Source organism: Pseudomonas sp. Au-Pse12 (assembly GCF_021341665.1).
Classification (GTDB): Bacteria; Pseudomonadota; Gammaproteobacteria; order Pseudomonadales; family Pseudomonadaceae; genus Aquipseudomonas.
In genome coordinates this window covers 110,387-562,609 of sequence record NZ_JAJTTH010000004.1, presented here as the reverse complement: position 1 = coordinate 562,609, position 452,223 = coordinate 110,387, and the positions used below count along the sequence as shown (strand labels likewise).

425 protein-coding genes, 1 other RNA gene and 5 pseudogenes are annotated in these 452,223 nt (G+C 62.6%); 203 read left to right on the top strand and 228 right to left on the bottom strand.

The window, feature by feature from the left end; genetic code table 11:
• Positions 1-99 precede the first annotated feature (99 nt).
• From LXM55_RS14405 to LXM55_RS14375, 7 genes are all read right to left on the bottom strand, one after another.
• A complete protein-coding gene (locus tag LXM55_RS14405) occupies positions 100-651 on the bottom strand; it encodes a phosphonate degradation HD-domain oxygenase (RefSeq protein WP_233320955.1) in 552 nt (183 codons plus the stop codon).
• A complete protein-coding gene (locus LXM55_RS14400) occupies positions 651-1,784 on the bottom strand; it encodes a TIGR03364 family FAD-dependent oxidoreductase (RefSeq protein ID WP_233320954.1) in 1,134 nt (377 codons plus the stop codon). Before LXM55_RS14400 ends, LXM55_RS14405 begins: the two co-directional genes overlap by 1 nt.
• A 60-nt stretch (positions 1,785-1,844) precedes the next feature.
• Complete coding sequence (locus LXM55_RS14395; RefSeq protein WP_233320953.1) at positions 1,845-2,870, bottom strand: putative 2-aminoethylphosphonate ABC transporter substrate-binding protein; 1,026 nt, start codon at positions 2,868-2,870, stop codon at positions 1,845-1,847.
• Positions 2,871-2,917: 47 nt separating this feature from the next.
• The gene (locus LXM55_RS14390; protein ID WP_233320952.1) at positions 2,918-4,642 is read right to left on the bottom strand and encodes a putative 2-aminoethylphosphonate ABC transporter permease subunit; all 1,725 of its coding nucleotides are present in this window, start codon (positions 4,640-4,642) and stop codon (positions 2,918-2,920) included.
• A 1-nt stretch (position 4,643) separates the two neighbouring features.
• Positions 4,644-5,720, bottom strand: coding sequence for a putative 2-aminoethylphosphonate ABC transporter ATP-binding protein (locus tag LXM55_RS14385; RefSeq protein WP_233320951.1), 1,077 nt, complete (start codon positions 5,718-5,720; stop codon positions 4,644-4,646).
• A gap of 157 nt (positions 5,721-5,877) precedes the next feature.
• Complete coding sequence (locus LXM55_RS14380; RefSeq protein ID WP_233321047.1) at positions 5,878-6,741, bottom strand: LysR family transcriptional regulator; 864 nt, start codon at positions 6,739-6,741, stop codon at positions 5,878-5,880.
• A gap of 122 nt (positions 6,742-6,863) precedes the next feature.
• Positions 6,864-9,179, bottom strand: a complete 2,316-nt coding sequence (locus LXM55_RS14375) for a heavy metal translocating P-type ATPase (RefSeq protein ID WP_233320950.1) — start codon at positions 9,177-9,179, stop codon at positions 6,864-6,866.
• An 89-nt stretch (positions 9,180-9,268) separates the two neighbouring features.
• Here LXM55_RS14375 and cadR point away from each other — a divergent pair, with 89 nt between their 5' ends.
• The gene (gene cadR / locus LXM55_RS14370; protein WP_233320949.1) at positions 9,269-9,718 is read left to right on the top strand and encodes a Cd(II)/Pb(II)-responsive transcriptional regulator; all 450 of its coding nucleotides are present in this window, start codon (positions 9,269-9,271) and stop codon (positions 9,716-9,718) included.
• Between the two features lie 15 nt (positions 9,719-9,733).
• Here cadR and LXM55_RS14365 read toward each other — a convergent pair whose 3' ends face one another.
• The 4 genes from LXM55_RS14365 to LXM55_RS14350 form a co-directional block, all read right to left on the bottom strand.
• Entirely contained in the window at positions 9,734-10,321 is a 588-nt protein-coding gene (locus tag LXM55_RS14365) for an undecaprenyl-diphosphatase (protein WP_233320948.1), read from the bottom strand.
• A 189-nt stretch (positions 10,322-10,510) separates the two neighbouring features.
• Positions 10,511-11,482: a thymidylate synthase gene (locus LXM55_RS14360; RefSeq protein ID WP_015637397.1), complete on the bottom strand. Its 972-nt coding sequence runs from the start codon at positions 11,480-11,482 to the stop codon at positions 10,511-10,513.
• Between the two features lie 46 nt (positions 11,483-11,528).
• Entirely contained in the window at positions 11,529-12,338 is an 810-nt protein-coding gene (gene lgt, locus LXM55_RS14355) for a prolipoprotein diacylglyceryl transferase (protein WP_233320947.1), read from the bottom strand.
• 81 nt (positions 12,339-12,419) lie between these two features.
• On the bottom strand, positions 12,420-13,202 hold the full coding sequence (locus LXM55_RS14350; protein WP_233320946.1) for a sulfite exporter TauE/SafE family protein: 783 nt from the start codon (positions 13,200-13,202) through the stop codon (positions 12,420-12,422).
• Between the two features lie 123 nt (positions 13,203-13,325).
• On the opposite strand from LXM55_RS14350, the gene LXM55_RS14345 reads away from it, so the two are divergent.
• Positions 13,326-14,072 (top strand): NRDE family protein, encoded by a 747-nt coding sequence (locus tag LXM55_RS14345; RefSeq protein WP_233320945.1) that lies wholly within the window; start codon positions 13,326-13,328, stop codon positions 14,070-14,072.
• 73 nt (positions 14,073-14,145) lie between these two features.
• Here LXM55_RS14345 and ptsP read toward each other — a convergent pair whose 3' ends face one another.
• Both ptsP and LXM55_RS14335 read right to left on the bottom strand, forming a co-directional pair.
• Entirely contained in the window at positions 14,146-16,425 is a 2,280-nt protein-coding gene (gene ptsP, locus LXM55_RS14340; RefSeq protein ID WP_233320944.1) for a phosphoenolpyruvate--protein phosphotransferase, read from the bottom strand.
• Between the two features lie 22 nt (positions 16,426-16,447).
• Positions 16,448-16,927, bottom strand: coding sequence for an RNA pyrophosphohydrolase (locus LXM55_RS14335; protein WP_233320943.1), 480 nt, complete (start codon positions 16,925-16,927; stop codon positions 16,448-16,450).
• 144 nt (positions 16,928-17,071) lie between these two features.
• Between LXM55_RS14335 and LXM55_RS14330 the strand changes: the two genes are divergently transcribed.
• Positions 17,072-17,728: an HAD family hydrolase gene (locus LXM55_RS14330; RefSeq protein WP_233320942.1), complete on the top strand. Its 657-nt coding sequence runs from the start codon at positions 17,072-17,074 to the stop codon at positions 17,726-17,728.
• Positions 17,729-17,778: 50 nt separating this feature from the next.
• Here the strand turns inward: LXM55_RS14330 and LXM55_RS14325 are convergent, their stop codons facing one another.
• The 4 genes from LXM55_RS14325 to ilvA are packed head-to-tail and all read right to left on the bottom strand — an operon-like array spanning position 17,779 to position 21,509.
• Positions 17,779-18,246: a DUF2269 family protein gene (locus LXM55_RS14325; RefSeq protein ID WP_233320941.1), complete on the bottom strand. Its 468-nt coding sequence runs from the start codon at positions 18,244-18,246 to the stop codon at positions 17,779-17,781.
• Positions 18,243-19,499, bottom strand: a complete 1,257-nt coding sequence (locus LXM55_RS14320) for an SDR family oxidoreductase (protein WP_233320940.1) — start codon at positions 19,497-19,499, stop codon at positions 18,243-18,245. Before LXM55_RS14320 ends, LXM55_RS14325 begins: the two co-directional genes overlap by 4 nt.
• Before the next feature lie 26 nt (positions 19,500-19,525).
• The gene (locus LXM55_RS14315; protein WP_233320939.1) at positions 19,526-19,954 is read right to left on the bottom strand and encodes a DUF2269 family protein; all 429 of its coding nucleotides are present in this window, start codon (positions 19,952-19,954) and stop codon (positions 19,526-19,528) included.
• A 40-nt stretch (positions 19,955-19,994) separates the two neighbouring features.
• Complete coding sequence (gene ilvA / locus LXM55_RS14310) at positions 19,995-21,509, bottom strand: threonine ammonia-lyase, biosynthetic (RefSeq protein ID WP_233320938.1); 1,515 nt, start codon at positions 21,507-21,509, stop codon at positions 19,995-19,997.
• Between the two features lie 226 nt (positions 21,510-21,735).
• Here ilvA and rpiA point away from each other — a divergent pair, with 226 nt between their 5' ends.
• Positions 21,736-22,407, top strand: a complete 672-nt coding sequence (gene rpiA / locus LXM55_RS14305) for a ribose-5-phosphate isomerase RpiA (RefSeq protein WP_233320937.1) — start codon at positions 21,736-21,738, stop codon at positions 22,405-22,407.
• Between the two features lie 58 nt (positions 22,408-22,465).
• Here rpiA and LXM55_RS14300 read toward each other — a convergent pair whose 3' ends face one another.
• The 4 genes from LXM55_RS14300 to LXM55_RS14285 form a co-directional block, all read right to left on the bottom strand.
• Positions 22,466-23,374, bottom strand: a complete 909-nt coding sequence (locus LXM55_RS14300) for an SdiA-regulated domain-containing protein (protein ID WP_233320936.1) — start codon at positions 23,372-23,374, stop codon at positions 22,466-22,468.
• Between the two features lie 101 nt (positions 23,375-23,475).
• Complete coding sequence (locus LXM55_RS14295) at positions 23,476-24,402, bottom strand: SdiA-regulated domain-containing protein (protein WP_233320935.1); 927 nt, start codon at positions 24,400-24,402, stop codon at positions 23,476-23,478.
• A 163-nt stretch (positions 24,403-24,565) separates the two neighbouring features.
• Entirely contained in the window at positions 24,566-25,231 is a 666-nt protein-coding gene (locus tag LXM55_RS14290) for a fumarylacetoacetate hydrolase family protein (protein ID WP_233320934.1), read from the bottom strand.
• Positions 25,232-25,274: 43 nt separating this feature from the next.
• Positions 25,275-26,669 (bottom strand): FAD-binding oxidoreductase, encoded by a 1,395-nt coding sequence (locus LXM55_RS14285; RefSeq protein ID WP_233320933.1) that lies wholly within the window; start codon positions 26,667-26,669, stop codon positions 25,275-25,277.
• Between the two features lie 203 nt (positions 26,670-26,872).
• Here LXM55_RS14285 and serA point away from each other — a divergent pair, with 203 nt between their 5' ends.
• Entirely contained in the window at positions 26,873-28,102 is a 1,230-nt protein-coding gene (gene serA, locus LXM55_RS14280) for a phosphoglycerate dehydrogenase (protein WP_016963474.1), read from the top strand.
• Between the two features lie 137 nt (positions 28,103-28,239).
• On the opposite strand, the gene LXM55_RS14275 is transcribed toward serA, so the two are convergent.
• Positions 28,240-28,677: a DUF4399 domain-containing protein gene (locus LXM55_RS14275; RefSeq protein WP_233320932.1), complete on the bottom strand. Its 438-nt coding sequence runs from the start codon at positions 28,675-28,677 to the stop codon at positions 28,240-28,242.
• A 132-nt stretch (positions 28,678-28,809) separates the two neighbouring features.
• Between LXM55_RS14275 and LXM55_RS14270 the strand changes: the two genes are divergently transcribed.
• Complete coding sequence (locus LXM55_RS14270) at positions 28,810-29,595, top strand: transporter substrate-binding domain-containing protein (RefSeq protein ID WP_233320931.1); 786 nt, start codon at positions 28,810-28,812, stop codon at positions 29,593-29,595.
• Positions 29,596-29,715: 120 nt separating this feature from the next.
• Here LXM55_RS14270 and LXM55_RS14265 read toward each other — a convergent pair whose 3' ends face one another.
• Positions 29,716-30,204, bottom strand: a complete 489-nt coding sequence (locus LXM55_RS14265; RefSeq protein WP_233320930.1) for a DUF523 domain-containing protein — start codon at positions 30,202-30,204, stop codon at positions 29,716-29,718.
• A gap of 2 nt (positions 30,205-30,206) precedes the next feature.
• The gene (locus LXM55_RS14260; RefSeq protein ID WP_233321046.1) at positions 30,207-30,839 is read right to left on the bottom strand and encodes a 2OG-Fe(II) oxygenase; all 633 of its coding nucleotides are present in this window, start codon (positions 30,837-30,839) and stop codon (positions 30,207-30,209) included.
• 161 nt (positions 30,840-31,000) lie between these two features.
• Between LXM55_RS14260 and LXM55_RS14255 the strand changes: the two genes are divergently transcribed.
• Positions 31,001-31,753: a DUF2059 domain-containing protein gene (locus tag LXM55_RS14255; RefSeq protein ID WP_233320929.1), complete on the top strand. Its 753-nt coding sequence runs from the start codon at positions 31,001-31,003 to the stop codon at positions 31,751-31,753.
• Positions 31,754-31,840: 87 nt separating this feature from the next.
• On the opposite strand, the gene LXM55_RS14250 is transcribed toward LXM55_RS14255, so the two are convergent.
• Entirely contained in the window at positions 31,841-32,779 is a 939-nt protein-coding gene (locus tag LXM55_RS14250; protein ID WP_233320928.1) for an alpha/beta hydrolase, read from the bottom strand.
• A 110-nt stretch (positions 32,780-32,889) separates the two neighbouring features.
• Between LXM55_RS14250 and LXM55_RS14245 the strand changes: the two genes are divergently transcribed.
• From LXM55_RS14245 to LXM55_RS14235, 3 genes are all read left to right on the top strand, one after another.
• Positions 32,890-33,462, top strand: coding sequence for a DUF6436 domain-containing protein (locus LXM55_RS14245; RefSeq protein ID WP_233320927.1), 573 nt, complete (start codon positions 32,890-32,892; stop codon positions 33,460-33,462).
• 109 nt (positions 33,463-33,571) lie between these two features.
• Positions 33,572-35,998, top strand: a complete 2,427-nt coding sequence (locus LXM55_RS14240; RefSeq protein ID WP_233320926.1) for a penicillin acylase family protein — start codon at positions 33,572-33,574, stop codon at positions 35,996-35,998.
• Between the two features lie 179 nt (positions 35,999-36,177).
• Positions 36,178-36,519, top strand: a complete 342-nt coding sequence (locus tag LXM55_RS14235) for a carboxymuconolactone decarboxylase family protein (protein WP_233320925.1) — start codon at positions 36,178-36,180, stop codon at positions 36,517-36,519.
• Positions 36,520-36,617: 98 nt separating this feature from the next.
• Here the strand turns inward: LXM55_RS14235 and LXM55_RS14230 are convergent, their stop codons facing one another.
• The 8 genes from LXM55_RS14230 to LXM55_RS14195 form a co-directional block, all read right to left on the bottom strand.
• On the bottom strand, positions 36,618-37,508 hold the full coding sequence (locus LXM55_RS14230; RefSeq protein ID WP_233320924.1) for an ABC transporter permease subunit: 891 nt from the start codon (positions 37,506-37,508) through the stop codon (positions 36,618-36,620).
• Positions 37,505-38,386 (bottom strand): ABC transporter permease subunit, encoded by an 882-nt coding sequence (locus LXM55_RS14225; RefSeq protein ID WP_233321045.1) that lies wholly within the window; start codon positions 38,384-38,386, stop codon positions 37,505-37,507. Before LXM55_RS14225 ends, LXM55_RS14230 begins: the two co-directional genes overlap by 4 nt.
• A 35-nt stretch (positions 38,387-38,421) precedes the next feature.
• Positions 38,422-39,564: an ABC transporter ATP-binding protein gene (locus LXM55_RS14220; RefSeq protein ID WP_233320923.1), complete on the bottom strand. Its 1,143-nt coding sequence runs from the start codon at positions 39,562-39,564 to the stop codon at positions 38,422-38,424.
• 71 nt (positions 39,565-39,635) lie between these two features.
• Positions 39,636-40,730: a polyamine ABC transporter substrate-binding protein gene (locus tag LXM55_RS14215; RefSeq protein WP_233320922.1), complete on the bottom strand. Its 1,095-nt coding sequence runs from the start codon at positions 40,728-40,730 to the stop codon at positions 39,636-39,638.
• Positions 40,731-40,919: 189 nt separating this feature from the next.
• Complete coding sequence (locus LXM55_RS14210; RefSeq protein ID WP_233321044.1) at positions 40,920-42,017, bottom strand: polyamine ABC transporter substrate-binding protein; 1,098 nt, start codon at positions 42,015-42,017, stop codon at positions 40,920-40,922.
• 184 nt (positions 42,018-42,201) lie between these two features.
• Entirely contained in the window at positions 42,202-43,566 is a 1,365-nt protein-coding gene (locus LXM55_RS14205) for an aspartate aminotransferase family protein (RefSeq protein ID WP_233320921.1), read from the bottom strand.
• Positions 43,567-43,622: 56 nt separating this feature from the next.
• Positions 43,623-44,981 (bottom strand): glutamine synthetase family protein, encoded by a 1,359-nt coding sequence (locus LXM55_RS14200; protein WP_011064101.1) that lies wholly within the window; start codon positions 44,979-44,981, stop codon positions 43,623-43,625.
• A 38-nt stretch (positions 44,982-45,019) separates the two neighbouring features.
• Complete coding sequence (locus LXM55_RS14195) at positions 45,020-45,802, bottom strand: gamma-glutamyl-gamma-aminobutyrate hydrolase family protein (protein ID WP_233320920.1); 783 nt, start codon at positions 45,800-45,802, stop codon at positions 45,020-45,022.
• A 278-nt stretch (positions 45,803-46,080) separates the two neighbouring features.
• Here LXM55_RS14195 and LXM55_RS14190 point away from each other — a divergent pair, with 278 nt between their 5' ends.
• Both LXM55_RS14190 and LXM55_RS14185 read left to right on the top strand, forming a co-directional pair.
• The gene (locus LXM55_RS14190; RefSeq protein WP_011064103.1) at positions 46,081-47,457 is read left to right on the top strand and encodes a glutamine synthetase family protein; all 1,377 of its coding nucleotides are present in this window, start codon (positions 46,081-46,083) and stop codon (positions 47,455-47,457) included.
• 146 nt (positions 47,458-47,603) lie between these two features.
• Positions 47,604-48,242 (top strand): TetR/AcrR family transcriptional regulator, encoded by a 639-nt coding sequence (locus tag LXM55_RS14185; RefSeq protein ID WP_233320919.1) that lies wholly within the window; start codon positions 47,604-47,606, stop codon positions 48,240-48,242.
• Positions 48,243-48,260: 18 nt separating this feature from the next.
• On the opposite strand, the gene coaA is transcribed toward LXM55_RS14185, so the two are convergent.
• From coaA to argE, 11 genes are all read right to left on the bottom strand, one after another.
• Positions 48,261-49,178: a type I pantothenate kinase gene (coaA, locus tag LXM55_RS14180; protein ID WP_267924393.1), complete on the bottom strand. Its 918-nt coding sequence runs from the start codon at positions 49,176-49,178 to the stop codon at positions 48,261-48,263.
• 117 nt (positions 49,179-49,295) lie between these two features.
• Entirely contained in the window at positions 49,296-49,511 is a 216-nt protein-coding gene (locus LXM55_RS14175) for a TOBE domain-containing protein (protein ID WP_011064106.1), read from the bottom strand.
• Positions 49,512-49,620: 109 nt separating this feature from the next.
• Complete coding sequence (gene ssuB, locus LXM55_RS14170; protein WP_233320917.1) at positions 49,621-50,427, bottom strand: aliphatic sulfonates ABC transporter ATP-binding protein; 807 nt, start codon at positions 50,425-50,427, stop codon at positions 49,621-49,623.
• Positions 50,424-51,212, bottom strand: a complete 789-nt coding sequence (gene ssuC / locus LXM55_RS14165; RefSeq protein WP_233320916.1) for an aliphatic sulfonate ABC transporter permease SsuC — start codon at positions 51,210-51,212, stop codon at positions 50,424-50,426. Before ssuC ends, ssuB begins: the two co-directional genes overlap by 4 nt.
• A gap of 9 nt (positions 51,213-51,221) precedes the next feature.
• Positions 51,222-52,370 carry an FMNH2-dependent alkanesulfonate monooxygenase gene (ssuD, locus tag LXM55_RS14160; RefSeq protein ID WP_233320915.1) on the bottom strand — a complete coding sequence of 383 codons (1,149 nt, stop codon included), beginning with the start codon at positions 52,368-52,370 and terminating at the stop codon, positions 51,222-51,224.
• Between the two features lie 24 nt (positions 52,371-52,394).
• A complete protein-coding gene (locus LXM55_RS14155) occupies positions 52,395-53,360 on the bottom strand; it encodes a sulfonate ABC transporter substrate-binding protein (RefSeq protein ID WP_233320914.1) in 966 nt (321 codons plus the stop codon).
• An 89-nt stretch (positions 53,361-53,449) separates the two neighbouring features.
• On the bottom strand, positions 53,450-54,043 hold the full coding sequence (gene ssuE, locus LXM55_RS14150; protein ID WP_233320913.1) for an NADPH-dependent FMN reductase: 594 nt from the start codon (positions 54,041-54,043) through the stop codon (positions 53,450-53,452).
• A gap of 311 nt (positions 54,044-54,354) precedes the next feature.
• Positions 54,355-54,993, bottom strand: a complete 639-nt coding sequence (locus LXM55_RS14145) for a peroxiredoxin (RefSeq protein WP_233320912.1) — start codon at positions 54,991-54,993, stop codon at positions 54,355-54,357.
• 273 nt (positions 54,994-55,266) lie between these two features.
• Entirely contained in the window at positions 55,267-56,652 is a 1,386-nt protein-coding gene (locus LXM55_RS14140; RefSeq protein WP_233320911.1) for an OprD family porin, read from the bottom strand.
• 501 nt (positions 56,653-57,153) lie between these two features.
• On the bottom strand, positions 57,154-58,452 hold the full coding sequence (argA, locus tag LXM55_RS14135; protein WP_233320910.1) for an amino-acid N-acetyltransferase: 1,299 nt from the start codon (positions 58,450-58,452) through the stop codon (positions 57,154-57,156).
• 140 nt (positions 58,453-58,592) lie between these two features.
• Complete coding sequence (gene argE, locus LXM55_RS14130) at positions 58,593-59,747, bottom strand: acetylornithine deacetylase (protein ID WP_233320909.1); 1,155 nt, start codon at positions 59,745-59,747, stop codon at positions 58,593-58,595.
• A gap of 158 nt (positions 59,748-59,905) precedes the next feature.
• Between argE and LXM55_RS14125 the strand changes: the two genes are divergently transcribed.
• Positions 59,906-61,273, top strand: coding sequence for a CYTH domain-containing protein (locus LXM55_RS14125; RefSeq protein WP_233320908.1), 1,368 nt, complete (start codon positions 59,906-59,908; stop codon positions 61,271-61,273).
• A 9-nt stretch (positions 61,274-61,282) separates the two neighbouring features.
• Here LXM55_RS14125 and LXM55_RS14120 read toward each other — a convergent pair whose 3' ends face one another.
• Complete coding sequence (locus tag LXM55_RS14120; protein WP_047338086.1) at positions 61,283-61,753, bottom strand: Lrp/AsnC family transcriptional regulator; 471 nt, start codon at positions 61,751-61,753, stop codon at positions 61,283-61,285.
• A 124-nt stretch (positions 61,754-61,877) separates the two neighbouring features.
• On the opposite strand from LXM55_RS14120, the gene LXM55_RS14115 reads away from it, so the two are divergent.
• From LXM55_RS14115 to LXM55_RS14090, 7 genes and pseudogenes are all read left to right on the top strand, one after another.
• On the top strand, positions 61,878-62,195 hold the full coding sequence (locus LXM55_RS14115) for a hypothetical protein (protein WP_233320907.1): 318 nt from the start codon (positions 61,878-61,880) through the stop codon (positions 62,193-62,195).
• 112 nt (positions 62,196-62,307) lie between these two features.
• The gene (locus tag LXM55_RS14110) at positions 62,308-64,125 is read left to right on the top strand and encodes a GspE/PulE family protein (RefSeq protein ID WP_233320906.1); all 1,818 of its coding nucleotides are present in this window, start codon (positions 62,308-62,310) and stop codon (positions 64,123-64,125) included.
• Between the two features lie 24 nt (positions 64,126-64,149).
• Positions 64,150-64,920: pseudogene (locus LXM55_RS32685) on the top strand (HAMP domain-containing protein); the annotation flags it as partial.
• Complete coding sequence (locus tag LXM55_RS32680; protein ID WP_442799759.1) at positions 64,912-65,775, top strand: methyl-accepting chemotaxis protein; 864 nt, start codon at positions 64,912-64,914, stop codon at positions 65,773-65,775. The pseudogene LXM55_RS32685 and the gene LXM55_RS32680, both read left to right, overlap by 9 nt.
• 133 nt (positions 65,776-65,908) lie before the next feature.
• Complete coding sequence (locus LXM55_RS14100; protein WP_102862164.1) at positions 65,909-66,829, top strand: SPFH domain-containing protein; 921 nt, start codon at positions 65,909-65,911, stop codon at positions 66,827-66,829.
• A gap of 10 nt (positions 66,830-66,839) precedes the next feature.
• Complete coding sequence (locus LXM55_RS14095) at positions 66,840-67,289, top strand: NfeD family protein (protein ID WP_233320904.1); 450 nt, start codon at positions 66,840-66,842, stop codon at positions 67,287-67,289.
• 71 nt (positions 67,290-67,360) lie between these two features.
• A complete protein-coding gene (locus tag LXM55_RS14090) occupies positions 67,361-67,678 on the top strand; it encodes a DUF2388 domain-containing protein (RefSeq protein WP_016966055.1) in 318 nt (105 codons plus the stop codon).
• A 72-nt stretch (positions 67,679-67,750) separates the two neighbouring features.
• On the opposite strand, the gene LXM55_RS14085 is transcribed toward LXM55_RS14090, so the two are convergent.
• Complete coding sequence (locus tag LXM55_RS14085) at positions 67,751-68,422, bottom strand: TetR/AcrR family transcriptional regulator (protein WP_233320903.1); 672 nt, start codon at positions 68,420-68,422, stop codon at positions 67,751-67,753.
• Positions 68,423-68,563: 141 nt separating this feature from the next.
• Here LXM55_RS14085 and phlG point away from each other — a divergent pair, with 141 nt between their 5' ends.
• Positions 68,564-69,448, top strand: coding sequence for a 2,4-diacetylphloroglucinol hydrolase (phlG, locus tag LXM55_RS14080; protein WP_233320902.1), 885 nt, complete (start codon positions 68,564-68,566; stop codon positions 69,446-69,448).
• Positions 69,449-69,490: 42 nt separating this feature from the next.
• On the opposite strand, the gene LXM55_RS14075 is transcribed toward phlG, so the two are convergent.
• Positions 69,491-70,093 (bottom strand): TetR/AcrR family transcriptional regulator, encoded by a 603-nt coding sequence (locus LXM55_RS14075; RefSeq protein ID WP_233320901.1) that lies wholly within the window; start codon positions 70,091-70,093, stop codon positions 69,491-69,493.
• Positions 70,094-70,553: 460 nt separating this feature from the next.
• Between LXM55_RS14075 and LXM55_RS14070 the strand changes: the two genes are divergently transcribed.
• From LXM55_RS14070 to LXM55_RS14045, 6 genes are all read left to right on the top strand, one after another.
• On the top strand, positions 70,554-71,642 hold the full coding sequence (locus tag LXM55_RS14070) for a hydroxymethylglutaryl-CoA synthase (protein ID WP_233320900.1): 1,089 nt from the start codon (positions 70,554-70,556) through the stop codon (positions 71,640-71,642).
• 29 nt (positions 71,643-71,671) lie between these two features.
• Positions 71,672-72,868 (top strand): thiolase family protein, encoded by a 1,197-nt coding sequence (locus LXM55_RS14065; RefSeq protein WP_233320899.1) that lies wholly within the window; start codon positions 71,672-71,674, stop codon positions 72,866-72,868.
• Positions 72,869-72,880: 12 nt separating this feature from the next.
• Positions 72,881-73,321, top strand: coding sequence for a Zn-ribbon domain-containing OB-fold protein (locus tag LXM55_RS14060; RefSeq protein WP_233320898.1), 441 nt, complete (start codon positions 72,881-72,883; stop codon positions 73,319-73,321).
• 208 nt (positions 73,322-73,529) lie between these two features.
• Positions 73,530-74,579, top strand: coding sequence for a type III polyketide synthase (locus LXM55_RS14055; RefSeq protein WP_233320897.1), 1,050 nt, complete (start codon positions 73,530-73,532; stop codon positions 74,577-74,579).
• Between the two features lie 91 nt (positions 74,580-74,670).
• Entirely contained in the window at positions 74,671-75,948 is a 1,278-nt protein-coding gene (locus tag LXM55_RS14050) for an MFS transporter (RefSeq protein WP_233320896.1), read from the top strand.
• A gap of 6 nt (positions 75,949-75,954) precedes the next feature.
• On the top strand, positions 75,955-76,887 hold the full coding sequence (locus LXM55_RS14045) for a fumarylacetoacetate hydrolase (protein ID WP_233320895.1): 933 nt from the start codon (positions 75,955-75,957) through the stop codon (positions 76,885-76,887).
• Positions 76,888-76,894: 7 nt separating this feature from the next.
• Here LXM55_RS14045 and gcvP read toward each other — a convergent pair whose 3' ends face one another.
• The gene (gcvP, locus tag LXM55_RS14040) at positions 76,895-79,768 is read right to left on the bottom strand and encodes an aminomethyl-transferring glycine dehydrogenase (RefSeq protein WP_233320894.1); all 2,874 of its coding nucleotides are present in this window, start codon (positions 79,766-79,768) and stop codon (positions 76,895-76,897) included.
• A gap of 191 nt (positions 79,769-79,959) precedes the next feature.
• On the opposite strand from gcvP, the gene LXM55_RS14035 reads away from it, so the two are divergent.
• The gene (locus LXM55_RS14035) at positions 79,960-81,099 is read left to right on the top strand and encodes a DegT/DnrJ/EryC1/StrS family aminotransferase (RefSeq protein ID WP_233320893.1); all 1,140 of its coding nucleotides are present in this window, start codon (positions 79,960-79,962) and stop codon (positions 81,097-81,099) included.
• A 61-nt stretch (positions 81,100-81,160) separates the two neighbouring features.
• On the opposite strand, the gene gcvH is transcribed toward LXM55_RS14035, so the two are convergent.
• The 9 genes from gcvH to LXM55_RS13990 form a co-directional block, all read right to left on the bottom strand.
• Positions 81,161-81,544, bottom strand: coding sequence for a glycine cleavage system protein GcvH (gene gcvH, locus LXM55_RS14030; RefSeq protein ID WP_233320892.1), 384 nt, complete (start codon positions 81,542-81,544; stop codon positions 81,161-81,163).
• Positions 81,545-81,596: 52 nt separating this feature from the next.
• On the bottom strand, positions 81,597-82,679 hold the full coding sequence (gcvT, locus tag LXM55_RS14025) for a glycine cleavage system aminomethyltransferase GcvT (RefSeq protein ID WP_233320891.1): 1,083 nt from the start codon (positions 82,677-82,679) through the stop codon (positions 81,597-81,599).
• A 154-nt stretch (positions 82,680-82,833) separates the two neighbouring features.
• Entirely contained in the window at positions 82,834-84,450 is a 1,617-nt protein-coding gene (locus LXM55_RS14020; RefSeq protein ID WP_233320890.1) for an ABC transporter permease, read from the bottom strand.
• 256 nt (positions 84,451-84,706) lie between these two features.
• Positions 84,707-85,708: an extracellular solute-binding protein gene (locus LXM55_RS14015; protein ID WP_233320889.1), complete on the bottom strand. Its 1,002-nt coding sequence runs from the start codon at positions 85,706-85,708 to the stop codon at positions 84,707-84,709.
• 137 nt (positions 85,709-85,845) lie between these two features.
• Positions 85,846-87,063: a 2-octaprenyl-3-methyl-6-methoxy-1,4-benzoquinol hydroxylase gene (locus LXM55_RS14010; protein WP_233321043.1), complete on the bottom strand. Its 1,218-nt coding sequence runs from the start codon at positions 87,061-87,063 to the stop codon at positions 85,846-85,848.
• Positions 87,064-87,072: 9 nt separating this feature from the next.
• Complete coding sequence (locus LXM55_RS14005) at positions 87,073-87,558, bottom strand: DUF4442 domain-containing protein (RefSeq protein ID WP_233320888.1); 486 nt, start codon at positions 87,556-87,558, stop codon at positions 87,073-87,075.
• Positions 87,551-88,738 (bottom strand): 2-octaprenyl-6-methoxyphenyl hydroxylase, encoded by a 1,188-nt coding sequence (gene ubiH / locus LXM55_RS14000; RefSeq protein ID WP_233320887.1) that lies wholly within the window; start codon positions 88,736-88,738, stop codon positions 87,551-87,553. Before ubiH ends, LXM55_RS14005 begins: the two co-directional genes overlap by 8 nt.
• Positions 88,735-90,069: a Xaa-Pro aminopeptidase gene (gene pepP / locus LXM55_RS13995; protein ID WP_233320886.1), complete on the bottom strand. Its 1,335-nt coding sequence runs from the start codon at positions 90,067-90,069 to the stop codon at positions 88,735-88,737. Before pepP ends, ubiH begins: the two co-directional genes overlap by 4 nt.
• A gap of 23 nt (positions 90,070-90,092) precedes the next feature.
• Positions 90,093-90,650, bottom strand: a complete 558-nt coding sequence (locus tag LXM55_RS13990) for a YecA/YgfB family protein (protein WP_233320885.1) — start codon at positions 90,648-90,650, stop codon at positions 90,093-90,095.
• Positions 90,651-90,885: 235 nt separating this feature from the next.
• Here LXM55_RS13990 and LXM55_RS13985 point away from each other — a divergent pair, with 235 nt between their 5' ends.
• The 4 genes from LXM55_RS13985 to LXM55_RS13970 all read left to right on the top strand — a co-directional run bounded on the left by LXM55_RS13985 (position 90,886) and on the right by LXM55_RS13970 (position 92,313).
• Entirely contained in the window at positions 90,886-91,095 is a 210-nt protein-coding gene (locus LXM55_RS13985) for a TIGR02449 family protein (protein ID WP_011064144.1), read from the top strand.
• A complete protein-coding gene (locus tag LXM55_RS13980) occupies positions 91,092-91,415 on the top strand; it encodes a cell division protein ZapA (RefSeq protein WP_011064145.1) in 324 nt (107 codons plus the stop codon). The genes LXM55_RS13985 and LXM55_RS13980 overlap by 4 nt, the downstream gene beginning before the upstream one ends.
• Before the next feature lie 23 nt (positions 91,416-91,438).
• A non-coding RNA gene (gene ssrS, locus LXM55_RS13975) (6S RNA) lies at positions 91,439-91,617 on the top strand.
• 90 nt (positions 91,618-91,707) lie between these two features.
• Positions 91,708-92,313: a 5-formyltetrahydrofolate cyclo-ligase gene (locus tag LXM55_RS13970; protein WP_233320884.1), complete on the top strand. Its 606-nt coding sequence runs from the start codon at positions 91,708-91,710 to the stop codon at positions 92,311-92,313.
• A gap of 33 nt (positions 92,314-92,346) precedes the next feature.
• Here LXM55_RS13970 and LXM55_RS13965 read toward each other — a convergent pair whose 3' ends face one another.
• Positions 92,347-92,496, bottom strand: a complete 150-nt coding sequence (locus LXM55_RS13965; RefSeq protein WP_233320883.1) for a hypothetical protein — start codon at positions 92,494-92,496, stop codon at positions 92,347-92,349.
• A 196-nt stretch (positions 92,497-92,692) separates the two neighbouring features.
• On the opposite strand from LXM55_RS13965, the gene LXM55_RS13960 reads away from it, so the two are divergent.
• The 4 genes from LXM55_RS13960 to LXM55_RS13945 all read left to right on the top strand — a co-directional run bounded on the left by LXM55_RS13960 (position 92,693) and on the right by LXM55_RS13945 (position 98,134).
• Positions 92,693-93,142, top strand: a complete 450-nt coding sequence (locus LXM55_RS13960) for an EVE domain-containing protein (RefSeq protein ID WP_233320882.1) — start codon at positions 92,693-92,695, stop codon at positions 93,140-93,142.
• A gap of 185 nt (positions 93,143-93,327) precedes the next feature.
• The gene (locus tag LXM55_RS13955; RefSeq protein ID WP_233320881.1) at positions 93,328-94,293 is read left to right on the top strand and encodes an HlyD family secretion protein; all 966 of its coding nucleotides are present in this window, start codon (positions 93,328-93,330) and stop codon (positions 94,291-94,293) included.
• Positions 94,290-97,016, top strand: a complete 2,727-nt coding sequence (gene rbbA, locus LXM55_RS13950) for a ribosome-associated ATPase/putative transporter RbbA (RefSeq protein WP_233320880.1) — start codon at positions 94,290-94,292, stop codon at positions 97,014-97,016. Before LXM55_RS13955 ends, rbbA begins: the two co-directional genes overlap by 4 nt.
• Positions 97,016-98,134 (top strand): ABC transporter permease, encoded by a 1,119-nt coding sequence (locus LXM55_RS13945; RefSeq protein WP_233320879.1) that lies wholly within the window; start codon positions 97,016-97,018, stop codon positions 98,132-98,134. Before rbbA ends, LXM55_RS13945 begins: the two co-directional genes overlap by 1 nt.
• A gap of 47 nt (positions 98,135-98,181) precedes the next feature.
• On the opposite strand, the gene LXM55_RS13940 is transcribed toward LXM55_RS13945, so the two are convergent.
• Positions 98,182-98,589, bottom strand: coding sequence for a flagellar basal body-associated protein FliL (locus LXM55_RS13940; protein ID WP_233320878.1), 408 nt, complete (start codon positions 98,587-98,589; stop codon positions 98,182-98,184).
• Positions 98,590-98,747: 158 nt separating this feature from the next.
• Between LXM55_RS13940 and LXM55_RS13935 the strand changes: the two genes are divergently transcribed.
• Positions 98,748-99,725, top strand: coding sequence for an NADPH:quinone oxidoreductase family protein (locus LXM55_RS13935; RefSeq protein ID WP_233320877.1), 978 nt, complete (start codon positions 98,748-98,750; stop codon positions 99,723-99,725).
• Positions 99,726-99,741: 16 nt separating this feature from the next.
• Here LXM55_RS13935 and LXM55_RS13930 read toward each other — a convergent pair whose 3' ends face one another.
• The 6 genes from LXM55_RS13930 to LXM55_RS13905 form a co-directional block, all read right to left on the bottom strand.
• Positions 99,742-100,392 carry a gamma-glutamylcyclotransferase gene (locus LXM55_RS13930; RefSeq protein ID WP_233320876.1) on the bottom strand — a complete coding sequence of 217 codons (651 nt, stop codon included), beginning with the start codon at positions 100,390-100,392 and terminating at the stop codon, positions 99,742-99,744.
• Between the two features lie 215 nt (positions 100,393-100,607).
• A complete protein-coding gene (locus tag LXM55_RS13925) occupies positions 100,608-101,576 on the bottom strand; it encodes a CDP-6-deoxy-delta-3,4-glucoseen reductase (RefSeq protein ID WP_233320875.1) in 969 nt (322 codons plus the stop codon).
• On the bottom strand, positions 101,576-103,042 hold the full coding sequence (gene ubiD, locus LXM55_RS13920; RefSeq protein WP_011064155.1) for a 4-hydroxy-3-polyprenylbenzoate decarboxylase: 1,467 nt from the start codon (positions 103,040-103,042) through the stop codon (positions 101,576-101,578). Before ubiD ends, LXM55_RS13925 begins: the two co-directional genes overlap by 1 nt.
• 125 nt (positions 103,043-103,167) lie before the next feature.
• Positions 103,168-104,427 carry a transcription termination factor Rho gene (rho, locus tag LXM55_RS13915; RefSeq protein ID WP_007926725.1) on the bottom strand — a complete coding sequence of 420 codons (1,260 nt, stop codon included), beginning with the start codon at positions 104,425-104,427 and terminating at the stop codon, positions 103,168-103,170.
• 246 nt (positions 104,428-104,673) lie between these two features.
• A complete protein-coding gene (gene trxA, locus LXM55_RS13910) occupies positions 104,674-105,003 on the bottom strand; it encodes a thioredoxin TrxA (RefSeq protein WP_044465682.1) in 330 nt (109 codons plus the stop codon).
• A gap of 120 nt (positions 105,004-105,123) precedes the next feature.
• Complete coding sequence (locus LXM55_RS13905) at positions 105,124-105,822, bottom strand: FadR/GntR family transcriptional regulator (protein WP_233320874.1); 699 nt, start codon at positions 105,820-105,822, stop codon at positions 105,124-105,126.
• 255 nt (positions 105,823-106,077) lie between these two features.
• On the opposite strand from LXM55_RS13905, the gene LXM55_RS13900 reads away from it, so the two are divergent.
• The 5 genes from LXM55_RS13900 to ppx all read left to right on the top strand — a co-directional run bounded on the left by LXM55_RS13900 (position 106,078) and on the right by ppx (position 110,577).
• Complete coding sequence (locus LXM55_RS13900) at positions 106,078-106,863, top strand: transporter substrate-binding domain-containing protein (protein WP_233320873.1); 786 nt, start codon at positions 106,078-106,080, stop codon at positions 106,861-106,863.
• A gap of 21 nt (positions 106,864-106,884) precedes the next feature.
• A complete protein-coding gene (locus LXM55_RS13895) occupies positions 106,885-107,553 on the top strand; it encodes an amino acid ABC transporter permease (RefSeq protein WP_233320872.1) in 669 nt (222 codons plus the stop codon).
• On the top strand, positions 107,550-108,200 hold the full coding sequence (locus LXM55_RS13890; protein WP_233320871.1) for an amino acid ABC transporter permease: 651 nt from the start codon (positions 107,550-107,552) through the stop codon (positions 108,198-108,200). Before LXM55_RS13895 ends, LXM55_RS13890 begins: the two co-directional genes overlap by 4 nt.
• Positions 108,187-108,921 carry an amino acid ABC transporter ATP-binding protein gene (locus tag LXM55_RS13885; RefSeq protein ID WP_233320870.1) on the top strand — a complete coding sequence of 245 codons (735 nt, stop codon included), beginning with the start codon at positions 108,187-108,189 and terminating at the stop codon, positions 108,919-108,921. Before LXM55_RS13890 ends, LXM55_RS13885 begins: the two co-directional genes overlap by 14 nt.
• A 153-nt stretch (positions 108,922-109,074) precedes the next feature.
• Complete coding sequence (gene ppx / locus LXM55_RS13880) at positions 109,075-110,577, top strand: exopolyphosphatase (RefSeq protein ID WP_233320869.1); 1,503 nt, start codon at positions 109,075-109,077, stop codon at positions 110,575-110,577.
• Positions 110,578-110,701: 124 nt separating this feature from the next.
• Here the strand turns inward: ppx and ppk1 are convergent, their stop codons facing one another.
• On the bottom strand, positions 110,702-112,915 hold the full coding sequence (gene ppk1, locus LXM55_RS13875; RefSeq protein WP_233320868.1) for a polyphosphate kinase 1: 2,214 nt from the start codon (positions 112,913-112,915) through the stop codon (positions 110,702-110,704).
• Positions 112,916-112,933: 18 nt separating this feature from the next.
• Positions 112,934-113,947, bottom strand: a complete 1,014-nt coding sequence (gene hemB, locus LXM55_RS13870) for a porphobilinogen synthase (RefSeq protein WP_233320867.1) — start codon at positions 113,945-113,947, stop codon at positions 112,934-112,936.
• Positions 113,948-114,154: 207 nt separating this feature from the next.
• On the opposite strand from hemB, the gene LXM55_RS13865 reads away from it, so the two are divergent.
• Entirely contained in the window at positions 114,155-114,781 is a 627-nt protein-coding gene (locus LXM55_RS13865; protein ID WP_233320866.1) for a DedA family protein, read from the top strand.
• A 51-nt stretch (positions 114,782-114,832) separates the two neighbouring features.
• Entirely contained in the window at positions 114,833-115,501 is a 669-nt protein-coding gene (gene elbB, locus LXM55_RS13860) for an isoprenoid biosynthesis glyoxalase ElbB (protein WP_233320865.1), read from the top strand.
• Positions 115,502-115,542: 41 nt separating this feature from the next.
• On the opposite strand, the gene LXM55_RS13855 is transcribed toward elbB, so the two are convergent.
• Positions 115,543-115,998 carry a YaiI/YqxD family protein gene (locus tag LXM55_RS13855; protein WP_015637443.1) on the bottom strand — a complete coding sequence of 152 codons (456 nt, stop codon included), beginning with the start codon at positions 115,996-115,998 and terminating at the stop codon, positions 115,543-115,545.
• 80 nt (positions 115,999-116,078) lie between these two features.
• Positions 116,079-117,977: a cytochrome c/FTR1 family iron permease gene (locus tag LXM55_RS13850; protein ID WP_233320864.1), complete on the bottom strand. Its 1,899-nt coding sequence runs from the start codon at positions 117,975-117,977 to the stop codon at positions 116,079-116,081.
• A 245-nt stretch (positions 117,978-118,222) separates the two neighbouring features.
• Here LXM55_RS13850 and LXM55_RS13845 point away from each other — a divergent pair, with 245 nt between their 5' ends.
• The 5 genes from LXM55_RS13845 (at position 118,223) to LXM55_RS13825 (ending at position 123,060) form a co-directional block, all read left to right on the top strand.
• Positions 118,223-119,593: a COG3014 family protein gene (locus LXM55_RS13845; RefSeq protein WP_233320863.1), complete on the top strand. Its 1,371-nt coding sequence runs from the start codon at positions 118,223-118,225 to the stop codon at positions 119,591-119,593.
• 224 nt (positions 119,594-119,817) lie between these two features.
• Complete coding sequence (locus tag LXM55_RS13840; protein WP_233320862.1) at positions 119,818-121,308, top strand: COG3014 family protein; 1,491 nt, start codon at positions 119,818-119,820, stop codon at positions 121,306-121,308.
• A 12-nt stretch (positions 121,309-121,320) separates the two neighbouring features.
• Positions 121,321-121,692, top strand: a complete 372-nt coding sequence (locus LXM55_RS13835; RefSeq protein ID WP_060841665.1) for a YcfL family protein — start codon at positions 121,321-121,323, stop codon at positions 121,690-121,692.
• Between the two features lie 33 nt (positions 121,693-121,725).
• Positions 121,726-122,313 (top strand): penicillin-binding protein activator LpoB, encoded by a 588-nt coding sequence (lpoB, locus tag LXM55_RS13830; protein WP_060841666.1) that lies wholly within the window; start codon positions 121,726-121,728, stop codon positions 122,311-122,313.
• A 3-nt stretch (positions 122,314-122,316) separates the two neighbouring features.
• Complete coding sequence (locus LXM55_RS13825; RefSeq protein WP_233320861.1) at positions 122,317-123,060, top strand: penicillin-binding protein activator LpoB; 744 nt, start codon at positions 122,317-122,319, stop codon at positions 123,058-123,060.
• 58 nt (positions 123,061-123,118) lie between these two features.
• Here the strand turns inward: LXM55_RS13825 and LXM55_RS13820 are convergent, their stop codons facing one another.
• From LXM55_RS13820 to LXM55_RS13810, 3 genes are all read right to left on the bottom strand, one after another.
• Positions 123,119-123,751 carry a LysE family transporter gene (locus LXM55_RS13820; protein WP_233320860.1) on the bottom strand — a complete coding sequence of 211 codons (633 nt, stop codon included), beginning with the start codon at positions 123,749-123,751 and terminating at the stop codon, positions 123,119-123,121.
• A gap of 118 nt (positions 123,752-123,869) precedes the next feature.
• The gene (locus LXM55_RS13815; protein ID WP_233320859.1) at positions 123,870-124,451 is read right to left on the bottom strand and encodes a mechanosensitive ion channel family protein; all 582 of its coding nucleotides are present in this window, start codon (positions 124,449-124,451) and stop codon (positions 123,870-123,872) included.
• A complete protein-coding gene (locus tag LXM55_RS13810) occupies positions 124,451-126,361 on the bottom strand; it encodes an ATP-binding cassette domain-containing protein (protein WP_092317472.1) in 1,911 nt (636 codons plus the stop codon). The genes LXM55_RS13815 and LXM55_RS13810 overlap by 1 nt, the downstream gene beginning before the upstream one ends.
• A 50-nt stretch (positions 126,362-126,411) precedes the next feature.
• Between LXM55_RS13810 and LXM55_RS13805 the strand changes: the two genes are divergently transcribed.
• On the top strand, positions 126,412-126,876 hold the full coding sequence (locus tag LXM55_RS13805) for a TIGR02444 family protein (protein ID WP_233320858.1): 465 nt from the start codon (positions 126,412-126,414) through the stop codon (positions 126,874-126,876).
• Here the strand turns inward: LXM55_RS13805 and LXM55_RS13800 are convergent.
• The gene (locus tag LXM55_RS13800) at positions 126,873-128,012 is read right to left on the bottom strand and encodes an AlgP family protein (protein WP_233320857.1); all 1,140 of its coding nucleotides are present in this window, start codon (positions 128,010-128,012) and stop codon (positions 126,873-126,875) included. The two genes, LXM55_RS13805 and LXM55_RS13800, sit on opposite strands and share 4 nt — an antisense overlap.
• A 193-nt stretch (positions 128,013-128,205) precedes the next feature.
• Between LXM55_RS13800 and LXM55_RS13795 the strand changes: the two genes are divergently transcribed.
• A complete protein-coding gene (locus tag LXM55_RS13795; RefSeq protein ID WP_233320856.1) occupies positions 128,206-128,871 on the top strand; it encodes an FKBP-type peptidyl-prolyl cis-trans isomerase in 666 nt (221 codons plus the stop codon).
• Positions 128,872-128,928: 57 nt separating this feature from the next.
• Here the strand turns inward: LXM55_RS13795 and rsd are convergent, their stop codons facing one another.
• From rsd to LXM55_RS13760, 7 genes are all read right to left on the bottom strand, one after another.
• On the bottom strand, positions 128,929-129,387 hold the full coding sequence (gene rsd / locus LXM55_RS13790) for a sigma D regulator (RefSeq protein WP_233320855.1): 459 nt from the start codon (positions 129,385-129,387) through the stop codon (positions 128,929-128,931).
• 207 nt (positions 129,388-129,594) lie between these two features.
• A complete protein-coding gene (locus LXM55_RS13785; RefSeq protein ID WP_233320854.1) occupies positions 129,595-130,116 on the bottom strand; it encodes a disulfide bond formation protein B in 522 nt (173 codons plus the stop codon).
• Between the two features lie 162 nt (positions 130,117-130,278).
• Positions 130,279-131,517 carry a heme biosynthesis protein HemY gene (locus LXM55_RS13780; protein WP_233320853.1) on the bottom strand — a complete coding sequence of 413 codons (1,239 nt, stop codon included), beginning with the start codon at positions 131,515-131,517 and terminating at the stop codon, positions 130,279-130,281.
• A complete protein-coding gene (locus LXM55_RS13775; protein ID WP_233320852.1) occupies positions 131,514-132,653 on the bottom strand; it encodes a uroporphyrinogen-III C-methyltransferase in 1,140 nt (379 codons plus the stop codon). The genes LXM55_RS13780 and LXM55_RS13775 overlap by 4 nt, the downstream gene beginning before the upstream one ends.
• A gap of 17 nt (positions 132,654-132,670) precedes the next feature.
• A complete protein-coding gene (locus tag LXM55_RS13770) occupies positions 132,671-133,438 on the bottom strand; it encodes a uroporphyrinogen-III synthase (protein ID WP_233320851.1) in 768 nt (255 codons plus the stop codon).
• Complete coding sequence (hemC, locus tag LXM55_RS13765) at positions 133,435-134,376, bottom strand: hydroxymethylbilane synthase (protein WP_233320850.1); 942 nt, start codon at positions 134,374-134,376, stop codon at positions 133,435-133,437. The genes LXM55_RS13770 and hemC overlap by 4 nt, the downstream gene beginning before the upstream one ends.
• Before the next feature lie 126 nt (positions 134,377-134,502).
• Positions 134,503-135,249 (bottom strand): LytR/AlgR family response regulator transcription factor, encoded by a 747-nt coding sequence (locus LXM55_RS13760; protein ID WP_233320849.1) that lies wholly within the window; start codon positions 135,247-135,249, stop codon positions 134,503-134,505.
• A gap of 625 nt (positions 135,250-135,874) precedes the next feature.
• Here LXM55_RS13760 and argH point away from each other — a divergent pair.
• The gene (argH, locus tag LXM55_RS13755) at positions 135,875-137,269 is read left to right on the top strand and encodes an argininosuccinate lyase (RefSeq protein WP_072443493.1); all 1,395 of its coding nucleotides are present in this window, start codon (positions 135,875-135,877) and stop codon (positions 137,267-137,269) included.
• 64 nt (positions 137,270-137,333) lie between these two features.
• Here the strand turns inward: argH and LXM55_RS13750 are convergent, their stop codons facing one another.
• Positions 137,334-137,993, bottom strand: coding sequence for a glutathione S-transferase family protein (locus tag LXM55_RS13750; protein ID WP_233320848.1), 660 nt, complete (start codon positions 137,991-137,993; stop codon positions 137,334-137,336).
• 125 nt (positions 137,994-138,118) lie between these two features.
• On the opposite strand from LXM55_RS13750, the gene LXM55_RS13745 reads away from it, so the two are divergent.
• The 3 genes from LXM55_RS13745 (at position 138,119) to LXM55_RS13735 (ending at position 141,859) form a co-directional block, all read left to right on the top strand.
• On the top strand, positions 138,119-138,403 hold the full coding sequence (locus LXM55_RS13745) for a hypothetical protein (protein WP_011064179.1): 285 nt from the start codon (positions 138,119-138,121) through the stop codon (positions 138,401-138,403).
• Positions 138,404-138,597: 194 nt separating this feature from the next.
• Positions 138,598-138,843: a TIGR02647 family protein gene (locus LXM55_RS13740; protein ID WP_233320847.1), complete on the top strand. Its 246-nt coding sequence runs from the start codon at positions 138,598-138,600 to the stop codon at positions 138,841-138,843.
• A gap of 169 nt (positions 138,844-139,012) precedes the next feature.
• Positions 139,013-141,859, top strand: coding sequence for a class I adenylate cyclase (locus LXM55_RS13735; protein ID WP_233320846.1), 2,847 nt, complete (start codon positions 139,013-139,015; stop codon positions 141,857-141,859).
• Between the two features lie 7 nt (positions 141,860-141,866).
• Here the strand turns inward: LXM55_RS13735 and rnk are convergent, their stop codons facing one another.
• The 3 genes from rnk to cyaY all read right to left on the bottom strand — a co-directional run bounded on the left by rnk (position 141,867) and on the right by cyaY (position 142,993).
• Entirely contained in the window at positions 141,867-142,280 is a 414-nt protein-coding gene (gene rnk / locus LXM55_RS13730; protein WP_025130883.1) for a nucleoside diphosphate kinase regulator, read from the bottom strand.
• 142 nt (positions 142,281-142,422) lie between these two features.
• Positions 142,423-142,656, bottom strand: coding sequence for a DUF1289 domain-containing protein (locus tag LXM55_RS13725; RefSeq protein WP_233320845.1), 234 nt, complete (start codon positions 142,654-142,656; stop codon positions 142,423-142,425).
• 4 nt (positions 142,657-142,660) lie between these two features.
• Positions 142,661-142,993 carry an iron donor protein CyaY gene (gene cyaY, locus LXM55_RS13720; protein WP_233320844.1) on the bottom strand — a complete coding sequence of 111 codons (333 nt, stop codon included), beginning with the start codon at positions 142,991-142,993 and terminating at the stop codon, positions 142,661-142,663.
• A 239-nt stretch (positions 142,994-143,232) separates the two neighbouring features.
• Here cyaY and lptM point away from each other — a divergent pair, with 239 nt between their 5' ends.
• The 6 genes from lptM to LXM55_RS13690 are packed head-to-tail and all read left to right on the top strand — an operon-like array spanning position 143,233 to position 147,816.
• Positions 143,233-143,391 (top strand): LPS translocon maturation chaperone LptM, encoded by a 159-nt coding sequence (gene lptM, locus LXM55_RS13715; protein WP_082729310.1) that lies wholly within the window; start codon positions 143,233-143,235, stop codon positions 143,389-143,391.
• 9 nt (positions 143,392-143,400) lie between these two features.
• Positions 143,401-144,648 carry a diaminopimelate decarboxylase gene (gene lysA, locus LXM55_RS13710; protein ID WP_233320843.1) on the top strand — a complete coding sequence of 416 codons (1,248 nt, stop codon included), beginning with the start codon at positions 143,401-143,403 and terminating at the stop codon, positions 144,646-144,648.
• 4 nt (positions 144,649-144,652) lie between these two features.
• Entirely contained in the window at positions 144,653-145,483 is an 831-nt protein-coding gene (gene dapF, locus LXM55_RS13705; RefSeq protein WP_011064186.1) for a diaminopimelate epimerase, read from the top strand.
• 13 nt (positions 145,484-145,496) lie between these two features.
• On the top strand, positions 145,497-146,222 hold the full coding sequence (locus tag LXM55_RS13700) for a DUF484 family protein (RefSeq protein WP_233320842.1): 726 nt from the start codon (positions 145,497-145,499) through the stop codon (positions 146,220-146,222).
• Between the two features lie 2 nt (positions 146,223-146,224).
• The gene (gene xerC / locus LXM55_RS13695) at positions 146,225-147,121 is read left to right on the top strand and encodes a tyrosine recombinase XerC (RefSeq protein ID WP_233320841.1); all 897 of its coding nucleotides are present in this window, start codon (positions 146,225-146,227) and stop codon (positions 147,119-147,121) included.
• Positions 147,121-147,816 (top strand): HAD family hydrolase, encoded by a 696-nt coding sequence (locus tag LXM55_RS13690; RefSeq protein ID WP_233320840.1) that lies wholly within the window; start codon positions 147,121-147,123, stop codon positions 147,814-147,816. Before xerC ends, LXM55_RS13690 begins: the two co-directional genes overlap by 1 nt.
• A gap of 152 nt (positions 147,817-147,968) precedes the next feature.
• Here LXM55_RS13690 and sutA read toward each other — a convergent pair whose 3' ends face one another.
• The 4 genes from sutA to glnK form a co-directional block, all read right to left on the bottom strand.
• Positions 147,969-148,292, bottom strand: a complete 324-nt coding sequence (sutA, locus tag LXM55_RS13685) for a transcriptional regulator SutA (protein ID WP_007926654.1) — start codon at positions 148,290-148,292, stop codon at positions 147,969-147,971.
• Positions 148,293-148,393: 101 nt separating this feature from the next.
• The gene (locus LXM55_RS13680) at positions 148,394-148,819 is read right to left on the bottom strand and encodes a secondary thiamine-phosphate synthase enzyme YjbQ (RefSeq protein ID WP_233320839.1); all 426 of its coding nucleotides are present in this window, start codon (positions 148,817-148,819) and stop codon (positions 148,394-148,396) included.
• Positions 148,820-149,028: 209 nt separating this feature from the next.
• Positions 149,029-150,366, bottom strand: a complete 1,338-nt coding sequence (locus LXM55_RS13675) for an ammonium transporter (RefSeq protein ID WP_233320838.1) — start codon at positions 150,364-150,366, stop codon at positions 149,029-149,031.
• A gap of 33 nt (positions 150,367-150,399) precedes the next feature.
• Positions 150,400-150,738 (bottom strand): P-II family nitrogen regulator, encoded by a 339-nt coding sequence (gene glnK, locus LXM55_RS13670; RefSeq protein ID WP_002555808.1) that lies wholly within the window; start codon positions 150,736-150,738, stop codon positions 150,400-150,402.
• A gap of 415 nt (positions 150,739-151,153) precedes the next feature.
• Between glnK and LXM55_RS13665 the strand changes: the two genes are divergently transcribed.
• Together LXM55_RS13665 and LXM55_RS13660 are read left to right on the top strand one after the other, a co-directional pair.
• A complete protein-coding gene (locus tag LXM55_RS13665) occupies positions 151,154-151,414 on the top strand; it encodes an accessory factor UbiK family protein (RefSeq protein WP_233320837.1) in 261 nt (86 codons plus the stop codon).
• 169 nt (positions 151,415-151,583) lie between these two features.
• Complete coding sequence (locus LXM55_RS13660; RefSeq protein WP_233320836.1) at positions 151,584-153,077, top strand: YifB family Mg chelatase-like AAA ATPase; 1,494 nt, start codon at positions 151,584-151,586, stop codon at positions 153,075-153,077.
• A gap of 4 nt (positions 153,078-153,081) precedes the next feature.
• Here the strand turns inward: LXM55_RS13660 and LXM55_RS13655 are convergent, their stop codons facing one another.
• The 4 genes and pseudogenes from LXM55_RS13655 to LXM55_RS13645 all read right to left on the bottom strand — a co-directional run bounded on the left by LXM55_RS13655 (position 153,082) and on the right by LXM55_RS13645 (position 157,693).
• Positions 153,082-154,296, bottom strand: a complete 1,215-nt coding sequence (locus tag LXM55_RS13655; RefSeq protein WP_233320835.1) for an aldose 1-epimerase family protein — start codon at positions 154,294-154,296, stop codon at positions 153,082-153,084.
• 306 nt (positions 154,297-154,602) lie between these two features.
• Entirely contained in the window at positions 154,603-155,325 is a 723-nt protein-coding gene (locus LXM55_RS32675; protein WP_442799758.1) for a methyl-accepting chemotaxis protein, read from the bottom strand.
• 132 nt (positions 155,326-155,457) lie between these two features.
• Positions 155,458-156,579 (bottom strand): annotated as a pseudogene (locus LXM55_RS32670) (Cache 3/Cache 2 fusion domain-containing protein); the annotation flags it as partial.
• A 193-nt stretch (positions 156,580-156,772) separates the two neighbouring features.
• Positions 156,773-157,693 (bottom strand): LysR substrate-binding domain-containing protein, encoded by a 921-nt coding sequence (locus LXM55_RS13645; protein WP_233320833.1) that lies wholly within the window; start codon positions 157,691-157,693, stop codon positions 156,773-156,775.
• A 155-nt stretch (positions 157,694-157,848) separates the two neighbouring features.
• Here LXM55_RS13645 and LXM55_RS13640 point away from each other — a divergent pair, with 155 nt between their 5' ends.
• Positions 157,849-159,249, top strand: a complete 1,401-nt coding sequence (locus LXM55_RS13640; RefSeq protein WP_233321042.1) for a NorM family multidrug efflux MATE transporter — start codon at positions 157,849-157,851, stop codon at positions 159,247-159,249.
• 16 nt (positions 159,250-159,265) lie between these two features.
• Here LXM55_RS13640 and LXM55_RS13635 read toward each other — a convergent pair whose 3' ends face one another.
• A complete protein-coding gene (locus LXM55_RS13635; protein WP_233320832.1) occupies positions 159,266-160,939 on the bottom strand; it encodes a putative bifunctional diguanylate cyclase/phosphodiesterase in 1,674 nt (557 codons plus the stop codon).
• 268 nt (positions 160,940-161,207) lie between these two features.
• On the opposite strand from LXM55_RS13635, the gene rep reads away from it, so the two are divergent.
• Both rep and LXM55_RS13625 read left to right on the top strand, forming a co-directional pair.
• Positions 161,208-163,217 carry a DNA helicase Rep gene (rep, locus tag LXM55_RS13630; protein ID WP_233320831.1) on the top strand — a complete coding sequence of 670 codons (2,010 nt, stop codon included), beginning with the start codon at positions 161,208-161,210 and terminating at the stop codon, positions 163,215-163,217.
• A gap of 55 nt (positions 163,218-163,272) precedes the next feature.
• Positions 163,273-163,845, top strand: coding sequence for a xanthine phosphoribosyltransferase (locus LXM55_RS13625; protein ID WP_011064203.1), 573 nt, complete (start codon positions 163,273-163,275; stop codon positions 163,843-163,845).
• 93 nt (positions 163,846-163,938) lie between these two features.
• On the opposite strand, the gene LXM55_RS13620 is transcribed toward LXM55_RS13625, so the two are convergent.
• From LXM55_RS13620 to dadA, 6 genes are all read right to left on the bottom strand, one after another.
• Positions 163,939-165,870, bottom strand: a complete 1,932-nt coding sequence (locus LXM55_RS13620) for an acetyl-CoA hydrolase/transferase C-terminal domain-containing protein (RefSeq protein ID WP_233320830.1) — start codon at positions 165,868-165,870, stop codon at positions 163,939-163,941.
• Between the two features lie 136 nt (positions 165,871-166,006).
• Positions 166,007-166,423 (bottom strand): c-type cytochrome, encoded by a 417-nt coding sequence (locus LXM55_RS13615; protein ID WP_011064205.1) that lies wholly within the window; start codon positions 166,421-166,423, stop codon positions 166,007-166,009.
• Positions 166,424-166,604: 181 nt separating this feature from the next.
• Positions 166,605-167,153 (bottom strand): cupin domain-containing protein, encoded by a 549-nt coding sequence (locus LXM55_RS13610; protein WP_015637462.1) that lies wholly within the window; start codon positions 167,151-167,153, stop codon positions 166,605-166,607.
• Between the two features lie 132 nt (positions 167,154-167,285).
• Positions 167,286-168,359, bottom strand: coding sequence for an alanine racemase (gene alr, locus LXM55_RS13605; RefSeq protein WP_233320829.1), 1,074 nt, complete (start codon positions 168,357-168,359; stop codon positions 167,286-167,288).
• Between the two features lie 91 nt (positions 168,360-168,450).
• Entirely contained in the window at positions 168,451-168,804 is a 354-nt protein-coding gene (locus tag LXM55_RS13600) for a RidA family protein (RefSeq protein ID WP_011064208.1), read from the bottom strand.
• The gene (gene dadA, locus LXM55_RS13595) at positions 168,776-170,077 is read right to left on the bottom strand and encodes a D-amino acid dehydrogenase (protein WP_232643679.1); all 1,302 of its coding nucleotides are present in this window, start codon (positions 170,075-170,077) and stop codon (positions 168,776-168,778) included. The genes LXM55_RS13600 and dadA overlap by 29 nt, the downstream gene beginning before the upstream one ends.
• A gap of 156 nt (positions 170,078-170,233) precedes the next feature.
• Here dadA and LXM55_RS13590 point away from each other — a divergent pair, with 156 nt between their 5' ends.
• Positions 170,234-170,722 (top strand): Lrp/AsnC ligand binding domain-containing protein, encoded by a 489-nt coding sequence (locus tag LXM55_RS13590; RefSeq protein WP_011064210.1) that lies wholly within the window; start codon positions 170,234-170,236, stop codon positions 170,720-170,722.
• A gap of 36 nt (positions 170,723-170,758) precedes the next feature.
• Here the strand turns inward: LXM55_RS13590 and LXM55_RS13585 are convergent, their stop codons facing one another.
• Entirely contained in the window at positions 170,759-171,112 is a 354-nt protein-coding gene (locus tag LXM55_RS13585) for a YkgJ family cysteine cluster protein (protein ID WP_233320828.1), read from the bottom strand.
• 148 nt (positions 171,113-171,260) lie between these two features.
• Here LXM55_RS13585 and LXM55_RS13580 point away from each other — a divergent pair, with 148 nt between their 5' ends.
• Positions 171,261-172,553, top strand: a complete 1,293-nt coding sequence (locus tag LXM55_RS13580) for an NAD(P)/FAD-dependent oxidoreductase (RefSeq protein WP_233320827.1) — start codon at positions 171,261-171,263, stop codon at positions 172,551-172,553.
• A gap of 21 nt (positions 172,554-172,574) precedes the next feature.
• Here the strand turns inward: LXM55_RS13580 and LXM55_RS13575 are convergent, their stop codons facing one another.
• Positions 172,575-172,820: a DUF1127 domain-containing protein gene (locus LXM55_RS13575; protein WP_233320826.1), complete on the bottom strand. Its 246-nt coding sequence runs from the start codon at positions 172,818-172,820 to the stop codon at positions 172,575-172,577.
• 180 nt (positions 172,821-173,000) lie between these two features.
• On the opposite strand from LXM55_RS13575, the gene LXM55_RS13570 reads away from it, so the two are divergent.
• The gene (locus LXM55_RS13570) at positions 173,001-174,425 is read left to right on the top strand and encodes an aminotransferase-like domain-containing protein (protein WP_233320825.1); all 1,425 of its coding nucleotides are present in this window, start codon (positions 173,001-173,003) and stop codon (positions 174,423-174,425) included.
• 66 nt (positions 174,426-174,491) lie between these two features.
• Positions 174,492-176,060, top strand: a complete 1,569-nt coding sequence (locus LXM55_RS13565; RefSeq protein ID WP_233320824.1) for a phospholipase D family protein — start codon at positions 174,492-174,494, stop codon at positions 176,058-176,060.
• Positions 176,061-176,078: 18 nt separating this feature from the next.
• Here LXM55_RS13565 and LXM55_RS13560 read toward each other — a convergent pair whose 3' ends face one another.
• Positions 176,079-177,224: an MFS transporter gene (locus tag LXM55_RS13560; protein WP_233320823.1), complete on the bottom strand. Its 1,146-nt coding sequence runs from the start codon at positions 177,222-177,224 to the stop codon at positions 176,079-176,081.
• A gap of 140 nt (positions 177,225-177,364) precedes the next feature.
• Positions 177,365-178,858: an aldehyde dehydrogenase gene (locus tag LXM55_RS13555; protein ID WP_233320822.1), complete on the bottom strand. Its 1,494-nt coding sequence runs from the start codon at positions 178,856-178,858 to the stop codon at positions 177,365-177,367.
• A 238-nt stretch (positions 178,859-179,096) separates the two neighbouring features.
• On the opposite strand from LXM55_RS13555, the gene LXM55_RS13550 reads away from it, so the two are divergent.
• Positions 179,097-179,459 (top strand): cupin domain-containing protein, encoded by a 363-nt coding sequence (locus tag LXM55_RS13550; RefSeq protein ID WP_233320821.1) that lies wholly within the window; start codon positions 179,097-179,099, stop codon positions 179,457-179,459.
• A gap of 58 nt (positions 179,460-179,517) precedes the next feature.
• Here LXM55_RS13550 and rpmG read toward each other — a convergent pair whose 3' ends face one another.
• Together rpmG and rpmB are read right to left on the bottom strand one after the other, a co-directional pair.
• Complete coding sequence (gene rpmG / locus LXM55_RS13545) at positions 179,518-179,673, bottom strand: 50S ribosomal protein L33 (protein WP_003177274.1); 156 nt, start codon at positions 179,671-179,673, stop codon at positions 179,518-179,520.
• Positions 179,674-179,684: 11 nt separating this feature from the next.
• Positions 179,685-179,921, bottom strand: a complete 237-nt coding sequence (rpmB, locus tag LXM55_RS13540; protein WP_011064219.1) for a 50S ribosomal protein L28 — start codon at positions 179,919-179,921, stop codon at positions 179,685-179,687.
• Positions 179,922-180,396: 475 nt separating this feature from the next.
• Here rpmB and LXM55_RS13535 point away from each other — a divergent pair, with 475 nt between their 5' ends.
• Complete coding sequence (locus LXM55_RS13535) at positions 180,397-181,980, top strand: ABC transporter substrate-binding protein (RefSeq protein WP_233320820.1); 1,584 nt, start codon at positions 180,397-180,399, stop codon at positions 181,978-181,980.
• A gap of 47 nt (positions 181,981-182,027) precedes the next feature.
• Here the strand turns inward: LXM55_RS13535 and radC are convergent, their stop codons facing one another.
• Positions 182,028-182,702: a RadC family protein gene (radC, locus tag LXM55_RS13530; RefSeq protein ID WP_233320819.1), complete on the bottom strand. Its 675-nt coding sequence runs from the start codon at positions 182,700-182,702 to the stop codon at positions 182,028-182,030.
• A gap of 132 nt (positions 182,703-182,834) precedes the next feature.
• Here radC and coaBC point away from each other — a divergent pair, with 132 nt between their 5' ends.
• The 4 genes and pseudogenes from coaBC (at position 182,835) to argB (ending at position 187,092) form a co-directional block, all read left to right on the top strand.
• On the top strand, positions 182,835-184,043 hold the full coding sequence (coaBC, locus tag LXM55_RS13525) for a bifunctional phosphopantothenoylcysteine decarboxylase/phosphopantothenate--cysteine ligase CoaBC (protein ID WP_233320818.1): 1,209 nt from the start codon (positions 182,835-182,837) through the stop codon (positions 184,041-184,043).
• Positions 184,044-184,048: 5 nt separating this feature from the next.
• Positions 184,049-184,504: a dUTP diphosphatase gene (gene dut, locus LXM55_RS13520; RefSeq protein WP_025130826.1), complete on the top strand. Its 456-nt coding sequence runs from the start codon at positions 184,049-184,051 to the stop codon at positions 184,502-184,504.
• 257 nt (positions 184,505-184,761) lie between these two features.
• Positions 184,762-186,162: pseudogene (locus tag LXM55_RS13515) on the top strand (phosphomannomutase/phosphoglucomutase); the annotation flags it as partial.
• A gap of 24 nt (positions 186,163-186,186) precedes the next feature.
• Positions 186,187-187,092, top strand: a complete 906-nt coding sequence (gene argB, locus LXM55_RS13510; RefSeq protein ID WP_011064225.1) for an acetylglutamate kinase — start codon at positions 186,187-186,189, stop codon at positions 187,090-187,092.
• Between the two features lie 88 nt (positions 187,093-187,180).
• Here the strand turns inward: argB and pyrE are convergent, their stop codons facing one another.
• Positions 187,181-187,825, bottom strand: a complete 645-nt coding sequence (pyrE, locus tag LXM55_RS13505) for an orotate phosphoribosyltransferase (protein ID WP_060841718.1) — start codon at positions 187,823-187,825, stop codon at positions 187,181-187,183.
• An 81-nt stretch (positions 187,826-187,906) separates the two neighbouring features.
• On the opposite strand from pyrE, the gene LXM55_RS13500 reads away from it, so the two are divergent.
• Positions 187,907-188,686 carry an exodeoxyribonuclease III gene (locus tag LXM55_RS13500; protein WP_011064227.1) on the top strand — a complete coding sequence of 260 codons (780 nt, stop codon included), beginning with the start codon at positions 187,907-187,909 and terminating at the stop codon, positions 188,684-188,686.
• A 61-nt stretch (positions 188,687-188,747) separates the two neighbouring features.
• Here LXM55_RS13500 and LXM55_RS13495 read toward each other — a convergent pair whose 3' ends face one another.
• Entirely contained in the window at positions 188,748-189,116 is a 369-nt protein-coding gene (locus LXM55_RS13495; RefSeq protein ID WP_016964144.1) for a DUF4870 domain-containing protein, read from the bottom strand.
• Between the two features lie 30 nt (positions 189,117-189,146).
• Positions 189,147-189,869: a ribonuclease PH gene (gene rph / locus LXM55_RS13490; protein WP_011064229.1), complete on the bottom strand. Its 723-nt coding sequence runs from the start codon at positions 189,867-189,869 to the stop codon at positions 189,147-189,149.
• Positions 189,870-190,141: 272 nt separating this feature from the next.
• Here rph and LXM55_RS13485 point away from each other — a divergent pair, with 272 nt between their 5' ends.
• The 6 genes from LXM55_RS13485 to LXM55_RS13460 all read left to right on the top strand — a co-directional run bounded on the left by LXM55_RS13485 (position 190,142) and on the right by LXM55_RS13460 (position 195,432).
• A complete protein-coding gene (locus LXM55_RS13485; protein WP_233320817.1) occupies positions 190,142-191,005 on the top strand; it encodes a YicC/YloC family endoribonuclease in 864 nt (287 codons plus the stop codon).
• Between the two features lie 10 nt (positions 191,006-191,015).
• Positions 191,016-191,636 carry a guanylate kinase gene (gene gmk, locus LXM55_RS13480; RefSeq protein ID WP_233320816.1) on the top strand — a complete coding sequence of 207 codons (621 nt, stop codon included), beginning with the start codon at positions 191,016-191,018 and terminating at the stop codon, positions 191,634-191,636.
• A 168-nt stretch (positions 191,637-191,804) separates the two neighbouring features.
• Complete coding sequence (gene rpoZ, locus LXM55_RS13475) at positions 191,805-192,068, top strand: DNA-directed RNA polymerase subunit omega (protein ID WP_007921129.1); 264 nt, start codon at positions 191,805-191,807, stop codon at positions 192,066-192,068.
• Positions 192,069-192,125: 57 nt separating this feature from the next.
• Positions 192,126-194,231, top strand: coding sequence for a bifunctional GTP diphosphokinase/guanosine-3',5'-bis pyrophosphate 3'-pyrophosphohydrolase (gene spoT, locus LXM55_RS13470; protein WP_011064232.1), 2,106 nt, complete (start codon positions 192,126-192,128; stop codon positions 194,229-194,231).
• Between the two features lie 24 nt (positions 194,232-194,255).
• The gene (locus tag LXM55_RS13465; RefSeq protein ID WP_007921133.1) at positions 194,256-194,636 is read left to right on the top strand and encodes a RidA family protein; all 381 of its coding nucleotides are present in this window, start codon (positions 194,256-194,258) and stop codon (positions 194,634-194,636) included.
• A 55-nt stretch (positions 194,637-194,691) separates the two neighbouring features.
• The gene (locus LXM55_RS13460) at positions 194,692-195,432 is read left to right on the top strand and encodes a hypothetical protein (protein WP_233320815.1); all 741 of its coding nucleotides are present in this window, start codon (positions 194,692-194,694) and stop codon (positions 195,430-195,432) included.
• Positions 195,433-195,591: 159 nt separating this feature from the next.
• On the opposite strand, the gene LXM55_RS13455 is transcribed toward LXM55_RS13460, so the two are convergent.
• Positions 195,592-196,449 carry an SDR family oxidoreductase gene (locus LXM55_RS13455; RefSeq protein ID WP_233320814.1) on the bottom strand — a complete coding sequence of 286 codons (858 nt, stop codon included), beginning with the start codon at positions 196,447-196,449 and terminating at the stop codon, positions 195,592-195,594.
• 191 nt (positions 196,450-196,640) lie between these two features.
• On the opposite strand from LXM55_RS13455, the gene exbB reads away from it, so the two are divergent.
• The 6 genes from exbB to LXM55_RS13425 all read left to right on the top strand — a co-directional run bounded on the left by exbB (position 196,641) and on the right by LXM55_RS13425 (position 203,465).
• Positions 196,641-197,636, top strand: coding sequence for a tonB-system energizer ExbB (gene exbB, locus LXM55_RS13450; RefSeq protein ID WP_233320813.1), 996 nt, complete (start codon positions 196,641-196,643; stop codon positions 197,634-197,636).
• A 6-nt stretch (positions 197,637-197,642) separates the two neighbouring features.
• Positions 197,643-198,071, top strand: a complete 429-nt coding sequence (gene exbD / locus LXM55_RS13445) for a TonB system transport protein ExbD (protein WP_233320812.1) — start codon at positions 197,643-197,645, stop codon at positions 198,069-198,071.
• Positions 198,068-198,820 carry an energy transducer TonB gene (locus LXM55_RS13440; protein ID WP_233320811.1) on the top strand — a complete coding sequence of 251 codons (753 nt, stop codon included), beginning with the start codon at positions 198,068-198,070 and terminating at the stop codon, positions 198,818-198,820. Before exbD ends, LXM55_RS13440 begins: the two co-directional genes overlap by 4 nt.
• Positions 198,821-198,979: 159 nt before the next feature.
• A complete protein-coding gene (locus tag LXM55_RS13435) occupies positions 198,980-199,900 on the top strand; it encodes a hydrogen peroxide-inducible genes activator (RefSeq protein WP_102881293.1) in 921 nt (306 codons plus the stop codon).
• A gap of 9 nt (positions 199,901-199,909) precedes the next feature.
• Entirely contained in the window at positions 199,910-201,985 is a 2,076-nt protein-coding gene (gene recG, locus LXM55_RS13430; RefSeq protein WP_233320810.1) for an ATP-dependent DNA helicase RecG, read from the top strand.
• A 79-nt stretch (positions 201,986-202,064) separates the two neighbouring features.
• On the top strand, positions 202,065-203,465 hold the full coding sequence (locus LXM55_RS13425) for an aminoacyl-tRNA deacylase and HDOD domain-containing protein (protein ID WP_233320809.1): 1,401 nt from the start codon (positions 202,065-202,067) through the stop codon (positions 203,463-203,465).
• A 72-nt stretch (positions 203,466-203,537) separates the two neighbouring features.
• On the opposite strand, the gene LXM55_RS13420 is transcribed toward LXM55_RS13425, so the two are convergent.
• From LXM55_RS13420 to tagH, 13 genes are all read right to left on the bottom strand, one after another.
• Positions 203,538-203,921, bottom strand: coding sequence for a hypothetical protein (locus LXM55_RS13420; protein WP_042940722.1), 384 nt, complete (start codon positions 203,919-203,921; stop codon positions 203,538-203,540).
• A gap of 140 nt (positions 203,922-204,061) precedes the next feature.
• Complete coding sequence (gene tagQ, locus LXM55_RS13415) at positions 204,062-205,000, bottom strand: type VI secretion system-associated lipoprotein TagQ (RefSeq protein ID WP_233320808.1); 939 nt, start codon at positions 204,998-205,000, stop codon at positions 204,062-204,064.
• A gap of 83 nt (positions 205,001-205,083) precedes the next feature.
• Positions 205,084-206,766 (bottom strand): formylglycine-generating enzyme family protein, encoded by a 1,683-nt coding sequence (locus tag LXM55_RS13410; RefSeq protein ID WP_233321041.1) that lies wholly within the window; start codon positions 206,764-206,766, stop codon positions 205,084-205,086.
• A gap of 22 nt (positions 206,767-206,788) precedes the next feature.
• Complete coding sequence (locus LXM55_RS13405) at positions 206,789-207,991, bottom strand: ABC transporter permease (protein ID WP_233320807.1); 1,203 nt, start codon at positions 207,989-207,991, stop codon at positions 206,789-206,791.
• On the bottom strand, positions 207,991-208,707 hold the full coding sequence (locus tag LXM55_RS13400; protein WP_233320806.1) for an ABC transporter ATP-binding protein: 717 nt from the start codon (positions 208,705-208,707) through the stop codon (positions 207,991-207,993). Before LXM55_RS13400 ends, LXM55_RS13405 begins: the two co-directional genes overlap by 1 nt.
• A complete protein-coding gene (locus tag LXM55_RS13395; RefSeq protein WP_233320805.1) occupies positions 208,707-211,820 on the bottom strand; it encodes a serine/threonine-protein kinase in 3,114 nt (1,037 codons plus the stop codon). Before LXM55_RS13395 ends, LXM55_RS13400 begins: the two co-directional genes overlap by 1 nt.
• A gap of 2 nt (positions 211,821-211,822) precedes the next feature.
• On the bottom strand, positions 211,823-212,557 hold the full coding sequence (locus tag LXM55_RS13390; protein ID WP_233320804.1) for a PP2C family protein-serine/threonine phosphatase: 735 nt from the start codon (positions 212,555-212,557) through the stop codon (positions 211,823-211,825).
• Positions 212,558-213,211, bottom strand: a complete 654-nt coding sequence (gene tagF / locus LXM55_RS13385) for a type VI secretion system-associated protein TagF (protein WP_233320803.1) — start codon at positions 213,209-213,211, stop codon at positions 212,558-212,560.
• Complete coding sequence (gene tssM, locus LXM55_RS13380; RefSeq protein ID WP_233320802.1) at positions 213,208-216,714, bottom strand: type VI secretion system membrane subunit TssM; 3,507 nt, start codon at positions 216,712-216,714, stop codon at positions 213,208-213,210. Before tssM ends, tagF begins: the two co-directional genes overlap by 4 nt.
• Entirely contained in the window at positions 216,711-218,036 is a 1,326-nt protein-coding gene (locus LXM55_RS13375; RefSeq protein ID WP_233320801.1) for a DotU family type VI secretion system protein, read from the bottom strand. The genes tssM and LXM55_RS13375 overlap by 4 nt, the downstream gene beginning before the upstream one ends.
• Positions 218,037-218,042: 6 nt before the next feature.
• Positions 218,043-219,380, bottom strand: a complete 1,338-nt coding sequence (tssK, locus tag LXM55_RS13370) for a type VI secretion system baseplate subunit TssK (RefSeq protein WP_233320800.1) — start codon at positions 219,378-219,380, stop codon at positions 218,043-218,045.
• A 15-nt stretch (positions 219,381-219,395) separates the two neighbouring features.
• Positions 219,396-219,905, bottom strand: a complete 510-nt coding sequence (tssJ, locus tag LXM55_RS13365; RefSeq protein WP_233320799.1) for a type VI secretion system lipoprotein TssJ — start codon at positions 219,903-219,905, stop codon at positions 219,396-219,398.
• A 64-nt stretch (positions 219,906-219,969) separates the two neighbouring features.
• Positions 219,970-221,406 (bottom strand): type VI secretion system-associated FHA domain protein TagH, encoded by a 1,437-nt coding sequence (gene tagH, locus LXM55_RS13360; RefSeq protein WP_233320798.1) that lies wholly within the window; start codon positions 221,404-221,406, stop codon positions 219,970-219,972.
• Between the two features lie 392 nt (positions 221,407-221,798).
• Here tagH and tssA point away from each other — a divergent pair, with 392 nt between their 5' ends.
• The 12 genes from tssA (at position 221,799) to LXM55_RS13300 (ending at position 239,417) form a co-directional block, all read left to right on the top strand.
• Positions 221,799-222,818 carry a type VI secretion system protein TssA gene (gene tssA / locus LXM55_RS13355; RefSeq protein ID WP_233320797.1) on the top strand — a complete coding sequence of 340 codons (1,020 nt, stop codon included), beginning with the start codon at positions 221,799-221,801 and terminating at the stop codon, positions 222,816-222,818.
• An 81-nt stretch (positions 222,819-222,899) separates the two neighbouring features.
• Complete coding sequence (gene tssB, locus LXM55_RS13350) at positions 222,900-223,415, top strand: type VI secretion system contractile sheath small subunit (protein ID WP_047289994.1); 516 nt, start codon at positions 222,900-222,902, stop codon at positions 223,413-223,415.
• A gap of 16 nt (positions 223,416-223,431) precedes the next feature.
• On the top strand, positions 223,432-224,925 hold the full coding sequence (gene tssC, locus LXM55_RS13345; RefSeq protein WP_233320796.1) for a type VI secretion system contractile sheath large subunit: 1,494 nt from the start codon (positions 223,432-223,434) through the stop codon (positions 224,923-224,925).
• A gap of 117 nt (positions 224,926-225,042) precedes the next feature.
• The gene (locus LXM55_RS13340) at positions 225,043-225,531 is read left to right on the top strand and encodes an Hcp family type VI secretion system effector (RefSeq protein WP_011064257.1); all 489 of its coding nucleotides are present in this window, start codon (positions 225,043-225,045) and stop codon (positions 225,529-225,531) included.
• A gap of 160 nt (positions 225,532-225,691) precedes the next feature.
• Positions 225,692-226,207, top strand: a complete 516-nt coding sequence (tssE, locus tag LXM55_RS13335; protein ID WP_233320795.1) for a type VI secretion system baseplate subunit TssE — start codon at positions 225,692-225,694, stop codon at positions 226,205-226,207.
• The gene (gene tssF / locus LXM55_RS13330) at positions 226,204-228,063 is read left to right on the top strand and encodes a type VI secretion system baseplate subunit TssF (protein WP_233320794.1); all 1,860 of its coding nucleotides are present in this window, start codon (positions 226,204-226,206) and stop codon (positions 228,061-228,063) included. The genes tssE and tssF overlap by 4 nt, the downstream gene beginning before the upstream one ends.
• The gene (gene tssG, locus LXM55_RS13325; RefSeq protein ID WP_233320793.1) at positions 228,027-229,079 is read left to right on the top strand and encodes a type VI secretion system baseplate subunit TssG; all 1,053 of its coding nucleotides are present in this window, start codon (positions 228,027-228,029) and stop codon (positions 229,077-229,079) included. The genes tssF and tssG overlap by 37 nt, the downstream gene beginning before the upstream one ends.
• Positions 229,072-231,747 carry a type VI secretion system ATPase TssH gene (gene tssH / locus LXM55_RS13320; protein WP_233320792.1) on the top strand — a complete coding sequence of 892 codons (2,676 nt, stop codon included), beginning with the start codon at positions 229,072-229,074 and terminating at the stop codon, positions 231,745-231,747. Before tssG ends, tssH begins: the two co-directional genes overlap by 8 nt.
• A gap of 42 nt (positions 231,748-231,789) precedes the next feature.
• Positions 231,790-233,733 (top strand): type VI secretion system Vgr family protein, encoded by a 1,944-nt coding sequence (locus LXM55_RS13315; RefSeq protein WP_233320791.1) that lies wholly within the window; start codon positions 231,790-231,792, stop codon positions 233,731-233,733.
• 15 nt (positions 233,734-233,748) lie between these two features.
• The gene (locus LXM55_RS13310; RefSeq protein ID WP_233320790.1) at positions 233,749-234,180 is read left to right on the top strand and encodes a DcrB-related protein; all 432 of its coding nucleotides are present in this window, start codon (positions 233,749-233,751) and stop codon (positions 234,178-234,180) included.
• Positions 234,181-234,195: 15 nt separating this feature from the next.
• Positions 234,196-238,569, top strand: coding sequence for an RHS repeat-associated core domain-containing protein (locus tag LXM55_RS13305; protein WP_233320789.1), 4,374 nt, complete (start codon positions 234,196-234,198; stop codon positions 238,567-238,569).
• The gene (locus LXM55_RS13300; protein WP_233320788.1) at positions 238,569-239,417 is read left to right on the top strand and encodes a hypothetical protein; all 849 of its coding nucleotides are present in this window, start codon (positions 238,569-238,571) and stop codon (positions 239,415-239,417) included. The genes LXM55_RS13305 and LXM55_RS13300 overlap by 1 nt, the downstream gene beginning before the upstream one ends.
• A gap of 31 nt (positions 239,418-239,448) precedes the next feature.
• Here LXM55_RS13300 and LXM55_RS13295 read toward each other — a convergent pair whose 3' ends face one another.
• From LXM55_RS13295 to LXM55_RS13260, 8 genes are all read right to left on the bottom strand, one after another.
• Positions 239,449-239,712, bottom strand: coding sequence for a hypothetical protein (locus tag LXM55_RS13295; protein ID WP_233320787.1), 264 nt, complete (start codon positions 239,710-239,712; stop codon positions 239,449-239,451).
• Positions 239,713-239,766: 54 nt separating this feature from the next.
• Positions 239,767-240,099 (bottom strand): hypothetical protein, encoded by a 333-nt coding sequence (locus tag LXM55_RS13290; protein ID WP_233320786.1) that lies wholly within the window; start codon positions 240,097-240,099, stop codon positions 239,767-239,769.
• A 33-nt stretch (positions 240,100-240,132) separates the two neighbouring features.
• Positions 240,133-240,339: a hypothetical protein gene (locus tag LXM55_RS13285; protein ID WP_233320785.1), complete on the bottom strand. Its 207-nt coding sequence runs from the start codon at positions 240,337-240,339 to the stop codon at positions 240,133-240,135.
• Between the two features lie 40 nt (positions 240,340-240,379).
• The gene (locus LXM55_RS13280; protein ID WP_233320784.1) at positions 240,380-240,664 is read right to left on the bottom strand and encodes an immunity protein Tsi6 family protein; all 285 of its coding nucleotides are present in this window, start codon (positions 240,662-240,664) and stop codon (positions 240,380-240,382) included.
• Positions 240,661-241,956, bottom strand: coding sequence for a polymorphic toxin type 46 domain-containing protein (locus LXM55_RS13275; protein ID WP_233320783.1), 1,296 nt, complete (start codon positions 241,954-241,956; stop codon positions 240,661-240,663). The genes LXM55_RS13280 and LXM55_RS13275 overlap by 4 nt, the downstream gene beginning before the upstream one ends.
• A 23-nt stretch (positions 241,957-241,979) precedes the next feature.
• Positions 241,980-242,414, bottom strand: coding sequence for a DcrB-related protein (locus LXM55_RS13270; protein WP_233320782.1), 435 nt, complete (start codon positions 242,412-242,414; stop codon positions 241,980-241,982).
• Positions 242,415-242,535: 121 nt separating this feature from the next.
• Positions 242,536-242,907, bottom strand: a complete 372-nt coding sequence (locus LXM55_RS13265; RefSeq protein ID WP_233320781.1) for a hypothetical protein — start codon at positions 242,905-242,907, stop codon at positions 242,536-242,538.
• Positions 242,895-243,383, bottom strand: a complete 489-nt coding sequence (locus LXM55_RS13260; RefSeq protein ID WP_233321040.1) for a hypothetical protein — start codon at positions 243,381-243,383, stop codon at positions 242,895-242,897. Before LXM55_RS13260 ends, LXM55_RS13265 begins: the two co-directional genes overlap by 13 nt.
• A gap of 492 nt (positions 243,384-243,875) precedes the next feature.
• On the opposite strand from LXM55_RS13260, the gene LXM55_RS13255 reads away from it, so the two are divergent.
• Complete coding sequence (locus LXM55_RS13255; RefSeq protein WP_233320780.1) at positions 243,876-244,151, top strand: short-chain dehydrogenase; 276 nt, start codon at positions 243,876-243,878, stop codon at positions 244,149-244,151.
• 137 nt (positions 244,152-244,288) lie between these two features.
• Here the strand turns inward: LXM55_RS13255 and LXM55_RS13250 are convergent, their stop codons facing one another.
• From LXM55_RS13250 to LXM55_RS13240, 3 genes are all read right to left on the bottom strand, one after another.
• The gene (locus tag LXM55_RS13250; RefSeq protein WP_011064269.1) at positions 244,289-244,564 is read right to left on the bottom strand and encodes an HU family DNA-binding protein; all 276 of its coding nucleotides are present in this window, start codon (positions 244,562-244,564) and stop codon (positions 244,289-244,291) included.
• A 189-nt stretch (positions 244,565-244,753) separates the two neighbouring features.
• Positions 244,754-245,902, bottom strand: coding sequence for an NAD(P)/FAD-dependent oxidoreductase (locus tag LXM55_RS13245; protein ID WP_233320779.1), 1,149 nt, complete (start codon positions 245,900-245,902; stop codon positions 244,754-244,756).
• A 42-nt stretch (positions 245,903-245,944) separates the two neighbouring features.
• Positions 245,945-246,112: a rubredoxin gene (locus LXM55_RS13240; protein WP_233320778.1), complete on the bottom strand. Its 168-nt coding sequence runs from the start codon at positions 246,110-246,112 to the stop codon at positions 245,945-245,947.
• Between the two features lie 214 nt (positions 246,113-246,326).
• Between LXM55_RS13240 and LXM55_RS13235 the strand changes: the two genes are divergently transcribed.
• Together LXM55_RS13235 and ubiA are read left to right on the top strand one after the other, a co-directional pair.
• Positions 246,327-246,890 (top strand): chorismate--pyruvate lyase family protein, encoded by a 564-nt coding sequence (locus LXM55_RS13235; RefSeq protein ID WP_233320777.1) that lies wholly within the window; start codon positions 246,327-246,329, stop codon positions 246,888-246,890.
• On the top strand, positions 246,890-247,780 hold the full coding sequence (ubiA, locus tag LXM55_RS13230; protein ID WP_233320776.1) for a 4-hydroxybenzoate octaprenyltransferase: 891 nt from the start codon (positions 246,890-246,892) through the stop codon (positions 247,778-247,780). Before LXM55_RS13235 ends, ubiA begins: the two co-directional genes overlap by 1 nt.
• A 104-nt stretch (positions 247,781-247,884) precedes the next feature.
• Here ubiA and LXM55_RS13225 read toward each other — a convergent pair whose 3' ends face one another.
• On the bottom strand, positions 247,885-248,268 hold the full coding sequence (locus LXM55_RS13225) for a COG4315 family predicted lipoprotein (protein ID WP_233320775.1): 384 nt from the start codon (positions 248,266-248,268) through the stop codon (positions 247,885-247,887).
• Between the two features lie 152 nt (positions 248,269-248,420).
• On the opposite strand from LXM55_RS13225, the gene phoB reads away from it, so the two are divergent.
• The 3 genes from phoB to LXM55_RS13210 all read left to right on the top strand — a co-directional run bounded on the left by phoB (position 248,421) and on the right by LXM55_RS13210 (position 251,993).
• Positions 248,421-249,110, top strand: coding sequence for a phosphate regulon transcriptional regulator PhoB (gene phoB / locus LXM55_RS13220; RefSeq protein WP_003177195.1), 690 nt, complete (start codon positions 248,421-248,423; stop codon positions 249,108-249,110).
• Positions 249,111-249,206: 96 nt separating this feature from the next.
• The gene (phoR, locus tag LXM55_RS13215; protein WP_442799756.1) at positions 249,207-250,535 is read left to right on the top strand and encodes a phosphate regulon sensor histidine kinase PhoR; all 1,329 of its coding nucleotides are present in this window, start codon (positions 249,207-249,209) and stop codon (positions 250,533-250,535) included.
• Positions 250,536-250,652: 117 nt separating this feature from the next.
• Positions 250,653-251,993, top strand: a complete 1,341-nt coding sequence (locus LXM55_RS13210) for a hemolysin family protein (protein ID WP_016964953.1) — start codon at positions 250,653-250,655, stop codon at positions 251,991-251,993.
• A 48-nt stretch (positions 251,994-252,041) separates the two neighbouring features.
• Here the strand turns inward: LXM55_RS13210 and LXM55_RS13205 are convergent, their stop codons facing one another.
• The 10 genes from LXM55_RS13205 to LXM55_RS13160 form a co-directional block, all read right to left on the bottom strand.
• Positions 252,042-252,938, bottom strand: coding sequence for a peptidoglycan DD-metalloendopeptidase family protein (locus tag LXM55_RS13205; protein ID WP_233320774.1), 897 nt, complete (start codon positions 252,936-252,938; stop codon positions 252,042-252,044).
• Positions 252,939-252,999: 61 nt separating this feature from the next.
• The gene (locus LXM55_RS13200) at positions 253,000-253,314 is read right to left on the bottom strand and encodes a helix-turn-helix domain-containing protein (RefSeq protein WP_233320773.1); all 315 of its coding nucleotides are present in this window, start codon (positions 253,312-253,314) and stop codon (positions 253,000-253,002) included.
• Complete coding sequence (locus LXM55_RS13195; RefSeq protein ID WP_047306656.1) at positions 253,307-253,642, bottom strand: type II toxin-antitoxin system RelE/ParE family toxin; 336 nt, start codon at positions 253,640-253,642, stop codon at positions 253,307-253,309. The genes LXM55_RS13200 and LXM55_RS13195 overlap by 8 nt, the downstream gene beginning before the upstream one ends.
• 380 nt (positions 253,643-254,022) lie before the next feature.
• Positions 254,023-254,976 carry a response regulator gene (locus LXM55_RS13190; RefSeq protein ID WP_233320772.1) on the bottom strand — a complete coding sequence of 318 codons (954 nt, stop codon included), beginning with the start codon at positions 254,974-254,976 and terminating at the stop codon, positions 254,023-254,025.
• Between the two features lie 166 nt (positions 254,977-255,142).
• A complete protein-coding gene (phoU, locus tag LXM55_RS13185; protein WP_233320771.1) occupies positions 255,143-255,904 on the bottom strand; it encodes a phosphate signaling complex protein PhoU in 762 nt (253 codons plus the stop codon).
• A gap of 111 nt (positions 255,905-256,015) precedes the next feature.
• A complete protein-coding gene (gene pstB, locus LXM55_RS13180; protein ID WP_016964959.1) occupies positions 256,016-256,849 on the bottom strand; it encodes a phosphate ABC transporter ATP-binding protein PstB in 834 nt (277 codons plus the stop codon).
• Positions 256,850-256,951: 102 nt separating this feature from the next.
• A complete protein-coding gene (gene pstA / locus LXM55_RS13175) occupies positions 256,952-258,622 on the bottom strand; it encodes a phosphate ABC transporter permease PstA (RefSeq protein ID WP_233320770.1) in 1,671 nt (556 codons plus the stop codon).
• Positions 258,623-258,637: 15 nt separating this feature from the next.
• Positions 258,638-260,671, bottom strand: a complete 2,034-nt coding sequence (locus LXM55_RS13170; protein WP_233321037.1) for an ABC transporter permease subunit — start codon at positions 260,669-260,671, stop codon at positions 258,638-258,640.
• Positions 260,672-261,124: 453 nt separating this feature from the next.
• Positions 261,125-262,108, bottom strand: coding sequence for a phosphate ABC transporter substrate-binding protein PstS (locus LXM55_RS13165; RefSeq protein ID WP_233320769.1), 984 nt, complete (start codon positions 262,106-262,108; stop codon positions 261,125-261,127).
• 246 nt (positions 262,109-262,354) lie between these two features.
• On the bottom strand, positions 262,355-263,653 hold the full coding sequence (locus LXM55_RS13160) for an MFS transporter (RefSeq protein ID WP_267924387.1): 1,299 nt from the start codon (positions 263,651-263,653) through the stop codon (positions 262,355-262,357).
• Between the two features lie 515 nt (positions 263,654-264,168).
• On the opposite strand from LXM55_RS13160, the gene LXM55_RS13155 reads away from it, so the two are divergent.
• The gene (locus LXM55_RS13155) at positions 264,169-264,573 is read left to right on the top strand and encodes an acyl-CoA thioesterase (protein ID WP_003229628.1); all 405 of its coding nucleotides are present in this window, start codon (positions 264,169-264,171) and stop codon (positions 264,571-264,573) included.
• A 58-nt stretch (positions 264,574-264,631) separates the two neighbouring features.
• On the top strand, positions 264,632-265,531 hold the full coding sequence (locus LXM55_RS13150; protein WP_233320768.1) for a D-hexose-6-phosphate mutarotase: 900 nt from the start codon (positions 264,632-264,634) through the stop codon (positions 265,529-265,531).
• 216 nt (positions 265,532-265,747) lie between these two features.
• Here the strand turns inward: LXM55_RS13150 and LXM55_RS13145 are convergent, their stop codons facing one another.
• The 5 genes from LXM55_RS13145 to LXM55_RS13125 form a co-directional block, all read right to left on the bottom strand.
• Entirely contained in the window at positions 265,748-266,284 is a 537-nt protein-coding gene (locus tag LXM55_RS13145) for a DUF3299 domain-containing protein (protein WP_233320767.1), read from the bottom strand.
• Between the two features lie 138 nt (positions 266,285-266,422).
• Positions 266,423-266,668: a GlsB/YeaQ/YmgE family stress response membrane protein gene (locus LXM55_RS13140; protein ID WP_233320766.1), complete on the bottom strand. Its 246-nt coding sequence runs from the start codon at positions 266,666-266,668 to the stop codon at positions 266,423-266,425.
• Positions 266,669-266,775: 107 nt separating this feature from the next.
• Positions 266,776-267,858 (bottom strand): 5-(carboxyamino)imidazole ribonucleotide synthase, encoded by a 1,083-nt coding sequence (locus LXM55_RS13135; RefSeq protein WP_233320765.1) that lies wholly within the window; start codon positions 267,856-267,858, stop codon positions 266,776-266,778.
• 11 nt (positions 267,859-267,869) lie between these two features.
• The gene (gene purE, locus LXM55_RS13130; RefSeq protein ID WP_016967060.1) at positions 267,870-268,361 is read right to left on the bottom strand and encodes a 5-(carboxyamino)imidazole ribonucleotide mutase; all 492 of its coding nucleotides are present in this window, start codon (positions 268,359-268,361) and stop codon (positions 267,870-267,872) included.
• 370 nt (positions 268,362-268,731) lie between these two features.
• On the bottom strand, positions 268,732-269,649 hold the full coding sequence (locus tag LXM55_RS13125) for a LysR substrate-binding domain-containing protein (RefSeq protein ID WP_233320764.1): 918 nt from the start codon (positions 269,647-269,649) through the stop codon (positions 268,732-268,734).
• A gap of 181 nt (positions 269,650-269,830) precedes the next feature.
• Here LXM55_RS13125 and aspA point away from each other — a divergent pair, with 181 nt between their 5' ends.
• Positions 269,831-271,255 carry an aspartate ammonia-lyase gene (aspA, locus tag LXM55_RS13120; protein WP_233320763.1) on the top strand — a complete coding sequence of 475 codons (1,425 nt, stop codon included), beginning with the start codon at positions 269,831-269,833 and terminating at the stop codon, positions 271,253-271,255.
• Positions 271,256-271,736: 481 nt separating this feature from the next.
• Positions 271,737-272,090 carry a DUF6124 family protein gene (locus LXM55_RS13115; protein ID WP_233320762.1) on the top strand — a complete coding sequence of 118 codons (354 nt, stop codon included), beginning with the start codon at positions 271,737-271,739 and terminating at the stop codon, positions 272,088-272,090.
• A gap of 304 nt (positions 272,091-272,394) precedes the next feature.
• Here LXM55_RS13115 and LXM55_RS13110 read toward each other — a convergent pair whose 3' ends face one another.
• From LXM55_RS13110 to LXM55_RS13100, 3 genes are read right to left on the bottom strand one after another with little or no spacing between them, the layout of a single operon-like run.
• Positions 272,395-272,700: a hypothetical protein gene (locus tag LXM55_RS13110; protein ID WP_233320761.1), complete on the bottom strand. Its 306-nt coding sequence runs from the start codon at positions 272,698-272,700 to the stop codon at positions 272,395-272,397.
• Positions 272,697-273,392 (bottom strand): DUF4225 domain-containing protein, encoded by a 696-nt coding sequence (locus LXM55_RS13105; protein ID WP_233320760.1) that lies wholly within the window; start codon positions 273,390-273,392, stop codon positions 272,697-272,699. The genes LXM55_RS13110 and LXM55_RS13105 overlap by 4 nt, the downstream gene beginning before the upstream one ends.
• Positions 273,380-273,874, bottom strand: coding sequence for an Hcp family type VI secretion system effector (locus LXM55_RS13100; protein WP_233320759.1), 495 nt, complete (start codon positions 273,872-273,874; stop codon positions 273,380-273,382). The genes LXM55_RS13105 and LXM55_RS13100 overlap by 13 nt, the downstream gene beginning before the upstream one ends.
• A gap of 553 nt (positions 273,875-274,427) precedes the next feature.
• Between LXM55_RS13100 and LXM55_RS13095 the strand changes: the two genes are divergently transcribed.
• The 33 genes from LXM55_RS13095 to LXM55_RS12935 all read left to right on the top strand — a co-directional run bounded on the left by LXM55_RS13095 (position 274,428) and on the right by LXM55_RS12935 (position 310,934).
• Positions 274,428-274,781: a DUF6124 family protein gene (locus LXM55_RS13095; RefSeq protein WP_233320758.1), complete on the top strand. Its 354-nt coding sequence runs from the start codon at positions 274,428-274,430 to the stop codon at positions 274,779-274,781.
• A 186-nt stretch (positions 274,782-274,967) separates the two neighbouring features.
• Positions 274,968-275,693, top strand: coding sequence for a hypothetical protein (locus tag LXM55_RS13090; RefSeq protein ID WP_233320757.1), 726 nt, complete (start codon positions 274,968-274,970; stop codon positions 275,691-275,693).
• A gap of 91 nt (positions 275,694-275,784) precedes the next feature.
• The gene (locus LXM55_RS13085; RefSeq protein WP_233320756.1) at positions 275,785-276,429 is read left to right on the top strand and encodes a hypothetical protein; all 645 of its coding nucleotides are present in this window, start codon (positions 275,785-275,787) and stop codon (positions 276,427-276,429) included.
• Positions 276,430-276,465: 36 nt separating this feature from the next.
• The gene (locus tag LXM55_RS13080; protein WP_233320755.1) at positions 276,466-277,485 is read left to right on the top strand and encodes a beta-ketoacyl-ACP synthase 3; all 1,020 of its coding nucleotides are present in this window, start codon (positions 276,466-276,468) and stop codon (positions 277,483-277,485) included.
• Complete coding sequence (locus LXM55_RS13075; RefSeq protein ID WP_233320754.1) at positions 277,485-278,492, top strand: NAD-dependent epimerase/dehydratase family protein; 1,008 nt, start codon at positions 277,485-277,487, stop codon at positions 278,490-278,492. The genes LXM55_RS13080 and LXM55_RS13075 overlap by 1 nt, the downstream gene beginning before the upstream one ends.
• On the top strand, positions 278,489-279,343 hold the full coding sequence (locus tag LXM55_RS13070) for an MBL fold metallo-hydrolase (RefSeq protein ID WP_233320753.1): 855 nt from the start codon (positions 278,489-278,491) through the stop codon (positions 279,341-279,343). Before LXM55_RS13075 ends, LXM55_RS13070 begins: the two co-directional genes overlap by 4 nt.
• Positions 279,333-280,691 (top strand): F390 synthetase-related protein, encoded by a 1,359-nt coding sequence (locus tag LXM55_RS13065; RefSeq protein WP_233320752.1) that lies wholly within the window; start codon positions 279,333-279,335, stop codon positions 280,689-280,691. Before LXM55_RS13070 ends, LXM55_RS13065 begins: the two co-directional genes overlap by 11 nt.
• Positions 280,679-281,833 (top strand): ATP-grasp domain-containing protein, encoded by a 1,155-nt coding sequence (locus tag LXM55_RS13060; protein WP_233320751.1) that lies wholly within the window; start codon positions 280,679-280,681, stop codon positions 281,831-281,833. The genes LXM55_RS13065 and LXM55_RS13060 overlap by 13 nt, the downstream gene beginning before the upstream one ends.
• Positions 281,830-282,969 carry a hypothetical protein gene (locus LXM55_RS13055; RefSeq protein ID WP_233320750.1) on the top strand — a complete coding sequence of 380 codons (1,140 nt, stop codon included), beginning with the start codon at positions 281,830-281,832 and terminating at the stop codon, positions 282,967-282,969. The genes LXM55_RS13060 and LXM55_RS13055 overlap by 4 nt, the downstream gene beginning before the upstream one ends.
• Positions 282,966-283,982, top strand: coding sequence for a Rieske 2Fe-2S domain-containing protein (locus LXM55_RS13050; RefSeq protein WP_233320749.1), 1,017 nt, complete (start codon positions 282,966-282,968; stop codon positions 283,980-283,982). The genes LXM55_RS13055 and LXM55_RS13050 overlap by 4 nt, the downstream gene beginning before the upstream one ends.
• 386 nt (positions 283,983-284,368) lie before the next feature.
• On the top strand, positions 284,369-285,205 hold the full coding sequence (locus LXM55_RS13045) for an ABC transporter ATP-binding protein (RefSeq protein ID WP_233321035.1): 837 nt from the start codon (positions 284,369-284,371) through the stop codon (positions 285,203-285,205).
• A 39-nt stretch (positions 285,206-285,244) separates the two neighbouring features.
• Positions 285,245-286,246 (top strand): ABC transporter substrate-binding protein, encoded by a 1,002-nt coding sequence (locus tag LXM55_RS13040; RefSeq protein WP_233320748.1) that lies wholly within the window; start codon positions 285,245-285,247, stop codon positions 286,244-286,246.
• A 29-nt stretch (positions 286,247-286,275) separates the two neighbouring features.
• Entirely contained in the window at positions 286,276-287,052 is a 777-nt protein-coding gene (locus LXM55_RS13035) for an ABC transporter permease (RefSeq protein WP_233320747.1), read from the top strand.
• Positions 287,052-287,816, top strand: a complete 765-nt coding sequence (locus LXM55_RS13030) for an SDR family oxidoreductase (protein ID WP_442799757.1) — start codon at positions 287,052-287,054, stop codon at positions 287,814-287,816. The genes LXM55_RS13035 and LXM55_RS13030 overlap by 1 nt, the downstream gene beginning before the upstream one ends.
• A 12-nt stretch (positions 287,817-287,828) precedes the next feature.
• Positions 287,829-288,365 carry a cupin domain-containing protein gene (locus tag LXM55_RS13025; RefSeq protein WP_233320745.1) on the top strand — a complete coding sequence of 179 codons (537 nt, stop codon included), beginning with the start codon at positions 287,829-287,831 and terminating at the stop codon, positions 288,363-288,365.
• Between the two features lie 4 nt (positions 288,366-288,369).
• On the top strand, positions 288,370-289,248 hold the full coding sequence (locus LXM55_RS13020; RefSeq protein WP_233320744.1) for an alpha/beta fold hydrolase: 879 nt from the start codon (positions 288,370-288,372) through the stop codon (positions 289,246-289,248).
• The gene (locus LXM55_RS13015) at positions 289,245-290,078 is read left to right on the top strand and encodes an IclR family transcriptional regulator (protein ID WP_233320743.1); all 834 of its coding nucleotides are present in this window, start codon (positions 289,245-289,247) and stop codon (positions 290,076-290,078) included. The genes LXM55_RS13020 and LXM55_RS13015 overlap by 4 nt, the downstream gene beginning before the upstream one ends.
• 1 nt (position 290,079) lies before the next feature.
• Entirely contained in the window at positions 290,080-290,877 is a 798-nt protein-coding gene (locus LXM55_RS13010; protein ID WP_060845004.1) for an SDR family oxidoreductase, read from the top strand.
• Positions 290,870-292,552 carry a thiamine pyrophosphate-binding protein gene (locus LXM55_RS13005; protein ID WP_233320742.1) on the top strand — a complete coding sequence of 561 codons (1,683 nt, stop codon included), beginning with the start codon at positions 290,870-290,872 and terminating at the stop codon, positions 292,550-292,552. Before LXM55_RS13010 ends, LXM55_RS13005 begins: the two co-directional genes overlap by 8 nt.
• A 10-nt stretch (positions 292,553-292,562) precedes the next feature.
• Entirely contained in the window at positions 292,563-293,366 is an 804-nt protein-coding gene (locus LXM55_RS13000; protein WP_060845005.1) for an aspartate dehydrogenase, read from the top strand.
• Between the two features lie 106 nt (positions 293,367-293,472).
• The gene (locus LXM55_RS12995) at positions 293,473-294,969 is read left to right on the top strand and encodes an aldehyde dehydrogenase (RefSeq protein ID WP_233320741.1); all 1,497 of its coding nucleotides are present in this window, start codon (positions 293,473-293,475) and stop codon (positions 294,967-294,969) included.
• On the top strand, positions 294,966-295,931 hold the full coding sequence (locus tag LXM55_RS12990; protein ID WP_233320740.1) for a VOC family protein: 966 nt from the start codon (positions 294,966-294,968) through the stop codon (positions 295,929-295,931). Before LXM55_RS12995 ends, LXM55_RS12990 begins: the two co-directional genes overlap by 4 nt.
• Positions 295,932-295,958: 27 nt before the next feature.
• Entirely contained in the window at positions 295,959-296,186 is a 228-nt protein-coding gene (locus LXM55_RS12985) for a recombinase-like helix-turn-helix domain-containing protein (protein ID WP_233320739.1), read from the top strand.
• A gap of 21 nt (positions 296,187-296,207) precedes the next feature.
• Entirely contained in the window at positions 296,208-297,242 is a 1,035-nt protein-coding gene (locus tag LXM55_RS12980) for an aromatic ring-hydroxylating oxygenase subunit alpha (protein WP_233320738.1), read from the top strand.
• A gap of 58 nt (positions 297,243-297,300) precedes the next feature.
• Positions 297,301-298,260, top strand: a complete 960-nt coding sequence (locus tag LXM55_RS12975) for a PDR/VanB family oxidoreductase (RefSeq protein ID WP_233320737.1) — start codon at positions 297,301-297,303, stop codon at positions 298,258-298,260.
• A gap of 480 nt (positions 298,261-298,740) precedes the next feature.
• Positions 298,741-299,970 carry a hypothetical protein gene (locus tag LXM55_RS12970; RefSeq protein WP_233320736.1) on the top strand — a complete coding sequence of 410 codons (1,230 nt, stop codon included), beginning with the start codon at positions 298,741-298,743 and terminating at the stop codon, positions 299,968-299,970.
• A 418-nt stretch (positions 299,971-300,388) separates the two neighbouring features.
• Positions 300,389-301,828 carry an alanine/glycine:cation symporter family protein gene (locus LXM55_RS12965; RefSeq protein ID WP_233320735.1) on the top strand — a complete coding sequence of 480 codons (1,440 nt, stop codon included), beginning with the start codon at positions 300,389-300,391 and terminating at the stop codon, positions 301,826-301,828.
• 104 nt (positions 301,829-301,932) lie between these two features.
• Positions 301,933-302,934 (top strand): asparaginase, encoded by a 1,002-nt coding sequence (locus LXM55_RS12960; RefSeq protein WP_233320734.1) that lies wholly within the window; start codon positions 301,933-301,935, stop codon positions 302,932-302,934.
• 680 nt (positions 302,935-303,614) lie between these two features.
• A complete protein-coding gene (locus LXM55_RS12955) occupies positions 303,615-304,607 on the top strand; it encodes an AraC family transcriptional regulator (RefSeq protein ID WP_233320733.1) in 993 nt (330 codons plus the stop codon).
• 71 nt (positions 304,608-304,678) lie between these two features.
• Entirely contained in the window at positions 304,679-306,601 is a 1,923-nt protein-coding gene (locus LXM55_RS12950) for an ankyrin repeat domain-containing protein (protein ID WP_233320732.1), read from the top strand.
• A gap of 100 nt (positions 306,602-306,701) precedes the next feature.
• Positions 306,702-308,627: an ankyrin repeat domain-containing protein gene (locus tag LXM55_RS12945; protein ID WP_233320731.1), complete on the top strand. Its 1,926-nt coding sequence runs from the start codon at positions 306,702-306,704 to the stop codon at positions 308,625-308,627.
• Between the two features lie 162 nt (positions 308,628-308,789).
• Entirely contained in the window at positions 308,790-309,821 is a 1,032-nt protein-coding gene (locus LXM55_RS12940; RefSeq protein ID WP_233320730.1) for a histone deacetylase family protein, read from the top strand.
• A 12-nt stretch (positions 309,822-309,833) separates the two neighbouring features.
• On the top strand, positions 309,834-310,934 hold the full coding sequence (locus LXM55_RS12935; protein WP_233320729.1) for a polyamine ABC transporter substrate-binding protein: 1,101 nt from the start codon (positions 309,834-309,836) through the stop codon (positions 310,932-310,934).
• A 584-nt stretch (positions 310,935-311,518) separates the two neighbouring features.
• Here LXM55_RS12935 and pdxR read toward each other — a convergent pair.
• Positions 311,519-313,069: a MocR-like pyridoxine biosynthesis transcription factor PdxR gene (gene pdxR / locus LXM55_RS12930; protein ID WP_233320728.1), complete on the bottom strand. Its 1,551-nt coding sequence runs from the start codon at positions 313,067-313,069 to the stop codon at positions 311,519-311,521.
• A gap of 102 nt (positions 313,070-313,171) precedes the next feature.
• Between pdxR and LXM55_RS12925 the strand changes: the two genes are divergently transcribed.
• The 3 genes from LXM55_RS12925 to LXM55_RS12915 are packed head-to-tail and all read left to right on the top strand — an operon-like array spanning position 313,172 to position 314,962.
• Positions 313,172-313,795, top strand: coding sequence for an FMN-binding negative transcriptional regulator (locus LXM55_RS12925; RefSeq protein WP_233320727.1), 624 nt, complete (start codon positions 313,172-313,174; stop codon positions 313,793-313,795).
• A gap of 29 nt (positions 313,796-313,824) precedes the next feature.
• The gene (locus LXM55_RS12920) at positions 313,825-314,271 is read left to right on the top strand and encodes a GNAT family N-acetyltransferase (protein WP_233320726.1); all 447 of its coding nucleotides are present in this window, start codon (positions 313,825-313,827) and stop codon (positions 314,269-314,271) included.
• A gap of 19 nt (positions 314,272-314,290) precedes the next feature.
• Positions 314,291-314,962 (top strand): GNAT family N-acetyltransferase, encoded by a 672-nt coding sequence (locus LXM55_RS12915; RefSeq protein WP_233320725.1) that lies wholly within the window; start codon positions 314,291-314,293, stop codon positions 314,960-314,962.
• 65 nt (positions 314,963-315,027) lie between these two features.
• Here the strand turns inward: LXM55_RS12915 and LXM55_RS12910 are convergent, their stop codons facing one another.
• Positions 315,028-315,927 carry a homocysteine S-methyltransferase family protein gene (locus LXM55_RS12910; protein WP_233320724.1) on the bottom strand — a complete coding sequence of 300 codons (900 nt, stop codon included), beginning with the start codon at positions 315,925-315,927 and terminating at the stop codon, positions 315,028-315,030.
• A 110-nt stretch (positions 315,928-316,037) separates the two neighbouring features.
• On the opposite strand from LXM55_RS12910, the gene LXM55_RS12905 reads away from it, so the two are divergent.
• Both LXM55_RS12905 and LXM55_RS12900 read left to right on the top strand, forming a co-directional pair.
• Positions 316,038-316,859, top strand: a complete 822-nt coding sequence (locus LXM55_RS12905) for an ABC transporter substrate-binding protein (protein WP_233320723.1) — start codon at positions 316,038-316,040, stop codon at positions 316,857-316,859.
• On the top strand, positions 316,856-317,692 hold the full coding sequence (locus tag LXM55_RS12900) for an amino acid ABC transporter permease (protein ID WP_233320722.1): 837 nt from the start codon (positions 316,856-316,858) through the stop codon (positions 317,690-317,692). The genes LXM55_RS12905 and LXM55_RS12900 overlap by 4 nt, the downstream gene beginning before the upstream one ends.
• Before the next feature lie 42 nt (positions 317,693-317,734).
• On the opposite strand, the gene LXM55_RS12895 is transcribed toward LXM55_RS12900, so the two are convergent.
• The 4 genes from LXM55_RS12895 to LXM55_RS12880 all read right to left on the bottom strand — a co-directional run bounded on the left by LXM55_RS12895 (position 317,735) and on the right by LXM55_RS12880 (position 322,913).
• Positions 317,735-318,046 carry a helix-turn-helix domain-containing protein gene (locus LXM55_RS12895; RefSeq protein ID WP_233320721.1) on the bottom strand — a complete coding sequence of 104 codons (312 nt, stop codon included), beginning with the start codon at positions 318,044-318,046 and terminating at the stop codon, positions 317,735-317,737.
• Positions 318,043-319,317, bottom strand: a complete 1,275-nt coding sequence (locus LXM55_RS12890; protein WP_233321034.1) for a type II toxin-antitoxin system HipA family toxin — start codon at positions 319,315-319,317, stop codon at positions 318,043-318,045. Before LXM55_RS12890 ends, LXM55_RS12895 begins: the two co-directional genes overlap by 4 nt.
• Positions 319,318-319,588: 271 nt before the next feature.
• Complete coding sequence (oadA, locus tag LXM55_RS12885) at positions 319,589-321,397, bottom strand: sodium-extruding oxaloacetate decarboxylase subunit alpha (protein WP_233320720.1); 1,809 nt, start codon at positions 321,395-321,397, stop codon at positions 319,589-319,591.
• A gap of 100 nt (positions 321,398-321,497) precedes the next feature.
• Positions 321,498-322,913, bottom strand: coding sequence for an acetyl-CoA carboxylase biotin carboxylase subunit (locus LXM55_RS12880; RefSeq protein ID WP_092317858.1), 1,416 nt, complete (start codon positions 322,911-322,913; stop codon positions 321,498-321,500).
• A 190-nt stretch (positions 322,914-323,103) separates the two neighbouring features.
• Between LXM55_RS12880 and LXM55_RS12875 the strand changes: the two genes are divergently transcribed.
• Positions 323,104-324,066 (top strand): LysR family transcriptional regulator, encoded by a 963-nt coding sequence (locus LXM55_RS12875; RefSeq protein WP_233320719.1) that lies wholly within the window; start codon positions 323,104-323,106, stop codon positions 324,064-324,066.
• Here the strand turns inward: LXM55_RS12875 and LXM55_RS12870 are convergent.
• The 3 genes from LXM55_RS12870 to LXM55_RS12860 all read right to left on the bottom strand — a co-directional run bounded on the left by LXM55_RS12870 (position 324,008) and on the right by LXM55_RS12860 (position 328,289).
• Positions 324,008-324,220, bottom strand: a complete 213-nt coding sequence (locus LXM55_RS12870) for a PA3496 family putative envelope integrity protein (protein ID WP_233320718.1) — start codon at positions 324,218-324,220, stop codon at positions 324,008-324,010. The genes LXM55_RS12875 and LXM55_RS12870 overlap by 59 nt on opposite strands.
• Before the next feature lie 170 nt (positions 324,221-324,390).
• Positions 324,391-325,257, bottom strand: a complete 867-nt coding sequence (hexR, locus tag LXM55_RS12865; RefSeq protein WP_233320717.1) for a transcriptional regulator HexR — start codon at positions 325,255-325,257, stop codon at positions 324,391-324,393.
• A 167-nt stretch (positions 325,258-325,424) separates the two neighbouring features.
• A complete protein-coding gene (locus tag LXM55_RS12860; RefSeq protein WP_233320716.1) occupies positions 325,425-328,289 on the bottom strand; it encodes a GGDEF and EAL domain-containing protein in 2,865 nt (954 codons plus the stop codon).
• A gap of 247 nt (positions 328,290-328,536) precedes the next feature.
• Here LXM55_RS12860 and uvrD point away from each other — a divergent pair, with 247 nt between their 5' ends.
• The 4 genes from uvrD (at position 328,537) to LXM55_RS12840 (ending at position 332,799) form a co-directional block, all read left to right on the top strand.
• Positions 328,537-330,720 carry a DNA helicase II gene (gene uvrD, locus LXM55_RS12855; protein WP_233320715.1) on the top strand — a complete coding sequence of 728 codons (2,184 nt, stop codon included), beginning with the start codon at positions 328,537-328,539 and terminating at the stop codon, positions 330,718-330,720.
• 39 nt (positions 330,721-330,759) lie between these two features.
• Positions 330,760-331,200, top strand: a complete 441-nt coding sequence (locus tag LXM55_RS12850) for an EamA family transporter (RefSeq protein WP_233320714.1) — start codon at positions 330,760-330,762, stop codon at positions 331,198-331,200.
• Between the two features lie 179 nt (positions 331,201-331,379).
• Complete coding sequence (locus LXM55_RS12845) at positions 331,380-332,255, top strand: Tim44 domain-containing protein (RefSeq protein WP_233320713.1); 876 nt, start codon at positions 331,380-331,382, stop codon at positions 332,253-332,255.
• A gap of 136 nt (positions 332,256-332,391) precedes the next feature.
• Positions 332,392-332,799, top strand: coding sequence for an SMI1/KNR4 family protein (locus tag LXM55_RS12840; RefSeq protein ID WP_011064330.1), 408 nt, complete (start codon positions 332,392-332,394; stop codon positions 332,797-332,799).
• 54 nt (positions 332,800-332,853) lie between these two features.
• Here LXM55_RS12840 and LXM55_RS12835 read toward each other — a convergent pair whose 3' ends face one another.
• Positions 332,854-334,617 (bottom strand): cation:proton antiporter, encoded by a 1,764-nt coding sequence (locus LXM55_RS12835; protein ID WP_233320712.1) that lies wholly within the window; start codon positions 334,615-334,617, stop codon positions 332,854-332,856.
• A gap of 287 nt (positions 334,618-334,904) precedes the next feature.
• Between LXM55_RS12835 and LXM55_RS12830 the strand changes: the two genes are divergently transcribed.
• On the top strand, positions 334,905-335,390 hold the full coding sequence (locus LXM55_RS12830; RefSeq protein WP_233320711.1) for an acyl-CoA thioesterase: 486 nt from the start codon (positions 334,905-334,907) through the stop codon (positions 335,388-335,390).
• A gap of 192 nt (positions 335,391-335,582) precedes the next feature.
• Positions 335,583-336,995 carry an APC family permease gene (locus LXM55_RS12825; RefSeq protein ID WP_233320710.1) on the top strand — a complete coding sequence of 471 codons (1,413 nt, stop codon included), beginning with the start codon at positions 335,583-335,585 and terminating at the stop codon, positions 336,993-336,995.
• Positions 336,996-337,003: 8 nt separating this feature from the next.
• Here the strand turns inward: LXM55_RS12825 and pdxY are convergent, their stop codons facing one another.
• The gene (gene pdxY / locus LXM55_RS12820; protein ID WP_233320709.1) at positions 337,004-337,876 is read right to left on the bottom strand and encodes a pyridoxal kinase PdxY; all 873 of its coding nucleotides are present in this window, start codon (positions 337,874-337,876) and stop codon (positions 337,004-337,006) included.
• 117 nt (positions 337,877-337,993) lie between these two features.
• Between pdxY and LXM55_RS12815 the strand changes: the two genes are divergently transcribed.
• A complete protein-coding gene (locus tag LXM55_RS12815) occupies positions 337,994-338,386 on the top strand; it encodes a DUF3301 domain-containing protein (RefSeq protein WP_233320708.1) in 393 nt (130 codons plus the stop codon).
• A gap of 21 nt (positions 338,387-338,407) precedes the next feature.
• On the opposite strand, the gene LXM55_RS12810 is transcribed toward LXM55_RS12815, so the two are convergent.
• From LXM55_RS12810 to dksA, 4 genes are all read right to left on the bottom strand, one after another.
• Complete coding sequence (locus LXM55_RS12810; protein WP_233320707.1) at positions 338,408-339,376, bottom strand: CobW family GTP-binding protein; 969 nt, start codon at positions 339,374-339,376, stop codon at positions 338,408-338,410.
• A 112-nt stretch (positions 339,377-339,488) separates the two neighbouring features.
• Positions 339,489-340,196, bottom strand: coding sequence for a DUF1826 domain-containing protein (locus tag LXM55_RS12805; RefSeq protein WP_442799755.1), 708 nt, complete (start codon positions 340,194-340,196; stop codon positions 339,489-339,491).
• Positions 340,196-341,404 carry a zinc metallochaperone GTPase ZigA gene (gene zigA, locus LXM55_RS12800; RefSeq protein ID WP_233320706.1) on the bottom strand — a complete coding sequence of 403 codons (1,209 nt, stop codon included), beginning with the start codon at positions 341,402-341,404 and terminating at the stop codon, positions 340,196-340,198. Before zigA ends, LXM55_RS12805 begins: the two co-directional genes overlap by 1 nt.
• A 29-nt stretch (positions 341,405-341,433) precedes the next feature.
• On the bottom strand, positions 341,434-341,838 hold the full coding sequence (dksA, locus tag LXM55_RS12795; RefSeq protein WP_233320705.1) for an RNA polymerase-binding protein DksA: 405 nt from the start codon (positions 341,836-341,838) through the stop codon (positions 341,434-341,436).
• Between the two features lie 120 nt (positions 341,839-341,958).
• Between dksA and LXM55_RS12790 the strand changes: the two genes are divergently transcribed.
• Positions 341,959-342,336, top strand: coding sequence for a glutamine synthetase (locus tag LXM55_RS12790; RefSeq protein ID WP_233320704.1), 378 nt, complete (start codon positions 341,959-341,961; stop codon positions 342,334-342,336).
• Positions 342,337-342,343: 7 nt separating this feature from the next.
• Here LXM55_RS12790 and LXM55_RS12785 read toward each other — a convergent pair whose 3' ends face one another.
• Complete coding sequence (locus LXM55_RS12785) at positions 342,344-343,567, bottom strand: N-acetylmuramoyl-L-alanine amidase (RefSeq protein ID WP_233320703.1); 1,224 nt, start codon at positions 343,565-343,567, stop codon at positions 342,344-342,346.
• Positions 343,568-343,695: 128 nt separating this feature from the next.
• Here LXM55_RS12785 and folE2 point away from each other — a divergent pair, with 128 nt between their 5' ends.
• From folE2 to thrS, 8 genes are read left to right on the top strand one after another with little or no spacing between them, the layout of a single operon-like run.
• On the top strand, positions 343,696-344,589 hold the full coding sequence (gene folE2 / locus LXM55_RS12780; protein WP_233320702.1) for a GTP cyclohydrolase FolE2: 894 nt from the start codon (positions 343,696-343,698) through the stop codon (positions 344,587-344,589).
• Positions 344,589-345,254: a metal ABC transporter ATP-binding protein gene (locus LXM55_RS12775; RefSeq protein WP_233320701.1), complete on the top strand. Its 666-nt coding sequence runs from the start codon at positions 344,589-344,591 to the stop codon at positions 345,252-345,254. The genes folE2 and LXM55_RS12775 overlap by 1 nt, the downstream gene beginning before the upstream one ends.
• The gene (locus tag LXM55_RS12770) at positions 345,254-346,120 is read left to right on the top strand and encodes a metal ABC transporter permease (protein ID WP_233320700.1); all 867 of its coding nucleotides are present in this window, start codon (positions 345,254-345,256) and stop codon (positions 346,118-346,120) included. Before LXM55_RS12775 ends, LXM55_RS12770 begins: the two co-directional genes overlap by 1 nt.
• Before the next feature lie 11 nt (positions 346,121-346,131).
• Entirely contained in the window at positions 346,132-347,016 is an 885-nt protein-coding gene (locus LXM55_RS12765) for a metal ABC transporter substrate-binding protein (protein ID WP_233320699.1), read from the top strand.
• Positions 347,013-347,456, top strand: a complete 444-nt coding sequence (gene hisI / locus LXM55_RS12760; protein WP_233320698.1) for a phosphoribosyl-AMP cyclohydrolase — start codon at positions 347,013-347,015, stop codon at positions 347,454-347,456. The genes LXM55_RS12765 and hisI overlap by 4 nt, the downstream gene beginning before the upstream one ends.
• Positions 347,446-348,006, top strand: a complete 561-nt coding sequence (locus LXM55_RS12755; protein WP_233320697.1) for a gamma carbonic anhydrase family protein — start codon at positions 347,446-347,448, stop codon at positions 348,004-348,006. The genes hisI and LXM55_RS12755 overlap by 11 nt, the downstream gene beginning before the upstream one ends.
• A 2-nt stretch (positions 348,007-348,008) precedes the next feature.
• Positions 348,009-349,343, top strand: a complete 1,335-nt coding sequence (locus LXM55_RS12750) for a dihydroorotase (protein WP_233320696.1) — start codon at positions 348,009-348,011, stop codon at positions 349,341-349,343.
• A gap of 26 nt (positions 349,344-349,369) precedes the next feature.
• Positions 349,370-351,259: a threonine--tRNA ligase gene (thrS, locus tag LXM55_RS12745; protein WP_233320695.1), complete on the top strand. Its 1,890-nt coding sequence runs from the start codon at positions 349,370-349,372 to the stop codon at positions 351,257-351,259.
• 39 nt (positions 351,260-351,298) lie between these two features.
• Here thrS and LXM55_RS12740 read toward each other — a convergent pair whose 3' ends face one another.
• Positions 351,299-351,823: a DUF3617 domain-containing protein gene (locus tag LXM55_RS12740; RefSeq protein WP_233320694.1), complete on the bottom strand. Its 525-nt coding sequence runs from the start codon at positions 351,821-351,823 to the stop codon at positions 351,299-351,301.
• Positions 351,824-351,954: 131 nt separating this feature from the next.
• Between LXM55_RS12740 and cls the strand changes: the two genes are divergently transcribed.
• Entirely contained in the window at positions 351,955-353,394 is a 1,440-nt protein-coding gene (gene cls, locus LXM55_RS12735; RefSeq protein WP_233320693.1) for a cardiolipin synthase, read from the top strand.
• A gap of 1 nt (position 353,395) precedes the next feature.
• On the opposite strand, the gene cfaB is transcribed toward cls, so the two are convergent.
• The 8 genes from cfaB to hflK (LXM55_RS12695) form a co-directional block, all read right to left on the bottom strand.
• On the bottom strand, positions 353,396-354,583 hold the full coding sequence (gene cfaB / locus LXM55_RS12730; protein WP_233320692.1) for a C17 cyclopropane fatty acid synthase CfaB: 1,188 nt from the start codon (positions 354,581-354,583) through the stop codon (positions 353,396-353,398).
• A gap of 83 nt (positions 354,584-354,666) precedes the next feature.
• Complete coding sequence (locus tag LXM55_RS12725; RefSeq protein WP_233320691.1) at positions 354,667-355,455, bottom strand: HvfC/BufC N-terminal domain-containing protein; 789 nt, start codon at positions 355,453-355,455, stop codon at positions 354,667-354,669.
• Positions 355,446-356,291 (bottom strand): MNIO family bufferin maturase, encoded by an 846-nt coding sequence (gene bufB, locus LXM55_RS12720; RefSeq protein ID WP_233320690.1) that lies wholly within the window; start codon positions 356,289-356,291, stop codon positions 355,446-355,448. The genes LXM55_RS12725 and bufB overlap by 10 nt, the downstream gene beginning before the upstream one ends.
• Positions 356,292-356,356: 65 nt before the next feature.
• A complete protein-coding gene (gene bufA2 / locus LXM55_RS12715) occupies positions 356,357-356,608 on the bottom strand; it encodes a BufA2 family periplasmic bufferin-type metallophore (RefSeq protein WP_233320689.1) in 252 nt (83 codons plus the stop codon).
• A gap of 139 nt (positions 356,609-356,747) precedes the next feature.
• Positions 356,748-358,652 carry a heavy metal translocating P-type ATPase gene (locus LXM55_RS12710; protein ID WP_233320688.1) on the bottom strand — a complete coding sequence of 635 codons (1,905 nt, stop codon included), beginning with the start codon at positions 358,650-358,652 and terminating at the stop codon, positions 356,748-356,750.
• On the bottom strand, positions 358,649-359,707 hold the full coding sequence (gene hflK, locus LXM55_RS12705; RefSeq protein WP_233320687.1) for a protease modulator HflK: 1,059 nt from the start codon (positions 359,705-359,707) through the stop codon (positions 358,649-358,651). The genes LXM55_RS12710 and hflK (LXM55_RS12705) overlap by 4 nt, the downstream gene beginning before the upstream one ends.
• The gene (gene hflC, locus LXM55_RS12700) at positions 359,704-360,744 is read right to left on the bottom strand and encodes a protease modulator HflC (RefSeq protein WP_233320686.1); all 1,041 of its coding nucleotides are present in this window, start codon (positions 360,742-360,744) and stop codon (positions 359,704-359,706) included. The genes hflK (LXM55_RS12705) and hflC overlap by 4 nt, the downstream gene beginning before the upstream one ends.
• Positions 360,741-362,693: a protease modulator HflK gene (gene hflK / locus LXM55_RS12695; RefSeq protein ID WP_233320685.1), complete on the bottom strand. Its 1,953-nt coding sequence runs from the start codon at positions 362,691-362,693 to the stop codon at positions 360,741-360,743. Before hflK (LXM55_RS12695) ends, hflC begins: the two co-directional genes overlap by 4 nt.
• A gap of 244 nt (positions 362,694-362,937) precedes the next feature.
• Between hflK (LXM55_RS12695) and LXM55_RS12690 the strand changes: the two genes are divergently transcribed.
• The 6 genes from LXM55_RS12690 to LXM55_RS12665 are packed head-to-tail and all read left to right on the top strand — an operon-like array spanning position 362,938 to position 368,684.
• Positions 362,938-363,561 (top strand): CDP-alcohol phosphatidyltransferase family protein, encoded by a 624-nt coding sequence (locus LXM55_RS12690; protein ID WP_233320684.1) that lies wholly within the window; start codon positions 362,938-362,940, stop codon positions 363,559-363,561.
• 10 nt (positions 363,562-363,571) lie between these two features.
• Positions 363,572-365,329 carry a bifunctional alpha/beta hydrolase/class I SAM-dependent methyltransferase gene (locus tag LXM55_RS12685; RefSeq protein WP_233320683.1) on the top strand — a complete coding sequence of 586 codons (1,758 nt, stop codon included), beginning with the start codon at positions 363,572-363,574 and terminating at the stop codon, positions 365,327-365,329.
• Complete coding sequence (locus LXM55_RS12680; RefSeq protein WP_233320682.1) at positions 365,329-366,672, top strand: phosphatase PAP2/dual specificity phosphatase family protein; 1,344 nt, start codon at positions 365,329-365,331, stop codon at positions 366,670-366,672. The genes LXM55_RS12685 and LXM55_RS12680 overlap by 1 nt, the downstream gene beginning before the upstream one ends.
• Entirely contained in the window at positions 366,662-367,117 is a 456-nt protein-coding gene (locus tag LXM55_RS12675) for a hypothetical protein (RefSeq protein WP_233320681.1), read from the top strand. The genes LXM55_RS12680 and LXM55_RS12675 overlap by 11 nt, the downstream gene beginning before the upstream one ends.
• A gap of 9 nt (positions 367,118-367,126) precedes the next feature.
• Positions 367,127-367,750, top strand: coding sequence for a lysophospholipid acyltransferase family protein (locus LXM55_RS12670; protein ID WP_233320680.1), 624 nt, complete (start codon positions 367,127-367,129; stop codon positions 367,748-367,750).
• Between the two features lies 1 nt (position 367,751).
• Complete coding sequence (locus LXM55_RS12665; protein WP_233320679.1) at positions 367,752-368,684, top strand: phosphatidate cytidylyltransferase; 933 nt, start codon at positions 367,752-367,754, stop codon at positions 368,682-368,684.
• Between the two features lie 184 nt (positions 368,685-368,868).
• Here LXM55_RS12665 and LXM55_RS12660 read toward each other — a convergent pair whose 3' ends face one another.
• Positions 368,869-369,342 (bottom strand): Lrp/AsnC family transcriptional regulator, encoded by a 474-nt coding sequence (locus tag LXM55_RS12660; protein ID WP_011064366.1) that lies wholly within the window; start codon positions 369,340-369,342, stop codon positions 368,869-368,871.
• Between the two features lie 159 nt (positions 369,343-369,501).
• On the opposite strand from LXM55_RS12660, the gene LXM55_RS12655 reads away from it, so the two are divergent.
• Positions 369,502-370,113 (top strand): LysE family translocator, encoded by a 612-nt coding sequence (locus LXM55_RS12655; protein WP_267924402.1) that lies wholly within the window; start codon positions 369,502-369,504, stop codon positions 370,111-370,113.
• A gap of 260 nt (positions 370,114-370,373) precedes the next feature.
• Here LXM55_RS12655 and LXM55_RS12650 read toward each other — a convergent pair whose 3' ends face one another.
• The 6 genes from LXM55_RS12650 to LXM55_RS12625 all read right to left on the bottom strand — a co-directional run bounded on the left by LXM55_RS12650 (position 370,374) and on the right by LXM55_RS12625 (position 378,014).
• Positions 370,374-372,509, bottom strand: a complete 2,136-nt coding sequence (locus LXM55_RS12650) for a hypothetical protein (RefSeq protein ID WP_233320677.1) — start codon at positions 372,507-372,509, stop codon at positions 370,374-370,376.
• Positions 372,496-373,698 (bottom strand): DUF3142 domain-containing protein, encoded by a 1,203-nt coding sequence (locus LXM55_RS12645; protein ID WP_233320676.1) that lies wholly within the window; start codon positions 373,696-373,698, stop codon positions 372,496-372,498. The genes LXM55_RS12650 and LXM55_RS12645 overlap by 14 nt, the downstream gene beginning before the upstream one ends.
• Positions 373,699-373,901: 203 nt before the next feature.
• Positions 373,902-375,941, bottom strand: coding sequence for a 2Fe-2S iron-sulfur cluster-binding protein (locus tag LXM55_RS12640; RefSeq protein WP_233320675.1), 2,040 nt, complete (start codon positions 375,939-375,941; stop codon positions 373,902-373,904).
• A 23-nt stretch (positions 375,942-375,964) separates the two neighbouring features.
• Entirely contained in the window at positions 375,965-376,594 is a 630-nt protein-coding gene (locus tag LXM55_RS12635; RefSeq protein ID WP_233320674.1) for a glutathione S-transferase family protein, read from the bottom strand.
• Positions 376,595-376,720: 126 nt separating this feature from the next.
• Positions 376,721-377,623 carry a LysR family transcriptional regulator gene (locus LXM55_RS12630; protein WP_233320673.1) on the bottom strand — a complete coding sequence of 301 codons (903 nt, stop codon included), beginning with the start codon at positions 377,621-377,623 and terminating at the stop codon, positions 376,721-376,723.
• A gap of 70 nt (positions 377,624-377,693) precedes the next feature.
• Positions 377,694-378,014 (bottom strand): hypothetical protein, encoded by a 321-nt coding sequence (locus LXM55_RS12625; protein WP_233320672.1) that lies wholly within the window; start codon positions 378,012-378,014, stop codon positions 377,694-377,696.
• A 186-nt stretch (positions 378,015-378,200) separates the two neighbouring features.
• On the opposite strand from LXM55_RS12625, the gene LXM55_RS12620 reads away from it, so the two are divergent.
• The 5 genes from LXM55_RS12620 (at position 378,201) to LXM55_RS12600 (ending at position 383,820) form a co-directional block, all read left to right on the top strand.
• Entirely contained in the window at positions 378,201-378,587 is a 387-nt protein-coding gene (locus LXM55_RS12620; protein WP_233320671.1) for a hypothetical protein, read from the top strand.
• A 374-nt stretch (positions 378,588-378,961) separates the two neighbouring features.
• Positions 378,962-379,558, top strand: a complete 597-nt coding sequence (locus LXM55_RS12615) for a DUF6088 family protein (RefSeq protein ID WP_233320670.1) — start codon at positions 378,962-378,964, stop codon at positions 379,556-379,558.
• Between the two features lie 85 nt (positions 379,559-379,643).
• Positions 379,644-380,633, top strand: a complete 990-nt coding sequence (locus tag LXM55_RS12610; protein ID WP_233320669.1) for an AAA family ATPase — start codon at positions 379,644-379,646, stop codon at positions 380,631-380,633.
• A gap of 188 nt (positions 380,634-380,821) precedes the next feature.
• The gene (locus tag LXM55_RS12605) at positions 380,822-383,146 is read left to right on the top strand and encodes a S8 family peptidase (RefSeq protein ID WP_233320668.1); all 2,325 of its coding nucleotides are present in this window, start codon (positions 380,822-380,824) and stop codon (positions 383,144-383,146) included.
• A gap of 278 nt (positions 383,147-383,424) precedes the next feature.
• Positions 383,425-383,820: an antitoxin Xre-like helix-turn-helix domain-containing protein gene (locus LXM55_RS12600; protein ID WP_233320667.1), complete on the top strand. Its 396-nt coding sequence runs from the start codon at positions 383,425-383,427 to the stop codon at positions 383,818-383,820.
• Positions 383,821-383,877: 57 nt separating this feature from the next.
• Here the strand turns inward: LXM55_RS12600 and LXM55_RS12595 are convergent, their stop codons facing one another.
• The 6 genes from LXM55_RS12595 to LXM55_RS12570 all read right to left on the bottom strand — a co-directional run bounded on the left by LXM55_RS12595 (position 383,878) and on the right by LXM55_RS12570 (position 390,971).
• On the bottom strand, positions 383,878-384,243 hold the full coding sequence (locus LXM55_RS12595; protein WP_233320666.1) for a copper-binding protein: 366 nt from the start codon (positions 384,241-384,243) through the stop codon (positions 383,878-383,880).
• Positions 384,240-387,398: an efflux RND transporter permease subunit gene (locus LXM55_RS12590; protein WP_233320665.1), complete on the bottom strand. Its 3,159-nt coding sequence runs from the start codon at positions 387,396-387,398 to the stop codon at positions 384,240-384,242. The genes LXM55_RS12595 and LXM55_RS12590 overlap by 4 nt, the downstream gene beginning before the upstream one ends.
• The gene (locus LXM55_RS12585; protein WP_233320664.1) at positions 387,395-388,879 is read right to left on the bottom strand and encodes an efflux RND transporter periplasmic adaptor subunit; all 1,485 of its coding nucleotides are present in this window, start codon (positions 388,877-388,879) and stop codon (positions 387,395-387,397) included. Before LXM55_RS12585 ends, LXM55_RS12590 begins: the two co-directional genes overlap by 4 nt.
• Positions 388,876-390,132 (bottom strand): TolC family protein, encoded by a 1,257-nt coding sequence (locus tag LXM55_RS12580; protein WP_233320663.1) that lies wholly within the window; start codon positions 390,130-390,132, stop codon positions 388,876-388,878. Before LXM55_RS12580 ends, LXM55_RS12585 begins: the two co-directional genes overlap by 4 nt.
• Before the next feature lie 98 nt (positions 390,133-390,230).
• Positions 390,231-390,572 carry a hypothetical protein gene (locus tag LXM55_RS12575; RefSeq protein WP_233320662.1) on the bottom strand — a complete coding sequence of 114 codons (342 nt, stop codon included), beginning with the start codon at positions 390,570-390,572 and terminating at the stop codon, positions 390,231-390,233.
• Between the two features lie 156 nt (positions 390,573-390,728).
• Entirely contained in the window at positions 390,729-390,971 is a 243-nt protein-coding gene (locus LXM55_RS12570) for a DUF2933 domain-containing protein (RefSeq protein WP_233320661.1), read from the bottom strand.
• 431 nt (positions 390,972-391,402) lie between these two features.
• Here LXM55_RS12570 and LXM55_RS12565 point away from each other — a divergent pair, with 431 nt between their 5' ends.
• Positions 391,403-392,056 carry a peroxiredoxin gene (locus tag LXM55_RS12565; protein WP_233320660.1) on the top strand — a complete coding sequence of 218 codons (654 nt, stop codon included), beginning with the start codon at positions 391,403-391,405 and terminating at the stop codon, positions 392,054-392,056.
• Positions 392,057-392,160: 104 nt separating this feature from the next.
• The gene (locus tag LXM55_RS12560) at positions 392,161-393,000 is read left to right on the top strand and encodes a F510_1955 family glycosylhydrolase (RefSeq protein ID WP_233320659.1); all 840 of its coding nucleotides are present in this window, start codon (positions 392,161-392,163) and stop codon (positions 392,998-393,000) included.
• Between the two features lie 207 nt (positions 393,001-393,207).
• Here LXM55_RS12560 and copD read toward each other — a convergent pair whose 3' ends face one another.
• The 4 genes from copD to LXM55_RS12540 form a co-directional block, all read right to left on the bottom strand.
• The gene (gene copD, locus LXM55_RS12555; protein ID WP_233320658.1) at positions 393,208-394,146 is read right to left on the bottom strand and encodes a copper homeostasis membrane protein CopD; all 939 of its coding nucleotides are present in this window, start codon (positions 394,144-394,146) and stop codon (positions 393,208-393,210) included.
• Between the two features lie 3 nt (positions 394,147-394,149).
• Positions 394,150-394,533, bottom strand: coding sequence for a copper homeostasis periplasmic binding protein CopC (copC, locus tag LXM55_RS12550; RefSeq protein WP_233320657.1), 384 nt, complete (start codon positions 394,531-394,533; stop codon positions 394,150-394,152).
• A gap of 305 nt (positions 394,534-394,838) precedes the next feature.
• Positions 394,839-396,227, bottom strand: a complete 1,389-nt coding sequence (locus tag LXM55_RS12545; protein ID WP_233320656.1) for a heavy metal sensor histidine kinase — start codon at positions 396,225-396,227, stop codon at positions 394,839-394,841.
• On the bottom strand, positions 396,224-396,913 hold the full coding sequence (locus LXM55_RS12540; RefSeq protein ID WP_233320655.1) for a heavy metal response regulator transcription factor: 690 nt from the start codon (positions 396,911-396,913) through the stop codon (positions 396,224-396,226). The genes LXM55_RS12545 and LXM55_RS12540 overlap by 4 nt, the downstream gene beginning before the upstream one ends.
• Before the next feature lie 203 nt (positions 396,914-397,116).
• On the opposite strand from LXM55_RS12540, the gene LXM55_RS12535 reads away from it, so the two are divergent.
• The 9 genes from LXM55_RS12535 to LXM55_RS12495 all read left to right on the top strand — a co-directional run bounded on the left by LXM55_RS12535 (position 397,117) and on the right by LXM55_RS12495 (position 405,603).
• The gene (locus tag LXM55_RS12535) at positions 397,117-397,470 is read left to right on the top strand and encodes a co-regulatory protein PtrA N-terminal domain-containing protein (RefSeq protein WP_233320654.1); all 354 of its coding nucleotides are present in this window, start codon (positions 397,117-397,119) and stop codon (positions 397,468-397,470) included.
• A 166-nt stretch (positions 397,471-397,636) separates the two neighbouring features.
• Positions 397,637-398,173: a cupredoxin domain-containing protein gene (locus LXM55_RS12530; RefSeq protein ID WP_233320653.1), complete on the top strand. Its 537-nt coding sequence runs from the start codon at positions 397,637-397,639 to the stop codon at positions 398,171-398,173.
• A 94-nt stretch (positions 398,174-398,267) separates the two neighbouring features.
• Entirely contained in the window at positions 398,268-398,507 is a 240-nt protein-coding gene (locus tag LXM55_RS12525; protein WP_233320652.1) for a DUF2933 domain-containing protein, read from the top strand.
• Positions 398,508-398,509: 2 nt separating this feature from the next.
• Positions 398,510-400,864 (top strand): heavy metal translocating P-type ATPase, encoded by a 2,355-nt coding sequence (locus tag LXM55_RS12520; RefSeq protein WP_233320651.1) that lies wholly within the window; start codon positions 398,510-398,512, stop codon positions 400,862-400,864.
• Positions 400,865-400,972: 108 nt separating this feature from the next.
• Entirely contained in the window at positions 400,973-401,173 is a 201-nt protein-coding gene (locus LXM55_RS12515) for a heavy-metal-associated domain-containing protein (RefSeq protein ID WP_233320650.1), read from the top strand.
• 466 nt (positions 401,174-401,639) lie between these two features.
• A complete protein-coding gene (locus tag LXM55_RS12510; protein ID WP_233320649.1) occupies positions 401,640-401,846 on the top strand; it encodes a co-regulatory protein PtrA N-terminal domain-containing protein in 207 nt (68 codons plus the stop codon).
• 216 nt (positions 401,847-402,062) lie between these two features.
• Positions 402,063-403,991 carry a copper resistance system multicopper oxidase gene (locus tag LXM55_RS12505; protein WP_233320648.1) on the top strand — a complete coding sequence of 643 codons (1,929 nt, stop codon included), beginning with the start codon at positions 402,063-402,065 and terminating at the stop codon, positions 403,989-403,991.
• A gap of 12 nt (positions 403,992-404,003) precedes the next feature.
• Complete coding sequence (locus LXM55_RS12500; protein WP_325169897.1) at positions 404,004-405,026, top strand: copper resistance protein B; 1,023 nt, start codon at positions 404,004-404,006, stop codon at positions 405,024-405,026.
• A gap of 115 nt (positions 405,027-405,141) precedes the next feature.
• The gene (locus tag LXM55_RS12495) at positions 405,142-405,603 is read left to right on the top strand and encodes a DUF411 domain-containing protein (RefSeq protein WP_233320647.1); all 462 of its coding nucleotides are present in this window, start codon (positions 405,142-405,144) and stop codon (positions 405,601-405,603) included.
• Between the two features lie 441 nt (positions 405,604-406,044).
• On the opposite strand, the gene LXM55_RS12490 is transcribed toward LXM55_RS12495, so the two are convergent.
• The 3 genes and pseudogenes from LXM55_RS12490 to LXM55_RS12480 all read right to left on the bottom strand — a co-directional run.
• Positions 406,045-407,370: an OprD family porin gene (locus tag LXM55_RS12490; RefSeq protein WP_233320646.1), complete on the bottom strand. Its 1,326-nt coding sequence runs from the start codon at positions 407,368-407,370 to the stop codon at positions 406,045-406,047.
• A gap of 225 nt (positions 407,371-407,595) precedes the next feature.
• Entirely contained in the window at positions 407,596-407,931 is a 336-nt protein-coding gene (locus tag LXM55_RS12485) for a DUF2790 domain-containing protein (RefSeq protein WP_233320645.1), read from the bottom strand.
• Positions 407,932-408,394: 463 nt separating this feature from the next.
• Positions 408,395-408,568: pseudogene (locus tag LXM55_RS12480) on the bottom strand (GNAT family N-acetyltransferase); the annotation flags it as partial.
• On the opposite strand from LXM55_RS12480, the gene LXM55_RS12475 reads away from it, so the two are divergent.
• Positions 408,515-408,796, top strand: a complete 282-nt coding sequence (locus LXM55_RS12475; RefSeq protein WP_233321050.1) for a hypothetical protein — start codon at positions 408,515-408,517, stop codon at positions 408,794-408,796. The pseudogene LXM55_RS12480 and the gene LXM55_RS12475 overlap by 54 nt on opposite strands.
• Before the next feature lie 300 nt (positions 408,797-409,096).
• Complete coding sequence (locus LXM55_RS12470) at positions 409,097-410,785, top strand: TnsD family Tn7-like transposition protein (protein WP_233320644.1); 1,689 nt, start codon at positions 409,097-409,099, stop codon at positions 410,783-410,785.
• Positions 410,786-410,818: 33 nt separating this feature from the next.
• On the opposite strand, the gene LXM55_RS12465 is transcribed toward LXM55_RS12470, so the two are convergent.
• The 24 genes and pseudogenes from LXM55_RS12465 to LXM55_RS12350 all read right to left on the bottom strand — a co-directional run bounded on the left by LXM55_RS12465 (position 410,819) and on the right by LXM55_RS12350 (position 436,724).
• On the bottom strand, positions 410,819-411,568 hold the full coding sequence (locus LXM55_RS12465) for a TnsD family Tn7-like transposition protein (protein ID WP_233321031.1): 750 nt from the start codon (positions 411,566-411,568) through the stop codon (positions 410,819-410,821).
• Positions 411,569-412,024: 456 nt separating this feature from the next.
• Positions 412,025-412,492, bottom strand: a pseudogene (locus LXM55_RS12460) (TniQ family protein); the annotation flags it as partial.
• A gap of 18 nt (positions 412,493-412,510) precedes the next feature.
• Positions 412,511-413,983 (bottom strand): ATP-binding protein, encoded by a 1,473-nt coding sequence (locus LXM55_RS12455; RefSeq protein WP_233320643.1) that lies wholly within the window; start codon positions 413,981-413,983, stop codon positions 412,511-412,513.
• On the bottom strand, positions 413,980-416,148 hold the full coding sequence (locus LXM55_RS12450; RefSeq protein WP_233320642.1) for a Mu transposase C-terminal domain-containing protein: 2,169 nt from the start codon (positions 416,146-416,148) through the stop codon (positions 413,980-413,982). Before LXM55_RS12450 ends, LXM55_RS12455 begins: the two co-directional genes overlap by 4 nt.
• Positions 416,145-417,002, bottom strand: coding sequence for a TnsA endonuclease N-terminal domain-containing protein (locus LXM55_RS12445; RefSeq protein ID WP_233320641.1), 858 nt, complete (start codon positions 417,000-417,002; stop codon positions 416,145-416,147). Before LXM55_RS12445 ends, LXM55_RS12450 begins: the two co-directional genes overlap by 4 nt.
• Positions 417,003-417,279: 277 nt before the next feature.
• Positions 417,280-419,112: a glutamine--fructose-6-phosphate transaminase (isomerizing) gene (gene glmS / locus LXM55_RS12440; protein ID WP_233320640.1), complete on the bottom strand. Its 1,833-nt coding sequence runs from the start codon at positions 419,110-419,112 to the stop codon at positions 417,280-417,282.
• Positions 419,113-419,122: 10 nt separating this feature from the next.
• Positions 419,123-419,893, bottom strand: a complete 771-nt coding sequence (locus LXM55_RS12435; protein WP_233321030.1) for a DeoR/GlpR family DNA-binding transcription regulator — start codon at positions 419,891-419,893, stop codon at positions 419,123-419,125.
• Between the two features lie 151 nt (positions 419,894-420,044).
• Positions 420,045-421,412, bottom strand: coding sequence for a bifunctional UDP-N-acetylglucosamine diphosphorylase/glucosamine-1-phosphate N-acetyltransferase GlmU (gene glmU / locus LXM55_RS12430; RefSeq protein WP_233320639.1), 1,368 nt, complete (start codon positions 421,410-421,412; stop codon positions 420,045-420,047).
• A 116-nt stretch (positions 421,413-421,528) separates the two neighbouring features.
• Positions 421,529-421,954, bottom strand: coding sequence for a F0F1 ATP synthase subunit epsilon (locus LXM55_RS12425; RefSeq protein WP_011064380.1), 426 nt, complete (start codon positions 421,952-421,954; stop codon positions 421,529-421,531).
• Between the two features lie 45 nt (positions 421,955-421,999).
• Complete coding sequence (gene atpD, locus LXM55_RS12420; protein WP_232643597.1) at positions 422,000-423,376, bottom strand: F0F1 ATP synthase subunit beta; 1,377 nt, start codon at positions 423,374-423,376, stop codon at positions 422,000-422,002.
• 27 nt (positions 423,377-423,403) lie between these two features.
• Positions 423,404-424,264 (bottom strand): F0F1 ATP synthase subunit gamma, encoded by an 861-nt coding sequence (gene atpG / locus LXM55_RS12415; RefSeq protein WP_011064382.1) that lies wholly within the window; start codon positions 424,262-424,264, stop codon positions 423,404-423,406.
• A 50-nt stretch (positions 424,265-424,314) separates the two neighbouring features.
• Complete coding sequence (gene atpA, locus LXM55_RS12410; protein ID WP_011064383.1) at positions 424,315-425,859, bottom strand: F0F1 ATP synthase subunit alpha; 1,545 nt, start codon at positions 425,857-425,859, stop codon at positions 424,315-424,317.
• A gap of 21 nt (positions 425,860-425,880) precedes the next feature.
• Positions 425,881-426,417 (bottom strand): F0F1 ATP synthase subunit delta, encoded by a 537-nt coding sequence (locus LXM55_RS12405; RefSeq protein WP_011064384.1) that lies wholly within the window; start codon positions 426,415-426,417, stop codon positions 425,881-425,883.
• A gap of 12 nt (positions 426,418-426,429) precedes the next feature.
• The gene (locus tag LXM55_RS12400) at positions 426,430-426,900 is read right to left on the bottom strand and encodes a F0F1 ATP synthase subunit B (RefSeq protein ID WP_011064385.1); all 471 of its coding nucleotides are present in this window, start codon (positions 426,898-426,900) and stop codon (positions 426,430-426,432) included.
• 57 nt (positions 426,901-426,957) lie between these two features.
• Positions 426,958-427,215: a F0F1 ATP synthase subunit C gene (atpE, locus tag LXM55_RS12395; protein WP_002555987.1), complete on the bottom strand. Its 258-nt coding sequence runs from the start codon at positions 427,213-427,215 to the stop codon at positions 426,958-426,960.
• Positions 427,216-427,347: 132 nt separating this feature from the next.
• Positions 427,348-428,220: a F0F1 ATP synthase subunit A gene (atpB, locus tag LXM55_RS12390; RefSeq protein ID WP_025132141.1), complete on the bottom strand. Its 873-nt coding sequence runs from the start codon at positions 428,218-428,220 to the stop codon at positions 427,348-427,350.
• 16 nt (positions 428,221-428,236) lie between these two features.
• Positions 428,237-428,644, bottom strand: a complete 408-nt coding sequence (locus tag LXM55_RS12385) for a F0F1 ATP synthase subunit I (protein ID WP_016964883.1) — start codon at positions 428,642-428,644, stop codon at positions 428,237-428,239.
• A 148-nt stretch (positions 428,645-428,792) separates the two neighbouring features.
• A complete protein-coding gene (locus LXM55_RS12380) occupies positions 428,793-429,665 on the bottom strand; it encodes a ParB/RepB/Spo0J family partition protein (protein ID WP_025132139.1) in 873 nt (290 codons plus the stop codon).
• A gap of 9 nt (positions 429,666-429,674) precedes the next feature.
• Complete coding sequence (locus LXM55_RS12375) at positions 429,675-430,472, bottom strand: ParA family protein (RefSeq protein ID WP_233320638.1); 798 nt, start codon at positions 430,470-430,472, stop codon at positions 429,675-429,677.
• Positions 430,473-430,490: 18 nt separating this feature from the next.
• Entirely contained in the window at positions 430,491-431,126 is a 636-nt protein-coding gene (rsmG, locus tag LXM55_RS12370) for a 16S rRNA (guanine(527)-N(7))-methyltransferase RsmG (RefSeq protein ID WP_233321029.1), read from the bottom strand.
• A gap of 5 nt (positions 431,127-431,131) precedes the next feature.
• Positions 431,132-433,024, bottom strand: coding sequence for a tRNA uridine-5-carboxymethylaminomethyl(34) synthesis enzyme MnmG (gene mnmG / locus LXM55_RS12365; RefSeq protein WP_233320637.1), 1,893 nt, complete (start codon positions 433,022-433,024; stop codon positions 431,132-431,134).
• Between the two features lie 567 nt (positions 433,025-433,591).
• Positions 433,592-434,287, bottom strand: a complete 696-nt coding sequence (locus tag LXM55_RS12360) for a DUF2167 domain-containing protein (RefSeq protein ID WP_233320636.1) — start codon at positions 434,285-434,287, stop codon at positions 433,592-433,594.
• A gap of 199 nt (positions 434,288-434,486) precedes the next feature.
• Positions 434,487-435,308 (bottom strand): phytanoyl-CoA dioxygenase family protein, encoded by an 822-nt coding sequence (locus LXM55_RS12355; protein ID WP_233320635.1) that lies wholly within the window; start codon positions 435,306-435,308, stop codon positions 434,487-434,489.
• Between the two features lie 3 nt (positions 435,309-435,311).
• Positions 435,312-436,724 carry an amino acid permease gene (locus LXM55_RS12350; protein WP_233320634.1) on the bottom strand — a complete coding sequence of 471 codons (1,413 nt, stop codon included), beginning with the start codon at positions 436,722-436,724 and terminating at the stop codon, positions 435,312-435,314.
• Between the two features lie 294 nt (positions 436,725-437,018).
• Between LXM55_RS12350 and LXM55_RS12345 the strand changes: the two genes are divergently transcribed.
• Positions 437,019-437,855 carry an AraC family transcriptional regulator gene (locus LXM55_RS12345; RefSeq protein ID WP_233320633.1) on the top strand — a complete coding sequence of 279 codons (837 nt, stop codon included), beginning with the start codon at positions 437,019-437,021 and terminating at the stop codon, positions 437,853-437,855.
• A gap of 59 nt (positions 437,856-437,914) precedes the next feature.
• On the opposite strand, the gene mnmE is transcribed toward LXM55_RS12345, so the two are convergent.
• The 5 genes from mnmE to rpmH all read right to left on the bottom strand — a co-directional run bounded on the left by mnmE (position 437,915) and on the right by rpmH (position 441,858).
• Positions 437,915-439,285, bottom strand: a complete 1,371-nt coding sequence (gene mnmE / locus LXM55_RS12340) for a tRNA uridine-5-carboxymethylaminomethyl(34) synthesis GTPase MnmE (protein ID WP_233320632.1) — start codon at positions 439,283-439,285, stop codon at positions 437,915-437,917.
• A 79-nt stretch (positions 439,286-439,364) separates the two neighbouring features.
• Entirely contained in the window at positions 439,365-441,065 is a 1,701-nt protein-coding gene (gene yidC / locus LXM55_RS12335) for a membrane protein insertase YidC (protein ID WP_233320631.1), read from the bottom strand.
• 2 nt (positions 441,066-441,067) lie between these two features.
• On the bottom strand, positions 441,068-441,313 hold the full coding sequence (gene yidD / locus LXM55_RS12330; protein WP_003213574.1) for a membrane protein insertion efficiency factor YidD: 246 nt from the start codon (positions 441,311-441,313) through the stop codon (positions 441,068-441,070).
• Entirely contained in the window at positions 441,306-441,707 is a 402-nt protein-coding gene (rnpA, locus tag LXM55_RS12325) for a ribonuclease P protein component (RefSeq protein ID WP_197662869.1), read from the bottom strand. The genes yidD and rnpA overlap by 8 nt, the downstream gene beginning before the upstream one ends.
• A gap of 16 nt (positions 441,708-441,723) precedes the next feature.
• Positions 441,724-441,858: a 50S ribosomal protein L34 gene (gene rpmH / locus LXM55_RS12320; protein ID WP_003213577.1), complete on the bottom strand. Its 135-nt coding sequence runs from the start codon at positions 441,856-441,858 to the stop codon at positions 441,724-441,726.
• A gap of 566 nt (positions 441,859-442,424) precedes the next feature.
• Here rpmH and dnaA point away from each other — a divergent pair.
• From dnaA to LXM55_RS12270, 10 genes are all read left to right on the top strand, one after another.
• Entirely contained in the window at positions 442,425-443,966 is a 1,542-nt protein-coding gene (gene dnaA, locus LXM55_RS12315; protein WP_233320630.1) for a chromosomal replication initiator protein DnaA, read from the top strand.
• Positions 443,967-444,004: 38 nt separating this feature from the next.
• Positions 444,005-445,108: a DNA polymerase III subunit beta gene (gene dnaN, locus LXM55_RS12310; protein WP_011058392.1), complete on the top strand. Its 1,104-nt coding sequence runs from the start codon at positions 444,005-444,007 to the stop codon at positions 445,106-445,108.
• A gap of 20 nt (positions 445,109-445,128) precedes the next feature.
• Positions 445,129-446,232, top strand: coding sequence for a DNA replication/repair protein RecF (gene recF, locus LXM55_RS12305; protein WP_123723707.1), 1,104 nt, complete (start codon positions 445,129-445,131; stop codon positions 446,230-446,232).
• Positions 446,233-446,236: 4 nt separating this feature from the next.
• Positions 446,237-448,654: a DNA topoisomerase (ATP-hydrolyzing) subunit B gene (gyrB, locus tag LXM55_RS12300; RefSeq protein WP_060836809.1), complete on the top strand. Its 2,418-nt coding sequence runs from the start codon at positions 446,237-446,239 to the stop codon at positions 448,652-448,654.
• Positions 448,655-448,768: 114 nt separating this feature from the next.
• Positions 448,769-449,284, top strand: coding sequence for an Imm21 family immunity protein (locus tag LXM55_RS12295; protein WP_233320629.1), 516 nt, complete (start codon positions 448,769-448,771; stop codon positions 449,282-449,284).
• Between the two features lie 12 nt (positions 449,285-449,296).
• On the top strand, positions 449,297-449,767 hold the full coding sequence (locus tag LXM55_RS12290; RefSeq protein ID WP_233320628.1) for a hypothetical protein: 471 nt from the start codon (positions 449,297-449,299) through the stop codon (positions 449,765-449,767).
• A 6-nt stretch (positions 449,768-449,773) separates the two neighbouring features.
• Positions 449,774-450,286: a DUF4265 domain-containing protein gene (locus LXM55_RS12285; RefSeq protein ID WP_233320627.1), complete on the top strand. Its 513-nt coding sequence runs from the start codon at positions 449,774-449,776 to the stop codon at positions 450,284-450,286.
• Entirely contained in the window at positions 450,283-450,474 is a 192-nt protein-coding gene (locus tag LXM55_RS12280) for a hypothetical protein (protein ID WP_233320626.1), read from the top strand. Before LXM55_RS12285 ends, LXM55_RS12280 begins: the two co-directional genes overlap by 4 nt.
• A gap of 56 nt (positions 450,475-450,530) precedes the next feature.
• A complete protein-coding gene (locus LXM55_RS12275; RefSeq protein ID WP_233320625.1) occupies positions 450,531-451,016 on the top strand; it encodes a DUF4265 domain-containing protein in 486 nt (161 codons plus the stop codon).
• Positions 451,013-451,333: an immunity protein Imm33 domain-containing protein gene (locus LXM55_RS12270; protein WP_233320624.1), complete on the top strand. Its 321-nt coding sequence runs from the start codon at positions 451,013-451,015 to the stop codon at positions 451,331-451,333. The genes LXM55_RS12275 and LXM55_RS12270 overlap by 4 nt, the downstream gene beginning before the upstream one ends.
• A gap of 27 nt (positions 451,334-451,360) precedes the next feature.
• On the opposite strand, the gene LXM55_RS12265 is transcribed toward LXM55_RS12270, so the two are convergent.
• Positions 451,361-452,089: a response regulator transcription factor gene (locus LXM55_RS12265; protein ID WP_233320623.1), complete on the bottom strand. Its 729-nt coding sequence runs from the start codon at positions 452,087-452,089 to the stop codon at positions 451,361-451,363.
• Positions 452,090-452,223: the final 134 nt, after the last annotated feature.

The window sequence follows — 452,223 nt, the reverse complement described above, 5'->3', positions numbered from 1 at the left end:
GGCTGCGCCAAGGGCCGCAGGACCTTCAACACTCCCAAAAGCGGCGCCTCCTGCGGAGCCGTTCGCAGCCTGCGGCAGCGGCTACAAAAAGCACTCTGCTCAAAGCAGCGCCAAGGCCTTGTCCTTGAGCACCTGCAGGTCCATCACCGGCACCCACAGGTCCTTGGCCTGTTCGTCCCAGTGGCGCAGGCGCAGACTCAGCGCGTACAGAGGATCGAGCTCGAAGGCCGCCGCTTCTGCCGCGCTCATCGCCCCGCCCTGGTATTCCAGGGTGCGGCGGCTGGCCTCGCTCAGCCGCTGGTGATACTCGGGTTCCTTGAAGGTCAGGTAGCGCTTGGCCTGGACGTGGTACTCCACCAACCGCGCCAGACGCTCGCTGAAACCCGCCCGGCGCAGGTAGTCGGCCCCCAGGCGTTCATGGCTGACCACGCCAAAACCGCCCATGTTCTCGGCATCCTGCTGGCAGATATGCCCGATATCGTGGAAGAACGCCGCCAGCACCACTTCGTCGTCATGACCTTCCGCCAGGGCCAGCTGCGCGGCCTGGGACATGTGTTCGATCTGCGACACCGGCTCGCCAATGTAGTCGCAGTCGCCAAAGCGCTCGTACAGGCCGAAAACCTCGTCGATGATCCGTTGCTGCCGACTCATCACGCGTGCTCCAGCAGCCGGGCGATATTGCCCTCGGCCATGGCCGGACCGACGCTCATGCCCACGCCGGTGTGCATCAGCGCCACATGCACCCCGGGCGCGGCTTCCAGGAAGGAGAACGGCCCGGGCCCGCGGGCGCCGTACACACCCTGCCAGCGCTCCACCACCTGGACCTTGCAGCCCAGGGTCTGTTCGGCCAGTTCGATCAACCAGTTATCCACCTGTTCGGCGTTGAACGGCGACGGATCGCTGCCGTAGTCGTGGGAGTCACCGATGATCAGCTCGCCGTAGGGGGTCGGGCTGATCAACAGGTGAATGCCGTGCTCATGCAGGTGCGGCGCCTCACGCAGGATCTGCGCCCGCACCGCCGCCGCTTGCGGCAGGTCGGCGAAGGCGCCGTAGTGCACACAGCTCAGCCCGGTGAGCAAGGCATGTTGCAGGTTGAGGTTGACCTGGGGCCGGGCGCGGAGCATCTGCAGGCGGCAGACCTGCGGCTGCAGGGTGGCGATCGGCTCGGCCAGCAGGGTCTGATAGTCGTGGCCCGAGCACAGCACGATCTGCGGCGCATGAAAGCTGCCGGCGGTGCTCTGCAGCCGGCCCGGCTGGATGTCCCGGACCAGGGTCGAGAAGTGGAACTGCACCCCCAGGTCGCGGCGCAGGTAGTCGATCAGCAGCGGCAGCGCCTCGCGGGAATACACTTGCTGGTCGTCCAGGCCGTGCAAGGCCGCCCGATGATGGCGGAACTGGCCGCCATACAGGTCATTCAGGGCCGCGCCCCGGAGCAGTTCGACGCGGTAGCCGTGCTCCCGCGCGCGCCCGGCGCAGAAGGCTTCCAGCAACTGTTCCTCGGCTTCGCTGCGGGCGAACAGGTAGGAACCGTTGCGCTTGAGTGGCAGGCCCGCCAGCTGCTGCCAGTCGGCCCAGATCTCGCGGCTGGCTCGGGCCAGCTCCAGCATGATGCCCGGCGGCTGGCCGGTGACCAGGGCCTGGCCGAAGTTGCGCACCGAAGCGCCCAGCGGCGTGCTGCTGCGCTCGAATACATGCACCTGCAAACCGCGCTTGGCGGCGGCGTAGGCGTGGGACAGGCCGAGGATACCGGCGCCGATGATCAGCAGATCGCTGTGATGGGTCATGTTCATGCCTCGTTGTTTGTGGCGAGGGAGCAAGCTCCCTCGCCACAGCAGTCCTGGTCGTTACTGCTTGGCAACCTTTTCCGACTTGCCGTCATAGCGCTTGCGCCATTCGGTGAGGATCTGGTCGCGGTTCTTCGAGGCCCAGGCGAAGTCGTTCTTGATCAGGCGCTGCTCGTAGTCGGCCGGCAGTTCGGTCTGCGGCTTGGCGATGCCCGGCTGGGCCAGCACGGCGAAGTTTTCCTTGTACAGCTCCATGGCCGCGGGGCTGGCGGAGAAGTCGGCGAGCTTCTTCGCCGCCTCTTCATGAGGCGTGCCCTTGATCACCGCCGTGGCTTCGATTTCCCAGCCCAGGCCTTCCTTGGGCAGCACGATGTCCAGCGGCGCGCCCTGGCGCTTGAGCTGCACGGCCGGGTATTCGAAGGAGATGCCGATGGGGAATTCACCGGCGGCGGCCAGCTTGCAGGGCTTGGAGCCAGAATGGACGTACTGGCCGATGTTCTGGTGCAGCTCATCCATGTACTGCCAGCCCTGCTTCTCGCCGAAGGTCTGCAACCAGGCGCTGACATCCAGGAAGCCGGTGCCCGAGGACGCCGGGTTGGGCATGACGATCTTGCCCTTGTACTCGGGCTTGGTCAGGTCCTGCCAGCTCACCGGCTTGCTCAGGCCCTGCTTTTCGGCCTCCACCGTGTTGAAGCAGATGGTCGCGGCCCACACGTCCATGCCGACCCAGGCGGGAGGGTTGGCGGCGTCGCGGTAGTTCGCGCCGATCTGGCCCAGGTCCTTGGGCGCGTAGCGTTGCAGCATGCCCTGCTGGTCGAGGATCGCCAGGCTGGACGCCGCTAGGCCCCAGACCGCATCGGCTTGCGGCCGGGCTTTTTCCGCCAGCAGCTTGGCGGTGATGATCCCGGTGGAATCACGCACCCATTTGATCTCCACATCCGGGTTGGCCTTTTCGAAGGCCTGCTTGTAGCTCTTCAGTTGCTCGGCTTCGAGGGCGGTGTAGACCGTCAGCTCGGTTTTCCCAGCAAACGCGTTCAGGCTGACAGCAGAGAGGACGGCAGCGGCAAGAGCCAGGGGCTTGAACATGGTGCGGTTCCTTAGTGAGTGCAGATCAGAGGGTGGGTGAACAAGGGTCAATGGCCCGGCGCGCTCTGCCGCCAGGCCTGGGAGCGGCGCAGCAAGCCGCGCGAAGCCCAGGCCAGGAGCAGCGAGACGCTGGCCGAGGTGAACAGGATCAGGGTCGACATGGCCGCGGCGCCGCCGACGTTGCCGGCGTCGTCCATGTTCAGCACCGCCACGGCGGCGAGGATGGTGTCCGGGCTGTAGAGGAAGATCGCCGCCGACACCGTGGTCATGGCCGAGACGAACAGGTAGCGCACGATGTCCAGCAGCGCCGGCAGGCAGATCGGCACGGTAACCCGCAGGAAGTGCCGATACAGCGGCGCCTTGAGCGACAGCGCGGCGGCCTCGAACTCGGCATCCAGCTGGCGCAGGGCGGTGGTGGCGGTCATCTGCGCGGTGGTCAGGTAGTGGGCGATGGTGCACACCACCAGCAGGGTCATGCTGCCGTAGAACACATGCAGCGGGTTGCCGTTGAGGTTGAAGAAAAACACGTAGCCCAGGCCCAGCACCAGGCCGGGCACCGCCATCGGCACGAAACTGAGCAGGCGCAGCGCCAGGTTCAGGCCACGCTGGCTGCTGGTCTTTTCCATCAGGTAGGCGCCGGTGAAGATCAGCACACTGCCGATCAGCGCCGTGCCCAGGGCCATGCTCAGGCTGTTGCGGTAGGCCAGCCAGCCACCGCCGGCGGTGTCGTTGAACTGGTAGTGGTTCAACGACAGCGACAGGTTGTAGGGCCAGAACTTCACCAGCGAGGAAAACACCGCCATGCCGAACACCAGCAGCAGCGCGGCGCAGATCAGCAGCACGATGGCCAGGTAGCAGGCGTCCCGCAGCCGCGATGGCGCAGGCCGGAACACCTGGGCGCGACCGCTCATGGAGTCGCCCTGGCGACGACGCAGCCAGGCATCGACGCCGAAGCTGAACAGTGCCGGCAACAGCAGGACCATGCCGATCAACGCGCCGCGACCGAACTGCTGCTGCCCCACCACCGCCTTGTAGGCCTCCAGGGCCAGCACCTGATAGTCACCACCCACCACCACCGGCACGCCGAAGTCGGTGATGGTCAGGGTGAACACCAGGCAGAAGGCGGCGAACACCGCCTGCCGGGTGGCCGGCCAGGTGATGCTGCGAAAGGCCCTGGCAGGACTGGCGCCCATGCTCGATGCGGCGTCGAACAGCCGCGCGTCCGCCAGGGACAGGGCCGAGAGCAGGATCATCAGGGCATGGGGAAAGGTGTAGATGACTTCGCCGAGGACGATGCCCCAGAAGCCGTAGATGTTCTCGGCGAACAGGCCGCGGAGCATGCCCTGGTTGCCGAACAGATAGACCAGGGCAATCCCCGGCAGCATCGACGGTGCCATCAGCGGCAACAGCGACAAGCCGCGCCACAGGCCCTTGCCGGGAATCAGCGTGCGTTGCAGGGCGTAGGCGAACAGGTAGGCCAGGGGCACCACGATGGCGGCGACACTGAGGGAGACTTTCAGGCTGTTGCCCAGCAACCAGTGGAAGTTGGCGCTGCTGACCAGCTCGCGGGCCGCCAGCCAGCCACCGCCCTGCCCGGCCTCGGCACTGAAGCCGCGCCAGAAGATCGCCAGCAGCGGCAGCAGCACGGCGACGCTCAGCAGAAGCAGCAGTAGAACCTTGCCACCGAGGACAAACACACGATCGCCGAGTTCGGCACGGGAGGCCTGGCGCGCCCGCTTGGCAGGTAGCGGCAGGGACATGGGCAGGCTCATCTCAGGCAAACACCTGGAGGCTGCGCGGCGGCAAGGCCACCCAGATGTCCTGGGCGCCCAGGCGCGGCATGGCTTCCGGGGCCAGCTCCGCCAGCAGTGCATGCCCCGGCAACTGATTGAGTTCAAAACTCATGCGGCAACGGTTGCCGAGGAAAGTGATCTCGCGGACCTTGGCCGGGAACAGGTTTTCCTCATGCACCGGCGGGTTCACGCTGATCGCTTCCGGGCGGCAGAACAGCCGGCCCGAAGCGGCCTTGGCCGAGTCGTCGGCCAAACGCACATTCATTCCGCCGACCTGGGCATGGCTGTCGCTGTTGCGGCTGAAGGGCAACCAGTTGCCCTGGCCGACGAACTCGGCAACGAACGGCGTGGCCGGGCGATCGTAGATTTCCTGGGGCGTGGCGTACTGCTCGACCTTGCCGTTGTTCATCACGGCAATGCGGTCGGCCATCAGCATGGCCTCGTCCTGGTTGTGGGTGACCATCAGGGTGGTGATCCCCAGGCGCCGTTGCAGCTGTCGCAGCTCGGTGCACAGGTGCTCGCGGACCCGGGCATCCAGGGCCGACATCGGCTCGTCCAGCAACAGCAACGACGGCGCCGGCGCCAGGGCGCGGGCCAGGGCCACGCGCTGCTGCTGGCCGCCGGACAGCTGGCCGGGGTATTTCTTCTCGCTGCCGCTCAGGCCCACCAGTTCCAGCATCTGCGCCACGCGCTTGCGCGCTTCCTCGCGACCGCTGCCGGCCAGGCCGTAGGCAATGTTGGCTTCCACCGTGAGGTTGGGAAACAGCGCATAGGACTGGAACAGAATCCCGTAGTCCCGGGCCTGGGGCGCCAGCAGCGAGACGTCGCGTTCCCCCAGGTACAACTCGCCCCGATCCTGGCGTTCCAGCCCGGCGATGCAGCGCAGCAAGGTAGTCTTGCCGCAGCCGGACGGCCCCAGCAGGCACACCAGCTCGCCGGCGGCGACGTCCAGGGACACGTTATCCAGCGCGGTGAAAGCGCCGAAGCGCTTCTGCACGCCGCGCACTTTCATCGGTGCGCCGGGGTTGCTCAGGGCAGTTGCGGTTGCAGGGTTCATGGACAGGCCTCATCAAGCAGATGAGGCCAATCCTAGAGTTGTAATGCGTCGGTCATATGGCAGTAAGGCAAAAACGACCGATAGTGGTATTCAGGGATTTGGGTTCAGTTGCAAGTCATGTGCTCGCGAAGGCATCGGCATGGCCGATGCCGAGCTTTCAGGCGGGAGCCATTTCCTGGGCCAGGCCGAGGAAGGCCGCTGGCAGGCGCGCGTTCTTGCGCTCCTTGAGGCAATACAGGTACTCGACGATCTGCGGCGCATGCTCGATAGTCAGCACGCGCAACTGCGGGTCGTGGGGCACTTCCTGGCGGGCAATGATGCTGATGCCGATGTTGCGCAGCACCGCCTCGCGGATCGATTCGCGGCTGCCGATTTCCAGCAGCGGACCAAAACTGACATGGGCGTTCTTCAGCAGGTTTTCGGTGAGGCTGCGGGTGGTGGAGCCGGGTTCACGCATCAACAGCGTATGCCCGGCCAGGGCATTCAGGGGCACGTGCTCCAGCGCCGCCAAGGGGTGGTTGCGGTGTACCGCCAGCACCAGCGGATCGCTGCCCAGCACCCGGCGGATCAACCGAGGGTCTTCCAGCAGTTGCGAGGAAGCGGCGACATCCACCCGATACTCCTCCAGTGCCTCCAGGACCTGCTGGGAATTGCCGATCTCCACCGACACGTCCACCTGGGGCAGGCGCTGACGGAAGGTCTTGACCAGATCGAGGATGTAGTACGGCGCGGTGGCGGCGATGCGCAGGGCGCCCTGCACCTGCCCGCAATTGCGCAGGAAGAACTCGATGTCCGACTCTTTCTGCAGCAGCTCCTTGACCATCGGCAGCAGGCGCGCGCCCTCCTCGCTCAGGCTCAGGCGGCGACCGCCGCGGTAGAACAGCTCCACCGCGAACTGGCTTTCCAGGTTGCGGATCTGCGTGGTGACCGTGGGCTGGCTGAGGCCAAGCTTCTTCGCCGCCTGGGTGATGCTGCCCAGGCGGGCGACCATGTAAAAGGCCTTCAGCTCGGCGCTCAGCATGGCGGCTTGTCGCAGCTGCAAGCTTGCAGCGCCAAGCCGCAAGCTGAAGCCGGTGCGCGTAAGTTCATCACTCTGGTTCTCCCCTCAGTTGCTTGCCGCTCACCGCTTGCAGCTACGATGTCCTATTTGCGCAGCAGGCGCAGACCGTTGAACACCACCAGCAGGCTCACGCCCATGTCGGCGAACACCGCCATCCACATGGTGGCGAGCCCGGCAAAGGTTACCCCAAGAAAGATCGCCTTGATGACCAGGGCCAGGGCGATATTTTGCTTGAGCACTACCGAGGTCTGGCGCGACAGGCGGATGAACGCCGGGATCTTGCGCAGATCATCGTCCATCAGCGCTACATCCGCGGTCTCGATCGCGGTGTCGGTGCCGGCCGCGGCCATGGCGAAACCGATTTCGGCACGGGCCAGGGCCGGGGCGTCGTTGATGCCGTCGCCGACCATGCCGACCCGGTGACCCTGGGCGTACAGCTCCTCGATGGCTTGCAGCTTGTCGGTGGGCAGCAGGTCGCCCCGGGCCTGGTCGATGCCCACCTGGGCGGCGATGGCCTGGGCGGTATGCGGGTTGTCGCCGGTGAGCATCAGGGTCTTGATCCCCAGCTCGTGCAACTGCCGGATGGCTTCGCGGCTGGACTCCTTGACCGTGTCGGCCACCGCGAACAGGGCCAATGGGCCGTTGCTGTCCAGCAGCAGGACCACGGTCTTGCCCTGCTGCTCCAGGGCGAAGAGTTTTTCTTCCAGGGCCGGGGAGCACAGGCCCAGCTCTTCCACCAGGCGGTGGTTGCCCAGGTGATAGAGCTGGCCGTTGATTTCACCGCGCACCCCGCGCCCGGCCAGGGCTGCGAAGTTATCCACAGGGTGCATGGCCAGCTGTTTATCCACAGCCGCCTGGGCAATGGCCAGGGACACCGGGTGGTCGGAGCGCCCCGCCAGGCTCGCGGCCAGGGCCGGAGCCGTGTCCAGAGCCAGTGGGTCCAGGGACAGGAAATCGGTCTGCACCGGCTTGCCGTGGGTGATGGTGCCGGTCTTGTCCAGGGCCAGGTAATCGAGCTTGTAGCCACCTTCCAGGTAGACCCCGCCCTTGACCAGGATGCCTTTGCGCGCCGCCGCCGCCAGGCCGCTGACGATGCTCACCGGGGTGGAAATCACCAGGGCGCACGGGCAGGCCACCACCAGCAACACCAGGGCGCGGTAGATCCAGTCGAACCAGGCGCCGGCCATGAACAGCGGCGGGATCAGCGCCACCGCCAGGGCGAAGGCGAATACTGCCGGGGTGTAGATTTTCGAGAAGGTGTCGACGAAGCGCTGGGTCGGGGCCCGCGCGCCCTGGGCCTGTTCCACGGCGTGGATGATCCGCGCCAGGGTCGAGTTGTTGGCGGCGGCGCTCACCCGGTATTCCAGGGAGCCGGCCTGGTTGATGGTGCCGGCGAACACCTTGTCGCCCACGGTCTTTTCCACCGGCAGGCTCTCCCCGGTGATCGGTGCCTGATCGATGGTCGAACTGCCGGACACCACCTCACCGTCCAGGCCGACGCGTTCGCCGGGGCGAACCCGTACCAAGGCGCCCAGTTCGACGCTTTTAGCCTCCATTTCGCGCCAACTGCCATCCGCCTGCTGCACCGTGACCTGTTCCGGGGTCATCTGCATCAGGCCGCTGATGGCGTTGCGGGCCCGGTCCAGGGAGCGGGCTTCGATCAACTCGGCCACGGTGAACAGGAACATCACCATCGCCGCTTCCGGCCACTGGCCGATCAGCACCGCGCCGGTCACCGCGATGCTCATCAGCGCATTGATGTTGAGGTTACGGTTCTTCAGGGCGATCCAGCCCTTCTTGTAGGTGCCCAGACCGCCACTGAGGATCGACACCAGGGCCACCAACGCCACCACCCAATCGGGGGCGGCCTGGGTGAAATGAATGACTTCGGCGGCCAGCGCGCCGATACCGGACAGGGCCAGCGGCCACCAGGCCTTCTTCACCGGTGCTGCGGCAGGGGCGGCTGCGGCCCCCTCCTGCTGCAGGGGCTCGGCGTGCATGCCCAGGGATTTGACCGCCTCGATGATCGGCGCGGTGCTCGGCAGGTCGTGGGTCACCCCCAGCACGCGGTTCATCAGGTTGAATTCCAGGGCCTGGACCCCGGCCAGCTTGCCCAGCTTGTTCTGGATCAGGGTCTGTTCGGTGGGGCAGTCCATGGCTTCGATGCGAAAGCTGCTCAGGCGCGCGCCGGCGGTCGGGGTTTCGCTCAGGGTGACCCTGGACGGCGAAGGGCCGGCTGAACCGCAGCAGGAAGCGCCATGGGCAGCGTGGTCGTGCGCCTTGACCGGCTGCAGCTTGCCCGCCGAGGCGTGGGCATGGCTGTGATCGTGATCGTGATCGTGTTCAGCATGGGTGTGCTGGGCGTCGGGCTTGCGCGGGTTGTGAATGGAGTCACTCATAAGGGGTCGCGTCCGAATAGAGGTGCTTGTTGCCAAGTGAACACCCTGTAGCCACTATAGGGTCAAGCACCCATTCGGAGACGACGGCAATGAAGATTGGCGAACTGGCGAAACTCACCGACTGTCAGGTCGAGACCATCCGTTACTACGAGCGCGAAGGACTGCTGCCGGAACCGGCCCGCAGCGAAGGCAACTACCGCCTCTACACCCAGGCCCACACCGAGCGCCTGACCTTTATCCGCAACTGCCGCAGCCTGGACATGACCCTCGAGGAAATCCGCAGCCTGCTCAACCTGCGCGACAGCCCCCAGGACCAGTGCGCCAGCGTCAACGCCCTGATCGACGAGCACATCCACCACGTCAAGGCGCGCATCGACGGCTTGCTGGCCCTGCAGGAACAGCTGCTGGACCTGCGCCAGCGCTGCAGCGAAGGCCCGGACCTGGCGCACTGCGGAATTCTCCAGCGCCTGGAAGTCAGCGGCTCGGTGGCCCCCAACGAAGCCGAACCCTCGCATGTCGGCCGCAGCCACGGGCACTGAGCCTCGGGCGCGGCTTCAGGAGCCGCGCCGCACGCTGTCGATCAGCCGCAGATAAGTCCCCTCGAGCACCGCCAGCAACCGCTGGCCCAACTGCCGCCAGGCCAGGCCCTGGCGCACCAGCCAGGCACTGAGCAGCCCCATCAGGCAACCGCCGAGAATATCGAAGGGGAAATGCACCCCCAGGTAGACCCGCGCCCAACCCACCAGCAGCGCCAGGCCGAGCATCACCAGCCCGGTCTTGCGCAGGGGCGCGAGGATCAGCGCGAACGCCATGGCGAACATGCCGCTGGCATGGTCGCTGGGGAAGGACGCGCCAGGCGCGTGGGCAAGGAAGTTCTGCCCCAGGCCGATCATGAACGGCCGCGGATGGAACCACAGCTCACGGATCAGCCAATTGCTGGCCAGGGCCAGCACGATGCTCAGGGTCGCGAGCAGCACGATCATGCGCTGGCGGCGTTCGCCGAAAACCCAGAGCACCACCAGCAGCAGCGGCACGCTGAGCACCACCCATTGCGCGAGGAACAGCGCCAATGTGCGCATCGGCATTGACGCCCCGGCACTGGCATTGATGGCCAGGAACAGGCTGTGATTGAGTTCTTCCATTCGCGGCTCACGTTGAAGTTCACAAGGGCGACGCCCCGCGCCTGGCGGGGCCACTCCTCAGAGCGTAGCTGGCCGCCAGGCACAGTCATGTCCGGACAATTCCGGGCACGGGTCGATAAAAGCAGCAGGTTCAATCGACAGGGGCCGCGCGGTGTCAACCACGCGGCCCCTGGCACAGCAGGTGGCGGCTTAAACGGCCATCGGCGCGGTCATTGGCGCGTGGTGCTCGTAGCCTTCCAGGGAAAAGTCGCTCGGCTCGATCAGCTCCAGCCACTCCGGCTGGTAGACGCCGGTCTTGGCGAACTCCGGCACACGCTCGGAAATCACCAGCTTGGGCATCGGGAACGGCTCGCGCTTGAGCTGTTCGTTGAGCATGTCCAGGTGGTTTTCGTAGACGTGGGCATCACCAATGAAATAGGTGAACCAGCGCGGTGTGTAGCCGGTCAGGCGACCGATCAGGCTCAGCAGCGCCGCGCCTTCGGTGAGGTTGAACGGCGTACCCAGGCCCAGGTCGTTGGAGCGGATGTAGAGGGTCAGGGAAATTTCCCGGGTCTCGACATTGGGGTGGAACTGGTACAGCAGGTGGCACGGCGGCAGGGCCATTTCATCCAGCTGGGCGCAGTTCCAGCCGTGGAACAGGATCCGCCGGCTGCCCGGGTCGTTGATGATGGTGTCGACGCACTGGCGCACCTGGTCGATGGCCTTGTACAGCACCACGTAGCCCTGGCCGTCTTCCTCGCCTGCGGCGATCTGCCGGTAGCCCTGGCTCAGCGCCAGGTCGATGGCCGCCTGGTTGCTGGTCTTGATCTGCTTGTAGGCCGGCCACTTGCGCCATTGCACGCCGTAGATCTCGCCCAGGTCGTCGTCGCCCTGGCGAAACGGGTTGGCCAGCCACTGGGCGTTTTCGTTGGCGTTCTGGTCCCAGACCTTGCAGCCCAGCGCACGAAACTCGGCGGCGTTGTTCACCCCGCGCAGGAAGCCGACCATCTCGCCGATCGCCGACTTGAAGGCCATCTTGCGGGTGGTGATGGCCGGGAAACCTTCCTTGAGGTCGTAGCGCAGCATCGCCCCGGGAAAGCTGATGGTGTTTACACCGGTGCGGTTGGCCTGCTTGGTGCCGTTGTTGATGACGTGGGCCACCAGATCAAGATATTGCTTCATGAATTACCTGCATCCTTGAACCCGGGGCACGCCCCGGGATTCGAATTTATTGCGCCGCGCTCTTGGCCGGAGCGCGATGATAAGCCAGCCAGATCAGCCCCAGGCCGCCGAGAATCATCGGCACGCACAGCACCTGACCCATGGTCAGCCAGTTCCAGGCCAGGTAGCCCAGTTGTGCGTCCGGCACCCGGACGAACTCGACGATGAAACGGAAGATCCCGTAGAACAGCGCGAACATACCGGAAACCGCCATGGTCGGCCGCGGTTTGCGCGAGAACAGCCAGAGAATCAGGAACAGCGCCACGCCCTCCAGGGCGAACTGATACAGCTGCGACGGATGACGCGGCAACTGCGCCGGATCGCTGAACGGCGGGAAGATCATCGCCCATGGCACATCGGTGGGTTTGCCCCACAACTCGGCGTTGATGAAGTTGCCGATCCGCCCGGCGCCCAGGCCGATCGGCACCATCGGCGCGACGAAGTCCATCAGCTCGAAGAAACTCTTGTTATTGCGCTTGCCGAACCACCAGGCCGCCAGCATCACCCCGATGAAGCCACCGTGGAACGACATGCCGCCCTTCCACACTTCGAAGATCAGGGTCGGGTTGGCCAGGTAGGCGCTCAGGTCGTAGAACAGCACGTAACCCAGGCGGCCGCCGACGATCACCCCCATGGACATCCAGAACACCATGTCCGAGAGCTTCTCTTTGCTCCAGGTCGGATCGAAACGGTTCAGCCGGCGCGACGCCAGCAGCCAGGCACCGCCGATGCCGATCAGGTACATCAGGCCGTACCAGTGGATTTTCAGCGGGCCGATGGCCAGGGCCACCGGATCAATCTGCGGGTAAGGCAGCATTGCGACTCCTCGTAAGGGTTAGAACTCAAATGTCCCTGGGCAAACTGCCAGCCCGGGATTAAGCCAGGATTGCGTCATCACTCAGAACAGGAAGCTGATCCCCACGCAGAACAGTAGCGCGGCGAACAAGCGTTTCAACAGGCGTGGCGACAGTTTGTGGGCCAGGCGCGCGCCGATCCGGGCGAACACCATGCTGGTCAGGGCAATGCCCAACAGCGCCGGCAAATAAACGAAGCCGAGACTATGAGCCGGGAGCAGCGGATCATGCCAGCCCAGAATCATGAAACTTAAGGCGCTGGCCAGGGCGATGGGCAAGCCGCACGCCGAGGAAGTCGCCACCGCCTGCTGCATCGGCACGCTGCGCCAGGTAAGAAACGGCACGGTCAGCGAGCCGCCACCAATGCCGAAGATCGCCGAGGCCCAGCCGATCACACCGCCGGCCGCGGCCAGGCCCAGCTTGCCGGGCACCTGGCGACTGGCCTTGGGCTTGAGCTCCAGGGTCATCTGCAAGGCGATGACCAGGGCAAAGACGCCAATGATTTTCTGCAGGTGCGGGCCGGAAATGGCTTCCGCCGTCAGGGCACCGAAACCGGCCCCCAGCAGGATGCCCAGGGCCATCCAGGCGAAGATCGGCCAGCGCACCGCGCCGCGCCGATGGTGCTCGCGAACCGCATTGACCGAGGTGAAGATGATGCTGGCCAGAGACGTGCCGACCGCCAGATGGGTCAGCACCGAGGCATCGAAACCTTGCAGGGTGAAGCTGAACACCAGCACCGGGACTATGATGATCCCGCCGCCCACGCCGAACAGCCCGGCCAGTACGCCTGCACAAGCGCCCAGCAACAGATAGAGCAGAAATTCCATGGGAGCATCCGAAAATAAGACCGGCATGGTAACGGATGCGCCGCCCCGGACTCCACTGGATGGCGATGGATACCCACCGGATCTGTGCGTAAAGTGGGCAAAAACACACAGGGGGCCACCTTAATGTGCTTGATCGTTTTCGCCTGGCGGCCGGGCCACGCTCAGCCACTGATCGTCGCGGCCAACCGCGATGAGTTCTACGCCCGGCCGAGCCTGCCGCTGGGGCAATGGCCGGAAATGCCGCAGATCCACGCCGGTCGCGACCTGGAGGCCGGCGGCACCTGGCTTGGTGTCGGGGCCAATGGCCGCTTTGCCGCCCTGACCAATATCCGCAACCCTCACCAGCCTCCGGCGCGGCGCTCGCGGGGTGAACTGGTGGCGCGCTTTCTCGCCGGCGACGTGGCGCTGGAAGACTATCTGCACGATGTGGTGGGCCGCTCGGTGGAGTACGCCGGGTTCAACCTGTTGCTGGGTACTGCGGAGCAACTGTGGCACTACAACGCCCAGGACGTGGAACCGCAATTGCTCAATCCCGGCGTCTACGGCCTGTCCAATGCCGGGCTCGATACCCCGTGGCCCAAGCTGCTCAAGGCCAAGGCGGCGTTGCAGGAGGTGCTGCACGACCCACAGCCCCAGGCGCTGCTGGCGCTCTTGAGCGACCCGCAGACGGCGCCCTTTGTCGAGCTGCCGGATACCGGTGTGGGTTTGGCGACGGAAAGCCTGCTGTCCAGCGTGTTCATCGCCAGTCCCAGCTATGGCACACGGGCCAGCACCGCGCTGATCGTCAGCGCCGATGGTTCGCGGCATCTGCTGGAGCGCAGTTTCGGCCCTTATGGCGGGCATCTGGGGGAAGTCGAACTGAAGGTCTGAAGCGTTCGCCGGCAAGCCGGCTCCCACAAATGCCTCTACGGGAGCCGGCTTGCCGGCGAAGAAAATACCCTGGTTACAGGGTCTTGCTCGAAGCCGGATTGATCATCCGCGCCAACCCGAGCTTCTTCAGCGCCAGTTGCAGCGAGCTGTGGATAACTTGCGGGTTGTCGATGGTCATCATCTCCTCCAGCAGCTCCTTGGCCTTGCTCATGCTGACCTGACGCAGCATCCACTTCACTTTCGGCAGGTTGGTGGCGTTCATCGACAGGCTGTCAAAGCCCATGGCCATCAACAGCACCGCCGCCGCCGGATCGCCGGCCATCTCGCCGCAGATGCTCACTGGCTTGCCTTCGGCGTGGGCGTCGCGCACGACGTTTTGCAGCGCTTGCAGCACTGCCGGGTGCAGGTAGTCGTAGAGATCGGCAACCCGCGGGTTGTTGCGGTCCACCGCCAGCAGGTACTGGGTCAGGTCGTTGGAACCCACCGACAGGAAATCCACCTGGCGCGCCAGCTCCTTGGTCTGGTACACCGCAGCAGGAATCTCGATCATCACCCCCACCGGCGGCATCGGCACATCGGTGCCTTCGTCACGCACTTCGCCCCAGGCGCGGTGGATCAGGTGCAGTGCTTCTTCCAGCTCATGGATGCCGGAAATCATCGGCAGCAGGATGCGCAGGTTGTTCAGGCCCTCGCTGGCCTTGAGCATGGCTCGGGCCTGCACCAGGAAGATTTCCGGGTGGTCGAGGGTTACGCGGATGCCGCGCCAACCGAGGAAAGGGTTGTCTTCCTTGATCGGGAAATACGACAGCGACTTGTCGCCACCAATGTCCAGGCTGCGCATGGTCACCGGTTGCGGATGGAAGGCCGCCAACTGTTCGCGATAGATCGCCAGCTGTTCTTTCTCGCTGGGGAAGCGCTGGTTGATCATGAACGGCACTTCGGTGCGATACAGGCCCACGCCTTCTGCGCCGCGCTTCTGCGCCCGCGCCACGTCGGCCAGCAGGCCGGTGTTGACCCACAGCGGCATGCGGTGGCCATCAGGGGTGATGCACGGCTGGTCGCGCAAGGCATCCAGGCCCTGGGCCAGTTGCCGTTCTTCTTCCACCACATCGGCGAACTGCTTGCGCAGCACATCGCTGGGATTGGTGTAGACCTCGCCGTGGTAGCCATCGACGATCATCTGGATGCCGTCGACCTTGGAATACGGCAGGTCCACCAGGCCCATCACCGTGGGAATGCCCATGGCCCGGGCCAGGATCGCCACGTGGGAGTTGCCCGAGCCCAGCACCGAGACCAGCCCCACCAGCTTGCCTTCAGGCACTTCGCCGAGCATGGCCGGGGTCAGTTCTTCACTGACCAGGATGGTGTTGTCGGGATAGACCAGCGTCTGCTGGCGCTCTTCCTGCAGGTAGGCCAGGAGCCGGCGGCCCAGGTCCTTGACGTCCGAGGCGCGCTCGCGCAGGTAGGCGTCGTCCATCAATTCAAAGCGGTTGACGTGATCGGTGACCACCTGGCGCAACGCGCCCTGGGCCCACTGCCCGGTCTTGATCACGGCCTTCACTTCGCTGCCCAGGGAGGCGTCGTCGAGCATCATCAGGTAGACGTCGAACAGCGCGCGCTCTTCCGGGCGCAACTGGGTGGCGAGTTTTTCCGACAGCGCGCGCATATCGGCACGCACCCCTTCCAGGGCGCTCTTGAACAACGCCAGCTCGGCGTCGATGTCACTGATGTGCTTGTCCGGCACCACATCCAGGTCGGCCGGCGGCAGCATCACCACCGCGCTGCCCACCGCTGCGCCGGGGGAGCCCGGCACGCCGACGAACTTGGCTTCCTGAATGCCCTTGCCCTGGCGTCCCAGGCCACGGATCGAACCGGTGGCCTCGGCGTGAGCGATAACCCCGGCCAGCTGGGCGCTCATGGTCACCAGGAAGGCTTCTTCGCCCTCGTCGAACTGGCGCCGCTCCTTTTGCTGGATGACCAGTACGCCGACCACGCGGCGATGGTGAATGATCGGCGCGCCAAGGAACGAGGCGTAACGTTCCTCACCGGTTTCGGCGAAGTAGCGATAACGCGGGTGATCGGCGGCGTTTTCCAGGTTGAGGGGTTCTTCCCGGGTGCCCACCAGGCCTACCAGGCCTTCGTTGGGCGCCATGCTGACCTTGCCGATGGAGCGCTTGTTCAAGCCCTCGGTGGCCATCAGTACGAAACGATTGGTTTCCGGGTCCAGCAGATAGACCGAGCAGACCTGGCTGCCCATGGCCTCTTTGACGCGCAATACAATAATCCCCAACGCCGCCTTGAGATCCTTGGCGGAGTTAACTTCCTGGACGATCTTGCGCAGCGTATTGAGCATGGCTCGGGGTCGAACTCCGTCGTCAGTCGCGCACTAGAAGGCGCGGGGCAAGCTCTTTGAGAGCGCGGCGATACACTTCGCGCTTGAATGTCACCACCTGGCCCAACGGATACCAATAACTGACCCAGCGCCAGCCATCGAACTCCGGTTTACCGGTCAAATCCATCCGCACCCGCTGCTCATTGGAAACAAGGCGCAGGAGAAACCATTTCTGCTTCTGGCCGATGCACAGCGGCTGGCTGTGGGTACGGACCAGGCGCTGCGGCAAACGATAGCGCAACCAGCCCCGGGTGCAGGCGAGAATTTGAACATCTTCGCGCTCCAGACCCACTTCTTCGTTCAGCTCGCGATACAAGGCGTCTTCCGGCGTCTCGTCGGGGTTGATCCCGCCTTGAGGAAACTGCCAGGCATCTTGATTGATACGGCGAGCCCATAGCACCTGTCCGGCATCATTGGTCAGAATGATCCCGACATTGGGGCGGAAACCATCGGGGTCGATCACGGCTACAACCTCGCAAACGCATGTCGCCGCATTGTTCCACAAAGCTTGGGAATGCAGCAACGAGGCTGCTTACCTTATGTGCACTCTTGTGAAAAGACCGTATTCTGGGCACCTTTTTCCGCGACTTTTCAGCGAGTAACTGCAATGCGCCTGGCTTTATTCGACTTGGACAACACGCTTTTGGGCGGCGACAGCGACCACGCCTGGGGTGACTACCTGTGTGAGCGGGGCTTCCTCGACGCCGTCGCCTACAAGACCCGCAACGACGAGTTCTACCAGGACTACCTGGCAGGCCAGCTCGACAACGCCGCCTACCTGAACTTCTGCCTGGAAATCCTCGGCCGCACCGAAATGGCCGTGCTCGAAGAATGGCACCGCGACTTCATGCGCGACTGCATCGAGCCGATCCTGCTGCCCAAGGCCCAGGCGCTGCTGGACCAGCACCGCGAGGCCGGCGACAAACTGGTCATCATCACCGCGACCAACCGTTTCGTGACCGCGCCGATTGCCGAACGCCTGGGCGTGGAAACCCTGATTGCCACCGAATGCGAAATGCAGGATGGCCGCTACACCGGGCGCAGCACCGATGTGCCGTGCTTTCGCGAAGGCAAGGTCACCCGCCTGAACCGCTGGCTGGAAGAGACCGGCCACAGCCTGGAAGACAGCTACTTCTACAGCGACTCGATGAATGACCTGCCGCTGCTGGAGCAGGTGAGCACTGCGGTGGCCGTAGACCCTGATCCGAACCTGCGGGCCGAAGCCCAGAAACGTGGTTGGCCGGTGATCAGCCTGCGCGATTGAACAGCTCGCCGGCAAGCCGGCTGTAGGCTCTGGCTTGCCAGCGAAAGGCCCTACGCCGGCTTAGCCACCATCAGGTAGAAAATCGCCATGAAGGCCAGGAACGCCGGCCAGCCCAGGGCGAACCACCAGCGCATATAAAGGTTGGCCCGGATCGGCATCGGCACCCCGTCACGCAATGCCTGCTCGGCCATCTTGTGCACCCGGATCTGCAACCAGACCACCGGCAGCCAGCACAGCCCGGCCACTACATAAAGCCCCAGGCTCCACAGCAGCCATGCCTGCTGCAACGACCAGCCCGCCAGGTGCACCAGCCCCAGGCCGCTCAACGGCTGGAACACCGCCGTGGTGGCGGTAAAGGCCCAATCGGCGAACACCAGGTGCTTGAAGGTCACGGCGATCACTTCCACCCGGCCGCTGCGCCAGGCCCGCAGGGCGTAATAGGCAGAACCGGCGCCCAGGCCGAACAGCACGGTCGAGGACAGGATATGCAGGGTTTTCAACAGCAGGTAAGCACTCATCGACGAGGTTCGGTCCACAGCAGCCAGAGGGTTGCCACCATCAGCACCAGGTTCTTGGCGACGGCGGCATAAGGGTCAAACCAGAAGTGCGGCAGGATCAGGCTGATGATCAGGGTGTAGCCGAGCATCAGCCCCAACTGTGCCTGCAAGGCCCGACGGCGCCAGCGTCGCAACAGCAGGCCGACACCCAGCACGGCGTCGCAGAGCGAGCCGCCGATTACCGCGAGAGCCGCCCAGATACCCTGCACGCCGGCCTCGGCCATGATCCGCAGGCCCCAGTCGTAGCCCGGGCCGATGCACACCAGCGCCGTGCCCAGCCAGATCACCACCATCACCGCAAGCAGCAGCGGACGCAGGGCCAGTTGGGTGCTCTGTGCCGCCTGTGGCCAGTCCTGCAGGCGGGCCGCCAGGGGCGCCGCGTGATAACCGCAGACCGATGCCAGCACTTCAGGGTCCGCCAGGTTGTCGCTGCGGGCCATGGCCAGGCTTTGCCGGTTCAAGGCGCGCCAGCCCAGGCGATCACCTGCACCCGCCATCAGCTTGAGCAACATCGAAGGCAGTTGGAAGTAACGGGCCGGGGCCCAGCCCTGGGCCGCCCGCAGGCGGTCGAGCAACTGCGCCATGGTCATGCGTTCCGGGCCGACCAGGGGCAGGACCATGGATTCCTGCGGCCATTGCCTGAGCAGCGCCAGCACCGCCGCGCTCAAGTCCTCGACATGCAAGGGCTGCATCTGCGCCTTGGTGGACAACAACCCAAGCAGCGGCCAGGGCGACATCTTCGCCAGCCAGCCGCTGCTGGCACCGCCGGCGCCAAGCACCAGCGACGGCCGCAGCACCACGGCCGGAATACCCGAGCGCAGCAGGTAATCATCCGCCGCGGCCTTGCTGGCAAGAAATGGCACGTGGGGCTGGGTGCCAGCGCCCAATGCGGAAATCTGCAGCACCCGCACGCCACGGGTTGCCGCCAGATCGAACAGGGCACGAGTGCCCAGGTCCTGGGTCAGGGTCAACGCCCGGGCATCGGTGCTCAACAACCCGGCGGCGTTGATCAACACATCGGTATCGGCAGGCAGGACAAAGGGCTGGGGCTCATGCCCCAGGCGATCGAGATCCAGTTGTCGCCATTCCACTCCCGGCAGGCTGCGCGGCTGTGGATAACGACTGGTGGCGATCAACTGATGACCGGCGGCATGCAGAGCCGCCAGCAGATGGCGGCCGACAAACCCTGTGGCCCCCACCAGAACAACCTTCATGGCAATCCTTAAGATTCACGCCGGGCTCAGACCGGCTTGGCGCCCATCAGGCCGGCAATGGCGACAAAACACACCAGGCTGAACACCGCCAGCACCAGGGTGAAGGTCAGGCCGCTGGCGGCCTTGGCCCGCCGCAGGCGGTTGAGCCGCACCATCAGCCACAGCCAAGCCAGGGCGCCCAGGGTATAGAGCACGCTGGAACCCAGGAGCCAGGCCTGGCCCAACGGCCAGCCCACCCGATGCACCATCCACCAGCCACTGAACGGCAGGCTCAGCAGACCGATGGCCAGCAGCAACCAGCCAAACAGCCCCGGACGATGCAACACCCGGCTGTAAACCGTGGCATCACCCTGGCGGCGCAGGCGCCAGACCCAGACCGCCAGCCCCAGGGCACTGCCCAACAGCAGTACGGTGGCCAGTACATGAAGCGTCTTCAGCGTGCTCAGTGTTTCCATGTTCTCGCGTCCTTAAGGCTCCGATCCTCAGCGTAGTCGTTCAGCCAAGGAACAGCTGATACGCCGGGTTGTCGCTTTCATCCCAGTACGGATAACCGATCTGCTCCAGCGCCGCTGGCACCAGGTGACGCTCGTCGGCGGGCACTTGCAGGCCGGCGACGACCCGGCCGTCGGCCGCGCCGTGGTTACGGTAGTGGAACATCGAGATGTTCCAGCGCCCGCCCAGCTTGTTGAGGAAGTTGAACAGTGCACCCGGACGCTCTGGAAACTCGAAACGCAGCACCACTTCGTCGCTGACCTTCTCGGCATGGCCACCGACCATGTAGCGGATGTGCAGCTTGGCCAGTTCGTTGTCGGTCAGGTCGATCACCGGAAAGCCCTGCTCGGTCAGGCTGGCGATCAGGGCGCTGCGCGGATCGTTTTCCGGGTGAGTCTGCACGCCGACGAAGATGTGCGCTTCGCTGCCGGTGTTGTAGCGGTAGTTGAACTCGGTGATCTGGCGCTTGCCCACCGCTTCGCAGAAGGCTTTGAAACTGCCCGGCTTCTCGGGAATGGTCACGGCGATGATGGCTTCACGGCCCTCGCCCAGCTCGGCGCGCTCGGCCACGTGGCGCAGGCGGTCGAAGTTGACGTTGGCCCCGGAGTCGATCGCCACCAGGGTCTGCCCGCTGATACCGCGCTGCTCGACGTACTTCTTGATCCCGGCCACACCCAGGGCGCCGGCAGGTTCAGTGATCGAGCGGGTATCGTCGTAGATATCCTTGATTGCGGCACAGATCTCGTCGGTGCTGACGGTGATCACTTCGTCCACATAGTCTTTGCAGATGTCGAAGGTGTGCTGGCCAATCTGCGCCACCGCCACGCCGTCGGCGAAGATCCCCACGGTTGGCAGCACCACCCGCTCGCCCGCGGCCATGGCGGCTTGCAGGCAGTTGGAATCGTCCGGCTCGACGCCGATGATCTTGGTTTCCGGGCGCAGGTATTTCACATAGGCGGCAATGCCGGCGATCAACCCGCCGCCACCTACCGGAACGAAAATCGCGTCCAACGGGCCCGGGTGCTGGCGCAGAATCTCCATGGCCACCGTGCCCTGCCCGGCAATGGTGTGCGGATCATCGTAGGGGTGGATGTAGACGTAGCCTTTTTCATCCACCAGCTTCAGCGAATAGGCCAGCGCCTCGGGGAAGGTGTCGCCGTGCAGCACCACTTTGCCGCCACGGGAACGCACGCCTTCGACCTTGATCTCCGGGGTGGTCTTGGGCATCACGATGGTGGCCTTGACCCCCAGCACCTTGGCCGCCAGGGCCAGGCCCTGGGCGTGGTTGCCGGCCGACGCGGTGACCACGCCGCGAGCGCGCTCGGCGTCGCTGAGCTGGGTCAGCTTGTTGTAGGCGCCGCGGATCTTGAACGAGAACACCGGCTGCAAGTCTTCGCGCTTGAGCCAGATCTGATTGCCCAGCCGCTCGGAGAGCTGGCGGGCAGTCTGCAATGGGGTTTCTACGGCAACGTCATAAACGCGCGAGGTGAGGATCTTCTTGACGTACTGTTCGAGCATCGGAAAGCATCACTGAGCGGGTTGGGCAGGGCCAAGGAGTCTAACCCAGCGTTTGCCCGGGCGACCACACGAATACCGAGGTTTTAGCCAGCGCCCTCGCCGCCTCTGCCCCGCCGTGTGAACTCCCCGGCCACCCCGGCCGATTAGCCAAACGGGCAATGACCTGATCTGCCGCGGCGCCTATAATGCCGGCCTTTGTGCCCCCCTTGCCCGCTTCGGAGCCCGCATGACCCAGGATCAACTCAAACAGGCCGTCGCCCAGGCCGCCGTCGACCTTATCCTCCCGAAACTCGATGACAAGAGCATCGTCGGGGTCGGCACCGGCTCCACCGCCAACTGCTTCATCGACGCCCTGGCCCTGCACAAGGGCGCCTTCGACGGCGCCGTGGCCAGCTCCGAAGCCACCGCCGCGCGCCTCAAGGGCCACGGGATTCCGGTGTACGAGCTCAATACCGTGAGCGACCTGGAGTTCTACATCGACGGCGCCGACGAGAGCGATGAGCACCTGAACCTGATCAAGGGTGGCGGCGCCGCCCTGACCCGGGAAAAGATCGTTGCCGCCGTGGCCAAGACCTTCATCTGCATCGCCGACGCCAGCAAGCTGGTGCCGGTGCTGGGCAACTTCCCGCTGCCGGTAGAAGTGATTCCGATGGCCCGCAGCCATGTGGCCCGTGAGCTGGTGAAGCTGGGCGGCGACCCGGTGTACCGCGAAGGCGTGATCACCGACAACGGCAACATCATCCTCGACGTGCACAACATGCAGATCACCCACCCGGTGGAACTGGAAAGCCAGATCAACGCCATCGTCGGCGTGGTCACCAACGGCCTGTTCGCCGCGCGCCCTGCCGATGTGCTGCTGCTGGGCACCGCTGAAGGGGTGAAAACCCTCAAGGCCTGAGCCGGCCGGCTTGCCAGCGTGGACGGCCTGCAAGGCCTCTTCGCTGGCAAGCCAGCTTCTACTGTGTCGACTTCTTGAAGACGTAGAACAGATTCGGCTCGCTCACCAGGTACAGGGTGCCAGCATCATCCATGGCCATTCCTTCCGCCTGTGGCACGGACCTGTCCAGACCTTGCCGCCCCTTGCCCAAGGCCAGGGTGCTGAGCGGGCGCCCATCCACGTCCAGCTCCACCACCAGGCGCGACTCGTCCGACAAGGCCAGCAGATGGCCGCTGCGCTCGTCGTATTGCAGGCTGGAAAGGTCGCGCACAAAGAGTCCGGCATCGCGCTCGGGGTTGTTAAGCACGTGCACCCCGTAGGATTTTTCCGGATCGTGATGGGGAAAGCCCTGCACTTCATAGATCAACATCGGGTCGCGCTCCTTAGCCACGAACAGGCGCTGGCCCTTTGAATCGTAGGCCAGCCCTTCGAAGCCCTTGTTCCCCGAGAGGTGCACGCCAAGGGTGATCTGCTCGGCCTCCGCCGCCTCCACCACCGTGGTTTCATCGTTCAGCTGAATCTTGATCAAGCGGTGCTGGCGCTCGTCGCTGATCACGTAGGTATTGGCGCTGATGAACTCCACCGCCTCCGGATCGCCAAAGCCCACCAGGGCGATACGCCGCAGAACCCGCCCCTCCAGGGACAGCTCGACCAGCTCGGCATTCTTGTTGGTCACGGTGAACAGGCTGTTGCGCAGCGGGTCGTAGGTCAGCGCCGAGACTTCATCCAGGCCCTCTATGGGCTGTGCCTCCAGCACCACCCGATAGTCGCCCAGCCCCAGGGACTGGGGGGCCGCCACCTGCCAATAGGATTGCCAGTCGAACCAGGCGCGCTGCCACAACCGGTGGTTGTGGACAAACGCCGCCAGCAGCACGGCCATCAGGCAGAGGATCAGGTAGAGGGGTTGCAGACGGGTCAGGCGATACATGGCGGGGCGGCTCGAAATCAGGACAGGCGCATGAAATATCACAGCCGACTGAATTCAAGCTTAATGCCGCGAGTGGCCCGGCTCAGGCGCCGAGCCCGGGCTCACTGTTTCTCGAAGCGATAGAACAGGTTGGGCTCGCTGACCATATACAGGTTGCCAGCTTCGTCCATGGCCACGCCTTCAGCCCGGGGAATGGTTTTCTCCAAGCCGTTGAAGCCACCGAGCAAGGCCATGAAGCTGACCTGCTCGCCCTGCTCGTCCAGCTCCAGCAGCAGGTGAGAGTCGGCCGAGAGCACCAGGGTGTGCCCGGTGCGCGGGTCAATGCCCAGGGCCGAAAGGTTGCGCAGGTCGAGTTCGTCACTGGCCAGCTTCTGCTTGTCGCCCTTGAGCACCTGGCTACCGTCGCTGCTCCAGGTGAACAGGGCCGGTGGCCGCTCCTCGCCCAACAGCAACTGCTGCTTGCGCGGGTTCCAGGCAATACCTTCGAAGGCCTTGTTCTGGTCTTTCGAAGGGCCCAGGTCGTATTGGGGGAAATCGGCGATATTCAGCGCTTGGGTATTGGCGTCGACCTTGACGATCACCAGCGAATGCTGGCGCTCATCGACAATCGCCAGCAGGCCGTTTTCCAGGACCGCGACCCCTTCCGGGTTGCTCCAGCCCACCAGGGGCATTTTACGCAGGACGTCGCCTTGCAGGGTCAACTCCACCAGAAACGGGTTCTTGCCCATCACTGAAAACAGGGTTTTGGTTTGCGGATTGTAGGAAAGGTCGGAGGCTTCATCGCGCTCCATGCCCGGCAAGGCCTTGGCATCGATGACCGCCCGGTAGCTGGGCAACCAGACGCTGGCGCTGCGCTCGGCGGTACTGACAAAACCTTCCTGGACCCAAAGCGCGCCACGATCATCCCAGTGCATGAGACTGGCAACGCCATAGCAGATCACGCCCGCCAGCAGCAGCCAGGAGTACCAGCGCATGCGCACTCGCAGGCGACGAATGGGGTGAGGTTTGGGTAGGGGGTGGGCGTCCATTACACAGATTCCAGAAGCTCGGCCAATGGTAATAGCACACGAATTTCAGATCCGCGAACCACAAGCTACGGAATTATCCGGAGAAAATGTGAAAAACCGGTTAAAGAGCGCCGCCCTATCTACGCTGCGCCCTGGATTCCAGGGCCAGCGCAAAAGATTCGAATCAACGGACGCTGCTGGTGAAACGGCTGACGCCGGGTAGCTCCAGCACCAGCTCATCACCGACATGCAGCGGGCCGACCCCCACCGGTGTGCCGGTGAGGATGACGTCACCGGCCTGCAGGGAGAAGCAACCGGCCATGTACTGAATCATCGGCACGATGGGATTGAGCATGACGCTGCTGTTGCCGTCCTGGCGTACTTCGCCGTTGATGGTCAGGCGGATGCCGATGTCGCTCAGGTCGGCAAAGCTGCTGCTCACCACGAAGGGCGCAAGGACCGCCGCCCCGTCGAAGCACTTGGAAATTTCCCACGGCAGGCCCTTGGCTTTCAGCTCGGCCTGTTTGTCACGCAGGGTCAGGTCCAGTGCCGGGGCAAAGCCGGAGATGGCATCCAGCACTTCTTCGCGGCTGGGCTGGGTGGACAGCGGCTTGCCGATCAACACTGCAATTTCCGCTTCGTAGTGCACCGAACCGCGCTCGGTCGGGATGCTGAAACCGCCCTCCAGAGGCACCACGCAACTGCCCGGCTTGATAAACAGCAGGGGCTCGGTAGGAACGGGGTTATCCAGTTCCTTGGCGTGCTCGGCGTAGTTGCGGCCGATACATACCAACTTGCCCACCGGAAAATGAATCCGGGTACCGTCGACATACTGGTGCTGATAGCTCATTACCGACTCCTGCTTGTGTGCTTCATCAGGGTGCCGCTTGCGCTCAAACGGCGAAGATCTTGCCCGGGTTCATGATGCCGTTCGGATCGAATACCGCCTTGACCGCTTTCATGTACTCGATCTCGACCGGCGAGCGGCTGTAGGTCAGGTAATCGCGCTTGGTCATGCCCACGCCGTGCTCGGCAGAGATCGAACCGTTGTATTTCTCCACGGTTTCGAACACCCACTTGTTGACGGTGGCGCACTTGGCAAAGAACTCGTCCTTGCTCAGGTTGTCCGGCTTGAGGATGTTCAAGTGCAGGTTGCCGTCGCCGATGTGGCCGAACCAGACGATTTCGAAATCCGGGTAGTGCTTGCCGACAATGGCATCGATTTCCTGAAGGAAGGCCGGAACTTTCGATACGGTGACCGAAATGTCGTTCTTGTACGGCGTCCAGTGGGAAATGGTTTCGGAGATGTACTCGCGCAGCTTCCACAGGTTGTGCAGCTGGGTTTCGCTCTGGCTCATCACGCCGTCCAGCACCCAGCCCTGCTCGACACAGTGCTCGAAGGTTTCCAGGGCGTGGTTGGCCACCTCCTCGGTGGTGGCTTCGAATTCCAGCAGCGCGTAGAACGGGCATTCGGATTCGAACGGCGCCGGCACGTCGCCACGGGCCAGAACCTTGGCCAGGGCCTTGTCGGAGAAGAACTCGAAGGCGGTCAGATCAAGCTTGCTCTGGAAGGCATGCAGCACCGGCATGATCGAATCGAAGTCGGCGGTGCCGAGCACCATCGCGGTGAGGTTCTTTGGCGCCCGATCCAGGCGCATGGTGGCCTCGACCACGAAGCCCAGGGTGCCCTCGGCGCCGATGAACAGCTGGCGCAGGTCGTAACCGGTGGCGTTCTTGATCAGGTCCTTGTTCAACTCCAGCAGGTCGCCCTTGCCGGTCACCACTTTCATGCCGGCCACCCAGTTGCGGGTCATGCCGTAGCGAATCACCTTGATCCCGCCGGCATTGGTGCCGATGTTGCCGCCAATCTGGCTGGAACCTGCCGAAGCGAAATCCACCGGGTAGTACAAGCCGTTTTCGTGCGCCAGGTTCTGCAACTGCTCGGTGACCACGCCCGGCTGGCACACCGCGGTGCGGTCGGTGAGGTTCAGGTCGAGAATCTGGTTCATGTAGTCGAAGGACACCACCACTTCGCCATTGGCCGCCACGGCGGCTGCCGAAAGCCCGGTGCGACCGCCCGACGGCACCAGCGCAACCTGGTGCTGATTGGCCCAACGCACGATGGCCTGGACCTGCTCGATGGTCTTGGGAAACACGATGGCCGTCGGGGCTGGGGCGAAATGCTTGGTCCAATCCTTGCCATAAGCATTCAGGGAGTCAGCGTCGGTCAGCACCTTGCCAGGCTCAACCAGGGTCTTCAGCTCATCAATCAGGGCAGGATTGGTCATCAGCAGAACTCTCGAACAATTCATGGTCATCCTGAGAACGCTTCACGTCGCAGGAATGAGTGTTTAGCGGGGCGCGTATGCTAGCATACCGCCCCCGCAGGAGAGTGCCCAAGGGCCTTCTGCGGTGTCGGCTTAGTGCCGCCCAGGTCAGCTCAAGCTGTCCACTTCCCTGCCATTTTTCTCCGGGACACAGGTTTACGCAGATGAGCAAGACTTCTCTCGATAAGAGCAAGATCAAGTTCCTTCTCCTCGAAGGCGTCCACCAATCCGCTGTCGACGTCCTCAAGGCCGCCGGCTACACCAGCATCGAGTACCTCACCGGTTCTCTGCCGGAAGCCCAGCTCAAGGAAAAGATCGCCGATGCACACTTCATCGGCATTCGCTCCCGCACTCAACTGACCGAAGAGATCTTCGACCACGCGAAGAAACTGGTCGCAGTGGGCTGCTTCTGCATCGGCACCAACCAGGTTGACCTGTCCGCGGCTCGCGAACGCGGTATCGCGGTGTTCAACGCGCCTTACTCCAACACTCGCTCGGTCGCCGAGCTGGTGCTGGCCGAAGCCATCCTGCTGCTGCGCGGCATCCCTGAGAAAAACGCTTCCTGCCACCGTGGCGGCTGGATCAAGAGCGCGGCCAACTCCTTCGAAATCCGCGGCAAGAAGCTGGGTATCGTCGGTTATGGCTCCATTGGTACTCAGTTGTCGGTCCTGGCCGAAGGCTTGGGCATGCAGGTGTTCTTCTACGACACCGTGACCAAGCTGCCACTGGGCAACGCTACCCAGGTGGGCAACCTGCACGAACTGCTGGGCATGTCCGACATCGTGACCCTGCACGTACCGGAAACTCCGGCGACCCAGTGGATGATCGGTGAGAAGGAAATCCGCGCCATCAAGAAGGGCGGCATCCTGATCAACGCCGCTCGCGGCACCGTGGTCGAGCTGGACGCCCTGGCGGACGCGATCAAGGACAAGCACCTGATCGGCGCCGCCATCGACGTGTTCCCGGTCGAGCCGCGTTCCAACGACGAAGAGTTCGAGAGCCCGCTGCGCGGCCTGGACAACGTGATCCTGACTCCGCACATCGGCGGCTCCACCGCTGAAGCCCAAGCCAACATCGGCCTGGAAGTGGCGGAGAAACTGGTCAAGTACAGCGACAACGGTACCTCGGTATCCTCGGTCAACTTCCCTGAAGTGGCGCTGCCGGCCCACCCGGGCAAGCACCGTCTGCTGCACATCCACGAGAACATTCCGGGCGTGATGAGCGAGATCAACAAGGTCTTCGCCGAAAACGGCATCAACATTTCCGGTCAGTTCCTGCAGACCAACGAAAAGGTCGGCTACGTGGTGATCGACGTCGACGCCGAGTACTCGGACCTGGCGCAAGAGAAGCTGCAGCACATCAACGGCACCATCCGTTGCCGTGTGCTGTTCTAAGAGCAGCTTCAAGCGGCAAGTTTCAAGCTGCAAGCCAGAGCCCGTGCTGACTTGCAGCTTGAAGCTGAAACCTTGCAGTTGGCCGCACAAAAAAAGGGAGCCTTGAAAGGCTCCCTTTTTTTGTGCGGCGTTTACGATTATTTCACTGTGACTGTGATTTTCTTGGAGACGATCACCGGGCTGAACGGCACGTGGTTCTTGTCGCCCAATTCCAGTTGCAGGGTGTGCTTGCCTGGGGCCAGGGTCACTTCGGTCTCGGTCTGGGCCTTGCCGAAATGCAGGTGGTTGGCGTCCATCGGGATCGGCAGGTTCTCGGCCGGTAGCTGGTCGACGTCGATCAGCAGGTGATGGTGGCCGGTGTTGGCGGTCTGATCGCCCGCCGGAGCCAGGGCAATGCCTTCAACGCCGAACTTGACCTTGAAGGTCTTGTCCACGGTGGCCCCGTCGGCTGGGGAAACAATAAACACCTTGGCGCCGGCAGGTGCCTCTGTACGAGGAATTTCCGCTGCACCGGCCAGCATCGAGGCTCCCAGCAACAGACCGGCCAAAGCAGCACGCGACATAAAAATTTTCATTATCTTCTCCAGTTTTTCCGCAAATCTTTTACGGTTATGACAACTTCGTGGCAATTCGTTGTCGAAGGCACTCAACACCTTAGCAAAGCGAGCCTGAACGGCGCATCGCTCATATAAATTCAAGGAGTGACCATGCGTTTCCTGCCTGGCCTGATACTTTTGCTGCCCCTTGTGAGCACTTGCGCTCAAGCCGAACTGATGGACGACATCAACGACCGCGGTGAACTGCGTATCGCCCTGGAAGCGGATACACCGCCCTTCAACTTCAAGGACGACGGCAAACTCACCGGCTTCGAGGTGGAGTTGGGGCAATTGCTGGCCAGCGAGCTGGACGTACGCGCGGACTTCGTGGTGACCGAGGCGGCTGAACTGCTGCCAGGCGTCGAGAGCGGCAAGTTCGACGTGGCGATCAACCACATAGCAATGACCCCGGAACTCAAGGATCGTTTCGACTTCAGCGAACCCTACAGCTATTCCAGTGCGCAATTGATTGTGCGCAAGGAAGAACAGCGCCCGCTGTTTTCCTTGCAGGCCTTGCGCGGCCAGGCTCTGGGCGTGGCCCAGGGCAGCCAGTTCGTTGACCAGGCGCGGACGGTGGAAGGGATCAACCTGCGCAGCTACGCCGATGCCCAACAGCCCATCAGGGATGTGGCGGACAAACAGATCGACGCCGCAATCAGCGACCGCCTGCTGATTCCCTATGCCATTCGCGACAGCCGCCTGCCGGTGAAGGAAGGCGCCAAGGTCGGGCCGACCCTGAGCCTGGCGATCCCTTTTCAGAAGGGCAACCCGGCATTTCACGCCAGCCTGGACAGCGCTCTGCAGCGGATCAAGGCCGACGGGCGCCTGATGGCCCTGTCAGAGAAATGGTTCGGCATGGATGCCAGCAAGCCGCCCAAGGCCGAAGCCGGGCAGTAAACCTCATCTGTAGCCGCTGCCGCAGGCGGCGAACGGGACGAAGGAGTTTGATGGCCAGCTGGAGATCGCCAAGCAAGGCTCTGCGAGCCTTTTCGCAGCCTTGCTAGAGCTCGGCAGCGGCTACAAGGACAAGGCGGCGAGGGCGCTGGCGGCTTCGGGTAGTTGCAGCTCACTGAAGACCTGCACGCCGTGCTGCTTGAGCAAGGCGGCGGTGACACCCTCCCCCGAGACCTTGACCCCGCGGAAGCTGCCGTCATAGGTCTGCAGGTTGCCGCAAGACGGGCTGTTGGCCTTGAGCACGGCAACGCGGATCCCGTGCTGTTCCACCAGCTCCAGGGCCTGCCGGGCCCCAGAGAGGAATTGCGCGCTGACATCTTCGCCTTCGGTGGTCATCACCGGTGCCCGTCCCTCAAGCACATCGACCCCTTGCCCACCGGGAATCTCCGCCGCCGCCCGTGGCGTCGGCAAGCCGCCGGCCACTTCCGGGCACAGCGCAACCACCCGCCCCTCTTGCAGCCAGGCGGCCAGTTGATCGAACGGGCCGCTGGCACCGCCGTCGTAGCGTACGCGGTGGCCCAACAGGCAGCGGCTGACCAGGATCTTGTGCATGTTCAGAACGGCTCGTTACCACGGCGCCGGAACCAGCCGGTCAGAGACAGGCGTTCCCGGGTCGCGGGCAGGACTTCATGGGGGACCTCACCGGATAGAAACACCACCAGCCGCCCCCCGACAGGGACCACATCGTATTGCCCCTGGTCATTGAGGTACATGCGCAACTGCCCGCCCTGCTCGGGCAGCCACTGCTCATTGAGGTAGATCACCGCCGAGACCATGCGCCGGTCATCATCGCGAAAACGATCCACGTGACGCTTGTAGAAAGCCCCCGGCGGGTACATCGCGAAGTGGCACTCGAAATCCTCAAGGCCGAGAAACAGCCCTCGGTTGAGGGCCTCGCGCAAGCTGTCCATCAACCCCAGGTACGTATCGACGGCATCGGCCTGGCCTGGTTCGAGCCACTGGATATGGTCGCCACGGATACCCTCGCGGATCTCCTGGGCCGGCCCGCGCCCCACCGCCGCCGGCGCCAGCTCACCTTCAGCCGCACGTTTACGGCACTCAGCCGCCAGTTCGAGGGTCAGAGCCTCGGACAGAAAGACATTTTGCTGCGACCAGCCACAGGCGGCCAGGTCGTCGACAATGTTCAACAACAGCGGATGATCAGAGGGTATTTGCATGGCGCGCATAGTATCCAGCATCAGATAAATCCGACAGAGCCGCAGAGCGGAGGATCGAGCATTTTTTTCAATGGGCTTACACATCATCGGTTTGCCGAGCGATGCTGATACGAATTCTCGACAACCACCGTCTTGCCCCGGAGAATAGTCGACTGCTGACAGGAGTCCTTATGCGCCGTTTGCTTTTCTCACTGTTGATGTTCTGCGCCTTGCCTGCCTGGGCAGACAGCCACGACCAGTTGTACAAGGTCGCCGGCTGGGCAGAACAGCGCGCGCATTTCAACGATGCCCTCAACGCCGCCCAGCAGCGCTACCAGAACAGCCTGCCGCCGGCGGTCTACCAGGCCCTGGTGGACAACAGCAACCAGCGTTTCGCGCCTCAGGCCGTGGACCGTCGCGCCGAGGCCCAGCTGCGGCAGAACCTGGCCGATCCCGGACCGGCCCTGGCCTTCTTCCAATCGCCCCTGGGGCGCAAGATCGTCGCCGCCGAACTGCTGGCAACCCGCCGCGACCAATTGGCCAAAAACGCTCAGGGCCTGCCGAAGATGCAGGCCAGCGACAACCGCCAGTTGATCATCGGCCACCTGGCCCAGGCCCTGCCGGCCCGGGAAGCAGGAGCGGAGGTCAGCCTGGCGATCGCCGGTGTCGCCGCCGACAGCCTGAGCCAGATGATTCCCGGCCTGCTGGGTGGCGGTCAGGCCCAGGGCATGCTCAATGGCCAGCGCCAGCGCCTGATGCAGCAGATCGGCAACGACCTGAACAACACCCTGCTGTATGTCTATCGGGATCTTTCCGACACCGAACTGGAAGAATTCGCCACCTTTGCCGAGTCCAGCGAAGGCAAGGCCTATTACCAGGCCGCCCTGGCGGCGATTCGCGCCGGCCTGGCGGTCGGTCAGAGCACCTCCAGCCTCGCCCCCTGACCCAGCAACTCACCTGTAGCCGCCGAGCCCGCGAGGCTGCGCAAGGGGCCGCTGCCGCAGGCTGCAAGGCAGACGCGCTCCCGCGGCTCAGACATGCTGGGTCAGAAAAGCAAAATACTGGTCGCGGTACAGCGGAATCTCATTCGCCAGGTGGTGCCGGGCTTGCGGCAGCATCAGCACCTCGGGCGTGGCGAACTTGCGGCGAATCACCTGCAGATTGTGCTGCCAATCCACGGTCATGTCCGCGTCCCCCTGGACGATCAGCGGCTGCCTGGAACTGCATGGCGCCGCTTCCAGGCGCTTGATCCAGCGTGACAGCGCCCCCACCCAGGCCGTTGGCAAGCGCTGCGGTTGCAACGGATCGGCCTGGAGGAAAGCAAGGAAGTCCGGGTCGTTGGAGTTCTCGCTGAAGCGTCGGGCAATGCCGGTGACGAAGGGCCGCAGCACGTAGTAGCTGAGCATCGACCAGCCCCAGGCCCGAGGCCGCACCAGGGGCGATAGCAGAATCACCTGCCCCTGGGCCGGGCTCTCGGCGCCCTGGTTGAGCAGGTGATCCATGATGATTGCGCCGCCAGTGCTTTGCCCGAACAGGTGCCAGGGCTCGGGCAGCGCCAGGGACCGGGCCTCGGCGAACAGCCCTTGCAGCACCCGCTGATACACCGCGAAGTCATCGATGCTGGCCCGCTCGCCACTGGACAGGCCGTGCCCGGGCAAATCGCAGGAAATCACCACGAAGCGGCGCTGCAGCGCCCACTCGATCACATGCCGGTACAAGCCCATGTGATCGTAGAAACCGTGGAACAGAAACAGCGTGGCCCGTGGCTGCTCCGGCCACCAGGCCTGGCTCACCACTTCATAGCCGTCCACCTGGAAACGCCCCAGGCGGCTGCGTGGCACCATCGCCCGCCCGGCGAAATCCAGACCATAGAAACGCTGGTAGGCCTGCCCCTGCGCCGACAAGGGCTGCCCGGCGACCAGGGGTTGTAGGCTGGCACGCAGATGGTCGGGATCGAAAGTGGCGGACATAGAGGATTCCAAAGCGGGGGTACCGGCGACAAAACGGGCTTTCTGGGCCTGCGATATTCATCTGTCGCGGCAAGCATGGCAAGCTACGCGACCTTCGAGGACCGATCCCAATGCGCCAGTCTTACCGCACGCCCCTGCTTGCCAGCCTGCTTGTCCTGATCTGCGCCGTCGTGCTGTGGAACGCCTACGAATGGTTCCAGAGCCGCTACCTGCGGGCGTTCAGCGAGCACACGGCGATGTTCTCCGGCGACGCCCTGCAACTGCCCGCGGAGCTGGCCGGCCCAGGGGCGATCCGCCTGGTGCACTTCTGGGACCCGGCCTGCCCGTGCAACGTCGGCAACCAGCAGCACCTGGCCGAGCTGATCGAAACCTACAGCCCCCGCGGCGTCGAGTTCTACGCAGTGCAGAAACCCGGCAGCCACGGCCAGTTGCCCGCCACCCTGAACCGCTTGAAGCCCCTCGACAGCCTGCCTGGTGCCGATCAGATTCCCGCCAGCCCAGCAGTGGCGATCTGGGACCGCAATGGCAAGCTGGCGTATTTCGGCCCCTACAGCGAAGGCCTGACCTGCAACTCCAGCAACAGTTTCATCGAGCCCATCCTCCAGGCCCTGGAGGGCAATCGCCAGGTCAGCGCCACCCATACCCTGGCCATCGGCTGCTACTGCCCCTGGCCGGCCCAGTAAGGCATTCGCGACTATTCAAGGACTGGCTCCTGCGCGGGCCCCTGACTTGTGCTAAATCTCTGCTGCTCTCCCGAGGCGGCATTGAATACAACAACAGCAAGGAGCCCGCATGAAACGCAGCCTGACCGTCGTCGCCGTACTGATCCTCGCCCTCCTGGCAGGAGTGGCCGGTTATCTGTACAGCAAGCAGCCGACGCGCCAGGGCCAGATCGAGCTCAACGGCCTGCAGGGCTCGGTCACCGTGCGCTACGACGAACGCGGCGTGCCACACATCCGCGCCGAAAACGAAGCCGACCTGTACCGTGCCCTGGGCTACGTGCACGCCCAGGACCGGCTGTTCCAGATGGAAATGCTGCGGCGCCTGTCCCGGGGCGAGCTGGCGCAGGTCCTCGGGCCCAAGCTGCTGGACACCGACAAGCTGTTCCGCAGCCTGCGAATTCGCGAGCGGGCTGACAGCTACGTGGCGGGGCTCGATCGCCAGTCCCCCGCCTGGAAGGCCCTGGAAGCCTATCTGGACGGCATCAACCAATATCAGGACACGCACGCCAGCCCCCTCGAATTCGACGTCCTGGGCATCCACAAGCGCCCCTTCACCGCAGAGGACACCGTCAGCGTCGCCGGTTTCATGGCCTACAGCTTCGCCATGGCCTTTCGCACCGAACCGCTGCTGACCTACATCCGCGACCAGCTGGGCAATGATTACCTGAAGGTGTTCGACCTCGACTGGCAGCCCAAGGGTGTGCTGGCCAAGGGCGTGCTTGCCAAGGGCAAAGGGCAGCCCTCACCACCATTGGCCGCCGTTGACTGGCGGGACCTCGGGCAGATCGCCCGGGTGAGCCAGGAAGCCCTGGAGGACGCCGGGCTGCCGCAATTCGAGGGCAGCAATGCCTGGGTGGTTTCCGGCTCGCGGACCAAGAGTGGCCGCGCGCTGCTGGCCGGCGACCCGCATATCCGCTACTCGCTGCCGTCGGTGTGGTACGAAGCCCAGCTTTCGGCGCCCGGCTTCGAACTCTACGGCCACCACCAGGCGCTGGTGCCCTTCGCCTTCCTCGGTCACAACCTGGACTTCGGCTGGAGCCTGACCATGTTCCAGAACGATGACCTCGACCTGATCGCCGAAAAGGTCAACCCGGAGAACCCCAACCAGGTCTGGTTTCACGACAAATGGGTGGACCTGATCAGCAGCGAGCAGCAGATTGCGGTCAAGGGCCAGGCCCCGGTGACCCTGAGTCTGCGCCAGTCGCCCCACGGCCCGATCATCAACGACATGCTCGGCACCACCGTGGGCAAGGCACCGATCGCCATGTGGTGGGGCTTCCTGGAAACCCCGAACCCGATCCTGGACGGCTTCTACCAGCTCAATCGCGCCGACACCCTGGCCAAGGCCCGCGCCGCGGCAGCCAAGGTCCATGCACCGGGGCTGAACATTGTCTGGGCCAACGCCAAGGGCGACATCGGCTGGTGGGCCGCAGCCCTGCTGCCCAAGCGCCCGGCCGGCGCCAAGCCGGCCTTCATCCTCGACGGCAGCAGCAACCTGGCGGACAAGGAAGGCTTCTACCCCTTCAGCGCCAACCCTCAAGAGGAAAACCCGGCTCGGGGCTATATCGTCTCCGCCAACTTCCAGCCGGTATCCGCCACGGGCATGGAGATTCCCGGCTACTACAACCTCGCCGACCGCGGCCAGCAACTGGACCGGCAACTGAGCGACAAGAGCCAGAAATGGGACCTGGAGAACACCCAGAAACTGCAACTGGGCACCACCACCGCCTATGGACCGCGCCTCTTGGCGCCGCTTTTACCCGTGTTGCGTGAAGTGGTCAGCGACCCTGAGGAGTTGAAGCTGGTGGAGCAACTGGCGAAGTGGCAAGGCGACTACCCCCTGGAGTCCACCAGCGCCACGCTGTTCAACCAGTTCCTGTTCAACCTGGCCGATGCCACCTTCCATGAAAAACTCGGGGACGCCTATTTCGACGCCCTGATCCAGGCACGCGTGGTGGACGCCGCCCTGCCCCGGCTGGCCGCCGACCCCGACTCGCCCTGGTGGGACAACCGCACCACCCCCCAACGCGAAAGCCGCGCGGACACGGTCAAGGTGGCTTGGCGCGCCAGCATCGAGCACCTGCGGCTGACCCTAGGCGCCAACCCGGCGCAATGGCGCTGGGGCACGGCCCACACCCTGACCCACGGCCACCCGCTGGGCATGCAGAAGCCCCTGGACCGGCTGTTCAACGTCGGCCCCCTGGACGCTCCCGGCAGCCATGAGGTGCCGAACAACCTCACCGCCAAGATCGGTCCGGCGCCCTGGTCGGTGGTCTACGGGCCCTCGACCCGGCGCATCATCGACTTCGCCGACCCGGCCCATAGCCTGACCATCAACCCGGTGGGCCAGAGCGGCGTACTGTTCGACAGGCACTACGATGACCAGGCCGAAGCCTATATCGAAGGGGTCTATCAGCAGGCGCACTTCAGCGAAGAGGAAGTCACCGCCAACACCCGCAGCACCCTGAAGCTGCTGCCGGCCCGCGCGCCCCGGTAAACGGGCAGCGCAGATCGAGGCTGCCGCAAACGCCAGCCTGGGCGATGAGAATGCCGATCGAATTCATTGGAGCGTATCGGACAGATAACTGAGCAAATCGGACAGGCCCGAAACGCCAGGATGGTCAAGACTGAGAGTGTTGCCACAGTACTCCCTCAACCCATCCCGGAGTGAATACGATGTTCCATAACTGGTCCGAACTGCTGCCTACCATCAAGAAAGCCTTTGGTTCCCTGGGCAAGAGCAACCCGAAAATGGTCCAGGCCTATATGGCCCTGGGTGAAGCCGCTGAAGAAAACAACGTGCTCGACGCCAAGACTCGCGAGCTGATTTCCATAGCCGTGGCCATCACCACTCGCTGTGACGGCTGTATTGGCGTGCATGCCGACGCCGCGATCAAGGCCGGCGCCACCCGCGAAGAAGTGGCCGCGACCCTGGCCACGGCGATCTCGCTGAATGCCGGTGCGGCCTACATCTACTCACTGCGGACACTGGAGGCGTATGACAGCCTGAAGCCTTGATCGCCCAGCGGCCTCGATCGTCCCAGACGGGACAGTTCAAGGCAAAAAAAACCTCGCTCCCGTTCAGGGGCGAGGTTTTTTTCAGCACTGTACACGGCTCAGGCAGTTTCCACCCTTTGCGGCCGACGCACTTCCGGCTGTTTCCAGGAGTCGGCGGCGCTTTCCTCGATGGCCTGCTGGATCGCCCGCTTGCGGGCTTCTTCGGCGCGGCGGCTGAAGAACCAGACCAGGAAGGTCACCAGGGACACCGCCAGCAGGATCAGGCTGGCCACGGCGTTGATCTCAGGTTTCACCCCCAGGCGCACCGCCGAGAACACTTCCATCGGCAAGGTGGTGGAGCCCGGACCGGAAACGAAGCTGGCCAGTACCAGGTCGTCCAGGGACAGGGCAAAAGACATCATGCCGCCAGCCGCCAGAGACGGCGCGATCATCGGGATGGTGATCAGGAAGAACACCTTCCACGGCCGCGCCCCCAGGTCCATCGCCGCCTCTTCAATGGACAGGTCCAGCTCGCGCAGGCGCGCCGACACCACCACCGCCACATAAGCAGCGCAGAACGTGGTGTGGGCGATCCAGATGGTGACGATCCCGCGTTCCTGAGGCCAACCGACCGCCTGGGCCATGGCCACGAACAGCAGCAACAGCGACAGGCCGGTGATCACCTCGGGCATCACCAGCGGCGCGGTGACCAGGCCACCGAACAGGGTGCGGCCCTTGAAGCGGGTGATCCGGGTCAGCACGAACGCCGCCAGGGTGCCCAGGGCCACGGCCGCCACGGCGGTGTAGCAGGCAATTTCCAGGGAGCGCATGACCGAACCCATCAGCTGCTGGTTATCCAGCAGGCCGATGTACCACTTGATCGACCAACCGCCCCACACCGTCACCAGCTTGGAGGCGTTGAACGAGTAGATCACCAGGATCAGCATCGGCAGGTAGATGAACAACAAGCCGAGCACCAGCATCAGGCTGGAGAAACTGAAGCGCTTCATTCCTTGCCCTCCATTTCCTTGGCCTGACTGCGGTTGAACAGGATGATCGGCACAATCAGGATCGCCAGCATCACCACCGCCAGGGCAGATGCCACCGGCCAGTCACGGTTGTTGAAGAACTCTTGCCACAGCACCTTACCGATCATCAGGGTTTCCGGGCCGCCCAGCAGTTCCGGAATCACGAATTCACCCACCACCGGGATGAACACCAGCATGCAGCCGGCGATGATGCCGTTCTTGGACAGCGGCACGGTGATCTTCCAGAAGCTGTTGAAGGTGCTCGACCCCAGGTCGGCGGCGGCCTCCAGCAGGCTGATGTCGTGCTTCACCAGGTTGGCGTACAGCGGCAGGATCATGAACGGCAAGTAGGAATAGACCACGCCGATGTACACCGCGATGTTGGTGTTGAGGATCTGCAGCGGTTCGTTGATCCAGCCCATGGACAGCAGGAAGCCGTTGAGCAGGCCGTTGTTGCTGAGGATGCCCATCCAGGCATAGACGCGGATCAGGATCGCGGTCCAGGTCGGCATCATGATCAGCAACACCAGCACCGTCTGCAGCTCTTTACGGGCACTGGCGATGGCGTAGGCCATCGGGTAGCCGATCAGCAGACAGAGGATGGTGCTGAAGAACGCCATCTTCAGCGAGCCCAGGTAGGCGGCGATGTACAACTGGTCGTCGCCGAGCATCGCGTAGTTGCCCAGGTTGAGCAGCACCTGCAGCTTCTGGTCGACGTAGCTGTAGATCTCGGTGTACGGCGGAATGGCCACATCCGCTTCGGCGAAGCTGATCTTCAGGACGATGAAGAACGGCAACATGAAGAACAGGAACAGCCAGATGAACGGAACCCCGATGACCAGCTGACGGCCACCGGGAATTATTCGATTGAGTCGGCGCTTGAGCTTTCGCATGTTCATGAGCGCAGTACCACGCCGCTGTCGTCTTCCCACCAGACGTAGACCTGGTCACCCCAGGTCGGCCGCGCGCCACGGCGCTCGGCGTTGGCGACGAAGGACTGCACCAGCTTGCCGCTCGGCAGTTCGACGTAGAACACCGAGTGGCCGCCCAGGTAGGCGATGTCGTGGACCTTGCCGCTGGACCAGTTGTATTCGCAGGTCGGCATCTCGGCGGTCACCAGGAGCTTTTCCGGGCGGATGGCGTAGGTCACCGACTTGTCCTGCACCGAGGTGCTGATGCCGTGGCCGACATAGATGCTGCGGTCCACGTCCTTGCAGGTAATCAGCGCGTGGCCTTCGGCATCGTCCACCACTTCGCCTTCGAAGATATTGACGTTGCCGATGAATTCGCAGACCAGGCGGCTGACCGGGGTTTCATAGATGTCGATCGGGCTGCCGATCTGGGCGATCCAGCCCAGGTGCATGATGGCGATGCGCTCGGCCATGGTCATGGCTTCTTCCTGGTCGTGGGTCACCATCACGCAGGTCACGCCCACGCGCTCGATGATCTCCACCAGCTCCAGCTGCATCTGCGAGCGCAGCTTCTTGTCCAGGGCGCCCATGGGCTCGTCCAGCAGCAACAGCTTGGGACGCTTGGCCAGGGAGCGGGCCAGGGCCACACGCTGGCGCTGGCCGCCGGACAGCTGGTGCGGCTTGCGCTTGGCGTACTGGCTCATCTGCACCAGCTTGAGCATTTCCGCGACCCGGGCGTCGATCTCGGCGGCAGGGATCTTGTCCTGCTTGAGGCCGAAGGCAATGTTCTGCGCCACGGTCATGTGCGGGAACAGCGCATAGGACTGGAACATCATGTTGATCGGCCGCTCGTAGGGCGGCATGTCGGTGATGTCCACGCCATCGAGGAAGATTCGCCCCTCCGTCGGCCGTTCGAAACCGGCCAGCATCCGCAGCAAGGTGGACTTGCCTGAACCCGAACCGCCGAGCAGGGCGAAGATCTCGCCCTTCTTGATTTCCAGGGACACATCGTCCACAGCAACCGTCTCGTCGAACTTCTTCGTGACCCGGTCGATTTTGACCAGCACCTGCTTAGGTGTCTGGTCGCCCTCGAGGGCTTTCTTATAGGCGCCGGAGGCAACTGCCATTTGCGAAACTCCCAACAAAATTTGCAGCCCGCCCCACGCGGGCGGACCTTGGATAGTTTGAGCCTGTGGAACTACTTACCCGTCTTGACCTTGGTCCAGCTGCGGGTCATCAAGCGTTGGATAGTGGGTGGCAGCTCGGTGGACACGTAGGTCTTGTCGAGCACGGCCTGCGGTGGGTAGACCGCTTCGTCGGTGCGGATGGATTGCTCCATCAGCTTGTCCGACCCGGGGTTGGGGTTGGCATAACCGACGTAGTCACTGACCTGGGCGATCACCTCAGGTTGCAGCAAATAGTTGATGAAGGCGTGTGCGTCCTTGACGTTGGTCGAATCCTTGGGGATCGCCAGCATGTCGAACCACAGGGCCCCGCCCTCCTTCGGAATCGCATAGGCGATGTTCACGCCCTTGCCGGCGTCGGCGGCACGGGCCTTGGCCTGGAACACGTCGCCGGAAAAACCGATGGCCACGCAGATATTCCCGTTGGCCAGGTCCGAGATGTACTTGGACGAGTGGAAGTAGGTCACGTAAGGCCGCACCGCCAGCAACTTGGCCTCGGCCTTCTTGTAGTCCTGGGGGTTGGTGCTGTTGGCATTCAGGCCCAGGTAGTTGAGGACCGTGGGCAGCATTTCATCGGCGGAATCGAGGAACGCCACGCCGCAGCTGTTGAGCTTCTTGATGTTCTCCGGCTCGAACAGCACGCTCCAGGAGTCGATCTTGTCCACGCCCAATACGGCCTTGACCTTGTCGACGTTATAGCCGATGCCGTTGGTGCCCCACAGGTAGGGCACTGCGTACTGGTTTCCCGGGTCATTCATTTCCAGGCGCTTGAGCAGCGCCGGGTCGAGGTTCGAGTAGTTCGGCAGCAGGCTCTTGTCGAGCTTCTGGAACGCTCCGGCCTTGATCTGCTTGCCCAGAAAGTGGTTGGACGGCACCACCACGTCATAACCGGTGCGACCGGCCAGCAACTTGCCTTCCAGGGTTTCGTTGGAATCGAATACGTCGTACACCGGCTTGATACCGGTGGCCTTTTCAAACTCGGCCAGGGTGTTCTGACCGATATAGTCGGACCAGTTATAAATATGCACGGTCGGTGCAGCCTGGACGCCAGCCACCAGCGTCAGGCTGGCGGCGACCAGCATGGCTTTGCGAAATAAAGAAATAGGCAAGTGGAGGTCCTCTTAAATAGTTGGGCCCAAGTTGCCCCGCGCTACCTGACAGCCTCCGAGCTGCCCAGCAACAAAACCGGCGCGCAACTTACCCTCGATAAACCAATCCAGCAAAACTTTCTGTCATTTAATTGTTTCCTGTTGCCGCCCTCGCCACGACGACGGCAACAGGTAGTGCTGCAAATCGGCTTATTTACCGGATTTGATCTTGGTCCAGCTGCGGGTCAGGATGCGCTGGGTCGCGGCCGGCAGGTCGGCAATCGCGTACAGCTTGGCCTGCACCTCGGCTGGCGGGTAAACGCCCGGGTCGCTGGTGATGTCTTTATCAACCAATGGGGTTGCAGCCGCGTTACCGTTGGGGAAACGCACGGCGTTGGTGATTTCGGCCATCACTTCAGGTTTTTGCAGGAAGGTCATGAACTTGTAGGCACCCTCGACGTTTTCCGCGTCTTTAGGGATGGCCACCATGTCATAGAAGCTGCCAGCACCTTCTTTGGGGATGTTGTAGCTGACCTTGACCTTGTCACCGGCTTCGGCGGCACGGGCCTTGGCCTGGTAGATGTCGCCCGAGTAACCCACGGCTACGCAGATGTTGCCGTTGGCCAGGTCGGAGATGTACTTGGACGAGTGGAAGTAGGCAATCGAAGGACGGATCTTGAGGAACAGCGCTTCGGCTTCAGCCAGTTGTTTCTTGTCCTGGCTGTCGGTTGGATAGCCCAGGTAGTGCAGCGCCACCGGAATCATCTCGGTTGGCGAATCGAGGAAGCTGACGCCACAGGCTTTCAACTTCTCGGCGTTCTCCGGCTTGAACAGCAGGTCCCAGGAGTTGGTCGGTGCATCGGCGCCCAGGGCGGCCTTGACCTTCTCGGCGTTGAAGCCGATGCCGATCGAGCCCCACATGTAAGGGAACGCGTGCTTGTTGCCCGGGTCGCTCACCGATACCGCCTTGAGCAGCGATTCGTTGAGGTTCTTCCAGTTCGGCAACTTGGACTTGTCCAGTTCCTGATAGACGCCCGCCTTGATCTGCTTGGCCAGGAAGTTGTTGGAAGGCACCACAACGTCATAGCCGGATTTGCCGGCAAGCAACTTGGCTTCCAGGGTTTCATTGCTGTCGAACACGTCATAGACAACCTTGATGCCCGACTCGGTCTCAAACTTCTTGATGGTGTCCGGCGCGATGTAATCGGACCAGTTGTAAACGTGCAGCACTTTATCGTCCGCCTGTGCTGCCGCCGCCATCACGCCCATCAGGGACATGGCGAGGAGGGTCTTGCCAGCTAACTTCATACCTAATGCCTTCATGCGTAATGCTCCAATTGTTCTTTTTAACCACTCGCTCAGCGGCCAATATCCGGGCAACCAAAACGGCGGGTAGTCTGGCAAGATCCAAGGCCGGCTTTCAAGGAAAGACCCGGCCTTTATATCTGCTTTGAACCCAGCGCCCGCAAGCACCGCGCTCAAAGCCTAGCACTCAGCCCTCGAGCACACTCAAGGTCAGGTCCAGGCACTTGCGTGCCTTGGCCACCAGCTCGTCGATCTCCGCCTCGCTGATCACCAGCGGCGGCGCAATGATCATGGTGTCGCCCACGGCGCGCATGATCAGACCATTGTCGAAGCAGAACTGGCGGCAGATCATGCCCACGCCACGGCCTTCGTAACGCGCCCGGGTGGCCTTGTCCTTGACCAGTTCGATGGCGCCCAACAGGCCTACCCCGCGAACTTCGCCCACCAACGGGTGATCACTCAGCTCGCGCAGACGTTTCTGCAAATAAGGTGCCGTTTTTTCATGGACGCGCTGGATAATTTTCTCTTCGCGCATGATGCGGATGTTTTCCAGAGCCACGGCAGCGGCTACCGGGTGCCCGGAATAGGTGAAACCGTGGTTGAAGTCGCCGCCCTCGTTGAGCACCGCCACCACTTCATCACGCACGACCAGGCCACCCATGGGGATGTAGCCGGAAGTCAGGCCCTTGGCGATGGTCATCATGTCGGGCTTGAGGCCGTAGAAATCGCTACCGAACCACTCACCGGTACGGCCGAAGCCACAGATCACTTCGTCGGCGACGAAGAGGATGTCGTACTTGGCGAGGATTTCCTTGATCCGCGGCCAGTAGCTGTCTGGCGGTACGATCACGCCGCCGGCGCCCTGGATCGGCTCGGCGATAAAGGCCCCGACATTGTCCACGCCCAGTTCGAGGATCTTCTCTTCGAGCTGGTTGGCGGCCCAGATGCCGAAGGCTTCAGGAGTCATGTCGCCGCCTTCGGCGAACCAGTACGGCTGCGGGATGTGGACGATGCCAGGGATCGGCAGATCGCCCTGTTCGTGCATGTAGGTCATGCCGCCGAGGCTGGCACCGGCCACGGTAGAACCGTGGTAGCCGTTGACTCGGCTGATGATGGTTTTCTTGTTCGGCTGGCCCTTGATCGCCCAGTAGTGGCGGACCATGCGCAGCATGGTGTCGTTGCCTTCGGAGCCGGAACCGGTGAAGAACACATGGTTCATGCCTTCTGGCGCGATGTCGGCGATGGCCTTGGACAGCTCCAGCACCGGCGGGTGGGCGGTCTGGAAGAACAGGTTGTAGTAGGGCAGCTCACGCATTTGCTGGCTGGCGGCTTCCGCCAGTTCGTCACGGCCATAGCCAATGGCTACGCACCACAGGCCGGCCATGCCGTCGAGAATCTGATTGCCTTCACTGTCCCAGAGATACACCCCCTTGGCATGGGTGATGATTCGCGGCCCCTTCTCCTTCAATTGCTTGAAGTCACTGAAAGGCGCCAGGTGGTGATCACTGCTGAGGGTTTGCCACTCGCGGGTTTGCGGGTTTTTATGAGTCATCAATCTCTCCTAAGTGTCAGTGAAGGCGCCACTGGCGGGCAGTGGCGCCCGGCGGATCAGACGGCGAACAACAGGAACTCTCGCTCCCATGAGCTGATCACGCGCTTGAAGTTTTCGTGCTCGGCCCGTTTCACCGCGACGTAGCCGGTGATGAACTTCTGGCCCAGGTACTTCTCGATGGTCTTGCTGTTTTCCATGCGCTCCAGAGCGTCTTCGATGGTCAGCGGCAGACGCAGGTTGCGGCGTTCATAACCACGGCCCACCACCGGCGCACTCGGGTTGTGGCCTTCGACCATGCCGATGTAGCCACACAGCAGGCTGGCGGCGATCGCCAGGTACGGGTTGGCGTCGGCACCCGGCAGACGGTTTTCCACCCGGCGGTTCTGCGGCCCGGCATCCGGCACCCGCAGTCCTACGGTGCGGTTCTCCTCGCCCCACTCGACGTTCACCGGCGCCGAGGTATCGGGCAGGAAGCGGCGGAACGAGTTGACGTTGGGGGCGAACAGCGGCAGCAGCTCGGGAATGAACTTCTGCAGGCCGCCGATGTGGTTGAGGAACAGCTGGCTCATGGTCCCGTCTTCGTTGGAGAAGACGTTCTTGCCGGTGTTGATGTCGATGATGCTCTGGTGCAGGTGCATGGCACTGCCCGGCTCGCCGGTCATGGGCTTGGCCATGAAGGTGGCGGCCACGTCGTGCTTGAGCGCGGCTTCGCGCATGGTGCGCTTGAACACCAGGATCTGGTCGGCCAGGGACAGGGCATCGCCATGACGGAAGTTGATTTCCATCTGCGCCGTGCCGTCCTCGTGGATCAGCGTGTCCAGGTCCAGCTCCTGCAGTTCGCACCAGTCGTAGACGTCTTCGAACAGCGGGTCGAACTCGTTCGCGGCTTCAATGGAGAACGACTGGCGGCCGGTTTCCGGGCGGCCGGAGCGGCCGATCGGCGGCTGCAGCGGGTAGTCCGGGTCGTCACTGCGCTTGGTCAGGTAGAACTCCATCTCCGGCGCCACGATGGGCTGCCAGCCATGGTCGGCGTAGAGCTTGAGCACTTTCTTCAGGACGTTGCGCGGCGACAGCTCGATGGGGTTGCCCTGCTTGTCGTAGGTGTCGTGGATCACCTGAGCGGTGGGCTCGATGGCCCAAGGCACCAGGTACACCGCGTTCTGGTCCGGTCGGCAGACCATGTCGATGTCGGCCGGGTCCAGCAGTTCGTAATAGATGTCGTCTTCGACATAGTCGCCGGTCACGGTCTGCAGCAACACGCTTTCGGGCAGACGCATGCCTTTCTCGGCAATGAACTTGTTGGTCGGCGAGATCTTGCCCCGGGTGATCCCGGTCAAGTCGCCGATCATGCATTCGACTTCTGTGATCTTGTGGTCTTTCAACCAATCGGTGAGCTGGTCGAGGTTGTTACTCATAAATGCCTCTAGGCTGAGTTTCCTGACTCTCTATTAAGTCAGGCCTTGTGTGACGCTTCGGCGTCGCGTTGTCTTGCCCGCTTGCGGCAGGCCTCACCAAAAGCCCGGAAAATGGCCAGGTAGTGAGGGTTGCAGCTTACCTGCCATTCGGGGTGCCATTGCACCCCCAACGCAAAAGCCTTGCTTGCTTGGACTGAAACGGCTTCCACCAGCCCATCGGGCGCCAGGGCCTCGACCCGCAGGCCCGGGGCCAGACGCTCGATGCCCTGGGCATGGATCGAATTGACGTGTATGCGTTCGGGCAGGCCCAGCTCCGCCAATACGCCACCGGCCTTGACGTGCAGCTCATGGGCCGGTGCATACCAGGCGTCCAGCGGCTGGCCGGGCTGTTCTGCGTGTCGGTGGTCCATGAACGGCTGCACTTCATGCACGTTCTGGTGAAGGCTGCCGCCCAGGGCGACATTCATTTCCTGGAACCCGCGGCAGATGCCCAGCACCGGAACTCCGGCGGCAATCGCGGCATTCAACAGCGGCAGAGTGGTAGCGTCCCGTGCAGAATCATGAGCAGTGCCCGGCGCACTGGCGGGGCCCTGGTAATGAATGGGTTCGATATTGGAGGGGGAACCGGTAAAGAGAATGCCGTCCAGACCGTCCAGAATATCGGACGGGGAAAACAGTTTCGCCATGGATGGGAGGATCACCGGCACGCCCTGGGCGGCGCTGGCTACTGCGTGGACATACTCGTCGCCACTGATGTGATAAGCATGCAGACCGATCTGCCTGGAGCAGGCGGTGATGCCGATTAACGGCAGGCGAGACATGAAACACCCCGGTATTATTGCTGTTATGGGTTTGATTCGAGCTTAGCCTTGTTCATTTTTTTACACAACACCCCCGTAAAAAATACAACACGGCCCGCTCAAGCCTGCGGCACCCACGGCAGCCGGAACCCAAAAAACGCCCTGTTTTGCCCCAAAAGAGCCTTGCCAGCCCTTTATTAGGGCATAAAGGGCCTTACTTGACTTCGGCATGCCGTTCGGGTTGACTGAAACCAGAAAAGATCAATGATTGATATTTTTAACAACAAAGGTGTTGCATCATGTCGGTACCCCCGCGTGCCGTTCAGCTCAACGAAGCGAACGCGTTCCTTAAGGAACATCCTGAGGTTCTGTACGTTGACCTTCTGATTGCGGATATGAATGGTGTGGTGCGCGGCAAGCGCATCGAACGCACCAGCCTCCACAAGGTTTACGAGAAAGGCATCAACCTGCCGGCCTCCCTGTTTGCCCTGGATATCAATGGCTCTACGGTGGAAAGCACCGGCCTGGGCCTGGACATCGGCGATGCTGACCGAATCTGCTATCCAATCCCCGATACCCTGTGCAACGAACCCTGGCAGAAGCGCCCGACCGCGCAACTGCTGATGACCATGCACGAACTCGAAGGCGATCCGTTCTTCGCCGACCCGCGGGAAGTGCTGCGCCAGGTCGTGACCAAGTTCGACGAACTGGGCCTGACCATCTGCGCGGCCTTTGAACTGGAGTTCTACCTGATCGACCAGGAGAATGTGAACGGTCGTCCACAGCCTCCGCGTTCGCCGATCTCCGGCAAACGTCCGCATTCCACCCAGGTCTACCTGATCGACGACCTCGACGAATACGTCGATTGCCTCCAGGACATCCTCGAAGGTGCCAAGGAACAAGGCATCCCGGCGGACGCCATCGTCAAGGAAAGTGCCCCGGCACAATTCGAAGTCAACCTGCACCACGTGGCCGACCCGATCAAAGCCTGCGACTACGCGGTACTGCTCAAGCGCCTGATCAAGAACATCGCCTACGACCATGAGATGGACACCACCTTCATGGCCAAGCCTTACCCGGGCCAGGCGGGCAACGGTCTGCACGTCCACATTTCGGTTCTGGATAAAGATGGCAAGAACATCTTTGCCAGCGAGGATCCCGAGCAGAACGCCGCACTGCGTCACGCGATCGGCGGTGTGCTCGAGACCCTACCGGCGCAGATGGCTTTCCTCTGCCCGAACGTCAACTCCTACCGTCGTTTCGGTGCACAGTTCTATGTGCCGAACTCGCCGAGCTGGGGCCTGGACAACCGTACCGTGGCCATTCGCGTACCGACGGGGTCCGCTGATGCGGTGCGCATCGAACACCGGGTTGCCGGTGCCGACGCCAACCCGTACCTGCTGATGGCTTCGGTCCTGGCGGGCGTGCACCACGGCCTGACCAACAAGATCGAGCCGGGCGCGCCTACCGAAGGCAACTCCTACGAGCAGAACGAGCAGAGCCTGCCGAACAACCTGCGCGATGCCCTGCGCGAGTTGGACGACAGCGAAGTCATGGCCAAGTACATCGACCCGAAATACATCGATATCTTCGTCGCCTGTAAAGAGAGCGAGCTGGAGGAGTTCGAACACTCCATCTCCGACCTCGAGTACAACTGGTACCTGCACACCGTGTAAGCGCCAGTTGCATGAAGAACGCCGCAGGGTTTACCCCCGCGGCGTTTTTTTGTGCCCGTGATTCGCATGCGCAATAGCCCCGGGCTGCGGCTACAGGGATGCCTGCCCACTCGCGTACAATGCCCGCTGCCCTGTAGGAGACACCGATGACGCGCACCGCCCCGCTCCGCAAACCCCGTGCACGCAGCCAGGCCCGGATCGACTCGATACTCGAAGCCGCACGGACCCTGCTGGCGGCCGAGGGCGTGGCCAGCCTGTCGATCTACAGCGTGGCCGAAAAGGCGCAGATCCCGCCGTCATCGGTCTATCACTTCTTCGCCAGCGTTCCGGCCCTGCTGGAAGCGCTCACCGCCGACGTGCACGCGGCATTCCGCGCCTGCCTGCAAGCGCCCATCGACCACGAGCAGCTCGCCAGCTGGCACGACCTGTCACGCCTGGTGGAGCAACGCATGCTGGCCATCTACGACGCAGACGCGGCGGCCCGCCAGCTGATCCTCGCCCAGCACGGCCTGACCGAAGTCACCCAGGCCGACCGCCAGCACGACATCGAGCTGGGGGACCTGATGCACAAGTTGTTCAATCAGCACTTCGAGCTGCCAAGATTGCCCGCCGATGTGGACGTGTTCGCCCTGGCCATGGAGCTGGGAGACCGGGTGTACGCCCGCTCAGTGCAACAGCACGGGCAGATCACCCCGCGCATGGCCGAGGAAGGCATGCGCGTGTTCGATGCCTACCTGGGCCTGTACCTGCCGCCCTACCTGGCCAAGCGCCCCACCGCGCCCTGAGGCCAGCGCCTGGGGTGCTCAGGCCTGGCGCAACAAAAGTCGGTCGATGCTGTGGTCCGCCGACTTGTGGATGATCAGGTTGGCCCGCTCGCGGGTCGGCAGGATGTTTTCAACGAGGTTTTTCAGGTTGACCCGGTCCCAGGTATCGGAGGCGACCGACAGCGCCTCGGTATCGGACAGGCCCTTGTACTTGTTGAAGTAGGAGTCCGCCGACTGGAAGGCGGTGTTCTTCAGATAGACGAACCGCTCCAGGTACCAGGTCTTGATGGTCGCTTGCGGGGCGTCGACATAGATCGAGAAATCGATGAAGTCCAAGGCATTCAAGCCTTGCCCCCGCTCCCCCTGCAACACGTTCAAGCCTTCCAGGATGATGATGTCCGGCGCCTCCACCGACTGCGCCTCGTCGGCCAGGATGTCGTAGCGGACATGGGAATAGATGGGAATCCGCGCTGCTTCGCCCCGGCGGCACACCGCCTGGAGAAAATCCACGAACAGCGGTTCATCGTAGGATTCGGGAAACCCCTTGCGGTGCAGAATATTTTTTTCCTGCAGGGTCGCCAGCGGATACAGAAATGAATCCGTGGTCACCAGGTGCACATTGGGTTTGCCCGGCCAATAGGCCAGCAGCGCCGCCAGGACCCGGGCAAAACTGCTCTTGCCCACCGCCACGCTGCCGGAAACGCCAATCACGTAGGGCGCCTTGAAGCCGGTCTGCGGCACCTTGAGCGATTGCACTTGTGCCGCGTGCAAATGCAGCAGGCGCGACAGCGGCAGGAGAATCTGCCGCACCTCTTCGGGCGCCATGGGCTGGGTCGGACTGGTCAGCGTCTCCATCTCGGATGGCGCAAGACTCATCGGTTCCCCGGCCCGCAGAGCGGCCCAATGGTCGCGATCGAACTCCAGATACCCCACGTTTGGACCCTGCTCTGTTGTCATGTTTACTGTTCAGGTCTTGCCGAAAGCAGGGAAAGTATCAAATCTGACCGGTATTTACAGCGCCCATGAAAAAGCCCCGAAGGGCTTGCACCGTTCGGGGCCGTGATCGTGCATGACTCACAACTTGGCGATCGACACCTCGGTGGACTTCACAAAGGCAATCACTTCACTGCCAATCGACAGCTCCAGCTCTTTCACCGAGCGGGTGGTGATCACCGAAGTGACGATTCCGGAAGCGGTCTGCACGTCGATTTCCGACAGCACATCGCCTTCGACGATTTCCTTGATGGTGCCCTTGAACTGGTTGCGTACGTTGATGGCCTTGATGGTCATGGTGTTTCTCCTAAGGTCGAAAAACAGAGCTGCAAGCTTCAAGCGGTCAGCTGCAAGCACAAGCACGACGCTCTTGCTTGCCGCTCGCCGCTGGAAACTTGCCGCTGCTCTAGAGCGCCCAACGCAACTGCGTGGGCAAGGGTGAAACGGGTTCCGGTTCCGGCGGCGAGCCGGGCAGTGACAACACGCGATTGAGGACTTCGGTTTCCAGCGCCGCCAGACGATGGGAACCCCGCACCCGCGGGCGTGGCAGTTCGACGTGCAGGTCCAGGCCCACTTCGCCGTCCTCGATCAGGATCACCCGATCGGCAATCGCCACCGCCTCGCTGACATCGTGAGTCACCAGCAGCACGGTGAAGCCATGCTGCTGCCACAGGCGTTCGATCAGTTGCTGCATCTCAATCCGGGTCAAGGCATCCAGCGCTCCCAGCGGCTCATCCAGCAGCAACAGCCGGGGCTGGTGGATCAAGGCGCGGGCCAGCGCCACGCGCTGCTTCTGCCCACCGGACAAGGCCGCCGGCCATTCCTGGGCTCGGTCCGCCAGCCCCACCGCTTCAAGGGCTTGCAGGGCTTGCGGGCGCCAGTTGCCCTTGAGCCCGAGCCCGACGTTGTCGATGACTTTTTTCCAGGGCAGCAAGCGCGCTTCCTGGAACATCAGCCGGGTGTCTTCAATGGCCGCGCTCAAGGGCGCGGAACCGGCCAGCAACTCACCGGCGCTGGGCCGGTCGAGGCCGGCCAGCAGGCGCAGCAAGGTGCTTTTGCCGCAGCCGCTGCGCCCCACCACCGCGACGAACTGGCCGGCGGGAATGTGCAGGTCGATGTCCCGCAGCACCTGCCGCGAGCCGAAGGTCTTTTGCAGTTTGCGCACCGCCAGGGGAATGCCCTGCAGCAGCCGCGGAGGTTGTTGAGCGGTCATTGGGCACCGCCTTTGGCCACTTGGTAGGCCGGGTGCCAGCGCAGCCAGACCCGTTCCAGGCCACGCGCGGCCAGGTCCGCCAGCTTGCCGAGCACGGCGTACAGAACAATCGCCAGCACCACCACGTCGGTCTGCAGGAACTCCCGGGCGTTCATCGCCAGGTAGCCGATGCCGGAGCTGGCAGAGATGGTTTCCGCAACGATCAGGGTCAGCCACATGAAGCCCAGGGCAAAGCGCACGCCCACCAGGATCGAGGGCAAGGCCCCCGGTAGGATCACCTGGCGAAACAAAGCGAAACCGGACAGGCCGTAGCTGCGAGCCATCTCCACCAGCGCCGGGTCGACGTTGCGGATGCCGTGGTAAGTGTTGAGGTAGATCGGGAACAGCGTGCCCAGTGCTACCAGGAAAATCTTCGCCGACTCATCGATGCCGAACCACAGGATCACCAGCGGAATCAGCGCCAGGTGCGGCACGTTGCGGATCATCTGCACCGAGCTGTCCAGCAGCCGCTCGCCCCACTTCGACAAGCCGGTGATGAAGCCCAGCGCCAGGCCGATGCCGCCACCAATGACGAAGCCCAGCCCGGCGCGCCAGCCGCTGATGGCCAGGTGGGTCCAGATATCACCACTGCGCACCAGGTTGACCCCGGCCTCGATCACGGCACTGGGGGCCGGCAGGATGCGGGTCGACAGCCAGCCCGCCGACACCGACAGCTGCCACACCGCGAGCAGCAGCAACGGCAGGCCCCAGGGCGCCAGACGCTGCACTATGCGTTGTCCATTCATGGCCGCACCTCAGCTCTGCGACGCGGCTTTGGGAATGATGTCGTTGGCGACCATCTCGCCGAACGGGCTGACGTAGCCGGCGGCTTCGGGCAGCTTGGGCCGTTCGATATCCAGGTGCGGGAACAGCAGCTCGGCCACGCGATAGGACTCTTCCAGGTGCGGATAACCGGAGAAGATGAAGGTGTCGATGCCCAGGTCCGCGTACTCTTTCATCCGCGCCGCCACGGTCGGGCCGTCCCCCACCAGGGCAGTGCCGGCCCCGCCACGCACCAGGCCAACACCCGCCCAGAGGTTGGGGCTGACTTCCAGCTTGTCGCGACGGCCACCATGCAAGGCCGCCATGCGTTGCTGGCCCACGGAGTCGAAACGTGCGAGGGACGCCTGGGCCCGGGCGATGGTGTCGTCGTCCAGATGGGAAATCAGGCGTTCGGCAGCCTGCCAGGCCTCGGCGTTGGTTTCCCGCACAATCACGTGCAGGCGGATGCCGAAACGCACGGTGCGCCCGAGCTTGGCGGCCTTGTCGCGCACCTGATGGATCTTCTCGGCCACGGCGGCCGGCGGTTCGCCCCAGGTCAGGACCATCTCCACCTGCTCGGCGGCCAGGTCCTGGGCGGCTTCCGAAGAGCCACCGAAATACAGCGGCGGACGCGGTTGTTGCAGCGGCGGATAGAGCAGCTTGGCGCCCTTCACGCTGATGTGCTGGCCGTCGTAGTCCACGGTTTCACCTTCCAGCACTCGCCGCCAGATACGGGTGAACTCCACGGAGGCCTGATAACGCTCTTCATGGTCGAGGAACAAGCCATCGCCGGCCAACTCGTCGGGATCGCCACCGGTCACCAGGTTGAACAGCGCCCGGCCACCGGACAGCCGGTCCAGGGTTGCCGCCTGGCGGGCCGCCACCGTCGGGGAAATGATCCCTGGGCGCAGGGCTACGAGGAACTTCAGACGCTGGGTCACCGGAATCAGCGAGGCGGCGACCAGCCAGGAGTCCTCGCAGGAGCGCCCGGTGGGAATCAGCACGCCACCAAAGCCCAGGCGATCGGCAGCCTGGGCGATCTGTTGCAGGTAAGCGTGATCGACGGCGCGGGCGCCTTCGGCGGTGCCAAGGTAATGGCCGTCGCCGTGGGTCGGCAGGAACCAGAAGATATTGAGGCTCATGGAGTTGTCTCCTAAGGGGTCGAATTACGGCGCTTTGGCCACGGCGGCGGTGGGCGTCCAGATCACGTCTTTGATGCTCAGAGGCTTGGGAATCAGCTTGAGCTGATAGAAGCTGTCGGCAATTTTCTGCTGCGCGGCGACCACTTCAGGAGTCAGGAAACCCGCGCCGTAACCCTGGCGCTTCACCGACGTCAGGGTGATGTCGGCAGGCAAGCCCAGCAGCGGCGCCACCTGCTCGGTGACCTCCTGGGGGTTGGCCTTGGACCACTCGCCCACCGCCCGCACTTCTTCCACCAGGGTGCTGATCACCTCGGGATGCTGTTGCGCGTAGGGTTTGGTCGCCAGGTAGAACTGGTGGTTGTCGACGATGCCGCTGCCGTCACGCAGGGTGCGGGCTTGCAGTTGCTGTTCGGCTGCCGCCTGGTAGGGGTCCCAGATCACCCAGGCATCCACGCTGCCACGCTCGAAGGCGGCACGGGCATCGGCGGGCGGCAGGAACACGGTCTGGATATCGCTGTACTTGAGGCCGGCGTCTTCCAGGGCGCGGACCAGCAGGTAATGGACGTTGGAGCCCTTGTTCAGCACCACCTTCTTGCCCTTGAGGTCCTGCACCGACTGGATCGGTGACCCCTTGGGCACCAGGATCGCTTCGCTGTGAGGCGCTGGCGGTTCGTAGGCCACGTACAGCAGGTCGGCGCCTGCGGCCTGAGCGAATACCGGTGGGGTCTCGCCGGTCACGCCGAAATCGATGGAGCCGACGTTGAGGCCTTCCAGCAGCTGTGGGCCACCGGGAAATTCGGTCCACTGCACCTCGACGCCCTGCTGCGCCAGGCGCTTCTCCAGGGAGCCCTTGGCCTTGAGCAGCACCAGGGTGCCGTATTTCTGATAGCCGATCCGCAAGGTTTCGGCCTGAGCTTGAACAATGGCGCCGAAGGACACAGCCGCAGCAAACAGAGCGACCAGACCGCGACGCAAAATGACAGGGCGCATGGCGCTCTCCTTTTTGCTGTGGGGTTGTGGCTGCACCTGCTTGCCCGTTGGCGGGCGAGTAAGGCGAGTCGTTCAATCGGGGGTGAAGCTCAAATGCTCCAGCGAGCACTCAACAGGCGTTCATTCAGCAGATGCGGGTCCAGCGGTTTGGGGCGACGGGCCATGGCGCTATGAAACTGTTCCAGGGCCTCTTTCAAACGCAGCTCCAGGGCCTCGGCCAGCTGCGGCTGGGCACTGCCTTCGCCGTAGGCGATCTGGCTGTCCTCGGCAAAGATGCCCTGGAGCATTTCCTGGGCCTTGAGCGCCGAGAGCACCGGCTTCAGCGCGTAATCCACCGCCAGCATGTGAGCGATGCTGCCGCCGGTGGCCATGGGCAGCACCACCTTGTGGCTCAGGGCGCGCTCGGGCAGCAGGTCGAGCAGGGTTTTCAGGGCCCCGGAAAACGACGCCTTGTACACCGGCGTGGCGATCAGCAGGCCATCGGCCTGTTCGATCTGTTGCAACAGGTCAATGACCTTGGGGCTGTCGAAGCGCGCGTGGAGCAGGTCTTCGGCCGGGAAATCCCGCACCTGGTAGCTGACCACTTCCACGCCTTGCTGCTGTAACCAGCGCTTGGCCAACTCCAGCAGCACCCCGGAACGGGAGCGTTGGCTGGGACTGCCACCGAGAGAGACCACCAGCATGCAGAAAATTCCTTGAACGAAGAAAGCGATTCGCGGGATGCGATCTCGCCGGACTGAACAGACCTTAACAGCCTATTTATATATCCATAAATCTTATTTATTCATTTGTTTATTCCTTAAATGAATATAAAAAGCCGTGCTCTCCAGGCAAAAAAATAGGCCGTCGAAACGGCCTTAAAACCCCTGCTTTATGGATCTGTTACTCCGGCGCCCTGCGCAGGAGCGGGCTTGCCCGTGAAAGGGTCCGCGAAACGTGCACCGGCCTCACCACCGCCTTCGCCGGCAAACCGGCTCCTGCAGCGGTGAGTCGGTCAGCGATTGGGTTGCGGGGTCAGGCGCAGGTAGGGCTTCACTGCGCGATAACCCTTGGGAAAGCGTCGTTTGATCTCTTCCTCGTCCTTGAGCGAGGGCACGATGACCACTTCGTCACCGTCCTGCCAGTTGGCCGGGGTGGCCACCTTGTAGTTATCGGTGAGTTGCAGCGAGTCGATGACCCGGAGAATTTCGTTGAAGTTGCGCCCCGTGCTGGCCGGATAGGTAATGGTCAGGCGAATCTTCTTGTTCGGGTCGATGACGAACAGCGAACGCACGGTCAGGGTGTCGCTGGCGTTGGGGTGGATCAGGTCATAGAGGTCCGAGACCTTGCGATCGGCGTCCGCCAGAATCGGGAAGTTGACCCGGGTGTTCTGGGTCTCGTTGATATCCTCGATCCACTTGTGATGCGAATCCACCGGGTCCACCGACAGGGCAATGGCTTTCACCCCGCGCTGGGCGAATTCGTCCTTGAGCTTGGCAGTAAAGCCCAGCTCGGTGGTGCACACCGGGGTGAAGTCCGCCGGATGAGAAAACAGCACGCCCCAGCTGTCGCCCAGCCACTCGTGGAAACGAATCTTGCCGGCACTGGAATCCTGTTCGAAGTCGGGGGCGATGTCGCCCAGTCTGAGGCTCATGGATGCTGCTCCTGTGAGTGCGTGATGGCGCTACTCTGCCTGCACGGGAGACTATTTAAAAAGAATAAATATCGATTTATTAATAACAGTAAAGAATATTAAAAATCTCTTCACTGGACGCGCGCGCAGGCGAAGACCACCCTTCTCAACAAGGTTCGAGAAGGCCTTGAGTCGCTGTAAAAAGAGGGGATCTCAGGAAGGGCTCACGGGGGTGGGCCTGACTTGAAGCAACACCTCGCCCGGCATTGCGCCGGGCGAGGTTTTATCACGCTATTACAGCAGCGGGATCGAGTAGCTGACGATCAGGCGGTTTTCGTCCTGGTCGCGCTGGCCCGGAATGTCGTTACGCCACATGGCGTTTTTCCAGGTCAGACCGAGGTTCTTCAGCGGACCTTGCGGAACCACGTAGGACAGGGTCAGGTCGCGCTCCCACTCGGTGCCGCCAGTGCCCAGGGTAGGGTTTTTATCAGCGCCGATTTTACCAGCGGTGTCGATGTTGTTACCGCGCAGGTAAATGATGCCGGCGGTCAGGCCAGGCACGCCAACCTTGGCGAAGTCATAGGCGTAGCGAGCCTGCCAGGTACGCTCGCCGGCACGGGCGAACTTCTGGATCTGCATGTCGGTAATGATGCTGGCGGACGAACCGTCACCCTGGTTCAGCCAAGGGAAGTCGCTGTCGCCATTGCTGTACTGATAGCCACCGCCGAAGGTGTGACCTTCAACCGAGTACAGAGCCAAGTAGCTGTACAGGTTGTTATCAACTTTACCCTTGGTGGTAGTGCCACCGTAGTAGCCCGATGTGAAGTAAGCAGGGGTATCGCCATTGGAGCCGTTGTCGCGGCTGCGGTAGTAGCGCAAGTCGCTTTTCAGCACTCCAGGACCAATGGACCAGTTGTGCACCAGGCCCAGGAAGTTCTGCGAATAGAAGTCTTTCAGCTCACCGTGGTAGTACGAAGCGGTCAGATCCTTGGTGATCTTGTAGTCAGCACCACCGTAGTAGAACTTGTTGCTGAACTTGCCTTTGCTGAAGTCGGAGCCGCCGTTGGCGCCGGCAATCGACAGGCCTTCGTTGTTAGTCGAGTTACGCCCTTTGGCGTGTTCGATCTGACCTGCAGTCAGGGTCAGGTCCTTGATCTCGTTCGAAGTGATCTGGCCGCCCTGGAAGGTTTGCGGCAACAGACGACCGTCGTTGTACTTGATCACTGGGTTGTTCGGCTGCAGGGTACCGATCTTCAACTCGGTCTGGGAAACCTTGACCTTGCCGGTCAGGCCCAGGCTGGAGAAGTCATTGACCGCCTCAGCGTTGTTGCCGTTGGTAGAGTGAGTCGGGAAAACGGTACCGCCATAAGAGGTCTTACTCGCACCGTTAGTACCACCACCGGAGTCCAGACGAACGCCCAACAGGCCGATAGCATCCAGACCGAAGCCTACGGTGCCTTCGGTATAGCCAGAAGTGAAGTTGAAGATGAAGCCTTGCCCCCACTCTTCCTGCTTGCTCTGGGCTTTGGCGGCTTTGGTATCGCCATCACGGTTATCGGTATTGATATAGAAGTTACGCAGCCCCAAGGTGGCCTTGCTGTCTTCGATGAAACCGGCGGCGCCTGCCTGCTGCGCCAAAACCCCTACGGCCACAGCCAGGGCCAAGGTGGACTTGTTCATGTTTCGCTCCTCTCGTTTCTAGTTCTTGTGGTTCCTGGCCCCGGATCGAACGCCCGGGTGCCACAGATGCGCGATTAGCGCCAGACCGTGACCGATAAGTCAATCGTAACGATCTGTGTCTACGACCATGGTCTAATCGCAATGATTTGGTCCCTGCAGGGTAATGAATTACTCATAAACCCAAAAAGAATTGTTTAATTCTTTTTCATGCCTTTCAGGAATAAAGCTCGCTATTAATACGCCAAACGTCCCAGCGTAGACGCTCACAAGCTAATTGCTGAAAAGATTGCTCCCACTTCTGCGGCCCATGATCCGATGCGCTGTGCGCGCAAAACGTCAAACAGGATCAAAAAAGCGACGCAATCATGGCTAAGTGCTTATCCTCCCGTCAATTTGTTACAGTTTTTGTATCGAAATGAAATTTTTCTGACATGTGCAACGCGCGGCCACGGCCCGATCAACTGACCGGGCCGTGGCCGCGCGCTGTGCAAAGAGGCGGGTTCAGAGGGCTTTTTCGAAGATTTTCGAATTGCGCTGATAGTTGTACAACGAGGCCCGGGCCGATGGCAGGCGCTCGACGCTGCTGGGCACGAAACCACGCTCACGGAACCAGTGGGCAGTCCGCGTGGTGAGGACGAACAACGTCTTCAGGCCTTGGGCACGGGCCCGGGTCTCGATCCGTTCCAGCAATTCGTCGCCACGCTTGCCATGACGGTACTCGGGGTTCACCGCCAGGCACGCCAGTTCGCCGGCATCGGAATCGGCAATCGGGTACAGGGCCGCGCAGGCGATAATCATGCCCTCGCGCTCCACCACACTGAACTGCTCGATCTCGCGCTCCAGCACCTCGCGGGAGCGCCGCACCAGGATGCCCTGCTCTTCCAGCGGGCTGATCAGGTCCAGCAGACCACCCACGTCTTCAATCGCCGCCTCGCGCACCCGCTCGAACTGCTCCTGGGCCACCAGGGTGCCGCCGCCGTCGCGGGTAAAGAGCTCGGTCAGCAGCGCACCGTCCTCGGCGTAGCTGACGATATGGCTGCGCCCGACCCCGCCGCGGCACGCCTCGGCAGCCGCATCCAGCAGTTCGGCCTGATAGTTGCCGCCCAGGCGCTGCAGGTGCGCCGGCACCTGTTGCGGACGCAGCTCGCGCACCAGCTTGCCGTTTTCATCCAACAGCCCCAGGTCGGCACCAAACAGCAACAGCTTGTCGGCCCCCAGGTCGATGGCGGCGCGGGTGGCCACGTCTTCGCAGGCCAGGTTGAAGGTTTCCCCGGTAGGCGAATAGCCCAGAGGCGAGAGCAGCACGATGGAGCGCTCATCCAGCAGGCGATTGATGCCCTTGCGGTCGACCCGGCGTACTTCGCCGGTGTGGTGATAGTCGACGCCTTCAAGCACACCGATCGGACGGGCGGTCACCAGGTTGCCGCTGGCCACCCGCAGCCGCGAGCCCTGCATCGGCGAGGAAGCCATGTCCATGGACAAGCGAGCCTCGATGGCGATGCGCAACTGGCCCACGGCGTCGATCACGCATTCCAGGGTCGCCGCGTCGGTGATCCGCAGGCCGTGATGGTAATGCGGCGTGAGGCCGCGCGCCGCCAGGCGGGCTTCGATCTGTGGACGCGAGCCATGCACCAGCACCAGCCGCACGCCCAGGCTGTGGAGCAGCACCAGGTCGTGGACGATGTTGCCGAAGTTGGGATGTTCAACGCCGTCGCCGGGCAGCATGACCACAAAGGTGCAGTCGCGGTGGGCGTTGATATAGGGAGACGCGTGGCGAAGCCAATTGACGTATTCGGGCATGAACCTGAGCCTGTAAATAAAAAGCAGCCTATGAAAGGACGAAACGGAAAACTCACGGCGGGCTGATGGTTATCGTCGGAACAGGCTTGGCAACACGCTTACTCTCCTCATGGGTACGGACAGGAACGCCGGCAATTTACTTAAAACCGGGCCGGTGTCAGGCAGTAATGTTCAATCAATTCACGTAATAGATGCACGGTAGGCTGCAAGCGTGACATTTCGAGGTACTCCCCCGGCTGGTGGGCACAGGCAATGTCGCCCGGGCCGAGCACCAGGGTCTCGCAGCCAAGGCGCTGAAGATAAGGTGCTTCGGTGCCAAACGCCACTGCTTCGGCGCGATGCCCGGTCAACCGCTCCGCTACCCGCACCAGCTCGGCATCCTCGGGCTGCTCGAAAGGCGGGACGGCGGGGAACAGCGGCGCATAGTCGATCTGCACTTCATGGCGTTCGGCAATTGGCTTGAGCTTCTGCCGGATCGCTTCACGCAGCATGGCCGGGTTCATGCCCGGCAAGGGGCGCAGGTCGAACTCCAGGGAACACTGGCCACAAATGCGGTTGGGATTGTCGCCCCCATGGATGCAGCCGAAGTTCAGGGTCGGTTGCGGCACGCTGAACTGCGCATTGCGGTACTCGCGTTGCCACAGCAAGCGCAGACCGCGCAGTTCACCGATGGCGTCGTGCATCGCCTCCAGAGCGCTGCGGCCCAGGCTCGGGTCCGACGAGTGACCGCTGCGGCCGAGGATATCGATGCGTTCCATCATCACCCCCTTGTGCAGGCGGATCGGCTTGAGCCCCGTCGGCTCACCGATCACCGCTGCGCGCCCCAGCGGGCGACCAGCCTCTGCCAGGGCCCGGGCGCCGGCCATGGAACTCTCTTCGTCACAGGTGGCGAGGATCAGCAGCGGCTGCTTGAAGGGCTGATCCAGCAAGGGCCGCACCGCCTCGATGATCAGGGCAAAGAAGCCCTTCATGTCACAACTGCCCAGGCCGACCCAGCGGCCGTCAACTTCGGTCAACGTCAAGGGGTCGGTCTGCCACAGCGCGCTGTCATAGGGCACGGTGTCGCTGTGACCGGCCAGTACCAAACCGCCGGGACCACTGCCAAGGCTCGCCAACAGGTTGAACTTGCCGGGGCTGACCGGCTGAATGTCGCAGGCAAAACCCAGGTCGCCTAGCCAGCCGGCCAGCAAGTCGATGACCGCGCGGTTGGACTGATCCAGGGCGGCCTGGGTACAGCTCACCGATGGCGTGGCGATCAGTGCGGCGAACTGCTCCTTCATGGACGGCAGGGGCATGAGCGGTCTCCGGGAATCCCAATGTGAGGTCCATCATAGAGGCATCCCGCAAGCGGAAGGAACCGCCGCGGCACCTCCGGGCGCCTTGTCCTGTACACTGCACGGCCTTGGCAGCCAACTCTTCCCCGGCTGCGCTCCCGATCCTGGATTTTCCGGCCATGCAGAAAGAAACCGAAATCAAACTCCGCGTCAGCCGCGAAACCCTCGCTGCTCTGCGCGAGCACCCGCTACTGAAAAAACGCAACAAAAGTGGCTGGGAACGCCGTGAGCTGATGAATCAGTACTTCGACACCCCAGAGCGTGATCTGGCCCGGGCCAAAGTTGCCCTGCGCCTGCGTCGCGACGGCGATGCGGTGATCCAGACCCTGAAGACCAGCGGCCAGAGCGTCGCCGGCCTGTCCGAACGCAACGAGTACGACTGGCAACTGGCCAAGGCCAAGCTGGACGTGAAGAAACTCGAAGGTGAATGCTGGCCCAAGTCTTTGGCCGACCTGGACAAGAAGACCCTCAAGCCGCTATTCACCACCGACTTTGTCCGTGAGCGCGCGGAAATCGCCTGGGGCCGGGGCAAGGCCAAGGTCGTGATCGAAGCCGCCCTGGACCTGGGCCAGGTGATCGCCGGCAAGCACAAGGAAGAAATCTGCGAGCTGGAACTGGAATTGCGTGAAGGTGAACCGGCCGCTCTGCTGGAGCTGGCGGCGGAACTGGCCCTCACCCTGCCGCTGATGCCTTGCGACATCAGCAAGGCCGAACGTGGCTATCGCCTGTTCGATGCCGGCAGCTACTCGCTGAGCCTGCCCGCTCCGCAATTGAGCGCCGAGATGCCCCTGGACGACGCTTTCGCCGCCCTGGCCTGGCATCTGCTGGGTAGCAGCCAGCGCCTGGCCGAACAGTTCCGCTTCAACGGCCACTGGCGCCTGCTGCAGGACTGGGTGGACAACCTCGCCGAACTGCGGGCCCTGGCCAGCAGCCTGGGCCAGGCAGCGCCACGCCAGTCCACCGCCGAGCTGCGCAGTGCCCTGGACGCCCTGCTGGAAGACTGGCGCCCACTGGTACAGGCCGGCCTCGATGATGAAGACGTGCGCAAGGCCGCGCCGGAACAGTTCATCGAAGAATTGCAGGACGTGCGCTGGGGCCTGTTCTCGCTGAACACCTCGCGCTGGCTGCTGGCCCGCGCCTGGAGCGCCGAGCGCAATACCCGCGGCAATCGCCAGGGCGCCGCACAACTGGCCAGCTGGCTGCCACGCCTGCTGGCCGAAGAAGCCCGCTCGCTGCAACTGCCGCGCTACCAGCAACAGCCGGAAGACCTGGCCGAGCAACTGCCGCGCATCGAGCGCATCCAGGCCTGGCTGCATCACGCCCGCGCCGTCCTGGAGATCCCGGAACTGGACCGCCTCTACGGTGAACTGAACAAGCTGGCACAACTGGCCAACGAGCCGATCACCGACGAAGCCCTCGATGCCCGCAAGCAACAGGCCATCGCAGTGTTCCAGAACCGTGCCTGGAAAATGCTCCTGCGCCTGTAAACCCGCCCGTCAGCGCATGACCGGCAGGCTGGTGGTGGACTTGATCTCCGACAGGGCAACGATCGAGTTCACCTCCTGAATCCCCGGCACCATGGACAGCTTCTCGAAGAAGAAGCGTTCATACGCCTCGATGTCCGCGGTCACGATCCGCAGCAGAAAGTCCACCGCGCCCATCAGCACATAGCACTCCAGCACCTCCGGAAAGCCACGAATCGCCTCGGTGAATTCGGTGAAGTTGGAACGTCCGTGGGCGTTGAGCTTGATCTCGGCAAAGATCTGCGTGTTGAGGCCGATTTTCTTGCGATCAAGCAAGGTCACCTGGCCGCGAATCACCCCCTCTTCCTTCATCCGCTGAATGCGCCGCCAGCAGGGCGACTGGGACAACCCCACCTGCTCGGCGATCTGCGCGCTGGAAAGCGAAGCATCCTCCTGCAGCAAGGCCAGAATCCGGCGGTCATAGGCATCCAGCTCGCTATGCATAAAAATCACCCATAATCGAAAAAAATTGAATTGAACAATTCATCTTCAAGCAAACAAGGCCCATCTTAGATAAGAAATACCGGGAAACGAATGTAAAAATTTCTCCACTGACCTGGAGACCGCCATGCCCCCTTTCGAGCCAGCCCCCCGCGCCGATGTCTGGAACCTCAACAATGCCCGCTGCCGCGTGCTCTACCGGATAGTGGCCGACGCCGAAGCCGATGTGCTGTGTCGGATCCTCAACCACTTCGCCCTGCAGTTCCTGGTGCCACAGCGGCTCTCGATGCAGCAACAGGACGCCACATTGCACATCGAGGTGGAACTCGATGACCTGAGCTGGCACCGGGCCCGAGTGATCGGCGACAAGCTGCGCAACCTGATCAGTGTCTGTGGCGTGGAACTGCAGTTGGCGGAGGCCTCGCGCCTGCAAGCCGCGGGCTGATCCCGGCAAAACCCTGCAACCCTTGGCCGCGCCCCCTTGAGCCCCTCGGGACTATTCTTGGCAGCTTGTGCGCCGAGACCCACGTCTCGGCAACAGCCCCAAGGAGCCTCCCATGAGTGCCGCGCACATTCCTCAGGACCGCTGGCTGGACCTTCGCGAGCTGCTGCGGGAACTGCTGGCCCAGGGTCGCATCAGCCAGGACGCCGCTGAACAGGTACTGAGCAGCCGCCCCCATGCGGCCGGCAACGTGTTGCATCCCCTGGAACTGATCGCCGACCAGCAACTGCCTGACCTGCAGCAGCCGGGCCGGCACCTGGACCTGGACAACCTGACGGCCTGGCTGGCCCGGCAAGCCGGCCAGCCTTACCTGCGCATCGACCCGTTGCGCATCGATGTGCCCAGCATCACGCCGCTGATGTCCCACGCGTTCGCCCAGCGACACAAGATCCTCGCCGTGGCCGTGGACGCACAAAACGTTACCGTGGCCAGCGCGCAACCTTACGTCAGCGCCTGGGAAAGCGACCTGGCCCATGCCCTCAAGCGCACCGTGCGGCGAGTGGTGGCCAGCCCCCAGGATATCCAGCGCCTGACCCTGGAGTTCTATCGCCTGGCCAGATCGGTCAGCGGCGCCAGCAATGAGCAGAAGGCCGGCGGCCTGGGCAGCTTCGAACAATTGCTCAAGCTGGGCGCCAGCGACCAGGAACCGGATGCCGACGATGCGCATATCGTCAATATCGTCGACTGGCTGTTCCAGTACGCGTTCCAGCAGCGGGCCAGCGACATCCATATCGAACCGCGCCGCGAGCACGGCACCCTGCGCTTTCGCATCGATGGCGTGCTGCACAACGTCTATCAGTTCCCACCCCAAGTCACCCTGGCCATCGTCAGCCGTCTCAAGAGCCTGGGGCGAATGAACGTCGCGGAAAAACGCAGGCCCCAGGATGGGCGGGTCAAGACCCGCCCGCCCGAAGGCCCTGAGATCGAACTGCGGCTCTCGACCCTGCCCACCGCCTTCGGCGAGAAACTGGTGATGCGCATCTTCGATCCCCAGGTCTTGCTCAAGGACTACGCCCAACTGGGCTTCAGCGCCCACGACCTGAGCCGCTGGCAAGCCATGACCGCCCAGGCCCACGGCATCATCCTGGTCACCGGCCCCACCGGCTCGGGCAAGACCAGCAGCCTCTACGCCACGCTGAAGCAGCTTGCGACCCCCGAGGTCAACCTGTGCACCATCGAAGACCCGATCGAGATGATCGAGCCGGCGTTCAACCAGATGCAGGTCCAGCACCCTATCGACCTGGACTTCGCAAGCGGTGTGCGCGCACTGATGCGCCAGGACCCGGACATCATCATGATCGGCGAAATTCGCGACCTGGAAACGGCCGAAATGGCCATCCAGGCCGCACTCACCGGGCACCTGGTGCTCTCCACCCTGCACACCAACGACGCCCCCGGAGCCATCAGCCGCCTGCTGGAACTGGGCGTGCCGCATTACCTGATCAAGGCCACCCTGATCGGGGTCATGGCCCAGCGCCTGCTACGCACCCTGTGCCCGCACTGCAAGGCCCCTGCCGAGCTGGCCGAGGAAGACTGGAAAGACCTGACCGGAGCCAAAGAACCGCTACCCGTGCCTGCTGCCCAGCGCGCCGTGGGGTGCGCCGAATGCCGGGGCACCGGCTACCACGGGCGCACCGGCGTCTACGAGATCATGCCCTTGAGCCGTGCGCTCAAAAGCATGATTCATCACGACCTGGACCTGACCAACCTGCACCGCCAGGCATCCGCAGAGGGCATGCGCAGCCTGCGCCAGGCCGCCGCGCACACGCTGGCCAAGGGCCTCACCAGCCTTGAAGAAGTCCTGCGGGTCACGCCACAAAACGAGCATCCGCAACGCGCTACAACTCGCCCGCAGGCGAACCCTGAGCACTGAACTACGCTTTAAACACCGCCAAAAATGAGCAGGAAGCCAGGCATGAATATTCGTCACAACATGATCGCCTCCGGGGTTCTCAGCCTGCTGGCCATAACGCTGGTGGCCGGCCTCGGCCTCTGGGGCCAATCACGCCTGGCCAGTGCCCTGCATGACAATGAACTCAATGCCAGCGCCCTGCGCAATCACCTGGAAGCCGACATGATGCACGACGCCCTGCGGGCCGACGTGCTGGAAGCGCTGAGCAGCGAACCCGGCGACAGCGCGGCCGGCGAGGAGGTGCGTGGCAGCCTGCGCGAGCACGGCGACTGGTTCCGCAAGGCCCTGGCGGAAAACGCCAAACTGCCCCTGGCGCCGGATATCCGCGATGCCATCAGCGAGCTGCAGCCGGTCCTGGAGAACTACATCCATGCCGCCGAGAGCATCGCCGAGCAGGCCCTCAAGGACCCGCAGGCGGCACGCCTGCACATGCAGGAGTTTTCCCAACGCTTCAGTGAAGTGGAAACCCGCAATACCGCCCTGAGCAGCAAGATCGAAGCCAGCACCGCGCAGACCCGCGAAGACAGCGAGCGCGCCGTGCGCCAGGCCGCCTGGTGGCTGATCGGCGGTAGCTTGATTGCCGCCCTGGCCTTGTGCCTGCTGACCCGCCAGTTGCTCATTCGCGTGCTCAAGCCACTGGAAAAGTCTGTCGCCACGGCCCGGGCCATTGCCCTGGGGAACCTGACCACGGTCATCAGCATCGACAGCCAGGACGAAGCTGGCCAGTTGCAACAGGCCCTGGGCGAGATGCAGGACAACCTGCGGCAGATGATCACCACCATCCGCCATGAGAGCGAGGAGCTGCGGGGCCGCTCCCACAGCCTCAGCGACACCTCGCTGGGTATCGCCGAAGGCGCCACCGAGCAGGCCGACGGCGCCACCAACATGGCCGCCGCCATGGAGCAGATGATCAGCAACATCGCCCAGGTCGCCGAGCACGCCCGCAATGCCCAGGGCATTGCCGCCCACTCCGAATCCCTGGCCGGCAGCGGCGGCCAGGTGATACTCGGGGTGGTAGACGGCATGAGCCACATCGCCGAGGCGGTGAATCAGTCGTCCCAGAGCATCACCGCTTTGGGCCAGTCCTCTGAGGAAATCCATTCGATCATCCAGGTGATCAATGGCATCGCCGAGCAGACCAACCTGCTGGCCCTGAATGCCGCCATCGAAGCGGCCAGGGCCGGTGAGGCCGGACGCGGATTCGCCGTGGTCGCCGACGAGGTTCGCAACCTGGCGGCACGCACCGCGCAATCCACCCGGGAGATCACCGGCATGATCGAGCGGATCCGGGAAACCACCGAACAGGCGGTGAGCAGCATGCAAACCGGGGTCAGCCGGGTCAGCGACGGGGTGCACATGGCCCAGCAGGCGGGCACCTCGATCAATGAGATTCGCCAGGGTGCGCAACGCTCGGCGCTGATGGTGGAAGAGATATCCCACACCATCGGCGAGCAATCCAAGGCCAGCAGCGAAGTGGCGCACCGGGTGGAAATGATCAGCCAGGTGGCGCAGCGCAACAGCCAGGCCATGCGTGATCTGACCCTCACGGTGGAGCAGATGGAAAACTCCGTGGCCACGCTGCAGACCTCCGTCACACGCTTCCGGCTCTGAAGCCTGGAAACGGATCACGCCGGTGATGTGTGTCCTGATGATGCAGGAGCCGCGGTATCTCAGCGTCAAGTCGGGGAGCCCCGTACACTCGGCTCCCCGAGCCCCTTGATCACTGACTGAACAGGTGAATGTTATGCAGATTGGAAGCGTACTGTTACTTTTTGTCGGCCTTGCCGTGGCCCTGGTCTTCATGGGGTTCAAGGTCGTCCCCCAGGGCTACCAGTGGACGGTGGAACGCTTCGGCCGCTACACCAACACCCTGAAGCCGGGACTGAACATCATCATTCCGGTGATGGACCGCATCGGGCGCAAGATCAACGTGATGGAAAGCGTGCTGGATATCCCGCCCCAGGAAGTCATCACCGCCGACAACGCCACGGTGCAGATCGACGCCGTGTGTTTCTTCCAGGTGGTCAACACTGCCCAGGCCGCCTACGAGGTCAACAACCTCGAACACGCCATCCGCAACCTGTTGCAGACCAATATCCGTACCGTGCTGGGTTCCATGGAACTTGACGCGATGCTCAGCCAACGTGACGGCATCAACGAGAAACTCCTGCGAACCGTCGACGAAGCCACCGCGCCCTGGGGAATCAAGATCACCCGGATCGAAATCAAGGACATCAGCCCGCCCGCCGACCTGATGGCGGCCATGTCCGGGCAGATGAAGGCCGAGCGGGTCAAACGTGCGCAGATCCTCGAAGCTGAAGGCCTGCGTGCCGCGGCCATCCTGACCGCAGAAGGCAAGAAACAGGCACAGATCCTTGAGGCGGAGGGCGAACGCCAGGCGGCATTCCTTGAGTCCGAAGCCCGGGAACGCCAGGCCGAAGCCGAGGCCCGGGCAACCCAGGTGGTGTCCGAGGCGATCGCCAGCGGCAACGTCCAGGCGATCAACTACTTCGTCGCGCAGAAATACATCGATGCCCTGGGCAAGCTGGCTTCAGCCAACAACAGCAAGGTGATCCTGATGCCGCTGGAGGCCAGCCAGGTCATCGGCGCGGTGGGCGGCATCGGCGAGATCGTCAAGGCCACGTTCGACGGCAAGAAGGTCTGAGGCGCGATCCATGTTGGCATTCCTGCAAGCGCTATCGTTCTGGGACTGGCTGGCACTGGGCACCTTGCTGCTGATCTTCGAGGTGTTCGGCGCCGGCGGCTACCTGTTGTGGATCGGCCTTGCGGCCGCCACCGTGGGGGTCCTGACGTTCCTCATCCCCGGCCTGTCATGGGAAATGCAATTTCTCCTGTTCGGCCTGTTGTCAGTGCTGACGGCGCTGTATTGGTGGCGCCGCCAGCGCAACGTGGTACGCCCCAGCGACCAGCCGAACCTCAACCTGCGGGGCCAGGAATTGATCGGCAAGACCTTCGTGGTGCAACAGGCGATAGTCAACGGTCGCGGGCGGATCAAGGTGGCCGACGGCGTGTGGATCGCCAAGGGCGCCGACGCGCCGGTCGGGGCCAAGGTGCGGGTAACCGGGCAGGAAGGGGCCATTCTGCTGGTCGAAAACCTTGACTGACGGGTCACGGAACTCCACCGGGGTATCTAGAATCAAACTGTGCAGATAACCCCCAGTTGGAGTCACCCATCATGCGTCTGAAAATTGCTGTCGCCACCCTTGCCCTGCTGTCCCTTCCCGTTGGTTCGGCAATGGCCGACACCTTCTGGCGTAACGTCATTTCCTCCGGTGCCACCACCGGTTCCACTTACCTGACCTTCAAGGACCACAAGCTGATCGTCGCCGCCCAGGACGACGCTGGCAGCTTCGTTGCCAGCGAAGGCAGCATTCGCGGCCCGTACCTGGAAGCCGCCATGCAGAAAGTCCGCGCCGACAACCCCGGCCTCAAGGCCACCGACATGGAACTGGCCAACGCCATCCTGGCGAAGAACGCCGTCGCTCAGGAATAACCCTCTCCCCAAGGATGGCTGACAGCAAACGCCGACCCCTGGGTCGGCGTTTTCGTTGGCCCGCTCGACAGGCTAGACAGCAGAAGCGCGTGAAACCGCCGCCAGCCCGGCGAGGGCATAGCTCATCATGTGTTCGATCAGTGCCGGCGGATCCAGCTCCAGGCCAGGCAACACGTTGCGCGTCAGCGGCTCATGGGCAATCAGCAGGAACAGGCAGGGCGCGAAGACGCTGACCGCGCTGCGCAGGGTGGCCGGGTCGTCCGGCGACAGCTGCATGATCTGGCCAAGAATGCTGCGCACGATCTTCGCCTTGGGGAACGCCTGCTCCTCAAGGACCGCCGGCAGCACCGAGGAAGGCGACAACAGTTCGCGAGTCAGCACTTTCAGCGCCCAGCCTTCGCGCTGGTTGCCCAGCCCTTCGATCAGCACGGTGATGATCGCCCGCAGCTTGTCTTCGGCACTGTCCTGGCTCTCGCTCAGGCTGATCATGGTCTCGATCCGCACCAGGCGGTCGTGGGCCTCGCGCAATACCGCCCGATACAGGCCGTCCTTGTTCTCGAAGTGGTAGTTGACCGAGGCGTTGTTGGCCCGGGAGTTCTCGCAGATCTGCTTGCTGGTGGTGTTGGCATACCCCAGCTCGGCAAAAAGCTGGCCGGCCGTTTCCAGGATCTGCTGGCGAGTGGCCTGGCCATCCTGACGCGGCGCACGGGCCGCCGCTGGCTGCGGGGAAGCGGAAACGGCCATAGATGCCTCGCTAAGTTAAATTCAAATTTGACTTTTGTTTATGGACTGCTTAGCTACAAAGCGCCAGTTTCTCGTTCAACCCTGCCAGCGGGGTACCGGGAGATGGCCGCTACTTGTCAATTCACGCCAAAGGATATCAGCATGGAAGCGCGCATCATGACTCCCTTCACCTACTTCTCACTGCCCATGCAGAAGCTGTTCCTGCGCAACCAGGCTGCAGTCAGCAACAAGCCCTATGCCAAGTATTTCCGCTCGGAAATGCGCGTGCCGCTGTCCGCCGTACGCAAGATCCAACAAGGCCCCATGGACCTGAAAGACACCCTGACCCCGAGCATCGAGGACATCAATCGCCTGCTCGACCCGGACTTTGTTAGCGAGGAATCCGGTTACGCGCTGCTGCCCGGCCCGATGGCCTATGTGCAGAGCCGCAAGTTCTTCCCCGGCTGCACCGCGCAGATGTTCAAGTGGTGGTTCATGTGGCACCCGGCGGAAGCGGAGCGCTATACCCTGTGGTTCCCCTACGCCCATGTCAGCAACCCCTGCGTGAATCACCAGCGCCTGCGCGACGAATCCCTGAGTTTTGAAGAACGGCTGTACGGCAACACCTTCTGCGCTTCGGAATATGTCGGCGACCGCCTGATGCACCTGCATATCGACTTCCAGGAACCGGCTCGCCTAGGCCTGAACCCCGATCTGTACCGCGAAGCGAAAATCGACGGCAGCGTCAGTGCCCTGATGAGCCTGGCGGACCACCCACAGGTGCCGGTGTCGTTGATGGTGCATCTGTTCAAGGAAGTGCCGGGCGGCATGCACCTGACCAGCCGTTACTGGGTTGGCTCACATCCCTCGATGGCCCGCTTTCCCGGGGCAGAAAAGGCCGCGGCGCTGTTGAAGGAAAGTGGCTTCGGCGAGGCCGAGCTGGAAACTCTGGCCTACGAATTCGCGGTGCATGACATGTGCGAGTTCAATCATCTGGCCAGCTTCCTGCCAGATCTGTATCGAGAGTTCGGCCCCGCTTCAGCCTGAAATAACAGCCATTAAGCCCACGGGCTTAATGGCTTGCAGGGATCAGCGTTGTGCTCCAGGACACACACCGTTGATCAGCAGAGAAGTGAATTCCTCGATGTCCTGTTCCGCCGTCAACTGCTCAGTCAACAACCGATACCAGCAAAAACCGAAGATCATATCGAGCAGCAATTCGCGATTGGTGTCCTTGGGCAACTCGCCATTGCTGATGGCATTTTCCACCAGTTTCTTCGGCATCTCCCTTCTGCGCTCCATGAACTGATCCTTGAGCTGGGTCAGGGTTGCCGGATCCAACTGCGCTTCGGCGATCACGCAGCGAAAGGCCTCTCCGCAGATCGTTTCTCTCCAGACTTTCCAGAGATTTCGCAGCAAAAAGTCGAGATCTGCTTTGAAAGAGCCAAGATCAGGAAACTTCCTGACTTGCTCACTCTCGTTTTCATAAACCTCGGCAATCAAAGCCGCCTTGTTCGACCACCAACGATAGATAGTTGGCTTGCTGGCCCCCGCCCGGCGGGCGACGGACTCGATACTGAGCCCGGAGTAGCCACATTCCTTGAGGATTTCGATGGTGGAACTGAGGATGGCTTTATGGGTGTGAGGACTTCGCAAAGAGCCGATGGAGCTGCGAGATGGGGTTCGAGCCACAATAAAAAATCTCCAGGCAGGTCGCTTGACAAACGCAACGCAGGGTATAGGATTCCCTCGAATCGAAATGAAACGGTCCGTTTCGTTTCATTCTTAAAAGAATCATTACTTTCTTGCATCGATCTATCTAGTTTCAAAAATATCGCGTAAGGGTTGAGCAGATCAGGCCTTGTAACTTGGAGTTCCTCGAATTCAAGGCTGTTGACCTTCCCCCTCAAGAGATTAGATCGGCTGAAATTATTATTAAACGAAACGTTCCGTATCATAGCATGATGAGGTGAATAAAAACAGCTTTCGAGCGGGCTTCCCGTCATTTGGAGTCTGCTGTTAAACCGCTCAAGCCCGAGGGTTTATGCATTGTCGCCAAAGGAAAGGCCGCAAAATTGTTTTCCGTATGTTTCAAGAGTGCTTCTGAACAAGCACGACGCAGTTTTCTGAAAAGAATGGAATCAAGAGGAAAATGAACGTGAAAAAAGTAGGCATTGTCAGCTATGGCGCGGGTATTCCGGTATGCCGCCTGAAAGTCCAGGAAGTGATCAACGTCTGGAAAAACACCGACCTCAAGCTGGTCGAGGAAAACCTCGGCGTGACGGAAAGAGCGGTGCTGCAACCCGATGAAGATGTCATCACCCTCGGGGTGCTGGCGGCGCAGCGGGCCCTGGCGAAAGTCCCCGGCCACGAGCTTGAGGCGCTGTACCTGGGCACCTGTACCAACCCCTATGACTCGCGGGCCTCGGCCTCGATCATCCTGGAAATGCTCGGCAGCGGTTACGACGCCTACTGCGCCGACGTCCAGTTCGCCGGCAAGTCCGGAACCTCCGCCCTGCAGATCTGCCAGGCCCTGGTGGCCTCCGGCATGACCGGCAGCGCCCTGGCCATTGGCGCCGACACCATCAACCGCAACACCGCGCCGGGCGACCTGACCGAATCCTATGCCGGGGCCGGAGCCGCCGCGCTGCTGATCGGCAGCCAGAATGTGATTGCCGAATTCGATGGCAGCTTCTCCTGCGCCGCCGATATCGCCGACAACATCCGCCCCCAGGGTGATCGCTACATCCGTTCGGGAATGGGCCTGGGCTCGGACAAGAACAGCATCGGCCTGGAAGACCAGACCCGCCGCGCCGCCGAAGGCCTGATGGCCAAGCTGCATACCAGCCCGGCCGACTATGACTATGTAGTGTTCCAGCAAAACCTGGTGTCCACGCCCTACTCCCTGGGCAAGCACCTGGGCTTCACCCCCAAGCAGGTGGAACCGGGGATCTACGCCGGCAGCGTCGGCGACACCGGCTCGGCCAGCCCGCTGCTCGGCTTGATCAACGTGCTGGACCAGGCCCGCCCGGGCCAGAAGATCCTCCTGGTGTCCTACGGTTTCGGCGCCGGCAGTGACGCCATCGCCCTGACCGTCACCGACGCCATCGAGCAGTACCAGAAGCACAACAAGCCCCTGCGCGAACTGCTCGAAACCAAGACCTACGTCGATTACGGCACGTCCATCAAGTACGAGTTCAAGTACCTGCGGGCTGACTACGCCCTGACCGCCTACCTCTGATTACGCCTGTCTACGCAAGGAGCATGCACATGTGCGCACGTCGTGTTGCAATCGTTTCGGCCGCCTATACGCCGAAACCCGGAAGTTCACGAGTTCGGCAGACGTTCAAGGAAATGATCGTCGAGTCCGCCTACAAGGCCCTCAAGGACGCCAAGATGCACCCCCGGGAAATCCAGGGTGTCGCCTACGGTTATCACGGTGAAGGCATTTCCGAATATGGCGGCCTGGGGCCGACCATTTCCGACGCCCTGGGCATCAGCCCGGCGCCGACTTTCATGAGCACCGCCAACTGCACCAGCAGCTCGGTGTCGTTCCAGATGGGCCACCAGATGGTCGCGTCCGGGGAATACGACATCGTCCTGTGCGGCGGCTTCGAGAAAATGACCGATCACTTCAACTACGCCGAATACATCGGCTCCAGCACTGAATGTGAATACGATTATTTCCTCGGCATCTCCCACACCGACGCCTTTGCCCTGGCCACCGCCGAGTACTTCCAGAAGTTCGGCTATGCCGGTCGCGAGGCCGACGTGCTGGCCACGTTTGGCCGGCAGATGCGCATCTACGCGCAGAACACCCCGACCGCCACCCGCTATGGCCAGCCGATTCCGTCCCTGGAAGCGCTGAAGAACAGTGAAGCCTGCGGTTCCATGCTGGCCTGGGGCGAAGCCAGTGGCTGCGCGATCCTGGTGGCCGAGCACCTGGCCCACAAATACACCGACAAACCGGTGTTCGTCCGCGGTTGCGCCTATACCGGGGTCTCGCACTACTTCGGTACGCGTTTCCACAACCCGACCCTGCACCACCCGGGCCTGCCCAAGGACGTGGGCATGGCCGTCTCCGCCAACTCCATCGCCTGCGCGGAAATTGCCTACAAGAAAGCCGGGATCACCGCCAAGGACATCGACGTGGCCCAGGTCTACGACCTGCTCGGCGCCGGGCTGATCCAGATGGAGTCCATGGGCATCTGCGGCAAGGGCCAGGCCGGCGACTTCGTGCTCGAAGGCGGCATCGCCCTGGACGGCCAGCTGCCACTGAACACCGACGGCGGCAACATCGGCCGCGGCCACGCTTCCGGCTGCGACGGCATCCTGCACATCACCGAGCTGTTCCGACAGCTGAGGGGTGAATCCGACAACCAGGTCAAGGGCGCACGCATCGGCGTGTCGCAGAACCTTGGCGGTTATGCGGCGCACAACTCGGTAATTGTCCTCTCGAACGACTAAGGAGCCCGGACCATGTCCATGTACCCAGAACAGATCCACAGAATGACCACCGCCAGCATGCTTCGCGAATGGCGCGAACATGGTGGCAAGTACCGCCTCGAAGGCAGCCAGTGCGAAGAATGCAATGAAATCTTCTTCCCCCGGCGCACCGTCTGCGGCGCCTGCAATTCCCTGAGCGTGAAGCCTTACCGCTGCAAGCGCACGGGCAAGATCGAAGTCATGGCCCACGCCGAGAACCCGATCCTGGCCGCCATGGGCTATGGCGAAACCGTGCCGCGCATCATGGCCATGGTGCGCCTGGACGACGGCCTGGTGATCGCCTCGGAGATCGTCGATGTCTGCGATCCGCAACAGCTGAAAGTCGGTGCGCCAGTGCGCATGGTGATTCGCAAGCATGTGCGCGAAAGCAACCTGGCCTGGCAATACGCTTATAAGTTCGTACTGGATATATAAGTTGTTGTTCAAGGTGCCTTTATATAAGGCACCTTGAAGTTAGCCATTAAAATAAAATCCAACTTAAAAGTTACATCAACGGCCGCTTCACGCCTCGAAGTTGCCTTAAGGCCCTGATTTCCTTTAGGGCCTACAGATTCCTGTGCCTATGAACGGGGACTATCCCCACCCCTTAACTTATTGGCTTACTTAGAGCCAAGGACCCATCATGTCTACTCTTTGCCTTCCACACGTCATGTTTCCGCAACACAAGATCACCCAGCAACAGATGGTTGATCACCTGGAAAACCTGCACGCCGACCATCCGCGCATGGCCCTGGCCAAACGCATGATCGCCAACACCGAAGTCAACGAGCGCCACCTGGTGCTGCCGATCGACGAGCTCGCGGTGCACACCGGCTTTACCCACCGCAGCATCGTCTACGAGCGTGAAGCCCGGCAGATGTCGTCCGCCGCGGCGCGCCAGGCCATCGAGAATGCCGGGCTGCAGATCAGCGACATCCGCATGGTGATCGTCACCTCCTGCACCGGCTTCATGATGCCGTCGCTGACCGCGCACCTGATCAACGACCTCGGCCTGCCCAACTCCACCGTGCAACTGCCGATCGCCCAGCTGGGTTGCGTGGCCGGTGCCGCGGCCATCAACCGGGCCAACGATTTCGCCCGACTCGATGCGCGCAATCACGTGCTGATCGTGTCCTTGGAGTTTTCTTCGCTGTGCTATCAGCCGGACGACACCAAGCTGCACGCCTTCATCTCCGCGGCGCTGTTCGGCGATGCGGTCTCGGCCTGCGTGCTGCGCGCCGATGACCAGGCCGGCGGCTTCAAGATCAAGAAGACCGAGTCGTTCTTCCTGCCCAAGAGCGAGCACTACATCAAGTACGACGTGAAGGACACCGGCTTCCACTTCACCCTCGACAAGGCGGTGATGAACTCCATCAAGGATGTGGCGCCGGTGATGGAGAAGCTCAACTACGACAGCTTCGAGCAGAACTGCGCGCACAACGACTTCTTCATCTTCCACACCGGCGGCCGCAAGATCCTCGACGAACTGGTGATGCACCTGGACCTGGCCTCGAACCGGGTGGCGCAATCGCGCAGCAGCCTGTCGGAAGCCGGCAACATTGCCAGCGTGGTGGTGTTCGACGTGCTCAAGCGGCAGTTCGACTCCAACCTGAATCGCGGCGATATCGGCCTGCTGGCGGCGTTCGGCCCGGGGTTCACCGCGGAAATGGCGGTCGGCGAGTGGACCGCCTGATGTAACCCCTGCGCTTGTCCAACCTGACGTTGCCGGGCTGCATGGCCACGTCAGGTCGAGCCGGTTCATGGTTTCACAAGGAAGCTGAGCGATGAACACTGGAATGCCAACCACGGCTGCCAACAGCCGTTACGAACGATCCATGGTGCTGTTGCTGTCACTGAGTTTTGGGCTGGTGGGGCTGGATCGCTTCATTATCCTGCCGCTGTTTCCGGTGATCATGCACGACCTGCAGCTGGACTATCAGGACCTGGGCTACCTGTCCGCCGCGCTGGCCTTCACCTGGGGGCTGTCCGCCCTGGGCATGGGCAGCGTGATCGAGCGCCTGGGCACCCGCCGCGTGCTGGTGGCCTCAATTGCCGTGCTGTCGCTGCTGTCCGGCTTTTCCGCGCTGGCCACCGGGGTGCTGGGGCTGGTGCTGCTACGCGGGCTGATGGGCATCTGCGAAGGCGCCTTCACCCCGACCAGCATCATTGTCACCAACGAGGTTTCGCGCCCCGACCGGCGCGGGCTGAACCTGGGCATCCAGCAAGCGCTGTTCCCGATTCTCGGCCTATGCCTGGGGCCGCTGATCGCCGCCTACTTGCTGCAACTGTCCGGCTCGTGGCGCGCGGTTTTCGCGATCATTTCCCTGCCCGGCCTGTTGCTGGCCGGCTACCTGTGGAAGGTTTACCGGCCGCTGCCGGTGCCCGCCGCCGAGCGCCCTGCCGGCAGCGCCTGGGGCAACTGGCTGGCGGCCTTCAAGAGCGGCAACGTGAGCCTGAACATCCTGATCATGTTCTGCATCCTCACCTGCCAGTTCGTGCTGTGCGCCATGCTGCCCAGCTACCTGACCGATCATATGCACCTGGACACCCTGTCCATGGCCTTCGTCATCTCGGCCATTGGCCTGGGTGGCTTCATCGGCCAGTTGATCATCCCCGGCCTGTCCGACCGCCTCGGGCGCAAGCCGGTGGTGTCGGTGTGTTTCATGGCCAGCAGCACCCTGGTGGGCCTGCTGATCGTCAGCCCGCCCATCACCGGGCTGCTGTTCCTGCTGCTGTTCATGCTGTCGTTCTTCAATTTCAGCCTGATCTGCATGACGGTCGGGCCACTCACCAGCGAGTCGGTGGCCCCGGCCCTGCTGCCGACGGCGACCGGGATTGTCGTGGGGTTCGGCGAGATTCTCGGTGGCGGCCTGTCGCCGGCCGTGGCCGGGTTCGCCGCCAGCCATTTCGGCCTGCCGTCGATCCTCTACGTGGCCCTGAGCGGCAGCCTCGCGGGCCTGCTGCTGTCATTTCTGCTCAAGGAGCAGGTGCTCGAACCGCGCCGCACGCGCGCCCCCGACACACTGCCCATCCTCCCCGCCCCCTTGCCTCTGAAGGATTAGAGAATCATGGACGATTACCTGCTGTTGCTGGATGTCTGCCACAAGGAACAGCGCGCCATCGGGCTGTTCGACTTTCACAATGGCCGCAGCCTGCGGGCCTATTCCGAACACGGCGGGCTGTACGAGACCCTGCAGTTCTGCACCCGTCGCCACCTGGGCTGGAGCGAGCACTTGCGCAGCCTGCCGGCCCATCCACAGCTGCCGGCCGACGGCCCCCAGGACGGGCCGCTGCGCCCACCGCTCAAACCCCGGGACAGCCTGCTGGCCCAGGTCAGCGAGGTCACCCTGAATACCCCGCATACCCGCCAGGGCTGGTTCTACAAGGGCAACGGCAGCCTGCTCAAGACCGATGGCGAGCCGCTGATGATTCCGTACCACGCCCTGAGCATTTCCAGCCAGCCCGGGGTGGTCTGCGTGTACCTGGTGGACCCTTTCGGCCAACTGCGCTTTGTCGGCTTCAGCCTCGGCCACGACATTCACGACCCGCTGCTGAGCCGCCAGGACGCCAGCTCCTGCGCGCAATCGCGGCTGCGCCAGTGCGCCATCGCCCCGGCGCTGATCCTCGGCGAACTGCAGAACAGCCTGGCACTCAATGTCCGGGTCGAACGCCAGGGGGCGCAGCTGTCACAGCTCAGCTATCGCCTCGACCTGCAGAATTGGTGGGCCATTCGCAAATACTCCCAGGCGTTCCTCGAACAGCACGAACAGTTCCTGCAACCGGGCATGGTCCACTACGTGTTCCACAGCGCCAGCCGGCGCGAGAGCGAGCTGCAGTTGCAGCATGGCGACTGGCTGGACCTGGATTGCCCGGAACTGGAGCTGGGCCTGAGCAACCAGGTGATCGAGGAAGAGTTGCTGCACCTGTATCCCCTGGACACCCAGCCATCCCGAGCCCGCGCCCACGGCGCGCGCCCGAAGCGGATACGACACCACTACTGAAGCGCGCTCAGCGGTAGTCCTCCAGCGGCACGCAGGCGCAGAACAGGTTGCGGTCGCCATAGACGTTGTCCACCCGGTTGACCGCTGGCCAGTACTTGTGGGCCCGGGTATGCGCGGTAGGCAGTACCGCCTGCTCGATGCTGTACGGCCGCACCCAGACCCCGGTGATGTCCGCCAGGGTATGCGGCGCGCCCTTGAGCGGGTTGTCCTCGGCCGGCCAGTTGCCCTCCTGCACCTGGGCGATCTCGGCGCGGATGCTCAGCATGGCCTCGATAAAGCGGTCGAGTTCGGCCTTGGACTCGCTTTCCGTGGGTTCCACCATCAGCGTGCCCGGCACCGGAAAGGACATGGTCGGGGCGTGGAAGCCGTAGTCCATCAGGCGCTTGGCCACGTCTTCTTCGCTGATCCCGGTCAAGGCCTTGAGCGGGCGCAGATCGAGGATGCATTCGTGGGCAACCCGGCCATTGCGCCCGCTGTAGAGCACCGGAAAAGCGCCACCGAGCTGCTGCGCCAGGTAATTGGCCGCCAGGATCGCCACCTCGCTGGCGTCCACCAATTGCGGCCCCATCAGCGCGATGTACATCCAACTGATCGGCAGGATGCTCGCGCTGCCCCAGGGCGCGGCGCTGACGGCACCGTTCTCCGCCAGCGGCCCGTCGATGGGCACCACCGGGTGGTTGGCGACAAAGGGCGCCAGGTGCGAGCGCACGCCAATCGGCCCCATGCCCGGCCCACCGCCGCCATGGGGAATGCAGAAGGTCTTGTGCAGGTTCATGTGCGAGACATCGGCGCCGATGTCCGCCGGCCGGGCCAGGCCCACCTGGGCATTGAGGTTGGCGCCGTCCATGTACACCTGGCCACCGTGGCTGTGGATAACTTCACAGATCTGGCTGATGCCTTCTTCGTACACGCCGTGGGTCGATGGGTAGGTGGCCATCAGGCAGGACAGGTGTTCCCCGGCCGCCTGGGCCTTGGCCTTCAAGTCCTGCAGATCGACATTGCCAGCCTCATCGCACTCGACGATCACCACCTGCATCCCGGCCATCTGCGCCGAGGCCGGGTTGGTGCCGTGGGCCGAAGCCGGGATCAGGCAGATATGTCGACCGCCCTGCTGGCGGCTCTCATGGTAGCGACGAATGGCCAGTAGCCCGGCGTACTCGCCCTGGGCACCGGAGTTGGGCTGCATGCAAATCGCGTCGAAACCGGTGATGGCGCACAGCCAACGCTCCAGTTCATCGATCATCAGGGTGTAGCCGACGGCTTGCTCCCGAGGCGCGAAGGGATGCAAGTTGGCGAACTCCGGCCAGGTAATGGGGATCATCTCGCTGCTGGCATTGAGCTTCATGGTGCAGGAGCCCAGGGGAATCATCGACTGATTGAGCGCCAAGTCCTTGTTTTCCAGCTGCTTGAGGTAGCGCAGCATCTCGGTTTCGCTGTGGTGGGCACTGAATACCGGGTGGGTCAGGTAGCGACTGCGCCGCAGCAGCGGGTCGGGAATCCCCGACTCCAGTGCCTCTGCGTCCAGGGCGGCGACATCCAGCCCGTGGTCGGCGCCGAGGAACACGTCGAACAAGCGTGCCACGGTGGTTTCGTCGCAGGTTTCATCCAGGCTCAGCCCCAGCTGGCCACGCCCGAGGATGCGCAGGTTGATCTGCTGCGCCCTGGCGCTTTCGATGATCGCCGTCTGGCTGCCGCCGACCTCCAGGGTCAGGGTATCGAAGAAGTGCCGGTTGACCCGGGCGATGCCCTGACGCTCCAGACCGACCGCCAGGATGCAGGTCAGCCGATGCACCCGCTGGGCAATGCGCTTGAGCCCCGCGGGGCCGTGATAGACCGCATAGAAACCGGCGATATTGGCCAGCAGCACCTGGGCGGTGCAGATGTTCGAGTTGGCCTTCTCGCGACGGATATGCTGTTCGCGGGTCTGCAGGGCCATGCGCAAGGCCACCTGGCCGCGGGCATCCTTGGACACGCCGATGATGCGCCCGGGCATCGCCCGCTTGTACTCGTCGCGGCAGGCGAAAAACGCCGCGTGGGGGCCACCGTAGCCCATGGGCACGCCGAAGCGCTGGGACGAACCGAGCACCACGTCGGCCCCCAGCTCGCCGGGCGGGGTCAGCAGCAACAGGCTGAGCAGGTCGGCAGCGACACAGGCCAGGGCCTGCTGTGCGTGCAGATGGTCGATCAGCGGGCGCAGGTCGCGGATCTCGCCGTGGGTGTCCGGGTATTGCAACAGGGCGCCGAACACCTGGTGCGCGGGCAAGTTATCCACAGCGTCGACGATCAGTTCGAAGCCAAACCCTTCGGCCCGGGTACGCACCACGGAAATGGTCTGCGGATGGCAGTGCTCATCGACAAAGAACAGGTTGCTTCTGGACTTGGCCACGCGCTTGGCCAGGGCCATGGCTTCGGCCGCCGCCGTCGCCTCGTCGAGCAACGAGGCATTGGCCAGGTCGAGGCCGGTGAGGTCGATGGTCATCTGCTGGAAGTTGAGCAGGGCTTCGAGCCGGCCCTGGGCGATTTCCGGCTGATAGGGGGTATAGGCGGTGTACCAGCCGGGGTTCTCCAGCACGTTGCGCAGAATCACCGTCGGCGTCAGGGTCCCGTGGTAGCCCATGCCGATCAGGCTGGTGCAGGCCTGGTTCTGCTCGGCATAGCCCTTGAGCCGGGCCAGCGCGGCCGCTTCGTCCAGGGCCGGCGGCAGGTCCAGGGGGCGATTGAAACGGATGCCCGGCGGCACCGTCTGTTCGATCAGCTCGGTCCGGCTGCCGAGGCCGAGGCTGGCAAGCATCGCCTGCTGCTCCTCGGCGTCTGGCCCCAGGTGCCGGTTGAGAAAAGCGTTGGGCTCGCGTAACTGGCTCAAAGATAGCAACTGGGACATGACCGGCTCTCTCCGATAAACGGCGCTCAGCGTCGCTGCAACAGGGTGCCAAGCAGCATAGCAGCCGATTTCCTGCGTCGGTGCTCTGGCGTCCCGAGGCAATCGGTACCATCATGCTCGTCGTCAATGCGCCGGCCCCGGCGCACCACAACCTGTGCCCTTATCGTCCGCTTATCGGGTGTCCCATCGTCATGAGCCAACTGCCTTTCCTGCCGTTCTCCAAACCCACCATCGATGAACCGACCATCGCCGCCGTCGGCGACGTCCTGCGTTCAGGCTGGATCACCAGCGGTCCCAAGGTCCAGGCCTTCGAAGCCCAGCTTTCGGAGTTCTTCGGTGGGCGCCCGGTACGCACATTCAACTCCGGCACCTGCACCATGGAAATCGCCTTGCGCATCGCCGGCATCGGTGCGGGCGATGAAGTCATCACCACACCGATCTCCTGGGTCGCCACCGCCAACGTGATTCTCGAAGTCGGCGCCACGCCGGTGTTCGCCGATATCGACCCGGTCACCCGCAACATCGACCTGGCCCAGGTCGAAGCCGCGATCACCCCGCGCACCAAGGCCATCATCCCGGTGTACCTGGCCGGCTTGCCGGTGGACATGAGCCGCCTGTACGCCCTGGCCAAGAAACATGGCCTGCGGGTCGTGGAAGATGCCGCCCAGGCCCTGGGCTCCAGCTGGAACGGCCAACGCATCGGCGCCGGTGGCGACTTCGTGTCCTTCAGCTTTCAGGCCAACAAGAACGTCACCTCCTCCGAGGGTGGCTGCCTGGTCCTCAATACGCCGGAGGAAGTGCGCCTGGCCGAGAAGTACCGCCTGCAAGGCGTGACCCGCAGCGGCTTCGACGGCCTGGACGTGGACGTGCTCGGCGGCAAGTTCAACATGACCGACGTGGCAGCGGCCATCGGCCTGGGCCAGTTTGCCCACATCGAGGCCATCACCGCCCATCGCCGTGAGCTGGCCCGGCACTATTTCGAATGCTTCGGCAGCGACTTCGAGGCCCGCTATGGCGCCCAGCTACCGCCAGCGGACTTCAGCAACAGCAACTGGCACTTGTTCCAGTTGGTGCTGCCGGAACGCAAAGACGGCAAGCCGGCCCGCGCCACCTTCATGGAGCAGATGCAGGAACGTGGGATCGGCATCGGCTATCACTACCCGCCGATTCATTTGCTGAGCCTGTACCGCGAGCGCGGTTTCAAGGAAGGCATGTTCCCGGTGGCAGAACGCGTCGGTCGACTGATCGTCTCGTTGCCGATGTTCACGGCCATGAGCAAGGCCGACGTGGAACGTGCGGTGGCGGCGGTGAAAGAGGTGTTGCAGGCTTAAGCGCCTGCGCGGGCGAGCCCGCTCCTACAAAAACGGGAGCGGGCCTGCCGGCAAGAACGGCTTACTCGCCGATGGCGGCCTTGTAGCCGGCGGCGTCCAGCAGCTTGTCCAGGTCGGCCGAGTTGCTTGGCTTGAGCTTGAAGATCCAGGCACCGTACGGATCGCTGTTGAGCAGCTCGGGGCTGGCACTCAGCTCTTCGTTGACCGCGACCACCTCACCGGCAACCGGCGCATAGATGTCGGAAGCGGCTTTCACCGACTCCACCACACCGGCCTGGTCCCCTGCGCCAAACACGTTGCCGACTTCCGTCAGCTCGACGAAAACCACATCGCCCAAGGCTTCCTGAGCGTGGTCGCTAATACCCACGGTCACGCTGCCGTCGGTTTCCAGGCGGGCCCATTCGTGACTGTCGGCAAAACGCAGGTGGGCAGGGATATCGCTCATGTTCTGTGTCCTCAAGAAGAAGTGCCAGCGGCGCAATGCCGGCTGGAAATAGTTAGATCAAGGTCTTGCCGTGGCGCACGAAGGTCGGTTTGACCACCCGGACCGGGTACCACTTGCCGCGGATTTCCACTTCGGCACGGTCGGCGGTGGCCATCGGCACCCGCGCCAGTGCGATCGATTTACTCAGCGTAGGGGAGAAACTACCACTGGTGATCTCACCTTCGCCAACATCGGCGATACGAACCACCTGATGAGCGCGCAAAACCCCACGTTCCTCCAGCACCAGCCCCACCAGCTTTTGCTTCACGCCGGACGCTCGTTCTGCTTCCAGCGCGGTGCGACCGATGAATTTGCGCGACGAAGGTTCCCAGGCAATGCTCCAGGCCATGTTCGCCGCCAGGGGCGAGACGTCCTGGTGAATGTCCTGGCCGTAGAGGTTCATGCCGGCCTCCAGGCGCAGGGTGTCCCGGGCGCCCAGGCCGATGGGCGAGATCCCCGCCCCCACCAGATCGTTGAAGAAGGCCGGTGCCTGATCGGCGGGCAGGACGATTTCCAGGCCGTCCTCACCGGTGTAGCCGGTACGGGCAATGAACCAGTCACCGTCGAAACCGGCTTCGAAGGGCTTGAGCTGCTGGATCAGGGTGCCACGCGACTGGCTCACCAGTTCGGCAATCTTGTTACGCGCCTGCGGGCCCTGGATCGCCAGCATCGCCAGCTCCGGGCGCTCGCGCAACTGCACCTGGAAGTCCCCCAGCTGCGCCTGCATCCAGGCCAGGTCCTGATCACGGGTCGCGGCGTTGAGCGCCAGGCGATAAGCGTCTTCGAGGCGATAGACGATCATGTCGTCGACGATGCCGCCATGTTCGTTGAGCATCGCGCTGTACAGAGCCTGGCCAGGCCTTTGCAGACGCTCGACATCATTGGCCAGCAACTGCTGGAGCCAGGCCTTGGCCTGGGCACCGCTGACGTCGATCACGGTCATGTGGGATACATCGAACACACCGCAATCACGTCGCACCTGATGGTGCTCCTCGACCTGCGAGCCGTAATGCAAGGGCATATCCCAACCGCCAAAATCGACCATTTTCGCGCCGAGGGCGAGATGCAGGTCATACAGAGGCGTACGCTGTCCCATGGGTTTCTCCTTCCGGGCGTGGCGAGGGTGCGGACTGGCGCTGTTAGAGTGAAAGCCTTGAAATAGATGGCCTTCAGCCGATTTCAGCGTCCCGGCCAAACAACAGGCCGCACCGAATGCCGCGCATTGTAGCTGCAAGGTGGAAGGCTGGCACCTAACCGATTCGATGGGCCGAACGACGGATCAGGCCGATCACCGGCAGCAGGCCCACCAGCACCAGGGTCAGTGCCGGCAGCGAGGCCCGGGCCCACTCCCCTTCACTGGTCATCTCGAAGATCCGCACCGCCAGCGTGTCCCAGCCAAACGGGCGCATCAGCAGGGTGGCGGGCATTTCCTTGAGCACATCGACGAACACCAGCAAGGCGGCGCTCAAGGTCCCGGGCAGCAACAGCGGCAGATACACTTTGAAAAACAGTCGCGGGCCTCCGACCCCCAGGCTGCGCGCCGCTTCGGGCAGTGACGGGCGAATCCGCTCCAGGCTGTTTTCCAGCGGCCCATAGGCCACGGCGATGAAGCGCACCAGATAGGCCAGCAGCAAGGCCGACAGGCTGCCCAGCAGCAGCGGCTTGCCGGCCCCGCCCAACCAGCCGGACAACGGGATCACCAGTTCGCGATCCAGGTAACTGAAGGCCAGCATGATCGACACCGCCAGCACCGAACCGGGCAAGGCATAGCCCAGGTTGGCCAGGCTGACCCCGGCGCGGATGCCCCGGGTCGGTGCCAGGCGCCGGGCGAAGGCCAGCAGCAAGGCCACGCTGACGGTGATCAGCGCCGCCATGCCACCCAGGTAAAGGGTGTGCATGATCAACCCGGCATAACGCTCATCCAGGTCAAAACGCCCACGCTGCCAGAACCACGCCAGCAACTGCAGCAGCGGAATCACGAAGGCACAGGCGAACACCAGCAGGCACCAGCCCGTGGCCGCCACGGCCTTGATCCCTCGCAGGTGATACAGGGCCTTGCCCCTCGGGCGTTCATTGCCCGTACGACTGGCCCCCCGGGCCCGCCGCTCGCCATACAGCACCAGCATCACCGCCAGCAGCAACAGGCTGGCCAGCTGGGCGGCACTGGAAAGGCTGAAGAAGCCGTACCAGGTCTTGTAGATGGCGGTGGTGAAGGTGTCGAAGTTGAACACCGACACCGCACCGAAATCCGCCAGGGTCTCCATCAGTGCCAAGGCTACCCCGGCGCCGATGGCCGGCCGCGCCATGGGCAGCGCAACGCGCCAGAAGGCCTGCCAGGGCGACTGCCCGAGCACTCGCGCGGCTTCCATCAACCCCTTGCCCTGGGCCAGGAAGGCGGTGCGCGCCAGCAGGTAGACATAGGGATAGAACACCAGCACCAGCACCAGGATCACCCCGCCGGTGGAACGCACCCGCGGCAGTCGCAGGCCGCTGCCGAACCATTCCCGCAGCAGGCTTTGCACCGGCCCGGAAAAGTCCAGCAGGCCGACGAAGACAAAGGCCAGCACATAGGCCGGAATTGCGAAGGGCAGCATCAGCGCCCAATCCAGCCAGCGCCGCCCGGGAAACTCGCAGAGGCTGGTGAGCCAGGCCAGGCTCACCCCCAGCAGCGTGACGCCAACGCCCACTCCGAACACCAAGGTCAGGGTGTTGCTCAACAACCGCGGCATCTGCGTGTCCCACAGGTGGGACCAGATCTGCGCATCGACAGCCTGCCAGGACAGCAGCAGCACACTCAGCGGCAGCAGGACCAGGGCCGCTACGGCGAAGACCAGGGGATACCAGCGACGTTGAGCGGGATGGGCCACAAAAAACTCTCGGGCAGGTGGAACAGACAAGATTTTTGCGCAAAACGCGCGTGGCGAGGGAGCTTGCTCCCGCTGGGTCGGCCGGCGCTCCGGGGCTTAGCCGCCCCAACGGCTGCAGACCCGTTCCGCCAGTTGCATCACGTGCTCAGGGTTTGCCACCGCTGCGCGGTGGAGCGGGAGCAAGCTCCCTCGCCACAAAAAAGCCGGCGGCTAAAGAAAACGCCCCGCAAAAGCGGGGCGCAGTATAACGGCAGGCTCAGTTCCAGCCAGCCCGGTCCATCAAGCGGATGGCTTCGGCCTGACGCTTGCCGGCGATTTCAACCGGCAGGGTATCGGCCACGAACTTGCCCCAGCTGGCCACTTCCGCAGACGGTGCCACCGCCGGGTTGGCCGGGAACTCCTGGTTGACGTCAGCGAAGATCTTCTGCGCCTCAGGCGTGGTCATCCACTCCACCAGGGCCTTGGCCGCTTCCGGGTGCGGCGCGTGCTTGGTCAGGCCGATGCCCGACAGGTTGACGTGCACCCCACGATCGCCCTGGTTCGGCCAGAACAGCTTCACCGCCAGGTTCGGCTTCTGCTTGTGCAGGCGACCGTAGTAGTAGGTGTTGACGATGCCGACGTCGCATTGCCCAGCGTTGATCGCGTCCAGCACGGCGATGTCATCGGAGAACACATCGGTGGACAGGTTGTTGACCCAGCCCTTGATGATCTCTTCGGTCTTCGCCGCGCCGTGGGTCTCGATCAGGGTGGCGGTCAGCGACTGGTTGTAGACCTTCTTCGCGGTACGCAGGCACAGGCGGCCTTCCCACTGCTTGTCCGCCAGGGCTTCGTAGGTGGTCAGCTCGGCAGGTTTGACCCGGTCGGTGGAATAGGCCAGGGTCCGCGCCCGCAGGCTCAGGCCGGTCCAGGCATGGTTGGAAGAGCGATATTGCAGGGGGATGTTGCTGTCGATGACCTTGGAGGTGAACGGCTGCAGGATGCCCATCTGCTCGGCCTGCCACAGGTTGCCGGCATCCACGGTCAGCAGCAGGTCGGCGGTGGCGTTCTCGCCTTCGGCCTTGATCCGCTGCATCAGCGGCGCTTCCTTGTCGGTGATGAACTTGATCTTCACCCCGGTCTTCTGGGTGTAGGCATCGAACACCGGCTTGATCAGCTCATCGATACGCGAGGAGTAGACCACGACTTCATCGGCGGCGCAGGCCGTGCCGCCGATGAGTGTGAGGGCCAGGGCGGTCAGTAGACGCTTCGGTGCCAACATGGGAGCGGTCTCTCGATTTCAAAATGAGGCGAAATGATAAGGACTCCCATTTGCCATCTCAACCGAACCCGGCGCCGAGGCGTTACCAGATGTTGCGTAGGGTCGTCCTCCAGGAAGTTTCGCCGGCCAGCCGGCGCCTAGGCCCTGGCCAGCTCCGGGAGATCGCCGCTCAGGCCCAGTGCCTGGCGCACGAAGATCGCCTTGGCCTCGGGCATCTGGTCGATCACCTTGAGGCCGGTGTTACGCAGCCAGCGCATGGGCAGCGGGTCGGCCTGGAACAACCGCTCAAAGCCCTCCATGGCCGCCATCAGCGCCAGGTTGTGAGGCATGCGTCGGCGCTCGAAACGGCTCAGTACTTTGACCTCGGCCAGGCGCTCGCCACGGCTGGCCGCTTGCAGCAGCACCTCGGCCAGCACCGCCGCGTCGAGAAAGCCCAGGTTGACCCCCTGCCCCGCCAACGGGTGGATGGTGTGGGCGGCGTCGCCGATCAGCGCCAGGCCTTCGGCCACGTAGCGCTTGGCATGCCGCTGGCGCAGCGGTACGCAGAGCCGCGGGTCGGCACCGAGCACCTTGCCTAAACGGCCTTCGAAGGCGCGCTCCAGTTCAGCACAGAAACTCTCGTCGTCCAGGGCCATCAGGCGCTCGGCCTCACTCGGCGTGGTCGACCAGACGATCGAGCACCAATCATGCTGCCCGTCCCGTACCAACGGCAGAAACGCCAGCGGGCCGGTATCGGTGAAACGTTGCCAGGCCGTCAGTTGATGCGGCTGGCTGCTACGCACGCTGGTGACGATAGCGTGGTGCAGGTAATCCCACTCGCGGGTGGCGCAGCCGGTCAGGCGACGCACAGCCGAATTGGCACCATCTGCGGCCACCACCAATGGCGCGCGCAGCATTCGACCGTCCGCCAGGGTCAGCAGCCAGTCATCGCCGGAGCGACGCATCTGCTCCAGCCGGGCATTGGCCAGCAGGCCGATATCACATTCATGCAGACGTTCGAGCAAGGCGTCCTGAACCACCCGGTTCTCGACGATATGCCCCAGCACTTCGGCATGCACACTGGACGCCGAGAAGTGGATCTGCCCGGTGCCGCTGCCATCCCAGACCTGCATGTCGCAGTAGGGGCTGCTCCGCCGCCGAGCGATGCCGTTCCAGGCACCGAGGCGCTGCAGAATGCGCTGGCTGGCCGCCGACAGGGCACTGACCCGAGGCTCGAACGGCGCCTCGTCATCGAAGGGTTTGACACTCAGGGAGCCGCCATCGAGCAGCAGCACTTCCAGGCCGCTGCCCTGTAACGCCAACGCCAAGGCACTGCCGACCATTCCGGCTCCGACAATCAGCACATCTGCGCGCATTTCCATGCTTTAGGCCTGTCTCACTGGCGGCTTGAGCCGCACATAAAGGGTTTTATCGACCCGCGCCACCAGGGTGCCGGAGCCGTCATGAATCTCTACCTGCAACTGCGGCAGGTACTTCTCACCCGTTGCGGTCTGCTGGCGCACTTCGTCGAGCAGCGCCTGGTCGATGCTGAACCGGGCAAACACCGGGCCCCGGCCCGGGGCGATGAAATCAATGGCCGCCGCCTTGTCCCAGACGATGTAGTCGCGCCCCAGGTTCTCCATCAGCATCAGCATGAAGAACGGGTCCACCATCGAGTACAGGCTGCCGCCGAACTGGGTGCCGACATAGTTGCGGTTGTACCAGCCCAGGCCCATGGAAACCTGGACTTCACGGAAGTCCGCGCTGATCTGGCGAATCCGCACACCGGCCCCCAGGTAGGGTGGGTACAGGTTCAGCACCCAGCGCAACAGGCGGGCCTTGCCAAACCGCCGGGTCAGCCAGTCACGCATCCGGGCGGGTGCCCAGGCCCATGGCCTGGCGGGCGAACCAGCGCTTGGCCGGGGGCAGCAGGTCCAGGCCGAGCAAGCCGAGGTTGCGCCCCACCGACAGCAGCGGCAGCTTGCTGCCGAACAGCCGGGTGACCTGATCGGAGAACCCCACGGTCAGGTTCTGGTCCAGGCGCTGGCGTTCGCGATAAGCCTGCAGCACGGCAAAATCCCCCGGCAACTGCTCGCTGGCCAGCAAGGCATCCGCCAGGGCCTGGGCGTCACGCAGCGACAGGTTGAAGCCCTGGCCGGCGATCGGATGCAGGCTGTGGGCGGCGTTGCCCAGCACCACCAGATGCGGGCGCACCTGCTCCTCGGCTTCCACCAGGGACAGCGGGTACAGGTGGCGGGCGCCGACTTGCTTCAGGGTGCCCAGGCGGTAACCGAACACACCCTGCAACTCACTGAGGAAACTGCGCTCATCCAGGTCCGCCAGACGTTGTGCATCCATGCCCTGGCGGGTCCAGATCAGTGCACAGCGGTTGTCCGGCAGCGGCAGCAGCGCCATTGGCCCGTCGTCGGTGAAGCGCTCGAAGGCCATGCCGTTGTGGGCTTCGCTGGGGGTGATATTCGCAATCAGCGCACTCTGGTTATAAGGGCGATTCTTGACCCCGATACCCAGTTGTTCGCGCAGGCCGGAGCGGCCGCCGTCGGCCAGCACGGCGAGGTCGCACTCCAGGGTGGTTTCATCATTCAGGGTCAGGCGATAACCGCCTGCCAGAGGCTCCAGGCGGGTGACCTCGGCCGGGCAACGCCAGCTGATCACGTCCTTGTCCAGCCCCTGCCACAGGCATTGGCCGAGCCAGGCGTTTTCCACCACATAACCCAGGGCCGGAACGCCTTCTTCCATGGCCGACAAGCGCGCAGTGGAAAACCGCCCGCGGTCGGACACGTGGATCTGCTTGATCGGTTCGGCACGCCGGGAGATCGCCTGCCACAGGCCCAGGCGCTGGTAGATCTGCCGGGCACCGAAGGACAGCGCCGAGGAGCGGGCATCGTAGCTGGGCTGGAAACTGTCGCCAGGGGCGAACGGCTCGATCAGCACGATCTTCCACCCGCGCGCCTTGGCTCCGGCCTGCAACGCCAGGGCCAGGCTCGCGCCCACCAGCCCGCCACCAATGATGGCCAGGTTGACCCGGCTCATGACGCCTGGACCCGGGCAGCGGCCATCAATGCCTCGATCTCGGCAACGCTCTTGGGCACGCCACCCGTCAGAATTTCACAGCCCTGCTTGGTCACTACCACGTCGTCCTCGATGCGCACGCCGATGCCGCGCCACTTCTTCGCCACCTGCTGGTTGTCCGGGGAGATATAGATGCCCGGCTCCACGGTCAGCGCCATGCCGACCTCCAACACCCGCCACTCGCCGCCGACCCTGTATTCGCCGACATCGTGTACATCCATGCCCAGCCAGTGTCCGGCGCGGTGCATGTAAAACGTCTTGTAGGCCTCGCTGGCAATCAGCTGGTCCACATCGCCTTCCAGCAGGCCCAGGCGCACCAGGCCGGCGGTAATCACCTGGACCGTCGCCTCGTGGGCCTGGTTCCAGTGCTTGTTCGGGGCGATCTGGGCAAAGGCCGCTTCCTGGGAAGCCAGCACCAGCTCGTAGATCGCCTTCTGCTCCGGCGAAAACCGGCCATTGACCGGCCAGGTGCGAGTGATATCGCTGGCATAGCAGTCGATCTCGCAACCGGCGTCGATCAGCACCAGGTCACCGTCCTTGAGCACGGCGTCATTCTGCTGGTAATGCAGGATGCAACTGTTGCGGCCCGCCGCGACGATCGAGCCATAGGCCGGCATCTTCGCCCCACCCTTGCGGAACTCGTAATCCAGCTCGGCTTCCAGGCTGAACTCGTGCAACCCGGGACGGCTGGCCTGCATTGCGCGGATATGGGCCTGGGCGGAAATCCGCGCGGCTTCGCGCATCACCTTCACTTCTGCCGCCGATTTATACAGGCGCATGTCGTGCAGCAGATGATCCAGGGCAACGAATTCGTTCGGTGGCTGGGCGCCAAGGTGCGCTTTAGAGCGGATCACGTTGATCCACTCCATCAGGTGGCGATCGAATTCGGGGTTGCTGCCCATGGCCGAATAGACCCGGTCACGGCCTTCGATCAGCCCCGGCAGGATGTCGTCGATATCGGTGATGGGAAACGCATCATCGGCACCGTAGTCGCGGATCGCGCCTTCCTGGCCGGCACGCAAGCCATCCCAGAGCTCCCGCTCGGGGTTGCGTTCACGGCAGAACAACACGTACTCGCCGTGCTCGCGCCCCGGGATCAGCACGATCACCGCCTGAGGCTCGGGAAAACCGCTGAGGTACTGGAAGTCGCTGTCCTGGCGGTAGACGTGCTCCACGTCGCGATTGCGAATGGCCACGGCTGCCGCCGGCAGGATCGCGATGCTGTTGGGCTCCATCTGCGCCATGAGCGCCTTGCGGCGACGGCTGTATTCCGCTTTCGGGATATGAATCATGGGCAGATGCAGTTCCCTGTCAGTCAGTGCAGAGAAGGCTTGGCAGCCGGTGCAACGGTCTTGTTGGTCTCGGTGAACAGCAGCAGAGGCGCGACGCGCAGGTATTCCATCACCTCCATGTAATCGCTTTCACCGTCGTCGGACTCTTCCAGCGCGTCCTGGACCTGGGCGATGGCCGCAAGGTCCTGCAACACTTCCGTGGCCTCGGCGCTCAAGGTGCTGCTGTCACGGGAGTTGAGGCCGAAACCGGCGAGGAAACCCTGGCACCACTGGCCCAGGGCCGCGGCGCGTTCGGTCAGTGGCGCGTCGTCGCTGGGCAGCAGCAGGACCACGGTCATGTCGTCGCTGGTGAGCTCGCCCTTGACCATCTCCTGCAGGCCGATCAAGGCGTTGCGCACGTTGTCTTGCGGCTCGCCTTCGAGCAGCTCGGCGGCATCCACCAGCCAGCCGTCGACCTCGAAACCGGCACCGGCGCAGCTGCGACCCAGCAACAGGCCGTGCAATTCGGCAGGAGAAACAGGGTGACCGCTGCTGCTGAGCAGGGTGGCGAAGGCGTTGTACGGGGAATTCTGAATGGGCATGGGCAGCTAGGCGCCAAGCGGCGCAATGTCTAGAATGAAGGTCTTGTATCGTAGGGCGTGTCATCATTCATTGCCAGCGCCGCGTTGTGCTTTGCGCCCCGTTACAGTGGCGCGCAGGGCCTCGGGCGACAGACAGATTGCCGACCCGACAGCGCCAGATGCGCCAGGACTGTTCAGGCCATCGAGGCGCTGCCCAGCCAGTTGCCACTCATCAGACCAACTTCAGTGGGACACAATGGAAGACACCGACCTGCACGCACTGATGGCCAGACTCGAACTGCTTATTACCCGGGTCGAGCAACTAAAGAGTCAAAACGCACTCTTATTAGCTCAGGAAAAGACCTGGCGCGAGGAACGCGCGCACCTCATTGAAAAAAACGAAATCGCCCGGCGTAAGGTCGAATCGATGATTTCGCGCCTCAAGGCCCTGGAGCAAGACTCATGAGTTCAAGCAATAGCGTTACCGTGCAGATCCTCGACAAAGAGTATTCGATCATCTGCCCCCAGGAAGAGCGCAGCAATCTGGTGAGCGCCGCCCGTTACCTGGATGGCAAGATGCGCGAGATCCGCAGCAGCGGCAAAGTCATCGGCGCCGATCGCATTGCGGTCATGGCCGCCTTGAACATCACCCACGACTTGCTGCACCGCCAGGAGCGCCCGGACGTTCAGGCCAGCGCCACGACCCGCGAGCAAGTGCGGGACCTGCTGGAGCGTGTCGACCTGGTCCTGGCCACCGATTCGGACACAAGCAAAGCTGATTCCTGACAGCGGTTGCGGTATACTCCCGCCACTCCCTGGGGTGCTTGCCAGTTGGCGATGTCCCTGAGCCGATTCGCACTACCCTGGAAGTTGCACGTTGGGCTGGTGTGCATGTCCGCTAGACGGAAAGCCTTAAAGCCTGCTGCATCTTCCGCCTTGAACTTTCGGGTTCAAGGGCTAAGTCGACAGCGGTTCGCCTGGGGAGCCTGAATTGCCAACCAATGCCAGTTATCCATGCTGGCATTGGTTTTTCCGGGTAGGCTGTTCTGCCAAATCCGCTCTTCTCGTAGCCTCTTTCATGATCGAACCTGCGCCGCTTTCCCGCCCGCAACTTCGCCGCATGCTGCGCAAGGCCCGTCGCGCGCTCAGCCCTGCCGAACAACGCCAGGCAGCCCGTGGCCTGTACCGCCAACTGGCACAGAACCCGATATTTCGCCGCGCTCGACACCTGTCCCTGTATCTGCCCACCGACGGTGAAATCGATCCTCGCCTGCTGCTGCGTGCCGCCCAGCGCCGGGGCAAGGCCACCTACCTGCCGGTGCTCAGCGCCTGGCCACGAACCAAGATGGTCTTCCAGCGCATCCGTCCAGGGGAAAAGCTAAGGCCCAATCGCTTTCGCATTCTCGAACCCCGGGTCAACTGCGCACGACAACGCAAGGTCTGGGCGCTGGACCTGGTGTTGCTCCCGCTGGTCGGGTTCGATGAAGAAGGCGGGCGCCTGGGAATGGGGGGCGGCTTTTATGACCGCAGCCTGGCCTACCTCGCGCGACGCCAGAAATGGCGCAAGCCGAAGCTGCTGGGGCTGGCCCATGAGTGTCAGAAGGTCGGAAAACTGGATCAAGCCAGCTGGGACGTGCCATTGCACGGCACGGTGACTGATCAGGGGTGGTACTTCGCTCGGTAGGTGCCGCGTTGGGTCAGCGGCACCGGAGCAGGTTCAGCGCTTGAAAGGCTGCGGTTGCTGTTGTGCGATTTCGATGGGAGTGTCGGTCTTGCTGGCCCATAAGCTCTGTGCATAACCCGTGGTCACAACGCCCAAACCGAACAAAATAACCAAAATCCATAGTAAATCCGGTTGGCGTTTCATCGATTGCCCCCCCTCAGGCAAATCACACACGCTGACTGCTGGCTTTCCATAACAGGCCATGCGGCAGCGTCAAGCTTAAAATCACGGCATTCTGCGATAACGTGAACCGACACGCAAACGCTGACGTCAACCGACCGTCGGTTTGTCATAAAATTGCCCGACAACCTGCCCAATCACCCTTTGGAGGGTAAGAAAGATGGCCTATTGGCTGATGAAATCCGAGCCTGATGAGCTCTCGATCCAGGGCCTACAGCATCTGGGTCAAGCCCGCTGGGATGGCGTGCGCAACTACCAGGCGCGCAACTTCCTGCGTGCCATGGCGGTGGGTGACGAGTTTTTCTTCTATCACTCCAGCTGCCCGGAACCGGGCATCGCCGGCATTGGCCGGATCATCAAGGCCGCCTACCCGGACCCCACCGCCCTGGAGCCGGACAGCGTCTACTTCGACCCCAAGTCCAGCGCCGAGAAGAATGCCTGGAGCGCAATCGACGTGGCCCACGTGGAAACCTTCGCCAAGGTCCTGCGCCTGGACTACCTCAAGCAGCAGACCGCCCTCGCCGAAATGCCCCTGGTGCAAAAAGGCAGCCGCCTTTCGGTGATGCCAGTCACCGCCGAACAATGGGCGGCCGTGCTCACCCTGCGCTGACCTGCAGCCCCTGGCGCCGGGACACCAGCACCTGCATGGCGCCAGCCTCGGCGTTTTTTTGCCTCGATCATCATGCAGCCTGCAAACAATAGGTTTAGGCTTGGCCCTTTCATTTGACGGGCATCAAGCCACAGAAAGCCTAGAGCCGTCAGACTTGGACGCTATTGCCGCAGGACGCTGAACACATGTCGACGAACCACCGTTCCTCCCGCCTATTTGCTGTTTCCCTGTTGATTCTATTGCTCGCTGCCGGTGGCTTCGGCTACTGGAAATCCCTCCAGGATCGCCTGCCCGAAGGCCTGAGCATGGGCAATGGCCGGCTCGAAGCCACGGAGGTGCAGATCGCCAGCAAGATCCCCGGACGCCTGGCGGAAGTGCGCGTCAACGAAGGCGACAAGGTGCTTCAGGGCCAACTGCTGGCACGCATGGACACCCGTACCCTGGAGGCCCAGCGCAGCCAGGCCGAGGCCGAAGTGCTGCGCGCCCGGGAGAACCTTTCTGCCGCCGAAGCCAACGTGCAACTGCGCCAGAGCGAACTGCTACTGGCCAATCAGGAACTCAAGCGTTCCCAGGAACTGTTCAAGCGCGGTTTTGCCAGCCAGCAGATCATCGACCAGCAGCAAGCGCGCCTGAATACCGGCAATGCCGCCGTTCAAGCGGCCCAGGCTCAGGTCGCGGCGGTCAGGGCCGCCATCGGTGCCGCCCAGGCCCAGGTCGCCCAACTCACCAGCGAAATCGACGACAGCAGCCTGCGGGCGCCCATCGACGGCATCATCCAATTGCGCCTGGCCGAACCCGGCGAAGTACTGGGCGCCGGTGGCCGGGTGCTGCTGCTGATCGACCCCAACGACCAATACATGAACCTCTACCTGCCGGCCTCGGTCACCGGACGCCTGACGGTGGGTGATGAGTCGCGGATCCTTCTCGACGCCCTGCCCAACCAGCCGCTGCCGGCGAAGATCAGCTTCGTCGCGGCCAAGTCCCAATTCACCCCCAAAGAAGTTGAAACCCGGGACGAGCGCCAGAAGCTGGTGTTCCGGGTCAAGGTGCGCCTGACTCAACCCGCCGCCGTGCCCCAGGCCAAACCGGGGATGCCCGGTGCTGGCTATGTGCGCACTGCCCCCGTGGACTGGCCGGCTAACCTGCAATGAGCGGCCTGGCGCTGCAGGCGAGCGGCATCAGCCATCGCTACGGTTCACAGCAAGCCCTGATCGATATCAGCTTCAACCTGCCGGCGGGCACCCGCTGCGGCTTGATCGGGCCGGACGGGGCCGGTAAGTCGAGCCTCCTGGGCTTGATCGCCGGGGTCAAGAAACTCCAGCAAGGTGAGCTGGAGGTCCTCGGCGGGGCGATTTCCCAGCGGCGCCACCGCCGCAGCCTTTACCCGCGCATTGCCTTCATGCCCCAGGGGCTGGGGGGCAACCTGTATCCCGACCTGTCCATCAGCGAGAACATCCGCTTCTTCGCCACCCTGTTCGGCCTGCCCCGAGACGAGTGCGAGCAGCGCATGCACAGCCTGCTGCTGGCCACCGACCTGCTGCGTTTTGCCGAACGCCCGGCGGGCAAGCTGTCCGGCGGGATGAAACAGAAGCTCGGCCTGTGCTGTGCACTGATCCACGAGCCGGACCTGCTGATCCTCGACGAGCCCACCACCGGGGTCGACCCGTTGTCCCGTCGGCGCTTCTGGGAACTGGTGGAGGACGTACGCCAGCAGCGCCCGCAACTGACGCTGCTGGTGGCGACGGCCTACATGGAGGAAGCCGAACAGTTCGAACACTGCCTGATGCTCGACCAGGGCAAGTTGATCGCCCAGGGCCTGAGCCAGGAGCTGGCAAAGGTCACGGCCAGCGGCAAACTGGACGATGCTTTCACCCATTTCCAGGGCGACAACGGCCACGACAACCAGCCGCTGGTGATTCCACACCGCTCCGGCGACGATCAGGACATCGCCATCGAAGCCCACGAACTGACCCTGCGCTTCGGTGACTTTACCGCGGTCAACAAGGTCAGCTTCGCCATCGGGCGCGGGGAGATCTTCGGCTTCCTCGGCTCCAACGGCTGCGGCAAGACCACCACCATGAAGGTCCTCACCGGACTGATGCCCGCCACCGAAGGCAGCGCCAAGCTGCTGGGCAACCCGGTGGATGCCAAGGACCTGGCCACCCGCAAACGGGTCGGCTTCATGTCCCAGAGTTTTTCCCTGTACGGCGAACTCAGCGTGCGCCAGAACCTGGACCTGCACGCCCGCCTGTTCGACCTGCCGCCTGCCGAAAGCGGCCCGCGCATCGAGGAACTGATCCAGCGCTTCGACCTCGGGGCGATTGCCGAGCAGCAGTCCGGCGCCCTGCCCCTGGGCCTGCGCCAGCGCCTGTCACTGGCGGTGGCGGTGCTGCATCGCCCGGAAGTGCTGATCCTCGACGAACCCACCTCCGGGGTCGACCCGGCGGCCCGCGACGACTTCTGGCGCCTGCTGATCGAGCTGTCCAGGGAACAGGGCGTGACCATCTTCCTCTCCACCCACTTCATGAACGAGGCCCAGCGCTGCGACCGCATCTCGCTGATGCACGCCGGCAAAGTGCTGGCTTGCGACACCCCGGCGGCGCTGCAGCAGCAGTTTGCCGGCGAGACCCTGGAAGCCGCGTTCGTGCGCTGCCTGGAAGACGCCCAGGGCACGTCGGACACGCCCACCCCGCCCCCTGCGGCAGCAACGCCCGCCGCTACCGGCAGCATTGCCGCCCCGCGCTCGGGCCTGAGCCTGGCACGCCTGCTGGCGGTGGCCACCCGTGAAGGCAAGGAACTGCTGCGGGACCGGGTGCGCCTGGGCTTTGCCCTGCTGGGGGCGATCTTCATGATGGTGATCTTCGGCTACGGCATTTCCCTGGACGTGGAGAAGCTGGCCTTCGCCGTCTACGACCAGGACCAGACACCGCAAAGCCGCGCCTACCTGGAAGCCTTCCGCAGTTCGCGCTACTTCGAGGAGAAACCGCTCATCCGTGGCTCGGCCGAACTGCATCGGCGCCTGCAACGCTCGGAGATCAAACTGGCCCTGGAGATCCCGCCCGGGTTCGGCCGCGACCTGTACGCCGGGCGCCAGCCCACGGTCGCCGCCTGGCTGGATGGTGGAATGCCGTTTCGCGCGGAAACCAGCCGCAACTATGTCGAAGCCGTGCACCAGTCCAACCTGGAGCGGCTGGCGGAGCAAAGCAGCCTGGCGCTCAACTCGAGGCCCGCGGCCAAGCTGGAAACGCGCTTTCGCTACAACCAGGACGTGGTCAGCGTGAACGCCATCGGCCCCGGGGTCATGGCGCTGATCCTGGCGTTCATTCCGGCCATGCTCACCGCCCTGGGTATCGTCCGCGAGAAGGAACTGGGCTCGATCACCAACTTCTACGCCACGCCCCTGACCCGCCTGGAATTCCTCCTCGGCAAACAGGCGCCCTACCTGGCCGTCAGCCTGATCAACCTGGCCTTGCTGGTGGCCATGAACCGCTGGCTGTTCGGCGTGCCCTTCAAGGGCAGCGGCCTGACCCTGGCCCTGGGCGGCGTGCTGTACGTGCTCGCCACCACCAGCATGGGGCTGCTGATCTCGGCGTTCACCCGCACCCAGATCGCGGCGATTCTCGGCACCATGATCATCACCAGCCTGCCCACCATTCAGTTTTCCGGGCTGATCGTGCCGCGTTCGTCCCTGGACGGCGCGGCGGCAATCATGGGCCAACTGTTCCCTGCCGGGCACTTCCTCGACATCGCCGTCGGCACCTTTACCAAGGCCCTGGACCTGCGCGAGCTCTGGCCTCAGTGCCTGGCCCTGGTGGGCTTCTTCCTCGGCTTCACCGGGCTCAGCCTGGTCATGCTGAAAAAGCAGGAGGTCTGATGAATCGTCTTGCTCATATCCTGCGCCTGGGCCTCAAGGAACTCACCAGCCTGCGCCACGACAGCGTACTGCTGCTGTTCTTGATGTATGCCTTCACCGTGGCCATCTACATGCCCGCCGCCGGCTCGGTGATCGGCGTGCACAACGCCAGCGTGGCGCTGGTGGATGAAGACCACAGCGCACTGTCGCGACAGATGGCCGAAGCCCTGCAACCACCGGAGTTCCAGGCCCCGGTGTCGCTGCCCTACGACCGACTGGACGAAGTGATGGACAGCGGCCAGTACACCTTCGTGATCAACATTCCGGCCAACTTCCAGAGCGACCTGCTGTCCGGGCGCGAGCCGGCGGTGCAAGTCAACGTCGACGCCACCGCCATGAGCCAGGCGTTCATGGGCGCCGGCTACATTGGGCGGATCTTCCAGCGCGAATTACTGACCTACGCCAACCAGGCCGACACCGCCAGCAAGACTCCGGCACGGCTCACCACGCGTGCCCTGTTCAACACCAACCTGGAAGGCGGCTGGTTCCTGGCGGTGATCCAGATCGTCAACAACATCACCATCCTGGCCATCGTGCTCACCGGCACCGCACTGCTGCGCGAACGCGAGCACGGCACCCTCGACCACCTGCTGGTGCTGCCACTGACAGCGCTGGAGATCATGCTGGCCAAGATCTGGAGCAACATGCTGGTGGTGGTGCTGTGCACCTGGATATCACTGGAGGTGATCGTCAAAGGCGTGCTGGGGGTACCGCTGGCGGGCTCGATGGCGCTGTTCCTGATGGTCACTGCGCTGTATCTGTTCGCCAGCACCGCCCTGGGGATCTTCCTCGCCACGCTGGCCCGTTCGACCCCGCAATTCGGCCTGCTGGCGATTCCGGTGATCATCCCGATGCTGCTGCTATCGGGTGGCAGCACGCCGCTGGACAGCATGCCGCAGTGGCTGCAGTGGGTGATGCAGGGCTCGCCATCCACGCACTTCGTCAGCCTCAGCGCGGCGATCCTGTTTCGTGATGCGGGCGTCAGTGTGGTCTGGCCCGACCTGCTGGCCCTGGCGACAATCGGGCTGGTGTTCTTCGCCATCGCCCTGGCGCGCTTTCGCAAAAGCCTAGCCTCGTGACCCGCACCTTGTAGGAACCGGCAAGCCGGTTCCTACAGCGGGCAGGCCTATTGGATGATCAGGTTGTTGAACAGCAGGTCTTCCACCACCGGCTTGCCGGTTTCGTCGCTCATCACTTGCTGCACCTGCTTGAGGGCTTCCTGGCGCAGCTTCTCCTTGGCCTCGACGTTGTTCATGGTATCGGCGGTCTGCTGGGCGAAAAGCGCCACCAGCTGGTTGCGGATCAGAGGCTCGTTGGCCTTGACCGCCTGGGCCGAGGCATCGCCGGTCACCCGCAGGGCCACGTCGGCCTTGTAGACCTTGAGTTTCGGGCCGCCATCCAGGCCGTAGTTGCCCACGAATGGCGGGCTCAGGCTGATGTAGCTGACTTTCGGTGCTTCGCCTTCTTTGGCCTCTTCGGCCATCGCTGCCATCGGCAGGGAGAGGGCCAGCAGCAACATGATCCACGCTTTCACAATTCGCTCCTTAATCCGGTTTGCGGCCTAGCATAAAGGCCCGCCCGCCTGAGCCCAAGCACAAGCTTATGGCTGCTTATCAGGACCGGGCATGCTCGTTGACCGCCTGATTCACGCTCCTACACTTATCGGCCACCAACCCCAAAGGAATAGCCCTGATGAAAGCCGTGCTGTGCAAAGCCTTCGGCCCCGCCGAAACGCTGGTGCTGGAAGAGGTCGCGAGCCCCGTGCCGAAGAAGAACGAGATCCTGCTGGACGTGCATGCCGCTGGGGTCAACTTTCCGGACACCCTGATCATCGAGGGCAAATACCAGTTCAAGCCTCCCTTCCCCTTCTCCCCGGGCGGCGAAGCGGCCGGGGTCGTCAGCGCGGTGGGCGAGAAAGTCAGCCATCTCAAGGTGGGTGACCGGGTCATGGCCCTGACCGGCTGGGGCAGCTTTGCCGAACAGGTGGCGGTGCCGGGCTACAACGTGCTGCCGATTCCCGCCGCCATGGACTTCAACACCGCCGCCGCTTTCAGCATGACCTACGGCACCTCGATGCACGCCCTCAAGCAGCGCGGCAACCTGCAGCCCGGTGAAACCCTGCTGGTGCTCGGCGCCTCGGGCGGGGTCGGGCTGGCCGCGGTGGAAATCGGCAAGGCCATGGGCGCCCGGGTGATCGCCGCCGCCAGCAGCGCGCAAAAGCTCGCCGTGGCCAAGGCCGCCGGTGCCGATGAGCTGATCAACTACAGCGAAAGCAACCTGAAGGACGAGATCAAGCGCCTGACCGACGGCAACGGTGCAGACGTGATCTACGACCCGGTGGGCGGCGACCTGTTCGACCAGGCGATCCGCTCCATCGCCTGGAACGGCCGCCTGCTGGTGGTGGGTTTTGCCAGCGGGCGCATTCCCGAGCTGCCGGTGAACCTGGCCCTGCTCAAGGGAGCGTCCGTGGTGGGGGTGTTCTGGGGCTCCTTCGCTCAGCGTCAGCCTCAGGACAATGCGGAGAACTTCCAGCAGCTGTTTGGCTGGTTCGCCGCGGGCAAGCTCAAGCCGCTGGTGTCTCAGGTCTACCCGCTGACCGAAGCCGCCCGAGCCATTGATGACCTTGGTCAGCGCAAGGCGGTGGGCAAGGTTGTGGTGCAGGTGCGCTAAGCGCGGCTACAGAGCTTCAATGGGCAACAGCCCCCTTGCAGCGCTTGAGCCGCGCTTCCAGGTTACGGTCCGGCATGGCGTGGTTGCGCAGGGCCTGGACCGTCTGCTCGACGTAATCGCGGGTGGTGCCATAACGCCCGCACGCACTTTCAAACACCTGGCTGAGCACATGATCCGGCAGATTGCCGGCATAGCTGGGCAGGTGCCGCTCCAGCACAAAACCCAGCGCCTGGACCTGGCTGCCATCCTCAAGACGGCAGTTGAGCCAGTGCGGACGATAGGAGGGATAAGGCATTTCACGCTGCCACAGGGCGTACAGCGAAGCGTCCAGTTGCTCTTCCGGCAACCGATAGGCGAAGCCGCTGCAGGAGCCGCCACGATCCAGGCCGAACACCAGGCCCGGCAGTTCCGGCGTGCCGCGATGCTCGTGGGACCACAGGTACAGGCCGCGATGATAACCATGCACCCTGCCGCGCATGCGCTCGACCGCCGAACATTCCGGGCGCCAGATCAGTGAACCGTAAGCGAACAGCCACACCGGCCCGCCCTTGTGCCGGGCCATGGTGGATTGCATGGAGCTGCGAAGTTGTTCGTGGGTCAGCTGCGGCCCCAGATCGAGCCGCGGAGGGTAAGCCAGATTCAGATAACTGGATTCAAGGGCTGTCATGGCGAATAGCGTTCGGCTCCCCGCGTATTAGAAGTTACTTAATAGAACGCTTGGCAGTAACTACAAGACACATAAGTTTCAAGGCAAGTTAAGTGCCACTAAGCAGTGGCCACTTAAGTTAAAGGCTTATATATAACCTACCGATATTTATTCAATTAGCTAAATACCGATGGGCTATATACGAAGTTATAACGCGGGGCTCGGGGCCAATGCAGTCAAGGTCGCGGGGCGTAGGCAAACACGTCGGCGCGCATCTGATGGGCATCCATCCCGGCATTCACCAGCGCGTCCAGGGTGGCGTAGATCATCGCTGGCGAACCACTGCCATAGACGTGCACCGCCGACAGATCGGTGATGTCCTCGCAGACCGCTTCATGCAGCAAGCCGCAGCGTCCCTCCCAGCCACACAGGTCGCTGACCACTTTGTGCAGATAGAGATTGGGCAGTTGCTGCCACTCGTCCCACTCTTCGATCCGGTAGAAATCTTCCGGCCGGCGCACGCCCCAATACAGGTGTACCGGATGCTTGAAGCCCGTGGCTCGACAATGTTCGATCAGGCTATGCATCTGCGCCATGCCAGTCCCGGCGGCGATCAAGACCAGTGGCCCGTCGGGCAACTCCGCCAGGTGGGTATCACCGAAAGGCAACTCGACACGCACGATACGATTGCGCTGCAACTGCTCCATGAGGCTTTGCGCACTGGTCTCACGCACCAGCACATGCAGCTCCATATCGCGGCCGCAGTGGGGCGCCGAAGCCAGGGAAAAGGCCGATTTCTCGCCATTCTCGCGCTCCAGCATCAGGTACTGGCCGGCGTGGTAGCGCGGCGGCTTGCCAGCGGGCGCGCGCAGCCAGACCCGCCACACATCGCCACCGACTTCCACACACTCAATGACCTGACACGACAGGCTGCGCACTGGCAGTTCTCCCAGCGCAAGGACGCCATCCCACAGCACGATGCAGTCTTCCAGCGGCTCTGCAATGCAAGTGTAGAACTCGCCGTGGTCACGCACATCGCCGGCTTGCTGCACGCTGCCCTCCACCAGCAGCGCCGCACACACATGACAGTTGCCGTTGCGGCAGCTCTGCGGGCATTCATAGCCCAGGCGCCGCGCCGCATCGAGAATCCGCTCGCCGGGCAGTGTCTCAAGCACCGCTCCGGAGGGCTGCAAGGTTACACGCATCAATCTATTCCTAACTGATTCCAGATGGCATCGATCCGGCGGGTGACCGCCTCATCCTTGACGATGACCCGGCCCCACTCTCGGGTGGTTTCTCCAGGCCATTTGTGAGTAGCGTCGAGCCCCATCTTCGAGCCCAGGCCGGAGACCGGCGAGGCGAAGTCGAGGTAGTCGATCGGGGTGTTGTCGATCATCACCGTGTCGCGCTTGGGGTCCATGCGCGTGGTGATCGCCCAGATCACGTCGTTCCAGTCCCGGGCATTGATATCGTCGTCGGTGACGATAACGAACTTGGTGTACATGAACTGTCGCAAAAACGACCAGACACCCAGCATCACGCGCTTGGCGTGGCCCGGGTACTGCTTCTTCATGGTCACCACCGCCATGCGGTAGGAGCAGCCTTCGGGCGGCAGGTAGAAGTCGGTGATTTCCGGGAACTGCTTCTGCAGGATCGGCACGAACACTTCGTTCAGCGCCACGCCGAGGATCGCCGGCTCATCCGGCGGCCGGCCGGTGTAGGTGCTGTGGTAGATCGGCTTGATGCGGTGGGTGATGCGCTCCACGGTGAACACCGGGAAGCTGTCGACCTCGTTGTAGTAACCCGTGTGGTCGCCATAGGGGCCTTCATCGGCCATCTCGCCGGGATGGATCACCCCTTCAAGGATGATTTCGGCAGTGGCCGGAACTTGCAGGTCGTTGCCGCGGCACTTCACCAGCTCGGTGCGGTTGCCGCGCAGCAGGCCAGCGAAGGCGTATTCGGAAAGGCTGTCCGGCACCGGGGTCACGGCACCGAGAATGGTCGCCGGGTCGGCTCCCAGGGCCACCGATACCGGGAACGGCTGGCCTGGGTGCTTCTCGCACCACTCACGGTAATCCAGCGCGCCGCCGCGATGGCTCAACCAGCGCATGATCACCTTGTTGCGACCGATCACCTGCTGGCGATAGATCCCCAGGTTCTGCCGGTCCTTGTTCGGGCCCTTGGTCACCGTCAGGCCCCACGTGATCAGCGGGCCGACGTCGCCGGGCCAGCAGGTCTGCACCGGCAGCATGCCGAGGTCGACATCGTCGCCTTCAATCACCACTTCCTGGCACACCGCGTCCTTGACCACCTTGGGCGCCATGGAAATGATCTTGCGGAAGATCGGCAGCTTGGACCAGGCATCCTTCAAGCCCTTGGGCGGCTCCGGCTCCTTGAGGAAGGCCAGCAGCTTGCCGATTTCGCGCAGTTCGCTGACGGCTTCGGCGCCCATGCCCAGGGCCACGCGCTCGGGGGTGCCGAACAGGTTGCCGAGCACGGGGATGTCATAACCGGTGGGGTTTTCAAACAGCAGGGCCGGGCCTTTGGCACGCAAGGTGCGATCGCAGACCTCGGTCATTTCCAGCACTGGGGACACCGGAACCTGGATGCGCTTGAGTTCCGAGCGCTGTTCCAGGCCGCTGATAAAGTCGCGCAAGTCGCGATACTGCATGCGTGAGCCTCGTTTTCGCCGTGGCATTCGGGGCAGGCAGTTTAGCGCCGAACCCACAGGTTCAGAATAGAGAATGTCAGATAGCAAAAAGCCGGGTTTCCCCGGCTCTTGCTGGCCTGATCGATTTACTTGCGTTTCATCGACAGGAAGAACTCATCGTTGGTCTTGGTCTGTTTCAGCTTGTCGACCAGGAACTCGATGGCAGCGACTTCATCCATGGGATGCAGGAGCTTGCGCAGGATCCACATGCGCTGCAGCTCGTCGTCGGCCGTCAGCAACTCTTCGCGGCGGGTGCCGGAGCGGTTGATGTTGATGGCCGGGAAGACGCGCTTTTCAGCGATCTTGCGGTCCAGGGGCAGTTCCATGTTGCCGGTACCCTTGAACTCTTCGTAGATCACTTCGTCCATCTTCGAGCCGGTTTCAACCAGCGCGGTGGCGATGATGGTCAGCGAGCCGCCTTCTTCGATGTTGCGCGCAGCGCCGAAGAAACGCTTTGGCTTCTCCAGGGCGTGGGCATCGACACCACCGGTCAGGACCTTGCCGGAGCTTGGGATCACGGTGTTGTAGGCACGAGCCAGACGGGTGATGGAGTCCAGCAGAATCACCACGTCCTTCTTGTGTTCAACCAGGCGCTTGGCCTTCTCGATCACCATCTCGGCCACTTGCACGTGGCGGGTTGGCGGCTCGTCGAAGGTGGAGGCAACCACTTCGCCGCGCACGGTGCGCTGCATCTCGGTCACTTCTTCCGGACGCTCGTCGATCAACAGCACGATCAGATGAACTTCGGGGTTGTTACGGGTGATGTTCGACGCGATGTTCTGCAGCATGATGGTCTTGCCCGCCTTCGGCGGAGCAACGATCAGGCCACGCTGGCCTTTGCCGATCGGCGCGCACAGGTCGATGACACGACCGGTCAGGTCTTCGGTGGAACCGTTGCCGGCTTCCATCTTCATGCGCACGGTCGGGAACAGCGGCGTCAGGTTTTCGAACAAAATCTTGTTCTTGGCGTTCTCGGGGCGGTCGTAGTTGATGGTATCGACCTTGAGCAGCGCGAAGTAACGCTCGCCTTCCTTGGGAGGGCGGATCTTGCCAACGATGGTGTCACCGGTGCGCAAGTTGAAGCGACGGATCTGGCTTGGCGAGACGTAGATATCGTCCGGGCCGGCCAGGTAGGAGGCGTCGGAGGAACGGAGGAAGCCGAAGCCGTCCTGGAGGATCTCCAGCACGCCATCACCGGAGATTTCCTCACCGCTTTTCGCGTGCTTTTTCAGCAGGGAGAAAATCACGTCCTGCTTGCGCGAACGGGCCATATTTTCTATGCCCATCTGTTCGGCCAATTCGAGCAGTTCGGTAATCGGCTTTTGCTTGAGTTCAGTCAGATTCATATAGGAATGACGTAATCATTTATAGAGGGGGGAAATTAAGCTTTTGGCTTAATGAGGCCGCGCCGCAGAGAAGGCGACAGGATCGCGTACTTATTCGAAAAGGAGAGCGTCGGCGACGGCTTGCAGGGGGCAATGGAGAAACCAGTGCGGGGCCGAATGTAACACCTGAGTTTCGGAGCGTCTAGCCCTCAATTACGAAAAAGCCCCGCATTTTGCGGGGCTTTTCCAGGGCACTGAAATCGACGCTTAGATGTTGGCGTCGAGGAAAGCGGCCAATTGCGACTTCGACAGCGCGCCGACCTTGGTGGCTTCGACGTTGCCGTTCTTGAACAGCATCAGGGTCGGGATACCACGCACGCCGTGCTTGGCCGGGGTTTCCTGGTTTTCGTCGATGTTCAGCTTGGCAACGGTCAGTTTGCCTTTGTAGGTTTCAGCAATTTCGTCCAGAACCGGAGCGATCATCTTGCATGGGCCGCACCACTCAGCCCAGTAGTCGACCAGTACAGCGCCTTCGGCTTTGAGTACGTCGGTCTCGAAGCTGGCGTCGCTGACGTGTTTGATAAGATCGCTGCTCATGGAATTCTCCAGGTTGTAAGCAAAAAAACGTGGCCCATCATATCTGCCCTTCCTGCGTTCAGGAAGCCGGAGATGATTGACTCTCACTATGGTGCCCCATGAGTTTGGGTATAGCTCAGCTCAGGAAGACAAGGGGGTCACGAAGGCAATTCCGGTGCGCAGGGCCGCGTTGCGTACGTGTTCCTGCATGGCCTTCTGTGCCGCCGCCGAAGCCCGCCGGGCCAGGCCGCGGAGGATCTTGCGGTGCTCCTGCCAGGTTTCCATGGCCCGCTCGGGCCGGATGAACGGTAGCTTCTGGCTTTCCAGGAAGATCTGCGCGCTGGTGCTGAGAACGCTCAGCATCGCCTGGTTGCCGCAGGCCAGGAGCAGCTTGTGGTGGAATTCGAAATCCAGCCGGGCCGCCGCCTCGAAATCCCTCGCCAGCAACTCCTGGCGCATGGCATCGACATTGTCCTCCAGGGCATCCAGCTCATCGGCGGTCAGGGTGACCGCCGCCAGCCCCGCCGCGAAACCTTCCAGGGCATAGCGCAATTGAAAGATATCCACAGGCGAGGCCTGGGCAGCGAATGGCCAGTCCAGCCCGCTGGCAACCGGCGCCACTTCCTGGACAAACACGCCCTTGCCTGGCTGCACACTGATCAGCCCCAGGGCGCTCAGGGATGACAGCGCCTCGCGCAGCGAGGCCCGACTGACCCCCAGTTGCAACGCCAGATCTCGTTGCGAAGGCAGTGCATCGCCCGGGCCGAAGCCGCGCTCGGTGATCAGTTGGCGAATGGCTTGCACCGCCACTTCGGGTACCGCACGGCTGATGGAGTTCATGAACTTGAGGCTGGCCCGGGCTAGAAAAGCTCCCTTGTAAAGCTATTCGCCGAACCCGGCAAGTCGTGCCCCAGCAGGGTTCGGCAACCCGCCCCGATGCCCGATCCAGGTGCAAGAAAAGCGGCAACTGTTCAGACCAGTAAGACCAATGCAACCCAGCAAAACCCACCTTCACCGGGCTTTTCCAGCTGATTGGCACGACCCGTGCTCTGTCGCCACGCAGAAATCACTTCCTGATGCTTCCGGAGAATCGCCATGCCCACACGCTTCAGCGCCCTGCTCTGCACCCTGTTTGCCAGCCTGATGCTGAGCCAGGCACCAGCCCAGGCCAACGCCCTGGATGACGTACTGGCCCGCGGCACCCTCAAGGTCGCCGTGCCCCAGGACTTCCCGCCGTTCGGCTCGATAGGCCCGGACATGCAACCCCGCGGCCTGGACATCGACACCGCACGCCTGCTGGCCGAACAGCTCAAGGTCAAGCTGGAGCTGACCCCGGTGAACAGCACCAACCGCATCCCGTTCCTCACCACCGGCAAGGTCGACCTGGTGATTTCCAGCCTCGGCAAGAACCCCGAGCGGGAGAAAGTCATCGACTTCTCGAAGGCCTACGCGCCCTTCTACCTCGCGGTGTTCGGCCCGCCCGAAGCCGCCATCGCCAACCTCGACGCGCTCAAGGGCAAGACCATCAGCGTGACCCGCGGCGCCATCGAAGACATCGAACTGACCGCCGTGGCGCCCCAGGGCGCGACCATCAAGCGCTTCGAGGACAACAACTCGACCATCGCCGCCTACCTCGCCGGCCAGGTCGACCTGATCGCCAGCGGCAACGTGGTGATGGTCGCCATCAGCCAGCGCAACCCGAAACGCATCCCGGTGATGAAGATCAAGCTCAAGGACTCGCCGGTCTACGTCGGGGTGAACAAGAACCAGCCGGAGCTGCTGGACAAGATCAACCAGATCCTCACTGCCGCCAAGGCCGACGGCGCCCTGGAGAAAAACGCCCAGCAGTGGCTCAAGGAGCCGCTGCCGGCCGACCTTTGACCGCCCTTCCGGAGCTTGAGCATGGCTTATCAGTTCGACTTCCTGCCGGTGCTGGAAAACACCGGCCTGCTGCTGCGCGGCGCGCTGTTCACCCTGGAGCTGACCGCCATCGGCACGCTGCTCGGGGTCAGCCTGGGGATCATCGGCGCGCTGGTGCGGGCCTGGAAGATCCAACCCCTGGCGACGATCTTCGGCCTCTACGTCGAACTGATCCGCAACACCCCGTTCCTGGTGCAGTTGTTCTTCATCTTCTTCGGCCTGCCGTCCCTGGGCCTGCAGATTTCCGAGTGGCAGGCGGCCGTGCTGGCCATGGTGATCAACCTCGGCGCCTATTCCACGGAAATCATCCGCGCCGGCATCCAGGCGATTCCCAAGGGCCAGTTGGAAGCCGCCGCTGCACTGGCCATGAGCCGCTTCGAAGCCTTCCGCCACGTGGTGCTGCTACCGGCCCTGGGCAAGGTCTGGCCGGCCCTGTGCAGCCAAATCATCATCGTCATGCTCGGCTCCGCCGTTTGCTCGCAGATCGCCACCGAAGAACTGAGCTTCGCCGCCAACTTCATCCAGTCGCGCAACTTCCGCGCCTTTGAAACCTACGCCCTGACCACCCTGATCTACCTGTGCATGGCCTTGCTGATCCGCCAGTTGCTGAACTGGATCGGCCAGCGCTACATCCTGAGGAACAGCCGATGAGCGACTTCACTTTCTGGGACATCCTGCGCAATCTGCTCAGCGGCCTGCAGTGGACCCTGCTGCTGTCCCTGGTGGCCTTTGTCGGCGGCGGCCTGATCGGCCTGCTGATCATGACCCTGCGGATCTCCGACAAGGGCTGGGCCCGCTCCTGCGCTCGCACCTATATAGAATTGTTCCAGGGCACGCCGCTGCTAATGCAGCTGTTCCTGGTGTTCTTCGGCATCGCCCTGCTGGGGGTGGATATCTCGCCCTGGCTGGCCGCGGCCATCGCCCTGACCCTGTTTACCAGCGCCTACCTGGCGGAGATCTGGCGCGGCTGCGTCGAGTCGATTCCCCACGGTCAGTGGGAGGCCTCGGCGAGCCTGGCCCTGAGCCCTTATGAACAGCTGCGCCACGTGATCCTGCCGCAAGCGCTGCGCATCGCCGTGGCCCCCACCGTGGGCTTCTCGGTGCAAGTGGTCAAAGGCACCGCGGTGACCTCGATCATCGGTTTCACCGAGCTGACCAAGACCGGCAGCATGCTGGCCAACGCCACCTTCGAGCCCTTCATGGTCTACGGCCTGGTGGCCCTCGGTTACTTCCTGCTCTGCTACCCCCTGTCCCTCAGTGCCCGCTACCTGGAAAGGAGACTGCATGCCTCTGCTTAGAATTTCCGCCCTGCATAAATATTACGGCGACCACCATGTGCTCAAAGGCATCGACCTGAGCATCGAGGAAGGCCAGGTGGTGGCGATCATCGGGCGCAGCGGCTCGGGCAAGAGCACCCTGCTGCGCACCCTCAACGGCCTGGAGTCGATCAACGACGGAGTGATCGAAGTCGACGGCGAGTACCTCGACGCGGCCCGCGCCGACCTGCGCAGCCTGCGGCAGAAAGTCGGCATGGTGTTCCAGCAGTTCAACCTGTTTCCCCACCTGAGCGTGGGCGAGAACGTGATGCTGGCCCCGCAGGTGGTGCAGAAGGTGCCCAAGGCCCGGGCTGCCGAGCTGGCGCGGCAGATGCTGGCGCGGGTCGGCCTGGCGGAGAAGTTCGACGCCTTTCCAGACCGGCTGTCCGGTGGCCAGCAACAGCGAGTGGCAATTGCCCGGGCCCTGGCGATGTCGCCCAAGGTGCTGTTGTGCGACGAGATCACCTCGGCCCTGGACCCGGAGCTGGTCAATGAAGTGCTCAGTGTGGTGCGCCAACTGGCCCGGGACGGCATGACCCTGATCATGGTCACCCATGAGATGCGCTTTGCCCGGGAAGTGGGCGACAAGCTGGTGTTCATGCACCAGGGCAAGGTGCATGAAGTGGGGGATCCCAGGCAGCTGTTCGCTCATCCGCAGACCGCCGAGCTGGCGAACTTCATCGGCGGTGCCGAGCAGGCTTGAGGCGCCTTCTTCATGGAGGCGGGCTGGCCGGCGAACAGCCACAGCACGCCTGCCGAGGGTTTTATGCGTTGAATCAACGCATTGGACACTGCGCGTTGGCGCGAGCCGTTGATCGTGGCAGGATGGCGAGGTTATCGACCGAGACCCCCAACCATGCCCCAATCCCAAGCCAAGAATCTGTCCCTGATCGCCGCGATCGATCTGGGCTCCAACAGCTTTCACATGGTCGTGGCCAAGGCCCGGAACGGTGAAATCCGCATTCTCGAGCGGCTCGGTGAAAAGGTTCAACTGGCCGCCGGCATCAACGAAGAACGCCAGCTCAACGAAGAATCCATGCAGCGCGGGCTCGACTGCCTCAAGCGCTTCTCCCAACTGATCAATGGCATGCCGCCGGGCACCGTGCGCATCGTCGGCACCAACGCCCTGCGCGAGGCGCGCAACCGCGGCGAATTCATTCGCCGCGCCGAGGAAATCCTCGGCCACCCGGTGGAAGTCATCTCCGGCCGCGAAGAGGCCCGGCTGATCTACCTCGGGGTGTCCCACACCCTCGCCGACACCCCGGGCAAGCGCCTGGTGGCCGACATTGGCGGCGGCAGTACCGAATTCATCATCGGCCAGCGCTTCGAACCGCTGCTGCGCGAAAGCCTGCAGATGGGCTGCGTGAGCTTCACTCAGCGTTATTTCCGCGACGGCAAGATCACCCCGGCCCGCTACGCCCAGGCCTACACCGCCGCGCGGCTGGAGATCATGAGCATCGAGCATGCCCTGCATCGCCTGACCTGGGACGAAGCCATCGGCTCTTCCGGGACCATCCGCGCCATCGGCCTGGCCCTCAAGGCCGGCGGCCAGGGCAGTGGCGAAGTCAACGCCGAAGGGCTGGCCTGGCTCAAGCGCAAACTGTTCAAGCTGGGCGACGCCGAGAAGATCGACTTCGAAGGCATCAAGCCCGACCGCCGGGCGATCTTCCCGGCCGGCCTGGCGATTCTCGAAGCGATCTTCGACGCCCTGGAACTGCAACGCATGGACCACTGCGAAGGCGCCCTGCGTGAAGGCGTGCTCTACGACCTGCTGGGCCGCCACCACCATGAAGACGTCCGCGAGCGCACCCTCAGCTCGCTGATGGAGCGTTACCACGTGGACCTGGAACAGGCCTCGCGGGTCGAAGGCAAGGCCCTGCGCGCCTTCGACCAGGTCGCCGCGGACTGGGACCTGGAAGACGGCGTCTGGCGCGAACTGCTGGGCTGGGCGGCCAAGGTCCACGAAGTGGGGCTGGACATCGCCCACTATCATTACCACAAGCACGGCGCCTACCTGATCGAGCACTCGGACCTGGCCGGCTTCTCCCGCGAAGACCAGCAAATGCTGGCGCTGCTGGTACGCGGCCACCGCCGCAACATTCCCAAGGAGAAATTCGCCGAGTTCGGCGACGACGGCATCAAGCTGATCCGCCTGTGCGTGCTGCTGCGTTTCGCCATCCTGTTCCACCACATCCGTGGCACCCAGCAAATGCCCCAGGTGAGCCTGCGCGCCCAGGGCGACCACCTGGATCTGGAGTTCCCGGAGCACTGGCTGGATGAAAACCAGCTGACCCAGGCCGATTTCGCCCTGGAAGCCGAATGGCTGACGCGGGTCGGCATCGTGCTCAACGTCAGCTGACCCCACCTGCCCAGCCCCTAGGAGCCGGCCGACGCTTTCGCTGGCAAGCCAGCTCCACACGCAAGGCAATAAAAAAGGCCAGCCCGGTGATCGGGCTGGCCTTTTTATTTGGCGCCTGCCGCGCTTAGCGCACCGGCAATACCGGGCTGCCAAGACGCTCCAGCAAGGTCGCCTGGGCGCTGCGCGGGTTCTGGTTGCCGGTCGGCGTGTTGCGGATGTAACGGCCGTCGGACTGCAGGCTCCAGCTGTGGGTGTTATCGGTGAGATAACTTTCCAGCTCTTTCTTGACCCGCAGAATCAGCTTCTTGCCTTCCACCGGGAAGCAGGTCTCGACTCGTTTATCGAGGTTGCGCTCCATCCAGTCGGCACTGGAAAGGAACATCTGTTCCTCGCCGCCGTTGAGGAAGTAGAACACCCGGGTGTGCTCCAGGAAGCGGCCGATGATCGAGCGCACGTGGATGTTGTGCGATACCCCGGCAATCCCCGGACGCAGGCAGCACATGCCGCGCACCACCAGATCGATGCGCACGCCGGACTGGCTGGCCTTGTACAACGCGCGAATGATCTTCGGATCGGTCAGCGAGTTGAACTTGGCAATGATGTGCGCCGGCTTGCCGTCCAGGGCGAACTGGGTCTCCCGGGCGATCATGTCGAGCATGCCCTTCTTCAGGGTGAACGGCGCGTGCAGCAGCTTCTTCATGCGCAGGGTCTTGCCCATGCCGATCAGCTGGCTGAACAGTTTGCCGACGTCTTCGCACAAGGCGTCGTCGGAAGTCAGCAGGCTGTAGTCGGTGTACAGACGGGCGTTGGCCGCGTGGTAGTTGCCGGTGCCCAGGTGCGCATAACGCACGATCTCGCCAGCTTCGCGACGCAGGATCAGCATCATCTTGGCGTGGGTCTTGAAGCCCACCACGCCGTAGATCACCACCGCGCCGGCCGCTTGCAGGCGGCTGGCCATCTGCAGGTTGGACTCTTCATCAAAGCGCGCACGCAGTTCGATCACCGCGGTGACTTCCTTGCCGTTGCGCGCCGCGTCCACCAGGGCGTCGACGATTTCCGAGTTGGCACCACTGCGGTACAGGGTCTGGCGCACCGCCAGCACGTGCGGGTCCTTGGCGGCCTGGCGCAGCAGGTCGACCACCGGGGTGAAGGATTCGAACGGGTGCAGCAGCAGGATGTCCTGCTTGCTGATGACGCTGAAGATGTTCTCGCTGTTCTGCAGCAGCTTGGGAATCTGCGGGGTGAACGGGGTGTATTGCAGCTCCGGATGACTGTCCAGACCGGTGATGCTGAACAGCCGCGTCAGGTTCACCGGGCCATTGACCTGGTACAGCTCGGTCTCGTGCAGGTTGAACTGCTTGAGCAGGTAGTCCGACAGGTGTTTCGGGCAGGTGTCGGCCACTTCTAGGCGCACCGCGTCGCCGTAGCGCCGGGAGAACAGCTCGCCGCGCAGGGCGCGGGCCAGGTCTTCGACGTCCTCGGTGTCCACCGCCAGGTCGGCGTTACGGGTCAGGCGGAACTGATAGCAGCCTTTTACCTTCATGCCCTGGAACAGGTCATCGGCGTGGGCGTGGATCATCGACGACAGGAACACATAGTTGTCGCCAGGGCCGCCGACTTCTTCCGGCACCTTGATGATCCGCGGCAGCAGGCGTGGCGCCGGGATGATCGCCAGGCCGGAATCGCGACCGAAGGCGTCGATGCCTTCCAGCTCGACGATGAAGTTCAGGCTCTTGTTCACCAGCAACGGGAACGGGTGCGTCGGGTCCAGGCCAATCGGGGTGATGATCGGCGCGATCTCGTCACGGAAGTAACGGCGTACCCAGGTCTTGAGCTTGGCGGTCCAGTAGCGGCGACGGATGAAGCGGATCTGGTGCTTCTCCAGTTCCGGCAACAGGATGTCATTGAGGATCGCGTACTGGCGGTCGACGTGACCGTGCACCAGCTCGCTGATCCGTGCCAGCGCCTGATGCGGCTGCAGGCCGTCGGCACCGGCCTGTTCACGGGCGAAGGTGATCTGCTTCTTCAGGCCGGCGACGCGGATCTCGAAGAACTCGTCCAGGTTGCTGGAGAAGATCAGCAGGAACTTCAGGCGCTCCAGCAGCGGGTAGGACTCGTCCAGCGCCTGTTCCAGCACGCGGATGTTGAACTGCAGCTGCGACAGCTCGCGGTGAATGTACAGGCTGCTGTCATCCAGGTTGGGAATGACAATGGCCGGCGCCGGTGGCGCCTCGGCCACCGCGGGCGCGGGCTCCAGCTCCGGCGGGGTTTCAACCACTGGCTCGACCACCGGCTGAGCGTCTTTTACGGCAACTTCTGAGAGTCCTTCAGTATTCATCGCGTGTTCCTGGGAGGGCTATTTTTGCTCTCGTAACAATTGAGCAGCACGAACGGCAAAGTAAGTCAGGATGCCATCGGCACCTGCACGTTTGAAAGCGGTCAGGGATTCAAGAATAACCCCCTCACCCAACCAACCATTCTGGATGGCCGCCATGTGCATGGCGTATTCGCCGCTGACCTGATAGACAAAGGTCGGCACCTTGAATTCATCTTTGACCCGCCAGAGGATGTCCAGGTACGGCATGCCTGGCTTGACCATGACCATGTCCGCGCCTTCGGCGAGGTCCGCCGCCACCTCATGCAGGGCTTCCTGGCCGTTGGCCGGGTCCATCTGGTACGAGGCCTTGTCGGCCTTGCCCAGGTTCAGCGCCGAGCCCACCGCATCTCGGAAGGGGCCGTAGTAGGCGCTGGCGTATTTGGCCGAGTAGGCCATGATCCGCACGTTGACGTGCCCCGCCAGTTCCAGGGCTTCACGGATCGCCTGGACCCGCCCGTCCATCATGTCCGACGGCGCCACCACCTGGGCCCCCGCCTCGGCGTGGGACAACGCCTGGCGCACCAGGGCATCGACGGTGATGTCGTTCTGCACATAACCCTGTTCGTCGAGGATGCCGTCCTGGCCATGGGTGGTGAACGGGTCGAGGGCGACATCGGTGATCACCCCCAGTGCCGGGAAACGTTCGCGCAAGGCGCGGGTGGCGCGCTGGGCGATGCCCTCCGGGTTCCAGGCTTCGGCAGCATCCAGGGACTTGAGCCCGGCCGGCGTCACCGGGAACAGCGCCAGCGCCGGAATCCCCAACTCGACCCAATGCGCCGCCTCTTCCAGCAACAGGTCGATGGTCAGGCGCTCGACCCCGGGCATCGACGCCACCGCCTCGCGGCGATTCTCACCCTCAAGCACAAATACCGGCAGGATCAGGTCATCCACGCTCAACCGGCTTTCACGCACCAGGCGGCGGGAAAAATCATCGCGACGGTTGCGCCGCAGACGAGTGGCTGGGAACAGGCGATTGGCAGGGGTAAAGCTCACGGCGGACTCCAGGGCTCGCGCGGGCGGGCGAGCGGCACAGTTATAAGCGGGCATTATGACGAACAGATGACAGTTGTGCTCAAGCTGTTGACCGACAGCAACACTCATTGTCATTGGCCCAATTGTTCACGTCGAGACACATTTCGATACTTTCCCGAACGTCGTCGAAGGGGTAGGCTGCGCGTTCATTTCGCCAGCATCCAGACAATGCTCCAACAATTTCTTCAGGATTTCGGCTACTTCGCCCTCTTTCTCGGCACGTTTTTCGAAGGTGAAACCATTCTGGTTCTTGCCGGGTTTCTTGCGTTCCGCGAATACATGGATATCAAGCTGGTGATGATCGTCGCCTTCTTCGGCAGCTACGCCGGTGACCAGCTGTGGTACTTCCTGGGGCGCAAGCATGGCCGCAAGCTGCTAGCGCGCAAGCCGCGCTGGCAAATGATGGGTGACCGGGCGCTGGAGCATATCCGCAAGCACCCGGACATCTGGGTGTTGAGCTTCCGCTTCGTCTACGGCCTGCGCACCGTGATGCCGGTGGCCATCGGCCTGTCCGGCTATCCGCCGGGCCGCTACCTGCTGCTCAACGGTATTGGCGCGGCCATCTGGGCCGTGGCCCTGGCCCAGGCCGCCTACCATTTCGGCGCGGTCATGGAAGGCATGCTCGGCAGCATCAAGAAGTACGAGCTGTGGGTGCTGGGCGCCCTGCTGGTGCTGGGCTTCGGCCTGTGGGTACGCCGGCGCTTCAAGAACGCCCGCCTGGCCAAGCAGATCTACGAGGCCGAACAAGCCGCCGCGCGAGACGAGGCCAAGGCTTCGACGACACCGGTGGAGTGACACGCCCGTCATTTGGCATGCTGTCGGCACCATGAACCTGGAGAAACAACCATGAGCAAAAAAGTTGCAGTGATCCTTTCCGGTTGCGGCGTGTTCGACGGTGCCGAGATCCACGAGAGTGTGATCACCCTGCTACGCCTCGATCAGCGTGGTGCCCAGGTGCAGTGCTTCGCCCCGAACATTCCCCAGATGCATGTGCTCAACCACCTGACCGGCGAAACCATGGCCGAGACCCGCAACGTGCTGGTGGAGTCGGCGCGCATCGCCCGAGGCGAGGTCAAGGACCTGCGTGAAGCCAGCGTCGACGACTTCGATGCGCTGATCATTCCCGGCGGCTTCGGCGCGGCCAAGAATCTGTCCAGCTTCGCCACCGAAGGTGCTGCCTGCACTGTCCAGGCCGACGTCCTGGCCCTGGCCGAAGCCTTTGCCGAAGCAGGCAAGCCGGTGGGCCTGATGTGCATTGCCCCGGCCATGGCAGCGAAGATCTACGGCCCCGGCGTGACCTGCACCATCGGCAACGATGCCGACACCGCCGCCGCCCTGGGCAAGATGGGCGCCACCCACGCCGAATGCGCAGTGGGCGAGATCATCGAAGACAAGGCGCGCAAGCTGGTGAGCACCCCGGCCTACATGCTGGCGAAATCCATCAGCGAAGCGGCCTCGGGCATCAACAAGCTGGTGGACCGGGTGCTGGAACTGACTCACGAAGGCGAGAAATAGCCCTCTAGCAAGCCGTACCGGGGGGGGAGCCTGCTCCCCCTTCAGGCCTGACGCGCCAGGCGAGTCAGGATGCGATCCAGGGCATTGGCGAACGCCTGCTTCTCCCGATCGCCATAAGGCGCCTGCCCGCCGCTGACCTGCCCCTGCTCACGCAGGTCGGTAAACAGGTTGCGCACCGCCAAACGCTCCCCCATGTTCTGCGCATCGAACTCCTTGCCTCGCGGGTCCAGGGCAGCCACGCCCTTTTTCACCAGGCGGTCGGCCAGCGGCACATCGCTGCAGATCACCAATTCGCCGGGTACCGCGTGCTCCACCAGGTAATCGTCGGCGGCATCCGGACCGCTGGGCACCACAATCAGCCTGACGCAGGCAAACGCCGGCTTGATCTGCGCCTGCCCGGCCACCAGCACCACCTCGAACTGGCGCTTCAAGGCGAAGCGCACCACTTGATCCTTGGCCGCCTTGGGGCAAGCGTCGGCATCGATCCACACACGCATTGAATGTTCTCCTTCCAGAATGCAAAACGGGCAAGCCACCCCGTGCAGGAGCAGGCTTGCCCGCGATCAACCGCGTAGCGTCAAGAAGCCTGCAAACGCCGCTTCTCACTCAGGCGACTGCGACTATAAAGCACCACGATCGCCAGGATGGCCACCGCCTGGGCACCCAGCGAGTACGCGTCGGCGTGGATCCCCAGCCAATCGAAGTCGAAGAACGGCACCGGCCGGGTGCCGAAGATACCGGCCTCCTGCAAGGCCTTGACCCCGTGCCCGGCGAACACCACCGACAAGGCGCAGAGCAGCGCCGCGTTGATGCCGAAGAACAGTGCCAGCGGCAGCTTGGCCGAACCCCGCAGGATCACCCAGGCCAGGCCCACCAACAGCACCAGGGCGGTGGCACCGCCAGCCAGGACCGCGTTGTGCCCGGCAGGCCCCGCCTGCAGCCACAGGGTCTCGTAGAACAGGATCACTTCGAACAGCTCGCGATACACCGAGAAGAACGCCAGGACGGCAAAGCCGAAACGCCCACCGCCGCCCACCAGGCTGCTCTTGATGTAGTCCTGCCAGGCCGCCGCATGCCGGCGGTCGTGCATCCACACCCCGAGCCACAGCACCATGACGCTGGCGAACAGCGCGGTGGCGCCTTCCAGCAACTCGCGCTGGGAACCGCTGACGTCAATCACATAAGCCGCCAGGGCCCAGGTGCCCAAGCCCGCCAGCAGCGCCAGGCCCCAGCCGACGTTGACGCTGCGCACCGCCGATTGCTGGCCGGTGTTGCGCAGGAAAGCGAGGATAGCCGCCAGCACCAAAATCGCTTCCAGTCCTTCGCGCAGCAGGATCAGCAAGCCGGAGATAAAGCTCAGCGACCAGCTCAGGCTGTCGCCGCCCAGAAGCTCGGCCGATTCCTTGAGCTTGGCCTTGGCCGCGTCCAGGCGCTGCTCGGCCTGAGCCACCGGCAAACCGTCCTGCAACGACTGACGGTAGGCCATCAGGGCTTTTTCCGTGTCCTTGCGCACCGTGGCATCGACGTTGTCCAGGGAGCTTTCCACCAGCTCGAAACCTTCCAGATACGCCGCTACCGAGAGGTCGTAGGCCTGCTCATGGTCACCGTTGCGATAGGCTGCCAGGCTCTTGTCCAGGGTCGATGCGGTGTAGTCCAGCAACTGCGCCGGGCCACGCTTGACCTGGGGCGGTTGGGCCCGTTGGGCACGGAAGGTTGCAGCCGCCTGCGGGCCTTGGGCAGCCAGCACTTCAGCAGGCGTCTGCCGGGCCAGATCGGCCAGGTTGAAGCCCTGCTCGCCCTTGACCGCCGCCGGGTCGGCGCTGAACCCGGCAATGTAGGTGGCCAGGTCCCAACGTTGACGGTCATCCAGCTGATCGGCGAAGGCCGGCATGTCCGTGCCTTCAACACCCAGCCCCAGGGTGTTGTAGACGGCGTACAGGCTCAGGCGATCAAGACGCTCGGCATCTCGCAGATTGGCCGGTGGCGGGGTCATGCCAACGCCGGCCGGCCCATCGCCAGCGCCTTTCTCACCGTGGCAGACCGAGCAGTGCTGGGCATACAGCGGCGCACCGCGGCTTGGGTCCGGGGTGATGACCGGCGCCTGGCTGACCTCATAGGCCACCGCCAGCTTGGCCCCCATCTGCCGCGCCAGACGTGCCACCTGGCCCCCCTCGACACGCTCGTCCACCGCCTTGCGCAGACTGGCAACGCCCTGCTCCAGCTCGGCCTTCTCCGGTTTGGCCGGCAGGTCGGCGATCAGCCCCTGCAAGACCCCGAGAAACTCCACCTGCTCGCGGTATTCGGACTCGTCGATGACCTTGCCGGCTTCAACCGTGGGTGGGTAATCGGCGCCAATGTAATCCAGCAGATGCAGGGCCTTGGGCGCGCCGTCGACGGTATCGGCCAGCAGCTTGGAGCTGCAGAGCGCGAGTACCGGCAGCACCAGCAACGCCAGTAAACGGGAAGGGCCAGTCATGAACGAATCTCAAATGGAAATACGAAGTAACATATTGTTCACTCCCAGTGAGTTTCACTCAAGGCTTATTGCCCCGCTGAAACATCTTCGTTCAGCGGCCGCCTGCCCCAGCTCGCAAGTTTCAGCGGCTTTTGCCACGCCCTCGCAGGCCTTCAGAAAACCACTCGGCACCCTTCCCGCACCCTGGCCGGCCATCGATAATGCGCCACCTCTCGCAGGTCTCGCTCAGGGAAGAAACACCGCTCATGACCCGCCACCCGATTCCTTCGCTGCTCTTGGTTGCGCTGCTGTTGAGCGGCTGTTCGATCTTTCGCAACTACGACCTGGAGCTGCAGCAGACCAACCAGCAACTGAGCGCCGGCAATGTCGACGGCGCCCTGAACCTGCTGGAGCAGCACAATCCCTGGCAGGACAAGGACCTGCTCTACTACTTCGAGAAAGGCGAACTGCTACGGGCCAAGGGCGACCTGATCGGCAGCCAGCTGGCCTGGCGCCGGGCCGACCGGGTGCTGTTCACCTGGGAAGAGTCGGTGAAGTTCGACAGCGCCAAGTACTTGGCCCAGTTCGGCAGCTACCTGATCAACGACAAGGTCCGACGCTACGAGGGCTACGACTACGAGAAGGTCATGCTGACCACCCAGATGGCGATCAACCACCTGGCCCAGCAGGACTTCGACGGCGCGCGCATCGAGATCAAGAAGACCCACGAGCGCGAGGCGCTGATCGCCGAGCTGCGGGACAAGCAGTACCTGCAGCTCGAAGAACAGGCCCACAGCCAGGGCATCAACGTGCGCTACCAGGATTTGCACGGTTATCCGGTGGCCACCCTGGACGCCCCGGAAGTGCTGGAACTGAAGAACAGCTACCAGAGCGCCTTCAGCCATTATCTGGCCGGCTACCTCTACGAAGCCCTGGGCGAAAGGGGCCTGGCCGCCGCCGGTTATCGCCAGGCGATCGAGCTGCGCCCGCGCACGCCGCTGCTGGAACAAGCCCTGCGCAGCCTGGATCGACCCACCGCCAAGGCCGACGAAAGCGACTTGCTGATCATTGTGCAAAACGGCCTGGCACCGGCCCGGGGCTCGGTGCAACTGCCGGTGACCGTGGAGATCGAGGGCCAGCCGATCCCAACCCTGATGTCGTTCCCCATCATGCTCGCCGACACCTCGACCCGCCCCGTGGAACAACTCAGCGTGGATGGCCGCACACAGCCACTGACCGCCCTCAACAGCATCAGCGCGATGTCGCGCCGGGCCCTGCGCGACGACATGCCCGGGATCATCCTGCGCACCACCTACCGCGCCCAGTCCTACGCCGCCTTCCAGGCGCAGCAATTGAAGAAGGACCCGCAGCGGGCCAAGGAGAGACAACAGCTCAACGTACTGATCGAAGACGCAGACACCCGCACCTGGCGCACCCTGCCGGACACCACCCTGGTAGCCCGTTTGCGCCTGAAGAAAGGCCAGCACCGGCTGGCCCTGGGCAAGACCGCGCAATTGCCCTTCAAGCTGGACCAGCGCTTCCAGGTCATCAGCCTGCGCAGAGTGGGTGACCAGCTGTTCGTCATCGCGCCCGCGCCAGAGGAAAGAAAGCCGCTGGCCGCGCTGTTCGGTGGTTAATGCGCAGCCGCTCACATAGTGGCTAACTAGATATCAATCTGACCCTAAAAAGCCATTACATCACCCAGAACCACGTTTATAATGCCGCGCCCTCGTTATCGCGAGATGGCATTTAAGCTCCTCTTTTTATGAGGAATTGGCATGGTAGCCAGCGCTCCTGCCAGTGGGTTCGTCCAGCCCGACCCGCACGCCCGGCTGTCTCATTCAGGGAAGAAGAAGTACCCATGGCATCCCGCGCCCTCACTTCGATTGCGCTCGGCGCAGTCACTCTGCTTGCAGGCTGTTCGGCCTTCCGCAGCTACGACAACGAGCTTCAGGAAACCAACCAGCAACTGCGCGCCGGCAACCTCGATGCCGCCCTGATCCTGCTGGAAAAGAACAACAAGGGCGAAGACAAGGACCTGCTCTACTACTTCGAAAAGGGCGAGTTGCTGCGGGCCAAGGGCGACCTCAATGGCAGCCAGGCCGCCTGGGGCCATGCCGATCAGGTGGTGGCCAGCTGGGAAGACTCGGTCAAGCTCGATACCGACAAGTACCTGGCCCAGTTCGGCAGCTTCCTGGTCAACGACAAGGTCCGCCGCTACGAAGGCTACGACTACGAAAAGGTCATGCTGACCACCCAGATGGCCATGAACCTGCTGGCCGGCAATGACTTCGACGGCGCCCGCATGGCGATCAAGAAGACCCACGAACGCGAAGCGGTGATCGCCGAACTGCGCGACAAGGAATACCTCAAGCGCGAGGACGAAGCCGAGAAGCAAGGGATCAAGACCGAGTACAAGGACCTCAAGGGCTACCCGGTGGAAGCCCTCGACGCACCAGACGTGGTCAACCTGAAAAACAGCTACCAGAGCGCCTTCAGCCACTACCTGGCCGGCTTCGTCTACGAAGCCCTGGGCGAGAAGGACCTGGCCGCCCCTGGCTACCGCAAGGCTGCCGAACTGCGCCCCAACACACCGCTGCTGGAGCAGGCTCTGCTGAACCTGGACCTGCCGATGGAACCGGTGAAAGTCGAAGCGCCGAGCAAAACCTCGGGCAAATCCAAGCGCAAGGCTGCCCCCGCCGCCACCAAGGCACCTGCGGTACCCGCCCTGGCGGCCAATGAAAGCGATGTACTGATCGTGGTGCAGAGCGGCCTGGCCCCGGCCCGGGACTCGGTGCGCATTCCCCTGCCTCTGCCGATCAACGACCACTTGGTGATCACCCCGCTGTCGTTCCCGGTGATCAAGGCCGACACCTCGACCCAGACCTTTGCCCAGATCGGCATCGACGGCCAGCAGCAGAACCTGACCCTGCTCAACAGCACCACCGCCATGTCCCGCCGTGCCCTGCGCGACGACATGCCGGGGATCATCCTGCGCACCACGGTGCGCGCCGTGACCCGTGGCGTAGCGCAAAAGAACCTGAACGAAGTCAACCCGCTGGCCGGCCTGGCCGTGGGCCTGGCCTCGGCGGTGACCGAAGGCGCCGACACCCGCACCTGGCGCACCCTGCCGGACAACACCCAGGTAACACGCCTGCGCCTCAAGCAGGGCGAACACAGCCTGACCCTGCCCAACGCCCTGGGCGGCACCCAGGTGCAGGTCAAGATTGACCAGCGCTACCAGGTGGTCGCCCTGCGGGTCGTCGGCAACCAGGTGTTCAGCAGCGGCCTGGCCGCCCATGTCATCCCGAACAACGCCGGCCAGAACATGGCCAGCAACCAACGTCCTTAAGCGGAGCCCCCCATGCGCTTGAAACTTCTCGCTGTCGCCGCACTGGCCCTACTGGCCGGTTGCGCCACCCCGCCCCCTCCCGCCCCTGGCAGTGCCGCGAGCAAGGTGGTGGTGATGAACAAGTTCAACAACATCGCCATCGGCGCGATGCGGGTCGCCCGTGAAAACGGCTTCCTGACGGTCAAGGTGGCGCTGAACAACACCAGCCACACCAACATGACGATGTACTACCGCTTCGTCTGGCTGGGCGACGACGGCTTCCCGGTGGCTGACGAAGAAAGCTGGAAAGTCTTCAACCTGTACGCGGCCCAGGCCACGTTCCTGCCGGCCATCGCGCCGGTGCCCAAGGCCACCGACTTCCGCCTGGAAGTCAAAACCCAATAAGCCGTCCCTGAACCCGATCAAGAGAGCACTTCCATGTTTGCACGCTTTTCCTTCCTCGCCGTGGTCGCCCTGCTGGCCAGCGGCTGCGCCAACAACTCCCCCGTCCTGGGTGGCAAGAACATCAGCTACGGCGACAGCAAGGCCGTGGAACTGGTGACCAACGAGTTCGGTTCCACCGACCTGCAGATGATCGCCGAATCCATGACCCGCTCCCTGGCTCAGTCCGGCATCCTTCAGGGCCGCCCGGTGGTGCAGGTCTACGACGTGAAGAACAAGACCAGCGAGTACATCGATACCCGCGAGATCACCACCTCGATCAAGACCCAGCTGATGAAATCCGGCACTGCCCGCTTCGCCAGCGACAACACCGCCATGCAGAGCCAGGTCGACCAGCTGAAGCTGCAGAACCAGAGCGGCCTGTACAAGAAGTCCACCGTGGCCAAGACCGGCAACATGGTCGCCGCCAAGTACCGTCTTGAGGGCTCCATCAGCTCCATCGTCAAGCGCAGCAGCGACTACAAGGACGTCTTCTACAAATTCAGCCTGCAACTGATCGACGTTGAAAGCGGTCTGGCCGAGTGGATGGACGAGAAAGAGATCCGCAAGACCACGGAGCGCTAAGCAATGCGTGCATGGATTGGCATCCTGGCCCTGGCCTGTGCGTTCAGCGCGCAGGCGGCCCCGAAAGTCGCAGTCATGGACCTGGCCTACCAGGAACGTGTGCAGGAATACATTCACGTGGTCTCGGCCCAGCAGAGCTACCACGAGGGCTACTACAGCTCCAGCGGCTCGGCCAGCTACAACGAACTGGAATCCAGCACCAGCTACATCGAGGAAGGCGAACTGCGCAAGTTCACCGGTGATATCAAGGGCGGGATCCTCAAGTCCGGGATGTTCCAGCTGGTGCAGGGTTCGCCCCACACCGACGCGTCCAAGACCAACGTCTACGACATCATCAAGCGCATCAAAGCCGGTAACTTCAAGGGTGCCGACTACGTGCTGTTCGGCACCGTGTCGGACATCGACTTCACCCAGGACATCAACGAGCTGGCCAACACCGACAGCTATTCGGCGGTGCTGGGCCTGACCCTGGTGGCGGATTTCAGCCTGATCAACACCCGCACCTTCGAGATCACCTCGGCGTTTACCGCCATGGGCGAAGGCCAGGACACCAAGCTGGTGAACAGCCGGGACATCCGTGTCTCGCTGAACCGTCCGCGGGTGGTGCGCGAAGTGTCCAAGGCCCTGGGCGAGGACGTCACCCGGCAGATGGCCGAGCAGCTGGGTCGCGGCGGCTACGAGCAACAGGGGCAAGCGCCGATGCGCAACAACCTGCCGCCGGACACGGCGCCGGTGATCCTGCGCTAAGCCGTGAACACATGAAAAAGGCGACCCGATGGGTCGCCTTTTTTTGTTCCTGGAAAACCTAGGTCGCCGCTTTGCGAATAGTCGCCAGAAAGCCCGCCGCACCGAGAAACAGGCCAGCGAAGGTGCGGTTCATGCGCCGCTGCTGGACCGGGGTACGCAACAGGCGCAGGACCTTGGACGCCAGCCCGGTGTAGCCGGCCATGACGATCAGGTCGACCACGATCATGGTGGCGCCGAGGATCAGGTACTGCTTGATCAAAGGCGCATGCGGGTCGATGAACTGCGGCAGCACCGCCAGCATGAACACCAGGGCCTTGGGGTTGCTGATGTTCACCAGGAAACCGCGGAACACCAGGGCCAGGGGCTTGCCGATGGGACGGATGGCAGCATCATCGCTGAGGTCGCTGGGCAGCGCGCGCCATTGCTTGACCGCCAGGTACACCAGGTAGGCCACGCCAAACCACTTGATGGCATAGAAAGCGGTGGCCGAGGCCGCGAGGATGGCGCCAACACCGGCGGCGACAATGGCAATCTGCATGGCCAGGCCCAGTTGCAGGCCCAGGGCGTTCCAGTAGCCGCGCCAAAAACCATATTGCAAACCACAGGACATCGACGCAATGGCGCCGGCTCCCGGGGAAAGACTGATTACCCAACTGGCGGCAAAGAACGCCAGCCATGTCTCAAGCACCATCGCACACCTCGGATCGAATTGGTCGTGGCTGCCTAAGCTAATCCTCTGCTTCGCGGCTGACCATATTTTTTTCGTCGGGAGCGGATGCACGGCGCTGTCGCTGCCGCAGGGGAAGGGGTTACTTCTCGCCGTTGCCCACAGGCAGCACATCCGTGCCCCGCCAGCGGCGTACCGAACGCTGGAAGAACAGGCTGTTGGGCACCTGGACCATGGCGCTGCCGGTGCCGGCCTCCTCGGCTTCGATGAGGGTGGTGTACAGCAGGTTGATCGCCACTACCCGGCCCTTGACGCCGGGCTTGTCGACGGTGTCCACCAGCTCCACCACATCACCCAGGCGGAACGGGCCAACGGTGAAGATCAGGATCGCGCAGAGCAGGTTGGAGAGCACGCTCCACATGGCGAAGAACGCCACCGCCGCCACGGCGACGAAGCCGGACAACGCGGTCCACAGCACCGTGGCGGAAACCCCCAGGCGCTCCAGGACGAAGATCACCGCGCTGCCCATGATCAACCAGCGCAGGCCGCCACGCAGGGGCATCAGCAACTGCGGCGGAAACGGGTAACGCTCGCCCAGACGGGTCAGGCCACGGGCCACGAAACGCTGGGCCAGATAGCCCGCCAGCAGAATCAGCAGGATCTGCACGCCCACCCACAACGGGTCGATCCACTGCGCCGGCAACGGCAACTGCAGCGCCTCCATCAGGACAGCGCCTCCAACTCGGCCTGCATGCTTTCCAGCAGTTCCAGGGCCTCCATCCAGGCCTCTTCCAGCTCGGACTCACGGGTCTTGAGCTTGGCCTGCTCGGCCAGCAAGTCGCGCAGCTCATCCTTGCGCGCCGCCTCGTACAAACCGCTGTCACCGAGGCTCGCCTCGATCTTGGCCAGGCGCTCATGCACCTTGCCCAGCTCGGCTTCCAGCTTGTCCGCCTCACGCTTGTGCGGCGCCAGTTGCTGACGCAACGCCGCGGCGGCCTGGCGCTGGGCCTTCTTGTCGGTCTTGTCCGGGTTGACCGGAGTGTTGCTGACCGGAGCATTGCGCTGGCGGTAATCCACCAGCCAACGGGTGTAGTCGTCCAGGTCGCCGTCGAACTCCTCGACCTTGCCGTCGGCCACCAGGAAGAAGTTGTCCGTGGTGCTCTTGAGCAGATGGCGATCGTGGGAGACCACCAATACCGCGCCACTGAACTCTTGCAGGGCCATGGTCAGGGCCAGGCGCATCTCCAGGTCCAGGTGGTTGGTGGGTTCGTCGAGCAGCAACAGGTTCGGCCGCTCCCAGGCGATCAGCGCCAGGGCCAGGCGGGCTTTTTCGCCGCCGGAGAAATTCAGCACCGGCTCGTCGATCCGGGCGCCACGGAAGTCGAAACCGCCGAGAAAGTCGCGCAGGGTCTGCTCGCGCTCGGTGGGCGCCAGGCGCTGCAGGTGCAGCAAGGGGCTGGCCTTGGAATCCAGGGAGTCGAGTTGGTGCTGGGCAAAGTAGCCAACAACGGTGTTCTCGCCCCGAGTCAGGCGCCCGGACAACGGCTGGAGTTCGCCGGAGAGGTTCTTGATCAGGGTCGACTTGCCGGCGCCGTTGGGCCCCAGCAGGCCGATCCGCGCGCCCGGGGTCAGCTGCAGCTTGACCTTCTCCAGGATCGTGCGCTCGCCATACCCCAGGCGGGCATCGGAGAGGTCGATCAGCGGGCTGGAAATCTTCGTCGACTCACGGAAGGTGAAGTCGAACGGCGAATCGACGTGGGCCGCCGACAGCTCCTCCATGCGTTCCAAGGCCTTGATCCGGCTCTGGGCCTGACGGGCCTTGGTGGCCTGGGCCTTGAAGCGGGCGATGTAGCTTTCCATGTGCGCGCGCTGCGCCTGCTGCTTCTCGTAGGCCTGCTGTTGCTGGGCCAGACGCTCGGCACGGGCGCGTTCGAAGGCGCTGTAGCCACCGCGATAGAGGGTGATCTTGCGCTGATCGACATGGGCGACGTGATCGACCACGGCGTCGAGGAAATCCCGGTCGTGGGAGATCAGCAACAAAGTGCCGGGGTAGCCCTTGAGCCAGTCTTCGAGCCAGATGATGGCGTCGAGGTCCAAGTGGTTGGTCGGTTCGTCGAGCAGCAACAGGTCCGAGGGACACATCAGGGCCTGGGCCAGGTTCAGGCGCATCCGCCAGCCCCCGGAGAAGTCGCCGACCTGGCGATCCATCTGCTCGTTGGTGAAGCCAAGGCCGGCCAGCAGCTTGCGCGCCCGGGCGTCGGCGGTATAGCCGTCGGCGCTGTCCAGTTCGGCATGCAAGCGTGCCTGGGCGGCGCCGTCATGGGCGGCTTCCGCGGCAGCCAGGTCACGTTGCACCTGGCGCAGGCGCAAGTCGCCGTCGAGCACATAGTCCACCGCCAGGCGCTCGAGGGTATCGACCTCCTGGCGCATGTGGGCAATGCGCCAATCGGCGGGCAGGAAGCAGTCACCCGAATCCGGGTGCAGCTCCCCGCGCAGCAGGGCGAACAGGCTGGATTTGCCGGCGCCGTTGGCACCGATCAGGCCGGCTTTCTGGCCGGCGTGCAGGGTCAGCTCGGCGTCTTCTAGCAGACGTTGCGGGCCACGCTGTAAAGTCAGGTTCTGAAGTCGAATCATAATGGCGGCGGAGTCTACCAGCTTCGTTAGCAACTGGCGCGAGTAGCAATATGTCCCCTGACCTGTGGAGCTTTGCCCTGAAGACCTACGCCCTGCCCGGCGTGCAGGAGGCCTGCCTGCAACTGCAGGATGGCGGCGCGAATGTCTGCCTGCTGCTCTGTGGCGCCTGGCTTGGCCAGCGGGGAGTGGGCTGTGATGAGCGGCGCGTGCAAGAGCTTGAAGAGCTGGCGACGCCCTGGCACCAGGAGGTCGTCGAGCCCCTGCGCAAACTGCGGATTGAGTGGCGAGCCGCTGCCGCTGGCGACGAGCAATTGAGCGCCTTGCGCGAACAGCTGAAGAGCCTGGAACTGGAAGCCGAACGGCAGTTGCTGCGGCGCTTGCAAGAAGGGGTGAGCCAATGGCCCGAGGCTCAGGCCAAGAGTCTGGATGACTGGCTCAAAGGACTGGCAGCCGAAGCCGCCGTCCGCAACCGCGACGCGCTGCAAGTGCTGCGCGTCGCGGTGGCCGGCGCTTAGGAAGCGCTGGAAGGGTTGCTGGTCGCTGTTGCTGCAGCTGCGGCAGGTGCGCTGGCTGCAGGGGCCGGCGAGGCTGCCGGAGCAGGCGCAGCAGGCTTGGCCGCAGCGGGTGCAGGCGCAGCAGGCTTGGCCGCAGCGGGTGCAGGCGCAGCAGGCTTGGCCGCAGCGGGTGCAGGAGCAGCAGGCTTGGCGGCTGGGGTCGCTGATTTGGCTACAGCAGGTTTGGCCGCTGCGGGTTTGGCAGCAGGCTTTTTCGCGGCGGGCTTGGCTGCCGGTTTGGCGGCTGCCGGTTTGGCAACAGGCTTCGCAGCCGACGCGGCGGCGGGCTTGGCAGCAGCCGGTTTGCTCACGGGCTTGGCCGCTGCTTTGGCTGCAGCTGGCTTGGTGGCCGGCTTGGTAGCAACCGGTTTAGCGGCTGCGGTTTTGGCGGCTGGTTTCGCTGCGGGCTTGGCTGCAGGTTTGGCAGCTACGGTTTTGGCCGCAGGCTTGGCTGCAGCAACTTTGGTAGCAGGCTTGGCCGCCGCCGGTTTAGCAGCTGCCGTTTTGGTGGCTGCGGGCTTGGCAGCCGGTTTGGTAGCAGGCTTGGCCGCTGCGGCTTTGGCCACGGCCGGCTTCGCCGCACTGGCAGCAGCAGGTTTCTTCGCCGCAGGCTTGGCTGCGGATTTCGCCGGTGCTTTAGCAGCAGGCTTGGCCGCTGGCTTTTTCGCCGCTACCGCTGCCGCTGCCGGCTTGGCATCACGAGTGCTCAATACCTTGCCTACAGCTTCCTTCACGCGACCCACGCCTTGGGCCAGCTTCAGGCTTTCCTGGGCGTCGCGTTTGAGTTGCAGGATATAGCTGCGGGTTTGCGCCTGACGCTCTTTCAAAGCGTCCAGCAGGTCTTCGAGTTCCTTGACCGCGGTCTTCGCCTTGGCCTGTGCCTTGGCTTTGCCGGCCGCCGCAGCGTCCTGCAATTTGGTGCGCGATTTGTGCAGTTTTTCCTGCGCCTTGCCCCGTTGTTTTTCCAGCTTGGCGAGCAGTTTTTCAGCATCAGCCAAGGCTTGGGAACAAGCGTTTTCCAAATGTTCGAGCAAGCTGCCCGACAGCTGTTGGAGCAAATGCAACGGAGTATTTACAGGCTTCTTATTGGCCGACATGGTTTACCTCCTGGCTGACGTGAGTTGCGGCTCATACTAGACCTCTGCTGCTACCGCCGCTAGGGCATGTTGACAGTATCGAAAGCCTGGCGTTGCAGCCGAATGAAAATGTTCTTTGCACCCATCGAAGTTGCTCACCAACGAGCGCTTTGTCGCTGGCATAATCCACCGCAACTCAGGCCGGAGAGTGCCCATGTCGCGTTACCTGTTTTTATCCTTGAGCCTGTTCTTGCCACTGGCTCAAGCGGCGGCCGAAGCGCCACCCAATAACGCTCACGATCTTGCCTACAGCCTGGGGGCCAGTCTCGGTGAGCGCCTGCGCGACGAAGTGCCGGACCTGCAGATCCAGGCACTGGTCGAAGGCTTGAAGGCGGCTTATCAAGGCAAGCCACTGGCACTGAAAAACGAACGCATCGAACAGATCCTTGCCGAGCATGAGGCACAGATCAACGAGCAGTCGGCCAAGTCTCAGACAGAAGCCGCGCTGAAAAACGAACAGCGCTTTCTCGATGAAGAAAAGGCCAAGCCCGGTGTGCGCCAATTGGCCGATGGCATCCTGCTGACCGAGTTGAGCCCCGGCAGCGGCAAAAAACCCAACCCCAATGGCTCGGTCCAGGTGCGTTACACCGGACGCCTGCCCGACGGCACGGTGTTCGATCAGACCCAGCAGCCGCAATGGTTCCGACTGGACAGCGTGATTGCCGGCTGGCGCAGCGCGCTGGCGCAGATGCCCACCGGAGCCAGATGGCGGCTGGTGATTCCGTCGAACCAGGCCTATGGCACTGAAGGTGCCGGCGACCTGATCGCGCCCTATACCCCACTGGTATTCGATATCGAATTGCTCGGCGTCGCCGGCTGAGGCGGCACAACGAAAAACGGCACGCCAAAGCGTGCCGTTGTTACTCAGGCGCTGTTCTCAGGCCTGTGCCGCCGTTTCCTGCTTGTGGGCGTTATGCAGCACTTCGATCAGGCAGTCTTCCAGCTCGAAGCGCTCGTGCAACAGGCCACCCAACTCCTGGAATTTCTGCGCCACGCACTGCCCCGCGTCACACAGGTCGTTGAACGCCAGGAGCTTTTCGGTGATCACGTCGATGCGTGGGTAGAGGGTATCGGCCAGCTCCAGCCCGCGCTTGTCGCCAAAGGCCTTGGCTTCGCTGGTCAGCTGTTCGTAGATTTCAAAATGGCCGGCGGAAACGTAGTCCACCAGGATCCCGCAGAATTCCTGCAGCGGCTTCTTGCTCTCACTCAATGCCTCGGGTTTGGCGCCCAGCGCATCATAGGCTCGAACCAGTTCGTGACGCTCCTGCAACCAGCGGTCGATCAGCAGATGCACTCCACCCCAGCGTTCCTGAGCATTCTGACAACTTTCGAGCATGGTGATCTCTCTTCCCTTATGGGTCATGCCGCTTGCCCACCGCCCCTTTTTAGAGACTCTGAATCCGGTCAGGCATAACTGCATCGAGCAACATAATTCCAGTGACAGGTGCGGGCCAGATTATGCCCGCTCGACAACAGCATCAAGGTACGCAGGAGATAAAGTTCATACAAGCGTTTAATCCTCGACCTACCGCCAAACACTGACTCAGGGCAATACCGCAGCCTTGCGTGTAACACGCAGCAGGCGCAGCAGACGGTAGCCGCTAAAGATCAGCATGATCACGAAAAACAGCAGGCTCCACTCCGGCAGGCTCATGTCCAGCAAGGTCCAGGTGACTTCGGCACAATCCGAGGTGCCCATGAAGGTCAACTTCAACGCCTGCCACCAGGACAGGTGGCGGAGCATGAAGGACATATCCGGCAGGCAGGCCAGGAGCTGTTCGGAGGGAATGTTCTGCAGCAGCACATGACGCCCGGCGGTGATCACGCCCAACAGCCCCAACAACAGGTTGAGCCCCCAGTAGACCGCTCGCCCCACGCGCCCGGGGCCCTGCACCACCGCCAGCAGATTGACCCCACCGAACATCAGCAACAGCAGCCGCTGCACGCCCCACAACGGGCAGGATTCAAGGCCGCCACCGGATTGCAGGTTGAACGCCGCCCACGAGGCCAAGGCCCCCACCAGGAACACCAGGGAGAACAGCAAGCGGGAGCCGGCCAGCGACATGAGATATCCGTAACGGGAGAAACAGGCAGCCACGGTAGAGAAAGCGCTCGCCGCTTTCAAGAAGCGCTATGCCGCAACCGCTCGACAAGAGACGGCGGGAACGCCGCGAAACCCAGGTAAAAGGGCCGGCCGCCCAGAACAGGCAACCGGCCCCAAGGGACTTCAGGCCCGCGCCGGAACCGGCAGCGGCGAAGCCAACAGGCGTTCGTCGAGCATTCCCAGGCCTTCCTGGAACAGTTGGTTGCTGCGCTCTGTATCCCCCAACTGTGCCAGCAGGCGCGCCAGCTCCGCACAGGCTTCGGGGTTGCGCTGCAGGCGCAGGCTGCTTTCCAGATAGTCGCGAGCCTTGCCCCACAGGCTGTTCTGCAGGCACAGGCGACCCAACGTCAGCAGCAGGCTCGGATCGTCCGCATGCTCTTTCAGCCAGTGCTCGGCCGTCTGCAATTGCCGCGACGGGTCGCTGCCACGCACCAGGCCGTAGAGCCGTGCCAGGTGGCTTTCGTACTTGCGCTTGAGGGCCGTACGCAATGCTTCTTCCGCTTCGGCTCCAGCGCCCAACTGACGCAATTGTTCCGCGTAGGCCAGCACCAGTTGCGGCTCCTGGCGCTGCGCCGAGGTCAACTGCTGCCAGGCACGATTGAGCGATTGCAGGCCGGCGACCTGGTCCTCTTCACGGCGCACGGCCAGGGACAGGTTTTCACCCCAGGCCCGACGCTCCAGCTCCTGCAGCTCGCCGGCCGGCAGCGCCTTGTCCTTGCGCAGCTCGGGCAGCAGGCGGATCAGGGCCGACCAATCGCCACGCTGCTGGTGCAGGCGCTGCAATTGGCGCAGCACCTGCACGCTATGGGGGTGGCGCTCATGCATGGCCTGCAAGGTGCTCAGGGCGCCTTCGGTGTCACCACGATCGGTCTGCAACTGGGCGTGGCTCAGGGCCACGGCCAGCTCGGCCTGAGGCTGGCGAGTCAGCGCACGCTCCAGCAAGCGGTCGCACTCCTCATAGTGGCCCTGCTCATTGGCCGCCCGCGCGGCGCCGAGGTAGTACAGCAGCGGCTGGCGCTCGGCCTCCGCAGCCCGGTGCAGGTGCTTCTGCGCGCTGGCCCAACGACCTTCGGCGAGGTCCATCTGGCCCTGCTCGATGGCGATCTGCACGCGGCGGCTGCGATTGCGTCGTGACCAGGGGTTGACCACACCGCCGGACACCATCACCAGCTCGATGAGCAGCTTGATGCCCCAGAGCACCAGCCAGATCAGTGCGACCAGCGCCAGGGTCGCCCACAGGCTCGATTCATAACGAAAGTTGCTGTAGGCGATCAGCACGTACCCGGGATGCTCGGCGATGGCCAGGCCCAGCAGGCCAATGGCGGCGATGACCAGCAGCAGGATCACATAGGCGCGCTTCATGGGCTGGTCTCCTGGGTGCTGTTCACCGCAGGTTTGGCCAAGGGTTTGACCGACTCTTCGACACTCAGGCTACGCCGCTCCAGATAGGCCTGAACCGTACTCAAGGTCTTGGCCAGGTCCGGAGTGACGACTGTCACCGGTTGCTTGCTCAACTCGGACAGGCGCTCGAGCATGATCTTGCTTTGCGGATTGTCCTGGTTGAAGTTGCCGGTGAGCACGTCACGGGCTTCGGTCAGGGCCTGGGTATAGACCGCGGCCTGGCCGTTCAAGGCCGCCCATTGAGCCTGTTCCAGCGCCAGGCTCAAGGCCAGGCGCACCTGGGTCAGGCCCTGCCCCGCCAGCAGCGGACGGATGTTCTTGTCAGCATTGAAATCGATACGGAAGTAGCGCGAGACCTGATCCCACCACTGCGCCCAGCGGCTGGCGCCGTCACCATCGGCCGTCAGGCCGAGCAACGATTCGCCACGATCCTTGTACTCCGGGGCCACGGCGCTCAATTCAAGCACCTGATCACGCAGGGCGCCCAGTTGCAGGAACAGCCCGGTGCGGTCTGGTTGCTCGGTGCTGCGCAGGGCCGCCAGGCTTTTGGCCAACTGCTCACGGGCGGCGAAGGCACCCGGATCGTTCTGTTCACGCAGGATATCGTCGGCGCCCTGAACCAGGGCCTGGGCGCTGCTGATGTCCTGCAACGCCGACAGACGCAGGCTGGCCAGACGCAACAGGTGCTCTGCTTCAGCCAGGCGCCAGTCCTTGCGACTGGCACCCAGCACGGTTTCCAGGCGCTGGCTCAGACGCTGCTGGTCACCCTGCAACTGAGCCACCAGACGCCGCCGGTCTTCCAGCTCATCGGCCGCGGGCAGTTGCTCCAGGCGTGCGCTCAAGCGCTGCTCGCTGAGCTTGAAATCCTGGGCCTGATCGCCCAACGCCTGCAATTGGCTGAGTTGCTGCTGGTTATTGGCTTGCAGGTGGCGCACCTGCCATACCCCCCAGCCGCCAACGGCGACGCCTGCCGCCCCCAGCAGCAGGGCCAGAACTGCCAACCCGTTGCCACGACGTTCAACGGTTGGGTTCGTGGGTTCAGCGGGAGTCTCGGACACCGGCTGGACTTCATCTTTAGGCAAGGCTGTTTCGCTCACGTATCCATCCTTTGCGTTTAGAGAACGGGCACGGGTTGCTCCCGTAACGCCGTTAGCAAAGCCGCGGCGCTGGCACCGCGACAATCCACAACTTTTTCCGCCCCGGCGGCGTGTGCCATGTCGGCAACCCGAGGGCTTGGAACAAACAACGGCAATTTCGCCAGTTGCGGCCAGGCGGGCCCCGCCAACTGCCGCAAGTGGCTGAAACCCTGCCCACTGCTGACCACCAGCCCGTTCAAGCGTTCCACTTGAATGCGCTGGAGCAATGCGCCCTCGGCGTAGTGCGGCAGGCAGCGGCGGTAGAGCTCCAGATAATCGACACTAGCACCTAGGTCACGCAAACGCTCAGAGAGCAGCTCGCGCCCGCCCTCCCCACGCACGATCAGCACTCGTGGATCGGGCCGGCCGATAGCCTCGCGCAATTGGGGAAGTTCAAGCAAGGCTTCACTGTCATCACCCTGCTGGGGATAGGCCACCCGTAGGCCGGCATCCGCGAGAATCTGCCCGGTGCCAGCGCCTACGCTGAACCAGGCCTGATCCGGTGGTTGCGGCCAATACTGGCGCAACAGGCCCAGGCCGAGATGCGCTGCCGGCTTGCTGACCACAATCACCGCGCAATACTGGTCGAACGCCAGCAAGGTCGAGCGCTGCGCATCGCCGACCGGCAAAGCCTGGATTTCCAGCAATGGCAGGCTGCTGCTGAACACCCCGGACTGCGCCAGGATCGCCGCCAGCGCGGCGCAGTCCTCGGTCGGCCGGGTCAGCAACAGGCGCCAGCCAGTCACTCCTCGCCCGCCTCGCCGTAGACCGCCCGCAGGATGTCATCGGCGCCCTGCGCCAGCAGCGCGTCCGCCACTTGCACGCCCAGCTCGGCAGCCAACGCGCGCGGCCCGCGGGCCTCGGCACTGAGCAGCAGGCCGCCACTCGGCTCGCCCACCAGGCCACGCAGCCAGAGCTGCTCGCCTTCCAGTACCGCATAGCAGGCAATCGGCACTTGGCAGCCACCGTTCAAATGCTTGTTCAGTGCTCGCTCTGCGGTGACCCGGCTGGCGGTATCGGCATGGTGCAGGGGAGCCAGCAACGCGTGGATTTCAGTGTCGGCACTGCGGCATTCGATACCGACCGCGCCCTGGCCGCCAGCGGGCAGGCTGTCATCGACGCTGATGGAAGAGCTGATGCGATCTTCGAACCCCAGGCGGATCAGGCCGGCAGCCGCAAGAATGATGGCGTCGTACTCACCGGCATCCAGCTTGGCCAGGCGAGTGTTGACGTTGCCCCGCAGAAAGCGGATCTGCAGGTCGGGGCGACGGGTCAGCAACTGGGCCTGACGACGCAGGCTGGAGGTGCCGACCACACTGCCTTCGGGCAAGTCGTCGAGGCTGGCGTAGGTGTTGGAGACAAAAGCGTCACGCGGGTCTTCGCGCTCGCAAATGCAGAACAGCCCCAGGCCCTGCGGGAAATCCATCGGCACGTCTTTCATCGAGTGCACAGCGATGTCGGCCTGGTTTTCCAGCAGCGCGGTTTCCAACTCCTTGACGAACAGCCCCTTGCCACCGATTTTCGACAAGGGCGAATCGAGCAGTTTGTCGCCGCGGCTGACCATGGGCACCAGGGTCACGACAAGGCCCGGATGGGCCTCTTGCAGACGGGCTTTGACGTATTCGGCCTGCCACAAGGCCAAAGCACTTTTGCGGGTAGCGATGCGGATTTCGCGAGAGGACATGGATCAATCCGTACTGAATAGATACGGCAGATAATAACAGCTCAGCCAAAGCAGCTTTGACTTGTATCAGAAACGCAGCGTCCTCCCGACGCCAGGCTTCGCTATTTACGCGGGTTAAATCCCGGCCTAGAGCTGTTGCATCATCTTGCGCACGCCCGCCACATGCCGTCGGCTGACAATCAGCGCATCGCCATTGAGCCCCTTGAGGTACAGCTGGAAATGCCCCAGCGGCGTGCGTTGCAAGCGCTCGATGCGCTCACGGGCCACCAGCGCATTGCGGTGGATACGCACAAAGCGGTCGCCGAACTCATCTTCGAGGGCCTTCAAGGGTTCATCCAGCAGCACTTCACCGCCTTCGTGGCGCAGGGTCACGTATTTGTGGTCGGCAATGAAGTACACCACCTGAGCCAGGGGAATCAGCTCGATGCCTTTGCGTGTACGGGCACTGATGTGGCTGCGCGGGCCGTTGCCGCTTTCCGCCGCCGGCCGGGTCAGCGCCGCCAATTGCACACGGTTGGGTTTCTCGGCCTTTTTCAGCGCTTCCAGCAACAGCTCGGAACGCACGGGCTTGACCAGGTGGCCAACGCTGCTGGTGTCGAAGGCCTCCAGGGCGAATTCGTCCGGCGCGGCGCAAAACACCAGCGCTGGAGGCGTCTCGCGTTCGCACAGCTTGCCGGCTACCTGCAGACCATCCAGCCCAGGCATGCGGACGTCGAGCAAGACGATATCCGGCTTCAGGCTGTCGATCAGGCTCAATGCCTCTTCGCCATTGGTGGCGCTGGGCTCCAGGACACTGTATCCCTCAAGCTCACTGACCATCCGGCTCAGGCGCTCGCGGGCTAGGGGTTCGTCATCAACGATCAGGACATTCATATTGCGCTGGATTCCTGCGTGAGTCTCGCACAAGGATAGCGTAGACAGGTGGAGTGACGTCCGTCACGGCGATCCACGCTAAGACTAGTGCGAAGGCCAAAAAGTGCCGCAAGTCGGGCACCAATATTTGCCCGTACCTGCCCGGTACCGTTCAAGGTCGTGAGATGCGCGACGGCGTTGCAGGGAATGCTGGTCTTCAACACAAAGCCCCCCTCGTGATTGTGGTCGCCGCCCACCCTGCCCGCACCCGTCTCGTTTGGTGGACGGATTGCCTGGCCCTGCGCGGTGTGAACTTGCTGGACGGGCCCACGGCGAACACGCGAGGGGTGTTACGCAATTGTGCCGGTCCTCCTGTCCAACTGTAGACGGTTGCCAAGACGATATTGCTCAATCGATAAATATCGTTTGATCGATATCACCATCCGCACTCAAGGCACTCGCCTGACCTGGAGCACTTTCGATTGCGCCAGCCTCAGTCTCTGCGCCCTCGAAGACGGCGACAAGCCGTCCAGACACTCTGCACAGAAAAAAGCTGCCGACCAGCGCCAGCGACAGCCCGGGCAACCCTGTTATTATCGGCGCCTGTTTTTACGCCATCTTCCTTCAGCAGATCACGAGCGAATTCATGAGCACTGACAAGACCAATCAGTCCTGGGGCGGCCGCTTCAGTGAACCCGTCGACGCCTTCGTCGCCCGCTTCACCGCCTCTGTCACTTTCGACCAGCGCCTGTATCGCCACGACATCATGGGCTCCATCGCCCACGCCACCATGCTGGCCAAGGTCGGCGTGCTCACCGACGCCGAGCGTGACAGCATCATCGACGGCCTGAAGACCATCCAGGGCGAGATCGAGGCCGGCAGTTTCGACTGGCGCGTGGACCTCGAAGACGTGCACATGAACATCGAAGCGCGCCTGACCGACCGCATCGGCATCACCGGCAAGAAGCTGCACACCGGCCGCAGCCGCAACGACCAGGTGGCCACCGACATCCGCCTCTGGCTGCGGGACGAGATCGACCTGATCCTCGGTGAAATCACCCGCCTGCAAAAAGGCCTGCTGGAGCTGGCCGAGCGTGAGGCCGAAAGCATCATGCCGGGCTTCACCCACCTGCAGACCGCCCAGCCCGTGACTTTCGGCCACCATATGCTGGCCTGGTTCGAAATGCTCAGCCGTGACTACGAGCGCCTGGTGGACTGCCGCAAGCGCACCAACCGCATGCCTCTGGGCAGCGCGGCGCTGGCCGGCACCACGTACCCGATCGACCGTGAACTGACCTGCCAGTTGCTGGGTTTCGAAGCGGTGGGCGGCAACTCGCTGGACAGCGTTTCGGACCGTGACTTCGCCATCGAATTCTGCGCCGCCGCCAGCGTGGCGATGATGCACCTGTCGCGCTTCTCCGAAGAGCTGGTGCTGTGGACCAGCGCGCAGTTCCAGTTCATCGACTTGCCGGACCGCTTCTGCACCGGCAGCTCGATCATGCCGCAAAAGAAAAACCCCGACGTGCCGGAACTGGTGCGCGGCAAGAGCGGCCGGGTATTCGGCGCGCTGATGGGCCTGCTGACCCTGATGAAGGGCCAGCCCCTGGCCTACAACAAGGACAACCAGGAAGACAAGGAACCGCTGTTCGACGCCGCCGATACCCTGCGCGACTCGCTGCGGGCCTTCGCCGACATGATCCCGGCCATCAAGCCCAAGCACGCCATCATGCGTGAAGCGGCGCTGCGCGGTTTCTCCACCGCCACCGACCTGGCGGACTACCTGGTACGCCGTGGCCTGCCGTTCCGCGACTGCCATGAAATCGTCGGCCATGCGGTGAAGTACGGCGTGGAAACCGGCAAGGATCTGGCGGAGATGAGCCTGGAAGAACTGCGCAAGTTCAGCGACCAGATCGAGCAGGACGTGTTCGCCGTGCTAACCCTGGAAGGCTCGGTGAATGCCCGTAACCATATCGGCGGCACTGCACCGGCCCAGGTTCGGGCAGCCGTGGTTCGCGGCCAGGCCTTGCTGGCCAGCCGCTAGGCCGTCGCCGGTCAGCCTGCTGCATCAGCAGGCTGACCAGGCACCCGCGCCGCCTTGAGCGCCACTACTTCCTGGCCGCCACCATGGCCAGGAACTGCGGCATCGCCGCCTCTCTATCCGCTGCTACTCGCTGGGCATTGGGCAGTTGCTCCAGGCGCTCCAGCAAGGCTTTCGCCGCCGGCATCCCCTCCAGAAAGTCCACCCCGAACAGCTTGTGCCCGACCGCCCGGGCCAGGGTCACGCTGTAGAGGAAATACAGATCCGCCACACTCAGGCTGTCGCCGGCCACATAAGGCGCAAATTTGCCGTGCCGCGCCAGGGAGGCAAACCCTAGCAGCAACTCAGCCTTGGACTTTTCCTGGATCGCCGGGGCCACCGACATACCGAAGAACGCCTCGGGATAACAGGCCCGCGCCGGCAGCTCGATATAGAGTTCGATCTCCCTGGCCAGCGCCAGCACCTGGGCACGCTGGAATGCATCGCTGGGCAACAGCGCCCGACCTGGTTGGGTGTGCTCCAGGTATTCGAGAATCACACTGGTTTCGTTCAGGTACCCCTGCTCGACCTCAAGCACCGGAACCTTGCCCCGTGGACTGATGGCCAATACCTCCGGAGTTTGGCCACCGGAAAAAGGCACCTCTTCGAAAGGCAGGCCTTTCTCCAGCAACGCCAGCTTGACCATGTTGTAGTAGTTGCTGACAGAGAAACCGTAAAGCTTGAGCATCACATAGCCTCCAGGCCGTGCAGGGGGTTGGCAGCATTTTTTATAGAAGCCCAATGCAATTCTGGCCAGCAGCATCACCACCCTGAATACGAGTAAACTGGCGACCTTTCCTTGAGGAGCCTGCCATGAGCGAGCCAACCGATATCGACACCGACGAAGAAGAGTTCGCCGAAAACACCCTGATCGAAGCCATCGAAAATCAGATCGAAAGCGATAACCCGCCAGCGGCCAAGGCCACGTTCAACAAATTGACCCTGGTGGGTTACGAGCGCGAGGAAATCCTCAATCTGATGGCCCATGTACTGGCCATCGAGATCGACGCAATTCTCGAACAGGACCGTGCGTTCGACACCCAATGGTACGAAGCCGCCCTGCGCGCCCTGCCGGAACTGCCTCCCGAAAAGCAGTGAATCCGCCCAGCCGGAGCGCAAGCTCCGGCACTCAACCCAACCCGCCTCTCGCCCTCCGACTACACTGCCACCGACCTGCGGCCAAATACCGCTGCACCCGGGGATAAAACTCCTCAGCGAACGCTGGACACGCCGCCTTTCTGCGTTCACCTTAAGAACGCTGACCCCTAATTCCTAGAAAGTCTGGAGTCCTTATGTCGTATACCCCTGAGTTGGTTGCCGAACTGGAAATCCTTGCACTCTTCAACCTGGACAACTCCCAGGAAGGCCTGAAGATTCATCAGACCGCCGCCCCTTCCGCCATCTCCGCCGCCCAACGCCTGTTTGACAAAGAACTGATTACCCAGCCCGATGGAGGCTACCTGACCAGCCTCGGCCGGGATGCCGCCGAACACGCCCAGGGCCTGCTGACCATCCTGAGTGTCAAAGAAACCGCCTGAGCCACCTGCATCGGCCTGCGGGATTCCCGTCTGTCGGATTCCGTAGGCATCCTGCCCTCAAAGCGTTAAAAATCTGGCGTCAAAAAATTAAATCAGCTTAAAGCCCAGCCCTGTCTGACGGTAAACTGCTCGCCGTCCTCAATACCGCCACGTTCGAGCTCCGCTTGAAATGCCCCATACCCACGAAATCCGCCCCGATCTGGATGAAGGAATCGATCGCAAGGTTCTCGGCCAACTGCGCGCGCGTTTCCTGACCCTGAATGAAGGGCGAATGGCCCGGGCGATGGAAGGGTTGTCCACGCGCCAGCAACTGGTCCTCAACCTGCTGCCGTTGTTCTTTCACGTCAATCACCCACTGCTGCCCGGTTATGTCTCCGGAGCCACGCCGGCGGGGCTTTCCTGCTATGAACCCGAGCCACAGGTCTTGGCCGAAGCCCAGCGCCTGACCCGTTCGTTTTCCTACAAGCCGCGCCATGGCAACCCGCCACGGCCGATTCATGGCCTGTTTCTCATGGGCAGCCTGGGCACCCTCGCCCAGGCGGACCAGAGCGATATGGATGTGTGGGTCTGTCATGCCCCGGACCTCAGCGAAAGCGAGCTGGCCGAGTTGCAGAAGAAATGCCAATTACTGGAAGCCTGGGCCGCCAGCCAGGGCGCCGAAGCCCATTTCTTTCTGATCGAGCCTGGCCGCTTTGTCCGCGGCGAACGGGACACCCAACTGAGTTCGGACGATTGCGGCACCACCCAGCACTACCTGCTGCTGGACGAGTTCTACCGTACCGCCATCTGGCTGGCCGGGCGTACACCACTGTGGTGGCTGGTGCCGGTGTACGAGGAAGGCCGCTACGCACAATACATCCACACATTGCTGTCCAAACGGTTTGTCCCCGCCGAGGAAAATCTCGATCTGGGCCACATGGCACGCATTCCTCCCGGCGAGTTCATCGGCGCCGGGCTCTGGCAACTGTTCAAGGGTATCGAGTCGCCCTACAAATCCGTGCTCAAGCTGCTGCTGATCGAGGTCTATGCCAGCGAGCATCCCAAGGTCCAGTGCCTGAGCCTGCGCTTCAAGCAGGCAGTGTTTGCCAACCGCCTGGACCTCGACGAGCTGGACCCTTACATCGTGGTCTACCGGCGCATCGAGGAGTACCTCAAGGCCCGCGGCGAGCCGGAGCGCCTGGAACTGGTGCGCCGCAGCCTCTACCTCAAGGTCAACCGCAAGCTCACCACCGGCAACGCCGCCCGCAGCCCGAGCTGGCAGCGGGCCCTGCTGGAGCGCCTGGCCGGCGAGTGGGGTTGGGACCAGCGCCAACTGGCCCTACTGGACAGCCGCAGCCAGTGGAAAGTGCGGCAGGTCAGCAGCGAACGCCGGGCGCTGGTCAACGAACTCAACTACAGCTATCGCTTCCTGACCCAGTTCGCCCGTACCGAGCAAGCCGCCAGCCTGATCAACAAGCGCGACCTGAATGTACTGGGCCGACGCCTGTACGCCGCCTTCGAGCGCAAGGCCGGGAAGATCGAGTTCATCAACCCCGGCATCGCCCCGGACCTGGCCGAAGACACCCTGACCCTGGTACAGGCACCGAACAAGAAGGAGCCCGGACAGCACCATTGGGGGCTGTACAACGGCAACCTGACGGCTCTGGAATGGGAGCATTTTGCCCCGATCAAACGCAGTCGCGAGCTGCTGGAGCTGCTCACCTGGTGCCATCGCAACGGCGTGATCGACAGCAGCACCCGCCTGGCGCTGCACCCGGGCGGCAGCGACCTCAGCGAGTTCGAACTGTTCAACCTGCTGGGCAGCTTGCAGCAGACCGTACCGCTGCCGCTGACGACGGTCAGCGAAGAACAGTTGCTGCGCGCCGCCGTGCCCAGTGAAGTGCTGATCCTGGTGAACGTCGGGGTCGACCCCCTCAAGCATCACCGCGACCTGAACATCCTGATGACCACCGAGCGCACCGACTCGCTGAGCTACGCCGGAGTACGCGAGAACCTGGTGCTGACCCTCGACCAGGTCACGCTCAACAGCTGGAACGAAGTGATGGTCGGCCGCTACGACGCCGAGCACGCGCTGCTCGACTGCCTGCGGGACTACCTGAACAATCTGCCGGCCGGCCCGCAACCGCGACTGCGGGTACGCTGCTTCTGCCACAACCGCGCGCAATTCATCGCCCGCCGAGTGGAGGAGTTGTTCGAAACCGCGCACAACCTGCTGCTCAGCCAGCTCAACTACCGCTACCTGGTCCAAGTGCAGCAGCACTATCACGTACTTGAACTGGTGCCAGGGCAGGTTCGGCACCGGGCAATGGCCACCCTCGGCGCCTTGCAGGAATACCTGGGCCAGGAACAGACCCGCTACAGCCCCCTGCACCTGGACCCGATGGCGCTGGAAGACCACGACCTGGCGCTGATCCTGCCCATGGGCCAGCCGGACTGCATCCAGGTGTTTTACCGGATCATCGACGACTACGCCGAACTCTACGTGCTGGATGAGTGCAACGCGCTGTGGCAGCAAACCCTGCCCTATCACGACGAGCACAGCCTGCTGGTGCCCCTGCAGCGTTTCCTGCAATCGATTCTCTACCGCCGCGAGGCGCTGCTGCCGATGGACAGCAGCCAAGCCGAGAAACCTTTGGACACACTCTACTTGCAGATATTGCCCTCAGGCACCGGCCGCGCACGTCGGGTAGAGCCTCGGCCGGCCCCACCGACACCCGTCGACAAGGCGTTCTACGATGTGCAGGCGATCATCGGCAAGGCCGCACCGGGCCAGGTGCAAGTCTCGCTGTACTGCAATCAACGGGAGTTTTCCGATCTGGAATATGCAGACCAGCTGTACAGCGCGGTGGCCCAGGAAATCGTCGGACAGCGCCACGAAACGGAGCGCTATCGCTGCTACATCACTGACCTGGACCTGTCCGGCCTGCTCGGCGATGTACAAAGCCCGAGCATTCTCTATCTGCGCTACAAGGCCAGCCTGGAGCGCGCACTGAACGACGCGCTCGAGCAAGTCTAGCCAAGGGTCAGAGGTGGAAGTCGCCTGCGGCTTCCGGCTGGTATTCCACTTCCAGCAGGGTCAGCTTCAGGGTCTTGCCGCCCGGAGCCGGCCAGTCGATGTACTGGCCAACCTGCAAGCCCAGCAGGGCGCTGCCTACCGGCGCCAGGATCGAAATCTTGCCTTCGTCGGCATTGGCGTCCTGTGGATAAACCAGGGTCAGGTGGTAGTCCTTGCCACTGCTTTCTTCACGGCAGTGCACACGCGAATTCATGGTTACGACACCGGCCGGGACTTCATCGTGACCCACCAGCGTTTCGGCACGATCCAACTCGGTTTGCAGTGCAATGACACCTGGCAGCGAGTCGTCCAGACTGTCGATCAGACGCTCCAGACGTTGCACGTCAAGGCGGGTAAGGATGATGGATGGTGCAGTACTCATGATCCTGGCTGACTCCTATTTTTTCTGCACAAAAAAGCAAAACCCCGCCAAATAAGACGGGGTTCTCACCGGCCTCGATGTAGCGAGGCGAAGCCGGACACTATCACAGCAGACTGAATAAACAAACCGTACGAGTACGAAGCTAAACCCCGCCTGCCGCCGCGCTTTGCTTGCGCTGCTGTGCCTGGGCACAGATCACGCGCCGCCGCTGATCATCGGCCGAGCGCCATTCACGAATGTCTTCCACATGACGGAAACAGCCGCGGCAGACCTTCTCCTCATCGAGACGGCAAAGGCTGATGCAGGGCGAACTCACTGCCGGACTGACATTACTGTACAGCGGCTTGGGCGGGCGGGCCGGGGCGGGTTGGGTCACGGTATCAGAGCCCTTCAAACTCAAGCTTGATGCCTGCCTGCTCCAGGACAATGCGCTCCAGCATCTCGCCCAGTTGCTCTTCGCTCTTGTCGCACATCCAGCGCTCGCTTTCCTCGTCGTAGTCGAAGTGGAAACCGCCCGAGCGCGCGGCCAGCCAGAGTTGGCGCAAAGGCTCCTGGCGACTGAAGATCACCTGACTGCCGTTGTCGAACTTGACGGTGAGTACCCCGGCCGAACTCTCCAGATCGATATCCAGGTCGCTCTCATCGAAAATATCCTCCAGCGTCTGCTGGGTGGCATCCACCAGGTCGTGAAAACGGGCTTCGGTCAAACTCATTGCAGGAACCTCGAAAAGTGTCTACTCACGCTCAAGCGCCGCAAGATACGGGCGCTCCCCGGCGAATGCAAAGGATACCGAACGAGCGAATAAATGCGACGCCCCTTGCACAACCACCCAAGCAAAGCCGCCGCCCAGCCCTTGGCAAAGGCCCGCTGGACGGGAGTTACGCTGCATAGGCAAGCTGCCGGGTGGCCGGTATACTCGGGCGCAATTTACGCATTCTCAAGGATTTCGCCATGAAGCGCCTGATCTCTTCCCTTGCTGCGCTCGTCGCGGTTGCCTGCCTCGTTACCGCCTGCGGCCAGAAAGGCCCGCTGTACCTGCCTGATGACAGCAAATCCCCCGAAGAGCAGGCGAAGTCGCAATCGAAGTCGCACAAGCACGACACCTACTAAGGGCAAACCATGGACGCTTTTAACTACCGCGACGGCGAGCTGTTCGCGGAAGGCGTAGCCCTGTCCGCCATTGCCGAACGTTTCGGTACGCCCACCTACGTCTATTCCCGTGCGCACATCGAAGCCCAGTACCAGGCTTATGCCCAGGCCCTGGCCGGCATGCCGCATCTGGTCTGCTTCGCGGTGAAGGCCAACTCCAACCTGGGTGTATTGAATGTCCTGGCACGCCTGGGCGCCGGTTTCGACATCGTCTCCCGGGGCGAGCTGGAGCGGGTTCTGGCCGCGGGCGGGCAAGCTGACAAGATCGTCTTCTCCGGCGTCGGCAAGACCCGCGACGACATGCGTCGCGCCCTGGAAGTAGGCGTCCATTGCTTCAACGTCGAGTCCGCCGAAGAGCTGGAGCGCCTGCAGTTGGTAGCCGCCGAACTGGGCGTTCGGGCGCCGATCTCGCTGCGGGTCAACCCGGATGTCGATGCCGGCACCCACCCGTACATTTCCACCGGGCTCAAGGAAAACAAGTTCGGCATCGACATTGCCACGGCCGAGGACGTGTACATTCGCGCCGCGCAGCTGCCGAACCTGGAAATCGTCGGTGTCGACTGCCATATCGGCTCGCAACTGACCACCCTGGAACCCTTCATCGACGCCCTCGACCGGCTGCTGGAGCTGGTGGATCGCCTCGGCGAATGCGGCATCTACCTGCGCCACATCGATCTGGGTGGCGGCCTGGGCGTGCGCTATCGCGACGAAGAGCCACCGCTGGCTGCCGACTACGTCAAGGCGGTGCGCCAGCGCCTGGACGGCCGCGACCTGGCCCTGGTGTTCGAACCGGGCCGCTTCATCGTGGCCAACGCCGGCGTGCTGCTGACCCGGGTCGAATACCTCAAGCACACCGAACACAAGGATTTCGCCATCGTCGACGGCGCCATGAACGACCTGATCCGCCCGGCGCTGTACCAGGCCTGGATGGATGTCAGCGCCGTGCGTCCGCGAGATGCCGAACCCCGTACCTACGACATCGTCGGCCCGATCTGTGAAACCGGCGATTTCCTCGCCAAGGAACGCACCCTGGCCCTGGCCGAAGGTGACCTGCTGGCGGTGCACTCCGCTGGTGCCTATGGTTTCGTCATGAGCTCGAACTACAACACCCGCGGCCGTGCCGCCGAAGTACTGGTCGATGCCGACCAGGCTGTTGAAGTGCGTCGCCGCGAGACGGTAGCCGAGTTATTCGCTGGCGAAAGCCTGCTGCCGGAGTAAGACCATGCTGCTGCGTTTTACCAAGATGCACGGCCTGGGCAATGACTTCATGGTTCTCGACCTGGTCAGCCAGCACGCGCATATTCTGCCCAAGCACGCCAAACAATGGGGTGATCGCAATACCGGGATCGGTTTCGATCAGTTGCTGATCGTCGAGGCCCCGAGCAACCCGGACGTGGATTTCCGCTACCGGATCTTCAACTCCGACGGTTCCGAAGTGGAACAGTGCGGCAACGGTGCGCGCTGCTTTGCCCGCTTTGTGCTGGACAAGCGCCTGACCACCAAGCGCCAGATCCGCGTCGAGACCAAGAGCGGCGTGATCGAGCTGGATATCCGCAACGACGGCCAGATCAGCGTCAACATGGGCGCGCCGCGCCTGGTGCCAGCGGACATTCCGTTCCAGGCGCCGGCCCAGGCCGACAGTTACACGCTGGACGTCGACGGCCGCCAGGTGCAACTGGCTGCGGTGTCCATGGGCAACCCCCACGCCGTGTTGCGGGTGGATGACATCAACAGCGCGCCGGTGCACGAGCTGGGGCCGAAGATCGAACACCACCCGCGCTTCCCGGCGCGGGTCAACGTCGGTTTTCTCCAGGTCTTGGACCGTCAGCGCGCGCAATTGCGGGTCTGGGAACGTGGCGCCGGGGAAACTCAGGCCTGCGGCACCGGTGCCTGCGCAGCTGCTGTGGCCGCGATCAGCCAAGGGTGGATGGATTCGCCACTATTGATCGACCTGCCGGGCGGGCGCCTGTCCATTGAATGGGCAGGCCCTGGCCAACCGGTGATGATGACCGGCCCGGCAGTGCGCGTATACGAAGGACAGGTGCGTCTTTAAGTGAGCGAAATCCATGACTGATCAGCCTCAGGTTCCCGCCGAAAAGCCCGACGAGTCACCGTCCGCCAACCTGGAAGCGGCCGCCGTCGCCGCCTACCTGGAAGCCCACCCGGACTTCTTCGTCGACCACGACGAACTGCTGCCGGCCTTGCGCATTCCCCACCAGCGCGGCGACACCGTGTCGCTGGTGGAGCGGCAGATGAAGATCCTGCGCGAGCGCAACATCGAGATGCGCCATCGTCTGTCGCAACTGATGGACGTGGCCCGGGACAACGACCGCCTGTTCGACAAGACCCGCCGCCTGATTCTCGCGCTGATGGACGCCACCAGCCTGGAAGAAGTGGTGATGAGCGTCGAGGACAGCCTGCGCCAGGACTTCCAGGTGCCCTTCGTCAGCCTGATCCTGTTCAGCGACAGCGCCATGCCGGTGGGCCGCTGGGTCTCGGCCGCCGAAGCCCAGGGCGCCATCGGCGGTCTGTTGTCCGAAGGCAAGAGTGTCAGCGGCAGCCTGCGCGAACACGAGCTGGATTTCCTCTTCGGCGAAGAACAGCGCAAGCAGATCGGCTCCACCGCAGTGGTCGCCCTGGCGCACCAGGGCATGCACGGCGTGCTGGCCATCGCCAGCCGTGACCCGCAGCACTACAAGAGCTCGGTGGGCACCTTGTTCCTCAACTACATTGCCGAAGTCACTGGCCGCGTATTGCCGCGCTTCACCCACTCGCTGCGCTCGGTACGCTGACCATGCAACAGCAACTGGACGCCTACTGCGCGCACCTGCGCAGTGAGCGCCAGGTGTCGCCCCACACCCTGCAAGCCTACCGACGCGACCTCGACAAGGTGCTGGGGTTTTGCGAGAAACAGCAGGTACGCAGCTGGAACGATCTGGACATCCAGGGCCTGCGCAGCCTGATTGCCCGCCTGCACCAGCAGGGTCAGTCGTCCCGCAGCCTGGCGCGCCTGCTGTCCGCGGTGCGCGGGCTCTATCACTATCTGAACCGCGAAGGGCTGTGCGATCACGACCCGGCCAACGGCCTGGCCCCACCCAAGGGCGAGCGCCGCCTGCCCAAGACCCTGGACACTGACCGCACCCTGCAGTTGCTGGACGGCGCTGTGGAAGACGACTTCCTGGCCCATCGCGACCAGGCGATCCTGGAGCTGTTCTACTCCTGCGGGCTGCGCCTTTCCGAACTGACCAGCCTCAACCTGGAACAGCTGGACCTGGCGGACGGCCTGGTGCAGGTCCAGGGCAAGGGCAGCAAGACCCGGGTCCTGCCAGTGGGTAAGAAAGCCCGGGAAGCCCTGGCGCTGTGGCTGCCGCTGCGGGCCTTGAGCAACCCGCCCGATGGCGCCCTGTTCGTCAGCCAGAAGGGCCGGCGCCTGGGGCCGCGCGCCATCCAGTTGCGGGTCAAGGCCGCCGGTGAGCGCGAACTGGGCCAGAACCTGCACCCGCACATGCTGCGCCATTCCTTCGCCAGCCATTTGCTGGAATCATCCCAGGACCTGCGCGCCGTGCAGGAGCTGCTCGGGCACTCGGATATCAAGACCACGCAGATCTACACGCACCTGGACTTCCAGCACCTGGCAGCGGTCTACGACAGCGCCCACCCACGGGCCAAACGCAACAAAGGCGGTGAGTAATGACCATCAAGCTGATCACCTTCGACCTCGACGACACCCTGTGGGATACCGCCCCGGTGATCGTCAGCGCCGAAGCCACGCTGCGCCAGTGGCTGACCGAGCACGCACCGAATCTCGGCGGCGTGCCGGTGGAGCACCTGTGGGCCATTCGCGAGCGCGTGCTGCTCGAACAACCGCACCTCAAGTACCGAATCAGCGCCCTGCGCCGTCAGGTGCTGTTCCATGCCCTGGAAGAGGCCGGGTATGAGCACAGCCAAGCCAGCCAGCTGGCCGACCAGAGCTTCGAAGTATTCCTGCACGCACGGCATCAGCTGGAGATCTTTCCCGAGGTACTGCCGACCCTGGAAGCCCTGGCCAATCACTTCGCCCTTGGGGTCGTGACCAACGGCAACGCCGACGTGCGGCGCCTGGGCCTGGCGGACTACTTCAAGTTCGCCCTGTGCGCCGAGGACATCGGGGTGGCCAAGCCGGATGCCCGGCTGTTTCATGAAGCCCTGCAACGCGGTGGCGCAACGGCCGATACCGCCGTGCATATCGGCGATCACCCGGGTGACGACATTGCCGGAGCCCAGCAGGCGGGCCTGCGTGCGATCTGGTTCAATCCTGCGGGCAAGGCCTGGGAAGCCGAACGCGCCCCAGATGCCGAGATCCGCAACCTGACCGAGTTGCCACGGCTGCTGGCCAGCTGGAAATAGGCGGCTGGCCGCCGCAGCCTCAAGCCTCAAGCCTCAAGCCTCAAGCCTCAAGCCTCAAACTTATAGCTTGCAGCTCGTAACTTGCCGCTGTCTTTCTTCCATGAAAAAGCCCGCAGCGACGGCGGGCTTTTTCAGCAAGCAAGTAGCAAGGCTCAGATAGGCCGGCTGCCGTACTTGTTATCAGGCTTCTTGGGCGGATCGGCGACCACATTGGCCTCGACTTCCTGCACTTTGCCGCCACGGGCCAGGAATTCTTCCATGGCACGCGCCAGTGCATCACGCTCCTTGTTCTTGGCCTCGACACTCGGCAGCTCGTCTACCGAGACGGCAGCCTTGGCCTTGCCTTTGGCGGTCGGAGCAGGAACATCACTGCCATCGTCTTCCGCCACATCGTCGGCGGCCGCTTCAAGACCTTCTTCGGTTTCGTCTTCGTCACCTACTTCGAGGTCGTCGTTTTCCAGATCATCGTCGCTCATGTTCTACCTCATGACTTGCGAAAAGCAGATTAGTTATAGCCCAGCTGTGCCGACTGTCGAAGGCCGCCGGAAAAAATCAACGTCCACTGATACTCAGCGGCTTATGCCTTATCACCCTGCAAGGTGGCAAGGACTTTGCGGGCACCGCCATGATCGCGATGCTCGCCTAGATAAACACCTTGCCAGGTACCTAGCGCCAAGCGCCCCGCCGCTACCGGCAAAGTCAGCTGACAGCCTAGCAAACTGGCCTTGAAGTGCGCCGGCAGGTCATCCACGCCTTCGTCGTTATGTTCGTACCCGGCCATGCCTTGAGGCACCAGGGTATTGAAGAAACGCTCGAAGTCACGCCGTACCGCCGGATCGGCATTCTCGTTGATGGTCAACGAGGCCGAGGTATGTTGCAGCCATAAATGCAGCAGACCAACCCGACATGCCTTCAACTCAGGCAGGCCGGCGAGCAACTCGTCCGTCACCAGATGAAAGCCCCGGGGCCTGGCCCGCAGGGTAATCAGGGTCTGTTGCCACATACCGATCTCCACGCTTCGGCGCGCATTCTAGCGCGCTCAGGGAAAAAACAAAGCGCCGAATAATCCTGCTTTAGTGTAAGCATTTGTCCTGCCGAAAATCGCCACGACAAACACGCCAATGCCTGTCAGAAAATCCTTTCAGCCTTTCTCGATGACAAACGCCAGGCAAAAAAATGCCCGGCCGGAGCCGGGCTTTTTTTCCCGCGCGATTACAGGTTGTAACCACGCTCGTTGTGTTGCGCCAGATCGAGGCCAACCGCCTCTTCTTCCTCGCTCACCCGCAGCCCCATGACCGCGTCCAGAACCTTGAGGATGATGAAAGTGACGATCGCGGTGTAGATCACCGTGAAACCTACACCCTTGGCCTGGATCCAGACCTGAGCGGCAATGTCGGTCACGGTGCCGAAACCGCCCAGGGACGGCGCAGCGAACACACCGGTGAGGATCGCACCGAGAATACCGCCGATACCGTGCACGCCGAAGGCATCCAGGGAGTCGTCATAACCCAGCTTGCGCTTGAGGCTGGTGGCGCAGAAGAAGCACACCACGCCCGCCGCCAGGCCGATGATCAGGGCGCCCATCGGGCCAACGGTGCCAGCTGCCGGAGTGATTGCCACCAGGCCGGCAACCACGCCCGAAGCGATACCCAGCGCGCTGGGCTTACCGTGGGTGATCCATTCGGCAAACATCCAGCCCAGAGCAGCGGCAGCGGTAGCGATCTGCGTCACCAGCATGGCCATGCCGGCAGTGCCGTTGGCGGCGGCGGCAGAACCGGCATTGAAGCCGAACCAACCCACCCACAACATGGCCGCGCCCATCAGGGTGTAGCCCAGGTTGTGCGGCGCCATTGGCGTGGTCGGGAAGCCTTTGCGCTTGCCCAGCACCAGGCAGGCCACCAGGCCCGCGATACCGGCGTTGATATGCACCACGGTGCCGCCAGCGAAGTCCAGCACGCCCCAGTCACCCAACAGCGAACCCGGGCCGCTCCAGACCATGTGCGCGATTGGCGCATAGACCAGGGTGAACCAGACGCCCATGAAGATCAGCATCGCGGAGAACTTCATCCGCTCGGCGAAGGCACCGACGATCAGCGCCGGCGTGATGATCGCGAAGGTCATCTGGAAGGTGACGAACACCGCCTCGGGGAACAACGCCGCCGGGCCGGTCAGGCTGGCCGGGGTGATGCCCGCCAGGAAGGCCTTGGAGAAGCCGCCCATGAAGGAATTGAGGTTGACCACGCCGGCTTCCATCCCGGTGGTGTCAAACGCCACGCTGTAGCCGTAGATGAACCACAGGACAGTGATCAGACCGGTGATGGCGAAGCACTGCATCATCACCGAAAGAATGTTTTTCGAGCGCACCATGCCGCCGTAGAACAGCGCCAGACCAGGAATGGTCATGAACAGCACCAGGGCAGTGGAGGTCAGCATCCAGGCGGTATCGCCGGAATTGAGCACTGGAGGGGGCACCGGATCTGCCGCCAAGGCCAGGCCAGGCATTACGAGGGACAACAGGGCTCCTAGCCCTGCGAATTTACGCAGAGTCATATTGTTTTCTCCTGGGGCGTTGGGTTTGGCGGCTTAGATTGCGTCGGTATCGGTTTCGCCGGTACGGATGCGAATAGCCTGTTCCAGATTGACCACGAAGATCTTGCCGTCACCGATCTTGCCGGTGTTGGCGGCCTTGGTTATCGCCTCGATAACCCGGTCAAGATCCTTGTCGTCAATGGCGACATCGATCTTCACCTTCGGCAGGAAATCCACCACGTACTCCGCACCGCGATACAGCTCGGTGTGACCCTTCTGCCGGCCGAAGCCTTTGACCTCAGTGACGGTAATGCCCTGCACGCCGATCTCGGACAGCGACTCGCGCACGTCGTCCAACTTGAACGGCTTGATGATGGCAGTGACTAGCTTCATGAAACTCTCTCCCGAATTGGTGGACTTGCCCCAGGAAAACAAACCCGACTCAAGTCTAAGCGCAGTGCCTGGCTTTGTAACGCATCGTCGGCCTTCCTCAGCCACACAGACGCCAGCTAACCGCTCCTGACGAAACACTCCCCGCTCCGCCTGCCGCACTGCATTCGTCACAGCGACTGCATCAGTGCATGGGTCACCAGGGTCTAAGCAGAAAGCTTGCCAGCTCGGGAAAAATCAGTGATTTCAGTCCCTTGCCCATCGCCAACGGGAAATAGCGGAAAACCACGCCCGGGATACGCACAAAAACAGTGCGCCAGCGCCCGGCCAGATGCGCGAAAAACGTGCAACCCAGGCTCACTTGGAGCGCGGTGGCTGCGTGATACACTGCGGGCCGACTGCAATTCAGGACTCTCCCATGCTCGCGCCCAAAGACCTTCTCGACGCCCTGAGCGGCCACGCCTCGCGGTTGCTCAGCGGTGAAACACCGCTGCCTCGCAATGAAATCGAAAGCCAGTTCAAAGCCCTGCTGCAAAGCGGCTTCAGCAAGCTCGACCTGGTCAGCCGGGAAGAATTCGACAGCCAGATGGTGGTCCTGGCCCGCACCCGCGCACGCCTGGAAAGCCTCGAAGCCAAAGTGGCGGAACTCGAAGCGCGGCTGAACCCGGTACAAGACTGAGCTGAACACCTGATTCGCCGGCAGCCCGACTCCCGCAGACCCGCGTCGTGGGAACCGGCCTGCCGGCGACATATCCTGTGCCCATTCAGGCGCCTCGCCCCGCCACACCCTCATCTATCCTTGCAACACCGCAGGACGCGGTTCCCGCTGTCGCAAGGAAGAGCTCCCCATGTCGCTGGCAATCATTCACAGCCGTGCTCAAGTAGGCGTGCAGGCCCCGGCCGTCAGCGTTGAAGTGCACCTGGCCAACGGTTTGCCGAGCCTGACCCTGGTGGGCCTGCCGGAAACCGCGGTCAAGGAAAGCAAGGACCGGGTACGCAGCGCCATTCTCAATGCCGGGTTCAATTTCCCCTCGCGCCGCATCACCCTCAACCTGGCTCCGGCGGACTTGCCCAAGGACGGCGGGCGCTTCGACCTGGCCATCGCCCTGGGCATCCTCGCCGCCAGCGTGCAGGTGCCGGCGCTGGCCCTGGACAACATCGAATGCCTGGGGGAACTGGCGCTGTCCGGAGCAGTTCGCGCGGTGCGCGGCGTACTCCCTGCCGCACTGGCAGCACGCGACGCCGGACGTACCCTGCTGGTGCCCCGGGCGAATGCCGAAGAAGCCTGCCTGGCCAGTGGCCTGGAGGTGATCGCCGTCGAGCATCTGCTGGAGGCCGTGGCCCATTTCAACGGCCACGCACCGATAGCGCCTTATGTCAGCGACGGCCTGACACAGAGCCACTCCCCCTACCCCGATCTCAACGAAGTACAGGGCCAGCTCGCCGCCAAGCGTGCCCTGCTGATCGCTGCGGCCGGTGCCCACAACCTGTTGTTCAGCGGCCCGCCAGGCACCGGCAAGACCCTGTTGGCCAGCCGCCTACCCGGCCTGTTGCCGCCGCTGCAGGAAGACGAAGCCCTGGAAGTGGCGGCCATTCAATCGGTGACCAGCCACGCGCCCCTGCGCCACTGGCCCCAGCGGCCATTTCGCCAGCCCCACCATTCGGCTTCGGGGGCGGCGCTGGTCGGCGGTGGCTCCAAACCCCAGCCTGGGGAAATCACCCTGGCCCATCACGGCGTGCTGTTTCTCGATGAGCTGCCGGAGTTCGACCGCAAGGTTTTGGAAGTCCTGCGCGAGCCCATGGAGTCCGGGCAGATCGTCATCTCTCGGGCCCGCGACCGGGTGCAGTTCCCGGCACGCTTCCAGCTGGTCGCGGCGATGAACCCTTGCCCCTGTGGATACCTTGGCGACCCCAGCGGCCGCTGCCGTTGCACGCCGGAACAGATCCAGCGCTATCGCAACAAATTGTCCGGCCCGTTGCTGGATCGCATCGACCTGCACCTGACCGTGGCCCGCGAAGCCACGGCCCTCAACCCCGAGCCGCAAGCGGGCAAGGACAGCGCCGGGGCCGCGGCTAAAGTGGCTCAGGCACGCGAACGGCAACGCCTGCGCCAGGGCTGCGTCAATGCCCTGCTCGACCTGCCCGGCCTGCGTCGCCACTGCCCGTTATCCAGCGCCGACGAACACTGGCTGGAAGCCGCCTGCGAACGCCTGAACCTGTCGTTGCGCGCGGCCCACCGCCTGCTCAAGGTGGCGCGCACCCTGGCGGACCTGGAACAGGCCACCCGGATCAACCGCGAGCACCTGGCTGAAGCCCTGCAGTATCGACCCAGCGCCGACTGAGGGCTCACTCGCGGGACAGGTCCACCAACGGCGTTGCCCGCACTTCAGTCTGACGCCCGTCCTGAATCAGGCTGACACGACCCAGGGCTTTATCCACAGCCACTTTGTCTGCCAGCAGGCTGTAACGAATGACGAATTGCCGTTGCTCCTTGGCACCGAGGGTTGGCACCAGGTTCAACGGTCGCTGATAGCGGCGGTTGTAGGAAAAACTGGTGCCCGGCTCCAGCCCTGTCACATAGCCCTGGCCCTGGGTGTCGGTGTTTTTCCACAGGGAAAACACCGGCAACTGCTGGGTGTTGAAAGCCAGGGAAACCCCAAGGCTGCCGGCCTTGTTGTGCAGCACCGCCAGGGTCTCGCCCTGGGCATCGGCGTAAGGCACGACGTTGTACACGGTTTCGTCATAGTCGCGGGTCGGGCCGCGATAGGTCTGCCAGTCCGCCAGATCCGCCTTGGCCTTGTCGTTGAACGGCGAGACCTGCTTCACCGGCGCGGCGAACTTCGCTCCCTGCTCAAGGAACGGCGTGCTGAAATTGCTGTGGTACAGCGCCTGGTATTCCTTCGCATAGTCGCCGTTGTTGGTCAGGCGATCATTGAGGGTGAAGCTGGTGCTGCCCGGCTCGGTGACCAGCTCGGTGGCGACTCCGAAATCAACCTTCTTGAACGCCTGCTCCTTGAGCTCGCCCCGCAGGTGAATCGCATAAGGCGGCTGTTCATCGATGTGCAGGGTGACCCTGCTGGCGGGGATGTTTGCCGCGCGACCATGCAGGGTCAGCAGTTCGCCATTGTCCATGCCCGGGTGCCCGACCCATTCATAACCACAACGGGTCACCAGCTCGTTGAAGCCCTCCAGCCAGCCCAGGCCGCCACGGCCGTTGAGCTCGATGAACGCCGGATTGACCACCTCCTTGACCGGCGAGTCCCAGCCCAGGCGCACATCGCCCACCGATGCCTGCAACACGTTCATGCCCCGGGTCGGCACCACCGAGAGCTTCATCAGGCCATTGTCGATGTCGATGATGCTCACGCCTTCCTGGCGCCCGCCATGCAACGTGCGCAAGGTCACGGAAAACGGCTGTGCGAGCTTCAGCCCCAACTGTTCACTGGTCAGGTGCAGGTTCTGAGGGGCCTTGTCGGTGTCGAGCAATACATAGTCCCAGGCCATGGCGTGGGAGGTCGCGGCCAGCGCGCCGAGGGTGACCAGCAGTTTGAGCGGAGTCATGAAGGGATGCCTTTTTTGGAGTTGTGCGGTTTTTATAGCGCTGAAGAATCGTTTCAGCAAGCTACAAAATCCCAATTTACCGTACCGGTCCCTTACTGCCCGCGGCGCCCCATTCACCCTCGAACCCGAGCAGCAGGCCAGCCACCTCCATGACGTTCTGCAAGGCTGCCCGGGCAGGTCCTGGGTGGAAATCTCGGCGAAACCCTTGCTGCGAAATAATTCCAGGGCAGCCTGGATGATATCGGCCAGCGCGTGGGTCCGGGGCTGGCCGAGTCGGCAAGCCTCGGAACGGCCGGCTTGGCCTGCTCAGCGGAAGCGATCGACTTCCCGGCGCAAGTCGGCGGCCAGGGTTTCCAGCTCGCGGGCGGTGAGCGCCAGGTTGGACACCACCTCGCGCTGCTCGCTGTTGGCCTGGGCGATGCTCTGCAGGTTACTGCTGAGCACCGTGGCGGTGCTGCTCTGTTCCTGGGTCGCGGTGGTGATGGCGGCGAACTGCTCGCCGGCGCTGCGGCTCTGCTCGTCAATCAGCGCCAGCGCCGAGGCCACGTCGGCGTTGCGTGACAGCCCTTCCTGCATCAGGCGGTTGCCCTGCTCCATGGTCTCGATGGCGTTGCCGGTTTCCTGCTGGATGCTGGTGATCATCTGCGAGATTTCATCAGTGGCCTCGCGGGTCCGTGAAGCCAGGTTGCGCACCTCATCGGCGACCACGGCAAACCCGCGCCCCTGCTCGCCGGCACGAGCGGCCTCGATGGCGGCGTTGAGGGCCAGCAGGTTGGTCTGATCGGCAATCGCGGTGATCACCCCGACAATGCCGCCGATCTCCTGGGAACGCTGGCCCAGGGTATTGATCACCGTGGCCGTGCTGTTGAGGGCCCCGGCAATCTGCTCCAGGGAAGTCGAAGCCTGTTCCATGGACTCGCGGCCAATATGGGTCTGCTGGGCATTTTCCTGGGCCAGACGCTGGGTGCTGCCCATGTTGTCGGCGATGTTCAGCGAAGTGGCGCTGAACTCTTCCACCGCCCCGGCCATGCTGGTGATTTCGCCGGACTGCTGCTCCATGCCTTCATAGGCGCCACTGGACAGGCCGGACAAGGCCTGGGCCCGGCCGTTGACCTCGGCGGCGGAACGGCGGATGTGCTCGACCATGGTCGACAGGGCTTCGCCCATCTGGTTGAAACTGCGGGCCAGCTGGCCGATTTCATCATGGCTGGAAACATTCAGCCGCACGCTCAGGTCGCCGCCACCCAGAGCCTGGGCCTGGCGCACCAGATCGCTCAGGGGCGCCAGCTTACTGCGCAGCAGCCAGACCGTGGCGCCGACGGCCAACAACATCGCCAGCAGGCTGCCGATCACCAGTCGAATACCGACACTCCAGGTCACCGCACGAATCTCCGCCTTGGGCATGCTCGCCACCACCGACCAGGGGCCGCCCTCGAACGGCACCGCCAGGCTGTAGAAGTCCTCGCCCTGGTCGCTCCAGAAACGCCCCTTGCCCGGTTCCTTGGCGGCCGCCGCCATGATCTGTGCCGCCGGCTCCAGCGCCTGCACGCCAGCCGGTGGCACCAGCCACTTGCGCTGCTCATCGAGCAAGGCCAGGGAGCCGCTCTGGCCGATGCGGAAACGCTTGAGGTTGGCGAACTGGGCATTCTGCGCATCGGTGTAGTCGAAGCCGACGAACAGCACCGCAATGACCTTGCCACTGCGATCCAGGACCGGTGTGTACTGGGTCATGTAGAAGCGTTCGAAGAGCAAGGCGCGGCCGACATAACCCTGGCCCGCCATGAGTTTCTGGTAGGCCGGGTGAGCGTGGTCAAGCAAGGTGCCAATGGCCCGGCTACCGTCCTGCTTGCTCAAGGAAGTACTGACTCGGATGAAATCGTCGCCGCTGCGCACGAACAGGGTCGCCACCCCGGCGGTCATCTGCTTGAACTCGTCCACTTCCTCGAAGTTGTTGTTCAGCACCACCTCCCCCAGGTGCAGGCCCGGGGTCTGGACCCCGGCCACGCTCACCGGTTGCTCGGGATGCAGGCTCAGGCCGCTGCTGAAACGATTTTCGAACAGGCCGCTCAGGCGCTGGGTGCTCTCGCGCAGGCTGCCATGGAAGGTGTTGAGCTGGTCGGCCAGCAGACGCGCTTCACTGGCCAGGTGCTCTTCTCGGGTATCGAGGTTCGCCGAATCCAGCGATCGCAGGGCAAACAGGGTGCTGCCACTGATCACCAGGGCGAGTATCAAGGCAAGGGCAAGCCCTAGCTGAGAGGCTATCCGGGCACGGGGTTGGGACATGATGGCTCCTTGCCGAGAAGGCGGATCATCCTGATCGGTCAGCACGCTCGGCAGTAATAATTCTAAGATTTTTAGTAATTTAGGACCTTCCTGAACGCTGGTTCCATAACCCATGGATTCGGCGGCGCCGGTGAATACTTGAGCGCCTTGCAAGGATATCTGTGCACCCCCGCCGGCCGGGCACTGCATCGTTTCAGCCGAGCCGCTCTACCTCGGGCAGTTGCATGGCCTGGACCTCCCCCTGAAGAAAATCGCTGAGCCGCCGCAAACGTTCACCTCCGGGCCGGGTCTTGGGCCACACCAGGTAGTAATTCAGGCCACTGGCCACAGCCGTCGGCCAAGGCAGGCTCAGGCGGCCTTGGGCCACGTCTTCCGCCACCATCAGCAAATCGCCCATAGACACGCCGTAGCCGCGCGCCGCGGCGATCATCCCCAGCTCCAGGGTGTCGAACACCTGACCGCCCTTGAGCGACACCTGGTCGGTCAGGCCCATGTGCTCCAGCCAACTGCGCCAGTCGCGGCGGTCCGGGGTCGGGTGCAGCAGTTCGGTGGCCGCCAGCCGCGCCACATCCCAGGGCGGGTCTTCGAGCAGGTTCGGCGCGCCCACCGGAATCAGCAGCTCGGGAAACAGGTAGCTGGCCTCCCAGTCCGGGGGGAAGTGGCCATTGCTGAGCAGCACCGCGCAGTCGAAGGGCTCCTGATTGAAGTCCACCGAATCCACATCCATCCAGGCGCTGGTGAGCTGCACCTCGTTGCCCGGCTGCAAGTGGCGGAAGCGGCTGAGTCGCGCCAGCAGCCAGCGCATGGTCAGGGTCGAGGGCGCCTTCATGCGCAGGATGTCATCTTCGGCGCGCAGGGTATTGCAGGCCCGCTCCAGGGCACCGAAGCCCTCGCGGATGCCCGGCAGCAGCAGGCGCGCCGCCTCGGTCAACTGCAGGTTGCGCCCGCTGCGCTGGAACAGCCGGCAGGCGAAGTGATCCTCAAGGGTACGGATATGCCGGCTGACCGCACTCTGGGTGATCGACAGCTCTTCGGCTGCCCGGGTGAACGAGCTGTGCCGGGCGGCCGCCTCAAAGGCGCGCAGGGCATAGAGCGGGGGAAGGCGACGGGACATGCGGGCACTCCAGAACGAGATAGGCCAAGCTACCAGAAAGCGCTTTGCATGAGTTTTAATCATGCCAGCAATCGTTTTTATCCCTTTGTGCAATGGCCCGCAAGCGCCGAAAATCAGCGCTCTCCCGGACTTTCCCCTGATCGAGCCTGATGACCATGCAGCATCCAGCACGTACCGAACTCTGGGCCATCCTGCGGCTGGCGGGGCCGCTGATCGCCTCGCAACTGGCGCATATGCTGATGGTCCTCACCGACACCCTGATGATGGCCCGCCTGAGCCCCGAAGCCCTGGCCGGCGGCGGCCTGGGTGCCGCCAGCTATTCCTTCGTGTCGATCTTCTGCATCGGCGTGATTGCCGCGGTGGGCACCCTGGTGGCGATCCGCCAAGGCGCCGGCGACATCGAGGGTGCCGCGCGCCTGACCCAGGCCGGGCTGTGGCTGGCCTGGCTGATGGCCCTGGTGGCCGGCCTGTTGCTGTGGAACCTCAAGCCATTGCTGTTGCTGTTCGGCCAGACCGCCAGCAACGTCCACGCTGCCGGCCAGTTCCTGCTGATCCTGCCGTTCGCCCTGCCCGGCTACCTGAGCTTCATGGCCCTGCGCGGCTTTACCAGCGCCATCGGCCGGGCCACGCCGGTGATGGTCATCAGCCTGGCGGGGACGGTGGCCAACTTCCTGCTCAACTACGCGCTGATCACCGGCATGTTCGGCCTGCCAAAGCTCGGCCTGGTGGGCATTGGCCTGGTCACCGCGATCGTCGCCAACTGCATGGCCGTGGCCCTGGCCTGGCACATCAGGCAGCATCCGGCCTACGCCGCCTACCCGCTGCGCCAGGGCCTGGCCCGGTTGAACACCCAGTACCTGCGTGAGCTGTGGCGCCTGGGCCTGCCCATCGGCGGCACCTACGCGGTGGAAGTCGGCTTGTTCGCCTTCGCCGCGCTGTGCATGGGCACCATGGGCAGCACCCAGTTGGCGGCGCACCAGATCGCCCTGCAGATCGTGTCGGTGGCGTTCATGGTGCCCGCGGGCATCTCCTACGCCATCACCATGCGCATCGGCCAGCATTACGGGGCCGGGCAATTGCTCGACGCACGGCTGGCCGGGCGCGTGGGCATCGCCTTTGGCGCGGTGGCGATGCTCGGATTCGCCATGGTCTTCTGGCTGCTGCCGAACCAGTTGATCGGGCTGTTCCTCGACCACAACGACCCGGCCTTCAGCGAGGTGATCCGGCTGGCCGTGAGCCTGCTGGCGGTGGCCGCGTGGTTCGAGTTGTTCGACGGCACCCAGACCATTGCCATGGGCGCAATCCGTGGCCTCAAGGATGCCAAGACCACCTTCCTGGTCGGCCTGGGCTGCTACTGGTTGATTGGTGCACCGGCGGCCTGGCTGATGGCCTTCACCCTGGGCTGGGGGCCAACCGGTGTCTGGTGGGGGCTGGCCCTGGGGCTGGCGTGCGCGGCCATCAGCCTGACCCTGGCGTTCGAGTGGCGGATGCGCCGCATGATCAAGCGTGAACCGCCCGTGCCGGCCATGAACCTCCAGGCCAGCCAGGCGGATTGAGCCCTGAGCCGGCGGCTTAAACCATCCCGTCCTGCAACGCTTGCTGGCTGCTGCCGAACGTCAGGTAGTCCATCAGCTCCGCCAGGGGCAGCGGCTTGCTGATCAGGTAGCCCTGAACCTGGTCGCAGCCAAAGCCTCGCAGCAACGCCAGTTGCTCCGCGGTCTCCACGCCTTCGGCCACCACATCCAGGTTGAGGTTGTGGGCCAGGTTGATCATGGCGTGGACCAGCTTGCGGTTCTCTTCACGCTGTTCCATGCCACCGACAAAGCTCTTGTCGACCTTGAGCAAGGTGATCGGCAGGCTGTTGAGGTGCACGAAGGACGAGAAGCCGGTGCCGAAATCGTCCAGGGAAAACCGCACGCCCAGGCGCCCGAGGGCATCCATGGTCTGTTTCACCAGGTCACTGCGGCGCATCACTGCGGTTTCCGTCAGCTCGAACTCCAGCCACTGGGCCTCGACTCCGCGCTCGGCAATCAGCCGGCTCAGGGTCGAGAGCAGCTGGCTGTCCTGGAACTGACGGAACGACAGGTTGACGGCCATGTGCAGCGGCGGCAGCCCACGTTCGCGCAGGGCCTGCATGTCGCGCAGGGCACGGGAGATCACCCAGTACCCCAGGGGCACGATCAGCCCGCTCTGCTCGGCCAGGGGCACGAACTCGCTCGGCGGCAGCAGGCCGCGCTCGCCATGGCGCCAGCGCACCAGGGCTTCAAGACCGACGATCTTGCCGTCGTGCAGGTTCAGCCGCGGCTGGTAGTGCAGCTCCAGCTCGTCTCGGCGCAAGGCCCGGCGCAGCTCGCTTTCCAGGTCGGCGAGGCTGCGGGCGTTGCGGTTGATCCGCTCGTTGAAGATATGAAAGGTGCAGCCCTGGGTGCTCTTGGCCTGCTGCATGGCGATGTGCGCATGCCACATCAGCGGGTCGGCGCCGGCATTGGCCCGGGCGTGGGCAATCCCCAGGCTGCAGCCGATCAGCAGGCTTTCGCCATCGACCCAATAGGGCTCGGCCATGGCTTCGGTGATGCGTTCGGCCATCCACTCGGCCCGCTGTGGGGCGCGCCGGGTGTCGATCAGCAAGGCAAACTCATCACTGCCCAGGCGGGCCAGTTGATCGCCCGCCTCAAGCTGGCTTTTCAGCCGCGAGACCACCTGCAGGATCAGCCGGTCGCCGGCCTGGTGGCCGAGGGCGTCGTTGGCGTGGCGGAAGTTGTCCAGATCCAGATGGCCCAAGGCCAGGCCACGACCTTCATTCTCCGCCAGGCGCGCGGCCAGCAAAGTCTGGAAGCCCTGACGGTTGGCAATGCCGGTCAGAGGGTCCTGCTCGGCCAGGCGCTGCAGGGTATTTTCCAGCACGCCGCGCTCGCGCACATGGCGCAGGCAGCGGCGCAGGGCATCGGTACTCAGGCAGGAACTCACCAGCCAGTCGCTGACACCCACCGGGGCTACGGGCGGTTCCTGGTCCAGCAGCAACACCGTGGGCAAGCTGCAGCGCCCGGGGCCGGGCTGCAAATGTGGAAGGGTCAACAGGACCGCATTGCGGTCGTCTTCAAACAAACGGCTGACAGACTCCCAGTTGGGAGCACTGATCAATACCACCGAGTCACCCAACGGAGCGACACACTCGCGCAACAACGCTGTCCATACTGGCTCTTCGGCCAGTAGCAGCAAACGCAAGGGTTCGACAGGCTTAGACAAGCTAGCTCCCTAGACTCTGCAAATTAAGTTGGCGGCGGGCATTATGGCGCGCAAATAAGCAATAACAAATGATATTGATTATCATACGCAATTTCTTGTACCGCTCTAACTCGAACATTAGCCGCATATTCAGCGCGCATCCTGAGGGAAAGTATCAAAACCGGCAAATTTAGATCGCGTTGTGTGTCACAAGTCGCAGAGACGCAGCAGAATCTGTCCAGCCTGTTAAAATGCCCGCCCTTTTCGTAACCGATCCCTTTTTACCGTCATGTCCCGACTCAATCCCCGGCAGCAAGAAGCCGTGAACTACGTCGGCGGCCCTCTTTTGGTGCTCGCCGGTGCTGGCTCCGGCAAGACCAGCGTGATCACCCGCAAGATCGCGCACCTGATCCAGAATTGCGGCATCCGCGCCCAGTACATCGTCGCCATGACCTTTACCAACAAGGCGGCGCGGGAAATGAAGGAGCGGGTCGGCACCCTGCTGCGCGCCGGCGAAGGCCGCGGCCTGACCGTGTCGACGTTCCACAACCTGGGCCTGAACATCATCCGCAAGGAGCATGTGCGGCTGGGCTACAAGCCGGGCTTCTCGATCTTCGACGAAACCGACGTCAAGGCCCTGATGACCGACATCATGCAGAAGGAGTATTCCGGGGACGACGGCGTCGACGAGATCAAGAACATGATCGGCTCGTGGAAGAACGACCTGATCCTGCCCGCCGAAGCCCTGGAAAATGCGCGAAATCCCAAGGAACAGACCGCCGCCATCGTCTACACCCACTACCAGCGCACGCTCAAGGCGTTCAACGCGGTGGACTTCGACGACCTGATCCTGCTGCCGGTGAAGCTGTTCGAAGAGCACGCCGACATCCTCGAGAAATGGCAGAACAAGGTCCGCTACCTGCTGGTGGACGAATACCAGGACACCAACGCCAGCCAGTACCTGCTGGTGAAAATGCTCATCGGCAAGCGCAACCAGTTCACCGTGGTGGGCGACGACGACCAGTCGATCTACGCCTGGCGCGGCGCGCGCCCGGAAAACCTGATGCTGCTCAAGGACGATTACCCGTCCTTGAAAGTGGTGATGCTGGAGCAGAACTACCGCTCCACCAGCCGCATCCTGCGCTGCGCCAACGTGCTGATCTCAAACAACCCCCACGAGTTCGAAAAGCAACTGTGGAGCGAGATGGGCCACGGCGACGAGATCCGCGTGATCCGCTGCCGCAACGAGGACGCCGAGGCCGAACGAGTGGCCATGGAGATCCTCAGCCTGCACCTGCGCACCGACCGGCCCTACAGCGACTTCGCCATTCTTTACCGGGGCAACTACCAGGCCAAGCTGATCGAACTGAAGCTGCAGCATCACCAGGTGCCCTATCGCCTGTCCGGCGGCAACAGCTTCTTCGGACGCCAGGAAGTAAAGGATCTGATGGCCTACTTCCGCCTGATCGTGAACCCGGACGACGACAACGCCTTCCTGCGGGTGATCAACGTGCCGCGTCGGGAAATCGGCTCCACGACCCTGGAAAAACTCGGCAACTACGCCACCGAACGCAAGATCTCGATGTACGCCGCCACCGATGAAATCGGCCTGGGCGAACACCTGGACAGCCGCTTCACTGATCGCCTGGCGCGCTTCAAGCGCTTCATGGACCGGGTCCGTGAGCAATGCGCCGGCGAAGACCCGATCTCCGCCCTGCGCAGCATGGTCATGGACATCGACTACGAGAACTGGCTGCGCACCAACAGCTCCAGCGACAAGGCCGCGGACTACCGGATGGGCAACGTCTGGTTCCTGATCGAGGCCTTGAAGAACACCCTGGAAAAAGACGAAGACGGCGAAATGACCGTCGAGGACGCCATCGGCAAGCTGGTCCTGCGCGACATGCTGGAACGTCAGCAGGAAGAGGAAGACGGCGCCGAGGGCGTACAGATGATGACCTTGCATGCCTCCAAGGGCCTGGAATTTCCCTACGTGTTCATCATGGGCATGGAAGAGGAAATCCTCCCGCACCGCTCCAGTATCGAAGCCGATACCATCGAGGAAGAACGGCGCCTGGCCTACGTGGGCATTACCCGCGCACGTCAGACCCTGGCCTTCACCTTCGCGGCCAAGCGCAAGCAGTACGGTGAAATCATCGACTGCGCGCCGAGCCGTTTCCTTGATGAACTGCCCCCGGACGATCTGGCCTGGGAAGGCAACGACGACACCCCGACCGAAGTCAAAGCCGTTCGCGGCAATAGCGCTTTGGCGGATATACGCGCGATGTTAAAGCGCTAAAATCGACTATTTTTAAACGACCTTTGGCCCAGAAGAGGCCTGTAGAGGAAGCTCCGTGGAAGCACTGCACAAGAAAATTCGCGAAGAAGGCATCGTGCTTTCCGATCAAGTACTGAAAGTCGACGCCTTTCTGAACCATCAGATCGACCCGCAGTTGATGAAGCTGATCGGCGACGAATTCGCCACGCTGTTCAAGGATTCGGGCATCACCAAGATCGTCACCATCGAAGCCTCCGGCATCGCCCCGGCGATCATGACCGGCCTGAACCTGGGCGTGCCGGTGATCTTCGCCCGCAAGCACCAGTCGCTGACGCTGACCGAAAACCTGCTGTCGGCCACCGTGTACTCCTTCACCAAACAGGTGGAAAGCACCGTGGCCATTTCGCCACGGCACCTGACCAGCAGCGACCGCGTGCTGATCATCGATGACTTCCTGGCCAACGGTAAGGCGTCCCAGGCGCTGATCTCGATCATCAAGCAGGCCGGCGCTACCGTGGCCGGCCTGGGCATCGTCATCGAAAAATCGTTCCAGGGCGGCCGTGCCGAACTGGACTCCCAGGGCTACCGTGTGGAATCCCTGGCTCGGGTCAAATCCCTGGCCGGTGGCGTGGTCACCTTCATCGAGTAAACCCGCCCGCCAGCCCTGCGCAGGGGCTGGCTGCCGTGGGCGCCGGCGTGCCAGCGACGGCGCTCTTGAGAGCAGTGCCAGGCCTGCCGGCCCCTACGACAACGTGGGTGCAGTGGCCTGCAGGCCAGCCAGCAGGAAGCGCTGGTAAAGCTCCTCCCGCAGCCCATCGGGCTGCTCCAGCCCCATGCGCTGCAGATGCGCCGCAAATGCCTCAGGCTCCGGCGCATCGAGTGCCGCCTTGCCCAGTTCGAGGATCTCGCTGAGCTTGAACTTGCTCTTGAGCCAGTTCAGCGCCCGCAGCAGGTCACGCTCCTCGTCGCTGAAGTCGCTGCCCAACGGATACTCCGGAAACAGATGGCGATGACGCGCCTGAATGTGCTGCAAACGCTGTGGGCTGTTGTCGGCAAAACGCGGCTCCAGCTGAAAATCCTTCGCCAGCTTGCCGGCTTTCTGTGCCTGCTCGATCAACCCCGGCTGGAAGCGTGAGTCACTGATATTGAGCAGTGCCTCGATCACTTGCGCGTCGGTCTTGCCCCGCAGATCGGCGATACCGTATTCGGTGATGACGATGTCGCGCAGATGCCGGGGAATGGTGCAGTGGCCGTACTCCCAGACGATGTTGGAGCTCACCTCCCCGCCCGACTCACGCCAACTGCGCAGGATCAGCACCGAACGGGCATCCGCCAGGGCATGGCCCTGGGCAACGAAGTTGTATTGCCCGCCGACACCGCTCAGCACCTTCCCGCCCTGCAACTGATCGGACACCGCCGCGCCCATCAGGGTCATGGTGAAGGCACTGTTGATAAACCGCGCATCCCGGCGTTGCAGGCGCTTGAGTTCTTCATGGCCATACAGCTCGTTGATGAAGCTGATGGCGGTCATGTTGAACTCCGCCAGCTTGCGCTTGGGCAGCTCCCGCAGACGCTGATAGAAGCTGCGCGGCCCGAGGAAGAAACCACCGTGGACCGAAACCCCGCCGACAGCCGAGTCCGGGTCCAGGGTGCCGGCATTGGCCTGCTCTTGCTGCGCCACTGTCGGGTAGACCTTGCGCCGCACGATGCCCGCATCGACCAGGGCCAGCAGGCCGTTGACGAACATTTCGCTGCACCCATAAAGCCCCTGGGCAAAGGGCTCGATACCGCCTTCGTGGTCGATCAGCGGCTGCCAGTAGTCCACCTTCAGCTCCGCCAGCAGGGCGCGGTAACCTTCGTTGTCGGCCTGCCGCGCCAGCAAGGCTGCAGTCAGCGCGTCGCCCATGGAGCCAATGCCGATCTGCAAGGTGCCGCCGTCGCGCACCAGGGTGCTGGCGTGCAGGCCGATGCAGTGGTCCTGGACGCCGACCGGCATGTTCGGCGTGGAGAACAGGGTGCTGCGTTCTTCGTCATCGATCAGCAGGTCGAGGTCCGCGGCGTCGATTTCGGAGTCCCCCGGCATGTACGGCAGGTCGCTGTGGACCTGGCCGAGGATCAGGATGGTCTCCCCCGCCGCACGGCGCTTGGCAATCATCGGCAGCAGGTCGAGGGTGATGTCCGGGTTGCAGCTCAGGCTCAGGCGCTCGGGGTGTTGCGGATCGCGGGCCAGCAGTTGCGCCACCAGGTTCAGGCCGGCGGCATTGATGTCCCGGGCGGCGTGGCTGTAATTGCTGCTGACGTAGTCCTGCTGCGCCGGGTCGCTGTGCAAAAGGCTGCCGGGCTGCATGAAGAACTGCTGGACACGAATGTTCGCCGGCAGGCGGTCGCGGCGCAGGTCGGCGAGAAAATCCAGTTCCGGGTAGTCGCCGAATACCCGCTCGACAAAGGGTTCGAGGAAGCGCTTCTGCAAACCGTCGCCCAAGGCCGGACGGCCCAGGCTCAGGGCGGTGTAGATCGTTAGCTGGCGTTCCGGCAACTGGGCAATGCGCCGGTACAGGGCGTTGGCGAAACGGTTGGGTTTGCCCAGGCCCAGGGGCATGCCCAGGTGAATGTGTTGCGGCAAACGGGCAAGCACTTCATCTACCGCATGCTCGATAGAACAGGATTGCAGCATCTGACCCTCCGGGGACCGTCCATGAATTGAGGTTGGACCGAGCTTGCCGGGAGTTTGCTGCATTGACCAGTACGCAAGACAAATGGCGCCCACAAAAAAGCCGCTCGTAAGCGGCTTTTTCGCTGAAGATGGCGGCTTATTTCAAACCGGACATCTTCTGGATTGCGCCTTTGAGCTCGTCATCGGAGCAATCGGCGCAGGTGCCTTTAGGCGGCATTGCGTTGATCCCGGTGATGGCCTTGGCCAGGATGCCGTCGAGGCCGCCCTGGTGATCGGCGCGCTCTTTCCAGGCCGCGGTGTCACCGATTTTCGGTGCGCCCAACAGGCCAGTGCCATGGCAAGCGTTGCAGTGCTTGGCAATCACGTCATCCGGGGACTTCGCGCCACCGCCACCGCCCGCAGAGGCGGCCACTTCCATACCCTTGCATTCCTGCCCCTGGACGCAGACCTGGCCGACAGGCTCAAGACGCTTGGCAATATCATCATTAGTCGCAGCTTGAGCGCTGACTGCCCAAAGGGCCAATACGGTTGCTGGTGCGGCCAGCATTTTCATAATTAGGTTCACGCGTACACCCTCAATGGTGGCTAGTCACGCCTGCGGCCACGGTTTCGCAGGCGGGCGAAAGTATAACGGTTAGCCCGCCACACTGAAACAACCCCAAAGTCGAAGGGGTCTTATTCGCGGCAAAATGTCGCTGCGGCTTCACTGCAAGCCTTGCAGGACGCCTCTTGATCTAGAAGTTCGCCGGAGTGGCTGCGCTGATTAGTCGCGCCGGAACATCGAACGGATTACGGAAACGGTGCGGCTTCGTACTCTCAAAGTAGTAGCTGTCGCCGGCTTCGAGGACAAATGTTTCAAGCCCTACCACCAGTTCCAGGCGACCCTCGAGAAGAATTCCGGTTTCCTCGCCGTCGTGGGTGAGCATCTCTTCACCGGTATCGGCACCGGGTGGGTAGATCTCGTTGAGGAAGGCAATGGCACGGCTCGGATGGGCCCGGCCGACCAGTTTCATGGTCACCGCACCATCGGAGATATCGATCAGTTCGTGGGCTTTGTAGACGATCTGAGAAGGCGTTTCCTGGAGGATTTCCTCGGAAAAAAACTCCACCATGGACATCGGAATGCCACCCAGCACCTTTCGCAGCGAACTGATCGAGGGGCTGACGCTGTTCTTTTCGATCATTGAAATGGTGCTATTGGTGACGCCCGCACGCTTGGCGAGCTCACGCTGGGAAAGACCTTTCAGTTTACGGATGGATTGCAGTCGTTCACCGACGTCCAATGCGGCAGCCTCCTAGGCGGGAATCAGGCGTTGTTGTAATTGAGCGTTATCATGGCGACAGCGTTCAGTATTTACAACACTTGCTCCCGATTCCCCCAAAGGCAGGCGACTTTCGGTACAGGCCGCGTAATCTCAGCCTTCGCAGTACACCAGCGGCACTCGGCGCAGGTTGCAGAACAGCTGATAAGGGATGGTATCGGCGGCCAGCGCGACCTCGCTGGCAAGGATGTTCTTGCCCCACAATTCCACCGTGGAACCGAGGCCGGCCTGCGGCACATCCGTCAGGTCGATGCACAGCATGTCCATGGACACACGGCCCAGCAGACGGCTGCGCTGGCCCGCCACCAGCACCGGCGTGCCCGTCGGCGCATGGCGCGGATAGCCGTCGGCATAACCCATGGCGACCACGCCAATGCGCATCGGCTTGTCGGTGATGAACTTGGCACCGTAACCCACCGGTTCGCCAGCAGGCAGCTCACGCACGCAGATCACCTTGGATTCCAGGGTCATCACCGGCTGCAGGCGCTCGGCCACGGAGTTGTTTTCTTCGAACGGTGTGGAGCCGTAAAGCATGATGCCGGGACGCACCCAGTCACTGGGCACGCTCGGCCAGCCCATGACCGCCGGCGAGTTGCGCAGGCTGATCTCGGCCCCCAGGCCCTGGCGAGCCGCTTCGAACACCGCGACCTGCTCGCTGCTGCGCGGGCAGTCCAGCTCGTCCGCGCGGGCGAAGTGGCTCATCAGCACAATCTTCTCGACCTTGCCGCTGGCCTGCAGGCGTTGATAGGCCGCCTGGTAATCCCGGGGATGCAGGCCAACACGGTGCATGCCCGAGTCCAGCTTGAGCCAGACCGTCAGCGGCTTGGCCACTGCCGTCTGCTCGATGGCCTCCAGTTGCCATAAAGAGTGCACCACGCACCAGAAGTCATGCTCGACAATCAGCGCCAGTTCGCAGGCTTCGAAGAAACCTTCCAGCAGCAGGATCGGCGCACGAATGCCGGCGGCGCGCAGCTCAAGGGCCTCTTCGATGCAGGCCACGGCGAAACCGTCGGCCTCGCCTTCCAGGGCCTGGGCGCAACGCACCGCGCCATGGCCGTAGGCGTCGGCCTTGATCACCGCGAGGGCGCGAACGCCCGAGACTTCACGGGCCAGTTGGTAGTTGTGACGCAGGGCTTGGAGATCGATCAGGGCACGGGCAGGACGCATGGCGGCAGACTTCTAGGCGGTCATGGGGAATAAAAAACCGGCGCTGGATGACGGCGAACCGCCACCGGCACCGGGAGAGGGATCTTGTCGCTTAAGGCAGAGCAGCCACTACCGACAGCTCAACCAGGATTTCCGGCTCGCAGAGCTTGGCTTCGACAGTGGCCCGGGCCGGGGCCACGCCTTTTGGCAGCCACTGGTCCCAGACACTGTTCATGCCTGCGAAGTGGGCATCGATGTCCTTCAGGTAGATGGTCACCGACAGCAGCTTGCTCTTGTCGGTGCCGGCCAGGTCCAGCAGGCGCTCGATATTGGCCAGGGTCTCGCGAGTCTGCTGTTCGATCCCGGCCTGCATGTCATCGCCGACTTGCCCAGACAGATACACCGTACCGCCGTGAACAACGATCTGGCTCATGCGCTCATTGGTGAGCTGGCGCTGGATTGACATGTTTAGCTGACTCCTGAGGGTTGCCATAACGGGAAATATCGAGGCCTTCGGCGCTGATCTGCGGCTTTTTCTTGGCCATCAGATCCGCCAGCAGGCGACCGGAACCGCAAGCCATGGTCCAGCCAAGGGTGCCGTGACCGGTATTGAGGAACAGGTTCTTGAACGGCGTCGCGCCAACAATCGGCGTGCCGTCCGGCGTGGTCGGACGCAGGCCGGTCCAGAAACTGGCCTCGGCCAGATTGCCGCCCTGAGGATAAAGGTCGTTGACGATCATCTCCAGGGTTTCGCGCCGACGCGGGTTCAGCGAGAGGTCAAAACCGGCTATTTCAGCCATGCCGCCAACGCGGATGCGGTTGTCGAAACGGGTGATCGCGACCTTGTAGGTTTCGTCGAGGATGGTCGACGTCGGGGCCATCGCCGGGTTGGTGATCGGCACGGTCAGGGAGTAACCCTTGAGCGGGTACACCGGGGCCTTGATGCCCAGCGGCTTGAGCAGTTGCGGCGAATAGCTGCCCAGGGCCAGCACGTAGCGGTCGGCGGTTTCCAGCTTGCCGTCGATCCACACGCCATTGATCCGGTCACCGGCAAAGTCGATGCGCTGGATGTCCTGGCCGAAGCGGAATTCCACACCCAGCTTGCTGGCCATTTCCGCCAGGCGAGTGGTGAAGATCTGGCAATCGCCGGTCTGGTCGTTGGGCAGGCGCAGGGCACCGGCGAGGATATCGGTAACGTTGGCCAGGGCCGGCTCGACCCGGGCGATGCCTTCACGGTCCAGCAATTCGAACGGCACGCCGGATTCCTTGAGCACCGCGATGTCTTTCGCCGCGCCGTCCAGTTGTGCCTGGGTGCGGAACAGCTGGGTGGTCCCCAGGCTGCGGCCTTCGTAGGCGATGCCGGTTTCCGCACGCAGTTCGTCGAGGCAGTCACGGCTGTATTCGGACAGGCGCACCATGCGCTCTTTGTTCACCGCATAGCGGCTGGCAGTGCAGTTGCGCAGCATCTGCGCCATCCACAGGTACTGATCGATATCGGCGGTGGCCTTGATCGCCAGCGGCGCGTGGCGCTGCAGCAGCCACTTGATGGCCTTGAGCGGCACGCCCGGAGCGGCCCAGGGCGAAGCATAACCAGGCGATACCTGGCCGGCGTTGGCGAAGCTGGTTTCCATGGCGGCGGCCGGTTGGCGGTCCACCACGGTCACTTCAAATCCAGCTCGAGCCAGATAATAGGCACTGGTGGTTCCGATAACGCCACTGCCCAAGACCAGAACGCGCATTTTCATATCCTCATCGCGGCTTGACCGCTGACGTTTGTTATTCAGAGCAAAGATGCGCGCAGTGTAAGAAACATTGAGCAGTGATTTTCACTATATAACCGCCTATATTTGGCGAGAATTCTCGGCAATATTGCTTTTCACGGAGGGGCATCCCCTATGCGCACCAACCATCAGACCCGTCGGGCCCTGGACAAGATAGATCGCAATATCTTGCGGATACTGCAAGCCGACGGACGCATTTCCTTCACCGAGCTGGGGGAACGGGTGGGCCTCTCCACGACCCCCTGCACCGAGCGTGTGCGCCGCCTGGAACGCGAAGGCATCATCATGGGCTACAACGCCCGGCTCAATCCGCAGCACCTCAAGGGCAGCCTGCTGGTGTTTGTCGAGATCAGCCTGGACTACAAGTCCGGCGATACCTTCGAGGAATTTCGCCGGGCGGTACTGAAACTGCCCCACGTGCTGGAGTGCCACCTGGTGTCCGGTGACTTCGACTACCTGGTCAAGGCGCGAATCTCGGAAATGGCGTCCTACCGCAAGCTGCTGGGAGACATCCTGCTCAAGCTGCCCCATGTACGCGAATCCAAGAGCTACATCGTCATGGAAGAAGTGAAGGAAAGCCTGAGCCTGCCGATTCCGGATTGAACTGAGGGGGGGCGACCGGGACGGTCGTGCGGTTCGCTAGACCAGCACCTGGCGAGTGCTGGCCATGTAGGCGTGAATCTGCTTCTCGACCCGGGGGTGGATCATCTCCACCGGGCGCCGACCGTTGGGGCACGGCAGGCTCGGTGTAGTACCGAACAGACGGCAGATCAGCGGACGCTCGTCATACACCGTGCAGCCGTTGGGGCCCAGGTGCACACAGTTGAGCTCGTCCATGGCCGCCTCCTGCTCGGCAGCCGTCTTGCGCGGCAGGCGGGACATTTCTTCCGGCGAGGTGGTGACCGGGCCGCAGCAATCGTGACAGCCGGGAACGCACTCGAAAGAGGGAATCTGCTGACGCAGGCTACGGACAATTTGACGGTTGCAGCTCATGAAAATGACTACCGGGCCATGACTAACCGTGGATTCTGCCTTAAATGCCTCACCGCAGACAGGACCGGACGTCCCGCGGTTGCCCCGGCGCAAAGGCCCGACTTATGCTCCGCGCATTTTCACCGACAGCATAAATCAGGACGTCCCCATGCCCGCCAGCCTTCCGCACGCCGCCTCCTACTACGCCGCCAGCAGCCTGCCGCAACCGGAGTACCCAGCATTGGCGGGCGAGCTGACGACGGATGTCTGCGTGGTCGGTGGTGGTTTTTCCGGGCTCAATACCGCGCTGGAGCTGGCCGAGCGCGGCTTTAGCGTCGTCCTGCTGGAAGCGCACAAGATCGGCTGGGGCGCCAGCGGACGCAACGGCGGGCAACTGATTCGCGGGGTCGGTCACGGCCTTGAACAGTTCACCAAGGTGATCGGCCAGGACGGCGTGCGGCAGATGAAACTCATGGGCCTGGAGGCCGTGGACATCGTCCGCCAGCGCATCGAGCGTTTCCAGATCCCCTGCGACCTGACCTGGGGCTACTGCGACCTGGCCAACAAACCCGCCGACCTCGAAGGCTTCGCCGAGGATGCCGAGGAGCTGCGCAGCCTGGGTTATCGCCATGAAACCCGCTTGCTGCAGGCCGATGAAATGCACAGCGTGGTGGGCTCCAAGCGCTACGTGGGTGGCCTGATCGACATGGGCTCGGGCCACTTGCATCCGCTGAACCTGGCCCTGGGCGAGGCCCAGGCAGCGCACCAGCTGGGCGTGCAATTGTTCGAGCACTCGGCCGTGACCCGCATCGACTACGGCCCCGAGGTCAAGGTCCACAGCGCTCGCGGCACGGTCCGCGCCAAGACCCTGGTACTGGGCTGCAACGCCTACCTCAACGGCCTCAACCCGGAACTGGGGGGCAAGGTGCTCCCGGCGGGCAGCTACATCATCGCCACCGAACCCTTGAGCCCGGCCCAGGCCCGCGAGCTGCTGCCACAGAACATGGCGGTCTGCGACCAGCGCGTGGCCCTGGATTACTACCGCCTCTCGGCCGACCGGCGCCTGCTGTTCGGCGGTGCCTGCCATTACTCGGGGCGTGACCCCAAGGACATCGCCGCCTACATGCGCCCGAAGATGCTGGAGGTGTTCCCGCAACTGGCCGGGGTGAAGATCGACTATCAGTGGGGCGGCATGATCGGCATCGGTGCCAACCGCCTGCCGCAGATCGGCCGGCTCAAGGACCAGCCCAATGTGTATTACGCCCAGGCCTATTCGGGCCATGGCCTGAATGCCACGCACCTGGCGGGCAAACTGCTGGGCGAAGCCATCAGCGGCCAGCACGGCGGCGGCTTCGACCTGTTCGCCAAGGTGCCGCACATGACCTTCCCCGGCGGCAAGCACCTGCGCTCGCCGCTGCTGGCCCTGGGCATGCTCTGGCACCGCTTGAAGGAAGTGCTCTGAGCCTGCTGCCACGCGGCCGGGTTACAGGCGCCAGAATGGCTTGAGGCCTTCGGCCCGCGCCTCCTCGCGACTCAGGCCAACATCGCGCAACTGCTCGGAGGTCAGGTCCAGCAACGCCTTGCGGGTGCGCAACCGATGCCAGTACAGGCCCAAGGTGCTCAGCCCGGCCGGTGCAGAGCGTGGCAGGCGCGCAGCCATGGCTTGCTCCTGTTCCGCCTCCAGCTCCTGACTCCGTAACGACAGCCGCACATCGCTCAAGCCGTTCATCTGTATTGCTCCTGTTTGCTCAAGGTTGCCATGAGCCCCTATGATGCGTGGCGCACAAAAACCATTACAGACTCAATACAGCGGTTTTACTTCCATACAGTTTTGCCGAAAATCTCGCTGAATCCTGTATTTTTGCCCCATCTGTACTGGTTCACGCGACCACCACTACGAGCCAAAGCCATGACCCTGTACGTCAACCTCGCCGAACTCCTGGGCACCCGCATCGAACAGGGCTTCTACCGCCCCGGCGATCGACTGCCCTCGGTGCGAGCCCTGAGCGTCGAGCACGGGGTCAGCCTGAGCACCGTGCAGCAGGCCTACCGCTTGCTGGAAGACAACGGATTGGCAATGCCCAAGCCCAAGTCCGGGTACTTCGTGCCTCCCAGCCGCGAACTGCCCGCGTTGCCGGCAGTCGGCCGCCCGGCCCAACGGCCGGTGGAGATTTCGCAATGGGACCAGGTGCTGGAACTGATTCGCGCCGTGCCGCGCAAGGACGTGGTGCAACTGGGCCGCGGCATGCCGGACATCACCACCACGACCATGAAACCGCTGCTCCGGGCCCTGGCCCGCCTCAGCCGGCGCCAGGACATGCCCGGCCTGTACTACGACAACATCTACGGCGTGCTGGAACTGCGCGAGCAGGTGGCGCGGCTGATGCTCGATTCCGGCTGCCAGCTGGGGGCCGGCGACCTGGTGATCACCACCGGCTGCCACGAAGCGCTGTCCACCAGCATCCGCGCCATCTGCGAGCCGGGGGACATCGTCGCCGTCGACTCGCCCAGCTTCCACGGTGCCATGCAGACCCTCAAGGGCCTGGGCATGAAGGCCCTGGAAATCCCCACCGACCCGATTACCGGCATCAGCCTGGAAGCCCTGGAGCTGGCCCTGGAACAGTGGCCGATCAAGGCCATACAGTTGACCCCCAACTGCAACAACCCCCTGGGCTACATCATGCCGGAGCCTCGCAAACGGGCGCTGCTGACCCTGGCCCAGCGCTTCGACGTGGCGATCATCGAGGACGATGTGTATGGCGAGCTGGCCTACACCTACCCGCGCCCGCGCACCATCAAGTCCTTCGACGACGATGGCCGGGTGCTGCTGTGCAGCTCGTTCTCGAAGACCCTGGCACCGGGCCTGCGCATTGGCTGGGTGGCCCCCGGGCGCTACCTGGAGCGGGTGCTGCACATGAAGTACATCAGCACCGGCTCGACCGCGCCGCAGCCTCAGGTGGCCATCGCCGAGTTTCTCAAGGGCGGCCACTTCGAGCCCCATTTGCGCAAGATGCGCACTCAGTACCAGCGCAATCGCGACCTGATGCTCGACTGGGTCAGCCGCTATTTCCCCGCCGGCACCCGCGCCAGCCGGCCACAGGGCAGTTTCATGCTGTGGATCGAACTCCCCGAGGGGTTTGATGCTCTGAAGCTCAACCGGGTGCTGCTCGACCAAGGGGTGCAGATTGCCGTGGGCAGTATCTTTTCCGCGTCGGGCAAGTACCGCAATTGCCTGCGGATGAACTACGCTGCCAAGCCAACCGCGCAGATCGAAGACGCGGTACGCAAGGTCGGCGCCGCGGCCATCAAGCTGCTCAGTGAGACCCCGGACTGATCCCGAGCCGTTGCAGGAAGCCAGCCGCCCCATGCCCACCCGTGCCGTGACGCGAGATGACCTGACTTGAGCCGTATACAGGCATTCACTTGGCTTTTACTGCTGAGCCTCGGGCTGGGCGGCTGCGCCACCCTCGAGGTGCCCTACCAGCCCAGCCAGGCCCTGGCCGCGAGCGATTCCAGCTTCGCCCAGTCGATCCGCGCCCAAGCGGCGCCCTATCAGGGCCGCTCGGGCTTTCGCCTGCTGCCCAATAGCACCGAAGCCTTCATGGCCCGCGCCGAGCTGATCCGCAATGCGCAAAGCAGCCTCGACCTGCAGTACTACATCGTCCACGACGGCATCAGCACGCGCATGCTGGTGGACGAGTTGCTCAAGGCCGCCGACCGAGGCGTGCGGGTGCGCATCCTGCTGGACGACACCACCAGCGACGGCCTGGACCAGATCATCGCGACCCTGGCCGCCCATCCGCAGATCCAGATCCGCCTGTTCAACCCGCTGCACCTAGGCCGCAGCACCGGCCTGACCCGGACCATGGGCCGCCTGTTCAACCTGTCGCAGCAGCACCGGCGAATGCACAACAAGCTCTGGCTGGCGGACAACAGCGTGGCCATCGTCGGCGGGCGCAACCTCGGGGACGAGTACTTCGACGCCGAGCCCAACCTGAACTTCACCGACATCGACATGTTCAGCGCGGGGCCGGTGGCCGAGCAGCTGGGCCACAGCTTCGACCAGTACTGGAACAGCGCCCTGAGCCGGCCCATCGCCGAGTTCCTGTCCAGCCCCCCTTCGACCAAGGCGCTGGACAACACCCGACGACGCCTTGAGGAATCACTGCAGGACAGCCGCCGGCAAAACCAGGCCCTGTACCGGCAACTGATGACCTACCAGACCCAGCCGCGCATGGACATCTGGCGCAAGGAGCTGATCTGGGCCTGGAACCAGGCGCTGTGGGACGCGCCGACCAAGGTCCTGGCCAAGGGCGACCCCGACCCGCACCTGCTGCTGACCACCCAGCTGGCGCCCGAGCTGAGCGGGGTCGGCAAGGAGCTGATCATGATCTCGGCCTACTTCGTCCCGGGGCAGCCCGGGCTGGTGTACCTGACCGGACGCGCCGACGCCGGAGTCACGGTGAGCCTGTTGACCAACTCCCTGGAAGCCACCGACGTGCCGGTGGTGCATGGCGGCTATGCGCCCTATCGCAAGGCGCTGCTGGAACATGGAGTGAAGCTCTACGAACTGCGCCGACAACCCGGCGAGCGTGGTGGCAGTGGGCCGCACCTGTTCCACAGCGGTTCCTACAAGGGCTCCGACTCCAGCCTGCACAGCAAGGCGATGATCTTCGACCGACGAAAGAGCTTTATTGGCTCGTTCAACTTCGATCCCCGTTCGGTGCTGTGGAACACCGAGGTCGGGGTGCTGGTGGACAGCCCCGAGCTGGCCGAGCATGTCCGCGCCCTGGCCCTGCAAGGGATGGCACCGGCCCTGAGCTACCAGGTCAAGCTGCTGGACGGCAAGCTGGTCTGGGTGACCGAGGACCAGGGCCGAACGCACAGCCTGAGCCATGAACCCGGCAGTTGGTGGCGACGCATCAATGCCTGGCTGAGCACCCGCATCGGCCTGGAACGCATGCTCTGAACCATCCCCCGCAGGCCGCTACAGGGCTGCCCGGGCTTCACCGAACGCGCCCTGGCGCAACAACAGCACTAGCAAGCCAAAGGCGCCCGCCGCCACCAGCAGCAACATGGCGTGGCCGCTGACCCACTGGCTGCCCGCCCCGGCCACCAACGGCCCGATCAGGCAGCCAATGCCCCAGAGCTGCGCCACATGGGCGTTGGCCCGCACCAGCGCGTCGTCACGATAACGCTCGCCGATCAGGATCAGCGACAAGGTGAACAAGCCTCCCGCGCTAGCCCCGAACAGCACCCACAGTGGCCAGATCAGCGCCGTGTCCAGCAACAGCGGAATGGCCAGACTGGAACACAGCAAGACCACCGCGCAGCCGGTGAACAGGCCGCGCCGGGACATCCGGTCCGCCAGAGCACCAATCGGCAGTTGCAGCAAGGCATCGCCCACCACCACGGTACTGACCATGGCCAGGGCAACGTCTTCGGTGAACCCCTGGCTCAGGCAATACACCGGCAACAGGGTCAGGATCAGCGCCTCGAAGGTGGCGAACAACGCCACCGCCCAGGCAATCGCCGGCAGCGTCTGACAGAAGCGCCACAAGTCGAACAGGGTCACGCTGCACGACTCGCTGCTCGGCGCCCCGCTGCGCCCCAACAGCAGGAGCGGGGAAACCACCAGCAACCCCACCGCAGTCCAGAAACCATAGTCATGCTCGGTGCCCAACACGCCCAGCAGCAGTGGCCCAGCCAACTGGCTCAAGGCATAGCTGCAGCCATACAGCGCCACCAGCCGGCCGCGCCATTGCTCCACCACCAGCTGATTGATCCAGCTTTCCCCGAGAATGAAGATGATGGTCAGCACCACCCCCAGCACCAAGCGCAACACCAGCCACAGTGGATAACTGGGCAGCAGCGCCAGCAAGGCAATGGAAATCGCCCCGCCCCACAGGCACAGGCGCATCAGGCTGGCGGTGCCGAACCGTGCCGCCAGGCGGCTGGAAATCTTCGCCCCAAGCAACACGCCAATGGCCGGCATCGCCGCCACCACGCCAATTGCAAAAGGTCCGTAGCCCCAGCTTTCAAGACGAAAGGACACCAAGGGCATGGTCACGCCCAGGGCCAGGCCGACACTCAGGACGGCGGCCAACACGGCGAAATAGGTCGCCCAACGCATTTCCACGCTCCTGTGGATCATTGTTTTGCAAGGCACAGACAACGCAGCCGGACTCCCCTCGCGGAAAGTCCGGCTGCGCTGTGGATCGACATCAGGCGGGGCGGCGCCTGCCAGGCACCTCCCGCCTCAAGCGGCAAGGCTCAGAGCTTGATCCAGGTCGCTTTCAGCTCGGTGTACTTGTCGAACGCATGCAGCGACTTATCGCGACCGTTGCCCGACTGCTTGAAGCCGCCGAACGGCGCAGTCATGTCGCCACCGTCGTACTGGTTGACCCAGACACTGCCGGCACGCAGCGCCTTGGCGGTCTGGTGGGCCTTGGAGATGTTCGCGGTCCACACCGCGGCCGCCAGGCCGTAAGGCGTGTCGTTGGCAATCTGGATCGCCTCCTCCACGCTGTCGAAGGCAATGACCGACAGGACCGGGCCGAAGATCTCTTCCTGAGCGATCTTCATCGCGTTGCTGACACCGTCGAAAATGGTCGGCTCGACATAAGTGCCGCCGGTCTCTTCCAGGGTGCGCTTGCCACCCGCCACCAGCTTGGCGCCATCGGCATGCCCGGCCTCGATGTAGGACAGCACGGTGTTCATCTGCTGGGTGTCCACCAGGGCGCCGACGTTGGTCGCCGGATCCAGTGGGTTGCCCGGCTTCCAGCCCTTGAGGGCCTCGATCACCAGAGGCAGGAATTTATCCTTGATCGAGCGCTCCACCAGCAGGCGCGAGCCAGCGGTGCAGACTTCGCCCTGGTTGAAGGCAATGGCGCCGGCAGCGGATTCGGCGGCGGCCTGCAGGTCCGGGGCATCGGCGAACACGATGTTCGGGCTCTTGCCGCCAGCTTCCAGCCAGACGCGCTTCATGTTGGATTCGCCGGAGTACACCAAGAGTTGCTTGGCGATCTTGGTCGAACCGGTGAACACCAGGGTGTCCACGTCCATGTGCAGAGCCAGGGCCTTGCCGACGGTGTGGCCGTAGCCCGGCAGCACGTTGAACACGCCGGCCGGAATCCCGGCTTCCACGGCCAGGGCAGCAATGCGGATGGCCGTCAGCGGGGATTTCTCCGAAGGCTTGAGGATGACCGAGTTGCCGGTGGACAGCGCCGGGCCGAGCTTCCAGCAGGCCATCATCAGCGGGAAGTTCCACGGCACGATGGCCGCAACCACGCCTACCGGCTCGCGGGTGACCAGACCCAGCTGGTCGTGCGGAGTGGCCGCGACTTCATCGTAGATCTTGTCGATGGCCTCGCCGCTCCAGCTCAGGGCTTGCGCGGCGCCGGGCACGTCGATGTCCAGGGAATCGCTGATGGGCTTGCCCATGTCCAGGGTTTCCAGGAGCGCGAGTTCTTCAGCGTGCTGCTTCAACAGGCCGGCAAAACGGATCATCACCGACTTGCGCTTGGCCGGCGCCAGGCGCGACCAGACGCCGGAATTGAATGTGGCGCGGGCGTTTTCCACGGCGCGCTGGGCATCGGCGGCATCGCAGCTGGCGATGGTCGCCAGAACGCGCCCGTCTACCGGGCTGATGCATTCGAAGGTGTCATTGGAAGCAGATGCGGTGTATTCGCCGTTGATGTACGCGCGGCCTTCGATTTTCAGGTCGCGGGCACGTTGTTCCCAGTCGGCACGAGTCAGGGTGGTCATACGAGTGTCCTCCTCTTATTTGTATACAAGCGCCATGCGAACTACGCCGGCACTGCTGAAGAATCCTGCCCGGCCAGCCTGCTTTCGGCCAAAGGCACCCGCCACCCTAAACCAGCGACACCTGTACTTTCAATATATTTGACAAAGCCCGGGCAAACGCCATTGCTATGTGCATTTTAATAAACATAGACTTTGGCCTTCATAGCCACTCGCGCCGCAATCACGGGGGAATACAACAATGAGCATCCGCAACATCGTCGACTTCAGCCAGGCCAATACCGAGGGCGAACGCTACCGCCCCGCCCCGGAAAAAGTCCTCAAGGGCGACCCTGAGCAGGCCGTGTTCAACCACTACGCCAGCCCGTGCGCCCAGCTCAATGCGGGGATCTGGGAAGGTGCCGTGGGCCAGTGGACGGTGAACTTCACTGAGCACGAATACTGCGAGATCCTCCAGGGCGTTTCGGTGCTGCGCGATAACGACGGCAACGCCAAGACCCTGCGGGCCGGCGACCGCTTCGTGATCCCGGCCGGCTTCAAGGGCACCTGGGAAGTGCTGGAACCCTGCCGCAAGGTCTACGTGGCCTTCGAACAGAAAGCCTGAATCGCAGGCACAAAAAAACCCGCTTGAAGGCGGGTTTTTTTGTTAGAAGAAAAATCAATTACTTGATTTTGCCTTCCTTGTAGATCACGTGCTTACGAACAACCGGATCATATTTCTTGATCTCGATTTTGTCCGGAGTAGTACGCTTGTTCTTGTCGGTAGTGTAGAAGTGACCAGTACCGGCGCTCGAGATCAAACGAATCAATTCACGCATGATTAGCTCCCTTAAACCTTGCCGCCATCGCGACGGATTTCGGCCAGCACGACGTCAATGCCGCGCTTGTCGATGATACGCATGCCTTTGGCAGATACGCGCAGACGCACAAAGCGTTTCTCGGACTCAACCCAGAAGCGGTGATGCTGCAGGTTCGGCAGGAAACGACGACGGGTTTTGTTGTTTGCGTGGGAAATGTTATTCCCAGTCACCGGACCCTTACCGGTAACTTGACAGACTCTAGACATGCCTCAGCCCTCTAAAACCACATGCCCAACCCGGCATGGGTTGGCCGCTTAATCTCTCAGTCATTTGGCGCCAGGCGCCGCGTTTCTTTAGGGTCTTACCGGCTACACCTACAAGCGAAGGAACCGGGCCCCTAGAAAAGAGCGCTGCTTTATACCAGAAAGACCCTAGAGCAACAACAACCGCTGTGCCCAGGATGAAGAAAAGTCCTGATTTTCTTGCGCCGGACGCCTGCGGCAAAGGCTACCGCAGAAATCTACCGCTCGTCGCAGAATATATTTCTCCCGAAACCCCAAGCACAAAACGGCCATCGAGCGCGGGCATGCCCGCAGAAAATCACGCCTGGAACCCGGGCCGGCCCCAAGGTTTCATCGCCCGATACAAAAGGGATAGTCATTTTACAAAGAGGCCACTAGGGTAAGGCATTTCCAGACTGCACTCGCAGATGGGCTTTCGATCTGCACAAGGAACCCGACCATGCGTCTTGCCGCCCTCCCGCTCCTGCTCGCCCCGCTTCTGAGCCCATTGGCCCAGGCCGCGGCCTTGAGCGTCTGCACCGAAGCCAGCCCGGAAGGCTTCGACGTGGTGCAGTACAACTCGCTGACCACCACCAACGCGTCCGCCGACGTGCTGATGAACCGCCTGGTGGAGTTCGATGCCGACAGCGGCAAGGTGGTCCCCAGTCTCGCCGACAGCTGGGAGGTCTCCAGCGACGGCCTAACCTACGTGTTCAAGCTGCACCCCAAGGTCAAGTTCCACCGCACCGACTACTTCAATCCCAGCCGCGAACTGAGCGCCGAAGACGTCAAGTTCAGCTTCGAACGCATGCTCGATCCGGCCCATCCGTGGCACCAGGTCGCCCAGAGCGGTTTTCCCCACGCGCAGTCGTTGCAACTGCCCAGCCTGATCAAGAAAATCGACGCCCTGGACCCGTTGACCGTGCGCTTCACCCTGGACCACGCCGACTCGACCTTCCTCGCCACCCTGAGCATGGGCTTTGCCTCCATCTATTCTGCGGAATACGCCGATCAACTGCTCAAGGCCGGCACCCCGGAGAAGCTCAATAGCCAGCCGATCGGCAGCGGCCCGTTCGTCTTCACGCGTTTCCAGAAAGACGCCTCGATCCGTTACAAGGCCAACCGCGACTACTTTGCCGGCAAGCCGGCGGTGGACTCGCTGATCTTCGCCATCACCCCGGACGCCAACGTGCGCCTGCAGAAACTGCGGCGCAACGAGTGCCAGATCGCCCTGTCGCCCAAGCCCCTGGACGTCCAGACGGCCAGCACGGACCCGGCGTTGAAGATCGAGCACACCGCCGCCTTCATGACCGCCTTTGTCGCCATCAACAGCCAGCACCCGCCCCTGGATAAACCCGAAGTGCGCCAGGCAATCAACCTGGCGTTCGACAAGGACAGCTACCTCAAGGCGGTCTTTGAAGGCACCGCCGAGGCCGCCAATGGCCCTTACCCGCCCAATACCTGGAGCTACGCCAAGGACCTGCCCGGTTACGCCCACGACCCAGAGAAAGCCCGCCAACTGCTGGCCAAGGCCGGCCTGAAGAACGGCTTCCAGACCACCATCTGGACCCGCCCTTCCGGCAGCCTGCTCAATCCCAATCCGAGCCTGGGTGCGCAGTTGCTGCAATCGGACCTGGCCCAAGTGGGGATCCAGGCGGAAATCCGCGTGATTGAATGGGGGGAGCTGATCCGCCGCGCCAAGGCCGGCGAGCACGACCTGCTGTTCATGGGCTGGGCCGGCGACAACGGCGACCCGGATAACTTCCTCTCGCCACAGTTCACCTGCTCCGCCGTCAAGTCCGGCACCAACTTCGCCCGCTACTGCGACCAGAATCTGGACAAGCTGATCACCGCCGGCAAGACCACCAGCGAGCAAGGCGTGCGCAGCAAGCTGTACCAACAGGCGCAGACCCAGATCCAGCAGCAGGCACTGTGGCTGCCCCTGGCGCACCCGACCGCTTTCACCCTGACTCGCAAACAGATCGAGGGCTACCAGGTGAGCCCATTCGGCCGCCAGGACTACTCGAAAGTCAGCATCAAGTGACGCCACCGCAGGCTTCAAGGCCCACCCGGCCTTGAAGCCTGCCGTGCTCAGATCCAGCCGTACTCGGCCATCGACAATGGATCGCCCTCACCGACGATGAAGTGATCCAGCACCCGTACATCGATCAGTTCCAGCGCCTCCTGCAAGCGCCGTGTCACCACCCGGTCGGCCGGGCTGGGCTCGGAGATGCCCGACGGATGGTTGTGGCAGAGAATGACCGCGGCCGCGTTGTGCGCCAAGGTGCGCTTGATCACTTGCCGCGGATAGACCGTGGTGCTGTCTATCGACCCCTGGAACAGCACTTCGAAGGCCAGGACACGATGCTTGGTGTCGAGAAACAGACAACCGAACACCTCATGGGGCTCGTGCCGCAACATCGACTTCAGGTAGTCACGCACCACCAGCGGGCTTTCCAGCGCGGATTGCCGATGCAGCTTCTCCGCCAGATGCCGGCGGGCCATTTCCAGCACCGCCTGCAACAAGGCGTACTTGGCCGGCCCCAAACCCAGTTGGCGCGTAAAGGTCAACTGATCAGCCTCCAGCAGCCTGCGCAGGCTGCCAAAGCGCTGCAGCAGGTGTCGGGCCAGGTCCACCGCACTTTTGCCAGCCACCCCGGTCCGCAGGAAAATCGCCAACAGCTCAGCATCTGAAAGGCTGATGGCACCCTGCTCCAGAAGCCGTTCCCGCGGACGTTCCGCCGCGGGCCAATCTCGAATGCTCATCACACCTCCCTGTGCATGGCGCCGCTGTTCGACAGCAGACGCTGTGCTATCTTAGCCGCCTCTTTTTTGCGTGGTATTTCACCTGGGGAGGGGGCATGCCACGCAGCAATCACTGAACGGAAAGACAGGCCTATGCAGCGGCTGTATCGGAAACGCATCGTGCTCGGCGTCGGCGGCGGCATCGCTGCCTACAAGAGCGCGGAGCTGGTTCGCCGACTCCTCGACCAAGGCGCCGAAGTGCGCGTGGTCATGACCCGGGGCGGCAGTGAATTCATTACCCCGCTGACCATGCAGGCCCTCTCCGGGCACCCGGTCCACCTCGACTTGCTGGACCCGGCCGCCGAAGCCGCGATGGGCCACATCGAGCTGGCCAAATGGGCCGACCTGGTACTGATCGCCCCCGCTACCGCGGACCTGATCGCCCGCCTGGCCCAAGGTATCGCCGACGACCTGCTGACCACCCTGGTACTGGCCACCGACGCCGTCGTCGCCATCGCCCCGGCAATGAATCAGGCCATGTGGCGCGACCCGGCCACCCAAGCCAACACTCAACTGCTGCAAAGCCGGGGCCTGAAAGTCTTCGGCCCGGCTTCCGGCAGCCAGGCCTGTGGCGATGTGGGCCTGGGCCGCATGCTGGAAGCCAACGACCTGGCGCAAAGCGCCGCTGATTGCTTCCAGCACCTTGCACTGACCGGCAAGCACCTGCTGATCACCGCAGGGCCGACCCAGGAAAACATCGACCCGGTTCGCTACATCACTAACCATAGCTCAGGAAAAATGGGCTTCGCCCTGGCCGAGGCCGCCGTCGAGGCAGGCGCCCGGGTGACCCTCATCACCGGGCCGGTACACCTTCCAACCCCCGACAGAGTCACGCGGATCGACGTTGTCAGCGCCCGGGACATGCTCGCGGCCTGTGAAGCCGCCATCCCTTGCGACGTTTTCATCGCCTCTGCGGCGGTCGCGGACTACCGACCGGAAGTCGTCGCCCCACAGAAATTAAAGAAAGACCCTACGAAAGGTGACGGCTTGTTGCTGCAGATGGTGCGCAACCCAGACATCCTGGCCACCATTGCCAGCCGTCCGGACCGCCCTTTCAGTGTCGGTTTCGCCGCAGAAACCGAAAACTTGCTCGACTACGCTGCACGCAAATTGAAGGACAAGAACCTCGACCTGATCGTCGCCAACGACGTGGCCAACCCGAGCATTGGCTTCAACAGCGAGGAAAACGCCTGCAGCGTGATTGACCGGGAGTTGCACGCAACTCTCTTCGCCCAGACCAGCAAGGGCAAGATTGCCCGCCAGCTGATCTCTTTTATCGCCGAACGGCTGAACCAGGTTTAACTCGCATGCACGCTTTACAAGCCAAGATCCTCGACCCACGCATCGGCAATGAATTCCCTCTGCCGCAGTACGCCACGCCGGGCTCCGCCGGCCTAGACCTGCGGGCCATGCTCAAGGAAGACACCGTCCTGGAACCGGGTCAGACCTTGCTGATTCCCACCGGCCTGTCGGTGTACATCGGTGATCCGGGCCTGGCGGCACTGATCCTGCCGCGCTCCGGCCTGGGTCATAAACACGGCATCGTGCTGGGCAATCTGGTGGGGCTGATCGACTCGGACTACCAGGGCGAACTGATGGTGTCCTGCTGGAACCGCGGCCAGACCGCCTTCAACATCGCCGTCGGCGAGCGCATCGCCCAACTGGTATTGGTGCCAGTGGTGCAGGCGCATTTCGAAGTGGTCGAGGCCTTTGATGAAAGCCAGCGTGGCGCGGGCGGCTTCGGCCACTCCGGCAGCCACTGATCGCCCCCTCGGAGCGGGCCATCTGCCCGCTCCGACCCTTTGCGGTGCCAATCAAAACGGATGAACAGCATTTTTCTGAAGCGTGTTTCGCCCCCGCCAGATCAGGCTCCCGACCGATCCCGGACGGCACGGCGCCCACCAGATGGCACTTTCACAGCACGAACTCTATGCTGAAAACGCCGTCATACCCTTCAGTTTGAGCCTGCCGGCCTGCTCTTCCAGGGCCGCACTGCACCCCTTCAGATGGAGCACCCTCAGTGATGAGCAACGCAGCTAAAGTCGCCCCGACATTTCCTGACAGCATCTTTCGCGCCTACGACATCCGCGGCGTTGTACCGCAAACCCTGACCGCAGAAACCGCCTACTGGATCGGCCGCGCCATTGGCTCCCAGAGCCTGGCACAGGGCGAACCCAACGTCAGCGTGGGGCGCGACGGCCGCCTGTCCGGACCAGAGCTGGTGGCGCAACTGATCCAGGGCCTGCATGACAGCGGCTGCCACGTCAGCGATGTCGGCCTGGTGCCGACCCCGGCCCTGTACTACGCCGCCAACGTCCTGGCCGGCAAGTCCGGGGTGATGCTCACTGGCAGCCACAACCCGTCGAACTACAACGGCTTCAAGATCGTCATCGCCGGCGACACCCTGGCCAATGAACAGATCCAGGCCCTGCACGAGCGCCTCAAGAGCAACAACCTGAGCAGCGCCCAGGGCAGCGTCACCCAGGTCGACATCCTGCCGCGCTACGCCGAGGAGATCACCCGTGACATCAAGCTGGCCCGTCGCCTCAAAGTCGTGGTGGACTGCGGCAACGGCGCCGCCGGAGTCATTGCTCCACAACTGATCGAAGCCCTGAACTGCGAAGTCATCCCGCTGTTCTGCGAGGTGGACGGCAACTTCCCCAACCACCACCCGGACCCGGGCAAGCCTGAAAACCTCGAAGACCTGATCGCCAAGGTCAAGGAAACCGGGGCCGACCTGGGCCTGGCCTTCGACGGCGACGGCGATCGCGTCGGCGTGGTGACCAACACCGGCAGCATCGTCTACCCCGATCGCCTGCTGATGCTGTTCGCCAAGGACGTGGTGGCGCGCAACCCGGACGCGGAGATCATCTTCGACGTCAAATGCACCCGCCGCCTGATTCCGCTGATCAAGGAATATGGCGGTCGCCCGCTAATGTGGAAGACCGGTCACTCGTTGATCAAAAAGAAAATGAAACAGACCGGCGCCCTGCTGGCCGGCGAGATGAGTGGCCATGTGTTCTTCAAGGAGCGCTGGTTCGGTTTCGACGACGGCATTTATAGCGCCGCACGGTTGCTGGAGATCCTCAGCAAGGAAAAATCCACCGCGGAAGAGCTGTTCGCCACCTTCCCGAACGATATTTCTACGCCGGAAATCAATATCCATGTGACCGAAGAGAGCAAATTCAGCATCATTGATGCCCTGCACGACGCGCAGTGGGGCGCAGGCGCCGACCTGACCACCATTGACGGCGTGCGAGTCGACTATGCCAAGGGCTGGGGCCTGGTTCGCGCCTCCAACACCACCCCTGTGCTGGTGCTGCGCTTCGAGGCTGATGACGAAGCCGAGCTGCAGCGGATTAAGGACGTGTTCCACGTCCAGCTGAAACGTGTTGCACCCGATCTCCAACTACCGTTTTGACTGTTTGAAGCACCGGAGCCCTGAATGACCATCGAACGCGATGCCGCCGCCAATACCGCCAAGGTCCTATCCGAAGCGCTGCCTTACATTCGCCGCTATGTCGGCAAGACCCTGGTGATCAAGTACGGCGGCAACGCTATGGAAAGCGAGGAGCTGAAAACCGGCTTCGCCCGCGACATCGTGCTGATGAAGGCTGTCGGGATCAACCCGGTGGTGGTGCACGGCGGCGGGCCGCAGATCGGCGACCTGCTCAAGCGCCTGTCGATTGAAAGCCACTTCGTCGACGGCATGCGCGTGACTGATGCGCAGACCATGGACGTGGTGGAGATGGTTCTCGGCGGCCAGGTCAACAAGGACATCGTCAACCTGATCAACCGGCATGGCGGCAGCGCCATCGGCCTGACCGGTAAAGATGCCGAGCTGATCCGCGCGAAGAAACTCACCGTGACTCGCCAGACTCCAGAGATGACCACGCCGGAAATCATCGATATCGGCCATGTGGGCGAAGTGGTCGGGATCAACACCGACCTGCTGAACCTGCTGGTCAAGGGTGATTTCATTCCGGTGATCGCGCCGATCGGCGTTGGCGCCAACGGTGAGTCCTACAACATCAACGCCGACCTGGTAGCCGGCAAAGTGGCCGAAGCCCTGAAAGCCGAAAAGCTGATGCTGCTGACCAACATCGCCGGCCTGATGGACAAATCGGGCAAGGTGTTGACCGGCCTGAGCACCCAGCAGGTCGACGAGCTGATCGCCGACGGCACCATCTATGGCGGCATGCTGCCAAAAATCCGCTGCGCCCTGGAAGCCGTGCAAGGTGGTGTCGGTAGCTCGCTGATCATCGACGGTCGAGTGCCCAACGCGATTCTGCTGGAGATCTTCACCGATACCGGCGTCGGCACCCTCATCAGCAACCGCAAGCGCCCTTAAGCGCCAGCCACAAAAAAGCCCCCGCCCGGCATCCCGGACGGGGGCTTTTTTATCGACGCCACCTTTGCAGGAGCCGGCGCCTACAACGTCAGATTCCGTACTGCGCGCGGTAGGCTTCCACTGCCGGCAGGTGCTGCTTGAGTGCCGGATCGTCCGCCAGGAACTGCAGGACCTGGGTCAGGGAGACAATGCTCACCACCGGAATGCCGAAGTCACGCTCGACTTCCTGGATCGCCGACAACTCGCCGTTACCGCGCTCCTGGCGGTTCAGGGCGATCAATACCCCGGCGGCCTTGGCGCCTTCCTGGGACTCGATGATCTGCATCACCTCGCGAATTGCCGTGCCGGCAGTGATCACGTCATCGATGATCAACACATCACCGGTCAGAGGAGCACCCACCAGGCTGCCGCCTTCGCCGTGCGCCTTGGCTTCCTTGCGGTTGAAGCACCAGGGCAGGTCGCGCTGATGATGCTCAGCCAGAGCGACCGCAGTAGCTGCCGCCAGAGGAATGCCTTTATAGGCCGGGCCAAACAGCACATCGAAGGGAATGCCGCTTTCGACGATCGCCGCCGCGTAGAAACGCCCCAGCTGGGCCAGGGCCGAACCGCTGTTGAACAGGCCGGCATTGAAGAAGTAAGGGCTGGTGCGCCCGGACTTCAGGGTGAACTCACCGAAGCGCAAAACCCCGCGATCGATGGCAAAACGAATGAAATCGCGCTGATACGCCTGCATGAAAAAACCCCAGATACCACGGATTTAGCTAATTAGGTAGAGCTCGGGTATCATACACGCACGTGATTTTTGGGGCCATTTATGCGGATCATCAGTGTGAACGTCAATGGTATTCAGGCTGCAGTCGAGCGTGGTTTGCTCAGTTGGCTGCAGGCACAGAATGCCGACGTCATCTGCCTGCAGGACACCCGCGCCTCTGCCTTTGAACTGGATGATCCAGCCTTCCAACTGGATGGCTACTTCCTTTATGCCTGCGATGCTGAAGTCCCTGCCCAAGGCGGCGTGGCTTTGTATTCGCGGTTGCAGCCGAAGGCGGTCATCAGCGGCCTCGGCTTCGAGACAGCCGATCGTTACGGGCGCTACCTGCAAGCCGATTTCGACAAGGTCAGCATCGCGACCTTGCTGCTTCCATCAGGGCAGAACGGCGATGAAGACTTGAACCAGAAGTTCAAGCTAATGGACGACTTCGCCCGTTATCTGGATAAACAGCGACGCAAACGTCGCGAGTACATTTATTGTGGCTCGCTGTACGTGGCGCAACAGAAGCTGGATATCAAGAACTGGCGTGACAGCCAGCAATCTCCGGGCTTCCTGGCACCTGAACGTGCCTGGATGGACGAGATCATTGGCAATATGGGCTATGTCGACGCACTGCGCGAAGTCAGCCGCGAAGGCGACCAGTACAGCTGGTGGCCGGACAACGAACAGGCTGAGATGCTCAACCTGGGCTGGCGCTTCGACTATCAGCTGCTGACCCCAGGCCTGCGTCGCTTCGTCCGTAGCGCACGCTTGCCGCGCCAGCCGCGCTTCTCGCAGCACGCGCCGTTGATCGTGGACTATGACTGGACGCTGACCATCTAAGCGTCTTTTCACCGCCACAAAAAAGCCGACATCACTGTCGGCTTTTTTGTGCGTGCTCGATCTACTTGATCAGGCGCCAGGTGAAGGGATACCGATACGGCACACCCTCACCCGCCTTGACCCCACCAATGATGGTCAGTACCAGGGCACCAATCGCCAGCAGGCCAAACATAAAGAAACCGATCACCACGATCATCAACAGGAAACAGACCGCCGAGGCAATGGCGACGGTCAGTTGGAAGTTCAGCGCTTCCTTGCCCTGGGCATCGATAAAGGGATCCGTCTCACGCTTCATCTGCCAGAGAATCAGCGGCCCGATCAGCGTACCGAAGGGAACCCAGATCCCCAGCAAGGCGGACAGGTGACAAAACATCGCCCACTGCCGGACTTCATGGCTCGGCGCAGGCTGTGGCAGTTGTTCATCACTCATGGTGCTCTCCTTGCTGAAGACCGGCGCCCATCAATCGGCGAGCGCCGCCTGCTGCAGTTGGAAAATCTCGTTCATGCCTTGCTGAGCCAGGGCCAGCATCGCATTCAGCTCAGCCGGCTGGAATGGCGCACCTTCGGCAGTGCCCTGCACCTCGATGAAACCACCGGTGCTGGTCATTACAACGTTGAGGTCGGTTTCGGCGGCCGAATCTTCCAGGTAATCCAGGTCCAGGACCGGCTCGCCCTGGTACATGCCCACCGATACTGCAGCAATCATCTGTTTCAATGGATCGCCGCCTTTCAGGCCGCCACGCTTCTTGATCACTTTCAAGGCGTCGACCAGGGCCACCATGGCGCCAGTGATCGATGCGGTACGCGTACCGCCATCAGCCTGGATCACATCGCAATCGACATACAGGGTGACGTCGCCCAGCTTGGACATGTCCAGTGCGGCGCGCAGCGAACGACCGATCAGGCGCTGGATTTCCAGGGTCCGGCCGCCTTGCTTGCCACGGCTGGCTTCCCGCTGGTTACGCTCGCCGGTGGCGCGCGGCAGCATGCCGTACTCGGCAGTCAACCAGCCCTGCCCCTGGCCCTTGAGGAAGCGCGGCACGCCGTTCTCGACACTGACCGTGCAGATCACTTTGGTATCACCGAACTCGACCAGTACAGATCCCTCGGCGTGTTTGGTGTAGTTGCGGGTGATGCGGATCGAGCGAAGCTGATCGGCGGCGCGACCACTTGGACGTTTCATAGGGGAACACCTGTACAGGGACGGAAAACTGCCGAGCATTATAAAGCCCGCAACCGCGCCAGGGCACGCCAAAAAAGGCCAAACACGCATTTGCACTGCAGATCCGTCCTGTTACGACGACCTGCATTGCATTGTCAGCGCCAGGGTTTGGGGGCTCCGACCGCACTGCGCTACAATCCTGCGCCTTCGCAGCCTGTCGGCTTTAATTCATCACTATCAGGCCCGCCCAAACCACTCGCGGTTGGCGCTGGCGCTGAATCGGAGGTACCTCCATGGTGCACAGCATGACCGCCTTCGCCCGGGTAGAACGGGCCGGCACTCAGGGCACCCTGAGTTGGGAATTGCGCTCGGTCAACAGCCGCTACCTGGAGCCGCACCTGCGTTTGCCGGAAGCCTTTCGCGACCTTGAAGGCGCGGTCCGCGAAGCCTTGCGCCAGGGCCTGTCCCGCGGCAAGGTCGAGTGCACCTTGCGCTTCACCGAGGAAACCGCCGGCAAGCCCCTGCAGGTGGATCGCGAGCGCGCCGCACAGTTGGTCGCGGCCGCCGAAGCCGTCGCCAGCCTGATCAAGCAGCCAGCCGCGCTCAACCCGCTGGAAGTCCTGGCCTGGCCTGGCGTGCTGGTGGCCGATGCCAGCGACCCGCAAGCGTTGAACAGCGACGCCCTGGCCCTGTTCAACCAAAGCTTGAAGGAGCTGAAGAACGGCCGCGAACGCGAAGGCGCCGAGCTGGCCAGGCTGATCAACGAGCGCCTGTCCTCAATAGAGGAAGACGTGGCAACCCTGCGCGAACTGGTCCCGCAGATGCTTGCAACCCAGCGCCAGAAGGTCCTCGACCGCTTCGCCGACATGCAGGCCGAGCTGGACCCGGCCCGTCTCGAACAGGAGATGGTGCTGCTGGCACAGAAAAGCGACGTCGCCGAAGAGCTGGACCGCCTGAGCACCCACATCATCGAAGTGCGTCGCGTGCTCAAATCCGGCGGCGCGGCCGGGCGGCGCCTGGACTTCCTGATGCAGGAACTCAACCGCGAAGCCAACACACTGGGCTCCAAGGCCTTCGACCCGCGCAGCACCCAGGCTGCGGTCAACCTCAAGGTGTTGATCGAACAGATGCGCGAACAAGTGCAGAACATTGAGTAAGGCAACTGACATGACCCACAGCACCGGCACCCTGTACATCATTTCCGCCCCGTCGGGCGCGGGCAAGAGCAGCCTGGTCAAGGCCCTGACCGACGCCAATCCGGAGATCCGTGTCTCGGTCTCCCACACCACCCGCGCCATGCGCCCGGGGGAAGTGAATGGCGTGAACTATCACTTCGTCTCCCGCGAAGCGTTCGTGAAGATGGGCGAGCATGGGGATTTCCTCGAGCGCGCCGAAGTTTTCGGCAACCTCTATGGCACCTCGCAAAGCCACCTGCAGCAGACCCTGGACGAAGGCCACGACCTGATCCTGGAAATCGACTGGCAAGGCGCCGAGCAGGTGCGCAAGCTGATGCCCCAGGCACGCTCGATCTTTATTCTGCCGCCGTCATTGCAGGCACTGCACCAGCGCCTGACCAACCGCGGGCAAGATAGCGACGAAATCATCGATGGGCGGATGCGTGAAGCCGTCAGCGAAATGAGCCACTACGTTGACTATGACTACCTGATCATCAACGACGATTTCGCCCACGCGCTGAGCGACCTGAAAGCGATTTTCCGCTCCAGTCAGCTGCAACAGAAACGCCAGCAGCAGCGTTTCGGCAAGTTGCTGGCCGAGCTACTGGGTTAAAACAGCACTTCCCAAAACCGCTGCAAGCGCTTTACATTGGCACTTGCAGCGCGTTGAAGGGCTTGGTTAAAAAATCAGCGCTTCCCTAAACGCTGGTGATTTTTTAAACTGTTGAGTCCGCTCGCCCATCCGGGCAGCGCGCATATTGCATTTGCTACGAGGAAGACCATGGCCCGCGTAACCGTTGAAGACTGTCTAGAACACGTGGATAACCGCTTTGAGCTGGTCATGCTCTCTACCAAGCGTGCCCGTCAACTGGCAACCGGCGGCAAAGAGCCGAAAGTAGCATGGGAAAACGACAAGCCTACCGTTGTCGCCCTGCGCGAAATCGCCGAAGGCTTGATCGACTACGCAGCCATCGCCGAAGCTGAAATCGTTGAAGACGAGCCGCTTTTTGCTGCTTTCGAGGACGAGTCCAACGAGGCCGTCTGAGCCTATGCCTGGTCGACGTAGCACGGCGCGGGATCACAGCTTACGGCAGGAGACATCATGCCGAGCATAGACGCCCTCGCCGATCGCTTATCGACCTATCTCGGCACGGACCAGGTCAACCTGGTCCGCCGAGCGTATTTCTACGCCGAACAAGCCCATGACGGTCAGCGCCGTCGCAGCGGCGAGGCGTACGTCACGCACCCACTCGCGGTAGCGAACATTCTTGCCGACATGCACATGGACCATCAGAGCCTGATGGCCGCGATGCTGCATGACGTAATCGAAGACACCGGCATCGCCAAGGAAGCGCTCAGTGCGCAGTTTGGCGAAACCGTGGCCGAGCTGGTGGACGGGGTCAGCAAACTGACCCAGATGAACTTCGAGACCAAGGCCGAAGCTCAAGCGGAAAACTTCCAGAAGATGGCCATGGCCATGGCCCGCGACATTCGCGTGATCCTGGTCAAGCTGGCCGACCGCCTGCACAACATGCGCACCCTGGAAGTGCTCTCCGGCGAGAAGCGCCGCAGGATCGCCAAGGAAACCCTGGAGATCTACGCCCCCATCGCCAACCGCCTGGGCATGCATGCCATCCGCATCGAATTCGAAGACCTGGGCTTCAAGGCCATGCACCCGATGCGTTCCGCGCGGATCTACCAGGCGGTCAAGCGCGCCCGGGGCAACCGCAAGGAAATCGTCAACAAGATCGAGGAATCCCTCAGCCACTGCCTGGCCATCGACGGCATCCAGGGCGAGGTCAGCGGCCGCCAGAAGCACCTGTACGGTATCTACAAGAAGATGCGCGGCAAGCGCCGCGCCTTCAACGAAATCATGGACGTCTATGCGTTCCGCATCATCGTCGACAAGGTAGACACCTGCTATCGCGTGCTCGGCGCTGTACATAATTTGTACAAGCCACTGCCAGGACGCTTCAAGGACTACATCGCCATTCCCAAGGCCAACGGCTATCAGTCGCTGCATACCACGCTGTTCGGCATGCACGGAGTACCGATCGAGATCCAGATTCGTACCCGGGAAATGGAAGAAATGGCCAATAACGGCATCGCCGCCCACTGGCTGTACAAATCCAGCGGCGACGAACAGCCCAAAGGCACCCATGCCCGCGCCCGCCAATGGGTCAAGGGCGTGCTGGAAATGCAGCAACGCGCCGGCAACTCCCTGGAGTTCATCGAGAGCGTGAAGATCGACCTGTTCCCGGACGAGGTCTACGTGTTCACGCCCAAAGGCCGGATCATGGAGCTGCCCAAGGGCTCCACCGCCGTGGACTTTGCCTACGCGGTGCACACCGACGTCGGCAACAGCTGCATCGCCTGCCGGATCAATCGCCGCCTGGCGCCACTGTCCGAGCCGCTGCAAAGCGGTTCCACGGTTGAAATCGTCAGTGCCCCGGGCGCGCGCCCGAACCCGGCCTGGCTGAATTTCGTGGTGACCGGCAAGGCCCGTACCCATATCCGCCATGCCCTCAAGCTGCAACGCCGCTCGGAGTCCATCAGCCTCGGCGAACGCCTGCTGAACAAGGTGCTCAACGGCTTCGACAGCTCGCTGGAAAAAGTCCCGGCGGAACGTATCCAGGCGATTCTTCAGGAATACCGCCTGGAGCTGATCGAAGACCTGCTGGAAGACATCGGCCTGGGCAATCGCATGGCCTACGTCGTGGCCCGGCGCCTGCTCGGCGAAGGCGAACAGCTGCCAAGCCCGGAAGGCCCGCTGGCGATCCGCGGCACCGAAGGCCTGGTCCTGAGCTACGCCAAGTGCTGCACGCCGATCCCGGGCGACCCGATCGTCGGCCACCTGTCCGCAGGCAAAGGGATGGTGGTGCACCTGGACAACTGCCGCAATATCAGCGAAATCCGCCATAACCCGGAAAAATGCATCCAGCTCTCCTGGGCCAAGGATGTCACCGGAGAATTCAACGTCGAGCTGCGCGTCGAGCTGGAACACCAGCGCGGCCTGATCGCCCTGCTGGCCAGCAGCGTCAACGCCGCCGACGGCAATATCGAGAAAATCAGCATGGACGAACGCGATGGTCGCATCAGCGTGGTCCAACTGGTGGTCAGCGTGCACGACCGCGTGCACCTGGCCCGCGTGATCAAGAAACTGCGCGCCCTGACCGGGGTCATCCGCATCACCCGCATGCGTGCGTAGCCCGTCCATTACAAGGAGTCATTCATGACCAAGACTGTTATCACCAGCGACAAGGCCCCAGCCGCCATTGGCACCTACTCCCAGGCGATCAAGGCGGGCAACACCGTCTACATGTCCGGTCAGATCCCGCTGGATCCCAAGACCATGGAGCTGGTGGAAGGTTTCGAAGCCCAGACCGTCCAGGTGTTCGAGAACCTCAAGTCGGTAGCCGAAGCCGCTGGCGGTTCGTTCAAGGACATCGTCAAGCTGAACATCTTCCTCACCGACCTGAGCCACTTCGCCAAGGTCAACGAGATCATGGGCAAGTACTTCCAACAGCCTTACCCAGCCCGCGCCGCCATCGGCGTGGCCGCCCTGCCAAAGGGTGCACAGGTTGAAATGGATGCCATCCTGGTCATCGAGTAACACCCGCGGCGCAGCCCACAGGGCTGCGCCGTTTTCGTTCTGGAAGGATTTCGTCATGCGCAAAGCGCTAGCTGTTTCGCTGCTCGCCGTATTGCTCGGCGGTTGTGCCAGCGACCCCGCCAAAAATGATGTGGGCGGCATCTGGATCAATCAGGTAGCGATCGACGCCGCCTCCAAAGGTGGCCCTTTGCGTGAAGCCCTCCAGGCCTATGGCCCGAACCTGGAATGGGAACTCAACACCAAGGCTGGCCAGGCACGCTACACCAACGGTTTCGAAACCGTCGAAGGCAAGATCATCGGCAACGGTTCCAGCACTGCAAAAGTCGAGTTCTATGGCAGCGCTGCCACTGACTTGAAACGCAACGGCAAGCAACTGCTGCAAGTGGCCAACGACAACGAGCCCGAGCAGGTATTCGACCGCCCCAAAGACCCCGCCCCCGAAGGCGCGCCGCTAGGCGCCAACTTCGAGCGCGCCTTGTACTCGGCCTACCTGGGTGGCAAGTGGAAGATCGTCAATGGCCCGGGCCTGGGCAACGACGTGCAGTTCCAGGCCAACGGCGCAGTCCAGGGCCTGCCGGGCGCCGATCGCTATGCCTTGTGCCTGGCTGGCGACTGCGCCTCCATGAGCGGCGGCAACGACAGCATCTGGCTGCAGCTCAACGGCCAGGGCAACTCCTGGATCTTCGTGCGCAAGGATCAACAGCTGGAAATCTTCCAGGCGGTGAATACCGCCCTGGCGGATGAAGTGCCCTCGCTGACGCCGGGCAGCCAACAGTGGTTGCTGGAGAAACAGTGAACCTCCCGTAGCCGCTGTCGAGCCCTGGCGAGGCGGCGAAAAGGCCCGCAGGGCCTTGCTTGGCGATCTTCCGTCGCGCCTTGAGCGCCCTCAAGATCGCCACGGCGCCTTCGGAACCGGTCGCAGCCTTCAGCCGCGACCGCACGCCACTCGGGCTGCTCAGCCCTGCTCCGCCAGAATCGCCGCATACCCCTCGCGATAACTTCCATAACGTGGCACCCAGCCCAACGCCCTGGCCCGAGCATTGCTGCAGCGCTTGCTGCCGGTGCGACGCACACTGGCATCGTCCGCCCACTCGGTAACGCCCAGGTATTCACGCAGCCAGTCAACCACCTCGGCCAACGGTGCAGGCGCGTCATCGACACCTATATAGCAATCTTCCAGCACGTCACCCCGCCAGTCCGCCTTGAGCAGGAATGCCAGCAAGCCGGCAGCATCGTCGGCATGGATACGGTTGCCATACAGCGGCGGGTCGATCGCCACCCGATAGCCTCGGCGCACCTGGGTCAGCAGCCACTCGCGACCGGGGCCGTAGATGCCAGTCAAGCGCACCACGCTTGCGGGAATACCACTCTTGAGGGCCACCTGCTCGGCCTCCAGCATCAAGCGCCCGGAATACGCCGTGGCCGCCGCCACGGACGCCTCATCGACCCACTCACCAGCCTTTTGTTCGTAAACACTGCTGCTGGAGACGAACAACAAACGCTTGGGCTGCTGGCCATGCTGCTTGAGCCAACCCAGAACATGCTGCAAGCCCTCGACATAGGCCGCGCGATACCCGGCCTCGTCATGTTCGGTGGCCGCCGCGCAGTACACCAGATAATCCAGGGGCGCCTGCGGCCAGTGCGCCGGGCACTGTTCGCCGAACAGATCACCCGCAATGCCGACCACCCCCTGCGGCAAGCGCGACACCGTGCGCCGCAGGCCATAAACCTGCCATTGCTCAGCCAGCAGTTGAGTCGCCAGGCGACTTCCGACATCACCGCAACCGGCGATCAAAACAGAGGGGGAGGACATCAGAAAACTCCTTTCAGAAAGGCCAAGACTAGCCCTCGCACTGGACGAACGGCTAGCAATCAAGGAAAAAAAGATACTCTATTACTTTTGTTAACAAGAATTACTTGCAATAATAACCGCCCATTTTGTTCTCGGCCCTGCGAGGCCTAGAAGGACATTTCACCCTTTTTTTCCTCTCAGGTCCGGCCAGCATGACAAGCAATCCACTCTCCGTCTCGCCAACCAAACGCCCAAGCCCGCTGCGCGCCATGAGCGCGGTTGCTGCGCTGCTGTGCAGCCTGCTGCTGGCACATCCTGTTTTCGCCGACGAAGCCACTTCGGCTCCGGCTCCCACGCCACAGGCGACGGCAGAAGTGCCACGCAATCCTGATGGCAGCGTTGATCTGTCTCAGTTTCCGCCAGAAGTCAGAGAGGCGCTGACCCAATTAGGCGAATCCGGCAAACAACTGGACGAGTCACTGGAAGAGCAAAACAGCCTGGGCATGGCCCACGACCTGTCGCCGTGGGGCATGTACCAGAACGCCGACATCATCGTGAAACTGGTAATGATCGGCCTGGCCATCGCCTCGATCATCACCTGGACCATCTGGATCGCCAAAGGCTTCGAGCTGATGGGCGCCAAGCGTCGCCTGCGCAGCGAAATCGCCGCCCTGAAAAAGGCCACCACCCTCAAAGAAGCCAGCGCCACGGCCGCCAAGGAGGGCACCCTGGCCCACCTGCTGGTGCACGACGCCCTGGAAGAAATGCGCCTGTCGACCAACAGCCGCGAGAAGGAAGGCATCAAGGAACGCGTCAGCTTCCGCCTCGAGCGCCTGGTTGCTGCCTGCGGTCGCAACATGAGCAGCGGCACCGGCGTGTTGGCCACCATTGGTTCCACAGCGCCGTTCGTCGGCCTGTTCGGCACCGTGTGGGGCATCATGAACAGCTTCATCGGCATCGCCAAAACCCAGACCACCAACCTTGCAGTGGTTGCCCCGGGTATCGCCGAAGCCCTGCTGGCAACCGCCCTGGGCCTGGTTGCCGCGATCCCGGCGGTGGTGATCTACAACGTCTTCGCTCGCTCCATCACCGGCTACAAGGCTCAGGTCACCGACGCCTCGGCCGAGGTCCTGCTGCTGGTCAGCCGCGACCTGGATCACCAGCCAGCCGAGCGCTCCGCACAACCGCACATGGTGAAAGTGGGGTAATCAGCCATGGGCTTGCATTTGAAAGAAGGCGCAGGCGACGACCTGGCCGAAAACCACGAGATCAACGTCACGCCGTTCATCGACGTGATGTTGGTGCTGCTGATCATCTTCATGGTGGCGGCACCGCTGGCCACCGTGGACATCAAGGTCGACCTGCCCGCGTCCAGCGCCAAACCGGCGCCACGGCCAGAGAAACCGGTGTTCCTCAGCGTCAAGTCCGACAAGCGCCTGTTCCTCGGCGAAGACGAAGTCAAGGCTGAAACCCTTGGTGCCATCCTCGACGCCCGGACCCAGGGCAAGAAAGACACGACCATCTTCTTCCAGGCCGACAAAGGGGTGGATTACGGCGACCTGATGAGTGTGATGGACACTCTGCGAGCGGCCGGATACCTGAAAGTCGGCCTGGTCGGACTTGAGACGGCAGCCAAGAAATGATCACGACGCGCCAAAGACTGACGCGTTACGGCGGTAGCCTGGCGGTGGTGCTGGGCGTCCATGCGGTGGCGATCCTGCTCGCCCTCAACTGGTCCAAGCCACAGCCGATGCCCATTCCTCCCCAGGCCATGGTCTTGGAACTGGCGCCTGCCCCTTTAGCGCCGCCGCCAGCGCCGCCCAAAGTGGTGACCCCGCCACAACCGCCGGCCCCCGAGGAAGAACTGCCGCTGCCGAAACTCGCCGAAGCGCCGAAACCGACGATCTCGGTGCCCAAGCCAGCCAAGCAGAAACCCAAGCCGCAACCGCCAAAACCCGTGGTCAAGCCTGAGCCGCCCAAGGAAAAGCCTTCCGAGGAAAAACCCAGCGACGCCCCGATAACGCCGACCCCGTCCAAGCAGCCCGCCCCAGCGACCACAGGCCCGTCACCGGCCCAGGCCGCCGCCAAAGCCAACTGGCAGGGCGAGTTGCAAGCGCACCTGGCCAAGTACAAGCGCTACCCGAGCGAAGCTCAGCGCCGAGGCAAGGAAGGCACCAACTCCTTGCGCTTCGTCGTTGATGCCGAAGGCAAGGTGCTGTCCTACGAACTGGTGGGCAGGTCGGGCAATGCCGATCTGGACCGGGCCACGCTGGAAATGATCCGTCGCGCCCAGCCGCTGCCCAAGCCGCCGGCAGACATGCTCACCAACGGCACCCTGGAAATCAGCGCCCCGTTCAACTACGAGATCGACCGCAGTCGCGGCCGCCGTTGATCCTGCACCGCGCCATCGCAAGGGCACCGTCAAGGTGCCCTTCGCGCTTGTGCAGGCTGAAGCAGGCATTGGCGGGTGTCGCACTCCGCCCTCTGTCTGATAACGTGCGTCTATCGATTGCAGCCGTTATGCTTGGTCGCAACCCCACGGACGCCCGCTATGACTCTTACAGAATTGCGCTATATCGTTACCCTCGCCCAAGAGCAGCACTTCGGCCACGCCGCCGAGCGTTGCCATGTCAGCCAACCGACCCTCTCGGTCGGCGTGAAAAAGCTTGAAGACGAACTCGGTGTGCTGATTTTCGAGCGCAGCAAGAGCGCCGTGCGCCTGACCCCGGTGGGTGAAACCATCGTCGCCCAGGCACAGAAGGTCCTGGAACAGGCCCAGGGCATCCGTGAGCTGGCCCAGGCCGGCAAGAATCAGCTGACCGCGCCACTCAAGGTCGGGGCGATCTACACCGTCGGCCCTTACCTGTTCCCGCACCTGATTCCCCAGCTGCACCGGGTCGCCCCGCAGATGCCGCTGTATATAGAAGAGAACTTCACCCACGTACTGCGCGACAAACTGCGCAATGGCGAGCTGGACGCAATCATCATTGCCCTGCCGTTCAACGAAGCCGATGTCCTGACCCTGCCGCTGTACGACGAACCGTTCTACGTGCTGATGCCCAGCGGCCACTCCTGGACCAAGAAGGAAACCATCGACGCCAGCCTGCTCAACGACAAGAGCCTGTTGCTGCTGGGCGAAGGCCACTGCTTCCGCGACCAGGTGCTGGAAGCCTGCCCGACCCTGACCAAGGGCAACGACGGCGCCAAGCACACCACCGTGGAATCCAGCTCCCTGGAAACCATCCGCCACATGGTCGCCTCCGGCCTGGGCATTTCGATCCTGCCGCTGTCAGCGGTGGACAGCCACCACTACGCCCCCGGGGTGATCGAAGTGCGTCCGCTGACCCCGCCAGTGCCCTTTCGCACCGTAGCCATCGCCTGGCGCGCCAGCTTCCCGCGGCCCAAGGCCATCGAGATCCTCGCCGACTCGATCCGCCTGTGCTCGGTGGCCAAGCCGCCCGCCGCGAGTTAAGCGTTCGCAATGACTGAGCTGTCGAACGTGCCGGTCACGGCACTCAAGGGCGTCGGCGAAGCCATGGCCGAGAAGCTGGCCAAGGTCGGCCTGGAAAACCTCCAGGACGTGCTGTTCCACCTGCCCCTGCGCTACCAGGATCGCACCCGCGTGGTACCGATCGGCGCCCTGCGCCCCGGCCAGGACGCCGTGATCGAAGGCACCGTCAGCGGCGCCGACGTGGTCATGGGCAAGCGCCGCAGCCTGCTGGTGCGCCTGCAGGACGGCACCGGCGGCCTGAGCCTGCGCTTCTACCATTTCAGCAACGCGCAGAAGGACGGCCTGAAGCGCGGCACCCGCGTGCGTTGCTACGGCGAGGCCCGGCCCGGCGCATCGGGCCTGGAGATCTACCACCCGGAATACCGCGCCATCAGCGGCGACGAGCCACCGCCGGTGGACCAGACCCTGACGCCGATCTACCCGCTGACCGAGGGCCTGACCCAGCAGCGCCTGCGCCTGCTCTGCCAGCAGAGCCTGGCCCTGCTCGGCCCGCGCAGCCTGCCGGACTGGCTGCCGGAGGAATTGGCCCGGGACTATCAGCTGGCGCCCCTGGACGATGCGATCCGCTACCTGCATCACCCGCCGGCAGACGCCGATGTCGACGAACTGGCCCTGGGGCACCACTGGGCCCAGCACCGCCTGGCGTTCGAGGAACTGCTGACCCACCAGCTGTCCCAGCAACGCCTGCGCGACAGCCTGCGCTCCCAGCGCGCCCCGGTGCTGCCGCTGGCCAAGAAGCTGCCGGCCCGGTACCTGAAGAACCTCGGCTTCGCCCCCACCGGCGCGCAACAGCGCGTGGGCAACGAGATCGCCTACGACCTGAGCCAGCCGGAACCCATGCTGCGCCTGATCCAGGGCGACGTCGGTGCCGGCAAGACCGTGGTCGCCGCCCTCGCCGCCCTGCAGGCCCTGGAAGCCGGTTACCAGGTGGCGCTGATGGCGCCGACCGAAATCCTCGCCGAGCAGCACTTCATTACCTTCAAGCGCTGGCTCGAACCCCTGGGCCTGGAAGTCGCCTGGCTGGCGGGCAAGCTCAAGGGCAAGAACCGTGCTGCGGCCCTGGAACAGATTGCCGGCGGCGCGCCCATGGTGGTGGGCACCCACGCGCTGTTCCAGGACGAGGTGAAGTTCAAGAACCTGGCCCTGGTGATCATCGACGAACAGCACCGCTTCGGCGTCCAGCAGCGCCTGGCCCTGCGCCAGAAAGGCGTCGGCGGCCGCCTGTGCCCGCATCAGCTGATCATGACCGCCACACCGATTCCGCGCACCCTGGCGATGAGCGCCTACGCCGACCTGGACACCTCGATCCTCGACGAACTGCCCCCGGGCCGCACACCGGTAAACACCGTGCTGGTGACCGACAGCCGCCGCGTCGAGGTGATCGAACGGGTACGCGCCGCCTGCGCCGAAGGGCGCCAGGCCTACTGGGTCTGCACCCTGATCGAAGAATCCGAGGAACTCACCTGCCAGGCGGCCGAAACCACCTTCGAAGACCTCTCCAGCGCCCTCGGCGAACTGCGCGTGGGGCTGATCCACGGCCGCATGAAGCCGGCGGAGAAAGCCGCGGTAATGGCCGAGTTCAAGGCCGGCAACCTGCAACTGCTGGTGGCCACCACGGTGATCGAGGTCGGGGTCGACGTGCCCAATGCCAGCCTGATGATCATCGAGAACCCGGAACGCCTGGGCCTGGCGCAGTTGCACCAGTTGCGCGGCCGGGTCGGGCGCGGCAGCGCCGCCAGCCATTGCGTGCTGCTCTACCACCCACCGCTTTCACAAATCGGTCGTCAGCGCCTGGGCATCATGCGTGAGACCAACGACGGTTTCGTCATCGCTGAAAAGGATCTGGAACTGCGCGGGCCCGGGGAAATGCTCGGCACCCGGCAGACCGGTCTCTTGCAATTCAAGGTGGCCGACCTGATGCGCGACGCCGATCTGCTGCCCGCGGTACGCGATGCCGCGCAAGCCCTGCTGGAGCGCTGGCCGGACCATGTCAGCCCGTTGCTGGAGCGCTGGCTGCGCCATGGCCAGCAATACGGTCAAGTGTGAACCACCACTCAGTTAGTGAACCCTCGCCATAACCAAGCTGGTTATACTCGTCAAATTGTAGAAAAACGGATACCAGACCATGACAGAAGTTGCCCTAGACATTGCAACCCCACACGCTCCGTCTGTTATCCGGTTGCTGCTCGGCAAGCTGGCCATCAGCTACAACGAAGTGCTCGACCAGCCGGGCCTGCCAGCTGCGCGTAAAGTCCAGGCGGTGCTGCTGGACGACGCCGTCGGCGCACTGATGGTGCTGTTCCCGCAGAGCCAGTTACTGGACCTCAATCGCCTCGCCGAACTCACCGGCCGGCGCCTCACCGCAGTGTCCACCGAACGCCTGGAGCGCATGCTCGGCAAGCACAGCCTGAGCCTGTTGCCCGGCCTCCCGGCGCTCACCAGCTCGCCCTGCCTGTACGAAGAAAGCCTGCTGCGCGAATCCAGCCTGTTGATCAATTCCGGCGAGCCCGGGGTGCTGCTGGAAATCACCAGCGAAGCCTTCAAGAGCATGCTCAGCAAGGCCAGCGCCGGCAACTTCGGCGAACCCCTGAGCAGCATCCGCCCCAACCTCGACCGCCCGGACGATGACCGCGAGGAAATCACCCAGGCGATGCAGGCCTTCACTGCACGGCGCATCCAGCAGCGCCTGGAAGCCACCATCGAGATCCCGCCACTGGCGGAAACCGCGCAGAAGATCATCAAGCTGCGGGTCGACCCCAACGCCACCATCGACGACATCACCGGCGTGGTGGAAACCGACCCGGCCCTGGCCGCACAAGTGGTCAGCTGGGCCGCCTCGCCGTACTACGCCTCGCCCGGCAAGATCCGCTCGGTGGAAGACGCTATTGTCCGCGTGCTGGGCTTCGACCTGGTGATCAACCTGGCGCTGGGCCTGGCCCTGGGCAAGACCCTGAGCCTGCCCAAGGACCAGCCGCAGCACACCACGCCCTACTGGCAGCAATCGATCTACACCGCCGCGGTGATCGAGGGCCTGACCCGCGCCATGCCCCGCGCCCAGCGCCCGGAATCCGGCCTGACCTACCTCGCCGGCCTGCTGCACAACTTCGGCTACCTGCTGCTGGCCCACGTGTTTCCGCCGCACTTCTCGCTGATCTGCCGGCACCTGGAGGTCAACCCGCACCTGTGCCACAGCTATGTCGAGCAGCACCTGCTGGGCATCAGCCGCGAGCAGATCGGTTCCTGGCTGATGCGCTACTGGGACATGCCGGACGAGCTGTGCGCCGCCCTGCGCTTCCAGCACGACCCGAGCTACGACGGCGCCTACGCCGAGTACCCGAACCTGGTGTGCCTGGCCGTGCGCCTGCTGCGCAGCCGGGGCATCGGCTCCGGGCCCCGCGAAGAAATCCCCGACGCCCTGCTCGAACGCCTGGGGCTGAACCGCGACAAGGCCGACGATGTGGTGAGCAAAGTGCTGGAAGCGGAAGTGCTGCTGCGCGAACTGGCTTCGCAGTTCAGCCAGGCCTGAACCCGTTCGCCGGCAATCCGCTTCCCACGCCGAGCGTGCAGGAACCGGCTGGCCGGCGAAGGTCCAACCTCATCAAGCCTTGGGCTTGGCCTTTTTCGGTTTCAGATACTTGGTCAGCCCCTGGAACCAGATCACCAGCGCCGGGTTGCCCTTGATCTGGATCGACTTGTCCTGAATGCCGGTCATGAACGCCAACTGCTTGTTCTTCGCCTGCATCGTGGCGAAGCCGTAGGCGGCATCCTTGAAGGCGATGGCGAACGCAGGCTCGGGATAGAACCCCGAACGGCTGGTAATGCGCTGGTCTTTGACGAAGAAATGTCGAGCAACCTTGCCATCGAGCGTCTGCAGCTGGAACACCAGCTCCTTGTCACCCAACTGTTGCTGGAAAGCAGGATTGTTGCGGCTGGCCTTGCCCATCAACAGGCCAAGCATCCAGAGAAGAAAACGAAATTTCATGCACGGCGCCTCAGTGGAATTATTGAATGGCCGGCGCAGTTTAACCTGTAACTCGCAGAGCGCCAGTCGATCTGTCCGATTGCTCGGAGATCGACTGGCGTTCAACGCTTATCGCGACATCTTGTCAGACAATCACTGACTCAGACGTTAGGGCAAGGCACCGGAGCCCAGTCACCCAGGTCCGGGTTCTTGCACATGCTGTTGACCTGAGTCTGGCCAGTGGTAGCGACCTGATTGCTCTCGGCCTGCTTGGTCTTGGCCTGCTGGATCGACTTCTCGGTGCTGACCGCTTCTGCCGGCACGGTCGGCAGCTTGGGCTGCTTGACCTTCTGCACCGGCTGCTTGCGCTTGCCACTGCTGGTGGTGGTCACCGGGGTGGTATCGGCGGTGGCCACTTTCACCACGTCGGTGCGCTGCACGCCCACTTGCTGCAGGTCCTGCTCGTAGGCCTGGTTGTACTTGTTCAGGTCTTCGCTGGCACGGCCGTTCACCGCGGTGATCAGGTCGTTGGACTCTTTCAGGCCGCTGACGATTTCCGCCAGGCGCTTGCGCCCTTCCACGTCATTGATGGAGTTGGCCTTGCGCGCGCTGATCAGGCTGTCGAAGGCGCGCTGGTAGCAGGTCTGGGAAGCGCGGGCATAGGCCGTGCTGCGATCGATGTCGGCAACGCTCTTGTTGACGTCGGCGGCGTAGGACGCGATGCGCTGGTTGTCGTCGGCGATCTGCTTCTGGCGCTCGGTGTAGTAACCGGCGGCGCCACCGGCCAGGGCACCGCCTGCGGCGCCGATGGCGGCATTGCGGCCACGGTGGTCGCCGTCACCGGTCAGGGCACCGAGCAAGGCACCGCCAGCGGCGCCCAGGGCGGCGCCGGTCACCACCGACTTGGTCATGTCCGAATCGGTGGCGCGCAGGTGCTGCACCGGTTCGTAGCAGCTCGGGTAGTACTCGACCTTGGTGGTCGAGGCGACCTTGGACACCGGAGAGGTCGCGCAACCGGTCAGCACGGTGCTGAACCCGGCGGCAACCAACAGCAGGTGACGCTTGGATGTTGAAGCAAATGGCTTGCGGGAAAATAGCATGTTGGTGATCTCGATTAAGTTTGACCCACTCGGCACGACACCACGTCGCCCGAGATCCTCCAGGCTCGACAGACAGCGGCCGGTCATGACTTCTGGCCGGTCGATGCGAGCAGTTCCTTCAAAATCGTCGCCGGGTCGGCACGCCGTTGCTGGCGATAGTTCCCGACATGGCGAACGAATAACGTAGCGCGCGTCACCAGGCTCTTGCCGAGCACTGGCTTGCGATTGAGCTCTTCCTTGATTCGTTGAAATTGCGCCTGGATCACCGCGTCGGTGTAACGGGTGCCCGTGGCCAGGTTGTCGATGTAGATCGCCACCGCGCCGTCCAACGCGCTGCGGCCGTTGTCGATGGCTTCGGCGAACAGCTTGGCGCTGGGCTCGTCCTTGGCATCGATGGCCTGCTGCTGGCTTTTCTTCAGGTTGGTCAGGCGGATGTTGTAGTTGTTGATGGTTTCGGCCACCAGGGCCGACGACTGGATCAGGTTGCCGGCCGCTTCCTCGCGCTGCTGGGCGATCAGCGAGACGTTGCGCTTGAGCTCTTCGTTGACCAGCCCCAGCTCCGCCTGCAGGCGCGGGTCGACGCTGGCGGCAATGATCGCGTCCAGGCGCTTGGTGGGGTCCTGGGCATCGTCGATGGCATCGGTCAGCGACGCCAGGCGGCCCTCCTTCTGCCACTGGGCGAACAGCTCCTTGTAGCGCGAACGCGGGGCCGACAGCGCGCCGATGGCCACCCGGAAACCGGTGGTCTCGTTGCTCTGCTCGGTGCCGTCGGCGCCGAACAGCGGGTACTCGCGGCGCATCCCGGTGAACAGCGTGCCCTCGCCTTCGAGGTAGTTGCCGCCCTTGACCACAAAGCCGCCGTAGGTGCCCTGGCGGCGCCCGGCGCGCACCAGCTGGAAGGATTCCTGGACCATCTCGGCGGCGTTGCCGATCACGTCGAACATACCGATGGGGTTGGGCAGCTTGGTGCCGATCGGCATCAGCCGCGCCGCCTGCCCTGTGCCGCCGGCCACCTGGTTGAACACCGCCCAGTCGGCCAGCGGGCCGTCTTCTTCACTGCCCTCCACGCGGCGCGGGAACAGCCGGCCCTCCAGCTCCTGGCGGCTGACGGCCTGGCCGCCGCGAGCGGCGTATTCCCATTCCACTTCGGTGGGCAGGCGCACGAACCCCAGGCCGCCGTCTTCCGAGGAACTGCCACGCCCGCTGACCGGCAGCAGATCGCGGTGGTTCTTCATCAGCCAGGCGCTGTACACCGCGGCGAAACGCTCGGCCTCGAAGCGCGACAGCTTGACCTTGGGCAGGCGCCCCTGCAGGCCGTCCGGCGCTTCACAGGCCGGGGCCGGGCCGCCACTGGCCAGCGACTGGGCCTGGGCCATGACCTGGGCGTACTGGCGGGCGGTGACCTCGTACTTGCCGATGAAATACAGCATCGGCTTGAGGGGCACCCCGCTGCCGGTCTTCGGCAAGGCCGGGCCGATGGTCTTGCCCCAGGCCGCGGGCAGGTCCTTGAGGGTGAACTGGCCGTTGATGTAGTCCCGGCGATAGCCGGAAATGAACGACTGCTGATAACCGCTTTCACCCTCGCTGAAGGGGTAGCCGAGGTTCACCTCGCGGTCATCCAGGGTGCCTTGGGCCAGGACGTAGACGTAGCGGAAGACCATCTCGCCTTCACAGGGCAACGGCAGGCTGACGTCGTCCGGCAGCGGCTTGGGGTTGTCCATCTTGTTCGCCGGCTCTTCGGCCCACACGGCCCCGGCCAGGGTCATGGCCAGCACAGTGCTGATCAACTTATACATCGCGAATTCCTTCACAGGCTTCAATGCGCGACACCCGCCAGCCGCCCAGCGCGGCGGCCAGGGTACTGACGCCCAGCGTCGCCAACAGGGCCAGCCCGTAATGGGCCGGCAGCAGGTGGCTGGCGTATTCGCCGGGCACCTGCATGAACAAATGATTCAGCCCGGCCTGGGCCAGGCCATACAGAGCGCCACTCAACAAGGCGGCGAAACCGGCGCTGTACAGCGCCTGGGCCACCACGAACAGCAACAGCGCGCCGGTGGAAAAGCCCAGCAGGCGCAGCACCGACAACTCGCGACGCTTGCGCTCCACCGCCGCCAGGGCCCCGGCGAAGATCGCCGCGAAGGCGCCCGCCAGGGCCAGCCCGGCGATCACCCAGAAGACAATGGCCAGGTTGCGACTCAAGGACTGCACCTGGGCGATGGTCTGCGCCTGGGTCGCCACCAGCAGGCCGCGCTCGGCGAAATACACCCGCAACGGCTCGACGTCATCCAGGTTGCGGGCATACAGGCGAAACGCCGGGTAGACCCGTTGCGCGGACACGGCCTGGGCCTCGCCGAGCCAGCCCAGGGCGGCCACGGCGCGACCGTCGCGGTAATCCTCGGCGGCCTCCAGCAGCGCCAGCGGAGCGAACAGCGCATCACGGGCAAAGGCCTCCAGCGGCAGAATGCCCTCGACCTGGACCCGGGTCCGCTGCACCTCGCTGCGCCCCGCCACCTGCCGGCCAAAGCTCGCCTGCAGCCAGTCCCCCGGCTGCACCCCGAGCTTCTCGGCGGCGGTGCGGCTGAGCAGCACGCCGCTCATGCTCCGGGGGACCGGCAAGCGCCCGAGCAACGGGTCGCCCGCAGCGGTGGGCAACATCTCCACGGTCAGGCCGATATCCCCCGTGCCGCGGGACAGGTCCGCCGTGGCGGCAATCTGCCGGGTGCGCGGCAAGGCAAAGGCCACGTCCGGGCGCTGCCCCAGCTCGGCAATGAAGCTGGCGCTGAAACGGCCGCCGCCCAGGGGAATGATCTCGCGCACCGCCGGGTCTTTTTCCAGGCGCTCGGTGAGGCTGCTGACCAGCCCGAACTTGAGCCCGAACAGCACCAGCAACGGGGCGATCACCGCCACCAGGGCCAGCACCGAACAGGCCGACAGCCAGCTGTCGGCGCGGTAGTCCTGCCAGGCCAGTGCTGCGGTCAGGGAGGCACGCATCAGCAGGCCTCCCCCAGGATCGCAGTGACCCCGCCGTCGGCGTCGCGCTGGCAGGCAATGCGCCGCACCTGCAAGCCGTTGGCCCGAGCCAGGGGTTCATCGTGGGTGGCAATCACGCTGCACACCCCCTGATCGCGCGATTGCTGCACCAGCAACTGCATCACTCGTTGAGCGTTCAAGGGGTCCAGGGCCGCCGTTGGCTCGTCCGCCAGCAGCACCTGCGGGCCGTGGGCCAGGGCCCGGGCACAACTGACCCGCTGGCGCTGGCCCACCGACAGGGCGGCGGGCTTCTTGTGCAGTTGATCGGCGATCTCCAGGCGTTCGGCCAGGCGCCGGGGAATGCCGTCGTCAGCCAGCCCCAGCAACTGCCGGGGCAGGCTGATATTGCCGCGTACATCGAGAAAGCCCAGCAGGCCGCCGGTCTGCAACACGTAGCCCAGGTGCCGGCTGCGCAACTGCGCCAGGGCGTCGTGGCCGGCACCGCGCCAGATCCCGGCAATGTCGATGGAGTCGTTGGCCGGGGTGAACTCGAAGCGCGCCGCCGAATCCGGGGCCAGCACCAGCGCCAGCAGATCGAGCAACGTGCTCTTGCCGCAGCCGCTGGGGCCGACCACCGCCAGTTGGTCGCCCGCGCGCAGGTGCAGCCGCGGGATCACCAGGCTGTAGCGTTGGCGACCCTCGCCGCGGCTCTTGCGCACCTCCGCCAGATTGAGCATCACGGCAGCGTCGACAGCGGTACGCGGTACAGGGCATCACCCGGCTCGGCATCGCCGAAGCGCACCCAGTTGGCCAGATCGTTGTGGAAGGTTTCGTAGAGGCGGATCTTCGAATCCAGCTCGTCGATGAAATCTTCCTGCTCGGCCACGCTCAGGGACAGCCACAGGTCCTGGGTCATGTTCAGCGACTTGCTGCGGTACGGCAGGCCTTCCAGGTATTCGCCCAGCACACCGCCGTCGGCCAGGTTGCCGCCCTTGCGCAGGGCCGACGGGTCGCGGCTCATGTAGGCACTGGCACTGGCGATTTCCTGGAAGAAATCCTTGGGCGAGGTCTGGGTCTTGCGCGCCGCGTCGACGATCAATTTCAGCGACTGCTGCAGGTCGTTGAGCTGCAGCTTGGTGAGCATCACGCAGACCTGGAACGCCGGCAGCGCCGGGTTGGTCAGGTCGCGGTCGGCGGTCCAGGCGCTGACCAGCTGCGGCGCCTGGCTGGCGGCCTTGCGCCCGAGGAAATCCATGTGCATGGCGTAGCCGATGGCCGCGGATTTCTGCGCGATGCTCGGCGCCGCCGCCAGCAGCGGGACTTCCTGGTTCTGGTTGCTGCGCACCTGATGCACCAGATCGGCGAACACCGTGCCGATCTCGTCGACCCGCTCGCCGAACTTGCGCACATCGCCGCCGGGCACCGGAATGTACAGGTCGCCGATCTTCGGGTTGGCGTCGGCGGTCAGCACCCGGTACTGGGTTTCCGCCTGGGCGTGGTTCTTCTTGCCGGCATCGGTGCGCAAGTGCAGGGCGTAGATCTTGATCTGCTTGCCCAGGGCCGCCTGGCGCACTTCCGCCTCGTTCATCTGGGTGCGGCTGTAAGGGTCGTTCTTGCGCAGCGCCCCGGCGTCGCTGACCAGCAGGATCAGGCGGCCGCCGTAGCCCTTCCAGTCCATGCCTTCCACGGCCTGCATCACGCCGGCAAACGCGTCTTCGTTGAACGAATGGCTGGAGACGCTGGTGGCCTTGACCTGGCTCACCAGCTCCTGGAATCGCTGCGGATCGCGCCCCTGGTCCAGGGTCACCAGGGTCTTGGTCACGTACTCCAGGCCCGGGGTCTTGCTGGTGTTGTTGCGAAAGCCCACCAGGCCGAAGCTGACACTGTCCAGCTCGCCGCGTTCGGCGATCTTGCTCTGCAGCTCGTGCACCACGTCACGCACCTGATCGATGTAGGGCTGCATCGACACCGAGGTGTCCACCACCAGCACCACCGCCGTGCGGAAGGCATCGCCGGCCGCCGGCGGGGTGTTCGCCGGCAGGCTCTTGCCGCTGCTGTCGCTGATGCTTTGCGCGCTGTTGCCCGGGTCGATCGAGGCGATGTTCAGCAGCTGCACCGGCTGGCCGTTCTCGTCGAAGCTCTCCTTGGAATCGAAGATCGGCAGCAGGTAGAACTGCTCCTGCGGCACCGCGCTGGCATTGGGTTCCAGGGCCAGCACCTGCTGCTCGTCCTGGGGGTTCTTCTGCGCCTTGAGCAGCAGGTTCTTGGCCGCCGCCGGGTCCGCCAGCAGGCGCTCCAGTTCGCTGGCCTGACGCACGAACATCACCGGCGCGCGGCCGGAACGTTCGGTGAATTTCAGCACCAGGCTCTGCTTCCAGTCGCTGACCTGCTCGGCCGGCAGCCAGCCGGCGCTGCGCCCGTCACTGGCGGCGCCCAGGCGCAGCCAGGAGCGGCCATCGAGGTTCTTGCGCTGGTACACGTAGAGCACCGAGAACGCCGGCACCGCCGGGCCCGGCGTGGCACCCGGCGCGCTGGAGAAGCTCGCCCCCGGCTTGCTCAGCACCCGTTGGAACAGGGTCTTCTTGCCCGGCATCAGCAGCGGCCGCTGGCCGCCATCGACATCGGCGGCCACGGGTTGATTCACCGGCGGCGCCACCACCGCAGGGGGGCTAGCGACCGTCGAAGCGGTCTTGGGCGCAGGCGCCGGGCTGTCGCCGGACAGCCACCAGTAACCGCCACCGGCCACGGCCAGGGCCACCGCCACGGCAACCCCGGCCAGGGCCAGCACCGGGCCGCGACGCTGTTCGGAAGCCCCACTGCCGGCTGGCGGCAGGTTGGACGTGCGTGGCGGCGCGGGCGGCTCCTGAGGCGGCTCGCGGCGCGGCGCCGGTTGGGGCGCGGGCGCGTGTTGCGGAATCTCGATCGACATCGGGGTCAGCCCGGCCAGGTCGTTGCTCTGAGTTACAGGCTGAGTTACAGGCTGGGTTGCAGGCTGGGGCGCAGCCAGGGGTGGCAGCGGCAACGGCTGGATCAGCGTCGCCTCGACCTCGGCCGTCTCCGGCGGCAGGTTGTCCAGGGCCGCCAGCAAGGCCGCCGCGTCCGGGAAACGTTCCGCCGGGTCCTTGGCCAGCAGCTTGCGCAGGATGTGCTGGTAGCGCCCGTGGTGCAGCGGCAGCTCCGGCAAGGGCTCGGTGAGGTGGGCCAGGGCCGTGGACAGCGCGTCGGTGCCGTTGTACGGCAGCTCGCCGACCAGGATTTCATACAGCACCACGCCCAGGGCATAGAGGTCGGCGCGACCGTCGATGTCCTGGCCACGGGCCTGTTCCGGGCTCATGTAGCTCGGCGTGCCCACGGCGAAACCGGCCTGGGTGAACTGGGTGCGGTCGTCCAGGGACTTGGCGATGCCGAAGTCCGAGAGCACCGCCGTGCCGTCGGCGCGGAACAGGATGTTGGCCGGTTTCACATCACGGTGCACCAGCCCCTGGGCGTGGGCATAGCCCAGGGCCGAGGCGATCTGGCGAATGTAGGTCAGGCCCTGCTCCGGGGTCAGCCCGGCGGCGATGCGCTCCTTCAGGGTGCCGTTGGGCAGGTACTCCATGGCCATGTAGTACAGCTCGCCGACATTGCCGATGTCGTGGATGGTCACGGTGTGCGGGTGCGACAGCCGCGCCAGGGTCTTGCCCTCGCGCAAGAAGCGCTCGCAGAAGCTCGGGTCGGCGGCCAGCGCCGCGGCCATCACCTTGAGCGCCACCTTGCGCTCCAGGGAACGCTGGGTCGCCAGGTACACGCTGGCCATGGCGCCTTCGCCAATCTCGCCCTGGATGTCAAAGCCGGGAATCAGAATGTCCATGGTCAGTGTCCTGCGGCCTTGATCACGATGGCGGTGATGTTGTCCGGCGCGCCCCGGGTCAGGCCCAGGTGAATCAGGCTGCGCACCACGTCGTTGGGCTCGCTGTGGCTCAGTACATCGCGCAGCTCATGGTCTTCGGCGGTCTTGTTCAGGCCGTCGCTGCACAGCAGGAAGGTGTCGCCGTCCTCCACCTGCAGATCGACCTGGGACAACTGCAGCTGGGCCTCGACGCCAATCGCCCGGGTGACGATGTTGGCCCGTGGGTGCACCCGCGCCTCGGCCTCGCTGAGCAGGCCGCTGTCCTGCAGGTCCTGGACGTAGCTGTGGTCCCGGGAAATGCCTTCCAGCTGCTCGTCCCGCAGCCGGTACAGGCGGCTGTCGCCGGCCCACAGGCACACTGCGCGAGCCCCGCGCACCGCCAGCAGCACCACGGTGCTGCCCATCATGGTCACCCCGCGATTGGCGGTTTCCTCACGCACCGCGGCGTTGACCGCGGCCAGGCCGTTGCGCAGCGCGGCGACGTATTCGTCCAGGCTGTCGGCGGCCGGAACCGCACGCAGGCTGTCGACGATCAGGCTGCTGACATAATCCCCGGCGGCGTGCCCGCCCATGCCGTCGGCCACCAGCCACAGGCCGCTCTCCGGGGCTTCGAGCCAGGCGTCTTCATTGATTTTCCGCACCATGCCGACATGGCTGTAGCTGGCGGACTGGTAGGACAGTTGCGGCGCTGAACGCATTTAGACGGCACCCTCTTGTCCGAGCAAAAATTGTGCAAACTCACTGGCTGGCGGCAGGCCCTGGCAGCGCAACAGCATCGGGCTGATGTACTGCGAACCGCGCCCCCACCAGGCACTCGACCCCTCGCAGGCCTGGGCTGCGAGTACCGCGCCCCGGGCCTGTGGATCGCTGATGTAAAACCGTTGCAGGCCGGCGTAATGGCTGCTTTCGACCCGCCGCGCCGGGCTGGGCGCGCCCAGGGCCAGCAGGCCCTGTTCCAGGGCCTCGAAACTGGCGCCTTCCTCCAGGGTGGCCAGCAGCAGGTCTTCCACCTGCTCGAACCACTGCTCCGGGCCGCTCAGCAAGGACGCCAGGTCACTCTCGGGCTCCAGCAGCGCGGCCACGGTCAGGGGGAAATAGCGCCCGACCCGGTCGATGCTCGGCATCACCACGCCCACCGCAGCCTGGGGCCCACAGACCCCCGGGGCCAGGGCAAAGCGCCACAGCGGGCTGATCAGGTAGGCGTTCAACCACTGCTCGCCCAGGGCGTTCTGGCTGGCCAGCAAACCCGCCGCCAGCCAGCTGTCCCAAGGGCCGATAAAACTCTGCGGCAGGCCACGGCTGACAAAATCGCCACGGCTGGCCAACTTGCCGTACAGGCCGGGCGCGGTCATAGCCGCTCCGGCAGGCTGAAGCCGCTGAGCACCCGACTCTTGAACGGGTTGAAGGCACTGCTGGCGCGCAGCTCGTAGGAGATGCTCGCGCCGTCCACCCGCAGCCGCAGGTTGAAGCGATCCGGCGAGTTGGTGGCGGTCAGGTCCGATTGCTCCAGCAGGCGGAACCAGGCCCAGGGGCCGTCCAGGGTCACCCCGGAACGCCCGGTGGCCGACGGCGGCATGATCGACAGGCGCACCACGCCGATGCTCCCCGGGTTCGGCCACTGCATGGCCACCGGCCGGCTCGGGCCGTGGTCATAGCTCAGCTGCTGGCCGTCCAGGTCGAGGAGGAACTGGCTGATGTTGGCGTCCATGGCCACCGGCTTGAGTTCGAAACGCACCGCCGGCTGGGTGCCGCCACTGGAACGGAAGAACGCATCGCGGATATTCGCCGCGCGCTGGAAGGTTTGCAGCACGCCGGGGGAGATCCCCAGTTTCTGCGCCGCGCCCGGCTGCCAGCTCCAGGTGGTGGTCGAGGTGTTGACGTAAGGCTGCAGGTACTTGCGGAAGTAGTTGTCCATCACCCCGCCAGTGCCGAAGAACTGGCCGAAGTCTTCCAGGGTGGCGTCCCGCGAGCTGCCCGGCGACATCGGATAACGCCCGCTCAGGGACTGGCGATAGACGTTCACCACTTCGCTGACCCAGGCCGCGTTCAGTTGGTTGCGCACCCCGCCCATCATGGTGTTGGTGGTGGAACCGACCACCGACTTGACCAGCCCCTGGACCATCGGCGGCTGACGCTCGGCAGTCAGGCTGACCCGCGCCGCCGCGGCGCTGGCCTGGTTCTTGGCCTCGCCCAGCAGCGCGTCGCCGCTGGCCCCGACCATGGCGCTGACCTGCACGTACAGGGCGTTCATGTCCGCCAGCAGGCCGTCGATGGCCGCCGGCTCGCCCTCGCCTTTGCTCACCAGGCTGTTGAGGTCGGCAAAGTGCGCACTCACCGGGTCTTCGCTGCTGGCCACCGCCGTCGGGTTGCCCGCCTGCTCCTGGCCCAACAGGGAACCCAGGCGCTGCTTGAGCTGATCGACGCCGCCCTCGACCTTCTGGCCCTGGGCCGCCAACAGGCGTTCTTCCTGTTGCAGGTCGGTTTCCTTGGCCACCGCCACCAGCAGTTTCTTCAGCGGCGAAGTGGGCCCGGAGATCACCCGCAGCACGTCGGCGGCCTGGGCCACGCTGGTGATCGGCACGAAGTCGATGTCCGCCAGCAAGGCGTCCCACTGGCGCAGGTAGTCCTGGAAGTACAGGCGACGCACGTCGGCGGCGAGGCTGGCGACGTTCTGCTGGTCGGCCTGATCGCGGCCCAGCACCCACTGCTCTTCCGCCAGGGTGCCGGCCTGGTTGAGGCTGGCCAGGAGGAAACCCTGGCGATAGCCCTTGGCGGTGAACAGCCCGCTCAGGGGTTCGCTCAACGGCTTGCCGCTCTTGCGCGTGAACACCAGTGCCGCGTCGCGGCCACCGGCTTCGCTGAGGCGGAAGTCCGGTACACCGTCCGGCAGCTTGGCGCGCTTGACCCGGTCATACACCCGCTGGGCCACCGGCAGCTGTTGCAGCTGGCGGCGCAGGTCGTCGATCAGGCGCTGGTCCAGCCGCGCGTTCGGTGGATGTTTTTCGAACAGCGCCTGCAGGTGCCCGGTCAGGGCCTGACGCTGGTCCGGCGGCAGGTCGCGAGCCAGGGTGCGGTCCCAGTCCAGGGTGATCCAGGCCTTGATGAAGTCCGGGTCGTAATGCTCGCCGTCCGCCAGCATCAGGTAGGCCTTGAGCCCCTCGTAGAGGAAGTCCGAGTTGCCGCCGCTGTGCAGTTGCTCTTCGATGCGGGTCATCAGCCGGGGGGCGAACACCGCCACCAGCAGCTTGCGATAGACACTGGCGGACTCGGCTTCGAGCATGTCGCCCTGGTACAGGCCCAGGCCTTCGGCCCAGCCCGGTGCGTCGGCGGCCAGGTGGCGGGTGGCGTTGAGCAGCGGCAGCACCGCCAGCACGTCGCGCTGGGCCGGGCTGAGGTTCTGCACATCCTGACGCACCGGGCCGACGCGCTGGTCGACCTGGGCGATGTAGGCCTGGTTGGCCCGGTAGCTGATGATCCACAGGGTGCTGACCACCAGCACCACCGCCACGGTGGCCGCCAGGGCGCCGCGGGCGATCCATTGGCGTCGGCGCTCGACCTTGGGGTTGACCCCCACCAGCCCGCGCTCGGCAAAGGCCACGGCGCTGAACAGTTTCTCGATGAAGTAGCTGCGCCCGGTGCCGGTCTGCCGCGCCAGGTGCTGGCGGTCCAGGTTCATGCTCTGGGCCATGGCGCCGATCAGCCGGTCGATCGGGCTGCCTTCCTGGGTGCCGCTGGTGAAATACACCCCGCGCAGCAGCACCCGCTCTTCGAAGGCGTTGGGTTTGAACACGCCTTCGAGGAAGCCCTGCAAGGACTCCTTGAGCGCCGCGAACTGCTGCGGGAAGCCGTAGATCAGGTCGCGCCGCGCCGGGTCGCGTTCCTGTTGCAGGCGCTCCACCAGACGCTCGTTGAGCCGCTGCTCCAGGGCTGCCAGCTCCGCCGGCAACTGGGCCAGGGGGCTGTCGCCGCTCTTGCCGTCGTCCAGGGCGAAGGTCATGCCCCAGACCTGGGCCCGCTCTTCCTTGCTCAGGGAGTCGAAGAACTCCATGAAGCCCGGCACCAGATCGAGCTTGGTCAGCATCAGGTAGATCGGGAAGCGCACCCCCAGCTGGGTGTACAGCTCCTGGATGCGCAAGCGGATCGCCGCCGCGTGGGCCGCGCGCTCGGCCTCGCTGCCAAGCAGCAGGTCGGACAGGCTGATGGCAACGAAGGCGCCATCAATCGGGCGCCGCGAGCGCTGGGTTTTCAGCAGGTCGAGAAAGCCCAGCCAGGCCGCCTTGTCCACCGTGGCGTGGCTGTCCTGGGTGGTGTAGCGGCCGGCGGTGTCCAGCAACACCGCCTGATCGGTGAACCACCAGTCGCAGTTGCGGGTGCCGCCCACGCCGCGCACGGCACCGGCGCCCAGCTGCGCGGCCAGGGGGAAATGCAGGCCGGAGTTGACCAGCGCGGTGGTCTTGCCCGAGCCCGGCGGGCCGATGATCACGTACCACGGCAGCTCGTAGAGGTTGCGCCGCTCGTCACCGCCCAGCTTGGCCTTCTTCAGCAGCGCCAGGGCTTCGTCCATGCGCTGGCGCAGGGCCGCCAGTTCTTCGGCGGTGGCCACGCTGTCCGGGTCCGGCGGGGTATCGGCGGCCAGGCTCTGCAACACCTTGGCCGCGTGCCGGCGGGCCTGGATGATGCGAAACACCCGGTAGCCGATCCACAGCGCGAAGATGCAGATGATCAGCGCCCAGCGCCGGCCTTCCGGCACCAGGAACTCCAGCAGCGGGCCAATGAACCAGATGATCAGGCTCAGGGCGATCAGCCCCAGCAGCGGGATCACCCAGCGAATCACAAAACTGAAAAACGCCTTCACTCGACCCCCTCCGCCAATACGCTGATTTCGACCCGACGATTACGCGCCCGCCCTTCGGCGGTGGCATTGGTTGCCAGCGGCTCGGTGTCGCTGCGGCCTTCGGCGCTGAAGCGCTCCGGCTGGCCGGTCTTCGCCGCGAGGATCTGCAGCACCGATTCGGCGCGCGCCTGGGACAGCTTCCAGTTGGACGGGAAGCGCAAGGTGGCGATCGGTCGGTTGTCGCTGTGGCCGGTGATGCGCACCTGGCCCTTGACCTTGCGCACCGCATCGGCGATGCGCAGCATCAGCGGCTGATAGTCGTCGAGGATGCTGGCGCTGGCCGAGGCGAACAGCTCGTCGCCACGGATGGTCACCACCGAACGGTCGACGGCGTCTTCCACCGCCACCCGCCCGGCCTTGATGTCCTCGGCGAGGAAACCCGCCAGGCGCGGACGCTCGACGATCTTCGGCTGGATCACCGGGCGGTCCAGGGTCTGCACCGGGATCTCGCCCAGGGCATGGATGTTCTTGAACACCGGCTCGGCGTCCGCCGCCAGCTTCAGGCGCAGGCCGAACAGCAGCGCCAGGAGCAGCGCCACGCCAATCGCGATGCCGACCCAGGGCGGCATGAACTGCGCCAACCGGTCACGGGCCACGCTGACCCCGCGCCAATGCGGCGACAGCTCGCGCTCGTGCTCGCCACGGGCACTGCGGATGGTGGCCGCGGTGCGCTCGCGCAGGGCTTCGAGCTGGCTGCGGCCATCGATCATCACCCGGTAGCGGCCCTCGAAACCCAGGCACATGCACAGGTACAACAGCTCCAGCAGGTACAGGCGCTCGCGTGGGCTTTGCAGGCAGTGCTCCAGCAACTGGAAGACCTTCTCGCCGCCCCAGGCTTCGTTGTGCACGGTGATCAGCAGGCTCTGCTTGCCCCAGTCGCTGGTGCTGCCCCAGGGGGTGCTGAGCACCGCTTCATCCAGGGCGGTGCACAGCGCATAGCGCGCCAGCAGCACGTCGTTGCGCGGCACGCCGGCGGCTTCCGCGCGCTCTTCGAACTGGCGCAGGTAGGCCAGCAATTGCGCCCGCAGGCTGGCCGGCGCCGGGTGCGCCAGGGTGCTGCGCAGCCGGGTGAGCAAGGCCAGCAGCGGGCCGGCGGCGCTTTCCAGGGGGTTCAGGCCCCGGGCCTGGCCGGCCGGCAGTGGCGCCGCCGGCATCGCCAATGACGGCGACGCTGCGGCCGCCGGGCGCCCGGGCTCGGGCGCGCGGCCACCGGGGCGCGGCATGAATTGAGTGCGGTCATTGGCCGGGGACGGCTGCCCTGCCGAATCGTCGAAAGGATGCATCGCGACTTATCCTCGAATGGCCCAGAAGGCCAGGTTCAAGCCCGGGAATTCCCCGGCGACGTGGAACGCGAAGCCGCCGGAATGAACCAGTTGCTTCCAGTGCTCGCTGCCACGGTCGAGCTCGTAGTAGGTCGAGCCGGCGTGATACGGCAGTTGCCGTGGCGCCACCGGCAACGGCAGCAGGCCAATGCCCGGCAGCTGCAGGTTGACCAGATCACGGATGTGCTCCACCGAACCGACCTTGCTCTGCTGGGCGAAACGCCCGCGCAGGGTTTCCCCGGGCACATCGGCGCGCACCACCAGGATGAAGCTGGCGCTCTCCAGCAAGGTGCGGTCGGCGAGCATCGCCACGTGCACGCCGTAGGCTTTCTCGACGATCGGGATCGGCGTCGCCTTGCTGTCGATCAGCATCGACAGCGCTTCGCGCAGGGCCTGCATCACCGGAGCGAAGCTCAGGGCCAGTTCATCGTGCTGGTACTGCGGGTATTCCGCGGGGCGTCGGGCAGTGGTATTGGAGAAGGTCGAGAATTCGCCGGCCAGGCTCACCAGCTCGCTGTACAAGCGCTCCGGGTGCAGCGGGCTGATCTGGTTCAGGTGGCTGACCAGCGGCTGGGCGCGGTTGACCAATTGCAGGAGCATGAAGTCGGCAATTTCCGAAGCACCGCCGGCGCCCGACGCCACCACGCGCCCGGCCAGGGCCTCGCCACGCTGGTGCAGCAGGCCCAGCAGCTCGCTGCGAAAGGCGTTCAGCGGCTTGGATGCGGCCACGTCCAGCAGCGGCGGGATGTAGCTGTCATCCAGCACCAGGGCACGGTCGGCGCGCTTTTCCTTGATCCGCACCACGCCGACGGCGGCGTAGTCGCTCAAGCCGTCCTGCGCGGTGAGCAGGCGCAGGGCGCGGGACCCCACGGCCACCGGCGCGCGGTTTTCGAAAGGCGCGTTGTCGTCACGCACTTCGCGTACCTGGCTCAGGTAGCGGGCGCCGCCCAATTCCTCGCCTTCGTCCACGGTATCCCGGGCACCGGCGCGCTTGAGCGGCAGCGCCAGGTACACCAGGCCGTCGCGCAGGCTGTCGTCGATGCTCAGCGGGCTCGGCGCCAGGTCGTCATGGGGAATGTTGAACGGCGTGCCATCGGGCAGCAGGCCACGGGCGCTGACAATCGCCAGCTTGCCCTGGGCCAGCAGGCCCTGATCGATACGCAGCTCGGAGAAACCCCAGGCCCCGGCGGACAGCGGGCGGCTGCGGGCGTCGATGAGGTTTTCCAGGTAACGGTCATGCTGCTGGAAGTGCTGGGTTCCAATGAACATGCCTTCCGACCAGACCACGCGATTGTTCCAGGACATGGTTGCTCCGATTGCCTATTGGGCAGGGCTGGATGGGGATGCCACGAGCTCGGCGCTGACCGCGCGGACGTCGAGGACGATCTGATACTGGTTGCTCAGGCGCTGCGCGGTGTTGACCCCAACCCGCCACAGGGCCTGGTCCACTTCGCGATACCCCACCAGCAGGCCTAGCTGACGCGTGGCCGGGTCCAGGGCGCGCTTGAGGGTGAACTGGTCGCCGGGCTTGACCAGCACTTCGTCCTGGTCGATCAGGTCCGGGCCGAGGGTGGCCGGGGCCCGCTCCGCCAGGGCGAAGTAGTCGGCGCGCATGAAGGTGGCCGGATTCTTCAGCTCGAAGATCCGCACCCGCACGGGCGTGCCCTGGCCATCAGGCCCGGGGTTGAGCCCGGCCACGGCCTGGAAATGCAGCTCCACGGTGGTGGCGCCCGGCTGGGGCTCCTTGGCCGGCTCGGCAGGCGCCGGGGCGTCCTTGGCACAGGCCGCCAGTACCAGCATGGCGACCAATGTCAGCAATCGTTGAATCATCCTGCGTCCTCAATGACGTATCAGCTGTCCGTGTATCCGTGTGTCTGGGGTGTTCCCGGTTCGCTCAGGAACGGCGCAGCCGGTGAGTGTGTTCTTCGTAGGCGCGGCTGAACTCGCGCCCGAAGAGGTCCTGGAAATCGTCCTGGGCCTCTTGGGAAATCTGCTTGTAGAGCGCGGTGAACTGCTGCCAGTTCTGCGCCTGGCGCGAACCGCTGAACAGGTTGCCCAGGCCGCCGGGGCGGGCCATGCGCGCTTCCAGTTCGGCGGGCTCGAAGCGCCCCAGCAAGTGCTTGATGGCCGCTTCCACACCGGCCATGACCGCCAGCTGGTGGGCCCGCAGGTCATCGAAACTGTCCCGCACCGCCTGGTCCGGGGCCATGAACGCCTGGTTGCTGTGACGCAACAGCAGGAGCATCGCCTCGTCGACATTGGGGGCGAATTTCAGCGGGTTGTTTTCCACCGGGCGGATCATCGTCTGCTGCATGCGGAACTCGCCCTTGAGGCTGCTGCGGGCACGCAATACGTCGATCAGGCCCTCGACCATCAGCCGGTAGCTGCGGCCCAGGCTTTCCATCTGCGCCTGGGCCTGCTGCGGGTCGATGCGCAACTGGTCCAGCCCGGCGCCGCGCAGAAAGGCTTGCAGCAGGTCGGGCTGGGGCACCGCCGGCGCGGGCGCTGCGACCGGTGCCAGCGGGGCCTCGGCAACCACCGGGGCCGCGGGCGCCTGGGGCTGTGGCTGTACAGGTTCTGCGCTGAATGGCGCCGGGTCGGCCAGCGGGGCCGGAGCCGGGACCACCACGGGCGGCGCGACCGCCGGCGGCACCTCGAACACGGGCGCAGGGCTGCGCGGCGCCTCGGCGAACAGGTCCCAGTCTTCCGGAATCAGCGCGCCACCCTGGGGCGCCGCTGGCTGCGGCACCGCAGTCGGGGTCGGCGGGCGGAAATCGTGCTGCTCGGCCGGCACGTGGTCCGGCTGCGTGGCCGGTGGGGTCGCGCTCGGGGTGAGGAAATCAAACAGGTCGGGAAAGGTGTCCTGGGCCGAAGCACCCTGGAAATGCGCCACCGGCGCCATGGAAATCGGCTCGATCGGCGTCGGCGGCGCCAACTGGCGCCCCATCAGTGCCTCGAAACTGTTGGAGCTGTCCCCGGAAAAGGGTTCAGCACCTGCACGGTTCAAGCTGAAATCGATGCGCGCGCTGATTTCATAATCGCCAATGCGAATAACCTCGCCATCTTCCAGAGGCTCGCTGCTACCCCGGCGCATGCGAATACCGGCACGGACTAACTCCACGCCATTAGTGCTGTTATCGGTCAAGTAATAACGGCCATCCTTGTATTGGATGACACAGTGTCGCGCGGAAACTAAGCGCTCGGGGTCAGGAAGTACCCAGTCATTATCGGAACTACGGCCAATTGCCATCATCCCCTGATCCATTAGTTTCTCAGGGCATTGGCCAGGGGTAATCTTGTGATAACTAGTGATAGTCAAACACAGCGACATTGCGCCTCCTTGCAGTACTTCCGCGTGCGAACCGGCAAAGGTAAAAAAGTTCCGTAAAAAATGAAAAGCTCGCAAAAAATCCTTTAAACAGCGCCGTTCGCAGCATGATCGCCTATCTTGATCCACACAGATGACAAACGACCTGTCGCACCGCCCCGATCTGACTTGCCGGTCAAGGAACTAATAAGCCGACATAACACTGTCATCGGGGGCGAATAGCTTACCTTGACAAGGCACAACTACTACACCAAAAATGCACAACTTCTTGAACACGGATGATGGCTCACTAGTATCAATGAGTCCATATAAACCAAGAAATGTGCGCGAGTTCACAATCAACTAGTGCATTAATTGCCTGACTGTCCTGCAGGCTGATAGGGAGATCAAACCAGGTGGATGTACCGATGTTGCTCGCCGCGATTTCAGCAACTTCGCCTTGTGGCGAAGACCTGGAATATGACGCGGATTTCTTGCACTTGGAGCGGGCCGCGCAAGGCCAGCCCGAGCGCAGCATGGGCGACTCGATCCTGCCGGCCGAGCCGCCGGACTGGCGCAGCATCCAGCAGCAGAGCCTGGACCTGCTGGCGCGCAGCAAAGACCTGCGCATCACCCATTTTCTGGTTCAGAGCACCCTGGCCCTCGAAGGCCTGCCGGGCCTGGCCACCAGCCTCGAACTGATCGACGGCTTGCTCCGGGACTACTGGGCGGACCTGCATCCGCGCCTGGACGCCGATGACGACAACGACCCCACGGTGCGCATCAACGCCCTGGCCGGCCTGGCTTGCGACACCACCATCGGTCTGCTGCGCGAAGCCCAGCTGACCCGCTCGCGGACCTTCGGCCCGGTGACTGTGCGGGCCGCGCTGAACGCCGCCGGCCTGCAGCATTTCTCCGGTGAAAGCCTGGGTTCCGACCACCTGGCCGGCGCCCTGCAAGACAGCGATCCCGAACACCTGGAAGCGATTCGCAACGCCTTGAGCACTGCCCGCTCGGCGGCCGAAGCCATCGAAAAGCAGGTCAGCGAACACGTGGGCTCCGCCAGTGGCGTGGACCTCACTGCCCTCAAGCAACCGCTGCGCCTGGCGCTGCAGGTGCTGGGCCAGCACGCCCCGCACACCAGCGACAGCCCGGCCGATGAACCCGCCGACGCCCCCGCGAACGAGGCCGGCAACGCGCCCGTGGCGCCGGCCGCAACGCGGATTTCCGGCGAGATCAACAGCCGTGAAGACGTGTTGCGCAGCCTCGACCGGCTGCTGGCCTATTACAGCCGCCACGAGCCTTCGAGCCCGCTGCCGGTGTTGCTCAACCGGGCCAAGCACCTGGTCAACGCCGATTTCGCGGCCATCGTGCGCAATCTGATTCCGGACGGCATGTCCCAATTTGAAAACCTGCGCGGCCCTGAATCCGACTAACCGCGGAACAGCCGAACAGTATCGTCAGCGGCAACCACCGACCGACGCCAACACCGTCGCAACAGCGACCAGGAGCACAACGTGGCGAAGCAAAGTTCTCAAAAGTTCATCGCGCGCAACCGCGCGCCCCGGGTGCAGATCGAGTACGACGTCGAACTCTACGGCGCCGAGAAAAAGGTCCAGCTGCCCTTCGTCATGGGCGTGATGGCTGACCTCGCCGGCAAGCCCGCTGAGCCTCTGGCCGCCGTGGCCGATCGCAAGTTCCTGGAAATCGACGTCGACAACTTCGACTCGCGCCTCAAGGCCATGCAGCCTCGGGTGGCCTTCCACGTGCCCAACGAACTGACCGGCGAAGGCAACCTGAGCTTGGACATCACCTTCGAGAGCATGGACGACTTCAGCCCGGCGGCCGTGGCGCGCAAGGTCGACTCGCTGAACCAGCTGCTGGAGGCCCGCACCCAGCTGGCCAACCTGCTGACCTACATGGACGGCAAGACCGGCGCTGAAGAAATCATCATGAAAGCCATCAAGGATCCGGCGTTGCTCCAGGCCCTGGCGAGCGCGCCAAAGCCTGCTGACTCCGAGCCGAACGCGTAAATCAGGACCAACGATCATGACCGAATTGATGCGTGACAATCAGGCGCAACCCGGCGCCACCGAGCAGGCCAGCGAGTTCGCCTCGCTGCTGCTGCAGGAATTCAAGCCCAAGACCGAGCGCGCGCGCGAAGCCGTGGAAACCGCGGTGCGCACCCTGGCCGAACAAGCCCTGGCGCAAACCGACCTGGTGTCCAATGACGCGATCAAGTCGATCGAGTCGATCATCGCCGCCATCGACGCCAAGCTCACCGCCCAGGTCAACCAGGTGATCCATCACCCGGAATTCCAGAAGCTGGAAAGCGCCTGGCGCGGCCTGCACTACCTGGTGAACAACACCGAGACCGACGAGCAGCTGAAGATCCGCGTGCTCAACATCTCCAAGCCGGAGCTGCACAAGACCCTGAAGAAGTTCAAGGGCACGGCCTGGGACCAGAGCCCGATCTTCAAGAAAATGTACGAAGAGGAATACGGCCAGTTCGGCGGCGAGCCTTACGGCTGCCTGGTGGGCGACTACTACTTCGACCAGTCGCCACCGGATGTCGAGCTGCTGGGCGAGCTGTCGAAAGTCTGCGCCGCCATGCACTCGCCGTTCATCGCCGCGGCTTCGCCGACCGTGATGGGCATGGGCTCGTGGCAGGAACTGTCGAACCCGCGCGACCTGACCAAGATCTTCACCACCCCGGAATACGCCGGCTGGCGTTCGCTGCGTGAATCGGAAGACTCGCGCTACATCGGCCTGACCATGCCGCGCTTCCTGGCGCGCCTGCCGTATGGCGCCAAGACCGACCCGGTGGAAGCCTTCGCCTTCGAAGAGAACACCGACGGCGCCGACAGCTCCAAGTACACCTGGGCCAACGCCGCCTACGCCATGGCAGTGAACATCAACCGCTCGTTCAAGCACTTCGGCTGGTGCTCGCGGATCCGCGGCGTGGAGTCCGGTGGCGAGGTGGAAAACCTCCCGGCCCACACCTTCCCCACCGACGACGGTGGCGTGGACATGAAGTGCCCGACCGAGATCGCCATCTCCGACCGCCGTGAAGCGGAACTGGCGAAGAACGGCTTCATGCCGCTGCTGCACAAGAAGAACACCGACTTCGCTGCCTTCATCGGCGCCCAGTCGCTGCAGAAACCGGCCGAATACGACGACCCGGACGCCACCGCCAACGCCAACCTGGCCGCGCGCCTGCCGTACCTGTTCGCCACCTGCCGCTTCGCCCATTACCTGAAGTGCATCGTGCGCGACAAGATCGGCTCCTTCAAAGAGAAGGACGAGATGCAGCGCTGGTTGCAGGACTGGATCCTCAACTACGTCGACGGTGACCCGGCGCACTCCACCGAGACCACCAAGGCCCAGCACCCGCTGGCCGCGGCGGAAGTGGTGGTCGAGGAAGTCGAAGGCAACCCCGGCTACTACAACTCGAAGTTCTTCCTGCGCCCGCACTACCAGCTCGAAGGGCTGACCGTGTCGCTGCGCCTGGTATCCAAACTGCCGTCCGCCAAGGGCGCCTGACCCATAACCGACTCAAACCTGTCGTCGCGGCCCCTGGCCGCGCGAGGCCCCAGGGCCTGGCGCAGCGGCGACAGAAGCTGAATCAACATCGTGGCAAGTGCCACACAGGGAGAAAACATGGCTGTTGATATTTTCATCAAGATCGGTGACATCAAGGGCGAGTCCATGGACAAAGCCCACAAGGACGAGATCGACGTGCTGAACTGGAGCTGGGGCATGTCCCAGTCCGGCAACATGCACGTGGGCGGTGGCGGCGGCGCGGGCAAGGTGAACATCCAGGACCTGTCGCTGACCAAGTACGTCGACAAGGCATCGCCGAACCTGATGATGCATTGCTCCAGCGGCAAGCACATCGACAAGGTGCGCCTGACCGTGCGCAAGGCCGGCGGCGAAAGCCAGGTCGAGTACATGATCATCGACCTGGAAGAAGTGCTGATCACTTCGCTGAGCACCGGCGGTTCGGGCAGCGATGACCGCCTGACCGAAAACATCACCCTGAACTTCGCTCAGGTGATGGTCGAGTACCAGCCGCAGAAAGCCGACGGCACCAAGGACGGCGGCCCGATCAAGTACGGCTGGAACATCCGCTCGAACACCAAGCGCTGATCCGCTGCGGTCGCGGCCCTCTGGTCGCGACCGACCCGGCCCTCGCGTTGCGCCTGGCGCAACGCGGGGACGGTTGGCCAGGACCGCGTCCCCGTGAGTCTTTGGTTATGCCCCTTTTCGTGACGTCACGCCTGCGCCATCCGATCCTGGAGCGAACCCTTTGGTAACCGACATCGCCGCCCGCGATCGCTTGCAACCTTCCCTGCTGGATCGTCTGACCGACGATGAACCCGGCAACCTGAAAGAAAGCCCGGACAAACGCGTGCTGTCCCTGAGCCAGCTCAAAGCCTCGGTCCTGCGCGATCTGGCGTGGCTGCTCAACACCACTTCCCTGCTCGAAGCCGATGCCACCCTGCACACGCCCGCCGGCACTTCGGTGGTCAACTACGGCCTGCCGGCCCTGGCCGGGTACAGCGCATCGAGCATCGACATCCCGGCCCTGGAGGCCTTGATCCACCAGGCCATCGCCACCTTCGAACCACGCATCCTGCGCAGCACCCTGCGGGTTCGCGCGCGCACCGCGCCCGGGGAAATGAACCACAACGCCCTGAGCTTCGAGATCGAGGGCGATCTCTGGGCCCAGCCGATGCCCCTGCGCCTGCTGCTGCAAACCGACATGGACCTGGAATCCGGCCATGTGCGGGTGGTGCCTGCCGATTCCCGGAGACGCGCATGAACCCGCGCCTCTTGGAGCTGTACAACCAGGAACTGCACCACGTGCGCGAAAGCGCCGCGGAGTTCGCCAAGGAATACCCGAAGATCGCCAGCCGCCTGACCCTGTCGGGCATGGACTGCGCCGACCCCTATGTCGAGCGCCTGCTGGAAGGCTTTGCCTACCTGACGGCGCGGGTGCAGCTCAAACTCGACGCCGAGTACCCGACCTTCACCCACAACCTGCTGGAGATCGCCTACCCGCACTACCTGGCGCCGACCCCGTCGATGACCGTGGTGCAGTTGCAGGCCGATCCCGAAGAAGGCTCGCTGAGCAGCGGCTTCACCCTGGCGCGTGACACCAGCCTGCGCGCCGCCCTGGGCCGCGACACCCAGACCTGCTGCGAGTACCGCACCGCGCACCCGGTGACGCTGTGGCCGCTGCAAGTGGCCCAGGCCGAATACTTCGGCAACCCGGCGGCGGTGCTCGGGCGCCTGGCCGCCAGCGAACCCAAGGCCAAGGCCGGCTTGCGCCTGACCCTGTGCACCGGCGCCGAGCTGCCCTTCAACAGCCTGGCCCTGGACAGCTTGCCGCTGTACCTGAACGGCAACGACGAACAACCGTTCCGCCTCTACGAACAACTGCTGGGCAACGCCTGCGCGGTGTTCGCCCGCGCCCCGGGGGGCGACTGGGTCGAGCGCCTGCCCCAGGACGCCCTGCGCTCCCGTGGTTTCGATGACCGCGACGCGGCGCTGCCCGTGGTGCCCCAGGCGTTCCAGGGCTACCGCCTGCTGCAGGAATACTTCGCCCTGCCCAACCGCTTCCTGTTCGTCGAATTCGCCCAGCTGGGGCGCGCGGTGCAACGTTGCGCCGGCCAGGAACTGGAGCTGATCGTGCTCTTCGAGCGCTTCGAGCAGAGCCTGGAAGGCAGCGTCGGCGCCGCCCAGTTCGTGCCGTTCTGCACCCCGGCGATCAACCTGTTTCCCAAGCGCCTGGACCGTATCCACCTGTCCGACCGGGTCAACGAGCACCATGTGATCGCCGACCGTACCCGGCCGATGGATTTCGAGGTCCACTCGCTGACCGCCCTCAGTGGCCACGGCACCGGGCCGGAGCAGCCGTTCCTGCCGTTCTACGCGGTGCGCGACCCGTCCCGCTATGGCCGCGACCAGTCCTACTACATCGTTCGGCGCGAGCCACGGGTGCTGTCCAGCGACCAGCGGCGCAACGGCCCGCGCTCGACCTACATCGGCAGCGAGTCCTTTGTCAGCCTGGTGGACAGCCAGCAAGCGCCCTACCGCCACGACCTGCGCCAGCTCGGGGTCAGCGCCCTGTGCACCAACCGCGACCTGCCGCTGTTCATGAACGTGGGCAACGGCAAGACCGACTTCACCCTGGCCGACAGCGCCCCGGTGCAGGCCATCCGCTGCCTGGCGGGCCCGAGCCGGCCACGCCCCAGCCACGCCCACGACGGCAAGGCCTGGCGCCTGATCAGCCAACTGTCGCTGAACTACCTGTCGCTCGCCGAACAGGGCCAGGGCGCGGCGGCCCTGCGCGAGCTGCTGCGGCTGTACGGCGACAGCAACGACGCGGCCCTGCAATTGCAAATCGAGGGCCTGCGGGACGTCAGCAGCAAAGCGGTGACCCGGCGCCTGCCGATGCCCGGGCCGATCGTCTTCGGCCGGGGCCTGGAGATCACCCTGGAATTCGATGAAAACGCGTTTCGCGGCACCGGGGTGTTCCTGCTCGGCGCGGTCTTCGAGCGCTTCCTGGCACGTTACGTGTCGATCAACAGTTTTACCGAGACGGTGATCCGTACCACCGAACGCGGCGAGATCATGCGATGGAAAGCCCAGCCCGGACGGCGTCCGACTCTTTGAATACGCTGGCGGCGATGCACGCCGAGCCCTGGGAGTACGACTTCTTCCAGGCTCTGCGGCGTATCGAATGCCTGTCGCCGCAACTGCCGCGCTTCGGTCACTCGTTGCGCCTGGCGGACGATCCGCTGCGCCTGGGCCAGCAGGCCGACTGCACCTTCGCCCCTGCCACCCTGGCCTCGGTGACCCCGGGCAGTGAGGGCGCGGCGACGCGCCTGGAGCAGTTCTTCTTCGGCCTCGGCGGGCCCAACGGGCCGTTGCCGCTGCACCTCACCGAGTACGTGCGCGAACGCCAGCGCAACAATGCCGACAGCACCAGCAAGCGCTTTCTCGATGTGTTCCACCATCGCCTGCTGAGCCTGTTCTACCGGGCCTGGGCCGAAGCCCGGCCGACGGTGAGCCACGACCGCCCGGACGACGATTACTGGTCCGCGCGCCTCGCCGCCCTGAGCGGCCGGGGCATGCCCAGCCTGCTCAAGCAGGGGCGGCTTGCCGACACCGCCAAGCTGCACTACAGCGGCCATCTGGCGGCCCAGACCCGCTACCCGGATGGCCTGCGGGCGATCATCAGCGAGTACTTCGGCCTGCCGGTGGCGATCGAGGAATACGTCGGCCAGTGGCTGGAGCTGCCGGAGCGCAGCCGGGTCGGGGTCCAGGCCCACCAGCTGGGCGTGGACTTCTGCCTGGGCAGCCACGTCTGGGACCGCCAGCACAAATTCCGCATCCGCCTCGGCCCGCTGAAGCTCGACGACTACCTGGGGATGCTGCCCGACGGCCAGCAGTTCCAGGAACTGGTGGCCTGGGTCGCCGAGTACCTGGGCTTCGAGCTGGACTGGGACCTGAACCTGGTCCTGCGCAAGGACGAAGTGCCCAAGCTGCAACTCAACGGCCGCCAACGCCTGGGTTTCAACACCTGGCTCGGGCAACCCGGCAGCGATGCCAAGGACCTCATTCTGGCCCGGCACTACGCCGATCAGGCCACTACCTCACGTACACCAAGGAGCACAGAGCATGGGTGAAATCAGTCGCGCGGCGCTGTTCGGCAAACTCAACAGCGTTGCCTACAAAGCCATCGAAGCCGCCACGGTCTTCTGCAAACTGCGGGGCAACCCCTATGTGGAACTGGCCCACTGGTTGCACCAGTTGCTGCAACTGCAGGACTCGGACCTGCACCGCATCATCCGCCAGTTCAACCTGGAACCGGCGCGCCTGGCCAAGGACCTGACCGAGGCCCTGGACCGCCTGCCACGGGGCTCGACCTCGATCACCGACCTGTCCTCTCATGTCGAGGAAGCGGTGGAGCGCGGCTGGGTCTACGGCAGCCTGATGTTCGGCGAAAGCCAGGTGCGCACCGGCTACCTGGTGATCGGCATCCTCAAGACCCCGAGCCTGCGCCACGCGCTGCTGGGGCTGTCCCGGGAGTTCGACAAGATCAAGGTCGAAACCCTGTGCGAACGCTTTGACGAATACATCGGCGACTCGCCGGAAAACGCCCTCGGCGCCAGCGACGGTTTCAATGCCGGCGCGGTGCCGGGCGAAGCCAGCGGCGCCATGGCCCCCAGCGCCCTGGGCAAGCAGGAGGCCTTGAAGCGCTTCACCGTCGACCTCACCGAGCAGGCCCGCAGCGGCAAGCTCGACCCGATCGTCGGTCGCGACGAAGAGATCCGCCAACTGGTGGACATCCTCATGCGCCGCCGGCAGAACAACCCGATCCTCACCGGCGAGGCCGGGGTCGGCAAGACCGCGGTGGTGGAAGGTTTTGCCCTGCGCATCGTTGCCGGCGACGTGCCGCCCGCGCTCAAGGACGTCGAGCTGCGCAGCCTCGACGTCGGCCTGCTGCAGGCCGGCGCCAGCATGAAGGGCGAGTTCGAACAGCGCCTGCGCCAGGTCATCGAAGACGTCCAGGCGTCGCCCAAGCCGATCATCCTGTTCATCGACGAAGCCCACACCCTGGTCGGCGCTGGTGGCGCCGCCGGCACCGGCGATGCGGCCAACCTGCTGAAACCGGCCCTGGCCCGCGGCACCCTGCGCACCGTGGCCGCCACCACCTGGGCCGAGTACAAGAAGCACATCGAGAAAGACCCGGCCCTGACCCGGCGCTTCCAGGTGGTGCAAGTGGCCGAGCCGTCGGAAGACAAGGCGCTGCTGATGATGCGCGGCGTGGCCTCGACCATGGAGCAGCACCACCAGGTGCAGATCCTCGACGAAGCCCTGGAAGCCGCGGTCAAGCTGTCCCACCGCTACATTCCGGCGCGCCAGTTGCCGGACAAATCCGTGAGCCTGCTGGACACCGCCTGCGCCCGCGTCGCCATCAGCCTGCACGCGGTGCCGGCGGAAGTGGATGACAGCCGCCGACGCATCGAGGCCCTGGAAACCGAGCTGCAGATCATCGCCCGGGAACAGGCGATCGGCGTGGCCATCGGCAACCGTCAGGTCAACAGCGAGAACCTCCTGGCCGCCGAGCGCGAGCGCCTGGCCGAGCTGGAAAGCCGCTGGGCGCAAGAGAAGACCCTGGTCGACGAACTGCTGGCGACCCGCGCCCAACTGCGCGAGAACGTCGGCCTGGTGGACAGCGACGTCGGCGGCGACAGCCACGGCCTGCGCGAGAAGCTGGTGGACCTGCAGCAGCGCCTGAGCGCCCTGCAAGGCGAAACCCCGTTGATCCTGCCGACCGTGGATTACCAGGCGGTGGCCTCGGTGGTCGCCGACTGGACCGGGATTCCCGTGGGGCGCATGGCCCGCAACGAGCTGGAAACCGTGCTCAACCTCGACCAGCACCTGAAGAAGCGCATCATCGGCCAGGACCACGCCCTGCAGATGATCGCCAAGCGCATCCAGACCTCCCGCGCCGGCCTCGACAACCCCAACAAGCCGATTGGCGTGTTCATGCTGGCGGGCACCTCCGGGGTCGGCAAGACCGAAACCGCCCTGGCCCTGGCCGAAGCCATGTACGGCGGCGAGCAGAACGTCATCACCATCAACATGAGCGAGTTCCAGGAAGCCCACACCGTGTCCACCCTCAAGGGCGCCCCGCCAGGCTACGTGGGTTATGGCGAAGGCGGCGTGCTCACCGAAGCGGTACGGCGCAAGCCCTACAGCGTGGTGCTGCTGGACGAGGTGGAAAAAGCCCACCCGGACGTGCACGAGATCTTCTTCCAGGTGTTCGACAAGGGCGTCATGGAAGACGGCGAAGGCCGCATGATCGACTTCAAGAACACCCTGATCCTGCTCACCACCAACGCCGGCACCGAGCTGATCGCCAACGTCTGCAAGAACCCGCAGGCGGTGCCCGAGCCGGAGGACATCGCCAAGGCCCTGCGCCAGCCATTGCTGGAGATCTTCCCGCCGGCGCTGCTGGGGCGCCTGGTGACCATCCCCTACTACCCGCTCAGCGACGAGATGCTCAAGGCGATCACCCGCCTGCAACTGGGGCGGATCAAGAAGCGCGTGGAAAGCACCCACAAGGTGGATTTCGACTTCGACGACGCGGTCATCGACCTGATCGTCTCGCGCTGCACCGAGACCGAAAGCGGCGGGCGGATGATCGACGCCATCCTCACCAACAGCCTGTTGCCGGACATGAGCCGCGAGTTCCTCACCCGCATGCTCGAAGGCAAGGCCCTGGCCGGGGTGCGCATCAGCCAGCGCGACAATGAACTGCACTACGACTTCAGCCAAACAGAATAAGGGGCAGCTGCAAGCTGCTTTTATCCTTCACCGAGACTGACGATGCTATTTCAGCAATCCACACGACTGGCACAGGTCAACTGCCCCCTGGGACCGGACGTCCTGCTGCTCAAGAGCCTGGGCGGCGGCGAGGAGCTGGGGCGGCTGTTCGACTACCAGCTGCAACTGACGTCCAGCGACGCCAACATCGACCTCAACCATCTGCTGGGCAAGCCCATGGGCCTCAGCGTGCAGCTGGACGGCGGTGGCCAGCGCCACTTCCACGGCATCGTCGCGCGCTGCAGCCAGAACATCGACAGCGGCCAGTTCGCCAGCTACCAGGTGACGCTGCGGCCCTGGCTGTGGCTGCTCAGCCGCACCTCCGATTGCCGGATTTTCCAGAACCTGAGCATCCCGCAGATCATCAAGCAGGTGTTCCGCGACCTGGGCTTTTCCGATTTCGAAGACGCCCTGAGCCGCCCCTACCGGGAGTGGGAATACTGCGTGCAGTACCGCGAGACCAGCTTCGACTTCGTCAGCCGGTTGATGGAACAGGAAGGCATCTACTACTTCTTCCGCCACGAGAAAGACCGCCACGTGCTGGTGCTGGCCGACGCCTACGGCGCCCACAGCAGCGTGCCCGGCTACGTCTCGGTGCCCTACTACCCGCGGGACGAGCAGCAGCGCGAGCGCGACCATATGTTCGACTGGCACCTGGCCCAGGAGGTGCAGCCCGGTTCGCTGGAACTCAACGACTATGACTTCCAGCGCCCCAGCGCACGCATCGACGTGCGCTCGGCCATGCCCCGGCCGCACAGCGCCGGCGACTACCCGCTCTACGACTACCCCGGCACCTACGTGCAGAGCAGCGACGGCGAGCACTACGCACAGACCCGCATCGAGGCCCTGCAGAGCCTGCACGAACGCATCGAGCTCAGCGGCAACGCGCGGGGCCTGGGGGTGGGCAACCTGTTCAGCCTCACCGGCTTCAGCCGCCAGGACCAGAACCGTGAATACCTGATCGTCGGCATCCGCTACTACCTGGTCCAGGAAAGCCTGGAGAGCGGCGCTGGCGGCGGCTCGGCGCAGTTCGAAAGCCACCTGATCTGCATCGACGGCCAGCAGAGCTTCCGGCCCCTGGCCAGCACCCACAAGCCGATGGTCCAGGGCCCGCAGACCGCGCGAGTGGTGGGCCCGGCCGGGGAAGAGATCTGGACCGACCAGTACGGCCGGGTCAAGGTGCACTTCCACTGGGACCGCCACGACCAGTCCAACGAAAACAGCTCGTGCTGGATTCGCGTGTCACAGGCCTGGGCCGGGAAGAACTGGGGCTCGATGCAGATCCCGCGCATCGGCCAGGAAGTCATCGTCAGCTTCCTGGAAGGCGACCCCGACCGCCCGATCATCACCGGCCGGGTGTACAACGCCGAGCAGACCGTGCCCTACGACCTGCCGGCCAACGCCACCCAGAGCGGCATGAAGAGCCGCTCCAGCAAGGGCGGCAGCCCGGCCAACTTCAACGAAATCCGCATGGAAGACAAAAAGGGCGCCGAGCAGCTGTACATCCACGCCGAGCGCAACCAGGACATCGTGGTCGAGGTCAATGAAAGCCACTCGGTGGGCAATGACCGGGTCAAGAGTATTGGCCGCGACGAGACCGTGACCATCGGCTCCGCCCGCCTGCGCGCGGTCAAGGAGCTCGACGTACTGGTGGTCGGCGGCAAAAAGACCGACAGCATCAGCCAGAGCTACATCATCGAGGTCGGCGAGAACCTGCGCCTGGTCTGCGGCGAAAGCGTGCTGGAGTTGAACGCCAGCGGCCAGATCAACCTCAGCGGCAAGCAGATCAGCTTCTATGCCTCAGGCGACGCCGAATTCAATACCGGGGGCGTGCTGCACCTGAACAACGGCGGCGGTGCCGGCGCGACCCCTGAAGGCCAGGGCGTCAAAGGCAGCATCGATGCCAGCGTCGACGCCATGTTTCCCAAGCCCCAGGGCAAGCCCTAACGAGAGCCCAGCGCCATGACTTATCGCATCAACGAATTTCAGTTCGCCTTGCCGCCCAGCGAGCTGCTGGACGCATCGATCAATATCCTCAAGTTCCCGCAGCTGGGCACTTCGCTGATCGTCAGCCGCAGCCAGCTGGCCGAGGGTGAGACCCTGCAGAGCAACTTCGACAGCCAGCTCAAGAAACTCGAACAACAGGTCCAGGAGCTGCGCTACCAGCCCAGCGTGGCCGTGCGCGTGGGCAGCGCCCAGGAAGTCGACGCTCTGGAACTGCGCAGCCAGTTCAACAAGGGCACCGAGCAGGTCTTCCAGTACCAACTGGCCCTGGTCCTGCCCGGCACCCGCAAGATGCTTGCCCTCAGCTACGTCAAGGCGCAACCGCTGAACGATAGCGACGCCGCGCACTGGGCCAGCATCAGGCAGTCCCTGAACTTCGACACGCCTTGATGATGAGCCTCCGGCATGTCTGACGCGCTCCTGTGGGCCGCACGCCTGGGCGACGGGCTCGAACACAGCTCGGTGATGGCGGACATCCTCAGCGGTGTGCTGGAGGTCGCCGCCAACATCGCGATTACCGCGTTGGCCACTGCCGCCGTGGTGGCCGCGACCGGCATTACCGTGGCCACTGGCGGGCTCGGAGCCTGCCTGCTGGGCGCCGTAGTGGGGGTGATCGTCGGGCTGGCGATGAGCAAGACCGGGGCCGACAAAGGCCTGACGAAGATGTGCGACTGGATAGGCGACGCGCTGTTTCCGCCCTCCGTGCAGGCCACCATCCTCAGCGGCTCCACCGACACCCTGACCAATAACATTCCGGCCGCACGGGCCGCCGGTACGGCCCCGCCCCCTGCCCCGCCCTCAGGCACCCCGGAAAGCCAAGCGCCCGCCAGCGAGTCACCGGGGCCGGCGGAAGCGGAACCCGGCTTCCTGGACATGGCCAAGGGGTTCTTCTCGCAGATGTGGCGTCCGACTGTCGCCACCCCCGCTCCCGGTGCAGAACCCAAGCCGCTGGACCTGGTGACGTGCACCAAGCACCCGCCGATGCCGCCGCAGTTTCTGGCCGAAGGCTCGGAAAAGGTCTCCATCAACGGCCAGCCGGCCGTGCGCAGCGGCGACCGCAGCACCTGCGATGCCAAGGTGGTCGCGGCCGGCATGGTGTCGTCCAACGTGTCCATCGGCGGTGGCTCGGTGGTGGTGCGTGAGATCCGCAGCGGCAAGACCCCGGGAATAGGCCTGGCGATTACCGTGCTGATGATGCTCAAGGGCGGCAAGGGCAACTTCAAGGCCAACCTGCCCTGCATGTTGCTGGCGGGGGTCAACTCGTTTGTGGTCAGCCAGGCCGTTGGGGCCCTGACCAACGCCGTGGTGGGCTCGCCGAACCCGGTGCATGCGGCGACCGGGGCCAAGGTCCTGGGTGGCGCCGCGGACCTGGACTTCGTCTTGCCGGGCCTGCTGCCCATCGACTGGCAGCGCTTCTACAACAGCCTCGATCAGCGCCGCGACGGGCTGTTCGGTAACGGCTGGAGTGTGCCTTACGAGATCAGCGTACTGATCGAGCATCACCCCGAGGGCGGCGAACACCTGGTGTACCTCGATGAGCAGGGCCGGCGCATCGACATGGGCTCGATTGCCCTGGGCGGGGCAGCCTTCAGCCCAGGCGAGGGGCTGAGTGTCCGGCGCAACAGCAACGGTCAGTTGCTGATCGAAAGCAACAACGGCTTGTACCGGCTTTTCGAGCCCGATCCCGTGCAGGGTTCGCGGCTGCGCCTGAGCCAGTTCGGCGACCGCAACGACAACCGCATTTATCTCGACTATGACCCGGCCGGGCTATTGATCCGCCTGCGCGACACCTTCGATCTGGTTCAAGTCGAACTGATCTACAGCGCGCAATGGCCCCGCCGGGTCCAGCAGATAGAGCGCCTGTACCCGGACCAGCAGCGGGAAATCCTCGCCCGTTATGCTTATGACGCCAATGGCGACCTGGCACAGGTAGAGGACGCCAGCCAGCAAGTACAGCGGCGCTTTGCCTATGAGGGCGGGCACATGGTGGAACACCAGTTGCCCAGCGGACTGCGCTGCTTCTATCAGTGGGCGCAGATCGATGACCTCGAATGGCGCGTGGTCCGGCACTGGACCGATGACGGTGAAGAGTACCGTTTTGACTATGACTTGCAGGCGGGTATCACCCGGATCGAGGACGGCCTGCAACGCCAGAGCACACGGCATTGGGACAAACAGCATCAAATCACCGGGTACACCGACAACCTGGGGCAGACCTGGCAATTCCAGTGGAATGACGAACGCCAGCTACTCGGCGCAACGGACCCTCAGGGCGGGCAGTTCCAGCTCAGCTACGACGAAGCCGGCAACCTCAGCGAAACCCTCGACCCCCTCGGCAGGCGGGAGTCGACCCTTTGGCTGGAGCATTGGTCGCTACCGCGAATCGAAACCGACGCCGCCGGCAACAGCTGGACCTACGACTACGATCCGCGCGGCAATTGCATCAGTGAAACCGACCCTCTGGGCCATGCCACCCGCTATCGCTATGACAGCCAGGGCCGGATAGTCGAGATCACCGATGCCAGCGCAAAGACCAAGCGTCTGCAATGGAACGACCTGGGGCAATTGCTGCGGTTCACCGATTGCTCCGGCTATCCGACCCATTTCAGCTATGACCTGCGCGGCTATCTGCAGGCCGTTACCGATGCCTCGGGCGAACAGACGCTCTACCAGCACGACGCCCGTGGGCGCTTGCTGCGCAACCAGCTCGCGGACGGCCGCGTCGAGCAGTTCCTGCGTGACCACTGCGGCCAGCTGACCGGTTACATCGATCCGGCCGGGCACGCCACCCACTATCAGTACGATCGACAGGGCCAGCTTCAGGTACGCATCGATGCCCATGGACGCCGGGTGCAATTCAGCCACGACGCCTACGGCCGCCTTCAGGCGCTGAGCAACGAAAACGCTGAAAGCTACCGATTTGCCTGGGATGCCGGGGATCGCCTGATCCGGCAGCAGGACCTCAATGGCAGCGTGCAGCAGTACCACTACGACCTGCTTGATAACGTGGTTGGCGTGGAGTACCTGGCCGCCCCCGCGGGCAACGTGGAACCGCCGAGAATCATCCATCGCCTGGAACGCGATGCGGTGGGGCGGATTCTCACCAAGATCACCGCCGATGGATTGACTGAGTATCAGCATGATCCATTGGATCAACTGACACGCGTGGTCTTTACCGGCCAGAACCAGCAGTCGCAAGCCCTGTCCTTCACCTATGACGCCCTCGGCCAACTGCTGGAAGAGCAGAGCGCGGCCGGGCGCTTGCAGCATCACTACGACGAGCTGGGCAACCTGTGCCAGAGCCAGCTGCCTGATGAGCGCTGGATCAACCGCCTGTACTACGGTAGCGGCCACCTGCACCAGATCAATGTGGACGGCCAGGTGATCAGCGACTTCGAGCGAGACCGCCTGCACCGCGAGGTGCTGCGGACCCAGGGCCACCTCACGACCCTCAGCGAATATGATCGCGCCGGGCGCTTGCGCTCGCGCCTGCAACGTCCGGCCCAGCAGCCAGCGGCGCTGCCGGCGCCAGTGCGCAAGCACTTTGAGTATGATCCTGCCGACAATCTCATCGGCCGGCTCGAACAGCGCCCACGCGGCGGGTACCACCAGCTGTATCACTACGATGCAAGCGAACGCATCATCGCCAGCCAGGACAATATCCTGGGCCAGACCGAAACCTTTGCCTACGACGCTGCCGCCAACCTGCTGGATGGCCAATCGGCCGCGTCCGGATCGGTCCTGCATAATCAGCAGCGCGTGTTTCAGGACAAGCATTTGCGTTATGACGGCTTTGGCCGGCTGATCGAGAAACGCAGCGCCGGCCACCTGATACAGCACATGCGCTATGACGCTGAACACCGCCTGATAGAGGTGCGCAATCAGGCCGGCCAGCAGGAAACAACGGTCAGGATGAGCTACGACCCCCTGGGTCGCCGCATCCAGAAAACCGAACATGACGCCCAAGGCTATCTACTGGGCGAAACCCGCTTCGCCTGGGATGGCCTGCGCTTGCTGCAAGAGCAGCGCAACAGCACCACCAGCCTCTATCTGTATCTCGACGATGGCTTCGAAGTGCTGGCCCGGATCGATGGTACGGGCGCCCTGCAGAAGGTCCGGCACTATCACAACGACCTCAATGGCCTGCCGCAACAGCTGACGGAGGTCGATGGGCACAGCGTCTGGCAGGCCCGTTACCGGGTTTGGGGCAGCATTGCCGAAGAAGAGCGCGAACCCTATTACCTCGAGGAACAGAACCTGCGTTTTCAAGGTCAGTACCATGACCGCGAGACAGGGCTGTACTACAACACGTTCCGCTTCTACGACCCGGATATCGGCCGCTATATCAGCCCCGACCCCATCGGGCTCGAAGGCGGCCTGAACCTCTACACCTACGGCCCCAACCCGCTGACGTATTTTGATCCGCTCGGCTGGACAGGTACCTACATCTTCACCAACGGCAAGATCTCCTACATCGGCAAAGGCCCGGTGACCCGCATGAACAGCTCGATGCTTGCCCGCATCAAGGGCAAGGCCAATGCTACGCAGTTCGCCCACCTGGACTTCGGCGACAGCAAGATGGGCTTCATGGTGGAACATCGCCTGATGCAGAAGTACAACGCGCGCAACTCGGCGAAGTTCGCCAACAGCCCGAATGTCAACTCGCCAGGCAAAAAGTATTACGAAGCTGCGGACGCCAAGACCCAGCGCAAGGTGAACAGATTGGCCACGAAGTTGGACAACAAGTTCAAGAAATCCGGATCATGTGGGGGTAAGTAATGAAGAATTTCAGCTACAACGAAGACATAGACGCCCTGGAAATACCGGCCCACCAGTTCGCCGCAGGCGTCGAGTACGCCAGCAAGAAGGGCTACGCCAACCTCCGGGTCATGGGCTCTGCCAAAGCGGCCAAGGGTGCGCCGCTGGACCTGAGCGCGCTGAATGGGCACAGCGGCGTGCAAGCGCTGGACCTGTCGGACGACCTCGACCTGAAGCAGGTGGATTTGAGCCCGCTGTACGCGTTGCCGCAGCTGAAGCTGCTGTCGATCCCCTACCTCAAGGAACGTATCGACTTCTCGCGACTGCCCAGCCTGGAGACGCTCTACATCACCGGCGCCGACGAAGCGCTGGAGCCCCTGGAACTGCCCCGGCTCAAGCACCTGCTGCTGGTGGCGGTGAAGAATCAGGATTGCGGGTTTCTCTCGAAGCTCAGCGCACTGCAGGAACTGCGAATCAGCGGCGGCAACATCGAGCGACTGGCCGGCCTCGAGACGCTGGACGAGCTGGCATCGATTCAGATCCAGCACAGCCCGAAGATGCTCGATATCAGCGCCATCAACGCGCTCAAGAGCCTGAAGACCCTGCACGTCGAAAAATGCAGCCAGTTACGGGACTACGGATTCCTGTCGGAAAACAAGACCCTTGAGGAGGTGTTCATTTCCGAGCTCGACTCGGTGTCGTTCGCCCCGGCAATGGAGCGCCTGAGCTCACTGCAATTCTGGGACCTGAAAGACGGCGACATGAGCCCGCTGCTGACCTCCAAGAGCCTGAAAGAGGTCTACTTCCATCCGAAGAAAAAGCACTACAGCCATAGCCTCAAGGAGATCAATGCCGCGTTCGGCAAGTGAGCAGAGGCCTGTACATCGGGCTCAACGACGGTCAGATCGCCGTGCCGCGATGGCTGCCCGGCTGGATGATCAGCAACTGATCCAGCTCGCGCTTTCTGGCGCGGGTGACGAACTCCAGCGCGGCCGGCAGGTCCTGTTCGAACCGCTCGAAGGTCGCGCGATCGATGGCGTAGTACTCCTCGTAGTCGACCACGCCGAGGCTGACCGGGAAGGAGACGTAGTGCTGGCCGCTGAGTTCTTCGATGCCCATCGAGAACATTTCCTCGCGGCTGACAAATAGATCGTTGAATTTCATCTCGGTCCCGTATAAGCCCGTCACTGGCGAATGGCAGTCTGCTGACTCGAACGATCAGACCTCGACCAGGTGATAACGCCCGGGCTCTCGCCAGGAAACCCGGGTGAACGCGCCGCTGAGCAGGTTCATGTCACGCAGGTATTCAAAAACCTCGGCCGGGCACCATTCCTTGCCATCGGCAAAGGCCACGCCGAGCGTGCGCAAGGCATCGAAGAGCTGCGCCTTGCGCCCGTCGTCCGCTACGTCCAGGGCATAAACCCCCGGTTCGAAGGTTGCGCCAAACCCCAGAGCCACCAGGGCCGCGTCCAGCGAAGCGTCAATGACCCGAATACGTACCGTGTCGGCATCCGCCTTTTCTACATAGGCCTTCAATTCTTGCTCAGTCACTTACAAACACCTCAGTTAGGGTTTTGACCTCACTCAGATCCTGGCGCGGGTGACGAACTCCAGCGCGGCCGGCAGATCCTGTTCGAACCGCTCGAAGGTCGCGCGATCGATGGCGTAGTACTCCTCGTAGTCGACCACGCCGAGGCTGACCGGGAAGGAGACGTAATGACGACCGGAGACTTCTTCGATACCCATCGAGAACATCTCTTCACGGCGGACCAACAGATCGTGGAACGTCATGCCGCTCCTGGGTCGCGCTGCGGACATGAGGGCATAGACCTCAGGGCAGATCGACCTTCAGCCCGCGCCCCGTCTGCACCGCCACGTAGTGGGCTTCCTTCAGTGCCCGTGCCAGTTCGGGGTCGGTTTCGTCGAACTCCTTCACGGCAATGCTGCCGATGCTGATCCGGTGCAGCCCGGAGCGATCCAGGCTGCGGTCCAGCAATACCGCACGCACGTACTTCAACTGCTGTTCCAGGGATTCGAAGACCTCGTAGCCAGGCAGGGCCTGGGCTCGTTTGGCCACCAGCGCCAGGGCGCGGTCAATGTAGTCGATTGGTTTCATGGCCCACCGGGTGAGAGCGCTCCGAAAGCGCCTTTGTCATTGGAAAACAACTGCTGCGCCCCGCCCTTGGCGGAGTAGGACTGCCCCTTGACCGACCAGAAGTCATCGGTCGCCGCCGCCGTACTGCGCAGAACCTCGACTTTGCGGGTCGTGCCATAGGAATTGAGAACCTTGGGTTCAATGGTGTTGGCGGCGCGGTTGGTACCCATGGGGTTGATCCCCAGCTCGGTCGGCTGGACCCGCGGGCTGAGAGTATACCAGTTGCCCTGGGGCGCCCCGGGAGACTGGTACTGCCACAGGTTCTTGCCAGGGGCCAGGGTCTCCACGCTCACCGGATGATTGAAGTCCAGGCCGTTCATGTAGGATTCGGCATCGACTTTCGAGTACCCCTTGGACTCGAAGAACTTCGCCGCCACCTCGCGATTGCCGCGGTAGTTGATGTCCTGGTTCAGGTTGCCGCTGCGACCGAACTTCTCGTTCAAGTAGGCGCGCCGCGAGGTCAACTCGGCGGTGGTGGCTGTCGCCGGCTTCCGGCCCGCCAGCTTCGGCCCCAATCCCAGCAGGGCCATGCCCGCGACGCCTTGCAGCAGGTCGCGATAGCCCGGCCCCAGGCGGTCGCCCAGATCCCCCAGCAGGGCCATGCCGCCATACACCGCGGCGCCCACTGCCAGGGCTCCGGCCAGTGCCGCCACTCCCGCCATGGCCGCCACCACCAGCCCGGCGCCGAGCGCCGCCAACCCCAGCGCTTCCAGCCCGGTGTGCATCCAGCCTTCGATATCCAGGACGAACGCCACCTGCACCGTGGGCCCGCCAATGAAGGTGTTTTCGCTGCCGGTCTTGATATGAGCGCCGCAGACCATCTTGCTTTGCAGGCGTGCGGCCGGCTTGCCGTTGATGGTGACCTTGGCGCTGCCCTCGGCGATCAGCACCGGGAACGGCCAGATCGGGTGGTTCAGCGGCAGGCCGCTGCACGAGGACGAATGGTCCTGGCCCGCGCGCATGGCGTTGCGCAGGTTGATGCGAACATTGAAGCTGCCCTCCACCAGCACCCCCGTGCTGGGTTCGGGCAGGTTGAAGAGGGTGCTCAGGCCCTTGGCGATCTGGAACATCGACAGGCCGCCCGCGGCGACCGAACCCGCGATGATGGCGATCGCCACCCCACCGGTGGCCACGGTCGCCGCCACCACCGCGGCGCCAATCAGGGCCCCGACAACAGCCCCCGCCACCATCGCCGCCACGCCAAAACCGTGGGCGATTTCATCCCCCAGACGGGCTGCTGCCAACATATCCATGCTGTGTTACTCGACCTGGAGGATCAGGCCACCGAAGGCTGGGGTTTGAGGCTCTGCATGGCCTGTTTCCAGGCTGGCTCGTGATGCACCAGATCATTGACCGTGGTGGTCAGGGTGGTGATCAGCACCGCCGGCTTACGTTCAATGAACACCTGGCGCAGCATCAGCTCGCGGCTTTCGCGCTGCCAGCTGTAGTCCAACAGCACCGCGGCGTGGCCGTGCATGTCGAAATCCCAGCGCTTGATCAGGTTGAAACCCGGCAGTTGCTGTTCGGCGGAGCGCAGTTGCCCGGCGACATAATCGGCAAAGGCGGCATCGCCCTGGCTCGCGTCGCGGCTGATGACAAAACTGGCTTCCTGGGCGCCACCGACGGCGGGCAGCTTGAAGATGTTGATGCTCTGGTCCTGCCAGGCGTCAGGAATATCGAGATCGGCTTCTTGAATGCGGTAGGAGGACAAGAGATTCGCGTTCCATGCTGAAAGGGTGATTCGGATGACGGCAAATTTTCAAGCAATGACTGGCAACAATCAAGGAACCACTCGGCAACTCTGCACAGCGCCAGTGGCGTCTGGCCGAGGCCTAGCGCGACTCCAGGCAGGACGCATAGGCCCGGGCAAAACGCGGGTCGAACTTGAGCGCCTGGGGCTCTTCGGGGTCGATGCTGACATTCCACAGTGCCTGCTGCGGCACGTCGTAGCGGACCCAGCCGATGATCCCGCTGCCGGAGGTTTCGTAGAACAGCTGCAGGCTCAGTTCATCGCCCTCATCGCGGTCGATCAACAGCTTGAGGTGCTCCGGGGTGGTGAAGTCGCGGTAGGGAAAATCGCTGCTGCGCACCAGTTCGGTGAGGTAGCCGTAGCAGCCCTTGCCCGGGTTCGATTCATCCGCCAGGGCGGGCATGGCCGCGCTGGCGATCAGCAGGCTAAGGCCTGCCAAGTTCAAGTACCGCATGATTGCCCCTTGAGGGTGAGGGTTTCGACCTGGTCGTTGATCTCGACGCGCGCCAGCACCTGGCGGTCGTGCGACTCCTGGTACTCGCTGAAATTGTTGCGCTTGAGGATGTTCAGGGTGACGCGGATATGGGCGCTGGCGTTCTGGTACTCGCTGCGCTCGGGGCCCTGGGTGGCGCCGGTCAGTTCCACCAGTTGGCCGGCGGACTTGAGGTAGAGAAAGCGCTGGTCCACTTCCACCAGCAGACGCGGAGCCTTGGGCGCCACGCTGTAGTCCTCGCGGGCCAGGGAGTAGCCGCAAAGCCAGGCGCCGGGGCTGTCGTATTGCTGGCTGTGGAACCAGCTGAGGGCTTCGCGATAACCGATCTGCCCCAGTTGCGAACCGTTACCGGCAGAGGCCGATGACAGGCCAAGGGTGAGCAGGCAGCCCAGGATCAGGGCCGTTGAACCGAGGCTTCCCAGGCAGCGCAACAACACTGTCCATGAAGCGGATCTGTCAGTGGGGCGGGTCATCCTTGGCCTTAGATCACAATTCAAACAAGCGCGCATCCTAGCCACGCCATGGCCGCTTCGCAAGCGGATCCACGGGCAATCGACAGGCAAAAATCAAGGGCAGCTATAAGCTTCAAGCGGCAAGCAAAATCAACAGCCATCTGCGGATACAAAAGGTTGCTTCAGGCTACACACATCGGGTTGACCACCCTCTTCTCGCTCCCTATCCTCGCGCCTGTCACGACTCATTCGTGATCGGGTTTGACGGCCCGCAACATCTCTCACGACGTGCATTGCCTCATCTCTACGCTCGGGCCCACCTGTGCCCGCAGCATTGCGTTATGGCAACTGTACGTGGGGCACCTTTGGGTGCGCCGGGTTGCGTGAGACCGGTCCGTCAACCTGCGTACAGTTGCCACCCAACTCGTTTGACGGCGAGCCGATGGCAGCTCTTGATAACTCACGGAGCAACACACCATGACGGACCGTATCGCGCTAACCAGCAACGAATCCTCCACTCCCACCCTGTTTATCGACACCCGCGCGCCCCTGGAAGAACTGCATGCCAGTGCCGCCTACCGCATCCTCGCGGTGACTCAACTGATGGAAAGCATCGTGCATCTGGACAGCCGCCACGCCGATGCCACCGACCTGACACAGATCGCCCACGCCAGCGCCATTCTGTTGCGTGACGGCGGTGATCTGCTGGATGTGCTGGGACGGCGGATTCGTGGCAGTCAGTACTTGAACTAAGATGCCCAGCGATCGTTAGCCCCTTCACACAACCGCCACTGCACGCAAATGCGAGCGCAAAAAAAAATAGGCACCCGATGCGCTCGGCGTGCCTATTTTCCCCTGCGCGCTCCCGCTGCCGGGAGCCCGCTCAATGCTTATGGGTTGACGCTGTCTTTCAGCGATTTGCCCGGTTTGAATGCCACGGTGTTGCTGGCCTTGATCTTCACTGGCTCGCCGGTCTGCGGGTTCTTGCCGGTGCGGGCGCCACGGTGACGTTGCAGGAAAGTACCAAAACCGACCAGGGTGACGCTGTCTTTACGGTGCAGAGCCCCGGTGATTTCCTCAAGGATGGCGTTGAGCACGCGATTGGCCTGCTCTTTGGTCAGGTCCGCTTTTTCAGCAATGGCTGCGGCGAGTTCTGGTTTACGCATAGTGTGAAGCCTCTTTGACGGTTTTTTGTTGTTATGTCCGTGCTGTTCACGGGAACAGCGCCCAAGGCGCCGCAGGCTCTACGCTGCGGCAGACGGGTGTGAGGATGGCACGCGCTTGAGAGCCGCGCCAGTCTCCCCGCGACCTTTGTAGGGGCCAGAGCCGGGTTATTCCGACAGAACGACCGGTATTTAAGCCAGCAACGCCGGAAGTTCCTTGTTCAGGGCCAGCTTTTCCATCACCGCCGCCCCAGTCAGGGCGTAGCCCAGCAGTTGGCCCTCGGCATTGCGGCACAGAACCTTGATGTCGGTGCCCTGCCCTTCAGCGGTCCAGACACCTTCGGCGCCACGCGGTGGTGGCGACACCACCAGCGGGCAGACCGGGGTCTTGACGGTGATCGGCATCGGCCCGTAGCTGACCGCCGTCGGCTTGCCGGCCAGGGTCTGCGCCAGCGCCCGGGCGCAGCTCATCAGCGGCATCACGTACAGCAGGTTGAGGCCATCGACCTCGGCGCAATCGCCCAGGGCGTAGATGTTGGCGTGGGAAGTCTTCAGCTCGCGGTCCACCACCACGCCGCGATTGACCTGCAACCCGGCGGCGGCCGCCAGGTCGATGCGTGGACGCAGGCCAATGGCCGAGACCACCAGGTCGCAGGCGATCACCTGGCCATCGGACAGGTGAGCCTCCAGGCCATTGGCGTTGCGTTGCAGGCGGTTGAGCACCGGGCCCAGGTGGAAGCGCGCCCCCAGGCTTTCCAGCCCGGCCTGGACCGCCGCCGCGGCGGCCGGGTGCAGCAGGGTCGGCATCACCTGTTCGCAGGGGGCCACCAGGTCCACGCTGTAGCCGCCGAGGATCAGGTCATTGGCGAATTCGCAGCCGATCAGCCCGGCCCCCAGCAACAGCACCCGGTGCTTGCCGGCCGCGGCGTTGCGAAAGCGCGCGTAGTCTTCCAGGTCGTTGATCGGGAAAATCAGTTCCTCGGCGTCGCCCTGCACCGGCACGCGCACGGTTTCCGCGCCCCAGGCCAGGATCAGGTCGCGATAGGCCACCGCTTCCTCGCCGATCCACAGGCGCTTGTGGCCCGGGTCGATACCGCTGATGCGCGTGTGGGTGCGGACCTCGGCCTTGAGCTGCTCGGCCATCGCGCCGGGCTCGGCCATGCTCAGGCCGTCGGCGTCCTTGTTCTTGCCGAAGCCGGTGGAGAGCATCGGCTTGGAATAGGAACGGCCGTCATCGGCAGTGATCAGCAGCAACGGCGTCTCGCCATCGAGCTTGCGAAACTCCCGGGCCAGGTTGTAACCCGCCAGCCCCGTACCCACGATCACCACCGGTGCGCTCATTCCCTGCTCCTTGTCATTGGTTGTTCAAGCCACAAAAATCGATCACGCGATCTCGATCATTTCGAAATCCATCTTGCCCACGCCGCAGTCCGGGCAGAGCCAGTCCGCGGGCACGTCTTCCCAACGGGTACCCGGCAAAATACCGTCGTCCGGCCAGCCTTCCGCTTCGCTGTAAATCAGGCCACAGACCACACATTGCCACTTTTTCATTGGTGCATTTCCTCAAGGGTTCAGGCTTTGCCGGTGGGTCGGTCGATGGATCGACTCTGAAGGCCACGCTGATCAGCGTCCGGCACTGGGGTTTTTTACTGATCACTACCGGCAGATGCAAGCACGTTCGTGCCGCCGGACGTCCTCGATCAATCAAAACCGACGGTCGTCATGCTAAGCTCGCCGCCTCATTTGCTGCCAATACTGACCCACTGTGCCGCACTCAATGCCCCCCGCCCCGGCCCCCACCTGGCTGGTGCAAAGCCATTTGTCCCCGATCCCCGGCGCACCTGTTGCGAACTGGCTGTTCGATGAAGGATCGCTGACCCGACGCCTGACCCGGCTCTCCCACAATGCCTTCAGCGTCACCCCGCTGGTGGAAGAGTGGCAAACCCTGCGCAACGACGAATGCGCCGCCCTCGGCCTGCCCGCACAGAGCGAAGGTTGGGTGCGCGAGGTGTACCTGCGTGGGCACGGCGAAGCCTGGGTCTTTGCCCGCAGCGTGGCCGCCCGCAGCGCCCTGCTTGAAGGCGGCCTGAACATCGACGAACTGGGCAGCCGCTCGCTGGGCGAATTGCTGTTCTGCGACCAGGCCTTCACCCGCCAGCCGATTGAAGTCTGCCGCTATCCTCAAGGCTGGCTGCCCACCGCCGTTGCCGGCAGCGGCCTGTGGGGCCGGCGCTCGCGCTTCGATCGCGGGCCCCTGAGCCTGCTGGTGGCGGAAGTTTTCCTGCCCAGCCTGTGGACCGCCATAGACGCCCGACCGGAGGCCTGCTGATGTACCTGAGCCTGCTCAAATCCCTCAATCGCCTGCACCCGCGGGCCTGGGACTTCCTGCAACTGGCGCGCATGGACAAGCCCATCGGCATCTACCTGCTGCTGTGGCCCACCCTGGTGGCGCTATGGATCGCCGCCGAAGGCAAGCCTTCCCTGAGCCATGTGCTGATCTTCACCTTCGGCGTGGTCCTGACCCGCGCCGGCGGCTGCGCCATCAACGATTTCGCCGACCGCAAGGTCGACGGCCAGGTCAAGCGCACCGACCAGCGGCCCCTGGCCACCGGCAAGGTCAGCGCCAAGGAGGCCCTGGCGCTGTTCGCGATACTGATGGGCGCCGCCTTCCTGCTGGTGCTGTGCACCAATGCCACCACGGTCTGGCTGTCGTTCGGCGCCCTGGCCCTGGCCGCCTGCTACCCCTTCATGAAGCGCTACACCTATTACCCGCAGGTGGTCCTGGGCGCGGCGTATTCCTGGGGCATCCTGATGACCTTCACCGCGCAGAACGGCGAACTGCCGGCCACTGCATGGCTGCTGTACATCGCCAACCTGCTGTGGACCGTGGGCTACGACACCTACTACGCCATGACCGACCGCGACGATGACCTGAGGATCGGGGTCAAGTCCACGGCGATCCTGTTCGGCGATGCCGACCGGGTGATCATTCTCTCCCTGCAGGGCCTGTCGCTGGGCTGCCTGCTGCTGGCCGGGGCACGGTTCAATCTGGGGGGCTGGTTCCACCTCGGGCTGGCGGTGGCGGCGGCATGTTTTGCCTGGGAATTCTGGTACACCCGGGATCGCGAGCGGATGAAGTGCTTCAAGGCCTTCCTGCACAACCACTGGGCGGGCATGGCGATCTTTATCGGCGTGGTGCTGGATTACGCATTGCGTTAGACCGTCAAGCAAGGCCCTGCGGGCCTTTTCGCAGCTTCGCCATAGCTCAGCAGCGGCTACAGAGATCCATGTAGCCGCTGCCGCAGGCTGCGAACGGCCCGAGGTCAGTCGGACTTGGCGACCTTCCAGGCGCCATCCATCTTGCCGTCACCGGTCATGTCGCCAGGCTTCTTGTCCATCACGAAGCTGTACAGCGGCTTGCCGTCATAGGCCCATTGCATCTTGCCGTCGTCACGCTTGATCAGCGTCCATTCACCCGTCGCCTTGTCGCTGCCCTCGGCCATCAGCGGCGGCCAGTTGGCGGCGCATGGGCCGTTGCACATGGACTTGCCGCCGGCATCCTTGGCAAAGGTGTAGAGGGTCATGCCCTTGTGATCCACCAGTACGCCGTCCTTGCTCATCGCCGGGTCGGCGGCCAGGGCGAAGGTCGGCAGAGCCAAGGCAGCGCCCACCAGCAGGACCTTGAGGGATTGCTTGAATAGAGTCATGGGAAACCTTCTTTTGTGGTTGTCAGGAATCGGACTCAAAGCTTAGTCGACGCAGCAGCACCTCGCTGCCCGACCTGAAATACTGTCACACGACTGCAATAATTCCGTTATCTAATGCGGCGCAAGACAGTTAAATGACAAGAGGTTCAAGCATGGTTGGCAGAAGCATTCTGATCGTTGACGACGAAGCGCCTATTCGCGAAATGATCGCCGTTGCGTTGGAAATGGCCGGCTATGACTGCATGGAGGCAGAGAACTCCCAGCAAGCCCATGCCATCATCGTCGACCGCAAGCCGGACCTGATCCTGCTGGACTGGATGCTCCCCGGCACCTCCGGCATCGAGCTGGCGCGACGCCTCAAGCGCGACGAGCTGACCGGTGACATCCCGATCATCATGCTCACCGCCAAGGGCGAAGAGGACAACAAGATCCAGGGCCTGGAAGTCGGCGCCGACGACTACATCACCAAGCCGTTTTCCCCCCGCGAGCTGGTCGCCCGCCTCAAGGCCGTGCTGCGCCGCGCGGGCCCTACCGACGGCGAGGCGCCGATCGAAGTCGGCGGTCTGCTGCTGGACCCCATCAGCCACCGGGTGACCATCGACGGCAAGCCCGCGGAAATGGGCCCCACCGAATACCGCCTGTTGCAGTTCTTCATGACCCACCAGGAACGCGCCTACACCCGCGGCCAACTGCTGGATCAGGTCTGGGGCGGCAATGTGTACGTCGAGGAACGCACCGTGGACGTGCACATCCGCCGGCTGCGCAAAGCCCTGGGTGACGCCTACGAGAATCTGGTACAAACCGTGCGCGGCACCGGCTATCGTTTTTCCACCAAGGCCTAACAACAGCTGCAAGCGGTAAGCCACAAGCGGCAAGTCGATAACCGACCGCCTCTGGACTTGCAGCTTGTGGCTTACAGCATGGAGCTGCTCCCCAAAGTGAATCAAAACTGGCATGGCACCCTGATTCGCCACCTGTTGCTGTTGATCACCGGCTGCCTGCTGGTGGGCCTGATCAGCGGCTACTACGGCTGGAGCCTGGCCGTCGGCTTAGGGCTCTACCTGGCCTGGACCCTCAAGCAGCTGCTGCGCCTGCACGAATGGCTGCGCCTGCATCAACCCGACGAAGCGCCGCCCGATGGCTACGGCCTGTGGGGCGAAGTGTTCGACAGCATCTACCACCTGCAACGCCGCGACCAGCGGGTGCGCGGGCGCCTGCAAGCGGTGATCGACCGGGTCCAGGAGTCCACCGCGGCCCTGAAAGACGCGGTGATCATGCTCGACAGCGACGGCAACCTGGAATGGTGGAACCGCGCCGCCGAAACCCTGCTGGGGCTCAAGACGCCCCAGGACAGCGGCCAGCCGGTGACCAACCTGGTGCGCCATCCGCGCTTCAAGGAGTACTTCGAGCAGGACAACTACGCCGAACCGCTGGAGATCCCCTCCCCGGCCAACGACCGCGTGCGTATCCAGCTGTACATCACCCGCTACGGCAACAACGAGCACCTGATGCTGGTGCGCGACGTGACCCGCATTCACCAGCTGGAACAGATGCGCAAGGACTTCATCGCCAACGTGTCCCACGAGCTGCGCACCCCGCTGACGGTGATCTGCGGCTACCTGGAAACCCTGCTGGACAACGTCGAGGAAGTGAACCCGCGCTGGAGCCGCGCCCTGCAGCAGATGCAGCAGCAAGGCGGGCGCATGCAGACCCTGCTCAACGACCTGCTGTTGCTGGCCAAGCTGGAAGCCACCGACTACCCGTCGGACAACCAGCCGGTGCCCATCGACGCGCTACTGCAATCGATCAAGAGCGACGCCCAGGCGCTGTCCGGCGAGCGCAACCAGCGCATCAGCCTGGAGGCCGACGCCTCGGTGCAACTCAAGGGCAGCGAGGCGGAACTGCGCAGCGCCTTCTCCAACCTGGTGTTCAACGCGGTGAAATACACCCCGGCCGAAGGCAACATCCGCATTCGCTGGTGGGGCGACGACCAGGGCGCGCACCTGAGCGTGCAGGATTCGGGGATCGGCATCGACAACAAGCACCTGCCGCGCCTCACCGAGCGCTTCTACCGGGTGGATTCGAGCCGCAACTCCAACACCGGCGGCACCGGACTGGGCCTGGCCATCGTCAAGCACGTGCTGTTGCGCCACCGCGCGCGCCTGGAGATCAGCAGCGTGCTGGGCCACGGCAGTACCTTCACCTGCCATTTCGCCCCGGCCCAGGTGAAGAAAAACCGCATCGAGAGCCTGACCGACCAGCGCTGACAGCCACTCGCCCCTAGGCAATTGCCCTGTCAGCCGCTACATTGCGTCACTTGTGCCTGCCTTTCAGGCACCGCCTTTCCTTCTTTTTCGAATACACGGAACCCGCAAAACTCCATCATGGACCCTTCCCCTGGTTTTACCCTCGCGTCTCTGTTCGCCGACTTCGGCATGATTCTTTTTGCTCTGATCCTGGTCCTGCTCAACGGTTTTTTCGTTGCCGCAGAGTTCGCCATGGTCAAGCTGCGCTCGACCCGGGTCGAAGCCATTGCCCACAAGAACGGCTGGCGCGGGCAGATCCTGCGCACCGTGCACAGCCAGCTCGATGCCTACCTCTCGGCCTGCCAATTGGGTATCACCCTGGCGTCCCTGGGCCTGGGCTGGGTCGGCGAGCCGGCCTTCGCCCACCTGCTGGAGCCGCTGCTGGGCGCGGTGGGGGTCAACTCCCCGGAAGTGATCCGCGGCGTGTCGTTCTTTACCGCGTTCTTCATCATTTCCTACCTGCACATCGTGGTCGGCGAGCTGGCGCCCAAATCCTGGGCGATCCGCAAGCCCGAGCTGCTGTCGCTGTGGACCGCGGTGCCGCTGTACCTGTTCTACTGGCTGATGTACCCGGCGATCTACCTGCTCAACGCCAGCGCCAACACCATCCTGCGCATCGCCGGCCAGGGCGAGCCCGGCCCGCACCACGAGCACCACTACAGCCGTGAAGAGCTCAAGCTGATCCTGCACTCCAGCCGCGGCCAGGACCCCAGCGACCAGGGCATGCGCGTGCTGGCCTCGGCCGTGGAAATGGGCGAGCTGGAAGTGGTGGACTGGGCCAACTCCCGGGAAGACCTGATCAGCGTCGAATTCAATGCGCCGCTCAAGGAAATCCTCGCCCTGTTCCGCCGCCACAAGTTCAGCCGCTACCCGGTCTACGACAGCGAGCGCAACGAGTTCGTCGGTCTGCTGCACATCAAGGACCTGCTGCTGGAACTGGCGGCCCTGGACCACATTCCCGAGTCGTTCAACCTGGCCGAGCTGACCCGCCCGCTGGAGCGCGTGTCGCGGCACATGCCGCTGTCGCAGCTGCTGGAGCAGTTCCGCAAGGGCGGTTCGCACTTCGCCCTGGTGGAAGAAGCCGACGGCAAGGTGATCGGCTACCTGACCATGGAAGACGTGCTGGAAGTGCTGGTGGGCGACATCCAGGACGAACACCGCAAGACCGAGCGCGGCATCCTCGCCTATCAGCCGGGCAAGCTGCTGGTGCGCGGTGACACGCCGCTGTTCAAGGTCGAGCGCCTGCTGGGCATCGACCTGGACCATATCGAAGCCGAAACCCTCGCCGGCCTGGTGTACGAAACCCTGAAACGGGTGCCGGAAGAGGAAGAAGTGCTGGAAGTCGAAGGCCTGCGCATCATCATCAAGAAGATGAAAGGGCCGAAGATCATCCTGGCCAAGGTGCTGATGCTGGATTGACGGGCCCTTCGGCCCGTTCACCGGCAAGCCGGCGTCTACAGCAGTCGGTCATTTCTTGCCCAGGGCAAAATTCGGCAGATCCCCCAGCGGCGGGTTGAACTGATAGGGAATCGACACCAGCCCCAGCCCGGTATTGCGCTGCACCACGAAGTGCAGGTGCGGCCCGCTGCTGTTGCCGGTGTTGCCCGACAACCCCAACGGGCTGCCCACCGCCACCCGCTGCCCTTCCCGCACACTCACCGAACCTTGCTTGAGGTGCAGGTACACGCCCATGGTGCCGTCGTCGTGCAGCACCCGGACGAAGTTGCCGGCCGGGTTGTCGCCCCGCCCGTTCTGGGCGTTCTCGGTCTTCACCACCACCCCGCCACGTGCGGCAATGATCGGCGTGCCCACCGGCATGGCGATGTCCATCGCGTAGCGGCTCCTGGGCCCGAAATGGCTGTATTGGCCATTGGCGCCCTGGGTCAGGCGAAACGGGCCGCCGCGCCAGGGCAGCGGGTAGCGATAGGCCTGGGCGGCGCCTGCCGGGTCCCCCAGGGAATAACGGAACATGGGGACATAGCTCAAGGGCTGGTCGGCACGAGTCGCCGTGAGCAGCGCCAGACGCTGCCTGCTGCGGGCCGGCAACACCTGGCGAATCGGCTGCCCGGGCGCGCCACTGACATTGCTCAGCCCGGCAAAACCCAGCTCGATCTCCACCGGGGCGTACAGGTCATTGCGCACATACACCGCCTCCACGCCCTTGTGCTTCTGGATATCCAGGCGCACCTGACGCTCCAGGTGCTCTTCCATGCGGTCGCGGAACACGAACGCCTGGGCCCCCGGCGAAGGCCGGTCGCTGTAGGACACCACGCCTTCGGCGTCGATGGACTTGTAGACGGTCATCGCCGCCGGCGAGGTGGCCAGCAGGGACAGTCCGCACAACAGCAGCAGGCGCACAAGCATTGGGCAGCCTCTTGGCAGGTTATGCAGGCACGCTAACAGCCGGATATGGAGCTTGTGTGAATCAGGCCGGGGCCAGAGGGTGCGTGCCCGACGCGTCGACATGGATATCCACGCCCAGTTGCGCGGCCTCGGACAGGTTGACCAGCGCATCGAGGGAGAACTTGTTGATCTTGCCGCTGAGCACGTCGTTGAGCCGCGGTTGGGTGATATTGAGGCGCTTGGCCGCCTCCTTCTGCGATACCCCCCAGGCTTGCACGGTCTTGCCCAGTTCAAGCATCAGCTTGGCCCGCAGGCGCATGTTGGCGGCCTCCTGGGGCGTGGCTTCAAGGGCGTCCCAGACGCTGGCAAAGCGCTGGTTGATCGGTTGGTCAGTCATGGCGTGAACCTGCTTCTTGATATCTGGCACGAGCCAGCTCGATATCCCGCGCTTCGGTCTTGCGGGTGGTCTTGCGCACCGCGTGCAGCACATAGATGGCCGCGGGCCGCCTGACCACATAGAACACCCGAAACGCCCCTGAATCCTCATGGATCCTGATTTCGAAAACGCCCGGACCGATGGTTTTCACCGACCTGCAATCGTAGGGCTGTTCACCCTGCTGCAGCAGATCCAGCTGGAAACCGGCGGCCCGGCGGGCATCTTCAGGGAACGCCCGGAGATCCCGCAGCGCGCTCCCGACAAACACCACATCCTTGTGCCTGGGCATCGAACCTCTCCTGTGAATGACCAGGAACAAGGCTAATCAACATGGCCAGGAGCGGCCGCGCCGGGTTGTTTCAAGGCATGGCCGCAAGCGCTGAAAGACACGGAGCGCTATGAGCAATCTATATCCAAACAGATATAAATCAAGGGCAAAAAAATCAATCGGACGTACGGCAGCAGGATGCGGAGGGAACGGTCAAGGCCTTGTGGCCTGAGGGCTACGGCCGATATGAGCGGTTGCTGGCTGGATCGGGGAACAGCGCAGCAGCCTGCCTGGGCGGCAGGCTAAGAACCTGTCTGGAAAAGTGTTTTCAGCAGGTTTCCGCAGCACCTTGCATCACCGCAGGAGCCGGCTTGCCGGCTCCTGCGTGACTGAGGGAAGGCTCAGGCGCCGGGAACGAAGTGCTTCTGTGCGGTGCCGCGGGCGATCAGGCGAGAGATGTAGTCGAGCTTCTGCGCGTCCTGGTCGACGAAACGGAAGGTCAGTTGCAGCCATTCGCTGTCCGGCTTGGGCTCCAACGCCACCACCGCATGCAGGTAGCCATTGAGTCGCGCCACTTCGGCGTTGTCGCCCTGCTCCAGGTCCAGCACCGCGCTTTCCAGCACCTGGGGCAGGCTGTCGGTGCGCTTCACCACCAGCAACGCTTCCTTGATGCTCAGGGCCTTGATCACGCACTGCTGGTTACCGCTGGACAGGCGCAACTGGCCCTGGCCACGACCGCCACTGGCCGCTGCCGCGGGCGCCGGGGCCTTGACCGGAGGGCTGTTGAGCAAGCCGCGCGCTGGTGCCGCGGCGGCGGGGGCCGGCGCTGCGGCCGCCGGTTTGGCGAACGGATTGACCGGGGCCGAAGCCGCCCCCACCACCGCCGGCTTGCCGCCGGTCAGGGCACTCAGGGAGTCGTTGCCGAAGGCCGAGTTCATCTTGGTCGGCGCGCTGTTCATCAAGGTGTCGAGCTTGCCGACCTTGTTCAGCGCCTGCTTGACCTTGGTCAGCAGCTGTTCGTTGGTGAAAGGCTTGCTCACATAACCGGACACCCCGGCCTGGATCGCCTGCACCACGTTTTCCTTGTCGCCACGGCTGGTGACCATGACAAAGGGCATGGCTTTGAGCGCCTCTTGCCCACGGCACCAGGTCAGCAGCTCAAGGCCGGACATTTCCGGCATTTCCCAGTCACACAGGACCAGGTCGAAGGCTTCGCGGGCGAGCATCGCCTGGGCCTTCTTGCCGTTGATCGCGTCTTCGATCTTGATGCCAGGGAAGTAGTTGCGCAGGCACTTCTTCACCAGGTCACGAATGAACGAAGCGTCATCCACCACCAACACACTTACCTTACTCATCGACCACCCCTTTAAAAATCCCGGCAAGCATAACGCTGGCTGATGGCACTTTGCCAAAACTCTTCAGTCACGCCGGGACTTTTCGTTCGCGGGTGCTGCTTTTCGTATTCGAGGCGCACAAACAAAAACGCCCGACCAAAGGGCCGGGCGCTCTTCTCGGGCACTCTTACTTATCGTCAGCTTCATCCGGAACATTAGCGGATTCGCCACTTGTGCCTTCAACTTCCTGCTTCATGCGCTTGAGGCCGAGGTGGCGCACGTCGGTGCCGCGTACCAGGTAAATCACCAGCTCGGAAATATTGCGCGCGTGATCACCAATCCGCTCCAGCGAGCGCAGCACCCAGATAATGCTCAGAACCCGCGAGATAGAGCGTGGGTCTTCCATCATGTAGGTGGCCAGCTCGCGCAACGCGGTCTTGTATTCGCGGTCGATGATCTTGTCGTACTGGGCCACGGAAAGTGCCAGGTCGGCGTCGAAGCGGGCAAACGCGTCGAGGGCGTCGCGCACCATGTTGCGCACCTGGTCGCCGATGTGCCGCACTTCCACGTAGCCGCGCGGGGCCTCGCCCTCTTCGCACAGCTGGATGGCCCGACGGGCGATCTTGGTGGCTTCGTCGCCGATGCGCTCCAGGTCGATCACCGACTTGGAGATGCTGATGATCAAGCGCAGGTCGGAGGCCGCCGGCTGGCGACGGGCGAGGATGCGCAGGCATTCCTCGTCGATGTTGCGCTCCATCTGGTTGATCTGGTCGTCGATCTCGCGCACCTGCTGGGCCAGGCCGGAGTCAGCCTCGATCAGCGCGGTGACCGCGTCGTTGACTTGCTTCTCCACCAGCCCGCCCATGGCCAGCAGGTGGCTGCGCACCTCTTCCAGCTCGGCGTTGAACTGCTGGGAGATGTGATGGGTTAACCCTTCCTTCGAAATCATGGTTTGCTCCGCAAAAGCTGTGAGCTGCAAGCTACAAGCTGCAAGCTATCTATGTCGTTACCCTGAACCGCTCTCACTTGCCGCTTGAAGCTTGCGGCTTGCAGCTGCTTTCTAGCCGTAACGCCCAGTGATGTAGTCTTCGGTCTGCTTCTTCGCCGGGTTGGTGAACAGCGTGTCGGTGTCACCGAATTCCACCAGTTTGCCCATGTACATGAACGCGGTGTAGTCGGAAACCCGCGCCGCCTGCTGCATGTTGTGGGTCACGATGACGATGGTGAACTTGGACTTCAGCTCGTAGATCAGTTCTTCGACCTTCAGGGTCGAGATCGGGTCCAGGGCCGAGCAGGGTTCGTCCAGCAGCAGCACTTCCGGCTCCACGGCGATGGTCCGGGCAATCACCAGACGCTGCTGCTGACCGCCGGACAGGCCCAGGGCGGAATCATGCAGGCGGTCCTTGACCTCATCCCACAGCGCCGCGCCCTTGAGCGCCCATTCCACGGCCTCGTCGAGCACGCGCTTCTTGTTGATGCCCTGGATGCGCAGGCCGTAGACCACGTTTTCATAGATGGTCTTGGGGAACGGGTTGGGCTTCTGGAACACCATGCCGACCCGGCGACGCAGCTCGGCCACGTCTTCGCCCTTGCGGTAGATGTTGTTGCCGTAGAGGTTGATCGCACCCTCCACGCGGCAGCCGTCCACCAGGTCGTTCATGCGGTTGAAGGTCCGCAGCAGGGTCGACTTGCCGCAACCGGACGGGCCGATGAAGGCGGTCACGCGCTGCTTGGGGATGTTCATGCTGACGTCGAACAGCGCTTGTTTCTCGCCGTAGAACAGGCTCAGGCCAGGCACTTCGATGGCCACGGTTTCCTGTTCCAGGCTCAGGCTCTGCTTGTCGCGGCCCAGGGCGGACATGTTGATGCCGTGAGTGTGGGTTTCGTGTTGCATGGTCTCACTCCGTTTGTAGCTGCAAGCTTCTAGCTGCAAGCCGCAAGTTAGGGCAAAGCGGCAAACTGCTTGGAGCTTGCCGCTTGTGGCTTAAAGCTTTCGTTAGCTGTCCAGCGCCTTGTACTTCTCGCGCAGGTGGTTACGGATCCACACGGCCGACAGGTTCAGGGTGGCGATCACCAGCACCAGCAGCAGCGCGGTGGCGTACACCAAAGGCCGCGCGGCCTCGACGTTGGGGCTCTGGAAGCCGACGTCGTAGATGTGGAAGCCCAGGTGCATGATCTTCTGGTCCAGGTGCAGGTACGGGTAGTTGCCGTCCACCGGCAGCGACGGCGCCAGTTTCACCACGCCCACCAGCATCAGCGGCGCCACTTCACCGGCGGCGCGGGCCACCGCGAGGATCATCCCGGTCATCATCGCCGGGCTGGCCATGGGCAGGACGATCTTCCACAGAGTCTCGGCCTTGGTCGCGCCCAGGGCCAGCGACCCTTCGCGCACGGTGCGGGGAATCCGCGCCAGGCCTTCCTCGGTGGCCACGATCACCACCGGCACCGCCAGCAGCGCCAGGGTCAGGGACGCCCAGAGCAGGCCCGGGGTGCCGAAGGTCGGCGCCGGCAGGGCTTCGGGGAAGAACAGCCGGTCCACGGAACCGCCCAGTACATAGACGAAGAAGCCCAGGCCGAACACCCCGTAGACGATGGCCGGAACCCCCGCCAGGTTGTTCACCGCGATGCGAATCACCCGGGTCAGGGCGTTCTGCTTGGCGTATTCGCGCAGGTAGACCGCCGCCAGCACGCCGAACGGGGTGACGATCATGGCCATGATCAGGGTCATCATCACGGTGCCGAAAATCGCCGGGAAGATCCCGCCTTCGGTGTTGGCTTCACGCGGGTCGTCGCTGAGGAATTCCCAGACCTTGCTGAAGTAGAAGCCGATCTTGGTGAAGGTGCCCATGGCGTTCGGCTGGTAGGCATGCACCACCTTGCCCAGGCCGATCTCGATTTCCTTACCGTTGGCATCGCGAGCGGTCAGGCTGTCGCGGTTGAACTGGGCATGCAGGTCACCCAGGCGCGCTTCAACGTCCTGGTAACGGGCATTGAGCTCGGCGCGCTCGGCGTCCATGTCGGCCTGGGCGGCGGCGTCCAGCTTGCCATCGAGCTCCAGCTTGCGGCCGTGCAGGCGAATGCGTTCCAGACCGGCGTTGATCGCGCCGATGTCGGATTTTTCCAGGCTCTTGAGCTGGGCGGCCAGCTTGTTCACCCGGTCGATCCGCGCTTGCAGCTCGGGCCAGGCGGCCTCGCCTTCGGCGATCACCTTGCCGCTTTCCTTGACGTTGACCAGGTAGCCGTAGAAGTTGCCCCACTCACGGCGCTCGATGGCCATCAGCTCTTTCGGGTAGCTCTGGTTGGTCAGCCACTCGCCGACGATCCAGGTGAAGTCGTTGCCGTTCAAGTCGCGGTTGCCGACCTTGATCAGCTCGCGGGTCATGAACTCCGGGCCCTGGTCGGGCACCGGCAGGCCGGCGCTCTTCAGGCGTGCCCGGGGCACTTCTTCCTTCTGCACCACTTCACCGATGACCAGGTGGTTGGCCTGGCCCGGCACGTCGTAGTTGGCGTGCACCAGGTCGGCCGGCCAGAAGTGGCCGAGGCCGCGCACGGCGATCACCGCCAGTAAACCGATGGTCATGATGACCGCGATGGACACCGCGCCACCGCTGATCCAGACGCCCGGGGCGCCGCTCTTGAACCAGTCTTTTAGGGAGTTCTGTTTCACAGACTTCTACCTTTCTTAAAGCGACGAGTATTTCTTGCGCAGACGCTGACGGATCAGCTCGGCGAGGGTGTTCATGACGAAGGTGAACAACAGCAGCACCAGCGCCGAGAGGAACAGCACGCGGTAGTGGCTGCCGCCGACTTCCGACTCGGGCATTTCCACCGCGACGTTGGCGGCCAGGGTGCGCAGGCCTTCGAACAGGTTCATTTCCATGACCGGGGTGTTGCCGGTGGCCATCAGCACGATCATGGTCTCGCCCACGGCGCGGCCCATGCCGATCATCAGCGCCGAGAAGATCCCCGGGCTGGCGGTGAGAATCACCACCCGCGTCATGGTCTGCCACGGCGTGGCGCCCAGGGCCAGCGAGCCCAGGGTCAGGCCGCGCGGCACGCTGAACACGGCGTCTTCGGCGATCGAGTAGATGTTCGGGATCACCGCAAAGCCCATGGCCAGGCCGACCACCAGGGCGTTGCGCTGGTCGTAGGTGATGCCCAGGTCGTGGGAGATCCACATGCGCATGTCGCCGCCGAAGAACCAGTTCTCCATGAACGGGCTCATGTACAGCGAGAGGAAGCCCACCAGGATGATCACCGGGATCAGGATCGCGCTCTCCCAGCCGTCCGGCACTTTCAGGCGCAGCGACTCGGGCAGGCGGCTCCAGGCGAAACCGGCCACCAGGATGCCGATCGGCAGCAGGAGCAGCAGGCTGAAGATGCCCGGCAAATGGCCCTCGACATAAGGCGCGAGGAACAGGCCGGCGAAGAAGCCGAGGATCACCGTCGGCATCGCTTCCATCAGCTCGATCACCGGCTTGACCTTGCGGCGCATGCCCGGGGCCATGAAGTAGGCGGTGTAGATCGCCGCCGCCACCGCCAACGGAGCCGCCAGCAGCATGGCGTAGAACGCCGCCTTCAGGGTGCCGAAGGTCAGCGGCGACAGGCTCAGCTTGGGTTCGAAATCGGTGTTGGCCGCGGTCGATTGCCAGACGTACTTAGGCTCATCGTAGTTCTCGTACCAGACCTTGCTCCACAGTGCGCTCCAGGACACTTCCGGGTGCGGGTTGTCCAGCAGCAGCGGTTGCAGCTTGCCGCCGGCCTCGACGATCACCCGGTTGGCCCGTGGCGACAGGCCGAACAGGCCCTGGCCGTCCACCACTTGGTCCACCAGCAGGGTGCGGTGGGCGGTGCTGTGGAACACCCCGAGCTTGCCGGCGGCGTCCAGGGCGACGAAGCCCTTGCGACGCTCTTCGGCGGTGATTTCAACAATAGGCGCGGTGCCCATCTGGAAGGTGCGGATCTGCTTCAGGCGCAGCTCGCCGTCCGGGTCGCGGGCCATGAACCACTGGGCCAGGCCGCCCTTGGAGGTGCCGATGATCAGCGAGATGCCGCCCACCAGCTGGGTGCTGGCGGTGACTTCGGTATCGGCGTCTTCCAGCAGTTTGTAGCGGCCGTTGAGGCTCTTGTCGCGCAGGCTGAAGACGTCGGCCTGGGCGCGTCCGTTGACCACGTACAGCCACTGCTGGCGTGGGTCGATGTACATGGCCTTGACCGGCTCGGTCATCTGCGGCAGCTCGATGCGGCTCTGCTCGCTGGTGACCTCGCCAGTCATCATGTTTTCTTCGCGGGTCAGTTTCAGCACATGCAGTTGCGCACCGGTGGAACCGGCGACGATCAGCGACGAATCGGTGGCATTGAGGTTGACGTGCTCCAGTGCGCCGCCCTGCTCGTTCAGGGTGATCGGGGTTTCGCCGTAGGGGTACTCGATGGCCGGCGAGATGGTCTTCTTGCCGTCCGGGTAGCTGACCTTGTAGGTGTGGCGGAACACCAGGGCCTGGCCGTTGGACAGGCCGACCACCACCAGCGGATTGCCGGGCTGGTCCTTGCCGATGGAGGTGACGCTGGCGCCCGCCGGGAGCGGCAGGTCGACCTTGCGCAGCTCGGCGCCGCTGTCGATGTCGAAGAACAGCGCCTGGCCCTTGTCGGAGACGCGCATGCCGACCTGGTTCTGCTCTTCCAGGGAGAACATCAGCGGCTTGCCGGCGTCCTGCATCCAGGCGGGGGTCAGCGGGTCCTTGGCAGTCAGTTCGGCCCCCTGGAACAGCGGTGCGACGACGTAGGCGAGGAAGAAGAAAATCAGCGTGATCGCGCCCAGCACGGCCAGGCCGCCCACCAGGACGTACCAACGGGTCAGGCGGTCTTTGAGCGCGCGGATGCGGCGCTTGCGTTGCAGCTCAGGCGTATTGAAGTCAATGCGCTTGGGGGGAGAAGTCGTAGTCATGGTGGAGTTGGCCAGATCATTCATGCGCACACCCTAGCGATCCTGTATGACAGAAAGATGACAATGCAGTGACGCAACAAATCCGCCGCGTGGCAGGGCCGGCAGCGGACAAAAAATGAGGTTGTAAGAGCTGGCTCGCGGGCGCTTGCGCTGGCAAGCGGAACGCCGCCCGGCCAGCTCTTACGGATACGACAGGGTCCGGGGGCCGGACCCTTATGCGGCGGCTTATGCGCCTTCTTTCAGGCCCAGGTCAGCCAGGGCCTTGGCGGCCACCTTGGCAGGCAGTGGGATGTAGCCGTCTTTCACCACCACTTCCTGACCCTGCTTGGACAGGACCAGTTTCACGAACTCGGCTTCCAGCGGGGCCAGAGGCTTGTTCGGGGCCTTGTTGACGTAGACGTAGAGGAAGCGCGACAGCGGGTACTTGCCGTTCAGGGCGTTCTCTTCGCTGTCTTCGATGAAGTCGCTGCTGCCTTTCTTGGCCAGGGCCACGGTCTTCACGCTGGCGGTCTTGTAGCCGATGCCCGAGTAGCCGATGCCGTTCAGCGAGGAGCTGATGGACTGCACCACCGACGCCGAACCGGGTTGTTCGTTGACGTTAGGCTTGTAGTCGCCTTTGCACAGGGCTTCTTCCTTGAAGTAGCCGTAGGTGCCGGATACCGAGTTGCGGCCGAACAGCTGAACCGGCTTGTTGGCCAGGTCGCCGGTCACGCCCAGGTCGCCCCAGGTCTTCACCTCGGCTTTGGCGCCACACAGACGGGTGGACGAGAAGATCGCGTCGACCTGTTCCATGGTCAGGTGCTGGATCGGGTTGTCCTTGTGCACGAACACTGCCAGGGCGTCCACGGCCACCGGGATAGCAGTTGGCTTGTAGCCGTACTTCTGTTCGAAGGCCGCCAGTTCCGTGTCCTTCATCTTGCGGCTCATAGGGCCCAGGTTGGAGGTGCCTTCGGTCAGCGCGGGTGGCGCGGTGGCGGAGCCGGCGGCCTGAATCTGAATGTTGACGTTCGGGTATTCTTTTTTGTAGTTCTCGGCCCACAGGGTCATCAGGTTCGCCAAGGTATCGGAACCGACGCTGGACAGGTTGCCCGACACACCAGTGGTCTTGGTGTAGCTCGGGATAGCAGGGTCAACAGCGGCAACCGCGTGGGCAGTCGCAACGCCAGCGGCGACAAAGGTCATTGCCGCCATCAAACGCTTCAGTTTCATGCCTTACTCCTAGCAGATAGGGTGTGTTAAGTCGGGGCCAAGTATCTGTAGGCCGTGTGAACACTCTATGTCCGGAATATGACAATTAGATGAAAGGCCAGCACTCCTGAACGGAAGCTGGCCTTTCTTTCGTGGGGGAATGAAAGCTTCTTGTAGCCGCTGCCGAAGGCTGCGACCGACCCGCAGGGTCGCGACACTCTTCAGCGCCCAGCAGGGCCTGCGGCAGCGGCTACAAGCTGGCGGCGATCAGCGACCCTTGGCCCACAGGTACAGACCGACCAGCAGGCCGATGCCGCAAATAATCGCAACATAATAGGCCGGGCCCATCGGGCTTTCCTTGAGCAGCCAGGTCACCACCATCGGCGTCAGGCCGCCGAAGATCGCGTAGGCCAGGTTGTAGGAAAACGACAGGCCACTGAAACGCACCACTGCCGGGAACGCCTTGACCATCACGTAGGGCACCGCGCCGATGGTGCCGACGAACAGGCCGGTCAGGGCGTACAGCGGGAACAGCCACTGCGGGTTGTCCAGCAGGCCGTGATAGAAGGTCCAGGAGGTGGCCAGCAGGCAGGCGCTGCCGAACACGAACACCTTGCCGGCGCCGAAGCGGTCCGCCAAAGCGCCGGAGGCCACGCAGCCCAGGCTCAGGAACACGATCGCCAGGCTGTTGGCTTCCAGGGCGGTGATGGCCGGGAATTTATAGACCGTCTGCAGCACGGTCGGGGTCATCAGGATCACCACGATGATCCCGGCGGACAGCAGCCAGGTCAGCAGCATGGAAATCACGATGGCGCCGCGGTGATCGCGCAGCACTGCACGCAGCGGCAGTTCCTCGGCCAGGGCCTTGCGCTGTTGCAGTTCGGCGAACACCGGGGTTTCGTGCAGCAGGCGGCGCAGGTACACCGAGAACAGGCCGAACACCCCGCCCAGCAGGAACGGAATCCGCCAGGCGTAGTCCGCCACTTCCACCGGGGTATAGAGGCTGTTGATGGCGGTGGCCACCAGCGAGCCCAGGAGAATCCCGGCGGTCAGGCCCGACGTCAGGGTGCCGCAGGCATAGCCGATGTGCCGCTGCGGCACGTGTTCGGAAACGAAGACCCAGGCCCCGGGCACTTCACCGCCGATGGCCGCGCCCTGGATCACCCGCATCAGCAACAGCAGGATCGGCGCCCACATGCCGATCTGCGCGTAGGTCGGCAGCAGGCCCATGATCAGGGTCGGCACCGCCATCATGAAGATGCTCAGGGTGAACATCTTCTTGCGCCCCAGCAGGTCGCCGAAGTGGGCCATGACGATCCCGCCCAGGGGACGGGCCAGGTAGCCGGCGGCGAAGATGCCGAAGGTCTGCATCAGGCGCAGCCACTCGGGCATGTCCGCCGGGAAGAACAGCTTGCCGACCACAGTGGCGAAGAACACGAAGATGATGAAGTCGTAGAACTCCAGCGCCCCGCCCAGGGCGGACAGGGACAAGGTCTTGTAGTCACTACGGGTCAGCGGACGGGCGGGTTGCGCGGATTGCGCGGCGCTCGCGGGCACAGTGGTCATGGCAAGGGCTTCTCTTATTAGTCGGTTCTGGAAGCCGCAACAGCGCTGGTTGGGGCCTGGCAGGTTCGGCACGATAGCAAATTGTTCGAATGCGTACACAGCAGCGCACAAATGACTCACAAATTTGCGAACTGAGTGGGTCGTCGCGGAGTCTATCGACCGATATACTCGCAAACCTCGGAGCGCAAAGCCGCTCCTGGCAAGGGTTGCTGTGCGAAAACCCGTTGTCCTCATGCGCTGTGAGAACGTAGCGAGCGAAAGCAAGACAAGGCAGAAACAGGCACGGATGCGGAGTCTACGTGTTGTAAATGAGCAATCCGTGCCTGTTTCTAACGCAGTGTTGCTGAGCGCAGTAGTTCTCACAGTGCATGAGCAGCCGATTTCGCAGAGTTTCCCTATAGCACGCCTTAGAAAGAACGTGACGAACGCAGTGTGTTCGGGCTGAATCGTTTTTCCTGAAGACGGCTATTCACCTGAAGTACCCATGAAGCGTCACGGGTCAGAGGCCCCTCGGCATGATAGAGCTCGAACAAGAAGATCCAATCCCGCAAGGCGACCTGGCCCTGCAAATCACCGCGTTGCCCCGTGAAACCAACGGTTTTGGCGATATTTTCGGCGGCTGGCTGGTGGCGCAGATGGACCTGGCGGGCACCGCCATGGCCAGCCGCGTCGCCGGTGGCCGGGTGGCCACGGTGGCCATCGACCGCATGGCGTTCCTGGTGCCGGTGGCCGTGGGCGCGCAGCTGTCCTTCTATACCCAGACCCTGGAAATCGGCCGCAGCTCGATCCAGATGATGGTCGAAGTGTGGAGCGACGACCCGCTGTCCAGCGAATGGCGCAAGGTCACCGAAGCGGTGTTCGTGTTCGTCGCCATCGACGGCAGCGGCCGCACCCGCTCGGTTCCGCCCCGCGCACGTTAAACCTGGAGGCTGTCATGCGGTCCATGACAGCCCACACCTTGCGAACGAGAACAGCAGCATGCCTACGCCCCAGGTCGAAACGGTCAAACTGGATGAACTGAACTGCTGGCGCATCCGCCACGGTGGCGCCGAACTGCTGGTAGCCCAGCAAGGCGCGCACATCCTCAGTTATCAGGTGGATGGACAACAGCCGCTGATCTGGCTCAACGACGAGGCCGTGTTCAACAGCGGCAAGAGCATCCGCGCCGGGGTTCCGGTGTGCTGGCCCTGGTTCGGCAACCTGGCGCGCAACCCGCAAGCGGTGCAGGCCATGCGCCAGAGCAGCGAACCGGCACCGGCCCACGGCCTGGTGCGCGCCACCGACTGGGAACTGCTGGGCATCGAAAGCCAGGGCGACAGCCTGCTGGTGGAACTGCGCCTGCCCTGCCCCGCAGACGGCTTCCCCGGCTGGCCCCATTCAGTGGAACCGCGCCTGAGCATCCGCCTGGACGAGCAACTGCACATCAGCCTCACCAGCCATAACCTGGGCACTGAAAGCGTGAGCATCAGCCAGGCCCTGCACAGCTACTTTGCGGTCAGCGATGTGCGCAACGTGCAGGTGGAAGGCGTGGACGGGCTGAACTACATCGAGACCCTGGAAGACTGGAAAACCAAGGTCCAACGCGGCGCCCTGCGCTTTAGCGGCGAAACCGACCGCATCTACCTGAACGTTCCGGCGCAGCTGGAAATCGTCGACCCGGACTGGCAACGGCGGATTCGCCTGACCAGTGAGGGTTCGCGCACCGCGGTGATCTGGAACCCCTGGATCGAGCGTGCCGCGCAGTTCAGCGACATGGCAGACGATGGCTGGCAGCGCATGCTGTGCATCGAGACCGCCAACGTGATGGACGACATCGTCACCCTGGCCCCCGGCGCCCGCCACACCCTGAGCGTGAGCATCGGCGCCGCCCCGCTCTGACCCACGATTGCGCTGATGGGCCCTGTGTTTAAGCCGAATGTGGCGAGGGAGCTTGCTCCCGCTGGAAGGCGCAGCCTTCCCAAGTCCTGAATCCGCGGTCTGTCAGGCAGAACGCGTACTCAGGTCTTGCGGCCGCTACGCGCCCGAGCGGGAGCAAGCTCCCTCGCCACAACAGCCCTCCTGGCCCCAAATTCCTGGCTAATCCCCTCAGTCCCGCTACAGGTCGGATTCCTGCACCACCCGCACCTTCGCCGCCTCCAGGGCGTAGGCGGCGTCGGCCAGGTCATTGCTGACCTTCTCGATCTTCAGGGTGCCGGTCACCCACAGCGGGGTGTAGATGTCATCCAGCTTCACGCCCTTGGGAAAGCGCACCAGCACCAGCTGGTTGGGCGGCGGTGGCGGCACGTGGATGCAGGCCCCCGGGTACGGCACCAGGAAGAACAGCGTGCTGCGGCCCTTGGCATCGGCTTCCAGCGGCACCGGGTAGCCGCCCAGGCGGATCTGCTTGTCGTTCATCGCCGGCACGGTCTTGGTGGAATACATCACCGCCGGCAAGCCCTTGCTCTGCTTCAGGCCGCCCTTGTCGGTGAAGGTGCCGTTGGCTTCGGGGGAGTTGTGGTCGATTTCCGGCATCTGCTCCAGGGCCTTCTGGTCCGACTTGGGCATCAGCTCCAGCCAATCGGTTTCCGGCAGTTCGCCAGCGTGGGCCAGGCCGCAGCCCAGCAGAACAAAGGTCAATAGAAGACGGCGCATGAGAGGCTGGCTCGGTCAAAAAGGAAGGACGGAAAAACCCGGGCATTCTAGTGCCCAAACCGTCGGCTGCGTTGAAGTTTCAGATGAAGAAATGGGCTCCCCTCCGCCCGAGCGGCAGAGGGGGCTTGCAGGGGGGAATCAGCTTTTCTTGATAAAGCCGTAGATCACCAGCAGGACGATCGCGCCCACCAGCGCACCGATGAAACCGGCGCCCTGGCCCGCATGGTAGATACCCAGCGCCTGACCGCCATAAGTGGCGGCAAAGGAGCCGGCGATACCCAGCAGGATGGTCATGATCCAGCCCATGCTGTCGTCTCCCGGTTTGAGGAAGCGCGCCAGCAGACCAACGATCAAGCCGATGAAAATGGTTCCGATAATGCCCATGGCTGTTCCTCTGTAAGGGGGGATCAAGCCAAAGCCTAGTCAGCGCCTTGGCCTCCCGCTATCAGAGAACGGCGGGAAACGAAGGTTCCCGCCAGCCGGTGGATTTGTTACTCGGCGATCAGCGCTTCGACCTTGAGGATCTGCGCTTGCAGGGTCGCCTGATCGGCGCAACGCAGGTTGGCGTGGCCGACCTTGCGCCCGGCCTTGAAGGCCTTGCCGTAGTGATGCAGGTGGCAGTCGTCGATGGCGATGACCTTGTCCACCGGCGGCACTTCGCCGATGAAGTTGATCATCGCGCTCTCACCGACCTTGGCCGTGGAGCCCAGGGGCAGGCCCGCCACCGCCCGCAGGTGGTTTTCGAACTGGCTGCACTCGGCGCCTTCGGTGGTCCAGTGCCCGGAGTTGTGCACCCGCGGGGCGATCTCGTTGGCCTTGAGGCCACCGTCGACTTCAAAGAACTCGAAGGCCATCACGCCGACGTAATCCAGCTGCTTGAGCACGCGGCTGGAGTAGTCCTCGGCCAGGGCCTGCAGCGGGTGATCGCTGCTGGCCACCGACAGGCGCAGGATGCCGCTGTCGTGGGTGTTGTGCACCAGCGGGTAGAAACGGTTTTCCCCGTCACGGGCGCGCACGGCGATCAGCGAGACTTCACCGGTGAACGGCACGAAGCCTTCCAGCAGGCAAGGCACGCTGCCCAGTTCGGCGAAGGTGCCGGCAACGTCGGCGGCGCTACGCAGGACCTTCTGGCCCTTGCCGTCGTAACCCAGGGTGCGGGTCTTGAGCACCGCTGGCAGGCCGATGCGCGCCACGGCGGCGTCCAGGTCAGCCTGGGACTGGATGTCGGCGAACTCCGGGGTGGGAATCCCCAGGTCCTTGAACATGCTCTTCTCGAACCAGCGATCGCGGGCGATGCGCAAGGCTTCGGCGCTCGGGTAGACCGGCACGAACTGCGAGAGGAAGGCCACGGTTTCCGCCGGCACGCTCTCGAACTCAAAGGTCACCAGGTCCACTTCATCGGCCAGCTGGCGCAGGTGGTCCTGGTCGCCGTAGTCGGCCCGCAGGTGTTCGCCCAGGGCAGCGGCACAGGCGTCCGGCGCCGGGTCGAGGAAAGCGAAGTTCATTCCCAGCGGAGTCCCCGCCAGGGCCAACATGCGGCCCAACTGGCCGCCACCGATTACACCGATCTTCATCGTCAACAACCTCAGGCGACGCGCGGGTCTGGATTGTCCAGAACGCTGTCTGTCTGTTCAGCACGGAATTTTTTCAGCACGGCATGGAACTGCGGGTGCTTGGCGCCCAGGATGCTCGCCGAGAGCAGGGCCGCGTTGATCGCACCGGCCTTGCCGATGGCCAGGGTGGCCACGGGGATGCCAGCCGGCATCTGCACGATGGACAGCAGCGAATCCACGCCCGAGAGCATCGACGACTGCACCGGCACGCCCAGCACCGGCAGGTGGGTCTTGGCCGCGCACATGCCCGGCAAGTGCGCCGCGCCGCCGGCACCGGCGATGATCACCTCGATGCCACGCGCCTCAGCCTCTTCGGCGTACTGGAACAGCAGGTCCGGGGTGCGGTGTGCGGACACCACCTTCACCTCGTAAGGGATGCCGAGCTTTTCCAGCATATCGGCGGTGTGGCTAAGGGTGGACCAATCGGACTTGGAGCCCATGATCACGCCAACCAGTGCACTCATCGTCGTGCCTCTTCTCTCTGGGCGCCCGCAGGCGCGTCAAAAACAACAAGCCACGCGAAAATGCGTGGCTTGACTGTACGAATTATGGCCGGACGAACCGGCCGAAGGCCGCGCAGTATACCGAAAAAGCCGCGCTAAACGCACTTTCGCCGACCATCTGTCGAACAAAGTATTTGCACCGCAAAACCCCGGTTTTATTGACTTGGGAGTCAGTCGCCCTGGACTGAAAATCCCTCGCGGCCTGACCTGCTCCTTGTCGCCGCTGCCGCAGGCTGCGAACGACGGCGCAGCCGGCGCAAGGGCGGTGTTGCCCATCCTTCAGACAGACCGCGGCGCCAGGTGTGGCGGCCCCTGCGGTGCCGTTCGCAAGTCATGTGCTGCTAGTGGCTTGCGCAGCCGCGCCTTCCAGCTTGCGCCAGAGCAAGCGCACGTTGGCCTTGCGCACCAAGGCGCAGCGGTACAGGCGGATCTCCAGCGGCACATGCCATTGCGCGCCGCCGCACACCACCAACTCGCCCCGGGCCAGTTCGGCGCGCACGCTCAACTGCGGCACCCAGGCAATGCCCAGCCCTTCCAGGGCCATGCTCTTGAGGCTGTCGGCCATGGCGGTTTCATAAACCGTGGTGAAACGCAGGTTGCGTTGGCGCAGCAGCAGGTTCACCGAACGCCCGAGAAAGGCCCCGGCGCTGTAGGCCAGCAGCGGCACGCTGGATTCCCCTTCCAGGTCGAACAGCGGCTTGCCCTGGGCATCGGCGGCGCACACCGGCAGCATTTCGGTGTGCCCCAGGTGCAGCGAGGGGAAGATTTCCGAATCCATCTGCAGGGCGGCATCCGGATCATAGAAGGCCAGCATCAGGTCGCAGCCGCCTTCGCGCAGGGCGTGCACCGCGTCGCCGACGTTGGTGGCCACCAGCCGCGTGGCAATGTTCAGCCCTTCATTGCGCAGTTGCGCGATCCAGCGTGGGAAGAACCCCAGCGCCAGGGAGTGGGCCGCCGCTACTTGCATCACCTCGCCCTGCCCGCCTTCCAGGTGGTGCAGGTGGCGCACCACTTCACCCAGTTGCTCAACCACGGTGCGCGCGGTGACCAGGAACAACTGCCCCGCTGCCGTCAGTTCCACCGGCGTGCGCGAGCGATTGACCAGGGTCAGGCCCAGCGCCGCTTCGAGGCTGCGGATGCGCCGGCTGAAGGCCGGCTGGGTCACGAAACGTCGCTCGGCAGCCTGGGAAAAGCTGCGGGTGGCGGCCAGGGCACTGAAGTCCTCGAGCCATTTGCTTTCCAGATTCATCACGTCCTCCCGGACACGCACCATTTTAGGTCACACGCTCGCCGGCAACCCGGCGTCACACCGGCATTATGCCGAATATGCATAGCCCAGTGTTTAACAGCATTGGCCCAAAAATTCCCTTCGGCCTAGGATTCGCAGCGTTCCCGGCACAGACCGGGTCCCTATCGAGATGATCTCCGTCATGTCCTCCGCTGCATCATTCCGCACAGAAAAAGACCTGCTTGGCGTACTCGAAGTACCGGCTCAAGCGTATTACGGCATCCAGACCCTGCGAGCGGTGAACAACTTCCGCCTCTCCGGTGTTCCGATTTCGCATTACCCGAAATTGGTGGTCGGTCTGGCAATGGTCAAGCAGGCAGCTGCTGACGCCAACCGCGAGCTGGGTCAGCTCAGCGAAGCCAAGCACGCTGCCATCAGCGAAGCCTGTGCCCGTCTGATCCGCGGTGATTTCCACGAAGAGTTCGTGGTGGACATGATTCAAGGCGGCGCTGGCACTTCAACCAACATGAATGCCAACGAAGTCATCGCCAACATCGCGCTGGAGGCCATGGGCCACAGCAAGGGCGAATACCAGTACCTGCACCCGAACAACGACGTGAACATGGCGCAGTCCACCAACGACGCCTACCCGACCGCGATCCGCCTGGGTCTGCTGCTGGGTCACGACGCCCTGCTGGCCAGCCTCGACAGCCTGATCCAGTCGTTCGCCGCCAAGGGTGAAGAATTCAGCCACGTCCTGAAAATGGGCCGTACCCAGCTGCAAGACGCCGTGCCGATGACCCTCGGCCAGGAATTCCGCGCCTTCGCCACCACTCTGGGTGAAGACCTGGCGCGCCTGAAGACCCTGGCCCCCGAGCTGCTGACCGAAGTCAACCTGGGCGGCACCGCCATCGGCACCGGCATCAACGCCGACCCGCGCTACCAGGCCCTGGCCGTACAACGCCTGGCCGTCATCAGCGGCCAGCCGGTTGTTCCAGCTGCCGACCTGATCGAAGCCACTTCCGACATGGGCGCCTTCGTGCTGTTCTCCGGCATGCTCAAGCGTACCGCCGTGAAGCTGTCGAAGATCTGCAACGACCTGCGCCTGCTGTCCAGCGGCCCACGCACCGGCATCAACGAGATCAACCTGCCAGCGCGTCAGCCAGGCAGCTCGATCATGCCCGGCAAGGTCAACCCGGTGATCCCGGAAGCCGTGAACCAGGTAGCGTTCCAAGTTATCGGCAACGACCTGGCCCTGACCATGGCGGCCGAAGGCGGCCAGCTGCAACTGAACGTGATGGAGCCGTTGATCGCCTTCAAGATCTTCGACTCGATCCGCCTGCTGCAACGCGCCATGGACATGCTGCGCGAGCACTGCATCACCGGCATCACCGCCAACGAAACCCGTTGCCGCGAACTGGTGGAGCACTCCATCGGCCTGGTCACCGCGCTGAACCCGTACATCGGCTATGAAAACGCCACCCGTATCGCCCGTATCGCCCTGGAAAGTGGCCGTGGCGTACTGGAACTGGTGCGCGAAGAAGGCCTGCTGGACGACGCCATGCTCGACGACATCCTGCGTCCGGAAAACATGATTGCCCCGCGCCTGGTTCCGCTGAAAGCCTAACCACCGCGACCCCGAAACATGCAACACCGCTCACCAGGTTGAGGGACTAGACACCTCTCACCTTTTGAGGGCTTGGAGATACGTCTCCAGGCCCTTTTTTTTGCCTGGAGAAAAGCCGCGATTTGTAAGGGGACGCCGCCCAGCATCGAAGCGGATTCGCTTTGTTTTGTAGGGCAAATCCGAGAGAATCCCCAACGCCTTTGAGCGCCTTGTACCCCTTCGAACGATCAGGCAGTCTCCCTGAGCCGCTGCAAAATCAGCGGCCCGGATGTGGAAGTCTGGGATAAAGGACGTGCAGTCGTCTCATTCGAACACCCTTGCCGATGCGGCTTGGGTGAACTCGATCTATGGCGGCTGTGCGTAGGGCACCCTCGGGTGCGCCGGTTCCTTTAGCCCGGTCTTCCACACCTGCGCACGGCTGCCACCCTCTCATGTGGAAGTGAGATCCGGCGGTTTCTTAAACGCTAAAGGAACCAGTCTCATGAAAAAGCTCGTCCCCGATCCACCTTTACCCACCGATCATCCGCGCCGCGACCCGGAGCTGGACCGCGCCAACGCCAACCTGCTGGCCGCCTTGCACGGCACCCGCCATCGCCCCTTCGGCCTGCGCGACGCCCAGGGCCATTCGTTGTTCGCCGTGCAACCCCAGGTGAATGCCGAAGACGCCCTGATGCACGTCTCGCTGCTGCTCAAATGCGCCGAAGAGGTATCCGATGAAATCACCGAACGGGCCAGCGGCATCGAACGCGGGCTGATCTGGTCCATGGTGCATTCGGTGGAAATGGCCCGCGCCGTGGTGGACGCCCTGCTCGACGGCGCCCGCCCCGGCCCCTGACGCAACCTGTAGCCGCTGCCAGGAGCACTTCAACCAGCAGCGGCCGCAGTTGGACGAGCATCTACTCCAATGGGTGGAACAACATCTGGAGCAGTTTCAAGCCTGAGTCGCCGCTCGTCTTTGGCGTACACGCCACTGCTCCTCCCAGAAGCCGGTAGACTTCCGCCCTCACCGAACAGGGGCCTCGGATTACCCTCTCCATGGAATTGCACTACCGCACCACCCCTGCCCACGCCGAAATCCGGCTTGCCGAAAAATCACAGCAAGAAATGCTCAAACAATAGAGCATTAGCTTGCCGTTAATTTATTTTCTCGAAAACCACCATCTAACTTTTCGTTTAACAGGGAGCGCAAACAAATGAATAAATATACAAAAAAAAGCAATCCACCCAATAAACTCATGCTCTAAGAGCAACTCTGGTCGACGCCCCAAAAACAAGAAATTTTGATTTTGAAGAATATCGATATAGGGCACGACAAAAAAACCATTAAACACTAAACAAGCGTAAAGTTTAGTGTAATTTAAATCACTACCCGACAGTCGCACTTTCAGGAAATAGGCAACACCAATCCCACAGGCGGCCACAACAGGAAAGAGCCACAAAATCATTGCCCAGTCTCTTGGTATACCTGCTTCCCTGTTTGGAGATCGGTATATATCTCAAAACCCATGGCGCTAGCCCCCATACTTTTATAAGATCGCACATAGTCTGATCTGACATATCTAAACAAGCGCCAGGCATCCGGCTTTAATACATACCGACTAAGAGCATATGCAGAAAGCCCTATATCAGTTGCTCCATAGGCCATATTTCCTTCGCGCTCTCCGTAACCGACTGCTTTGGCAACTGCTTGATATCCCTGCCTGACCGGCCCCTCTGTATCAGTACGATCTTCTAAAAGGTTGCGCCCATTTTCATAAACGTTATTTGCTCCATGGGCCATCATCGGTACACCAGCCACAAGACACAGGGTACCGGCCGAGCCGTAGCATACTCCCGCACCGGTTATGATCTGCATTGCTCCGGCGATGGTGCCTGCACCTTTTTTGGCGATTTCCCATGACTGGCTTAGTAAGCTGCTCTGTTCATTTTTTATGTCCATCAAACCCTGTTCAGGGCTTTTTTTACCCAACGCAACCTCATTGACAATGCTTCTTGCGTAATAAGAAACCTCACGATTAAATTGCAAACGCAACGTGCCATCCTTGATATGTCGCGCCCCTAAAGTACAGGCTTGATTCGTCAAATTTCCAGCGGCCTTACTGACTAACCAATAGTCGTTGTTTTTTAGCTGCCCCACTCATCAACCCCCCATGAGGTGTGCCCACTCGTTCCTGCCAAGTGATGCACCCAAGTAATTTCACGATAGCGAATCGCAAGATGCTCTTGAGGCTCTACATCATTTTGAAAAACAACATGGGGCATTTCTACGGTCAGATCGGCAATAACTCCGCCATGAATTTCTACAGTGTAAAATTTTTCTTGCAGCCCGTACGAAGAAATTCGATAGAAACTAATTGAACAACTGAGCTCCTCTCTACTTGCAAGTGCTTGAGCAAGTAAAGGGGACGATTTATCAATATTTTTGGTGATTGTAAGCGGCCGATGCGTTGCTTTATTGATATTCCCAATATTGGCCATGTTGTGGCTGTAAGATAAAACCATTATTTCGTCGGTATGCGCCGACTGGCATTTATTACCGATTGATTCCTGAGTTGAACAACCCGCCGAAATCAATCCTTGAGCCTTGCCGGTAATGGTCATGTAGCCATGACTCGCCATAGGTACCACTCCTTTAATATTCAGCCAAACAGCCTATTACAAGGATTTCAGGCATGGCGCAGGGAGTTTCCGAAAAAATATATGAAATTTCTCGTAGGCAAGTCCGGCCCCGCAGGGGCAGCAAACCTGTCTGCACACTCGATCTGCCTTTCCCGTTCGCAACCTCAAACGAGCCTTTAGCCCCCTGATCACAACAGGTTTTGTAAGGCGATGCCGCCCAGCATCGAAGCGGATTCGCTTTGTTTTGTAGGGCAAATCCGAGAGAATCCCCCACGCCTTTGAGCGCCTTGTACCCCTTCGAACGATCAGGCAGTCTCCCTGAGCCGCTGCAAAATCAGCGGCCCGGATGTGGAAGTTCGGACCTGAGTAAGCATGAGCGCTCATGAGCATCGCTCGACGTATTGTCGTCGGCATCGCTTTATGGCGGTTGTGCGCGGGACACCTTCGGGTGTGCTGGGTTACTCAGTCCCGGTCTTCCACACCCTCGCACAACTGCCACCCCTCATGTGGAAGTGAGCTCGGCAGTCCGTTAACTACTGAGTGAGTGACCGTCATGAAAAAGCTCGTCCCCGATCCGCCTTTGCCCACCGATCATCCACGCCGCGACCCGGAGCTGGACCGCGCTAACGCCAACCTGCTGGCCGCCTTGCACGGCACCCGCCATCGCCCCTTCGGCCTGCGCGACGCCCAGGGCCATTCGTTGTTCGCCGTACAACCCCGGGTGAATGCCGAAGACGCCCTGATGCACGTTTCCCTGCTGCTCAAATGCGCCGAAGAGGTGTCCGATGAAATCACCGAACGGGCCAGCGGCATCGAACGCGGGCTGATCTGGTCCATGGTGCATTCGGTTGAAATGGCCCGCGCCGTGGTGGACGCCCTGCTCGACGGCGCCCGCCCCGGCCCCTGACGCAACCTGTAGCCGCTGCCGAGCCCGCGAGGCTGCGACAAGGTCCGCAGGACCTTCAGCGACCCTGAGAACCCCGCGTCCCTTCGGGACGTTCGCAGCCTGCGGCAGCGGCTACAGGTTTTGCCCGGCGCAGTAGATAATCAGCCTCCCGCCGCAGCCGGCAATGACTACCAAGGCACCCTGTCGATGGACCCGACGCACACCCAGGCCCTGCAACAGCTACGCACCCTGATCCCCATCGGCCTGCGCCACGCCCAGGCCCTGCTCGAACGTTGCGCCGACAATCCGCAACAGGCCGCCGAGCTCTACAAATCCGAGCTGCTGCAAGTGCTGGTAGAAAAGTCCGGCTTGCCCCAAGAGCAAGCCCGGGAACAGCTGCACGCCGCCGCTTACGACCTGAACCGCGCCCTGCACGCTATAGAAGAAGCACGCTTCAGCCTGACCCAACGCATTCTGCGCAAGCACCACCGGGACCCGGGCCAGGCCCTGGACCTCATCGCCCAGGCCATCGAAACCGCCGAGCAGCTGCCCCGCCAGTACTGGCTGGATTTCGCGCGACTGGAGCAACTGGCCCCAGCACCGCGCTGCTTCATGATCCTGCACGAGTGGCTGGCCTTCGAGGGTTGGGAAGGTTTCGACAGCGCCCTGCACTTTCATCTGCCCCAGGCCATCGCCCAACTCCGGCACCTACAGCAGGATGACCTGGCAAACACCCTGGAACAGGCCGACCAGCGCCAACAGCAACTACGGGCCACCCAGGCCAAGGAAGAAAGCCCTGTGGAGCTGAGCATGCGGATCAATCAGGACCCGCTGTTCAACCGCTGCGAGGACAGTTTCAACCAGCAGCGGCCACAGCTGGATGCACACCTGTATCAATGGGTGGAGCGATATGTAGAGCAGTTCCCAACCTGAGCGGCGAATGGCTGCGTGTGCACCAGCCGCTGCTCCCCAGAAGTCGGTAAACTGCCGCCCTCACCGAACACGGACCTCGGATTCAGCCGCCATGGAATTGCAGTACCGCCTCACCCCGGCCCACACCGAAGCCCGGCTTGCCGAAAAATTGCCCCAGGCGCTGCTGGAGCATGACCAGTTGCAGACGCGGATCTCGGGCACTACCGCCCGCTGGCAGGGACGCCTGCTCGGCCCGCTGATCCTGTTGCTGTGCCTGATCGCTGCGCCCCTGGCGGTGTATTTTCCCGAGCGGCGCTTTACCCCGGAAAAGATCATCGCCCTGGTGCTTTGCGCGCTGATCTTCATCCCGCTCTGGTGGCGCTTTTCCGGGCGCCTGATCCAGCGCCTACAGGCCCGCACCCGGCACCGGACACCGCTGCGCGGCCTGAACCACCGCCTGATCGAGGCCCGCCTGCGGGCGCCCCTGAAGGCTACCGAAGGCACTTACACCCTGACCTTCGACGACCTGGGTTTCACCCTGAGCAAAGCTCCCAGAGCTAGGAGCAGCATGACCTGGGAGCAGGTCGTAAACCTGCGTGAAGCGGCCAACTTCTATGACGTGGCCAGCGCCGAAATGCATCGCAAAGGCCAGGCCTTCCGCATCGCCAAGCACAGCGAACTCATGGACGCCGAGGAATACCAGCAAGGGCTGCAAGCCTTTCTGAGCCAATGCCCGGTCCCGCCGTCCGCCACCTGATCAAGCCTCCCCCGACGCCCCACAAACGGAATTTGCATGCACACATCAGCGTCCTCCCCCCGCCCGGCCCGCGCCCTGGCCATCCTCGGCACCGGCCACGCCTTGCCGCAGCGGGTGGTCAACAGTGCCGAGCTGGACCGCCAGCTCGGCCTGGAAGCCGGCAGCGTGGCGCGCATCAGCGGTGTGCAGCAGCGCCATGTCGCCGATCCTGCGGACACCGCCGCCAGCCTCGGCGCCAGTGCTGCGCGCCAGGCCCTGCACGCGGCCGGCCTGACGCTTGAACAGCTGGACCTGATCGTCTGCGCCAGTGGCACCCAGGACCAGGGCATGCCCTGCAACGCCGCGCTGCTGCAGCGGGAGCTGGGCCTGGGGCAGTCGGGCATACCGGCCATGGACATCAACGCCAGTTGCCTGGGCTTTATCGCCGCTCTGGACACCCTGTCCTGGCCGATCCAGGCCGGGCATTACCGCCGTGTGCTGCTGGTGTGCGCCGATATCGCCTCCTGCGGCCTGGACTGGCAGCAGGTGGAAGTCTGCGGCATCTTCGGCGACGGCGCGGCGGCGGCGGTGCTGGGGGCCGGCGACGGCGAGCAGAAGATCCTCGCCTCACGCCTCAAGACCTACGCCGAAGGCGCGGCGCTGTGCCAGATCCCCGCTGGCGGTTCGCGCTTTCATCCGCGGCGCATCGAGGTGCCCTTCGAGCCGCTGACCAGCTTCGCCATGCAGGGCAAGGGCGTGTTCCGCCTCGCCGCCAAGCACCTGCCCGAGCTGATGGACGACCTGCTCCAGCAAGCTGCATTGCCCCTGGAGCAGATCGACTGGGTGATCCCCCATCAAGCCAGCCAGCAGGCCATGCAGCATGCGGCCAGGCGCCTGAGCCTGGGGCCGGAAAAGGTCATCGATATCTTTGCCCGGCACGGCAACCAGGTGGCGGCTTCCCTGCCCACCGCCCTGGACATCGCGGTGCGCGACGGGCGCATTCAACGCGGGCAAACCCTGATGCTGATCGGCACTGGCGCGGGCCTGTCCCTCGGCGGCCTGATCCTGGAGTTCTGATGAAAATCCTGGTCACCGGCGGCAGCGGTTTTATCGGTCGGCATCTGGTCTGGAAGCTGGCCGCCGAAGGCTGTGAGGTGCAGTTCAGCGGGCGCAACCCCGAGGCAGCGGCCGAGGTGATTGCCCACAGCCCGGCGCCAGTGCGCTGGCTGCCTGTGGAGCACGGCAGCCGCCAGGCCAAACGCCTGCTGGCCGACGCCAGCCGTCAGCACGACGCCATAGTCCATTGCGCCGCCTTGTCTTCACCCTGGGGTTCGCCCCAGGCGTTTGCCCGGGCCAACCTCGACTCCACCGCCGAGGTGATCCACGCCTGCCGGAACAACGCCATTGCGCGACTGGTGCATATCTCCACCCCGAGCCTGTACTTCGACTTCAGCGACCGCCTGGGCATCCGCGAAGACCAGCCGCTGCCCACGCCGGTGAACGACTACGCCCGCAGCAAGGCCCAGGCCGAAACCCTGCTGGGCCAAGCCGGCCTGCCCGAATGCGTGATCCTGCGGCCCCGGGCGGTATTCGGCCCCTGGGACGCGACCCTGATGCCGCGCCTGCTGCGAGTGATGCAACGCGGGGCGATCCCGCTGATGCGCGGCGGCCGAGCCCAGCTGGACCTGACCTGCGTCGACAATCTGGTGCACGCCGTATGGCTGGCCCTGACCCGGCCCCTGCCGCGCCCGCTGTGCGTCTACAACCTGAGCAACGGTACGCCGCTGGCCTTCAAGGACCTGCTGCAACAGATGGCCGAGCACTTCCAACTGCCACTGCGCACCCGCCGCCTGCCCTGGCCCCTGGTGCACGGCGTGGCGCACCTGCTGGAGCTCAAGGCGCGCCTGGGCAACGGCGCCGAACCCTTGATCACCCGCTACGGCGCCGGCGTCCTGGCCTTCAGCCAGACCCTGGACATCAGCGCCATCCAGCGCGAGCTGGGCTACCGTCCGGTGATCAGCCAGGAACAGGGCATCATCCAGCACGCCCAATGGTGGCGGGCCAAGCAGAGGCAACGACCATGAGCCGCAGCGTGCGCTTGAAAGTCCTGCGGGCCGGCTGGTGCCGGCACCTGGAATGCATGGCCGACCGTGGCGGGCGCCTGGCGCCGGTACAGTTTCCAGCCTTGTGCGGGCTGATCCAGCACCCGGAGCACGGCTGGATGCTCTACGACACCGGCTACGCCGAACACTTCTTCCAGGCCACCCGCGCCCTGCCCGAGCGCCTGTACCGCAGCGCGGTGCCGGTGCAGTTGCCAGTGGTCGAGCAGTTGGGCGCGCAGTTGCACGAGCTGGGCATAGGCCCGGGGGATATCCGCCATGTGATCATTTCCCACTTCCACGCCGACCATGTCGCCGGGCTGCGGGATTTTGCCAACGCGCGTTTCATCGCCCTGAAAGCCGATTACCAGCATATCGACAGCCTGCGCGGCCGGCGCTGGCGCGCCACCCTTGGCGGCCATCTGCCGGGCTTGCTGCCGGACGATTTCAGCGCCCGCCTGCGCCTGGCCGACACTAGCCCCAGCTGTGCGCTACCGGGCTGGATGGCGCCCTTCGAGCAGGGCCTGGACCTGTTCGGCGATGGCAGCCTGATCGGCGTGCCGCTGCCGGGGCACAGCGAAGGCCAGCTGGGCCTGTTCATCCCCGACGCCCAGGGCCGGCCGGTGTTCCTGGTGGCCGACACCTGCTGGTCGGTGCCGGCCTGCCGCGCCGAGCGCCTGCCCGCCGCCCCGGCGCTGTGGTTTGCCAGCGCCGACCGTCAGCAGTACCTGCGTACCTACAGCGGCCTGGGCCAGTTGATTCGCCGCGAACCGGCGGTGGCGGTGCTGCCGTCCCATTGCACCCAGGCCTGGGAGGCGTTCGCCAATGAACAGTGAACGCCTGCTGGGCACCCTGCGCAGCATCGGCGCCTTCGTGTTCAGCCGCTACGCCCTGCGCTTTCGTCGCCGCGAGCGGCTGGAAGCCTGGCAGGCAAGGCGCCTGCGGCACTTCATGGCCAAGGTCATGCCTGGCGGCGAGCGCTTCAGGGGGCTGGTCAACGGCGGCCTGCACAGCTTGCCGATCATGGACAAGGCCAGCCTGATGAGCGATTTCGCCGGCTTCAACACCCGCGCCCTGAGCCTGGAGCAGGTGCTGCCGGTGGCCTTGCAAGCCGAGCACTCCCGGGACTTCAGCCCGACCCTGGGCGACATCACCGTGGGCCTGTCCAGCGGCACTTCGGGGGCCCAGGGGGTGTTCCTGGTCAGCAGCGCGGAACGCCAGCGCTGGGCCGGTATCCTGCTGGCGCGGACCCTGCCCCGGGCCCTGCTGCCCAGGCTGCTGTGCCCCTGGCTGGCGCCGCTGCGCATCGCCTTTTTCCTGCGGGCCAACAGCCGCCTGTACACCACCCTGGCCAGCCGCCGCATCGACTTCGCCTTTCATGACCTGACCCTGGGCCTGAACGCCTCCCTGGAGCGCCTGAATCAGCACAACCCGGACGTGCTGGTGGCCCCGGCCACGGTGTTGCGCGGGCTGGCCCAGGCCGCCCTGGCCGGACAGCTGACGATCCGCCCACGGCACATTCTGTCGGTGGCCGAAGTGCTGGAAAGCACTGACGCCGAGGTGGTGCAGCAGGCCTTCGGGCTCAAGCCCCGGCAGATCTATCAGGCCAGCGAGGGCTTTCTTGGCTACACCTGCGAGGCCGGCACCCTGCACCTGAATGAAAGCCACCTGCATATCGAGCCGCAGTGGCTGGACCCGGAACGCACGCGCTTCCAGCCGATCATCACCGACTTTTCCCGGCGTACACAGCTGATCGTGCGTTATCGCCTCAACGACATCTTGCGGGTGGCCAGCGTGCCCTGCCCCTGCGGCCGCGCGGAGCGGGCGATTGCCGCCGTGGAGGGCCGCGCCGACGAGATCCTCTGGCTGCCAAGGCTCGACGGCCAGCAACTGGCACCGCTCTACCCCGACGTATTGCGCCGCGCCTTGCTGATGCTCGGGGCGACGCTTGAGGAATATGAAATCCACCAGCGTGGGCTGCTCTGGCAGGTCAATCTGCACACCAGCGGCGACTACCACGCCCTGTGCCAGCACCTGGGCGAGGCCCTCGCCGAGCTCTGCGCGCAACAGGGGCTAAAACCGCCCAGCCTGAGCTTCGGCCACTGGCAGGCGCCGCCGCCCCACAGCAAAAGACGCCGCCTGCTGATGCTGCAACTACCCGAGGGACTGCCATGCGTGTATTGATTCTCGGCGCCCGGGCCCCGGCCTGCCTGGAGTGGGCCCGGGCCTTCAGCCAAGCCGGCTGGACGGTGACCGTGGCCGATTCCTTGGCCCAGCCCCTGAGCCGCTTCAGCCGCGCCGCCGAGCACTTCGTGCGCCTGCCGGAACCGCGCCACGACCCCGAGGCCTGGATCGAGGCCCTGGCCGGAGTGATCCGCCAACAGGCCATCGACCTGCTGCTGCCCACCTGCGAAGAAGTGTTCTACCTGGCCCACGGCCTGGAGCGCCTGCGCCCGCTGTGCCGGGTGTTCACCAGCGATTTCGAGTTGCTGCACCGCCTGCACCACAAGGGCGATTTCGCCGCCCTGACCCAAGGTTGGGATGTGGCCGCACCGCCGACCCGGGTGCTGCATGACCCGGCCGCGTTGCAGGCCCTGGCCGCCGAGCGCGATGCCCTGGTGTTCAAGCCGGCCTATTCGCGCTTTGCCTCCCAGACCCTGATTCGCCCCAGCCCGGCGCAGCTGGCCAAGGTCCGGCCCAGCAGCGATGCGCCCTGGGTCGCCCAGCAGTTTGTCCCCGGCCAGGAATATTGCAGCTTCAGCCTGCTGGTGGACGGCCAGTTGCGTGCCCATAGCAGCTACCAGCCGCGCTACCGGGTCGGACGCGGCTCGGGGATCTACTTTCACAGCTGCGCCCCGGCGCCGATCCGCGCCTTCCTGGAGCAGTTCGGCCAGGCCACCGGCTACACCGGGCAAGTAGGCTTTGATTTCATCGAGGACCCGCACGGCCGCTTCCATGTCCTGGAGTGCAACCCCAGGGCCACCAGCGGCGTGCACCTGTTCGACGACCAGCGCGTGCAACTGGTGGCGGCGCTCGGCAGCGAGGCGAGCGAGGCGCTGCAGGCGACCCTGGAACCGCGGATGATCGCCCTGGCCATGCTGCTTCTGGCCGCGCCGCAACGGGCCTTGAGCCGCGCGTTCTGGCACGACTTCCGGCAGGCCCGGGACGTGATCGTGCAGGACGGCGATCGCGGCCCGCTGACCGCCCAGCTGCTGAGCCTGAGCGAGATCATCGGCCGCGCCCTGACCCGCCGCTGCGGGCTGCTGGCCGCCTCCACCGCCGATATCGAGTGGAACGGCCAGCCTCTGGGGGCGCCACGCCGATGAAGCTGTGGATGCCCGAGCAACTGGCCCTTGAGCCCCCGAGCGTCGGCGACAGCCACGCCCGGCAGTACGTGCGCACCTGCGCCGGTGGCGCGCTGATCGGCAACGTCAGCACCGCCCTGGCCCTGCTGGACACCGGCCACCAGCAGTTCCCGGTGAGCATCAACCATGGCCACGACCCTGTGGATAACTGCTACGTGGTCTCGCCGCAGACCGCCTACAGCGGCTATGCCCGGGAAGAGCTGCAACGCCTGAAGCGGCCCTGGCTGGCCTGGCCACTGAAGCTGCTGACCCAGGGCGTCGACCGGCTGCTGAGCGCGGCCAAGGTCGATCGCCTGGTGCAGGTCAACAACTGGCTGCTGTCCACCAACCTGTACCCGGCCGACTGGGATGGCGCGGATTTGCCGGCGATCACCGAGCTGCTGCGCCGGAAGTTTCCCGACCACGGCTTCGGCTTCCGCTCCCTCAACGATTTCAGCAACCTCGAACTGCGCAAGCGCCTGCAAGCCCTGGGCTACCTGGCCATTCCCAGTCGCCAGGTGTACCTGTTCGACGGTCGCGACGGCGAGGACTCGGCCTTCCTGCGCCATCACAACACCCGCCTGGACGCCACCCTGCTGCGCCGCAGCCCGTATACGGTGGTGCCCGGCAGCGAGCTGAACGAGGCCGACTTCCAGCGCATCGAGCAGCTGTACAACCTGCTGTACCTTGATAAATACAGCCGCCTCAACCCCCACTACAGCGCCCAATGGCTGCAACGCGGGCAGGCCGAAGGCTGGCTGCAAGTGCGCGCCCTGCGCAACGCCGAGGGGCGCATCGACGGCGCCCTGGGCTGGTTCGCCAACAGCGCGCTGATCAGCACCCCCATCGTCGGCTATGACACCGCCCTGCCCCAGCGCGCCGGGCTGTACCGGCAACTGACCCGGCTGTGCCTGCAAGAAGCGGTGAACCGCCGTCAGGTGCTCAACTTCAGCTCCGGCGCCGCCGCCTTCAAGCGCCTGCGCGGCGGCCAGCCCGAAATCGAATACAGCCTGGTCCACGTCGCCCACCTGCCCTGGTCGCGCAGGCTGGTGTGGCAACTGATGGGGTTGCTGCTGCAACGGATCGGCGTACCGCTGATGAGGAAGCTCAAACTGTGAACAGTCACTTGGGCTGGTGGCCCGTCGCCCTCAGCCGGCACCTGCACAAGCACCCGCTGGCCTGCACCCTGCACGGCGTGCCGCTGGTGCTGTTTCGCGACGCCGAGGGCGCCCCCGCCGTATTGCCGGACCGCTGCCCCCATCGCTTTGCGCCGCTGAGCGCCGGCCGGGTGCGCGACGGGCAGATCCAGTGCCCCTACCACGGCTGGCGCTTCGACCCCCAGGGCCGTTGCACTCAGCTGCCCGGCCAGGAGCAGCAGCGTTGCAGCCAGCCGCTGCTGCAACCCCTGCACAGCTGCGAAGCCCAGGGGCTGGTGTGGGCCAGCCTTGCCAGCCAGCGGCCGAATGCGCCGCCGGTGGCGGCCGCCGAACAGACCCAGGCCCTGGATGTGTTCTGGATCAGTGACCGGGTGCGCTGCAGCTTGCAGGACGCCGCGGAGAATTTCCTCGACGGTTTCCACACCCATTTCGTGCACGCCGGCTGGATTCGCCACGACCGCCAGCGCCAGCGCATTCGCGCCTGGGTGCATCAGCTCGAAGACGGGGTTGAAGCGCAGTACAGCGAAGAAGGCACCCAATCCGGGCTGATTTCGCGGCTGTTCGAAGGCGAACGCGGCCTGAGCATGGGCCGCTTCCGCCTGCCGGGGCTGGCGGAAATCGAATACCGCGACCGCCAGGGCCGGCTCAACCTGCTGGTCAGCGCCTGGCTGAGCCCGGCCGCCGAGGGCCAACTGCAGCTGTTCGCGCGCATCGCCACGGCCCGCGGCCGCACACCGGGCTGGCTCAAGCGCGGCGTGCTGCAGCCGCTGTTCAAGGTGATCCTCAAGCAGGATCGGCAGATCCTGGAAAACGTCAGCGCCAACCAGCAACGCTTCGCCCGGGTGCCGCTGCGCTGGCAGCGGCCCAGCCCCCTGGACAGCTCGCTGGATCTGCTCGGGCCGTGGATTCGCCAGTTGCTGGAACAGGGTGAAATGCACAACTTCCAGGAGCGGCATGAAACCTTCTGGCTGTAACCCGATACGTGTTGCAACCCGATACTTTCGGCGATAGGTCATTGCGGGGCGGCTGCTCTTATATGAGCAGCCGCCAACTGGCGCGCGCCATGTTTCATATATAAAACAAACAAGGCATTTATCGCGTTTTTCCCGTTACCCACAAAGCCTTCTTCTCTCGCAACTTCCCAGGCAACTTTCAAGTGTTGGGCAGTTTCGTGCCAAATAATAAACATCGTTTCATATATAAAACATTGAAAACACTCAAATAATTAGTGCAAGCCACTGATTAATAACAATTTTTATAACTTAAACCCTCGCCCGAAATTCACTGGCATTGTTCATGCACTAAACGACATATCACCTATAAAACAGACTTGAGAATTATCCCAATGGCTGTGAAAGAGATGTATGCCGTCGTGCCGCAATGGAATGCCGCGCTTCCTCAAGAAGCGTCGGCGCCAACTGAAATCGAATTTCGCAAGGTCGGTAAATGTTTTCCGAGCAAGGGGCAGTCCAGCGCGCCTTTTGCCATTCGTGATGTGAGTTTCAAGATCCGCCGCGGCGAGGTGGTGTCGATCATCGGCCCTTCCGGCTGTGGCAAGAGCACCCTGCTCAACATGGGCTCGGGCCTTTACCTGCCCAGCGAAGGCGAGGTGCTGGTGGGCGGCGAGGCGGTGACCGGGCCGGTACGCCGGGTGGCCTTCATGCTGCAGAAAGACCTGCTGATGCCCTGGCGCAGCATTCGCCGCAACGTCGAGCTGGGCCTGGAGATCCAGGGCGTGGCGGCCAGCGCCCGGGAGGCGGTGGCCAATGATTTGCTCGAACGCTGCCACCTCAAGGGCTTCACCGAGCACTACCCGTTCCAACTGTCCGGCGGCATGCGCCAGCGCGCCGCCCTGGCCCGGACCCTGGCCATCGACCCCCAGGTGCTGTTCCTCGACGAGCCGTTCTCGGCCCTCGACGCCCAGACCAAGATGATCCTGCAACAGGACATGGCGCGGATGCTCGCCGACACCGGGAAGACCGCGCTGTTCATCACCCACGACCTGGTGGAAGCCATCGCCATGTCCGACCGGCTGCTGGTCATGAGCGCCCGCCCGGGAACCATCGTCGAGGAAATCAGCGTCGACCTGCCCCTGCGGGACAACCCCCTGGAACGTCGCAAGTTGCCGGAGATCGGCCCGCTGGTAGGACGCCTGATGGAGCTGCTGCAAGTCGGCCAGGACCTCGAACTGCATTGATCAAGGCCCTCGCGGGCCGCAACCGATTCAGGAGTACCCATGCTCAAGTCGCTGTTTCAAAGACTCGGCCGCACCGCTACTGTCGCCCTCGGCCTGACCCTGGCGCACGGCGCGCTGGCCGCCCCGCAGGAGGTCACCTACCTGCTGCCGGCGCCGCCCAACCTGCCGGCGTTCGCGCCGTGGATCATCGCCAAGGAAAAGGGCTACTACGCCGCCCGCAACCTCAACCTGACCTTTATCGCCGCCAAGGGCGGGGTCGACGTGGCCAAGCAGATCGGCGCCGGAAACGCGCTGATGGGCGGCGCCATCGGCGACACCCCGATCGTGGTCCGGGCCAATGGCATTCCGGTGCGCGCGGTGGCACTGCTAGGGGCCGGCGGGGTGACCCTGATCGCCACCCCGCACAGCGCCGGGATCAAGGCCATCGGCGACCTCAAGGGCAAGACCCTGACCGTGATGTCCTACTCGGACACCACCTACTACGCGCTGCTCGCGTCCCTGCGCAAAGCCGGCCTGAGCAAGGGTGATGTGGACATCCAGGCCGCTGGCCCGTCCGGGGTCTGGCAGCTGTTTTCCGCCGGCAAGGCCCAGGCCATGGCCGCCGTGCCGGACTGGGTGATCAATGCCGAGGACGCCGGGATCAAGGTGCAACTGATTCCCCGGGAACAGATCTTCGAAAGCATGGCCCAGGCGATCCTCGCCTCCGATGCGGCGATCCGCGACCAGCCGGAACTGGTGCGCGGGGTGGTCCAGGCCACCCTGCAAGGCATGCACGACATTATCCAGGACCCGCGCGCCGCGGCCCGGACCTTCGCGAGGGCGGTGCCGGCCTACACCGGCAAGGAGGACGCTCTGGAGCGGATCTTCAAGCTCTATGTCGAGCACGTCTATGCCGGCCAACAGGTGCTGGGGCGCATCGACCCCCAGCGCCTGGAGCAGGTGCGCCAGTTTTATGTCAGCGAAGGCATCGTCAGCCAGGAGCCCAGGCTCGACGACCTCTACACCAACCAGTTCATCGACAGCCCGGTGGCTGCGCAATGAGCGCCGCCCCTTGCGAGGTACAACCCCGGATGAAAACCCTCAATCACTCCGTGCTCGGCAGCGCCGCGCTGCTGCTGGTGTTCCTGCTGCTCTGGCAGTGGGGCCCGGGCCTGCTGGGCATGCCCGAATTCGTCATGCCCAGGCTCAGCCGCGTGGCCCAGGAAAGCCTGGTCATGTGGCAGAGCGGCAACCTCTGGCAGCACACCCTGGTCACCGCCCTGGAAATCATCGTCGGCTTTGCCCTCGGCGCCTTCCTCGGGCTGACCATCGGTGTGTCCCTGGGCCTGTCGCCCACCGCCGAAGCGGTGCTCTCGCCCTACATCCTGGCCTTGCAGATTGCGCCGAAGGTGGCCTTCGCCCCGCTGTTCGTGATGTGGCTGGGCTACACCGTCTACCCGAAGATCCTGATCGCCATCCTGATCGTGTTCTTCCCGGTGATGATCAACGTGCTGTCGGCGATCCGCACCGTGGACCCGGACATGATCAACCTGGTGCGCACCATGAGCGCCAGCCGCTGGCAGATCTTCCGCCTGGTGGAGTTTCCCTCGGCCATGGCCGCGCTGTTCTCCGGCCTGCGCATTGCCTCGACCCTGGCGGTGATCGGGGTCACGGTGGGCGAGCTGGTGGGCGGCAACCAGGGCCTGGGCTTCCTCCTGGTGGACGCCGAAGGCCAGGGCAACACCGCCGGGGTGTTCGTCGCCATCGTCATGCTGACCCTGATCGGGGTGATCGCCTACGGCGCCGTGGTCTGGGCGGAAAAACGCGTCCTGCACTACCTGCCCAAAGCCATGTTGAGTAGCCAATGATGAACACCCCAAGCGATCTGCTGCAGGACCGCCGGGTCCTGATTACCGGTGGCGCCCGTGGCCTGGGCTACGCCTTCGCCGAAGCCATTGCCCGCGCCGGAGCCCGGGTGGTGATTGCCGATGTGCTGGAACAGCGGGTGCAACAGGCCGCCGTCGACCTGCGCCACCAGGGCCTGGATGTCCGCGCCCTGAGCCTGGACCTGGCGAACCCCGACGCCATCGACACCTGCATCAACGCCGCCGTGGAGCTGCTGGGCGGCCTCGACGGCCTGGTGAACAACGCCTCGATCACCCATTCCGGGGGCAAGAGCTGCGAGCAACTGACCCTGGACACCTGGGATCAGGTGATGCAGGTCAACGTGCGCGGCACCTGGCTGATGACCAAGGGCTGCCTGCCGGCCCTGCGCGCCAGCGGGCGCGGGGCCATCGTCAACCTGGCCTCGGACACGCCGCTGTGGGGCGCGCCGAACCTGTTGGCCTACGTCGCCAGCAAGGGCGCCATCATCGCCATGACCCGCAGCCTGGCGCGGGAGCTGGGGGGCGACGGGATCACCGTCAACGCCATCGCCCCGGGCCTGGTGCAGGTGGAAGCCACCGCCTATGTGCCCGAGGCGCGCCATCGCCTGTACCTGGAGCAGCGCGCCCTGCAACGCCCGCAACTGCCCGAAGACGTCAGCGGCGCGGTGCTGTTCGCCCTGTCCGACCTTGCCCGTTTCATCACTGGACAAACCCTGCCGGTCAACGGCGGGTTCGTCATGCCCTGAATGGAGACTGCCATGACCGATCTATCCGCCAACCCTCAAGCCAGAAGCTGGGAGCGCCCGGCCGGGGCCAGCCTGGAAAGCTGGATGAACACCCGCATCGCCCGCTACGCAACCCGCCAGTACGACTGGGATGCGCTGAAGTTCCAGGCCGACTACGACCCCAAATACCGCCGCGCGCAGATGCGCTACATCGGCACCGGCGGCACCGGGATCAGCAACGACAGCAACACCATCCCGGCCGAACACTTCACCTTTTCCACCATGGTCATCCCCGCCGGCCATGAGGGCCCGTCGCACCTGCACATCGATGTCGAGGAAGTGTTCTTCGTCCTGCGCGGCAGGCTCAAGCTGGTGCTGGAAAAAGACGGCGAGCGCTTTGAAACCATCCTCAACGAACGTGACGTGGTGTCGGTGCCGCCGGGGGTCTACCGCGAGGAGATCAATATCGGCGATGAAGACGCGCTGATGTGCGTGATGCTCGGCGCGAAGAAGCCGATCACCCCGACTTACCCGCCAGAGCACCCTCTGGCCTCGATCAAGCGCGGGTAAGGCCATGTTCCCAGGCCTCTCTCAACCGGCAGCGACGGCGGACCTGCAAGCCCAGCTGGCCCGGGACTTTCCCCAGCGCCTGGTGACGGCCAGCGGCGGCCGCCAAGCGCTGCGTGAAGGCGGCGCGGGGCCGGCGCTGGTGCTGCTGCACGGCATCGGCTCCGGGGCGGCCTCCTGGCTGGAAGTCGCACAGCACTTGGCGCCCAAGGCCCGGGTCATTGCCTGGGACGCGCCCGGCTACGGTGATTCCAGCCCGTTGGAATCACCCGCGCCGAAGGCCGAGCACTACGCCGCCCGGCTGCTGCAGATGCTCGACGCGCTGGAGATCGAGCAATGCGTGCTGGTGGGGCACTCCCTGGGCGCGTTGCCGGCCCTGGCCCTGGCCCGCAGCGCCCAGGCCCGGCGGGTCAGCCGCTTGCTGCTGATCAGCCCGGCCCGGGGCTACGGCGCGCCAGCGCTGGCCGAACAGGGCCGGCAGGTGCGCCAACAACGCCTGGACACGCTAGAGCGCCTGGGCATCGCCGGCCTGGCCGAACACCGCAGCGCCCACATGCTTTCGCCCACCGCCACGCCCCAGGCCCTGGCCTGGGTGCGCTGGAACATGGCCCGCCTGAACCCCGCCGGGTATCGCCAGGCCATCGAGCTGCTGTGTGGTGACGACCTGCTGCGCCATGGCCCACCCGGCATGCCCTGCGAAGTGCATTGCGGCGAAGCCGACCGCATCACCCCGGCCGAGGGTTGCCTGACCCTGGCCAAGGCGCTGGACGCGCGCTTCAACCTGATCGCCGACGCGGGCCACGCCAGCCCCGTCGAACAACCGCTGGTGGTGGCGGGCCGCCTGGCCTGCGCCATCGAAGAATCCCTGACAGGTAGACCCCTATGAACGACGCCGATCTGCTGAAGGACCCTCAGGACAAGTACATCGTCCCGGGCCTGGAACGGGGCCTGTTGCTGCTGTGCGAATTCAGCCGCAGCAACCGCACCCTCACCGCCCCGGAGCTGGCCCGGCGCCTGGCCCTGCCGCGCTCGACCATCTTCCGTCTGCTGACCACCCTGGAAACCATGGGTTTCGTCACCCGCAGCGGCAATGAATACCGCCTGGGCATGTCGGTGCTGCGCCTGGGCTTCGAATACCTGGCGTCGCTGGAGCTCACCGAGCTGGGCCAGCCGCTGCTGGCGCGGCTGTGCGACCGCCTCAACTACCCGAGCAACCTGGTGGTGCGCGACGGCCGCTCGATCGTCTACGTGGCCAAGGTTTCGCCGCCCTCGGTGTTCTCCAGCGCGGTCAGCGTCGGCACCCGCCTGCCGGCCCACGCCACGGTGCTCGGCCGGGTGCTGCTGGGGGATTTGTCCCTGGCCGAGCTGCGCGAGCTGTACCCGGAGGAACACCTGGAGCAGCACTCCCACAGCACGCCAGGCACCGTGATGGCGCTGTTCGACATGGTCCAGGCCGACCGCCAGCGGGGCTTTGTCAGCGGCGAAGGCTTCTTCGAGCCGAGCATTTCCACGGTGGCGGCCCCGGTGCGTGACCAGAGCGGCGGCATCGTCGCCGCCCTGGGGGTGACCATCGCCACCGCCCAGGTCGGCCACATCAACTACAACGAACTGCTGTTGCAGGTGCGCCGCAGCGCCGACGAGCTGTCGCGCCTGCTCAACTACAACAGCGCGGCCCATGACGGGCAGCCGCGGGTCACCGCCTTGATGAGGGATTGAAATGAGCCCTTATCAACTGCAAGGCCGCACGGCCATCGTCACCGGCGGCTCGTCGGGCATCGGCCTGGCCTGCGTCGAACTGCTGCTGCAGGCCGGCGCCAAGGTGGCCTTCTGTGGCCGCGACCCGGAGCGCCTGGAGGCGACGCAACAGCGCCTGCGCGAACGCTTCCCCGAGGCGCAGCTGCTGGCGCGGGTCTGCGACGTGCTCGACGCCGACGCCGTGGGCGCCTTCGCCAGCGCCAGCCTGAAGGCCCTGGGCCCGGCCAGCGTGCTGGTCAACAACGCCGGGCAAGGCCGGGTGTCGACCTTTGCCGACACCAGCGCCGCAGCCTGGAGCGAAGAGCTGAACCTCAAGTTCTTCTCGGTGATCAACCCGGTGCAAGCCTTCAAGCCCCAGCTCGACGGCCAGCCCGAGGCGGCAATCGTCTGCGTCAACTCGCTGCTGGCGCGCCAGCCGGAACCGCACATGGTGGCCACGTCCGCGGCCCGCGCCGGGGTGCTGAACCTGGTGCGCTCATTGGCCAGCGAGTTCGCCGCCGATGGCATCCGGGTCAACGGCATCCTCGTGGGCCTGGTGGAGTCCGGGCAATGGCGCCGGCGCTTCGAAGCCCGGGAAGAACGCCACCTCGACTGGACGCAATGGACCGCCCAACTGGCCCAGCGCAAACAGATTCCCCTGGGACGCCTGGGCCTGCCGATCGAGGCAGCCCAAGCCATCCTGTTCCTGGCCTCGCCTCTAAGCGCTTACACCACGGGCAGCCATATCGATGTTTCCGGAGGCCTCTGCCGCCATGCGTAACGAACCAATGGTCACCGTCGGAGCGGTCATCACCGCCTTTCTCGAACAGTGCGACGTCAAGGCCGCCTTTGGCGTGATCTCGATCCACAACATGCCGATCCTCGATGCCTTCGCGGTGCGCGGCAACATCCGCTTTGTCATGGCCCGGGGCGAAGCCGGGGCGGCCAACATGGCCGACGCCTATGCCCGGGCCAGCGGCGGCCTGGGGGTGTGCCTGACCTCCACCGGCACCGCGGCCGGCAATGCCGCCGGCGCCCTGGTGGAAGCCTTGACCGCCGGCACGCCCTTGCTGCACCTGACCGGGCAGATCGAAACCCCCTACCTGGACCAGGAACTGGCCTATATCCACGAAGCCCGGGACCAGCTGAGCATGCTCAAGGCGGTGTCCAAGGCGGCCTTCCGGGTGCGCAGCGTGGAAACCGCCCTGAGCACCCTGAAGCTGGCGGTGCAAACCGCCCTGACCGCGCCCACCGGGCCGGTGAGCGTGGAGATTCCCATCGACATCCAGTCGACCCTGATCCCCATGCCCACCGACCTCTCGCCCTTGCCGGTGGCCGTGGCGGTGCCCGCCGCCGAGGCCCTGGACCAGCTGGCCGACCGCCTGGCGCAGGCCCGCCGCCCGCTGCTCTGGCTGGGCGGCGGCGCGCGGCACGCCGGGCCCCAGGTCAAGCGCTTGATGGACCTCGGGCTGGGGATCATCACCTCGACCCAGGGCCGGGGCGTGGTCAACGAGGACGATGAACGCTGCCTCGGCGCTTTCTCGCAGAACAAGCAGGTCGAGCAGTTCCTGCAAAGCTGCGACGCGCTATTGATCGCCGGCTCGCGCCTGCGCAGCAACGAAACCTTCAAATACAGCCTGAAGCTGCCCCACAACACCCTGCGCATCGACGCCAACCCGGCCATCGAAGGGCGCAGCTACCCCAGCGAACGGTTTGTCTGCGGCGATGCCGCCCTGGCCCTTGAAGGCCTGGCCGAGCGGCTCGAAGGCCGTTTGCACGGCAACCCGGAGTTCCTCGCCGAACTCAAGGCGGTGCGCGCCGCCTCGCGCCGGCAGCTGCTGGCGGACCTGGGGCCCTACTCGGCCATGGTCGAGCAGTTGCAGGCCCACACCGGTCGCGACTTCACCTGGGTGCGCGACGTGACCCTGTCCAACAGCATCTGGGGCAACCGCCTGCTGACCCTGTATCACCCGCGCTGCGGCATCCACGCCCTGGGCGGCGGTATCGGCCAGGGCCTGGCCATGGGCATCGGCGCCGCCGTGGCCGCAGCGGTCAATGCGCCACAGCGCAAGGTCTTTGCCCTGGCCGGCGACGGCGGTTTCATCCTCAACCTGGGTGAGCTGGCGACCCTGGTCCAGGAGCGCGTCAACCTGGTGATCCTGCTGATGAACGACCAGCGCTACGGGGTCATCCGCAACATCCAGGACGCGGTCTACGGCAGCCGTCACTGCTACGTCGACCTGCACACGCCGGACTACAGCAAGCTCGCCGAATCCATTGGCCTGCGCCACGGCCTGGTCAGCGACCTCAAGGATTTCGGCGGGCTGCTGGACCACGCCCAGCGCGAGCCCGGCCCCTTCCTGCTGGAGGTGGACATGCTCAGCGTCGGCAACTTCGCCACCGCGTTCGCCGGGCCGCCCAACAGCGAAACCCAAGCCCAGAAAGCCAATGCCTGAGGAATGCGCCATGTTGCACATCACCATGATCGGCTGCGGGGCCATTGGCCTTGGCGTGCTGGAGCTGCTGGAACAGGACCGGCAACTGCGGGTGGACCGGGTGATCGTTTCGCCCGGCTCCGAAGCCGCCGCCCGCCAGCGCCTGGCCCGCTTGCAGCATCCGCCCCAAGTGCTCACCGCCCTGCCGGCCGAGGCCCGGCCCGACCTGCTGCTGGAGTGCGCCGGCCACCAGGCCCTTGAGGAACACGTGCTGCCCGCGCTGGAACGGGGCATCGCCTGCCTGATCGTCTCGGTGGGCGCGCTCTCGCAGCCGGGCCTGGTGGAGCGCCTGGAAGCCGCGGCCGAGCACGGCCGTACCCGCATCGAGCTGCTGCCGGGGGCCATCGGCGGCATCGACGCGCTGTCGGCGGCCAAGGTCGGCGGCCTGGACTCGGTGGACTACACCGGCCGCAAACCGGCCCGGGCCTGGAAAAACACCCCTGGCGAACAGGCCTGCGACCTGGAGCGCATCAGCGAAGCCACGGTGATTTTCCAGGGCAGCGCACGGGAAGCGGCGCGGCTGTACCCGAAGAACGCCAACGTCGCCGCCACCTTGTCCCTGGCCGGGATCGGCCTGGACCGCACGCGGGTGACGCTGATCGCCGACCCGCACAGTGACGAGAACGTCCATCAGTTCCAGGCCCGGGGCGCCTTTGGCGGTTTCGAACTGAGCCTGCGAGGCAAGCCGCTGGCGGCCAATCCGAAAACGTCGGCGCTGACCGTGTACAGCGTGATCCGGGCCCTGGGCAACCACGCTCACGGCCTATCCATATGAGTAAGAGCAGCGGCAAGGGGTGAGCGGCAAACGGCAAGTTAAAGCGTGCACAGCGCGCTTGCCGTCACTTGCAGCTTGCGGCTTGCCACTTGAAGCTGAGGTTTTTATGAGTGTTGAACAGTCGTTACCGATTTGTGTTGCCGGTGATTGGCGCCTGGGCCGGGGGGCCCGTTATGCCAGCCACTACCCCGCCACCAACGAGGTGGTGGCCTGGCTCAATGCCGCCGATCTGCAGGATGTCGAGGAGGCGGTGCAAGGCGCCCATCAGGCGTTCCTCCACAGCGGCTGGGCCCAGCGCAAGCCCCATGAGCGGGCGGCGGTGCTGCTGCGCATTGCCGGGCTGATCCGTGAGCGCGGCGAGGAGCTGGCGCAGTTGCAACGCCAGGACAACGGCAAGCCGATCAATGAAACCCGGGCCCTGGTGGCCAGCGCGGCCGCGACCTTTCAGTTCTTCGCCGCCGCCTGCGAAACCCTGGAAGAGACCATCACCCCGTCCCGGGGGGATTTCGTCAGCATGAGCGTCTACGAGCCCATGGGCGTGATCGCCGCGATCACGCCCTGGAACTCGCCCATCGCCAGTGAGGCGCAGAAGCTGGCGCCGGCCCTGGCCGCCGGCAACGCGGTGGTGATCAAGCCGGCGGAAATCACCCCGCTGCTGGCCCTGCAACTGGCGCGCATCTGTGACGACGCCGGGCTGCCCAAGGGACTGGTCAGCGTCCTGCCGGGCAAGGGCTCGCTGCTGGGGGACGCCCTGACTCGCCACCCCCTGGTGAAAAAGGTCTCGTTCACCGGCGGCACCCGTACCGGCAAGCACATCGCGCACATCGCCGCCGACAAGATGATGCCGGTGTCCCTGGAGCTGGGCGGCAAGTCGCCGACCATCGTGCTCGACGACGCCGACCTCGACCACGCCGTGGCCGGGGTGCTGTACGGCATCTTCAGTTCCTCGGGCGAAGCCTGTATCGCCGGTTCGCGGCTGTTTGTCGCCCAGCGCCTGTACCAGCCGTTCATGGACCGGCTGGTAGACGCGGCGAGCCGGCTGCGGGTCGGCGACCCGGCGCACGAGTGCACCCAGATGGGGCCGTTGATCAGCGCCGAGCATCGCCAGTCGGTGGAACGCTATGTGGCCCTGGGCCTGGCCGCTGGCGGCTGCCTGCGCCTGGGCGGCGAACGCCTGGCGGGAGCGGCCTACGAGCGTGGCTTCTACTACCCGCCGACCATCCTCGAAGGCCTGCACAACCAGCAGCAGGTGTGCCAGGAAGAGATCTTCGGCCCGGTGCTGGTGGCCCTGCCCTTCGAGGACGAAGCGCAGTTGCTGGAGCAGGCCAACGACAGCCTGTACGCCCTCGCCGCCGGGATCTGGAGCCGCGACTACAAGCGCGCCTGGGCCCTGGGCCGCAAGCTCCAGGCCGGCACGGTGTGGATCAACACCTACAAGCAGTTCTCGATTTCCACCCCCTTCGGCGGTTGGCGCGACAGCGGCCTGGGCCGGGAAAAGGGCCGCCTGGGGATCCTGCAGTACATGGAACAGAAGAGCCTCTACTGGGGCATGAACCCACAACCACTGGCCTGGGCCGGTCTGGGCAACGAGGTAGTGCAATGAGTGTTCTGGGCATTGATGAAGTCACTTACGGCGTCGAGGACCTCGACACCTGCGTGCGGTTTTTCCGCGATTGGGGCCTGCAGCAGGTCAGCACCCAGGCGGATGAGGTGGTCTTCGAAACCCTCAACGGCTGTCGCGTGGTGCTGGCGGACCTGAACCGGCCCGGCCTGCCGCCGGCGATCGAAGCCGGCTCCACGGTGCGCGAAGTGGTCTGGGGCGTGGAAAACGCCGCCGACCTGGCGCTGTACCGCCAGCGCATCGCCGCCGACCCGGGTTTCGTCGAAGGCGACGGGCGCATCGGCTGCACCGACCCCAACGGCCTGGCCATCCGCTTGCAAGTGACCCGCAAGCGCGCCCTGGACATCGAGTGCAGCGGCCACAACACCTGGCAGACCAAGGGCCGGATCAACAAGCCGGCACCGATCTACGAACGCGCCACGCCGATCGAGGTCGGCCACGTGGTGTTTTTCGTCAAGGACGTGAACGCCTGCGAAGCCTTCTACCACCAGCGCTTCGACTTCCAGGCCTCGGACCGCTACCCGGACCGCGGGGCTTTTTTGCGCAGCGCCGAGGAAGGCGGCCACCACGACCTGTTCATGCTGCAACTGCCGGCGCCGCGGGCCGGGCTCAACCATGTGGCCTTCACCGTGCGCGATGTGCACGAGGTGTTTGGCGGCGGCATGCACATTTCCCGCAGCGGCTGGGCCACGGAAATCGGCCCCGGCCGGCACCCGGTGTCATCGGCGTTCTTCTGGTACTTCAAGAACCCCGCCGGGGCCCTGGTGGAGTACTACGCCGACGAGGACCAACTGACCGGGCAATGGCAGCCGCGCAGCTTCGAGCCCGGCCCCACGGTGTTCGCCGAATGGGCGATTGCCGGTGGCATCGACGGCCACACCCGCCGCCAGCAACACGTCGAGGCGCCCCAGGGCAAATTCCTCACCGACAAACCCAAAGCCTGAGCAGACCCCGTGAAGGAGACTCATGAAATGACCGCCCGCGTACCCTATCTGGAGCCGCATCAGGCTCGCAAACGTCCCAGCACACCCTTCGAGGACCTGCTGGGAGACGCCATCGAACGCGCCTTTGGCAATGGCATCAGCGAACTGCCGGCGCTGCTTGAACACCTTGACCGGGCCGGCCCGCCCTGCCCCCTGACCGAGGGCCAGTGGACGGCGGATGCCTATAAAACCCTCATGGCTCGATTGGGCGAATGACCCGTCGGAGGACAATAAGAAATGAACCTGCAACTGACCGTCGATCCTGTTGAGCAACACCTGGCCAATGGCCTGAAAGACCTGTGGTTTCCCGTACTGCCGTCGGAGCATCTGGGGGGCAAGCCCGTGTCCATCCGCCGCCTGGGCTACAAGATCGCCCTGTGGCGCGACAACGATGGCCGCGTCCATGCCCTGGAAGACCACTGCCCGCACCGTGGCGCGCCACTGTCCCAGGGCCCGGTGCTGGGCGATCGCCTGCAATGCCCTTATCACGGCATCGAAGTGCGCTGCGACGGCACCGTGCTCAAGGTGCCCGGCAGCCCCGGGTGCAAACTTGAAGGCAGCCGGCCAACGCGGATGTTCCATACCCGCGAAGCGGCCGGGGCGATCTTCCTGTTCAACGCCAGCGACCCGCACCTGGACCAGGCGCCGGAGCTGGTGCTGCCGGAGCAACTGACCCACCCCGAATGGAGCCACTTCCTCTGCTACACCGAGTGGCAGGGTGACTACCGCTATGTGCTGGACAACGTCATGGACCCGATGCACGGCACCTACCTGCACAAGATGTCCCACTCCATGAGCGAAGGCGAAGCCACCGCGCGCTTCGTCACCCGCGACACCGAGCAGGGCTTCGTCTTCGAGAAGGAAGGCCAGCGCGGGGTCAACTTCGACTGGACCGAGTTCCTCGATAACGGCTGCCACTGGCTGCGCCTGGAAATTCCCTACCCGAAAACCGGCGGCCCGGGGGGCAACTTCACCATCATCGGCAGCTACACCCCCAGCAGTCGCGCCCTGGCGGCGGTGTTCCACTGGCGTTGCCGCCCGCTCACTGGCTGGCAGCGCGACACCTGGCGCTTCCTCTACAAGAACCGCCTGGAGGCGCGCCACTGGGCGGTGCTGGAGCAGGACCGGGTGCTGCTGGAATTCATGGAGGCCGACGCCAACCAGCGGGAAAACCTCTACCAGCACGACCTCGGAGTGGTGCGTCTGCGGCGCTACCTGAAGAGCGCCGCCAAGGCCCAACTGGAACTGATCGACGCCAGGCAACTGGCGTGAACCCGACCGGCGGGGATCGAGCCCGATCCCCGCCGCGCTGTCCTGAAAGAGGTGAATGATGTGCACATCCCCGCTCCTCACCGCCCGGGTGCAAAGCCTGCACTATGAAGCCGAGGGCATCATCAGCGTCGAGCTGCGGCCCTTGGGCGACACCCGGTTCCCGGCCTTCGAGGCCGGCGCCCATATCGACCTGCACCTGGCCAACGGCCTGGTGCGCAGCTACTCGCTGCTCAACGCACCGGGCGATCCCGGGCATTACCGCCTGGGCATCCTGCGCGACCGCAACAGCCGCGGCGGCTCGGAGTACATCCACAGCCAACTGCGGGTGGGCACGGCGTTGTCGATCTCGGCGCCGCGCAACCATTTCGCCCTGGACCTCGACGCCAAGCACAGCGTGCTGGTGGCCGGCGGCATCGGCATCACGCCGATCTACTGCATGTTCCGCCAGCTGCTGGCCCTGGGAAAATCCGCCGAGCTGATCTACTGCGCGCGCTCGCGCCAGGAAGCGGCGCTGGTGGCCAGCCTCGACAGCCTCGGGGCCCCGGTGCGTTACCACTTCAACGATGAGCAAGGCCTGCCACCGGACCTGGGCGACTACCTGACCGGCTACCCCGGCGACAGCCACTTCTACTGCTGCGGCCCGACGCCGATGCTCGATGCCTTTGAAAGCACCTGCGAACGCCTGGGCTATGTCCACAGCCATGTCGAGCGCTTCAGCGCCGGCGAAATCGCCCCGAGCGCAGACGCCCGCAGCCACTACCGCGTGGAACTGAAAAAGTCCGGGCGAACCCTGGCGGTGGACCCGGCCCAGAGCTTGTTGGACGTGCTGCTGGAGGCCGGTTGCGACATCGACCACAGCTGTCGCGAAGGGGTCTGCGGTTCCTGCGAGACCCGGGTCCTGGAAGGTGAAGTCGACCACCGCGACGGCGTTCTGAGCAAGGCCGAACGGGCGGCCAACCGCTCGATGATGGTCTGTGTCTCGGGCTGCAAGAGCCAGCGCCTGGTGCTGGATCTGTAATCTGCGCGGTTGCGGGAAGGCTGCCCGGCTAAAAAAACCTGTGGCGAGGGAGCTTGCTCCCGTGGGACCGGCCGGCGCTCCGGGGTGTAGCAGTCCCATTTTTGGGGCCGCTGCGCGCTGGTACGCCAGCCCGGCCCAGCGGGAGCAAGCTCCCTCGCCACCCGTACAGTGCTTGTCCCTAACTGATCGGCCTCAGCCTTTTTCAACCCGTTTTTTCGCCAACAAGCCCGCGCCATGGGGCTGCGTCCCGCGGTTCACCCATAAAACACCCTGCCCGCGTAATACCCCCAAGGTGCAATAAAGACGCACCGGGCAAGGCCCCCTGTTACCTCTGTAACCCGCTGTTCCAAGGGTTGTACAAGGGAGCCTTGTTTCTCATATAAATCATTGATTTAAAAGTATTTTTCCATAATCAAACAGCGTGGCGACTGGCATGGTTTCTGCTCTTGCCCTCCTCAACTCATTAAGGAGGAGATCAAGATGAAGCGTCACGCCCTGGGTGCCAGCCTGCTAGTGATCAGTTGCGCCGGTTTCGCCGTTGAACCGGTGCCTTCCGAACCGGTGCGCGCCAACGCCGCCAACAAGCCCTTCCCGCATGTTTCCTGGCGCAGCACGGACGGCGACAGCAGCCTGGACATCGGCGGCGCCCTGCGCCTGAATTACCGCGACGAACATTGGCAGACCACGGAAAACAACGGTCGCCTGCTGTTCGACACCTTCCGCCTGGACGTCCAGGCCCGCTACCAGAACCTCTACAGCGACCTGGGCTACTGGTTCCAGGATGACGGCAAGCGTTCCATCGACCGGGGTTTCGTCGGCTACCGGCTGAACGCTCAATCGACCCTGCAACTGGGAGCGCCCTTCAAACCCTTCGGCCTGGAGCCCTACCCGCAATTCGGCTGGAGCTATCACATCCCGTTCTTTCTCGGTTACGGCTCCAGCGCCGGCAGTGGCTTGAAGTACAGCCACAAGGACGCGGACTGGGATGTGCAACTGGCCTACTTCCCGCGGATGCTGCCCAGCGGCATACGCTACTCGCCGGAAGTCGGCCGCTACGCCGACTTGAACGACAACACCATCGCCGCCGTGCAGTCGCGCCAGGACAACGAAAAACGCAACCAGCTCAATGCCCGGGTCGCTCGGACCTTCAGCGTCGACGACTGGAAAACCGAGCTGGGCGCCTCCCTGGCCACGGCCCAGCTGTACAACGCCAGCACCCGGGACAACGGCAACTACTGGGCAGCGGGGCTGCACGCGGTGATCAATCATGGCCCCTGGACCCTGACCAGCCAGGCCATTCGCTACCAGTTCGATCCAAAGAACCCCAATGGCGTCAGCACGCATTCAGTGCTGATGGGCGGCAACGGCCTGACCCCGGCCTACCTGATCGCCGCCCGGGCCAGCGTGGCCTCGCTGAACCTGGGGTACGACATCGACACTCCCGGGCTTGGGCAACTGAAGCGCATCAAGCTGTACAACGACTACAGCCGCATGCGCAAAGACCAACGGGCTTGGGACGACTCGCAGATGTACACCGTGGGCGCGCAGTTCCTGGCACTGCCAGTGATGGCCTGGCTGGACCTGACCTGGGCCAGGAACGCCAACCCCTACGGTGGCGCGGAGAATGGCAGCGGCTTCACCAGCACCACCTCCAGCGGCAGCAACCAGTGGTATTACCGGACCAACCTCAACATCGGCTATTACTTCTGAACACCGCGTCCTTGCCGGCGAAAGCGCTCTTGCGGGCCCCTTCGCTGGCAAGCCCGCGCCCAAGCTCCGCAGGGACGGCGCGGGGATGATGCCGGCGCCCCTTGCAGCCCTGTTTGCGGTTTTTTACGGGCCAGGACAAGAACCGATTCAGCCTCCCGCCCCCTGCCGTTCCTCGGCTCGATGCGCTATATGCAGACGGCGAGCCCGCGCACCGGTATAGTGCGCCCCCTCTTCACGTGGGCAGCCGTCGGTAACGAGGCTCAAACCCACGGGAAACCCGAACTAATAACAACCCGCGAAATATAGAACCGGGACGAACAATCGCTCCACCGCTTTGCCGTGCGTGCAATCAGCGGTGTAACAGAATGTTTCCGTCCGCTCTGCTTTTGCCTACACAAAAAACAGCGAGGAATAATCCATGCTCGAAGTCATCAACGACTTCCTCTCAGGGAAAGTGCTGATCGTGCTCATTGTCGGGCTCGGCAGCTACTTCACGATCCGCTCGCGTTTCGTTCAACTGCGCCACTTCCTCCACATGTTCGCGGTGTTCCGCGACAGCCTGAAAAGCACCGGCGGCCAGCTCAGCTCGTTCCAGGCGCTGATGCTCAGCCTTGCTGGCCGGGTGGGCGCGGGCAACATCGCCGGCGTCGGCATCGCCGTGACCCTGGGTGGCCCTGGCGCGGTGTTCTGGATGTGGGTGACCGCGCTGGTCGGCATGTCCAGCAGCTTCTTCGAATGCACCCTGGCCCAGGTCTACAAGCGCGCCGACGGCGACGGCCTGTACCGCGGCGGCCCGGCCTACTACATCCAGCACGGCCTGAAGCTCAAAGGCATGGCGGTGCTGTTCTCGATCCTGCTGCTGGTCACCTACGGCTTCGCCTTCATCGGCCTGCAGTCCTACACCGTGACGCACTCGCTGCAGGACGCCTTTGCCTTCGCCCCAAGCCACACCGGCATCGTCCTGGCGGTGCTGCTGGCCATCACCTTCATCGGCGGCATCAAGCGCATCGCCGCGGTGTCCGACCTGCTGGTCCCGGTCAAGACCCTGGCCTACATCGCCGTGACCCTGTACGTGATCGGCACCCAGATCGAACACGTGCCGGCCATGCTGGAGACCATCATCAAGAGCGCCTTCGGCCTCGACCCGGCCTTCGGCGGCCTGCTCGGCAGCGCCATCGTCATGGGCGTGAAGCGTGGCGTGTTCGCCAACGAAGCGGGCCTGGGCAGTGCGCCGAACGTCGCCGCCGTGGCCGCCGTGAAGCACCCGGGCGCCCAGGGCGTGGTCCAGGCCTTCAGCGTGTTCCTCGACACCTTCGTGATCTGCACCTGCACCGCGCTGCTGATCCTGCTGTCGGGCTTCTACACCCCGGGCTTCGAAGGCGACGGCATCGTCCTGACCCAGAACTCACTGGCCGCCGTGGTCGGTGACTGGGGTCGCCTGTTCGTCAGCGTCGCGCTGTCGCTGTTCGTCTTCACCTGCATCCTCTACAACTACTACCTGGGCGAGAACAGCCTGCAGTTCCTCACCCGCAACCGCACCGTGCTGATGCTGTTCCGCGGCCTGGTGCTGGCGCTGGTGGTATGGGGTTCGATGCAGGACCTTTCGACCGTGTTCGCCTTCGCCGACATCACCATGACCTGCCTGGCCTTCGTCAACCTGATAGCCCTGGCCATGCTGTTCAAGGTCGGCCTGCGGGTGATGCGCGACTACGACGAGCAGCGCCGCGCCGGCGTCGACCAGCCGGTGTTCGACTCGCGCAAGTTCGCCGATCTGGACCTGGACCTGAAGGCCTGGCCTGCCGAACCTTCGGCCCCCGCCCAGGCCGAGCCGCAAGGCGTGCCCGCAGCGCAACGCTGACGGGTGAACGACGGGCGCATCCTCTGCACCCGTCGGTTACAGTTCGATAAATGTGCGAGCGGGCTTGCCCGCTCCCACAGGAACTCACCGCTTCGGAGAACCCCATGAACCCTTCGACCTACCCTGCCGCCCAGCACGTCATGGTGCTCTACACCGGCGGCACCATCGGCATGCAGGCCAGCGCCGACGGCCTGGCCCCGGCTTCGGGTTTCGACGTGCGCATGCGCGCCTACCTCGACAGCCAGCCCGAGTTGCGGGTGCCGGCCTGGCGCTTTCACGAGATGGCGCCGCTGATCGACAGCGCCAACATGACCCCCGACTACTGGCAGCGCCTGCGTGAAGCGGTGGTCGAGGCCGTGGACCAGGGTTGCGACAGCGTGCTGATTCTGCACGGCACCGACACCCTGGCCTACAGCGCCGCCGCCATGAGCTTCCAGCTGCTGGGCCTGCCGGCACCCGTGGTCTTCACCGGCTCGATGCTGCCAGCCGGCGTGCCCGACAGCGACGCCTGGGAAAACCTCAGTGGCGCCCTCTTGGCCCTGGGCCAGGGCCTGGCCCCGGGCGTGCACCTGTACTTCCACGGCGAGCGGCTGGCACCGACCCGCTGCGCGAAGATCCGCAGTTTCGGTCGCCACCCGTTTGCCGCCCTGCAACGCAATGGCGGCGGTGCCAGAGCCGAAGCGCTTCCTGCGGCGCTGGATTACCGCCAGGCCAAGCAACTGGCCAAGGTCGGCGTGCTGCCGCTGTTCCCCGGCATCGGCGCCGAGCTGCTGGACGGCGTGCTCGACAGCGGGATCCAGGCCCTGGTACTGGAATGCTTCGGCAGCGGCACCGGCCCCAGCGACAACCCGGCCTTCCTCGCCAGCCTCAAGCGCGCCCATGAGCGCGGGATCGTGGTGGTCGCCGTGACTCAGTGCCATGAAGGCGGTGTGGAGCTGGACATCTACGAAGCCGGCAGCCGCCTGCGCGGCGTGGGCGTGCTGTCCGGCGGCGGCATGACTCGGGAGGCGGCGTTCGGCAAGCTCAATGCGCTGCTCGGTGCGGGCCTGGAAAGCGCCGAAGTGCGGCGCCTGGTGGAACTGGACCTGTGTGGCGAGCTGGCCTGATCCCACGCCACCGCCCTGTGGCGAGCGAGCTTGCTCGCGCTGGATGGCGCAGCCAGCCCAGAACCAGCGGCGCCTTTCTGCCTGGAACACCGCGATAGCCGGCTTTACGACCGCTGCGCGGCCGAGCGGGAGCAAGCTCCCTCGCCACAAACAAGCAGTGCGCGCCACCCCCTGTGGCGAGCGAGCTTGCTCGCGCTGGATGGCGCAGCCAGCCCAGAACCGGCTGCCCCTTTCTGCCTGAAACACCGCGATAACCGGCTTTACGACCGCTACGCGGCCGAGCGGGAGCAAGCTCCCTCGCCACAACAAGCAGTGCGCGCCACCCACTGTGGCGAGCGAGCTTGCTCGCGCTGGATGGCGCAGCCAGCCCAGAACCAGCGGCGCCTTTCTGCCTGAAACACCGCGATAACCGGCTTTACGACCGCTGCGCGGCCGAGCGGGAGCAAGCTCCCTCGCCACAAACAAGCAGTGCGCGCCACCCACTGTGGCGAGCGAGCTTGCTCGCGCTGGATGGCGCAGCCAGCCCAGAACCGGCTGCCCCTTTCCTGCCTGGAACACCGCGATAACCGGCCTTACGACCGCTGCGCGGCCGAGCGGGAGCAAGCTCCCTCGCCACACATGGCGCTTCGCGGCATGCAACTTGCTCCGGTTAAGGGTCTTTCCCAGGCTGGAATCTGCGCATGCTGCACTCGCACCTCACCACCCTCAACGCCGTTTCCCTGGTGCTCAACACCTTCAAGGAACAGGGCCAGGACAGTGAAGCCCTGCTGGCCGGTAGCGGGATAAACCCCGCTGACCTGAGCCGCGCCGACCCCCGCATCACCACCAATCAGGAGATGCTGGTGTGCGCCAACGCCGTGGCCCTGCAACGGGATATCGGCCTGGAACTGGGCCGGCGCATGCACGTGTCCTCCTACGGCATGCTCGGCTATGCCCTGCTCACCAGTGCCACCTTAGGTGACGCTTTGCGCCTGGCCATGCGCTATCCGGCGCTGTTGGGAACACTTTTCGAGCTGAGCCTGGAAGCCGACGGCCCGCGCATCTGGCTGACCGCCGCCGGCTATCGCGAATGCCCGGCCCTGGCGGCGTTCAACACCGAGTTCTGCCTGGTGTCGATGAAGGTCATCTGCGACGACTTGCTGGGCCACCCGCTGCCGCTGCTGGGCGCGCGCTTCGACTACCCGGCGCCGGACTATCAACAACGCTACCGCGAACCCTTTGACTGTCCGCTGCAGTTCAACGCCCGCAGCAACGCCTTCGCCTTCGACCAGCAATGGCTTGAACAACCCCTGCCCCTGGCGGATGCAATCACCCACCAGGCCATGGCCGAACGCTGCCGCAAGCAGAACACCGAGTTCACCGGGCGCCAAGCCTGGCTCGGGCGCATCCGCCAGTTGCTGGCGGCGCAACTGGACGCCGCGCCGGGGCTGGAGGGGCTGGCGGAACAGATGAACTGCTCGGCCCGGACCCTGCGCCGCCATCTGCGCGACCTGGGCTGCAGCTATCAAGAGCTGCTGGACGAACTGCGCTTCGAGCGGGCCAAGCAGATGCTCTGCGAAGACCAGATGCCCATCTACCGCATCGCCGAGGCCCTGGGCTTCAGCGAAACCGCGAGCTTTCGCCATGCCTTCATCCGCTGGAGCGGCGTGGCGCCGAGCCAGTTCCGGCCCTGAGACAAACCCCGGCATAAAGCCGCCAATTGCATTACATTGCCGAGCTTTGAAACCGGCAAGGGACTGCAAGCTTGAACCTATTCACAGGCGCCATCGCCCGGCGCATCGGTATTCGCGAGGGGTGCCTGGCGCTGGTGCTGCTAGCCGGCCTCCCCCTCGCCCAGGCCTTCGAGCTGTCCAAAATCCGCTGGTGGGAAATGCAGAGCGACATCCTGCTGGACGACCCGGAAACCGCCACGCTGCAACTCGAACCCTTTCCCCTGCCCGGGCTGGCCCAGCCGCCGGCCCGGGTGATCCTCAGCCAATACCACGGGCTGTTCTACCTCAACGGCTATGCGGACGGGCAGTACCGGCAGCGGGTCTACAAGTCACCGCCCTTGCCGCTGTTCGATGCCCAGGCGCTACAGGCCTGCGTGCCCGAGCAGCGCCCCGTTGAGGCCACGGACAACTGGCCGTCGAGCAAGCAGCTGGAAGCCGCCCTGAGCCTGACCAAACTGAGTTTCGACTGCCAGAGCCCAGGCTGGCAGTTGAGCAATCGCTACCTGCTGGTGGACAGCCGCGATCCCCAGCGGCCGTTGCTGGCCATCGGTCAGCGCCAGGGCGAGGCACGGATCGACTTCACCCCGCAGCAACCGATCAGCCCCGAGCTCCAGCAGCAATGGCAACAGGCCCTGCACAAATACCCGAAGTTGCTGGAGCCCTTTGACGCCAGCAGCGGCCAGCTGACGGTCCAGCCCTATGTCCCGGCGCCGAGCCCGGAGCAGGTCTGGACAGAGTTCCGCCAGCTGCACGCGCAATTGCGCGACGCCAAGGACAAGGCCCCGGGCATCGCCCGGGCGGAAGCCTTCTTCACCCGCCACGACTTTCGCGCTATCGCCCCCGAGCGAAGTGCCTACCCCGGCCTGCTCAACGACATCGCCTATTGGGCCACCGAGGCTGGCCACTTGCAGAGTGCCCGGCCCTGGCTGGCGTACGTGCTGCGCCGCGACCCTGGCCGCGTCCCCACCTACCTCAATCTGGCGGACCTGGACTGGCGCCTGTACCAACAGCAGCCCACGGACTCCAGGCACCTGGGCCGGGCCAAGGAGAACTATCGGCTGTACTGCGGGCTGCGCCTGCAACGCCAGCTCGGGATACCCGCCAGGGTCACCCAACGCCTGGATCTTGCGGCAGCCAGCGAACAGACCTGCCAGGGTTCCTGGCCGCTGGTGACGGCGGTGGACCAGGGTGACGAGGCCGAGGTCCGGCGCCTGTTGCAGAACGGCCTGCGCGGCGACGTCATCGCCGACGACGGGCGCCCGGCGCTGTTGCACGCGCTGGATAAACCCAACTTCTACATCGCCCGGCTGTTGCTGACCTATCGCGCCCGCCCCCAGGGCCAGTACAACGGCCGCACCCAGGTGTTCCTGGCCATGCGCCGCGACCTCAAGGACAACCCGGACCTGAGCCAGGCCAAGCGCTTGAACTTCCTGCTGCAGGCCGGCGCCGCGATCGATGAACAAGATGCCCAGGGCGGCACCGTGCTGCAGGCAATGGCCAAGGAGCGCGACGACATCGAGCGCTTCAACTGGCTGCTGCAACACCCGCAGGACCTCGACAAGCGCAGCGGGCCAGACGGCGAAACCGCGCTGTTCCTGGCGCTCAAGAGCGGCAACTACGCCGCTGCCAGGCCACTGATCGAGGCCGGTGCCAACCTCAACCTGAGCTACGGCCGCAATGTTTGCGCAGGGCAGCCGATTCGCGAAAGCCTGCTGATGATCGTGGCCGAACAGGGCTCGCCCGAGGTCATCAATCCCTGGGTCAGCCAGCAAGAGAGCCTGGACATGTTCACCCTGCTTCTGCAGCGCGGCGCCGATCCCAACGTCGGCCGCTACTGCGCGAACAACGGCTACACCTGGCTGCTGGAGATCATGGCCCGGCGCAAGCGCGACGACATGCTCAAGGTGCTGCAAGGCTTTGCGCCGCCACCGCCGGCGACGGCGTTTCGTCTTTGAGGCGTGGCGCCGAGCCCGCTGCGCCCCGGAAACAAAGCCCGGCACAGCGGCGCCGATTGCATTACATTGCCGGGCTTTCTACCGGCAAGGGACTGCAACGTTGAAGCTATTCTCAGGCGCCATCGCCCGGCGCATCGGCATTCGCGGGCTTGGCCTGGCGCTGGCACTGCTGGCCGGCGCCCCCGTGGCCCAGGCCTTCGACCTGGACCTGGCCTGGTTCAAATGGTCGGGAATGCGCCGCAACTTCGTCCTCGACGCCCCGGAAACCGCCACCCTGGAGCTCAAGCCGTTCCCCCTGCCGGGCCTGGAGCGGATGCCGCTGCGGATTGTCCTGAGCCAGTACCGCGGGCTGTTCTACTTCAATGCCTATCAGGACCTGCACTACCGGCAGCGGGTCTACAAGTCGCCGCCGATGGCCCTGTTCAGCCCCAAAGAGCTGCGGGCCTGCGTGGCCCCGGGCGATGACCTCCAGGTCAGCGACATCTGGCCCACGAGCAACACCCTGGTCCCCGGCATCACCCTGACGCCCCTGAGCTTCCAGTGCAAGGAGCCATCGGAGTGGCAACTTAGCGGGCGCTACCTGCTGGTCGACCAGCGCGATCCGCAGCACCCGCTGCTGGCCATCAGTCACCGCCAGGACCTGAGCCAGATGGAATTCACCCCGTTGCAACCCATCAGCGAGGAAACCGGGCGGCAGTGGTTGCAGGCCCTGGAGACATTCCCGCCGTGGTTCCGCCCCTTCACCCAAGGCCGCGGGCCGATCACCGTCAACGCCTTTGTGCCAGCGCCAGCCTCGAACCCGGACAGCCTCTGGAAAGAGTTCCGCGCGCTGCACGAACAACTGCGCACGGCCAAGGACAAACTGCCGGGCATCCGCGAAGTGGAAGACTTCTTCGTCACCCATGACTTTCGCAGCATCGCCACCGAGCGCCGTGAATACGCCGGCCTGCTGAATGACATCGCCTTCTGGGCCAGCCAGGCCGGCCAGCTGCAAACTGCCCGCCCCTGGCTCCAGGAAGTGCTGCGCCGCGACCCTGGACGCATGCCGACCTACCTCAACCTGGCGGACCTGGACTGGGCGCTGTTCGAACAGCGGCCGCTGGACAACGCCCATCAGGGCCGGGCCATCGAAGGCTATCGGGTGTATTGCGGCCTGCGCCTGCGACGCCAGATGAGCATCCCGCCCCGGGTCCTGCAGCGCCTGGGCTTGAGCGCCGCCAACCCACAAGCGTGCCAGGGCTTCTGGCCGCTGGTGAACGCGGTGGATGCCGGCGACCTGAGCGAAGTGCAGCGCCTGCTGGCCAGTGGCATCAGCGGCGAGGTCATGGCCGACGATGGCCGCAGTGCCCTGTTACACGCCCTGGACGCGCCGCGCCTGGACATCGCCCGGCTGCTGCTGGAGCACGGCGCCCACACCAGCGGCCTGTACAACTGGACCACCCTGGCCACCCTGGCCATGCGCCGCGACCTGGGCGACAGCCTCGACCTGAGCCAGGGCGGGCGCCTGAAGTTCCTCATCGAGGCGGGCGTGGCCATCGACGAACCCGACAGCCAGGGCGTGACGCCACTGATGCAGATGGCCGAGAACAAGCGCAGCCTGCAAGGCTTCAGCTGGCTGCTGCAGTACCCGCAGAACCTCGACCTGCGCAACAAGAATGATGGCGAAACCGCGCTGTACCGGGCCTTCTCGGGCAACAACTACGTGGCCATGAAGCAGTTGATAGCGGCCGGCGCCAACCTCAACCTGAGCTACGGCCGTGGCACCTGCTACAACCAGCCCGTCGGCGAAAGCCTGCTGACCCTGGTCGCCGACAAGACCTCCGCCGACGCCCAGTCGCCCTCCGTCAGCCAGCAGGACACCCTGGAGCTGTTCACCCTGCTGCTGGAGAAAGGCGCCGACCCGACTGTCGGCCAGCACTGCGAGAAAAAGGGCTACGCACTATTGCTGGAAGCCATTGCCCGGAAAAAACGCGAGGACATGCTCAAGGTCCTGCAGCGCTACGTCCCTACCCCGCCTGCCAGCTGAACCGGATGGCGCCCCGCAAGGGGCGCCATGCCTCTTTAAGGGGCGAATTTCGGTCAAACACTTTGGCCAGATCAATCCCCTTTTGGCCGCTCCTGCCGTTCTCCCAAACCCCGCGCCCCGCAAGACTGTGAGCCACCGAATCAGCCTGCGGAGAACAAGAAAATGCTGACGATCTACTCGGACGATCACCACCTGCACCACGGCCGTTGTGAACTCATCGACGGGCAACTGATGCCCTGCTTCGAAATGCCGTCGAGGGCCAACCACGTGCTGGACCGGGTGAAGCAGCGCAACCTCGGGGCCGTGGAGGCGCCCAGGGATTTCGGCCTGGGGCCCATCGAGCGCATCCACAGCCGCGCCTACCTGGACTTTTTCCAGGGCGCCTGGGAACGCTGGGCGGCGCAGGGCATCGACGGCGACCTGCTGCCCTACACCTGGCCGGCGCGCACCCTGCGCGGCGTGATCCCCACCAGCCTGCACGGCCAGCTGGGCTACTACAGCTTCGACGGCGGCGCGCCGATCACCGCCGGCACCTGGCAGGCGGCCTACAGCGCGGCGCAAGTGGCGCTGACCGCCCAGGCCCATATCCAGAATGGCGCCCACAGTGCCTTCGCCCTGTGCCGGCCACCGGGACACCACGCCGCCAGCGACCTGATGGGCGGCTACTGCTACCTGAACAACGCCGCCATCGCCGCCCAGGCCTTCCTCGACCAGGGCCACCGGAAAGTCGCGATCCTCGACGTCGACTACCACCACGGCAACGGCACCCAGTCGATTTTCTATGAGCGCAGCGACGTGCTCTTCACCTCGATCCACGGCCACCCGGAAGCCGAGTTCCCGTTCTTCCTGGGCTATGCCGACGAGTGCGGCGAAGGTGCCGGGGAAGGCTTCAACTTCAACTACCCGCTGGCCGCCGGCAGCGGCTGGGAGGTGTGGAGCGCGGCCCTGGAGCAGGCCTGCGACGAGATCCACCGCTATGGCGCCGACATCATCGTGGTGTCCCTGGGCGTGGACACCTTCAAGGACGACCCGATCTCGCAATTCAAACTCGACAGCCCGGATTACCTGGCCATGGGCAAGCGCATCGCCGCCCTCGGCAAGCCGACGCTGTTCGTCATGGAAGGCGGTTATGCGGTGGAAGAAATCGGCATCAACGCCGTGAACGTTCTCGAAGGTTTTCAAAGCGCCCAGTGAGGGATTCGCATCATGCAAAGACTCCAACGCTTTATCGTTCCAGCCCTGTGCGCCAGCCTGCTGGGTACCGCCGCCCATGCCGAAGAGCGCACCCTGCGGGTGTACAACTGGTTCGACTACATCACCCCCAAGGCCCTGGAAGACTTCAAGGCCCAGAACACCCAGGTGAAGCTGGTCTACGACATCTTCGACACCAACGAAGCCCTGGAGGCCAAGCTGCTGACCGGCAACTCCGGGTATGACGTGGTGGTGCCGTCCAACGTGTTCCTGGCCAAGCAGATCGAGGCCGGGGTGTTCCAGCCCCTGGACCGCAGCAAGCTGCCCAACTGGAACCACCTGGACCCCAAGCTGATGAAGCTGATCGAGGCCAACGACCCGGGTAACCAATTCGCCGTGCCCTACATGTACGGCACCATCCTGATCGGCTTCAACCCGGACAAGGTCAAGGCCGCCCTGGGGGACAAGGCGCCGGTGGACAGCTGGGACCTGATCTTCAAGGAAGAGAACATCAGCAAGCTCAAGCAGTGCGGCGTGGCCCTGCTGGATTCACCGTCGGAAATCCTGCCCCTGGCCCTGCAGCACCTGGGCCTGGACCCCAACAGCAAGAAGCCGGCGGACTACGAGAAAGCGGAAGCGCTGCTGATGAAGATCCGCCCGTACATCACCTACTTCCACTCGTCCAAGTACATGGCCGACATCGCCAACGGCGACATCTGCGTGGCCGTGGGCTATTCGGGGAGCTTCTCCCAGGCCGCCAACCGCGCCAAGGAAGCCAAGAACGGCGTGACCGTGGACATGCGCCTGCCCAAGGAAGGCGCGCCGATCTGGTTCGACATGCTGGCGATCCCCAAGGGCGCCAAGGACCAGGAAGATGCCTACACCTTCATCAACTACCTGCTGCAACCCCAGGTAATTGCCCCGGTCAGCGACTTTGTCGGTTACCCCAACCCGAACAAGGACGCCACCGGGCTGGTGGATCCTTCGATCCGCAACAACCCCAACCTGTATCCGACGGAAGCGGCCATGAGCACCCTGTACACGCTGCAACCGTTGCCCCGTGATGCGGAGCGGGCACGGACCCGGGCCTGGACCAAGATCAAGTCCGGCACCTGATCGTTACCCCTGTGGCGAGCGAGCTTGCTCGCGCTGGATGGCGCAGCCAGCCCAAGACCGGCGGCGCCTTTCTGCCTGAAGCACCGCGATAGCCGGCTTTACGACCGCTTCGCGGCCGAGCGGGAGCAAGCTCCCTCGCCACAAACAAGCAGTGCGCGCCACCCCCTGTGGTGAGCGAGCTTGCTCGCGCTGGATGGCGCAGCCAGCCCAAGACCGGCGGCGCCTTTCTGCCTGAAGCACCGCGGTAGCCGGCTTTACGACCGCTGCGCGGCCGAGCGGGAGCAAGCTCCCTCGCCACAAACAAGCAGTGCGCGCCACCACCTGTGGCGAGCGAGCTTGCTCGCGCTGGATGGCGCAACCAGCCCAAGACCGGCGGCGCCTTTCTGTCTGAAACACCGCGATAGCCGGTTTTACGACCGCTTCGCGGCCGAGCGGGAGCAAGCTCCCTCGCCACAAACAAGCAGTGCGCGCCACCACCTGTGGCGAGCGAGCTTGCTCGCGCTGGATGGCGCAGCCAGCCCAAGACCGGCAGCGCCTTTCTATCTGAAACACCGCGATAGCCGGTTTTACGACCGCTGCGCCGCTCAAACCCGCCAGGCCTGGCGCAAACGGCCCAGCGCAGCCTGGATATCGGCTTCGGGCACCGCGGCAAAACCCAGCACCAGCCCGGCCCGCTGGTCCTCGGGCAAGCGGGTTTGCGGCAGCCAGTAAGTGCTCAGGCCATTGACCTCGACATCGACACTGGCCGCCTGCTCCAGCAGTTGCTGCTCGCGGGCCAGGCTGTCCACACGCAATGTCAGGTGCAGCCCGGCAGCCACTGTGGGCAGCGGCCCGACGCCATCGATTGCCTGGGGCCAACCGGCAAGCAAGGTGTTGAGTCGGCTCAGGGCCGCCCGGCGCATGCGCCGGATATGCCGCTGGAAGTGCCCGGCGGCCATGAACTCGGCCATCACCGCCTGGGTGCTGACTTCGGAATGGCGCACATCCACCGCCCGACGCTGGGCGAAGGGCTGGACCAGGCCCGGCGGCAACACCAGGTAGCCCAGGCGCAGCGCCGGGAACGCGATCTTGCCGAAGGTGCCGACGTAGATCACCCGCCCCTGGCGGTCCAGCGCCGCCAGCGGGGCCAGGGGCGCGCCGCTGTAGCGGTATTCGCCGTCGTAGTCGTCCTCGACGATCCAGCCCCCGCTGCGCTCGGCCCAGGCCAGCAGCTCCAGGCGCCGGGCCAGGCTCATGATCACCCCGGTGGGGTACTGATGGGACGGGGTGACATAGGCCAGGCGGCAGTGCTCCAGCTGCTCCAACTGACGGCAGTCGATGCCCTCCTGGTCCACCGCCACGCCCTGCAATTGCGCACCGGCCAGGGCGAAGGCATGGCCGGCGGCCCGGTAGCCGGGGTTTTCCACAGCCACCCGGTCGCCCGGCTCCACCAGCAGCTGTGCACAAAGGCTGATGCCCTGTTGCGCGCCACTGGTGATCACAATTTGTTCAGCGCTGCAGTGCAATCCCCGGGCACTGCGCAGGTAAGCGGCGATCAGGCTACGCAGGCGCGGGTCGCCCGCCGAGTCGCCATAACACAGCTGGCTGAGGTCGGGCCTGCGCCAGAAAGCCGTATTCAGCTTGGCCCAGACCTCGAACGGGAACAGATCGAAGGCCGGCACACCAACCCGAAACGCCTTCGGCGGCCCCTTGGGCGGAGTACTCAAATGATGGCTTTGCAGGCGTTGCCAGCCGCTGCTGTGGATAACTTTACTGGATGCATCACCAGTTATTTCGGCCGATTTTGTGGATAAACCTGTGGGTAAGCCTGTTGACAACCCTGTGGATACTTTTGTGGATAGTTTTTTGATGGGCAACCGGGTTTCCGGCAATTGGGCCACATAGGTGCCATCGCCGACCCGCCCTTCGATAAAGCCCTCGGCATACAGCTGGTCGTAGGCGCGCACCACGCTGTTGCGGGAAATCTCCAGGGCGGCGGCCAGGTCGCGGCTGGCCGGCAAGCGCGTGCCGCTGGCCAGGCGCCCGTCCAGCACACGCTGGCGCAAGGCCTGGTACAGCTGGCGGCTAAGGCCCTGGCGGCGATCCAGCTGGATCCCGGCAGGGTTGAAAGACAGCGGAGGCAAAGCACTGTTCATCGAGGCGCCCCTGGGATTGGACCCACAAAATTGACCAAAGATGGCTCTTACAACGAACCATTAGCCTGCCTAGGATGCAGCCACTCGCCAAGGATTTTTTCCATGTACCTACCTCGCGCTTTCGTTGATGAAGACCTCACCCGCCTGCAGGGCGTGATCCAGCACAGCCGTCTGGCGACCCTGGTGACCTGGGGCGCCCTGGGCCTGCAAGCCAGCCACGTGCCGCTGCTGCTGGATCCCGCACAGGGCGCCAATGGCACCCTGTATGGGCACCTGGCCAAGGCCAACCCGCAGTGCGCCGAGCTGGCCAGTGGCGCCGAGGCGCTGCTGATCTTCATGGGCGAGGATGCCTATGTCAGCCCCTCGTTCTATCCGAGCAAGGCCGAACACGGCAAAGTGGTGCCCACCTGGAATTACGTGGCGGTGCACGCCTATGGCCAGCCCGAGGTCTTCACCGATCCGCAGCGCCTGCTGCAGGTGGTCGAGGGCCTGACCGGCCGTCACGAAGCCGGCCGCCAACAACCGTGGCAGGTGGCCGACGCCCCGGCCGACTACATCGACGGCATGCTCAAAGCGATTGTCGGTTTCGCCCTGCCGATCCAGCGCCTGGAAGGCAAGCGCAAGCTCAGCCAGAACCGCAGCGCCGAGGACATCGCCGGGGTCCGCGAAGGCCTGGCGGCCAGCACCGACCTGCGTGACCAGCAACTGTCTCAACTGATGGGCTGAGGCCCACCCAGAACAATAAAGGAGCTTTCATGAGCCAGATCCAGATCCGCCCCGTTACCGCCGCCGACCACGCCGCCTGGCTGCCGTTGTGGCAGGCCTACCTGCGCTTCTACGAAACCGAACTGCCGGACGCGGTGACCCAAAGCACCTGGCAGCGTTTGCTCGATGCCCGCGAACCGACCCACGCCGCCCTGGCCTGGGACGGCGAGCGCGCCGTGGGCCTGGTGCACTTCATCTACCACCGCTCCAACTGGAGCATCGAGAACGCCTGCTACCTGCAAGACCTGCTGGTCGCCCCGGACCTGCGCGGCACCGGTGTCGGCCGCCAGTTGATCGAGTTCGTCTACACCCAGGCGAAACAGGACGGTTGTGCCAAGGTGCATTGGCTGACCCACGAAACCAATGCCACGGCCATCCAGCTGTATGAGCGCATTGCCGAGCGCCCGGGCTTCATCCAGTTCCGCAAACCCCTCTGAATTGCCAAGGAGCCACTGCATGTCGATTTCTCTCGCCGATTGGAAAGGCGTCCCCGCCCCTTCGGCCACCCTGCTTGAAGGGCGCTTCATCCGTTTGGAAAGGCTCGACCCGGCGCGCCACGGCGATCAGCTGTTCCAGGTGCTGCAAGGCCCCGACGCCGACCCGGTGCTGTGGAACTACCTGCCTTACGGCCCCTTCCCCGAGCGCGCGGCGTTCGATGCCTGGCTCGGTAACCACGCCCTTGCCAGCGATCCGTATTTCTTCACCGTGATCGACCGCGCCAGTGGCCGGGCCCAGGGCCTCATCAGCCTGATGTCCATCGTCCCGGCCCAGGGCCGCATCGAAATCGGCCACGTCACCTTCGGCGCGCCGATGCAGCGCTCGCCCAAGAGCACCGAGGCGGTGTACCTGCTGGCCAAGGAAGCCTTCGCCCTGGGCTACCGGCGCCTGGAGTGGAAGTGCAACAACGCCAACGCCCGCTCGCGCTATGCCGCCGAGCGTTTGGGTTTCAGCTTCGAGGGTGTGTTTCGCCAGCACATGGTGGCCAAGGGGCAGAACCGCGATACCGCATGGTTCTCGATTCTGGACGGGGAATGGCCGGCGATTGCCAAGGGCTTCGAGCAATGGCTCAGCGATGAGAACCAGAGCGGTTCGGGGCAGCTCAAGTCTCTGGCGGAGTGTCGCGGGTAACGGGAGGTTCGCCGGCAAGCCGGCTCCTACGGACCTGTGTAGGAGCTGGCTGGCCAGCAAAGACGTCAGCCCAGCTTCTGCGCCAACACCGCAATGTGCTCCGGGCCGATGCCGCAGCAACCGCCAACATGGCTGGCACCGCGCTGGTGCCAGTCCGCCACCCATTGCAGGTAACCCGGCGGGTCCAGGTCTTCGCGCAGCGGGCACAGGCCATCGTTGGCGGTGGCATCCTCGGGCTGCGGCGGGAAGGCGTTGGCGTACACGCCAATATGGATCTGCACACCCAGGCGCTCGAAGGTCTCACGGGCCGCATCCACCGCCGCACCAATCACTTCCGGCTGGCTGCAGTTGAACAGCAGGGTCTGCACGCCCAGTTGCGCCGCCACCGCCGCCGCGTCAGTCACCGGCTCGCCGGAACGCAGGCGCGGCACTTCATCGACGTCTTCATCCTTCAAGGTGAAGGACAGCCAGAACGGCTTGCCGTCCTTGGGCAGGCCCGCGTGAATGGCCCGCGCTTCGGCGATCGAGCTTTGGGTTTCTGCGAGCCACAGGTCGACGAAAGGCGCCAGCCCTTTAACCAGCGGGCTCAGCACTTCCTCGACCCGGGACGCATCGAACAGATCCGGGCGATAGGAGCCAAATAGCGGCGGCAACGAACCCGCCACCCGCACCGGCTTGCCGGAAGCCTCCACCGCGCGGCGCGCCAGCTCACCGGCCAGGGCCGCCAGGGCCTGGCCTTCAGCGGCAAAGCGCTCTTCACCGATGTGGAACGGCACCACGGCGTAGCTGTTGCTGGTGATCACGTTGGAACCGCTGGCGATATAGGACGCATGCACCGCCTCCACCGCCTGGGGGTCCTCGCTCAACGCCAGGGCTGACCACTCGGGCTGCCGGAACGGCGCACCACGGCGCTGCAACTCACGACCCATACCGCCATCCAGAATTACCGTGCTACCTGCGCCCATATGCTTTTTACTCATATGCTTATGAAAATAACTCACTACCGGAGTCGTTCTTATAACTATTAAATACGCACCATTCAGTTAATAACAACTCTTTTTCAGTCAGGATTCCGATGAATTTCAAACCGCTGCTGGCCCTCGGCCTGACCCTTCTCGCCACCTCCTCCCAAGCCTTCGCCGGCGCCACCCTGGAGCGCATCGAGCAGAAAAAGGAACTGGTCGGGGTGCTGATGGAAAGCTACCCACCCTTCTCTTTCCTCAATGAGCAGAACCAGCTGGACGGCTTCGACGTCGACGTGGCCAAGGCCGTGGCCGACAAGCTCGGGGTCAAGCTGCGCCTGGAAACCCCGTCCTGGGACGTGATCGCCGCCGGGCGCTGGAGCGGGCGCTACGACATCTGCATCTGCTCCATGACCCCAAGCAAGGCGCGCGCCGAGGTCTTCGATTTCCCGGTGCAGTACTACGCCTCGCCGGCGGTGATCGTGGTCAACGCCAAGGATGAGCGGATCCACGGCGCCAAGGACCTGAGCGACAAGAAGGTCGGCCTCACCGCCGCCTCCAGCTACGAGAGCTACCTGAACAAGAACCTGGTGATCGAAGGCGCTGAAGACACCCGGCTGCAATACCCCTTCGAGAACGTGCAAATCGCCCCCTACGACACCGACAACGTGGCCTTCCAGGACCTTGGCCTGGGCCCGGGCGTGCGCCTGGATGCGATCCTCACCAACCTGGTCACCGCGCAACCGCGGCTGACCCAGGATGCGCGCTTCAAGCTGGCCGGCGAGCCGCTGTACGCCGAGCCCAACTCGGTGGCCATCGAGAAAGGCGATGCGCAGTGGAATGCCAAGGTGCGTGAAGTCTTCGCTCAACTGAAGCAGGACGGCACCCTGAGCAAGCTATCGCAGAAATGGATCGGCGCCGACATCAGCCAATGACTGCCTACACGCCACCGCCGCAGCCACCGCAACCGGTGGCTGAACCGCTGCTCAAGCGCCTGCTGGATTTTCGCAGCCGCCTGTACCTGACCTGGGCGGCGCTGCTGGGGCTGTTCGCCAGCTTCTTCCTGAGCTTCGACCTGAAGTTCTCGATCATCCTCGACAAGCTGCCAAACCTGCTGGGCCTGCACCTGTCCCCCAGCGGCTTTCTCCAGGGCGCGGCGCTGACCCTGTTCCTCTGCGCCTGCGCCATCGTCGCCTCATCGCTGCTGGGCTTTGTCACCGCCCTGGCGCGCCTGTCGTCCAGCGCCGTGGCGTTCGGCATCGCCAGCTTCTACGCCTCGTTCTTTCGCGGCACGCCGCTGCTGATCCAGATCCTGCTGATCTACCTCGGCCTGCCGCAACTGGGCCTGGTGCCAGGCGCCATCACCGCCGGGATCATCGCCCTGTCGCTGAACTACGGCGCCTACCTCAGCGAGATCTTCCGTGCCGGCCTCCTCGGCGTGCCCCACGGCCAGCGCCAGGCCGCCCTGGCCCTGGGCATGAGCGACAGCGTGATCTTCTGGCAGGTGACCCTGCCCCAGGCCATGCGCACCATCATTCCGCCGGCCACCAACCAGTTCATCTCGATGCTCAAGGATTCGTCGCTGATCTCGGTGATGGGGGTCTGGGAAGTGATGTTCCTGGCCCAGTCCTATGGCCGCTCCAGCTACCGCTACATCGAGATGCTGAGCACCGCGGCGCTGATCTACTGGTTGCTGTCCATCGGCCTGGAACTGATCCAGGCGCGGATGGAAAGGCATTACGGCAAGGGTTACGCCAAGCGCGGCTGAGGCTCAGGCGAGCGCCGAAGGCCCGGGGGCACCCGGGCGCCTCTACGAGCGCTCAGGCTCATCGAGCAGCGAACGGGCACGGCTGGTCTTCTGCACTTTCACCACCCCCATCTGCAGGCCGAACGGCTTGAACACCGCCGTCAATGACTTGAGGGTCGGGTTGCCGTCACCGTGTTCGATGTGGATCAGGGTGCGCAGGGAAATCCGACACATGCGGGCGAACTGGTGCTGGTGCAGCCCCGTGACTTCAGTGCGCAGGCGCTTGACCGCCTCGCCGATCGGCAGGCGACCGGCCGCCATTTCCTGCTGGATGTCGTCGATCAGGGCCCCGCGTTCTTCCAGCGTCATGTTCATCGCAATCCCCACTCCTGCAGGCGTCGGTCCAGGTGGCGCAAGTGAATGCGCGGGTGATTCAAGGTGGCCTCGGGCAAGCCGCCGGCACTCAGCAGGTCCGGCAGGGCCCGCAGTTGTTCGGCATCCGCGCGCAGGCGCGTGAGGGCGGCCTCGGGGTCGAGCAGCGGCTTGAGGCTGGCGCACACCAGGCGCCAGTCGACGTCACCAGCCACTTCCATGCGCCCGGGCCATTTGGTGGTGCGGGCAATCCCCTCGTCATCCATGACCTTGGGCGCCAGGTCATGGATCGGCGCCAGGCGCACCCCAGCCTCAGTGCGCAGCACCGAAAGCGCGCGGCCATGATTGTCGGTGTTGCCGAGGATCCTGTTGAGCAGGTCGCGCCGCAGGTAGTCCGCCACCAGCTCGGGGATCGACGCCTCCTGGCCAGTGGCGCGCCACAGTTCGGCGAGGATCCCCAGGACCTCGGTATGGCGCATGCCTTGGCCATGGCCCACCAGCCCTGCCAGGGAATAGATCGACTCCACCGCCAGACGCTCGACCCCGGCGGGTGTCCGCCGACGGTCAAAACGCTGCATCCACAGGCTTGGCCGACGCCCCTCTTCCAGCGCCAGCCCGGGCACCGGTAACGTCTCGATACCCAGCTGCTGCAGCGCCCGGTAGTAATGGAACTCGCTTCTGAGCATGTCGCAGGCGTTCGGCGAAGCCGGGTTACGGGGGAACTTCACCCACCAGTGACGCGTTGCCGAAGCGTCGTCGAGCAGCGCATCGGGGTACAACAAGCCCTCGCGGTTTTCTGTCAGCAACAGCTTGGGCGCTTCTTCGCCGAGGCTCGCCGTGCCACCAAAGGCCGCCGCCTGCTCGTGGGCGTATTCCAGAAAACGGTTATCCAGGGTCACCACCTGTTCCCGGGTGAAACCCAGGGCCGGACGCCTGTGCAGCCCTGCCAGGGACTCCTTGATCCGCAGGTGGCCAATGGGCGCCGCGGTGCTTCGGGCCAGGAGGAACAACTCGCTGCCCATGCCATCGGGCCGCTCGTGGCCAATCTGCCGGAGCAAAAAGCGGCGCGCCGCCGGCGTGGCGACCAGGTCATAAAGAAAGGCCGGCGCCCGGTCTTCTCGCCAGGGCTCCCAGCCCAAGGGTATCTGCGCACTGACCGAGCGACTCAGCGGGCTGGCAACCGCGTCCAGGTTGTCCACCAGGTACTGCGGGACATAACCAAAGCTGCAAGGGCTGGCAAAGCCCGCTTCGGGGTTGTCGAAACTCAGGGTCATGGCATCGCTCCACGCCCCTGCGCCGTAGAGCTGCAACGTCAGCCGGAGCATTGGGTTACCTGCAATTTGATGCGTTTCAATAGACGTTCCGACTCAATTATCTGCGCATTATATTGCAGTTTCTTCCAGGCTACCGAACCAATAAGTGCATCAAAGTACACTTATATAAATTTTCTCATCTCAAAAATGCATTAAATGACACTTCATAAAAGCAAAAAAAAGGGGAGCCGTAGCTCCCCCGAGGTAAACCGTTGCAGATGAGGGCCTGAACTCAGCCCTCGATTTCGATCAGGATTTCGCCCGGGTTGACCCGGTCGCCCTTGGCCACATGAATCGCCACGACCTTGCCGGCGATCGCCGCCTGGACTTCGGTTTCCATCTTCATGGCTTCGGTGATCAGCACTGCCTGGCCGGCCTTGACCGTGTCGCCTTGCTTGACCAGCACATCGACGATGTTGCCCGGCATGGTGGTGCTGACATGGCCCGGCGCGCTGGCCTGCTTGCGCTTGCTGCCACCGCCGCCGACGAACTCGTTGAGCGGCTCGAACACCACTTCTTCCGGCATGCCGTCGATGGACAGGTAGAAGTGGCGCTTGCCTTCGGCCTTGACCCCGACACCGGTGATGTCGACGCGGTAGGTTTCGCCGTGGACGTCGATGACGAACTCGGTAGGCACGCCTTCACCGCCCGGCTTGCTGACGCCGCCGGCTTCAGGGATCGGCAGCAACGCTTCCGGAACCAGGGTGCCGGCCTCACGCTCTTCGAGGAACTTGCGCCCGATGTCCGGGAACATGGCGTAGGTCAGCACGTCTTCTTCGGAGTGCGCCAGGGCGCCGATGTCGCCGCGCAGCTTGGTCATTTCCGGCTTCAGCAGGTCGGCCGGACGCACGTCGATCACGTCTTCGCTGCCAATGGCCTGGCGCCGCAGGTTTTCGTCCACCTGGCCCGGGGCCTTGCCGTAGCCGCCCTGCAGGTAGAGCTTCACTTCGTTGGTGATGGTCTTGTAGCGCTCGCCGGCCAGGACGTTGAAGAACGCCTGGGTGCCAACGATCTGCGAGGTCGGGGTCACCAGCGGCGGGTAGCCCAGGTCGTGACGCACCCGCGGGATCTCCGCCAGCACTTCGCCCATGCGGTTCAGCGCGCCCTGCTCTTTCAACTGGTTGGCCAGGTTGGAAATCATCCCGCCCGGCACCTGGTTGACCTGCACCCGGGTATCGACCGCGGTGAACTCGCTTTCGAACTGGTGGTACTTCTTGCGCACGGCGTAGAAGTACAGGCCGATTTCCTGCAGCAGCTCCAGGTCCAGGCCGGTGTCGAATTCACTGCCTTTGAGGGCCGCGACCATGGACTCGGTGCCCGGGTGGCTGGTGCCCCAGGCGAAACTGGAGATGGCGGTGTCGATATGGTCGGCGCCGTTCTCGATGGCCTTGAGCTGGCACATCGCGGCCAGGCCGGCGGTGTCGTGGGAGTGGATGAACACCGGCAGCGACAGCTCGGCCTTCAGCGCCTTGACCAGCTCGCCGGTGGCGTAAGGGGTCAGCAGGCCGGCCATGTCCTTGATCGCGATCGAGTCGCAACCCATGGCTTCCATCTGCTTGGCCTGGGCCACGAAGGCCTCGATGGTGTGCACCGGGCTGGTGGTGTAGGCGATGGTGCCCTGGGCGTGCTTGCCGGCGGCCTTCACCGCCTCGATGGCGACCCGCAGGTTACGCACGTCGTTCATGGCGTCGAAGATGCGGAACACGTCGATGCCGTTGACCGCGGCCTTGGCCACGAAGGCCTTGACCACGTCGTCGCTGTAGTGGCGATAGCCCAGCAGGTTCTGCCCGCGCAGGAGCATTTGCAGGCGGGTGTTGGGCAGCGCCGCGCGCAGTTTGCGCAGGCGCTCCCAGGGGTCTTCCTTGAGGAAGCGCACGCAGGCGTCGAAAGTGGCGCCGCCCCAGACTTCCAGCGACCAGTAGCCGACTTTGTCGAGCTTGTCGCAGATCGGCAGCATGTCTTCGGTGCGCATGCGGGTCGCCAGCAGCGACTGGTGGGCGTCACGCAGGATGGTGTCGGTAACGAAGATCTTTTTAGTCATTGGTATCTCCTCATGGCGGCAAGCTCCAAGCCACAAGCCACCAGTAAAAGCCGATTGGCTGTTACTTGCCGCTTGCCGCTAAAAGCTTGCAGCTGCTTATTCATAGGCCTGCGTGGGCGGCGATGGCGGCGGCGATGGCCAGGGCCAGCTCTTCGGGTTTGCGCTTGATCGAGTAGTTGGTCAGTTCCGGGTGGCTCTCAACGAAGCTGGTGTTGAACTGACCGCTACGGAATTCCGGATTGCGCAGGATTTCCTGGTAGTAGGCGGCGGTGGTCTTGACCCCTTGCAGACGCATGTCGTCGAGGGCGCGCAGGCCACGGTCCATCGCTTCTTCCCAGGTCAGGGCCCAGACCACCAGCTTCAGGCACATGGAGTCGTAGAACGGCGGAATGGTGTAGCCGGTGTAGATCGCCGTGTCGGTGCGCACGCCGGGGCCGCCGGGGGCGTAGTAGCGGGTGATCTTGCCGAAGCTGGGCAGGAAGTTGTTCTTCGGGTCCTCGGCGTTGATCCGGAACTGCAGGGCAAAGCCACGGTGGTGGATGTCTTCCTGCTTCACCGACAGTGGCAGGCCCGAGGCGATGCGGATCTGCTCGCGAACGATGTCGATGCCGGTGATTTCCTCGGTGATGGTGTGTTCCACCTGCACCCGGGTGTTCATCTCCATGAAGTACACCTCGCCCTCGGCGAGCAGGAACTCCACGGTGCCGGCGTTCTCGTAGCCCACGGCCTTGGCCGCGCGCACCGACAGGTCGCCGATGTAGGCGCGTTGCTCGGGAGTCAGTTGCGGGCTCGGGGCGATCTCGATGAGCTTCTGGTTGCGGCGCTGGATCGAGCAGTCGCGCTCGAACAGGTGCACCACGTTGCCAAAGCTGTCACCGAGGATCTGCGCTTCGATGTGCTTGGGATTGACGATGCACTTTTCCAGGAACACTTCCGCCGAACCGAAGGCCTTGGTGGCTTCGGAAATCACCCGGGGGAAGGCCTGCTCCAGCTCTTCGCGGCTGTTGCAGCGGCGGATGCCGCGGCCGCCACCGCCGGAAGTGGCCTTGAGCATCACCGGGTAGCCAATGCGGTCGCCTTCGGCCAGGGCTTCGTGGATATCCGCCACGTTGCCTTCGGTGCCCGGGGTCACCGGCACGCCGGCCTTGATCATGCTGCGGCGGGCTTCGGTCTTGTCGCCCATGCGGCGGATGACTTCCGCCGACGGACCAATGAATTTAATTCCACGTTCGGCGCAGATGTCCGCCAGTTCGGCGTTTTCCGAAAGAAAACCATAGCCGGGATGCAGCGCATCACAGCCGGTTTCCACCGCCAGGTTCACCAGTTTGCGTGGGTTCAGGTAGCCGGCCAGCGGCTCGGCGCCAATGCTGTGGGCCTCATCCGCGCGCTTCACATGCAAGGCATGGCGATCGGCGTCGGAGAAGATCGCTACCGAACGGATGCCCATTTCCGCGCAGGCACGCACGATTCGTACGGCGATCTCGCCACGGTTGGCGATCAGGATCTTTTTTATCACTTGGAGGTTCCCTTGAGCCGTTGAAACAAACGACCCGCTAGACCGAGTCGGCGCGTGACCAAATGTTTCAAGTCAGTCGCCGCGTCACACTAGCTCCGAAGAGGGATTAACAAAAATCAATAATTATTGGGTTGGGCATAAGTAAAGACTTATAGTCATGCCACCAGCCCCAGGCGCGAGCACTCTAGAAATGCGTAAGTCCTTGATGAGACTGACATTGCGTCAGTTGCAGATTTTCAATGAAGTCTGCGATCTACGCTCCTACAGCCGCGCCGCCGATGAGATGAATCTCACCCAGCCGGCGGTCAGCCTGCAGATCCGTCAGCTGGAGGAGCTGATCGGCCAGCCGCTGTTCGATTACGTCGGCAAGAAGCTCTACATGACTGAAGCCGCCGAAGCCCTGCAACGGGCCAGCCGGGACATTTTCGGGCGCCTGGAAAACCTCGACATGCAGCTCTCGGACATGCAGGGCTCGCTGCAGGGCCAGCTCAAGCTGGCGATCGAGTCCAGCGCCAAGTACTTCGTGCCGCACCTGTTCGCCGCCTTCAAGCGCCAGCACCCGGAAGTGCACCTGCAACTGACCGTGGTCAACCGCGCCCAGGTGATCCGCCGGCTCTCGGACAACCGTGACGACCTGGTGATCATGTCCATGGTGCCCCAGGACATGGAGCTGGAATTCCTGCCCTTCCTCAACAACCCGATCGTCGCCGTGGCCCCGCCGGAACACCCCTTGAGCCACCTGGGCCCGCTGCGCCTGCAGGACCTGGAGCCTTACACCCTGGTGCTGCGCGAGCAGGGCTCGGGCACGCGGCTGGCCTGCGAGGAGTACTTCAAGGAGAAGCGCGTGCACTTCACCCAGATCCTCGAAGTGTCGTCGGCCGAGGCCCAGCGTGAGTGCGTGCGGGCAGGCCTGGGCGTGGCCTTGCTGACGCGCCACGCCCTGAACCTTGAGTTGGCGACCGGCGGGCTGGTCGAGTTGCCGGTCGAAGAGCTGCCATTGCTGCGCAGCTGGTGCCTGGTACAGGCCAGAGCCAAACGCCTGTCACCGGTAGCGCATGCGTTCCTGGGGTTCATCCGCAGCGAACGGGTACAGATCAGCGGGCTGGTTGAACGCTTCGACGGGAAGCCGCGGGGGCTGCCTGCCAGTAATTGACGGCATCCAGCTCGGGGTAGTCGTTGATTTCCTGTTGCAACTGACGCAGCTCGAAGCGGTGTTCGATCGCACGACGAAATTCCATGCGGCGCTGGTCTTCCTGCTGACGACGGGTCTTGACTGCGCTGTTGCTCTCTTCGTAAGGCCGGGCCATTTCGAGTCTCCCAATGCGAGTACGGAAGCTTCACGATGGACGTCGGCGGTTACGGTTTGGCGGCGGGTCGGTTACAGGACGATGAACATTCACAGCGCCTGCCTATGCAGGAGCTGGCTTGCCAGCGAGCGATGCACAACCCAGGGGCCTCATCACCGGCCAGAGATACTTCAGTCGTCCAGGGCTTTGACCGACTTGGGCGACAGGCGCAGGCTGCGCAAGCTGCGCTTGACGCTCTTGAGGTGGTTCACCAGGCTCGGGCCGCGAGCCATGGCCACGCCCATTGCCAGCACGTCGATCACCACCAGGTGAGCGATACGCGAGGTCAGCGGGGTGTAGATCTCGGTGTCTTCGTGGACGTCGATGGCCAGGTTGACCGTGGACAGCTCGGCCAACGGCGTCTGGCTCGGGCACAGGGTGATCAGCGAGGCGCCGCTTTCGCGCACCAGGTTGGCGGTGATCAGCAGGTCCTTGGAACGCCCGGACTGAGAGATGCAGATCGCCACGTCGGAAGGCTTCAGGGTCACCGCCGACATCGCCTGCATGTGCGGGTCGGAATAGGCCGCCGCGGTCAGCAGCAGGCGAAAGAATTTGTGCTGAGCGTCCGCCGCCACCGCGCCCGAAGCGCCAAAGCCATAGAACTCGACGCGCTGGGCTTGGGACATGGCGGTCACCGCCTGCTGCAAGGCCACCGGATCGAGCTTCTCGCGAACCTCCATCAGGGTATGCAGGGTGGTGTCGAAGATCTTCAGGCTGTAGTCGGCGACGGAGTCGTCTTCATGAATCGCGAACTGGCCGAAGCTGGCCCCGGCCGCGAGGCTCTGCGCCAGCTTGAGCTTGAGGTCCTGGAAACCGGAGCAACCGATGGCCCGGCAGAAACGCACGATGGTCGGTTCGCTGATGCCCACGCTGTGGGCCAGGTCCGCCATGGAACTGTGCATCACGGCCGCAGGATCAAGGAGCACGTGATCGGCGACCTTGAGTTCCGATTTGCGTAACAAATGACGTGACTGGGCGATGTGCTGCAACAGGTTCAAAGGGCTGGACTCATTGTTATTGGCTGACGCCGGGGATGTAGCAAGCTTGTAGTTATACTACAGGAATCGTCTTTTTGCCTGCCCAATGCATCACGAAGTTGCCTGCTCGCCCCCCATTTTCAGCTGGGTACGACTTATGTAGCCGTTACGGCAGGTATCACCGGCGGCTACCGGCCCTGGACCTGCAACAGCCGTGCGAGGCCTTCGGCAGCCACCGGGCGGCTGATCAGGTAGCCCTGCACTTCGTCGCACTGTTCCGCCCTGAGGAACGCCAGCTGCGCCGGGTCTTCCACCCCTTCGGCCACCACTTTCAACGACAGCCCGTGAGCCATGGCGATGATCGCCCGGGTAATCGCCGCATCCTCACCGCCCTCGGCCAGGCCGCGAATGAAGGCCTGGTCGATCTTCACGTAGTCCACCGGAATCCGCTTGAGGTAGCTCAGGGACGAATAGCCGGTGCCGAAGTCGTCGATGGCCAGCTTGACCCCCAGGTCGCGCAGCTGCTGGAAGGTCGCGATGATGTGCTCGACACTGTCGAGCAGCTGGCTTTCGGTCAGCTCCAGTTCGAGAAAGTGCGGTTCCAGGCCGGTTTCCTCCAGCACCTGGCGCACCAGGCTCACCAGCTTGCCCTGGCGCAGCTGATACACCGACAGGTTGACCGACACGCGGATCGGCTCCAGGCCCTGGCGCTGCCATTCACAGGCTTGCCGGCAAGCCTGGCGCAACACGAACTCGCCGATGGGGCCGATCAGCCCGGTTTCTTCCGCAAGACCGATGAAGTCCCCCGGTGGCACCCGCCCCATGACCGGATGATCCCAGCGCACCAGCGCCTCGGCGGCATTCAGGCGGCCGCTGGCCAGGCACAGCTTGGGTTGGTAGAAAACCGTCAACTGGTCCTCTTCGATGGCCTTGCGTAGCTGGTTCTCCAGTTGCAGACGCTCCAGGGTGCTGGCTTGCAGGCTCTCGGTATAGAACTGGAAATTGTTGCCGCCCAGGTGCTTGGCGTGGGCCATGGCCATGTTTGCCTGGCTGACCAGGGCGGCAATCTCCCGAGCACTGTCCGGCAGCATGCTGATGCCCATGGAGGCGCTGACCACCAGTTCATGGCCTTCGACAGTAATCGGCAGGCGCAGCTTGCTCAGCAGCCGGGTGGCGACCCGGGTCAGGCTCGACAGGCTGCCATAGGCGTCGAACAGTACGGCGAATTCATCCCCGGACAGCCGGGCGATGGTGTCGGCTTCCGGCAAGGCACTGACCAACCGCCGGGCCATTTTCTGCAGCAACTGATCGGCCACTTCATGGCCGAGGCTGTCATTGAGCAGCTTGAAGCGATCCAGGTTGATGTGCAGCAGCGCCAGGCTACGGCCCCCCTGGCGCACGCGCTGATGGGCCTCGCGCAGGCGTTCGCGAAACAGCGAGCGGTTGGCCAGCCCGGTGAGTTCGTCGTAATGGGTGAGGTAGCGCATGCGCTCCTCGGACTCGCGCCGAGCGGAAAGATCGGCGAAGAAGCCCACGATATGGCGGATTTTCCCCCGCCGATCGCGCACTACATTCAATTGCAACCACTGCGGATAGAGCTCGCCGTTCTTGCGCGTTTCCACCAGCTCGCCTTGCCAGCTGCCGTGCTGCTCCAGGGCCTGATGAATCATCGGATAGTGGCGACGGGCGTCGCGGCTGCAAGACAGCTCCACCACGTTGCGCCCGAGCATGTCTTCGATCTGGTAGCCGGTGACCTGGCTGAAGGCCTGGTTGGCGGCGATCAGGGCGTAATCGGGGTCGAGAATGACGATGCCTTCGCTGGCCGCCTCGAACACCGTGGCCGCCAGGTTGCGCTGAACCTCCAGCTCCTTGTCGGCACTGATATCGCGCCGGGTGCCGACCATGCGCAGCACCCGGCCGTCGGCGGCGCGCTCCACCGCCCGGCCGCGGTCCTCGATCCACACCCAGTGGCCAGCGCCATGGCGCACCCGGTATTCCACCTGATAATCGTCGCTGCGGCCCTTGAGGTGCTCCACCAGGGCACGCTTGAGCAGGGGCAGGTCCTCGGGGTGCAGGCGCGGCTTGAGGTGGCTGAGCATGGCCGTGACCTCTTCCGGCTCCAGGCCGAACAGCTCCCTGATCTGGGTGTGATGGACCTCGTCGGTCTGCAGGTTCCAGTCCCACAGCCCCAGTTCGCTGGCGTTCAAGGCCAGGGCCAGGCGCGCCTCGCTCTTGCTCAGGGCCTGGTTGGCCGCATCCAGTTCCAGGCTGCGCTGGGCCACCCGCTGCTCCAGCCCGGCCTGGGCTTCACGCAGTAGCTCCTCGGCGCGCCGGCGCTGCTCGACCTCCCGCGCCAGCTCACGATTGAGCTGCTCGCTGCGGCCCTGGGCATCCTGCAGGTGCTCGATCAGGGCCTGGTTCTGAAAACGCCGCAGCAAGCCGCGCTGGAGCAGGCGGTTGACCTGCCAGGCCACCACGCTGAGCGACACCAGCAGGATCAGCCCGAGCCAGCCCCAGCCGCGCTGCTGATCGTCGCCGCCCCAGAACAGATAGGCGATGGCCGGCAACAGGCACGGCAAGGTAAAGGAAAGAAAGGCCTGCAGGCTCACCGCATAGGCCACGCTGGCCGACAGAATGGCCGCGCCGATCAGGCCGAAGACCCAGGCCTGCTGCAGGAAACTGTCGGTGGGCACCAGGGCGATGCCGGCGCAGGCCAGGGTCAGGCCACTGACCGCCGAGCCCAGGAGAAACATCCGCTGCCACACCGGCTGCGCCTGACGGCTGGGAATTGCCGAATCAAAGGCCGCGACCTGGATCACCCGCAAGGCCACCAGGGCCAGCAGCCAGACCATCCACACGCTGAGCAGCAAATAGCGCGCCGGGCTCCAGAGCAGCCAGGTACACACCAGGCCGTTGAGCAACATGAACAAGGTCGGCAGCAACGAGCCCTGATACAGCAAGCGCGTGCGCTCCACTGCCATCTCCACGGCGTAGTGCTGGCGGATGACCCGGGGCTCCACAAAGGGCCCGGACAGGTCGGGATTAAGTGTCATAGGCAGTGTTCTTATAATGGTTGAGCCCGAAACGTCGCCGGAGCATACACAAGCAAAGCCGCGAGCCAAACTGCTCCAGGTCATAAAATCAATAAAACCGGATGGCCCGGCCCAGGCCCTGAAAGTCTCCGGACGAGAAGCACCAATGGCTGCGGCCTTTGACCAACCGGTCGTCACCAGCAGCTGTTTTATCGGCTAATGCAAAGCCGGGTTTGCCCGGGGTGGCGCGGCCCCCTAGAATGCCCCGATGCGCGATGATCTCTCCCTCCTGTTGAACTCCCTCAACGATGCCCAACGCCAGGCCGTAGCCGCCTCCGTGGGTCGTCAGTTGGTCCTGGCCGGTGCTGGCTCCGGCAAAACCCGTGTGCTGGTGCACCGTATCGCCTGGTTGATCCAGGTCGAGAACGCCTCGCCCCACTCGATCCTGTCGGTGACCTTCACCAACAAGGCGGCGGCCGAAATGCGCCACCGCATCGAGCAATTGCTGGGCATCAACCCGGCGGGCATGTGGGTGGGCACCTTCCACGGCCTGGCTCACCGCCTGCTGCGGGCCCACTGGCAGGAAGCCGGCCTGAGCCAGACCTTCCAGATCCTCGACAGCGACGACCAGCAACGCCTGGTCAAGCGGGTGATCCGCGAGCTGGGCCTGGACGAGCAACGCTGGCCAGCCCGCCAGGCCCAGTGGTTCATCAACGGGCAGAAGGACGAAGGCCTGCGCCCGCAACACATCCAGGCCAGTGGCGACCTGTTCCTGGCCACCATGCGCAGCATCTATGAGGCTTACGAGGCCGCCTGCCTGCGCGCCGGAGTCATCGATTTCTCCGAGCTGCTGCTGCGCGCCCTGGACCTGTGGCGCGACCATCCGGGCTTACTGGCGCATTACCAGAAGCGCTTCCGCCATGTGCTGGTGGACGAGTTCCAGGACACCAACGCCGTGCAGTACGCCTGGTTGCGGCTGCTGGCCCAGGGCGGCGACAGCCTGATGGTGGTGGGCGACGACGACCAGTCGATCTACGGCTGGCGCGGGGCGAAAATCGAGAACATCCACCAGTATTCCGCCGACTTCCCGGACACCGAAGTGATCCGCCTGGAGCAGAACTACCGCTCCACCGCCGGCATCCTCAAGGCCGCCAACGCCCTGATCGCCAACAATACCGGGCGCCTGGGCAAGGAGCTGTGGACCGACGGCGGCGATGGCGAAGCCATCAACCTGTACGCCGCCTTCAACGAGCACGATGAAGCCCGCTATGTGGTGGAAACCATCGAGAGCGCGCTGAAGACTGGCATGGCCCGCAGCGACATCGCCATTCTCTACCGCTCCAACGCCCAGTCCCGGGTGCTGGAAGAGGCCCTGCTGCGCGAGCGCATTCCGTACCGCATCTATGGCGGCCAACGCTTCTTCGAGCGGGCCGAGATCAAGAACGCCATGGCGTACCTGCGCTTGCTGGAAGGCCGTGGCAACGACGCGGCCCTGGAGCGGGTGATCAACGTTCCGGCGCGCGGCATCGGCGAGAAAACCGTCGAAGCCATCCGCGAACATGCGCGCCACAGCGACGTATCAATGTGGGAAGCCATGCGCCAGCTGGTGGCCAATAAAGGCCTGACCGGTCGCGCCGCAGGCGCCCTCGGGGCCTTTATCGAACTGATCGAGAACCTCGCCGCCAAGACCCTGGAAATGCCCCTGCACCTGATGACCCAGACGGTGATCGAGCAGTCCGGGCTGATCGCCTACCACGAAGCGGAAAAAGGCGAGAAAGGCCAGGCCCGGGTGGAAAACCTTGAGGAACTGGTGAGCGCCGCGCGCAACTTCGAAAACAGCGAAGAAGACGAGGACCTGACGCCGCTGGCGGCCTTCCTCGGCCACGCTTCCCTGGAGGCCGGAGATACCCAGGCCGACGAACATGAAGACAGCGTGCAACTGATGACCCTGCACAGCGCCAAGGGCCTGGAGTTCCCCTATGTGTTCCTGGTGGGCATGGAAGAAGGCCTGTTCCCGCACAAGATGAGCCTGGAAGAGCCCGGCCGCCTTGAGGAAGAACGGCGCCTGGCCTATGTCGGCATTACCCGGGCGATGCAGAACCTGGTGATGACCTACGCGGAAACCCGTCGCCTGTACGGCAGCGAAACCTACAACAAGGTGTCGCGCTTCGTACGCGAGGTGCCCAAGGGTCTGATTCAGGAAGTGCGTTTGTCCAACAGCGTCAGCCGGCCTTTCGGCGGTGGCCAGTCGCAGAGCACCAGCAGCCTGTTTGGCGGCAGCGAGATTCCGGACACTGGCCTGAGCCTGGGCCAGACGGTGCGGCACTCGGTGTTCGGAGACGGGGTGATCCTCAATTTCGAAGGCGCCGGTGCCCAGGCCCGGGTCCAGGTCAACTTCAGCGAAGGCAGCAAATGGCTGATGCTCGGCTACGCCAAGCTGGAAGCCATCTAACCCCCGACCGTAGGTCAGTGCAGAAAAGGCAGCGCGAACATGGGTTCAGGCTTTTTTTCCTCGTGGACATTCTGGGCGCTGTTGTCGGCAACTTTCGCGGCGTTGACGGCGATCTTCGCCAAAGTCGGGATAGAAAATGTCAATTCCGACTTCGCCACCCTGCTGCGCACCGTGGTGGTCCTGGTCAGCCTGGCCTTGATTTTGTACGCAACGGGCCAATATCAGTCCCTGGGATCGATTTCCGCCAAGAGCTATCTGTTCCTGCTGCTCTCGGGGCTGGCCACCGGGGCCTCCTGGCTGTGCTATTTCCGCGCCCTGAAACTGGGCCCGGCCTCCCTGGTGGCACCGGTGGACAAGCTTAGCGTGGTGTTCGTCGCGATCATCGGCGTGTGCCTGCTGGGGGAGAAGCTCGACCTGCGACAGTGGGGCGGAATCGGTTTGATCAGCGCCGGCGTGGTGCTGCTAGCCCTGCGCCGCTGACGGCTTTCGGGCGGAACCAAAGCCACGTCCTTGCGGACAAAAACCTATCGGCGAGCATGCCTCCTGACGAAGCTGAACCGAGCCTGTCAGGCAAAAGCCCGAAACATTATGCCGCTCGCCACTGACACTTCACCTGTGCAATATGGCGCGCGTGCCATCCACAAATGGGAACCCCCTTTATGAAACGTTTTCTTAGCATCGCCATGGCGCTGTGCATCGGCCTGACGATGAGCCTCGACGCCAACGCCAAGCGCTTCGGTGGCGGCAAAAGCGCCGGCGCTGCCCCGACCCACCAAACTCGCCAGGCGGCCCCGGCCACTCCGGGCGCGCCTGCCGCTGCAGCCACCGCTGGCGCAGCCGGTGCCGCGGGTGCCGCAGCCAAGGCCGGTGGTGCTTCGCGCTGGCTCGGCCCTCTGGCCGGCATCGCGGCCGGTGGCCTGCTGGCCTCCATGTTCATGGGCGGCGGCTTCCAGGGCATGCAGATCTTCGACATCCTGATCATGGCGGTCATCGCCTTCGTGATCTTCCGCTTCATCGCCGCGCGTCGTCGCAAGCAGCAGGAGCAGTTCGCTCCAGCTGGCCATGCGCCCATGCAGCGTGAGGCTTTCGAACCTCAGCAGCCTGCCGGTGGCTCGATCTTCGGTGGCTCGGCAGCCCCTGCCGCGCGTCCGGTGATCAACGCGCCGGCCTGGTTCAACGAAGAGCGCTTCATTGAAGCCGCGCGCAGCCACTTCCAGTCCCTGCAGCAACACTGGGACGCCAACGAAATGGACAAGATCGCCGAGTTCGTGACCCCGCAGATGCTGCAGTTCCTCAAGCAGGAACGTGCCGATCTGGGCGACGGCTTCCAGTCGACCTACATCGATAACCTGCAAGTACAGCTGGAAGGCGTGGATGACCGTGCCGACAAGACCATCGCCACCCTGACCTTCAGCGGTGTGTCGAAGACCTCGCGCTTCGACCAGGGCGAAGTGTTCAGCGAAAGCTGGAACATGGAGCGCGCCCAGGGCGACAACCAGCCATGGCTGGTCGCAGGTATCCGCCAGAACGGCTGATTCATTCTGCTGTCACAGCTGTAAGGCAAAACCCCGACTCAGGTCGGGGTTTTGCATTTCACGATTGCACTTATAGCGAGCTACTGTATAAACCGCCGTCAAATAACCGCGCCATAGAGCTAAGAGGACCCAGGCCGTGGAAGAAGTCATCGAACAACTCCGAGAAGCCAACGAACCGGTACCCGTCCCCCTGGAACTGCCGGACGAAGATCAGCTGGTGGAAATTGAGGAACAACTGTTCATCAATATTCCGTTCGTCTTCAAGGAGTTCCTGTTGACGGTCAGCGATGTGGTGTACGGCAGCCTGGAACCTGTAACCGTTACCGACCCGCAATCCCACACCTACCTGCCGGAAGTGGCCGCGACCGCCTGGGACATGGGCGTGCCGCGCGAGCTGATTCCGATCTGCCAGGACGGCGACGACTACTACTGCGTCGAGGAAGACGGCACCGTGGTGCTGTGGTCCGGCGAAGAAGAGCTGATCACCGAGGAATCCTGGGAATCGGTGTGGCACTGGGCGCGGGACGTCTGGCTGGAAAGCTGAGCCCACCCCAGGTTTTGAACAGGCTCGCCGGCACCCTGCCGGCGAGCCGCAAGGTCAATGTCCACCGTTGTCCTTGCTGTGGTCGAAGGTCTCGATCAGTGCCACCTGCATCCGCGTGTGCACACGAATGAACCAGCGCCACAACACGGCCGCCACCGCCGCCGCCACTACGGCGATCAGCACCAGCAGCTCCAGGGTCGGCAGGATGCTCGACGACAAGGCCGCCAGCAGCAGGAAGATCACCAGCAACGAGAGGATCGGGATCACCTCGGCGATCACCCGACGCACCCGCTGGGTATGACGCCCGGCCATTTCCGCCTTGACCCCCATCTCCGCCAGCAACATCGACAGCGCCTTGAGCTTGCGATAGGCGGCAATCAGGAATGGCAGCGACAACAGCAGCGCCCCGCCCCAGATCAGCGCCTTCTGCCAGCTGGGTTCGCTGACCCAATCTTGCAGATAGGCGCCAATGCGCTTGGCGAAATAACCGCCGGAAAAGAAGATCGCCACCACCAGCGCCAGGTTCACCCCCACTTGCAGCAGGATCTTGCGGATCATCGACGCCAGCAGCGCGCCCTCGCCCTGAGGCTGGATGCTGCGCAGCCACTCGCCATACATCCCCAGCACCCGGCTCAGGCGCTGGGGCACAACCCCCGCCAGCTTCAGCGACAACGGGTCCGCGGCACGGATCAGGTAGGGCGTGAGCAAGGTGGTGATCGCGGAAACCGCGACCGCCACCGGGTAGAGGAAATCGCTGGTGACCTGCAAGGTCATGCCCAAGGCGGCAATGATGAAGGAAAACTCGCCAATCTGTGACAGGCCCATCCCCACTCGCAGGGAGGTACGTCCGTCATTGCCTGCGATAAAGGCGCCCATGCCGCAGGACAGCATCTTGCCCAGCACCACCGCCACCGTGATCACGGCAATCGGCCAGGCGTATTGCAGGAGGATCTGCGGGTCGATCATCAGGCCGATGGCGACGAAGAAGATCGCGCTGAACAGATCGCGAACCGGCTCGATCAGTTGCTCGATCTTCAGCAACTGGCGGGATTCGGCCATGATCGCACCGATCAAGAAGGCCCCCAGGACCATGCTGTACTCCAGCTTGACCACCAGCAGGCAGAAGCCGAAACACAGCCCCAGCACGGTGATCAGCAGCATCTCGTTGCTGTCGAACTTGGCCACGTAGGCCAGCAGGCGCGGCACCAGCAGGATGCCGACCACCAGGGCCACGATCATGAACAGCGAGAGCTTGCCGACCGTGGAAAACACCTCGCCGGAACTCACCGTGCCGCTGACGGCGATGCTCGACAGCAAGGCGATGATGCCAATGCCGAGGATGTCCTCGACGATCAGCACGCCGAAGATCAGCTGGGCAAAGCGCTCATTCTTCATCTTCAGGTCGTTCAGCGCCTTGACGATGATGGTGGTGGAGGAAATGGCCAGGATCGCCCCGAGGAACAGCGAATCCATGGTGCTCCAGTCGAACCAGCGGCCGATCTCGTAGCCGATCCAGATCATCAGGACGATTTCCAGGAACGCCGCGATGAACGCCGTAGCCCCGACCTTGAACAGTTTCCGCAGGCTGAATTCCAGCCCCAGGCAAAACATCAGGAAGATCACCCCGAGCTCGGCCAGGGTCTTGATCGTCTGTTCATCGTGGATCAGCCCGAAGGGCGGAGTGTGCGGGCCAATGATGAAGCCGGCGACGATGTAGCCCAGCACCACCGGTTGCTTGAGCCGGTGAAAGAGAATGGTCACCACACCGGCGACCAGCATGATCACGGCCAGGTCCTGAATGAAGCTGATGGCATGCATGGCCGGGGCTCTCCTTGAATGCTGGGCGGGTGTGATCGCCTAAAAAGAATATTCTGATCAGCCGAAAGATTTGTCCTGATGACTAGCGGAAAAAGCCCTGGAACGGGTGTTTTGCAGGTTAACACCGCGACTTCCGGCAGAAAGGCGGTGCAATATATGGAAACAGATCCACCGGAGCGTGACGGCACGACGCGGGCCGGCGTCCCGTTATCGATGGTTTGAAAACCCTTGAAACCAGCACCCGCAGAGGTGCTTCAGCAACCCCTGCCTAGAACCGTGAGTGTGCTATGGAACCCGGAAACGCCCAGCTGTCGATGACGGTATTGATGACCCCTGACATGGCCAATTTCTCTGGCAATGTCCACGGCGGCACCCTGCTCAAGTACCTCGACGAAGTCGCCTATGCCTGCGCCAGCCGTTACGCCGGCCGCTACGTGGTGACCTTGTCGGTGGACCAGGTGATCTTCCGCGAGCCGGTGCATGTCGGCGAACTGGTGACCTTCCTGGCCTCGGTCAACTACACCGGCAACACCTCCATGGAGGTGGGCATCAAGGTGGTCACCGAGAACATCCGCGAGCGTTCGGTGCGCCACACCAACAGCTGCTTCTTCACCATGGTGGCGGTGGACGACCAGCGCAAACCGGCCCAGGTGCCGCCGTTGCAGCCCGAGACCGCCGACGGCAAGCGGCGCTTCATCCAGGCCCGGCAGCGCCGGCAGATCCGCCAGGAACTGGAACAGCGCTACCGGGAAATCAAGGCCGACGGTCCTTGATAGCCCCGCTGCTTCCCCTCCCGCATGTTCCAGCAGGCTTCTGCGGTCATCCCGAATGGCCAGATCCATCCCTTTTTGACCACATCGAGAGTTATGCCCTCCGGGCGCCGCTGCCAGAATCGAAGGGCAAGGCACAAACGCACTCCCTGTCCAGGGAGCCTTCGAGCCCACGAACGCGTGAGAACAATAAAAATGCCCAGCGCCAATGCTCTCTCCAGCAGCCCCCCTGCGTCCGCCACTAACGCCAGCCTCGATGGCGGCTTCACCCACAGTGCCCAGGGCACCTCGTTGCGACGCATCCTCGGCCTGCCGGCCCTGGTGTTCTTCGGCCTGGTGTACATGGTCCCGCTGACCGTCTTCACCACCTACGGCGTGGTCACCCAGATCACCGGCGGGCGTACCGCCGCAGCCTATGTGATCACCCTGCTGGCGATGATCTTCACCGCCCTTTCCTACAGCTTCATGGTTAAAAAATACCCGATTGCCGGCTCGGCCTATTCCTACGCCAGCCTCAGCTTCGGCCCGGGCATCGGCTTTCTCGCCGGCTGGTCACTGCTGCTGGATTATCTGTTTCTGCCGATGATCAACTACCTGGTGATCGGCCTGTTCCTCAACCTGGCCTTCCCTGCCGTGCCGGCCTGGGTCTTCGTGGTGGCGACCATTGGTCTGGTGACGCTGCTGAACATTCGCGGCATCGGCTCGGTGTCGAGCATGAGCAACCTGATCGTCTGCGCGCAGATGGTCTTCGTGGTGGTGTTCGTGGGCCTGGTGATCCGCCAGCTGGCGGGCGCCGAAAACCTGGACCTGAGCGCGCCCTGGGTCGGCGATGGCAGCCAGGGCGGGCTGTTGCCGCTGATGGCCGGGGCGGCGGTGCTGTGCCTGTCGTTCCTCGGCTTTGACGCGGTATCGACCCTGGCCGAGGAAACCCGCGACCCGCGCCGGGACATCCCGCGGGCAATCGTCATCACCACCCTGGGCGCCGGCCTGTTGTTCATCCTGCTGGCCATGACCAGCCAGCTGGCGTTCCCCGGCAGCAGCTTCAAGGACGCCGACTCGGCGGCCAGCGAAGTGATGCTGCACGCCGGCGGACGCTTCCTGGAGATGTTCTTCACCGCCACTTATGTTGCCGGCGCCGCCGGTTCGGCCCTGGCGTCCCAGGCCTCGGTGTCGCGCATCCTGTTCAGCATGGGCCGCGACGGCATCCTGCCACGGCGGGTATTCGGCACCCTGTCCGAACGCTACAAGACCCCGGTGGTCGCCATTGTCCTGGTGTCGCTGGTGTCGTTGCTGGCGGTGGTCATCGACCTCACCACCCTGGCGTCGATGATCAGTTTCGGCGCGCTGGTGGCGTTCTCGGTGGTCAACCTGGCGGTGATCAAGAGCCACCTGGGCCAGGGCCAGCCGCGCAGCACAGCGCGGCTGTGGCAATACGGCCTGTTGCCGTTGGTCGGTTTCGCCCTGATCGTCTGGCTGTGGACCAGCCTCTCGGCGCTGACCCTGGGCATCGGCCTGGCGTGGTTCGCCCTGGGCCTGCTGTACCTGGCAGCGCACACCCGGGGCTTTCGCCAGCCGGCGCCGACCGTGCAGTTTTCCGAGCAGGCCTGAGCCCAGCCTCAGAAGCCGAGCGGCGTGGCCTCGAAGCGCACCCGTGGATGGGCGATACGATCCTGGGCCCGCACCAGCTCCAGCTCGTAGCTGGCGCAGGCCTGGGTTTCCAGCAGCACTTCATGCACCGCCGCGGCGGTGAATTCGAACGCCGCCACCAGGCTGTCACCCAACAACACCCGGGCCAGGAACAGACCCGAAGTCAGGTCGCCCACGCCCACCGGCTGTCGCGGGAATGCCAGCAGCGGGCGGCGCAGGTGCCAGCTGCCTTCCGCGGTCACCAGCAGCATCTCGAAACCTTCCGCCAGCTTACCCGGGTAATCCAGGTGCTTGACCAGCACCGCCTTGGGGCCCTTCTCCAGCAGGGAGCGGGCCATGCCCAGGCAGTCGAACAGTGATTGCGGCTTGCGCCCGCAGAAGCTGTCCAGCTCCAGCTGGTTGGGACAGAGAAAATCCGCCATGACCAGCGCTTCGTCGAGCAGGAAATCACTGACTTCGGCCGGTACGCTGCAGCCCTTTTCCGGGTGGCCCATCACCGGATCGCACAAGTACAGGGCCTTGGGGTTGGCCGCCTTGATCCGCGCCACGCCGCTGAGAATCGCCCGGCCCTGGGCCGCACTGCCCAGGTAGCCGGACAGGATCGCGTCGCAGTTGCCCAGCTCGCCGATGCTGGCAATGCCTTCCACCAACTCGGGAATCTGCTGCGGCGCCAGCACTTCTCCGGTCCACTGGCCATACTGAGTGTGGTTGGAAAACTGCACCGTGTTCAGTGGCCAGACCTTCACCCCGACCCGCTGCATGGGGAATACCGCGGCGCTGTTGCCGGCGTGGCCGAAAACCACATGGGACTGGATCGCGAGCAGGTGAGGCGTACGTTTCATGCAGGATTTTCCATAAAACCGGTGGAATTCAAGCCGCGCAGTATGCGACTAAACGCAGCCTGTACGACAGACCGGAGTCGCAGTTAAGCTGACGCCACCTCGTTGGAGCAAACCTTCATGCTGACCCTTGGAAACATCTTTGTGCTGATGCTGCTGGCCACCGCAGCGGCCTGGCTGTGGCACAACCACGGCCTGCGCGAGCGCGCGCTGGAGCGGGTCAAGCAGCATTGCGCGCGGCTCGACATCGAGCTGCTGGACGGCAACGTCGCGCTCAAGCGTATCGGTCTGGTCAAGGATGCCAATGGCCGGCGGCGCCTGGCGCGGGTCTACAACTTCGAGTTCACCGTGACTGGCGAAACTCGCCATGCTGGCACCATCACCCAGTTTGGTGCCCACAGCGCCCATATCGAACTGGCGCCCTACCCGTTCGAGGCCAAGGAGCCGCTGCCCAGCGCCGAGGTGATCGAGCTGAGCCAGTGGCGTGAAGAGCATCGCAAGTTCAAGCCGTGAGATTCGCCGGCAAGCTGGCGCCTACAGGCGGCAGGCGTCGAGGCTGGCTTGCAGCGCGGCCATGTCCTGAGGCGTGCTGAAGATCAACTCCAGGCGCGAATCCCGGCGCCATTCGCTGGGCAGCCAGTTCAGCGGTGAATTGTCCAGCCCGTTGCCCGAACGCCAGCCCTGGTCGCTGTGGATCACCAGCTTGGCCCGGCGCCAGTCGAGGTTCTGCAACCAGTGCTCGATGCGGGCCAGGTCGAACTGCTGGCTCGGATGCCAGCGCCAGCCAATGCTCCAGCCATCCTCCTGGGCCTGGCTGAGGCAGATCGGCAGCGCAGGGTCGCTCCACAGCGCCGGCAGTTGCGCCACCCCCCGAGGAATATCCAGCTGCTCCAGCGCCGCGCCGGCACTGGCGCTGGCCTCCAGCCCCGGCAACTCGGCCAGGGGCAACGCGGCGTGGCGGGTCCAGAACAAGGGAACATCCGGCAGTTGTTCCAATACCCGCAGCCGATCGCTGTCGCTGAGCAGTTCATCCTTGTTCAACACCAGCAGACCGGCGCTGGCCAGCGCATCCTGCTGCGCCTGGGGCAACGGTTTGCCCGCCGCCAGTGCCTGGGCATCGAGCACCAGCACACAGGGCTGCACCGCCAGCACGCCTTGCCAGGGCGCGGCACTCAGTTGCTTGAGCAGCTGCGCCGGGTGGCCGAGGCCCGAGGGTTCGATAAACAGCCGGTCCGGCCTGGCCTTGCGCAGCAGGCGGCCAAGGCCAACCTGAAACGGCGCGCCGTTGACACAGCACAGGCAGCCACCGGCCACTTCGCCGAGGGCGATGCCATCTTCATCCTGAGTCAGCAAGGCCGCGTCCAGGCCAATCTGGCCGAACTCATTGATCAGCACCGCCCAGCGTTCATCGGCCGGGCGCTGGCTCAACAGATGGCGGATCAGGCTGGTCTTGCCGGCGCCCAGGGGGCCGGCAATCACGTGGGTGGGAATGTTCTGCAACATGGGAAGGGGGTCCGGAAAGCCTGTGAAGGGATGCTACGCCCTTCCCGAGCAGGGCGAAAACCCGCGCGCTCCGACGTCGCAGGAGACGCCGTTCCTGAGCGCGCCGCCTGGGTCAACCCAGCCAATCAAGGGTAAGGATCAGCCGGCGCTCCCCCGGCGCCGGTTGCGGCGAACGGTGGATCAGGCCGAAACCTTCGTTGCCGTGCCACTTCTCGCCCTTGAACAGCGCCACCTCACCGCTGCCGATCTGCTGGATCAGCGCCGGGTCTCGGGGTTCAGCGCTGGCCTGTCCCAGTTGCCGACGGTCCATCGCCCCCTCGCGCAACCACTGGCTGCCAATCCCGGCGTAAGTGGTGATCAGGCGCACGGGCACATGGTCGACGTGAAAGCGCGGGCACATGGCCTTGTCCAGGACCCGCAAGCGCAAGCCCACGCGCTTTGCGCCCAACAGGCAGGCAAAGGCGCTGACCAGCCAGGAAACGTCGGCGATAAAGCCGTCATAGCCGTGCAAGTCACTGAAGCCCGACGCCAGTCCCTGCAGGTTCGGCAGGGCATCTTCATCCGGCAGCTCCAGCGACAGCGACTCGGCCAACGGCTGGTTCAGGGACAGCAGCAACTCGCCGAAATCGGCGATATGGGCCGGCAACCGCCGCTGCCAGAGGCCGAGGTTGACGTCATCCTCCAACACCTCGGCCAGTACCGCCGGGGTTGCGCCGATCGCCTGGCGACGAGAAACCAGGGGCACCACGCTGGGCCGCAACAGCCACTTGGCCGGCAGCGCATTGACCAACGGGGTCACCGGGGAACTCAGGGTCAGCATCAGGCCGCCTCCTCTTCATGCCAGGGACCGAAGGGGTCGGCCATCAGGCTCCAGCCCTCGACACCGAGGGCCATTTCGTCGTCGTCCAGCAGGCACAGGTCGAGCTCGGCGCAGAGCCGGGCAAAGTCGATGTTCTGGCCGATGAACACCAGCTCCTGGCGGCAATCGCCGGTGGCCGGGGTCCAGTTGTGCAGGATGGCGGCGGTGCTTTCCTGGTCCTGGGGCCAGTGCTGCTTGGGCACAAAGCGCCACCAGCGCCCGGCAAAGCCGTGGCGCATCAACCCACCGGCCTGGGACCAGCTGCCGGCTTCCTGGTACTTGCTGGCCAACCAGAAGAAGCCCTTGGAGCGCAACAGCTTGCCGTTGACCCAGGGCTGGTTGATGAAGTCGAAGAAGCGCTGCGGGTGAAAGGGCCGCCGCGCGCGGTACGCCGTGGAGGCGATGCCGTACTCCTGGGTTTCCGGCACGTGCTCGCCGCGCAGCTCCTGCAGCCAGCCCGGCGCCTGGGCCGCCCGCTCGAAGTCGAAGCGCCCGGTGTCGAGAATCTTCGCCAACGGAACCTGGCCCATGACCATGGGAATGATCTCTGCCTGGGCGTTGAGCCGCGCCAGGATCGCCAGCAGTTCCTGGCGCTGGTCGCTGCTGATCAGGTCGATCTTGCTGACCAGGATCACGTCGGCGAACTCCACCTGTTCGATCAGCAGGTCGCTGATCGAGCGTTCATCTTCTTCGCCCAGGGTTTCGCCACGGCTGGCGAGGCTTTCCGCGGCCTGGTAATCCAGCAGGAAGTTCAGGCCGTCGACCACGGTGACCATGGTGTCGAGGCGCGCGATGTCCGCCAGGCTCTGGCCGGATTCATCGCGAAAGGTAAAGGTTTCCGCCACTGGCAGCGGCTCAGAGATCCCCGTGGATTCGATCAGCAGGTAGTCGAAGCGGCCGTCGCGGGCCAGCTTGCCCACCTCCTCCAGCAGGTCTTCGCGCAGGGTGCAGCAGATGCAGCCGTTGCTCATTTCCACGAGTTTTTCTTCGGCGCGGTTAAGGCTGACATCGCGCTGCACTTCACTGCCATCGATGTTGATTTCGCTCATGTCGTTGACGATCACCGCCACCCGCAGGTTGTCGCGGTTGCGCAGAACGTGGTTGAGCAAGGTGCTTTTGCCGGCGCCGAGAAAGCCGGACAGCACGGTAACGGGAAGACGGTCGGTCATGGTGGGTTCCTCATCAGGTCGCGGCTGGGTCAAAGCGCCCGTTGATGGCGTTCGCGCAGCTCTTGGCGTTCTTTGGCTTCGATACACAGGGTGGCGGTGGGCCGCAGCAGCAGGCGCTTGAGGCCAATCGGCTCGCCGGTGTCGCGGCACCAGCCGTATTCGCCACGGGCCAGGCGTTCCAGTGCCTCGTCGATCTTGTCCAGAAGCTTCTTTTCCCGCTCCAGCAGGCGCAGTTGCCACTGGCGCTGTTCTTCGGCGCTGCCGATGTCAGCGGGGTCGCTGTGGGGCTCCTGTTCGCGCAGCTGGTCGAACTCACCGGCAATGCGCTCCTGCAGATCACTGCGCTGGGCCAGCAGCAGCTCGCGAAAGAAGCCCTGCTGGGCTTCATTCATGTAGTGCGCCTCGGGCTGGGCGAGGAGGTCTTGTTCAGTCATGGCGAGTCACGGGTCAGGCTTTATTTGATGTTATATTATAACAATACAAATTAGCCAATCCTCTCTTGCCGCCCACGACGAAGGGCGCGATGCTGCGCCCCTGTCGCCACGAGAATCGCCATGCGCCTTGTCCTGCCCACCCTGCTTTCGAGCCTGATGCTGCTGGCCGGCCACGCCACTGCCGCCATGCCCGGCACCTTGGCCACCTGCACCCGCAGCGCCACCCTGCTGGCCTGCGTCGACCCACTGGGCAATGCCTACAGTGTGGCGACCGCCGGCAGCACCACCTATCTGCGCGGCTTCGAGGTGGTCGGCAAGCGCTATTGGGCGCAGACCAACAGCCGCTATGGGCAACTGACCTTCTTCACCGGCCTGGCCTCCGATGGCGAGGCCTGGGTGGGCTACAGCCAGCGCGTGGGCTGGACCACGCGCAATCGCTTCTCCAGCTCCGGCGGCAGCCGCGGCCAGTTCACCTGCAGCCGCATCGGCGGCTGCTAGCCGGCTTTTACGCGGGGCGGTTGTTCTTTGTTTCCAGGAGCCAGGCCATGTAGCTGTTTACCGGCGGGTTCTTCTGGAAATAACGCTGCAGACCGTTGAACAGGCCATCGGCAATCGCCTGCTGGTGGCGCGCGGTGACCAGCCGCTGGCTGTCGCGGCTGTTGGAGATGAAGCCGGTTTCCACCAGGATCGACGGCACGTCCGGTGACTTGAGCACCGCGAAACCCGCCTGTTCCACGCGCTTCTGGTGCAGGGTGGTGATCCCCGACAGGCTGTCCAGCACGGTGCTGCCCAGTTGCAGGCTGGCGGCGATGGTGGCGTTCATCGACATGTCCACGATCACCCCCGCCAGCATCGGATCCTTGTCCTTGAGGTTGAGCAGCGTGGTCGCCCCCAATAGGTCGGCGCCGTTTTCCCGCTGGGCCATCAAACGCGCGGTGGCCGACGTCGCGCCGCCTTCGGACAAGGCGTACACCGAAGCACCGGACGCGGTGAGACGCGGCGCCGCATCGGCATGCACCGAGATGAACATGTCGGCCTGGTGCTTGCGGGCGATCTCCACGCGCTTGCGCAGCGGCACGAAGAAGTCGTCGTTGCGCACCAGCTTCACGTCGAAGCCCTTTTCCCGCTTGAGCCGCTTGGCCAGCAAGCGGGCGATGGACAGCACCACATCCTTCTCCCGCTCGCCCTTGGCCCCGACCGCGCCGGGGTCCTTGCCGCCATGGCCGGGGTCCACCACCACGATGATGTCGCGCTTGGGATGGGGCTTGCCCGTTGCCGCCTCGGGCCTGGCCAGGGGTGCAGCTGCCGCGGCGATCGGCAATGGCGCCTTGGCGGCGCCGGCCAGGTCCAGCACCAGCCGATGCCCCTGGCCATCCTGGGGCGGCAGGAGAAAGCTGTTGAGCTGCACCGGCTCGCGCAGGTCGAGGACGATCCGTGTATCGCCCTGGCCGAAACGCCCGGAACGGATCGCACGGATCACCGTATTGCCCAGGGCCAACTGGCTGAAATCGCCGCTCAGGCGCGCGCCATTGAGATCGATGATCACGCGCTCCGGCGCGCTCAGGGTGAAGGTCTTGTACTGCACCGGGCCGCTCAGATCGAGCACCAGCCGCAGCTTTTCGGTGTCTTTCCACACACGCGCATGGCGGATCTGCGCGGCGGAAACACTCCAGGGAAACATCAGGGCCGTACCGGCCAACAGCAGGTTGAGCAATTGACGTCTGTGCATGGCAAATACCGCAGAAAAGGAGCGTCCGTACTCACAAGGCAGGATGAACGACCGTCGAGGAAAAACTTTCCATCGGACGTATTGTTATAATATAACATGTCGAATTATTTCCCACGACGGACCTGTTCATGAACGCGCTGACTCTGCCGGATATCGCCGCGCAGGCCTCACGCCAAGCCTTGCCCCTGGAATGGGTGGGCATGTGCGGCATTGCCTTACCTGTAGTGATCGACGGCCAGCGAACCGCCGCCAAGGCCGATGCCGGTGTCAGCCTCGACGATGGCGAGGCGCGAGGCATTCATATGTCGCGCCTGTACCTGGCCCTGGAAATGCTCGAACAGGAAAGCCTCACCCCTGCGCTGCTGCGCCAGGTTTTGCAGCGTTTCCTTGATAGCCATGAAGGTCTGGCGCATAGCGCCTACCTGAGCATTCAGCTGGATCTGCTGCTGAAACGCCCAGCATTGGTCAGCCCTTTGGCCGGCTGGAAAAGCTACCCGCTGAGCATTGAAGCGCGGCTGAAAAACGCAATGTTCCACGTGGAACTAAAAATCGATGTGCCTTATTCCTCAACCTGCCCCTGCTCGGCGGCATTGGCGCGGCAACTGATCCAGCAGCAATTCATTGATGATTTTGCCGATCGGCCACTGCAACACACCGACGTCCTGGCTTGGCTCGGTTCGTCCCAAGGCATCGTTGCCACGCCCCACAGCCAGCGCAGCAACGCAGCATTGCATTTGCGCCTGGATGATTTCATCGACGAACTGCCGCTGATTGCCTTGATCAACGATGCAGAAAGCGCCCTGGGCACCGCTGTGCAAACCGCGGTCAAGCGCGCTGACGAGCAAGCCTTCGCCCTGGCCAACGGGCAGAACCTGATGTTCTGTGAAGACGCCGCCCGCCGCTTGAACCTGGCCCTGCGCCGCTCACCCGGAATCAACGCCTTCCAACTGCGGGTGGTGCACGCCGAAAGCCTGCACGCCCATGACGCCGTGGCCGAAAGCCGCTGGAACTGGGAGGCCTGATGATCCGCTGCGAAAACCTGCGCTGGGGCGCCCCGGGGCAACCGCTGACCCCGGCGCTGGATCTGCACCTGCCCAAGGCCAGCCTGAGCGCGATCATCGGCGCCAACGGGTCGGGCAAGAGCAGCTTGCTGAAAGTCCTCGCCGGGTTGCAGAAGCCACTCTCGGGCAAGGTCCACCTGGGTACGCCGCGCGGCGGTCTGTCGTTCCTGCCACAGCAGCAACACCTGGACCGGCAGTTCCCCATCAGCCTGGAAGAACTGGTGGCCGGTGGATTCTGGGGCAAACGTGAACCGGCCAGGGCCCGGGGAGAAAAGCTGCGCACGGTACTCGAAGACTGGTGCCTGAGCGGCCTGGAAAAACGCCCGTTGATGGCCCTTTCCGGCGGCGAATTGCAACGCGCCCTGCTCGCCCGCTTGAGCCTGACCGAAGCACCGATACTGCTGTTGGACGAGCCCCACGCCGCCCTCGACGAAACAGGCCAGGCCCTGCTCTGGCGCCACCTGTACAACTGGCACGCCCAGGGCCGAACCCTGGTGGTGGTCTGCCATGACCTGGCCGCCGTGCGCCAACACATCCCCCGGACCCTGCTGGTAAAAAGCAGCGGCTGCGTATTCGGCCCCAGCCAAGAGCTGATCGCCCAACCACCGTGCGCGCGGGTGGCTTGATGCAGCTCGCCGCGCATGTCTGGCAACCGTTCAGCGAATTCATGTTCATGCGCCGGGCCCTGCTCGGAGGCCTGCTGCTGGCCTGCAGCACTGCGCCTCTGGGGGTGTTCCTGATCCTGCGGCGCATGAGCCTGATCGGCGACGCCGTGGCCCACGGCATTCTCCCCGGCGCCGCCCTGGGTTTCTGGTTGGCCGGTCTCAGCCTGCCCGCGTTGACCCTCGGCGGCCTCGGCGCCGGGCTGGGCATGGCCGGCCTGGCCGCCTGGGTCACCCGCCGTACCGGCCTGCGGGAAGACGCCAGCATCGCCGCGCTCTACCCCATTTCCCTGGCCAGCGGGGTACTGATCCTCGGGCTCGCGGGCCAGCGCCTGGACCTGTTGCACCTGCTGTTCGGCTCGGCCCTGGCGGTGGATGGCCCGACCCTGAACGGCATGCTGTTGGTCTCGGCCTTCAGCCTGCTGGCCATGGCGCTGATCTACAAAGCCCTGCTGCTGGACACCCTCGACCCGCTGTTCCTGCACAGCGTCAGCCGCCTCGGCCCCCTGGCCCACGGCCTGTTCCTGACCCTGGTGGTGCTCAACCTGGTGATCGGTTTCCAGGCCATCGGCGCGCTGATGGTGGTGGGGCTGATGATGCTGCCGGCCGCCGCCGCGCGTTTCTGGAGCCGCCGTCTGCCGACCCTGATCGCTATCGCCGCCGTGCTGGGCTGTCTTTCGGTGTGGCTCGGTTTGCTGCTGTCGTTCCATTACTCGTTGCCCAGCGGGCCGGCCATCGTGCTGGTGGCGGGCGGGCTGTATCTGCTGTCCGTGGTGTTCGGTCCGGTGCACGGCTTGCTGCGCCGCCCGCCTTTGCTCACATCCCCATGAGGTGTCTACCGATGCGCGCTCTACTCGTGCTGTTCAGCCTGCTGTTGCCGTTGTCGCTGTCCACCGCCCACGCGGCGGACAAGCTGGCTGTGGTCAGCAGTTTCAGCATCCTCGCCGACATGACCCGCCAGATCGGCGGCGAACATGTGCAGATCACCAACCTGGTGGGCGCCGATGAGGACGCCCACACCTACGAACCCACCCCGGATGACGCCAAGGCCTTGCTCAAGGCCCGGCTGATCATCAAGAACGGCCTGGGCTTCGAACCCTGGCTGGACCGCCTGATCGCCAGCACCGCCACCCCGGCGCAACAGGTCATCGCCAGCCGCGGCGTCATTCCGCGCACCCTTGAGGAAGACGGTGCAAGCGTTCCCGACCCGCACGCCTGGCACAACCTGGCCAACAGCGAACTCTATGTGAACAACATCACCCAGGCGCTGATCGCCGCCGACCCGGCCCACCAGGCCGACTACCGGCGCAACAGCCAGGCCTACCTGCAACAGGTCTATCGCCTGCTGGCCGAGGCCAAGGCCAAGCTCGGCTCACTGCCCCCGGGCAACCGCAAGATCGTCACCTCCCACGACGCCTTCGGTTACCTGGGCCAGGCCTACGGCATCGACTTCATGGCGCCCCAGGGCCTGTCCACCGAGCGTGAACCTTCGGCCGCCGAAGTCGCCGCGCTGATCACCCAGATCCGCACCGCCAAGGTCAAGGCGGTGTTCATGGAAAACATCAAGGACGCCCGCCTGCTCAAGCAGATCGCCGACGAAAGCGGCGCCCATATCGGCGGCACCCTGTACTCCGACGCACTCTCGGCCAGCGGCCCGGCCAGCACGTTCACCGGCCTGTTCGAAGCCAACCTCAACACCCTGTACGACGCCCTGAGCCGACCATGAACCAGCCCCCGCCGCTGTCGTTGCTGACGCTGGAAGGCGCGCCCCAGGGCAGCCGCTGGCCGCTGGCCGCCGTGCTCGACGCCCTGCCCTGGAACAGCGACGGCCTGATCGCCGCCATCGCCCAGCAGCACGACAGTGGCGAAGTGCTGATGCTGGCCTGGATGAACCGCCGGGCCCTGGCCGAGACCCTGGCCAGCGGCCAGGCCTGCTACTGGTCGCGTTCGCGCCAGTGCCTGTGGCGCAAGGGTGAAAGCTCCGGGCACCGGCAACGCCTGATCGAAGCACGCCTGGACTGCGACGGCGATGCCGTGCTGCTGCTCGTGGATCAGCAAGGACCTGCCTGCCACACCGGTCGCCCCAACTGTTTCTACAACGCCATTCGCGATGGCGCGGTGGAAGTCATCAGTTCCCCCTTGAAGGACTCGCGCCATGATTCGTAAAAACCCCTCCGGCGACCTGCCAGTGATCGCCGAATCGGCCTACGTGGACAAGACCGCCATCATCTGCGGCAAGGTGGTGATCGGCGACAACGTGTTCGTCGGCCCCTACGCGGTGATCCGCGCCGATGAAGTGGACGCCAGCGGCCAGATGCAAGCCATCACCATCGGCGCCAACTCGAACATCCAGGACGGCGTGGTGATCCACTCCAAATCCGGCGCGGCGGTGACCATCGGCCAGCACACCTCCATTGCCCACCGCTCCATCGTCCATGGCCCGTGCGTGGTCGGCGACCGGGTGTTCATCGGCTTCAACAGCGTGCTGTTCAACTGCGAGGTCGGCGACGGCAGCGTGGTCCGGCACAACTCGGTGGTGGACGGCCGCGACCTGCCGGCGGGTTTCTACGTGCCCTCCACCACCCGCATCGGGCCCAAGACCGACCTCGCCCAGTTCCCTCCCGTGAGTGTCAGCGCTTCGGAGTTTTCCGAAGACGTGGCGCGCACCAACGTCGATCTGGTGCGTGGCTACAAGGCCCTGCAGAACGAGTTTTGAGCATGAGCCGAATCCTCATCCGCAACGCCCGCCTGGTGAATGAAGGGCGCGAGTTCGACGCCGACCTGCTGGTCAGCCACGGGCGCATCGACACCATCGGCAGCCTCGACCACCTCAGCGCCGAGGTCGAAATCGACGCCCAGGGCCAATGGCTGCTGCCGGGGATGATCGACGATCAGGTGCACTTTCGTGACCCCGGCGCGCCGGAAAAAGGCAGCCTGCATAGTGAGTCGCGGGCGGCGGTGGCCGGTGGCATCACCAGCTTCATGGACATGCCCAACACCTCGCCGGCAACCCTGACCCTGGCTGCCCTGGCGGACAAGAAGCGCCGCGCGGCGACCACGTCGGTGGCCAACTACGGCTTCCACTTCGGCGTCAGCAACGACAACCTCGACACCGTCGCCGCCCTGGACCCGACCCAGGTCGCCGGGGTCAAGGTGTTCATGGGCGCCTCCACCGGCAACATGCTGGTGGACGACCCCGAGGTGCTGGACCGGCTGTTTCGTCAGGTGCCGACCCTGCTCCTGGCCCACTGCGAACACACCCCGAGCATCCAGGGCCGGCAACAGCGCTGGCTGCAGCTGTACGGCGAGCAGATCCCCGCCGCCGCCCACCCGCACATCCGCGATGCCGAGGCCTGCTACCGCTCCTCGTCCCTGGCGGTGGCACTGGCCAGAAAACACGGCACCCGCCTGCACGTCCTGCACCTGACCAGCGCTCGGGAGCTGGCGCTGTTCGAGGACCGGCCCCTGGCGGACAAGCACATCACCGCCGAAGTCTGCGTGCACCACCTGCTGTTCGATGACCGCGACTACCCGCGCCTGGGCCACCTGATCAAATGCAACCCGGCGATCAAGACCCAGGCCGATCGCGATGCCCTGCGCCAGGCCCTCAACAGCCAGCGCCTGGATGTCATCGGCACCGACCACGCCCCCCACACCTGGGAGCAGAAACAACTGCCTTACAGCCGCGCGCCTTCCGGCCTGCCGCTGGTGCAACACGCCTTGCCGGCGCTGCTGGAACTGGTGGCCGACCGGCTGCTGCCCCTGACCACCCTGGTGGCCAAGACCAGCCACCGGGTCGCCGATCTGTTCGCCATCCCCGACCGCGGCTACCTGCGCGAGGGCTACTGGGCCGACCTGGTGCTGATCCGCGCCGAACCCGGGGGCCTGGCCGTGGACAGCCAGCCGATCCTTGCCCAATGCGGCTGGACACCGTTCACCGGCCGGCGCTTTCGCCACAGCGTCAGCACCACCCTGGTCTCCGGCCAGCTCGCCTGGCATCAGGGCCGCCTGTACGACCACTGTCAGGGCCTGCCCCTGCGCTTCACCCGTTAACCGCCTGACACCAAGGACCACTGAAGATGATCCGCATCACCCTGCCTGATGGCGCGTGCCGTGAGTACGACCAGCCGTTGTCCGTTTTCGAGGTGGCCGCCAGCATCGGCAGCGGCCTGGCCAAGGCCGCCGTGGCCGGGCGCGTGGATGGCCGGCTGGTGGACTGTGACTACCTGCTGCAAAGCGATGCCCGGCTGAGCATCATCACCGCCCGCGAGCCCGAGGGCCTGGAGGTGCTGCGCCACTCCTGCGCGCACCTGCTGGCAATGGCGGTCAAGCAGTTGTATCCCTCGGCCCAGGTGGCCATCGGCCCGGTAATCGAGGACGGCTTCTTCTACGACTTCGCCTGCGAGCGCCCCTTCACGCCCGAAGACCTGGAACTGATCGAGGCACGCATGCACAGCCTCGCCGCCACCAACCACTCGGTGCGCCGCCGCGAATTGTCCCGGGAGCAGGCCGAGCAACACTTCGTCGCCCAGGGCGAGCACTTCAAGGTCGAGTTGATCCGCGACCTGCCACCGCAGGCCGTGCTGTCGCTGTACCGCCAGGGGGATTTCGAGGACCTGTGCCGCGGGCCGCACCTGCGCTCCACCGGCCAGTTGCGCGCCTTCAAGCTGACCCGGGTGGCGGGCGCCTACTGGCGCGGCGACGCCAGCAAGGCACCGCTGCAACGGATCTACGGCACCTGCTGGGCCAGCCGCCAGGAGCTGGACGCCTACCTGATCCGCCAGGAACAAGCCGCCAAGCGCGATCACCGCAAGCTCGGCCAGCAACTGGACCTGTTCCACTTCGACGACTGCGCACCGGGTTCGGTGTTCTGGCACGCCAGGGGCTGGACCCTGTTCCAGCAATTGATCGGCTACATGCGCCAGCGTCAGGAGCAGGCCGGCTACCAGGAAGTGAACACCCCGGACGTGATGGACCGCAGCCTGTGGGAAACCTCCGGGCACTGGCAGAACTACCGCGACCACATGTTCACCACCAGCACCGAGGACCAGCGCACCTTCGCCCTCAAGCCGATGAACTGCCCCGGCGCGGTGGCGATCTTCAGCCACGGGATAAAGAGCTACCGCGACCTGCCGCTGCGCATCGCCGAGTTCGGCAAGGTCCACCGCTACGAGCCGTCAGGCGCTTTGCACGGCCTGCTGCGGGTGCGCCACTTCACCCAGGACGACGCCCACATCTTCTGCACCCCCGAGCAGATGCAAAGCGAATGCGCCAGCACCATCGCCCTGGTGTTCGACATCTATAAGGAGTTCGGTTTCGACGACGTGTCGGTGAAGCTCTCCACCCGCCCGGCCAACCGCATCGGCAGCGACGAGGTCTGGGACCAGCTGGAAAACGCCCTGGTCGGCGCCTTGCAAAGCATGCAGGTGGACTACCGGACCAACCCCGGGGAAGGCGCCTTCTACGGCCCCAAGCTGGAGTTCGTGCTACGCGACGCCATCGGCCGCGACTGGCAGTGCGGCACCCTGCAAGTGGACCTCAACCTGCCCGAGCGCTTCGCCATCAGCTACATCAGCGACAGTGGCGAGCGCCGCCCGCCAGTGATGCTGCACCGGGCGCTGTTCGGTTCGCTGGAACGCTTTATCGGCATTCTCCTGGAACACCACGGTGGCGCCCTGCCCCTGTGGCTGGCGCCACAACAGGCGGTGGTGCTGAACATCAGCGAAGCCCAGGCCGACTACGCCCGGGACATCAGCGAGCGCTTGCGCCAACACGGGCTGCGGGCCAGCGCCGACCTGCGCAACGAAAAGATCGGCTACAAGATCCGCGAGCACAGCCTGCAGAAAGTGCCCTATCTGCTGGTGATCGGCGACCAGGAAAAGGCCGGAGGCTACATCAGCCTGCGCAGCAGGAATGGCGAAGACCTGGGCCGCCTGAGCCTGGAACAGGCCCTGGCCCGCATGAAGTAGACGCTGCCCGGAGCGGGCAGCGTGGCGCGGGACGAGCGCTCAGGAAGCCCGCGGTTTGACCGTGCCGCAATCCTGGCCCAGCCACACGGCGCGGGTGTCCATGCTGCCCTTCTGCTGCAGGCCGGTGGCGTTGAAGGTGCCGATCACATTGGTGGTGAACTCACGATCGCTGATGAACTTGGCCACCCCATTGCCCTGGGCCTTGGGGCAACTGAAGCGGAATTTCCATTGATTGCCGTTGCGCTCGGTCACCTGCTGCTGGCAACCCGATTGCGGGTCCTGCAGCGGGATGGTGTCCGACTTTACCTGGGCCGGCGTCAGGCACACACGAATGCCCTTGCCCCCCATGGTCACCCCCTGTTTCTCCAGCATCGCGCGCTGTTGCGGGGTCATCTGCTGCTGCAACTGGCCGAGAATCAGCGACAGGTCCGGCAGGTTCTGGTCATCGACCTTCATGTTGCTGCTGGTCAGCTCCCACAAGCCCGGTTGCAGCATCTGCGCCTGCGCCACCACCGGAAGCGCCAACCCCGCCGCCAAGGCCCAACCCAGTAAACGAAGTTTCATCGAATGACTCCTAGACAATAGTGGCCGTTAGACTTCAGCCAGGGCACGGTGTTGCATACAGAATAAAATAGCGACATTCACCGTGGAACATGGTCTGTTAGGCATTGAATCTTCAGGAGCAAGGCTGCCCCATGGATTATTTTGGCCCGCACATCTTCGGCTACCTCATCGCGCTGCTGCATTTTCTCGGGTTGATCGCCGCGATCCACGCGGTGCTCACCGTCAGGACCGCCCAAGGCGCCATTGCCTGGGCCCTGTCGCTGATGTTCATACCCTACCTGACCCTGATCCCTTACCTGGTGTTCGGCCGCAGCACCTTCGATGCCTACATCAAGGCCCGGCGCCAGGCCAACGTGGAAATGCACAAGGCGATCAATGAGCTGAACTGGCGCCCCTGGGTCGAGGAAGCCCTTACCGCGCGCGCCTCGCAGGCCTACGCCTCGCTGCGGGCCATGCCCAAGCTCGGGCGCATGCCCTGCCTGGCCAACAATCAGGTGCGCCTGCTGGTCAACGGCGACGCCACCTTCGAGGCGATCTTCAACGCCATCCGCCGCTCGCACAAAGCGGTGCTGATCCAGTTCTTCATCATTCACGACGATGAACTGGGCCGGCGCCTGCAACGCCTGCTGCTGGAAAAGGCCGCCGAGGGCGTATCGATCCACTTGCTCTACGACCGCATCGGCAGCCATTCCCTGCCCGCCAGCTATGTGCAGACCCTGCGCGACGCCGGGGTCCAGGTGCACGCCTTCGCCACCCGCAGCGGCTGGCTCAACCGCTTCCAGGTGAACTTTCGCAATCACCGCAAGATCGTGGTGGTGGACGGCATGCTGGGGTTTGTCGGCGGGCATAACGTCGGCGACGAATACCTGGGCAAGAAAGCGCCCCTGGCGCCCTGGCGCGATACCCATGTGCAAGTCAGCGGCCCGGTGGTGGCCTGCCTGCAGGAATCCTTTGCCGAAGACTGGTTCTGGGCCGCCCGCGAGCTGCCGCCGCTGATCCTCCCGGACACCTACCCGGACGCCGGCGTGCTCTGCCAGTTGCTCGCCAGCGGCCCGGCCGATGCCCACGAAACCTGTTCCCTGTTCTTTGTCGAAGCCATCCACTCGGCCACCGAACGGGTGTGGATCACCAGCCCGTACTTCATTCCCGATGAAGCGGTATTCGCCGCCCTGCGCCTGGCGGTGCTGCGGGAAGTGGACGTGCGCATCCTGCTGCCGTCGCGCCCGGACCACCGCATCGTCTATGCCGCTTCCAGCCTGTTCGCCTTCGAGGCGGTGCGCGCCGGGGTGCGGGTGTTCCGCTATCAACCGGGGTTCCTGCACCAGAAGGTGGTGCTGATCGACAACGAGATCAGCGCCATCGGCAGCGCCAACCTGGACAACCGTTCGTTCCGCCTGAATTTCGAAGTGATGCTGCTGACCGTGGACGACGACTTCGCGACCGAAGTGGAGCGCATGCTGGAAGCCGACTTCGCCAAGGCCCGGGAAATCGCCAAGGAAGAAAGCCGCCAGACCCACCGCCTGCAACAACTGGGCATGCGGGTCGCGCGGCTGATTTCACCGATCCTGTAAGTCAGGGGTAGTAGAGGTCGTCCCGGGTCCAGGGCAACTCATGGCTGCCGTCGGCATGGGGTTTGACCGCGAGGATCTGGTGCAGGTTGATCCAGCCCTTGGCGAATGCGTAGGCGCAGCCCGCCAGGTACAACCGCCAGATCCGTAGCGCCTGCTCGGGAACCTGCCTGGCAGCGGCTTCCAGGTTGTCCTCCAGGCGTTCGCTCCAGTGATCCAGGGTGCGCGCGTAATGCATGCGCAGGCTCTCGACATCGACGATCTCCAGCCCCGCCTCGCTGATCTGCGCCGAGATCATCGACAGGTGCGGCAGCTCGCCATTGGGGAACACATAGCGCTCGATGAAGTCCCCGGCGCCGCGCCCCACCGGGCGACCGTCGGTGTGCTTGGCGGTGATCCCGTGGTTCATCACCAGGCCACCCTCACGCACGGCGTTGAACAGGGTCTGGCAGTACTCCGGCAAGTTGGCGTGGCCCACGTGCTCGAACATGCCGACGCTGACCACCTTGTCGAAACGGCCATCCTGAGGCAGGTCGCGATAGTCCAGCAGTTGCAGCTCCACCAGGTCGTCCAGGCCTTCGGCCTTCACTCGCTCGCGGGCCAGGGCCAGTTGTTCCTTGCTCAAGGTAATGCCGAACACCTTGGCGCCGAACTCGCGGGCGGCGTAGCGGGCCAGCCCGCCCCAGCCACAGCCGACATCCAGCAGGTAATCCCCCGGTTGCAGGCGCAGCTTGCGGCACAGGTGACGAAATTTGGCTTGCTGGGCCTGTTCCAGGGATTCGCTGCCGGTCTCGAAATAGGCACAGGAATAGGCCATGTCGCTGTCGAGCCACAGCTGGTAGAAGGCGTTGGAAAGGTCGTAATGATAGGAAATGGCGGCGGCGTCGGTGGCCTTGTCATGCTGCGAGCGCACAGGCTGATTGTCATCGTCTTCGTCGAGCAGCGCCTGGCTCAGCTCGTCGCAGACCCGTATGACTTCGCTGATGGAGCCTTCGAGCTCCAGCTTGCCCTCGACGAAAGCGCCCCCCAGCGCATCCAGGCTGGGATGGGTGAACTGCGCCACCAACTGCGGGTCCTTGACCACGATGGTGACATTGGGCTCCGGCCCAAGATTGAATTCATGGCCGTTCCAGAGCCGCAGGCGCAGGGGCAATTGCAGATTCTGTAAGGCCGGTGGAAGTTGCGCGAGCATGGAAAATCCCCCTTGTTTCAGACGTCTGAAATGAGGGTAGACCATCTTGGAAAATAGCAGGCTATCGATTTGATAGCGGTTTTCTATGATGTGCCGAGCAGCACCAGGCCGTCTTCGACCCACTGTTTCAGCCAGGTAACCGCCTGCAGCGGGGCCCCCTCGGCATAAGTGACGGCCAGTTCGGCACAGAGTTCCGCAAAGTTCCACTGCTCCTGCGTCATGCCTTTCAAGGCCCAGGCCTCCTCGGCCGACAGGCTGCGGTAGCGGCAGACCCGGTCCGCTCGCCAGACCAGGCACACCTGCTCCTGATCGAGTAAAGCACTCTGGGGAAAATCCGCCTGCTCCTTCACCGCGCGCCACAGCGCCACGCTGTTGTAGCGACAATCGAGCCACTGCACGCAAGGCGCCAGGCACAGTTGCAGCACCGGCCATTGCTCGGCGTCCAGCCCGGCCATGGCCGCCACGGTCAGCACCTCGGCCTCGGGCGCATCGAAGGCCAGGGTGAAGGCCCATTCCAGGCGCGCCAGTTCCGCCAGGGGCACGCCCTGCTCCGGCACCAGATGGCCCTGGATAAACCCGGCGAACCCCTGCCCGAGCCAGCGCAGGCTGAAGTGCCGCGACGGGCACTGGCGGATATAGGCAGCGGCCAGCGCAGCGAATTCCGCATCACCCAGCCAGTGCCCGATCACCGGGAAATCACCGCCCATGACCTCCAGCAGTCGAGCCTGATAAGCGTGGTGATAGATCGCCAGACCGGTCTCGACATCCAGGGTCGGGCCACCGATCAGGCTGTCTTCCAAGGTGGCGCAAGCCTGGGGCTGTTCGCCCAGCAGATAGGCTTCAAACGCCCGTTGCCAGTCGTTCAGGCGCATTGCTGCCTCCCGGCCAGGGCTCGTTGTCCCAGCTCGCGGGCCTTGTGCAATTCGCCCAGCAGTTCGTCCAGCGGCGGAAAATGATCGTCACGCTCAAGCAGGGTCGCCACCGGCCCCAGGTGTTCAAGCGTGCGTTGATACAGCGCCCAGACCGGATCGCACACCGGGTGATCATGGGTGTCGATCACGTAGTCACCGTAGTCCTGGTGCCCGGCCAGGTGCAGTTGCCGCACGCGGCGGGCCGGCAGCGCCTGGATGAAGTGCCAGGGGTCGAAACCGTGATTGCGTGAACTGACGTAAACGTTGTTCACATCCAGCAGCAGCTCGCAGCCACTGAGCTGGCTCAGTGCCGCCAGAAATGCCCACTCGCTGAAGTCATCCGCCGCCGTCCGCACATAACTGGAGACATTCTCCAGCACCAGCGGCCGCTCCAGTATTTCCTGCACCTGGCGCACCCGGCCCGCGACGTAATGCAGGCTTTCCTCGGTGTAGGGCAACGGCAGCAGATCGTGCAGTTGATGAGCGTTGCCCCGGCTCCAGCACAGGTGATCGGAGATCCATGCCGGGCTCACCCGTCGGGCCAGCTGCTTGAGTTGCTTGAGGTAATCCAGGTCCAGGGCATGGGGACCGCCAATGGACAGTGACACCCCGTGCATCACGATGGGGTAACGCTCGGCGATGGCGTCCAGGTAATAGAGGGCCTTGCCGCCCTCGACCATGAAGTTCTCGGACACCACCTCGAACCAGTCGACGTCCGGCGCTTGATCGAGAATCTGCTGATAGTAGGCACTGCGCAAACCCAGGCCATAGCCCAGGCAGGAAGAAAGGTCAGGCATCGCGAACTCCTCGCAAGGTGGCCGCAGTGGTCGTCAGCCCCACTGCGGCAGCACGGATTCGCCGCTTACTCGCCGACTTTGCCGCCGGCTTTTTCGCACGCCGACTGGGTCATGACCTTGAAGCCCTGGCCCTTGCAAGCGCCCATGCCTTTGCAGGCGTGGTCCTTGGTCTTGCAGTCGTTCTGACCTTTGCAGCCATTGACGCCGTAACAATGAACCTGGGCATCGGCGGCCGACGCTTGAGTGGCAACACCGGCAAACAGGGTGGCGGCAGCGAAGGCCAGGGCAGCGCCGGCAGCGGTTTTCTTCATGTTCATGTTTTATTCCTCAATAGTCGCAGGGGGGTGACGGGCCGCTTGTGCAAGCCCGTCATGGCACTAGAGAGGGGAGGCCACCCGGCGTTACAGCCGGGATGAAAAAAAACTGCACAGCGGCGTTTCGCCGGCAAGCCGGCTGCTACAGCTTGAGCAGCGGCTCCTGGAAACGCAGCAGGCGACCAGCGTTGCCCAGCACCAGCAAGGTGCTCAGGTTGTGCAGCACCGCGGCGATCATTGCCCCCGCCGCCCCCAGCCAGCCAAACGCGGCAAAGGCGACGATGGCCAGGGTCCAGCCCAGGCCGATGATCACGTTGACCTGCAGGGTCCGCCGGCATTCACGGCTCAGGCGCACGCAGGTGCCCAGGCGCCGCAGGTCGCTGCCAATCAGCACCACATCCGCCGAGGCCAGGGCGATGTCCGCGCCCCCGGCCCCCATGGCCACCCCCACCACCCCGGCCTTGAGGGCCAGGGAGTCGTTGATGCCATCGCCGACCACCATTGGCCGGAAGCCCTTGTCGATCTCCCCCAGCACCCGCTGGAGCTTGTCTTCCGGCAAGGCCTGGGCCTCGACATCGGCAATCCCGACCTCCAGCGCCAGGCTGTCGGCCACGCTCTGGCGGTCACCGGTGAGCAGCAACTGACGCCCCAGGCCCAGCTCGCGCAACTCGCCCAGCGCTTGCCGCGCCTCGGGCTTGACGCTGTCGGCCAGCAACAGCCAGCCGAGAAACTCGCCATTGAGCGCCAGCCCGGCAATCGGCCCGTCATGCGCCGGCACCGGGTGGGTGCTGATGCCCAGCTGGCTGAACAGCTCCGGGCGCCCCAGGGCGGCCTCGCCCTCCCCGGTCCGGGCCACCACACCCAGGCCCTGGCGTTCATGGATCTCGCTCAGCAGCCATTGCTCTTCCTGGGGCACCAGCCCCGCCAGGGCCCGGCTGACCGGGTGGCTGCTGGCCGAACCAAGGCTGGCGGCCAGGTTGAGCATGCCGCGCTGGTCTTCCTGAGGACTGTCGATGGCTTGCAGGCGCAAGGTGCCAAAGGTCAGGGTGCCGGTCTTGTCCACCACCAGCGAGGTCAGGTCCGCCAGCTCTTCGAGAAACGCCGAGCTGCGGATCAGGATGCCGTGGCGCGCCGCCACGGCAATCCCGGCAATGGCGGTGGCCGGCGCCGACAGCACCAGGGCACAGGGACAAGCCGCCACCAGCACCGCGAGCATGGCCTGGGCATCGTTGGTGATGAACCAGGTCACCGCCGCCAACAGCAGCACCAGCACCAGATAACTGCCGGCGTAACGCTCCAGCAAACGGGTGATGGGCGGCTTGGCCCGCTCGGCGCCTTGCATCAGGGCAATCACCTTGCCCAGGGTCGACTCTTCGCCGGTACGGGTGACCTGCAAGCGCAGCAGCCCATCGAGGTTGATCGCGCCGCCGAAGACCTGCATGCCGGGCGCGGCCTCCAATGGCACCGACTCACCGGTGATCGGCGCGGTATCCAGGCTCGCCTGGCCGGACATCACCACGCCGTCGGCGGGCACCCGGTCGCCGGCGCGCACCTCCACCAGGTCACCAGCCTTGAGGCTGGCGTTATCCACCTCCCGCACGCTGCCATCGGCCTCGACCCGCCGCGCCAGGCTGCGCGTCAGGCGGCCCAGGGCATCGATGGCTTCCTGGGAGCCGATCACGCTGCGCTCTTCCAGCACATGGCCAAAGATCATGATGATCGGCAGCAACGCAGCGGTCAGCAGGTCGCCCGTGGCCCAGGCACCGAGCATGGCCAGGGCGATCAGTTGGTCGGTAATGCCGTGCAGGCTGGGGTAGCGCAGGCTGAACCAGGCCGAGCGCATCACCGGCACCGCCACCAGCAGCGAAGCGACACCCAGCAGCAACTGGCTGACGCCGACCTGTTCCGGGGCCAGCCAGCGCCAGATCAGGCCCAGGGCCAAGAGCCCCAAGGCGAGCATGGCCAGGGTCAGCTGGCGCGCGGCGCTGCGTTGTTCGGCCGAGCTCAGCATGCTGGCGGGGGCCGCCCCGTGGGTAGTCGCAGTCATTGTTCGGCTCCCTGAATGATCAGGCGTGAATCGTCTTTAGGGTTGACCGTGGTCACCGAGCCAGCCTGGCCGAGGATCTTTGGCAAACGCTCGCGATAGATGCGCAACAGCATCTCCGGGTCGGTGCCGTTGCGCTGGGCCTGGGCCAGGCTCAGCACCGTGGCCGTCTGGGCCTGGGCCAGCGCCAGGCGTTCACTGGCCTGGGCATGGGCCACTTGCAGGCTGCGGTCGGCCTGCTGGTTGGCGCTCTGGGTCAGTTTTTCCGCGTCGGTGCGGGCATTGGCCACGGCCTTGTCGGCTTGCTGGCTGGCGGTGAGCACCGCGTTGAAAGCACTGACCGCCGGACCGGGCAGGCTCGACTGCACATCCACCCGCGTGACTTCGACCCCCAGGCCCTGGCCGCTGGCGGTCAGTTCCGCCAGGCGCTGATTGATGCTTTGCAGCAAATCGCCGCGCAGCCGTTCACGGCGCTCGGCGGCCTGATGGTCGCTGCCGATCAATTCCGGACGCGCCACCAGGATGGTGTCCAGGTCGCGAGCCGCGGTCAGGGCCACGGCGCTGCGGGTCACCAACCGGTCCAGCGCCGGCAGCACATGCTCGCTCTGGAGGACATAGGCGTAGGGCTCGCTGACCTTGTAGAACACCCGCACATCCAACTGCACCACACCCGCATCCCCCGTGAGCAGGTAACCGGAGCCGGCCAGGGTGTCATTCAAGGGCGTGGCGAGGGTGGCGACCCTGTCCCCTTCCAGGGCAACTTCGGAACGCAGCAGCCCTTCCACTCGCCGCTCCAGCACCCGGTCGGCAGCGGGCAACAGCACCACCTGTTCAAAAGGCCGAGGCCAGGCCAGCAGCAAGCCGGCGTCCTGCACCCGTTGCAATTGGCCAAAGTGCAAGACCATGGCCCGGTTTTGCGGGTCGATCTGCCGCACATTGGAAAACGCCCAGGCCAGCGCCGCCAGCACCGTCACCCCGTACAACGCGATAAAGGCCAGGCGTCCGGCCTGGATCCACGGGCTGCGCAACTCGTTTGTTCCACGTGGAACCTTATTCATGGTTGCGATCCGGAAACTTTGCCTGGCAGGTTCTGCGGGCCATCCACCAATACCCGGAACGGCGCCGCATCGGTACGCAGGATCAGTTTGGTGCCCGGGGTCACCACCGTGCCCAGGGTGTCCAGGGAGCGCAGCAGGTTATACAGCTGCGGCGAACTGGCGTAGGCGCGGCCATAAATCTGCGCCGCTTCGACCCGGGATTGCGCCTCGATATCGGCCGCTTTCACCGTGGCATCGGCCTGCACGATCCGCGCATCGCGCTCCGCGGCAGAACGGATCTGCGCCGCCTCGCGCTTGCCGATGGCGGTGCGTTCGGTGGCGATGGTTTCACGCTCGGCGCGCATGCGATCCACGGTGGCGGTCAGGGTTACCGAAGGCAGGGTCAGGCGCTCGACCCCCACTTGCACCACGCTCACCCCATAGGTGGAAAGCAGTTGCTGTTCGATCTGCTTGCGCAATTGTGCTTCGAAGTCGGCGATCCGCACCTGGCTGGCATCGGTGTTCACCAGGTTGGCCAGGTCGAAACTGCTGGCAGTGGTTTCCAGGGCCGAGCCGACAAAGGTGCGGATCTGCCGCGCCGCTTCGTCCGGCTGGTTCTGCACCGCGCGCATGAAACGCTGCACATGCTCCGGATCACCCTGGACCCGCCAGGCCACATACGCCTGGACAATAATGCGCAGACCGTCGCGGGTGCCCACATCCTGCAGGCCACTGGACGTGGTGCGCAGGCGCAGGTCCACCGGGATCGCCGCCTCGAAAGGCGCCGGCCAGCGCCAGTTCAGCCCCGGTTCCAGCAACACCCGCGCCGGGTTGCCGAAGCGGGTGATCACCGTGGCCTCGCCGGAGCGCACTTGCACCAGGCTCGCCGCGGCGACGGCGAACAGCACCAGCAGCACCGCCCAGCCCATGCGCCGCCAGGGAAAAGGCCCGGCCTCGGCGGGTGCGCCGTGATGATGGTGGTGATGCCCGTGAGAGTGGTGATGGCCATGCCCGTGGTCGTGGCCGGCGTGATCGTGGGAATGGGAAGACTGGCTCAATGGACGGCTCCTGGCTGAGCGGCTTTACGCGGCGCCGAAGGGTCGGCCGGTAAGGTGAACGTACGCAGGTCGAGGGTCGGCGCGCTGTCGCCGCCCAGACGATGATCAAGAATCAGCAATTTGGCCTGGCTCAGGCCCAGGCTCAGTTGGCTCAGGTAGTGCTCCAGAACGAAGGCCTGCCCCGCGCTGGCGTAGGCCTGCTGCTCGGCGGCAAACCGCAGGTCGGCGGCCTGGGCCGCAGCCTGCACTTCACGCGCATCGGCCCGGGCCTGGTCGCTGGCGATGCTGGCTTGCAATTGCGCCTGGTTGGTCTGCTCGGCCGCCGCCCCGCGTTCCCGGGAAATCAGCGCCTGGGCGCCAATCTGCGCAGCCTGCACACCGTGGTAGGCATTGGCCGCACCGGCAGGTGGATGGATGGCTTCGACCACGGTGGCGAGAATCTCCACCCCGCTGTCGAGCCGGTCCAGGTCACCCTGCACCGCCCTGCCGATATCATCGGCCAGCCCGGTTCGGTCCTGCCCCAGCAGGCCGTCGAGGGTGCGTGCAGCGAAGTCGTGCACCAGCACCCGGCTCGCGGTGCTGCGGATCAGCGTCGGTACGTCGCTGCTGTTGTACGTGGCGGCCAATGCTGCAGCGTCACCCAGGCCGATGCGGTAGACGAAGCGCACATCCATGTTGACGATCTGAAAGCTCTGCTGCTGGGCGTCGCCGCTGGCGATCACCTGGGATTTGTCATTCACGTGGCTGGCGTCCCACAAACGGTTGGCAATCGCGGGCGCTGGCCCTTCAGCCGGTGCCAACTGGAGCGGCTGTGGGTTCTCGCCCACGCTGGTGGCCAACTCATGGACCACGCCATTTTCCACCGTCAGCACCCGCCCCAGGGGCCAGGGCAGGCCCACATGCAGGCCCGGGCCAAAGACTTCCACCGGCTTGCCAAAACGCTCGTAAATACCGCGACTCTGCATCGAAAGTTCATGAACACCGGTCAACAGCCACCCCACCGCCAGCACCACCAGCAACACCGGCAAGAACGCCCGACGCATGTAGGCAAAGGCCCAGATCTGCCGCAGGTCGATGCCGAACCGGTTGTGCAATTCATGCTGCAAGCTGAGCAACGGCTGGGGCGGCCAACGCAGCATATCGGCGACAAAACTGTGGGCCAGCAGGCGTGGTTCCAGCTGCTCGCGCTGCGGGCTGAACAACGACAGCAGCGCCCGCAACAGCAACTCGCCAGCCACCAGCGCCGGCAGCAACCCCATCAACACCGCCAGCCGCACCGGCCACAAGGCCCCGTCGCTGCTGAACAGCAAGCACAGCGCCGCGACCAGCAGGCACACAATGGCCACCCGCAACAGCTGCGCCAGGGCGCCGGCTTCCGGCCACTCCCCGGGAGGCTCCTGGGCCAGTTGGCGTTCCAGCACCAGCAGGGCAAACGCCAACAGCAGCACCAGCACCGCCGCCACGCTGGCACTCAGGCCCAGGGCGCTGGCGGGCAACGACAGGTTGAACACCTGCACCACGCTGTACAGGATCAGCAGCGACCAGCCGGCGAGCCACAGGGTCGGCGCGCCGATCTGCTGCAACAAGCGCTGCCAGCGCAGGGCCAGCGTGGCCGCCAGCCGGCCCTGGGGCGGCTCGGGGCCAGCCCCGGCCTCGGGCACGGCCATCGCTGGCGGATTGATCACCTCTTCCCGCCAGCGGCTGACCCAGCAGGCCGATTGCAGCCCGGCCACCGCCACCAGCAAGGCACAGGACAGGTTCACCAGCACCGCCGGCCAGATCGTCAGCGCGGCGAACAGGTCGACAAACACCGCCGCCACCAGGCCCAGCACCGCCAAACCGAGCAACACGGCGCCCCAACGCTGCAAACGCGCGGCATGCGACGCCGCCTGCTGAAACCGTGGCAAGGCGGCCACTTCGCCACCCTGCGCCTCAAGATCGACTTGCATACCACCCCGCCGCTCTGGTCCGGCCCTGTGGATAAACTCCGGGCCGAAGAAAATCGAAACAATTCGTTACTGTATAACCCATCGGGTGAAATTTTTGTCGCATGCCATGCCTTTTCATCTGTGACGTGCGTCGTAAACACAGAGACAGCTGTTTGGTCATGAAGAAACTTCTGATGTCAGCCCCCTGGCATTTGTGGCAATAATCCAGCCCTGCTCACCGCGTGCGACAAGGAACCGTCCCATCATGCTCTCGATTTACCAGCTCAAACCGCGCTTTCAGAACTTGCTGCGGCCGTTGGTGCAGCGCCTGTACGACAACGGCACCACGGCTAACCAGATCACCGTACTGGCCGCCGTCGTCTCACTCCTGGTCGGCACCGTCATCGCCTTGTTCGCCAGCCACACCTGGCTGTTCGCCCTGATTCCGCTGTGGATGATCCTGCGCATGGCGCTCAATGCCATCGACGGCATGCTGGCCCGGGAATTCGGCCAGCAGTCGCGCCTGGGCGCCTACCTCAACGAACTCTGCGACGTGGTCGCCGACAGCGCACTGATCCTGCCTTTCGCCCTGCTCCCGGGCGTCAGCCTGCTGCTGGTGCTGGCCGTGACCCTGTTGGCGCTGTTCAGCGAATACGCCGGGGTACTCGGGCCGATGGTCGGTGCGTCACGGCGCTACGACGGCCCCATGGGCAAGAGCGACCGCGCCTTCATCCTCGGCGTGTTGGCCACCGGCATCGCCCTGGGCTGGCTTGGCGCCCTGTGGATCAACGCAGTGCTGGCACTGGTCGCCGCGCTGCTGGTCTACACCCTGATCAATCGGGTCCGCCAGGGCCTCAAAGAAGTTCAGCACAACGCTCCCTCTGCATAAGGAAATGGCAATGCGCGACGCTCAACACCAGACGTTCCGGACCCATGACGGCGTCGAACTGTTTTACCGCCACTGGCCAGCCACCGAAGTGGCCCCCGGCGAACCGCGTCAAGCGGTGATGCTGTTCCACCGCGGGCACGAACACTCCGGGCGCATTGCCCACCTGGTGGACGAGCTGAACCTGCCGCAGGTCGACTTCTTCGCCTGGGACGCCCGCGGCCACGGCCAATCCCCGGGTGACCGCGGCGACAGCCCGAGCTTCGCCACCAGCGTGCGCGACGTGCAGACCTTCTGTGACCACCTGGGCAGCGCCCACGGGATTGCCGAGGAAAACATCGCCGTGGTGGCGCAGAGCGTCGGCGCGGTGATCGCGTCCACCTGGGTGCATGACTACGCGCCGCGCATCCGCTCCCTGGTGCTGGCCTCGCCGGCGTTCAAGGTCAAGCTGTACGTGCCCTTCGCGCGCCCCGGCCTGGCGCTGATGCGGCGTTTTCGCGGCAACTTCTTCGTCAACAGCTACGTCAAGGCGCGCTTCTTGAGCCACGACCCGGAACGCGTGCGCAGCTACGACGCCGACCCGCTGATCACCAAGGCGATCTCGGTCAACGTGCTGCTGGGCCTGTATGAAGCGGCAGACCGGGTGGTGGCCGACGCCCAGGCGATCCAGGTGCCAACCCAAGTGCTGATCTCCGGCTCGGACTTCGTGGTGCACCGCAAGCCCCAGGAGCAGTTCTTCGAGCGCCTGGGCAGCCTGCACAAGGAAAAGCACATCCTCCCTGGCTTCTTCCACGACACCCTGGGGGAAAAGAACCGCGCCCCGGCCGTGGCCAGCATCCGCCGCTTCATCCTGCAGAACTTCGCGCGCCCGCTGAACCGCCCTGCCCTGCTGGACGCCGACCGCCTGGGCGTCACCTGCGCCGAATCCGAAGCCCTGGCCGCGCCGCTGCCGCACAACTCGCCGCGTGACCTGTACTGGCGCGCCACCCGCGCCAGCATGCGCCTGGGCAGCCAGCTGTCGGCGGGGGTCAAGCTGGGCTTCGACACCGGCTTCGACTCCGGCAGCACCCTGGACTACGTCTACCGCAACACGCCCACCGGGCATTCCGCCCTGGGCCGGATGATCGACCAGAACTACCTGAATTCCATCGGCTGGCGCGGCATCCGCCAGCGCAAGCTGCACGTGGAAGAACTGCTGCGCCTGGCCATGGAAAAACTCCGTGAACAGCAAAGCGACGTGCGCATCGTCGACATCGCCGCCGGCCACGGCCGCTACATCCTCGAAGCGCTGCAAGGGGTCAGCCCGCTGCCGGAATCGATCCTGCTGCGCGACTACAGCGACATCAACGTGCGCGACGGCAGTGCCCTGATCCAGGAGAAGGGCCTGGGGGACATCGCGCGCTTCGTCAAAGGCAACGCCTTCGACCGCGAGGACCTTGCCGCCCTCGATCCCAAGCCGACCCTGGCGGTGGTGTCCGGGTTGTACGAGTTGTTCGCCGACAACCAGATGGTCGGCGGCTCCCTGGCCGGCCTGGCCAGCGCCGTGGAACCCGGTGGCTACCTGGTGTACACCGGCCAGCCGTGGCACCCGCAGCTGGAGCTGATCGCCCGTGCCCTGACCAGCCACCGCGAAGGCCAGGCCTGGGTCATGCGCCGCCGCACCCAGGCGGAAATGGACCAATTGGTGGAAGCCGCGGGCTTTCGCAAGGTCACCATGCGCGTGGATGAATGGGGGATCTTCAGCGTGTCCCTGGCGCAACGGGTGCAATGATGAGCACAGGCGCCTTGCCGGCGCGGGAGCCGGGCCTGCTGAAACCGGCGGTGCTCTGGCTGCTGTTGCTGGCGCCGCTGTTCTTCAGCACCTACGGCTTCGCCACCTGGGTCACCGCCCAGCGCGACGACGTCGGCAGCCTGGTCTTCGACTGGGAGCGGCACATGCCGTTCTGGGCCTGGACCATCGTCCCCTACTGGTCCATCGACCTGCTCTACGGCTTCTCCCTGCTGCTGCCGCGCAGCCGTGACGAGCTCAAGCGCCACGCCCTGCGCCTGCTGACCGCCCAGCTGATCGCGGTCAGTTGCTTCCTGCTCTGGCCGCTGCGCTTCACCTTCCCCCGGCCGGAACTGGACGGGGTGTTCGGCTGGCTGTTCGAAGTGCTGGCCGGCTTCGACAAGCCCTTCAACCAGGCGCCGTCACTGCACATTGCCCTGCTGGTGGTGCTCTGGGTCTGCTACGCCCGGCATACCCAGGGCTTCTGGCGCTGGCTGGTGCATGGCTGGTTCGGCTTGATCGGGGTGTCGGTGCTGACCACTTATCAACACCACTTTGTCGATGTGCCGACCGGCGCCCTGGCCGGCTGGCTGTGCGTCTGGCTGTGGCCGCTGGACCGCCCCAGCCCGCTGTTCAGCGCGCGCTTGAGCCGTGAACCGAAACGGCGCCAACTGGCCTGGCGCTATGGCCTGGGCGCGCTGCTGTTCGCCGGGGCAGCCTGCGCTGGCGGCACCGCACTGTGGCTGATCTGGCCCGCCGTGGCGTTGTTGCTGGTGGCCTTGAACTACGCCCTGCTCGGTGCCGCGGGTTTCCAGAAGCGCCAGGACGGCAGCCTGAGCCCGGCCGCACGCTGGTTGCTGGCCCCTTACCTGGCGGCGGCCTGGATCAATTCGCGGCTGTGGACAAAAAACCATCCACAGCCGGTGCAGATTGTGGATAACGTCTGGCTCGGCCGCCTGCCGAGCGCGGCACAGCTCAAGCACAGCCCATTCGGCGCGGTGCTCGACCTGTGCGCCGAGTTGCCCCTGGACAGCCGCGGGCTACAGGCTTACCAGAGCCTGCCGGTCCTGGACCTGTGTGCCCCCAGCCCCGAGCAGTGCCTGGCGGCGGCGCAAGCCATTGAACGCTTGCGCCAGCAAGGCCCGCTGCTGGTGTGCTGCGCCCTCGGTTACTCGCGCAGCGCCACGGCGATTGCCGCCTGGCTGCTGCACAGCGGCCGGGCGGCGACCATGGATGCGGCTATCGTGCAGATCCAGCGGGCACGCCCGCAGATCGTCCTGCACCCGGCCCACCGTCAGGCGCTGGAAACACTGAGCGGCGCCGGGAGCCTGGCCCATGTCCACTGAAATGCAGCTCTACAGCGTGGCCAGCCTGCTGCGCCGGGGCCGTGCCCTGGATCAGTTATCCACAGGCCTGACCCTGCTCGGTGCGTTGTATGGCCTGGGCCAGTACCTGCTGGCCAGCGTCACTCTGGGGGGCTTGTTCCTCAGCCTGGCCCTGGTGCTGCTGGGGCTGGTGGAAAAATACCTGGCGCTGCGGGTGACCTTCGACGCCGACCTGTTCCAGCGCGTGGCCGACGCTCCGGCGTCCCTGGAACACAGCACCCAGGCCATGGACCAGGCCCTGAACGCCCTCGGTCTGCAACCGGCGCAAGGCGCCGGCCGGCCCTGGGACCAACGCAGCCGTGGGGCCCTTGGCCTGCTGCGCCGTCAGGCATTGCTGCTGGCGGCGCAAGTGCTGGTGATAGTGAGCGTGATCCTGGTCAGCCCGTGGCTGACCTTTGCCGGATAAGGAATGCCCATGTTCGAACCCCTGGTCGCCAGTCTCATCACCTCCGCCGCCCGTAGCATCACCGGCGCCCGCAGCCTGTGGCTGGGTTCGGCGCCGCGCGCGGTGCAACGGATCTACTTCGCCAACCACAGCAGCCACGGCGACTTCGTGCTGCTCTGGGCCTCGCTGCCGCCGGCCCTGCGCAAACTGACCCGGCCGGTGGCCGGCGCCGACTACTGGCAGAAAAGCAGCTTGCGCCGCTACATCATCAACCGGGTGTTCAACGGCGTGCTGATCGACCGCGAGCGCAAGGAGGCTGTGGATAACAATCCGCTGCAACCGATGCTCGACGCCCTGGAGAACGGCGACTCGCTGATCATCTTCCCGGAAGGCACGCGCAACCCCGACGATGGCCTGCTGCCCTTCAAGAGCGGGATCTACCACCTGGCCAAGCGTTATCCACAGGTGGAAGTGATTCCGGTGTGGATCGCCAACCTCAACCGGGTCATGCCCAAGGGCCGCTTCCTGCCCCTGCCCCTGCTGTGCACCACCAGTTTCGGCGCGCCGCTGACCCTGGAAGCCGACGAAAGCAAGGAACACTTCCTCGAACGCAGCCGCGCCGCGCTGCTGGCCCTGGCCCCGGAGCACGCCTGAGATGGATAAGCAGACCCTGATGTTGTTCGGCGGCATCGGCGCCATTCTGGTGCTGGCCTCGCTGATCGGTTTCATCCTCCAGTGGCGCACCCGTGGCGCGCCCAACCCGGTGATCGACAACCTCAACGCGCGGATCAACGCCTGGTGGGTGATGGTGCTGGTGATCGGCATCGCCTTCTGGCTCGGCACCGCGGCGGTGATCCTGCTGTTCTATGCGGTGTCGTTCTATGCCCTGCGCGAATTCCTCACCCTGACCCCGACCCGGCGCAGCGACTACCCGGCCCTGGTGGCCGCCTTCTACCTGGCCCTGCCCCTGCAGTACCTGCTGATCTACTCCGACTGGTACGGGCTGTTCTCGATCTTCATCCCGGTCTACGTGTTCCTGCTGCTGCCGATCCTGGCGTCCCTGGGCGGTGACAGCACGCACTTCCTGGAACGCGCCTCCAAGGTCCAGTGGGGCCTGATGATCGCAGTGTTCTGCGTGTCCTTCGTGCCGGCCCTGCTGACCCTGGACATCGCCGGCTACGAAGGCCGCAACCTGTTGCTGATCGCCTACCTGGTGATCGTGGTGCAACTGTCGGACGTGTTGCAGTACGTCTGTGGAAAACTCTTCGGCAAGCGCAAGATCGCCCCCAACCTCTCACCGTCCAAGACCGTGGAAGGCTTTGTCGGCGGCATCCTGCTGGCCTCGCTGATCGGCGGCGCGCTGTTCTGGATCACCCCGTTCAATGTCTGGCAGTCGTTCCTCATCGCCCTGCTGATCAACCTGCTGGGCTTTGCCGGCGGCATCGTCATGTCGGCGATCAAGCGCGACCGTGGGGTCAAGGACTGGGGGCACATGATCGAAGGTCACGGCGGCATGCTCGATCGCCTGGATTCTGTGTGCTTCGCCGCGCCGATCTTCTTCCACCTGGTGCGCTACTGGTGGACCTGAACCCTGTGGCGAGCGAGCTTGCTCGCGCTGGGCTGCAACGCAGCCCCAGACCCGGCCAACGCAAAGTACCTGACACCCCGCGTAGCCAGATTCTGCGGCCGCTGCGCGACCGAGCGGGAGCAAGCTCCCTCGCCACAGTAGCTAGAACATGCCGGTGAGGCGCTGACCCGGCTGGCCAGGATCATCAGCCGGGCAAGTGCCCCAATGGCAAGGGCCCTGGGGTTTTCACCGTGTGAATCGCGAAGTTGCTGCGGATGTCGCTGACCCCGGGGATCTTCAGCAAGTGGCCGGTGAGAAACCGGTCGTAACCGCGCAGGTCCGGGACCACCACCTGCAGCAGGAAGTCCGACTCGCCGGACACCAGGAACGCCGAAATCACCTCCGGCAACTGCAACACCGCCTGGCGGAAGGCTTCGGCCTCGGCGTCGTTGTGTCGCTCCACCTTGACCCCGACAAACACCGTCAGCCCCAGCCCCACTTCGTCGCGGTCCAGGGTCGCCTGATAACCGCGAATCACCCCGGCCTCCTCCAGCATGCGCACCCGACGCAGGCAGGGTGACGGCGACAGGCCGATCTCCTCGGCCAGTTGCACATTGCTCAGGCGGCCATCGCGCTGCAGGGCGGCGAGAATCTTGCGGTCGTAGGCATCGAGTTTCATGTTTGGCATATCCGGCTGGTCATTCCATTGAAAGCTGGAAGGTTATGCCAATTTTCGCCGCTCTGCTGGCTGATTACGCAAGCACCTGCCGGCCCCTGCGGCCCTAAACTGGGCGCACCGACTCGACAACGAAGGGGGTGCAAAGTGGCGCAATTGTGGATGTATTTCCTGGCTCTGGCGGTGGTCTACCTGCTGCCCGGCCCCGACATGATCCTGCTGCTGCAGACCGGCGCCCGCCAGGGCAAGGCTCAGGCACTGGCCACCGCCCTGGGGCTGGCCATCTCCCGTGGCTGCCACGTGGCCCTGGCCGCCCTGGGCCTGGCGGCGCTGTTCAAGGCCGCGCCCTGGACCTTCGATGTGGTGCGCCTGGCGGGCGCCGCCTACCTGCTGTGGATCGGCATCCAGTGCCTGCGGGCCAACCTGCTGCCCAATCTCGACAGCAGCGCCGCGGCCACGCCCCTGCGCTGGCGCCAGGCGATCCAGCGCGGCTTGCTGACCAACCTGCTGAACCCCAAGGCGCTGCTGTTCTGCTCGGTGCTGCTGCCGCAGTTCGTCGATCCCCAGGCCGGGGCCGTGGTCCCGCAGTTCGTCACCCTGGGGGTGCTACTGGTGGCGGTGGGTGGCCTGTTCGACTGCTGCTACGCCCTGGCCGGGGCCGGGCTGGGCCGCTGGATGCAGCGCAGCCCGTCGGCGCAACGCTTGCAGCAATGGCTGTTCGGCAGCCTGCTGATCGGCTTCGCCCTGCGCCTGACCTTTGTCCAGCAGGCATGAGGACTGGGAAATCTCTGTGATGGGTGGGCTTGGGATGGGCTTGGGGGATGGGCTGGGCTGGGATGCGCGGTGAACCTGCTACGGCCGCTGCGCGGCCGGCGGGAGCAAGCTCCCTCGCCACAGCAAACTCCCTCACCACAGCAAGCTCCCTCGCCACAGCAGGCTCTCCCGCTATGGCGAGCTCTCCCGCTGTGGCGAACGAGGCCGTCGCAGCCAACGTCCCTGTGCTCAGCTAGCGAGCCCCAGGCGCCTGACCTTGATCAGGCGCGTTGGCGGCGGCGCCGGATCAGGTAGGCGGCACCCAGCAACAGCACGCCAGCAGCGCCGCCAGCGGCAAGCTTGTGCTCGCTCACCGCCGTGCGGGAGGCCGACAGCCATTGGGTCAGGTAGCGCTTGTTGGCGCTGCCGAAATCCGGTTCCTCGCAGTTCATGCCGAAGTTGCCGGCCCATTCCACAAAGGGCCCGTTCTTCACGTAGCGCTGGTAGTACTCGATCTCGGCGTCGCTGCCGCGGGTCCAGCGCGCCGCCTTGCACAGCACCGCGGCATAGGCCTGGCTGGTGTGGGGCAGGAAATCCGCCGCCCGATTGCCCAGCTCCCCAGCCACGTAGCGGTAGTGGTAGCGCACATCGGGCTCGGCGGTGGTGGCTTGCTGGCGCTGCACTTCATCGGCACTGACAAAGGGCCCGGCCTGCACCGGCGGGATCTCCAGGCTGTAGCTGCCCCACAGGCTGTGGTAATCCGGGCCCATTTCGTAGCCGAGGATCTCCATTCCCGAAGCCCGTGCCAGCTTGCCGGCCTGGTAATAGGCCTCGGCCCGGCGTGTGGGCAGCCAGGCCGACTCGGCGCTGCGCCGGTACTCGCCGTAAGCCTTGGCGATGGCCTGGCGCTCCGGGCTATCAAAGTAGCCCCAGCCTTCTTCGTAGCGGCCTTCACGCAGCAGCCGGCGCCCCAGCAACTCGCGCACCTGGGCGGCAATCGGCAGGCTTTCGTAGTAGGCATCGGGCTGCTTGGGAGTCGGCGCTGGCGCCGGTACCTGGGTGTCGACGAAGTGCTTGAGTTCATCCAGGGTCAGCACCCGCTCCGCCACGGTCGCTGCGTCGTGCCAGTAGATGTCGCCACTGCGGTAGAGCAGTTCGAACGCCTGCACGTAGTCGCCACGATCCAGGGCCAGCACGGCGCTTTCGCCTTCTACCCGGCAGCCCGGCTTGAGGTCTTCGTAGTTGCCGTCATAGTCACCGCGAAAGCCCCAGCTCTCTTCCCGGGGGAACGCCGCGGCGGCCTTGGCGTAGGCCGCGGCAGCCGCCACCTTGTCGCCATTGCGCACGGCCATCTTGGCCCGCAGCCACCAGGCCAGGCCACCGTCGCCGGCATGTTCGAGCAACTGCTGGGTGGTGACGAAATCGCCGTTCTGGTAATTCAGCGCCGCCAGCCGGTCGGCGTTGTCGAAAGTGCCGGCGGTGCCCTGGCTCAGCAGCTTGATCAGCTTCACCTCGGATTCCGGCCGTTCGCCGAAGGACCAGCCCAGGTGCGAGACCAGCGAAGCGGTGAGCAAGCGCGCCACCGAAGGCTGCTTGAGCTGCTCGCGCAACTGCGCATCCGACAGGCCGCCCAACTCGCCCACCACTTGCTTCAGCGAGCTGTAGCCGACGTCCGAGCCCATCAGGTTCTGGCTGGCATACAGGTCGATGGCCTCGCTCCAGTGGTTCTGGTTCTTCAGAATGCGCGCCTCTTCCCCCAGGCTGGCGATGCCCAGTTCCAGGGGGTCGCTGAAGCCGTCAATATTCAATTGGCGGGTCTGGGCGAAGGCCTGGCGCGCCGCCAGCAACGTGTCGCTGCGCCCCTGATCATCCAGCTCATTGGCTTCTTCACTGATGGCTTGCAGAGCCCGGCCCAGGGAATAGGCGGCCCAGGTACTGCGCAGCGCCCGCTGCTCGGCGGGCAGCGCCAGCACCTTGCGGAAATACTCCGCCGCCCGCTCGTGATCCCCGGCGCTGAAGGCCACCGCGCCCGCGGTGTAGAGGTTGATCTCCGGCGGCAGGCTGGCCCCTTGCTGCTCCGCCAGGCGCGCGTCATTGAGCGTGCGCAACTGCCTGACCAGGGTTTTCTGGGCGTCGTCCAACCCTTGCTGTTCGGCCCAGTTACGCGCCTGCACCTCGTAGCTTTCAGGCAGGTTGTAATCGCGGCTGAAGCCATCCTGGACGACGGGCTTGAGCCCGACGATGGGCTTGCCCAGGCGGCTGACCTCGAACAGGAAACTGCCTTCGGGCAACTGCGCCAGGGTCTGCGGGCGATCCCCCAGCAGGCGCATGGGAAAGGTCGGGCCGCACGCCAGGGCCGGGGCCAAGGGCAGGCACAGGCTCAGGCACAGCAGGTAGCGGGATCTAGGGACGAACATGTGCAGCTCCTTGGTCAATTTTTGTACAGCGGGCCCAGCCCACGGCCCGGGTGCCACCCGCTGCCAGCCGGCCGGCTTGCTGGCGGGTCAATGACAGCTGGCCGTCACGCAGCTCGGCGGCATAACCGCCCAGCCCGTCGAATCCGTCGCATTGGGCAACGGCCAGGGTCAGTTGTTCAGGCAGGGGCCGATCGAGGTTGCCCGGGTTGCTCAAGCGAATATCGAAAAGACCGTCCTGCTCCTGCAGGCTGATGCCCAACCGGCTGTCCAGAACATCGCCCCGCGCCACCGCGCGCAGGGTGTCCAGGCTCCAGGCCCGGACATCGCCCTTGAGTGGCAGGCGAAACCAGATCAGCCCGGCCAGATGGGCTGGCGGGTCATGGCGCAAGGTCATGGCCAACTGGTGCAGTTGCTCCGGATCGGCCATCAACTCCCGGCGCTGGCCGCCAAGGGCGATGGGTGCCTCGCTTTCCACCACCGGGGCTCCCGCGGTGCCGGGCAGCAAGGCCACGCCATAGGCCGGCAGCGCCAGGTAAAACGGTTTGTCGCTGATGTTCGCCCAGCGCCTGGCCCACTGTTCGGCCTGGCGCGGATCGAACAGCCCGCGCCGGGGATCGCTGACGGCATGGACCTGGAGCACGCTGCTGTCGACCTGGGCCAGCAACCCGGGCAGCTCGCGGCTGTCGAGCCAGGCGGGCAGCGCGGTAATGCTCAGGGCCAGGTGCTGCGGCAGTGCCCCGCGCAACCGCTGCAGGAGCGCGGCATAGGCGGGCAACCGGGCGCTGCCGGCGTCGTGGTCAATCTCGATGCCCGCCAGGGTCAGGCCCTGCCCTTGCCAGTCGGCCAGCAGGTGCTGCACCTGCTGGAGAATGTCGTCCTGGTTCAAGGACGGTAACTGGCCATCCAGGCGCACCACGGCGATCAGCGGGCGGCCATCCTGCTTGAGCAGCTCGGCATCGATTCGCGCACGCTTCCAGCCAGCCTGTGGAAAAGCCTGCAGGGCCAGCACCCGGATGGTGGAAAAATCCGCCCGCGAGCCTGCCAGGGCGTCGGCGTGGGCCGGGGTCCACTGGCGTTGCCAGATATAGAGTTGCTGGTCGAGCGGGGGCGCGTCTTCATCGCGGCAGGCGTTGAGCAACAGCCCGCACAGGAACAAGACACAGAGACGGAGCAAGACCCGGGGGAGCATGAATCGTTGATTCCCTTTAACGCTGAAAGCCCTGGAACAGCGGGCGCCATTCACCTGATCGAGATTGCCCGTAGCCGCCGTCGAGCCCGCGAGGCTGGGAAAGGAACCGCAGTCGACAGCCCGCAGCAACAGCGACAAAGCAGCCGCCAGCCTACGCAGCGGCGCGGTTGGCAGCAATCGCCGGACAGACTTTTTTCCCTGTGCTACAGGTCCAGCACCAGCGCTGGCGCAAGGTTATCCACAGCAGCGGGCACGGCGCAGCAAATCAGCACCTGACCCGGCTCGGGCAGTTGCGCCGGCACCTGTGGATAATTCACCTGACCACTGATCAGCCGAGTCTGGCAGGTGCCGCAGGAACCGCCGCGGCAGCTGAACGGCGGATGCAGGCCGGCGCTTTCCGCCAGTTGCAGCAGGCTGCCGCTGGCGGGTTCCCAGGACAGCTCCCGGCCGGCCTGCTGCAAGCGTACCGTCACCGCCTGGGTGGCGGCAGGCGGCTGGCTCAATGGCACAGCCTCGGGGTCCGGCCGGCGGCGCAGGGTCGAGGGGCCGAAGGTTTCGGCATGAATCTGCCGGTCAGCGATGTCCAGGTCGCGCAGGCTGTCATACAGGCCCTGGGTAAAGCCCCCGGGGCCACAGAGCACGAAGTCGGCACTGTCGACATCCAACTCCGGCTGCGCCAGCAGCAACTGCACATCGATGCGTCCGCCATGATCGAAGGCCACTCCCGGGCGCGCCCCGGCTTCCGGCTGGCTGAGCAGGCGCACCAGCCGCCAGCAATCCCCGGCCTGTTCACGCAAGGTTTGCAACTCGCCAGCAAAGGGTTGCTCGGCGAGGTTGCGCGAACCCTGAAACAGCCAGGTGGGCCGGGTACGACGGGTACGCCGGCCCTGGTACAGCACCTCCCGCAGCATCGACAGCAACGGTGTGATGCCAACCCCGGCCGCCAGCAGCACCAGGGGCCGGGGCGACTGCGGGTCGGCAGTAAAACGCCCTTGCGGGGCGCGGGCCTGCAGCAAGTCGCCGACCTTGAGTTGCTGGTGCAGGTGGCTGGAAACCCGGCCTTCGCGCTTGACGCTGATGCGCAGGAAATCATCGGATGGCGCGCTGGACAGGCTGTAAGTGCGAATCAGCGGCTGGCCGTCGAGCATGACCTGCACCGGCAGATGCTGGCCGGCCACAAAACCCGGGACACCCGCGGCATCCGCCGGCTCCAGGTAGAAGGAACGGATGCCCAGGCTTTCGTCCACGATCCGGGTCACCCGCAACGGCCGCCACTGCTGGCCCAGGGCCGCGGCACGCAGGCGAGCCTCGGCTTGCGGCCAGTTGCCGGTCAGCAGGCTGTTGGGGGAAAAGCCCTGCAATTGCCAACGCAGGGACGAGGCCGCCGGGCGCCGTACCAGCCGCTCCACGGTAAAGCGCCAGAGCCGCTCGGCGCCCTGGAAGGCACTGACCAGCGGCCCGTCGAGGATGACCTCGGTGCGGCCACTGAGCTGCAGCAATTCACCGCTGTGAAAGTCGATGAACAGCAAGCCCGCCCGGGGGTTGAGCAGCAGGTTGCCGAGGGTATTGAAATGCAGGTTGCCGGCGAAATCCGGGATGGTCAGGCAGTTGCCCTCGACCCGGACGAACCCGGCCTGGCCGCCACGGTGGGAAACGTCCACCGAGCGCTGCCCTTGCAGGTCGACGTAGCTGGCAACGAAGAAGGTATCGGCGGCGCCGATCAGGGCCTGCGCCGCGAGGTCCAGGCTCTCGCGGTGCTCGGCCGGCCGGCTGGCCGGGTCGCTCAAGGGCAGCCGTTGCAGCTCGCGCTGCTGGATGTATTGCGGGCAATTGCCGAAGGACTGGTCGACGCTCAAGCTGAAACCGTCGCGGTCGAGGCTGCTGATCCGCCCATTCAGGCGGTTGCGCCGCCGGGTGTGCAGTTCGATGCCCAATAGACCCAGCGCCGCACCTTGCTGCAACTGCACCGGGTCATCGGCGGCCGGCAGGCTGTCGACCCGCAGCAGGGTCGCCAGGGGCGCCTCGGCAAAGCCCGGAGGCCCTTCGAGAAGGCTCGCCCAAGGGTTGCCCTCGGCATCCACCGCGCCCACCAGCATGAACGGCAACTGGGCGTAGAACTGCCGGTGCTGGTCGGGCATGGCCTGGCGGATGACCTTGCCGCCGAAGGCTTCCATGCGTTCGGCGACCCCAGCCAGGGCCTGTAGCTGCCGCTCGCCGGCGTGCCAAGGGGAACGGCTGCTCATGATGGCTCCCTCGCAACCTGGCCTCAGGCGCTTTTCAGCCCCGCCGCCGTGGACGGCATGGGCACGAAGCCCGGCAAGGCTTCGATCCGCGCCAGCCAGGCCCTTACGTTGGGGTAGTCCGCCAGCGACACGTTGCCTTCCGGGGCGTGGGCGATGTAGCTGTAGCCCGCAACGTCGGCGATGGTCGCCTGCTGGCCGACCAGGAACGGCCGCCCCGCCAGCTCCTGGTCCATGACCTTGAGCAGGGCATGGGCACGGGCGATGACTTCCTCGGCATTGAAGGTGGCGCCAAACACCGTGATCAGGCGCGCCGCCGCCGGACCGAAGGCGATCGGCCCAGCCGCCACCGACAGCCAGCGCTGCACCTGCGCCGCGCCGACCGGGTCGCTGGGCAGCCAGCGGCCCTGACCGTAACGCTGGGCCAGGTACACCAGGATCGCATTGGAGTCCGCCAGGACTGTGCCCTGGTCATCGATCACCGGGACTTGGCCAAAAGGGTTGAGGGCCAGGAACTCGGGTTGCTTGTGCTCGCCCTTGGCCAAGTCGACAAACAGGGTTTCAGTGGGCAGGTCCAGCAGCGACAACATCAGCTCGACGCGATGCGCGTGGCCGGACCGGGGAAAGTTGTAGAACTTGATCGGAAGCAGGGACATGTTCGACTCCGCAGGCAGGAACGCGGTGCAAGTGCCGCGCTGGCCTGGCTATCTTGATCCCTGCCGGAAAACAACAGAATCACCAGAAAGCGCAATCCGGCATTTCATCCAGCGCAATAAAGCCGGTCAACCATTGAGCGCTGGATGCTCGCGCAGGGCCTGCACGGCGAAATCGACAAAGCTGCGCACCCGCGCCGGCGCCTTGCGCCCGCCCTGGTACACCACGTGGATCGGCAACGGCGGCAGCTCGAAATCCGCCAGCACAATCTGCAACTGACCGGCGGCAACCTGGTCGGCCACCTGGTAAGACAGCACCCGCGTCAGCCCCAACCCCAGGCAGGCGGCACTGATAGCGGCCTGATTGGCGCTCACCAGCAAACGCGGTTCGGGGCGGATGCTCAGGGCGCGGCCGGCGTCGTTGAATGACCAGTGGCGCGCCTGGCCGGTGGAAGACGGCGCAATAATCGGGGCCTGGCGCAGTTCATCGGGGTGTTGCGGGCAACCATGGGCGGCAAGGAATCCGGGTGCCGCGCACACCACCCGACGCACCTCGCCGACGCGAATGCCGTGCTGGCCACTGTCGGGCAATTCGCCAATCCGCACCGCCACATCGATGCCCTCCTCGACCATGCTTGCCACCCGGTCCACCAGCAGGGCGTTGACGCTGACCTGTGGATAACACTGCAGGTAGCGCACCAGCAGCGGCGTGACGAAGAGCTCGCCAAACAGCACCGGCGCGGTCAGGGTCAGCAGCCCCCGGGGCTGGGCATGGACCCCGGCCGCCGAGGCTTCGGCGTCCTGGACCTCGGCGAGGATGCGTCGGCAATCCTCCAGGTAACGCTGCCCGGCGTCGCTCAAATGCACACGGCGGGTGGTGCGGATCAGCAGCGGGGTGCCGATGCGCTGCTCCAGGGCGGCCACCGCGCGGGTAACGCTGGCGGCCGACAGGCTCAGGCGCCGCGCGGCCGCGGCGAAGCCCTGCTCCTGAGCGACACAGACGAATACCTGCATTTCCTGGAACCTGTCCATTGCCTACCTCGGCTGCCGGCGCCTGCCCGGTGGGCGCCGCGAGCCCGCAGCATAATCCAGGGCCCTGGCTTCAGGGGATACACCAGGTGCCAACATCGTGCCTATCGAATCCCAGGCACGGGTTGTTCCTGGCTATCAGCCGGTAAGGCTGATCTTCGGCGTAAGAAAAATAGAAGTAGTAGTGCCGATCTTCCCCATACAACCAATAGGAAGAAGACCCCTGATTGATCAGGGTCGGCTCAAAGCTCCAGATCGAGGATTCGGCCGGAATACGATTGTGCCGCTCCATCAGCAGCAACAGGCTGTTGGACAGCACCGGCGTCAGGACGCCCAGCAGCAGGACCGCCGGGATCAAGGCAATCATCCATCCATGAATCAAGCGCAATTGCATAGGTTTTCCACAGCTGAATAAAAAAGCTCAGGCCTGTGCATAAACCGGAACTTCCTGGGTGATGAGGTCACAACGGCCCTGATCGAAATGCTGTCGCGGAATTGCTTCCTGCTGATGCTGGCCGCGGCATAGCGCTGAGATGAGCTTGCCAATTTGGCAACCCATCACAGTAGAGAGAGGCTTGATATGCCCACTTTGAATCCTGCAATCACGCTGGTCGGCAACCTTGACCAATTCAACCATGACGGTTTCGAGATCGAAGCCATGAATTTCCTTTTCGATCGCCTGGATCGTGGCAACCTGACGGTGGATGGCGAGGCCCTATATATTGGCAAACAAGCCGTCCATCACTACACCTGGCGCGACAAACAACGCAACCGCACCTGCTCGATGTTCTACACCTATGGCAATACCCCGGCCAGTCACCTTTCGGTTTATGGCCTGGGCAAACACGTTGGTGACAACGACAAGGAATACGCGCTCTACACCTGGGTCGACAAGAAAGAACAGCTGTATACCCTGACCCCAGCCCGCAGCGATGCACGCTTTCGCTCACTGCTGACGCCCAACTGAGTCGGCGGCCATGTGAACGAACCCCATGCAACAAGGCGCTCGTCTGGAGCTGGTCGGCTACAACATAGTTTGTCACAGAGCCGCCCAGAAACATTGGCTAAAAGCGCCCTAGCTTCAGTCCAAACTTTCAACATAGTTTGTCACAGCCCCGCTGCACCTTCGAATATCCGATGAGGCTGAAACAACATAGTTTGACTCAACGCCTTAGAAGGCTTTCTCAGTACGCGCTACAGCCATCCTGACTCAGGCGCTCACCAGTAAAGCTTTGAGCTCCAAAGCAAGCCAGTGCCTGCTAACCACTCAGAGTGATGAGTTTGAACGAATGTCAGATATAGTCTTTAATATCTGACATTACTGTCAATAGAGCGTCTCTCATGCCTTCATTACCTGCCGCGATCCTGGAGCGAATCCATGCTCTGCCAGAAGGCAGTATTCTGGCTCCCAAGGAGTTTCTGCACCTGGCTAGTAGAGCCGCGGTGGACCAAGCGTTTTCACGCTTGACCAAGGCTGGAAGTCTGCAACGTGTGGCCCGCGGAGTTTATGTCGCCCCTACTCCTACAGGAGTTAAGGTAGAGGCTGTTGCACGGTCGCTTGCAGAGAAAGGAAAATCCGCGATTGCAGGAAATGGAGCGCTCGCTGCGAAAGCGTTTGGATTGACCTCTCAGATTCCCGAGGGAGAGGTTTTCCTCACGACAGGCCGTAGTAAGGAACTCACCATTGGCCCAGTGAAGGTTTCACTCCAGCATGCCCCCTACTGGATGTTGGCACTAGGGAACTCGAAGGCTGGTGAGGCTGTTCGAGCATTGGCCTGGATGGGGCCTGATCATGCGCAGATCGCAGCGATTCAGCTCCACGAACGACTTCCGATCTCACAATGGGAGTTTCTTTCTTCTGTACGCGCTAGTCTTCCCAGTTGGATGGCTACGGCCATTGGCAAGGCCACTATTCACTGCAAGCTTAGCGCTCACTGACGAGTGACCGAGAATTTGAGGGCGTACTCCAGGAGACCAACGGGTCTTAGCGATTACACTATTTAGATGAAAAAGGTAGAGAACCATGGCTAGCGGCGAGCATTTAAAGGCGCTTTTGCGCTCACACATCAAAGGAGATGACAGTCATTTCCTTGCCGTTGCTATGCAAATGGCTGCACACGAAGCTAAGCAAGGACACGGAAAACTTGCTGAAGATTTACGCACGCTGATTGACTCTGCTCAGTCAAAGCGAAAGCCGATGCCATCTGGCCAGCCAGTTCCTATCGGTCAGCCCAGAGGTGAGCTGAGCAACCTGTTATCTGTTGCTCTTCCTCAGACCCGTTTCTCGGAAATGATTCTGGATGAGACTACTCACGGCCGTCTGGAACGCATTATCAGCGAACAGCGTAACTTCGAGAAAATCCGAGCTCACGGTCTTTCTCCTCGCCGCAAGCTGCTCTTGGTAGGCCCACCAGGAACAGGTAAGACGATGACCGCCTCAGCCCTAGCTGGGGAATTGGGCATCCCCCTGTACATCGTCCGACTCGACAGCCTGATCACAAAGTTCATGGGAGAAACCGCAGCCAAACTACGGCAGGTTTTCGATGCTATCCGTGATACTCGCGGGATCTACTTCTTCGACGAGTTCGATGCCATTGGATCTCAACGCGGCCTGGCAAATGACGTTGGTGAAATACGTCGAGTGCTCAATAGCTTTCTGCAAATGATCGAGCAAGACCAGTCGAACAGCCTGATCATTGCTGCTACAAACCATCCCGAAATTCTCGACTATGCCTTGTTCCGGCGCTTTGATGATGTTATCGAATACGGGTTGCCCAATCCGGAACAGATTCAAGCCGTGTTAAAGAACCGACTCGCAAATTTCTCGAAATCAATAAAGACCTGGGACAAGCTCACCTCAATAGCGAACGGTCTCAGTTATGCGGAGTTGGTGCGGGCAGCAGATGATGCAATTAAAGATGCCATCATCCACGATCGTGTAGAGGTAGCAGCTAAGGATGTGGCAAAGCACCTTGAGGAGCGCAAGGCTTTCCACGGAAGACCACGAATATAAGCCGGTAGAGCTTTTCAATGACGGAACCAAACGCAGGACAGCGGCGGCACTTTCATCTCCAAGGAACAGGGAAGCCAGAACGGTTCCAATCAACGGCATCTGCGACAAGGGAACCTCGTTTCCCACCGAGGGATCGCAGGGGGCATGGTAACTCGCTGCTCACCCAGCTTGGACATGTGCATCAGCGAATGGCAGAAGCTGTTCAGCTTCAATCCCAGAGAGGTCAAGAAGATGGGTTGGGGCTACAAATCGAGTTTGTCAGCGAGCCCGGATTTGAACTTGCATTTGAGGGTTTGGCCCGCGGGCCGCAGCGAATCGAGCTGCTGAATTTACGTTATGACGGGGCGACTGAAACTTATTTTGCGACTGTTTTCGTCCCTGATGGAAAGCTCAGTGCGTTTGAAGGCCTGGTACATCAATACTTGGAAGTCAACACCAGCAAAGGCAATCCACGTAATACCCTTCTCCTGAACCCCATACTCGAAATACGGACCGCAACGTTCAGTGCGCTCTGGACGGATGACTCTGCGGCGTTGCCAGCGACTGTCACTGAAGCCATCTGGTGGGAGTTCTGGTTACCTGCCCGAGACAATCAAGCTGCCGTTCTTCAACGGTTTCGTACAATTGCTGATGTCCTCGGGTTTCAGACTTCGCGAGACGCGTTGATCTTTCCAGAGCGCACGGTCATCAACGTCTACGCTACGCAGGCAGCCATCACCGAGTCGATGGCTCTGCTCAATGAAGTCGCGGAAATCCGACGGGCCAAGGAAACAGCGGAATTCTTCGACGCACTCCCCCCTGTTGAACAACGAGAATGGGCTGACGAGCTCTTAGAGCGCACAACAGGCGGCGATGACAATAGCGTCCGTGTTTGTCTGCTCGATACTGGAGTAAATCCTGGCCATCCCTTGTTAGCCAATCACGTTGGCATGGCAGATCTGTACACAGTAGACGCCGACTGGGGAGTACAGGATAACTTGGGGCACGGTACCGGGCTTGCCGGCGTTGCGCTTTATGGAGATCTGGTTGATCCACTTTCCGCGCAAGGTCCTGTTTCGATCTCCCACCGCCTTGAGTCTGTAAAGCTGCTACCCGGAGCCCAAGGGAATCAGAGCGAACCCTACGGTTCGTTGACAATGAGCGCTGTCGCCCGCCCAGAAATTAGCCAGCCTGAAAAGCAACGAATTTTTAGCATGGCAATTACCAGCATTGACAATCGAGATCGAGGGCGTCCATCAGCATGGTCTGCCGCAGTAGATCTCTTAACCTCGGATGCTCTAGGTGAACGTAAGCAGCCACGTCTGATGATTGTTTCAGCTGGTAATGCAGATGGGCAAAGATATCTGGAGTATCCACACAGTAATCTGACCGATGGGATTCATGACCCAGGACAGTCATGGAATGCCCTCTGTGTGGGTGCCTATACACAGAAAGTGACACTCGACCCTCCGACTCAGGCCTATCAGGCGCTGGCGGCTCACGGAAGCCTTAGTCCCTATAGCACTACTTCTTTGACGTGGCAGCGTACTCCATGGCCTTTGAAGCCTGATGTTGTTTTCGAAGGCGGAAACCTAGCAAGTGACGTACACGGCGCCTATGGCCACACCTCACTATCGTTGTTGACCACTTCACACTTGCCACAAAACCGTCTTTTCGCGACAACTTGGGCCACAAGTGCAGCTTCCGCTTTGGCTGCCCGGATGGCTGCGCAGATCTCCTCGGCATACCCAAGGCTGTGGCCAGAGACGGTGCGAGCGTTGATGGTGCACTCTGCAGAGTGGACCCCGCGGATGAAAACAGACTTCCTCGCAGGTGAAAGCAAAACCGACTATGAAGCACTGGTTAGGACCTGCGGTTTCGGTGTCCCAGATGTGGGGCGAGCTCTTTGGAGTGCGTCGAACTCTCTGACCTTGATCGTCGAGGACGTAATCCAACCGTTCATGAGACAGAGCTCTAAACCGGCAACAGCCCGTGATATGCACCTACATCTCCTACCTTGGCCTCACCAAGAGTTGCTAAATCTAGGAAACATAGACGTTGAAATGCGCGTAACGCTTTCCTACTTCATCGAACCAAACCCTGGTGTCGCAGAGCGAGGCCTCAAAGGTCGTTATCGCTATGAGTCCCACGGCTTGCGGTTTGAAGTCAGCCGCGCAGGTGAAGATGAAACCCTTTTCCGTCAACGCATAAACAAGCGGGCGCGGGACGAAGATGATGGGACGCCATACTTGAGCGGGACGCCAGATAAGAACTGGCTCATAGGAACGCGTGGACGCCACAAAGGCTCGCTGCACTCTGACATCTGGCAGGGACCAGCTTCGGACTTGGCAAGCTTAGGTATGCTCGGCATCTACCCTGCGCCTGGTTGGTGGAAGACTCTTGTAAAGCAGGGACGTTTCAACGAAAAGGTGAGGTACAGCTTGGTCGTATCCATCAAGACGCAGCAGACCGACATTGACCTGTACAACGCGGTCGACACTGCGATTGCAAACCGGACGGTGATCGCAACGTGAGTGCTTGTTACTCCTTAGCCAGGTAACACAGGCAGTGCTGACCCCCGTGAGACTTTGGGTCTAAGCGAGCGGCGAATAGAGCACAAATTAGAAGGTCAGGTATCAGTGATACTTGGCCTTCTTTCGTTGCAAAAATACGGACGATCAAGTCAAGCCACTAGCGTCTGAGTTCAATGTGCTACTGAGGCTCCAACTCAAATCCTTCGGGTCAAGCAGGGAGCGCTGTGCGCTATAGTTCCGCAGTAGCTGGCGACGTTTGAAAGCAGTGAGGTGTTGTCATGAATGGGGCAATCGAGTCACAGCCTCTCTCCAGAAGTCAGTGTGCTACTGGTCTACGAACGGCAACGCTTGTGCTTGAGAAATGGCAAGCGTCCAACATTCAGATTTGCAAGATTCTGCGCATTTCTCGCAGCACTCTCTCCCGCACCAAACAAGGCGATGGACAATTGGCTGTTCGCCTTGATTCGGACCAAATGAAGCGGATCAGCTTGGTTCTGAACATTCACGCGGCACTGCGCACTATTTTCGATAACCCCAAGAACCTCTATGGTTTTCCCTCCCTGGCCAACCAAAATGATTTCTTCAATGGCCGCTCTCCCCTTGAAATCATGTCCCAGGGGGACCTGATATCGCTGTACGAGACGTATCGACGAATAGATGCCTTAAGTGTGTGAGTGGCAGGTGGCTGGTCAAACATCCACGAAGAAAGGTCAAACCAACCACCCACTCCATCATTGCTTCAACGATTTGATGGAGACGATGGTGGCCGCCATTCCGTCGGCACGAAACTCAAATGCCACTTTATCTCCAGCCTTCAGGCCCTCTAGTTGTTTGGCCGTTGCATTGAATGCCATAGTCATGGCAGGCCACTGCACGGCCGGCACTGCACCATGGGCGACAGTCACCGTATGTTTAGTGGTGTCGATCGCCTTGATCGTGCCCTCGGCTTTGGCCACAGGAGCCTGCTGGGTCTCCTGCTGAATTTGCATACCTTTCATGGACGTAGCGTCCATCTTCATGCCCGGCATGTCCTCTGCCTGAGCAGAGAGAGACAGAGCGGCAACAGTGCCTGCGACAGCGATGAGAGTCAGTTTCATGCGACTTCTCCTTGAGGAGTGGTAGATATTGCGGGGAGATGCCGGCGGCGCATCAGGCGATAGGCTGCCGGAATAACGAACAGGGATAACAAGGGCGCGGTGACCATGCCACCGACCATGGGTGCAGCGATGCGACTCATGACCTCGCTACCTGTACCGCTACCCAGCAGGATGGGTAACAGCCCAGCGATGATCACGGCCACGGTCATGGCCTTGGGACGAACGCGCTGCACTGCACCTTCGCGTATCGCAGCGACTAGCCCACGCTCGGTGCTGTCACCAATGTCCTCACGTTCGGCCCAGGCGTTCTTCAGGTAGAGCAGCATGATCACCCCGAACTCGGCCGATACGCCGGCCAGGGCGATAAACCCAACGCCGGTGGCCACCGACAGATTGAACCCCAGCAAGTACAGGAACCAGACACCGCCGGAGAGAGCGAATGGCAGCGTTGCCATGATCAGCAAGGCCTCATCGAAGCGGGCGAAGGTCAGGTAGAGCAGTACGAAGATGATCAGCAGCGTGGCCGGTACCACCAGCTTGAGCCTGGCATTGGCCCGCTCAAGAAATTCGAATTGTCCCGAATAGCTCAGGCTCATGCCCGGCTGCAGCTTGACCTGCTCACCGACAGCCTGGCGCAGGTCAGCGACCACCGAAGCAATATCCCGTCCCCGCACATCGATATACACCCAGCCGGAAGGCCGGGCGTTCTCGCTCTTGAGCATTGGCGGACCGTCATTGACCTTGACCTTCGCTACCGTGCCTAGAGTGATCTGGCTCCCTAGCGGAGTGTAGATTGGCAGTCGCTCCAGGGCGCCGAGTGAATCACGCCACTCGCGTGGATAGCGCACGTTGATCGGGAAACGGGCGAGCCCTTCAATGGTCTCACCGATGTTCTCACCTCCGATGGCGCCGGCCACGATCGATTGCACGTCGGCAATATTCAACCCATAGCGAGCAGCTGTCTTACGGTCGATATCGACGTCGATGTAGCGACCGCCAGTCAGGCGCTCGGCCAGGGCTGAACTGACCCCGGGCACCTCTTTGGCCACGCGCTCGACCGCCTGAGTCGCCGCATCGATCTCTGTCAGATTCGCACCGGCAATTTTCACCCCGATGGGGCTCTTGATCCCGGTCGCCAGCATGTCGATGCGATTGCGGATTGGCGGGATCCAGATATTGGTCAGCCCTGGGACACGGACGACCCGATCCAGCTCCTCCACCAGCTTCTCCTGTGTCAGACCGGCACGCCATTGCTCACGTGGTTTGAATTGAATGGTGGTCTCGAACATCTCCAGTGGCGCCGGGTCAGTGGCGGTTTCGGCACGACCGGCTTTACCGAAGACGTGCTCGACCTCTGGCACCGTCTTGATCAGTCGGTCGGTCTGCTGCAACAGCTGTGCTGCCTTTTGCGCCGACAACCCAGGTAACGCCGAAGGCATGTAGAGCAGATCACCTTCATCCAGCGGTGGAAGGAACTCGCCACCCAACCGGGACATTGGCCAGATCGCACTGAGAAACACCAGAAGCGCGGCCAGCATGGTGACTGTTGGTCGACGCAATACCGCATCCAAAGCCGGTTGATAGATCTTGATCAGCCAACGATTCAACGGATTCTCTTCCTCACTGGGAATCCGTCCGCGAATCCAGTAGCCCATCAGCACCGGCACCAGGGTCACTGATAGTCCGGCCGCTGCCGCCATGGCGTAGGTTTTAGTGAAAGCCAGCGGCCCAAACAGACGACCTTCCTGAGCCTCCAGGGTAAACACTGGAATGAATGACAGAGTGATGATCAGCAAGCAGAAGAACAACGCCGGCCCGACTTCGGCCGCTGCTTCGGTCATCACGTGCCAATGATGTTCGCCCTTCAGTTCTTCCCCTGGGTGAGCCTTGTGCCAGGCTTCAACTTTCTTGTGAGCGTTTTCGATCATCACCACCGCGGCATCGACCATGGCGCCGATGGCAATGGCAATCCCACCCAGGGACATGATATTGGCGTTGATGCCCTGGTAACGCATGACGATGAAGGCCATCAATACCCCGACCGGCAGCGAGATAATGGCCACCAGAGATGAGCGCAGGTGCCAGAGGAAGATCCCACAGACCAAGGCGACGACGATGAACTCTTCGAGCAACTTGTGGCTGAGGTTTTCCACTGCGCGATCAATCAGCTTGCTGCGATCGTAGGTCGTGACGATCTCCACCCCGGTGGGCAGGCTTTTTCTCAACTCGTCGAGCTTGGCTTTGACCGCTGCGATGGTTTCACGAGCATTCTTGCCACTGCGCAGAATCACCACACCGCCGACCGTTTCACCCTCACCATCGAGCTCACTGATGCCACGACGCATCTCTGGGCCTAACTGGATCGTCGCCACATCGCCCAGTGTCACCGGCACCCCACCGGCCCCCAGCCTCAGTGGTATCGCGCGAAAGTCATTGAGAGTCTTCAGGTAGCCCGAGGCGCGAACCATGAACTCGGTTTCGGCCATCTCCAGCACCGCACCGCCGGTTTCCTGGTTGGCCTTGCCAATCGCCTCGCTCACCTGCGCCTGGGTGATGCCCTGACTGGCCAGTTTGAGCGGATCGAGCTGCACCTGGTACTGCTTGACCATGCCGCCCACGGTGGCTACTTCCGCCACATTGGGTAGGGTTTTGAGCTCGAACTTGAGAAACCAGTCCTGCAGCGCCCTTAGTTGCGCCAGATCATGCCCTCCGGTGCGGTCCACCAGGGCGTACTGATAGATCCACCCCACTCCAGTGGCATCCGGCCCCAAAGCCGGTTTGGCGCCGGCGGGCAGGCGACTTTGGATCTGACTCAGGTACTCCAGCACCCGCGAGCGGGCCCAATACATATCGGTACCGTTTTCGAACAGCACGTACACGAAGCTGTCGCCGAAAAAGGAATAGCCGCGCACGGTTTTCGCCCCCGGTACTGAGAGCATGGTGGTGGCCAAGGGGTAGGTCACCTGATTCTCGACAATTTGCGGCGCCTGACCCGGGTACGGGGTGCGAATGATCACCTGAACATCGGATAGATCGGGCAGCGCATCGATCGGGGTATTCTGCACCGACCAAACACCCCAGGCCGTGACGAACAACGTGGCCAGCAACACCAGGAAACGGTTAGCGACTGACCAGCGGATAAGGGCAGCGATCATGGTTGCTCCCCTAGTTTTTCCAGGCGCTCAACCCGCAAACCGTCATCGGTCTGACTGACGGACACACGAACCTTGTCGCCCGACTTGAGCCCCTGCATGAGTGCAGGGTCGGCTAACGGAAAGGTCATGGTCATGCCAGGCATACCCAGTGTCTTGAAGGGGCCGTGGGCGATCGTCACGTCTTTGCTATTGATCTGCAGGACTTGTCCCTCCGATTCATGAAGGGCCTGGGCTGCAGTGGAAGATGCTGGAATTTCCAGCGTACTGGCGACAATACCTTTGAGGCTGGCCTCAGAGTCGAGCAGGAACTGGCCTGAGCTGACCACCTGCTGGCCTTCTTGCAGACCTTGCAATACCGCCGTCTTGCCGTCGTTTTCCTGCCCGAGTTGCACTTCAACCGGACGATAACGGCCGGCATCTTCAGCAAGCATCACCAAAGCCCGACGCCCTGTGCGAATGACGGCCTCACTGGGTACCCACAACACACTCTGCTCCGCCGCGCGAGTGAGACTGACTTGTGCCGTCATGCCCGGCCGTAGGCGACCGTCTGGATTAGGTAACTCAACACGCACACGTAGTGTGCGGCTGTCGGGATTGGTTTCCGGGAGAATGGCACTGACGGTGCCGTTAAGCACGACACCGGGAAAGGCTGGCAAGCGTGCTTCCACTGTCTGGCCAACGACGATTGATCCTGTCTCCGATTCGGGAACGGCCACCGCTAGCCAGACGCTGTTCAACCCATTGACACGTGCCAAGGTCTCGCCGGCGGCCACGCTCATGCCCACCCGTACATTCAGCTCCTGAAGCACACCGTCTATGGATGTGGTGAGCGTCAGGGTCGACTGGACGTTACCACTGCGCTCCACTTGGGAGATCAATGCTTGCGGCATCCCACTAAGGCGCAAGCGTTGGCGGGCCGCCGCCAGCAAGCCAGCATCACCATTGCGTTTAAGCGCGAGGAACTCCTCCTGAGCGGCTGCCCATTCCGGTACCAGGATATCCGCCAATGGCTCATTGGCCTTGAGCACATCGCTCGGAGCACGGGCATATACCCGCTCGACGAAACCGCCGGTACGTGCCTGGATCACGGCGACGTCCCGCTCGTTGAATGCCAGCACGCCGACCACGTCCAGGCTGGAGGCGAGGACTCCACGGGTGACAGTGGCCAGACGCAGGCCGAGATTCTGGGTCAGACCGGGGTCGATGCTGATGGCCGCACTGTTCGTTGCCGCGTCGGCGTATTGCGGTACCAACTGCATGTCCATGAAGGGCGACTTGCCCGGTTTGTCGAACTTCTGCTGCGGGTACATCGGATCGTACCAATACAGGGCCTTGCGTTCGTCTTGCGTCTTGGGACTCTGCTCGGCGAGTGCACTAGGCATTGTGTTCATGCGTTGCTGAGCGAACCAGTAACCGCCTGTAACCCCTAATGCGACCGAAAAGCCAGTCAAAACAGCCACTTTCCAGACCCGAGTACTCATTGGCTGGTTTCCCCATAGCTGAAATACAAGCGCGCGTTGGTCAGCGCTCGCTGCTCTTCGACGTCAATTTGTTTGAGGCGGGCTTCGATGAGTTCGCGGCGTGCGGCAACCACTGAGTTCAGATCGCCCTTGCCGGCGCGGTAGCTGGCCATGCTCAACTCGACCTTTTCCTTGGCCAGGGGGACTAGGCTGTCCTGGCTGCGGCTCACGGCACGGTTCAGGCGCTCATAATCGGCCAGATCCGCTTCCAGTTGCTCGGTGTGTTCGCGTATCAGGGCTTCACGCTCGGCTTCCAGTTGATTCAGCTCGGCGTGTCTAGCTGCGACCTTGGGATTTTGTCGCGAGCCGGGGAACAGTGGCAGGTCAAAGGTGAACTGCACGCTGACCATGTCGCCGAACTCCCGCCCGCGGCGTTGGTAATCGAGTTCCCAGCTCCAGTCAGACTGTTTCTCTGCCTCGGCTTCACGCACCTTGGCTTCAGCTTCGCGAGTCATCGGCGCGAAAGCCGCCAGTGCGGGATGGTGTTGCAGCTTATGGGCATAACCTGACGTATCGATGGGCCATTGCGGTAAGACACCCGCTGGCTGGTCGTTGGCCGCGGGGCCAATCCAGCGCTTGAGGGCAGCTCGGGCCTGTGCCCGCAAGCGGATCAGGTCGTCCTGCTGTTCCGCCAACTGGGCTGCCTCCTGCTTCGGTGTTACCGCATCGGCAGGCTGGGCGCGGCCGCCGGCGATTTGGGCGCGGGCGGTATCGGTCAGCAGACGATTTTCTTTGTAGAAATCCTGAAACAGGGTCTCTTTACGTTCGACTGAATAGCTGCTGATCCAGGCCAATGCCGTGGCCTGTCGGACATTCAAACGTTCGACTCGACCTTCAGCCGCGGCGCGATCAACAGCCGCTTCGGCAACCTCGATACGCGCTCGGCGCTTTTCGCGGTTGGGCACTTCCTGCATGACCCCCACCATCTGCATGGTCATGAAGTCCTGGTCGATGCTCCAGCGATCCGGGCCGCCAATGGGGTAGTTCTGTACCCCCAGCAACAATTTGGGGTCGGGCAGTTCGCCGGCGGGGATGGCAGCACTGCTGGCAGCTTGCAGTTTGGCCGCTTGGGCCGTCAGTGACGGGGCATTGTTGTCAGCCAGCCGCAACGCTTCATCGAGTGTCAGGGGGGCGGCTAGGCTAGGCAATGCCAGCACGCTTGCCGCCAAGGCGGCCACGACAAGCCAGCCTGTGCAATAGCGTATGGAGTTCATGCTCACGATTCCTGTGATGTTCCACTGCGCGCCTCTTAGACATGCACGCAGAAATGCCATCCCGCCAAGGCAGGATGAGACTCAGTGTGGTACAGGAATCAGGCGCAGGGCGGTCGCCATACCCCGGACAGGGTTTGGTCAGGCAGGAAGTCGCTGGAGAAGGAAGGCGCTACGGGGCTGGAGAAGGTAACAGGAGGCTTAATGACTGAGACTTGCAGAATGCCGCCAGTCTTGCATTCCTGGCCTGGCTTGCAGGGTTTGCCGTGCTCGGATGGACTTTTCATATCGTTACAACAGTCCATGCCCATGTCGTCCATCATCGCCATGCCCGCCATTTTCATTGGGCAGGGTTCTGTCGGTGCCTGAATGCCCGCCATCCCGCTGAGGGGAAGCGCCAGGCTAATCAGGAAAATGAGGCAGCACCGCAGGTAGCGTTTCATGCGGGGGAGTCTAGTCGTTGGTAACGAACCGGACAATTACAAATGTGTCAGCAAGAGCCCAGTGGCTGGAGCTTGAGGGTCAATACTCTCCCCTCGGGTACAAGGACTCGCTGAACAACCAAACCCAACTCACTGAGCGTGGGAAGTGGTTACCGCTTACGGCCTATCGTCCGGATCATGCTTGGTCGGTTTGACCTTCTGTGTGTCATCGGTAGTCGGCGCATCTTTGTGCATGCCGCGCATACAGAAAATCATCATTAACGGACACAGCAGTAACAGCAAGAATGGAGCGGCGACCACGATCCAGGTTTGAAAAGCCGGAAACAAGGCATAGGCCACCGCCAGGATAATGACTACGCCAACGCCCAGACGGACCATGTTGGGATTATTACGCGTCATGATGCTCTCCTGTGGGCCTGGTTGTGGGAGGTAGGTCATCCAGAACCAGCCCAAGTGGTTGCTCGACGCCATCACAATGCCCGGCCAGATATGACAGGGTTTCGCGCATGATCTGGAGCGTGGTAATACGCCCATTCAGCGCATCGATGTTACTCAGCGAAATGGCCCGAACCTCATTATCAGGACGACTGCGGTCCCGCGAAGTCAGCTTTCGGTTGGTTATCACCCAGCTCTTGAAGAGTTTCTTAGGCATAAGGTTGGACCTTGCCATTGCGGCAAGGTCAAGCAACAGCACGTTTGATTTCCGCCTGATGTGGGTGCCTCTCCTATACTGTTTGCGTTGGCTGGTTCAACACAAATATTCGAGCGCCGTCGGAATATCAAGCAGAGTGCCGGCAGCGTCCCTTTCAGTCACTGTAAGGAGATCTAGCATGGCAATCCGTATTGGCGACGAAGCCCCGAATTTCACCGCTGAAAGCACCGAAGGCCTGATCCACTTCCACGAGTGGATTGGCGAAAAGTGGGCGATCCTGTTCTCGCATCCAAAGGACTTCACTCCTGTGTGCACTACTGAACTCGGTTATATGGCCAAGCTCAAACCGGAGTTCGACAAACGCAGCACCAAGATCGTCGGACTCAGCGTAGATCCGGTCAGCGACCACAAAGCTTGGGTCGGTGACATCCAGGAGACCCAGGGCCATGCAGTCAACTACCCCATGATCGGCGACGAAAACTTGGTAGTGGCTAAGCTCTACGACATGATTCACCCGAATGCCAGTGGCGGCTCACGTACCGCCATGGACAACGCCACCGTGCGTTCGGTGTTCATCATCAGCCCGGATAAGAAGGTCAAGGCGATGCTGATCTATCCGATGAGTGCTGGACGCAACTTTGATGAAGTGTTGCGCCTGCTAGATTCCCTGCAACTGAACGCCAAGTACGCCGTCGCTACGCCGGTGAACTGGCGTCCGGGAGATGACGTCATCATTCCGACTTCTGTATCCGACGAAGACGCGAAGAAGAAATACCCGCAGGGCTTCAAGACGTTGAAGCCTTACCTGCGTACCGTAGCACAACCAAAGTAACAGCAATCCACTAAAGCCCAGTCACCATTGGAGAGTGGATTATGTATATGAGAACGATGCTATGCCGGACGATATCGACTGGCGTGTTGATTGGACTCGCCCACTTGACCGCCGGCGCCGCGACGACGGTCACCTTGAAACATATTCATGGACTGGCCTTCAGTCAGGATGGGCAACAACTATCCATTCCCAGCCATGACGGATTGGCCCTGTACCGTGACGGTCATTGGAGCAAGGCAGTTGGGCCTGAGCATGACTACATGGGCTTTGCTGCCGGTCGTCAGGCAATCTATAGCAGCGGCCATCCTGCTAGCGGTAGCGGTCTAGTCAACCCTCTCGGCCTGATCAAAAGCAGTGACGGTGGAAGTACCTGGCAGCAGCTTGGACTTCAAGGTGAGTCTGACTTCCATCTGTTGGCAAGTGGATTCGACAGCGGAGCCCTCTACGTTTACAACACACGCCCGAACTCGAAAATGACCTCTGCCGGTTTGTACTACAGCCTGAACGATGGAACTACATGGCAGCATGCTTTGGCGCAAGGGATGGATTCAGAGCCGAATGCATTGGCGGTACACCCCTCGGATAGCAAAACAGTCGCAGTGGCGACTAGCAATGGACTGTTTTTATCAAACGATGCTGGTGAGCATTTTCAGCCCATTCTCCAGAATGTACAGGTACTGAGTATCTGCTTCAGTATCGATGGAAAGAGCCTGTGGTTCGGTAGCTATGACAAGCTACCGCAGCTCTCGACCCTCGACTTGAAAACCCATGAGATCAACGCTCTTGGATTGCCATCACTCAATCAGGACGCCGTTGCTTACCTGGCACAGAGCCCAAAAATCCCCCAGGAATGGGCACTGGCGACTATCAAGCGAGACGTATATTTGTCGCAAGACGAAGGAAAGACTTGGACGGCGATCGCTCAAGCGGGGCAAGCCTTGTAACAAGGGGTGGTGATCAGCGATTAGGCGTATTAAGTGGCTTTCCATGCCAGAACGCCTTTACCAGATGGCCTGCCGGTTGGGCCGTGGTTCCGATCATTAGTAAAATTCGTGACAACACTGCGGATCACGTTTTAGAGGTGGTGCAGCCGGTGAAAAGTGGCTCTTACAGTTCACCTTCTAGGTTTTCGTCAATCGTTACACCAACGTCTATGTCGCACTCATTTCCATTTCTGGACTTAAAGTACCTAGCCATGCAACAAGACAAATGATGATTACTGCCATTGAAAACTCGAATGTCATGCTGCGACGTAAAGCATTAATCGCGACAGAGTATTCGCCATTTTTTACTGAGCGCTCCAATAGCGGGCTCAGATGAAAACGGTTAAGAATGGCTAACACGATCATTCCAGAGAATAGAAGAACTTTCAAAAATAGCAGTTGGCCATAAGTGCTGAGCATGACCTCATCAAGGTTCGGACCGACGATGAAAAGGTAGTTCACTACACCAGTAATGCTTATGATCACCACAATCACCGCACCGGCTGTTTCAAAACCCGTTAGTACTCGAGCAAGAATCCGAGCGTCTTGTTCGCCTTTCAGTGATTTCAAACGCAGCAGTAATGCGAATGCTGCTAGAGCCCCCAACCAACCACCTGCGGCTAGAAGGTGGAAGATATCGCTGATGAAGTGCCAATAGCGACGGCTCCCCTCATCCATAGCCCCGTGCCCTGTCCACGCCAGTGTTGCTAGCGCGATGGCGGCAGAGACGGTGACGACCCAGAGGCTGACTGTCGGCATGCGTTTATTCAGTGCGACACCTATAATGGCCATCACCAGAGCAGCTATTCGGATCATCCAGGTCAAGCCGACGTCAGTCCCCATGATGACCATTTCAAAAATATGGTGATGCAGCTCCATGAACCCCGATACACCGCTCATTGCTTTCGCAAGAAGACACATGGCAACAAGGGATAGAGCTACACCTAAGGCGGAAGTAGCGTAAAGGAGCGACTCAAAGTTCAAGACCGTGCCCGATAGCCTTTCTTTTCCCCTGAGGCTGTACAGACCGAAGATCGCCAATCCGAACAACAACATCAGGTCGAAATAAAGAGCAAAACGAACTACAATATTAATTGAGTCGCTCATGAATCATTTCACTTTAAAAGAGAAGTTACTGGTAATTGGATGGGTGTCCGAGGAGACGGCACGCCATTCAACTTTGTAAGTGCCAGTCGTCAGTGGCGCAGCAGGAGTAATTACCATCGTTTTTGGATCAGCACCTCCAGAGACACTGGCCTTTACACCCATTGGAGAGTTTGGCATGCCGGGCATATCGGTCATGATCAATTTTGCACCCGAGAACTGAGTCGTCAGGTTTTCAGAGAAGTGCAGCTCAATTTTCGCCGGTGCAGCTGCATTCGAGCCTTCTGCGGGAGTGGATGACAAAAGCTTTGGATGTGCTTGAGCAACAGCACTCAGAAGCAAACCGGCGGTCAGCGCAACAGCTACGGTGGTAGTTTTAAGGAATGACATGCAAGACTCCTCACAGCAAGAGCTGTTGGTTCGAGGTTTGTTTAGAAGATATCTAGTTTTTACTTTTCGATTCTTGTTAAAACCACTGATGAACCGTTAGTAAACTCTGTGTCCTTGGCCGGACTAAATACGAGGCCTTCACTAGGATTCCAACGCCACAGTGCAAGCACACGATGCCACAGGGACGCGAACTGTTCGATTACATTTCAGTCAGCTTGGATCAGGCTTTTGGCCAGCAATTTGGATGCGCAAAGACGCTTGGCTCAGCGCCTGAAGCGAACGCGTCCGATCAGGGTGTGACGTTCCTAAACCGCTCTCATCCCAATACTAGGCAACTCTATATGGAAAGCAGTTTTTCCATCGGATGAAGTGCACCATATTTTGCCCTCATGCGCCTCGACAATTGATCTAGTGATCGATAAGCCTAGCCCAGCATTACTCGGACTTCCTTCTCGACGTGCAGGATCTACACGGTAAAAACGATCAAACAGTTTTTCTAGGTGTTCGGGCGCAATCGTTGCTCCAGGGTTTTCTACGACGATCAACGTCGACATCCCTTTCTGCTGAAGATCAATATTGATGCACTGCCCTTCAGGGGTATACCGCAGTGCATTTGAAAGCAGATTCGAGATGGCTCTGTGTAGCATGAGAACATCGCCTCGAACACTGCCTCGTCCAGAAACTGTGAGACTGATACCTCGCTCATCGGCCAACAAGCGGTAGTACTCAATGAGTTTCTCCACGATCTCCAAGAGTTCTATCGATTTATTCTCGTGCGTGATCAGGCCATTGTCAGATTTTGCTAGGAAGAGCATGTCGTCGATCATCCGCCCCATGCGCTTCAAGTCATCGAGATTGGAATAAAGATTGTCTTCATAATCCTCGATATTTCTTTTTCTAGAGAGCACGACTTCCGTATGAGTCATCAAGTTGCTCACTGGGGTTCGCAGCTCATGAGCAATATCCGCAGAAAAGTTTGACAACCGAACAAAGGCATCATCCAACCTGGCTAACATCGCGTTAAACGAAAGCACCATATTTTGAAGTTCTTTGGGTACAGGCGCTAAGGGAATGCGCTCTTTAAGCGATTTGGCTGACATTGAGGCCGCAACCTCCGTCACCTGTCGGATAGGGCGCAGACCGCTGCTGGCAACCATCCAGCCAAGCGCGGCACTCACAAGTGCGCTGATCACCAACCCTATCCAGAACCATCGTTCAAGCGTTTCGAAGAAGGACATGTGCTGGGTAACGTCATAAACCAAGATGACCGTCAGTGGCTTATCCTGCCCCGCAACGATGGCTTGTGCCGTCACCCCCCGGTACATCTGCTCCTGGTCACGCCATTCCCAGACGTTGTTGTTTGGAGTCGTGCGGAACTTTTCCGGAACATTCATCGGTCCTGGGTCAGCAAAAAGTAACTTGCCATCACTATCGATTATCAGGGCCGTTAAATCCCGATGAGCCCCGAGTAAAGCCTCAAGCTCAGGCTTGAACTCGCTGAATTGATCGATGCTGTTCATTCCAGTCAGAATTCTTTGGGTCGAGTGGAGCTTCTCGTTCAGCGCCTGCTGATCAAGCATCTTGAAATGATGCCGGCTGAGGTTATTAAAACTGAGTCCGGCGACGGTAAGTACAGCCGTTACCGCAAGCATGAACATCAGGCTCATACGAGTAGTCAGAGACATCCGCGTCATTCCGACTCCGAGTCTGGTGCGTCGAGCATGTAGCCCATACCTCGAGAGGTATGGATCAGCTTGACCTCAAAGTCATCATCAATTTTGGCTCGGAGTCTCCTCACCGCGACCTCAATCACGTTGGTGTCACTGTCAAAATTCATGTCCCAAACCTGAGAGGCAATAAGCGACTTGGGAAGCACCTCTCCGCGACGACGCAATAGCAACTCAAGCAGTGCAAACTCCTTGGCGGTAAGGTCTATACGCTTCCCACCGCGAATAGCCCTACGCTTGAGCAGATCGACCTCAAGATCAGCCAACTTCATGTGCGTCTGTGAAGGAGCGCTGTTACCTCGGCGCAGTAGGGTCCGGACACGGGCCAGTAATTCGGAAAAGGCGAAGGGCTTAATCAAGTAGTCATCTGCTCCGAGTTCAAGCCCCTTCACTCGGTCCTCGACCCGATCTCGTGCTGTCAAAAACAGCACAGGCACATCCTTCCCTGATGCGCGTACCTTCTGCAGCACTTCCCAACCATCCATACCTGGCATCATGACGTCGAGAATCAACAGGTCATATGCCTCACTCAGCGCATGCTGAAGAGCTACCTTGCCATTGGTGAAACGGTCAACGTTGAACCCAGCCTCGGTAAGGCCCTGCTGCAAATAGATACCTATTTTTGGTTCGTCTTCGGCAACCAGAAGTCTCATGGCATGGCTCTCAAATAGTTATGGCGTGAAGTCTGCAACGAAAAACTTCAGCCAACCAGCAACTGACAGAAAAGTAATATTGGCTTCAGGTGGATGTCAGCCAGCCCTGTCTAGGGTTCAGCGTGTAGCACCGTCGAGTGCTGGAATCAGCTCTTCACAAAACCTAGAAGAGTCAGACGAAATGTCCACCAGGAGTGGCCCTCATGAATTCCCTAAAAACGTTTTTCTTTGTGAGCTCAATCCTCGTCTCTGCCTCTGCGCTGGCTGAAAGTGGTGGTGATCGAGTGATGGAACGCATGGAGAGTATGCGCAATAGAGCTGAAGCCACCCTACAGCAAGCCGAAAAAGCCCCGGAAGGGCAGCGTCACGTACACATGGCCGAGCACATGAAAATGCTGGGTGAGATCATGACTCAACTCCATCAGGATCATCCCGACGCCTCCATGTCACCTCAACAGCATCTGGCCTGGATGGAAAAGCACGACAAAATTGTCGATGACGTTTTGAATCAAATGCAGCGAGAACACAAATTGATGCTTTCAGAAAACCATCAATAAACCCGAGGTATTCAATGTATTTATTTGAGAAGTCCCGTTGAACACTGAGTTACCAACCGCCGAGTTTTACGTAAACAACTGACAGAATTGTAGTGTTCAGGTCAGGTAGCTGGCAGCTTCGAGACTTTAGCATCGCCAGTGTTTCTCTCTCGCTCTTGAGGTCACCATGAAAGCTAAGTTCATTACCCCAGTCCTAGCTGCAGTAACCCTTCTTTTCGGCATTACGGCTATGGCTAGTATAGGCCATGGGAAAGATGACATTGGTCAACCAGGAATGGTGACCGACGTTACTCGCACGATTGAAGTAAAAATGGGCGATATTTTTTTTGACGCCAAAGCCATTGATGTCAAACCAGGCGAAACGATTCGGTTCGTCCTACGCAATGATGGCTCTCTCCTCCATGAGTTCAATATCGGCAAAGCAGCTGCCCACGCCGCACACCAAGCTGAGATGACGGCTATGTTTCAGAACGGAACGCTGAGCCCTACTGGCGTAGGGCGGGCGATGAATGATATGGAGCACAGCATGGGAGGTATGAAGAAGGTTGGGATGGAGCATAACGACCCCAACAGTGTTCTGATCGAACCAGGCACAACCAAGGAACTGATTTGGACTTTTACCAAAAGCACAGGGCTAGAGTTTGCCTGCAACGTACCCGGCCACTACCAGTCTGGAATGGTTGGTCAGTTTGAAATGAAGTAAACATTCGCTGCTTGATATCACTGTACCTAAGCGAGCATTGACTATTCTGCCCCCCAGAGTCCTCACTGCTTGCTTAAATGTTGGAATCAACGTCATGAATAATCATCAGCACTCAAATGAAAGTCCTCCTTCAAGGTTCTGGAGGAGCAAAGCAGGCGTGGTGCTGATCATGCTCTTTGTGATCGGCATCTTTTATGTGGTGCGGGAACACTTTGCCCACGCCTCTCCATATTTGCCTTATCTGATTCTTTTGATCTGTCCTTTGATGCATTTCTTTGGACATGGTCAGCATGGAAGTAAGACAAAAATCGACAGGGATGAGAAGGAGAAATAGCCATGCCCCCAAGCCATCATATCCACGATCACCTCCATTCCAAAAAACCTCTCGATGGTGGTCCGCGGGATCCGGTGTGCGGAATGGCAGTAACCCCGCCGAGTCCGTTTGACGAAACTTATGAGGGGAAGGCATATCAATTTTGCAGCTTCAAATGCCAAGAGAAGTTCCGGATAGATCCTGAACGTTATGCGCAGCACAAAACGAGGTCGCCCCATGCCAGCCATCCTGATCCGTCACTGACCACGCAGTCTGGAAGAGAATTCACTTGCCCTATGCACCCAGAAATACGTGAGCCTGGGCCCGGCATCTGCCCAAAGTGTGGCATGGCGCTAGAACCGGTCATGCCCACCCTTGATGAAGAAGACAACCCTGAACTTAAGGACTTCGCCCGGCGCTTCTGGTGGACACTACCGTTAACGGTGATTGTGACCGTTCTCGCTATGACAGGACATTCCTGGCACCTCTTTCAGGGATCGATTCAAAACTGGGTGGAACTTGTCCTCGCAACGCCAGTAACCCTGTGGGCAGGCTGGCCCTTTTTTGTCAGGGGGGTAGCGTCTGTTCAGCATCGCACCCCAAACATGTGGACACTGATAGGCTTGGGTACCGCTGCGGCCTATCTTTACAGTGTTGTGGCCACTCTTCTCCCTCAAAGCTTCCCAACCACCTTCCTGCAAGGGGGTCGTATCGGCGTCTACTTCGAAGCCGCTGCCGTGATCATCTCGCTCACCCTGCTCGGGCAAATACTTGAGCTCAAAGCTCGATCGCAAACCTCGGCCGCCATAAAATCCCTCCTGAGCCTTTCTCCAAAGACTGCTCGCAGAATCAAGATTGATGGCCAAGAGGAAGACATTCCTCTTACCCATCTGCACCAAGGAGATCACCTGCGAGTTAGACCCGGTGAAAAAGTGCCTGTTGATGGCACTGTGCTGGAGGGGGAAAGCGCCGTCGACGAGTCAATGCTGACTGGCGAACCAGTACCTGTCATGAAAAGAACAGGAGACAGCTTGATCGGAGCGACCCTAAATACTCATGGCAGCCTGGTAATGGTGGCCCAGAAGGTAGGCACCGAAACTACGCTGTCGCAAATCGTACAGATGGTCGCCAGAGCTCAGCGCTCAAAGGCACCAATGCAACGCATGGCTGATGTGATTGCAGGCTACTTCGTAACGGGGGTCATCGCGATAGCGCTACTGACGCTCTTGGGCTGGGGGCTCTTGGGGCCAGAGCCCAGTTGGGTCTTTGGTCTGATCAATGCTGTCGCTGTTCTGATCATTGCCTGCCCCTGTGCTCTGGGGTTAGCGACCCCGATGTCGATAATGGTCTCTACGGCGAAAGCTGCCAGCGTAGGGGTGCTATTCCGAGATGCAAGTGCCATAGAGAACCTTTGCAAGATAAATACGCTAGTCGTCGATAAAACCGGCACGTTGACGGAAGGGCGCCCAGTGTTTCACAGCGTGGAAGCCACTCCGGACTTCGGTCCAAACGATGTCCTTCAACTAGCTGCCAGCCTTGATCAAGGCAGCGAACATCCGCTCGCTCATGCAATCGTGGCTCATGCGCATGCTGAAAAGCTTGTGCTGACCAAGCCTGAGTCCTTCGAGTCAAGCTCTGGTATTGGGGTCAGCGGCCTGATTAATGGAAAAAAGATCCAACTCGGAAATACCGTATTGATGGAGGCCGCCGGCGTAAGTACCAAACCTCTCCAGTTTCGCTCAGAGCAACTAAGACTTGAAGGTATCAGCATTATCTACCTAGCTGTCGACGGGAAATTGGCCGGGTTGCTAGCAGTGGCAGACCCAATCAAGTCGACCTCAAAAGAAGCTGTCATCAAACTTAAGGCAGATGATGTGAAAGTCATTATGGCCACTGGAGACGGCCTCACCACTGCTCGTGCGGTGGCTAAAGAGATGGGCATCGAGGAGGTTCATGGTGAGGTGAAACCTCAAGATAAGGAACGCCTGGTCGAGGATCTTCAGCAGTATGGTCGTAAGGTTGCAATGGCTGGTGACGGTATCAATGATGCTCCGGCCCTGGCCCGAGCAGATGTGGGAATCGCAATGGGGACGGGGACAGACGTTGCGATGAACAGCGCTCAACTCACCCTGGTTAAAGGTGATCTGATGGGGATCCTTCGAGCGCGCGCCCTTTCGGTTGCAACGGTAAAAAACATGCGGCAAAACTTGGGTTTTGCCTTCCTTTACAATGCGCTGGGCGTTCCGCTCGCGGCTGGACTACTTTACCCACTGACAGGCCATCTCCTATCACCCATGATCGCCGCGATTGCTATGAGTGTGAGTTCAGCGTCGGTTGTTTTTAACGCATTGAGACTGAGAAACGTCAGAATTGAATAACCCCGTTTGATTGTGTAGGTCGGCACATAACTCCTCTTGACCGTCCCATAGCGTCAACGTTAAGGCCGTATCTGTGGCTAGAGAAACCGCCAAGTACAAAAAGTAACTATGTACGTTTTAAATGTATCAGGTATTGATTGTGACAGCGGTGTAAGTAAGATCACCAAATCGGTTCAGTCGATGGGTAGCGACGAGATCGTTTCGGTAGACAGTACTGTTAGTAAAGTTAAAGTAGAGAATAGCGAACGACCAGAGCGAGTTAGGGAAGCAGTTGACGCACTTGGTTTCCCTGCTGAGTTCAGAGCCTGAGGGTACTGATTTATGCTAGCAAATTCCGAGAAATATTCGCTTATTACTTATTGATCGAGGAGGTTGAACACTAGAACCCCAAGAAATAAAAGTGTACAAATAGCAAGCGTCAGTATTAATAGCTTTTCGTCATTGCTTTTCATAAAACTACCTTCTAATAGCATGGTATGTCTACGTAGATAGCCTCACCAACAGTATACCGAACTGCTTTTAATCAACTCAATCATCTAGATTGCTCGTTGAATTTTCAATCCCGCTCTAAGACGTCATAGTTTGGCCAAACTCACTACGGCAACAGATGGCGAGAAAACTCTAGGGCACGTCACAAAAAACACACCTGACAGAAACGTAATCTTCGCCTAAGGTTTCTGACAGGGGAAGAGTCTTAATGTTACTTCACCCCCCAAGAATCAAGGTCCGAATTGGATTCAGTGGGGTGACCCAAACTCATCTGAGGATCCCCAAAATGAACTCCATCAAAACTGTTTTTGTCATTGCTGCTCTGACCCTCTCCTCTCTGGCTATGGCCGAAGGAGGTGGCGATCGGACATTCGCGCGCATGGAAGCGGCCAGGAAGGACTCAATGGAATCGTACCAAGTTGCTCAAAAGCAAAGCCCCCAAACACCCGTAGTAGACAGCAAAGACAAAGCCGTCGAGCACGACAAATGTTGATAAGCATGCGTCCCAAGCTGACAGAAATGTAATCACTGTGGCGGATCAATTGTGGCAACTTCTGAGCTCGCTCGCCGTACCAATTCGTCGTTGGTTGCGGCCGGCGGAGCTCATCTGGGGCGAACACCAACGCCCACGAAAATGCCTTCAACTTGTATGAGCAATTCATGGGTTGTTTCGCACATCTTCCCTTTTGACTGATTGGACAAAAATGGCATGAACTCCAAAACCTCTAGACGGACATTCGTGAAAGGCTTAGCCGCAGGCGGCATTCTTAGCAGCCTGGGTTTGTGGCGCACCCCAGTTTGGGCAGTGACCAGTCCTGGTCTTCCAAGCGTACTGACTGGCAACGAATTTGATCTGTTTATTGGTGAAACCCCTGTAAACATCACTGGTTCAGCGCGTACCGCGATGACCATTAACGGTACATTGCCGGGGCCGTTACTTCGCTGGCGCGAGGGAGAGACCGTTACACTGCGTGTAAAAAACCGCCTCGACCAAGACACCTCGATTCATTGGCACGGGATAATCCTCCCAGCCAATATGGATGGTGTACCGGGACTGAGCTTTCACGGTATTGCTCCCAATGGCATGTACGAATACAAATTCAAGGTTCATCAAAACGGTACGTACTGGTACCACAGCCACTCAGGCCTACAGGAACAGGCGGGTGTTTATGGACCGATAGTGATCGACTCCAAAGAGCCAGAGCCCTTCAAGTACGACCGTGATTACGTGGTGATGCTGACTGATTGGACTGATGAAGATCCTCGTCGTGTCATGGCCAAGCTCAAGAAACAGTCGGGCTACTACAACCACCACAAACGTACCGTTAGTGACTTCATCAATGATGTCAGCAGTAACGGTTGGTCCGCGACAGTAGCAGATCGGAAAATGTGGGCTGAAATGAACATGAGCCCTACCGACCTCGGCGATGTCAGCGGGGATACCTACACCTATCTCATGAATGGTCAGGCCCCTAACGGCAACTGGACCGGCATCTTCAAACCGGGCGAGAAGCTGCGATTGCGCTTCATCAACGGCTCAGCTATGAGCTATTTCGATGTTCGTATTCCTGGTTTGAAAATGACCGTGGTAGCCGCCGATGGCCAACACGTCAAATCGGTCAGCGTCGACGAGTTTCGCATCGCCGTGGCAGAAACCTATGACGTAATCGTAGAACCTGCCAGCGAAGAGGCTTACACCATCTTCGCCCAGTCCATGGATCGAACCGGTTATGCACGTGGAACCCTGGCGGTACGTGAAGGATTGACCGCGCCAATACCGCAGATCGACCCACGCCCTATCATCACCATGGATGACATGGGAATGGGCGGTATGGCCGGCATGGACCATGGCAGCATGGCAGGCATGGGAAGTGGCGATATGTCTGGCATGGCCGGCATGGATCACAGCAAGATGGTCGGTATGGCCCAAGGGAATATGACTGGTATGACAGGAATGGACAGTGGCGATATGTCCAACATGGCCGGAATGGACCACAGCAAGATGACGGGCATGGACAAAGGCGACATGTCCAACATGGGTGGCATGGATCACAGCAAGATGGCTGGAATGGACCATGGCGACATGTCTGGCATGGGCGGCATGGGTGCAGAGATGCAGACTCACCCAGCCTCCGAAACCAACAATCCCTTGGTTGATATGCAAGCCATGACCCCAACGCCGAAGCTAAACGACCCTGGCATTGGTTTACGGAACAATGGTCGTCGTGTACTTACCTACTCTGACCTGAGGAGTACATTCCAAGATCCTGATGGTCGCGAGCCCAATCGCACCATCGAGTTGCATCTGACCGGCCACATGGAGAAATTCTCGTGGTCATTCAACGGCATCAAGTTCTCTGACGCAGAGCCACTTCGCCTCAAGTACGGTGAGCGCCTGCGCATCACCCTGGTGAACGACACCATGATGACCCACCCCATCCACCTCCACGGTATGTGGAGCGACCTTGAGGATGAGAGCGGTAAGTTCATGGTACGCAAACATACGATCGATATGCCGCCAGGCACCAAACGCAGCTATCGTGTCACGGCCGATGCCTTGGGTCGTTGGGCCTACCACTGCCACCTGCTTTTCCATATGGAAATGGGCATGTTCCGTGAAGTGCGGGTCGATGAGTAAAGGAGACGATCTATGAGCACATACCGAAATCGTAAATCGCTGGTGAGTTGCGTCTTTGCTGTTGGGCTGTTGGGTGGCGTTTCACCCTTGGTACTGGCAGCGGACATGACTGGACAGATGGATCCTTCGATGGCCATGCCATCGAGCGAGGATTCAAAGCCGTCGACAACGCCACAGGCCAAGCCCGTCAAATCGAAAGACCATCCAATGGATCACTCCAAGATGGATCACGGCTCAATGGGCGCCATGGATCACAGCATGATGAATATGGGCGACGGGCAAATGGATGGGATGGAGAGTATGGACGGGGGTGCAACCACTACCAGTCGCCCCCCTATTCCAGTGCTTACCGATGCCGATCGCGCCGCAGCCTTCCCCCCGGTCGCCGGGCATGGGGTTCATGATAAGAGCCTCAACTCTTTCATCTTGCTTGATAAGTTCGAATATCAGGACGCCGACAATGGTAGTGCTTTGGCCTGGGATGCCAAGGGATGGATCGGTGGTGACATTGATCGCCTGTGGCTGCGCTCCGAAGGTGAACGTACAAATGGCGTAACGGAAAGCGCTGAACTCCAAGCACTCTGGGGACATGCAATCACTCCATGGTGGGATGTCGTCACCGGCGTACGTCAAGACTTCAAACCCGGTTCGCCACAGACCTGGGGGGCTTTCGGCATTCAGGGCATGGCCCTCTACAACTTTGAAGCCGAAGCAACGGCCTTCATCGGCGAGAATGGTCAAACCGCTGCTCGGTTTGAAGGTGACTATGACATTCTGCTGACCAATCGCCTGATCTTACAACCAACAGTCGAAGCGAACCTTTACGGGAAGAACGATCCTCAGCGCAGTATCGGTTCCGGTTTGGCTAACACCGAAGTAGGCCTACGGTTGCGCTATGAAATTATCCGTGAATTTGCTCCCTATATCGGCGTTTCCTGGAGCCGCTCCTATGGAAAAACTGCCGATCTGGCCAGCGACGAAGGCGAGAAAACCAACGAGGCTAAATTTGTAGCCGGCATCAGGATGTGGTTTTGAACCAGGGGGAGAACTCTTCCCTATCCAACCAATACTTTCATTCAGGGGGCGAAACTTCGTTTGAGCCGTCTGCACGACTACGAAGTCTTCCTCACTGACGCAAAGGGCACTACCTATGCAAAATGACCTCCGACTGCGCGCATTACGCATCGCAACATTCGCAGCCTTGTTCATTGGCTCCACCGCCTATGCTGCAGATCCCATGAAGATTGATGTTCATCGTGATGCGAACTGCGGTTGCTGTAAAAAATGGGTTCAACATCTTGAGGATAACGGTTTCACCGTTGTAGACCATGTCGAGACTGACATGAGCGCGGTCAAGCAGAAATTTGGAGTCACCCCACGACTCTCGTCATGCCACACCGCAGTCACCAATGGGAAGTTTGTCGAGGGGCACGTACCAGCCGAGCAGATTGTCGCGATGAGCCATCGCGCTGATCTGATGGGGATCGCAGCACCAGGCATGCCTGCGGGTTCTCCTGGGATGGAAGTTGGCGGAAAGCGAGACGCATATCAGATTATTGGCCTGACCAAAACTGGAAGCGATCAGGTGATCACGGAATACCCAGCCAACTAAATTGTGTGATTTGCGTCCTCGTACGGTCCTTTGAAACGACGTAGGACGCTTGCACTGATTCGCTGGCTGAGCATTGAATTGATGTTGGAAGCGAAAGCTTGTTTTGCTTTTGGTTCAAAACCACATTCAGACTGTTCACATTCATCAACTCCAGGTTCAGCAACAGAGCAGTCCCCACCTCAAAGCCTTTGAGTAGAGCCATACACTACTGACAACAAAGGCCAAGCTCTCTCACCACAGGTTACTCATTCAATTTGCTCTGCACGCTTGCAGCAACGTCATAGCTCGATTGATGTATTACCGTCCGCTCCTATCTGGTTCTGTGCCTGAAAAACAAAAAAAGGCGCCACTAGGGCGCCTAAGCCGTCTCCAAACCAAAGGAGAAACAAGGAGACGGGGTGTGCTTGGTAATCGAGTACCGATGAAACAGGCTGATGCTTGTTAAAGCAGCTGCAGCGGGTACTCGACGATCAGACGAACCTCATCCAGATCTGACTCGAAGTCAGTGGCCCGAGTCGTTGCCTGGCGCACACGGAAGGACATGTCCTTCAAAGAGCCTGACTGGATGATGTACTTCGCTTCAATGTCACGCTCCCAGCGCTTCTGGTCTTGCAGAGGGTTACCATCCGCTCCGCGGCGCATGTAGACGCTGTTCGCATTCGAGTAGTCCGCCTCCCAGCCCTTCGCATAGCGAGTCATGAAGCTAAGACCAGGTATGCCGAAAGCCTGCATGTCCAAGTCATAGCGTAGCTGCAGAGATTGCTCTTTCGGGGAATTAAAGTCGCTGTATTGGATGGAGTTATCCAGGAAAATGGAATCTGACTGACGTAGGTAGTCAAAATCGTCATTACCATTGTTCCGCTGGTATCCAATGGTCACTGTATGAGCTCCGAACTTGATCCCAGTCTTACCACTCCAGATGTTGTTATCGAAGCTCCCCAGCAGCTTCTTGCCCTCATCGACAGCTCGGTAGTAATTCAATCCACCGATCAGCGTCATGTTCTCCGAGAGGGGGTAGCTCAACGTGGTGCCGGCGTAGTATTGATTCCAAACATCTTTGAATTGGCTGGTATAGAGACTTACACCGACATGCTCATTGACGGTGTAATCACCGCCCAGGTAAGCAATCCAGGGCGCATCAACTGCCCCGGCATAGAATGTAGCGAAGCCGTCACGCATACCACTGGAGTTGGGTTGACTCATTGCATGTAAACGCCCCCCTTGAAGGGTGAGGTCTTTGATACTGGTATTGGAGAACGTCACACCTCGAAAACTTTCTGGCAGCAAGCGAGAGTCCCCGTATGCCACGACAGGTGTGGACGGAAACACATCCCCGACTTTGACAATCGTATCCAGAAAACGAACCTTCGCAGCCCCACCCACCTTGGAGTAAGTGTCTTCTGGCTGGCCTTTGCTGTTATAGGGCATGACGTCTACCGAGCTGCGAGCTCCAGAGCGCCCATCACCAGAGTCGAGTTTGATCCCTTGCATTGCGAAAGCGTCAATGCCGAAACCCACAGTGCCTTGGGTAAACCCTGACTCGAATCGCCCGATGATGGCGTGAGCCCATTCTTCAGCGTAGCCATTACCAGTAGGGCTTGATTGACCCTTGCGATAATCCCGATTGATGTAGAAGTTTCGGTTGAGAACATTAACGGAGCTCCCCTCAATGAACCCCTCCGGTTTTTGCTCAACGGCCACTGCGACTTGCCCCATGCTCATGCCAAGGGCAATGAGAGAAAGACCATAAAAGCTTTTATTGTTCATTTAACACTCCAGGCTTTAGCTTGGCAGAGTTTCTATATGAAATATTTTTATCATTATAAAAAGCCATCGGCACGCAGAGGCTTCCTCCAACGTGCCGGCAGACATAATTTCACACACAAGATAACTCCCGCATGACCTGAAAATTACTTCTACGTCAGTAAAAAGTAAGCGCTCCTTGAAATATTGAAATCACTCAGCAAAAATTTGATCACCATCTTATTGCTACTAGCTTCCATGTGGGCAATTGCTACCCATAACTCGATACTCCACAGTGTTGAGTTTTCCGCTGGAGTCTTCATAAGTCATGCGTGATGGAGCGACACTACAGTTTTTGTCAGTTGGTGTGACACTAACCACCTTTTTGACATCGAGGTTCATGCCATATTCATAGTGAACTATCTCAGGAACGGCCTTGCCATTTTTTAAAGCGTACTGTTCCATAGCTTTTTGGTTTTCCTGAATCATTCGGCCATACACACGATCTCCACCACCTTCAGCAACGGCCAAAGATGATATGACCGTCAAGGCTGAAAAAACGAAAAACGCTTTAATTGCTTTCATGATATTCTCCGAGTGATTACTTACAGCTATAGAATAGCCGTTGATACCTTTCAGGGAGCTGCCATGAAAATTACTTATGCGTAAGGTGCGTCTCTATATATTTGAGGATCAACGCTAAAAATCGCCGAAAAAGTTTTGATAAATACATAGCTGCTAGTAGATACATACAGATGGAAATCGCTGTTTTTTGACTAGAAAGGTGTCTGCCAAATTAGTGTAATTTGTCAATGGTTGCAGAGTTAACAGCGCCCTACGATGTATACAAGGCTTTCAATACAAAACATCGACACTCTTCATCTTGGCATCTGCGCATCTTCAGTAACAACTCAGCACGATCTCTAGACTTCAATTGGCTAGGGGAGGCCGTGATATCAGTCACCGTCCAGTTGCGACTAGACAATAGGATCGAGACGAGTCGCTCTAGTCGTGGAGTACCCCAATGGACTAACAGCTCCAGGTGTTCTCTTACCTCACTGAACACGACAATTTCCGTTGGTGGTGTCGCCTGATGGAGCGGTTTTCGCCAGTAACCTACGTCGTGCCATTGCCGATGCTTGAATCCCACTGCGGGATAGGTTCCGATATGAGTGATACCAAACGCTTCGTGGAGCCCGATGCTCGCGATATTGGGAAGGGCACCTTTACTGCAGATGGCCTGCTGAGCCCAGATCAAACCCAGGTGTGTCCATCCGCCAGCTCGGCTAGCACCTGCACAATTGACCAACACGCTAGCAATATCGTCCTCACCCGAAAGGCTGCCTGCCAAGCACAGATCGATAGGTATGACTCCGTTGAAGAGATCCGCCAAGGTGTATCTCAGCTGAGCGCTCTTTATCGTAAAGACGGTTGTGAGGATCCTCGCTGAGTAACCCACTGCATCAGCTCCAGCCACTTGCACGATCTACAGACCTGTAGAATACAGGGCATATTAATGGCTCACCAAGGTATACCAGTGCTTGAGTTGTTCAGGAAAAATGGCAATCAGCTCACAAAGCTTACTGACCCGATTGTATTGTAGAGATTAATTACCCTCCGCAGAACGAGCATCAGGATCTACCGAGCTGACGGAAACCATGATATTAGTATTGTGTCTCACTGGTGACTCAGACCATAACCACAGTAGATGACATGACCAAAAACATACATTTAAGAACATTTTATTGATATGTCAGTAAACCTTTTATTTTTTCCAGCCTCAATGCCTGATGAAACACTTCAATCGCGAATATCCAGATATCACCTACTATCTGGAAACCGAACCGAAAATGAGACCTACAGGGATATTTTCGGAACAGCTCCCTTTGCAATGAAAATTATCCCAAATAGGATTGAAGACCTAGCCTCTCGGTTGCCTGGAGACAAAAGTCTAAACCTTAATGAATTACTCATCTCCAACACCATATTACCTGTATATAAGCCATTTTTAGGGGTATCAAAAGAAAATATTGAGCTGCGTGATGAGAGCATTATTTCAGCGATAGCAAGGGTTCCTCGCAGGGAAGTCAGCGCTCACAGTATGGCAAAGTTATGCCTGTCATGCGTGCAAGATGATCTTATTGAAACAGGTCATTCATATTGGCACCGCGCACACCATATACCTGGAGTAACCGTTTGTTGGCGACATGGAGAAGTGTTGCTTCAGTCGTGCCCAAAGTGTTCACATCCATTTTATCGCTCGAATAAATTATTACCTAGCCTCGCAGCGCAATGTATCTGTGGATGGAATCCATTAAATTCACACTCCCCTGAAACTGGATTAGAGCTTGAACAGAGCTTTGCGCGATTTTCTAAAGAATTGCTTGATCGCAATCTACCGGCAGTGAAAAGCGAAGTCTTGGCAGCATTTTATACTCGCCAGGCAAAAAAAATGGGCTTTACCCATGGGCAGTTCATGTCACGAGCCAAACTATTTGAAAGCATCCAAGCGATGTTTGGCCCTAAATTGTTGGCAAAGATTGATAATGCATATGCCGCAGGTAAGCATAATCAATGGATTAGAACAACGACAGTTAATGGTTTACTCGACATGCCGATAACAAGGCATCTCATCATGGCTTATCACTTATTTAAAACCGTTGAAAGTTTTGAGAAAAAACTTGCAACTGAGTCATTATTTTTTAGCAGTGAGGCAAGAAAGCGACAAGCACAACTAAATAAGTCTTCGTCAAACAAGCAAAAACTTCATCGCCAAAAAGTGACTCAGCTCATTGGGGCTAGACCTGAACTAAATTTGGATTATTTATGGGCCAATGCATATCAGGCGACACTATGGCTTATCACTAACGATAAATCGTGGCTTATGAAGGCCCTAGCAAATGGGCCAATCATAAAGGCGAAGGTGGAGCAATCTCCTGATCATCGAGACGAGGCGTATGCTGACATCATATCTACACGTGTCGAAGAGCTCTACGCTATCAGTAAAAAGCCGGTTAGAGTTAATATAACCAAAATGATAGCTTTATTGCCGATTAGGATTCCAACAAGTCCTGCTGATCGGAAAATTTTGTTTCCACGTGTAGCTCAAAAGCTGGAACTCTATTACGAATCATCATGGCATTTTCGCTTAAGAAGAACCATATGGGCGTTGTCAGAAATGTCCCGACTAAAACTCCCACCAAACACATGTAGTCTAAAACTACTACCCTCCGTACCTATCCAAGCCTGGATTATATTGATAAATCATTTCGAGTGGGATCTAGAGAAGCTGATGAGCACTGGTTTTAATCCAGAATCGTTACTTGCAAAAGCTAGCGTTAGCAGGCAGTGGGAGGGCCCTCCAGGTCACCATGGACCTATGGGCGGAAGATCCTATATTTCGATAAAGTCAGCGGCAGTAGATGCTCCAGATTATTAATCTTATCCGGGAAGCTTATGATTTGACTTCTGATCAATTGTGTCTAATACAGGCAGTTCTGTAGAGCCATGATGCAGTGATGGGTTTACCTTCTAGCTTTAGTTGCTGTTCGGCCCATTCTAATCGGCGACGATGAAAGTCTTCACGACTCTCGCAAACTGACGCCAATGCAGCCGCACATATAGGAAGTTTCTTAAGCTGCTTCTCAAATCGAGCAATCGTATCCAGCTCTCGACCGATTCTGGTTTGAGTAAGCCGAACCGGCTTGCCCGACAACGCACGAAGATCCTCTGCGCAATCAATGATTCTGGACGCAAGGTAAGGATCAAGCTGACGAAACGAACTATTCAGTTTCCGATTACTTCCATGATGATTTAGCAGATTGCACTGCTGGGTAAGCCATGACTGATCATGCCTGTATAGCCATAGGTAATCAGAACACTCATGAGCCATACGATCTTGATACTGACTCTCAAAACGCTGCCGCCGCTGAGCAAGATATCGTTCATGCTTGCACTGTTTCCACCATTCTGCTCCCTTCTCGTGTGCTCGAATGCCTCGATAAACACTAGCGAGGGAGATATCCAATTTTGATGCAATTTCTGTCGCATCCATTCCTTTTTCAGCCCAAGCCCAAATCGAAGGTTGATGACCTACAGCGGGTTTAGGGCCAGAGTTGTGTTGCTCTGCTGGTTTGCCTGGAATGGGTAAAGGAACAGACGGTGGGATTTCCAAGGCCGTCGCGTTCAGAAGAATGTCTTGGCCAATGAGAAGCCGAGTCATGTCAACGTTCAGCGCGCAGCCAAGAAGGATGAACTTCAACGGATGATGAGTACGTCGAGGTTTCCGAAGAAGCTTAGTCACCCAAGACGCAGGGGTTTCATCCGGGTCGCATCCAAGAATTGAGAACTCGCCGATGCTTGGAAGACGGTGGAAATAAGCGTCCATATGTCGAGCAAGAGGCCCCAAACGCAGTCGACCATGGTGGACCAGCTCCAGAGCCACAGCCCCATCTAGAAGCAACCTTCGCACTCTGTTCGCAGGCAGAGGTAACACATTGGCCTGAAGTACCTTAAGTGAAAGTCGTGCGATCTCGAAAAGCTCACGACGTCGATCTATTGGGATCTCTAAAGGCAGAGCACATGATTGGACGCTTTCGTCCTTGGGAAGCAAGAGCCTCTTCCTACAACGAGTCAAACTGCAGTGATCCAAGACCACCAACGGTTCCACGTGATGGGGACAGATGAAAACACCTGGGAGCTGGTGTACACGATGCCAATAAGCTACCCCCATACTGGCCTCATCCTGGTCCAAGCAGGAGGGGCAAAATCGGATTCTCGATGCGCTCTCAAGGCGACTAGCAATCAACCCCAATCTTAGTTTGAGCCCTTCTCTACCTTGATGAGCCATCTGCTCTCGGGCACGTTGAAATTGCTGAACGGACAGGAAGGGTTGGTAGTACGGCAAGAGAGTGTGACGTTCAATTAGCTTGTCCACGGTCAAGCCGACACCGTATGGCAATACGTCCACGAATTTGGCGAGGTGACAGGGAAAAGGTACATTCTCCGAAAAACCTTCCTCCCACAGAGTACTGGCAAATATCTCGCTGTGTGCTCCGAAACCACAAAGCCGAACGTACCTAGACAAAACGCTGTGTAGCGTTTCGTCAGGGAAGGGCTCAGGAAAGAAATGAAAGCGGTGCTTCATTTCATATCCCTCTATTGTTTACCTCTTGCGGTACAGCGGCGAAAACTCAAACAAGTCCTGATTCAGCCATCCAGCATTTTTCATGGCACTTAGTGGGTCTTCGCTACTACCTATGGTTCGGACCACTGACGTTTCAGCAACCACAGCAGCGACGGGGGAGGACGCCCTAGTGACGCTCTTCGTTGCTTCAGCCGCGCTTGCTGGAGCACTAGCCCCCTGCTTCTTGAGACTGCGCAACAACGCCAGACGGTCCGGTCGTGACGCAACGTCAAAAGCCATCATGTCAGCCAGCTGTTCGTCAATCGGAAGCAAATCTTCAAACTGGCTCATTCGTTTTGGGTCGCGGCTGCGCAACGCAGACAGCGCGGGCTTCAATATCTGCATCTTGGAGTCGCTAATGCATCTAATGTCCGCCGCCGTGATGCACTCCGACCCACTTTGAATTACGTAGCGTTGTGTGAGCACAAGCAACTTCACCAGGAAATCCGTTACACCCTGCGTATGTTCGTAGAGCGCATCAAAGATTTCGCCAGTCAAGTCAGCTCGCTGCTGACACCATTGGTAGCTCCAAAGGTTCTCGACCAACATTTTCCACTCGTCATCATCCTTTTCAAATCGCTTGAACTCGATGATTCCTGCATCGCAGCAACGGCGCGCATTTCTCAACACACCAGAAAAAAGGCTGACCATCGAATTAGTGCCGATGAAGACAACTGGTATACCGATATTATTTACCAGGTGCAGAAAGAAATTCAGCATGCTGTCTTTGCCACCTGTCTTGGCAAAATGCAAATTCTGAATCTCATCGATGAGCAGTGCGCCAATAAAGAATGTACTCGCGACCTGAGCCATCATCTGCAGCGAGTCATTAATGTTTCTGGCTCGAAACCGCTTATGGTAGTTCTCATCGCCCAACGCTTTCCCCACAGCGATAAAGAACTCCTGACAGAACCCGGCTAGAGACCCGTCCCTAGGACAATCAAGCTTCAACCAAGTGATCTGTGTGTGAACGAACTGTTTACCCTCGTAGCGTTCATGCCTGATGGTTTGAGGGTAAAGGCTGAGGATGGCCCATAACGCTGTGGATTTCCCAATCCCGCTCAACCCAACCAAGCTGAATGTCTCCGCAGTCGATTTGAATCCATCATGGTACCGCTGAGCCCCAGAGAGCGAGTGGAGGTGCCTGACAGTCGCTGGTGAGGTCGGGTTCCGCCCTACGTAGCCCCGTCGGATCAACAGCGAGATCAACGACTCAAGCTCCAAGTGAATCATCATTGGGTGGACGACTGACCGTAAGCGATCGATGCAATGGATTCGCGTTGAGCGTTCCAATGCCAACTCCTCTGGAGTTGCTTCATATGGAAAATTAGCGATAAGTTCCATCGCTGCTTCATCCGGGAGGATTGGCGGCAACGCTTCGATGAGTGGGTTGCCTGCATACTCAGGAATCGGTTGCTTGGTGTAACAGGCAAAGATTTGAGTGCCGTTCATGGCTTCTTACCTGGGCGAATTCGTTTGAGCATGTCTATCACTTGTGCACTACGAGCACCGGCGTAATGCCTAGGAGGATCTTTAGGAGACTGCGGTGCATCTACATCAACGCTGCGGACGCCCTCCGGAACCTGCACCTCCGCTCGCTCCCGGAAACGCTCCTCCGCCCGATTCTCACGAATATTTCCGATGCGCTCAGATTTCGTTTTAGGGGCTATTTCATCTTTTTTTTCTTTTAGGGCAGTGTTTACCACACTATCAATTTCATCGTTAAGAGAGATCCGACTCTCTAGCTCAAGCCGTTTATGCGTCGGTGGAGTTTGACGATAAGCCTCAAGCATGTCGTAGATTTCGTCAGTACGATAATTCGAATATTTCCGATCTGAATATCTTAAATCACAGCGAACAAATTGTTTATCGTCCCCTTGAATCCAAATGTGGTCTGCTGAGTTTGGGTCGTACCAACATTGAATCGACCAGACGCCTTGACTTCTCGCCTTTGCTAGCCAGTTTTTATCAATGACCATATCGCATATATAATACATACCCTTAAATAACAAACCTCCCTTTTGAACTGTGCCACTGTCCCTAGGAAGCAAATGTAAGTAAATCAGATCATCTGATCGATAATTAGGCTCAACAAAATCATTTTCCAATGCCCAGTTCCATATAGACAAAGGGGTAGGTTCAACAGCGTCAGCAACCATTTGTTTTGTGAGTCTTTTAGGCTGACGATTGAATTTATTGTAATGAAGCACACACTTAATAATGATTTTAGTGAATTCTTTCAGATTAAGAGTCGCGTCCAAGCGATAATCCCGCTCACCTCTTTCTTTCTCGCGTGCTGCTACGCCACCGGGTAACCATCGGATGCCCGTCAAAGAGTTCAGGATGTTAAACCTGCTTTCCACCATCGACTTCCAGTCTGGGCGATAAGGCGGAGCAATACCCAGCTCAATGCCTAAGCCTGTAGCAAGTCCCTCAGCTGCAATCCCAAGCATTTCTCCCCGGTCGGCGAACACCTCATGAGGTAGGTGGTGACAAGGCCAATCAGCGTCTTCTATTGTGACGCCATTGAGAGCACAGAAATCTTGCTTAGAGGTAAATGCATTGAAAAGTGCTTGCCTTGCTCCATTCCAACTCGGACCTTCTAAACCTACATAGAGGCCGACGATCATGCCTGAAAAGCTATCAATAACCACATAAATCACTGGGCGCCCGATAAGCATGTGGCGAGAGTAACTGTTCACCAAATAGATATCGGCAATCGTGGCATCAATTTCAAACTGATGGCATGGTCCACGAAGCTTGTCCTGAACGGAACCTGATAAAGGGCGACGGTCTTTTAACCATTGTCTTTCCCCCATCCGTCCGCGCTCAGTCGCCACCACATCGAAAAACTTCTTGCCCTGATAATCAAACTGACGAAAAGAAGGTATTTGTGTCGATGGCAATAAGCGTAAACTAGCTTCAGGATTTTTCGAGAGATCTTTTTCCGTGTAAAACTTCGCTAGCATTTTATGGTAGGCATCAATTAAAGATGCTTCTTCATTATCGACATAGAGCGCGTAACCGATCTTGATACAGCTCTTATCTACAGCCTCCAAAAACTTGTTCTGCTGCAGCTCAACTCCCTGAAATTTCGGTTTCCTGCCTGGAGGACTTTCCGGGTTGTACACTCGCTCGGACTTTCCAACATTTTTATAGTTTTTCAGAAGAGCATTTCGTACTTGACCATTTATCCAATATCTACATAAAAGACGATAAATTTGTCTGCGATTGATATTAAGCTCGGCTGAGCGAGCTGCAACGAGTCGCCCCAGTTCGCCAGAGAAAAATATCTGACCCGGAACTTCAGAAAAAATCAGCGGCGAAATAACATTCCACTTATTATCTCTATCTGACTTTTGCTTTTCGTCGAGAGCCTCTTCTAACACCAACAAGTACTCTGGTGTTTTTATCGTAGCCGTCTTCGTATCTCCAGCTAAAACAGATGACTTTATTTGTTCCCATCCCAATACAAATGGTAGCCGAGGTGGATTTGCTGTAATTTCGATCAAGCAGATTACATCTTCTATCTCATCTAGCCACAAAACTCGGACCAAAGCAGGTATAGCTGAGTGCTCAGTTATAGGCTCCAAAACGTCATTTATTTTGATTTTCATAGCGCACCCTCCGCAGTCTTCCAATAGGAATATGTATCCTCGACTATTAGTAGTTCTGGGAAAGGTAACCCCATTTGTAGAGGCACATGTATCAAGTCGAGTTTAATACGCTTATGCCAAATCAAGTAGTGATATAGCGCTCTTGAGTCCTGATACGAAATAAACAGTCTCGTTGCAATTTTTTTCAAAACTTGAGCAGTGGTCCAAGGGTAGCCCTGAAACTCTCTTAGGCAATAAAGAAAGTCTTTCACCACAGTAGGTTGTGTTAATGCACGAGGTATCTGAGCAAATTTTCGCAGTAACCCTAAGTTTTGAACCAGTTCAACAGTAAAGCCAACTTCCGTAACTACTTCCCAATCTACGCCTTGTGAATTCCAGAACTCCTTTTCGATTGCCAGCTTTTCACGTGTTCTACCGGCCCTTTCACCCACAAGATCGCTTTCATACTTGACTGTGCGAGCGACAGTCTCAAAGCTTCCATCTGGTTTTATGACCGTTAGGAGAAAATCCGTCGTCATCACATATGGAACTGAACTCTTTGGGTAGTTGGGATAATTCAATCCCATCGCACTGGCATGGGCCTGTACGCGATCTCTTGGAAGCAACGGGTATTGCTCACGGATGTCGATAATTTCTTCCGAAAACTCGCAAACTAAAAAGTAGCCGTATTCGAGATTAGAAAGTAGGTGGTACAGGCGATCGACCTTGACCCCTTGGACTTTTCGAGAATGTCCTTGAGAGGGTACATCCTGCACGCGTAGCCACGGGACGTAGCTAACCCCAGCCCCTTGGCCGAATCCATTTGAAATGTGCCGTTCAACGTCGGCTTCTGTAGAAAACCTGCGACCGCGCAACCCAGACCTCCTGCGCTCCCTGCCGCACTGCAAACCTTCGTCTCGAAATAGGTATAGGAAAAAACTGCACCTTCTCTTGATGGTGGTCAGCAATCTCCAGCTTACCCCTTGAGTGAAATGGAGCAGTGAATCTGGACAAATGGCGCTTTAAGAAAAAGAAAACCCCCTGAATTCAGGGGGTTAGCCATTGTGACAGACTATGTTGTAAGGAGACACACTATGTTGTCTGGAGACAAACTATGTTGTTTTCAACCAGGAGCGCCTTGTTGCAAGTCACTCATTCCACCGTCACCGACTTGGCCAGGTTGCGCGGCTGGTCGACATCGGTGCCCTTGAGCACGGCGACGTAGTAGGACAGCAGCTGCAGCGGGATGGTGTAGAGGATCGGCGAGAGGATGTCGTGGATGTGCGGCATCTGGATCACGTGGGTGCCTTCGCCATTGGTCATGCCGGACTGTTCGTCGGCAAACACGATCAGCTCGCCGCCACGGGCACGCACCTCTTGCAGGTTGGATTTGAGTTTCTCCAACAGCTCGTTGTTCGGCGCCACGGTGACCACCGGCATGTCGTTATCCACAAGGGCCAGCGGGCCGTGCTTGAGCTCACCGGCCGGGTAGGCTTCGGCGTGGATGTAGGAAATCTCCTTGAGCTTGAGCGAGCCTTCCATCGCCACCGGGTACTGGGCGCCACGGCCGAGGAACAGGGTGTGGTGCTTGTCGGCGAACAGTTCGGCGGTCTTTTCCACCACGCCGTCCATGGCCAGGGCTTCGCCCAGGCGGGTCGGCAGGCGGCGCAGTTCTTCCACCAGCTCCGCTTCGACGCCGGCCGCCAGTGTGCCACGCACCTGGCCCAGGGACAGGGTCAGCAGCAACAGGCCCACCAGCTGGGTGGTGAAGGCCTTGGTCGAGGCCACGCCGATCTCGCGCCCGGCCTGGGTCAGCAGGGTCAGGTCGGATTCACGCACCAGCGAGCTGATGCCGACGTTGCAGATCGCCAGGCTGGCGAGAAAGCCCAGTTCCTTGGCATTGCGCAAGGCCGCCAGGGTGTCGGCGGTTTCGCCGGACTGGGAAATGGTCACGAACAGGGTATCGGGCTGCACCACCACCTTGCGGTAGCGGAACTCGCTGGCCACTTCCACCTGGCACGGAATGCCGGCCAGTTCTTCCAGCCAGTAACGGGCCACCATGCCGGCGTGGTAGCTGGTGCCGCAGGCGACGATCTGCACATTGCGCACCTTGGCGAACAGCTCGGCGGCTTGCGGACCGAAGGCCTGGACCAGCACCTGATTGGCGCTCAGGCGGCCTTCCAGGGTGCGCTGTACCACGGATGGCTGTTCGTGAATTTCCTTGAGCATGAAGTGGCGGAACTCGCCCTTCTCCGCGGCTTCGGCGCCATCGCGGTACTGCACCGCTTCGCGCTCCACGGCCTGGCCGTCGATGTCCCAGATCTGCACGCTGTCGCGGCGGATTTCGGCGATGTCGCCTTCTTCCAGGTACATGAAGCGATCGGTGACCTGGCGCAGGGCCAGTTGGTCGGAGGCGAGGAAGTTTTCCCCCAGGCCCAGGCCGATCACCAGCGGGCTGCCGCTGCGGGCCGCGACCAGGCGATCCGGCTGGCTGGCGCTGATCACGGCCAGGCCGTAGGCGCCGTGCAGTTCCTTGACGGTGGCCTTGAGGGCTGTGGTGAGGTCGCCCAGGTCCTTGAGCTTGTGGTCCAGCAGGTGGGCAATGACTTCGGTGTCGGTGTCCGAGGTGAACGCGTACCCCAGGGCGCTGAGCTGCGCGCGCAGGGCTTCGTGGTTCTCGATGATGCCGTTGTGCACGATCGCCAGGTCGCCGGAGAAATGCGGGTGAGCATTACGCTCGCACGGCGCGCCATGGGTGGCCCAGCGGGTGTGGGCGATGCCCAAGCGGCCCACCAGCGGCTCGTCGGCCAGGGCCTGTTCCAGTTCGCTGACCTTGCCCGGGCGACGCATGCGCTCGAGCTTGCCGGCATTGGTATAGACCGCCACACCGGCGCTGTCGTAGCCGCGGTATTCGAGGCGCTTGAGGCCTTCCAGCAAAATGGCGGTGATATTGCGTTCAGCAACGGCGCCAACAATTCCACACATGGTTTCTCTCCTAGCTGACAGCCGCGCAAATCAGAGTTATGCCGCGGGCCTGAATCTGGTCGCGGACCTCGAAAGGCAGGCGATCATCGGTAATAAGGGTATGGATGCTGCTCCACGGCAGCTCCAGGTTGGGAATCTTGCGGCCGATCTTGTCGGATTCGACCATCACCACCACTTCGCGGGCCACTTCAGCCATGACCCGGCTCAACCCCAGCAACTCATTGAAGGTGGTGGTGCCACGGGCCAGGTCGATACCGTCGGCACCGATAAACAGCTGGTCGAAGTCGTATGAGCGTAGAACCTGTTCGGCCACCTGGCCCTGGAAGGACTCGGAATGCGGGTCCCAGGTGCCACCGGTCATCAGCAGCACCGGTTCGTGTTCCAGCTCGCTCAGGGCGTTGGCCACATTCAGCGAGTTGGTCATCACCACCAGGCCCGGCTGCAGCCCCAGTTCGGGGATCATCGCGGCCGTGGTGCTGCCGCTGTCGATGATGATGCGCGCATGTTCGCGGATGCGTTGCACCGCGGCACGAGCAATCGCCTGCTTGTAGAGAGACACCGGCTGGCCCAGGTCACTGACCAGTTCCTGGGGCATGGTAATGGCGCCGCCGTAACGGCGTAGCAGCAGGCCATTGCTCTCCAGAGCTGCCAGATCCTTTCGAATCGTAACTTCAGAGGTTTCGAAACGCTTGGCCAACTCGTCGACACTCACTTCGCCCCGTTCATTGAGCAAGGCGAGGATATTGTGGCGGCGTTGAGGTGTATTGCGTTTCGACATGATGGTCTTAAGTTTCGATTCGAAAGATAACAGGCGCAATAAAAACCCATGATCGAAACTTCGTCAAGCGGGGAAGGTGAAAAAATTCGCCGGCAGCCGGCTCCTGCCCATGGATGCAGGAGTCGGCTTGCCGGCGAAAGGGCTGTGGATAACCTCAGTCCTTCTTGATCTTCTCCGGCCGTTTCCAGCCGTCGATGTTCTTCTGTCGTGCCCGACCCACCGCCAGCTGGGCTGGCGCCACGTTCTGGGTGATGGTGGAACCGGCCGCGGTGGTGGCACCGGACAAGATATCCACAGGCGCTACCAGAGAGTTGTTGGAGCCGATGAACACGTCTTCGCCCAGCACCGTCTTGTGCTTGTTCACCCCGTCGTAGTTGCAGGTGATGGTGCCGGCGCCGATGTTTGTGCGCGCGCCGATCACTGCGTCGCCCAGGTAGGTCAGGTGGCCGGCCTTGGCACCCTGGCCCAGGTGAGCGTTCTTCAGTTCGACGAAGTTACCCACATGGGCACGGGCTTCCAGCACGGTGCCGGGACGCAGGCGGGCGAACGGGCCGGCATCGCTGCCCTCGCCCATTACCGCGCCATCGAGGTGGCTGTTGGCCTTGATCACCACGCCCTTGCGCAAGGTGCTGTCCTTGATCACGCAGTTGGGGCCGATTACCACGTCGTCCTCGATCACCACCCGGCCTTCGAGAATCACGTTGATGTCGATCAGCACATCGCGGCCAACCGTGACGTCGCCACGCACATCAAAACGTGCCGGGTCGCGCAGCGTCACGCCCTGGGCCATCAACCGGCGGCCGGCACGCAGCTGGTAGTGACGCTCCAGCTCGGCCAGTTGCTTGCGGTCGTTGGCGCCCTGCACTTCCATGGCGTCGTGGGGCTGTTCGGTGGCGACGACCAGGCCGTCACTGACCGCCATGGCGATCACGTCGGTGAGGTAGTACTCACCCTGGGCGTTGTTGTTGGACAGGCGGCCGGTCCAGTCGCCGAGACGCTTGCCGGGCACCGCGAGAATCCCGGTGTTGCCTTCGGTGATCGCGCGTTGGGCCTCGTCGGCGTCCTTCTGCTCGACGATGGCGGTGACCTTGCCACTGGCGTCACGGACGATGCGCCCGTAGCCAGTCGGGTCATCCAGCTCGACGGTGAGCAGGCCCAGTTGCTCCGGCCCCGCCTGCTTGAGCAGGCGCTGCAGGGTCTCGACTTCGATCAGCGGCACGTCGCCGTAGAGGATCAACACCGTGTCGGCCGTAATGAAAGGTACGGCCTGGGCCACGGCGTGGCCGGTGCCCAGTTGCTTGTCCTGCAACACGAAATTCAAGTCATCGGCCGCCAGGCGCTCGCGCACCGCATCCGCACCATGGCCGATCACCACGTGGATGCGCTGTGGATCGAGTTGCCGGGCGCTGTGGATAACATGCCCGAGCATGGAATTGCCGGCGACCGGGTGCAGCACCTTGGGCAGCGCCGAGCGCATGCGGGTGCCCTGGCCTGCTGCGAGGATAACGATTTCGAGAGACATGACTGGCTACCAATCCTGGGTGGTCGGCGACTGCGACCAAGAGGGGGTGAATGGCGGAAAATAAAAAGGGTAGCCGAGGCTACCCTTTTTAATCAATCACACATGAAGCCTGCGACTTAGCCGCCGAACTTCTTGCGGATCTGCTGGACGGTACGCAGCTGAGCTGCGGCCTCGGCCAGACGTGCAGCAGCAGAACCGTAATCGAAATCTGCGCCTTTTTCATTCAGGGCCTTCTCAGCAGCCTTGACGGCTTCCTGAGCGGAGGCTTCGTCCAGGTCGGCAGCGCGTTGCACGGTGTCGGCAAGAACCTTGACCATGTTCGGCTGAACCTCGAGGAAACCACCGGAGATGTAGAACACCTCGGCTTCCCCGCCCTGCTTGATCAAGCGGATCGGACCTGGCTTCAGGTTGGTGATCAGCGGTGCGTGACCCAGAGCGATACCAAGATCACCCAGTTCACCGTGCGCAACCACCATCTCCACCAGACCGGAGAAGATTTCCCCTTCCGCGCTGACGATATCGCAATGGACTGTCATAGCCATCTGCTTGCCTCAACCTAAATTAGCGCCCGTTGCCGGGCGCCGGGATTACAGTTTCTTGGCTTTCTCGATCGCTTCGTCGATGCCGCCGACCATGTAGAACGCTTGTTCTGGCAGGTGGTCGTAGTCACCGTTGAGGATGCCTTTGAAGCCAGCGATGGTGTCTTTCAGGGAAACGTATTTGCCTGGAGAACCAGTGAAGACTTCAGCCACGAAGAACGGCTGCGACAAGAAGCGCTGGATCTTACGAGCACGGGATACCAACTGCTTGTCGGCTTCCGACAGCTCGTCCATACCCAGGATCGCGATGATGTCCTTCAGCTCTTTGTAACGCTGCAGTACGTACTGAACGCCGCGAGCGGTCTCGTAGTGTTCGTTGCCGATCACGTTCGGGTCCAGCTGACGGGAAGTCGAGTCCAGTGGGTCTACCGCTGGGTAGATACCCAGGGAAGCGATGTCACGGGACAGAACGACGGTGGCGTCCAAGTGGGCGAAGGTGGTCGCTGGCGACGGGTCAGTCAAGTCGTCCGCAGGTACGTATACCGCTTGGATCGAGGTGATCGAGCCTTGCTTGGTCGAAGTGATACGTTCTTGCAGAACGCCCATCTCTTCAGCCAGGGTCGGCTGGTAGCCTACTGCGGAAGGCATACGGCCCAGCAGTGCGGATACTTCGGTACCGGCCAGGGTGTAACGGTAGATGTTGTCGACGAACAGCAGAACGTCGTTACCTTCGTCACGGAACTTCTCGGCCATGGTCAGGCCGGTCAGCGCTACGCGCAGACGGTTTCCTGGTGGCTCGTTCATCTGGCCGTAGACCAGAGCAACCTTGTCCAGAACGTTGGAATCCTTCATCTCGTGGTAGAAGTCGTTACCCTCACGAGTACGCTCACCCACACCGGCGAACACGGAATAACCGCTGTGCTCGATGGCGATGTTACGGATCAGTTCCATCATGTTTACGGTCTTGCCTACACCGGCACCACCGAACAGACCGACTTTACCGCCCTTGGCGAACGGGCAAACCAGGTCAATTACCTTGATCCCGGTTTCCAGCAGGTCGTTGCCGCCTGCCTGTTCTGCGAAGGAAGGCGCTGGACGGTGGATGCCCCAACGCTCTTCTTCACCGATAGGACCGGCTTCGTCGATTGGGTTGCCCAGTACGTCCATGATCCGGCCCAGGGTCGCTTTACCGACCGGTACGGAGATGGCTGCGCCAGTGTTGTTGACGTCCAGACCGCGCTTCAAGCCTTCGGTGGAGCCCATCGCAATGGTACGCACCACGCCGTCGCCCAGCTGCTGCTGAACTTCCAGAGTGGTTTCGGCGCCTTGAACCTTCAAGGCGTCGTAGATGCTCGGTACGCTGTCGCGTGGAAATTCCACGTCGATAACGGCGCCGATGATTTGAACGATACGTCCGCTACTCATAGCTGGATCCTCTGAATATTTGAACCGTTAAACCGCGGCAGCGCCGCCGACGATTTCCGAGATCTCTTGGGTGATCGCAGCCTGACGCGCCTTGTTGTAGATCAGCTGCAAATCGCTGATCAAATCACCGGCGTTGTCGGTAGCGTTCTTCATTGCGATCATCCGCGCGGCTTGTTCAGCTGCGTTGTTCTCGACCACCGCCTGGTACACCTGCGACTCCACGTAACGGACCATCAAGCCGTCCAGCAGCTCCTTGGCATCCGGTTCGTAGAGATAGTCCCAGTGGTGCTTGAGTTCTTGATCCGGGGTTGCCTCCAGTGGAATCAACTGCTCCACGGTCGGCTGCTGGGTCATGGTGTTGATGAACTTGTTGGATACCACGGACAGGCGGTCAATCCGGCCTTCCAGGTACGCATCCAGCATCACCTTGACGCTGCCGATCAGGTCATTGATCGACGGCTCTTCACCCAGATGGCTGATAGCTGCAACGACGTTACCGCCGAAGTTGCGGAAGAAGGCCGCACCCTTGCTACCGACCACACACAGATCGATCTCGACGCCTTGTTCGCGGTTTACCGCCATGTCCTTGACCAGGGCCTTGAACAGGTTGGTGTTCAAGCCACCACACAGACCACGGTCACTGCTCACCACAACGTAACCGACACGCTTGATAGCGCGGTCGATCATGAACGGGTGACGATATTCCGGGTTGGCGTTGGCCAGATGACCAATAACCTGGCGGATGCGCTCCGCATAAGGACGGCTAGCAGCCATGCGCATTTGTGCCTTGCGCATTTTGCTGACCGCCACTTTTTCCATGGCGCTGGTAATTTTTTGCGTGCTTTTGATGCTCGCAATCTTACTGCGAATCTCTTTTGCGCCTGCCATGTAACACCTATCAGGTTAGCAAGCGGGAGCCTTGCGGCTCCCGCTGCGGCTTACCAGGTTTGGGTGGCTTTGAACTTCTCGATACCGGCTTTCAGGCCAGCGTCGATTTCGTCATTGAAGTCACCCTTCACGTTGATCTTCGCCATCAGGTCGGCGTGATCGCGGTTGAAGTAAGCAATCATGGCCTGTTCGAAGCTACCAACTTTGGCAATCTCGACGTCCGTCAGGAAGCCACGTTCAGCGGCGTACAGGGACAAGGACATGTCGGCGATGGACATCGGCGCATATTGCTTCTGCTTCATCAGCTCGGTAACGCGCTGACCGTGCTCAAGTTGCTTACGGGTCGCTTCGTCCAGGTCAGAAGCGAACTGGGCGAATGCCGCCAGTTCACGGTACTGAGCCAGAGCGGTACGGATACCACCGGACAGCTTCTTGATGATCTTGGTCTGAGCGGCACCACCCACACGGGATACCGAAACACCGGCGTTCACTGCAGGGCGGATGCCCGAGTTGAACATGGCCGATTCCAGGAAGATCTGACCGTCGGTGATGGAAATCACGTTGGTCGGAACGAACGCGGAAACGTCGCCAGCCTGGGTTTCGATGATCGGCAGAGCGGTCAGGGAACCGGTCTTGCCAGTCACTGCGCCGTTGGTGAACTTCTCTACGTACTCTTCGGAAACGCGGGATGCGCGCTCCAGCAGACGGGAGTGGAGATAGAACACGTCACCTGGGTAGGCTTCACGGCCTGGTGGACGGCGCAGCAGCAGGGAAATCTGGCGGTAAGCCACTGCTTGCTTGGACAGATCGTCATAAACGATCAGCGCGTCTTCACCGCGGTCGCGGAAGTATTCGCCCATGGTGCAACCGGAGTACGGTGCCAGGAATTGCAGTGCAGCCGATTCCGAAGCACTGGCGGCCACGATGATGGTGTTAGCCAGAGCGCCGTTTTCTTCCAGCTTGCGAACCACGTTGGCGATGGTCGATTGCTTCTGACCGATCGCTACGTATACGCAGAAAATGCCGCTGTCTTTCTGGTTGATGATCGCGTCGATCGCCAGAGCGGTTTTACCGATCTGACGGTCACCGATGATCAGCTCACGCTGGCCACGGCCGACAGGGATCATGGCATCGACAGCCTTGTAGCCAGTCTGTACAGGCTGGTCTACCGACTTACGCCAGATCACGCCTGGAGCAACTTTCTCGACCGCGTCGGTCTCGGTGTTGTTCAGCGGACCTTTGCCGTCAACTGGGTTACCCAGTGCGTCGACTACGCGACCCAGCAGTTCCTTACCAACCGGAACTTCGAGGATGCGGCCGGTGCACTTGGCGCTCATGCCTTCAGCCAGAGAGGTGTACGCGCCCAGTACTACGGCACCTACAGAGTCTTGCTCAAGGTTGAGGGCCATACCGTAGACGCCGCCCGGAAACTCGATCATCTCGCCGTACATGACGTCGGCCAGACCGTGAATCCGCACGATGCCGTCAGATACGCTGACGACAGTGCCTTCGTTACGGGCTTGGGAGGTCACATCGAGTTTTTCGATGCGGCCCTTGATAATTTCACTTATTTCGGAAGGATTGAGTTGCTGCATTGCTCTGCTGCCCCTTCAAACTCAAGATTTCAATGCTTCGGCAAGGTTCGCGAGTTTGCCGCGAATCGAGCCATCGATAACCAGGTCGCCGGCGCGGATTACGACGCCACCAATCAGGCTGGCATCCTCCGCAGCGTGCAGTCGCACTTCCCGGCCGAGCCGTGCACTGAGAACCTTGGCGAGTTTGTCTTGCTGTTCTTGGTTCAATGCGAACGCACTGGTCACATCCACATCCACCGATTTCTCTTGCTCGGCCTTGTACAGGTCGAACAGAGCGGAGATCTCCGGCAACAGCAGGAGACGGTCGTTTTCGGCGGCAACGTGAATGAAATTCTGTGCCTGTGCATCAAACTTGTCGCCACACACTTCGATAAAAGTGCTGGCCTTTTCTGCGCTCGTCAGTCGCGGGGCCTTAAGCACGCGCTGCATGGTGTCATCTTGTGACACCGCTGCAGCCAGGCCGAGCATGGCTGACCAAGAGGCCAGCTGCTGGTGGGCCTGAGCGTGCTCGAAGGCCGCCTTAGCGTAAGGTCGGGCCAACGTGGTCAGTTCTGCCATGATCGCCCTCGCTTAAATTTCAGCAGCCAGTTTGTTAACCAGCTCTGCGTGCGCGTTTTGATCGATTGTGGCACCCAGGATCTTCTCTGCGCCGTTGACTGCCAGGCTACCCAGTTGGGCACGCAGCGCGTCTTTGACACCGTTCAGTTCCTGCTCGATCTCGGCCTGAGCCTGAGCCTTCACACGTTCAGCTTCGACACGAGCCTGTTCACGGGCTTCGTCGACGATCTGAGAACCGCGCTTCTTGGCTTGCTCAATGATTTCAGCTGCCTGAGCTTTAGCTTCGCGCAGTTGCTGACCCGCTTTATCTTGGGCCAGTTCCAGGTCACGAGCTGCTCGGCTGGCAGCGTCCAGTCCATCCGCGATCTTCTTTTGACGTTCGTGCAAAGCTGCAATGACCGGAGGCCAAATGAACTTCATGCAGAACAATACAAAAATTAAGAACGCAACGGACTGGCCAATCAGGGTTGCATTAATGTTCACGCCAACACCTCGCTCGTTCGTTGTCCGTCACACCAATCCACTCGAATACTCGAGTGATTAGCCAGCGAGTTGACCAACGAAGGGGTTTGCGAAGGTGAAGAACAGAGCGATACCAACACCGATCATGGTTACGGCGTCGAGCAGACCGGCAACGATGAACATTTTAACTTGCAGCATTGGAACCATTTCTGGCTGACGCGCAGCGCCTTCCAGGAACTTGCCGCCCAGCAGGCCGAAACCAATTGCGGTACCCAGTGCGCCCAGGCCGATCAACAGTGCAACAGCGATAGCGGTTAGACCAACTACAGTTTCCATCTTTCCTCCCGACTTTTACGTCGTATGGTTTAGGTTTTTTAGATTAAAGCGGTAAAACAAATCGTTTCATTGACCCGAGACGGGCCCCCTCTCGCCGCAACGAGAGGGACATCAGACTAGTCGAGACTGGTCTTAATGGTTCTCTTCGTGCGCCATCGACAGGTAGACGATGGTCAGCATCATGAAGATAAAGGCCTGCAGGGTGATGATCAGGATGTGGAACACCGCCCACGCCCATTGCAGAACCACACCCATGCCGCTGAGCCACAGCAGACCGCTGCCGAACATCACGGCGATCAGGATGAACACCAGTTCGCCGGCATACATGTTGCCGAACAGACGCAGTGCCAACGAGATTGGCTTGGCAATCAGGGTCACGAATTCCAGCAGGAAGTTCACCGGGATCAGCAGCGCCTGAACCAGGATGTTCTTGCTGCCGAACGGGTGCAGGGTCAGTTCGCCGATGAAACCGCCGATGCCCTTGACCTTGATGCTGTAGAAAATGATCAGCGCGAACACCGACAGGGCCATGCCCAGGGTGGCGTTCGGGTCAGTCGTGGATACGGCACGGAATGGAATGTGCGGATCGCCGGAGATCAACATGGCCAGTTGTGGAATCCAGTCCACCGGTACCAGGTCGATGGCGTTCATCAGGAACACCCAGACGAAAATGGTCAGTGCCAGCGGCGCGATCACCGGGCTGCGGCCGTGGAAGCTGTCCTTCACGCTGCCATCGACGAAGCCAACCATGACTTCAACGAAGTTCTGCAAAGCGCCCGGCACGCCGGAAGTCGCCTTCTTGGCCGCCATGCGGAACAGAAGAATGAAGATCACACCCAGTGCGACAGACCAGCCGAGGGTATCGACGTGGAATGCCCAGAAGCCCATTTCCTTGGCTTCTGCTGCGGAGTGGGCAAAGCCCCAGCTCCCATTGGGTAGCTGACCGAAGGTCAGGTTCTGCAAGTGGTGCTGGATATAGCCCGAAGCGGTTGTTTCTGCTGACATGGTTGCCTCAAACGCCCTAAGGTCTCGAAAGTCTTGTTCTCATTAGCAGGGGAGCGAACCAGCTGACCAATTGGGTCAACACGAAGACGCCGAATACAGCCAGCGGCGCCAATGGCTTCACACCTGCAAACGTCAGTGCAAACAGCACCGCCGTCAAAATCAGTTTGCCCGCCTCACCGGCATAAAAAGACCGGACGATGGCTTGGGCCGCTCGGGCGCCGGAAAACCGAAATGCCCTGTGAGCGAAATACACATTGGGTAGCAAGGCTATCAGTCCTCCGCAAAGGCCTGAGTATCCGGCTACGACTCCACGCCATTGCCAGAGCGCCAGAGCGGCTATCAGTAAAATGACCAACTGAGCCAATAACACCGGGAAAACCGCCAAGCGATGAAACGGCAGGCGGTTTGGCGTGCGGGTTTCCATCGCTCTTGCTCCTCAAGGGCCGGCTGCCAGAATTCAATAACTTGGCATAATTTGTGCCGACAAAATGCGCGCAGAGTATAGGGGCGGTTCAGCCCCTATTCAACTGCCGGGTAGTGATTTCCGACTGCGCGCTACATAAGGAAATGTTTCAGCGGATGTGAGCAAGGACGCCTTGCAACTCATCCAGGGAGTTGTAGCCGATAACCAGCTGTCCCTTGCCCTTCTTTCCGTGGCGGATCTGCACCGCAGAGCCTAGGCGCTCGGCCAGACGCTGCTCGAGACGGGCGATATCCGGGTCTGGCTTGACCGGTTCAGCAGGCTCCTGTTTGCCACTCAACCACTGGCGAACCAGGGCCTCGGTCTGGCGCACGGTGAGGCCTCGTGCGACAACGTGTCGCGCCCCTTCAACCTGTTGATTTTCCGGCAATCCGAGCAAGGCACGGGCATGGCCCATTTCCAGGTCGCCGTGGGACAGCATGGTCTTGATCACTTCCGGCAAGGCAATCAGGCGCAGCAGGTTGGCCACGCTGACACGGGACTTGCCCACCGCTTCGGCGACCTGTTGCTGAGTCAGCTGGAACTCCTGCTGCAGACGCTGCAGGGCCACGGCTTCCTCGATGGGATTGAGGTCTTCGCGCTGGATGTTCTCGATCAATGCCATGGCGATGGCGGTTTCATCCGGCACATCGCGGACCATCGCCGGGATGGTTTCCTGGCCGGCCTGCTGGCTGGCGCGCCAGCGACGTTCACCGGCGATGATCTCGAAACGACCACCACCGATAGGACGCACCACGATCGGCTGCATCACGCCCTGGGTCTTGATCGAATTCGCCAGCTCTTCCAACGCTTGCGGATCCATGTCCCGGCGCGGCTGGTACTTGCCGCGCTGGATCAGGTCCAGGGGCAGGTGTTGCAGTTCACGCTGGTCAGCCTGCACCGCTTGTTCTTCCAGTGCGCTGACAGTCGGACCACTCAACAGTGCATCCAGTCCACGTCCGAGACCTCGTTTCTTGACGGCCATGGGGATTCCTTAAGTTGGCTGGGCGGCTGCGACGCGCGATTGTTTACGTTGCCGGCGAACCATCTCGCCCGCCAGGGCCAGATAGGCCAGCGCGCCACGGGATTGTTTGTCGTACGCCAAAGCCGGCATGCCGTAGCTCGGCGCTTCGGCCAAGCGGATGTTGCGCGGAATGACGGTGTCATACAGCTGATCACCGAAGTGTTCCTTGAGCTGCGCGGAAACATCGTTCATCAGGCTCAGGCGCGGGTCGAACATGGTGCGCAACAGGCCTTCGATCTTCAGCTCCGGGTTGAGCAGTTCGGCGATGCGCTTGATGTTATCCACAAGGTCGCTCAACCCTTCCAGCGCGTAGTACTCGCACTGCATGGGGATAATCACCCCATCGGCGGCCACCAGGGCGTTGAGGGTGAGCATCGACAGCGACGGCGGGCAGTCGATCAGAATGTAGTCGTAGTTCTCGCGGATCGGCGCCAGGGCGCTGCGCAGACGGCTTTCCTTCATCTGCATTTCCAGCAGCACCACTTCCGCCGCGGTCAGGTCGCGGTTGGCCGGCAGCAGCTGGTAACCGCCGTGTTCAGAGAAATGCATGGCCTGGGCCAGGTCGCATTCGCCGATCAGCAGGTCATAGACCGAGTTTTCCAAACTATGTTTATCCACACCGCTACCCATGGTGGCGTTGCCCTGTGGATCAAGATCGATCAACAGCACCCGGCGCTTGGTCGCTACCAGGGATGCTGCGAGGTTGATGCAGGTGGTGGTCTTGCCCACGCCACCTTTCTGGTTCGCTATCGCGAATACCTTAGCCATTCTTGCTTGTGTTCCCAATCATGCCGTGCGGCGCAGTATCAGCAGATGGCGTTGGCCTTGGCAACCGGGTACGGCCAAGGCGTGTTCGCTATCGAGGTGGAAGTCTGCCGGCAATGCTAACAGCTCATCCGAGGGATGGACGCCCTTCATTGCCAGCCAGCGTGTATCGCGGTCGCCCAGGTGGCGGGTCCAGTTGGTGAAGTTCTCCATGCTGCTGAACGCCCGGGAAATGATCCCGTTGAAAGGCTGCTCAGGGGTGAAGGCTTCGACCCGGCTGTGGATAACTTGCAGGTTGTCCAGCTTGAGTTCGAGTTTGACCTGGGTCAGGAAGCGGGTTTTCTTGCCGTTGCTGTCCAGGCAGGTGACTTGCGACTCGGGAAACAGGATCGCCAGGGGGATGCCGGGCATCCCGCCGCCGCTACCGACGTCCAGCCAACGGCCGTTTTCGATGAACGACATCACACTCAGGCTGTCGAGCAGATGGCGGGAAACCATTTCGTCGGGATCGCGCACCGCGGTCAGGTTGTAGGCCTTGTTCCACTTGATCAGCAAGGCCAGGTAACCCAGTAGCAATTCATGCTGAACCGGGGTCAGCTCGACACCGAGCTGGCGCGCACCTGTGGATAACTCATCCGCGTGTTGTGGGGTGACCATAGAACTCAAGCGCTTTGCTCCAACTGACGGCCCGCGCCGCGTTTTTTCAGGTGAATCATCAACAGGGAAATCGCTGCCGGGGTGACCCCGGGAATACGCGAGGCTTGGCCCAGGGTTTCCGGGCGAGTCGCGCCGAGCTTGCTCTGGATTTCCTTCGACAGCCCGGAAATGCCGCTGTAATCGATATCCACAGGCAGCTTGGTGTCTTCGCTGGCGCGCAAACGGGCAATTTCATCCTGCTGACGATCGATGTAGCCGGCGTATTTGGTCTTGATCTCGACCTGTTCCGCTACCTGTGGATCTTCTGCCCCCTGCCCGGTCACTTCGACCAGACCAGCGTAGTCGATTTCCGGGCGGCTCAGCAGGTTCAGCAAGTTGTACTCATGGGTCAGCGGCGTGCCGAATTTTTGCGCAATGGCATCGCCCTGCTCGGTACCCGGCCGAACCCAGGTGGACTTCAAGCGCTGCTCTTCCTGGGCAATACCTTCGCGTTTCTTGCAGAAAGCGGCCCAGCGCACGTCATCCACCAGCCCCAGCTCGCGTCCTTTTTCGGTCAAGCGCAGGTCGGCGTTGTCTTCGCGCAGGATCAAGCGGTATTCCGCCCGGGAAGTGAACATCCGGTACGGTTCCTGGGTGCCCAGGGTAATCAGGTCATCGACCAGTACGCCGATGTAGGCCTCGTCGCGACGCGGGCACCAGCTGTCTTTGCCCTGGGCGCGCAGTGCGGCGTTGGCCCCGGCCAGCAAACCTTGGGCGCCAGCCTCTTCGTAACCGGTGGTGCCATTGATCTGGCCAGCGAAGAACAGACCGCCGATGACCTTGGTTTCCAAGCTGTACTTCAAATCCCGCGGATCGAAGTAGTCATACTCGATGGCATAACCCGGGCGCACGATATGAGCGTTTTCCATACCGCGAATCGATTGCACGATCTGCAACTGCACATCGAACGGCAAGGATGTGGATATCCCGTTCGGGTACAGCTCATGGGTGGTCAGGCCTTCGGGCTCGATGAAGACCTGATGGCTTTCCTTGTCGGCAAAGCGATGGATCTTGTCTTCGATCGAGGGGCAGTAACGCGGTCCGATGCCTTCGATCACCCCGGAATACATCGGCGAACGGTCAAGGTTCGACGCGATGATTTCGTGGGTACGCGCGTTGGTGTGTGTAATCCAGCAACTGACCTGCTGCGGATGCTGTTCTTTCGAGCCCAGGAACGACATCACCGGAATAGGCGTATCGCCCGGCTGTTCGGTCATCACCGAGAAATCCACAGAACGGCCATCGATACGCGGTGGCGTACCGGTTTTCAGGCGGCCGACACGCAAAGGCAGTTCCCGCAGACGTTGCGCCAGGGCAATCGAGGGCGGATCACCGGCACGGCCACCGGAGTAGTTCTGCATACCGATGTGGATAAGTCCGCCGAGGAAGGTTCCGGTGGTCAGCACCACGGACTCCGCGAAGAAACGCAGGCCCATCTGCGTTACCACACCGCGTACCTGATCCTGTTCAACGATCAGGTCATCAGCCGCCTGTTGAAATATCCACAGGTTGGGCTGGTTTTCGAGAATCTCGCGAACCGCTGCCTTATACAGAATGCGGTCGGCCTGAGCGCGGGTAGCGCGCACGGCTGGGCCTTTACGGCTGTTCAACACGCGAAACTGAATGCCGCCTTTATCTGTAGCCATGGCCATCGCGCCGCCCAGGGCATCGATTTCCTTGACCAGATGGCTTTTGCCAATGCCGCCAATCGCGGGATTGCAGCTCATGGCACCGAGGGTTTCCACGTTATGCGTCAGCAACAGGGTTTTTGCCCCCATGCGTGCTGATGCAAGTGCTGCCTCGGTACCGGCATGACCGCCGCCGATGACGATCACTTCAAAACGGGAAGGGAAATCCACCACGCACCTCGTGCCTGCTTCAAGTAGGAGTAATTAGGAGTAGTTGTCGGGTTGGTTTTTGGACCAAGGCGGCAAGTATAGGGACTTCGACCTTTCTAAAGAACCCTTTGCACAAAATTTAACCAGCTGTGGATGACTGACGGACAATAGAAATTAAAAGAGAGAGATTTATTAAAACCTTGTTTTTATGTTTATTCTTATACAGCACCCTATCTGTGGATAGATTGCTATAGGCCTTTATATTCAATGTGTACAGAGATTTTAAAGTCTGTGGTTAGGTGGCAATGAGGCCCTTGGATAACCGGTTTAAGCCTGTGGATGAATGGGGTGGTTATCCACAGGGGTGGTTTTCCTCAGTTTTGAAGCCCGGTTATCAACTGAGCTGAAGGGCAGTTATTCACAGGGCTTAATCCACAGAAATCCACCTTTTTCCAGGCTGGCGCCCACGCAGATTCCTTTCGCGGGGTCCGACTCCGGCAAAACCTCATGTAAAAAAATGCCCCAAACGAAAACAGGCAGGCCTTTACGGGCCTGCCTGTAGATAACCAGCGAGGATCTGGCCGATGTTCAGGAAGTCATTCGGGCCAACCGACCCTGAACCCACCAGCTCATGCCCAGCAGTAGCACCGCCAGGACCACCCAGTACTTTTTCAATAACGCGAGAGCACTCTCGGGCTGGTTGTCCTGTTGATAGTGAAAGGCCTTGGCCAGTGCCTGAGCGTTGAGCCGCCCAACCTCATCACCGGCCATTGTTGCCGTCAGATTCAAGGCGAATGGGCTACCTACGGCGTTGTCGCCATTGAGTGCCGGCAGGGACTTTCTTGCTTCAACCACGGCCTGGCCGATCCAGGGCGATGACTTCAGCGGCGCAAAACCCTGGCCAGTGGTGTTGCTGGCCTGCACCTGCTCAGCCTGATGGGCCGTTCCCCGTGGCTCATGGGTATCAACCGAGACAAACCACTGTTGGCCATGATCCTTGGGAAACACCAGGCCCAGAACTTCTGAGCCCTTCGTGTTGGAGTCGAAGGATTGGAGAATCCGAAAGGCTTCTGATGGCCCGACAAACACATGGTCCTGGGCCAGTTCCAAGGTCGCCTTGCCCAACAGTCGGATGCTGGCAGGGCCAGGAATGGCAGAACGGCTGGCTTGTTCGAAGGCATTGCTGCGCTCCGTCATCACAACATGCTCAAGTGGTGCTTGAGCCAGGGCGCCTTGCCAGGCAAGGACGAGACTGAAAGCAGCGAAACAACGACTGAAGCGCATAAACACCTTCCATGAGCTGGGTCATACACCGGCCGGCGTCAGCTTTCACCCGGCTTGACCGAGGGCTGAGCGCAGGGCCGCCAAATAGCCGCGACCGACAATGTTGATCTGCAACTTCGAGGGTGAATATCGGATCAATCTGATTCTGGTTGTCCACAGACGTTCGCAGGAAACACGCTCGTCTGTGGATAAACGGCTTTCAGGCCGGTTCTCTTGGCCACAACGGTGGAAACAATGGATGTTCCAACCTCGCCCCGCTCGGCAGGTGCTCGGCCAGGCCGGGAAACTCCGGCGAGGTTCGCCAGGGGCGTGGTGCGTGGCGCATATCGTCCCCCAGAAAGCGCAGGGAAAAAGCTCGGCGGCGCCGATTGCCACTGACGCCTCCGGCGGCATGCAAGGTCAGCATGTGGAAAAACACCGCGTCGCCGGGCTGCAGGTCCCAACCCAGAATGTTCCACGCCGATCGATCGGCCTCGATGTCCGGAAGATCCGCCAGGCTGCCCTCCGGGAACCACTTGGCCTGGTTGTCGAGGAAGGTCCTGGGCATCAGCCAGGGCCCTTTGTGCGAACCGCCAACGAACTCCAGGGTCGATTCCCTGGCTACCGGGTCCACCGGCATCCACATGCTGCAGTTCTGCTGGCCCTCGACGTTGTAGTACGGCTGATCCTGATGCCAGGGAGTGCGCTGTCGGGTGTTGGGTTCCTTGACCAGCAGATGATCGTGATAAAGCCTGACCTGTTCACTGCCCATCAACTGGGCGGCCACATGGCCAACCCGGCTCTCGAAGATGAACTGCCGATAGGCCGGGTTCTCCTGCCAGTTGCAGAAATCCTCGAAAAACCAGCCCGGATCATCGGGACGGCTGGCCACCTTGGCCCGCTCGCTGGGAAGTGCCAGGTTGTGTTCGATGCCCTGCTCCAGCAAAGCCACTTCGGCGGTGTTGAACAATTGACGAATGCAGATCGCTCCGTCGCGCTGGAACGCTTCGACAGTGGAGAGCGGCAACTCGAATCTGTGCATGGGTTACTCCTTTTCTTGGGCGTCGATTCCTTGTATCGCCATGTGATGGTCGATCGTGCCCGGTTTGATCCATATCCAGTAAGCCAACGACAGCAAGGCCAGCCAGCCCAATCCCACATACAACGCCAGCCGGGTATCGGGAAAGACACCCAGCACCACGAATACAAACAGCATGAAAACCACCGCGCACATCTGCCCGAGGTTGCCCAGGGGCACAGGAAAATGCAGCGCTTCGATTTCGCTCCGGCTCATGCGGCGGCGCATGGCCATTTGCGACAGCAGGATCATCAACCAGACCCAGACCACCGAAAAGGTCACCAATGAAGCAAAGATCAGGAACAGTTCCTGCGGGATCCAGTAGTTCAGCAGTACTCCCAGCAATAACGCCACGGACATCACCAGCACGGTCATCCAGGGCACGCCGAAGCGTGACGTACTGGCGAACACCGCCGGCGCCTGACCCATGGCCGCCATGCCGTACATCATGCGTCCGGCACTGAAGATATCGCTGTTGATGGCCGAGACCACGGCGGAAATCACCACGATGTTCAACACCGTGGCCGCCGAATCTATTCCCAGGCTGCTGAAGATCTGCACGAACGGGCTGCCATGGCTGCCGATGCTCGACCAGGGAGCCAGCGTCAACAGGATCAGCAAGGTGAGCACGTAGAAGATCAGGATCCGTAATGGCACCGAGTTGATGGCCTTGGGAATCATGCGTTGTGGGTCCTTGGCCTCGCCGGCAGTGATGCCTATGACTTCGATTCCGCCGAAAGCGAACATGACAATGGTGAAGGAGGCGATCATGCCCTCGACGCCATTCGGGAAAAAACCACCGTATTCCCAGAGATTGCCCAGCCCCCCACGGCTTTGTTCGTCTCCGAGCTGGATGCCGAAGAACAGCAGGGTAAAGCCGCCGACGATCATGGCCACGATGGCACCGACCTTGAGCAGCGACAGCCAGAACTCCAGCTCGCCGAACACCCGGACGCTGCACAGGTTCAAGGCGCCGATCCCCAGGACGATGCTCAGTACCCAGATCCACCTGGGGGTTTCGGGAAACCACAGGCCCATGTAGACGCCAAAGGCAGTGACGTCCGCCAGGCACACCATGAGCATCGAAAAGGCGTAGCTCCAGCCGGTCAGAAAACCCGGGAAACGCCCCAGGTAGGTGCTGGCGTATTGTCCGAAGGAGCCGGAAACCGGTGTCCTCACCGCCATTTCCCCCAGGGCGCGCATGGTCAGGTAGATGGCTGCACCGCCAATCAGGTACGCCAGCAGGACCGAAGGGCCGGCCCGTTGGATCGCCGCCGCCGAACCGTAGAACAGGCCCGTGCCAATGGCAGAACCCAACGCAATGAAGCGGATATGCCGGGTACTCAAGCCACGGTGCAATGCAGAATTCGCGTTAGCCATTTCTATTCCTTGAATGCCGGACTGTTTCCTCAGGTGTACAAACCTGTCCATCCACCGGGATGCAAATCAGGTACCACGTGGGAAACTCACTAAAAAACGGCAAAACAGACCGATTCCTCAGGAAAACCAAGGAAAAATGGCCCATCTTCGAAAGTGGGCTGTTACTCAAGACCGCAGGTTTATCAGCGGCGGCCGGGGAGGGGGGTAAAGGTAACGTCGCTCTCCCCTGTGGCCGGTAAAAATCGCAAAATCTGCAAATCTGCCGTCGCTACAGTGGAGTGCCAAGGAGGCCTTATGAAACCTGCAACCCGAATCCATTACGGCCAGCGCATGGAGCCGGTGCTGCGTTGGCTGGCAAGCCATCCACACAGCGATCCGGACCTGTACCACCTGGCGGACCTGGCCTGCATGTCGGCTTATCACTTTCACCGCATTTACCGCGCGATGATGGGAGAAACGCTGAACGCCACGGTGCAACGGATGCGCATGCATCTGGCTGCCGCGGCGCTGGCAGGTACGGAAGAGGACCTGGCCGAGGTGGCCTTGCGTGCCGGGTACGAATCGGGAGCGGCCTTCAACCGGGCATTCTCTGGCGTGTTCGGGTTGCCACCTGGGCGTTATCGCGCAACCCGTTCCCGTCCTTTCGACACCAAGGAGTCAAAAAATATGTACCCCATTACTGTTGAACATTTCCCTGGCGTTGTCCTGGCTGCCTTGCCTCATCAGGGTTCCTATCAGGAAATCGGTCCGGTGTTCACCCGTGTTTTCATGCTGGCCGCCAGCCAGGGGCTCATGCACCCGGCCGCCTGCGGGTTCGGTGTTTACTTCAACGACCCCGAGCAGGTTCCGACCGAGCAGTTGCGTTCCCTGGCCGGGGTCTCGGTCGCGCCTGATGCGGATCTGGGGGAAAAGCTGGAAAGGTTCGAAATCCCTCAAGGGCGCTACGCAATACTGAATTACGTTGGCCCCTACAACGAGATGGGCAAAGCCTATGCCTGGATGTTCTCCGAGTGGCTGCCCGAGAGTGGCCTGACGCCGGGGAATTTTCCGATGTTCGAACAGTATGTAAACGATCCGCGCACCACACCGCCCGCACAGCTGCAGACACGAATCTACCTGTCAGTGGAGTAAACCCGACCGCTACCGGCAGGGCTGTGGATAACCTCTGCCGGAGCCCATCGGGGGCGAATCTACTTGCCGATGCAGAAACTGGAGAAGATTCGCCCCAGCAGATCATCGGAACTGAAGGCTCCGGTGATTTCCCCCAGCGACTGCTGAGCCTGGCGCAGGTCCTCGGCCAGCAGTTCGCCGGCACCGGCCAGGGTCAGCTGTGCCCGGCCATGTTCCAGGGCGGCACTGGCGTAGCGCAGTGCCTCCAGGTGCCGACGGCGCGCGCTGAAGCTGCTTTCGGAGGTCTGTTCATAACCCATGCAGGCTTTCAGGTGGTCACGCAGCAGCTCCAGCCCGCTGCCGGCAGCCATGGCACTGAGGCTGATGGTGACGTGGCCGTCATCACAGGTTTCCAGGGCGATGGGTTCGCCGGTCAGATCGGCCTTGTTGCGAATCAGCGTGACCTTGGCCGGGTCTGGCCGCTGCTCGAGAAACTCCGGCCACAGGGCGAAGGGGTCCGCCGCTTCAGCCGCGGTGGCGTCTACCACCAGCAACACCCGGTCGGCCTCGCTGATGGCCTTGAGTGCCCGTTCGACACCGATCTTTTCCACCTGGTCCTCGGTATCCCGCAGCCCGGCGGTGTCCACCACATGCAGTGGCATGCCATCGATGTGGATATGTTCGCGCAGGATGTCCCGGGTGGTGCCGGCGATATCGGTGACGATTGCTGCCTCGCGTCCGGCCAGGGCATTGAGCAGGCTGGATTTACCGGCATTGGGACGACCGGCGATCACCACGGTCATGCCGTCACGCAGCAAGGCGCCCTGCCCTGCTTCACGCAGCACTGTGGATAACTCATCACGAACCGCATCGAGCATGCTCAGTACATGACCATCGGCGAGGAAATCGATTTCCTCCTCGGGAAAATCAATCGCCGCTTCGACATAGATCCGCAAGGCGATCAACTGCTCGGTCAAGTTATGCACACGTTGAGAGAAAGCCCCCTGCAACGAACGCAGGGCGTTGCGGGCAGCCTGTGCCGAACTGGCTTCAATCAGGTCGGCGATGGCTTCGGCCTGGGCCAGGTCCAGTTTGTCATTGAGAAATGCACGTTCACTGAATTCACCCGGCCGGGCCAGGCGGCAGCCCAGCTCCAGGCAGCGCTGCAGCAGCATATCGAGAACAATCGGGCCGCCATGGCCCTGGAGTTCCAGTACATCTTCCCCGGTGAAGGAGTTCGGGCCCGGGAAATACAGGGCGATGCCTTCGTCCAGGACCTCTGCCTGGGCACTGAGAAATGGCCCGTAATGCGCAAAACGCGGCTTCAGTTCGCGACCACTGATGGCCTTGGCCGCCGCGCCCGCCAGGGGCCCGGAAATCCGTACGATGCCCACGCCGCCGCGCCCCTGGGCGGTGGCAATGGCGGCGATGGTTTCACGAGGGACATTCATAACCCGACATCCAGACAAAAGTGACAGATAGCAAAACGCCCCACTAGGGGGCGTCTTGTGTGGTTATCCACAGCGTAGGTCAGGCAGCTGCTTTCTTGGTAGCCGCTTCGATCTTACGAGTGATGTACCACTGTTGAGCGATCGACAGGCAGTTGTTCACTACCCAGTACAGCACCAGGCCGGCCGGGAACCACAGGAAGAAGAAGGTGAAGATGATCGGCATCATTTTCATCACCTTGGCCTGCATCGGATCCGGAGGCGTCGGGTTCAGCTGCTGCTGGATGAACATGGTGGCGCCCATGATGATCGGCAGGATGAAGAACGGATCCTTGATCGACAGGTCGGTAATCCACAGCATGAACGGCGCCTGGCGCATTTCCACGCTTTCCAGGAGTACCCAGTACAAGGACAGGAAGACCGGCATCTGTACCAGGATCGGCAAGCAGCCGCCCAGCGGATTGATCTTCTCTTTCTTGTACAGCTCCATCATCGCCTGGGACATTTTCTGACGATCGTCGCCGAATTTTTCCTTCAGCGCGGCCAGTTTCGGAGCCACGGCACGCATGCGCGCCATCGATTTGTAGCTGGCAGCCGACAATGGGAAGAAGATCCCTTTGATCAGCATGGTCAGGAAGATGATCGACCAGCCCCAGTTACCGACCAGGCTGTGGATATGTTGCAGCAGCCAGAAGATCGGCTGGGCAATGAACCACAGGAAGCCGTAGTCGACAGTCAGTTCCAGACCTGGGGACAACTCTTTCAGCACGGCCTGGCTTTTCGGACCGGCGTACAGAGTCGCGCTGGTCTCGGCCTTGGCGCCTGGAGCAACGGTCATCGAAGGGCCGGTGTAGCCGATGATGTAGTTGCCTTTGCTGTCCTTGCGCGCCAGAACCTGGTTGTTCTCGCCTTTTGGCGGAATCCAGGCGGTCACGAAGTAGTGTTGCAGCCAGGCAACCCAACCACCCTGAACGCTTTCAGTGATCGGAGCCTTGGATTTGTCCTCGTTCACCTTGTCCATGTCTTTCATGGACACTTTTTTGTACGGCTCGGAACTTGTCCACAGGGCGGCGCCCAGGTAAGTCGCGGTGCCAGTAGCGGTGCTGGAGGAGGGATCGGAACTGGCGTCGCGCTTGAGCTGGGCGAACATCGCACCGGTCCAAGGTTGAGCGCTTTCGTTGTCGATCACGTAGGAAACGGTGATGTCATACAGGCCACGCTTCAGGGTGAAGCGCTTGATGTAGTTGATACCGTCCTTGCTGAATTTCAGGTCGACCACCAATTGGTCCTGACCATCAGCCAGTTGATAACTTTTCTTCTCCGAGGAGTAGATCGGGCGACCAGCCGGGCTTGCGTCCGGGCCATTGCTGCCAATCAGGCCGCTCTGCGCCAGGTAAGTCCGCTCGTTGCCGTTATCGAACAGCTGGAACGGGATTTCCGGGTGGTCTTGACGACGTGGATACAGTGGCAAACGCAGTTGCGCGATATCCCCACCTTGTGGATCGACAGCCAAGTCGAGCACATCCGTTTTGATCTGAATGAGATCTTTGCTTGCAGCTACAGGCGCTTCAGCGGGTGCGGTGGTGTCACTTGCCGCGCGCGGAATGTCGTCGTTGGCAGCGGAAGTGCCTGTTGGCGCATCCGGCAAGCCCGGGGCGGTCGTGCTGGAAGCAACATTCTGAGTCGGCAGGGCAGCCTGGCCATAATCCTGGTTCCATTTAAGAACCATGACATAGGACACGATTGCCAGGGCGACGATCAGGATCGTGCGTTTGATATCCATGATTACTCGGCCATCGAAGAAGAACGGGAGGTAGGGATAGGTGGAACCGGGTCATAACCACCGGGATTCCACGGATGACAGCGACCTAAACGACGAAAGGTCAGCCAGCCACCGCGTAGAAGGCCATGATTTTCGATGGCTTCCAACGCGTAGCAGGAACAACTGGGGTAGAAACGACAGTGATTGGCCATCAGAGGACTAATGGCATAGCGATAAAACTGGATCGGAACGAGGGCCAGTTTACGCATCGGGACTGTCTACCCCTACAGTTTCGGATTTGACTGCTGGTTCCGGCTTGTTGCGCGCCAGACGTTTCCAGAGCTTGCCGAAATGCTGAATCAATTCGGGGTTTTCTACATCGCCCAAACCTTTGCGCGCGACGATAACGATATCCCATCCGACCAGTGAGTCCTGGTGGAGACGAAACGATTCGCGCATCAGACGCTTGAGGCGATTGCGCTCAACGGAGAGCTTTACGCTCTTTTTCCCGATCACGAGCCCCAGACGGGGATGATCAAGATCGTTGTTGCGCGCAAGGAGCAGGAGATTTTTCCCCGGAACCTTGCCGGTAGGGGAGTCAAAGACCGCCTTGAAGTGCCGAGGAGTAAGCAGACGCTTTTCCCGACTGAAGTCCTGACTCACCTCCAGTGCCGGATTATCAAACTGCCAGACGCGCACGACCTTTGGCGCGACGACGCGACAGGACGGCACGACCGTTCTTGGTAGCCATGCGAGCACGGAAACCGTGGGTACGAGCGCGTTTGATAGTGCTTGGTTGGAAAGTACGTTTCATGTCGTGTTACCTGGTTCGTCCACAACGGGCCGGAATGGCCCCCGTTTTAAGAGATCGGCGATTCTAGAGAAAGCAAGCCTCTAGGTCAATTTCCAACCAGCTTTTCCTTTATCTATGTATGTCCGGGGACGGGGTTGTGAGCCAGGGTCAGCTAGATATAAAAATAAAGAAGGAAAGTATTTAAAGCTTTTCTGTAAAGCTTATAAAGGCTAGGGACTGCACCTTCTGTGGATAACTGGCTTAAGCCCTTCTATTCCGTACTGTACAGAGAATGACAACACGGTTGAGAAACGGTGTCCTGCCTGTGCTGCGCTATCGGAAAACCTGTGCGTGGAACGAGCAGTTATCCACAGCCGAGTTACCCACAGAGTTTCGACCCGAGTTGTGCAACGACCTCAAGTGGGGTTATCCACAGAGCTTATGCACATACCGCTGGTCGTGTTTATTCGGGGTAAGACGTTGATTCTTAGTGTCCTGAGGGCACGCTACATGTGGATAAGTGGGCGGCTGATCGCTACAATGGCCGCTTGTTTTTGCCTCACCGGCTTTCAACTTAGGGGATATCCGTGTCAGTGGAACTTTGGCAGCAGTGCGTGGAGCTTCTGCGTGATGAGCTGCCTGCCCAGCAATTCAACACTTGGATCCGCCCGCTACAGGTCGAAGCCGAAGGCGACGAGTTGCGTGTTTACGCACCGAATCGTTTTGTTCTCGATTGGGTCAATGAAAAGTACCTGGGTCGCGTGCTCGAGCTGCTGGATGAACACGGCAACGGCAGCGCTCCGGTTCTTTCCTTATTAATAGGCAGCAAACGCAGTTCGGCACCTCGCGCCGCACCTAATGCGCCATTGGCAGCTGCTGCCTCGCAAGCACTGCAAGCGGCGGCGGCCAATTCCGCTCCGGCTGCTGCTCCTGCGCCCACTCCGGCACCTGCTTCTGCCCCGGCCAAGAAAGCGGCTGTGCAGAAGACTGCCGAAGTCAGCGAAGAACCCTCTCGTGACAGCTTCGACCCGATGGCGGGCGCCAGCTCGCAGCAGGCGCCGGTGCGCGCCGAGCAGCGTACTGTCCAGGTGGAGGGTGCGCTCAAGCACACCAGCTACCTGAACCGCACCTTCACTTTCGAGAATTTCGTCGAGGGCAAGTCCAACCAGCTGGCCCGCGCGGCGGCCTGGCAGGTGGCGGACAATCCCAAGCACGGTTACAACCCGCTCTTCCTTTATGGCGGCGTCGGCCTGGGTAAGACCCACTTGATGCATGCTGTGGGTAACCACCTGTTAAAGAAGAACCCGAATGCCAAGGTCGTGTACCTGCATTCCGAGCGTTTCGTGGCAGACATGGTCAAGGCCTTGCAGCTCAATGCCATCAACGAGTTCAAGCGCTTCTACCGTTCGGTCGATGCGCTGCTGATCGATGACATTCAGTTCTTCGCTCGCAAGGAGCGTTCCCAGGAAGAGTTTTTCCACACTTTCAACGCCCTCCTCGAAGGCGGCCAGCAGGTGATCCTCACCAGCGACCGCTATCCCAAGGAAATCGAAGGGCTGGAAGAACGCCTCAAGTCCCGCTTCGGCTGGGGCCTGACGGTGGCCGTCGAGCCGCCGGAGCTGGAAACCCGCGTCGCGATCCTGATGAAGAAGGCCGACCAGGCCAAGGTCGAACTGCCTCACGATGCGGCGTTCTTCATTGCCCAGCGGATTCGCTCCAATGTCCGAGAACTGGAAGGCGCGCTCAAGCGCGTCATCGCCCACTCGCACTTCATGGGCCGCGACATCACCATCGAGCTGATTCGCGAATCGTTGAAGGACCTGCTGGCGCTGCAGGACAAGCTGGTGTCTGTGGATAACATCCAGCGTACCGTCGCCGAGTACTACAAGATCAAGATTTCCGATCTGCTGTCCAAGCGACGTTCGCGTTCGGTGGCCCGTCCGCGGCAAGTGGCCATGGCCCTGTCCAAGGAGCTGACCAACCACAGCCTGCCGGAAATCGGCGATGTGTTCGGCGGCCGTGACCACACCACGGTTCTGCACGCCTGCCGCAAGATCAATGAACTTAAGGAATCCGACGCGGACATCCGCGAGGACTACAAGAACCTGCTGCGTACTCTGACCACTTGATGACTCCAACGCAGCTTATTAAGGCAAGGGACTAGACCATGCATTTCACCATTCAACGCGAAGCCCTGTTGAAACCCCTGCAACTGGTCGCCGGCGTCGTCGAACGCCGCCAGACCTTGCCGGTGCTTTCCAACGTGCTGCTGGTTGTCGAAGGCCAGCAACTGTCGCTGACCGGTACCGACCTGGAAGTCGAGCTGGTTGGTCGTGTGCAACTTGAAGAGCCCGCAGAGCCGGGGGAAATCACCGTTCCCGCGCGCAAGCTGATGGACATCTGCAAGAGCCTGCCGAACGACGCCCTTATCGACATCAAGGTCGATGAGCAGAAGCTGGTGGTGAAGGCCGGGCGTAGCCGCTTCACCCTGTCGACCCTGCCGGCCAACGATTTCCCGACGGTGGAAGAAGGCCCTGGCTCGCTGACCTGCCAACTGGAGCAGAGCCGCCTGCGTCGCCTGATCGAACGCACCAGCTTCGCGATGGCCCAGCAGGACGTGCGCTACTACCTCAACGGCATGCTGCTGGAAGTGTCTGCCGGGATCATCCGTGCCGTGGCCACTGACGGTCACCGTCTGGCCATGTGCTCGATGCAGGCGGATATCGGCCAGCCGGATCGCCACCAGGTGATCGTGCCGCGCAAAGGTATCCTGGAACTGGCGCGCCTGCTGACCGAGCCGGACGGCAACGTCAGCATCGTCCTGGGCCAGCATCACATCCGTGCCACCACTGGCGAATTCACCTTCACCTCCAAGCTGGTGGACGGCAAGTTCCCGGACTACGAGCGCGTACTGCCAAAAGGCGGTGACAAGCTGGTGCTCGGCGACCGTCAGGCCCTGCGTGAAGCGTTCAGCCGTACCGCGATCCTGTCCAACGAGAAGTACCGCGGCATCCGTTTGCAACTGGCCAATGGTCAGCTGAAGATCCAGGCCAACAACCCGGAGCAGGAAGAAGCGGAAGAAGAAGTGGGCGTGGAATACAACGGCGGCTCGCTGGAAATCGGCTTCAACGTCAGCTACCTGCTGGACGTGCTGGGCGTGATGACCACCGAACAGGTTCGCCTGATCCTGTCCGATTCCAACAGCAGTGCGCTGGTGCAGGAATCCGACAACGACGACTCGGCTTACGTTGTCATGCCGATGCGCCTGTAATCATGCTCAGCAGAAGCTAGATGTCCCTCAGTCGCGTCTCGGTCACCGCGGTGCGCAATCTGCACCCGGTGACCTTCTCCCCCTCTCCCCGCATCAACCTTCTCTACGGCGCCAACGGCAGTGGCAAGACCAGCGTGCTGGAAGCCATTCACCTGCTGGGGCTTGCCCGCTCGTTTCGCAGTGCCCGGCTGTTGCCGGTGATCCAGTACGAACAGCTGGCCTGCACCGTGTTTGGTCAGGTGGAGCTGGCTCAGGGCGGGCATAGCAGCCTGGGGATATCCCGCGATCGCCAGGGGGAATTCCAGATACGCATCGACGGGCAGAATGCCCGCAGCGCCGCTCAGCTGGCGGAAATCCTGCCGCTGCAACTGATCAACCCGGACAGCTTTCGGCTGCTGGAAGGCGCTCCAAAGATCCGGCGGCAGTTCCTGGACTGGGGAGTGTTCCATGTGGAACCTCGCTTCATGTCCACCTGGCAGCGCTTGCAGAAGGCCCTGCGGCAGCGGAACTCATGGCTGCGGCATGGTACACTTGACGCCGCTTCGCAAGCGGCCTGGGACCGGGAACTGTGTCAGGCCAGCGCTGAAATCGATGAATACCGCCGCGCATACATCAAAGCCTTGAAACCGGTCTTTGAGCGGACCTTGGGCGAACTGTTGCAGCTCGAGGGCCTGACGCTTAGCTATTACCGTGGTTGGGACAAGGAACGAGAGCTCAGTGAAGTGCTCGCGACCGCCCTCCACCGTGACCAGCAAATGGGTCATACCCAGGCCGGCCCACAACGTGCTGATTTGCGTCTGCGCTTAGGCGGACACAACGCCGCGGACATCTTGTCCCGTGGCCAGCAGAAGTTGGTGGTCTGTGCCTTGCGCATTGCCCAGGGGCATCTGGTGAGCCAGGCCCGTCGCGGTCAGTGTATTTATCTGGTGGATGACCTGCCGTCCGAGCTGGACGAGCAGCACCGCCGCGCACTTTGTCGCTTGTTGGAAGACTTACGCTGCCAGGTGTTCATCACCTGTGTAGACCACGAATTATTGAGGGAAGGCTGGCAGACGGAAACGCCAGTCGCTTTGTTCCACGTGGAACAAGGCCGTATCACCCAGACCCACGACCATCGGGAGTGAAGGCATGAGCGAAGAAAATACGTACGACTCGACCAGCATCAAGGTGCTGAAAGGTTTGGATGCCGTACGCAAACGTCCCGGTATGTACATTGGCGACACCGATGACGGCAGCGGTCTGCACCACATGGTGTTCGAGGTGGTCGATAACTCGATCGACGAAGCGCTGGCCGGCCATTGTGACGACATCAGCATCATCATCCACCCGGACGAATCCATCACCGTGCGCGACAACGGGCGCGGCATTCCGGTAGACGTGCACAAAGAAGAAGGCGTCTCGGCGGCAGAGGTCATCATGACCGTGCTCCACGCTGGCGGTAAGTTCGACGACAACTCCTACAAGGTTTCCGGCGGTCTGCACGGCGTGGGTGTATCGGTAGTGAACGCGCTGTCCGAAGAGCTGATCCTCACCGTGCGCCGCAGCGGCAAGATCTGGGAACAGACCTATGTCCACGGCGTTCCGCAAGAGCGGATGAAGATCGTTGGCGACAGCGAAACCACCGGTACCCAGATTCACTTCAAGCCTTCGGCTGAAACCTTCAAGAACATCCACTTCAGCTGGGACGTCCTGGCCAAGCGGATTCGTGAACTGTCCTTCCTCAACTCCGGCGTCGGCATCGTCCTCAAGGACGAGCGCAGCGGCAAGGAAGAACTGTTCAAGTACGAAGGCGGCCTGCGTGCCTTCGTTGAATACCTGAACACCAACAAGACTGCGGTCAACCAGGTGTTCCACTTCAACATCCAGCGTGAAGACGGCATCGGCGTGGAAATCGCCCTGCAGTGGAACGACAGCTTCAACGAGAACCTGTTGTGCTTCACCAACAACATTCCTCAGCGTGACGGCGGCACCCACCTGGTGGGCTTCCGTTCGGCCCTGACGCGTAACCTGAACAACTACATCGAGCAGGAAGGCCTGGCCAAGAAGCACAAGGTCGCCACCACCGGTGACGACGCTCGTGAAGGCTTGACCGCGATCATCTCGGTGAAGGTGCCGGATCCGAAGTTCAGCTCCCAGACCAAGGACAAGCTGGTGTCTTCCGAAGTGAAGACCGCGGTCGAACAGGAAATGGGCAAGTACTTCTCCGACTTCTTGCTGGAAAACCCCAACGAAGCCAAGTTGGTGGTGGGCAAGATGATCGACGCTGCCCGTGCTCGTGAAGCTGCGCGTAAAGCCCGTGAAATGACCCGTCGCAAAGGCGCGCTGGATATCGCCGGCCTGCCGGGCAAACTGGCGGACTGCCAGGAAAAAGACCCGGCCCTGTCCGAACTCTACCTGGTGGAAGGTGACTCTGCTGGCGGTTCCGCCAAGCAGGGACGCAACCGCAAGACCCAGGCGATCCTGCCGCTCAAGGGCAAGATCCTCAACGTCGAGAAGGCGCGCTTCGACAAGATGATCTCCTCGCAAGAGGTGGGCACCTTGATCACCGCACTGGGCTGCGGCATCGGCCGCGAAGAGTACAACATCGACAAGCTGCGTTATCACAACATCATCATCATGACCGATGCTGACGTCGACGGTTCGCACATCCGTACCCTGCTGCTGACCTTCTTCTTCCGTCAGCTGCCGGAGCTGATCGAGCGCGGCTACATCTACATCGCCCAGCCGCCGCTGTACAAGGTCAAGAAAGGCAAGCAAGAGCAATACATCAAAGACGACGACGCCATGGAAGACTACATGACCCAGTCGGCTCTTGAAGATGCCAGCCTGCACCTGAACGACGAAGCCCCGGGGATCTCCGGCGAGGCGCTGGAGCGCCTGGTCAACGACTTCCGCATGGTGATGAAGACCCTCAAGCGTCTGTCGCGCCTGTACCCGCAGGAGCTGACCGAGCACTTCATCTACCTGCCGGCCGTGACCATGGAGCAACTGTCCGACCACGCCGCCATGCAGGATTGGCTGGCCAAGTACGACGCCCGCCTGCGCACGTCCGAGAAGTCCGGCCTGGTCTACAAGGCCAGCCTGCGCGAAGACCGTGAACGTAATGTCTGGCTGCCAGAGGTCGAGCTGATCTCCCACGGCCTGTCCAACTACGTCACCTTCAACCGCGACTTCTTCGGCAGCAACGACTACAAGACCGTCGTCTCCCTCGGCGCTCAACTGAGCACCCTGCTGGACGAAGGCGCGTATGTTCAGCGCGGCGAGCGCAAGAAAGCGGTCACCGAGTTCAAGGAAGCCCTGGACTGGCTGATGGCGGAAAGCACCAAGCGCCACACCATTCAACGATACAAAGGTCTGGGCGAGATGAACCCTGACCAGCTGTGGGAAACCACTATGGACCCAAGCATGCGCCGCATGCTCAAGGTGACCATCGAAGACGCCATTGGCGCCGACCAGATCTTCAACACCCTGATGGGTGATGCGGTCGAGCCTCGTCGCGACTTCATCGAAAGCAATGCCCTGGCGGTGTCCAACCTGGACTTCTGATCCGCAGCAGCACCTCAAAAGCCAACGCCTAGCGTTGGCTTTTTTTTGCGCGGACATCATGGCGTTGTCAGTGGATCATGCAGCTGTTCTGCTCAACAGGAAGGCAAGGAGCCTATGAGTCGATTCAAGATTTCTCCCTGGCTGTCCAGTTCCGGTGGCCCCTTGGTGGTGATAGGTGAAGGCTTGGCCGGTATGTGGCGTGGCCTCGACGGCCATCCCTCGGATTACCACAGGGCGTGTCAGATTGATGACTATGCCGGCCGGCTGGAGGGTGTCGATGGCGACATTCTTGTCCTGGGTGACGAGCCTTTGGACACGGCGATTGCCACGGCAGACGATGCCTTGCTGATTATCCGATGGATATGCGCCCCATTTGAGGCCGAGGTGCTGACGCAGCTTGAGCTGCTTGAGCTTGGTTCACTGACCCCGATCGAGCGGTTGAGTATTGATTGGTCAAGCGACGCGCTGGTGCTGTTTGATGGGGTCGACGGGTTTGATCCACAGGCGTGTCTGCGCCTTCAACTGTTGTCGCCGCATAGCGAGGTATCGACATTCCGCTACCAGCCCACGCCCGATATCGCCCTGTTGATCCACCAGATAGTGCCTCGTCAGTGGGCCCATCCGTACTGAGGTTTGGCATGCATGGATAGGCAGCATTACCTTTTTGATGAGCAACGCTACCCCATTGCCTGGCGGTTCAATGCTCGGGATTGTGGGTTGTCCGATAGCGACAAACAGCGTCTGTGCTTGTACCAGCAGGCACAGTCCCAGGCGCTATGGGATGAGTGGGTTCCGCTTTCGCACCTGATGAGCGTCAGCGCCGGGACGTTCCAGGTCAGCGAAACGACCACCCTGGATTTCAAGCGTCGGGCTGACGGTGCCAGGTTTTTCCAGAAGGTCCTAGAGGGTGAGGAATGGCTCTGGTTGTTCTGGGGCAGGTGCTGCGCAGCGCAGGTGCCCAGGGATATTTTTATAAAATGCTGGGACGACTTTTTCTATCCGTCCGATGAGAATACGGTCCTGGTCATGCCGGGCAGTGCAGAGGTCATATTTTCCTTCGAGGAAAACTTCTTTTACGGACAGTTTGTGAGGCCCATGGCGGCGCCTCAGTGAGATGGAATGGATAACTCGACAGCACAGTTTCACAAGATCATTTTCAAGCTCACCGTCGACGCCGACGGTTACCCACCGGTGGAGTATGAATCGATGTGGGGCATTCAACGAGGCGCAGGTGTCTATGAGTTGGATAACACGCCCTACTATCTCTACGGCGTGAGCAAGGGGGACTGGGTGCTGACTTGCGCCGATGCTCATGAGCGGATCGCGACTCGCGTGGTGCGGCAATCCGGGCACTCGACGCTGCGGGTTTTTGCCGAGCGCGAGTCGGAGCGCTCGAGCATTGTGCAGCACCTGCGTAGCCTCGGCGCCCGGTGCATGGTGACCCGGGGCCTGTCGCTGTTCACTGTGGATATCGCGCCCGAGATCAGTTTTTGCGCAATTGACCAGTACCTGTCCTCCATCACCGACGACCAACATATCGCCTATGAAGATGCCTGTTTACAGCATGGGGCCATTGAACCTGCGCGCATGAGCGAGTGCTTATCGCTGGCTTCACTTGAGGTTCAAGCATGACGGTTGAATGGCCTGCCAATTGTTTCAGCCAGGACCGCATCATTTTCAGCATGGCCAGTTCCGTCACCTGGTGTGCGGGCCTGGATCAGCTGGTGCTGTTGCTGGCACCTGACCTGCAGGACGATCCGGCCATCGAACAGGCGCTTCGAGGCGTGTTCATCGAGCCGTTGACCCCGCTACGCGGCTGAGTCCGGCTCGGCTCTTTTCACCCTGTGTAAAAGCAGCAATCGCTCGGAAACGTGTTATGGATGATGAAAACCAGGAAATATCGATTCGGGTCGTGGCGGGGCAAAACGACCGTGGCCCGGTCTATGAGCCGCTGCATGTACGGCGGATCGATGAGGACAGCTACGAGATTCTCTACTCACCGGGGCTGACACTGAACCTGGCCAAGGGCGACATTATTTCGATCAAGGACCCGCAGGCACCTGCCGTGGTGCTCAAGCGTGGCGGCAACTTCTGCATCCACATTTATTCGAATCACATCCCTGAAGAACACATCAGTGCGCTGGCGGCGGATGTGGCGACCGAATTGGACGGCATGCTCGACGGGCGCTACAAGGGCAATCTGACCTTGTCGGTGCCGGCGCGAAACGGCATGGACAACATCGCCCGGTTCTTCAACCGCTTCCGCGAGACCACGGGCATCGAGTGGTACTACGCCAACATCTATAAGAACCTCGATGACAGCGATGACGAGACCTTGCTCAATTGGTGGCTGGACCAATGAACGAAAGACAGCAGCTTGTCTGTGAACGCTACGACCTCGCTCCCCAGGCACCGGAGCCGATGATTGCACTGGCCACCCGCTCCCTGGCGCAGTCGCCCATCTATGGCACCCGGGTCGAGTTGCCGGAGAACGGCACGATCAGTTGGTTTATCCACTGCGGCGAACATTCCACGGCCTTGGATTTCTACCAGCCTCTGTGCGCCGAGCATCTGCTTGAGCTGTTGCCGGAGGTGATCGATTACCTGTATCTGCCGAGCGGGACGCGTTTCATCATCGACCGTGCCGGCTATGAAGATGTCTGGCAGGACCCGGAATGATATCAAGCCGCTTTTGACGGCAAGCCGTCAGTCGCCCTGCTCGTCAGGCGACGCGACGCTTTCCAGCCGGTAGCCGTAACCGTAGATGGTCAGCAACTGCCAACCGCGGTCCGCGGTCAGCCCGAGCTTGTTGCGCAGGCGGTAGATGTGGGTATCCAGGGGACGTGAGGAAACGATTTCTTCATGGGTCCAGAAGCGTTCGTACAGGTACTCCCGGGACAGTGGTCGGCCCAGGTTGGCGAACAGGCAGCGGGCCAGGCGGTACTCGCGCTCGGTCAGGCTGATGGGCGCGCCAGCGCGGGTCACGGTCAGTTCGGCATCGTCGAAGGTCAGGTCGTTGAAGCTCAGGAGCTCTTCACTGTTGTTGCGCTGCAAGCCGTGGCGGCGCAGCACCGCATTGACCCGGGCCTTGAGTTCGTTGGGACGAAACGGCTTGCTCAAGTAGTCGTCGGCGCCGGTGTTCAGGGCCTGGACAATGTCGCTCTCGGCATCGCGGCTGGTGAGCATGATGGCGGCCGGCGGTACCTCCATGTGTTCCCGAGTCCAGCGCAGCAGCGACAGGCCGCTAAGGTCCGGCACCTGCCAGTCGAGGATCAGCAGGTCGAAGGTTTCCCGCCGTAGCTGGCGCAGCAGGTCTTCACCACGCTCGAAGCTGTGCAGGGTCCAGGGCTGGTCGCCGGGGCTGGGAATCTCGCGCAGTGTCTGTTCCACCCGCGCCAGTTCCGCCGGTTCGTCATCCAGTATTGCGACACGCATGCGAGGCAGTTCCTTTTGGTTCGGGGGCTGTGCTTGCCGGGCTTGGACCGTGGGGCAGTTTAGGCGCCGGGCCCGAATCTGAACAATTGTGGCGAATTGCTCTTGAGCCCGGGCTCCCTCGGTACGCTGATATC

Excerpts from the sequence above, each read along its gene's own strand:
- pepP (WP_233320886.1), bottom strand. The coding sequence starts at position 90,069 with ATGATTCATATCCCGAAAGCGGAATACAGCCGTCGCCGCAAGGCGCTC.
- tssJ (WP_233320799.1), bottom strand. The coding sequence starts at position 219,905 with ATGATTCAACGATTGCTGACATTGGTCGCCATGCTGGTACTGGCGGCC.
- atpD (WP_232643597.1), bottom strand. The coding sequence starts at position 423,376 with ATGAGTAGCGGACGTATCGTTCAAATCATCGGCGCCGTTATCGACGTG.
- LXM55_RS14350 (WP_233320946.1), bottom strand. The coding sequence starts at position 13,202 with ATGGAATTTCTGCTCTATCTGTTGCTGGGCGCTTGTGCAGGCGTACTG.
- LXM55_RS13100 (WP_233320759.1), bottom strand. The coding sequence starts at position 273,874 with ATGGCGAGTCATGGCTACATGACCATTACCGGCAAGGCTCAAGGATTG.
- LXM55_RS12845 (WP_233320713.1), top strand. The coding sequence starts at position 331,380 with ATGAAACGTTTTCTTAGCATCGCCATGGCGCTGTGCATCGGCCTGACG.
- LXM55_RS12650 (WP_233320677.1), bottom strand. The coding sequence starts at position 372,509 with ATGTTCGTCCCTAGATCCCGCTACCTGCTGTGCCTGAGCCTGTGCCTG.
- LXM55_RS13205 (WP_233320774.1), bottom strand. The coding sequence starts at position 252,938 with ATGCTTGTGCGCCTGCTGCTGTTGTGCGGACTGTCCCTGCTGGCCACC.
- rpmG (WP_003177274.1), bottom strand. The coding sequence starts at position 179,673 with ATGCGTGAATTGATTCGTTTGATCTCGAGCGCCGGTACTGGTCACTTC.
- LXM55_RS13390 (WP_233320804.1), bottom strand. The coding sequence starts at position 212,557 with ATGCGTTCAGCGCCGCAACTGTCCTACCAGTCCGCCAGCTACAGCCAT.
- LXM55_RS13900 (WP_233320873.1), top strand. The coding sequence starts at position 106,078 with ATGCCCACACGCTTCAGCGCCCTGCTCTGCACCCTGTTTGCCAGCCTG.
- LXM55_RS14045 (WP_233320895.1), top strand. The coding sequence starts at position 75,955 with ATGGACGATTACCTGCTGTTGCTGGATGTCTGCCACAAGGAACAGCGC.
- LXM55_RS13145 (WP_233320767.1), bottom strand. The coding sequence starts at position 266,284 with ATGCGCCGTCTTCTATTGACCTTTGTTCTGCTGGGCTGCGGCCTGGCC.
- LXM55_RS12520 (WP_233320651.1), top strand. The coding sequence starts at position 398,510 with ATGCCCCCAAGCCATCATATCCACGATCACCTCCATTCCAAAAAACCT.
- hisI (WP_233320698.1), top strand. The coding sequence starts at position 347,013 with ATGAACCAGCCCCCGCCGCTGTCGTTGCTGACGCTGGAAGGCGCGCCC.
- LXM55_RS12490 (WP_233320646.1), bottom strand. The coding sequence starts at position 407,370 with ATGAACAATAAAAGCTTTTATGGTCTTTCTCTCATTGCCCTTGGCATG.
- ppx (WP_233320869.1), top strand. The coding sequence starts at position 109,075 with ATGCCCCAATCCCAAGCCAAGAATCTGTCCCTGATCGCCGCGATCGAT.
- LXM55_RS14245 (WP_233320927.1), top strand. The coding sequence starts at position 32,890 with ATGCGCCAGTCTTACCGCACGCCCCTGCTTGCCAGCCTGCTTGTCCTG.
- LXM55_RS13265 (WP_233320781.1), bottom strand. The coding sequence starts at position 242,907 with ATGCGGTACTTGAACTTGGCAGGCCTTAGCCTGCTGATCGCCAGCGCG.
- LXM55_RS12595 (WP_233320666.1), bottom strand. The coding sequence starts at position 384,243 with ATGAAACTGACTCTCATCGCTGTCGCAGGCACTGTTGCCGCTCTGTCT.
- LXM55_RS13240 (WP_233320778.1), bottom strand. The coding sequence starts at position 246,112 with ATGAAAAAGTGGCAATGTGTGGTCTGTGGCCTGATTTACAGCGAAGCG.
- LXM55_RS13665 (WP_233320837.1), top strand. The coding sequence starts at position 151,154 with ATGCTCGCGCCCAAAGACCTTCTCGACGCCCTGAGCGGCCACGCCTCG.
- LXM55_RS12670 (WP_233320680.1), top strand. The coding sequence starts at position 367,127 with ATGTTCGAACCCCTGGTCGCCAGTCTCATCACCTCCGCCGCCCGTAGC.
- LXM55_RS13425 (WP_233320809.1), top strand. The coding sequence starts at position 202,065 with ATGACAGAAGTTGCCCTAGACATTGCAACCCCACACGCTCCGTCTGTT.
- LXM55_RS14365 (WP_233320948.1), bottom strand. The coding sequence starts at position 10,321 with ATGGAAGAACTCAATCACAGCCTGTTCCTGGCCATCAATGCCAGTGCC.
- tagH (WP_233320798.1), bottom strand. The coding sequence starts at position 221,406 with ATGTCGCTGTGTTTGACTATCACTAGTTATCACAAGATTACCCCTGGC.
- LXM55_RS14405 (WP_233320955.1), bottom strand. The coding sequence starts at position 651 with ATGAGTCGGCAGCAACGGATCATCGACGAGGTTTTCGGCCTGTACGAG.
- phoU (WP_233320771.1), bottom strand. The coding sequence starts at position 255,904 with ATGATTTCGAAGGAAGGGTTAACCCATCACATCTCCCAGCAGTTCAAC.
- LXM55_RS13600 (WP_011064208.1), bottom strand. The coding sequence starts at position 168,804 with ATGTCAATCCAGCGCCAGCTCACCAATGAGCGCATGAGCCAGATCGTT.
- xerC (WP_233320841.1), top strand. The coding sequence starts at position 146,225 with ATGCAACAGCAACTGGACGCCTACTGCGCGCACCTGCGCAGTGAGCGC.
- LXM55_RS14090 (WP_016966055.1), top strand. The coding sequence starts at position 67,361 with ATGCGTCTGAAAATTGCTGTCGCCACCCTTGCCCTGCTGTCCCTTCCC.
- LXM55_RS12665 (WP_233320679.1), top strand. The coding sequence starts at position 367,752 with ATGGATAAGCAGACCCTGATGTTGTTCGGCGGCATCGGCGCCATTCTG.
- LXM55_RS14125 (WP_233320908.1), top strand. The coding sequence starts at position 59,906 with ATGCAGAAAGAAACCGAAATCAAACTCCGCGTCAGCCGCGAAACCCTC.
- LXM55_RS14145 (WP_233320912.1), bottom strand. The coding sequence starts at position 54,993 with ATGAGCCTCAGACTGGGCGACATCGCCCCCGACTTCGAACAGGATTCC.
- LXM55_RS12940 (WP_233320730.1), top strand. The coding sequence starts at position 308,790 with ATGCTGACGATCTACTCGGACGATCACCACCTGCACCACGGCCGTTGT.
- LXM55_RS14120 (WP_047338086.1), bottom strand. The coding sequence starts at position 61,753 with ATGCATAGCGAGCTGGATGCCTATGACCGCCGGATTCTGGCCTTGCTG.
- LXM55_RS13200 (WP_233320773.1), bottom strand. The coding sequence starts at position 253,314 with ATGACTGACCAACCGATCAACCAGCGCTTTGCCAGCGTCTGGGACGCC.
- serA (WP_016963474.1), top strand. The coding sequence starts at position 26,873 with ATGAGCAAGACTTCTCTCGATAAGAGCAAGATCAAGTTCCTTCTCCTC.
- LXM55_RS12975 (WP_233320737.1), top strand. The coding sequence starts at position 297,301 with ATGTGCACATCCCCGCTCCTCACCGCCCGGGTGCAAAGCCTGCACTAT.
- glmU (WP_233320639.1), bottom strand. The coding sequence starts at position 421,412 with ATGTCTCTCGAAATCGTTATCCTCGCAGCAGGCCAGGGCACCCGCATG.
- uvrD (WP_233320715.1), top strand. The coding sequence starts at position 328,537 with ATGCGCGATGATCTCTCCCTCCTGTTGAACTCCCTCAACGATGCCCAA.
- ubiA (WP_233320776.1), top strand. The coding sequence starts at position 246,890 with ATGTACCTGAGCCTGCTCAAATCCCTCAATCGCCTGCACCCGCGGGCC.
- LXM55_RS12860 (WP_233320716.1), bottom strand. The coding sequence starts at position 328,289 with ATGACACTTAATCCCGACCTGTCCGGGCCCTTTGTGGAGCCCCGGGTC.
- LXM55_RS12600 (WP_233320667.1), top strand. The coding sequence starts at position 383,425 with ATGAATGGGGCAATCGAGTCACAGCCTCTCTCCAGAAGTCAGTGTGCT.
- LXM55_RS13065 (WP_233320752.1), top strand. The coding sequence starts at position 279,333 with ATGAACAGTGAACGCCTGCTGGGCACCCTGCGCAGCATCGGCGCCTTC.
- LXM55_RS13855 (WP_015637443.1), bottom strand. The coding sequence starts at position 115,998 with ATGCGTGTGTGGATCGATGCCGACGCTTGCCCCAAGGCGGCCAAGGAT.
- LXM55_RS12265 (WP_233320623.1), bottom strand. The coding sequence starts at position 452,089 with ATGCGTGTCGCAATACTGGATGACGAACCGGCGGAACTGGCGCGGGTG.
- LXM55_RS14195 (WP_233320920.1), bottom strand. The coding sequence starts at position 45,802 with ATGTCTCGCCTGCCGTTAATCGGCATCACCGCCTGCTCCAGGCAGATC.
- LXM55_RS14240 (WP_233320926.1), top strand. The coding sequence starts at position 33,572 with ATGAAACGCAGCCTGACCGTCGTCGCCGTACTGATCCTCGCCCTCCTG.
- LXM55_RS14100 (WP_102862164.1), top strand. The coding sequence starts at position 65,909 with ATGCAGATTGGAAGCGTACTGTTACTTTTTGTCGGCCTTGCCGTGGCC.
- LXM55_RS13400 (WP_233320806.1), bottom strand. The coding sequence starts at position 208,707 with ATGCTCAATCTGGCGGAGGTGCGCAAGAGCCGCGGCGAGGGTCGCCAA.
- LXM55_RS12875 (WP_233320719.1), top strand. The coding sequence starts at position 323,104 with ATGCGTAAGTCCTTGATGAGACTGACATTGCGTCAGTTGCAGATTTTC.
- tssF (WP_233320794.1), top strand. The coding sequence starts at position 226,204 with ATGAACCCGCGCCTCTTGGAGCTGTACAACCAGGAACTGCACCACGTG.
- exbB (WP_233320813.1), top strand. The coding sequence starts at position 196,641 with ATGACAAGCAATCCACTCTCCGTCTCGCCAACCAAACGCCCAAGCCCG.
- rpmB (WP_011064219.1), bottom strand. The coding sequence starts at position 179,921 with ATGTCTAGAGTCTGTCAAGTTACCGGTAAGGGTCCGGTGACTGGGAAT.
- LXM55_RS13570 (WP_233320825.1), top strand. The coding sequence starts at position 173,001 with ATGACCCTGTACGTCAACCTCGCCGAACTCCTGGGCACCCGCATCGAA.
- pstB (WP_016964959.1), bottom strand. The coding sequence starts at position 256,849 with ATGCAACACGAAACCCACACTCACGGCATCAACATGTCCGCCCTGGGC.
- hflK (WP_233320687.1), bottom strand. The coding sequence starts at position 359,707 with ATGAATAAGGTTCCACGTGGAACAAACGAGTTGCGCAGCCCGTGGATC.
- LXM55_RS13575 (WP_233320826.1), bottom strand. The coding sequence starts at position 172,820 with ATGAACGGCTTGAGCGATGTGCGGCTGTCGTTACGGAGTCAGGAGCTG.
- LXM55_RS12355 (WP_233320635.1), bottom strand. The coding sequence starts at position 435,308 with ATGCACAGATTCGAGTTGCCGCTCTCCACTGTCGAAGCGTTCCAGCGC.
- LXM55_RS13040 (WP_233320748.1), top strand. The coding sequence starts at position 285,245 with ATGCTCAAGTCGCTGTTTCAAAGACTCGGCCGCACCGCTACTGTCGCC.
- LXM55_RS14300 (WP_233320936.1), bottom strand. The coding sequence starts at position 23,374 with ATGTATCGCCTGACCCGTCTGCAACCCCTCTACCTGATCCTCTGCCTG.
- LXM55_RS13315 (WP_233320791.1), top strand. The coding sequence starts at position 231,790 with ATGCTATTTCAGCAATCCACACGACTGGCACAGGTCAACTGCCCCCTG.
- LXM55_RS13025 (WP_233320745.1), top strand. The coding sequence starts at position 287,829 with ATGACCGATCTATCCGCCAACCCTCAAGCCAGAAGCTGGGAGCGCCCG.
- LXM55_RS12895 (WP_233320721.1), bottom strand. The coding sequence starts at position 318,046 with ATGAACATGACGCTGGAAGAACGCGGGGCCCTGATCGACGACATCCAG.
- LXM55_RS12380 (WP_025132139.1), bottom strand. The coding sequence starts at position 429,665 with ATGGCCGTCAAGAAACGAGGTCTCGGACGTGGACTGGATGCACTGTTG.
- ppk1 (WP_233320868.1), bottom strand. The coding sequence starts at position 112,915 with ATGAATACTGAAGGACTCTCAGAAGTTGCCGTAAAAGACGCTCAGCCG.
- LXM55_RS12825 (WP_233320710.1), top strand. The coding sequence starts at position 335,583 with ATGCCCAGCGCCAATGCTCTCTCCAGCAGCCCCCCTGCGTCCGCCACT.
- argE (WP_233320909.1), bottom strand. The coding sequence starts at position 59,747 with ATGCCCCTGCCGTCCATGAAGGAGCAGTTCGCCGCACTGATCGCCACG.
- LXM55_RS13030 (WP_442799757.1), top strand. The coding sequence starts at position 287,052 with ATGAACACCCCAAGCGATCTGCTGCAGGACCGCCGGGTCCTGATTACC.
- LXM55_RS12785 (WP_233320703.1), bottom strand. The coding sequence starts at position 343,567 with ATGCACAGACGTCAATTGCTCAACCTGCTGTTGGCCGGTACGGCCCTG.
- LXM55_RS12510 (WP_233320649.1), top strand. The coding sequence starts at position 401,640 with ATGAACTCCATCAAAACTGTTTTTGTCATTGCTGCTCTGACCCTCTCC.
- LXM55_RS12565 (WP_233320660.1), top strand. The coding sequence starts at position 391,403 with ATGGCAATCCGTATTGGCGACGAAGCCCCGAATTTCACCGCTGAAAGC.
- argA (WP_233320910.1), bottom strand. The coding sequence starts at position 58,452 with ATGCCCGAATACGTCAATTGGCTTCGCCACGCGTCTCCCTATATCAAC.
- cyaY (WP_233320844.1), bottom strand. The coding sequence starts at position 142,993 with ATGAGTTTGACCGAAGCCCGTTTTCACGACCTGGTGGATGCCACCCAG.
- LXM55_RS12535 (WP_233320654.1), top strand. The coding sequence starts at position 397,117 with ATGAATTCCCTAAAAACGTTTTTCTTTGTGAGCTCAATCCTCGTCTCT.
- LXM55_RS13210 (WP_016964953.1), top strand. The coding sequence starts at position 250,653 with ATGGACCCTTCCCCTGGTTTTACCCTCGCGTCTCTGTTCGCCGACTTC.
- LXM55_RS13020 (WP_233320744.1), top strand. The coding sequence starts at position 288,370 with ATGTTCCCAGGCCTCTCTCAACCGGCAGCGACGGCGGACCTGCAAGCC.
- tssC (WP_233320796.1), top strand. The coding sequence starts at position 223,432 with ATGACCGAATTGATGCGTGACAATCAGGCGCAACCCGGCGCCACCGAG.
- LXM55_RS13785 (WP_233320854.1), bottom strand. The coding sequence starts at position 130,116 with ATGTCGCTGGCCGGCTCCCGCTTGCTGTTCTCCCTGGTGTTCCTGGTG.
- LXM55_RS14255 (WP_233320929.1), top strand. The coding sequence starts at position 31,001 with ATGCGCCGTTTGCTTTTCTCACTGTTGATGTTCTGCGCCTTGCCTGCC.
- hflK (WP_233320685.1), bottom strand. The coding sequence starts at position 362,693 with ATGCAAGTCGATCTTGAGGCGCAGGGTGGCGAAGTGGCCGCCTTGCCA.
- LXM55_RS13340 (WP_011064257.1), top strand. The coding sequence starts at position 225,043 with ATGGCTGTTGATATTTTCATCAAGATCGGTGACATCAAGGGCGAGTCC.
- LXM55_RS32675 (WP_442799758.1), bottom strand. The coding sequence starts at position 155,325 with ATGGCCGGGGCGGTGGAAGAGTTCAGCGCCACTTCGCTGAACATCGCC.
- LXM55_RS12960 (WP_233320734.1), top strand. The coding sequence starts at position 301,933 with ATGAACCCTTCGACCTACCCTGCCGCCCAGCACGTCATGGTGCTCTAC.
- ubiD (WP_011064155.1), bottom strand. The coding sequence starts at position 103,042 with ATGCAGTATCGCGACTTGCGCGACTTTATCAGCGGCCTGGAACAGCGC.
- LXM55_RS14060 (WP_233320898.1), top strand. The coding sequence starts at position 72,881 with ATGTCCATGTACCCAGAACAGATCCACAGAATGACCACCGCCAGCATG.
- lysA (WP_233320843.1), top strand. The coding sequence starts at position 143,401 with ATGGACGCTTTTAACTACCGCGACGGCGAGCTGTTCGCGGAAGGCGTA.
- LXM55_RS13405 (WP_233320807.1), bottom strand. The coding sequence starts at position 207,991 with ATGCGTGCCTCCCTGACCGCAGCACTGGCCTGGCAGGACTACCGCGCC.
- cadR (WP_233320949.1), top strand. The coding sequence starts at position 9,269 with ATGAAGATTGGCGAACTGGCGAAACTCACCGACTGTCAGGTCGAGACC.
- LXM55_RS13195 (WP_047306656.1), bottom strand. The coding sequence starts at position 253,642 with ATGCCCAGGCACAAGGATGTGGTGTTTGTCGGGAGCGCGCTGCGGGAT.
- atpA (WP_011064383.1), bottom strand. The coding sequence starts at position 425,859 with ATGCAGCAACTCAATCCTTCCGAAATAAGTGAAATTATCAAGGGCCGC.
- rsmG (WP_233321029.1), bottom strand. The coding sequence starts at position 431,126 with ATGGTCACCCCACAACACGCGGATGAGTTATCCACAGGTGCGCGCCAG.
- hemC (WP_233320850.1), bottom strand. The coding sequence starts at position 134,376 with ATGTCCTCTCGCGAAATCCGCATCGCTACCCGCAAAAGTGCTTTGGCC.
- LXM55_RS14115 (WP_233320907.1), top strand. The coding sequence starts at position 61,878 with ATGCCCCCTTTCGAGCCAGCCCCCCGCGCCGATGTCTGGAACCTCAAC.
- LXM55_RS14395 (WP_233320953.1), bottom strand. The coding sequence starts at position 2,870 with ATGTTCAAGCCCCTGGCTCTTGCCGCTGCCGTCCTCTCTGCTGTCAGC.
- LXM55_RS13970 (WP_233320884.1), top strand. The coding sequence starts at position 91,708 with ATGATCGAACCTGCGCCGCTTTCCCGCCCGCAACTTCGCCGCATGCTG.
- LXM55_RS14375 (WP_233320950.1), bottom strand. The coding sequence starts at position 9,179 with ATGAGTGACTCCATTCACAACCCGCGCAAGCCCGACGCCCAGCACACC.
- LXM55_RS13090 (WP_233320757.1), top strand. The coding sequence starts at position 274,968 with ATGGACCCGACGCACACCCAGGCCCTGCAACAGCTACGCACCCTGATC.
- LXM55_RS13655 (WP_233320835.1), bottom strand. The coding sequence starts at position 154,296 with ATGACTCCGCTCAAACTGCTGGTCACCCTCGGCGCGCTGGCCGCGACC.
- gyrB (WP_060836809.1), top strand. The coding sequence starts at position 446,237 with ATGAGCGAAGAAAATACGTACGACTCGACCAGCATCAAGGTGCTGAAA.
- gcvH (WP_233320892.1), bottom strand. The coding sequence starts at position 81,544 with ATGAGCGATATCCCTGCCCACCTGCGTTTTGCCGACAGTCACGAATGG.
- LXM55_RS12925 (WP_233320727.1), top strand. The coding sequence starts at position 313,172 with ATGTACCTACCTCGCGCTTTCGTTGATGAAGACCTCACCCGCCTGCAG.
- copC (WP_233320657.1), bottom strand. The coding sequence starts at position 394,533 with ATGTCATTCCTTAAAACTACCACCGTAGCTGTTGCGCTGACCGCCGGT.
- LXM55_RS13300 (WP_233320788.1), top strand. The coding sequence starts at position 238,569 with ATGAAGAATTTCAGCTACAACGAAGACATAGACGCCCTGGAAATACCG.
- LXM55_RS12900 (WP_233320722.1), top strand. The coding sequence starts at position 316,856 with ATGACTGCCTACACGCCACCGCCGCAGCCACCGCAACCGGTGGCTGAA.
- dapF (WP_011064186.1), top strand. The coding sequence starts at position 144,653 with ATGCTGCTGCGTTTTACCAAGATGCACGGCCTGGGCAATGACTTCATG.
- LXM55_RS12295 (WP_233320629.1), top strand. The coding sequence starts at position 448,769 with ATGAGTCGATTCAAGATTTCTCCCTGGCTGTCCAGTTCCGGTGGCCCC.
- LXM55_RS13955 (WP_233320881.1), top strand. The coding sequence starts at position 93,328 with ATGTCGACGAACCACCGTTCCTCCCGCCTATTTGCTGTTTCCCTGTTG.
- atpG (WP_011064382.1), bottom strand. The coding sequence starts at position 424,264 with ATGGCAGGCGCAAAAGAGATTCGCAGTAAGATTGCGAGCATCAAAAGC.
- LXM55_RS14230 (WP_233320924.1), bottom strand. The coding sequence starts at position 37,508 with ATGAAGCGCTTCAGTTTCTCCAGCCTGATGCTGGTGCTCGGCTTGTTG.
- LXM55_RS13095 (WP_233320758.1), top strand. The coding sequence starts at position 274,428 with ATGAAAAAGCTCGTCCCCGATCCGCCTTTGCCCACCGATCATCCACGC.
- LXM55_RS12570 (WP_233320661.1), bottom strand. The coding sequence starts at position 390,971 with ATGACGCGTAATAATCCCAACATGGTCCGTCTGGGCGTTGGCGTAGTC.
- LXM55_RS13985 (WP_011064144.1), top strand. The coding sequence starts at position 90,886 with ATGGAAGACACCGACCTGCACGCACTGATGGCCAGACTCGAACTGCTT.
- LXM55_RS12285 (WP_233320627.1), top strand. The coding sequence starts at position 449,774 with ATGGATAACTCGACAGCACAGTTTCACAAGATCATTTTCAAGCTCACC.
- bufA2 (WP_233320689.1), bottom strand. The coding sequence starts at position 356,608 with ATGAACATGAAGAAAACCGCTGCCGGCGCTGCCCTGGCCTTCGCTGCC.
- purE (WP_016967060.1), bottom strand. The coding sequence starts at position 268,361 with ATGAGTGCACTGGTTGGCGTGATCATGGGCTCCAAGTCCGATTGGTCC.
- LXM55_RS14270 (WP_233320931.1), top strand. The coding sequence starts at position 28,810 with ATGCGTTTCCTGCCTGGCCTGATACTTTTGCTGCCCCTTGTGAGCACT.
- LXM55_RS13760 (WP_233320849.1), bottom strand. The coding sequence starts at position 135,249 with ATGAATGTCCTGATCGTTGATGACGAACCCCTAGCCCGCGAGCGCCTG.
- tssK (WP_233320800.1), bottom strand. The coding sequence starts at position 219,380 with ATGTCCTGGAACAATCGCGTGGTCTGGTCGGAAGGCATGTTCATTGGA.
- LXM55_RS12385 (WP_016964883.1), bottom strand. The coding sequence starts at position 428,644 with ATGGAAACCCGCACGCCAAACCGCCTGCCGTTTCATCGCTTGGCGGTT.
- lptM (WP_082729310.1), top strand. The coding sequence starts at position 143,233 with ATGAAGCGCCTGATCTCTTCCCTTGCTGCGCTCGTCGCGGTTGCCTGC.
- glmS (WP_233320640.1), bottom strand. The coding sequence starts at position 419,112 with ATGTGTGGAATTGTTGGCGCCGTTGCTGAACGCAATATCACCGCCATT.
- LXM55_RS13945 (WP_233320879.1), top strand. The coding sequence starts at position 97,016 with ATGAATCGTCTTGCTCATATCCTGCGCCTGGGCCTCAAGGAACTCACC.
- LXM55_RS12905 (WP_233320723.1), top strand. The coding sequence starts at position 316,038 with ATGAATTTCAAACCGCTGCTGGCCCTCGGCCTGACCCTTCTCGCCACC.
- yidC (WP_233320631.1), bottom strand. The coding sequence starts at position 441,065 with ATGGATATCAAACGCACGATCCTGATCGTCGCCCTGGCAATCGTGTCC.
- LXM55_RS14315 (WP_233320939.1), bottom strand. The coding sequence starts at position 19,954 with ATGGAAACACTGAGCACGCTGAAGACGCTTCATGTACTGGCCACCGTA.
- LXM55_RS13815 (WP_233320859.1), bottom strand. The coding sequence starts at position 124,451 with ATGGAGGCGCTGCAGTTGCCGTTGCCGGCGCAGTGGATCGACCCGTTG.
- LXM55_RS12505 (WP_233320648.1), top strand. The coding sequence starts at position 402,063 with ATGAACTCCAAAACCTCTAGACGGACATTCGTGAAAGGCTTAGCCGCA.
- LXM55_RS13000 (WP_060845005.1), top strand. The coding sequence starts at position 292,563 with ATGTTGCACATCACCATGATCGGCTGCGGGGCCATTGGCCTTGGCGTG.
- LXM55_RS12280 (WP_233320626.1), top strand. The coding sequence starts at position 450,283 with ATGACGGTTGAATGGCCTGCCAATTGTTTCAGCCAGGACCGCATCATT.
- tssG (WP_233320793.1), top strand. The coding sequence starts at position 228,027 with ATGGAAAGCCCAGCCCGGACGGCGTCCGACTCTTTGAATACGCTGGCG.
- LXM55_RS13010 (WP_060845004.1), top strand. The coding sequence starts at position 290,080 with ATGAGCCCTTATCAACTGCAAGGCCGCACGGCCATCGTCACCGGCGGC.
- LXM55_RS13825 (WP_233320861.1), top strand. The coding sequence starts at position 122,317 with ATGCGTGCATGGATTGGCATCCTGGCCCTGGCCTGTGCGTTCAGCGCG.
- LXM55_RS13850 (WP_233320864.1), bottom strand. The coding sequence starts at position 117,977 with ATGACTGGCCCTTCCCGTTTACTGGCGTTGCTGGTGCTGCCGGTACTC.
- mnmE (WP_233320632.1), bottom strand. The coding sequence starts at position 439,285 with ATGAATGTCCCTCGTGAAACCATCGCCGCCATTGCCACCGCCCAGGGG.
- LXM55_RS13890 (WP_233320871.1), top strand. The coding sequence starts at position 107,550 with ATGAGCGACTTCACTTTCTGGGACATCCTGCGCAATCTGCTCAGCGGC.
- LXM55_RS12980 (WP_233320738.1), top strand. The coding sequence starts at position 296,208 with ATGAACCTGCAACTGACCGTCGATCCTGTTGAGCAACACCTGGCCAAT.
- LXM55_RS12775 (WP_233320701.1), top strand. The coding sequence starts at position 344,589 with ATGATCCGCTGCGAAAACCTGCGCTGGGGCGCCCCGGGGCAACCGCTG.
- LXM55_RS14260 (WP_233321046.1), bottom strand. The coding sequence starts at position 30,839 with ATGCGCGCCATGCAAATACCCTCTGATCATCCGCTGTTGTTGAACATT.
- LXM55_RS13795 (WP_233320856.1), top strand. The coding sequence starts at position 128,206 with ATGTCGCGTTACCTGTTTTTATCCTTGAGCCTGTTCTTGCCACTGGCT.
- dnaN (WP_011058392.1), top strand. The coding sequence starts at position 444,005 with ATGCATTTCACCATTCAACGCGAAGCCCTGTTGAAACCCCTGCAACTG.
- LXM55_RS12350 (WP_233320634.1), bottom strand. The coding sequence starts at position 436,724 with ATGGCTAACGCGAATTCTGCATTGCACCGTGGCTTGAGTACCCGGCAT.
- LXM55_RS13110 (WP_233320761.1), bottom strand. The coding sequence starts at position 272,700 with ATGATTTTGTGGCTCTTTCCTGTTGTGGCCGCCTGTGGGATTGGTGTT.
- gmk (WP_233320816.1), top strand. The coding sequence starts at position 191,016 with ATGACCCACAGCACCGGCACCCTGTACATCATTTCCGCCCCGTCGGGC.
- ssuB (WP_233320917.1), bottom strand. The coding sequence starts at position 50,427 with ATGACCGCTCAACAACCTCCGCGGCTGCTGCAGGGCATTCCCCTGGCG.
- LXM55_RS13085 (WP_233320756.1), top strand. The coding sequence starts at position 275,785 with ATGGAATTGCAGTACCGCCTCACCCCGGCCCACACCGAAGCCCGGCTT.
- radC (WP_233320819.1), bottom strand. The coding sequence starts at position 182,702 with ATGAGCATTCGAGATTGGCCCGCGGCGGAACGTCCGCGGGAACGGCTT.
- LXM55_RS14110 (WP_233320906.1), top strand. The coding sequence starts at position 62,308 with ATGAGTGCCGCGCACATTCCTCAGGACCGCTGGCTGGACCTTCGCGAG.
- LXM55_RS13455 (WP_233320814.1), bottom strand. The coding sequence starts at position 196,449 with ATGTCCTCCCCCTCTGTTTTGATCGCCGGTTGCGGTGATGTCGGAAGT.
- elbB (WP_233320865.1), top strand. The coding sequence starts at position 114,833 with ATGAGCAAAAAAGTTGCAGTGATCCTTTCCGGTTGCGGCGTGTTCGAC.
- phlG (WP_233320902.1), top strand. The coding sequence starts at position 68,564 with ATGGAAGCGCGCATCATGACTCCCTTCACCTACTTCTCACTGCCCATG.
- LXM55_RS13885 (WP_233320870.1), top strand. The coding sequence starts at position 108,187 with ATGCCTCTGCTTAGAATTTCCGCCCTGCATAAATATTACGGCGACCAC.
- LXM55_RS14330 (WP_233320942.1), top strand. The coding sequence starts at position 17,072 with ATGCGCCTGGCTTTATTCGACTTGGACAACACGCTTTTGGGCGGCGAC.
- LXM55_RS13960 (WP_233320882.1), top strand. The coding sequence starts at position 92,693 with ATGGCCTATTGGCTGATGAAATCCGAGCCTGATGAGCTCTCGATCCAG.
- LXM55_RS13550 (WP_233320821.1), top strand. The coding sequence starts at position 179,097 with ATGAGCATCCGCAACATCGTCGACTTCAGCCAGGCCAATACCGAGGGC.
- LXM55_RS13435 (WP_102881293.1), top strand. The coding sequence starts at position 198,980 with ATGACTCTTACAGAATTGCGCTATATCGTTACCCTCGCCCAAGAGCAG.
- tssH (WP_233320792.1), top strand. The coding sequence starts at position 229,072 with ATGGGTGAAATCAGTCGCGCGGCGCTGTTCGGCAAACTCAACAGCGTT.
- LXM55_RS12790 (WP_233320704.1), top strand. The coding sequence starts at position 341,959 with ATGCGCCTTGTCCTGCCCACCCTGCTTTCGAGCCTGATGCTGCTGGCC.
- sutA (WP_007926654.1), bottom strand. The coding sequence starts at position 148,292 with ATGAGCGACGATGATCTGGAAAACGACGACCTCGAAGTAGGTGACGAA.
- atpB (WP_025132141.1), bottom strand. The coding sequence starts at position 428,220 with ATGTCAGCAGAAACAACCGCTTCGGGCTATATCCAGCACCACTTGCAG.
- LXM55_RS14235 (WP_233320925.1), top strand. The coding sequence starts at position 36,178 with ATGTTCCATAACTGGTCCGAACTGCTGCCTACCATCAAGAAAGCCTTT.
- alr (WP_233320829.1), bottom strand. The coding sequence starts at position 168,359 with ATGCGTCCTGCCCGTGCCCTGATCGATCTCCAAGCCCTGCGTCACAAC.
- LXM55_RS13925 (WP_233320875.1), bottom strand. The coding sequence starts at position 101,576 with ATGCGTGTAACCTTGCAGCCCTCCGGAGCGGTGCTTGAGACACTGCCC.
- LXM55_RS12680 (WP_233320682.1), top strand. The coding sequence starts at position 365,329 with ATGAGCACAGGCGCCTTGCCGGCGCGGGAGCCGGGCCTGCTGAAACCG.
- LXM55_RS13615 (WP_011064205.1), bottom strand. The coding sequence starts at position 166,423 with ATGAAAATGCTGGCCGCACCAGCAACCGTATTGGCCCTTTGGGCAGTC.
- LXM55_RS12485 (WP_233320645.1), bottom strand. The coding sequence starts at position 407,931 with ATGAAAGCAATTAAAGCGTTTTTCGTTTTTTCAGCCTTGACGGTCATA.
- rbbA (WP_233320880.1), top strand. The coding sequence starts at position 94,290 with ATGAGCGGCCTGGCGCTGCAGGCGAGCGGCATCAGCCATCGCTACGGT.
- LXM55_RS12540 (WP_233320655.1), bottom strand. The coding sequence starts at position 396,913 with ATGAGACTTCTGGTTGCCGAAGACGAACCAAAAATAGGTATCTATTTG.
- gcvT (WP_233320891.1), bottom strand. The coding sequence starts at position 82,679 with ATGGGACAGCGTACGCCTCTGTATGACCTGCATCTCGCCCTCGGCGCG.
- LXM55_RS12465 (WP_233321031.1), bottom strand. The coding sequence starts at position 411,568 with ATGACTCGGCTTCTCATTGGCCAAGACATTCTTCTGAACGCGACGGCC.
- LXM55_RS12970 (WP_233320736.1), top strand. The coding sequence starts at position 298,741 with ATGAAGCGTCACGCCCTGGGTGCCAGCCTGCTAGTGATCAGTTGCGCC.
- LXM55_RS13805 (WP_233320858.1), top strand. The coding sequence starts at position 126,412 with ATGTCCCCTGACCTGTGGAGCTTTGCCCTGAAGACCTACGCCCTGCCC.
- LXM55_RS13750 (WP_233320848.1), bottom strand. The coding sequence starts at position 137,993 with ATGCTCAAGCTTTACGGTTTCTCTGTCAGCAACTACTACAACATGGTC.
- LXM55_RS12500 (WP_325169897.1), top strand. The coding sequence starts at position 404,004 with ATGAGCACATACCGAAATCGTAAATCGCTGGTGAGTTGCGTCTTTGCT.
- LXM55_RS12515 (WP_233320650.1), top strand. The coding sequence starts at position 400,973 with ATGTACGTTTTAAATGTATCAGGTATTGATTGTGACAGCGGTGTAAGT.
- LXM55_RS14385 (WP_233320951.1), bottom strand. The coding sequence starts at position 5,720 with ATGAACCCTGCAACCGCAACTGCCCTGAGCAACCCCGGCGCACCGATG.
- LXM55_RS14190 (WP_011064103.1), top strand. The coding sequence starts at position 46,081 with ATGTCGGTACCCCCGCGTGCCGTTCAGCTCAACGAAGCGAACGCGTTC.
- LXM55_RS13070 (WP_233320753.1), top strand. The coding sequence starts at position 278,489 with ATGAGCCGCAGCGTGCGCTTGAAAGTCCTGCGGGCCGGCTGGTGCCGG.
- LXM55_RS32680 (WP_442799759.1), top strand. The coding sequence starts at position 64,912 with ATGCAGGACAACCTGCGGCAGATGATCACCACCATCCGCCATGAGAGC.
- yidD (WP_003213574.1), bottom strand. The coding sequence starts at position 441,313 with ATGCGTAAACTGGCCCTCGTTCCGATCCAGTTTTATCGCTATGCCATT.
- LXM55_RS14290 (WP_233320934.1), bottom strand. The coding sequence starts at position 25,231 with ATGAGCTATCAGCACCAGTATGTCGACGGTACCCGGATTCATTTTCCG.
- coaBC (WP_233320818.1), top strand. The coding sequence starts at position 182,835 with ATGCAGCGGCTGTATCGGAAACGCATCGTGCTCGGCGTCGGCGGCGGC.
- LXM55_RS13580 (WP_233320827.1), top strand. The coding sequence starts at position 171,261 with ATGCCCGCCAGCCTTCCGCACGCCGCCTCCTACTACGCCGCCAGCAGC.
- LXM55_RS13640 (WP_233321042.1), top strand. The coding sequence starts at position 157,849 with ATGCAGCATCCAGCACGTACCGAACTCTGGGCCATCCTGCGGCTGGCG.
- LXM55_RS14275 (WP_233320932.1), bottom strand. The coding sequence starts at position 28,677 with ATGAAAATTTTTATGTCGCGTGCTGCTTTGGCCGGTCTGTTGCTGGGA.
- LXM55_RS13075 (WP_233320754.1), top strand. The coding sequence starts at position 277,485 with ATGAAAATCCTGGTCACCGGCGGCAGCGGTTTTATCGGTCGGCATCTG.
- LXM55_RS14220 (WP_233320923.1), bottom strand. The coding sequence starts at position 39,564 with ATGGCAGTTGCCTCCGGCGCCTATAAGAAAGCCCTCGAGGGCGACCAG.
- LXM55_RS12575 (WP_233320662.1), bottom strand. The coding sequence starts at position 390,572 with ATGAAACGCTACCTGCGGTGCTGCCTCATTTTCCTGATTAGCCTGGCG.
- LXM55_RS12450 (WP_233320642.1), bottom strand. The coding sequence starts at position 416,148 with ATGAAAATCAAAATAAATGACGTTTTGGAGCCTATAACTGAGCACTCA.
- LXM55_RS13150 (WP_233320768.1), top strand. The coding sequence starts at position 264,632 with ATGCCTACGCCCCAGGTCGAAACGGTCAAACTGGATGAACTGAACTGC.
- LXM55_RS13865 (WP_233320866.1), top strand. The coding sequence starts at position 114,155 with ATGCTCCAACAATTTCTTCAGGATTTCGGCTACTTCGCCCTCTTTCTC.
- ssuC (WP_233320916.1), bottom strand. The coding sequence starts at position 51,212 with ATGAATGGACAACGCATAGTGCAGCGTCTGGCGCCCTGGGGCCTGCCG.
- rpmH (WP_003213577.1), bottom strand. The coding sequence starts at position 441,858 with ATGAAACGTACTTTCCAACCAAGCACTATCAAACGCGCTCGTACCCAC.
- LXM55_RS13495 (WP_016964144.1), bottom strand. The coding sequence starts at position 189,116 with ATGAGTGATGAACAACTGCCACAGCCTGCGCCGAGCCATGAAGTCCGG.
- LXM55_RS14015 (WP_233320889.1), bottom strand. The coding sequence starts at position 85,708 with ATGTTGGCACCGAAGCGTCTACTGACCGCCCTGGCCCTCACACTCATC.
- LXM55_RS13560 (WP_233320823.1), bottom strand. The coding sequence starts at position 177,224 with ATGCGTTGGGCGACCTATTTCGCCGTGTTGGCCGCCGTCCTGAGTGTC.
- LXM55_RS13740 (WP_233320847.1), top strand. The coding sequence starts at position 138,598 with ATGTCGTATACCCCTGAGTTGGTTGCCGAACTGGAAATCCTTGCACTC.
- LXM55_RS12525 (WP_233320652.1), top strand. The coding sequence starts at position 398,268 with ATGAATAATCATCAGCACTCAAATGAAAGTCCTCCTTCAAGGTTCTGG.
- LXM55_RS14175 (WP_011064106.1), bottom strand. The coding sequence starts at position 49,511 with ATGACCATCAAGGCCATCAACGTACGCAACCAGTTCAAGGGCACCATC.
- LXM55_RS14295 (WP_233320935.1), bottom strand. The coding sequence starts at position 24,402 with ATGGACGCCCACCCCCTACCCAAACCTCACCCCATTCGTCGCCTGCGA.
- LXM55_RS12655 (WP_267924402.1), top strand. The coding sequence starts at position 369,502 with ATGTATTTCCTGGCTCTGGCGGTGGTCTACCTGCTGCCCGGCCCCGAC.
- LXM55_RS13005 (WP_233320742.1), top strand. The coding sequence starts at position 290,870 with ATGCGTAACGAACCAATGGTCACCGTCGGAGCGGTCATCACCGCCTTT.
- LXM55_RS12425 (WP_011064380.1), bottom strand. The coding sequence starts at position 421,954 with ATGGCTATGACAGTCCATTGCGATATCGTCAGCGCGGAAGGGGAAATC.
- LXM55_RS12965 (WP_233320735.1), top strand. The coding sequence starts at position 300,389 with ATGCTCGAAGTCATCAACGACTTCCTCTCAGGGAAAGTGCTGATCGTG.
- LXM55_RS12620 (WP_233320671.1), top strand. The coding sequence starts at position 378,201 with ATGCCCACTTTGAATCCTGCAATCACGCTGGTCGGCAACCTTGACCAA.
- ilvA (WP_233320938.1), bottom strand. The coding sequence starts at position 21,509 with ATGCTCGAACAGTACGTCAAGAAGATCCTCACCTCGCGCGTTTATGAC.
- LXM55_RS14200 (WP_011064101.1), bottom strand. The coding sequence starts at position 44,981 with ATGAGTAACAACCTCGACCAGCTCACCGATTGGTTGAAAGACCACAAG.
- ubiH (WP_233320887.1), bottom strand. The coding sequence starts at position 88,738 with ATGAGCCGGGTCAACCTGGCCATCATTGGTGGCGGGCTGGTGGGCGCG.
- LXM55_RS12690 (WP_233320684.1), top strand. The coding sequence starts at position 362,938 with ATGCTCTCGATTTACCAGCTCAAACCGCGCTTTCAGAACTTGCTGCGG.
- recF (WP_123723707.1), top strand. The coding sequence starts at position 445,129 with ATGTCCCTCAGTCGCGTCTCGGTCACCGCGGTGCGCAATCTGCACCCG.
- LXM55_RS12530 (WP_233320653.1), top strand. The coding sequence starts at position 397,637 with ATGAAAGCTAAGTTCATTACCCCAGTCCTAGCTGCAGTAACCCTTCTT.
- LXM55_RS13965 (WP_233320883.1), bottom strand. The coding sequence starts at position 92,496 with ATGAAACGCCAACCGGATTTACTATGGATTTTGGTTATTTTGTTCGGT.
- LXM55_RS14400 (WP_233320954.1), bottom strand. The coding sequence starts at position 1,784 with ATGACCCATCACAGCGATCTGCTGATCATCGGCGCCGGTATCCTCGGC.
- LXM55_RS12805 (WP_442799755.1), bottom strand. The coding sequence starts at position 340,196 with ATGCTGACCCTGAGTTCCCCGGTGACCCCGTTGGTCAATGCGCTGCCG.
- LXM55_RS14085 (WP_233320903.1), bottom strand. The coding sequence starts at position 68,422 with ATGGCCGTTTCCGCTTCCCCGCAGCCAGCGGCGGCCCGTGCGCCGCGT.
- LXM55_RS12590 (WP_233320665.1), bottom strand. The coding sequence starts at position 387,398 with ATGATCGCTGCCCTTATCCGCTGGTCAGTCGCTAACCGTTTCCTGGTG.
- argB (WP_011064225.1), top strand. The coding sequence starts at position 186,187 with ATGACCATCGAACGCGATGCCGCCGCCAATACCGCCAAGGTCCTATCC.
- LXM55_RS13810 (WP_092317472.1), bottom strand. The coding sequence starts at position 126,361 with ATGATTCGACTTCAGAACCTGACTTTACAGCGTGGCCCGCAACGTCTG.
- trxA (WP_044465682.1), bottom strand. The coding sequence starts at position 105,003 with ATGAGCAGCGATCTTATCAAACACGTCAGCGACGCCAGCTTCGAGACC.
- LXM55_RS14055 (WP_233320897.1), top strand. The coding sequence starts at position 73,530 with ATGTCTACTCTTTGCCTTCCACACGTCATGTTTCCGCAACACAAGATC.
- LXM55_RS12275 (WP_233320625.1), top strand. The coding sequence starts at position 450,531 with ATGGATGATGAAAACCAGGAAATATCGATTCGGGTCGTGGCGGGGCAA.
- LXM55_RS12585 (WP_233320664.1), bottom strand. The coding sequence starts at position 388,879 with ATGAGTACTCGGGTCTGGAAAGTGGCTGTTTTGACTGGCTTTTCGGTC.
- LXM55_RS12985 (WP_233320739.1), top strand. The coding sequence starts at position 295,959 with ATGACCGCCCGCGTACCCTATCTGGAGCCGCATCAGGCTCGCAAACGT.
- LXM55_RS13690 (WP_233320840.1), top strand. The coding sequence starts at position 147,121 with ATGACCATCAAGCTGATCACCTTCGACCTCGACGACACCCTGTGGGAT.
- LXM55_RS13930 (WP_233320876.1), bottom strand. The coding sequence starts at position 100,392 with ATGACAGCCCTTGAATCCAGTTATCTGAATCTGGCTTACCCTCCGCGG.
- LXM55_RS13155 (WP_003229628.1), top strand. The coding sequence starts at position 264,169 with ATGATAGAGCTCGAACAAGAAGATCCAATCCCGCAAGGCGACCTGGCC.
- LXM55_RS13190 (WP_233320772.1), bottom strand. The coding sequence starts at position 254,976 with ATGAGTAAGGTAAGTGTGTTGGTGGTGGATGACGCTTCGTTCATTCGT.
- LXM55_RS14390 (WP_233320952.1), bottom strand. The coding sequence starts at position 4,642 with ATGAGCCTGCCCATGTCCCTGCCGCTACCTGCCAAGCGGGCGCGCCAG.
- LXM55_RS13820 (WP_233320860.1), bottom strand. The coding sequence starts at position 123,751 with ATGGTGCTTGAGACATGGCTGGCGTTCTTTGCCGCCAGTTGGGTAATC.
- LXM55_RS12660 (WP_011064366.1), bottom strand. The coding sequence starts at position 369,342 with ATGAAACTCGATGCCTACGACCGCAAGATTCTCGCCGCCCTGCAGCGC.
- LXM55_RS13310 (WP_233320790.1), top strand. The coding sequence starts at position 233,749 with ATGACTTATCGCATCAACGAATTTCAGTTCGCCTTGCCGCCCAGCGAG.
- LXM55_RS13485 (WP_233320817.1), top strand. The coding sequence starts at position 190,142 with ATGGTGCACAGCATGACCGCCTTCGCCCGGGTAGAACGGGCCGGCACT.
- LXM55_RS13045 (WP_233321035.1), top strand. The coding sequence starts at position 284,369 with ATGTATGCCGTCGTGCCGCAATGGAATGCCGCGCTTCCTCAAGAAGCG.
- tagQ (WP_233320808.1), bottom strand. The coding sequence starts at position 205,000 with ATGCTATTTTCCCGCAAGCCATTTGCTTCAACATCCAAGCGTCACCTG.
- pdxR (WP_233320728.1), bottom strand. The coding sequence starts at position 313,069 with ATGAACAGTGCTTTGCCTCCGCTGTCTTTCAACCCTGCCGGGATCCAG.
- LXM55_RS12290 (WP_233320628.1), top strand. The coding sequence starts at position 449,297 with ATGGATAGGCAGCATTACCTTTTTGATGAGCAACGCTACCCCATTGCC.
- LXM55_RS12405 (WP_011064384.1), bottom strand. The coding sequence starts at position 426,417 with ATGGCAGAACTGACCACGTTGGCCCGACCTTACGCTAAGGCGGCCTTC.
- rpiA (WP_233320937.1), top strand. The coding sequence starts at position 21,736 with ATGACCCAGGATCAACTCAAACAGGCCGTCGCCCAGGCCGCCGTCGAC.
- LXM55_RS12935 (WP_233320729.1), top strand. The coding sequence starts at position 309,834 with ATGCAAAGACTCCAACGCTTTATCGTTCCAGCCCTGTGCGCCAGCCTG.
- LXM55_RS12470 (WP_233320644.1), top strand. The coding sequence starts at position 409,097 with ATGTCAGTAAACCTTTTATTTTTTCCAGCCTCAATGCCTGATGAAACA.
- LXM55_RS13225 (WP_233320775.1), bottom strand. The coding sequence starts at position 248,268 with ATGACTCTATTCAAGCAATCCCTCAAGGTCCTGCTGGTGGGCGCTGCC.
- LXM55_RS13305 (WP_233320789.1), top strand. The coding sequence starts at position 234,196 with ATGTCTGACGCGCTCCTGTGGGCCGCACGCCTGGGCGACGGGCTCGAA.
- LXM55_RS12605 (WP_233320668.1), top strand. The coding sequence starts at position 380,822 with ATGGCAGAAGCTGTTCAGCTTCAATCCCAGAGAGGTCAAGAAGATGGG.
- atpE (WP_002555987.1), bottom strand. The coding sequence starts at position 427,215 with ATGGAAACTGTAGTTGGTCTAACCGCTATCGCTGTTGCACTGTTGATC.
- LXM55_RS12750 (WP_233320696.1), top strand. The coding sequence starts at position 348,009 with ATGAGCCGAATCCTCATCCGCAACGCCCGCCTGGTGAATGAAGGGCGC.
- LXM55_RS14320 (WP_233320940.1), bottom strand. The coding sequence starts at position 19,499 with ATGAAGGTTGTTCTGGTGGGGGCCACAGGGTTTGTCGGCCGCCATCTG.
- LXM55_RS14265 (WP_233320930.1), bottom strand. The coding sequence starts at position 30,204 with ATGCACAAGATCCTGGTCAGCCGCTGCCTGTTGGGCCACCGCGTACGC.
- LXM55_RS14360 (WP_015637397.1), bottom strand. The coding sequence starts at position 11,482 with ATGAAGCAATATCTTGATCTGGTGGCCCACGTCATCAACAACGGCACC.
- coaA (WP_267924393.1), bottom strand. The coding sequence starts at position 49,178 with ATGACAACAGAGCAGGGTCCAAACGTGGGGTATCTGGAGTTCGATCGC.
- LXM55_RS13555 (WP_233320822.1), bottom strand. The coding sequence starts at position 178,858 with ATGACCACCCTGACTCGTGCCGACTGGGAACAACGTGCCCGCGACCTG.
- dksA (WP_233320705.1), bottom strand. The coding sequence starts at position 341,838 with ATGACTGAACAAGACCTCCTCGCCCAGCCCGAGGCGCACTACATGAAT.
- lgt (WP_233320947.1), bottom strand. The coding sequence starts at position 12,338 with ATGCTGCCTTACCCGCAGATTGATCCGGTGGCCCTGGCCATCGGCCCG.
- LXM55_RS13170 (WP_233321037.1), bottom strand. The coding sequence starts at position 260,671 with ATGCAGGACGCCGGCAAGCCGCTGATGTTCTCCCTGGAAGAGCAGAAC.
- LXM55_RS12830 (WP_233320711.1), top strand. The coding sequence starts at position 334,905 with ATGGAACCCGGAAACGCCCAGCTGTCGATGACGGTATTGATGACCCCT.
- LXM55_RS12755 (WP_233320697.1), top strand. The coding sequence starts at position 347,446 with ATGATTCGTAAAAACCCCTCCGGCGACCTGCCAGTGATCGCCGAATCG.
- LXM55_RS13500 (WP_011064227.1), top strand. The coding sequence starts at position 187,907 with ATGCGGATCATCAGTGTGAACGTCAATGGTATTCAGGCTGCAGTCGAG.
- LXM55_RS12345 (WP_233320633.1), top strand. The coding sequence starts at position 437,019 with ATGAAACCTGCAACCCGAATCCATTACGGCCAGCGCATGGAGCCGGTG.
- LXM55_RS13460 (WP_233320815.1), top strand. The coding sequence starts at position 194,692 with ATGCGCAAAGCGCTAGCTGTTTCGCTGCTCGCCGTATTGCTCGGCGGT.
- recG (WP_233320810.1), top strand. The coding sequence starts at position 199,910 with ATGACTGAGCTGTCGAACGTGCCGGTCACGGCACTCAAGGGCGTCGGC.
- LXM55_RS14325 (WP_233320941.1), bottom strand. The coding sequence starts at position 18,246 with ATGAGTGCTTACCTGCTGTTGAAAACCCTGCATATCCTGTCCTCGACC.
- LXM55_RS13060 (WP_233320751.1), top strand. The coding sequence starts at position 280,679 with ATGCGTGTATTGATTCTCGGCGCCCGGGCCCCGGCCTGCCTGGAGTGG.
- LXM55_RS12625 (WP_233320672.1), bottom strand. The coding sequence starts at position 378,014 with ATGCAATTGCGCTTGATTCATGGATGGATGATTGCCTTGATCCCGGCG.
- LXM55_RS13280 (WP_233320784.1), bottom strand. The coding sequence starts at position 240,664 with ATGAAACCAATCGACTACATTGACCGCGCCCTGGCGCTGGTGGCCAAA.
- lpoB (WP_060841666.1), top strand. The coding sequence starts at position 121,726 with ATGTTTGCACGCTTTTCCTTCCTCGCCGTGGTCGCCCTGCTGGCCAGC.
- LXM55_RS13245 (WP_233320779.1), bottom strand. The coding sequence starts at position 245,902 with ATGAGCGCACCGGTGGTGATCGTGGGTACGGGGCTGGCGGGTTACAAC.
- LXM55_RS12630 (WP_233320673.1), bottom strand. The coding sequence starts at position 377,623 with ATGGACAGGTTCCAGGAAATGCAGGTATTCGTCTGTGTCGCTCAGGAG.
- LXM55_RS13165 (WP_233320769.1), bottom strand. The coding sequence starts at position 262,108 with ATGAAACTGAAGCGTTTGATGGCGGCAATGACCTTTGTCGCCGCTGGC.
- LXM55_RS14140 (WP_233320911.1), bottom strand. The coding sequence starts at position 56,652 with ATGAACAAGTCCACCTTGGCCCTGGCTGTGGCCGTAGGGGTTTTGGCG.
- LXM55_RS13845 (WP_233320863.1), top strand. The coding sequence starts at position 118,223 with ATGACCCGCCACCCGATTCCTTCGCTGCTCTTGGTTGCGCTGCTGTTG.
- LXM55_RS13115 (WP_233320762.1), top strand. The coding sequence starts at position 271,737 with ATGAAAAAGCTCGTCCCCGATCCACCTTTACCCACCGATCATCCGCGC.
- LXM55_RS14285 (WP_233320933.1), bottom strand. The coding sequence starts at position 26,669 with ATGACCAATCCTGCCCTGATTGATGAGCTGAAGACCCTGGTTGAGCCT.
- LXM55_RS12635 (WP_233320674.1), bottom strand. The coding sequence starts at position 376,594 with ATGTCCCTGCTTCCGATCAAGTTCTACAACTTTCCCCGGTCCGGCCAC.
- rnk (WP_025130883.1), bottom strand. The coding sequence starts at position 142,280 with ATGAGTACTGCACCATCCATCATCCTTACCCGCCTTGACGTGCAACGT.
- dut (WP_025130826.1), top strand. The coding sequence starts at position 184,049 with ATGCACGCTTTACAAGCCAAGATCCTCGACCCACGCATCGGCAATGAA.
- gcvP (WP_233320894.1), bottom strand. The coding sequence starts at position 79,768 with ATGTCCCAGTTGCTATCTTTGAGCCAGTTACGCGAGCCCAACGCTTTT.
- LXM55_RS14010 (WP_233321043.1), bottom strand. The coding sequence starts at position 87,063 with ATGCGCGCAGATGTGCTGATTGTCGGAGCCGGAATGGTCGGCAGTGCC.
- LXM55_RS13745 (WP_011064179.1), top strand. The coding sequence starts at position 138,119 with ATGAGCGAGCCAACCGATATCGACACCGACGAAGAAGAGTTCGCCGAA.
- LXM55_RS12640 (WP_233320675.1), bottom strand. The coding sequence starts at position 375,941 with ATGAGCAGCCGTTCCCCTTGGCACGCCGGCGAGCGGCAGCTACAGGCC.
- LXM55_RS12870 (WP_233320718.1), bottom strand. The coding sequence starts at position 324,220 with ATGGCCCGGCCTTACGAAGAGAGCAACAGCGCAGTCAAGACCCGTCGT.
- folE2 (WP_233320702.1), top strand. The coding sequence starts at position 343,696 with ATGAACGCGCTGACTCTGCCGGATATCGCCGCGCAGGCCTCACGCCAA.
- LXM55_RS12610 (WP_233320669.1), top strand. The coding sequence starts at position 379,644 with ATGGCTAGCGGCGAGCATTTAAAGGCGCTTTTGCGCTCACACATCAAA.
- LXM55_RS13080 (WP_233320755.1), top strand. The coding sequence starts at position 276,466 with ATGCACACATCAGCGTCCTCCCCCCGCCCGGCCCGCGCCCTGGCCATC.
- LXM55_RS14250 (WP_233320928.1), bottom strand. The coding sequence starts at position 32,779 with ATGTCCGCCACTTTCGATCCCGACCATCTGCGTGCCAGCCTACAACCC.
- LXM55_RS12685 (WP_233320683.1), top strand. The coding sequence starts at position 363,572 with ATGCGCGACGCTCAACACCAGACGTTCCGGACCCATGACGGCGTCGAA.
- thrS (WP_233320695.1), top strand. The coding sequence starts at position 349,370 with ATGATCCGCATCACCCTGCCTGATGGCGCGTGCCGTGAGTACGACCAG.
- LXM55_RS13035 (WP_233320747.1), top strand. The coding sequence starts at position 286,276 with ATGAAAACCCTCAATCACTCCGTGCTCGGCAGCGCCGCGCTGCTGCTG.
- LXM55_RS13410 (WP_233321041.1), bottom strand. The coding sequence starts at position 206,766 with ATGACCCTGGCCGGGGCCGTGTGGGCCGAAGAGCCGGCGAACAAGATG.
- ptsP (WP_233320944.1), bottom strand. The coding sequence starts at position 16,425 with ATGCTCAATACGCTGCGCAAGATCGTCCAGGAAGTTAACTCCGCCAAG.
- LXM55_RS12850 (WP_233320714.1), top strand. The coding sequence starts at position 330,760 with ATGGGTTCAGGCTTTTTTTCCTCGTGGACATTCTGGGCGCTGTTGTCG.
- LXM55_RS12990 (WP_233320740.1), top strand. The coding sequence starts at position 294,966 with ATGAGTGTTCTGGGCATTGATGAAGTCACTTACGGCGTCGAGGACCTC.
- LXM55_RS13675 (WP_233320838.1), bottom strand. The coding sequence starts at position 150,366 with ATGACTCTGCGTAAATTCGCAGGGCTAGGAGCCCTGTTGTCCCTCGTA.
- LXM55_RS12455 (WP_233320643.1), bottom strand. The coding sequence starts at position 413,983 with ATGAACGGCACTCAAATCTTTGCCTGTTACACCAAGCAACCGATTCCT.
- LXM55_RS13250 (WP_011064269.1), bottom strand. The coding sequence starts at position 244,564 with ATGCGTAAACCAGAACTCGCCGCAGCCATTGCTGAAAAAGCGGACCTG.
- LXM55_RS12815 (WP_233320708.1), top strand. The coding sequence starts at position 337,994 with ATGCTGACCCTTGGAAACATCTTTGTGCTGATGCTGCTGGCCACCGCA.
- rsd (WP_233320855.1), bottom strand. The coding sequence starts at position 129,387 with ATGCTCGAAAGTTGTCAGAATGCTCAGGAACGCTGGGGTGGAGTGCAT.
- LXM55_RS14345 (WP_233320945.1), top strand. The coding sequence starts at position 13,326 with ATGTGCTTGATCGTTTTCGCCTGGCGGCCGGGCCACGCTCAGCCACTG.
- LXM55_RS12475 (WP_233321050.1), top strand. The coding sequence starts at position 408,515 with ATGAGTGATACCAAACGCTTCGTGGAGCCCGATGCTCGCGATATTGGG.
- LXM55_RS13645 (WP_233320833.1), bottom strand. The coding sequence starts at position 157,693 with ATGTCCCGTCGCCTTCCCCCGCTCTATGCCCTGCGCGCCTTTGAGGCG.
- LXM55_RS13935 (WP_233320877.1), top strand. The coding sequence starts at position 98,748 with ATGAAAGCCGTGCTGTGCAAAGCCTTCGGCCCCGCCGAAACGCTGGTG.
- tagF (WP_233320803.1), bottom strand. The coding sequence starts at position 213,211 with ATGACCGCGCCCGGCCTGTACGGCAAGTTGGCCAGCCGTGGCGATTTT.
- LXM55_RS13660 (WP_233320836.1), top strand. The coding sequence starts at position 151,584 with ATGTCGCTGGCAATCATTCACAGCCGTGCTCAAGTAGGCGTGCAGGCC.
- argH (WP_072443493.1), top strand. The coding sequence starts at position 135,875 with ATGAGCACTGACAAGACCAATCAGTCCTGGGGCGGCCGCTTCAGTGAA.
- LXM55_RS13535 (WP_233320820.1), top strand. The coding sequence starts at position 180,397 with ATGCGTCTTGCCGCCCTCCCGCTCCTGCTCGCCCCGCTTCTGAGCCCA.
- pyrE (WP_060841718.1), bottom strand. The coding sequence starts at position 187,825 with ATGCAGGCGTATCAGCGCGATTTCATTCGTTTTGCCATCGATCGCGGG.
- LXM55_RS13680 (WP_233320839.1), bottom strand. The coding sequence starts at position 148,819 with ATGTGGCAACAGACCCTGATTACCCTGCGGGCCAGGCCCCGGGGCTTT.
- LXM55_RS13055 (WP_233320750.1), top strand. The coding sequence starts at position 281,830 with ATGAAGCTGTGGATGCCCGAGCAACTGGCCCTTGAGCCCCCGAGCGTC.
- LXM55_RS14185 (WP_233320919.1), top strand. The coding sequence starts at position 47,604 with ATGACGCGCACCGCCCCGCTCCGCAAACCCCGTGCACGCAGCCAGGCC.
- LXM55_RS12765 (WP_233320699.1), top strand. The coding sequence starts at position 346,132 with ATGCGCGCTCTACTCGTGCTGTTCAGCCTGCTGTTGCCGTTGTCGCTG.
- LXM55_RS12910 (WP_233320724.1), bottom strand. The coding sequence starts at position 315,927 with ATGGGCGCAGGTAGCACGGTAATTCTGGATGGCGGTATGGGTCGTGAG.
- LXM55_RS13840 (WP_233320862.1), top strand. The coding sequence starts at position 119,818 with ATGGCATCCCGCGCCCTCACTTCGATTGCGCTCGGCGCAGTCACTCTG.
- LXM55_RS13980 (WP_011064145.1), top strand. The coding sequence starts at position 91,092 with ATGAGTTCAAGCAATAGCGTTACCGTGCAGATCCTCGACAAAGAGTAT.
- LXM55_RS14065 (WP_233320899.1), top strand. The coding sequence starts at position 71,672 with ATGTGCGCACGTCGTGTTGCAATCGTTTCGGCCGCCTATACGCCGAAA.
- LXM55_RS14380 (WP_233321047.1), bottom strand. The coding sequence starts at position 6,741 with ATGCTGAGCGCCGAGCTGAAGGCCTTTTACATGGTCGCCCGCCTGGGC.
- LXM55_RS13395 (WP_233320805.1), bottom strand. The coding sequence starts at position 211,820 with ATGGACATTCTGATTCCCGGCTTTGACATCCAGGGCGAGATTGGCGAA.
- LXM55_RS13295 (WP_233320787.1), bottom strand. The coding sequence starts at position 239,712 with ATGAAATTCAACGATCTATTTGTCAGCCGCGAGGAAATGTTCTCGATG.
- LXM55_RS13990 (WP_233320885.1), bottom strand. The coding sequence starts at position 90,650 with ATGCCCATTCAGAATTCCCCGTACAACGCCTTCGCCACCCTGCTCAGC.
- LXM55_RS13440 (WP_233320811.1), top strand. The coding sequence starts at position 198,068 with ATGATCACGACGCGCCAAAGACTGACGCGTTACGGCGGTAGCCTGGCG.
- LXM55_RS14050 (WP_233320896.1), top strand. The coding sequence starts at position 74,671 with ATGAACACTGGAATGCCAACCACGGCTGCCAACAGCCGTTACGAACGA.
- LXM55_RS13585 (WP_233320828.1), bottom strand. The coding sequence starts at position 171,112 with ATGAGCTGCAACCGTCAAATTGTCCGTAGCCTGCGTCAGCAGATTCCC.
- pdxY (WP_233320709.1), bottom strand. The coding sequence starts at position 337,876 with ATGAAACGTACGCCTCACCTGCTCGCGATCCAGTCCCATGTGGTTTTC.
- cls (WP_233320693.1), top strand. The coding sequence starts at position 351,955 with ATGGATTATTTTGGCCCGCACATCTTCGGCTACCTCATCGCGCTGCTG.
- LXM55_RS13160 (WP_267924387.1), bottom strand. The coding sequence starts at position 263,653 with ATGACCACTGTGCCCGCGAGCGCCGCGCAATCCGCGCAACCCGCCCGT.
- LXM55_RS14035 (WP_233320893.1), top strand. The coding sequence starts at position 79,960 with ATGAGCCAACTGCCTTTCCTGCCGTTCTCCAAACCCACCATCGATGAA.
- LXM55_RS13375 (WP_233320801.1), bottom strand. The coding sequence starts at position 218,036 with ATGCATCCTTTCGACGATTCGGCAGGGCAGCCGTCCCCGGCCAATGAC.
- LXM55_RS14155 (WP_233320914.1), bottom strand. The coding sequence starts at position 53,360 with ATGCGCCCTGTCATTTTGCGTCGCGGTCTGGTCGCTCTGTTTGCTGCG.
- LXM55_RS13465 (WP_007921133.1), top strand. The coding sequence starts at position 194,256 with ATGACCAAGACTGTTATCACCAGCGACAAGGCCCCAGCCGCCATTGGC.
- LXM55_RS12675 (WP_233320681.1), top strand. The coding sequence starts at position 366,662 with ATGTCCACTGAAATGCAGCTCTACAGCGTGGCCAGCCTGCTGCGCCGG.
- LXM55_RS12725 (WP_233320691.1), bottom strand. The coding sequence starts at position 355,455 with ATGCGCCTGAACGACTGGCAACGGGCGTTTGAAGCCTATCTGCTGGGC.
- cfaB (WP_233320692.1), bottom strand. The coding sequence starts at position 354,583 with ATGCTCGCGCAACTTCCACCGGCCTTACAGAATCTGCAATTGCCCCTG.
- LXM55_RS13700 (WP_233320842.1), top strand. The coding sequence starts at position 145,497 with ATGACTGATCAGCCTCAGGTTCCCGCCGAAAAGCCCGACGAGTCACCG.
- LXM55_RS13735 (WP_233320846.1), top strand. The coding sequence starts at position 139,013 with ATGCCCCATACCCACGAAATCCGCCCCGATCTGGATGAAGGAATCGAT.
- LXM55_RS13255 (WP_233320780.1), top strand. The coding sequence starts at position 243,876 with ATGACGGACCGTATCGCGCTAACCAGCAACGAATCCTCCACTCCCACC.
- exbD (WP_233320812.1), top strand. The coding sequence starts at position 197,643 with ATGGGCTTGCATTTGAAAGAAGGCGCAGGCGACGACCTGGCCGAAAAC.
- LXM55_RS12495 (WP_233320647.1), top strand. The coding sequence starts at position 405,142 with ATGCAAAATGACCTCCGACTGCGCGCATTACGCATCGCAACATTCGCA.
- LXM55_RS12710 (WP_233320688.1), bottom strand. The coding sequence starts at position 358,652 with ATGACTGCGACTACCCACGGGGCGGCCCCCGCCAGCATGCTGAGCTCG.
- LXM55_RS14095 (WP_233320904.1), top strand. The coding sequence starts at position 66,840 with ATGTTGGCATTCCTGCAAGCGCTATCGTTCTGGGACTGGCTGGCACTG.
- LXM55_RS13895 (WP_233320872.1), top strand. The coding sequence starts at position 106,885 with ATGGCTTATCAGTTCGACTTCCTGCCGGTGCTGGAAAACACCGGCCTG.
- LXM55_RS12915 (WP_233320725.1), top strand. The coding sequence starts at position 314,291 with ATGTCGATTTCTCTCGCCGATTGGAAAGGCGTCCCCGCCCCTTCGGCC.
- LXM55_RS12920 (WP_233320726.1), top strand. The coding sequence starts at position 313,825 with ATGAGCCAGATCCAGATCCGCCCCGTTACCGCCGCCGACCACGCCGCC.
- LXM55_RS13135 (WP_233320765.1), bottom strand. The coding sequence starts at position 267,858 with ATGAAGATCGGTGTAATCGGTGGCGGCCAGTTGGGCCGCATGTTGGCC.
- bufB (WP_233320690.1), bottom strand. The coding sequence starts at position 356,291 with ATGCCTGACCTTTCTTCCTGCCTGGGCTATGGCCTGGGTTTGCGCAGT.
- copD (WP_233320658.1), bottom strand. The coding sequence starts at position 394,146 with ATGAGCGACTCAATTAATATTGTAGTTCGTTTTGCTCTTTATTTCGAC.
- spoT (WP_011064232.1), top strand. The coding sequence starts at position 192,126 with ATGCCGAGCATAGACGCCCTCGCCGATCGCTTATCGACCTATCTCGGC.
- LXM55_RS13420 (WP_042940722.1), bottom strand. The coding sequence starts at position 203,921 with ATGAAATTTCGTTTTCTTCTCTGGATGCTTGGCCTGTTGATGGGCAAG.
- LXM55_RS13125 (WP_233320764.1), bottom strand. The coding sequence starts at position 269,649 with ATGAATCTGGAAAGCAAATGGCTCGAGGACTTCAGTGCCCTGGCCGCC.
- dadA (WP_232643679.1), bottom strand. The coding sequence starts at position 170,077 with ATGCGCGTTCTGGTCTTGGGCAGTGGCGTTATCGGAACCACCAGTGCC.
- LXM55_RS12270 (WP_233320624.1), top strand. The coding sequence starts at position 451,013 with ATGAACGAAAGACAGCAGCTTGTCTGTGAACGCTACGACCTCGCTCCC.
- LXM55_RS12360 (WP_233320636.1), bottom strand. The coding sequence starts at position 434,287 with ATGCGCTTCAGTCGTTGTTTCGCTGCTTTCAGTCTCGTCCTTGCCTGG.
- LXM55_RS12770 (WP_233320700.1), top strand. The coding sequence starts at position 345,254 with ATGCAGCTCGCCGCGCATGTCTGGCAACCGTTCAGCGAATTCATGTTC.
- LXM55_RS12615 (WP_233320670.1), top strand. The coding sequence starts at position 378,962 with ATGCCTTCATTACCTGCCGCGATCCTGGAGCGAATCCATGCTCTGCCA.
- oadA (WP_233320720.1), bottom strand. The coding sequence starts at position 321,397 with ATGACTAAAAAGATCTTCGTTACCGACACCATCCTGCGTGACGCCCAC.
- phoB (WP_003177195.1), top strand. The coding sequence starts at position 248,421 with ATGGTTGGCAGAAGCATTCTGATCGTTGACGACGAAGCGCCTATTCGC.
- LXM55_RS13905 (WP_233320874.1), bottom strand. The coding sequence starts at position 105,822 with ATGAACTCCATCAGCCGTGCGGTACCCGAAGTGGCGGTGCAAGCCATT.
- LXM55_RS13590 (WP_011064210.1), top strand. The coding sequence starts at position 170,234 with ATGCGCACCAACCATCAGACCCGTCGGGCCCTGGACAAGATAGATCGC.
- LXM55_RS13275 (WP_233320783.1), bottom strand. The coding sequence starts at position 241,956 with ATGGATATGTTGGCAGCAGCCCGTCTGGGGGATGAAATCGCCCACGGT.
- zigA (WP_233320706.1), bottom strand. The coding sequence starts at position 341,404 with ATGACCGACCGTCTTCCCGTTACCGTGCTGTCCGGCTTTCTCGGCGCC.
- ssuE (WP_233320913.1), bottom strand. The coding sequence starts at position 54,043 with ATGCTGGTGGTCTCTCTCGGTGGCAGTCCCAGCCAACGCTCCCGTTCC.
- LXM55_RS14210 (WP_233321044.1), bottom strand. The coding sequence starts at position 42,017 with ATGAAGTTAGCTGGCAAGACCCTCCTCGCCATGTCCCTGATGGGCGTG.
- aspA (WP_233320763.1), top strand. The coding sequence starts at position 269,831 with ATGTCCTCCGCTGCATCATTCCGCACAGAAAAAGACCTGCTTGGCGTA.
- glnK (WP_002555808.1), bottom strand. The coding sequence starts at position 150,738 with ATGAAGCTAGTCACTGCCATCATCAAGCCGTTCAAGTTGGACGACGTG.
- LXM55_RS12740 (WP_233320694.1), bottom strand. The coding sequence starts at position 351,823 with ATGAAACTTCGTTTACTGGGTTGGGCCTTGGCGGCGGGGTTGGCGCTT.
- LXM55_RS13620 (WP_233320830.1), bottom strand. The coding sequence starts at position 165,870 with ATGCTGCAATCCTGTTCTATCGAGCATGCGGTAGATGAAGTGCTTGCC.
- LXM55_RS14005 (WP_233320888.1), bottom strand. The coding sequence starts at position 87,558 with ATGCGTGACTGGCTGACCCGGCGGTTTGGCAAGGCCCGCCTGTTGCGC.
- LXM55_RS14205 (WP_233320921.1), bottom strand. The coding sequence starts at position 43,566 with ATGACTCATAAAAACCCGCAAACCCGCGAGTGGCAAACCCTCAGCAGT.
- LXM55_RS12375 (WP_233320638.1), bottom strand. The coding sequence starts at position 430,472 with ATGGCTAAGGTATTCGCGATAGCGAACCAGAAAGGTGGCGTGGGCAAG.
- LXM55_RS12955 (WP_233320733.1), top strand. The coding sequence starts at position 303,615 with ATGCTGCACTCGCACCTCACCACCCTCAACGCCGTTTCCCTGGTGCTC.
- LXM55_RS13800 (WP_233320857.1), bottom strand. The coding sequence starts at position 128,012 with ATGTCGGCCAATAAGAAGCCTGTAAATACTCCGTTGCATTTGCTCCAA.
- LXM55_RS12810 (WP_233320707.1), bottom strand. The coding sequence starts at position 339,376 with ATGTTGCAGAACATTCCCACCCACGTGATTGCCGGCCCCCTGGGCGCC.
- ssuD (WP_233320915.1), bottom strand. The coding sequence starts at position 52,370 with ATGAGCCTCAATATCTTCTGGTTCCTGCCGACCCACGGCGACGGCCAT.
- LXM55_RS12890 (WP_233321034.1), bottom strand. The coding sequence starts at position 319,317 with ATGACCCTGAGTTTCGACAACCCCGAAGCGGGCTTTGCCAGCCCTTGC.
- rpoZ (WP_007921129.1), top strand. The coding sequence starts at position 191,805 with ATGGCCCGCGTAACCGTTGAAGACTGTCTAGAACACGTGGATAACCGC.
- LXM55_RS13015 (WP_233320743.1), top strand. The coding sequence starts at position 289,245 with ATGAACGACGCCGATCTGCTGAAGGACCCTCAGGACAAGTACATCGTC.
- LXM55_RS13140 (WP_233320766.1), bottom strand. The coding sequence starts at position 266,668 with ATGGGCATTATCGGAACCATTTTCATCGGCTTGATCGTTGGTCTGCTG.
- LXM55_RS13780 (WP_233320853.1), bottom strand. The coding sequence starts at position 131,517 with ATGAAGCGCGCCTATGTGATCCTGCTGCTGGTCATCGCCGCCATTGGC.
- LXM55_RS12835 (WP_233320712.1), bottom strand. The coding sequence starts at position 334,617 with ATGCATGCCATCAGCTTCATTCAGGACCTGGCCGTGATCATGCTGGTC.
- LXM55_RS14070 (WP_233320900.1), top strand. The coding sequence starts at position 70,554 with ATGAACGTGAAAAAAGTAGGCATTGTCAGCTATGGCGCGGGTATTCCG.
- LXM55_RS12995 (WP_233320741.1), top strand. The coding sequence starts at position 293,473 with ATGAGTGTTGAACAGTCGTTACCGATTTGTGTTGCCGGTGATTGGCGC.
- LXM55_RS13285 (WP_233320785.1), bottom strand. The coding sequence starts at position 240,339 with ATGACGTTCCACGATCTGTTGGTCCGCCGTGAAGAGATGTTCTCGATG.
- rph (WP_011064229.1), bottom strand. The coding sequence starts at position 189,869 with ATGAAACGTCCAAGTGGTCGCGCCGCCGATCAGCTTCGCTCGATCCGC.
- LXM55_RS13835 (WP_060841665.1), top strand. The coding sequence starts at position 121,321 with ATGCGCTTGAAACTTCTCGCTGTCGCCGCACTGGCCCTACTGGCCGGT.
- LXM55_RS12645 (WP_233320676.1), bottom strand. The coding sequence starts at position 373,698 with ATGCTCCCCCGGGTCTTGCTCCGTCTCTGTGTCTTGTTCCTGTGCGGG.
- rep (WP_233320831.1), top strand. The coding sequence starts at position 161,208 with ATGTCCCGACTCAATCCCCGGCAGCAAGAAGCCGTGAACTACGTCGGC.
- LXM55_RS12580 (WP_233320663.1), bottom strand. The coding sequence starts at position 390,132 with ATGAACTCCATACGCTATTGCACAGGCTGGCTTGTCGTGGCCGCCTTG.
- LXM55_RS12545 (WP_233320656.1), bottom strand. The coding sequence starts at position 396,227 with ATGACGCGGATGTCTCTGACTACTCGTATGAGCCTGATGTTCATGCTT.
- rho (WP_007926725.1), bottom strand. The coding sequence starts at position 104,427 with ATGAATCTGACTGAACTCAAGCAAAAGCCGATTACCGAACTGCTCGAA.